Annotated in this window: 323 protein-coding genes, 1 tRNA gene, 1 other RNA gene, 3 pseudogenes and 2 riboswitches; of the genes and pseudogenes, 183 read left to right on the top strand and 145 right to left on the bottom strand. The window is 41.4% G+C overall.

Annotated elements, in window-relative coordinates; translation table 11 throughout:
* The 5 genes from AAEY94_RS03385 to hemC all read right to left on the bottom strand — a co-directional run.
* On the bottom strand, positions 1-938 hold a 938-nt coding region (locus AAEY94_RS03385), incomplete at its 3' end, for a retention module-containing protein (protein WP_350977242.1).
* 376 nt (positions 939-1,314) lie between these two features.
* Positions 1,315-2,484: a heme biosynthesis HemY N-terminal domain-containing protein gene (locus tag AAEY94_RS03380; protein WP_350977240.1), complete on the bottom strand. Its 1,170-nt coding sequence runs from the start codon at positions 2,482-2,484 to the stop codon at positions 1,315-1,317.
* Entirely contained in the window at positions 2,481-3,731 is a 1,251-nt protein-coding gene (locus tag AAEY94_RS03375) for a uroporphyrinogen-III C-methyltransferase (protein WP_350977238.1), read from the bottom strand. The genes AAEY94_RS03380 and AAEY94_RS03375 overlap by 4 nt, the downstream gene beginning before the upstream one ends.
* Positions 3,732-3,816: 85 nt before the next feature.
* Positions 3,817-4,536 (bottom strand): uroporphyrinogen-III synthase, encoded by a 720-nt coding sequence (locus AAEY94_RS03370; RefSeq protein WP_350977235.1) that lies wholly within the window; start codon positions 4,534-4,536, stop codon positions 3,817-3,819.
* A 25-nt stretch (positions 4,537-4,561) separates the two neighbouring features.
* Entirely contained in the window at positions 4,562-5,491 is a 930-nt protein-coding gene (gene hemC, locus AAEY94_RS03365; protein ID WP_162022194.1) for a hydroxymethylbilane synthase, read from the bottom strand.
* A gap of 272 nt (positions 5,492-5,763) precedes the next feature.
* On the opposite strand from hemC, the gene AAEY94_RS03360 reads away from it, so the two are divergent.
* Entirely contained in the window at positions 5,764-8,223 is a 2,460-nt protein-coding gene (locus AAEY94_RS03360; RefSeq protein ID WP_350977233.1) for a class I adenylate cyclase, read from the top strand.
* A gap of 70 nt (positions 8,224-8,293) precedes the next feature.
* Here AAEY94_RS03360 and cyaY read toward each other — a convergent pair whose 3' ends face one another.
* Complete coding sequence (gene cyaY, locus AAEY94_RS03355; RefSeq protein ID WP_101086282.1) at positions 8,294-8,629, bottom strand: iron donor protein CyaY; 336 nt, start codon at positions 8,627-8,629, stop codon at positions 8,294-8,296.
* 67 nt (positions 8,630-8,696) lie between these two features.
* On the opposite strand from cyaY, the gene lptM reads away from it, so the two are divergent.
* The 6 genes from lptM (at position 8,697) to AAEY94_RS03325 (ending at position 13,536) form a co-directional block, all read left to right on the top strand.
* Positions 8,697-8,891, top strand: a complete 195-nt coding sequence (gene lptM / locus AAEY94_RS03350) for an LPS translocon maturation chaperone LptM (protein ID WP_101086281.1) — start codon at positions 8,697-8,699, stop codon at positions 8,889-8,891.
* A 20-nt stretch (positions 8,892-8,911) separates the two neighbouring features.
* Positions 8,912-10,156, top strand: coding sequence for a diaminopimelate decarboxylase (lysA, locus tag AAEY94_RS03345; RefSeq protein WP_101086280.1), 1,245 nt, complete (start codon positions 8,912-8,914; stop codon positions 10,154-10,156).
* A 40-nt stretch (positions 10,157-10,196) separates the two neighbouring features.
* Positions 10,197-11,024, top strand: a complete 828-nt coding sequence (gene dapF / locus AAEY94_RS03340; RefSeq protein ID WP_350977228.1) for a diaminopimelate epimerase — start codon at positions 10,197-10,199, stop codon at positions 11,022-11,024.
* Between the two features lie 110 nt (positions 11,025-11,134).
* Complete coding sequence (locus AAEY94_RS03335) at positions 11,135-11,761, top strand: DUF484 family protein (RefSeq protein WP_174839667.1); 627 nt, start codon at positions 11,135-11,137, stop codon at positions 11,759-11,761.
* 135 nt (positions 11,762-11,896) lie between these two features.
* The gene (gene xerC / locus AAEY94_RS03330; protein ID WP_162022197.1) at positions 11,897-12,796 is read left to right on the top strand and encodes a tyrosine recombinase XerC; all 900 of its coding nucleotides are present in this window, start codon (positions 11,897-11,899) and stop codon (positions 12,794-12,796) included.
* Complete coding sequence (locus AAEY94_RS03325; protein ID WP_182744822.1) at positions 12,796-13,536, top strand: HAD-IA family hydrolase; 741 nt, start codon at positions 12,796-12,798, stop codon at positions 13,534-13,536. The genes xerC and AAEY94_RS03325 overlap by 1 nt, the downstream gene beginning before the upstream one ends.
* On the opposite strand, the gene AAEY94_RS03320 is transcribed toward AAEY94_RS03325, so the two are convergent.
* The 6 genes from AAEY94_RS03320 to AAEY94_RS03295 all read right to left on the bottom strand — a co-directional run bounded on the left by AAEY94_RS03320 (position 13,516) and on the right by AAEY94_RS03295 (position 17,706).
* The gene (locus tag AAEY94_RS03320) at positions 13,516-14,031 is read right to left on the bottom strand and encodes an AlbA family DNA-binding domain-containing protein (RefSeq protein ID WP_101086277.1); all 516 of its coding nucleotides are present in this window, start codon (positions 14,029-14,031) and stop codon (positions 13,516-13,518) included. The two genes, AAEY94_RS03325 and AAEY94_RS03320, sit on opposite strands and share 21 nt — an antisense overlap.
* A 120-nt stretch (positions 14,032-14,151) precedes the next feature.
* Positions 14,152-14,664 carry a hemerythrin domain-containing protein gene (locus tag AAEY94_RS03315; protein WP_350977223.1) on the bottom strand — a complete coding sequence of 171 codons (513 nt, stop codon included), beginning with the start codon at positions 14,662-14,664 and terminating at the stop codon, positions 14,152-14,154.
* 115 nt (positions 14,665-14,779) lie between these two features.
* Positions 14,780-16,063 (bottom strand): Kelch repeat-containing protein, encoded by a 1,284-nt coding sequence (locus AAEY94_RS03310; protein ID WP_350977220.1) that lies wholly within the window; start codon positions 16,061-16,063, stop codon positions 14,780-14,782.
* 53 nt (positions 16,064-16,116) lie between these two features.
* Entirely contained in the window at positions 16,117-16,440 is a 324-nt protein-coding gene (locus AAEY94_RS03305; RefSeq protein WP_162022201.1) for a CC0125/CC1285 family lipoprotein, read from the bottom strand.
* 34 nt (positions 16,441-16,474) lie between these two features.
* Positions 16,475-17,221: an anti-sigma factor family protein gene (locus AAEY94_RS03300; RefSeq protein WP_101086274.1), complete on the bottom strand. Its 747-nt coding sequence runs from the start codon at positions 17,219-17,221 to the stop codon at positions 16,475-16,477.
* Entirely contained in the window at positions 17,218-17,706 is a 489-nt protein-coding gene (locus AAEY94_RS03295) for an RNA polymerase sigma factor (RefSeq protein WP_101086273.1), read from the bottom strand. Before AAEY94_RS03295 ends, AAEY94_RS03300 begins: the two co-directional genes overlap by 4 nt.
* A 135-nt stretch (positions 17,707-17,841) precedes the next feature.
* Here AAEY94_RS03295 and AAEY94_RS03290 point away from each other — a divergent pair, with 135 nt between their 5' ends.
* Positions 17,842-19,275, top strand: a complete 1,434-nt coding sequence (locus tag AAEY94_RS03290; protein ID WP_350977215.1) for a S8 family serine peptidase — start codon at positions 17,842-17,844, stop codon at positions 19,273-19,275.
* On the opposite strand, the gene AAEY94_RS03285 is transcribed toward AAEY94_RS03290, so the two are convergent.
* Together AAEY94_RS03285 and AAEY94_RS03280 are read right to left on the bottom strand one after the other, a co-directional pair.
* Positions 19,272-20,177: a surface lipoprotein assembly modifier gene (locus tag AAEY94_RS03285; RefSeq protein WP_350977212.1), complete on the bottom strand. Its 906-nt coding sequence runs from the start codon at positions 20,175-20,177 to the stop codon at positions 19,272-19,274. The genes AAEY94_RS03290 and AAEY94_RS03285 overlap by 4 nt on opposite strands.
* 58 nt (positions 20,178-20,235) lie before the next feature.
* Positions 20,236-21,126, bottom strand: a complete 891-nt coding sequence (locus tag AAEY94_RS03280; protein ID WP_350977209.1) for a hypothetical protein — start codon at positions 21,124-21,126, stop codon at positions 20,236-20,238.
* Between the two features lie 499 nt (positions 21,127-21,625).
* Between AAEY94_RS03280 and AAEY94_RS03275 the strand changes: the two genes are divergently transcribed.
* On the top strand, positions 21,626-24,622 hold the full coding sequence (locus AAEY94_RS03275; protein ID WP_350977207.1) for a UvrD-helicase domain-containing protein: 2,997 nt from the start codon (positions 21,626-21,628) through the stop codon (positions 24,620-24,622).
* A 142-nt stretch (positions 24,623-24,764) separates the two neighbouring features.
* On the opposite strand, the gene fis is transcribed toward AAEY94_RS03275, so the two are convergent.
* The 3 genes from fis to prmA all read right to left on the bottom strand — a co-directional run bounded on the left by fis (position 24,765) and on the right by prmA (position 27,235).
* On the bottom strand, positions 24,765-25,070 hold the full coding sequence (fis, locus tag AAEY94_RS03270) for a DNA-binding transcriptional regulator Fis (protein ID WP_011635942.1): 306 nt from the start codon (positions 25,068-25,070) through the stop codon (positions 24,765-24,767).
* A gap of 23 nt (positions 25,071-25,093) precedes the next feature.
* Positions 25,094-26,056 carry a tRNA dihydrouridine synthase DusB gene (gene dusB, locus AAEY94_RS03265; protein ID WP_011635943.1) on the bottom strand — a complete coding sequence of 321 codons (963 nt, stop codon included), beginning with the start codon at positions 26,054-26,056 and terminating at the stop codon, positions 25,094-25,096.
* 297 nt (positions 26,057-26,353) lie between these two features.
* The gene (prmA, locus tag AAEY94_RS03260; RefSeq protein WP_162022207.1) at positions 26,354-27,235 is read right to left on the bottom strand and encodes a 50S ribosomal protein L11 methyltransferase; all 882 of its coding nucleotides are present in this window, start codon (positions 27,233-27,235) and stop codon (positions 26,354-26,356) included.
* Between the two features lie 553 nt (positions 27,236-27,788).
* Here prmA and AAEY94_RS03255 point away from each other — a divergent pair.
* Genes AAEY94_RS03255 through AAEY94_RS03245 form a run of 3 tightly spaced genes read left to right on the top strand, consistent with a single transcriptional unit; the run spans position 27,789 to position 31,269 of the window.
* Positions 27,789-28,532: a fumarate reductase cytochrome b subunit gene (locus AAEY94_RS03255; RefSeq protein ID WP_101086266.1), complete on the top strand. Its 744-nt coding sequence runs from the start codon at positions 27,789-27,791 to the stop codon at positions 28,530-28,532.
* A 9-nt stretch (positions 28,533-28,541) separates the two neighbouring features.
* Entirely contained in the window at positions 28,542-30,542 is a 2,001-nt protein-coding gene (locus AAEY94_RS03250; protein ID WP_162022209.1) for a fumarate reductase flavoprotein subunit, read from the top strand.
* Between the two features lies 1 nt (position 30,543).
* Positions 30,544-31,269: a fumarate reductase iron-sulfur subunit gene (locus AAEY94_RS03245; RefSeq protein ID WP_350977201.1), complete on the top strand. Its 726-nt coding sequence runs from the start codon at positions 30,544-30,546 to the stop codon at positions 31,267-31,269.
* 321 nt (positions 31,270-31,590) lie between these two features.
* On the opposite strand, the gene rho is transcribed toward AAEY94_RS03245, so the two are convergent.
* Both rho and trxA read right to left on the bottom strand, forming a co-directional pair.
* A complete protein-coding gene (gene rho / locus AAEY94_RS03240) occupies positions 31,591-32,853 on the bottom strand; it encodes a transcription termination factor Rho (protein ID WP_059747484.1) in 1,263 nt (420 codons plus the stop codon).
* A gap of 222 nt (positions 32,854-33,075) precedes the next feature.
* Positions 33,076-33,402: a thioredoxin TrxA gene (gene trxA, locus AAEY94_RS03235; RefSeq protein ID WP_011635949.1), complete on the bottom strand. Its 327-nt coding sequence runs from the start codon at positions 33,400-33,402 to the stop codon at positions 33,076-33,078.
* A 153-nt stretch (positions 33,403-33,555) separates the two neighbouring features.
* Between trxA and rhlB the strand changes: the two genes are divergently transcribed.
* Together rhlB and AAEY94_RS03225 are read left to right on the top strand one after the other, a co-directional pair.
* Complete coding sequence (gene rhlB, locus AAEY94_RS03230) at positions 33,556-34,860, top strand: ATP-dependent RNA helicase RhlB (protein ID WP_101086263.1); 1,305 nt, start codon at positions 33,556-33,558, stop codon at positions 34,858-34,860.
* Between the two features lie 3 nt (positions 34,861-34,863).
* Positions 34,864-35,805: a Ppx/GppA phosphatase family protein gene (locus AAEY94_RS03225; protein ID WP_335692970.1), complete on the top strand. Its 942-nt coding sequence runs from the start codon at positions 34,864-34,866 to the stop codon at positions 35,803-35,805.
* 113 nt (positions 35,806-35,918) lie between these two features.
* Here the strand turns inward: AAEY94_RS03225 and AAEY94_RS03220 are convergent, their stop codons facing one another.
* The 13 genes from AAEY94_RS03220 to rraA form a co-directional block, all read right to left on the bottom strand.
* A complete protein-coding gene (locus AAEY94_RS03220) occupies positions 35,919-36,470 on the bottom strand; it encodes a thioredoxin family protein (protein WP_101086261.1) in 552 nt (183 codons plus the stop codon).
* A gap of 227 nt (positions 36,471-36,697) precedes the next feature.
* A complete protein-coding gene (gene hemB, locus AAEY94_RS03215) occupies positions 36,698-37,711 on the bottom strand; it encodes a porphobilinogen synthase (protein ID WP_101086260.1) in 1,014 nt (337 codons plus the stop codon).
* 14 nt (positions 37,712-37,725) lie between these two features.
* Positions 37,726-39,651 carry a sensor domain-containing diguanylate cyclase gene (locus AAEY94_RS03210; RefSeq protein ID WP_350977195.1) on the bottom strand — a complete coding sequence of 642 codons (1,926 nt, stop codon included), beginning with the start codon at positions 39,649-39,651 and terminating at the stop codon, positions 37,726-37,728.
* Complete coding sequence (locus tag AAEY94_RS03205; RefSeq protein ID WP_182745133.1) at positions 39,648-40,466, bottom strand: TatD family hydrolase; 819 nt, start codon at positions 40,464-40,466, stop codon at positions 39,648-39,650. The genes AAEY94_RS03210 and AAEY94_RS03205 overlap by 4 nt, the downstream gene beginning before the upstream one ends.
* Before the next feature lie 18 nt (positions 40,467-40,484).
* Positions 40,485-41,021 (bottom strand): hypothetical protein, encoded by a 537-nt coding sequence (locus AAEY94_RS03200; RefSeq protein WP_101086257.1) that lies wholly within the window; start codon positions 41,019-41,021, stop codon positions 40,485-40,487.
* A gap of 45 nt (positions 41,022-41,066) precedes the next feature.
* The gene (gene tatC, locus AAEY94_RS03195; RefSeq protein WP_101086256.1) at positions 41,067-41,813 is read right to left on the bottom strand and encodes a twin-arginine translocase subunit TatC; all 747 of its coding nucleotides are present in this window, start codon (positions 41,811-41,813) and stop codon (positions 41,067-41,069) included.
* 3 nt (positions 41,814-41,816) lie between these two features.
* Positions 41,817-42,230: a Sec-independent protein translocase protein TatB gene (gene tatB / locus AAEY94_RS03190; protein WP_101086255.1), complete on the bottom strand. Its 414-nt coding sequence runs from the start codon at positions 42,228-42,230 to the stop codon at positions 41,817-41,819.
* Between the two features lie 6 nt (positions 42,231-42,236).
* Positions 42,237-42,476, bottom strand: a complete 240-nt coding sequence (gene tatA / locus AAEY94_RS03185) for a Sec-independent protein translocase subunit TatA (RefSeq protein ID WP_101086254.1) — start codon at positions 42,474-42,476, stop codon at positions 42,237-42,239.
* 110 nt (positions 42,477-42,586) lie between these two features.
* The gene (gene ubiB, locus AAEY94_RS03180) at positions 42,587-44,236 is read right to left on the bottom strand and encodes a ubiquinone biosynthesis regulatory protein kinase UbiB (protein WP_101086253.1); all 1,650 of its coding nucleotides are present in this window, start codon (positions 44,234-44,236) and stop codon (positions 42,587-42,589) included.
* Positions 44,233-44,853 carry a ubiquinone biosynthesis accessory factor UbiJ gene (locus AAEY94_RS03175; protein WP_101086252.1) on the bottom strand — a complete coding sequence of 207 codons (621 nt, stop codon included), beginning with the start codon at positions 44,851-44,853 and terminating at the stop codon, positions 44,233-44,235. The genes ubiB and AAEY94_RS03175 overlap by 4 nt, the downstream gene beginning before the upstream one ends.
* Positions 44,853-45,608 (bottom strand): bifunctional demethylmenaquinone methyltransferase/2-methoxy-6-polyprenyl-1,4-benzoquinol methylase UbiE, encoded by a 756-nt coding sequence (ubiE, locus tag AAEY94_RS03170; RefSeq protein ID WP_011635964.1) that lies wholly within the window; start codon positions 45,606-45,608, stop codon positions 44,853-44,855. The genes AAEY94_RS03175 and ubiE overlap by 1 nt, the downstream gene beginning before the upstream one ends.
* 255 nt (positions 45,609-45,863) lie before the next feature.
* Complete coding sequence (locus AAEY94_RS03165; protein ID WP_502959379.1) at positions 45,864-46,898, bottom strand: formimidoylglutamase; 1,035 nt, start codon at positions 46,896-46,898, stop codon at positions 45,864-45,866.
* 93 nt (positions 46,899-46,991) lie between these two features.
* Positions 46,992-47,477, bottom strand: a complete 486-nt coding sequence (rraA, locus tag AAEY94_RS03160) for a ribonuclease E activity regulator RraA (RefSeq protein WP_101086250.1) — start codon at positions 47,475-47,477, stop codon at positions 46,992-46,994.
* 386 nt (positions 47,478-47,863) lie between these two features.
* Between rraA and AAEY94_RS03155 the strand changes: the two genes are divergently transcribed.
* The 3 genes from AAEY94_RS03155 to AAEY94_RS03145 all read left to right on the top strand — a co-directional run bounded on the left by AAEY94_RS03155 (position 47,864) and on the right by AAEY94_RS03145 (position 50,368).
* On the top strand, positions 47,864-48,112 hold the full coding sequence (locus tag AAEY94_RS03155) for a YgjV family protein (RefSeq protein ID WP_101086249.1): 249 nt from the start codon (positions 47,864-47,866) through the stop codon (positions 48,110-48,112).
* Between the two features lie 536 nt (positions 48,113-48,648).
* Complete coding sequence (locus AAEY94_RS03150) at positions 48,649-49,161, top strand: phosphatase PAP2 family protein (RefSeq protein ID WP_101086248.1); 513 nt, start codon at positions 48,649-48,651, stop codon at positions 49,159-49,161.
* A gap of 157 nt (positions 49,162-49,318) precedes the next feature.
* On the top strand, positions 49,319-50,368 hold the full coding sequence (locus AAEY94_RS03145) for an MJ1255/VC2487 family glycosyltransferase (RefSeq protein WP_101086247.1): 1,050 nt from the start codon (positions 49,319-49,321) through the stop codon (positions 50,366-50,368).
* A 72-nt stretch (positions 50,369-50,440) separates the two neighbouring features.
* On the opposite strand, the gene rsd is transcribed toward AAEY94_RS03145, so the two are convergent.
* Entirely contained in the window at positions 50,441-50,908 is a 468-nt protein-coding gene (rsd, locus tag AAEY94_RS03140; RefSeq protein ID WP_101086246.1) for a sigma D regulator, read from the bottom strand.
* A gap of 456 nt (positions 50,909-51,364) precedes the next feature.
* Between rsd and hemE the strand changes: the two genes are divergently transcribed.
* The 5 genes from hemE to AAEY94_RS03115 all read left to right on the top strand — a co-directional run bounded on the left by hemE (position 51,365) and on the right by AAEY94_RS03115 (position 54,600).
* Positions 51,365-52,429, top strand: a complete 1,065-nt coding sequence (gene hemE / locus AAEY94_RS03135) for a uroporphyrinogen decarboxylase (protein ID WP_101086245.1) — start codon at positions 51,365-51,367, stop codon at positions 52,427-52,429.
* A 265-nt stretch (positions 52,430-52,694) separates the two neighbouring features.
* Positions 52,695-53,696, top strand: coding sequence for a flagellar export protein FliJ (locus tag AAEY94_RS03130; protein WP_335692962.1), 1,002 nt, complete (start codon positions 52,695-52,697; stop codon positions 53,694-53,696).
* Positions 53,697-53,702: 6 nt separating this feature from the next.
* Complete coding sequence (locus tag AAEY94_RS03125) at positions 53,703-54,050, top strand: hypothetical protein (RefSeq protein ID WP_182741795.1); 348 nt, start codon at positions 53,703-53,705, stop codon at positions 54,048-54,050.
* A gap of 43 nt (positions 54,051-54,093) precedes the next feature.
* On the top strand, positions 54,094-54,339 hold the full coding sequence (locus AAEY94_RS03120; protein WP_335692961.1) for a hypothetical protein: 246 nt from the start codon (positions 54,094-54,096) through the stop codon (positions 54,337-54,339).
* A gap of 3 nt (positions 54,340-54,342) precedes the next feature.
* A complete protein-coding gene (locus AAEY94_RS03115) occupies positions 54,343-54,600 on the top strand; it encodes a hypothetical protein (protein WP_350977181.1) in 258 nt (85 codons plus the stop codon).
* Positions 54,601-54,920: 320 nt separating this feature from the next.
* Here the strand turns inward: AAEY94_RS03115 and AAEY94_RS03110 are convergent, their stop codons facing one another.
* From AAEY94_RS03110 to AAEY94_RS03095, 4 genes are all read right to left on the bottom strand, one after another.
* On the bottom strand, positions 54,921-56,378 hold the full coding sequence (locus tag AAEY94_RS03110) for a sensor histidine kinase (RefSeq protein WP_350977178.1): 1,458 nt from the start codon (positions 56,376-56,378) through the stop codon (positions 54,921-54,923).
* Entirely contained in the window at positions 56,378-57,112 is a 735-nt protein-coding gene (locus AAEY94_RS03105) for a response regulator transcription factor (RefSeq protein WP_182743521.1), read from the bottom strand. The genes AAEY94_RS03110 and AAEY94_RS03105 overlap by 1 nt, the downstream gene beginning before the upstream one ends.
* Positions 57,113-57,222: 110 nt before the next feature.
* Positions 57,223-57,942, bottom strand: coding sequence for a spondin domain-containing protein (locus tag AAEY94_RS03100; RefSeq protein ID WP_350977173.1), 720 nt, complete (start codon positions 57,940-57,942; stop codon positions 57,223-57,225).
* 11 nt (positions 57,943-57,953) lie between these two features.
* Complete coding sequence (locus AAEY94_RS03095) at positions 57,954-58,655, bottom strand: spondin domain-containing protein (protein WP_162022225.1); 702 nt, start codon at positions 58,653-58,655, stop codon at positions 57,954-57,956.
* Between the two features lie 182 nt (positions 58,656-58,837).
* Between AAEY94_RS03095 and AAEY94_RS03090 the strand changes: the two genes are divergently transcribed.
* Together AAEY94_RS03090 and AAEY94_RS03085 are read left to right on the top strand one after the other, a co-directional pair.
* The gene (locus AAEY94_RS03090; RefSeq protein ID WP_350977170.1) at positions 58,838-59,389 is read left to right on the top strand and encodes a GNAT family N-acetyltransferase; all 552 of its coding nucleotides are present in this window, start codon (positions 58,838-58,840) and stop codon (positions 59,387-59,389) included.
* 39 nt (positions 59,390-59,428) lie between these two features.
* Positions 59,429-60,769: an NAD(P)/FAD-dependent oxidoreductase gene (locus AAEY94_RS03085; RefSeq protein WP_350977167.1), complete on the top strand. Its 1,341-nt coding sequence runs from the start codon at positions 59,429-59,431 to the stop codon at positions 60,767-60,769.
* A 34-nt stretch (positions 60,770-60,803) separates the two neighbouring features.
* On the opposite strand, the gene nhaC is transcribed toward AAEY94_RS03085, so the two are convergent.
* From nhaC to purH, 4 genes are all read right to left on the bottom strand, one after another.
* On the bottom strand, positions 60,804-62,303 hold the full coding sequence (gene nhaC / locus AAEY94_RS03080) for a Na+/H+ antiporter NhaC (protein ID WP_350977164.1): 1,500 nt from the start codon (positions 62,301-62,303) through the stop codon (positions 60,804-60,806).
* A gap of 359 nt (positions 62,304-62,662) precedes the next feature.
* Positions 62,663-62,881, bottom strand: a complete 219-nt coding sequence (locus AAEY94_RS03075) for a hypothetical protein (protein WP_192115397.1) — start codon at positions 62,879-62,881, stop codon at positions 62,663-62,665.
* A 256-nt stretch (positions 62,882-63,137) separates the two neighbouring features.
* Positions 63,138-64,439, bottom strand: coding sequence for a phosphoribosylamine--glycine ligase (purD, locus tag AAEY94_RS03070; RefSeq protein WP_350977161.1), 1,302 nt, complete (start codon positions 64,437-64,439; stop codon positions 63,138-63,140).
* Positions 64,440-64,658: 219 nt separating this feature from the next.
* Positions 64,659-66,248: a bifunctional phosphoribosylaminoimidazolecarboxamide formyltransferase/IMP cyclohydrolase gene (purH, locus tag AAEY94_RS03065; protein ID WP_059747534.1), complete on the bottom strand. Its 1,590-nt coding sequence runs from the start codon at positions 66,246-66,248 to the stop codon at positions 64,659-64,661.
* Positions 66,249-66,555: 307 nt separating this feature from the next.
* Between purH and zntR the strand changes: the two genes are divergently transcribed.
* Positions 66,556-67,017 (top strand): Zn(2+)-responsive transcriptional regulator, encoded by a 462-nt coding sequence (gene zntR / locus AAEY94_RS03060; protein WP_162022231.1) that lies wholly within the window; start codon positions 66,556-66,558, stop codon positions 67,015-67,017.
* Between the two features lie 2 nt (positions 67,018-67,019).
* The gene (locus tag AAEY94_RS03055; RefSeq protein WP_350977157.1) at positions 67,020-68,561 is read left to right on the top strand and encodes an SO_0444 family Cu/Zn efflux transporter; all 1,542 of its coding nucleotides are present in this window, start codon (positions 67,020-67,022) and stop codon (positions 68,559-68,561) included.
* Between the two features lie 196 nt (positions 68,562-68,757).
* Here the strand turns inward: AAEY94_RS03055 and AAEY94_RS03050 are convergent, their stop codons facing one another.
* Positions 68,758-69,564 carry a S1/P1 nuclease gene (locus AAEY94_RS03050; protein ID WP_335690521.1) on the bottom strand — a complete coding sequence of 269 codons (807 nt, stop codon included), beginning with the start codon at positions 69,562-69,564 and terminating at the stop codon, positions 68,758-68,760.
* A 286-nt stretch (positions 69,565-69,850) separates the two neighbouring features.
* Between AAEY94_RS03050 and AAEY94_RS03045 the strand changes: the two genes are divergently transcribed.
* The gene (locus tag AAEY94_RS03045) at positions 69,851-73,024 is read left to right on the top strand and encodes a TonB-dependent receptor (protein ID WP_350977153.1); all 3,174 of its coding nucleotides are present in this window, start codon (positions 69,851-69,853) and stop codon (positions 73,022-73,024) included.
* Between the two features lie 142 nt (positions 73,025-73,166).
* Here the strand turns inward: AAEY94_RS03045 and AAEY94_RS03040 are convergent, their stop codons facing one another.
* Together AAEY94_RS03040 and AAEY94_RS03035 are read right to left on the bottom strand one after the other, a co-directional pair.
* Positions 73,167-73,289: a hypothetical protein gene (locus AAEY94_RS03040; protein WP_011635985.1), complete on the bottom strand. Its 123-nt coding sequence runs from the start codon at positions 73,287-73,289 to the stop codon at positions 73,167-73,169.
* A gap of 270 nt (positions 73,290-73,559) precedes the next feature.
* Complete coding sequence (locus AAEY94_RS03035; RefSeq protein ID WP_101086231.1) at positions 73,560-74,498, bottom strand: LysR family transcriptional regulator; 939 nt, start codon at positions 74,496-74,498, stop codon at positions 73,560-73,562.
* 96 nt (positions 74,499-74,594) lie between these two features.
* On the opposite strand from AAEY94_RS03035, the gene AAEY94_RS03030 reads away from it, so the two are divergent.
* The 4 genes from AAEY94_RS03030 to AAEY94_RS03015 all read left to right on the top strand — a co-directional run bounded on the left by AAEY94_RS03030 (position 74,595) and on the right by AAEY94_RS03015 (position 78,247).
* On the top strand, positions 74,595-75,689 hold the full coding sequence (locus tag AAEY94_RS03030) for an HlyD family secretion protein (RefSeq protein ID WP_350977149.1): 1,095 nt from the start codon (positions 74,595-74,597) through the stop codon (positions 75,687-75,689).
* Positions 75,690-75,735: 46 nt separating this feature from the next.
* The gene (locus AAEY94_RS03025) at positions 75,736-77,322 is read left to right on the top strand and encodes a DHA2 family efflux MFS transporter permease subunit (RefSeq protein WP_101086332.1); all 1,587 of its coding nucleotides are present in this window, start codon (positions 75,736-75,738) and stop codon (positions 77,320-77,322) included.
* A 46-nt stretch (positions 77,323-77,368) separates the two neighbouring features.
* Positions 77,369-77,833, top strand: coding sequence for a GNAT family N-acetyltransferase (locus AAEY94_RS03020; protein WP_101086229.1), 465 nt, complete (start codon positions 77,369-77,371; stop codon positions 77,831-77,833).
* Positions 77,834-77,929: 96 nt separating this feature from the next.
* On the top strand, positions 77,930-78,247 hold the full coding sequence (locus AAEY94_RS03015) for a putative quinol monooxygenase (RefSeq protein ID WP_101086228.1): 318 nt from the start codon (positions 77,930-77,932) through the stop codon (positions 78,245-78,247).
* A 194-nt stretch (positions 78,248-78,441) separates the two neighbouring features.
* Here the strand turns inward: AAEY94_RS03015 and AAEY94_RS03010 are convergent, their stop codons facing one another.
* Positions 78,442-79,485: a porin gene (locus AAEY94_RS03010; RefSeq protein ID WP_101086227.1), complete on the bottom strand. Its 1,044-nt coding sequence runs from the start codon at positions 79,483-79,485 to the stop codon at positions 78,442-78,444.
* Between the two features lie 808 nt (positions 79,486-80,293).
* Here AAEY94_RS03010 and tcdA point away from each other — a divergent pair.
* On the top strand, positions 80,294-81,097 hold the full coding sequence (gene tcdA, locus AAEY94_RS03005) for a tRNA cyclic N6-threonylcarbamoyladenosine(37) synthase TcdA (RefSeq protein ID WP_350977143.1): 804 nt from the start codon (positions 80,294-80,296) through the stop codon (positions 81,095-81,097).
* Between the two features lie 22 nt (positions 81,098-81,119).
* Here tcdA and AAEY94_RS03000 read toward each other — a convergent pair whose 3' ends face one another.
* On the bottom strand, positions 81,120-82,700 hold the full coding sequence (locus AAEY94_RS03000; RefSeq protein ID WP_350977141.1) for a sensor histidine kinase: 1,581 nt from the start codon (positions 82,698-82,700) through the stop codon (positions 81,120-81,122).
* Positions 82,701-82,928: 228 nt separating this feature from the next.
* On the opposite strand from AAEY94_RS03000, the gene AAEY94_RS02995 reads away from it, so the two are divergent.
* Positions 82,929-83,540 carry a superinfection exclusion B family protein gene (locus tag AAEY94_RS02995; protein WP_101086225.1) on the top strand — a complete coding sequence of 204 codons (612 nt, stop codon included), beginning with the start codon at positions 82,929-82,931 and terminating at the stop codon, positions 83,538-83,540.
* A gap of 168 nt (positions 83,541-83,708) precedes the next feature.
* Here AAEY94_RS02995 and AAEY94_RS02990 read toward each other — a convergent pair whose 3' ends face one another.
* Positions 83,709-83,840 (bottom strand): DUF3149 domain-containing protein, encoded by a 132-nt coding sequence (locus tag AAEY94_RS02990; RefSeq protein ID WP_101086224.1) that lies wholly within the window; start codon positions 83,838-83,840, stop codon positions 83,709-83,711.
* Between the two features lie 651 nt (positions 83,841-84,491).
* On the opposite strand from AAEY94_RS02990, the gene AAEY94_RS02985 reads away from it, so the two are divergent.
* Positions 84,492-84,576: transfer RNA gene (locus AAEY94_RS02985), tRNA-Leu, on the top strand.
* Between the two features lie 155 nt (positions 84,577-84,731).
* Here AAEY94_RS02985 and AAEY94_RS02980 read toward each other — a convergent pair.
* The 6 genes from AAEY94_RS02980 to AAEY94_RS02955 form a co-directional block, all read right to left on the bottom strand.
* Positions 84,732-85,139, bottom strand: a complete 408-nt coding sequence (locus AAEY94_RS02980; protein ID WP_350977137.1) for a DUF2787 family protein — start codon at positions 85,137-85,139, stop codon at positions 84,732-84,734.
* A 17-nt stretch (positions 85,140-85,156) separates the two neighbouring features.
* Positions 85,157-85,600 carry a JAB domain-containing protein gene (locus AAEY94_RS02975; RefSeq protein ID WP_350977134.1) on the bottom strand — a complete coding sequence of 148 codons (444 nt, stop codon included), beginning with the start codon at positions 85,598-85,600 and terminating at the stop codon, positions 85,157-85,159.
* Positions 85,601-85,656: 56 nt separating this feature from the next.
* A complete protein-coding gene (locus AAEY94_RS02970) occupies positions 85,657-86,145 on the bottom strand; it encodes a DUF6641 family protein (protein ID WP_350977131.1) in 489 nt (162 codons plus the stop codon).
* Positions 86,146-86,169: 24 nt separating this feature from the next.
* On the bottom strand, positions 86,170-88,203 hold the full coding sequence (locus AAEY94_RS02965; protein ID WP_350977128.1) for an AAA family ATPase: 2,034 nt from the start codon (positions 88,201-88,203) through the stop codon (positions 86,170-86,172).
* The gene (locus tag AAEY94_RS02960; protein ID WP_350977125.1) at positions 88,200-89,135 is read right to left on the bottom strand and encodes a tyrosine-type recombinase/integrase; all 936 of its coding nucleotides are present in this window, start codon (positions 89,133-89,135) and stop codon (positions 88,200-88,202) included. Before AAEY94_RS02960 ends, AAEY94_RS02965 begins: the two co-directional genes overlap by 4 nt.
* A 192-nt stretch (positions 89,136-89,327) precedes the next feature.
* Entirely contained in the window at positions 89,328-89,996 is a 669-nt protein-coding gene (locus AAEY94_RS02955; protein ID WP_350977122.1) for a hypothetical protein, read from the bottom strand.
* Between the two features lie 300 nt (positions 89,997-90,296).
* On the opposite strand from AAEY94_RS02955, the gene AAEY94_RS02950 reads away from it, so the two are divergent.
* The 9 genes and pseudogenes from AAEY94_RS02950 to AAEY94_RS02910 all read left to right on the top strand — a co-directional run bounded on the left by AAEY94_RS02950 (position 90,297) and on the right by AAEY94_RS02910 (position 104,402).
* Complete coding sequence (locus tag AAEY94_RS02950; protein WP_350977119.1) at positions 90,297-91,928, top strand: hypothetical protein; 1,632 nt, start codon at positions 90,297-90,299, stop codon at positions 91,926-91,928.
* Between the two features lie 307 nt (positions 91,929-92,235).
* Positions 92,236-95,007, top strand: a complete 2,772-nt coding sequence (locus AAEY94_RS02945; protein ID WP_350977116.1) for a UvrD-helicase domain-containing protein — start codon at positions 92,236-92,238, stop codon at positions 95,005-95,007.
* Between the two features lie 193 nt (positions 95,008-95,200).
* On the top strand, positions 95,201-95,608 hold the full coding sequence (locus AAEY94_RS02940) for a LexA family protein (RefSeq protein WP_273059908.1): 408 nt from the start codon (positions 95,201-95,203) through the stop codon (positions 95,606-95,608).
* Positions 95,609-96,821, top strand: a pseudogene (locus tag AAEY94_RS02935) (Y-family DNA polymerase).
* A gap of 130 nt (positions 96,822-96,951) precedes the next feature.
* Complete coding sequence (locus AAEY94_RS02930; protein WP_350977112.1) at positions 96,952-97,692, top strand: endonuclease; 741 nt, start codon at positions 96,952-96,954, stop codon at positions 97,690-97,692.
* Positions 97,693-98,188: 496 nt separating this feature from the next.
* A complete protein-coding gene (locus tag AAEY94_RS02925) occupies positions 98,189-100,018 on the top strand; it encodes a DUF262 domain-containing protein (protein WP_350977109.1) in 1,830 nt (609 codons plus the stop codon).
* Positions 100,011-102,500: a DUF262 domain-containing protein gene (locus AAEY94_RS02920; protein ID WP_350977106.1), complete on the top strand. Its 2,490-nt coding sequence runs from the start codon at positions 100,011-100,013 to the stop codon at positions 102,498-102,500. The genes AAEY94_RS02925 and AAEY94_RS02920 overlap by 8 nt, the downstream gene beginning before the upstream one ends.
* Before the next feature lie 268 nt (positions 102,501-102,768).
* Complete coding sequence (locus tag AAEY94_RS02915; protein WP_350977104.1) at positions 102,769-103,125, top strand: hypothetical protein; 357 nt, start codon at positions 102,769-102,771, stop codon at positions 103,123-103,125.
* 320 nt (positions 103,126-103,445) lie between these two features.
* Positions 103,446-104,402, top strand: coding sequence for a hypothetical protein (locus AAEY94_RS02910; RefSeq protein WP_350977101.1), 957 nt, complete (start codon positions 103,446-103,448; stop codon positions 104,400-104,402).
* Positions 104,403-104,616: 214 nt separating this feature from the next.
* Here AAEY94_RS02910 and AAEY94_RS02905 read toward each other — a convergent pair whose 3' ends face one another.
* Positions 104,617-104,835, bottom strand: a complete 219-nt coding sequence (locus tag AAEY94_RS02905) for a hypothetical protein (protein WP_350977099.1) — start codon at positions 104,833-104,835, stop codon at positions 104,617-104,619.
* 664 nt (positions 104,836-105,499) lie between these two features.
* Between AAEY94_RS02905 and AAEY94_RS02900 the strand changes: the two genes are divergently transcribed.
* The 4 genes from AAEY94_RS02900 (at position 105,500) to AAEY94_RS02885 (ending at position 110,325) form a co-directional block, all read left to right on the top strand.
* The gene (locus tag AAEY94_RS02900) at positions 105,500-106,786 is read left to right on the top strand and encodes a hypothetical protein (RefSeq protein ID WP_350977096.1); all 1,287 of its coding nucleotides are present in this window, start codon (positions 105,500-105,502) and stop codon (positions 106,784-106,786) included.
* Positions 106,787-107,063: 277 nt separating this feature from the next.
* Positions 107,064-108,401 carry an AAA family ATPase gene (locus AAEY94_RS02895; RefSeq protein ID WP_350977093.1) on the top strand — a complete coding sequence of 446 codons (1,338 nt, stop codon included), beginning with the start codon at positions 107,064-107,066 and terminating at the stop codon, positions 108,399-108,401.
* Positions 108,394-109,014 carry a retron system putative HNH endonuclease gene (locus AAEY94_RS02890; protein ID WP_350977090.1) on the top strand — a complete coding sequence of 207 codons (621 nt, stop codon included), beginning with the start codon at positions 108,394-108,396 and terminating at the stop codon, positions 109,012-109,014. The genes AAEY94_RS02895 and AAEY94_RS02890 overlap by 8 nt, the downstream gene beginning before the upstream one ends.
* 225 nt (positions 109,015-109,239) lie before the next feature.
* Entirely contained in the window at positions 109,240-110,325 is a 1,086-nt protein-coding gene (locus AAEY94_RS02885; protein WP_350977087.1) for a type II restriction enzyme NmeDI-related protein, read from the top strand.
* A 140-nt stretch (positions 110,326-110,465) separates the two neighbouring features.
* Here AAEY94_RS02885 and AAEY94_RS02880 read toward each other — a convergent pair whose 3' ends face one another.
* On the bottom strand, positions 110,466-111,587 hold the full coding sequence (locus AAEY94_RS02880; RefSeq protein ID WP_350977084.1) for a DNA cytosine methyltransferase: 1,122 nt from the start codon (positions 111,585-111,587) through the stop codon (positions 110,466-110,468).
* A 326-nt stretch (positions 111,588-111,913) separates the two neighbouring features.
* Here AAEY94_RS02880 and AAEY94_RS02875 point away from each other — a divergent pair, with 326 nt between their 5' ends.
* Positions 111,914-112,150, top strand: coding sequence for a helix-turn-helix domain-containing protein (locus AAEY94_RS02875; RefSeq protein ID WP_350977081.1), 237 nt, complete (start codon positions 111,914-111,916; stop codon positions 112,148-112,150).
* Between the two features lie 4 nt (positions 112,151-112,154).
* On the opposite strand, the gene AAEY94_RS02870 is transcribed toward AAEY94_RS02875, so the two are convergent.
* The 4 genes and pseudogenes from AAEY94_RS02870 to AAEY94_RS02855 form a co-directional block, all read right to left on the bottom strand.
* Positions 112,155-112,370, bottom strand: a complete 216-nt coding sequence (locus AAEY94_RS02870) for a hypothetical protein (protein ID WP_350977078.1) — start codon at positions 112,368-112,370, stop codon at positions 112,155-112,157.
* 17 nt (positions 112,371-112,387) lie between these two features.
* A complete protein-coding gene (locus AAEY94_RS02865) occupies positions 112,388-112,720 on the bottom strand; it encodes a hypothetical protein (protein ID WP_350977076.1) in 333 nt (110 codons plus the stop codon).
* Positions 112,721-112,789: 69 nt separating this feature from the next.
* Positions 112,790-114,073, bottom strand: coding sequence for a tyrosine-type recombinase/integrase (locus tag AAEY94_RS02860; protein ID WP_350977074.1), 1,284 nt, complete (start codon positions 114,071-114,073; stop codon positions 112,790-112,792).
* Positions 114,074-114,425: 352 nt separating this feature from the next.
* Positions 114,426-114,476 (bottom strand): annotated as a pseudogene (locus AAEY94_RS02855) (hypothetical protein); the annotation flags it as partial.
* 490 nt (positions 114,477-114,966) lie between these two features.
* Between AAEY94_RS02855 and AAEY94_RS02850 the strand changes: the two are divergent.
* Positions 114,967-115,665: a hypothetical protein gene (locus tag AAEY94_RS02850; RefSeq protein WP_101086223.1), complete on the top strand. Its 699-nt coding sequence runs from the start codon at positions 114,967-114,969 to the stop codon at positions 115,663-115,665.
* 101 nt (positions 115,666-115,766) lie between these two features.
* Here AAEY94_RS02850 and AAEY94_RS02845 read toward each other — a convergent pair whose 3' ends face one another.
* The 5 genes from AAEY94_RS02845 to AAEY94_RS02825 form a co-directional block, all read right to left on the bottom strand.
* The gene (locus tag AAEY94_RS02845; RefSeq protein ID WP_310734167.1) at positions 115,767-119,633 is read right to left on the bottom strand and encodes a S8 family serine peptidase; all 3,867 of its coding nucleotides are present in this window, start codon (positions 119,631-119,633) and stop codon (positions 115,767-115,769) included.
* A 292-nt stretch (positions 119,634-119,925) separates the two neighbouring features.
* Positions 119,926-120,387 carry a transcriptional regulator AsnC gene (gene asnC, locus AAEY94_RS02840; protein WP_011636002.1) on the bottom strand — a complete coding sequence of 154 codons (462 nt, stop codon included), beginning with the start codon at positions 120,385-120,387 and terminating at the stop codon, positions 119,926-119,928.
* A 100-nt stretch (positions 120,388-120,487) separates the two neighbouring features.
* Complete coding sequence (rluA, locus tag AAEY94_RS02835; RefSeq protein WP_182743528.1) at positions 120,488-121,165, bottom strand: bifunctional tRNA pseudouridine(32) synthase/23S rRNA pseudouridine(746) synthase RluA; 678 nt, start codon at positions 121,163-121,165, stop codon at positions 120,488-120,490.
* Positions 121,166-121,259: 94 nt separating this feature from the next.
* Positions 121,260-121,550 (bottom strand): hypothetical protein, encoded by a 291-nt coding sequence (locus tag AAEY94_RS02830; protein ID WP_101086220.1) that lies wholly within the window; start codon positions 121,548-121,550, stop codon positions 121,260-121,262.
* A 34-nt stretch (positions 121,551-121,584) separates the two neighbouring features.
* A complete protein-coding gene (locus AAEY94_RS02825) occupies positions 121,585-122,004 on the bottom strand; it encodes a hypothetical protein (protein ID WP_101086219.1) in 420 nt (139 codons plus the stop codon).
* Between the two features lie 577 nt (positions 122,005-122,581).
* Between AAEY94_RS02825 and AAEY94_RS02820 the strand changes: the two genes are divergently transcribed.
* Positions 122,582-123,571 (top strand): 2-hydroxyacid dehydrogenase, encoded by a 990-nt coding sequence (locus AAEY94_RS02820; RefSeq protein ID WP_101086218.1) that lies wholly within the window; start codon positions 122,582-122,584, stop codon positions 123,569-123,571.
* A gap of 100 nt (positions 123,572-123,671) precedes the next feature.
* Positions 123,672-124,409: a dienelactone hydrolase family protein gene (locus AAEY94_RS02815; RefSeq protein ID WP_101086217.1), complete on the top strand. Its 738-nt coding sequence runs from the start codon at positions 123,672-123,674 to the stop codon at positions 124,407-124,409.
* A gap of 378 nt (positions 124,410-124,787) precedes the next feature.
* On the opposite strand, the gene AAEY94_RS02810 is transcribed toward AAEY94_RS02815, so the two are convergent.
* Positions 124,788-125,351 carry a mechanosensitive ion channel domain-containing protein gene (locus AAEY94_RS02810; protein ID WP_101086216.1) on the bottom strand — a complete coding sequence of 188 codons (564 nt, stop codon included), beginning with the start codon at positions 125,349-125,351 and terminating at the stop codon, positions 124,788-124,790.
* Between the two features lie 150 nt (positions 125,352-125,501).
* Between AAEY94_RS02810 and AAEY94_RS02805 the strand changes: the two genes are divergently transcribed.
* From AAEY94_RS02805 to AAEY94_RS02765, 9 genes are all read left to right on the top strand, one after another.
* Positions 125,502-126,245 (top strand): spermidine synthase, encoded by a 744-nt coding sequence (locus tag AAEY94_RS02805; RefSeq protein WP_350977066.1) that lies wholly within the window; start codon positions 125,502-125,504, stop codon positions 126,243-126,245.
* A gap of 243 nt (positions 126,246-126,488) precedes the next feature.
* Positions 126,489-127,058 (top strand): alkyl hydroperoxide reductase subunit C, encoded by a 570-nt coding sequence (gene ahpC / locus AAEY94_RS02800; protein ID WP_101086214.1) that lies wholly within the window; start codon positions 126,489-126,491, stop codon positions 127,056-127,058.
* Positions 127,059-127,171: 113 nt separating this feature from the next.
* Positions 127,172-128,737, top strand: coding sequence for an alkyl hydroperoxide reductase subunit F (ahpF, locus tag AAEY94_RS02795; RefSeq protein WP_350977063.1), 1,566 nt, complete (start codon positions 127,172-127,174; stop codon positions 128,735-128,737).
* 475 nt (positions 128,738-129,212) lie between these two features.
* Positions 129,213-130,814 carry a methyl-accepting chemotaxis protein gene (locus AAEY94_RS02790; protein WP_242445111.1) on the top strand — a complete coding sequence of 534 codons (1,602 nt, stop codon included), beginning with the start codon at positions 129,213-129,215 and terminating at the stop codon, positions 130,812-130,814.
* A 349-nt stretch (positions 130,815-131,163) separates the two neighbouring features.
* Complete coding sequence (locus AAEY94_RS02785; RefSeq protein WP_350977059.1) at positions 131,164-134,883, top strand: ATP-binding protein; 3,720 nt, start codon at positions 131,164-131,166, stop codon at positions 134,881-134,883.
* Positions 134,883-135,536, top strand: coding sequence for a condensin complex protein MksE (locus AAEY94_RS02780; RefSeq protein WP_162022246.1), 654 nt, complete (start codon positions 134,883-134,885; stop codon positions 135,534-135,536). The genes AAEY94_RS02785 and AAEY94_RS02780 overlap by 1 nt, the downstream gene beginning before the upstream one ends.
* Positions 135,533-136,753, top strand: a complete 1,221-nt coding sequence (locus AAEY94_RS02775) for a phosphoenolpyruvate carboxylase (RefSeq protein ID WP_182743532.1) — start codon at positions 135,533-135,535, stop codon at positions 136,751-136,753. Before AAEY94_RS02780 ends, AAEY94_RS02775 begins: the two co-directional genes overlap by 4 nt.
* On the top strand, positions 136,741-137,733 hold the full coding sequence (locus tag AAEY94_RS02770) for a DUF7281 domain-containing protein (RefSeq protein WP_192115409.1): 993 nt from the start codon (positions 136,741-136,743) through the stop codon (positions 137,731-137,733). The genes AAEY94_RS02775 and AAEY94_RS02770 overlap by 13 nt, the downstream gene beginning before the upstream one ends.
* A 389-nt stretch (positions 137,734-138,122) precedes the next feature.
* Positions 138,123-139,382 carry a dicarboxylate/amino acid:cation symporter gene (locus tag AAEY94_RS02765; protein ID WP_101086208.1) on the top strand — a complete coding sequence of 420 codons (1,260 nt, stop codon included), beginning with the start codon at positions 138,123-138,125 and terminating at the stop codon, positions 139,380-139,382.
* Between the two features lie 204 nt (positions 139,383-139,586).
* Here AAEY94_RS02765 and AAEY94_RS02760 read toward each other — a convergent pair whose 3' ends face one another.
* Both AAEY94_RS02760 and AAEY94_RS02755 read right to left on the bottom strand, forming a co-directional pair.
* On the bottom strand, positions 139,587-140,798 hold the full coding sequence (locus AAEY94_RS02760; protein ID WP_192115410.1) for a hypothetical protein: 1,212 nt from the start codon (positions 140,796-140,798) through the stop codon (positions 139,587-139,589).
* A 206-nt stretch (positions 140,799-141,004) separates the two neighbouring features.
* A complete protein-coding gene (locus tag AAEY94_RS02755) occupies positions 141,005-141,997 on the bottom strand; it encodes a class 1 fructose-bisphosphatase (RefSeq protein ID WP_101086206.1) in 993 nt (330 codons plus the stop codon).
* Positions 141,998-142,169: 172 nt separating this feature from the next.
* Here AAEY94_RS02755 and AAEY94_RS02750 point away from each other — a divergent pair, with 172 nt between their 5' ends.
* Positions 142,170-144,467, top strand: a complete 2,298-nt coding sequence (locus AAEY94_RS02750; RefSeq protein ID WP_350977051.1) for a S9 family peptidase — start codon at positions 142,170-142,172, stop codon at positions 144,465-144,467.
* 89 nt (positions 144,468-144,556) lie between these two features.
* On the opposite strand, the gene arcA is transcribed toward AAEY94_RS02750, so the two are convergent.
* Positions 144,557-145,273: a two-component system response regulator ArcA gene (arcA, locus tag AAEY94_RS02745; protein ID WP_011636021.1), complete on the bottom strand. Its 717-nt coding sequence runs from the start codon at positions 145,271-145,273 to the stop codon at positions 144,557-144,559.
* 682 nt (positions 145,274-145,955) lie between these two features.
* Between arcA and AAEY94_RS02740 the strand changes: the two genes are divergently transcribed.
* The 3 genes from AAEY94_RS02740 (at position 145,956) to AAEY94_RS02730 (ending at position 149,487) form a co-directional block, all read left to right on the top strand.
* A complete protein-coding gene (locus AAEY94_RS02740) occupies positions 145,956-146,435 on the top strand; it encodes a DUF3293 domain-containing protein (protein WP_101086204.1) in 480 nt (159 codons plus the stop codon).
* Positions 146,436-146,675: 240 nt separating this feature from the next.
* Positions 146,676-146,850, top strand: a riboswitch (Lysine riboswitch).
* A gap of 134 nt (positions 146,851-146,984) precedes the next feature.
* The gene (gene lysC, locus AAEY94_RS02735) at positions 146,985-148,364 is read left to right on the top strand and encodes a lysine-sensitive aspartokinase 3 (RefSeq protein WP_182743536.1); all 1,380 of its coding nucleotides are present in this window, start codon (positions 146,985-146,987) and stop codon (positions 148,362-148,364) included.
* Positions 148,365-148,368: 4 nt separating this feature from the next.
* The gene (locus AAEY94_RS02730) at positions 148,369-149,487 is read left to right on the top strand and encodes a succinylglutamate desuccinylase/aspartoacylase family protein (protein ID WP_350977045.1); all 1,119 of its coding nucleotides are present in this window, start codon (positions 148,369-148,371) and stop codon (positions 149,485-149,487) included.
* A gap of 71 nt (positions 149,488-149,558) precedes the next feature.
* On the opposite strand, the gene AAEY94_RS02725 is transcribed toward AAEY94_RS02730, so the two are convergent.
* The 10 genes from AAEY94_RS02725 to AAEY94_RS02680 all read right to left on the bottom strand — a co-directional run bounded on the left by AAEY94_RS02725 (position 149,559) and on the right by AAEY94_RS02680 (position 160,217).
* The gene (locus AAEY94_RS02725; protein WP_101086201.1) at positions 149,559-150,695 is read right to left on the bottom strand and encodes a site-2 protease family protein; all 1,137 of its coding nucleotides are present in this window, start codon (positions 150,693-150,695) and stop codon (positions 149,559-149,561) included.
* A 220-nt stretch (positions 150,696-150,915) separates the two neighbouring features.
* Complete coding sequence (locus tag AAEY94_RS02720) at positions 150,916-151,278, bottom strand: DUF4144 domain-containing protein (RefSeq protein ID WP_162022252.1); 363 nt, start codon at positions 151,276-151,278, stop codon at positions 150,916-150,918.
* 43 nt (positions 151,279-151,321) lie between these two features.
* Positions 151,322-152,989: a flagellar assembly protein A gene (locus tag AAEY94_RS02715; protein ID WP_350977041.1), complete on the bottom strand. Its 1,668-nt coding sequence runs from the start codon at positions 152,987-152,989 to the stop codon at positions 151,322-151,324.
* Between the two features lie 177 nt (positions 152,990-153,166).
* Positions 153,167-154,213, bottom strand: coding sequence for a methyltransferase (locus AAEY94_RS02710; protein ID WP_350977038.1), 1,047 nt, complete (start codon positions 154,211-154,213; stop codon positions 153,167-153,169).
* 106 nt (positions 154,214-154,319) lie between these two features.
* Positions 154,320-155,594, bottom strand: a complete 1,275-nt coding sequence (locus AAEY94_RS02705; protein WP_242445122.1) for an alkaline phosphatase — start codon at positions 155,592-155,594, stop codon at positions 154,320-154,322.
* A gap of 101 nt (positions 155,595-155,695) precedes the next feature.
* Positions 155,696-156,649: a glutathione synthase gene (gshB, locus tag AAEY94_RS02700; RefSeq protein WP_101086196.1), complete on the bottom strand. Its 954-nt coding sequence runs from the start codon at positions 156,647-156,649 to the stop codon at positions 155,696-155,698.
* A gap of 43 nt (positions 156,650-156,692) precedes the next feature.
* Positions 156,693-157,433 (bottom strand): 16S rRNA (uracil(1498)-N(3))-methyltransferase, encoded by a 741-nt coding sequence (gene rsmE / locus AAEY94_RS02695; RefSeq protein ID WP_101086195.1) that lies wholly within the window; start codon positions 157,431-157,433, stop codon positions 156,693-156,695.
* A 49-nt stretch (positions 157,434-157,482) separates the two neighbouring features.
* The gene (locus AAEY94_RS02690) at positions 157,483-158,184 is read right to left on the bottom strand and encodes an endonuclease (RefSeq protein ID WP_350977257.1); all 702 of its coding nucleotides are present in this window, start codon (positions 158,182-158,184) and stop codon (positions 157,483-157,485) included.
* 157 nt (positions 158,185-158,341) lie between these two features.
* Positions 158,342-158,953, bottom strand: a complete 612-nt coding sequence (locus tag AAEY94_RS02685) for a SprT family zinc-dependent metalloprotease (RefSeq protein ID WP_335690594.1) — start codon at positions 158,951-158,953, stop codon at positions 158,342-158,344.
* Positions 158,954-159,035: 82 nt separating this feature from the next.
* The gene (locus tag AAEY94_RS02680) at positions 159,036-160,217 is read right to left on the bottom strand and encodes a PA0049 C-terminal domain-containing protein (RefSeq protein WP_350977034.1); all 1,182 of its coding nucleotides are present in this window, start codon (positions 160,215-160,217) and stop codon (positions 159,036-159,038) included.
* Between the two features lie 571 nt (positions 160,218-160,788).
* On the opposite strand from AAEY94_RS02680, the gene AAEY94_RS02675 reads away from it, so the two are divergent.
* The 6 genes from AAEY94_RS02675 (at position 160,789) to AAEY94_RS02650 (ending at position 166,895) form a co-directional block, all read left to right on the top strand.
* The gene (locus AAEY94_RS02675; RefSeq protein ID WP_162022259.1) at positions 160,789-162,114 is read left to right on the top strand and encodes a sigma-54 dependent transcriptional regulator; all 1,326 of its coding nucleotides are present in this window, start codon (positions 160,789-160,791) and stop codon (positions 162,112-162,114) included.
* Positions 162,115-162,334: 220 nt separating this feature from the next.
* Positions 162,335-162,952 (top strand): FapB/FapC family functional amyloid domain-containing protein, encoded by a 618-nt coding sequence (locus AAEY94_RS02670; protein ID WP_335690597.1) that lies wholly within the window; start codon positions 162,335-162,337, stop codon positions 162,950-162,952.
* A 25-nt stretch (positions 162,953-162,977) separates the two neighbouring features.
* Positions 162,978-164,048: a FapB/FapC family functional amyloid domain-containing protein gene (locus tag AAEY94_RS02665; RefSeq protein WP_101086189.1), complete on the top strand. Its 1,071-nt coding sequence runs from the start codon at positions 162,978-162,980 to the stop codon at positions 164,046-164,048.
* 54 nt (positions 164,049-164,102) lie between these two features.
* On the top strand, positions 164,103-164,807 hold the full coding sequence (locus tag AAEY94_RS02660) for a C39 family peptidase (protein ID WP_242445110.1): 705 nt from the start codon (positions 164,103-164,105) through the stop codon (positions 164,805-164,807).
* Between the two features lie 10 nt (positions 164,808-164,817).
* Positions 164,818-165,531, top strand: a complete 714-nt coding sequence (locus AAEY94_RS02655) for a hypothetical protein (protein WP_101086188.1) — start codon at positions 164,818-164,820, stop codon at positions 165,529-165,531.
* Between the two features lie 29 nt (positions 165,532-165,560).
* Positions 165,561-166,895, top strand: coding sequence for a transporter (locus AAEY94_RS02650; RefSeq protein WP_162022260.1), 1,335 nt, complete (start codon positions 165,561-165,563; stop codon positions 166,893-166,895).
* Between the two features lie 162 nt (positions 166,896-167,057).
* On the opposite strand, the gene AAEY94_RS02645 is transcribed toward AAEY94_RS02650, so the two are convergent.
* Positions 167,058-167,969, bottom strand: a complete 912-nt coding sequence (locus tag AAEY94_RS02645) for a LysR family transcriptional regulator (RefSeq protein WP_101086187.1) — start codon at positions 167,967-167,969, stop codon at positions 167,058-167,060.
* 129 nt (positions 167,970-168,098) lie between these two features.
* Between AAEY94_RS02645 and AAEY94_RS02640 the strand changes: the two genes are divergently transcribed.
* The 3 genes from AAEY94_RS02640 to fusA all read left to right on the top strand — a co-directional run bounded on the left by AAEY94_RS02640 (position 168,099) and on the right by fusA (position 176,761).
* Positions 168,099-172,652, top strand: a complete 4,554-nt coding sequence (locus tag AAEY94_RS02640) for an ATP-binding protein (protein WP_192115420.1) — start codon at positions 168,099-168,101, stop codon at positions 172,650-172,652.
* A 153-nt stretch (positions 172,653-172,805) separates the two neighbouring features.
* Entirely contained in the window at positions 172,806-174,275 is a 1,470-nt protein-coding gene (locus AAEY94_RS02635) for a diguanylate cyclase (protein ID WP_350977254.1), read from the top strand.
* 392 nt (positions 174,276-174,667) lie between these two features.
* A complete protein-coding gene (gene fusA / locus AAEY94_RS02630; RefSeq protein ID WP_101086185.1) occupies positions 174,668-176,761 on the top strand; it encodes an elongation factor G in 2,094 nt (697 codons plus the stop codon).
* Between the two features lie 105 nt (positions 176,762-176,866).
* Here the strand turns inward: fusA and AAEY94_RS02625 are convergent, their stop codons facing one another.
* Positions 176,867-177,751 carry a LysR family transcriptional regulator gene (locus AAEY94_RS02625; RefSeq protein WP_101086184.1) on the bottom strand — a complete coding sequence of 295 codons (885 nt, stop codon included), beginning with the start codon at positions 177,749-177,751 and terminating at the stop codon, positions 176,867-176,869.
* A gap of 94 nt (positions 177,752-177,845) precedes the next feature.
* Between AAEY94_RS02625 and AAEY94_RS02620 the strand changes: the two genes are divergently transcribed.
* Positions 177,846-177,998, top strand: a complete 153-nt coding sequence (locus AAEY94_RS02620; protein ID WP_174839623.1) for a hypothetical protein — start codon at positions 177,846-177,848, stop codon at positions 177,996-177,998.
* 135 nt (positions 177,999-178,133) lie between these two features.
* Here AAEY94_RS02620 and AAEY94_RS02615 read toward each other — a convergent pair whose 3' ends face one another.
* The 7 genes from AAEY94_RS02615 to serA all read right to left on the bottom strand — a co-directional run bounded on the left by AAEY94_RS02615 (position 178,134) and on the right by serA (position 188,513).
* Complete coding sequence (locus AAEY94_RS02615; RefSeq protein ID WP_101086183.1) at positions 178,134-178,565, bottom strand: nitrate reductase cytochrome c-type subunit; 432 nt, start codon at positions 178,563-178,565, stop codon at positions 178,134-178,136.
* Between the two features lie 101 nt (positions 178,566-178,666).
* On the bottom strand, positions 178,667-181,150 hold the full coding sequence (gene napA / locus AAEY94_RS02610) for a nitrate reductase catalytic subunit NapA (RefSeq protein WP_101086182.1): 2,484 nt from the start codon (positions 181,148-181,150) through the stop codon (positions 178,667-178,669).
* Between the two features lie 377 nt (positions 181,151-181,527).
* Entirely contained in the window at positions 181,528-182,706 is a 1,179-nt protein-coding gene (locus tag AAEY94_RS02605) for a lipocalin-like domain-containing protein (protein WP_335690609.1), read from the bottom strand.
* Complete coding sequence (locus AAEY94_RS02600) at positions 182,703-185,300, bottom strand: ABC transporter permease (RefSeq protein ID WP_350977024.1); 2,598 nt, start codon at positions 185,298-185,300, stop codon at positions 182,703-182,705. Before AAEY94_RS02600 ends, AAEY94_RS02605 begins: the two co-directional genes overlap by 4 nt.
* Positions 185,301-185,304: 4 nt before the next feature.
* Positions 185,305-186,009 (bottom strand): ABC transporter ATP-binding protein, encoded by a 705-nt coding sequence (locus AAEY94_RS02595; RefSeq protein ID WP_350977021.1) that lies wholly within the window; start codon positions 186,007-186,009, stop codon positions 185,305-185,307.
* 145 nt (positions 186,010-186,154) lie between these two features.
* Positions 186,155-187,117, bottom strand: a complete 963-nt coding sequence (ygfZ, locus tag AAEY94_RS02590; protein WP_350977018.1) for a tRNA-modifying protein YgfZ — start codon at positions 187,115-187,117, stop codon at positions 186,155-186,157.
* Positions 187,118-187,283: 166 nt separating this feature from the next.
* Positions 187,284-188,513: a phosphoglycerate dehydrogenase gene (gene serA, locus AAEY94_RS02585; protein WP_101086178.1), complete on the bottom strand. Its 1,230-nt coding sequence runs from the start codon at positions 188,511-188,513 to the stop codon at positions 187,284-187,286.
* Positions 188,514-188,705: 192 nt separating this feature from the next.
* Here serA and AAEY94_RS02580 point away from each other — a divergent pair, with 192 nt between their 5' ends.
* From AAEY94_RS02580 to katB, 5 genes are all read left to right on the top strand, one after another.
* Entirely contained in the window at positions 188,706-189,329 is a 624-nt protein-coding gene (locus AAEY94_RS02580) for a DUF2238 domain-containing protein (protein ID WP_162022264.1), read from the top strand.
* Positions 189,330-189,810: 481 nt separating this feature from the next.
* Positions 189,811-190,479, top strand: a complete 669-nt coding sequence (locus AAEY94_RS02575) for a helix-turn-helix transcriptional regulator (RefSeq protein WP_101086176.1) — start codon at positions 189,811-189,813, stop codon at positions 190,477-190,479.
* A gap of 145 nt (positions 190,480-190,624) precedes the next feature.
* Positions 190,625-191,062: a PaaI family thioesterase gene (locus tag AAEY94_RS02570; RefSeq protein WP_162022265.1), complete on the top strand. Its 438-nt coding sequence runs from the start codon at positions 190,625-190,627 to the stop codon at positions 191,060-191,062.
* A 220-nt stretch (positions 191,063-191,282) separates the two neighbouring features.
* Positions 191,283-191,525, top strand: coding sequence for a YgjV family protein (locus AAEY94_RS02565; protein ID WP_101086174.1), 243 nt, complete (start codon positions 191,283-191,285; stop codon positions 191,523-191,525).
* Between the two features lie 263 nt (positions 191,526-191,788).
* Positions 191,789-193,249, top strand: coding sequence for a catalase KatB (gene katB / locus AAEY94_RS02560; protein WP_101086173.1), 1,461 nt, complete (start codon positions 191,789-191,791; stop codon positions 193,247-193,249).
* 152 nt (positions 193,250-193,401) lie between these two features.
* On the opposite strand, the gene AAEY94_RS02555 is transcribed toward katB, so the two are convergent.
* Positions 193,402-194,886 carry a CYTH domain-containing protein gene (locus AAEY94_RS02555; protein WP_350977013.1) on the bottom strand — a complete coding sequence of 495 codons (1,485 nt, stop codon included), beginning with the start codon at positions 194,884-194,886 and terminating at the stop codon, positions 193,402-193,404.
* Between the two features lie 236 nt (positions 194,887-195,122).
* Here AAEY94_RS02555 and AAEY94_RS02550 point away from each other — a divergent pair, with 236 nt between their 5' ends.
* The 4 genes from AAEY94_RS02550 to putA all read left to right on the top strand — a co-directional run bounded on the left by AAEY94_RS02550 (position 195,123) and on the right by putA (position 201,416).
* On the top strand, positions 195,123-195,803 hold the full coding sequence (locus tag AAEY94_RS02550; protein WP_059747637.1) for a TIGR00153 family protein: 681 nt from the start codon (positions 195,123-195,125) through the stop codon (positions 195,801-195,803).
* A gap of 25 nt (positions 195,804-195,828) precedes the next feature.
* Positions 195,829-197,097, top strand: a complete 1,269-nt coding sequence (locus tag AAEY94_RS02545; RefSeq protein ID WP_350977010.1) for an inorganic phosphate transporter — start codon at positions 195,829-195,831, stop codon at positions 197,095-197,097.
* Between the two features lie 140 nt (positions 197,098-197,237).
* A complete protein-coding gene (locus AAEY94_RS02540; RefSeq protein WP_101086170.1) occupies positions 197,238-197,819 on the top strand; it encodes a TIGR04211 family SH3 domain-containing protein in 582 nt (193 codons plus the stop codon).
* A 402-nt stretch (positions 197,820-198,221) separates the two neighbouring features.
* Positions 198,222-201,416 (top strand): bifunctional proline dehydrogenase/L-glutamate gamma-semialdehyde dehydrogenase PutA, encoded by a 3,195-nt coding sequence (gene putA, locus AAEY94_RS02535; RefSeq protein WP_350977007.1) that lies wholly within the window; start codon positions 198,222-198,224, stop codon positions 201,414-201,416.
* 105 nt (positions 201,417-201,521) lie between these two features.
* Here putA and AAEY94_RS02530 read toward each other — a convergent pair whose 3' ends face one another.
* The gene (locus AAEY94_RS02530) at positions 201,522-201,806 is read right to left on the bottom strand and encodes a hypothetical protein (RefSeq protein WP_101086168.1); all 285 of its coding nucleotides are present in this window, start codon (positions 201,804-201,806) and stop codon (positions 201,522-201,524) included.
* Positions 201,807-202,173: 367 nt separating this feature from the next.
* Here AAEY94_RS02530 and AAEY94_RS02525 point away from each other — a divergent pair, with 367 nt between their 5' ends.
* From AAEY94_RS02525 to AAEY94_RS02515, 3 genes are all read left to right on the top strand, one after another.
* Complete coding sequence (locus AAEY94_RS02525; RefSeq protein ID WP_350977003.1) at positions 202,174-203,517, top strand: Na+/H+ antiporter NhaC family protein; 1,344 nt, start codon at positions 202,174-202,176, stop codon at positions 203,515-203,517.
* Positions 203,518-203,781: 264 nt separating this feature from the next.
* Positions 203,782-204,474, top strand: a complete 693-nt coding sequence (locus AAEY94_RS02520) for a hypothetical protein (RefSeq protein ID WP_157822783.1) — start codon at positions 203,782-203,784, stop codon at positions 204,472-204,474.
* 62 nt (positions 204,475-204,536) lie between these two features.
* Positions 204,537-205,244 (top strand): 23S rRNA pseudouridine(2604) synthase RluF, encoded by a 708-nt coding sequence (locus AAEY94_RS02515; protein WP_192115790.1) that lies wholly within the window; start codon positions 204,537-204,539, stop codon positions 205,242-205,244.
* A 3-nt stretch (positions 205,245-205,247) separates the two neighbouring features.
* Here AAEY94_RS02515 and AAEY94_RS02510 read toward each other — a convergent pair whose 3' ends face one another.
* The gene (locus AAEY94_RS02510) at positions 205,248-207,404 is read right to left on the bottom strand and encodes a S46 family peptidase (RefSeq protein ID WP_350977000.1); all 2,157 of its coding nucleotides are present in this window, start codon (positions 207,402-207,404) and stop codon (positions 205,248-205,250) included.
* A 215-nt stretch (positions 207,405-207,619) separates the two neighbouring features.
* On the bottom strand, positions 207,620-208,822 hold the full coding sequence (locus tag AAEY94_RS02505; protein WP_101086163.1) for an aromatic amino acid transport family protein: 1,203 nt from the start codon (positions 208,820-208,822) through the stop codon (positions 207,620-207,622).
* A 258-nt stretch (positions 208,823-209,080) separates the two neighbouring features.
* A riboswitch (yybP-ykoY riboswitch) is annotated at positions 209,081-209,192 on the top strand.
* Positions 209,193-209,287: 95 nt separating this feature from the next.
* On the opposite strand from AAEY94_RS02505, the gene AAEY94_RS02500 reads away from it, so the two are divergent.
* The 3 genes from AAEY94_RS02500 (at position 209,288) to AAEY94_RS02490 (ending at position 211,912) form a co-directional block, all read left to right on the top strand.
* Positions 209,288-209,842, top strand: coding sequence for a TMEM165/GDT1 family protein (locus AAEY94_RS02500; protein WP_350976997.1), 555 nt, complete (start codon positions 209,288-209,290; stop codon positions 209,840-209,842).
* Between the two features lie 11 nt (positions 209,843-209,853).
* On the top strand, positions 209,854-211,263 hold the full coding sequence (gene mdtD / locus AAEY94_RS02495) for a multidrug transporter subunit MdtD (RefSeq protein WP_335690623.1): 1,410 nt from the start codon (positions 209,854-209,856) through the stop codon (positions 211,261-211,263).
* A 268-nt stretch (positions 211,264-211,531) separates the two neighbouring features.
* The gene (locus AAEY94_RS02490; RefSeq protein WP_162022277.1) at positions 211,532-211,912 is read left to right on the top strand and encodes a SpoIIAA family protein; all 381 of its coding nucleotides are present in this window, start codon (positions 211,532-211,534) and stop codon (positions 211,910-211,912) included.
* A gap of 100 nt (positions 211,913-212,012) precedes the next feature.
* Here AAEY94_RS02490 and AAEY94_RS02485 read toward each other — a convergent pair whose 3' ends face one another.
* Positions 212,013-212,207 carry a cytoplasmic protein gene (locus AAEY94_RS02485; protein ID WP_101086160.1) on the bottom strand — a complete coding sequence of 65 codons (195 nt, stop codon included), beginning with the start codon at positions 212,205-212,207 and terminating at the stop codon, positions 212,013-212,015.
* Positions 212,208-212,370: 163 nt separating this feature from the next.
* Between AAEY94_RS02485 and ohrR the strand changes: the two genes are divergently transcribed.
* From ohrR to lysS, 6 genes are all read left to right on the top strand, one after another.
* Positions 212,371-212,862 carry a transcriptional regulator OhrR gene (gene ohrR, locus AAEY94_RS02480; RefSeq protein ID WP_101086159.1) on the top strand — a complete coding sequence of 164 codons (492 nt, stop codon included), beginning with the start codon at positions 212,371-212,373 and terminating at the stop codon, positions 212,860-212,862.
* On the top strand, positions 212,852-213,985 hold the full coding sequence (gene rlmC / locus AAEY94_RS02475; protein ID WP_101086158.1) for a 23S rRNA (uracil(747)-C(5))-methyltransferase RlmC: 1,134 nt from the start codon (positions 212,852-212,854) through the stop codon (positions 213,983-213,985). The genes ohrR and rlmC overlap by 11 nt, the downstream gene beginning before the upstream one ends.
* A 178-nt stretch (positions 213,986-214,163) precedes the next feature.
* A complete protein-coding gene (chrA, locus tag AAEY94_RS02470; protein WP_335690628.1) occupies positions 214,164-215,315 on the top strand; it encodes a chromate efflux transporter in 1,152 nt (383 codons plus the stop codon).
* Between the two features lie 140 nt (positions 215,316-215,455).
* Entirely contained in the window at positions 215,456-217,120 is a 1,665-nt protein-coding gene (locus tag AAEY94_RS02465; protein ID WP_350976992.1) for a methyl-accepting chemotaxis protein, read from the top strand.
* A gap of 299 nt (positions 217,121-217,419) precedes the next feature.
* A protein-coding gene (gene prfB, locus AAEY94_RS02460) for a peptide chain release factor 2 (RefSeq protein WP_162022282.1) occupies positions 217,420-218,518 on the top strand; the annotation gives its coding sequence in 2 pieces (ribosomal slippage) (positions 217,420-217,494 and positions 217,496-218,518; 1,098 coding nt in all).
* 54 nt (positions 218,519-218,572) lie between these two features.
* Positions 218,573-220,075 (top strand): lysine--tRNA ligase, encoded by a 1,503-nt coding sequence (lysS, locus tag AAEY94_RS02455; RefSeq protein WP_182743557.1) that lies wholly within the window; start codon positions 218,573-218,575, stop codon positions 220,073-220,075.
* A gap of 124 nt (positions 220,076-220,199) precedes the next feature.
* Here the strand turns inward: lysS and AAEY94_RS02450 are convergent, their stop codons facing one another.
* The 5 genes from AAEY94_RS02450 to AAEY94_RS02430 form a co-directional block, all read right to left on the bottom strand.
* On the bottom strand, positions 220,200-220,628 hold the full coding sequence (locus AAEY94_RS02450; protein WP_182743558.1) for a PaaI family thioesterase: 429 nt from the start codon (positions 220,626-220,628) through the stop codon (positions 220,200-220,202).
* Positions 220,629-220,690: 62 nt separating this feature from the next.
* Positions 220,691-222,400 carry an FAD-dependent oxidoreductase gene (locus AAEY94_RS02445; RefSeq protein WP_350976988.1) on the bottom strand — a complete coding sequence of 570 codons (1,710 nt, stop codon included), beginning with the start codon at positions 222,398-222,400 and terminating at the stop codon, positions 220,691-220,693.
* Positions 222,401-222,439: 39 nt separating this feature from the next.
* Positions 222,440-222,883, bottom strand: a complete 444-nt coding sequence (locus AAEY94_RS02440) for a transcriptional repressor (protein ID WP_350976986.1) — start codon at positions 222,881-222,883, stop codon at positions 222,440-222,442.
* 45 nt (positions 222,884-222,928) lie between these two features.
* Positions 222,929-223,210 (bottom strand): DUF134 domain-containing protein, encoded by a 282-nt coding sequence (locus AAEY94_RS02435; RefSeq protein ID WP_059747677.1) that lies wholly within the window; start codon positions 223,208-223,210, stop codon positions 222,929-222,931.
* 350 nt (positions 223,211-223,560) lie between these two features.
* Positions 223,561-224,466, bottom strand: a complete 906-nt coding sequence (locus tag AAEY94_RS02430; protein ID WP_350976984.1) for a WD40 repeat domain-containing protein — start codon at positions 224,464-224,466, stop codon at positions 223,561-223,563.
* A 316-nt stretch (positions 224,467-224,782) separates the two neighbouring features.
* On the opposite strand from AAEY94_RS02430, the gene pyrC reads away from it, so the two are divergent.
* On the top strand, positions 224,783-225,820 hold the full coding sequence (gene pyrC / locus AAEY94_RS02425; RefSeq protein ID WP_101086150.1) for a dihydroorotase: 1,038 nt from the start codon (positions 224,783-224,785) through the stop codon (positions 225,818-225,820).
* Positions 225,821-225,947: 127 nt separating this feature from the next.
* On the opposite strand, the gene AAEY94_RS02420 is transcribed toward pyrC, so the two are convergent.
* Positions 225,948-229,382: a PAS domain S-box protein gene (locus tag AAEY94_RS02420; RefSeq protein WP_350976980.1), complete on the bottom strand. Its 3,435-nt coding sequence runs from the start codon at positions 229,380-229,382 to the stop codon at positions 225,948-225,950.
* Positions 229,383-230,004: 622 nt separating this feature from the next.
* On the opposite strand from AAEY94_RS02420, the gene AAEY94_RS02415 reads away from it, so the two are divergent.
* The 3 genes from AAEY94_RS02415 (at position 230,005) to AAEY94_RS02405 (ending at position 233,257) form a co-directional block, all read left to right on the top strand.
* The gene (locus tag AAEY94_RS02415; RefSeq protein WP_350976977.1) at positions 230,005-230,448 is read left to right on the top strand and encodes a DUF2057 family protein; all 444 of its coding nucleotides are present in this window, start codon (positions 230,005-230,007) and stop codon (positions 230,446-230,448) included.
* Positions 230,449-231,275: 827 nt separating this feature from the next.
* The gene (locus tag AAEY94_RS02410) at positions 231,276-232,865 is read left to right on the top strand and encodes a S41 family peptidase (RefSeq protein ID WP_350976974.1); all 1,590 of its coding nucleotides are present in this window, start codon (positions 231,276-231,278) and stop codon (positions 232,863-232,865) included.
* Entirely contained in the window at positions 232,865-233,257 is a 393-nt protein-coding gene (locus AAEY94_RS02405; RefSeq protein WP_101086146.1) for a hypothetical protein, read from the top strand. The genes AAEY94_RS02410 and AAEY94_RS02405 overlap by 1 nt, the downstream gene beginning before the upstream one ends.
* A gap of 343 nt (positions 233,258-233,600) precedes the next feature.
* On the opposite strand, the gene AAEY94_RS02400 is transcribed toward AAEY94_RS02405, so the two are convergent.
* A complete protein-coding gene (locus tag AAEY94_RS02400; protein WP_350976971.1) occupies positions 233,601-235,049 on the bottom strand; it encodes an OmpA family protein in 1,449 nt (482 codons plus the stop codon).
* Between the two features lie 276 nt (positions 235,050-235,325).
* Here AAEY94_RS02400 and AAEY94_RS02395 point away from each other — a divergent pair, with 276 nt between their 5' ends.
* The 8 genes from AAEY94_RS02395 to AAEY94_RS02360 all read left to right on the top strand — a co-directional run bounded on the left by AAEY94_RS02395 (position 235,326) and on the right by AAEY94_RS02360 (position 242,048).
* Positions 235,326-236,006 (top strand): hypothetical protein, encoded by a 681-nt coding sequence (locus AAEY94_RS02395; RefSeq protein ID WP_350976968.1) that lies wholly within the window; start codon positions 235,326-235,328, stop codon positions 236,004-236,006.
* A gap of 86 nt (positions 236,007-236,092) precedes the next feature.
* Complete coding sequence (locus AAEY94_RS02390) at positions 236,093-236,596, top strand: hypothetical protein (RefSeq protein ID WP_101086143.1); 504 nt, start codon at positions 236,093-236,095, stop codon at positions 236,594-236,596.
* 157 nt (positions 236,597-236,753) lie between these two features.
* Positions 236,754-237,992, top strand: coding sequence for a hypothetical protein (locus AAEY94_RS02385; protein WP_350976965.1), 1,239 nt, complete (start codon positions 236,754-236,756; stop codon positions 237,990-237,992).
* A gap of 72 nt (positions 237,993-238,064) precedes the next feature.
* Positions 238,065-239,378 carry a hypothetical protein gene (locus AAEY94_RS02380; RefSeq protein ID WP_192115447.1) on the top strand — a complete coding sequence of 438 codons (1,314 nt, stop codon included), beginning with the start codon at positions 238,065-238,067 and terminating at the stop codon, positions 239,376-239,378.
* 44 nt (positions 239,379-239,422) lie between these two features.
* Positions 239,423-239,929, top strand: coding sequence for a hypothetical protein (locus AAEY94_RS02375; protein WP_182743568.1), 507 nt, complete (start codon positions 239,423-239,425; stop codon positions 239,927-239,929).
* Between the two features lie 27 nt (positions 239,930-239,956).
* Positions 239,957-240,304, top strand: a complete 348-nt coding sequence (locus AAEY94_RS02370; RefSeq protein ID WP_182743569.1) for a hypothetical protein — start codon at positions 239,957-239,959, stop codon at positions 240,302-240,304.
* Between the two features lie 49 nt (positions 240,305-240,353).
* On the top strand, positions 240,354-241,385 hold the full coding sequence (locus AAEY94_RS02365; RefSeq protein ID WP_182743570.1) for a hypothetical protein: 1,032 nt from the start codon (positions 240,354-240,356) through the stop codon (positions 241,383-241,385).
* A gap of 54 nt (positions 241,386-241,439) precedes the next feature.
* Entirely contained in the window at positions 241,440-242,048 is a 609-nt protein-coding gene (locus tag AAEY94_RS02360; protein WP_192115448.1) for a hypothetical protein, read from the top strand.
* A gap of 333 nt (positions 242,049-242,381) precedes the next feature.
* Here AAEY94_RS02360 and AAEY94_RS02355 read toward each other — a convergent pair whose 3' ends face one another.
* The 4 genes from AAEY94_RS02355 to AAEY94_RS02340 form a co-directional block, all read right to left on the bottom strand.
* On the bottom strand, positions 242,382-244,199 hold the full coding sequence (locus tag AAEY94_RS02355) for a hypothetical protein (protein WP_350976959.1): 1,818 nt from the start codon (positions 244,197-244,199) through the stop codon (positions 242,382-242,384).
* A gap of 148 nt (positions 244,200-244,347) precedes the next feature.
* A complete protein-coding gene (locus AAEY94_RS02350; protein ID WP_101086138.1) occupies positions 244,348-244,980 on the bottom strand; it encodes a response regulator transcription factor in 633 nt (210 codons plus the stop codon).
* Positions 244,981-245,309: 329 nt separating this feature from the next.
* Entirely contained in the window at positions 245,310-246,191 is an 882-nt protein-coding gene (rluF, locus tag AAEY94_RS02345; protein WP_350976955.1) for a 23S rRNA pseudouridine(2604) synthase RluF, read from the bottom strand.
* A 141-nt stretch (positions 246,192-246,332) separates the two neighbouring features.
* Positions 246,333-247,238, bottom strand: a complete 906-nt coding sequence (locus tag AAEY94_RS02340) for a DUF72 domain-containing protein (protein WP_502959377.1) — start codon at positions 247,236-247,238, stop codon at positions 246,333-246,335.
* Positions 247,239-247,459: 221 nt separating this feature from the next.
* Between AAEY94_RS02340 and AAEY94_RS02335 the strand changes: the two genes are divergently transcribed.
* The gene (locus tag AAEY94_RS02335; RefSeq protein WP_335690671.1) at positions 247,460-250,507 is read left to right on the top strand and encodes a transglycosylase domain-containing protein; all 3,048 of its coding nucleotides are present in this window, start codon (positions 247,460-247,462) and stop codon (positions 250,505-250,507) included.
* 79 nt (positions 250,508-250,586) lie between these two features.
* Here AAEY94_RS02335 and AAEY94_RS02330 read toward each other — a convergent pair whose 3' ends face one another.
* The gene (locus AAEY94_RS02330) at positions 250,587-251,027 is read right to left on the bottom strand and encodes a DUF3429 domain-containing protein (RefSeq protein ID WP_101086135.1); all 441 of its coding nucleotides are present in this window, start codon (positions 251,025-251,027) and stop codon (positions 250,587-250,589) included.
* 312 nt (positions 251,028-251,339) lie between these two features.
* On the opposite strand from AAEY94_RS02330, the gene AAEY94_RS02325 reads away from it, so the two are divergent.
* Complete coding sequence (locus tag AAEY94_RS02325; protein ID WP_157822781.1) at positions 251,340-251,825, top strand: GNAT family N-acetyltransferase; 486 nt, start codon at positions 251,340-251,342, stop codon at positions 251,823-251,825.
* Between the two features lie 12 nt (positions 251,826-251,837).
* On the opposite strand, the gene AAEY94_RS02320 is transcribed toward AAEY94_RS02325, so the two are convergent.
* Entirely contained in the window at positions 251,838-252,035 is a 198-nt protein-coding gene (locus tag AAEY94_RS02320) for a hypothetical protein (protein WP_350976950.1), read from the bottom strand.
* Between the two features lie 276 nt (positions 252,036-252,311).
* On the opposite strand from AAEY94_RS02320, the gene AAEY94_RS02315 reads away from it, so the two are divergent.
* The 5 genes from AAEY94_RS02315 to AAEY94_RS02295 all read left to right on the top strand — a co-directional run bounded on the left by AAEY94_RS02315 (position 252,312) and on the right by AAEY94_RS02295 (position 259,648).
* A complete protein-coding gene (locus tag AAEY94_RS02315) occupies positions 252,312-253,577 on the top strand; it encodes a DEAD/DEAH box helicase (protein ID WP_350976947.1) in 1,266 nt (421 codons plus the stop codon).
* 173 nt (positions 253,578-253,750) lie between these two features.
* Positions 253,751-255,811, top strand: a complete 2,061-nt coding sequence (locus AAEY94_RS02310) for a PhoX family protein (protein ID WP_101086132.1) — start codon at positions 253,751-253,753, stop codon at positions 255,809-255,811.
* A 180-nt stretch (positions 255,812-255,991) separates the two neighbouring features.
* Positions 255,992-256,378 (top strand): SMU1112c/YaeR family gloxylase I-like metalloprotein, encoded by a 387-nt coding sequence (gene gloA2 / locus AAEY94_RS02305; RefSeq protein WP_335690678.1) that lies wholly within the window; start codon positions 255,992-255,994, stop codon positions 256,376-256,378.
* A 244-nt stretch (positions 256,379-256,622) separates the two neighbouring features.
* Positions 256,623-258,953: a TonB-dependent receptor gene (locus AAEY94_RS02300; protein ID WP_502959378.1), complete on the top strand. Its 2,331-nt coding sequence runs from the start codon at positions 256,623-256,625 to the stop codon at positions 258,951-258,953.
* Between the two features lie 14 nt (positions 258,954-258,967).
* Complete coding sequence (locus tag AAEY94_RS02295) at positions 258,968-259,648, top strand: Fe2+-dependent dioxygenase (RefSeq protein WP_101086129.1); 681 nt, start codon at positions 258,968-258,970, stop codon at positions 259,646-259,648.
* 231 nt (positions 259,649-259,879) lie between these two features.
* On the opposite strand, the gene nrfD is transcribed toward AAEY94_RS02295, so the two are convergent.
* The 4 genes from nrfD to AAEY94_RS02275 form a co-directional block, all read right to left on the bottom strand.
* The gene (gene nrfD / locus AAEY94_RS02290) at positions 259,880-260,821 is read right to left on the bottom strand and encodes an NrfD/PsrC family molybdoenzyme membrane anchor subunit (RefSeq protein WP_101086128.1); all 942 of its coding nucleotides are present in this window, start codon (positions 260,819-260,821) and stop codon (positions 259,880-259,882) included.
* On the bottom strand, positions 260,818-261,504 hold the full coding sequence (locus AAEY94_RS02285) for a 4Fe-4S dicluster domain-containing protein (protein WP_101086127.1): 687 nt from the start codon (positions 261,502-261,504) through the stop codon (positions 260,818-260,820). The genes nrfD and AAEY94_RS02285 overlap by 4 nt, the downstream gene beginning before the upstream one ends.
* A gap of 6 nt (positions 261,505-261,510) precedes the next feature.
* Positions 261,511-261,975, bottom strand: coding sequence for a cytochrome c3 family protein (locus AAEY94_RS02280; protein ID WP_101086126.1), 465 nt, complete (start codon positions 261,973-261,975; stop codon positions 261,511-261,513).
* 75 nt (positions 261,976-262,050) lie between these two features.
* Positions 262,051-262,515, bottom strand: a complete 465-nt coding sequence (locus AAEY94_RS02275; RefSeq protein ID WP_101086125.1) for a hypothetical protein — start codon at positions 262,513-262,515, stop codon at positions 262,051-262,053.
* A 518-nt stretch (positions 262,516-263,033) separates the two neighbouring features.
* Between AAEY94_RS02275 and AAEY94_RS02270 the strand changes: the two genes are divergently transcribed.
* The 8 genes from AAEY94_RS02270 to AAEY94_RS02235 all read left to right on the top strand — a co-directional run bounded on the left by AAEY94_RS02270 (position 263,034) and on the right by AAEY94_RS02235 (position 270,166).
* Positions 263,034-263,993, top strand: a complete 960-nt coding sequence (locus AAEY94_RS02270; protein WP_101086124.1) for a LysR family transcriptional regulator — start codon at positions 263,034-263,036, stop codon at positions 263,991-263,993.
* Positions 263,994-264,493: 500 nt separating this feature from the next.
* Positions 264,494-265,279, top strand: a complete 786-nt coding sequence (locus AAEY94_RS02265; RefSeq protein WP_350976938.1) for an AzlC family ABC transporter permease — start codon at positions 264,494-264,496, stop codon at positions 265,277-265,279.
* A complete protein-coding gene (locus AAEY94_RS02260; RefSeq protein WP_059746143.1) occupies positions 265,276-265,578 on the top strand; it encodes an AzlD domain-containing protein in 303 nt (100 codons plus the stop codon). Before AAEY94_RS02265 ends, AAEY94_RS02260 begins: the two co-directional genes overlap by 4 nt.
* Positions 265,579-265,675: 97 nt before the next feature.
* Positions 265,676-267,091: a UDP-N-acetylmuramate:L-alanyl-gamma-D-glutamyl-meso-diaminopimelate ligase gene (mpl, locus tag AAEY94_RS02255; RefSeq protein WP_101086121.1), complete on the top strand. Its 1,416-nt coding sequence runs from the start codon at positions 265,676-265,678 to the stop codon at positions 267,089-267,091.
* A gap of 25 nt (positions 267,092-267,116) precedes the next feature.
* Positions 267,117-267,776, top strand: a complete 660-nt coding sequence (locus tag AAEY94_RS02250) for a flavin prenyltransferase UbiX (RefSeq protein ID WP_101086120.1) — start codon at positions 267,117-267,119, stop codon at positions 267,774-267,776.
* A gap of 7 nt (positions 267,777-267,783) precedes the next feature.
* Positions 267,784-268,314, top strand: coding sequence for a hypoxanthine phosphoribosyltransferase (gene hpt, locus AAEY94_RS02245; RefSeq protein WP_011638672.1), 531 nt, complete (start codon positions 267,784-267,786; stop codon positions 268,312-268,314).
* Positions 268,315-268,460: 146 nt separating this feature from the next.
* Positions 268,461-269,396 (top strand): ABC transporter ATP-binding protein, encoded by a 936-nt coding sequence (locus AAEY94_RS02240; RefSeq protein WP_101086323.1) that lies wholly within the window; start codon positions 268,461-268,463, stop codon positions 269,394-269,396.
* Positions 269,396-270,166 carry an ABC transporter permease gene (locus AAEY94_RS02235; RefSeq protein ID WP_101086119.1) on the top strand — a complete coding sequence of 257 codons (771 nt, stop codon included), beginning with the start codon at positions 269,396-269,398 and terminating at the stop codon, positions 270,164-270,166. The genes AAEY94_RS02240 and AAEY94_RS02235 overlap by 1 nt, the downstream gene beginning before the upstream one ends.
* Before the next feature lie 154 nt (positions 270,167-270,320).
* Here AAEY94_RS02235 and AAEY94_RS02230 read toward each other — a convergent pair whose 3' ends face one another.
* On the bottom strand, positions 270,321-270,599 hold the full coding sequence (locus AAEY94_RS02230; protein WP_502959376.1) for a tyrosine-type recombinase/integrase: 279 nt from the start codon (positions 270,597-270,599) through the stop codon (positions 270,321-270,323).
* Positions 270,600-270,920: 321 nt separating this feature from the next.
* On the opposite strand from AAEY94_RS02230, the gene AAEY94_RS02225 reads away from it, so the two are divergent.
* From AAEY94_RS02225 to AAEY94_RS02190, 8 genes are all read left to right on the top strand, one after another.
* Entirely contained in the window at positions 270,921-271,931 is a 1,011-nt protein-coding gene (locus tag AAEY94_RS02225; RefSeq protein ID WP_162022310.1) for a substrate-binding domain-containing protein, read from the top strand.
* Between the two features lie 451 nt (positions 271,932-272,382).
* Complete coding sequence (locus tag AAEY94_RS02220; RefSeq protein ID WP_157822779.1) at positions 272,383-273,084, top strand: CPBP family glutamic-type intramembrane protease; 702 nt, start codon at positions 272,383-272,385, stop codon at positions 273,082-273,084.
* A gap of 544 nt (positions 273,085-273,628) precedes the next feature.
* Entirely contained in the window at positions 273,629-273,793 is a 165-nt protein-coding gene (locus tag AAEY94_RS02215; protein WP_157822778.1) for a hypothetical protein, read from the top strand.
* Positions 273,794-273,880: 87 nt separating this feature from the next.
* On the top strand, positions 273,881-274,495 hold the full coding sequence (locus AAEY94_RS02210) for a DUF2306 domain-containing protein (RefSeq protein ID WP_350976931.1): 615 nt from the start codon (positions 273,881-273,883) through the stop codon (positions 274,493-274,495).
* A gap of 157 nt (positions 274,496-274,652) precedes the next feature.
* Positions 274,653-275,051: a hypothetical protein gene (locus AAEY94_RS02205; protein WP_101086114.1), complete on the top strand. Its 399-nt coding sequence runs from the start codon at positions 274,653-274,655 to the stop codon at positions 275,049-275,051.
* Positions 275,052-275,148: 97 nt separating this feature from the next.
* Positions 275,149-276,498, top strand: a complete 1,350-nt coding sequence (locus tag AAEY94_RS02200; protein WP_502959375.1) for a M24 family metallopeptidase — start codon at positions 275,149-275,151, stop codon at positions 276,496-276,498.
* Between the two features lie 200 nt (positions 276,499-276,698).
* On the top strand, positions 276,699-277,115 hold the full coding sequence (locus tag AAEY94_RS02195) for a hypothetical protein (protein ID WP_101086113.1): 417 nt from the start codon (positions 276,699-276,701) through the stop codon (positions 277,113-277,115).
* A gap of 187 nt (positions 277,116-277,302) precedes the next feature.
* A complete protein-coding gene (locus AAEY94_RS02190; RefSeq protein ID WP_101086112.1) occupies positions 277,303-278,067 on the top strand; it encodes a lysozyme inhibitor LprI family protein in 765 nt (254 codons plus the stop codon).
* A 93-nt stretch (positions 278,068-278,160) separates the two neighbouring features.
* On the opposite strand, the gene AAEY94_RS02185 is transcribed toward AAEY94_RS02190, so the two are convergent.
* Positions 278,161-278,412, bottom strand: coding sequence for a hypothetical protein (locus tag AAEY94_RS02185; protein ID WP_101086111.1), 252 nt, complete (start codon positions 278,410-278,412; stop codon positions 278,161-278,163).
* A gap of 413 nt (positions 278,413-278,825) precedes the next feature.
* On the opposite strand from AAEY94_RS02185, the gene AAEY94_RS02180 reads away from it, so the two are divergent.
* Positions 278,826-279,476: a class I SAM-dependent methyltransferase gene (locus AAEY94_RS02180; RefSeq protein ID WP_242445107.1), complete on the top strand. Its 651-nt coding sequence runs from the start codon at positions 278,826-278,828 to the stop codon at positions 279,474-279,476.
* 163 nt (positions 279,477-279,639) lie between these two features.
* On the opposite strand, the gene AAEY94_RS02175 is transcribed toward AAEY94_RS02180, so the two are convergent.
* Positions 279,640-280,017, bottom strand: coding sequence for a hypothetical protein (locus AAEY94_RS02175; protein ID WP_101086110.1), 378 nt, complete (start codon positions 280,015-280,017; stop codon positions 279,640-279,642).
* Between the two features lie 737 nt (positions 280,018-280,754).
* Between AAEY94_RS02175 and AAEY94_RS02170 the strand changes: the two genes are divergently transcribed.
* The 6 genes from AAEY94_RS02170 to AAEY94_RS02145 all read left to right on the top strand — a co-directional run bounded on the left by AAEY94_RS02170 (position 280,755) and on the right by AAEY94_RS02145 (position 287,057).
* A complete protein-coding gene (locus AAEY94_RS02170) occupies positions 280,755-281,303 on the top strand; it encodes a hypothetical protein (RefSeq protein WP_174839625.1) in 549 nt (182 codons plus the stop codon).
* Between the two features lie 574 nt (positions 281,304-281,877).
* Positions 281,878-282,126, top strand: a complete 249-nt coding sequence (locus AAEY94_RS02165) for a hypothetical protein (RefSeq protein WP_101086109.1) — start codon at positions 281,878-281,880, stop codon at positions 282,124-282,126.
* Positions 282,127-282,150: 24 nt separating this feature from the next.
* Positions 282,151-282,648, top strand: a complete 498-nt coding sequence (locus AAEY94_RS02160; protein WP_101086108.1) for a hypothetical protein — start codon at positions 282,151-282,153, stop codon at positions 282,646-282,648.
* Between the two features lie 457 nt (positions 282,649-283,105).
* On the top strand, positions 283,106-284,656 hold the full coding sequence (locus AAEY94_RS02155; RefSeq protein ID WP_101086106.1) for a methyl-accepting chemotaxis protein: 1,551 nt from the start codon (positions 283,106-283,108) through the stop codon (positions 284,654-284,656).
* Positions 284,657-285,476: 820 nt separating this feature from the next.
* Positions 285,477-285,728, top strand: a complete 252-nt coding sequence (locus AAEY94_RS02150) for a superinfection immunity protein (protein ID WP_101086105.1) — start codon at positions 285,477-285,479, stop codon at positions 285,726-285,728.
* Between the two features lie 531 nt (positions 285,729-286,259).
* Positions 286,260-287,057, top strand: coding sequence for a hypothetical protein (locus AAEY94_RS02145; RefSeq protein ID WP_101086104.1), 798 nt, complete (start codon positions 286,260-286,262; stop codon positions 287,055-287,057).
* A gap of 196 nt (positions 287,058-287,253) precedes the next feature.
* On the opposite strand, the gene AAEY94_RS02140 is transcribed toward AAEY94_RS02145, so the two are convergent.
* Positions 287,254-288,150: a hypothetical protein gene (locus AAEY94_RS02140; protein ID WP_350976922.1), complete on the bottom strand. Its 897-nt coding sequence runs from the start codon at positions 288,148-288,150 to the stop codon at positions 287,254-287,256.
* A 221-nt stretch (positions 288,151-288,371) separates the two neighbouring features.
* Here AAEY94_RS02140 and AAEY94_RS02135 point away from each other — a divergent pair, with 221 nt between their 5' ends.
* Both AAEY94_RS02135 and dbpA read left to right on the top strand, forming a co-directional pair.
* Positions 288,372-289,238, top strand: a complete 867-nt coding sequence (locus AAEY94_RS02135) for a pirin family protein (RefSeq protein ID WP_101086102.1) — start codon at positions 288,372-288,374, stop codon at positions 289,236-289,238.
* A gap of 325 nt (positions 289,239-289,563) precedes the next feature.
* Positions 289,564-290,967 (top strand): ATP-dependent RNA helicase DbpA, encoded by a 1,404-nt coding sequence (dbpA, locus tag AAEY94_RS02130; protein WP_101086101.1) that lies wholly within the window; start codon positions 289,564-289,566, stop codon positions 290,965-290,967.
* A 134-nt stretch (positions 290,968-291,101) separates the two neighbouring features.
* Here the strand turns inward: dbpA and AAEY94_RS02125 are convergent, their stop codons facing one another.
* A complete protein-coding gene (locus AAEY94_RS02125) occupies positions 291,102-292,535 on the bottom strand; it encodes a DEAD/DEAH box helicase (RefSeq protein ID WP_101086100.1) in 1,434 nt (477 codons plus the stop codon).
* A gap of 336 nt (positions 292,536-292,871) precedes the next feature.
* On the opposite strand from AAEY94_RS02125, the gene AAEY94_RS02120 reads away from it, so the two are divergent.
* From AAEY94_RS02120 to nqrF, 9 genes are all read left to right on the top strand, one after another.
* Positions 292,872-293,930, top strand: coding sequence for a DUF3626 domain-containing protein (locus AAEY94_RS02120; protein ID WP_162022314.1), 1,059 nt, complete (start codon positions 292,872-292,874; stop codon positions 293,928-293,930).
* A 332-nt stretch (positions 293,931-294,262) separates the two neighbouring features.
* On the top strand, positions 294,263-296,053 hold the full coding sequence (gene cydD / locus AAEY94_RS02115; protein WP_350976916.1) for a heme ABC transporter permease/ATP-binding protein CydD: 1,791 nt from the start codon (positions 294,263-294,265) through the stop codon (positions 296,051-296,053).
* Between the two features lie 35 nt (positions 296,054-296,088).
* Positions 296,089-297,786: a heme ABC transporter ATP-binding protein/permease CydC gene (cydC, locus tag AAEY94_RS02110; RefSeq protein WP_350977249.1), complete on the top strand. Its 1,698-nt coding sequence runs from the start codon at positions 296,089-296,091 to the stop codon at positions 297,784-297,786.
* A gap of 356 nt (positions 297,787-298,142) precedes the next feature.
* Positions 298,143-299,522, top strand: coding sequence for a Na(+)-translocating NADH-quinone reductase subunit A (locus AAEY94_RS02105; protein WP_101086097.1), 1,380 nt, complete (start codon positions 298,143-298,145; stop codon positions 299,520-299,522).
* Complete coding sequence (locus AAEY94_RS02100; protein ID WP_350976913.1) at positions 299,522-300,736, top strand: NADH:ubiquinone reductase (Na(+)-transporting) subunit B; 1,215 nt, start codon at positions 299,522-299,524, stop codon at positions 300,734-300,736. The genes AAEY94_RS02105 and AAEY94_RS02100 overlap by 1 nt, the downstream gene beginning before the upstream one ends.
* Positions 300,726-301,493 carry a Na(+)-translocating NADH-quinone reductase subunit C gene (locus tag AAEY94_RS02095; protein ID WP_101086095.1) on the top strand — a complete coding sequence of 256 codons (768 nt, stop codon included), beginning with the start codon at positions 300,726-300,728 and terminating at the stop codon, positions 301,491-301,493. The genes AAEY94_RS02100 and AAEY94_RS02095 overlap by 11 nt, the downstream gene beginning before the upstream one ends.
* Positions 301,494-302,114, top strand: coding sequence for an NADH:ubiquinone reductase (Na(+)-transporting) subunit D (locus tag AAEY94_RS02090; RefSeq protein WP_350976909.1), 621 nt, complete (start codon positions 301,494-301,496; stop codon positions 302,112-302,114).
* A gap of 9 nt (positions 302,115-302,123) precedes the next feature.
* The gene (gene nqrE / locus AAEY94_RS02085; RefSeq protein WP_101086093.1) at positions 302,124-302,732 is read left to right on the top strand and encodes an NADH:ubiquinone reductase (Na(+)-transporting) subunit E; all 609 of its coding nucleotides are present in this window, start codon (positions 302,124-302,126) and stop codon (positions 302,730-302,732) included.
* Positions 302,733-302,756: 24 nt separating this feature from the next.
* The gene (nqrF, locus tag AAEY94_RS02080) at positions 302,757-303,974 is read left to right on the top strand and encodes an NADH:ubiquinone reductase (Na(+)-transporting) subunit F (protein WP_101086092.1); all 1,218 of its coding nucleotides are present in this window, start codon (positions 302,757-302,759) and stop codon (positions 303,972-303,974) included.
* A gap of 177 nt (positions 303,975-304,151) precedes the next feature.
* Here the strand turns inward: nqrF and AAEY94_RS02075 are convergent, their stop codons facing one another.
* Together AAEY94_RS02075 and AAEY94_RS02070 are read right to left on the bottom strand one after the other, a co-directional pair.
* Positions 304,152-304,325 carry a helix-turn-helix domain-containing protein gene (locus tag AAEY94_RS02075; protein WP_101086091.1) on the bottom strand — a complete coding sequence of 58 codons (174 nt, stop codon included), beginning with the start codon at positions 304,323-304,325 and terminating at the stop codon, positions 304,152-304,154.
* A 232-nt stretch (positions 304,326-304,557) separates the two neighbouring features.
* Positions 304,558-305,238, bottom strand: a complete 681-nt coding sequence (locus AAEY94_RS02070; RefSeq protein WP_162022319.1) for a Rossmann-fold NAD(P)-binding domain-containing protein — start codon at positions 305,236-305,238, stop codon at positions 304,558-304,560.
* Between the two features lie 223 nt (positions 305,239-305,461).
* On the opposite strand from AAEY94_RS02070, the gene AAEY94_RS02065 reads away from it, so the two are divergent.
* On the top strand, positions 305,462-306,133 hold the full coding sequence (locus AAEY94_RS02065) for a nitroreductase family protein (protein ID WP_174839626.1): 672 nt from the start codon (positions 305,462-305,464) through the stop codon (positions 306,131-306,133).
* Positions 306,134-306,294: 161 nt separating this feature from the next.
* A complete protein-coding gene (locus AAEY94_RS02060) occupies positions 306,295-306,669 on the top strand; it encodes a hypothetical protein (protein ID WP_101086088.1) in 375 nt (124 codons plus the stop codon).
* Positions 306,670-306,830: 161 nt separating this feature from the next.
* Here the strand turns inward: AAEY94_RS02060 and lpxL are convergent, their stop codons facing one another.
* Complete coding sequence (gene lpxL / locus AAEY94_RS02055; RefSeq protein ID WP_335690720.1) at positions 306,831-307,757, bottom strand: LpxL/LpxP family Kdo(2)-lipid IV(A) lauroyl/palmitoleoyl acyltransferase; 927 nt, start codon at positions 307,755-307,757, stop codon at positions 306,831-306,833.
* Between the two features lie 105 nt (positions 307,758-307,862).
* Between lpxL and hldE the strand changes: the two genes are divergently transcribed.
* The 3 genes from hldE to AAEY94_RS02040 all read left to right on the top strand — a co-directional run bounded on the left by hldE (position 307,863) and on the right by AAEY94_RS02040 (position 310,978).
* Positions 307,863-309,293: a bifunctional D-glycero-beta-D-manno-heptose-7-phosphate kinase/D-glycero-beta-D-manno-heptose 1-phosphate adenylyltransferase HldE gene (gene hldE / locus AAEY94_RS02050; protein WP_101086086.1), complete on the top strand. Its 1,431-nt coding sequence runs from the start codon at positions 307,863-307,865 to the stop codon at positions 309,291-309,293.
* Positions 309,294-309,296: 3 nt separating this feature from the next.
* Positions 309,297-310,283, top strand: a complete 987-nt coding sequence (locus AAEY94_RS02045; protein WP_335690722.1) for a hypothetical protein — start codon at positions 309,297-309,299, stop codon at positions 310,281-310,283.
* Positions 310,284-310,510: 227 nt separating this feature from the next.
* Positions 310,511-310,978: a TetR/AcrR family transcriptional regulator gene (locus AAEY94_RS02040; protein WP_162022321.1), complete on the top strand. Its 468-nt coding sequence runs from the start codon at positions 310,511-310,513 to the stop codon at positions 310,976-310,978.
* 236 nt (positions 310,979-311,214) lie between these two features.
* On the opposite strand, the gene AAEY94_RS02035 is transcribed toward AAEY94_RS02040, so the two are convergent.
* Both AAEY94_RS02035 and AAEY94_RS02030 read right to left on the bottom strand, forming a co-directional pair.
* Positions 311,215-311,913, bottom strand: a complete 699-nt coding sequence (locus AAEY94_RS02035; RefSeq protein WP_101086084.1) for a DUF3581 domain-containing protein — start codon at positions 311,911-311,913, stop codon at positions 311,215-311,217.
* Positions 311,914-312,156: 243 nt separating this feature from the next.
* A complete protein-coding gene (locus AAEY94_RS02030) occupies positions 312,157-312,654 on the bottom strand; it encodes an Lrp/AsnC family transcriptional regulator (protein ID WP_174839627.1) in 498 nt (165 codons plus the stop codon).
* A 161-nt stretch (positions 312,655-312,815) separates the two neighbouring features.
* Between AAEY94_RS02030 and AAEY94_RS02025 the strand changes: the two genes are divergently transcribed.
* A complete protein-coding gene (locus AAEY94_RS02025) occupies positions 312,816-313,343 on the top strand; it encodes a peptidylprolyl isomerase (protein WP_182744230.1) in 528 nt (175 codons plus the stop codon).
* A 30-nt stretch (positions 313,344-313,373) separates the two neighbouring features.
* Here the strand turns inward: AAEY94_RS02025 and AAEY94_RS02020 are convergent, their stop codons facing one another.
* The 7 genes from AAEY94_RS02020 to AAEY94_RS01990 all read right to left on the bottom strand — a co-directional run bounded on the left by AAEY94_RS02020 (position 313,374) and on the right by AAEY94_RS01990 (position 325,062).
* Positions 313,374-314,525: an MFS transporter gene (locus AAEY94_RS02020; protein WP_350976897.1), complete on the bottom strand. Its 1,152-nt coding sequence runs from the start codon at positions 314,523-314,525 to the stop codon at positions 313,374-313,376.
* A 40-nt stretch (positions 314,526-314,565) separates the two neighbouring features.
* Positions 314,566-316,278, bottom strand: a complete 1,713-nt coding sequence (locus tag AAEY94_RS02015) for a hydantoinase B/oxoprolinase family protein (protein WP_350976895.1) — start codon at positions 316,276-316,278, stop codon at positions 314,566-314,568.
* 17 nt (positions 316,279-316,295) lie between these two features.
* On the bottom strand, positions 316,296-318,353 hold the full coding sequence (locus tag AAEY94_RS02010) for a hydantoinase/oxoprolinase family protein (RefSeq protein WP_350976892.1): 2,058 nt from the start codon (positions 318,351-318,353) through the stop codon (positions 316,296-316,298).
* Positions 318,354-318,410: 57 nt separating this feature from the next.
* Positions 318,411-320,570, bottom strand: coding sequence for a TonB-dependent receptor (locus AAEY94_RS02005; RefSeq protein WP_101086080.1), 2,160 nt, complete (start codon positions 320,568-320,570; stop codon positions 318,411-318,413).
* A 346-nt stretch (positions 320,571-320,916) separates the two neighbouring features.
* Positions 320,917-321,933 (bottom strand): diguanylate cyclase domain-containing protein, encoded by a 1,017-nt coding sequence (locus AAEY94_RS02000; RefSeq protein ID WP_350976890.1) that lies wholly within the window; start codon positions 321,931-321,933, stop codon positions 320,917-320,919.
* A 103-nt stretch (positions 321,934-322,036) separates the two neighbouring features.
* Entirely contained in the window at positions 322,037-323,521 is a 1,485-nt protein-coding gene (pntB, locus tag AAEY94_RS01995; protein WP_101086078.1) for a Re/Si-specific NAD(P)(+) transhydrogenase subunit beta, read from the bottom strand.
* Positions 323,522-323,532: 11 nt separating this feature from the next.
* A complete protein-coding gene (locus AAEY94_RS01990) occupies positions 323,533-325,062 on the bottom strand; it encodes a Re/Si-specific NAD(P)(+) transhydrogenase subunit alpha (RefSeq protein ID WP_192115484.1) in 1,530 nt (509 codons plus the stop codon).
* Between the two features lie 466 nt (positions 325,063-325,528).
* On the opposite strand from AAEY94_RS01990, the gene AAEY94_RS01985 reads away from it, so the two are divergent.
* The 4 genes from AAEY94_RS01985 to AAEY94_RS01970 all read left to right on the top strand — a co-directional run bounded on the left by AAEY94_RS01985 (position 325,529) and on the right by AAEY94_RS01970 (position 332,477).
* A complete protein-coding gene (locus tag AAEY94_RS01985) occupies positions 325,529-327,319 on the top strand; it encodes an assimilatory sulfite reductase (NADPH) flavoprotein subunit (protein ID WP_182744235.1) in 1,791 nt (596 codons plus the stop codon).
* Positions 327,320-327,398: 79 nt separating this feature from the next.
* Positions 327,399-329,090 carry an assimilatory sulfite reductase (NADPH) hemoprotein subunit gene (gene cysI, locus AAEY94_RS01980; protein WP_101086075.1) on the top strand — a complete coding sequence of 564 codons (1,692 nt, stop codon included), beginning with the start codon at positions 327,399-327,401 and terminating at the stop codon, positions 329,088-329,090.
* Positions 329,083-329,874, top strand: a complete 792-nt coding sequence (locus tag AAEY94_RS01975) for a phosphoadenylyl-sulfate reductase (protein ID WP_182744236.1) — start codon at positions 329,083-329,085, stop codon at positions 329,872-329,874. The genes cysI and AAEY94_RS01975 overlap by 8 nt, the downstream gene beginning before the upstream one ends.
* A gap of 878 nt (positions 329,875-330,752) precedes the next feature.
* The gene (locus AAEY94_RS01970) at positions 330,753-332,477 is read left to right on the top strand and encodes a hypothetical protein (protein WP_350976884.1); all 1,725 of its coding nucleotides are present in this window, start codon (positions 330,753-330,755) and stop codon (positions 332,475-332,477) included.
* Between the two features lie 152 nt (positions 332,478-332,629).
* Here the strand turns inward: AAEY94_RS01970 and AAEY94_RS01965 are convergent, their stop codons facing one another.
* Positions 332,630-333,520 (bottom strand): phospholipase A, encoded by an 891-nt coding sequence (locus AAEY94_RS01965; protein WP_242445105.1) that lies wholly within the window; start codon positions 333,518-333,520, stop codon positions 332,630-332,632.
* A 284-nt stretch (positions 333,521-333,804) separates the two neighbouring features.
* Between AAEY94_RS01965 and cobA the strand changes: the two genes are divergently transcribed.
* The 7 genes from cobA (at position 333,805) to AAEY94_RS01930 (ending at position 341,286) form a co-directional block, all read left to right on the top strand.
* Positions 333,805-334,638, top strand: coding sequence for a uroporphyrinogen-III C-methyltransferase (gene cobA, locus AAEY94_RS01960; RefSeq protein WP_162022331.1), 834 nt, complete (start codon positions 333,805-333,807; stop codon positions 334,636-334,638).
* A 52-nt stretch (positions 334,639-334,690) separates the two neighbouring features.
* On the top strand, positions 334,691-335,599 hold the full coding sequence (gene cysD / locus AAEY94_RS01955) for a sulfate adenylyltransferase subunit CysD (protein ID WP_101086070.1): 909 nt from the start codon (positions 334,691-334,693) through the stop codon (positions 335,597-335,599).
* A 60-nt stretch (positions 335,600-335,659) separates the two neighbouring features.
* Positions 335,660-337,102, top strand: a complete 1,443-nt coding sequence (gene cysN / locus AAEY94_RS01950) for a sulfate adenylyltransferase subunit CysN (protein ID WP_101086069.1) — start codon at positions 335,660-335,662, stop codon at positions 337,100-337,102.
* Positions 337,103-337,105: 3 nt separating this feature from the next.
* Complete coding sequence (locus tag AAEY94_RS01945) at positions 337,106-338,830, top strand: SLC13 family permease (RefSeq protein WP_182744240.1); 1,725 nt, start codon at positions 337,106-337,108, stop codon at positions 338,828-338,830.
* Positions 338,831-338,875: 45 nt separating this feature from the next.
* Positions 338,876-339,499 carry an adenylyl-sulfate kinase gene (cysC, locus tag AAEY94_RS01940; RefSeq protein ID WP_101086067.1) on the top strand — a complete coding sequence of 208 codons (624 nt, stop codon included), beginning with the start codon at positions 338,876-338,878 and terminating at the stop codon, positions 339,497-339,499.
* Between the two features lie 258 nt (positions 339,500-339,757).
* Positions 339,758-340,681, top strand: coding sequence for a hypothetical protein (locus tag AAEY94_RS01935; RefSeq protein WP_350976878.1), 924 nt, complete (start codon positions 339,758-339,760; stop codon positions 340,679-340,681).
* Positions 340,678-341,286 (top strand): DUF1240 domain-containing protein, encoded by a 609-nt coding sequence (locus AAEY94_RS01930; RefSeq protein ID WP_101086065.1) that lies wholly within the window; start codon positions 340,678-340,680, stop codon positions 341,284-341,286. The genes AAEY94_RS01935 and AAEY94_RS01930 overlap by 4 nt, the downstream gene beginning before the upstream one ends.
* Before the next feature lie 109 nt (positions 341,287-341,395).
* Here AAEY94_RS01930 and AAEY94_RS01925 read toward each other — a convergent pair whose 3' ends face one another.
* The 6 genes from AAEY94_RS01925 to yjjX all read right to left on the bottom strand — a co-directional run bounded on the left by AAEY94_RS01925 (position 341,396) and on the right by yjjX (position 346,798).
* Positions 341,396-342,562, bottom strand: coding sequence for a membrane dipeptidase (locus tag AAEY94_RS01925; RefSeq protein ID WP_350976875.1), 1,167 nt, complete (start codon positions 342,560-342,562; stop codon positions 341,396-341,398).
* A 27-nt stretch (positions 342,563-342,589) separates the two neighbouring features.
* Positions 342,590-343,045 (bottom strand): SufE family protein, encoded by a 456-nt coding sequence (locus AAEY94_RS01920; RefSeq protein WP_182744243.1) that lies wholly within the window; start codon positions 343,043-343,045, stop codon positions 342,590-342,592.
* A gap of 65 nt (positions 343,046-343,110) precedes the next feature.
* Complete coding sequence (locus tag AAEY94_RS01915; RefSeq protein WP_350976871.1) at positions 343,111-344,415, bottom strand: cysteine desulfurase; 1,305 nt, start codon at positions 344,413-344,415, stop codon at positions 343,111-343,113.
* Between the two features lie 112 nt (positions 344,416-344,527).
* Positions 344,528-345,568, bottom strand: coding sequence for an NADP(H)-dependent aldo-keto reductase (locus AAEY94_RS01910; RefSeq protein ID WP_350976869.1), 1,041 nt, complete (start codon positions 345,566-345,568; stop codon positions 344,528-344,530).
* Positions 345,569-345,711: 143 nt separating this feature from the next.
* On the bottom strand, positions 345,712-346,233 hold the full coding sequence (locus AAEY94_RS01905) for a GNAT family N-acetyltransferase (RefSeq protein WP_192115493.1): 522 nt from the start codon (positions 346,231-346,233) through the stop codon (positions 345,712-345,714).
* Positions 346,226-346,798 (bottom strand): inosine/xanthosine triphosphatase, encoded by a 573-nt coding sequence (gene yjjX / locus AAEY94_RS01900; protein WP_350977247.1) that lies wholly within the window; start codon positions 346,796-346,798, stop codon positions 346,226-346,228. The genes AAEY94_RS01905 and yjjX overlap by 8 nt, the downstream gene beginning before the upstream one ends.
* A gap of 278 nt (positions 346,799-347,076) precedes the next feature.
* Here yjjX and AAEY94_RS01895 point away from each other — a divergent pair, with 278 nt between their 5' ends.
* On the top strand, positions 347,077-347,880 hold the full coding sequence (locus AAEY94_RS01895; RefSeq protein ID WP_101086058.1) for a DUF4097 family beta strand repeat-containing protein: 804 nt from the start codon (positions 347,077-347,079) through the stop codon (positions 347,878-347,880).
* Positions 347,881-348,054: 174 nt separating this feature from the next.
* Positions 348,055-348,843, top strand: a complete 789-nt coding sequence (locus AAEY94_RS01890; protein WP_350976865.1) for a ribonuclease H1 domain-containing protein — start codon at positions 348,055-348,057, stop codon at positions 348,841-348,843.
* Between the two features lie 94 nt (positions 348,844-348,937).
* Here AAEY94_RS01890 and AAEY94_RS01885 read toward each other — a convergent pair whose 3' ends face one another.
* Positions 348,938-349,387: a GNAT family N-acetyltransferase gene (locus AAEY94_RS01885; protein ID WP_192115495.1), complete on the bottom strand. Its 450-nt coding sequence runs from the start codon at positions 349,385-349,387 to the stop codon at positions 348,938-348,940.
* Between the two features lie 531 nt (positions 349,388-349,918).
* On the opposite strand from AAEY94_RS01885, the gene mdh reads away from it, so the two are divergent.
* The 4 genes from mdh to AAEY94_RS01865 all read left to right on the top strand — a co-directional run bounded on the left by mdh (position 349,919) and on the right by AAEY94_RS01865 (position 355,406).
* Positions 349,919-350,854, top strand: a complete 936-nt coding sequence (gene mdh / locus AAEY94_RS01880; protein ID WP_011638612.1) for a malate dehydrogenase — start codon at positions 349,919-349,921, stop codon at positions 350,852-350,854.
* Positions 350,855-351,151: 297 nt separating this feature from the next.
* Complete coding sequence (locus tag AAEY94_RS01875) at positions 351,152-352,114, top strand: extracellular catalytic domain type 1 short-chain-length polyhydroxyalkanoate depolymerase (RefSeq protein ID WP_350976860.1); 963 nt, start codon at positions 351,152-351,154, stop codon at positions 352,112-352,114.
* A gap of 218 nt (positions 352,115-352,332) precedes the next feature.
* Positions 352,333-354,612 carry a TonB-dependent receptor gene (locus tag AAEY94_RS01870; protein ID WP_101086055.1) on the top strand — a complete coding sequence of 760 codons (2,280 nt, stop codon included), beginning with the start codon at positions 352,333-352,335 and terminating at the stop codon, positions 354,610-354,612.
* 116 nt (positions 354,613-354,728) lie between these two features.
* On the top strand, positions 354,729-355,406 hold the full coding sequence (locus AAEY94_RS01865) for a response regulator transcription factor (protein ID WP_162024274.1): 678 nt from the start codon (positions 354,729-354,731) through the stop codon (positions 355,404-355,406).
* 155 nt (positions 355,407-355,561) lie between these two features.
* Here AAEY94_RS01865 and AAEY94_RS01860 read toward each other — a convergent pair whose 3' ends face one another.
* Positions 355,562-359,068, bottom strand: coding sequence for a hybrid sensor histidine kinase/response regulator (locus tag AAEY94_RS01860; RefSeq protein WP_350976857.1), 3,507 nt, complete (start codon positions 359,066-359,068; stop codon positions 355,562-355,564).
* 168 nt (positions 359,069-359,236) lie between these two features.
* Here AAEY94_RS01860 and AAEY94_RS01855 point away from each other — a divergent pair, with 168 nt between their 5' ends.
* Together AAEY94_RS01855 and AAEY94_RS01850 are read left to right on the top strand one after the other, a co-directional pair.
* Positions 359,237-360,409 carry an MFS transporter gene (locus AAEY94_RS01855; RefSeq protein WP_350976855.1) on the top strand — a complete coding sequence of 391 codons (1,173 nt, stop codon included), beginning with the start codon at positions 359,237-359,239 and terminating at the stop codon, positions 360,407-360,409.
* Positions 360,409-361,341, top strand: coding sequence for an alpha/beta hydrolase (locus AAEY94_RS01850; protein ID WP_192115498.1), 933 nt, complete (start codon positions 360,409-360,411; stop codon positions 361,339-361,341). The genes AAEY94_RS01855 and AAEY94_RS01850 overlap by 1 nt, the downstream gene beginning before the upstream one ends.
* A gap of 114 nt (positions 361,342-361,455) precedes the next feature.
* On the opposite strand, the gene AAEY94_RS01845 is transcribed toward AAEY94_RS01850, so the two are convergent.
* The 3 genes from AAEY94_RS01845 to AAEY94_RS01835 all read right to left on the bottom strand — a co-directional run bounded on the left by AAEY94_RS01845 (position 361,456) and on the right by AAEY94_RS01835 (position 363,798).
* Complete coding sequence (locus tag AAEY94_RS01845) at positions 361,456-362,256, bottom strand: 3-hydroxybutyrate dehydrogenase (protein ID WP_162022340.1); 801 nt, start codon at positions 362,254-362,256, stop codon at positions 361,456-361,458.
* Positions 362,257-362,563: 307 nt separating this feature from the next.
* The gene (locus AAEY94_RS01840; RefSeq protein WP_162022341.1) at positions 362,564-363,397 is read right to left on the bottom strand and encodes an SDR family NAD(P)-dependent oxidoreductase; all 834 of its coding nucleotides are present in this window, start codon (positions 363,395-363,397) and stop codon (positions 362,564-362,566) included.
* Between the two features lie 11 nt (positions 363,398-363,408).
* Positions 363,409-363,798, bottom strand: coding sequence for a thiol-disulfide oxidoreductase DCC family protein (locus AAEY94_RS01835; RefSeq protein ID WP_101086048.1), 390 nt, complete (start codon positions 363,796-363,798; stop codon positions 363,409-363,411).
* A gap of 179 nt (positions 363,799-363,977) precedes the next feature.
* On the opposite strand from AAEY94_RS01835, the gene folX reads away from it, so the two are divergent.
* The 4 genes from folX to AAEY94_RS01815 all read left to right on the top strand — a co-directional run bounded on the left by folX (position 363,978) and on the right by AAEY94_RS01815 (position 367,442).
* Entirely contained in the window at positions 363,978-364,340 is a 363-nt protein-coding gene (gene folX / locus AAEY94_RS01830) for a dihydroneopterin triphosphate 2'-epimerase (protein ID WP_101086047.1), read from the top strand.
* A gap of 21 nt (positions 364,341-364,361) precedes the next feature.
* Positions 364,362-365,030: a GTP cyclohydrolase I FolE gene (gene folE / locus AAEY94_RS01825; RefSeq protein ID WP_101086046.1), complete on the top strand. Its 669-nt coding sequence runs from the start codon at positions 364,362-364,364 to the stop codon at positions 365,028-365,030.
* 246 nt (positions 365,031-365,276) lie between these two features.
* The gene (gene folM / locus AAEY94_RS01820) at positions 365,277-366,005 is read left to right on the top strand and encodes a dihydromonapterin reductase (RefSeq protein ID WP_101086045.1); all 729 of its coding nucleotides are present in this window, start codon (positions 365,277-365,279) and stop codon (positions 366,003-366,005) included.
* A 144-nt stretch (positions 366,006-366,149) separates the two neighbouring features.
* Positions 366,150-367,442 carry an O-acetylhomoserine aminocarboxypropyltransferase/cysteine synthase family protein gene (locus tag AAEY94_RS01815; RefSeq protein WP_101086314.1) on the top strand — a complete coding sequence of 431 codons (1,293 nt, stop codon included), beginning with the start codon at positions 366,150-366,152 and terminating at the stop codon, positions 367,440-367,442.
* A 478-nt stretch (positions 367,443-367,920) separates the two neighbouring features.
* On the opposite strand, the gene AAEY94_RS01810 is transcribed toward AAEY94_RS01815, so the two are convergent.
* From AAEY94_RS01810 to AAEY94_RS01785, 6 genes are all read right to left on the bottom strand, one after another.
* Complete coding sequence (locus AAEY94_RS01810; protein WP_350976847.1) at positions 367,921-368,616, bottom strand: 5-formyltetrahydrofolate cyclo-ligase; 696 nt, start codon at positions 368,614-368,616, stop codon at positions 367,921-367,923.
* Positions 368,617-368,777: 161 nt separating this feature from the next.
* Complete coding sequence (locus AAEY94_RS01805; protein WP_101086043.1) at positions 368,778-370,670, bottom strand: hypothetical protein; 1,893 nt, start codon at positions 370,668-370,670, stop codon at positions 368,778-368,780.
* A gap of 69 nt (positions 370,671-370,739) precedes the next feature.
* Positions 370,740-373,202 carry a carboxypeptidase-like regulatory domain-containing protein gene (locus AAEY94_RS01800; protein WP_350976843.1) on the bottom strand — a complete coding sequence of 821 codons (2,463 nt, stop codon included), beginning with the start codon at positions 373,200-373,202 and terminating at the stop codon, positions 370,740-370,742.
* Positions 373,203-373,253: 51 nt separating this feature from the next.
* Positions 373,254-374,711 (bottom strand): glycerophosphodiester phosphodiesterase, encoded by a 1,458-nt coding sequence (locus AAEY94_RS01795; protein ID WP_350976841.1) that lies wholly within the window; start codon positions 374,709-374,711, stop codon positions 373,254-373,256.
* Positions 374,712-375,042: 331 nt separating this feature from the next.
* A non-coding RNA gene (gene ssrS / locus AAEY94_RS01790) (6S RNA) lies at positions 375,043-375,224 on the bottom strand.
* A 52-nt stretch (positions 375,225-375,276) separates the two neighbouring features.
* Entirely contained in the window at positions 375,277-375,576 is a 300-nt protein-coding gene (locus AAEY94_RS01785) for a cell division protein ZapA (RefSeq protein ID WP_101086040.1), read from the bottom strand.
* A 212-nt stretch (positions 375,577-375,788) separates the two neighbouring features.
* Here AAEY94_RS01785 and AAEY94_RS01780 point away from each other — a divergent pair, with 212 nt between their 5' ends.
* From AAEY94_RS01780 to gcvP, 6 genes are all read left to right on the top strand, one after another.
* Positions 375,789-376,364: a UPF0149 family protein gene (locus tag AAEY94_RS01780; protein ID WP_101086039.1), complete on the top strand. Its 576-nt coding sequence runs from the start codon at positions 375,789-375,791 to the stop codon at positions 376,362-376,364.
* Positions 376,365-376,392: 28 nt separating this feature from the next.
* Entirely contained in the window at positions 376,393-377,667 is a 1,275-nt protein-coding gene (gene ubiH / locus AAEY94_RS01775) for a 2-octaprenyl-6-methoxyphenyl hydroxylase (protein WP_350976836.1), read from the top strand.
* A 24-nt stretch (positions 377,668-377,691) separates the two neighbouring features.
* Positions 377,692-378,912 carry an FAD-dependent oxidoreductase gene (locus AAEY94_RS01770; RefSeq protein ID WP_350976833.1) on the top strand — a complete coding sequence of 407 codons (1,221 nt, stop codon included), beginning with the start codon at positions 377,692-377,694 and terminating at the stop codon, positions 378,910-378,912.
* Between the two features lie 235 nt (positions 378,913-379,147).
* Positions 379,148-380,242, top strand: coding sequence for a glycine cleavage system aminomethyltransferase GcvT (gene gcvT / locus AAEY94_RS01765; protein ID WP_335690766.1), 1,095 nt, complete (start codon positions 379,148-379,150; stop codon positions 380,240-380,242).
* A gap of 82 nt (positions 380,243-380,324) precedes the next feature.
* Positions 380,325-380,714, top strand: a complete 390-nt coding sequence (gene gcvH, locus AAEY94_RS01760; RefSeq protein ID WP_101086035.1) for a glycine cleavage system protein GcvH — start codon at positions 380,325-380,327, stop codon at positions 380,712-380,714.
* A 175-nt stretch (positions 380,715-380,889) separates the two neighbouring features.
* Positions 380,890-383,778 carry an aminomethyl-transferring glycine dehydrogenase gene (gene gcvP, locus AAEY94_RS01755; protein ID WP_350976828.1) on the top strand — a complete coding sequence of 963 codons (2,889 nt, stop codon included), beginning with the start codon at positions 380,890-380,892 and terminating at the stop codon, positions 383,776-383,778.
* Positions 383,779-384,308: 530 nt separating this feature from the next.
* Here gcvP and AAEY94_RS01750 read toward each other — a convergent pair.
* Positions 384,309-384,754: pseudogene (locus tag AAEY94_RS01750) on the bottom strand (IS4 family transposase); the annotation flags it as partial.
* Positions 384,755-384,958: the final 204 nt, after the last annotated feature.

Genomic DNA, 384,958 nt, shown 5'->3' with positions numbered 1-384,958 from the left:
TAGGTTTGGCCGTCAACTTCAAATGTCACCACGCTTAAATCTGAATCAACATCACCGTCGTTATCTAATACGTTACCTGTTGCTACACTGTCTTCAGCAACAGTATTGGTGTCGTTGACCAAAAAGGACGCATCATCAACTGGGGTGATTTCAATAGTTAATGTAGCGGTAACACCAGTATTGGTGGTGTAAGTAATAACAGGAACTGTACCGTTCCAATTTTCATTCGGAGTGAAGGTATAAGAGCCATCTTCATTGATTATCAGTACACCGCCATCTAGTGTGACTTCAGTGCCGGCAGGATAGGTCTGGCCGTCAACTTCAAATGTCACGACGCTTAAATCTGTGTCGGCATCGGTGTCATTAGCTAACACATTGCCAGAAGCAACTTGATCTTCGCCGACTGTAATAGTGTCATTTAATAATACTGATGGGGAATCATTTTCAGTAAGAGCTTCTTCTTGAATGACTGCTGTTGGGGCAGCAGCTTGTCCGGTTGTGTCGTAGCCAGAATCCGCAAGTGTTTCGTCACCATCTCTTGTTACAGCAACATAACCAAAATCACCTTGGTTGGCCGTTGGGGTGCCAGCCGCGGTTTCTGGTAAATCTGCAGTTGGGTCTTCTCCAGACGCAATCAATGCCTGTAAAGCTTCGATTTCATCTAAAGCTTGTTGATCTGCTACTTGTTCAACAACGGTATCATCGATGTTATCGGCTAATGTATTAATCGATTCGTCATTAGGAATGTTAGCGCTATTAAAAATAGTGCCGTCATCAAACGTAATCACGAAACCAAGGTTATTACTGCTGGCAACTATTGCACCAGTCGGCACAACTTGACCGAGTTGTAGTTCCTTAGTTTCATTGTTAATCGTTATTGTTACTGAACCTTCCGAAGCAGAAAGTATTCCATTTTTTGACGTAGTCATTGATCCCATTTGAAGCTCCCAACAGCTTTAATACACTTATAATACCAATACATTAATATGCATAATATATGCTTAATTAAATACTAGTATTAACATTAAAATTAATTTAGACACAATATGTTAATAATATCATCCGCTGCTAAAGTAGTCAATTTTTTGACGTTGTACCAACGTTAAATATATTATTGAAAATAGAGTTATAAAATAGATAAATACCATAGAGCATAAACTGATACCACACGTTTCTCCGTCATAAAAAGTTCACAATTAAGGATTAGCTCTACCACCATTATATCGGCAGATATAACATAAAATGAACAAATTGATGACAAAAAAGCCTGCAAGATTGCAGGCTTTGGGTGTGTACAAAAATAATACTTATTGTTTACAGAATATTAGCTGCATTGCGATAGCTATGAGCCGCTGTCGAATTTTCGCCTAACTGTTCTTGTGCTTGGGCTAAAGCCAGCCATGATTGATGGGTTGGTGCTATGCGACATACATTTTGCCAATGAATTTTGGCTTGTTTAGTATCCCGACTCTGAATCGCTAGTCTTGCAAGGCACATTTGATAGTCAGCATCATTTTCATGAGTGGTTTCTAATTTACTGAGTAATTTACGTATATCTTGATCTTGAGCGGTAATTAAGTCAGGTATTGCTGTAAACAACGCTGCTGATGGCGAAGCATTGAGTTGTTTATTAATTAACTTTAGCGCTTGATCTTTATGACCATACTGAATAAGTCCATGAGCATAAGCTAATATAAGTTCATCCTCTTTACGTTCTGACTTATTTAACCAATGCCAACATTTAGTTAACTCAGCTTCAGATACTTTTGCTGCATTGATCATTAAAATACTGTTGGTCTTAGTATTTAATTGGTTGAACTCTGTTTCAGCTAATAATTGACGCTTTTTAAGAATTGGTAACAACAACTTCAATGCCTGCCAATCGTGTTGTTGTTGATATAATTCTTGTGCCAATTTAAGCACTGGGGAGCTACTTTTGCTTGTAGGGTTCAGCTTATCTAATATTGCACGGGCCTTAATCAGTTCACCTTGTTTCATTAAATAACGGGTACGCGAAGTATAAACCGCTGTTTTTGCAATTGGGTTTTTCTCCGCTTGAGTTAAATAATGATCGCGAGCTGTAATATTACCTTGATAGTGTGCCGCTCTAGCTGCTGCAAATAGATTTAATACCGGAATTTCACCTTTTTCAGCCCCTTTTGCCATGGCTTTTTCTGCTGCTGACCAATCTTCTTCTGCCAACGCTAAAGCGCCGATTAACGTATGTTTTTTAGCGGCTTTTCTTCGCCATTGCTCAGGAAGATATCGGCTACTTAATACGATATTTAATAACAAGATGATTAACCATTCGAGTAATTGCAGCGCAAAATAAAACACAATTAAGCCAACAACACCTGTCACTAAGCTGGTTTCTATCTGATAGTCACCCATCGCGATGTAAATGTAACCGCTTTGCCCAATAATGAGTGGACTAAGACACAGTCCAATTAAAATGAGAACAACATAAACTAGCGTCTTAATCATTGCGTAGGCTCCCCTGTAGGCATAATTTCACCATAGATAACCAGTTGCTGCAGTAGTGGCGATGCTTGAAATTTATTGAGGGTAATCTTCTCGATGTTAACTTTGGCAAGCTTATCTAAAGACGCAATCATTGTTTTGGTCTTTGGATCACTTAAGTCAAAATACTGTTGTAACCACTTGTCTGCTAATGAAATAGATTGTTGATAATTCAGTTGATCAAATCGGTACAATGCTAATTGTGCTTGCAATAATTTGTTGCGAATATTTTCGACCAAATACCATTGCTGCTCAGGTGATAATAGTGGTTCTAGATCAGTAGTCCGTTTACGGATAGTGATGAATCCATCAGTCAAATCGTGCCAAGTTCGGGCCAAATTCTGTTGCCAGTCATCAATTGAATCAGTTACTTGTTGAGTGCTTTTATTGTCAGCAAAATTTTCATCAACACGATTTAATGGTAATTGTGTTAAGCCATCAATAAGGGTATCTAAGTCAAAGATAGTATTGGTGATGTCAGTCGTTTTTAATGCTTTAACTTTGGTGATGTCATCTGCTAACGCTTTGCGTAATACTGTTAATGCAGGATCTTTCATCGCACTAATGCGTTCATCTGCCGATTGTAATAAACCAATAGCGGTTTGTGGATCGTTTTCTAACCACAGTTTTCTACCCGCCATGCGTACAAGGTATTCAGCTTCTGATGCCATCCAATGGTTAGGGCTGCGCTGTGCAATCACCGCAACACGCTCTTGCAATTGTTTATTCGACTGCTGCAGTTGGGCTAATTTCGCATAAGCTTTGGTATCATTCAGTTGTTGTTGCTCTAACGTGCCAATGCGTTTATTCGTTGCCATTGCCGTTTGCTGTAATTCATATTTTAACGATTTATTTTGGGTTACTTGCTCAGAGATATTTTGCCCTAACTGAGTTTGGCCATTACTTTGTTGATCAAGTTGCAAATACAGCCAATAACAAGCTGCAATAGCCACTATTGCTACGAGTAAACTGAACAGTACTCCAAGACGGATCCACCAAGAACTAGGTTTCGCTTTGCGTCGACTATTATTTACAGGTGAATTAGCAGAGGAGTTTGCCTGGTTATTATTGGTTTTGCTGTCAGCAGGTTTTTGGCTGGTTGCATTGCCTTTTTTGGTCTGTGTCGGCTTTTCTACAGGAGTTGGTGCAGGAGAAATAACTTTCTCATCCTTGTGAGCTGGCGAGTTTGGATCTTTTTTATTGTTTTCCATGAACAGTCCTTGAAAGCAAAAATACAACCAATAAAAGCAATATTAATAAATGCGTGTCGATGCAAGATAACAATACAATAACAAATTATAACGCAAGACTCGCTAGTATAGCTTGAGTATTTGCTCCATTTGCATTGGTAATGTGGCTTAAGCCCATTGCTTTTGCTTGTAATTCGACTCGATTACTGGGGACTATAATATGACATGCACGTAGCCATGCAAATAATTCTTTTGGTACAAGCTCAACTAAGTTGGATAATATTTCACCGCTGGTGACAACGATGGTGTCAATTCCAAACGATTCCCACTGCTGAGTTATCGCTTTAGCGTCAAGTTTTGGTATGGCTCGTTGATAGACTTGCCAATAGTTAACATTGGCGCCTCGCAGTCGTAACTGCTCCGCAAGTGTTTCTCGTCCGCCTAAACCCCGAACAATGATAAATGATTGTTTATCGACATTCTGTAATTGAGCTAGCGATAATAAACCTTCACTATCTTGATTGTCTTCAGGTGAGGTAAAAGCATTGATATTGTATTGAGCTAGGCTATCTGCCGTAGCTTGACCTACTGCAAAATAACGACAATGAGTCGGAAATTGTTGTTGTAATTTTTGCGCAGCAAAGTCCACTGAATTAGTGCTAATAAATAGTAAGTTGTCAGTGTTATTTAAGTGGATAAGATCGAGTTGTTCTGTGGTTTCTACAACCGATAATAGCGGAGTAACAAGATAAGCAACGTCTCGCAGCGAGAGTTGCTCTTCCATTGCTTGATTGCGCCCTTGTGGGCGCGTTAACAAGACTTTCATGGTCTGTTATCTTGATGACACAAGATTAACTGGCATACACGGCATCTAAAATAGTTTTAGCACCGCGACTCAGTAAATCCTCTGCAAGTGACTCCCCAAGTGCAACCGCATCGGTTTTAGAGCCGGAGACAGTACCTACAATTATTTGGCTGCCATCAGGATTACCAACTAAACCTCGTAGAGTTAAGTTATCACCGTTTATTTCAGCAAAAGCACCGATAGGGACTTGGCATCCGCCTTCTAAACGAGTATTCATTGCTCGCTCAGCAAGTACTCTATAACGGGTTTCCAAATGTTCAAGTGGTGCTAATAACGTTTTAACGCGCACATCATCAGTACGGCACTCAATTCCTACGGCACCTTGGCCATTAGCAGGCAGTGATTCTTCGGCAGAAATAAAGTTAGCGATACGTTCCTTTAGCTTTAAACGAATTAATCCGGCGGCTGCTAGAATAATTGCATCATAATCACCGCTGTCTAGCTTGGCTAAACGGGTACCGACATTTCCGCGTAAATCTTTGATAACTAAATCAGGACGAGCAGCTCTAATTTGGCACTGACGGCGTAAACTGGATGTACCTACCACCGCGCCTTGTGGCAATTCGCTGATAGATTTATAACTGTTAGACACAAATGCATCACGCGGGTCTTCACGTTCACATATAACTTGTAAACCTAAACCTTCTGGAAACTCTACCGGTAAGTCTTTCATGGAGTGCACTGCAATATCGGCACGATTTTCAAGCATGGCAACTTCCAGCTCTTTAACAAACAGGCCTTTGCCACCGATTTTAGCTAAAGGAGTATCTAAAATGACATCACCTTTAGTACTCATTGGTAATAACTCAACGGTTAGTCCAGGGTGAATACGCTCAAGCTCAGCTTTAACAAATTCAGCTTGCCACATTGCAAGTGGACTTTTACGTGTTGCGATACGAATTATATTTTCAGACATGGTAGTAGATCCATCAGATAGCCTCATTAAGGTAATGCTATCATCGCTCAAGCTTTGATGTAACAAATCGATGGTAATTGTTTGAAGTGTGTAGGGCTTATTTTTGATTACTATTGTTTGTTAGTGACGAGTTAAACAAAAACAAATGTTGCGACGATCACTATTTAAGCAAAAGTGTGATCTTGATTGGCAATAATGGCCATTAACGGTTAGTCTTTTATAATGAGTAGTTACCAGATAGTTGCATTAGAGAAAGAAAAAGGAAGTCAGCCTTGACCGATAAAACGGCACATTATCAAAAGGATTTAGCTGAAAAACTAAATTGCACCAGATTAGCTCGAGCACTTAATGTACTTACTAATTTGCAGCAACATTTATTTCATCTTATTCCCTTCCTAATACACCATAATCAAATTGATGTTCCCGGTATTATTGATCCTGACACACCGTGTGGTGTCCACGGTTTTATCTTATCAGATGCGATAATTTCAGCATGTGATTTCTTATCTTTATCTATTCCTGAGACAAACCAGCCAAGTGATTGTGTTTTTGAAGGCGTATATGCCATGGGAAGCACCGCTAGTTTTGGGCAGAACCCACAAAGTGATGTCGATATATGGCTGGTTTACAATAGTCAATTGACTCAAGAGCAGCTTAAATTAATTGAATATAAGAATAAACTCATCAGTGACTGGTTTGCAGGTTTTGAGTTTGAAGTGAACTTTTATCTGGTGCATCCGATGCAATTTAGAGAATGCAGCGCATTTGATAATTGTCAGCCAGTAGGATTAGAGCATAGTGGCAGTAGTCAGCACTGGCTATTATTAGAAGAGTTTTACCGTTCTCACATTCGACTCACAGGTAAAGTTGTTGCTTGGTGGCCCGATGCCGACAGTCAAAATACAGAGTCTGATGTCAATTTACTTTATCTTGGCGATATCAATTCTTTGCCAGCGGCAGAATATTTTGGCGCTTCATTATGGCAACTGTATAAGGGGCTAAATAAGCCTCATAAAGCATTATTAAAAGTGTTGTTGCTGGAAACTTATGCCTCGGAATACCCCCATACAACACTGATTACCCAACAACTTTGGCAATATTGTGAACAACAAGATTTTAGTGTTGATAACGATGCTTACTTACTGCTTTATCAGCGTATTGAAGCCTACTTGATTGCTCAAGGTGATGACAATCGTTTAGAAATTGTCAGGCGTTGTTTTTACTTAAAATCGGGTGTCACGTTATCGCGTTTATCACCTCATGGTGCAGCGGACTGGCGGGTAGAAAAAATTAGCTCTTTGGTTAAGCAGTGGACATGGAGTCATGAGTTGGTGGCCACATTGGATAATAGCCCTCATTGGCATGCAGGTCAGTTAAAATGGTTCAATCAGCAACTTAGTGAACTGTTATTAGTCAGTTATAAGAATCTATTAAAATTTGCTTCAAAACAAACGCTAAGCGAACGTATGCGGGTTGAAGAATTAGGCTTGTTGGCGCGTAAATTACACACTTATTTTAGTGAGGATGAACATTTATTACAACCTCTGAACCGCTTGTGGAGTTTATCGACTGCTGAAAAATCGTTGACTATCTTTCATTGCAAGCAAGCATCACGTTTTTATTTATATCGTCAAGCTTATATTGAACAGGATCCGTCTCAAGCTGTTGTGCACAATCAAGGAAATGAGTTCGATAATCATCCTATTCACGATGCGGATAATATATGCAGTTTAGTTGCCTGGTCAGTGTTGAATGGACTCGCAACGGTAGAGACTAAATGGTTTCAAGTTGGACGAGGTAAAAGACGGACTGATAAATTAAGTTACCTAACGCGTAAACTTATCCCTGTTATGCACAATGTACCAACGGTCTATAAGCGTGATTTATGCGAACCATGGTGCTATAAAAAAATTGTGTTGATTACCAATATGGATAAAGATCCGACCACTCAATTGAATGAACAAGAACTGATGTTGGAACATGTTAATGCCAATATTCTATCCTTCGGCCAGACAAAAATCAGTATGTTGTCATCGGTGGCGGTTGTTTGTTTAAACAGTTGGGGTGAGTGGCAGAGTCATCGTTTTAATGGGAAAACCGCATTGCTTGAAGCGATTTCATTTATTATTTTGGGACTAAAACGTTCAAATGAGCAAGTTGATTTATCAATTATTAGCTGCTCGGCAAAATTAAAACAACCGATTTTTAATCAACTGAAAACCTTACTGTTACGTTGTTATGGTTTAATGAAAAAGGTCAATCAGACAAATACATTGATGCATCCGATAACGATAGGCGATCAACATTATAGTATGCATTTCAATTCATTAGGTATGATGTATCGTAAAATTGATTCCACAACAGGTACAGAAAATCTTAATTCGTCTGTGTTGCCGTATGCTGATTTAGCTGACCATTCCCATTTGAATGCGCCATCGGTGATCCAAAAGTTCATCGCCATGGGGGCGAAGCAGTATTTTTTACGCGAACGTCTTCAAACGCTCGATGTGTTCATTGCAGACGAGCATAATCAGCTTGAGCATTTACAATACCAACACACTAGTATTAATGATTTTGTTGCCAAAGAAAGTCATTTGTATGTATTCGACGAGCAAAAGCAACGATCCCCTGTGTTTAATATGCCGCAGTTTTTTCAGCTTGTGGATATTGAAGGCAAGTTAACGGTAATACCTTTTGGTTTGTCAGTAGATGAGATGGGCTCAGCATTTTAAGCAAAAGCCCAATCTCAATGACAATTAAATGACTCACTTAGTGCTATCACACACTAAGTTCTTACGAGGTTTATGCGTTTATCTCGAGCAAAATGCCACTTTGTTTATTGATGGCATCAATCACAAAAGACATAAATTCCAAGCCATTACGGGTATCTAACCATTTACCATCTTTGTAATTAAAGTGATAACCACCTGATTTTGTCGCCAGCCAAATTTCATGAAGAGGCTCTTGTTTATTGATGACGATTTGCGAACTGTCTTCAAAAGCCAGCTGTAAAACATTGCCACTGGCGTTGATATCAACATCGGCATCTTGCTCGTCAATCGCTTTTTCTACCGCGTTCTCTATTTCGCCAAACATTTCATCGGCTAATCGATGAAACTCAGTATCTGTAATAGCCATGTATTTCTATCCTTTGCTTTATGCGTTATGAATGCGATTATAAGACCATTATTCACTAGATGCACAGATGTTGAAAAAAATGAGACTGCTTTTATTTATTATGCTTGCTAGCCTATTCGTAACCGCATGTGGTCAAAAAGGCGTTTTATACAAAACTCCCGAGCCGGTGGCCAATAAAGTCGCCCCAAAACCTGCTAGCACTGATGTGCTAAAGCAAACTGAGGAACTCGACTCTCAACCTTCAACTTCACAACAAGAATAGCATTTATAAGGGACCGCATTTTGGATTACTTTTCATATCAAAATAATTCACTATTCGCAGAAGACTGCGATGTAGCAAAACTGGCCAACACTCACGGTACGCCGTTGTACATTTATTCTCGTGCCACATTAGAGCGCCATTGGCATGCTTTTAATAATGCCGTTGCTGACCATCCGCATCTTATTTGTTATGCAGTGAAGGCGAATTCAAACCTTGCGGTATTAAATGTATTGGCTCGCTTAGGCAGTGGTTTTGATATTGTCTCTGGCGGTGAACTCTCGCGTGTGCTGCAAGCTGGCGGCGATCCTAAAAAAGTGGTTTTCTCTGGTGTGGGTAAAACCGTTGCCGAAATGGAGCAAGCTCTGAATATTGGCATTTACTGTTTTAATGTCGAGTCGAGTGCCGAACTTGAACAACTTAATGACGTCGCGAGGCGCTTGGGTAAAGTGGCACCAGTTTCATTGCGGATTAATCCAGATGTTGATGCCGGTACGCATCCATATATTTCAACAGGTCTTAAAGAAAATAAATTTGGCATTGCCATGGAAGAAGCCGAAGTGGTGTTTGCCCGTGCAGCAGAATTAACCCATTTACATGTTAAAGGTGTGGATTGCCATATTGGTTCACAGCTCACCGAAATAAAGCCATTTTTAGATGCTATGGACCGCATGCTTGCATTGATCGATCGCTTAGGCGAGTTAGGCATTCAAATTGAACATTTTGATGTGGGTGGCGGCTTAGGGGTAACATATAACAATGAAACTCCGCCACATCCAGACGTATATGCTGCAGCATTACTTGATCGCTTAAATGGCCGTAAATTGAAGTTAATTTTTGAACCAGGTCGTGCCATTGCTGCCAATGCAGGGATTTTCGTCACTCAAGTGCTTTATCTGAAAGAAAATAGTGATAAGCGTTTTGCCATTGTTGATGGTGCAATGAATGATCTTATTCGCCCATCGCTGTATAGCGCATGGCAAAATATTATTCCGGTACAACAAAATGACGCGCCAACCTTTGCTTATGATATTGTAGGTCCAGTATGCGAAACGGGTGACTTTCTGGGTAAAGACAGACAGTTAGCGGTTAAATCAGGCGACTTATTAGCGATACGCTCAAGTGGCGCTTACGGTTTTGCGATGGCCTCAAATTATAATTCTCGCCCAAGAGTGGCTGAAATTATGGTTGATGGTGGTAATGATTTTGTTGTTCGTCAGCGTGAAACGCTAGAGCAACTTTGGCAAGGCGAACATTTATTGCCATAGGCAGTAAGCTAGCGGCATAACGTTTTATAAGGAAACTTTTGTGATCCATTTCACTAAGATGCACGGACTGGGTAATGACTTTATGGTCGTTGATGGCGTAACACAAAATGTGTTTTTTTCGCCTGAACAAATTCGCCGTCTTGCCGATCGGAATTTTGGGATTGGTTTTGATCAACTTTTGTTGGTTGAACCGCCTTATGATCCAGATTTAGATTTCCATTATCGTATTTTTAATGCCGATGGCAGTGAAGTTGAACAGTGTGGCAATGGTGCTCGCTGTTTTGCTCGTTTTGTTCGCAATAAAGGTTTAACGCAAAAGAATAAAATTCGCGTGAGCACTAATTCGGGTAAAATAACTTTACGCATTGAGCGCGATGGTAACGTGACCGTTAATATGGGCATTCCCGTTATCGAGCCAAGCCAAATTCCATTTAAAGCTAAAAAAAGCGAAAAAACCTATTTATTGCAAACGCCGATGCAAACTTATTTATGCGGTGCAATTTCAATGGGTAATCCACATTGTGTGATTGAAGTGGAAGACGTACAAGCCGTTAACGTAGATGAAATTGGCAGTAGCTTGACTCGTCATGAGCGCTTTCCTAAAGGCGTGAATGTTGGCTTTATGCAAGTGATTAATCCTGGGCACATTAAGTTACGTGTGTATGAGCGCGGCGCCGCAGAAACCTTAGCATGCGGTACAGGTGCATGTGCCGCGGCAGCGGTTGGGCAATTGCAAGATAAGCTCGATAAACAGGTGAGAGTCGATTTACCAGGTGGCAGCTTAATCATAAATTGGGAAGGCGAGGGTAAGCCGTTATGGATGACCGGACCGGCAGAACATGTATATGATGGACAAATACAACTATGAGTGACATTAACTCAAAAGCCAGTGTGACTAATGTGGCCGCTGACAATACGGTTAGCAGCGAACAAGCAAAAGATATTAATTCAATTGGACAAGATCTTGGCATCGACATGATGGCTAGCTTACAACAAGCTCCGTTTGATGAAATGTTGATCCGCGAATACTTATTGGATAATCCTGACTTTTTTAATCGTTATCCTGAGTTATTAGTGGCAATGCGTGTACCGCATGCGGAACGTGGCGCGGTATCATTAGTTGAACGTCGACAAGAATTGTTGCGTCAACGTGTTAGCCAGCTAGAAGAAGAAATTACCTCGTTAATGAATATCGCCACTCATAATGAGAGAATATTCAAATATAATACTGAGTTGTCGTTTAAAATGCTTGCGAGCCAAGATTTGGGTGAGCTGCGTTTAGTGTTGTCAGAAGGATTAAAAAACGAGTTTGGCTTTAGTCATGTCAGATTAATTACTGTGCACGATATCGACAGCGAATTAGCTAAAATTTGGCGTCATCGGGTTCAAAGCGGTTATTATTTTGGCCGGTTAACTCAATCAGAATCTAAACGTTTGTTTGGTAGTGAAGTTGGTTCTGTGGCATTAACTAAATTATCTGATGAAAATGGCCAAGTGATATTTGCTATAGCCAGTAAAGACCCAACGCATTTCCATCCTGATATGGACTCATTGTTATTCAGTCAGTTGCGTCGTTTATTAGATCATATGTTGCCGAAAATGTAATCGTTAAGCTAAGAGTATTGTTGAGAATACACGGATTACTTCAATCGTTTGTAACTGTTTTAAACGAGTATTCTTGAGCGATGAAATAGGCTCAAATGACGACGGTCTTAGTCGTTACAATCTGGGAGTATCTTGATGAAGCCAACTGACTGGCAAGCGATATTTAGCCAACATTTGTCTTCAGAAAGACAGCTCTCTGCTTATACCGTACGCAACTACCTGTTTGAATTACGTCGTGTCGAAGACATGTTAGCTGAATCAACGCAGCTGATTGACGTTAGCCGTGATCAGCTGCAAGCAGTACTGGCTACATTACACCGTAAAGGGCTGAGTCCCCGTTCATTATCTTTGTGTTTATCTGCCTTAAAACAATTTTTTGATTTTTTGCTGCGCGAAGATGCTGTCACCGTAAACCCGGCACAGACGTTAAGCGCACCTAAACAAAATAAACCCTTACCGAAAAATATGGATGTGGATGCTGTCAGCCATTTATTGTCCATAGAAGGTGATGATCCTTTGAGCTTGCGTGATAAAGCCATTATGGAATTATTTTATTCAAGTGGTTTACGTTTAGCGGAGTTAGCCAGCTTAGATTGCGTTGACATTAAGTTTGATCAAAGCGAAGTTAAAGTGATGGGTAAGGGCAGTAAACAGCGTGTTGTGCCCATTGGCCAAGTGGCATTAACCGCGATCAAAACGTGGTTGGATTGCCGTAACCAGTTACCTTGTGCAGAAGCTGGGGATGCGTTATTTGTTAGCAGCCAAGGTAAACGATTGTCACATCGCAGTATTCAAGCGCGTATGGCTAAGTGGGGCCAAGAACAGGCTATGGCGGTAAAAGTTCACCCACATAAGTTGCGTCATTCGTTTGCAACCCATATGCTTGAATCAAGCCAAGATTTACGTGCAGTACAAGAATTACTTGGTCATGCGAACTTATCGACTACACAAATTTACACCAGTTTAGATTTTCAACACCTTGCTAAAGTGTACGATAACGCGCATCCAAGAGCGAAAAAAGACAGGGGGAAATAATGACTTTGCAATTGCCTAAAGCTTCGATGATCCAATATCAGCGCCTACAACCTTTTAGCGCGATTAGTTTTGATTTAGACGATACACTTTACAATAATCTTCCTTATGTAATACATGCCAGTGAGCAGCTGTTCTCGTTAATTAATCAAGCCTATCCTGCCACCACTGCATGGGATACCGCTCAATGGCAGCAACTCAAACATGCACTGTTCAAACTACATCCAGAGTTAGCTCATGATACCAGTGCAGCACGCTATGCCATGTTGCACCAAGGTCTTTTGCACTTTGGTTATAGTGAGACTGAAGCCAGCCAAGGTGCACAAGATGGCATGACATGCTTTCATCATCATCGCAGTGATTTTACTATTGATGATAACGTGCTGGGATTACTAGAACGCCTAAGCCAACGGTACCCACTAATCGGCATCACTAATGGTAATGTCGACACCCAGCGCATTGGGTTAGGTAAGGTGATGCAGTTTGTGCTACATCCTGGCCATGGGGTTAAAATGAAACCTGCCGCCGACATGTTTAGCCTTGCTTGTCGTCAATTAGATATTAAGCCGTCGGCGTTATTGCATGTGGGCGATCATCCGTTGTCTGACATTGCTGGAGCTAAAATGGCGGGGTGTCAAAGTGTGTGGCTAAACCCCTGTATGCAGCAACGGCATAAAAAGGCGCAACCGGTATTACCGCATATCGAGATTAACCAATTGGATTTACTGCTTCAGTTGCTTTAGCTTGAGATCGATTCCGGCTTTTAGGCTCATTTGTTCAACTTGCTCACGGCTAGCATGCATATCGGCATCGCCAACTCGAAAATAGGTACCACTGTAAGGATCGGTGCCAACATAAATAGGTCGGAGTTTTACGTCGACGCAGGGCACATGAATTCTGATCAGCTTTTTAGCCATAATTTCGATTATTTGTACGTCGGTAGGCGCTAAAATATTGTGACTGATTTTTTTCGGGTCATGTAAAATGGCCCAAATTTCACTGAGCATTGGCATCGGATTAATAATGCCCTCAATCGTAAACTCACCTTGCTGTTCTTTTACCCCTAAAATAATTTCCCCGCCTAAGGTGTTGGCAAAAGCACTATAGCTTTCCCACATGCCTTCGGGCAACATTCCATTACCATCTCTTCCACCTGCTAACTTAAATTCAACTTGGGCAGATTCATGTAAGTTTGCTATGTCGTCTAGGGCAAAGGTTGGGTAATGATGAGGTGACATTTAGGCTCCATATTGAAGTACGGTAAACTCATTATGTACTGTATGAAGTTTCGCAAAAAAAAGGAAGCAAATCCGTAAGGATGATCTCGAAGTTGCTTCAAAATGGGGAACCTAGGAGGATTATAGTGCTAAAGCTTTTGGGAATAATAAAGTGTTTTCAATCTCTATATGGATTTGCAAATCGGCATCAAATTCAGCCAAGGTGCGATAACACGCTTGCCACGTATGGCAAACACCTGCAGGTGGCTTGTAGTTATTGGTTAAGTTTCGAATGGTTTGCAACATGTGGTCTGCGTTATCGTGTTCATGCAACATCATGTTGATAGGATTACTAATATGACCAAAGCATCCATCAACCGTTTTGCCTAAGCTGAGCGATTTAATCGCCGGAAATAAAATGCGTTCTTCTTTCATTAAGTGCGGTATTAATTCGGCAATTAACTCATTAACCGCATGTGCCAGAGGCTTTATCTCGCTGTGATCATCACCGTGTGCGCGAACCATTTTATCTGTGTATTCCACTAATAATGGGGCGGTTTCACGAATGTATTGATGATGAGTCGCTTCAATATGATCTATCAAATCAATTAATGATAAGTGCTGTAATGCGGGTGCTGCTTGTTCGGTTAACATGGCAATTCCAAAGGTGCACATAATTTACATGTATTTTATGTGCATCTTTAACAATGCTCAATTTATTCACCACTAATCTGTTAGCTAACTCACACATTAATCGAAAATTGATACGTTATTGAGTACAAGACTCGCCTTGCGCCAAAGTGCTTAGCAGTACTTTTGAACTGACTTTTTGTTGCTGTAGCATACCGCCGACTCTTAATAAGCTATCTTGCCAACACACTAACCCACGGTGATCCATGCTTGGCTGCGATAGTGTCTGCGGTGCGAGCCACTGCTTGGTAGCCAAGTCGAATCGATAACCATAGGAGTTTGGTTCGCTAGGTTCACCGTTATAACCAATACCTGAATAGTTATACGGATTATCACTTCCGCCTAAAAATACAATTTGGCCACCAGTTGCTGTTTTAATCCCGGTAGCAGCCATGCGGTAATGAGCCGTAGCAGTTGCAGCTGTGTTTGATTTGGCAGTGTTTGCTATTGCTTGGTTTACGTTTGATTCAGTTATTGTAGATTTACTTACGTTGATATTAGCCGCGACAGAGTAATGCGGCAGTAATTGCCAATCAATTCGCAAATGGTTATCTGGATTGACCTCACCATACAAACACACGGGTGATGCTTGGTAACTGCGGCGCGCGTTCATATTAGCTTGTACTTTTACGCCGTCGCATAACACCAGCTGATTACCTACCATTCCTACTGCTTGACCAAATACAGCCGGTGCTGGTATTGGGCTCGCTTGAGCCCAAGTGTTGGTCTGGGTGTCATACACTTGGACTAAATTGACGTTGCCGTCGTTGTGCCAGCCGCCAAATAAATAGATGTAACGCTGTTGATATGCTACTGCAGTGGTGTCATCAACAGCCACTGGCATGTCGGCAATACGAGTATATTGATTGGTCTTAATCGAGTATTGGTAATTATCAATTGTGCTAATTTCGTCATGATTGTCGGCCACGGTATAACCGCCAAACACATACGCCTTATCGTTAATGCCAATCGCAATCGATGCCAGCCTGCCCGCTAAAGGCGCAATATGAGGTACCGGCTTAATAGTTTGCCATTGGGCATTAGGGGTGTTTAAATTTAATGCCCATGCCTTGTTATGTACAGCTTGATAATCTTTAGCTTTACCTAGCCCCATAAAGCTCAACAAGTAAGTGTGTTTATCGCTTTGCACCAACGCTATTGCGTTGTTGGTTACCGCTTGTGGCAATGGTGTTATATCGGTTGCTGCTGCATAAGCTGGTGTAGCAACAACTATTAATCCTATCAATGATCCTGCTAACCTACCCAATGTTGAGTTAATCATAGCGATATTGTGGTTAGTCGATTTTGGTCGTTTAACGGAGATACGAATGCGCAAAGAGAGTTGCTCGATTAGGCGAGACATTGTGTGTGAAATCCTTTATGTGCTTTATGGATAGCAATAGAGTGTAAACCAATTTATGGTTTTACTCCTGTGCCCATGCGTATTTCGATGACCTTTTCAACGCGCGATGGCGTGGTTATTAGCCCGCTTTGTTCGACAATAATAAACCAATCGTAACCTTGTTGCTCAGTTAACATTGATGCTTGTGTTAATGCGTAAGCATCGATATTGGTTTTATTTTTACTGATAATATTGAGCATAAAATAATTGTCAGTTATTTTATGCTCAATATAGCGATAGCCATCTGCTTGAGTATATTTGACTCTAGGTGTTGTATTTACACAACCGCCCACTAGCGTAACGAGTAATACCGCGACAATGGCGCCAAGTTTATACATGTCCATAACCTTTTAGGTAAAAATTCATAGCGAATTAGTCTGTTAACTCGCTAAGTATTTGCTGTTCTTGTGCTGTTGTTAATGGCGCGCCAACCATAATATTGTCGAGTAAGCTATCAAGTGCAGAACCGCCGCTAGCCGTTTGGTATTCAGCTTGCTGATCTTGGCTAATAGTATATTCAATATTAGCGACTTGTTGCCATTGCTCCTGCTGCTGACAGGCAATATTTTCGCTACGCAGGCTTAGGTCTTGCAAACCATACTGGCGACAAAAATCTCCCTGTTGATTATAAAAACTGAGTTGAATAGACATGATGCTGTCATCATCTAACAATGCAATAACACCGCTTGGCAAATGCGTTAGTTGTTCTGTTATGGTTGGGTCTATGCCTGCCGTTGTGGTATTGGTCTGTAGTGGCGTGTCTAGTTGATACACGCCATAACCCGCTATTAGCGCGATAACCGCAACTGCTGCAGCATATTGTTGCACCTGTTGCTGTGCTTTGCGCCACCAAGGAAAGGCTACAATGTTACTCTCTGTAGCGCTAGGCTCTTCAAACGGTGCACTAGGCGTTTCAAGTAGTGTGCTAATGGCTTTTGGAACGGGCTGTTGGTCAATGGCTTGATAGAATGTTTGTACCATAGGATCAACCATTGCCAGTTCTGCTAAACGTTCGGCAACCGCTTCATTATCGGCAATCGCTTGCCTGACTTGCTCCATGTCTTGCTCTGGTAATTCTGCATCTAAAAAGGCTGATAAGGTTTCATCGCTGAGGTTCATGCCATGCTCCCGTTAGGTTGTTTAAAAAAGCTGACCATGTTGGATCGAGCTCTTGCTAAGCGGCTCATGATTGTTCCTGTTGGAATGGCGAGTATCTCAGCCGCTTCACTGTAGCTCATGCCTTGTACAGCAATTAACGATAATACTTCACGCTGATCATCAGACAAATTGTTCATCGCGCTATTCACCTCACCTAAGGTGATATCGTTAATGATGTCCGCTTCACCGTCGGTGTAATTTTCTGCCTGCAGTTCTGGTTTACTGGTGGCTAAGGTGCGTACTTTTTGTGAGCGATAATCATCAATCCATTGATTTCGACATATCTTAAAGGCCCATTTCGCTAACAGAACATCTTCCGGTGGCGGCGATTTAAGTATCCGTAATAAGGTATTTTGCACCAAGTCATCGGCATCATGCATTGAGCCCGTTAATGAGTAGGCAAAGCGTCTTAATGCTGGTAGCAGTAGGATTAATTCGGGTTTCATATTTAGGGTATACTCCTCTTTACCCTGATAACGGTTCAATGGGCAAAGTTATTCCAACATGGAGGGAATTTTTTTTGTTGTCAGACGTTTTTATCTTACACACTATTAGCGCAGGTAGATAAATCAATGAGAACAATGACAGCATATTCACTCGCATTACTGAGTTTAACCCTCATACCTTTAGTGTCTTACGGGCAATTATTGTCTGTGCCAGCACTTCCTGCTGCAGTGATAGATAAACTCGATCAAAGCGTAAGCCGAAGCGCCGAGCGCTTACAAGCACTGAAGCAGCAACGTTTGCTGGAGCAGCAATTACAGCAAACATTAGCGCTAAAGGCGACATTGTTAGACCCCTTATTACAGTTGCCTGCTGTAGTGCCTGTGCTAAATAGCGCAGGTCAGCCTGTATGGAACGATATTGAAGTTGAACATGGTTTACGCGCCGTTGAGCGTGAATGGCTATTGTTAATATCCATAGCACAATGGCAACAGCTGTTAACGACGACTCCTGAGCTGGAAATGTATGTGCAAAGCCGCACTGAACTGGCAATGTTAGGCTTACAGTTGGTTAAAATACAAGTACCGATCGAGCTTGATAGCGTTGATGCATTACGCAATACCTTACCTACACTACTGGCACCTTATTTAAGCCGAAATTATATATACCAGTCGCAAGCGGCTAATCAAGCAAGCACAGTTACGGATGCGCAGGCGAATACTGAAACGGCTATCCAAGTAGGCAGAGCGACAACGGATCAGATAACGGCAGTGCAGCAAGTGGTTTCTAGTGAAACGACAGCGATGTGCCATAGACCGATAAGATTAGGCATGATAGATACCGCTATTGTGCCCCGGCATAAAGCGCTGCATATAGCCGAAGATCGCTTAGTATTGATCCAACAAAATTTTCTTACTGATGATATCCCATCTTCATATAGTCACGGAACCGCAGTGGCAGGCGTATTAGCGGGTAACAATGATCAACTTAAGCCGTTGTTACCGTCATTAACCTTATACAGCGCAGGAGCCTTTTATGCCCAAAATGCGTATCAACAAGGGGCTACACTCGACAGTATCTTGCAGGCGTTAAATTGGTTAGTAGGTCAACAGGTGCGGGTGATCAATATGAGTTTGACTGGACCAGATAATCCAATATTACATGAAGTCGTATCTCGTTTAGCTGAAACAAAGACCATTTTAGTGGCTGCAGCAGGTAACGGTGGGCCAGCCGCTAAGCCATTATATCCAGCTGCATATTCAGACGTTATTGCCGTCACTGCGGTAGATAAACAGCTGGGATTATATCGTTGGGCTAATCAGGGGGATTACATTGATTTTGCGGCGCAAGGAGTAAAGGTGTTGACTACCCGAGCAGATGGAAGCGTGGGTATTGAAAGTGGCACTTCAATGGCCACGCCCGTTGTATCGGCCAAAGTGGCCTGTATGCTGGCTGCAACACCAGAGCTGCTATTGGAGCAGGTGTTGCTGCAATTACAGCAGCAGGTGATTGATTTAGGCGCACCAGGTAAAGATCCACAATTTGGTTATGGGGTAGTAACACGCCCTTAAAAACTGGCTTGTAACATCAGTCCTGCTCGTGTTTCATCATAATCTGCACTGGTCAAGATTGACTGATAGTCACCATATTCAACGGATGTCAGCAGCGCAAAAGTGGAATTAATATTTAACGCCCACTTAGCATCAATGTGTTGATGTATATCGTTACGTTTATTATCGTTAATGGCCAAAGCATAATCTCTTTGAGTTAATTTCATTCCTAGTTGAATTTTTTGTACAACGTGCCATAAATCAAATTGATTAGACAAGCGGATATTCATACTTTTAGCGCGATAGCTAAAGGCTTTATCAAGTGTATCTTCATCCTCATAAGTTGCGCCTAATGAGATAAAGCGTTGGCCCTGTTGAAAAAACCAAAATGAATCGATATTAGCACTTTTATTGCTAGCGTCACGCGATTCAAACTGAGCAAAATCTTTGTCGGCATACACTACGCTGGGACGAATAAACCAGCTGTCGCTAAGATTATGCATGGCATACACGCTAAATTGGTTGAGCGCTAAAAAATCGCTGCCATCTAAATCAGCTTGAGCCAGATAGACACTGCTGCCCAGTGTTAGATTATCAAAGGCATAGCTCGCATCGATAAAAGCCAGCTGTAAGCGACTGTCATAAGCACTGGCATTTCGATAGCGTTTGTCATTAATACTATAGCCACTGTCTAGGCGGACATTGTCGCTAACTTGCCAAGCCGCATTGATTTCTCCCTCTAAAACCGTCGCCGTATCCGACTCACCACTGGCTTGTTCAAGTTCACTGATGTTGACGTTAGACTGGTATTCCATACCTGCTTTTAGCTTACCGTTAACGGATAGGGTTTCTGCCGCTACTCCCATATGAGCGCAAGCCAGCAGAAATAATGTACAGGTAACGCGAGAGTGTAAAGTCATCATAAGGACTCCTAACAATAAAGATAGGCCGGCAGTATTGCCGGCATATGGAGTATTCGACTTAAAGACCGCTTGATAAGCGAATGGTATTTTGAATGGTGTTAGTGACTTCTGCATTCACTGTTTGGCTCACCGCTTGCGTCACTTGTTCGCGAGTGTTCTGCTGCATGAGTTCACTTGCACTTGCCTGTAACTGTTGTTGCACTGCGCTGGTTGCTGCGGCATTGATGGCCGATGATGTTGTCTCAGAAACTGTCGCGCTTACTGAATCAGATACTGCTGTGCTAGTGGCAAACAGTGTATCGGCACTCATACGTGATTGAATCTCTTCTGCGGCGGTGTTTGCACCAAGTTGTGCTGCGTTTACTGTCGCTGCGGCGGTGTTGAGTGATGTCTCTGCTTGATTAACCGATAACTCTGTTGCTGCAGATAATCCGGCAGAACCAGATGCTATTACTTGAGTTGACACCAATTGCGCAGCCGTCGAGGCGTTATTAATCAGGCTATTAGCTATGCCAGCACCAACAGTTGTGGTGTTGGCTAATTGGTTATTAGCAAGTGTTGTTGCTGAGTCAGCGTTGGTGATTGATGTATCAAGTGCTGACGTTACCGTAGTGAGCATTTCTGTTGTGGGTATGGTTATCGCAACTTGGTTGTCAGTTGTGGCTGCCATTTCAGTTGATGAAGTTTGCGTGGAGTCACTCGAGCCGTCTGACTCTGCTTCATTTGAAGCCGTTTGATCTGAGGCGGTGTTGGTCGGCTCGCTTGAGGCCATTGTTGACTCATTATTGCTTTGTGTTTCAGCGTTAGCATTTGGGCTATTCTGTTGGTTTTGGCTTAATTGAACATCAGCTTGGGCTGATACGGTTGTCGATGCTGACATTTCGGCACTTATTGCCATGGTTGAGAAACAAGCCAGAACAATAATCGTTGGTTTAAGTAATGTTTTCATTTTTAATTCCCTCGTAATGTCGTGATTGACACTGTGATAACGAGGCGGTCGTCGATTCTATTCCATTTATTTTTTCTTAATTGGCATTATTGTCTTGCGAGGTGAATATGAAATTAATAAGTGATTGTTTAATATTGTTATTTTATTTTTATCTTTATTGATGTAAAAAGACTAAATGATGCTTAGATAGACATCTCTACTGAAATATAACCATCGTTTAGCGTTGTTGCTTGAAAATAAATAGTGGTTTTGTCGCCCGCTGGGATTTGTCGGCAGAACTAGCGATTGAGCCGCGGACAAATGTCATGCTCAGTATGTTAAATGCTGTGTATATGTTTACTTTTATGGTTAATGTAAATCAATTATCATTGGTGTCAGCGCGAAAGCCCATTGAGTCATTCGCACACCCAGTATTATCCGTAATGAATGCTTAATTACGATATAGTTATCTTAAATATAAGCCGGTTACCCCTGAAACCATTGAGTCGTAGGTTTTACTTTGTCATTAGAAAATTCAGTTAACTTTATCCCTCATAGTTGGTTTGGGCATTTGTATCAGCGTGACGTAAATGCGATCAAATTGACGCAAGAGGGGATGACTTTTATGCCTAGCCAAGGCCGATTTTTAGCAAGATTTCGGCATACCAATAAACCGCTTATTATGGGGCAATTATCATGGCAGCAATTAGATCATCCGCCACTATTTAGTGCCAGTTTACTCGGTAACTTACTGAGTTTTAAGGCAGCTGGTGCTCATTATCAAATTCCATTTTTAAGTTATTTGGCTAAATCTCATTTTAAGCAACAGGTCGAAATACTCTGGGCTTTATCTCATCAAAAATCGCTGTGCGATTTGATATTACGAGTTGAAAAAGCCATATCAAGCCGGTATTTACGCCAGTCATTACTAGAAAAAATGCGCGCTAGAATCGAGCGTGAGTATTTTCGCTGGTTTCCCTGGAGTGAAGGGGTCGAGTTACCCGCCAATATACGTACCGCATTAATTCAACTACACGGTTTTTACCACTGGAATAAAGCTGATATAGATCGCCTACGTGAAGGCTATATTCAATCGCAGTTACTCGCATTTGCAGACTTTTTTGATCATGTGGAGTCACAGCCATTAACCGATAAGCAGCGCCGAGCATGTATTATCGATGATGATAATAATCTACTGCTCGCGGGCGCTGGCACGGGGAAAACCAGTGTAATGGTAGGCCGTGCAGGCTATTTACTAAATAGTGGCCAAGCTAAAGCTAATGACATTCTATTACTGGCTTATGGCAAAAAAGCCGCCATGGAAATGGATCTGCGAATTAAACACAAACTGGGCAGTGATGATATTAAGGCCAGTACTTTTCACAGTTTAGGCCTGAAAATTATTGCCGATGTTGAAGGTGTGAAACCTAGCTTATCAGCGTGGGTAAATGATGAACCCGCCAAAGACAAATGGGTGCACGATAGATTAGAAGTTTTGATTGAAAATGAATCTTATCGTAAACAACTTTTTGACTATTTCAGTCGTTATTATTACGTTGAAAAAAGCCCATTCGAATTTTCAATACAAGGTGAGTATTTTGAATATTTAAATGATAATGACATTCGCTCATTGAAAGGTGAAAGAGTTAAAAGCTTTGGCGAGCTGTATATCGCTAATTGGCTGTTTACCAATGGCATAGAGTATCAATATGAAGCTAAGTATGAATTTGATGTCAGCACGGTTGATTTTCGCCAGTACCAAGCTGATTTTTATCTACCTGAATATGAGGTTTATATTGAATATTATGGCATTGATGAAGCCAATAATACGGCTCCTTATATCGATCAAGCAGCCTATTTAGCATCAATGGAATGGAAACGACTGTTACATCATCAGCGCCAAACCAACTGCATCGAATTATTTTATTATCAGCACAAGAAAAATCAGTTAATCAACAAGCTTGAGCAAGCTTTAACGGTATTTAAAGTTAACTACTCACCTTTACCCGATGACGCGATATTGGCAACTCTTTATGAGCTTGGGCGAGTGACTGAGCTGGCAAAACTGTTTAGTCAGCTCATTGGCTTATACAAAGCAGCTTGTATTGACGAGGCTGGGCTGGAAAAGGTATTTGCCAATGCTGCTGATGCGGCCCAAACGCGTAAAGCATTTGAATTACTCGAACCCATTTTACAGCAGTACCAACAGTACTTATCAGCTCACGGTGATATCGACTTTGAGGACATGATAGCCAAAGCGCTCGCATACCTGCAAAGTGGTCAATATGTCAGTCCATGGCGATATATCATGGTCGATGAGTTTCAAGATATTTCAGAACCCAGAGCGCGTTTAGTGCGAGCTTTGCGAGATTCGCGCACGAAAAAAGGTAACAGTGATACTTCATTATTTTGTGTTGGCGACGATTGGCAGGCTATTTATCGCTTTAGTGGTGCAGATGTCCGTTTAACGACTCAATTTAAACGTTATTTTGGCCATGCCAGCGAAACGCATTTGGATCTTACTTTTAGATTTAATAACCGTATCGGTGAAGTGGCTAGCGCTTTTGTGAGTAAAAACCCGCATCAACTCAACAAAGATATCCATTCATTGGTACAAGTTGCCAAGCCTGCAGTATCAATACTTCGTCGTGGTACCAATGAGGGCGCAACTAAAGATGAGCCGAGTAACAACGCATTAGAGCAAGCCTTAAATGCTCTGGCCGTCCGCGTTACTCAAGCTGGTGATAAGCTTAAAGCTAAACCGACAGTATATTTGCTGGCCCGTTTCTGGTTTCAGTTGCCAGATAAAGACATGTTGCGTCAGTTAATGGCTAAATACCCGATGTTCGTGATTGAGTGTTTATCGTTTCATGCTTCCAAAGGTAAAGAGGCCGACTATGTGGTGATTATGGGAATGACCCAAGGCATACATGGATTTCCGTCGAAAAAAATAACGCCACCTTTACTTGATGCGTTTTTACCTAAAGCTGAAAATTTTGAATTTGCAGAGGAGCGGCGTTTATTTTATGTCGCGCTAACTCGTGCAAAGCACCGAGTTTACGTTATCGCCGATATGACCAATGTAAGCCCATTTATTGTGGAACTGATCCAACAAGATTATGCCGTTGAACAACAAGAATTTAGTACGTCTTTAGTGCAATCCTTGTTCGAACAAATTAACTGTGTCCGATGTACAACTGGGATATTGAAACCACGAGTGGGTAAGTTCACATCATTCTTTTCTTGCTCACACTTTCCATTATGCGATCACAAAGAAGTAGGCTGTGACGAATGCGGCAGTCCGATGACACGCAAACGTTTTGTCGGTTTCAAGGTATGTCTCAATGACAGTTGTGGCCATATGGCGCCGATATGTAACGTCTGTGGCGGTGATATGAGTTTACGAGAAAGTGCTCGAGGGGCTTTTTGGGGCTGTAACAATTATCGAGGTAACCGCGTGCCTAGTTGTAGCAATACCATTGATAAAACCAAAATCTCTCCGCAACAGGTGCAGTAGTTATTAGAAATGGATGACTGTTTCTACTCGTATATAACACTTGCTGATAAGTGATGTGTTACTACGAGTGTAACTGATAAATGCAAAACGGGCTTATCATTACTGATAAGCCCGTTTTATTACAATCACTTAGACGCGAGTCTTAGTTCATGCCGTATTTCTTTAATTTTTTACGTAAAGTACCACGGTTGATACCTAACATATTAGCAGCGCGCGTTTGGTTGCCACGAGTGTGTTGCATGATGATGTCTAGTAAAGGTGCTTCAACTTCGCACAATACCATTTCATATACTTCAGAAGCTTCCTGACCGTCTAACTGAGAGAAGAAGTTAGTCACGGCACGTTTTACTGCGTCACGTAATAACTGCGGCTTGATAGTGCCGTTTGCTGTTTCGATTTTGCCTACGGTAAGCTGGTGAACTTCTGTGTTAGTTGTCTGATCAAACATTCTATTCTGCTCTTTATTAAATTCTAAACTAATTCATCAAAATAACATTCTACGAGGGAATGTTGCTGGGCAGCGGTTTCAAGCCGATTGAAGTCAGCACGAAATTGGCGCTGTTCCTCATGGTTTAGGTACCACCCGACATGCTTTCTAGCAAATCGGACACCTTTGTATTCGCCATATAAGTCATAAAGTTTCTTAAGGTGTTCAAGCATCACACTGCGTTGCTCTTCTGCCTTAATTGGCGCTAACTTTTTACCTGTTTCCAGATAATGTAGGATTTCTTTAAAAATCCAAGGCCGTCCTTGTGCACCTCTTCCAATCATCAGGGCATCGGCGCCAGTGTAGTCAAGTACAAACTTGGCTTTTTCTGGTGTGTCGATGTCCCCGTTAGCGACAACAGGAATTGAGACATTCTGTTTAATTGCTTTTATGGTGTCGTACTCGGCAAAGCCTTTGTACATGCATTGTCTGGTTCGGCCGTGAACGGCGAGCGAGACAATGCCACAATCTTCAGCAATTTGGGCTATTTCAACACCATTACGATGTTCAGGCTCCCAACCTGTGCGTATCTTTAACGTTACTGGTACGTCTACTGCAGCAACCACGGCTTGTAAAATCTCTTTTACTAAGCTGGGGCTTTGCATTAACGCAGAACCAGCAAATTTTTTATTCACTTTCTTTGCTGGACAGCCCATATTGATATCAATGATGTGCGCACCTTGTTCAACGTTGAACTTAGCGGCATTGGCCATTAAATCAGGATCTGCACCTGCTATTTGTACGGAGCGTATTCCTTCTTCACCAGAATGCATCATGCGCTGGCGGCTTTTGTCGCTGTCCCAAACGTCGGGATTCGATGAAAGCATTTCTGATACGGCTAAAGCTGCGCCATAGCGTAAACAGAGATTTCGGAAGGCCTGATCGGTGACACCTGCCATTGGTGCCACAATCAGCTGATTAGACAGTTGATACGGGCCAATTTGCATTTCGGACTTCACCTTGCTCTCCAAAGGGGCGCTATAGTAGCCCTTTTTTACGGCCGTGAAAAGGTCAATAAATGACCTAAATGCAACTTTTTTGCTTGACTTTTATTAGCCGTCACATCTTTGACTAATAATTGGCGTTTTTCGGCCATTTTTGAGCACTGGTGCGTGTTGCAGAGAGACGTTTTCATATATACCAGTGTCAATTATTGATGTTAACAACCTGTAAACGAGAATTTACGCACGCAATTCGTTCATAATATAGCCCATAATTGAGTGCGTTTTAGGCTTGTGGGCAGGCTACTTACGTATTCCTGTTAAGCGACTCCAGTCTTCTTTGTTACATACTGGATCCATGATGAACCATTGGCTGTAGAAGTCGGATACTTCTTGTGCTTGTTCTTGCAATAAACCCGATAGCGCCAGTTTGCCACCAATTTTGACTTTTTCAGCTATCAGCGGCGCTAGCTCTTTTAACGGACCGGCAAGAATATTGGCGACTAATACGTCTGCTTGTAAGTTGGCTGGTTGATCTTCTGGTAAATATAGGGCCAATTTATCCACTACGTCGTTACGTTCAGCATTGGCTTTTGAAGCGTCAATAGCCTGATAGTCAATATCAACACCTGTTACTTTCTTGGCGCCGAGTTTGATTGCGGCAATAGCCAAAATACCCGATCCACAACCAAAATCGATGACTTCTTGGTTTGATAAATCTAGGCTGTCTAACCATTCTAAACATAAGGCGGTGGTAGGGTGAGTACCTGTACCAAAGGCTAAACCTGGATCGAGAATGACGTTAACCGCAGTCGGATCAGGAATTTCACGCCAGCTAGGGCAAATCCATAAACGTGTACCAAATTGGATTGGGTGAAAGCTGTCCATCCATTCGCGGATCCAGTCTTTATCTTCGACTTGTTCAATTTTATGATTAAAGCCTTTGCCTAAAAATGGCATCGATTCTAAAAATTCGATTGTGGGTGCTAAGTTAGTACCTGCATCAAACAATGCAATCATTACGGTATCTTGCCACAGCGGTGTTTCACCTAACTTAGGTTCGAAAATAGGCTCGTCTTGGCCATCTTCGTAGGTGATGGAAAGTGAACCGTGATCCATTAATAAGTCGCCAAGCAAGTCGGCGTTATCGCGATGAGTGTGAATGCGTAATTGGATCCAAGCCATGGGATTTTCCTAACTGTGGTAAAAGTAATATCAAATTGGCGCTTATTATACCCAAGTTATTTTAAGATGCTCGTTTAGGTGAGAGTTTATTGGTTGTTTACTAGATGAAGATGGACCATTTTCGGTCACGTTTATATTAAAAATCGCCCAGGATATTGCTGATGATAAGAAAACAGGTAAGTTAGTCCCGAAACTTACTGAATGTGTTGGTGAGTCAGTTGCGTTAAATTTGATCTGTCCTGGTCGCGAAAATATCACTCAGGTCATGTTGCTATTACGCGATAAGTTACGTCAATATTGCCCGTAATTATTAGCGTAACGACACCTTTTTAGATACACGTTAGATTGTTTTATCTACCGAATACTCGTTTCGATATTTAGTTAACTATCAGTATTGTTTAAGTTTTTATTTGCTAGTTTGTGTGACATGCTTCTAACTCCCGCTTAATAATAGGTGAACACTATCACGGTTTGATCATTGTTCATTGCCGCTATTCAAAAACTCTTGATATGGTCAATACTTGTTATTGTGCTTAACAGGATATGATGCTTTATGGCTGCGAATTCTTTGCAAACGAAAGTCGACAGTGCGGTAAATACCGACAAAGGTTTTGCTCACCCTCTTTGGGCTGCTCGAGCGGATAAACTACAAAGTTTGTCCGGTGTAATACTGGGACTTTTTCTAGTGATGCATTTGCATTTTGAGTCGAGTATTTTGTTTGGCAAAGAAGCCTTCTACCAAGTGGCACAGTTTCTTGAGGGTGGAATATTCAGTGAAACTGGTCATGGTTACCCGCTGGTAACTCAAATTTTTTCCTGCTTTATGTTATTGGTAGTACTGATCCATGCGGTATTTGCATTACGGCGTTTTCCGACTCAATTAGGCCAATGGCGCGCCTTACGCAATCAAATGCGTTTTTTACCTCATGAAGATACCAAAATCTGGTTTTGGCAAATGATCACTGGTTTTTTATTGTTCTTCCTCGTGCCAACGCACTTATTCACCATGATAACCAATCCTGAAATAGGCCCACATCTTTCGGCCGAGCGTGTGTACCACCTTAATGCTTGGGTTTTATATATCCTGCTATTACCTGTTGTAGCAGTGCATGGCGTATTTGGTTTATATCGAGTAGTGGTGAAATGGGGCTTGGTTGAGCAACGCTTTGCCATGCTCAAATTTGCTAAGGTGCTGTTAGCGTATTTAATGGTGCTAGGAGTAGCGAGTTTGCTGACTTATATTTTTATTGGCCGTTCTTTGGCGTTACCTGTGGTGCCATATGTGTCGATGTTATAAGGAATTAAAATGAAAATTATTTATACCGACACCTTGGTAGTAGGCGCTGGACTGGCAGGGTTAAGAGTCGCGATAGCCTCAAAAGAACGTGGCCTCGATACCTTGGTGTTATCGCTTGTTCCCGCTAAAAGATCGCACTCTGTCGCTGCCCAAGGTGGCATGCAAGCCAGTTTAGCCAATACCATAAAAGGTGAAGGTGATGATGAAGACATCCATTTTCAAGATACGGTAAAAGGTTCCGATTGGGGCTGCGATCAAGATGTTGCTCGAATGTTTGCTCACTGTGCACCCAAAGCGGTAAGAGAGTTAGCTCAGTGGGGCGTTCCTTGGACTCGAGTAACTAAAGGCGATAGACAAGTTATTGTTAATGCGGAAAAAGTGACTATCACTGAAGCAGAAGCTGCTCATGGACTCATTAACGCGCGTGATTTTGGTGGTACCAAAAAGTGGCGTACTTGCTATACCGCAGACGGTGCAGGTCATTCTTTATTGTATGCCGTCGATAATAAGGCTATTTCGTTAGGCATTCCAGTGCATGAACGGATGGAAGCATTATCGCTTATTCATGATGGTGAACGTTGCCATGGTGTCATCGCTCGCTGTTTAATTACGGGTGAGTTACGCGCTTACATCGCTAAATCTACCACTATTGCCACAGGTGGCTATGGGCGGATTTATGCGGTGTCGACCAATGCCATTATTTGTGAGGGGATTGGTCAAGCATTGGCGCTAGACACTGGCGTCGCGACGCTGGGCAATATGGAAGCGGTACAGTTTCATCCTACGGCTATTGTTCCAGTGGGTATTTTAACGACGGAAGGTTGCCGTGGTGATGGTGGTGTGCTGCGTGATAAAGACGGTTACCGCTTTATGCCCGACTATGAACCAGAGAAAAAAGAACTGGCTTCGCGAGATGTTGTGTCTCGTAGAATGACTGAGCATATGCGCAAAGGAAAAGGCGTAAATAGCCCTTATGGGCCGCATTTATGGCTGGATATTACCTTATTAGGTCAAAAGCACATTGATACCAATTTGCGTGAAGTTAAAGAGATTTGTGAGAACTTTTTAGGTATTGATCCGGTTAAAGATTGGATCCCTGTTCGGCCTACACAACATTATTCTATGGGCGGTATTCGTACTAAAGCCAATGGCGAAAGTCCACAATTATCAGGGTTGTTTAGTGTTGGAGAGGCTGCTTGTTGGGATATGCATGGCTTTAATCGACTCGGTGGCAACTCCCTAGCAGAAACTGTGGTTGGCGGAATGATTATCGGTAAGTATGTTGCTGACTTTGGTGAGCAAAATAGTTTGGTCGTTGATACCGATTTAATCGCCCAGTTTGGTAAGCAGTTACAAACAGAAGTTGATCAGCTTATTGAGGGCGAAGGAACAGAAGATCCATTTAAACTTAAAGCTGCAATGCAAAAAATCATGATGGATTACGTCGGTATTTTCCGCAATGGGCCTGAACTTGAACTGGCTGTTAACCAATTAACTGAACTGCTTGAACGTTCGAAAAACCTCGGGTTAAAGTGTAAAAAACGTCATGCAAATCCTGAATTAGTTGAAGCGTTACGCGTCAAACGGATGTTGAAAGTGGCTGTGACCGTTGCATGCGGGGCGCTTGCTCGTACCGAAAGTCGAGGCGCGCATTCTCGTGAAGATTTTCCACAGCGTAATGACCAAGACTGGTTGAATCGTACATTAACCCGTTGGCCAGATGCTAATAGCTTACGACCAGAAATGAGTTATGAAGCGCTCGATGTGATGCGAATGGAATTACCGCCTGGTTATCGAGGTTATGGTGTTGATAATGCGATTGCTCATCCTGATACCCAAAAACGTCAGCAACAGGTTGAAGCTATTTTAGCTGAACTCGGTGACGATGCAGATAGGTATGCCAAGCAAGCGGCATTAATGCCTTATGAGTTACCTGAAGAATATCAACCACGTAATCAGCGCTTCACTGATACTGTAGCCAAAACCAACGCTGAGTCTGGAGAAAAGTAATATGAGCCAAGCACGCACGTTAACTTTTTCAATTTTTCGATATGACCCGCAAGAGCCTGGCGACAAACCTAAAATGGTGAGTTACAGCTTAACAGAGGCACCCGGAATGACGGTGTTTATCGCGTTGAATCAGCTACGTGAAACACAAGACCCATCACTACAATTTGATTTTGTTTGTCGTGCGGGTATTTGCGGCAGTTGTGCCATGGTGATCAATGGTTTTCCGACGTTAGCTTGTCGAACCTTAACCGCTAATTATCCAGATGGACATATTAAATTGATGCCATTACCTGGCTTTGATTTAATTGGCGATCTGTCAGTAAATACCGGTAAATTTATGCGCGAATTATCTGAGCGTTTATCGTTGTGGTTGCATCCGAATAGTGCAGATAATGATATTCATCGTATCGAAACGCCGATGTCACCGGAAGAAGCAACCAAGCTTTATGAGTTAGAGAGATGCGTAGAATGTGGTGTATGTGTTTCTGCTTGTGCGACTAAACAAATGCGTGACACTTTTGTTGGCGCAGTCGGTATGATGAAAATTGCCCGTTTTGAATTAGACAGCCGTGACACTCGCAGTGCAGATGATTTTTACCATGTCATAGGTAATCAAGATGGCGTGTTTGGTTGCATGACGTTACTCGGCTGCCAAGATACTTGCCCGAAAGATTTACCGCATATGCAGCAAATTGCGTATTTACGTCGGAAAATGGCTGCTGTATAGCGGAAAAGCTCGAGACTACGAGATGCTAGAGCGCTTCGCTGCTAGATGCTATACAAGCTAAAGCTTTAAAGGCGGAAGAGCGATGACAGGCGGTAAAGCGATAGCAGGCGATGGTAAGCGGGAGATGTACAAATACTAGATGCTAGAGTGCTACGCAGCTACAGACGATACAAGCTAAAGCTTTTATAGCAGCGAAGCGTACTATCAGGACGAAGTCCGCTCTAGATTCTAGGCATGGCTTTGTTAGTAACCGTGATATACATATAAAAATGCCGCTAAATTAGCGGCATTTTTGCGATTATTTTGCGTTTAGGTAATTAATTACTTAGCGCGTTTCATTGCTGTGAAGAATTCTTCGTTAGTTTTGGTCATAGCCAATTTATCGATTAAGAATTCCATTGCAGAAACTTCATCCATTGGATGTAAGATTTTACGTAAAATCCACATTTTTTGAAGTTCTTCAGTTGTCGTTAGCTTTTCTTCACGACGAGTACCAGAGCGATTGAAATCAATCGCAGGGAATACGCGTTTTTCAGCAGCTTTACGAGAAAGGTGTAACTCTTGGTTACCAGTACCTTTAAATTCTTCGTAGATTACTTCGTCCATTTTCGAGCCTGTATCAACCAAGGCTGTGGCGATAATGGTTAAGCTGCCACCGTGTTCAATGTTACGTGCAGCACCAAAGAAACGCTTTGGACGATGCAGTGCGTTAGCATCAACACCACCGGTTAACACTTTACCCGATGAAGGGATGACGGTGTTATAAGCACGGGCTAAACGAGTAATCGAATCTAACAAAATGACGACGTCTTTTTTGTGTTCAACTAAACGTTTTGCTTTCTCGATAACCATTTCGGCTACTTGAACGTGACGGCTGGCTGGTTCATCAAAGGTAGAAGCAATCACTTCGCCTTTTACCATACGCTGCATTTCGGTCACTTCTTCAGGACGTTCATCGATAAGTAATACCATTAACACCACATCTGGGTTGTTGTAAGTAATACTTTGAGCAATGTTTTGCAGTAATAATGTTTTACCGGCTTTTGGCGGCGCAACAATCAAACCACGTTGGCCTTTACCGATTGGAGAACAAAGATCAAGAATACGCGAGGTGATGTCTTCTGTTGAACCATTACCGCGCTCCATGCGAAGGCGTTCTTCTGCATGTAATGGGGTTAAGTTTTCAAACAGGATTTTGTTGCGAGAGCTTTCTGGTTTATCAAAGTTGACTTCACTGACTTTCAACAGTGCAAAATATCTTTCGCCTTCTTTCGGCGGTCGAATTTTACCAAAAATACTGTCACCAGTACGCATGTTAAATCGACGAATTTGACTTGGAGAAACATAAATATCGTCAGGACCCGCAAGGTATGAGCCATCTGAACTTCTTAAAAATCCAAATCCGTCTTGGAGGATTTCTAATACACCGCCACCGAAGATGTCTTCTCCGCTTTTAGCGTGAGCTTTCAAAATTGAGAAGATGATATCTTGTTTACGGGTACGAGCCATATTTTCCAGATTCATGCTTTCAGCAAGCGAAACTAGATCTGAAATTGGCGTGTCTTTTAATTCTGTTAAATTCATGTATGGGAGTCTTGTTTTGCGCGACGAAGCTTACCGCAATCAATCAGCAAGTTTGAAAAGATATTTTATGATTGATAAACGAGAAGAGGTTAATTGAAAAAATCTGATGAATAAATTAGCACTTTATATGTTGGCCGTCCAGAAATTTAGCGTAAATAAAATCTAAAAACGGCACAAATTGTTCAAAACTTGTGCCGTTTAACATTTCTAGGCTATTTCTAGTTAGATTTTAGCGTCAATGAATTCTTTTAGTTGCGTCTTTGATAGTGCACCAACTTTAGTTGCCACTAGCTCGCCACCTTTGAACATTAACAATGTTGGAATACCGCGTACGCCGTATTTCGCAGGTGAAACGTTGTTTTGGTCAACGTTTAGTTTTGCGACGGTTAGTTTGCCTGCGTACTCTTCGGCAACATCGTTTAGGATTGGGGCAATCATTTTACAAGGACCACACCACTCAGCCCAGAAGTCGACTAATACTGGTGTTTCAGACTTTAATACGTCGTTTTCAAAGCTGTCATCGCTTAGGTATACAATTTTATCGCTCATGTAGTTCTCCAGATTTGGTTCCATTGCTAGTTTATTAATGGCTTACCATGTATATTGGGTCAGTTAAATAGCTTTTCAAGAGACCGTTTTAGTAATGTAGCTATTTCAAACGATCGAATCTTTTTTTGCAACCCCTACAGGTATGCTTGTGCTATGAGCCAAACACATTTATCGACCCAGAAATTCGCCGACTTCCCTTTAAAGCCCGAAATACTCGCGGCATTGAACGAGAACGGCTTTGAGTTTTGCACGCCAATACAGGCGTTATCTTTACCTATTTTACTTAATGCAAAAGATATTGCCGGACAAGCCCAAACCGGCACCGGTAAAACTATGGCATTTTTAGTGGCCACATTTAACCACTTACTCAATGTTGCTGCACCTGAGAGTCGCAAAGCAACCGAACCCCGCGCTATTATTATGGCGCCAACGCGAGAATTAGCAATTCAGATTGCTAAAGATGCCAAGTTATTAGCGGCACATACAGGCTTGAAAGTTGGTATTGTTTACGGTGGCGAAAGCTATGAAACCCAACGCGCTGTATTAGACAAAGGCGTTGATATTCTGATTGGTACCACCGGACGTATTATTGATTATGTACGTCAGGGTGTCATTAGTCTAAGCCACATTCAAGCCGTTGTGCTTGATGAAGCCGACCGTATGTTTGATCTTGGTTTTATTAAAGACATTCGCTTTTTGTTCCGCAGAATGCCTGATGCTAAGTCACGTTTGAATATGTTGTTTTCTGCCACGCTTTCAATGAAAGTGCAGGAATTAGCATACGATCATATGAATGATCCTGAAAAAGTTGAAATCGAACCATTAGAAAAAACTTCTAAAAATATCAAAGAAGAAATTTTCTATCCGTCGATGGAAGACAAGATGCGTTTATTACTGAGTCTAATCGAAGAAGATTGGCCAGATAAAGCGATTGTGTTTTCGAACACAAAACACAGCTGTGAAAAGTTGTGGTCTTATTTAGAAGGTGATGGTCATCGTGTGGGTTTGTTAACCGGCGATGTTCCGCAAAAGAAGCGTATTCGCATTCTTGAGCAATTTACCTCAGGTGATATCGATGTTTTAGTGGCAACAGATGTGGCCGCTCGTGGGTTACATATTTCTGATGTGTCACATGTATATAACTATGATTTACCTGATGATTGTGAAGATTATGTGCATCGTATTGGCCGAACAGGTCGTGCGGGACAGAAAGGTATTTCAGTCAGTTTTGCTTGTGAAGAATATGCACTGAATTTACCTGAAATTGAAACTTATATTAATCATTCAATTCCAGTGTCTAATTACGATAAAGATGCGTTACTAGATGATATTCCGCCTCCGGCGCGTATTCATCGTAAGCCTCCTACATCTCGGACTCGTGATGGTGGAAGTAAAGGTGCGCATCGTAGTGGTGGAAATACTTCGCGTCCGCCACGCCATAGGACTCGTAGACCATAGTCAATGCCATTGTTAACTGTATCTCAGCCGTATGCGGCGATAACATTAGGTTCTAACAGTTTCAATATGTTAGTGGCTAATTCGGTGGGTAATAAGCCGATTGTTATCGCTAAATATAAACGCAAAGTACGCCTTGCCGAAGGTATAGGTGATGACGGTATGTTGTCTGAACCTGTTATGCTGCGTGGTTTAGAATGCTTAGCCATGTTTGCCGACATGTTAGCGCAGCACCATATCGATAGCGCTAATGTGGCTGTATTTGCTACCGCTACTTTGCGTGTTATCCGTAATGCCGATGAATTTCACCAGCGAGCGATGCCAATATTGTTGCATCCAATCGAGGTCATTTCGGGGTTGCGCGAAGCTGAACTGATTTATCAAGGTATGGTGGCCACCACTAAAGGTGAGGGACGCCGGTTAGTGATTGATATTGGCGGCGCCAGTACCGAGTTTATTATTGGTGACGGCAATCAGGTGTTGTTTAAAACCAGTTTGCCAATGGGGTGCGTGCTATTTAATCAACGATTTTTTAGTCATGCGCCGCTTCAAAGCATCGATTTTGAACAGGCCGTAGATTACGTTAATATGATTTTGGCAGAACATCGTCCTCACTTACTCAATTTAGGGTGGCAAAGTGTTGTAGGGGCTTCTGGTGCGGTTCAATCAGTGGTATCGGTGTTACAGCATCGACAACGCTCTGAAGTGATTACCCTTAAGATTTTGTATGCTTTTCGTGATGAAATATTATCGCAAGCAGATGCCAGGCTTAGTGGTATTAACGGCTTAAATGCCGAACAAGCTCCCACATTTGCTGCGGGAGTTGCGATTTTAATCGCGTTGTTTGAAAGTCTATCAATGAGTCGTTTACATCTTGCTGGTGGCGCACTTCGCGAAGGCGTATTACAACTGTTAGCCGATCGCATAGCCGCTAAAGTCTCGTTGTAGTTACTGACATAAGCGTAATAAAAAATAGGTCACCATTGGTGACCTATTTTTTTGATTATTAAGTTATTACTTTTAGTTGTTTAAACAAACATTTTCAATAACTTCTTACATAACTACTTTAAAATCTCAACTAAATCGGCTTCCAGTGTGGCTTGAGGGCGTTCAACGATACGACCTAGCTCATTGCCTTGCTGTTTAACGATAAACGTTGGAATGCGGCTGAACGCATATTTTGCCGCTAAACCTTCAGGGTCCTGCTTGCTTCGGTCGACACCAATGTATTCAACTTCAATGTTGGGATTGGCTGCCGCTTCAATAATTCGCATAAAGTGCGGTGTTTCGCGATGGCAATCTGGGCACCAAGTGCCAATAATCACGACTATTTGCGTCGGTTCATTAATGGCTTTGAGTACATCGATTGCTTGCGCATCAACTTGGTAATTGGTAAACCCTTCAGTATAGCCTGGTAATTCAGTCGTTAGAGTTTGTGGTTGGATTACGCCAGTTAAAATCACTTCTTGTTTCTCCTCGCTGCATGTTGCCATAAAGCCTTGTTGATCTTTTTCAAATGCGCAACCTGAATTCGCAGATGCGGCCATAGGCAGCATTTGGGCACTGAAAAAGAGTGCCGTGGTGGCCAATAATGTTCTAACGTTATTGTGCATGATAATGTCTCGCTTAAGAAGAAAATACTGTTCTTGAGTGTATTCAAGCATGCTTAAACAGGGCTGTTAAGAGACTATGAGCTATGATGTAGAGCTGATCACGATAATGAGGTGTATGTGACTTGTCCCACGAGGTAATTGAATTAAACCGACGCAAAGTAGGCAGTGTTAAATTAACAAAGCCAACCCGAGATGGATTGGCTTTATAACCACTTAATATCGGAGGTTTATGAGTTTTGTTCTTTAAGCCACTGAGCAGCCCGTTTAGCAAAGTAGGTTAAAATACCATCTGCACCAGCGCGCTTAAAGCAAAGTAATGACTCCATCACAATGGCTTTTTCTGCTAACCAACCGTTTTGAATAGCAGCCATGTGCATGGCGTACTCACCACTGACTTGATAAGCAAATGTTGGCACTGCTAATTCAGTTTTGACACGGCGTACTATGTCTAAATAAGGCATCCCTGGTTTAACCATGACCATGTCAGCACCTTCTTGGATATCTAATGCCACTTCGTGTAATGCTTCGTCGCTATTGGCCGGATCCATTTGGTAGCTGTGTTTATTGCCACCTTTTAAATTACTAGCCGATCCGACAGCATCACGAAAAGGACCATAATAACTTGAGGAATACTTAGCGGAATAAGCCATGATCTGAGTATTCACAAAGCCATTTTCTTCAAGGGCTTGGCGAATTGCACCTATACGACCGTCCATCATGTCTGATGGCGCGACAATATCTGCCCCTGCAGCGGCATGAGATAAAGCCTGCTTGACTAGGATCTCGGTGGTGATGTCATTCATGATATAACCAGTGTCATCGATAATACCGTCTTGACCATGAGTCGTGTAGGGATCTAAAGCTACATCAGTCATGATACCAAGCTGTGGGAATGCTTGCTTTAATTCACGCACGGCACGCTGCACTAATCCATCAGGATTGTAAGATTCCTCTGCCAGTAAACTCTTTTTATCCGCTGGCGTCACGGGGAATAATGCAATAAGCGGAATGCCAAGCTCAACCAGCTCAGCGGCTTCTTTTAACAATAGATCAACTGAAAATCGTTCAATTCCTGGCATTGAAGCAATTTTTTCTGAGCGCTGAAAACCTTCTAACACAAACATTGGATAAATGAGATCGTTAACTGTTAAGGTATTTTCAGACATTAAACGACGGCTAAATTCATGTTTACGCATGCGGCGCATTCTGCGCTGTGGAAAGGCACTAGTAATAATATTCAATTTCGACTCCTGGTTTAGATCTCGTCTGTTTCGAGCGGGTAATAGCAGACTTTGTTACGGCCACTGCGTTTGGCTTTATACAGGGCTTTATCTGCTTGTTCTAGTAATAGCATTGGATGCTCATCACTGTCGATAATTGTCTCACTCACACCGATACTGACCGTTAAGGGTATCGTGTAACCATTATGGGCAATGGTAAGATCGCTGATAGCTTGGCGAATTTGCTCCGCAACTAGCAGAGCACCTTCTATATCTGTACTCGGTAATATAATAGCAAATTCTTCACCACCAAAACGTGATACGAGATCCGTTGGACGTTTAATGTATTCACATAATGTATTTGCAATCATCTTTATGGTGTAGTCGCCACTAAGGTGACCATATTGGTCATTGATATTTTTAAATTTATCGATATCAATCATTAACAAAGACATCGGTGTCTGTTGGCGTCGGCTAATACGGCCTTCTGCAATGAGGCGACGATCAAAAGCACTACGATTCTTCACTCCAGTAAGGCTGTCTATGGTGTTTTGTTCTGTCAGCTTTTGATTCACCTCATTGAGTTCACGTAAGGTAATTTCTAATTCAAGTGTCCGTTCTTGAACCATTTGCTCAAGTTTTTCACTATTTCCAGCCTCACTACGCAGTGCTTCTTCACGGATTTCTCGCAGCCGTTGTTCTTGCTCTAATGTCTGTTGCTGGATCTCAAATTTAGCCTTTCGTTCATCGTTATAACGTAAGGCGAGCACTGCCGCCATGGTGATGACTTCAAAAGTGAGTCCTATCATTACGGGGATCTGTGGCGATATGTTTAGGGTGAATAGACCGAGATAAATTAGCCCTGTAATGATGCACCCAATCATTAAGCCCATACGACCAATGGCATATAAAGGGGCATTGCGTTGGCCGCTAAAAGCTTGGATTAATGAGAAAGCCATTAGGATTGTGCTGATAGTTAACACCACAAATGCTAAAACATACAGCGCAAAACTGTAGTTAATAAATGGCATGATGATCGTTAAGCCAAAACAAAGCACTGCCATGATGCGACAAATACGCAGCATTTTTAGATTATGATATTTTAGTTGCAATACTTTTTCAGTAAACATCAATGAAAAACCCAATGTTAATGGGATAATAATAATGAAAATATACTGTTGTATAATGGGCCATTGAGGCCACAAATAGCGAAATGATACGCCATGAATTGTCGCCGTGAGTAACGTAAGCCCTAATACATAGCCGCTGTAATAACTGTAACTATAAGATGCCGACGCGAGCGCGATAAACAAACTGAACAAGCAAATAGCGAGTAATAATCCTATTTGCATGCCATTAAACAAATTCTTAGTTTCAGTGAGTTGGGTTAGGTCGTTTGATGACCACAACACTAATGGCAAACTGATGCTACCTTTGCTGTCTATTTTTAAATAAAAAGTATGTGTATCACCAGGTTCAAAATTAACTGGGTATAAAAAGATATTGCTTTGTAATGGTCGTTGCTTAAACGGTAAAGAGTCGCCCATTATTTCAGTACTGACCAGTTCCCCATTGATCAGGTGGTATATTTTAACACTGTCGAGTAATGGGTTATCTAAGGCAATAATGCGTGATAGATGGTCGTTGGGATTAAATATACTAAAACTCACCCAATAGTTTTTAATGCCTATTTGATATGGTTGATTGGTATCAAGTTTTTTCCAGCTGTTTTCTGGCCGTTGTAATAATGTGGTTAGAGTTTCAATATCATTACTTTGATTGGCATAAACCCAATCTTGTAACTCAATTTTTGTTATGGAGTCTGATGTCAGTCTAAGCGGTATCCCAGAGAGTGTATTAGCCCAACAATTTTGGCCAATAAACAGCAAAAAAAATCCAATGAGTATCCTAAATTGATACTGGCATAACTGTTGTAAATGATGCGATATGATGGTCATCATGAGTTATTATTCACGCTAAAATGAACTGGCAGTTGGAAAAAGTCACAACTGTTTTTATAACATTCTTGCGCTAATGATTGTACTGATTGTTGGCGTAAATTGGCCATGTATTCGACAATATAAGGTAAGTATTGGGGTAAATTTTTACTCGATTTAGGTTTAGGTCGCATACTGCGAGGTAATAAGTAAGGACTATCGGTTTCTGCCATAATGCGATGATTAGGAATTAATGGTACTAATTGAGCAAGGTCTTGCCCTCGACGTTCATCGCAAATCCACCCAGTAATGCCAATGTATAAATCAGCGGCTAAGCACTCAATTAACTCATCTTTACTGCCAGTAAAACAGTGTAGTAAGGCATTAGGGAGATGAGCTCGATACTCATTTACAATGGCGATAAAATCACTATGAGCTTCACGACAATGCATCAGCACTGGCATATTGAGTTCGCAAGCTAGCTCTAATTGCGCTGCAAATGCCTTTCTTTGTACCGGGCGTGGTGAAAAGTCACGATTGTAGTCAAGCCCACATTCACCAATAGCTACCACGGTGTCTTGTTTGGCCAGCTGAGTTAAACGTGCTTTGCTATGTTGATCCCAAGATGATGCATGATGCGGATGTACACCTGTCGTGCAGTATAATTGTTGCGGGTATTGTTGGCAGAGAGATATTGAGTCGGAGCTTTCATCGAGATCGCTGCCAATAACAATTAACGGCGAAACATGATGTTTCGCCGCGTCATTGATAATAGTGTCAATATCGTGCTTCAGCCTGTCGCTAAGCAGATTAACAGCAATGTCGATGTATTGAGTCATGTAATAAAAGTACTGTAGTTACTTTAATCGTCTAACTCGGGTAGTAGCATTGCGATCATCGCTACCCAATAAAAATGAATTCAATGCACCTGTTTCAATAAAGATGCGTTGACCTTTTTTGATTTTATAATACTTTGAGCTACTTTGCTTCCAGACTTGACCATTGCTGAGTGTTATCACAAATGCGCCTAACGCATCTTTCTTAACACTAATGACTTCAGAGTAAATCTTATCGACTTCATCTTCTATGACTTTCTTTTGTAAACCAAAATCATCAACGCTGAGTACTTGAGGACTTGTTGCAACCAAAGGTAACACAACGTTTGGTGTAGCGGGTGGCCTTGGAGCCTCTGATGGGGCAATCTTAGTTGTATTTGCCGTCGTCATTATGTGAGCACTGGGTTTAGCATTAGCCGCTAATTCGTCATAACAAGTTAATCGCACAGTTTTGTCCGTTTTAGCTGCACATATAGACAGTTGCTGGCCAAGATTGGTATTGGCATATGCATTAGCCGAGATCAATACGATCCCGACGGCAATTAAACTTAAACGCATTGATTCTTCCTTATTATTTTAGTCTGTAGAGCCTTTCTTTATCGCTTAATTTTCAGCTTCTTCGTTCTCTGGCTCATCTTCTTTTTTGCTGTAGAAACGCGCGGCGATTAGTCCACCTTCAAACAATAACAGCATTGGTACGGCTAGCATAGTCTGCGAGATAATATCGGGAGGCGTGAGTACCATGCCAACAACAAAAGCTCCTACTACAATATAAGGACGTTTTTGGCGTAACTCATCGGGTGTTGTAACACCAGCCCAGCAAAGCAAAACGACTGCTACAGGTATTTCAAAAGCTAAACCAAAGGCAAAAAATAATTTTAGAATAAAACTCAAATAACTGCTGATATCAGTAGCAACTTGCACGCCTTCTGGAACGACACTGGTGAAAAACCCAAATACAACTGGGAAAACAATATAGTAGGCAAAGGCTATTCCAAGATAAAACAACAGGGTGCTGCTGGCTAACAAGGGAACAACTAAGCGTTTTTCATGTTTGTATAACCCAGGTGCTACAAAAGACCATACTTGATAAAGCACATAGGGAATGGCGATGAAGAATGCTAATACTAGTGTTAATTTAAAGGGTGCAAAAAAAGGCGCGGCTACGTCGGTTGCAATCATACTGCCCGTTTCTGGAAGCGAGCGCATTAAAGGCAAAGCTATGTAGTGATAAATATCGTTAGCCCAATACACAATAGTAATGAATACCAATAACACACTGCCAATGGCTTTAAGCAATTTGTTACGTAATTCAAGCAAATGGCTAATAAGCGGTTGCTGTTGCGACATGGATTATCCGTTTGATTTAGGGTTTGAACTGTTTTCGCTAGTCACTTCAGATGACTTAGCTTCTTTGACTGAAGGAGACTCGTCAGCTGATTTTTTTGGCTCGACAGGTGATGTGTCTTCAACCTTATAAGGACGATTCACTGATTCAGCGGCTTTTTTCAGCTGATCAATCGACTCTTGTAACTCTGGCGACAAATTGGCTAAACCTTTGCTTTCAGCTTTTTTTAAATCAGCATGTAACTGATCAATTTTAAGCTCTTGCTCAAGTTCATCTTTGACAGAGTTAGCCATGCGCTTAAGCGCACGGATCCAACCTGTTAACGAACGTACTGCAACCGGTAGTCTTTCGGGGCCTAGTACCACTAGCCCCAAAATACCGATCAGCAGCAGCTCCATAAAGCCGATACCGTCAAACATAATAAATTACGCCTGTTTATCTTTAGATTCTGTTTCAGGTTGCTTTTCTGCAGCCTGTTGCGAAGTCGCTGCCGTTTGGTCTTTGTCTTCTAGTGATTTACTTTCATCTTCTGGAGTCATGGCGTTTTTAAAGCCTTTTACTGCTCCACCTAAATCACCGCCCAAAGAACGCAATTTTTTAGTCCCAAATAATAGAATGACAATTAACGCTACGATTAGAAGCTGCCAAATACTGATGCCGCCCATGAAGATTTTCCTCTTTAAAGTAAAAATGGTTTTTGTAAAAAAGTTATTTCAAAATCCATAATAACACCCAATTCTTTAAGTATTATGAACCTCTAATAAATTAGTGCTAGCTAAAACTTACGATTCTTTGGCCTAGATCGCCATCCTATTGCCCAAATCAATATGCCTGCACCTATACAGGTATATGCAGGCCATAGTGTAGCTATTTGAGTAAATAAAATTGTGCCACAGATCAATAATACAGCCGAAGTGATAAGTAGATAATTACTCTTGTGAGATTTCTGTTGGTAGCGCAAGTACTTATCTAACATTTGCTGTTGAGTGCCGAGTAATTTACGGCCTAGTTTTAAATTGTCGTAAATCAATTCAGGAAACTCAGGGAGTTTATCGGCCCAAAATGGCGCATTTGATTTTACTTTATTGAACATGGCTTTAGGGCCAACTTGTTCTGACATCCAATTTTCTAGGAAGGGTTTGGCGGTTTGCCATAAATCTAATTGTGGATATAACTGACGGCCTAAACCTTCAATATACAGTAAGGTTTTTTCGAGTAACACCAATTGTGGCTGCACCACAATATCAAAATGACGCGCAGTTCTAAACAGCTCTAACAGAACATGACCGAATGAAATTTCATCCAATGGTTTATTAAACATGGGTTCGCAAACTACTTTTACAGCTTGTTCAAACGCAATAATATCTGTGTGTTCAGATACCCAACCTGACTCAATATACAGCTGGGCAATACGGTGATAATCGCGATTAAAAAAGGCTAAAAAGTTTTCTGCTAGGTAACGTTTATCCACTTCGGTTAATGTGCCCATAATGCCGCAGTCTAGGCCGATATAAAATGGGTCGTCTGGATGTTCACGACTGATAAAAATGTTGCCTGGATGCATATCTGCGTGGAAAAAATTGTCGCGAAACACTTGGGTGAAAAACAATTCTACACCGCGTTCAGCAAGCAGTTTAAAGTTGGTACCTTGAGCTCGTAACGCTTCGGTGTCAGAGACTGGAATACCGTAAATGCGTTCCATGACCATAAGGCGTTGATAACTGTGTTCTTCGTAAACAAAAGGCACATACAGCGAATTAGAATCCAGAAAATTATTGCGCAGTTTGATGGCGTTAAGCGCTTCTAGCTTTAAGTTTAGCTCGCCTAAAATGGTGGTGCGGTAATCTTCAATCACTTCTGCTGGGCGTAAACGATTACCGTCACCTAATAAGGTTTCGAGTAAGTTAGCCGTTTGAGTCATTAACTGTAAGTCAGCTAATATCTGCTGCTCAACATTAGGTCGCAGCACTTTAAGCACCACGGCTTTACCGTTAGATTTTAAGGTAGCGGTGTGTACTTGCGATATGGATGCAGAGGCAAGTGGTGTATCGTTAAAATCATCAAAATAGGTTGCGATAGGAGCACCAAGCTCAGCTTCAATGGCTTCTCGTGCTAAAGCAGAATCAAACGGTGGCACTCTGTCTTGCAACATGGCCAACTGATACGCCCATTCGTCGTCAAGTAAATCACGGCGAGTCGACAGCATTTGTCCTAATTTGATGTATACCGGCCCTAAATCTTGCATCGCTAATTTTAAGCGCTCTGCAGGCGATTTAGTTTTATGCTTATTACGGATCCAAAATAAGCTGTTGCGCACAATGGCGAAATACCAGGGCTTTTTGTGTTTAGGTATTAAGTCATCTAAGCCAAAATGCAGAATGGTTTTAATGACATGGTAACCACGCCTGATACTTGCAGTTGTCATTGCGTTATTTGATCTCTTAATTGGGCTATCTTGGCTTCGATACGTTCGGTTTGACTCACCAGTTCGTCCAGATTATCACGAAAATGTAGCCATTCGATTTTATGCGGCGCTAGGCGATATTCTTCAGTGGTTAACTGGCTGATGTGTGAGCGAGTTTTTTGTAAGACCAGCTTGATATCATGGTTAAATTGTTTTGCTGTAGCAACGAGTTTATGCGTCGGAGCATCACCAATATAACGTGATAATGGTTCGGCAAAATCAACATGAATATTCTGTAAATAATGGCTTAACGATTGCAGTAATTGAATATCGCCTTCCAAACTGAGTTTATCTTGTTTGATAAGCTCAGTTAAATTAGCGCCTTCAGTCAGCTGATATAATGTTGATACATCAGCACGTACGGTTACTGCTACATCACCTTCGTAATGGCTGAGTACTTGAATTTGTTTGGCAAACACCAAATAAATGGGCCAATTTAACTGACTCAGCTGGATACAAAATACTTTGCCGTGCAATGACTTTTGGCGAGCATAGTCACTTTTAGCCTGTGCTGGCAGTTGGTTAAAAGCGGTTTCAATGGCAGCACAAGTTAACAAAGCAAAGTGATTAGGGGTCATTAGAACTTATAACCTCTATGTAATGCGACAACGCCGTCTGTCATGTTGGTGTAGTCGACTTGTTCAAAACCTGCATCTACCATCATTTGTTTAAGCGTTTCTTGATCAGGATGCATCCGAATTGATTCGGCAAGGTATTCGTAGCTGTCAGCATCTTTAGTGATTAATGCGCCCATTTTAGGTAACACCTTAAAGCTATACATGTCGTAAACTTTACGCATTAATTCATGTTTAGGTGTTGAAAACTCAAGCACGAGTAGTTTTCCACCAGGCTTTAATACTCGTTGCATTGAACGTAACGCCGCATCTTTATCGGTAACATTACGTAAACCAAACGCGATAGTGATGATATCAAAATGGTTATCAGGAAACGGCAGTGCTTCAGCGTTAGCTTGAACATAGCTGACGTTATTGACGATACCTTTGTCACGTAATTTAGTGCGACCGACCTTGAGCATGGAATCATTAATGTCAGCAAGAACGACTTGACCTCTATCGCCGACTAAATGTGAAAACTTAGCCGTGAGATCGCCAGTACCACCGGCTAAATCAAGCACTTTCATCCCCGGTCTTGCAGCAGCGACTTCAATGGTGTGGCGCTTCCAAAAGCGGTGAACTCCAAAAGACATCACGTCATTCATAATGTCGTATTTTGCCGCGACGGAATGAAACACGTCAGCGACTAAGTCTGCTTTTTTATCGGCTTCGACAGTTTTATATCCAAAATGAGTGTTTTTCGGTTCGCCTTCAGACATCGGTATATTCCTATAATGTGCGATAATTAATAGCGAGTGTATGCCATTGCGAATGATTGCTGAAATGCTGTGGTGCGAGAGTGTGACAACAATCAATTAGTTGTCTTACCTTGCACCTAATATACATTTCACTTCAACTTGAACGCAGCAATGAGCTTCGCGTCGATTAGCCCCAATAAAAAGCAGCAGTTAAGGCTAAAAAATTGCCTGCATTAGAGCATAAAATTAGCCTTTAATGAATAGCCGTAGCTGATTCTAATTCAGACCGGTTAATCGACCCTGAAGATAAGCATAAATTAACTCACTGAGACCTTGACCTGCATCGCGGTAACCCGCTTCTAAACCCGCGTGATGACATGCTGGGGCAGTTTCTGCAAAATGAGCGTAATGGCATGGACAATGCTTAGCAATATAATGCACATAATGGCAGGCATCGAGTATCGATATACCGGCAAAAGTCGCTGCACTGCTGGGCATATTGGCAATCGCATCGACATCGAGCTCTAATGCTACAGGCAGTTGGGTTTGATTTAATGCTTTAGCGATTTGTTTTAATGCGGTTTCTAGTGACAGTTCACGCCGGATCCAAATTTGTTGCAAACTGTTCCATGTAGCGCCAAACAGGCTCAGTTGTTCTAGGGTTTCTTCACTATTTTTTAATTCATGCAAGCCGAGAATATGATAATGGTCGAGTGCGCCATTGGCGGCGGCATAACTAAATCCATTACCGCTGTGGCGACCTTCTCGTGGTCTAAAATCACTGTGTGGATCGAGGTTGACGGCTGCGACAGGTAGGCCTGTAGTGGCTTTTGTTGCCATTAATAAACCATAAGCATTATTGTGGCCGCCGCCGATAACGATGGGTTCTAATCCTGCTTGCATGATTTCACTTACTGCAGCAATGACGATGTCATCCAATTGTGCGGTTGCTTGGCGTAATTGTTCAACGGTAGCGGTTGTGGATACTGATGTATCAAGACTGATTTGGCCTAAAATGGCACATTCGTTACCATTAAGAAATCGATTGGACTGTAAATTAATTAACTGTTTCATGCTAGCGATAAAGGCATCATCAGCGCCGCCTCGCCCGAGGTTAGCTCGTGGTCCCACATCTTCTGCGATGGCAATAATGGCAAACTGGGCGCCACTGAATTTAGCCTGTTGTGCATTTTGCGCTAATGACAGTTCAGCCGATGCCAGATAAACCTGTTGGCCTATTTTGGTTTCATTAGGGCGTAAACTTAATAATGCATCGCAATGCTGCTGAGTAAATGCGCTAAACATGGTGATTCTCCGAATTACAGCCACAAAAAAACCAGCATAGCTGGTTTTTAAAGGAATTGTCTGCCAGCTTTTTACAAAGCTAAATTGGCTATGACGGGGTTATTCAATATCTAATGGTTCTGGAGACAGAATAACGCCCGTGTTATCAGCATAGATATGATCACCCGGTAAGAAGGTCACGCCACCAAAATTAACTGGAATTTCGATTTCGCCCACACCGTTACTTTCAGCACCGACAGGAATCGAAGCAAGCGCTTGGATACCAATATCAAGTTCTTCAAGAGCGTCAACGTCACGTACTGAACCGTAAATGAGAATACCTTCCCAATTATTGGCTACAGCAATTTCAGCAATTCTAGCATCTAGTAGGGCACGTCTTAACGATCCGCCACCATCGACTAATAATACTTTACCTTCACCGTCTTCTTCTAAAGCTTCAGCAATCAGGCCATTATCTTCAAAACACTTAATTGTACTGATTGAGCCACCGAAGGAGCTGCAACCACCGTAGTTACTGAACATTGGTTCGACGACATCGACTACATCTATATACATGTCGCAGAGTTCTGAGGTGTTGTATTCCATATTTCACTCCTGTTGGACAGCAAAGGTAAATTGCTGGGTAAAGCAAAGTTAAATGAATTATATGAGCTTTTTATGAAAATAAAAGCCTTATCAATCACTGGATTGTTATAAATCAACTTATGGTGTGACTTATGCGCAGATGACGCATTGGCCTAAATAGAGAACAGGGATCAAATTTGTAAGTAATTTTCTTTCAAATTGAACCAATTAGTCGATATATGTTGATTTAGGTCATCCTAATACGTTTTTTAATTACATTTTTGCTCTACAGTTTGTTAGCATATTGCTAGATTTATTAATGTTAGTTTACAAAATAATACTAGCTTTAGGGGCACGGAACCCCCGTTACGCATACGGAAGGCAGAGAGCCTGAAACAGAGGTTCTTATGGAAAATATCAATATTATTGAAGTATTAGGCTATGCCGCATCCGTTATGGTTGCCATTTCACTAATGATGAAAGACATCGTTTTACTAAGATGGTTAAACTTTATTGGCTGTTCTTTTTTTGTCGCCTACGGATATGCAATCGAAGCATGGCCAGTAGCGGGCATGAATGCCTTTGTTGCATGCATTAACATTTTTCACTTAATTAAGATTTATCGTAATAAAGGTGCACAGCCACAAACTGCATAATTGCACGAGTCATATTAAGTTATCGTGTTAGTGAATGACGATAACACGGTCGCGATTAATAACCCCTCAAGCCAAACTTGAGGGGTTATTGCTTTAAATCGCTTTGATTTAAATCAATAAATGGCTATCAAACCGCTCTGTATTCCCCTGTCTGCGTTTTAATGGCCCACAATAAGCTCTCTATTGACGAGTCAATACATCTTGTGAGTAACATCAATGGCAAGCACATAGTACCGATTTTAAATAAAACCGTTGTTATCGATTTATCCCATCTCTTATTCTCAGTTGAAGTGACCTCGCGGGTAAACATCAGCCGTTAAGCTTCTTTATGGTTATTCGCTAATTTATGCTTATTCTCGAATTTATGGTTATTTCTAACGTGAAACTCAACTCTGGGCTGTGTCATAAAACTTTAGGCTAACTGTCACCTCGTGTTCATTACCTCTGTCTATTATCTAAACTGTTAACAAATACATAACTTTAGTCGGATCAATATTAGCTAAATGATATTGCCGACGTTTGACATGGAGTCAGGCATGAAGAGTATCAGCCAGTTAGATAAATATTGGTTTTATTGGATAGCGCAATTTAGTCGAGATAACGGCCTAAGTCAGGCTGCTAAACGTGTATCTGCAACCGGTGATGGCCACTATTATGCTTATTTATCTGTTGCGCTATTGTTTTTTCATCCTAATGGCCAGCACTTTTTTAATTTAGTGTTGGGGAGTTTCTTGGTTGAGTTTCCGTTGTATTTACTGCTGAAAAATAGCATTCGACGTCATCGTCCTTGCCATGCGTTAGCTGGGTTTGAGTCTGGTTTTGAACCGTCGGATAAATTTAGCTTACCTTCAGGGCACACTGCTGGTGCCTTTGTGTTTGCTAGCGTGGTAAATCTGGTGTTTCCTGCCTTAGCACCGATTGCGTTTGCTTGGGCTTGTTTTGTTGGCTCATCGCGTATCGCTCTGGGAGTTCATTATCCTGTGGATATTATGGCTGGCGCTGGGTTGGGGATCGGCTCGGTATTTCTGGTCGATCAACTGATGCTGTAAAGCTTATGTTAAGAACGCTCATGAAGTAATCGCTCATGCCGTCACAGTACATGTGGTAAAGGTTCGCGTAGCCACTCTTCATGTAGTAACTGTTTATGTAGAAAGAAGTACAGCGTTTTAATCTTGATCATTAAGCCGTTGAGGGATGTAAGGCAATATGAAAATCTTGTACGGAGTTCAAGGCACAGGGAATGGCCATATCAGCCGCGCACGCGTAATGTCTACTGCGCTTAAGCAACATAATATCGATGTCGATTTTCTTTTTTCAGGCCGAACACCACAGCACTACTTTGATATGCAATGCTTTGGCGATTATCAGACCCGTAATGGTATGACTTTCGTAACCGAAAATGGTCGTGTTAATTGTGTTAAAACCGCCAAATACAATTTAACCACTCCCATTTTATCTGAAATTAAGCAGCTCGATTTAACGGGTTATGATTTAGTTTTAAACGATTTTGAACCTGTGAGTGCTTGGGCGGCCAAACAACAAAATGTGCCGTCAATCGCCATTAGTCATCAAGCAGCATTACAGTATCCAGTCCCTAAACAAGGTAACAGCTGGTTTAATGAATTTCTGCTCAACCATTTTGCACCCGTTGACATCGCTTTAGGTTGTCATTGGCATCATTTTGGCTTTCCTATTTTACCTCCATTTGTGGAGGTGTGGCCCAATGGTGGTGATCATAGCCACCAAATTTTAGTCTATTTACCCTTTGAAGAGCCTGATCGTATAGCTGCCTTTTTAGCCCCATTTGATCAATATCACTTTTCTGTTTACCACAGCACTAAACCATTGAAACCATTAGCAGAGCATATTCATTGGCATGGTTTTAATCGTGAAGGCTTTAAACAACACATGGCTCAATGTGGTGGGGTGATTGGCAATGCTGGCTTTGAGTTGGCCAGTGAGGCGATGACGTTAGGTAAAAAGTTATTGGTGAAACCGTTACAGGGTCAGTTTGAGCAATCTGCTAACGTTGCGGCGTTAGAATTACTTGCTGCGGCAGAAAGTATGCAAACTTTAGATCCTGCTGTGCTTAAGCGTTGGTTAAAAAGCCCGTCACCTAAACCTATTGCGTATCCACAGGTAGGCGATGCATTAGTGGAGTGGTTAAAAATGGGCGATTGGCATCAGCCGCAAGATTTATGTCAACATTTGTGGTCACAAGTTGAGTTGCCTGAAAACTGGCATAAACGGCAATAATGTTTGCTGCAATCAAGTTAACCGTATTAAAAAGTGCGTCAATTCATCGCACTTTTTAATGGGCTGGCTCAATTAAGGAAGGCGTTGATATAGCAATTCTAGCAGCTCATCTTCTAATTCGAAACGCGACTCCATCGCTTGTGCTAAATGTGATAAATCGTTGTCGAGTTGATACAGCACTTGTTCGTCAGATGCGTCGGTATATTTATCATTAAAATCCAATGCCGTGTCAGTACTTTCGCTAATCAGCGGTAATAAGGCGTTGGCTGTTTCGATACTCGTTTCACCAAACTTCTCGCAAGCTTTAATAACGTTGTTGTAAACCTCAAAGTGACCTTCTGAGACATAATCAACTAATTGGGCACAAAATTGTTTCACTTGATCCATGCTCGGAAGTGATTTTTCGCTACGAGAATAGGGTGCTAATCCGGCAACGATAAAATATTGGATTAATAATTTGCGGCGATGATTAAGCCATTGATCGATTAAATTATGAGAACCGCCCCAGCGTTTTTCTGCTTTTTCTAGTTTTGTTAGCATGTCTTCTCTCTAATTGGCAGCCATTCTGTTACAACTAATGTATTGGACAAAGTGTATTGCGATCAACTGTTTTATTTTTATTTGCTTATCGACGAGCTTGCTTTGGGGATGAAAAGGACAGGAGTCTTGGAGCGGGATAATAAAAAACCCCGTGATGGCATGCCATCACGGGGTAACGAAGTTTTCAAAGGCTCGATTTGTCGGGCTTCTTGATTGTTCTTGCTAGCGCACACTTTTTATACCAAACCACTTAACGCGACGCAACTTTTAATCCAATAAATTGCGATTTACACATCAGTATTGTGTGTTTTGTGAGCATAGTGGCGGTTGTGTTAATAAAATCGACCATAGATTTAGGAATAGCTCACATAAATTCTGCATGAGTGGTTACATTAATCGCGTAAGTGCTAAACTAACGCCCAGCAAAAATCATAACAGTCTAGGAACAAAGTCCACATGGCAGAATTAAAGAATGATCGTTATTTACGTGCGTTGCTAAAGCAGCCTGTTGATGTCACTCCAGTATGGATGATGCGTCAAGCAGGACGTTATTTACCTGAGTATAAAGAAGTTCGTGCTCAAGCGGGTGACTTTATGTCTTTATGCCGTAATGCCGAATTGGCTTGCGAAGTCACTTTACAGCCGTTACGTCGTTATGACTTAGATGCTGCGATTTTATTCTCAGATATCCTGACCGTGCCAGACGCAATGGGCTTAGGTTTGTATTTTGAAGCAGGTGAAGGTCCGCGTTTTGAACGTCCAACGGATACTATCGATGCAATCAAAAAATTATGTATTCCAGATCCAGAAGATGAATTGGGTTATGTAATGCGTGCAGTGAGTACCATTCGTCGCGAACTGAATGGCTCTGTGCCGTTAATTGGTTTTTCGGGTTCTCCTTGGACTTTGGCCACTTATATGGTTGAAGGCGGCTCAAGCAAAACCTTCGAAAAAATCAAGCGTATGGCGTATGCAGAACCTGCTGCATTACACATGTTATTAGATAAGTTAGCAGACTCAGTAGTGTTATATCTTAACGCTCAGGTGGCTAACGGTGCACAATCGTTAATGATATTTGACTCGTGGGGCGGTGCGTTATCACACCACGCTTACCGTGAGTTTTCATTACGTTATATGCAAAAAATTGTTGATGGCTTAACTCGTTTTGCTGATGGCCGTAAAGTGCCAGTTACCTTGTTCACTAAGGGCGGCGGATTATGGTTAGAGTCTATGGCTGAAACAGGCTGTGATGCATTAGGTTTAGATTGGACTGTTGATATTGGTGATGCTCGTCGTCGCGTAGGTCATAAAGTGGCTTTACAAGGCAACATGGACCCATCAATGTTGTATGCTACGCCAGAGCGTATTCATCAAGAAGTTGATCAAATTCTAGCAAGTTATGGTGAAGGTACTGGCCATGTATTTAACTTAGGCCATGGTATTCACCAACATGTTGATCCTGAGCATGCTGGTGCATTTATCAATTCTGTGCATGAGTTGTCAGGTAAATACCACAAGTAGTTAGTGATATTGACTAACAAAAGCGAATCTTCGGATTCGCTTTTTTGTTGCCAAAATTTAAAGTTGTTTGATGTTTTTCCAACACAGCCATTTTAAATACACATATTATTTTTGAGTAGGCTCTGCTTTTATCATAGTCATTTATGACTATAGAACGAAAAGGTTAAACATAATAAAATTATCCGTAATTACATTTGAGTTATAGCTTTTGATTTAAACATAAAGTTTAAATCAAATGTACGCTTAATAAATCAAGGAAGATATTATGCCAATTGAAATTTGTATTTGCCCTAAAGGGCGGATAACGGGTCTTACTCCCAATACACCACCATCAATCTTAGAAGCAACTTTTCAGGCACCAGGTGTTCCACAAGTTAACTTCATAGATAGTTTTAAAGTTGCATATGCTCAAGATAATTTATTGAATAACGAATTAGGTAAATTTAAAACTAAACCGTTACATCAAAGACAAGCCATTGCGCAGGTTAATGAAGCTGTCGGGCCTGATATGCTATTAGCATTATCTGATTTCTATGATCAACAGCTAGACAGTTTACCAAAAGATTTTTTTGCAGAACAGAATAAAGCAATGATGGGAGCATCCATCGGTGCTATGGGTCATCATTTATCACAATTACAAAGCGTAATAAAAGAATACCAAATGGCGCTTGAAAAAGTGCGTAATGCTTACCGTTCAAAAATGCCAAAGTTAGAAGTCCTTAAGTTTGAACAAACGGCGCGGCAGTTACATAGTCGGTTAAACTCACAGTTTCACAATGAAATTTCAAAACGACTAGCTAGCTCAAGAGCTCGTAAGGCGAGTATTTGGAACAATGCTGATCGTGGTCTTAATCAGGCTAAAAGTGCTAGAACGACTAAACCAATCCAAATTTCGACTGCGAGCGAGTTAAGGGCGTTAAATAAATTTGCTGGTGCGGCTAAATTGGGAGGTAATGGTTTACTACTGCTGGATGTCCACTCTAGAGCCACAGGTGTAAGAGATACCTTCGAGAGTGGCGGTAATTGGGAAAAGCAGGCTTTGCAAGAGACGGTTGGTTTTTCTATGGGATTTGCTGCAGGAACTGCTACAACAACTGGTGTTTATGGCGTTGCGGTAGGAATTGCATTAGCGTTTACGCCCGCAGGATGGGCTGTGGTTATTGGTGTTGGAGTGGGAGCATCTGCTGGATTTTTAGCTGGTTATTTAGCTGACCAGTTTGGGAAAGGTATAACAGGATCTGTTTATGAGTTAAGCAGTGGCTGGTGATTTTAAATGTTTGAGTATAAAGATCTATTTGTAATTATCAGTGTTTTAGTAATGATAAACTTTGGTGTATCACTACTAATATTTGCACAATTGACTGTTCATCCTTTAGAGAAAAAAATTAAGAGTTCAGGAGGAGAATTACCCAAATGGGACAGTATGGGAATTCGTATCTCGAGTTATGCCTTTTCTTTGATATATAGTATTAAAGAAACATCTGCACAAATGGTGGATGAAAATTCGGTACGAAAATTTGCAACTAAAAATGATCGTATCAGAGCTATTTATACTATAACTTCTCTTGTTATTTTTTTATTATTTGCAATATTCTATTCGCTTTTTTTTGACGAAAACTAAAAACTAAACAGGTAGAAATTTATATGCTTACTGCAATGGTTAGTTGCTCCGCTTAAGCACTTGTTCAACTCAGATTGGTTTTTTCTGGAGGTTTCGCGCTGGAACTGTCGCAGCAGGTAGTGCTTATAGCATTGGAGTTGGTATTGCGCTGGCATTTACACCAGTTGGATGGGCTGTTGTGATTGGAGTTGGTGCAGCCGCCTCTGTTAGTTTTCTTATTGGATTGGGTTTCGATAAAGCAGGTAAAAAAATTACGGGTAAACTTTATGATGCAAGCAGTAATTGGTAATTTATGATGGAAAATTATGAAAGTATATTTTGGTTGTGTTGCAGTATTCCGTTAGTCAATTTCTTTATAGCTTATTTGGTTTTTGCGCAAATGACCGTACACCCTATAGAGAAGAAAATTAAGGCTTCAGGTGGAAGCATACCGCAATGGGATAATATGGGGATGAGAATTCCGAGTTATGCTGTAGCAATGCTCTTACCGGTTAAAGTAAAGGCTGCACAAGCTATAGATGAAGATTCTGTTCAGAAGTTTACTTCCTAAAGTGATAAAAAAAAAGCTATATATTTTATGTGCTCGTTTGTCATTATATTAATACCAGTGATGGTTGGGTACTTTGTATTTGGTCCCAATTAGAGCCTGAGAAATTCATTAATTATAAGTATCTTTATAACGCTCAAATTTTGTGTATCACTACTTTCCATACACAGAAAATGTGGTGATCCATGGATTGGACTTTTGAGCTATAGGGCAATATATAGTTGCATTTTGGAAATATTATCCCATATTCACTTGTACTGTAGACTCTTATTCGCCACCGTCTATCATGGTCATTAAGATGTTAAATCACAACAAATTCAGCTCTAACCCTGCGTTACAAGCTCTATCTTAAATTCGCTGCCTACGCCTGGTTGGCTGTCGATTTCAATTCTGCATTTTAATAAGCCTAATAATTGCCTGACAATGGCGAGTCCGACGCCGAGTTGTGGCAGACTTTGATTCGCTTCAAACGTCAATGTCGTCATCGACAATTGTTTAAGGGCATCAACTTCATGCTTGTGCATGCCTGCACCTGTGTCACGCACGGTTAACCATTGTTGACCATTGTGTTGTGCGTTGATGATTTGAATCTTGCCACCGGCGGGGGTGTAGCGCAGGGCGTTATCGACCAAGTTGTTCAGTATGCGGCGCATTAGTGCGGGGTCGGTATAGATTTGGCTGGCATGATTGATGTCGAAATCTAATTGAACCCCGAGCTTTTTTGCTCGAGGAGTAAAGGTTTGTTCAATATCGCTAAGCAGTTCGCTTAGGTTTACTTGTTGCAGTTGCGCATCGATTTGGCCATTTTCTAGGGCGGCCAATTCTAATAACTGTGCCAGTAGCTGCTGTAAGGTTTGGCCTGAGTTTGCAGCATATTGGATTAGCGCCTCATCCCGTTCGTGCTCGGGTAATATCAACCAAGTATCGATATAACCTAACAATGCGGTAAGTGGGGTTTTTAAGTCATGTGATAAATGCAGTAAAAAGTCGTGTTTGGCCTGTTGTTGGCGTTTCACTTGCTGTTGCTGCAATTGGATTTCTTGCAATAAATGATTGATATGATGGCTGAGCTGGCTTATTTCTAAGCTGCCACGATAGCGCTGGGGGAGCATCAGTTTGTCTGACATCGGCGTGTTTTTAAGTTCGGTTAAGTCTTGAGCGAGCTTTTGGATTGGGCGGGTAAAATAGCGCAATAAAATCACGAATAGCACTAAAGCAAAAATGATCCAAAATCCGATTGTAGCGCCCCAGATTTTAGGTTGATTTTCGGCGTTAATCAGTGCCTGCCAGCTGTCGTAATCTTCACCGCCAATGATGACATATAAATAACCGCTATGAAGCCCATCTTTGGTGATGAGTTTACTGGCAGAAAAAATCTTGTGGGTATCTTCGCTACGCGGATCTGTGCCAAGCACTGGGAGGTTGTCGCCATTTAGAAACTGCTGAATGATTGTGGTATCGACTCGATGAGTTTTAATTTTTTCTTCTTTGGCGTCATAAGCAATCACTTTGCCATCTGGATCTAAGGTGTAAATTTCAAAGCTTGGCCCTAACAGCATAAAGTCGTGAAAGGCTTCTTTAAGCGCGGCGTCTGACGTGATCCCTTGCGATAACAAAGGGTTGATATGTGCCATGTGTTCAGCAAGTTGTAGGTGCAGTGATTGCTGAATTTGATTACGGCTGAATTCATGGTTAAGTTGCAACCATTGCCATAACGCCACAAACAGTAATAACACGATGATTGTGGATGCTAAAAACAACCGATTAAATAAGCGATTCATTAGTTGGTTTGCACCTCTGGTGGTGAAAATTTGTAGCCTACGCCCCACACTGTTTTGACAAGATCATGTTCAGGTGAGCACAAAGAAAGCTTGTTACGTAAACGGTTGATGTGACTGTTTACTGTGTGCTCATAGCCGTCGTAGTTATAGCCCCATACTGCTTCTAACAGTTGCATGCGGCTAAAGACTTGTTGCGGGTGTTTGGCTAAAAATAGCAGTAAATCAAATTCACGGGCGGTGAGGGTTAACGCTTTATTAAACGCGGTAACTTCACGCGTACTGGAGTTAATGGTTACGCTGTTAAATTCAATTTGTTGGGTTTGTTCATGTTGGGCTTTGCCGCGTCTTAATAGTGCTTTTACTCGTGCGCGCAGCTCTAATACGCTAAAGGGTTTGACGAGGTAATCATCTGCCCCTGCTTCAAGGCCTAGTACCACATCTGCTTCTGAATCTTTGGCGGTTAATAGCATCAACGGGACTTCCTTACCGTCTTGGCGTAGTTGCTCACACAATATAATGCCATCACCATCGGGGAGCATGCGGTCCATTAATATGAGGTCGAGCTTTTTATGCTCGATTATGTGCATGGCTTGCTTCAAGGTGGTGGCGTGGTCGACGCTGTAGTTGAGTGCTTTGAGGTTAAGTATGATTAACTTAGCCAAGTCTTGTTCGTCTTCTACTAACAAAATATGTTGCGGACAAACATGGCCATTATGTTTCGCGTTTCCATTCATGGTGACTTCCTCAAAGCAAATCCAGTAATTGCATTAATACTTAGACCCGCTTTGAGGAGAATAAATTTCAATCGGGTTGAAATTCATTCAGTCGACACGACCGATTAAGATTATTCAGTACGCATAATAGTGACAGCTAACACCGGGTTATCAAAACGGTGCGACGCACCCAATACTGAATCGGCTAAGCCGTCGTACATTGAAATAACACCAGGATGAATATGCACAAAGTCGACATCATCACGGCTAGCGTTAAAACCTTCGCCGCCATCAGCAGGTCCTGGCATAGTACCTTTGGCTTCGCTGTTGGCTTCAGTGCCAGCATCATAAGCCATAAACTTCATCGCGGTTGTTGCATCTACTTCCATGCCGGCAATGGTGTAACTGTTAATACCGGTAAAGGCATCGTTAGTGTTAACCAACATGGTGGCCAAACTAATGCTCGCTACGTCGGCTTCATCTAAGGTCAAGGTCAATGTTTCTGACATACCAGGCATTAATAAGCCTGTGCCGTTAACGCTGCTATTGATCACGCTGAGTGCTGCTATGTCGGCAGTATCACCACCTTCAGCCATTTTCTCGAGTGCTTCGCTTGCCATTTCACCGGCGTTCCATAACATGGCATCACTAGCATGAGAGGCTAAGATAACGGGCGACATTGGTTGGTTAGCCGTCAAGTTAGTCACGGTTACCGTGAAGGTTTGCATCACTGGAGCTGGTGGGGTAACAACAACGGTATCGTCATCGTCATCACCACAGGCAGTAAGCAGTGTTGCAGCAGCCAGCATGGCGATTAAGCTGGGCTTAAGTTTAAAGTCAGTGCGTTTCATGGGCTACCTCCTTATTTTACTGTCACCACAACTTTGGCTACAGGGTTCAACCAGCGATGTACGCGACTGTCTAAGTCACTCATACCACCAGCAGGGTCCATGTCACCTAAAACACCAGGGTGAGTATGTACATTGCTGTTGTCAGAATTGTCCATCACGCCTGTGCCATTGGCTCCACCGTCACCACCAGGTGCTGCCGGAATACCCGGTACGCCAGACATGCCGCCGCCATTAATGATTTCATCATTGGCTTCTGTGCCTGCATCATATGCATTGACGTACATAGTATACGTGCCTGCTTCGGTAGGGATTTCCCAAGCGTCTAAGCCCATAAAGGCATCATTAGTGGGTAACACCATCGCTACGATAGATAAATGGGTGTTGTCGCCAGTATCAAGCATTACTCCACTTACATTGGCACCCGCAGCAAGCAAACCCATTGCCGGATTTGCTGATGTTACGCCTGCATTACCGGTTACAGCTGTATCTAAGTCGGCAATGTCACCGCCTTCAGCCATTTTTTGTAACGCTGCAGAAGCTTCGGTACCGACTTGAAACAGGTGGCTGTCAGCGTCGTGGGCTGCGATCAAAATAGGGGTGAAGTGATTTCCGTGAGTTAAGTTTGTCACGCTAACTTCAATATCAGCAGCGAAAGTTGGAAGGCTGAATAATCCAGCAGCCATAAGACTTGCAGTCACTAGTGTACGTTTCATAACCGAGCTCCTTTGTTTAATTGCAACCAGTATGAACAATGGATCTCACCTACTTATCGCCAAATTATCACAAAAGATTAACATCGTTAACTTACCGATAATGACGTGTGATATGGTGTGCTAAAACCAACAATAAGAGCTCACCTCAAGTTGAATTAAGGTGTGAAGAAAATAGGTTAATAATGATTAGACAACTGACTCCCGCTGACTTTGATGCAGTGATAACCCTAGGTGAAATAGTCCACGGCAGTGGTTATATGGACATTGAAGAACTGACAGCGATTTATCACAAAGGGATTAAAAATGGCATTAATGCCAATTTTGTCGCGCTTGAAAATGAACAACTTATTGGCTTTCGGTTAACGTATGCCGCGGGACAATGGCAGCAAGATCAATGGTGCACGGTTGATCAGTGGGGCGTTGATTTTAACGATGTGTGTTATTTCAAATCAAACACTATTGCTGAATCTGGCCGAGGACAAGGGCTTGGTGGCAAGTTATTAGCGGCCTCCAAGGCTGCAGTAATGGCACAAGGGGCTAAGGCGGGGGTAAGTCATTTATGGCAGCAAAGCCCTAATAATGCTGCAGTGCGGTATTTTACTAAGGCAGGTGGTAAGTTAATTAAACAGCATCCGCAGCGCTGGCATCAACGTTATATGGGTGATGATTATATCTGTGTATTATGCGGTGAAGATTGTCATTGCGTAGCCTGTGAAATGCTACTGCTATTTTAATGTCTACTGTCTAAATCAATAATAAAAAAGAAGACTAATATGTACGATCCGCTGATTAACTCGCACCCTAATAATCAAACGTTTGCTCCTAGCTATTGGGCAAGCACTCAAGTCTTACCCGCACCAACCGCAGCATTGTCTGGCTGCCAACAAACCGATGTGGCTATTGTGGGGGGGGGCTACACAGGCTTATTAACAGCGTATTATTTGGCAACCGAATTCAATATTGAGTGCCATGTGCTTGAGGCCAACCAAGTCGGTTTTGGTGCCAGTGCCCGTAATGCCGGTTTTGTATTAAAAGGCTCGGGTCGATTAGGTTATGCCGCCATGACCAAGCGTTGGGACTTAGCCACCACCAAAGGTATTTTTGACGAATTCACCCAAGCGGTGGCTAGAGTCGATGGGTTAATCAAACAACATAATATCGCCTGTGAACCTCAAGAAGCGGGCTACTTAAAGGTGGCCCATAATCCCAAAGCATTGGTCTCGCTGCAAAATGCCGCTAATTATATTCAACAACATTTAGCCGACAGCCAAGGCTCAGGTGCCGAGTTTATTTCAAGCCAAGATTTTAGAGCCCAGTATTTAGATCATCATCAAGCCTATGGTGCGCTGCGTTTAAAAGACGGTTTCGGCCTTAATCCGCTTAAATTATTATTGGGTTATAAGGACATGGTACAAAACCAAGGCGTGACTATTTCTGAGCAATCTTGCGTATTAGAGTGGATTGAAGAGGGCGGTAAACATCGTTTAATTACCGATAAAGGTGAGCTGATTGCCAATAAAGTCATTATGGCGGGCAATGCTTATACGCCTAAACGGTTTAACCCGCGCATGGACGATAAGTTTTTGCCGATATTAAGCAATGTGATTGTCACCGAGCCGCTTACCGCTCAAGAGCTTGCACAGGCAGGTTTGCATACTCATCAAGTGACCATGGACACCCGTATTTTAAAATACTATTACCGTTTATTACCCGACAACCGTTTATTGTTTGGTGGCCGCGGCGCGGTGTGGGGCAAAGATGCTGCAAACCCTGTTTACGGTGAGCGTTTAAAAATGGCGCTCAATAAGTGCTTTCCAAGCTTAACCAGTAAAGCGATTGCTTATAATTGGACCGGGTGGATTGCTGCTGCCATGGATGACATGCCCCATGTGTACAGTAAAGGTGGCGTGGGTTACAGCTTAGGATATTGCGGTGCTGGAGTGTCTTTTAGTAGCCAAGCTGCGTATCGCTTAGCACAAAGTATTGCCGGTGAAACCTTACCCAATTTGCCTTTGTATCAGCAACCCTTGCCTAAATTCCCCTTCACCCAAGCAAGACGGCTTGGGCAATGGGGTTATTATCATTATGGTTGGTTAAAAGACCGTTTTGGTTAACCGCCCATTTCTAGGTTAATAGACGACTTTTGAGTTAACCAACGACTTCGCCAGTGCTGATCCTAGTTGCGTCTAATGGCTCAATTTTGAAATTGAAATAAGCATAAGATGCACTAATAAACGGACAGACTAAGTTAAAGAAGGCGTAGGGCAAGTAAGCGATAGTGGCTACGCCAAGTGTACTTGCCATAAAGGCACCACAGGTATTCCAGGGTACTAACGGACTGGTTACGGTTGCTGAGTCTTCTAGCGCGCGGCTTAAATTAACAGCTGCTAATTTACGGCGGGTGTATTCCACCTTTAACATTCTGCCTGGCAGTACTATGGCAATGTATTGATCGGCAGTAATAATGTTCGCGCCAATACACACGCCCAGGGTGGTAATAATCAAGCTGGCCGTGCCGGTGACGACGGTAAGAATACTTTCTAAAATACGGTTTAATAATCCGGTGACTTCCATCACGCCGCCAAATGCCATCGCACAAAGAATAAGCCAAACGGTTGTTACCATGCTGCTCATGCCACCACGGCTTAATAAATTATCTAATACTTCATCGCCTGTGTTGGCGACATAGCCGTCAAACATGGCTATCCATAAACCTTTCACTAGCGCGACCATTGGCAATAATGTGTCGTCGTGTACAAAGGCAATCACGTTATCAAACTGAAATAATGCTGCGCACACCGCGCCAGCTAACGTACCTAATATGACCGTTGGAAACGCTGGCATTTTGCGGTTAGCTAAATACAACACCACTAATAATGGGATCAATAAATGTATTCCTGGGCTGTAGGTCTTATCCAATAAAGCCAACGTATCTACGAGTTGATTTTCAATCGGCACCGCATCTGCTGTAAGGCCTAAAAAAGTAAACCCAATGAGGGCGATGATAATGCTGGGTACAGTGGTCCATGTCATGTGGCGGATATGGCTGAAAATATCAGTACCCGCAACCGCAGGGGCAAGGTTTGTGGTATCAGACATTGGTGACATTTTGTCGCCAAAATACGCGCCACTAATAATAGCGCCGGCAGTAATGTTAACGTCTAGCCCCATTGCTGACGAAATACCCACTAAGGCAATACCTAAGGTGCCTGCAACGGTCCACGAGCTACCAATACTCAGTGCAACCACCGCACACAATAAACAGCAGGCAGTATAAAAGTAGTCTGGGTTAAGGATTTGCATACCATAATAAATCATCGTCGGCACTGTACCGGCTAAAATCCACGTACCAATCAGTGAACCCACACTAAATAAAATTAATAATGCGCCCGTCGCAACCCCAATACTTTTGACGATACCGCGTTCCATTTGATTCCAGCTATAGCCATTTTTATAACCGATGATCATTGCAATACATGCCGCTAACACTAATGCGATTTGATTGGCGCCTGATGAGCTATCCGATGAAAACAGATAAACCGCTGCCGCCAGCATAAGAATCAGGGCAAAAACGGGGATTAGTGCATCAAGTAAGCTGGGTTGCTTGTGCTCCGATGAAGACGGTTTGAACGACGCCGATTGAGACATACTACTTCCTTTGTTGTTATTATTTTTGACCAATATCTCATTCGTGTGAGTTGGCTAAGTGTTATTATAATAAGTTAGTAACTTATTTGTAACAGAAGCACATCCTGACATAAAAATGCCTGTTAAGTCGAACATTGTTAGGCTTGAGTAATAATTTATAGATGGGCAGATTGCTGCAGCTTTTGAGTAGTATGCTTGGTTAATTACTTTGTGTGGTTATATATGTCAAATAGGTCGGTTAATGTGAATAAATAGCCGCTGAGGATATCTGGTGGGACCAGCGATATCCTCATGAAAACGTGCAGATTTGATAGATTTAGATACGCAGTTTATGGCTATTAATGGCAATATTAAGCAAGTTATTTATTTAAATGTTTTAAGATGGCATTTTCGGCATCAGTTTTAGTGGCTTCACCTTCAGTAATATCAATTTTTTCTAGAGCTTTATGGCCTGTCATATCTTCTGCAATATGTAACCAATCTGGATGCCAATAGAAAGAGTTGCCCGAGAAGGTATTCCAATTATGCACGCCTGATTTTTCACCTTGATAAATTAGGTCGCTGGTATTAACTCTCATTTAATCCTCCAATAATCATTACGAGTACGTTAGCTAAAGTGCAGGAGTTTGAATAACAGCAAAGGTAATCACACTCCCTTTCAGTTACTAGCTTGCGCCTTGAACAGAGTCGTTTTTGTGATCTAAATCATAAAAATTGCGGGTTATGGATAATGTAAACAGTAATTAATCTTCCGCATTACAAGCGGATATAAAAAATCCCTGTGATGTTGTTGCCATCACAGGGATTTTTCAACGAACTAAATCCAATGTACTATTAGCTTTTAGCTTGTTCACGAGCAATAGCGCGATAAGCAATATCAGTACGGAAGTACACGTCATCCCAATGAATGGCATCTACTAATGCATAAGCTGATTGCTGTGCTTCAGTCACTGTGTTGCCTAATGCGGTGGCGCACAATACGCGGCCGCCGTTAGTGACAACATGGCCGTCTTTCATGCTAGTACCCGCATGGAACACTTTACCGTTAGTGTCGCCAAGGGTTAAGCCGTCAATAACGTCGCCTTTGTTGTACGCGTCAGGATAACCGCCAGCAGCCATGACTACCCCAACAGCTGCACGAGGATCAAATTCTGCAGTGACTTTATCTAACTCACCACGAGTCGCAGCTAAGCAAAGCTCAACAATATCTGACTGCAAGCGCATCATAATTGGTTGGGTTTCAGGATCACCAAAACGGCAGTTGTATTCAAGCACTTTGGCGCTACCATCAGGAGCAATCATTAACCCTGCATATAAAAATCCAGTATAAACATTACCTTCAGCCGCCATACCATCAACCGTTGGGCGAATAACATTGGCGATAGTCCAGTCGTGTATTGCTTGTGTTACCACAGGAGCTGGTGAGTATGCACCCATTCCGCCGGTGTTAGGACCTTGGTCAGCATTGTCACGAGCTTTATGGTCTTGGCTGGTGGCCATAGCAAGAATGTTTTTGCCGTCTACCATCACGATAAAGCTGGCTTCTTCGCCTTTTAAAAACTCTTCAATCACTACGCGTGAACCGGCATCACCAAACTTATTGCCCGCGAGCATGTCATCAATGGCTGCATCGGCTTCTACTTGGTTAGCTGCGATGATGACACCTTTACCCGCTGCTAAGCCATCGGCTTTAATCACGACAGGGAAACCCGTTTTAGCGGTTAATATTGCCGCATAAGCTTTAGCCGGTGCAATCTCAGTGAAGTTTGAGTAGTCAGCAGTAGGAATGTTGTGGCGCGCTAAAAAGTCTTTAGTAAAAGCTTTTGAAGATTCAAGCTGAGCCGCGCCTTTGGTTGGGCCAAAAATGGCTAAACCTGCTGCATTAAAGGCATCAACTACGCCTAGCGATAATGGCACTTCTGGGCCGACGATGGTTATCGCTATGGCGTTATCTTTGGCAAAGGCCACAAGTGCGTCAATTTGTTCGACATCAATCGCAACGTTTTCTAACTTAGGTTCTAAAGACGTACCAGCATTACCGGGTGCAACAAACACTTTTGTTACTTGAGCAGACTGAGCCGCTTTCCAAGCTAGAGCATGTTCACGACCGCCACCACCAATTATAAGTACCTGCATCTTTAATCCTTTTATAGCTGCGCTATGTTCTCTATTTCTGCTTCAAGCATGCTCACTTATACTTATAAGCTGCGCGTGCTTTCATTGAACTAGAAAAAATAGCTATGCTCTAATTCGTTTAAACAAAATTTAAAAAGTATCGCTTGTTATCTATTTTTGCAAAAGCATTTAGCAAAAACACGCTTGATAAGCGATACCCATATTTGATATTAGCGTTTATTAGTGGCGGAAGTGACGCATGCCAGTAAATACCATTGCCATACCGTGCTCGTCTGCTGCGGCGATGATTTCTTCATCGCGAATAGAACCACCTGGTTGGATGATACAGCTAATACCTGCTGCTGCTGCGGCGTCGATACCATCTCTGAATGGGAAAAATGCATCAGATGCCATGACTGAATTTTCAACCACTAGGCCTTCATCGGCAGCTTTTATTCCCGCTATTTTAGCTGAATATACGCGGCTCATTTGGCCAGCACCGACACCGATAGTCATGCCGTCTTTGGCGTAAACAATGGCGTTAGATTTAACAAACTTAGCCACTTTCCAGCAGAACATTAAGTCTTTTAACTGTTCAGCCGTTGGTTGACGCTTAGACACGACTTTAACGTCTTCTAGGTTCACCATGCCTTGATCGCGATCTTGTATTAACAAGCCACCATTAACGCGTTTGTAATCAAGTGAAGTTGTTTTTGTATTCCACTCACCACATTCTAGTAAACGCACGTTTGCTTTAGCGGCAATGATGGCGCGTGCGGCTTGGCTCACTTTAGGGGCAATGATGACTTCAACAAACTGGCGGTCAACAATGGCTTGCGCCGTTTGTGCATCTAACTCTTGGTTAAAGGCAATGATGCCGCCAAACGCTGATGTTGGGTCGGTTTTAAATGCGCGGTCGTAAGCTTCTAATAAGTTAGCGCCTAATGCCACACCGCAAGGGTTGGCGTGCTTAACGATAACGCAGGCAGGGCCTTCAAATTCTTTAACGCATTCAAGTGCTGAATCTGTGTCGGCGATATTGTTGTAAGACAACGCCTTACCTTGTAGCTGAATCGCGCTGGCAACAGACGCTTCATCAATTTGCGTGTCGACATAAAACGCCGCTTTTTGATGGCTGTTTTCACCGTAACGTAAGTCTTGTTTTTTGACAAACTGACTGTTGAAAGTACGTGGGAACGTTGAATCGTCATGACATTCGTCGTTACTGTGCGCAGGCACCATAGTACCGAAGTAGTTGGCGATCATGCCGTCATAAGCAGCGGTATGTTCAAAGGCTGCAATGGCTAAGTCAAAACGCGTTTCTAAGGTGGTGCTGCCGTTGTTGGCTTGCATTTCTGCAATCACGCGGCTGTAATCTTTTGCATTAACCACAATCGTAGTGTCTTTGTGGTTTTTAGCGGTTGAACGCACCATTGTTGGGCCGCCAATGTCGATGTTCTCAACAGCGTCCGCTAAGGTGCAGCCTGGTTTGGCAACGGTTTCAGCAAATGGATACAAGTTAACCGCAACCAAATCGATTGGCTTAATGGCGTTTTGTTCCATGACGATTTCGTCAATGCCGCGGCGAGCAAGAATGCCACCGTGAATTTTTGGGTGCAGGGTTTTAACACGACCATCCATAATTTCTGGGTGACCCGTGTAGTCAGACACTTCCATTACCGGGATATTATTGTCTGCAAGTAACTTTGCAGTACCGCCCGTAGACAAGAGTTCAACACCTTGTGCATGCAGCGCTTGTGCAAACTCAAGGATTCCAGTTTTATCTGATACGCTTAATAGCGCGCGACGAATTGGTCTGACATTATTCATGTAGGTACAGGTCCGCTAGTTTGATTTTAAGGAGCTTTAGTAAAACAGAGTCAATTAAAGTCTGCTTTACCAAAGTCCCTCATAGTGTTTTTTAGATTGCTTAACACCGTCGAGGCTTACTGTGTTGTGATCAGGCGGGCGTATTTTATCGTAAACCGCTTCTATTGGGTGTTTTTTCTGTGTGATTTCACAATATTGAAATAAGAACAAAGGTACGCAAAAATAATCACCCAATAACCCTTGACCTTGGATTAAACTCCAAGGTTTATACTCAGGTAAAATTCAGATGACGATGGTGAATTAACATATGTATCGAATAGGCGAACTTTCAGCCTTGTATGACATCAAAGCTGACACATTACGATTTTACGAAAAACATGGTTTGCTGTCGCCATCAAGCCGATCTGATGCCGGATATCGGTTGTATAACCACAGCGACTCCGAACGACTTAAATTTATTTTACGTGCCAAAGCGGTGGGTTTCTCACTTAAGGATATCGCCGATTTGCTATCTATTGAGGTTGATAAGTCTAATAGAGCCTGTGCCGATGTTAAAGGTTTAGTCGATACTAAGCTTGAGCAAGTAGAAACTAAATTAGCTGAGCTACAACATTTTGCGACATCGCTAAAAAGTTTATCAAATACCTGTTGTGGTGGCCCAGATAGCGCCGAGCATTGCTCGATACTCGAAGCGTTAGAGTCGTCAGACAAGCATATTATTGCTAAAAAAGAACATCATCATTTTGCTAATTTGGGTCATAAGGATTAAGTATGTTATTGACCAATTTCCTTCATTTATTTTTAGAGTCTGCCCCTTGGTTGTTACTGGGCTTAGTGCTGGCAGGTTTGTTAAAAGTATTTGTGCCGATGGCATGGATGCAAAAGCAACTCGGCGGTCATGGAATGAAAACGGTGGTGAAGGCGGCATTATTAGGTGCGCCTTTACCTTTGTGTTCGTGTGGCGTTATTCCGGCAGCAGTAGGTTTGCGTCGAGCTGGCGCCTCAAAAGCCGCGACAACCTCTTTTTTAGTGTCTACCCCAGAAACTGGCGTTGACTCAATTACCGTATCCTATGTTTTACTCGGGCCTTTTATGGCGATTGTGCGCCCGATTGCGGCGATTACCAGTGCGATAGTGGCGGGTTTATTAGTGGGCCGTGATGACGATGATGGTATTCCTGCGTCAACATCTGCTAAAGCGAAAACAGCCACTGATTCATCAGCGAGTGCCAAGCCGGTATCATCATGCTGCGCAGCTAAATCAACTGCTAGCTCAGACGCCAGCTCTGAAGCGACATCAACATGTAAAACAACCGCGGGTACAATGCAAAATGCTAGCGTAAAAATGACTGCGATTAAGTCGGAACCCGTTAAGCATGAGTCTGTATTAAGCCCGATGACGCCAGCGCGTACATTTTCAACTAATACTACAGAAGCAAAGCAGAGTTGTTGTGGCAGTAAAACTGCAGATAAACCAATTGAATCTACATCCTCAGCGTGTTGCAGTACTACGTTAAAAGACGATGTAAAAGACGATGTAAAAGACGATGTAAAAGATGAGACAAAAGCTAAAACGGTTGCATCAAGCTGTTGCAGTAGCAAACCTGAGGTGCAAGCTGAAGTGGCAGCAACAAGCAGTTGTTGCGCCTCGAAATCGCTAAGCCAGGTACCAAGTGAAAGTAGTGATGAAGCCAGTTGCTGCGCATCGACTCAAGATATGGCAACAGAGTTGAAACACAACAGTGTATTTAGCCGTGTGTTATCGGGTTTGCATTACGCAGCCACAGATTTAGTCAAAGACACCACCTTGTGGTTATTAGTCGGGTTATTTTTTGCCGCCATCGTGCAGACTTATGTGCCGGCTGACTTTTTGGTTAAGTGGGGTGATGGCATTCTGGCGATGTTAGTGATGGTCCTCGTGTCGATCCCAATGTATATCTGTGCCACCGCTTCAACCCCCATTGCTGCAGGATTGCTATTAGCTGGAGTATCACCAGGTGCTGTACTAGTCTTTATGATGGCAGGCCCTGCGACCAACATTGCAACTTTAGGTGTGGTAACTAAAGAGCTAGGTAAGCGTGCATTATATGGCTATCTAGGTGGTGTTATCGGTGTGGCGTTAGTATTTGGTGTATTGGTCAATTATCTAGTTGATACCTTTGGTTTTGAAGTGATGCCGCAGATTGGTGAAGAGCATGCCTTATTACCTCAAGGTGTAGTGGCGGTTTCTGGTATCGTGCTAGCGGTGTTAATGGCCAAAGTATTGTGGGACATGATCCCAAAAGGCAATAAAGAGAAAGGTTGTTGCTCGTAATAAGTTAAACCAAATGTTAACCATAGCGAGTTAACTAAAGCGTGTTAGCTAAAGCTTGTTAACCATCGCGAATTAAGCACATAAAAAGCCAGTGATAAATATCACTGGCTTTTTATTAGGCTAAAACATTATTAATTCACAATATAGTGTTAGTCGAAACGAGTACTGGTAAGCAATAACGCTAGTCAGAAAAGTGCTAGTTAAAAATAGCGTTGAGTTTTTCAGCCAATCTAATGCCAGCTTGCTGCAATCGCTGCTCGATAATGGGTTTATGGGTAAATACATAGTTAAAACGTAAATCGTCTTCACCTTGATAATTCTGTTCGAGCTGGTAAGCCCTTTGCCTTAATGCTTTCGACTCATCAGCCCATTGATAATAGCTTTGACCACTCCACATTTTGCGTTGTTGTTCGCTAATACGCGTTAAAAAATCACTGTACTCTGTAAAGCTTAACTGCTGCTGTTCAATTAGTTTGCTGTCCCACACAGTATGCAAATTTGTGTGCTCACCAAACCACTTGAGTTTAATTGTATTTCCACCTTTATCATGGCTGTGACCCACATGTAGTGGTTGATGAATGTCGCCGACAAAATGTACGTAAAATGCCAATGCTTGCCATTTCTCTTGTTGGCTGGCTTTAGGGTTTACTAATATTTTTTCAAATCGTTGCAAACTTTCGATGATATCGCCATCAGCATTGCGCTTAACCGTTTTCCACGACTCATCGTCTTCAATTGAAATGTAATGCCATGGCGCAGCGCGATCCCAAGTGTTGTCGGAGCGGATTTCATCAGCCCAAGTTGACATTTGCGCTAAGCTTTCGCCACCTGTCAGTTGGTTTATTTTCTGTTGAGCTGTCGGGGATAAATTGGCTTGCGCGATTTTGCCTACAATTCTGTGGCCTAATTGACCAAATGCTTTGGCAGGTAGGCTGAACGTTAAGGTGAACAATACACTGCCCACTAGCAATAACATGTTATTCAGTAAAACAGACGATTTCATAAAACTTCCAATTCATTGTTGTTAAGGCAATAACAGCGTTTTTAATGTGCCAGCGTATGAAATTATTGTTACATGACACAGACTTGAGTCGCGACTATATAGCAACAATATGACATTTATGTGTTACTCAAAAGTTGTTTTGCGGTTAATTTTTTCGTTTAAAAATGACATTAAAATGCAACATATCGTCCTTAGACTTCGCCCTGAAGTTTTTGCTCTATTGATTTACTAAGCCCGATAAACGGGTAACTAAACATTAAAATATAAAAATATTCAGGGGTTTGAAATGTTGCTTAATCATAAAATCAGTCGTCTCGCGCTCGCGACATGTTTTGCTATGGGAATTGCTTTACCTGCAATGGCGGCAGATACCGCATCAGATATTCGTGGTCAGATTATAGGTCCTGCTGGTAATGCTGTTACTGATGCAAAAATTACTATTATCCATCAGCCTACCGGTACCGTTACCGAAGTTCCTGTTTCTGCTAATGGGCAATTTACTGCCCGCGGTTTACGTGTCGGTGGTCCTTACATTATTAAAGTCGATTCTGATGTGTTTGCTGACACAGTTGAAGACAATGTCTACTTAGGATTAGGCGAAACATTCCGTTTTAACCGCACACTAGAAGCCACTTCTACGATGGAGCGTGTTGGTGTCGTTGGCAGTACAAGCTTTCATCGCAGCGCCGGCGGTAACAGTGACTTTGGTGAGCAAGATATCGCTAACGCACCCGGTATTAGCCGTGATTTAAAAGATGTGTTGCGCCAAAACCCAATGGCTGTTGTGGGTACCGACGGTATTTCAATGAGCGTGGCGGGCATGAACCCACGTTTTAACACTTTTGTGGTAGACGGTATTTCTCAAAACGATGATTTTGGACTTAATTCAAATGGCTACCCAACTCAGCGTTCACCTATTTCTATCGATGCAGTGGAGAGTGTAGCGCTTAACGTATCGCCTTACTCTGCTCGTAGTGGTGGTTTTACCGGCGCACAAATTAATGCAGTAACTAAGTCGGGCACCAATGATTTATCCGGGACTGTTTTTTGGGAAACCACTAACGACAGCATGGCGGGTGATGGTAAAGACCAGGACTCTGGTGACACCTTAACTCAAGATTTTGAAGAAACCACATTCGGCGGCACGGTTGGTTTTCCTCTGATTAAAGACACTTTGTTTTTCTTTGGCTCATATGAAAACTTTGATGCACCAAAGTCGGCAGAGTGGGGGCCAAAGGGCGCTGGTTTTGCCAATGAGTCAGATGTGACTTCAGAAGATCTAATTCGAATAGAACAAATTGCTCAGTCTATATATGGTCTTGATAGCATTGGCGGTTACACCACCTCACCACAAGAAAAAGATGAAAAAATCTTAGCTAAAGTGGATTGGAATATTAACGACCAACACCGTGCCAGTTTTACTTATCAATCGACCATAGGTAATGTAACCAACAACATGTCATCAGGTGATTCGTTATTAAAATTATCGAGCACTTGGTATGACAAAGAAGAAACTTTAGAAACCTACGCGGCCAACTTATACAGCGATTGGACTGACGATTTTAGTACTGAAATCAAAATCGCTTACAAAGATACCACCACTAAATCGAAAACCATTGATGATTTAGGCATAGGTATGGTGTCGGTACAAACCTTCGAAAAGTCAGGTGACAAAGTCATTTTTGGCACTGACAGTTCTCGCCAAGCAAATGAATTAAATAACCAAAATCTTGAGCTACGTTTTGTGGGTGATTATTACCTAGGCGACCACGATATTGGCTTTGGTGCTCAGTACAATAGCGTTGAAATATTCAACTTATTTGCTCAAGATGTGTTGGGCAATTGGGAGTTTGATTCTATTGATAACTTAGCGGCAGGCGCCGTCGATAGTTTCCGTTATCAAAATGCGGCTTCGGGTAATCCAAATGATGTGAGTGCCAGTTTTAACATGGACACCTTGGCATTATTTGTTGAAGACTCATGGGATATTACGGCCGATTTAGAGCTCACGTTCGGTATGCGTTATGAAACCATTAGCATGTCAGATACTCCAGCCATTAATGAAAACTTTGTTAATCGATATGGGTTTGCTAACAACGAAACCTTAGATGGCCAAGATATTTGGTTACCTCGTGTAGGGCTTAAATACTTATTAAGTGATGATGTGACCTTATACGGTGGTGTAGGCCGTTACAGTGGTGGCTCACCATCTGTTTGGATTTCAAATAGCTTTTCAAACGATGGCAACAGCTTATTAAGCTATAACGAAGGTTGGAACCCAGCATGGGGCACTCCAGATTTTGGCAATGTTCCAGCAGATGCTCAAGCGGGTTTAGTGGGTGGCGACGGTAATGTTAATGCCATCGACCCTAACTTTGAGTTGCCTTCAGACTGGCGTGCAAGTATTGGTTTTGACAGTACGTGGGATTTAGGTGCCTTAGGTGATAATTGGTTTGTGGGTGGTGAATTTTTATACATTCAAAAAGAAAACGACTTAGCATGGGTTGATTTAGCCCGTCGCCAAGTGAAAACCGATGCCACTGGCCGTGTGGTTTATGAAACCTGGGACCCATTAGCAAATAATGGTGCTGGTGGTAATACCGAGCGTTATGACCTCATGTTAACCAATGCTGAAGATGATGGCTCCAGTAAGACGTTAAGTTTGTCGATTGCCAAAGAGTGGGATATGGGCCTTAGCATGCGTGCAGGTTATGCTTATAACTCAGTTGAAGAAGGCAACCAAGGCTCGTCGTCTACTGCAACGTCTAACTATCAATATACCCCAGTACAATATGATCGTAATGGCACCACTATGGGCACTGGCTATTATGAAACACCGCATCGCTTCACCTTTAGCTTGGGTTATGACGTAGAGTTTGTTGCAGGCTACAACTCTAGCTTTAACTTATTCTACGAAGCGCGTGAAGGTAACCCATTAACGTGGACACTAGGTTCATATCGTGATGGCAATTTAGGTGACCAAAGCAAGTTTGCTGGCGCATCATATTATCTACCTTACATTCCAACAGGTGCTGATGATGCTAATGTTGAGTATGCTGGTGGATTAACTTATGAGGAGTTTAAAGCGGCAATTGATGAAATAGGTTTAGGCCAATATGCCGGTGGTATAGCACCAAAAGGCACCGACAACCAACCATGGATACATCAGCTAGACTTCCGCTTTACGCAAGAATTACCAGGGTTTACTGACGAGCATAAAGGTATTTTATACTTCGATATCAAAAACGTACTTAACCTAGTTAATGAAGATTGGGGCGTGGTTGAATACCAAAGCTTTAACAGCGCTAAGTTGGTTGATCATGACTACAATGCGGCGACGGGAGTTTATACTTATTCTGTTCCATTTGGCCAAGATGGTATTGAGACTAACAATTACGATACTTATGACATCAACAAATCAGCTTGGCAGCTTAAAGTGGGCGTGAAGTACAAGTTCTAATACTTTGTTAAGTAGAGTGCTGGTGCTGTATCTAGAGTGCTAATCAATAGGTTCCAAACAAAAATACCGAGCAATTAGCTCGGTATTTTTATGTGCTCAATATGGTTACATCAAGCTATTTATTCGCTAAACGACGTATAAATTATTTGATTTTACTGGCAAAATTTTCAGGTGAATTTTTCGACTGCTTAACCGCACGTTTCTCTTTTAAAGATAATGCCGGCTTTTTCTTCGCTTCTTTTGAATTATTACGTTCTTTGCTCATTTGTATGACTCCTAGCACGCATAATGCGTAACTAATAAATGGTAATTTTTGTTGTTAGTATCGAAGGTGCTAATGAATCAGCCACTTAGTACTTACTTAGCCTTTGAACAATTTACTGAACCAAACTTATCATTGATATTGCGAATTAATGATGTGCGAGAACTTACCTCTATGATCTAAATTAATCACCTTATTAAGTTGATACTAGCACCTAGTCAGTTAAAAATATCTATTTATTCTATAGATTATTTTGTGCTTAAAAACTCATCTTTAATTATGATTGCTTTGTTGGACAAAATCGGGGATCTCAAGTACACCTTCGCCCCAATGCTCAAACAAGGCGGCGTATAAAAACTCTACAAACACTCGGTATTTACGGGGTAAATATACGCGCTGTGGAAAACTCAGGGTGACCTTGGTTTGCATCATTGGAAAGTCTTCTAATATCGGTATCAGTTGCTTACTGTCGATGGCTTCTTGTGCAATAAAAACCGGTACCGCAGTAATGCCTAGACCTTCAATAGCAGCCTCTCGGGCAAAGGTGACATTATTGACTTTTAGCTGTGCAGGGGGATCGAGATCAAGCCATTGGCTGCCATCAAAAATACGCCAGCCACCATCAATGTGGGCCGACTGTAACTTAATTGCGGTGTGGAACATTAAATCTTGCGGTATTTGTGGTGTGCCATGACGCTTAAGGTAATTTGGACTTGCCATTAACAACCGGCTAGCGGTGACTAACGAGTAGCTTTGCAGCTTAGGATCACGTTGTTCGGTAATTTGAAATAGAAAATCGACCCCTTCTTCAATCACATCAATTTTACGGTTAGTCAGTTCTGCATCGATGGTGATATTAGGGTAAGCCGCCAGAAACCGCGCAAGAATACGACCTAAAAATAATTGTCCTAGCTCGATAGGGCAAATCACTTTTAAATTGCCTTTGATGTCTTGCTGGCTCGCACTGAGAAGATCTTCGGCATTTTGTAAATCTTGTAGAATTTTACTAATGCGATGGTAATAACTTGAACCCGCTTCAGTGAGTTTCAATGACCTTGTGGTGCGAAACAGTAATTGCACACCGGCATCGGCTTCTAGATCTGCGATTTTACGACTCACAGTGGCTTTGGTTATTCCCAGTGCTCTGGCTGCACCGGTAAAACTACCTTGTTCTACGACTTGCGAGAATATTTGAACGCGATTGAGATCCATATTGTTACACCTGTGAAACAGTGGGTTGAATTTTTACTATCTAATAAACTTAAGGAAACAGTAGTAAACTAGAGCAGAATAAATTAGGAGTCAAATATGTCTATCAATAAGCGGTTAGTGTTAGTGCCAGGTATTATCGTTGTGTTAGTTGTTGCAGGCGTTTATTGGTGGTCACAAGTTCGATATATCGAGTCAACGGACAATGCGTATGTTGAGGCTGATATTTCCAATATCAGTGTAAAAGTTCCCGGCTATATTGTGCAATCTGCTGTGGTTGATAATCAACACGTCAACAAAGGTGAACTGCTGGCTCAATTGGAAGACAGCCAATTTGTTGCCAAGCTGGCTCAAAGCAAAGCTGTGTTAGCGAGTATCCAAGCAAACTTGCAAACTCTAGCGGCAAAGGTTGATTTACAACAGGCATTAATTAATCAAGCGAAGGCTACCGTTGTGGCTTCACAGTCAGAGCAGTTAATTGCGCAACAACAATTGAAGCGTTCACAGAAATTAAAAATCAGTAATTACAGTTCACAAAATGATGTTGACCAACTTCAGGCAGGTTTCGATTCAGCATCGGCTCATGTCGATGAGGCGCAAGCCGCATTAGTGGCTAAACAGCGTGAATTGTCGGTATTTAATGCGCAATTATTACAAGTACAAGCGGATGTCGATCAGGCAATGGCCAGTGTCGAGTTGGCTAATATTCAATTGGTGGATACACGTGTTACTGCACCTTTTGCAGGGATTATAGGTAAGCGTGGTGCAATGGTGGGCCAGTATGTTCAACCAGGGCAAGCATTGTTTAGCTTAGTGCCAGATGCACAAGTGTGGATTACGGCTAACTTTAAAGAAACTCAAATTGAGCACATGCAAGCCGGACAAGCCGTTAAGGTGAGTTTAGATGCTTATCCTGATGATGTGTTTAGCGGATTTATCGACAGTTTAGCACCTGCATCGGGTTCTAAATTTAGCTTGTTACCCGCAGAGAATGCGACCGGTAACTTTACCAAAATTGTTCAACGTATTCCGGTGCGTATTCGTCTTGAACGTGATCAACCCTCATCTGCTATTGGGCGTATTTTACCAGGATTAAGCGCTGTGGTTGAAGTCGATACTGAGTCTGCAACCCAATCTCACGAACTCGCTAAGGCAACAGCTGGTCAAGCAATGTCTGTGACTGCAGGGCATTAATATGAGCCAGTCAGCCACTGAGGCAGATGTATCAACAGTCGGCCCTATGAGTACTGTGAGTGATAAACCGACGGGGTATCAGCGCGGTAGCAAACGTTCTTGGATAGCTGTTGCGGGCGGCTTAATCGGTGCCTTTATGGCTATTTTGGATATTCAAATCACCAATGCGTCGATGAAAGAAATTCAAGGTAGTTTAGGCGCCACTTTAGAAGAAGGCAGTTGGATTGCTACCGCTTATTTAGTGGCTGAAATGATTGCCATTCCTTTATCTGGTTGGTTAAGTACTGGGTTATCGACTCGCCGTTATTTACTGTGGACTACCGCTGCCTTTATTGTGGCCTCTATATTGTGCTCAATGTCTTGGAACCTTGAGTCAATGATCGCTTTTCGTGCCTTGCAGGGATTTTTTGGCGGGGCATTAATTCCGTTAGCATTTCGATTAATTCTTGAGTTTTTACCCGACAATAAACGCGCCATGGGTATGGCTTTGTTTGGGGTAACCGCAACATTTGCCCCTTCCATTGGGCCGACGCTAGGTGGTTGGCTAACCGAACAGTTTAGCTGGCATTATTTATTCTATATCAATGTTCCACCAGGCTTATTAGTGATGGCGATGTTAGCTTATGGTTTAGAGCGCAAACCAATCATTTGGGATAAGTTAAAAGACGCCGATTATTCAGGCATTGTCACCATGGCGTTGGGTATGGGCTGTTTAGAAGTTGTGCTAGAAGAGGGCAACCGTAAAGACTGGTTTGGCTCTGATCTTATTCGTAACCTCGCCATTATTGCCGCGATCAATATCAGCTTGTTTATTTGGATCCAGTTACGTAAAGCTCAGCCATTAGTGAATATTCGTCTGCTTGCTCAGCGAGACTTTGCCTTATCTACGGTGGCGTATTTCTTACTGGGGATGGCCCTATTTGGGGCGATTTATATGATCCCGCTGTATTTATCACAAATTCATGATTATACCCCGCTAGAAATTGGTGAAGTGATTATGTGGATGGGCTTTCCGCAGTTGCTGGTACTGCCATTAGTGCCTAAATTAATGCAGAAGTTTGATCCGCGATATTTGGCTGCACTTGGGTTTGCTTTATTTGCGACCAGTTATTATATGAATAGCCATATGACCATGGATTACGCTGGCGATCAAATGATTGCTTCGCAAATAGTACGAGCGTTAGGACAGCCGTTTATTTTAGTGCCTATTGGTATTTTGGCGACAATGCATCTTCAAGCACATGAAAATGCCTCGGCATCGACAGTGCTCAATGTGATGCGTAATTTAGGTGGGGCTTTTGGTATCGCGCTGGTGGCAACGTTAACCGATAATTTAGCTCGAGTTCATTTGGCCCATATTAAAGAGACGTTGCCAGCAGTCAGTGCCCAAGCTTATAACTATATTCAGCATACCAGTTCGATACTGCAAATTGCGGGTTCTGATGCGGTGAGTGCTAACTCACAAGCCTATGCTTTACTAGCTAAAAACATGTCACAGCAGGCATATATTCAAGCCTATAATGATGTGTTTCTTATCATGGCATGTTTTCTATTGATTGCAGTTGTTGCGGTTTTATTGATCCGTAAACCCGTGGCGAAAAGTGATTCAGATCAGCCTAATGAAATGCATTAATCATGTTAGTATTATCTTAATTGATAGCAATAAATTAAGGTGAGAGATGACATTAACGTGGCTAGATGTTGGTTTTACTGAGCTGTCTTTAGAGCAGCTTTATGGCTTATTGCAATTGCGTGTAGATGTCTTTGTGGTTGAACAAAATTGTCCTTATCCTGAATTAGACGGTAAAGATAAACATCCGCAAACCAGGCACTTATTGGGAGTGAATGAACAGGGTGATATAGAGGCTTATAGCCGCGTGTTAGCGCCCGATATTAGTTACCCTCAAGCGAGTATTGGCCGTGTTGCTGTTGCAAAATCTGCCCGTGGTCAGGGCGTGGCCAATCAATTAATGCAAAGTGCCATAGCCATTGCAAAACGGCATTGGCCAACAGACAATATTCAGATTGGGGCACAAGATTATTTACGTCATTTTTATCAACAACTTGGCTTTATTGTCAATTCAGATGTGTACCTTGAAGACGGCATTGAGCATCTTGATATGTTGTTAATCTATAATAGCTAATTGGTATGAGTAGCGTTGGATTCAGAGATAATATAATCAACTCTGCGTTAAGCCGCTATTTCTTTGGATTTGGGTAGATTTTATTAAGGAAAAACGATGTCAGATTATGTAATTAATACCCAGCAAATTGTGTGTGTCGCTCAATTTGTGGCGAAAGCAGGAAAACGTGATGAGTTAGTGGCGGTATTGGCAAGCTTGATCCCTGATACTCGTCGTGAATCTGGCTGTATTCGTTATGAATTGAATGTCAGTATTGATGACGACAACAAAGTTGCCTTTGTGGAAAAGTTTGTCGATCGTGCTGCGTTTGATCAGCATTGCGCTAAAGATGCTATTGAGCATTATTTCCACAATGTAATGCCTGAGTTGGTTGAGTCACATCATGTTGAAGTGTTTAATCAAGTGATTGCTTAATTGGCGGTTGCTGTTAAGTGCGGCAATTTCGATAGCTGTCATTTCAAGTGCTGTAATTTCAAGAGCTGGATGTCACGATTAGATTTGAAGCGTTAGAGCTCAACATTAGATTACAGATACAAAAATGCCAATCTAAACAGATTGGCATTTTTAATCATTTATACTGTTAAGCCGAAGCTTTTATATCAGAATGATTAGAAGTCGTAACGAGCACCGACAGTGAAGATGTTGTCATCTTCTAAATCAACAGTAGCTGTACCCACTTTATGGTCGCCTTCATACATAGCATAGTGACCATAAACTAAGGTTGACTTAGAGATACGGTAATCAGCACCCACAGTAATTTGAGTGATGTTTACGTCAGTACCAGTCGCTTCTTTAATATTTTTGTAGTAGCTACCAAAACCAGCTTCATCTTGACCGTATTCAGCTTTTAAGTTTACGCCGTTTAGGTTGTAAGATACGTTAAGGAAGAAAGAATCACCTTCTTGATCAGATGTTTGGCTTTCAGTGTTTTGGTATAAACCACCAAGCTTGAACTCACCTAGCTTAACTTGTGCCACACCACGATAAGCATCAATACCACCAATAGTATTATAAGCTGCAGCGACATAGTAAGGTTGTGCTTTAAGGCCTTTATCACCAATAGTTGCACTTAATGCATATTGATCATCATATGATTCTTTACCAGCATCATCTGTGTAGTTGTCTTCCATTAAATAAGTTGCGTTTAATGTAACTAAGCCACCAATCACTGGTGAATAGTACCAAATACCGTCAGCTTTACGTAACTGGCCACCAATCATACGATCGATATCTGCGTTGAAGTTACCAAATAAATCAATGCCACCTTCAGACTGTTTAAATACAGTATCGTTACGGCCGATTAACACTGTACCTGCGTCACTTTTTAAACCTAAGAATGTGTTACGCGCTTTAAATACAACTTCGTCACTGCCATTTTTGCCTTCAGTTTGAGTGGTATTTTCAACTTGGAATTCCATTTGGTATAACAGTTCAATACCGTTACCAAATTTTTCGCTACCTTTTACGCCTAAGTTAGAAAAGTTGTTTTCTAATACTGTGCCTTCTTTACCATTTTGAGTTGTTGCGCCTTTATCAGAATTAGTCACGGCTAAATCTAAACGACCATAGAAACTTGGGCCTTCAGCAAGTGTAGCGAAAGAAACTAATGTAAGTACAGATGCTACCGATGCAGAGATTAAGGTTTTTTTCATCTTTCATGCTCCCTAGAACGTTATGTTCTATATTCCATTTTTCATGGTTTTAGTTAGTGAAGTTTGTCGCAGATTCAATTCTGTAACAATCTGGTGCAGATTTTTACAGATTTGATACCTTCAGAGTGTGGCCTAGATCAAATAAACAAGGCCTACTTGAAATTTTGTGTATAAATCTGTGATAACTGCGACCATTTGTATAAAAAAATCACCATATGGCGTGGATCTACCTCTTTAGGGATGTTCCTATTCGATTAAAAATAGGCTAGCGCACAACCATAAAAAGTTGCAGAAATGTATGTTAGCCCATGTTAATTTAATCATTGTGAATATTCGATGTTAATTTTTATATCTTTAGTCTAATAAGGTTATAAATTAAGCATATTTTAATGTTTGTTGTGATAGGACACATTGACGCTAGGACATAAAGACATTTAGCTCAATCTGCCTCTGCTGAGTAATAGATTGCTATCAAACGGCTCTTTATCCTGCTATCTAGATGGTATGGTTTACCATAGATATAGGTACACTATTGACGTGTTAATCCTCCGGCCAGTTTGATCTGTTAAGCTGCAATAAACCGATTTTATTACTTTATCCCACATCCAATATCCCATATTTTATATCTCATATACCAAAACGAGTGAGCAGAATTACTCGCTATAAATACGAGCATGTGGTGCTTGTTATTAAACCAAAACGCATCCTTAACTAAATTCATCTAGAGTGAATCGTGACAAACGTTTAGCTTTGAGGATAAATCATATAAAATTGGCCGCGAAAATAGTCGTTAATTAGGGCGTAACCCATGTTGTCAGAATCTTATACTCATCGTTTTGCTGGTGTTGGCCGTTTGTATGGTCAAGCCGCACTAAAGACTTTTTCGCAAGCCCATGTTGTGGTTGTTGGTATTGGCGGTGTAGGCACATGGGTTGCCGAAGCATTAGCAAGAAGTGGGATAGGGCAGATTACGCTAATTGATTTAGATGATATTTGTGTTACCAACACCAATCGCCAAATACATGCATTAATTTCGACTATTGGCCAATCAAAAGTTGAGGTTATGGCAAAACGCATTGGCGAAATTAACCCAGAGTGTGTGGTTAATGAAGTAGAAGATTTTATTACCTTAGATAATCTTGCTGAGTATTTTAAGCCGGCCTCACAAGGTGGCAATATTGATTATGTGGTTGACTGTATTGATGCTGTAAAGCCTAAAGCAGGTTTAATCGCTTGGTGCAAGCGTAATAAAATTCCGCTAGTGACCATAGGTGGTGCTGGCGGACAAACCGATCCGACTTTAATTCAAGTGACTGATTTGGCTAAAACAGTACAAGATCCATTATTGGCAAAAGTGCGCAACATATTACGTAAAGATTACAATTTCACTAAAAATATTCAGCGCCGTTTTGCTGTAGATGCGGTGTTTTCGACCCAACATCTCGTCTATCCTCAAGCTGATGGCAGTGTATGCAACACTAAAGAAAATGCAGAAGGCAGTATGCGAATGGATTGCGCCTCCGGTTTTGGCGCCATTACTATGGTAACGGGAACGTTTGCGTTTGTTGCGGTTAGTCGTGTGCTGACTAAATTAGCCGCTAAACCCGCTTAACATTGTTGTGTAAATTTGTCGGTTATCTCGGCACACTAATCACGAACATTGGCCCACCTAGTGGTGACGTAGCAACATAACAGATATTACCCTTGAGCTGAGTCACCGCGTTAAACGCTGCCGCGAGCCCTAAACCTACTCCTCCTTTGTGACGAGCTGTGGTGAAGAAGGGTTCGAAAATATGTTCGACGATGTCATTAGGAATAACCGCGCCATTATTTTGAATTTCGATTTGAATACTGTCTGGCTCAGCAACGACATTGATGTGGATTTTCGCTTGCGAAACATCCTTAAACGCATGCAAAAAGGCATTTGATACCACATTAGTGATAGCTTGGCTTAATAAACTGGCATTATTATTAAGTTGCAACTGCTTATCCAAACTGGTGGTTATTTCGACGTCTTGCGGTGAAAATATCATTAATGTTGAATCAGTAATATCACGTAATAGATTGCTCAAATTAAAGACGGTGTTTTTCTCGTGGCTTTGTTCTGCGGCAATAGATTTAAATTGTTGGATCAAATAACTGGCACGAGTGATATTACTGACGATTAACTGACTGCTTTGTTGGTATTGCTCTAAAATCCCATTAATTTGTTCTAAAGTGGCATCATCGCTATGGATTAATTTGATCAACTCTTCTATGTGAGACAATTGCGAGCTGGCAGCCGTTAAGCAAATACCGATAGGAGTATTAATTTCATGAGCTACGCCGGAAACTAACCCACCTAGTGCCGCCATTTTTTCTTTTTCAACGAGAACTTGTTGTGTTCGTTTTAACATTTGCAATGATTGTTCAAGTTCTCTGGTTTGTTCTTTTACCTGGCGCGCGAGCTCATCTTTATAGCTGCGTTCTAATAGCAGTAAGCGATCGCGATCTTCAAGTGCGTGCTGAAGATCGATTTTTGATTGGTGCAATGCTTGATAAGAGCCTCTTATTTGCCGTTGCATGGTATTAACCGCATCGGCTACCAAACTGAATTCATCATGTTGCGGCTTACGATTAAAATCCAAAGGTGTAAAGTCGTGGTCTAAGCTAATATCATCGCAATATTGGCTTAGTTGACGAAGATGTTTGGTCACATTGAACCACACCAGAAGCAAGATAAAGCCAGCCACTAAGAAGGTTTTGATCGCGTTGGATAATAAAATCAGTATTGCTTTATCATACAAACGATCATATATGACATTTAGATCAGCTTGTACGATGAGTGTCCCAACAGGAATATGTTCATTATTGGTATAAATTAATGGGTATTGTTTCTCAATAACAGCCGTTTTCTTATATTCACCAAAGTGCCATTCTTGATTAGTGTCATCACGGATAGAAATATAGTTTATGTCAGGTAATTGACTTAAACCACGGAGCTGCGTGTCGATTAAATGTTCATCTATTACCCATATACTGGCTGCCAGCACTTCTAAATTTACCGCTTCTATATTCGAAAAAACGCGATCAATTCTACTTACATCACTTTGATAATCACTTACGAGCTGATAAGCCGTCGTCACGAGGGTAATTAAAGAACTAAAGATCACGATAGAAAGCGTCAGTTTTCGAGCTATTGGACTTCGCAGTAACTGTTTTATGGATATCAGCATAGTTTCTTCATTGTGATTTATAAATAGGGAGGATCTACCGATGAAAGTATTTATTCTACAATGCATTTCGCCAGTGTTAGTTTGGGTTACATACCTTGGTTCAAGCATAGCCTGATAGGCCATATATAGTATGAAAAAATAAATAAATATCAGCTAATCAATTATTTTTTCTGGCATATATTTTGCTTTGCCTTAGTAAGCTCAAAAATCTGACACTGCGGGTAAGCTATGATGAAAATGAAAGTAGGTTCAATAAAGTTATTGAATAGTAAGCGTTTGTTCGTAAGTTCTATGTCATGGCTTATTGTAACATGTGCTAGTTTATTGTTTGCGCCTAAAGATTTATTGGCGTTTTTATCGTTAGACCAACTCGTTAATCAATATGGTCAGTTTATTGGCTTAGGGTTGATTATGGGAGTGGCATATTTTTTAAGCCAGATTTTTGCCTTTGTCGTCGATGAGGCCATCGTATATTTACGTCAAAAACGTACCGTAGAAACTATTGACGCAAAAGTGAAACTACTGGACCCTGCTGAAAGAGCCTTGCTACGGGAATTCTTTTTACAAGGACAAACTATTTTAACCTTGCCACAAAATGAATTAGCGGTTAAAAATTTAGTTAATACCAGCATACTTGAAATGCTTGGAAACGAGCGTCACTATGCGATTCAAGGGCCAACGGCTGAATACAAAATTTCGATGCAAGCACGTAATTATTTAAATCGTGATGTACTCCGTTTACCAGCGGGTGAACCCAGTGCAGAAGAAATGAGTTACCTGATTAAAACGCGACCACATTTTATTAATGGATTGATTCAATCACGTAAGCATGCAGTGTAATAGCGCGGAAAATAGTGCTGTAGATGAATAAAAAAGATGGGGGCGTATAAAGCCCCCATTCTGGCATAAAAACACATCATGTGTTTTGTCGCCAATGTATCATTCACAAGGAAGTATCCATATTGGATATGAATAATAAGCAGTAAAAAACTTAACCTATTAAGAGACTCACTTAGTAGGTGCAGACTTCACAATAAACATCCACATTAGATAAGACATTATTCCAAAGGTGCAAAAAATTACCATCATAGAAAGTAATCCTATTGCGTTACCAAACATTAAATCTAACCAAAATGCCATGATATTTATCCTTTAGGTTGTGAAGACGTGATCATCATAAAGTCAAAATAACGTCGTTATACTGATCTTGATCAATCTTCAGCCGTCATGATGTTAACTTAGTGTAAAATTGCCAATTAGCTCACAAAAAAACACTATCCATCTCAATAGAGGGTGATGAATGACTTTTGACCAATTGAGTGTTTTTTATAGAAAATAATAGGTAAAGGGCTTGCCATTATTAAATGCAACGGTATAATCGCCAGCACTTAATCGTGACAATGATTGTTACGAAAAGTATTGTTTGGTTAGGATTAAATTACGAGTGTTGTTTTGCAAAGATATTTGGATTTCTCAGATTACTTTGCAAAGCTAACATAGCTACTAAGTCTTTGCCTGAGTGATGAAATTGGTATACATGGGGGATTCAAAATTCTCAGCGTGTACATTTTTACTCTAGTAAGTTGTTGATATTGTTAATTTATCAATCTCGACATACCTTGCAAAGATTTGCAAAGTTTTTGAATTATAAGATTTCATGCCACCCAACAAATATGGGTTATAAACTGGCTAAAATTACATAATTAAAGTACGATAGAAATTGGTTTGGTTTTGCAAAGATATTTGGTATTAAAGATTTCTTTGCAAAGCTAAATATAGCTGAAAGCCTTTGCCTGAGTGATGAAATTGGTATACATGGGGGATTCAAAATCCCCTGCTTCGCGGCGTGTCGGTTCGAGTCCGACCTCAGGTACCATTATTTAAAGCCCTGTTCAATTAAGAACGGGGCTTTTTTTATGCTTATAATTCAATGATAAAAGTTGTAAGTTGATCACTTTAATACGTTAGCAAGCATTTGCATCCTTTAGTCGGTAAATTGACATGTTTACTTCCATAAATAGAGTCGATTCGTTAATCGGTTGAAATACTGACTTCAAACATTTCTAGATCTAACCAATAGCACACAAAGTTTTGCTCCCAAATCGGATAGAACTCCTTCGCTGCCTCAATCAAAATCTCACCGTTAATGCTTTGGAATACACCAAAGCTGAAGTCAAAATCCAACTCTTTAACCAACTCCGAATAACCGCTTCCCTGACCAACGAAACAGAATTCAGTGATGTAACACAACGTCCACTGTTCAGCTTTTCTTTCTAGTCTCATTTCAACGGGATGAAAACCGCCATGTTCTGCGCTGTAATTGGGATCACGGAAGTTAATAGTTAAAGCATTATGTGGGGTGTTACTAATTAGCTTTTCTAGTGGCAGCAGTAAGCTATCGGAGACAGGCAAAGCCAGTTCCTTGTTAATGGTATTCATTGTTTATCTCACAGGTTTTAGAATAGGTCTGGATGTGTTTGGCGTAAGCTGGTAAAGCGGTTTAGGCCAATAATCACATGGTCTACAACTTCAATATTGAGTACCTTGGCGCATTCAATGACCATATTGGTAAAGTTGAGGTCACTTGTGCTTGGTGTTGGATCGCCTGAAGGGTGGTTATGAACAAGGATAATCCCCGGCATATTCAGTATGACGGCGGTTCGAAGTACTTCCGATGGCCGCATGCTAATGCTGTTAATGCATCCAGTCGCCACAACTTCAATGCAATTTATGGCTCGTTGAGTAGTAAGATTGGCGACAATGAAGACTTCCTTTGTTTCATATTTGAGGTAGTCGAATATCTTTGCGGTTTCCTCTGGGCTGGTGAGTGTCTTTTCCGCTTGTTCGCAGTTGGTTTCTCTAAACTGATACTTAACGTTTATTTCGCGAATAATTGCCATGAGTTTGCCTCTGACTAAAGCAAGTTAAGTCGAGGGGGCTTCCCCCTCAAACATTGTTATTGTGTATTGGATTTTGCTGCAATATCAGGCTTAGCGGCCTCTTTGGTTTTCATCTTTTTACTGGGAAACTTAGAGGGCGGTGCAAGTAGAAACTCATCTAGCTCACCTTTTTCCACTGCATCAATAACGATTTTGATGGTGTCTGGCAGTTTGGCTTTATCACCCACATCGATAGCAGGTTTATCTTTCACTAACTCGATAGGTTTGCCGCTAATACGGACTTCAAAGTAGTAATGTTGTTCATTATCGTAATACCAAGAGCGAACGTTATAACGTCGGCGTACCTTCTTACGCTCTCCTGTTTCAGGGTCTTTGACCATTTTTTCACGGTAGGCTTCAAACTCTTTGCCCTGAACCATGCATTCAGCCATGTCTAATTGTTGTTCCAGCTTTTCTATTAGACGTAATCGCTTACTAATAATAGGTGGCTTGATGGCAATTTCTGGGCGAGCGATAACCTTGAGAGAACTCAATAATGTTGTCATTTTACATTCCTTAGATAGGTGGGTTTAGCGGATAAAGCCGATGTGGCGTGGTGTTTGTTTACGGTTGTTTTCTTCTGTGAGTAGCGGGATAGCCGTACTTCTGTGATTATGGTTAGGTTGAAATAACATGCGTCTTGCTAAGATAGCGAAATCGCCGGGCGTTAATTGTTGTAACACTTGAAGTTGGTCTTTCTCTACATTGGTTAATTTAGTGATACCCAATACTTGACGATAGAGCGTGTGACGTTGCGTTTCAGTGAGATAGTCGCAAGTCAGCTTAAAGTCAAAGCGGCGCATCACAGCGCTATCAATAGCTGTCAGTGCATTGGTTGCAGCGAAGACAGGTTGAGTATTGCATTCAAGCTGAGACAGTAGTTCGTTGATAAGCTGGACTTCATGCTGTGCTTGAGCGCTTTCACGTTTGCTCAGTAAGCTATCGACTTCATCAAAGAGCATTAGCTTCTTTGTTCTGTGCGCTTCACGAAACAACGCAGCAATATTCTGCTCACTTTCACCGACATACTTGCTTAGAACGTCAGAGCACTTGATGTGCATCACCTCTATACCATGTGTTTCAGCTAAGTGATGTACCCAACCCGTTTTGCCTGTGCCTGGGGGACCGTTGAGTAATACTCTGACAGGCAAACCATTGGCGATGGCACTGTCAATATCTTCAATTAAGGCTTGTGCATCATGTCCGTCAATTGCGTTAAGGTTTAAGCAACTTGGGTCGAACATCAGTTGACCTTCATATTTAGATGGCGGAGACTCTTCACCGCAGGCATCAAGGGTCGCTTCAATAACATCTAGTACCACCTCTTCAGCTTGCTCTCCTGTCAACGTTAATGTGTTGGCAACATGAGCCGCATTCGCTATGTAAGCTGGTGCGGCATTGGATTTACTTGCCAGTATCAGTCTAAATTCATCCGATACTTTTAATGCTTTGAGTATGTTTTTACTCATGGCAAAGCTAAACGCTTCATCAGGTATAGGGATTTCCATTACCAGTTTAAAGCGGCGTATAAAACTGGGCTCAAGCATGGATATATGATTAGTTATCCAAATAGCGGGTACGGGGTTTGTTTCAAGTAAGCGCATTAAGCCTTCTTTTGAGTAATGCTCATCGGCATGCTTAAACACGCTTTCACATTCATCAATCAATAACAGGCTTTCATCTGACCCACCAAGCAAGCCTTGCATCAAGTTAAGATAAGTCAGCCGCAGGCTTGCTGGTTCTTTACTGAGAAACTCTCCTGTCACTTTGCCATCTTCAAACTGTACGCTTTGTACTTCGATTAAATTGCGGCGTAGCGTTTTAGCTAACGTTCGTGAAAGTTCTGTTTTTCCTGTGCCCGCAGCGCCATAGAGGAGAATATTAACCCCTGTGAGTTGTTGTTTACTGGCGGCCTTTAGATAACGCGACACTAAATCAGCATTCACATGCTCGAACTGTTTCAGTGTGAACTTTGCTACAGGACTGCGTTTCAATATCGGTGCAAGAAATGCTTCTCGGCTGGTTATTTTTTCACTCACCAATAACACCCGAAACGGCTCAGGGATGCTCAATACATGTGGTAAATGCAATAAGGCATCTTCAATAAAGCGATTAACGACTAACGGTTGGAGCTTCGTAAGAATGGAATCACAGTCTAATCCTGTATCTTGCTCCATTGCCTGAATCAGAATATCGGCATCGTAGTCAGCTAACAGGTTAAGTAACTCCTTTAAACCTGGATTAGCGTTCATCACAATGATAAGCACCATGACAGGTTGCATGGCATGATTTAGCTTAAACAAGTCACACAAAAACAAGGCATTGTGCTTAACGGTTTCTGTCATAGCAGGGTGACTATCTCTAATCGGAAACAAGGCAAGCGTGCTGTCTATGTCGTAGTTAATACCATATTGCAGCTTTATCCCGACCAGTGAGCTGATAACATAAGAGGGCACGTATTCGAAGCGGTAATCTGATGCTGAAAGTAATAAATCCTCAGCAATTTGAGTCGCCAGATAATAACAATGATTCGACTTTTTATTGTTGGGCTTCACTTTTATCATTTGCTTCCGCGCCCCCGTTTAAGGTGTTTCTCTGGAGGGGTGTAATCGAGCGTTGCCGCAGCTTGTTTCATAAATTCATGGTCACGTTTATCGTAAATCGTGGTCGTACTGATATCAGCATGTCCCGCCATTTGCCTAACCGTATTGATATCGACATTTTGCTCAAGCAAGCGGGTAATAAAGGTACGGCGTAAATCGTGAGGCGATACATTGTCTACTCCAAGCTCATAGAGGGTATCTTTAACTAATCGATACAAAGACGTTGGACTTGTTGGTTCGGCCAGTCTTAATTTACCTGTTAGTGTTGATTTACACAGCAAATAGCCTTGTTGTTTACCGCGCAGCTTGAGCCATAAAATAAGGTTTTGCTCTACCCATTGAGGTAAGAACAAGGTACGACTTTTATTGCCTTTACCCGCAACTACCGTTAAGGAGTGTAAATTAGCATCGTAATCATGAAGCATTAACGTAGATAGCTCACTGCGTCGTAGTCCAGTGCCTAAGAACAGGCTAAATATTGCGAGATTACGTGCGGCGAATGCGCCTTTCTTTTCTTTAAAATAGGTGAGTACAGCCGTTACTTGTTCAGTGCTTAACGGTGTACCTTGATGTTGTCCATGCTTGACCTGATTAATTGTCTCCAAGTTAGCAACTTGCGATAACTCTGCTTGGTTCATCAAGGCTGCTACTTTCACGATATTCTTTATCGCTATCATTGCGCGGTTAATCGAACGAGCAGACCATTTTGCATGTGTCATCACAGCGCGTATCTGTAATGCTTGTTGATAGTCAATCTGGCACAGCTTGTCATTGAGGCAGTCTTCTTGCCATTGCATTAATCGCGCAATACTACGCATCTGCGAGCTGATAGAGCGCTGACTATTAATAGACAGGCGGCTCAAATACAGCGCGAACGGGGTCGCTGTAGTCATTGAAAACTCCAGTAAGTGTATTAGTTGAATTGTATTTAGAGGGTTGAGCTAGAAGGGGAAAGTGATACTAGAAACACATTAATAATATCACTTTGATGGCTAAATTTCAGCCACTGTTTTTGACACGGTTTTAAGAGGCTTCACTTTTCAATCTTTAGGTTATGGATTTTTTCGCTTTCTTTAAACCAAATATCAACCTTGAACTGCAGTATCCTTCTTTTTTATCTCACGTTTTTTCTTTTCTCTGCTAATCCATCTACCAGAAATATCTTTTTGACACATGCCTTTACATAACCTTATATGTCTTAATCTTGCTCTATATTTTGTTTTCTTATCTGTAACAGGTGGATTATAAGTGTTTGCTGGCGTTACATCTGTGACAGTGATGTATCCAAAGTCGTGTAGGCGGCGAACTAACTTGGTTATTCCCTGCGGTGTTAGGTTCATACCCATACTCGTGGTCAAGTATAGTAATGATGGAAAATATCCATGTTTATTGGTGCTAATGAAGTCTTGCCCAAATGATTCATCAGTTCCAATTACCAAGCCTTCTTCATAAGTATCCTGTGTATGAACTCCTTCACCATATTCATTAGCAGGGCAAAAGTTGCCTGAAGATGTCGAGAATACCCTCCCACCATCCGCTAATTCTTCATAGAAATAAAGCGCCAGCTTAACATCTTGCAAGGTTAAGTGGTTGTTAAATAATACATTTAATATATAAGTATTACTTCCGAAGTCACCAAGTTTATGAAAGTCAAACACACCACGAGACGTATGAAGGCTGTGCTTTAGTAGAAGCTCTCTAGGTGCATCTTCTCTTACAAGTTTCACAGGATTGTCATAAGTACCTATGCGCATGAAAGTCACCAATTATCAAATATAAGAATAATTCTACATTCTTATGGCGAATTAGGAAAAACAATATCACTGCTGAAGCCCTTATTTGGTAAGGCTTGCGCAAAGGGGTGCAAGATATCGCGTTAAAAATTTAAAAATGTTTATGTGAAATACGCATTTTTATGTGATGGATAATGCTTTTAAAAACAATTGATTAAACTCTTTTTTGTGAGGAATTTCTTTTCGGTAAAAGCCAATAAAGCGATTTCGGATAATTAATTTTATCCAGAGAGGCTGGATGGCTTTTTAAGGAGTATTGAAATGAAAGAAAACGAAGAAGGCATGCGCTCTACAGATATATTAGAGGCTACTACTCAAATTGAGAAATGTCTAGATACCAATGCAATGTCAGGCACTTTGACGGATGGCAATATGCCTTTGCATGAAGTTGAGGGCGAGCTAGTGGAAAAATACGAAGTTGTGTGTGATATGCAGAGTGACAATCAAAAGCTTTTAGAGTTGTTCGGAAAAACTAACGGAGAGCCGTCGAAATTAATGGCTGAACTATGTTCATCAACCATCAGGACAGCAGTTGCTTTAACTAAACTTGCCCTGTTTCTGGTTTGGCACACTCGGTCTTATGTTGTCTATGGCTGTAAAACTATGAAGGATTATATTCACCTTCATACCAATATTACTTACGATGCGGGGATTAAACAATTAGAGGCTGCAAAAATCTGTGCAGAACACTTTGGTTTAAAGCGCATAGGTGATTTTAGTGATAATGCCTTGAGGACTATGGCTCGGCTTGACATCAGAATACAGCGTAAGGTAATCGATGAAATTTGTAATGAACTTAATGTTAGTAGGGAGACGATATCAAGCCGTAAGTTTACGGCAAAAAGAGTTGAACAAACCACACGTAAAGTGACAGGTCGATTGGTATTTACTACTCAGTATAAACAGAATTTTTTGGCTAAAGATGTTTGTGATATTAACTATTGTTCAATTTCATCTGTGTTTTTAGGTGGAAAATCTAGCATATATGGTATCGATGAAATGGGAGTAAATCATGAGTTAGATTCAAGTGTTGCTCATGTTGAAATCGACTATTCAGATTCATACCTTAATCATTCACTTAGATTAAAACATTCTGAATTGGAGTTGCGAGAGATAATTAAAGAGCAGTTTCCGAGTTTCTATGTTGAATACGTATATAATAAATTTTTATCTCGTTCTGAACTTATTATGATTATTATCTCATTGGGGCAGAAAAAGTTGAACGAGGAAAGTGTTGTCGAACTTTTAAATAAGTGCTATCGCAAAAGCATGTTTGAAAACAAGGAGCACGCTTACGAATCACTTAGCAAATATAGCAAAAAAATTTTATACCTACTGTTAAGTTCACTGAGTGAACGGGGGGAAAAGGTGGATGATTTTGATGTGCTGCCTTTAATTAATGAGGATGAGATTTCATCGGGAGAGTTAATAGAATTAATTATTAATAAATATAATGTATTTGATAAATGCGATTTGCCAGATAGCACCTGTAACCTTGTTGAGGCTGGTGAAGGCAAAGATGATGATGATGAAGATGAAGATGATGATGATGATGAAGATGAAGATGAAGATGATGATGAAGATGATGATGAAGATGATGAAAATACGTACGAATCAGTAGAAGAATTATTGGAACAACCTTTTTTTGTAGATACTGATTCTAATGATGTTATGGAAAGTTACGAAAAGAGTCGAATGCAGTTTCAAGCAACGATTCAGCGTAAAATAGATGAGGAACTTTTGCTTAAAAACCCTAAGGCTGGAGTTTTGATGGCTCTTGTTGATGAGCTAGCGTTAGAAGAGTTAGTCCTAGCGCGACTTTATATGGAGTTTAAATTCGACGAGCTGGCCGAAAAACGTTCACAAAATGACGAGCTTGTTGAAGGGGTCTAGTCGTGATATTTAGCCACTAGCTAGTTGCCAACTGCGAGCTCGCAGTTGGCAGCAGTTTTAAAATGATCTATGTATCTATGGTTTTCATTAAATTTAATTCTGCTGTGAAGATTTTTTATTGTCACATAATAATGTGTGTAATTTTTATTTTTTGAAATATTCATTTTATATATCAACTCGATAATTTTAACTATCAGGTGAATATATTATTCTTAACTCTTAGTGTCGGGATTCTGTAAATACTACCTGTAACAAAAATAATCACTAAAAATTGACTGTAATGTAAGATAAAATGTAGGTATATGATATGAATGATTCTAAGTGTCCTATTGATAATTCTATAGTGGATAACATCAATGTAGATGAGAAAAGTCTTATAGAATTTTATGTGAAAAGTAATATTTTTGATATATCAAAAGGAGATAGGTACCCGTTAATTCAGCCAGAACTTAATAGAAAAATCGCTGAGATCACTAAGCATAAAACATTTGGTTATACAACTAACATAGATAAAATAATTAAATTATTGCAGGATAGAGGTGTAGTTGATTACCAACAGCGCCTCATGAAGTTGGCAATAGATAATATAAGTGAAGATACCGTTGATATAGATTACATAAGAATTGGAGTTAAGTTGTCAAAGTCTGATTCGCACAAACTTCTTAACAAGGTTGGTAGCTTTTACGGGATTCAGACTATTAAAACTACTCCTCGTAAAAAACGCCTAAGTGTTAGCAAAGTTAAAATCGGTGATATAAATTTTGGATTTAAAGAAAAAGGAAACCAGCCATTCTTTACACATAAATTTTTGATGTGTGTTGATAATGACTCTTATCGCTATATTCATGTATATATAGCAGAATTATCCAGTGCGAAGAATAAAAGCCGAAAGCTAACCTATAACTGTGTAATAGAGTTTATTCCTACACGTGTGAACAACCAACAAGTATCTTTCATGTTGTACCAGTTTTATTCATTACTGGGACCGCGTCGTTATGAACAGCTAATCAATAATGCAAAGCTTTTAGAGTTGCACACTGGCTATGTTATGTATGGGGTATCTCAGTTGTTTGCCTTTATGCTCACAGACAACAACAAAGTTGAATATGGCCATTGTTATCCAGAGGAAGCTGAGTTAGCGGTCGAATCTACTTATGCAGCAAAACTTTCTAGTGATCATTTGTGCGGCTATGACAAACTCCTTAAAGAAACTAAGTCATTTTTCGAAAGTGCACTCAAAGGTTGGGGAACAACACTCACAGGAGTAACAAAGAAGCTAGCTGGTGTTAGAGAGTTATTTACCAGTCAAGTGAGCGCCTATCGGTTAGAGTCGAAGCGTAGGTTTGCTAAGAAACCAAAGAATCTTAACGATATGTGTTCCGTTAAGTCTGCACTTAGAAATGTTAAGTTACTTAAGCCTTCTCATTTACAGGAGTTGTCTGGTAAAGAGCTCAAACAACTAGTTAAAGACAAATCGCTTGAACCGCTATCGGCTAAATGTGACCAAATTTTCTTGAGAACTAAAGGGAAATCATTGTATTTTTCTTTCGATACAGAGCTTTTGGATCGTGCGATTAACAACCGCATCAGTCTGTTGTTGGACGCAATTAATTACCCTGAAAAGGGATTAGATGATAGCTATGAATTTAACTATCAAGCAGCCTTAAAGACTGTTCGAACTATTCTTAAGCCTCTGGTTAAGGCTAATCGTAAGAAAGGTGATTCAGTTGATAAGATCATTAGTTCAAAAAAGCGTGCTATTTATGTAGAAGGGGGGCCGGGTTCAGGTAAAACTGTTTTGGTTGTTGAGCGTGTACGTCATTTGCTTACGCAAGGTTCTAAGGTTAGTGAAATATGTGTTCTTGCTTTCACTAATCAGGCTGCTGATGAATTTAAACGGCGGTTGAAGGAAGAAAAACTATACAGTAGGCACATGTTCGTTGGCACTTTTAGCAGTTGGTGTAACCAACTATTAAACACCGACCAAAAGCGAAAGATTCTTGATCAAGACGCGACGTTTGATGCGTTGAAACTCTTAATTGATAAAGATAGCAAGATAGCCAAAAGCTATACGCCGGATGAGATTGTCCGTCGTTGCTTCGATGTTTTTAGCTGTATGGCAAACTATGACACTCCAGATCTCAAGCGTTGCATTAAGAAAGTTGCGCCGGATTTAGCTGGCTATGAGCATGATATTTCAGCGCTCCGTAAGGCTTACCAAGCCAGTAAGAAGGGTAAGCACAGAGACTTCAACGACATGCTGTCGATGATGAGAAAACGCCTTGAGAAAGATGAGTTTTGCAAACGTGTTCTTGAACAGACTAAGCATCTTATTATTGATGAAATCCAAGATACTAATATTGTTCAGTGGAACATCATTAAAAAACTATACGGTAAAGGTATCCATTTCTTTTGTGTGGGTGATCCGGCGCAGTCGATGTATGGTTTCCGGGGGGCTAGAAGTGAATATCTCGATAAATTCACGAAGACATTTGGTAATAGTAAACGCTTCCAGCTAATTGAAAACCATCGTTCAAGAGAGCCATTGGTTGAATTAGCAAACGTTATTCGAAGCAAAATTAATCGTAATTACAGCATTTCCTTTCCCGTTAATGGTTCTGATACTGATGCCATTCCTCGATTAAAATGTAGTGACACGTTACGGTCTGCGATTGCTTGGCTGGTGCAAGATATTCAAAAGAATGAGATGTTTGAAAGCCAACTCATCTTGTGCCGTTACAACTATCAGCGCAATTGTGTTGAAAAAGCACTCAAAAAAGCACAGATTGAACATGGTGAAGGAGAGGCTATTCAAGTGCTTACGTATCATAAGGGAAAAGGCTTAGAAGCCGAACATTGCTATGTACTCGATCCGCAGTTCAGCAAAAGCAAGTTATCTAGTTACAAGGAGGAACTGTGTAATGCCTATGTAGCGCTGACCCGTGCTGAGCAAGAGCTAACCATACTGGCATGTAATAGTAGTTCGTCAGTATATGGGCTGGATAAAAAGAACGGAAAACGCTCTGGTATGAGTATATTTCTTGAACTACCGGAAGAACTAGTTGTGTTAGTTGATTAGGGTAATTCGAAGCAGACTGGCAGATTAAAATAAGTCTGCCAGTCTCATTTCTAAAGCTGATTCGTGGTAAGCCTGAGACTTATAGACAACTTGATATTCATATCGTTTTAGCTCTCACTTTTTATCCAAGTTATGCTTGCTTCTTTGTAGTTCATCGCTAAAATTGCTGTATGTAAATACAGTGGTGTTGTTTATGCGTGTGATTCCCATACCTGCCCATGCAGGAATAACAGGCTTTGAAAGTCCAGCTGCAGAGTACAGTCAGTTAAGTCTGAGCTTAGATGATCTCCTTATCGAGCATCCTAGCGCAACCTTCATAGGACTCGCTCAAGGCGATTCAATGCAGGACGTTGGTATCTTTGATGGTGATGTGCTCATTGTTGATCGCCATGAAACAGCGCGAAACGGGGATGTTATAGTCGCCAACTTTAACGGTGAGTTTGTTTGCAAGATCCTTGATTCTCAACGCCGTCTACTACTGTCTTCAAATCACCAATTCCAGCCAGTAACCATTCATGAACATGATGAGTTTAGTATTGAAGGGGTAGTGACTCGCTCTATTCGTTGCCACCGTCAAAGTCCATTATTGTGTGAGCATTAGATGTTTGCCTTAGTCGACGCTAATAGCTTTTATTGCAGTGCAGAACAGGTATTTCGTCCTGATTGGCGCGGTAAGCCAATCATTGTGTTGAGTAACAATGACGGTTGTATCGTAGCCGCTAATCGGCAGGCTAAGGAGGCTGGAATTGAGAAGTTCTTGCCTTACTTTAAAGTTAAAGAACTTTGCGCCCAACGAGGCGTTATTGTCTGTTCTTCGAACTATGAGTTGTATGCTGACTTATCTAGCAAAATGATGAATATCATTGGCCGTTTTGCGCCAGAGCAACACATTTACAGCATAGATGAGAGCTTTCTCTCGTTTAAAAACTGCTATCCCGCTATCAAGTGTCTTAACACTCAAGGTCAGTTAATTCGCCGTGCAGTGTGGAAAGAGACGCGTTTAGCTGTTTGTGTTGGGATCGGTGAAACACTGACATTAGCTAAAATTGCGAACCATGCTGCTAAGAAGGTTAAGGGTTATCATGGCGTTTGTGTGATAAACACCGACCAAGAACGAGTCGCTATCCTAAAGCAACTTGTTGTTGGGGATGTATGGGGTATTGGGCGAAGGATTGGTAAGAAGCTAGCATTAATGAATATCCATACTGCTTATCAACTAGCATGCATGCCACCTGGGCTAGCCCGAAAACAATTCAGTATTGAAGTCGAACGTACAGTTCGTGAACTTAACGGACAAGTGTGTAAATTGTGGGATGAAGCGAGGGCTGATAAAAAGCAAATTTTCTCAACGCGGAGTGTAGGGGAGCGGATAACCGACTTTGACTCATTATTACAAGCTTTGAGCAAGCATGTCGGTATTGCAGCTAGTAAAGCGCGTAAGCAAGGCTCAAGCTGCAAGACCATGCTACTTTTTGCTAGCAACTCACCCTTTGATGAACGTCCTGTTAGTTACAAAGCTATAGTGCATTTTCCTTGCCCTACTAACTGCACCGTCGAGCTAACCAAAGCTATGAGTGAAACTGCTCCAAAGTTATTTCGTGATGGTGTTCGTTACTACAAGATAGGTATTGGCCTAATCGATTTAGCTAGCGAAAAACATAACCAATTCGATTTGTTTAACCCTCCTAAAGCTAATTCAGTTTTAATGCATACGCTAGACTATATTAACCATCGCTATGGCAGTGATACGATGTTTAGCTCAAGGCATAGAGCATAAGTGGTCAATGCGCCGTGACCTGCTAACTCCGCAATAATGGCTAAGTGTACCCATCATTAAGTGCTAAGCAGATATTAATGTTTTCACTGTTCGTATCACTCATATGCTTGGTCTGACTAGATAAATCAGGCATTATCTAGTTACTGTTCCTTAGCTTAAAGCTTTCAATGAACCTACTTAAAATTAGTCTACCTCTCTTTCTACTGGCTCTTAGCTCAACAGCTATTGCAGCTGGAAATACATCTAATGATTCATTCAACAAAGCAAAGAAGATGCTTGAACGAGAGGTGTATCAAGATCACCGCGTAACAATCTACTGTGGTGCTAAATTTGATGCTAAAAAGAACATTGAATCACCTGAAGGTTTTATTACTACTACTCATTTAAAACGAGCTAAAAAAGTTGAATGGGAACATGTGGTTCCAGCGGAGAACTTTGGCCGTGCTTTTAGTGAGTGGCGCGATGGCCATGCTGGATGTGTCGATAGTAAAGGTAAGTCATTCAAAGGCAGAAAATGTGCGGAAAAAATGAATAGCGAGTATCGATATATGCAGTCTGACATGCATAACTTGTTCCCCGCCATCGGTGCAGTAAATGCACTACGAAGCAATTACAACTTCACTATGCTGCCTGCTGCTAAGTCTGATTTCGGTAGTTGTGATATGCGTATAGATGATCGTAAGGCACAGCCTCCTATAGCAGCTCGTGGCACTATTGCTCGAACATACATGTATATGGAACAGACTTATCCTAAATACAAAATGAGTAAGCAACAAAGTCAATTAATGCAAGTTTGGGACAAACAAGATCCTGTTACTCGATGGGAGTGTAAACGTTCTAAACGTATTGAAAAGCTTCAAGGCAATGCAAATAAGATTGTAGATAGTCGCTGTGAATCTATTCAATAGTGAATTAACTGTTAAGTAGACTGCTGTATTTCATCTTATTGCAGTGCTTATACAGACTCGACACAGATAGATGTGTTCTTGTTGTAAATTGATAAAAATGTGACTAAATATGCAGTAAATGCTGCATATTCTACGTTTTATGTCTTTCTCTCACGATTACATGCAGAACGAGCTAATAAAGCGCTAAAACACGCTAAAAGTGCACTTTAATCTATATTAAAGTGCACATCTTTTTTAAGTCAGTAATGTGAAGTGTAATTTGCATAACTTCTATCGAGTAGAGCAATTTTTGTAGGTCACTACAATTTTAGACTAGTCGGTAGTAGCAGCACCTAATCGGATTTGAGCATCAACATATACTTCTTACAAAATGGCCAAATTAAGTGCTTCTCTACAAAATGTTTGTATTGCCCAATAAACATCCTTATTCTAGGCTGGCGTTCTGTTTAACTCCCTATAATTTAAAGCATTAAATATTCACAAGGAGCTGTGTGATATGTCTGGCCCCCCAATTGCCGAATCTCACCTTTGTTTAAAAAGCGTCTATGAGCTTTTAGATAAGGACTTTTTTATTCCTGCCTATCAACGTGGTTACCGTTGGACATTCACTCAAGTTCAAGCGCTACTAAATGATATTTGGGAATTCGCACGACCCCACTCTGAAAGCCAGTCCGCTTTTTATTGTTTACAGCCTGTTGTAGTCGTACGTGGAGAGAGTAATTGGCAGGTGGTCGACGGTCAGCAGCGTCTCACAACGTTATTTTTGCTACTGCGTTACTTTGAAATTGAACATTTACGTGATTCACTAGAACGTCGCTACAAAAAACGGTTGTATTCTCTGGCCTATGAAACACGGCCTGATTGTCAGCAATTTCTTCAACAAATTCATGGAGAAAGTGATACTGATAATATTGACTTTTTTCATATGCACCAAGCATTCCAAACGATCCGCGATTGGTTTAGCGATAAAGACTACAGCGATCACGATGACTTTATGAAAGTACTGTTGGAGAAAGCATCAGACCGCCCATCGGTTAAAGTCATTTGGTATAACTTAAGTGACGAGAGTGTCGGATATGACTATGCGATTGATGTCTTTGCACGGATTAACATTGGTAAAATTCCACTCACCAATGCGGAGTTAATTAAAGCGCTGTTTTTGAAGCAATCACATCTTGATTCCAGTGACGTGAATTTGAAACAACTCAAAATTGCGACCGAATGGGATGCGATTGAAAAGCGTCTGCAGGAACCGTCATTCTGGTATTTCATCAATGATTCAGGTAAACAATATCCTACTCGCATCGAATACGTGTTCGACTTAATGAAAGATAATCAAGGGGGAAATGATCCTTTTTATACATTTAGTCAGTTTCAGCACGACCTTAATAAGAAAAGAAAGACCGTAGACCAGCTATGGAAAGAGGTCAAAGACTATTTCATGACTTTTGAAGAGTGGTACCAAGACCGTGAGCTTTACCACCTGGTTGGCTACTTGGTGCAATGCGATACTCAAGTTTCTTTTCTAAAAAAGGCATCACAAGACCCTGAGATGACTAAGACTCGATTTAAAGATTTTTTACGATATTTAATTTCACATCTGCTACCACACGATATAGATGCATTGAACTACGAAGACAACAGCAGCGAGATTCGCAAGCTTCTTTTGTTGTTTAATATTAAAACTCTTCTATCTACCAAAAATGCGGATATCCGCTTCCCATTTGACCGTTTCAAGAATGAGCAGTGGGATATAGAGCATATTCGTTCTCAAGCTGATCGAGCGCCTAAAGGTAAAGAACGAACAAAATGGCTTGAAGAATTAGAACAGTTCTTGCAAAACGACCCTAGTGCGCTGGCATTCTTTATATCCGAAGAAAAGTCTGTAACGTCGTTCACAATCAATCCTCAAATTCGAAAGGACGCTAATAAGCAGATAAATCAACTTATTACTGAAATCGAGAGTTTCAAAAGCGAAACCACAACAGGGCAAAGTTTTAATGATTTCTATGACCAGATGAACGAAAAATTCCACCAACAATCTGTAGATTGGATTGATGATCTCGGCAATTTAGCTTTGCTAGATTCAAGCACTAATCGAAGTTATAAAAATGCGCTTTTCCCGATCAAGCGGGCGCGAATTATCGAAAGTGACAGTTATGGCGTATTTATTCCTATTTGCACCAAAAACGCATTTTTAAAGTATTACAGTAAAGCTTATACCGAATTTGCTCACTGGAATAATGAAGATGCAAAAGACTATGTCACTGCGATAAAACAAGTATTGGCTGAATACTTACCCCAGCAAGGAGCAAGCAATGAATGAACTTATAGAACATTTGGACGAAGGACGGCGTTTAAGCTTTATCCAGCTGTTTCGAGACTATGATTTGAGTATCGAAATTCCAATCATTCAGCGTGACTATGCACAGGGTCGCAAACAAGAAGTGGATGTTCGAGAAACCTTCTTACAAGCACTGTTTGCTTACTTGGAATCAAATCGTCCATTTAATGACCTTGATTTTGTATATGGCAGCATTAAAGAACGGTCAAAGTTTATTCCACTAGATGGACAACAACGCCTCACCACATTGTTTCTTTTGCATTGGTATTTAGCGGTAAGTGCGGAAGAGCAAGATTCCTTTCGAACACTCCTCAGCCATGATCAGCACTCTCGTTTTACCTATGAAACCAGAAGTAGTTCGCGCGAATTTTGCGATGCGTTAGTCACTAATCCTTTCGACTACAACCTTATCAAGGAAAGCACATCTTCTAATCCTGTTTCAGAGGTAATGAAAGATCAGCATTGGTTTTTTATGTCATGGTGTTTCGATCCAACCATTCAGGCAATGTTGACGATGTTGGATGCTATCCACTTAAAATTCCGAGGAAACTCTGAGTTTTACCAAATGTTGATAAATAATAAATCACCTGTAATTACATTCAAATTTTTAAATTTGAATAAGTTTTTACTCACAGATGATCTTTACATCAAAATGAATGCCAGGGGTAAACCCTTAACGGATTTTGAAAACTTCAAAGCTAAACTGGAGAAAAAAATCCAATCGTTTCAGGGGGAATGGCCATCGACCTATACGTTGCCGTTCAAAACTGAGTCAGTTCATGGGTACGACTATTTCATTCACAAAATAGATAACGACTGGGCGGACGTCTTTTGGATTTTTCGAAATACGACCTCAAAAGACAACACCTTTGATGATGAGTTGATGAATTTTATTGGGTTATTTGTTGCGCAAAACCAACTTCTACGAAGTGGGATTGATGTCTATGAAGTCCAAAAAGAGTTTTTTGATGGTGCTAAAGTTAAGCGTTTAAGTCTGCAAGAGTATGATAAAGCCAATGCTCTGTCACAGTCACAGCTCGTCAAGTTAATTGAAATACTGGACTTGCTCAGTGCAGATCGAACACAGCGAACTGGTATCACACGATATTTACCAGAGAATGATTACTATCAAGAAATTGAAAACTTTAAAGAAGTCCTAACCAATTCGACAAGCTACCCTGAGAAACTACGATTTTTTGCATTCTACAGTGCAGTCGCCAATGGCAAACGAGATCAAGAGCTCGTTGAATGGATGCGCGTTGTGTTCAATCTAACGGAACACAAAATTTTCAACAATTTCACGGATTATCATGCATCGCTTGTGAGTCTAAACGAATTAGCTCGCCACCAATCTCCGATTCTTGACTTGCTACGGGACGATATAGATATCAAAGCCTTTCCTGAATATCAGGTGTTTGAAGAGAAATTAAAAGCTCATTTACTCCTGAAATCAGTCGATTGGCGAACATCGATTTTGCAACTCGAACGACACCCATATTTTCAAGGCCAAATTGGATTTGTGCTCAAATTTGTCGGTATAGTGGAGTATTTCTCAAAACATCACGATGTTGAATGGCCTTATCCAGATAACATATTCTTCGAGAGATTTTTGCGTTATGGCACGGCGGCGACATCGGTATTTGATGTGATAGCTAAGGGCTCTGAAAAAATAAATTATGCTTGGGAACGAGCTGTACTCTCAAAAGGCATCTATTTCATAAAAATTAATAGCAATAAATACAATGTACTTAGCTCATTACGCGGTAAAAACGCCCGACGGGATTACTCTTGGTCAAGACTACTACGCTTGTCACTGACATCAAATGATGAATGGAATCAAAAGCAAACTCTTGTCCAACAAGTGTTCGATGATCCGTTATTTGATGCAGAAAAAGTGATTCAAAGCTTGGAAGCTATTTGTTCTTCAGCTGTATCGCCGATGACGTTTAAAGAAGACAATTGGCAGCATTTACTCATCTCAACTCCATCCCTATTTGATATTACAGAGCAAGGATTTGTGGTGTTAGAGCTGGGGACAGTGATCCTAATGCATCAGTCGAAGAGAAATCATAATCAAAGCGAAATTCGTACAGCCTATTTCTTCGAAGTTTTAAAAAATGAATCATTTGATTGCGCTCCTTTTAATAGGATGGAATACGCGTCACAGCGAGGAATAGAGACCGCGCCTCGTATAGAACTGATTGGATTCCATTGTTTAGGAAAGTATTACCAAGTGGATGTTAGTTTTTCCAATTCTTCGTTCAAATTGACATATAAAAGAATACTCAGTGAGGAAATGGAAGTTTCTGCAAACATCCACTGTATATTGTTAGAGCTTGGATTCAAGCAGGATTTATTGATGAATCTATTGGGAAAACTCGAAATGGAATGCTCAACACTTTCAGCTACAAAAACATCACTCCAACATATGTGTCAAAAACTCAAAGGATTGAAACATGATTGATAAGGTTTGATAACATAGACACTTTCGTCCCACATAAAAGTACTGATGCTTTGTAAGCGTCAGTGAGTTGTCGGTAGACTTTCTTACATTAGTATAACAATGAAAGACCCAATACAGCAATTGGTGGTGTCCCACCAAAGCAAAAACTGGCACTAGTGGCCTAAGTATCTACTTTTGATCTCAGCTAAAAATGGGGAGATTACCCAGACATCTATTGTAACCGTTTTTAAGTCTATAAAATCGTATGCACATAAAGTGAGAAAGTCTAATGGATAAAGATGAAGCTGAACCGAACCATGTCATCAAAGGTTTTGACCCAGCGTGGACTAACAATGGGAAAATTCTTGCTCAGATGACAGATCAATCCAGAGTGGTAGCTTCTGTAATTAATTTTGAGGATGCCTATTTTGATGAAACCATTGGTAGTGATAAGCCTGAAAATTGTATAAAACACATCAAAGAAGAGATTGATATGTACAGTAAAATTAAAGGCTTATTAGATGGTATTCTTGAGCTTGGAGAACATCAGTTACCTGAAGGGGCTTTAACTTGGTCTGCTCTTTCAGAGTTAAATGATGCTGTTCAAGCCCGATTCGCATCAGTCACAATTAATGCTGGTGACTAAATATATAACGAATAAGTATAAGCAGTGCCATTGTATGAGGTATTAAAACCAAGCATCTACTAATCCGACTTGTGGGGTATAACATCTAAGTTTTACTCCGCTTTTGTCCAGAAATGAGCTTTGGAACTTTGATAGATAGACTTATGGGACAAATGCTGGATGGTAAAGTAAATGTACTAGTGATCTTGTGTGATAATCTGCTTAACAATATTGAGCAACTTTTTTAATGAGACTGCTTATTTCAATTAAGCTTGGTCAAATATCACATTAATCACTGTGCGATGAAATCTCCATGGGACATCAAGGAAAAAGGATTGGTTATGGCCAGAAAAAAAGGTACAGATCTTGAGTTAGTTGTTGCCGCTATTGAAAAAGCACTCGACCCAGATTCGATAGTAAAACATGATCAGCACCTTCCTGTCTTAACTTCTATTGAAGGATATAAACGACAATGTGATGTCGTTATATATTCAGGCTCCGAAAGAAGGCCTATGCTAACTATTGTTGAAGTGCAGGATAGAAACTCTTCAGTTAGTATAGGAACATATGATGGGTGGGTTTCCAAGCGTGATGAGGTTGGCGCTAACCACCTTATTTGCGTTTCTAGAAAACCCTTCTCGAAAAGTATTCTTGAAAAGGCCAAGCAGCAAGGCTCCCGTGTTTCTTTGATTGAACTGGCCGCTGGAATTCCAGATAAATTACCACTTGGTTTTATAAATATTTATTATCAATATGTAAACCTAATGGTAATAGGAGAGCTTATAGTTGTGGTCATGATACCCATGAGCTATAAAGATAAAATTTCCCCCGACGAACTTACCAGTATTTCTCAAATTGAATGGAAAAAAAAATCATTTAAAAATAGTGATGCTGAAGATATTTCTATTCATGATGCATTGCTAGATGTCTTCAAAAATATTCATCTAGAAGAGAATACTATTCACACAAGCTCTTGCTGTGTTTCATTTTTACAGAATAAAGAGCTGATATTATTTGTTGATACTATGGAGCATAAGATACCTATTTTATTGAAAGTTGAACTCAACAATTATAAGTATGAATGTAATAACTTTCCTATGGATGTAGCAGTCTATCGAACTAATGGGAAAGGTGACTATGGTTGGTTTTTTGAGGCAAACCATAAGTCTGCTCAAGGCCCCATTAGTATTAAAATACCAATTATTAGTCACGAAGAGTCAGGGGGATACATGATGCTTGATATCATTTCAGACTCTCCCTTTAAATTCACATATGAGTTAACACCGATTGAAAAATAGAGTAATGCAAATAAGGTTGTAGTTAGTGGTTGATTTTTCGAAGTAATAATAGTTGGTGAAGTACGTATTTTTATACTTAACCAAGCATGATTTGATCAACGATAGTAATTGTCACAGAACCAATCAGAATCATACAAGCCTGATATAAATACATAATCATATAAATAGGCCAGTAAGTTTTAAGTTTCAATGGAGAAATGAATACTTTTTGTCTCTATCCCTCTAAAAACAATCTTAGGTTAGCCGAACCATTATTAACAAAAGTTTCACGAAGTTCATCTTCCAATTTATCAAATAGTACGGACATATGACGTTTAAATACTCCTTCTAGTTCATATGCTACTAAATGAATTTTTACCATTTGTTTTTCTGACGGGCTAAGTAAGTCGTCAAAAGTAAGCTTATACTTTAATGGCTTACGTTTTTCTACCACAATCTTTAACCAATTCTTCTTGAAAAGGGATCAGATAGATGTGTTCTTGTTGTAAATTGATAAAAATGTGACTAAATATGCAGTAAACGCTGCATAATCTGCGTTTTATGTATTTCTCTCACGATTACATGCAGAACGAGCTAATAAAGCTCTAAAACACGCTAAAAGTGCACTTTAATAACTATTAAAGTGCAAACTCACTTATAAGTTTACTGACTAAGTCGAGCCAAAAATTTTGAGCACTCTTTATCCATTTCAGTTACATAAACAAAATCTCAGTTTTTAGAAATCCTTATCCATGCAAGTCTACCGAAGACATCTGTTAAGGAATGAACTGCAGAATGGCTTTAAAGTGTTTATGAAGATTGTCATAAAGCATGAAAAAGAAGCATAACTTGAAGCTAAAGCAGGGTATTTAGCCTAAATCTCAGGACTGCGTCGAAAAATGGAAGTCGCTGAATTATCGATGGATGACTCAGGTGTAATACTTTTTAAAAGCATATAAAACAATGTTCTACAATATTTTTATCAACATAACAACCTCAACCTTTCTCATATTTTTGTCTACTGACCGCATTTAAATGGCATTAACTTTATACTTAAGCTATTTTTTATAAGTGATGTTTTAAAAATTGGTTCAGACTTAGAAAAGGAGATTTCGAGTATGAAAGTAACATTTATAAAATATATTCCGTTGATATATACCTTCTTAGCAGTTAGTAACATTGCTTATGCGACAGATCGAGTTTCACTATCAACCTCTAGATTTGTTGAAGTAGATTACTATTCAGATGGAAAAAGTAGAATTAAAACATGCTCTGGAAAACAAGCTAGCTTTGCTCAAAATTATGTTTCGATAAGTATTAATAAGTTAACGGTTAATAAAAATGATTCACTGATTAAAAGAGTATTTAATAAAAATAGAAATGCGTTTGGTGTTTCAAATCTCAAAGGAGAATACCAGTCTCAGCCTATTTCAATATCTAGAGTAGGACATCCTGTTGCTATAAAAGGTGGAAATAGTAGTGTTGATATGGGGGTGGAATGGGGAATGCTTGATCGTGTTCCATGGGTTCTTAAAAATGCTAGCTTAGAAATCAAGCTTGGATATGCAGCAGATTCAACAACAGAATCTTTGGCTGAGGCATTCAATAGTATCACCGCAGTAATCCCTGACTACACAATTTCAACATCTATGGCTTCGGGAGTTGCTATTGCTAGTACAATAGATAAATTGCTCTTTGGTGCCGATAGAGCTATTGATCTATTAAATGTTCATAGAGACCTGCCTCTTTTGGCTAATCGACTATGTGAAGGTTACTATGCAATATTTGCAGCAGAGAATAATGATGTTTATGAGAAATATTACCAAGGAGATGTCATTTGGATGGGAAATGATCTTGAGTATAAAGGGAAACCTATTAATGACGTTTCTTATGCAGTGATTAGCGTTCGTGTATCTGACCAATACTATGAAGCAGTTGAAAGCTCAATAAATGATAATAGTAGAGCGTGGGCATCAAAGTATCGTGATACTCAGACTTCATTTTTTGATTTATTGTGGGTCTCAGATAAAAATACACTAGGTGAATTGACTCGAAATATAAAAAACAATCTCATAGAAGCTAGAGCACTGCTGAGTTCTGATATAAATCTGATTCAAAAAGAAAAAATTAGTATCCATCAATTTTTCATCGATGACTTCAATAAAAAACTAGAGATTGCAAACGAAAGATTGGACAAAAATGGTAAGGTTACAGCTTTGAGTACAGAAAATGCCCTTGAAAATGCGATTATTAACCCGAACGTCACTTTTTTACCTGAAAATACAAGGATGGCGCAGATATTACTTTCGAATCCAAGTGCAAATATACCTAGTGTTGAGGCTGGTTTTGATAAAGAATTTATCAAGGCTATAAAAGGTACTCAAGGAGTTTTGGGTTTAAAATAAAGTTTATAATAACCATAAAGACCAAGGGAGTTAATTTTTGTCGTCTATAGATGACGCCGTTTTAATTTTTCAATAAATACATGTGTTAGGCACTTTGTAGTGGCGTAGTTATTTTGGCCACCTAAATAGAGGAGATTTTATTACCTCATAGATAACTTTAGGTGAAGCACTAAAACCGCGAAAAGTGCACTCTAATAACTATTTATGATTTTAATGTTGACCATAATTTTTTAGTGTAATTGAATTAGACGTATCTATTGATTTTTAGGAGAACAACTTGAGTTCGATAACGAGTATAGAATTTGAGGGAGAGGATATCCAACTATTACCTCTGGCTTTAAAAAATTATAAAGATAATAAGTTCACTCTTATTATTGGAGAAAACGCTACAGGTAAGAGTCGCATTTTAGGGCGAATCGTAAATAAAATTAATGAAGCAAATCAGTTGGTAAGTGAGCTTGGTGGGGAGTATAAACCTAAAGGGATTGAGCTTAATATTAATTTTCCTGCTAGCGTCATAGTCGTTACATCTGCTTATAACGATAAATTTCCATTTTCATTGAATGATGAAGAAAATAGTTATTATAGATATTGTGGAATAAGAGAAACATCTAATGCATCATGGATCTCGTCCGTATCAAGGAAAACTATTGAAAATATTTTTTCAATTTCTAATTTCAAAGACAAATCGACGTTACTTATTGAAATTCTGGATGTTTTGGGGTTTAGCTCCGATCTTAGGTTGGTATTGAAATTCAAGAATTTCAGGAAGATAGTTGAAGGGGATATAGATGAGAATCATATAAGAGGAATTGTTGAAACCAACAATGAACGCCGATACAGAATGAAGTCAAGAACGCTTGATAATGTAACTGAATCAGATATAAAAGACTGTCTTAATGTATTGAAATCTATAAGGTATGATGAAAATGCACGAGTTGGCGAGCTTTCTATAGATCTTCTTAAAGATAATTCATTTATTGATAATGTTTACAATAACATTAATATTCTGAGACGAATTGGTATTGTAAAAAGCGTTGAACTTAAAGTTGATAATGATAAAAATAAAAAATCTCATTTATTCACTGATGCCAGTTCTGGTGAGGCGCAGCTATTATTTTCATTATCTAGTATTATTCGTTATGCTACAAATAATTCTATTATTATAATCGATGAGCCTGAAATAAGTTTACATCCAAACTGGCAAGTTAGATATTTCTCTATTCTTAAAGAAGCCTTAAGAAAGGTTAATGATTGTCATGTGATTGTAGCATCTCACTCGCATTTCCTTGTCTCTGATTTAGATCCTATAAACAGTCACTTAGTATCTTTAGTACGAGATAATGATGGCGTTTTATCAAAAGAGATCTCCAATTCAACGTACGGATGGAGCCCTGAAAGTGTTTTATATAACATTTTCAATGTTAGAACAACGAATAGTATTTACCTTGAGCGAGATTTAAGTTTAGCATTGAGTATGATTTCTTCAAATAACTGTGATATATCTAAACTAAAAGAGCTTAATAAGAAGTTTGTAAAGTTAACATTGGATAAAAAAGATCCATTGAATGAGCTAATTAAATCAATTGATGGGTATTTGAAAAATAATGACTAATTGGTATTTAAATCTAAATGAACTAACTAAATTATCTTTAGTGTCAGTAAAATATATTTCTAGTTTAAAACCTCATAATGATAAACAATGGAAACTTACTAACAAAAGTATGAAGCTATATAAAAAAGAGCTTCTTGAGTGTATGTTAACTAATCAAAATCATAGATGTGCTTATTGTGGTTTATCGCTGAGAATGAATTTGGTTGATAGAGAGCACTTTGCTTCTAAGGCTAAATATAAACGCTTTACATTTGAACCTTTGAATTTAATTGCATCTTGTGCATATTGCAATCGGATATTAAAACGTACAAAAGACATAATATTGTCACCAGCTAAAGCAGGATACCAAGATAATACATTTAAGATTCTTCATCCATATTTAGATGATATAGATCAATACTTTACTTTTGAAGATTATGCAGGTGATGGATATCCCATAGCGATTCGATTGATAAATGATCAAGATGTCAGAGCTGTAAATACAATCAAGATGTTCGAACTTGCGAGTGCTGAGTTAGCTATTAAAAGAGCTGGGTTCATTAAGGAGGAAGAAGTTAGGGAGAAAATGGAGAATGATCCTTTTATTGGTAAAATTCTTTCATATAAACTTTAATAATAGTTGTTATATTTGTATTTAATTTATGGGCAGTTATGTAATTTCTATGCATACAAGAGGTTCATTAATGTCCATATCCTATTTGATTTACCAGAAAAAGTTCCGGTCAAGCTTTGTTGTTTTGTAGTTTATATCCATTTTCGCTATATGAAATGCCTTTACAAAGTGATTTAACCGGAATATTATCAGTAAATGTTCCGGTCATGTAGGTTAGGTGTAGATATGTATTCGCAATTATCGGCTACAAATTTAGCTAGTTTTATTGACTCACTAGATAAAAATACTATCTATGAGTATCCAAATTCAAAAACGCGTACTCGAATTCAAATTATTGACGTGTGTATGCCTGAAGGGCCAATCACAATTAAACGTTGTGACCCTAGTAAAAGCGAATCTTTTGATGATGCTAAACCTCAGACAATATCTTCAAAAATGTTATGGCGGTTAGCTAGTGCATTGAAACCAAATCACCCAGTTAATATAGATCGTGTATTTGGTGCTAGCTATAATACCAGATCGGCACTCGAAACTTTATTATTACATACAGAGTTTTTCTATTTATGTTATCCAGGCCGACTTGAAAAAATTGGACCTAATACTGAAGTAAAAGTCGGTCATAAACATATTATTTTCGATATGGATAATCCTAAAAGAAAAGGTATTATCGTTGAGAAAAAAATTAATGACATGGTTGTTACTGAAATTGACCGCGAAGTCCGATTTGACTCTCTATTATTAAATCATAAGTCGAATAAAAAAGTCGATATCGAACTAGATAGGCGTCATGCGCAAATCCAAGTTTTATTGATAAAAGCAGCGGCATCCATGGGATTAATTTCATGGGTTGCGAGTAATGATCATAGCATCACCTATAACGGTCAGAGATTGATTGAGATGGATGAAGTGATGAAGGATATGGATTCTACTCCAGCTCTTCAAGGGTATTCAAAAGCCCCTGAGGCAGGAAGACTTATTGATTGTATTTGGTTTACTAAAGATGGAAAAAAGATACCTGCTATTTTAGAAATTGAGCATAGTACAGGTGTTACATCTGGCTTAACTAGAATGAAAAACTTCATGATAGAAGCCCCTGACTTAAAAGATATGACCTATATCATTGTCGCGCCAGATGAAATTAGGGAGCAAGTATTTAGGAAAGCTGCTCAACCTCAATTTAGTGAGATGCATATTAAATACCTTTCATACTCGGCAGTTGAAGACCTATACCTTTTATCCCAAAGAAAAATGCAAGGAATTGATAATATTAAGTTTTTTCATACTTTTCTAGAGGATATTATCCCAGTTTAAGCCGAGTGTAAATGTTGGATCGTATCTTCACAGAGGCTTTTTTTTAGCTTATATAATAGATTTAAAGCAATTATTTCCCCTACCGTAGCGATTAACTACGGTAGGTTTTTTACGTACTGAGAATTATTTTAGTGGTCAATTTAATCACATTGTTTTAGAAAGTCATAAACTGTTTTAGCTAATCCATTTGCTGCAAGATATGGAACTCCATTACCGATTGTCTTGAACATATTGCTAAGGGTCATAGTGGCTGGTAGATAAAAATCAGCGGGCAAAGATTGAATTGCTAAAGCTTCTGCCGCACTAATCCTTCGTGCTTTATACGGATGAAGGTGAACTTCATTATTTCCATATGCAGCAGTTGGAGAATAGCGCCATCTGTGAAGTCGTTTGAATGACTTTTTGGAGTCATCACCTTCTTTAATTATTTTGAACTTATCAGATTTAGGCTGAAAGTGATGAGAGGCATTTGGATGGTTCAATACATCATTTTTATCAAACCAATACTGAATTGTTAATTTTTTTTGTTTTGGGGTTATGTAGTTAGAGCTATCCGTCATTTCTCCTTCTATAAAAGGATGCATTTCAGGCCATTTACCTTTACCCATAACCGAGTCTAAGTCGACTTTAAGGTGTTTCTCCCAATCAAAAACGGTCCTTAAGTCAGCTCCATTAAATTTATTACTAATATGTTCATGTTTAATGCCGAATAGAAATATTCTATCTCGGTCTTGAGGGGCACCATACTCAATACTGTTTGTTAGCCTGTCAGTGAGTTCATAGCCTGCTTTTTCTAGTTTGGCTTTCATACTGTCGTAGAACTCTCTATGACGTTTTGTACGCCATAACCCTTTTACGTTTTCAAAGATAAAGTAGTCTGGTTCGTCTTTTACAATAAGATCAATATAAGTACGTGTTAACTTACCGTTATCGCCTTCACTTCCTTTATTCTTTCCTCCCACAGAGAAGTCAGGGCAAGGTGGTCCACCAACAAAGCCTACTAATCGGCCTTTCGACTTCGCTTTTTCTACCTTAGAACTAAATTTAATCCCTTCGTCTCCATCTAGAAAGTCTTCGATAGTATTTAAACTATAGCCATAAATAGGAGCTTTATGCTTCATATTAGCTCTAGTGAATTTGTATGCATCTAAAAATGGTGGGTGGAACTCATTGACAAATGCCACCTCGAATCCGGCGTTTTCAAAACCGAGGTCCAGAAAGCCTGAACCAGAGAAAAAAGAAAATAGAATTGGTTTATTCATGAAGTATTGCAACCGAAATTAAAAATTAGTGGAGTGCCATAAGCTGTGCAGCCCATATGCTAACACTTTTATGGCTGTGCGTTTATACAAATGTTTCGATAGAAATGATTAGTGTGGCCATGCTTTGACGGTCTGAAAAGTGTCGTTTTGTTTTAGTCAATTTTGGAGTCATTTGTAACATAACCACCAATATGACTTGTGTGAAAATAGATAAAACTACCCTCGGTATGATGAATTTAATGTCCTTTATGTGACTTATAGTCCGTTGTTTTCTAGTAGTAGATCAGTGAATATCTTATTCAGTATTTAGTCTTGGATACATGCTAATGAAGCTCAAATATGCAACTGCTATGACTCTAAAAAAATTAAGAAATGAAATTGGAGTTAGCCAAGAGCAATTGGCTAGGAAATCAGGTATAGATCGAACCTACATTTCAGGTGTTGAACGTTCGGCTCGCAACATCACACTTGACTCATTGGAAGGGCTCATTAGTGGATTAGGTGTTACTTCTGAGGAGTTTGTCCGTAAATTACATATCGAATTGGTCAATGAGGAATCATAGTTGATTAGCGTGATTCGTTTTCTAAAACATTGATAGCATTATGGGCAGCATCAATAGCCATTTGAATATCAAACTCAAGGCCTGAGTCTAGACACTCATCATTCTTGCTTATAGACCAGCTAAAACCTTCGTTGTGTTGGTCTGGATTAGGTTCAACATATATTTCATAACCTTTATATTCATCTTCAAAAGGTAGAGATGTGCTTGAGTTGTTGTCCATGATGTCATCCTTAGAGCTTAGTGTGCAGAGGCTAGTTTCTTTAGATACGCCGTTAGTTCAGAGGGGCTTTCTGTTGTAAACACGACTTCACTATCTTCATCAGTGTTAATTTCTGGTTCACTATCGGTGCCTTCGTTTATAGCTGTCATCACAAGATAACGTTCTTCTGATTGCTCACGGTCATCAGGAGTTTCATAGTCTACCCACAGGACAAGGTGCTGAATACCTACTTTAAAGAAAAAGCTAGGACTCATATCGTTGTGCCAGCTCTTGTCTGTTAGCCAAGGGTAGTCTGCTAAATTAAACCCTAAATTAAAGCTTTCACCAAACTCGCGTTTATATAGTGCCATTTTTAACTCCTGAACGTTGTTAAACATCTTATCATTGAGATACTGAAGACCAGAAGTGTCCTGTTGAATTTAAATACAGCCACGCAGCTTATAGCTGATTTGCCACTCTTTAAAAAGCTCAGTTAGTCTCGCTTCATTTTGCTTACTGCCAGATGTTTTTTTGTTTTTTACTTTGGGCTTTGTTTTGCCTAGGTCAACACCCGATAGCTCTTTACTGTACATCTTCGGGGTAACATGGCTGTAATGCTGCTCAATCATGGCAATGCTGGTTCCACACTGTTTAGCTAATACTTCCATGCTGACATCACCAGACATCAGTTGCCATGTAATGTAAGTATGACGCAGGGAGTACAACGTTCTGACACCATGTGGTGACGACTTCAAACCAATTTCCGATATCGCTTTTTCAAACGCTTTACCGAGCTCGTTGCTCGAAGAGCCATCCGCTAGTCTAAATAGTTTATCTGAAGGTTTTCTATTAGGAAATCGTTCTCGTAATGCTTGAACGCTGGAGAATATTTCATCACGGCATACTACTTCCCGGATACCGGTATGCTTGACCGTTTTGCCTTTTCTCACCGTGATATAGAAGATAATGTTGTGTTCATTCGAGTCTATGTTGATATCACCCCATGTAAGGCTTTCCATTTCCGTGCCGGGTCGAATACCCGTGTTAACTGCAAATTCCATGTAATCGAGTAGCAGCTCACGAATTTGACGGGTTTTTTCCCTAATACTATTTTGCTCAAGTGCTAACACCGCATCGAAAGCTCTTTCATATTCCTCATGAGAGAAATGTGCTCGACGTTGCGATCCTGCACCTTTGGTCGATAGGGAAGGGACTTGTGCTGCTAACATCCATTTATGATCTACAGCTTCTTTAAATACCAACTGCATGGCTGCGTTGTGATTCAGCAGCGTTGATTTGGCAGGGACACGCTGGAATTGCTCAATACGCCACTTATCAAATTCACGCAGCTTTTCACTATCAATTGAGGTAATGTAAATACGGTCGAAGAAAGGGATATGGTACTTACGTAATACCTGAATATAGGTCCTGTAGTTAAGCGCCCCAGTTTCATTATCGAGAGCATCTTGCATGGTGCTAATCGCTTTTTCAGCTACATCGCGAAAGCGTTTTGTGCTGACCAGAATATTACGGTCAGCCATGAATTGGTATTCCATTTGAAGCCGATAGGCCATGCCGATGGCTTTCTCTTTTTCTTTCTGCTTAGTCGCTTTAGAATGCCACTTACCAGCTACTTTGATGCGGGCATACCAACGTTTGCTATTGTCTTGTAGGTAGACATATAATTCGTCGGAAATATCGTGTCTTTCGACCTGTTTGCTCATAGTCTGATTCTGAAGTTTTTTGCAAAGAATTTGCAAAGTGGTATATTAGATTTCTCTAATATAAATTAGATGATTGATAAATAATAACAAAAAATAGCAGTTTTAGTAATATTTTAGACACGCTTTATTCAAAATCCCCTGCTTCGCGGCGTGTCGGTTCGAGTCCGACCTCAGGTACCATCATTTGAAAGCCCTGTTCTTAATTGAACAGGGCTTTTTAATGCTTTAAATTCAATGATAACAGATACAAATTAACCTGCTTTGGATCAACAGCACTAAGTCTCATCTGTGAATCGGCAAGCCGTTAGATTTTTGTTTGTATCTGTATTGCCATTCCCCCAACAGAACGTATTCAAGTATCTTTGATAGACATTCTCGAATACATTTGATTAGTACAAATGACTTGATGATTAGCGGCTTTGAGGTTGAAATAGGCTTATCGTTCTTTACTGTTTCTTTAGCAAGGATATTTTGGCTGTGAGAGTTTTTATGCTGACTCAATACTATTCTTTACGCCACTTTTAACTGTTTAAAGTTCACTTGTCAGGGTGACTTCTCCTTTTCTGTCTTTAACTCAATTTGAACTATAATGATGAATCATTATAGGGTTTCTTCGCATTATCTCATTCCATTTCTGTTTAAGATAAAATGGCTTAAAAATGTGAGTTGATTCATTTATAAGCTAAATTAATATCATATAAACAAAGTTTAATATAATTGTTAATATATTTAATTTTTAATAAAGCATTATAAATCAAATTGTTATGTTTATTCGGTGGTCTATCGGTATGACATTTTTTGTTTTTGCTCTTATACAGTATTGCGATTGCACATGTTGGGTATTAGTTTGACCTATCTTCGTCACTTTTTGACGCTTATAAGAAGGAGTTTCCATGCAAGCACAATTTAATGTTCAAATTGGTTCTTTTCGTAAAATCAATAAGATCCCGAATGCTTGGTCAAATGAAGACTACCTTCAGTTGATGGCTATTATGGGCTTAGATGATGGCCTAGAAGGAATGGAGGCTACTGAACTTAGAGAAATGTGCATGATGTCTCTAAATGATTTAGAGGCCAATGAAGCAGCTAAAATCATCTTGACGCATTTATTCAGTGAATTAACTGAAGGTAAAATTGATCAGTTAAGTAATGACATGATCGGTGACAGAATGTGGGAAGAATATTCTGATTGCTTGCTCCATGAAGGTTTTTTTAGCGCTTATGCTTTATTGAGAGAAGCATTTAATGGTGTCTTTGCCGAGCCTACCGGTGTTGAGTTTATGGTTAATGTCACAGCAACTGACGCTGCAGAGTTAACTATTTTTGATGCGTCATTACATGCCTCGATGGTACGTCTTCTAGCATCTGGGTTATCTCCTGATGCACTATTGCATCGATTATATGAAGACCAAATTACCGGGACACAATTTCCAGAAGCCTTAGGGATATTGTGGAAGCTAGAATTAGTATCAAATGAAGGTTTATCTCGTCAGTTTAAGATGGTGAGTTCAGACTTCTGGTTTGGACAATTGGCGAATGTAGAGCAGTTTGAAGCTTCTGCTCATGCTGATGAATCGGATGAAGATGAATAACTAAGGTTATTTAGTTTGATATTTTTACCCAATAAAAAAACCAGCTGATAACAGCTGGTTTTTTTTACATCATTTAGGCTATGCCAAATTAATGATTACTATTATGAGTGCTTACGACGACGTAATGCAGCTAATGGTAGTAATAGTGCAGTTAACCAACCCATAGAACCACCAGAAGATTGCTCTACTTCCTCGGTAACATTAATGGTTGCTGTACCTGGTGCACTTGTCAGCTCACCGTCAGATGCAGTTACTGTGAAAGTGAAGGTGTCATCACCTACTGGAGCAGTAAACAGAATTGATGGACCACCGTTAGTAAAGCTAACACTCTTACCACCAGTTTGAACCCAATTATAAGTTAAAGCATCACCATCGATGTCTTTACCGTTTGCTTTTGCTGTTACTACAAATCCACCAGCGCTATTCATTCCTGAAGGCGCAACCGTTGGAGCATCATTAACGTTATTAACAGTAATAACGACTTGTGTAGGCGTGCTCAAATTCCCTTCTTCATCAGTTGATGTATAAGAGAATGTATCCGTGCCAGTGAAGTCAGCTGTTGGTGTATAAGTAAATGCACCATCTGCTGCTAACGTCAGTTCGCCATTAGTCACTTTATCAACAAGAACAACAGTGTCTAATTTTCCAGCAGGAGACACATCGATTAAGCGTTGAGCCTTAGCCGTCATGCCATCACCCGTTACTTGAGTACGAGCTACTTTTTGGTCTGGCTTAGTATCATTATCTAATACATTACCTTCCATAGAAGTATCTTCATCAAGTGAAGGGGTGTCAGTTTGGCCGAAGCTAAACTCAGTAACCATTGCTTTATAAGCAAGTTCAACACTACCTGCAGTTGTTGATCTTACTTCAACCCAGTCATCATTAGTAACAGATGTGCCTGCACCGTTAAAGTAATGAGTTGTACCTATACTACCACTGATGTTTTCAGCGCCAATCGTTACGTTAGCTGGCATACCAGGAATATCGTAATAATTGAATGTGACTTCTTCAGTATCGCCAGTTTTTAACCACACGCTAAAGCTATACTGATCACCTGAAGGATCGCCCCAAAGTTGCGCATCATTCCATTCAACAACTAAGAATGAAGCTGTTCCAGTGCTCACTACACCAAGAGAGATTGCTCCACCACCAGTATCGCCAACTGTACCATCACTTAAATCAAAATCTGACCAGAATGGTGCAAGGATATTATTTGGATTTGAGCTATCAGGTAGTTCTTTATTAGCATAAGTGCCTGCAGTTGAACTATTACCAGGAATGACTATGCCGTTATCCGAAATAGTGATTTCTGTATAAGTTTGTCCATTGTACTTATAAGCTGGAACTGTAAATACAAATGTAGTTTCATCACAACCGTCTAAACAAGCAGGTGTTTGACTTAAGCCAAGAGCGGTAATATTAGGATATGTACCTGTGCCACTAGTCGTGACCATTTCAGGTAAATCCATTGAACCAACCCAAGTGACTACGCCAGTGTTTTCATCAACTGATAGACCATTTTGCGAGGCGCCGTTCAGGACCACAGATACATCATCTTTTGATGTAAGCTTAGTGCCTTTAGGAGCCGTAGCCGTCAGAGTTACCGTGTTTTCAAACATAGTGTTATTCACAACAGATTTTATTGTGAAAGGATCAGCAACAGAAATATCAGTGTCAGTTGTAAAAGCTGATATTAATGATGAATCACTTGACTCTTTAGCGAGTACAGCCAGTGGAAGGTGAGCATTTTGCTTTCCTTCAGTGCTGCTAATCATCACATTACCGAATATCCAATCACCATATTCACTAAATGTTGAATCAACAGTGACAGTGAAGGTTGCTGATGCACCCGCTTCAAGTTCAAGTGTTGATGGTGAAATCATTAGACCAGCAGTACCAGAACTTGCAGAAAGCGTCCAAGATGATTTTTCATCACTCTTGTTGTAAACCGTACGAGTAAAGGTACAGATACCAACACATGAGTCTGCAGCTATAGAAGGCTTATCAAATGTTAACACTGCTTTTGCTGCAGCATCTAAATCCATACGACCCGCACCCATAGCAAAAGGCGTTGCTGGTGTCGATGAGTCGTCATCTAGAATGCCATCTATTTTAGATGTAGATGTTAGTGCAGTTTTAATATCAGTTGCTGACCATGTAGGATGTAGCTGACTTAAAAGCGCTGCAGCACCTGCAACATGTGGACTAGCCATACTAGTACCAGAAATCATACTAAAGTCTTCTCCACCGTCATCTGGTGAGAAAGCCGATAAGATGTTTGTTCCTGGGGCTGCGAGATCAGGCTTAAGGATGTTCTCATTACCATTTGGACCACGAGAGCTAGATTCATTGATAGAATCTGCAAGACCACTGGCCATGATACGTTTAATGTCAGCGCCAATAGTACCTTGAGTCGCTGTATCACCCATTGAATCTAAAATTGCCATGCCGTCATCTTGGGCAATCATAACTGAAGGGAAGGTAATACCCGGCACTGACATAGTGATTGGTGCACCAACACGGTTGTTATAAACAACAACGGCAGTTGCGCCGGCAGCTTCAGCGTTGGTCACTTTGTCGCTAAAGTTACAAGAACCACGTGAAATTAATGCGATCCCATCTTTAAATGAATCAGCAGCAAATGCATCACAACCTTCAAAGTTTTCGGCATCAATATTGAGTGCTGAAATAACAGTTCCTGTGATGTCCATATCAATTTCAGTATCTGAACCTGGAATTGCTAACAAATCATCACCACCAGTATTGAAGCTGTTAGCGAAGTAACGACCAGTCGTGCTGTTAGCCACAGTGATACCAGACTCGATACAACCAGGACAGCCAACTGTTTTTGCTGCATTACCATCATTACCCGCAGCACTTACCACAACAATACCTGCAGCTTCGGCAGCTTCAAACATCGTTTTGTAAGGGCTACTTGAAGGATCAGAGCCAGCGCCACCACCCCAAGAATTGTTAATGACATCGGCGCCATCATTAACGGCATGTTCTAATGCTTCCATTAACATGATGTTCGAACCACTGCCACCAGTACAGTCAGCTTTAGAATAAAGTGCTTTATAAGCCATTAAATATGCTGCTGGAGCAACACCTGATAATGTAACGTCAACACCTTGGAATGTTGTTTCTACCTTGTTGCCAACAGCAGTACCGGCAACGTGAGTACCATGACCACCAAATCCTAATGGGCTCATGTATTCATCTGGACAGACTTGGAATGTAGGTTGTGACCAACGTGCAACAATCAGTTTATCGTTACAGAATGAGCTATCCACCGTTGAACAGTAGTCATCTGTTGGCATCATCCCTGTTGGCGCTTCAAAACCTTCGCCTGAGAACATTGGGTTTTCAGGACGAATACCACCATCAATAATGGCAACACGGATACCTTTACCAGCGTTTTCCATGCCATCTACTGCATTCCACATAGCTTCACTGTTGATTATTTCATGTGAAGCATCCATGTTTGTTTCGTACATAGCTTCAGGATATACAGAGATAACTCCTGGAATAGCCATTATTTGTTCAACAGTTAACCCTTGGCCAACAATAGTGACACCGTTAAATAATGTTGTAAATTGACGTTCAACTTTAGCATTTGAAGCAACCTTTGAAAGGGCCTTTGTAAATGCAGCTTGCTCGGCCTGCAGATGAGACACATAGCTTTTAACTGGAGCTGATTGAATGTCTAATTTGCTATTTTTATCTTTAATCGCGGTAGAAGCATAAGTTGAAATACCACCTTGATATTTTGCAATAGCAGGTGATTCTAGTTCAATAATATAACGCTGAGGAGCTTTGACATCGTTAATTTTAACCGCAGGTTTTTTGTTATGGTCAGTAGAAAGCAGTTCAATGCCTGCATGGTTAGAGCTATATTGAGTATTTGCATAAGTAGCACTTGATATTAGTGCTGCCGAAATGGCTAGGGCTAATTTTGTCTTCACAACTTCTTCCTTGTTTTTAGACACCACTCAATTTGAGGGGGATATCGCTGTAACACGATGAATATTAAGTGATGGTGTTTATAATATTTTCAGTTTTTTGCTGCACTCTATGGCACATCAGTAGCATTTGTAGCACAAAGGTTTAACAAAAGTAACACTGTAACTTAAAAAAACGGCAATCAATTGTTAATAAGTATGTGCAGGTTTGTGATTGAAGTTGTGTTATTCACGAGTGGGAGTTGACAATTTTGGAGTTGATGCAGGGCTTGAGGGCTACTTAGCCCTCCATGGCCTAGGGCTTTACCGATCTTACGATGGGATTTTGTAGGCTGATAAGTGTTTCAGTAGACTGGATTTCATCAATAGATTGAATACGGTTAATTAGCACATGCTGCAATCCATCGATAGATTGGCACATTACCTTTACAAATACCGAGTAATTGCCGGTGGTGTAATACGCTTCTACTACTTCTTCTAATTCATTTAGCTTGGCAATAGCAGCCGGATAATCGCCTGCACTTTTTAAATTGATGCCGATAAAGCAGCAAACATCATAACCGAGCGCTTTGGGATTTACAGTAATTTGCGCACCAGTAATAATGCCAGCTTGTTTCATTTTTTCAACGCGAACATGGATCGTCCCAGCACTGACATTAAAACGTTTCGCCAGTTCCGCAAAAGGTGTTCTGGCGTCTTGCATAAGTGCGGTAAGTATATGATTGTCTAATTCATCACGTTGAAATGAGCTATCCACGGTATAAAGCCTAATAAACCATTAATTGGTCATAAATTTACGACTTTCATTGCATAATAGCTACTAAAATTAGCATGGTTATTAACAATGTTTAATTTTGTTATTGATCCGCCGTTGGGGCCATGAACGTGACGGGAGACTCAAAATGCATTACTTGTTGAGAGTAGGGGTGAGTTATCGATAATGCCGCGGCATGAAGGAGTAACCTAGGTGATAAGCTTTTTGCTAAAGCATCGGCATAAAATCCATCACCAAGGATAGGGTGGCCTAATGCCATCATATGGACTCGAAGCTGATGCGAGCGTCCAGTAATAGGAGTGAGTTTGACTAATGTTGACTTAGCACCATAGCTCACGACTTCAACTAACGTCACCGAAGGTTTTCCAACAGTGTGGTCTACTTTTTGTTTGGGTCTATTAGGCCAATCACAAATTAGCGGTAAATCGACTTTAGTGATACTGGTTTTCATATGACCAGCCACTCGAGCAAAATAGGTTTTGGCTGTTTCTCTATCACGAAATTGACGTTTTAATTCTCGTTCAGCACTGCGTCGTAGTGCGACGACAATAACCCCTGAGGTAGCCATGTCTAATCGGTGTACAATTTGCGCATTTGGATGTTTAGCTAAAACCCGAGAATAAATACTGTCATGATAAATAGCCTCTCTTCCTGGAACCGATAGTAGTCCAGAGGGCTTGTTTGCGACCAGAATATCCTTGTCTTGATACACAATATCTAGCCAAGGAGTGGTGGGTGGGTTGTAAATGAAATCAGCCATAGTTGCTCTCGTGAGTCAATTCGCGGCAAAGATACCGCTAGGGCTTATGATGTGCAAGTATAGAATGGTATTGCTGAAAGACTAAAACGACGATTTAAGAGAATGCATTGCCGTTGACGTGCATGATGGTGAATGTCCACACTACAAACGCAAGTGGGATATGTACCAATGCATAAAAGCATTGATCAAGACGACTCATACCTTTTGCTTGCCAAATTAAAAAAAGGTGCGCACCAATGACAGTTGGAAAGAGTACTAATAATGGATAAAGTGAAAATGGGCTAGCATCGGTGAAAATGGCGTGACTCATCAACGCCCAAGCCACCATAAAAGCGGTAGTCAATGGCGGCATAGCAATGCGATATTGGTCTGGGTAAGGGAACATCCCGTGTCCTTAGAGTCATCTCTGTTGTGGTGTATTAACCTTTTATTTCTTTTTTGCTCTGGATCACTTTTCGATGAACTATCGAGTAATGGCGTAATCCAGCGGGTCCATGAGATACAATAACAGATAATAAAATAATAAAGATGACTAATTCAGAATGACACTGACTTATTTGAATAAAAAATCCTAGTAGGATGACTTTTAGTAAGGTTAACACTCCTTTGAGTTGTATTAGCCAGCGCCAATCTCTAATGATCTCCCAACTCATTAGTAATACACCGGATACGATTGCAATAAGCCAATAGTTAAACCACAGAGATAACTCAAGATTAAAGATAATGCCACCACCACTGCCCACTACACCAATAATGTGCAGTGCTCTGAGTGCAGTTTTGCTTATCCGTTCAATCCAAAATCGGCGGTTTGATACTGGCAAATTCTTTTTCTGATTCATAGTGTCGTTGCTAGGTTAACATTGCGGTAACATTAGCAATTTTACCCCGTTAAAACAGTGATGGGTACAGCAGTTTTTTTTATTTTCAATATGATTATTCAATTTAATTAATGAATGCCTTAAGTAGATGTTCTTTATCATGTGTTCTAGCTTACTAGGTATCTCTTAAGAGCGTCTCTACTCTAGATTATTTGAAGTAGAGTGAAATGAGAATATGTTGATGAACAAATGAAATCGACATTCGCTATGTTTAGTTTCCGGCCGTATCAAGGCGTCACGAATGTGGCTCCAGAGAACTTGGCTAAATCCGTGTTGATATGGGCAAGAAATGGATGAGGTTTATAACGCTAAAAGGATGTTTTTTGTGGGCGTTACAAGCAAACTATACTGCAGAGTGATTATTGTTGTCGTTGCTATTAACAAGGGAGAGTCTGGATCACAATTTCATCTTTATCCCGTGTGATATTGACGACAATAACTGTTAATTCACATACAATTAGCCTCTGTTTTGAGCGTGACTATTGCATTCAATAGTAGTAAACGATCGCGATAGCGCCATTAACGCATTTGGAGCCTTATGAGAATTGGATTTTTTAGCGCAAAGCCTTACGACATTCGCCATTTCAATAGTATTAACGAAACCTTTAAGGTTGATATTGAATTCTTTGATTACCGACTTTGCATGCAAAACGTAAAATTAGCAGAAGGCTATGAAGTCGTGTGCGCGTTCGTCAACGACTCTTTATGTGAAGAAGTGTTAGTTGAGTTGGAAAAAGGCGGTACAAAAATAATCGCCATGCGTTGTGCTGGCTTTAATAATGTCGATCTGATTGCTGCCGAGCGATTAGGGATGAGAGTCGTTAACGTACCAGCATATTCACCAGAGTCAGTCGCCGAGCATTCAGTGGCCTTAATGTTGACCTTAAATCGTAAAATTCATAAAGCTTATCAACGCACTCGTGATGCCAATTTTGCGTTGTCGGGTTTAGTCGGATTTAACATGTTTGGCAAAACCGTTGGGGTGATTGGTACGGGTAAAATTGGTTTGGCCACCATTAAAATTTTATTAGGTTTTGGCTGTAAAGTGATCGCCCACGATCCTTATCCAAACCAAGCAGTAATTGATCTTGGCGTCGAATATGTCTCATTAGAAAGCCTGTATCCTCAATGCGATATCATTAGTTTGCATTGTCCGTTGACCAAAGATAACCATCATTTACTCAACAAGGTCAGTTTTAGCCAAATGAAGCAAGGTGTGATGGTGATTAACACCAGCCGCGGCGGACTATTAGACGCTTTTGATGCGATGGAAGCATTAAAAGATGGCCAAATTGGCTCGTTAGGGCTTGATGTATATGAAAATGAAAAAGGATTATTTTTCGAAGATAAATCAAATGAGATTATTCAAGATGATATCTTCCGTCGTCTGTCTGCTTGTCATAATGTGATTTTTACCGGTCACCAAGCCTTTTTAACTGAAGAGGCATTAAATGCGATAGCCTCAACTACATTAACGAATGTGACTCAGTTGACCACAGGGCAAACCTGTAATAATGAGCTATTTTAATTCGTACGGGTTAACCGGAATATTTACGAGTACATAGACTATAATCACACTCTGCCCAGCTTGATAAATCTTAGGCGTAGTGCAAAATAAATGGAACATTATGATTACAACAACTGAAATTCACGACATTAAAACGGCTACGGGCTTAATGCGTACCACGCTTTATCGTCCAGACACTAAAGGCCAATTTGCGACCATTATTTTCTACTCAGAAATATTTCAGCAAACCGCGCCTATTGCTCGCTCAGCGGCAATCTTAGCCGGTCATGGTTTTGTTGTATTAGTACCAGAAGTGTTTCATGAGCTAAATCCTATCGGAACCGTGTTGGCTTATGATGAAGCCGGTAAAGATAAAGGTAATGCAGACAAGTGGGCCAAGCCTTTGGAACATCATGACAGTGACACTTGTGCGTTAGTTGACTTTGCACGGGCACAGTCATTTTGCAGTGATAAAGTCGGCGCTATGGGTGTTTGTATCGGTGGTCACTTAGCTTACCGCACCGCACTTAATCCAGACATCAGCGGTGCTTTTTGTTTATACCCAACCGACATTCATTCAAACACATTACCTTGCCAAGAAGGCAATGATTCATTAACCCGTACTGGTGATATAAAAGGCGAGTTAGTGATGGTGTTTGGTAAGCAAGATCCGCATGTCACTAAAGAAGGTCGTAAGCTTATTTATCAAAAGCTTGAACAGGTAAATGCAAACTTTACTTGGCTTGAAGTCAATGCACAGCATGCCTTTATGCGTGATGAAGGCGAGCGTTACGATGCCGCTTTAGCATTGCAAATGTATTTACAAGCGGTGGCATTTTTTCATCGAGTATTAAACTAGTTTTATAGCATGTCTGCGTTGAGCTTAAGTACGCATATACCCAAGCCACTTCAACATGCTCGCTTCAGAGCTCCCATAGGATAACGGAACAAGGCAGTGATTGAACAGAATGGTGACGCTCTGTTTAAGATCACTATTTCTAGGTACTAGGTCGCTTCGCGGCTAGATCCTATAAAATCTTAGCAGCGAAGCAGTCCCATCCTTGAGCGCAGCGTTCGCTTGTTATCGCTTGTTATCGCTTGTTATCTCTTGCTATCGTGTCTGAAACAGCCCGTAGGCGCGCTATTCCTAGACCCTTGAACTCTGTCACTTCTGGGCATGCACAATCTTGTATTTCGAGGTCGTTTGGGTATAAACCATCAAGTGGCTGCCTGGGGATTACTTTAACCACCGCGCTCGGTTTGCATTAATCTTCGCTTTAGTTTTGTTGCTTGTTGAAAGCGCGCTTGATGTTCGTGGTTCGGGTAATTTAATCACCGCTTTTTGTAGCATTAAGCTATTAGGGTAAGTCATTACATCGCCGATATCTCGTTTGATCAATACGTGAAACAAACTGATTTCAACAATAATGCCACTCATATCTTCTTCTTTATCAACAATTTTTATTCGATCGCCAATACGATACGGAAATGCAAAAAAGATTAATACACCAGCAGTGATGTTGCTCAATATCGACCATTGAGCAAATAGCGCCACGCCTAATACCGCAAAGGCTGAAGACACAAATAGCGACACCTCTTGATAGCCTAACCCTAATGACACCGCCATGACGGATATCGTCACAAAAAACAACAAATAAGAAATCAAACGAGTAATTAAACGGCTACGAACCTCACTGACTTGTTTCTTTTCAGCTTGCAAATGGATCCATTTATTAACCTGACGTTGGGCAAAAAAGAACACCGCCAAATAAATAAAGATCATCAATAAATGGTTAAACATGTCAATTCCCTATCTCGTAATGATAATAAAACATTGTGTTACATACGCTATTTGACGCGAACTTCGGCCAGCATTCTGGGGTATAATAGAGTTTTAAAGTAGAAAAATCTTGCTGTCATATATTAAGCAAGACTCCTCACTGAGTGAAGTATGTCCGATTATAAAGTATTGCACGTCGACGGTGATAGATTTGGTGATTTTTGTGTACTCGACGATGGCGATTATCGGGTTTTGTCATTTGGTGATAATGATGAACAAAGTAAAATGGATAAGAGCCAACCACATGTACCGCAACATACCTATGTTCAAGCCATGTTGGCTGTGTTGTTATTTTCGCAACCGAAAAGTGTCATTATTTTAGGCTTAGGAGGCGGGGCATTAGTGCATTCTCTGAGGCATTTTGATGCGGCAATTAAGATTACCGCCGTTGAATTGCGCCAACAAGTTATTGAAGTCGCTAAGCGCTTTTTTCAATTACCCTTGAGTAAAAAGCTCACTGTATTACATCAAGATGCGTATGAGTTTTTAGCCCAAGCAGAGCACAAAAAAGTAGATGTCATTTTTGCCGATATCTACAGTGACAAAGGCGTAGATAAACAACAACTGTCTACTCAATTTATTGAACAAACAAAACAGCTGCTCAAAATCGATGGTTTTTTAGTGTTAAATTGCTGGAAAGAACACAGCCGTGATTTACAGTTACGTGACACACTTCATGCACATTTTAACCAAGTCTTTGCATGTTTAACTGGCGGCGGAAATTGGGTGGTGTTTGCCACTAATAAAGCGAATTGTTTTTCTGCTGCTAATAATAAGCAGGAGCTCCAAACGCTTTCACAAAAACTTGAAATTAATGTCAGTCGCGTACTGACAAGATTTGGTCCTTGGGAATAATTCCCGCCTGTAAGTATCATTAAGCAAATACCGACCTATGTCGGTATTTGTTTTTTTACGCTCTAGGATTTATCTAACCAGATAGTTCAACATGAAAAACCGATTAAGGTGATAGTTTTTATCCGTTATACTTAATTGGTGTCGATCGCTATTATGACTACATCAGATGACGAGCACAGTTTGTTTGCCATCACCGAAACCATATTGGTATCGGGTTTAATGTAAATCTAAATGGAGCATGACATGACACAATCTATCATCAATAGCACTATCAAACCTTTCAAAGCAACTGCATTCCACAATGGTGCTTTCGTTGAAGTTACCGAGCAAGATTTATTAGGCAAGTGGGCAGTAGTATTTTTCTACCCAGCTGACTTTACTTTTGTATGTCCAACTGAATTGGGCGACATGGCTGACCATTATGAAAAGTTACAAGCAATGGGCGTTGAAGTTTACTCAGTATCAACTGACACTCACTTTACCCACAAAGCTTGGCATTCAAGTTCAGACACAATCGGCAAAATTACTTACCCAATGATTGGTGACCCAACTGGTGTTATCACTCGCAACTTTGGTGTAATGATTGAAGAAGATGGTTTAGCACTTCGTGGTAGTTTCGTTATCAACCCTGAAGGCCAAGTTAAAGTCGCTGAAATTCATGACCTAGGTATTGGCCGTAGCGCTTCTGAACTAGTTCGTAAAATTCAAGCTGCACAATATGTTGCAACTCACGATGGCGAAGTATGTCCAGCTAAATGGCAGCCAGGTGAAGAAACATTGGCTCCTTCAATTGACCTAGTGGGTAAAATCTAACCACTAGGTTTACCCTTAGGTTAGTAATATCATCTCCAGCTAGTCGGTGTTCCCCCCGGCACTGACTAGCACTTTTAAAATTATCGATTATTACCCATTTTTTAGGAGTTGTTATGTTAGATGCGAATGTAAAAAATCAACTGAAAACCTATCTGCAAAACCTCAAGCGCCCAGTTGAACTTGTCGTATCTGCAGATGACTCAAACAAAGGCAAAGAATTAACCAGCCTAGCCCAAGACATTATTGACTCATCAGACTTAGTTTCAGTCACATATCAACAAGGTCAGCGTACACCAAGTATGAGTGTGATCAACCCACAAGCTGCAACCAACATTACCTTTGCTGGATTGCCAATGGGTCATGAATTTACCTCACTGGTGTTAGCGCTATTACACAGCGGCGGACATCCGATTAAGTTGGATGCGGACATCATTGAACAAATCCGCCAATTGCCTGGTGAATTCCATTTTGAAACCTATATTTCGTTAAGTTGCCAAACCTGTCCTGAAGTGATCCAAGCACTGAATATGATGGCGGCAATTAACCCAAATATTACTAACGTGATGATTGACGGTGCGCTTTTCCAACAGGAAGTGAGCGATCGCAATATCATGTCAGTTCCATCAGTATTTTTAAACGGCGAAGCCTTCTCTGTAGGTGCTATTAGCGTTGTTGAAGTACTGAATAAGTTAGATAAAAATGCTGCAGGCAGACAAGCTGAGCAGTTAAACCAAAAATCAGTTTTTGATATGTTAGTGATTGGTGGCGGCCCAGCAGGTGCTGCAGCGGCAATTTATTCTGCTCGTAAAGGGTTAAACACCGGTATCGTAGCGGAGAAATTTGGCGGCCAAGTTGCCGAAACCGTAGGTATTGAGAACTTTATTTCAGTGTCTAAAACCGAAGGCCCTAAACTAGTTGCTAACCTTGAAGCCCACGTTAAGGATTATGAAGTCGACATTATGCAAAACCAACGAGCGTTGAGTTTAGCTAAAAATGGCCTGCTTGATGTGACCTTAGAAAGTGGCGCAACGCTGCGCAGTAAAACGATAATTTTGGCAACTGGTGCACGTTGGAGAGAAATGAACGTTCCTGGTGAACAAGAGTACCGTAATAAAGGCGTAGCGTATTGCCCACACTGTGACGGCCCATTATTTAAAGGTAAGCGTGTTGCGGTTATTGGTGGCGGTAACTCTGGTATTGAAGCGGCTATCGACCTTGCTAACATCGTTGAACACGTCACCGTACTTGAGTTTGACAGTAAGTTACGTGCCGATGAAGTGCTACAGCGCAAAGCTAAATCAATGGGTAACATCACCATTATTACCCAAGCGATGACCACTGAAGTCAAAGGTGATGGTACCCGTGTAACCAGTTTGATCTACACTGATCGTGCGACTGGTGAAAGTAATACCGTTGTCTTAGCCGGTATCTTTGTTCAAATTGGTTTAGTTCCTAATACTGAATGGCTAAAAGGTGTGGTTGAGATGACCCCTCGCGGCGAAATTATAGTCGATGAGCGTGGCCAAACATCTATCCCTGGTGTATTCGCCGCAGGTGATGTAACCAATACCCCGTTTAAGCAAATCATTATTGCTATGGGCAGCGGCGCAACAGCATCACTGGGTGCATTTGATTATCTCATCAGACATTCAGAAGAAGAGGATGTAAAAGCTGCATAGCAGATTGTAAGATTTGTTATACGTGGTTTTATATCAACCACCGAATAAAAATAGCCTGCATTTTGCAGGCTATTTTTTTGTATTTTCATTTACAACCTTACATTGTATGGATTGGTTGTTTATCAATAACGGATAAAGAAATTGATATATTAGAAAATTTTCAAGTATATTGAACTTAGGTCGATAGCCTTTACGTACACCTTTACGTAAATATAAAAATAGATAGTCATTTACACATGAGCTTTATCTCGTTAGATAGTATTTTTATAACAATAAAATACTATCAGCTGTAGTGAATTGACTAAGGGTTGATGTTAAACGGTATCCGTCGCAACACAATAATAGCCTCAAGGATTGAGATTCGGTATCACGGTTCTCAATAGCAATATCTCTGTAGTTGTATTGATAAGCTCTACATTTGTTTTATCTTCATTTGATTATCGCTTGGGGGCGGAATATGAATTGGTTTAGTAACATGTCAATCTTCAAAAAGGTTGGATTGATTTTTGTTTTATCGGTTATTATTTTTGCCGTTAACCTTGGTATTAGCACCGTTGCGATTAATAAAAATCGCGACACCTTGTCTTTCATGGAAACCAAGGTGGCAAACCGGGTTGAACTTGCAAACCAAAACGTCATTTATGTACAACGCTTAGATGAGTTATATACCCAAGCGGTATCGTTTGCAGATGAAGATTTGCTCGAAAACGCCAATAAAACGTTTGTTTCACTTAACGAGAATTTAACCGACTTATCAACTACCGATCAGCAAGAGACTGCCGCTTTATCGCAATTATCTAACAGCCTCAATGAATACAATACCATGACACTGTCATTGGCAAGAGGCATGCTTGATGGCACGATCGATATGGCAGATGTGGGCCAAATCAGTCAGAAAAAAGCTAAGATTTTCGATAAACTGACCAACGGAATTACTGTTTATAAAGCCGACAAAGTGGATGAGTTTAGCTCTACCATTAAAGAGGCTGGCGACCGTTCAGAGCAAAGTTTATATCTTTCATTTAGCATCGGTATCGCATTATTGGTGTTTATGGCGCTTGCTACTATTTCGATTGCTCGTTCCATCAGTGGTTCTGCTGGTGATGTGGCAAGTTCATTGGGTGAGTTAGCAGATGGTAAAGGTAACTTGCGTCATCAATTGACGGTTGCAGGTACTGATGAACTAGGACAAGTATCAAGCAATTTTAACCGTTTTTTACGTTTATTGGCGGACTCTATACAACAAGTCGTCAGTGTTACCAGTCCATTATTAGACAGTGCGTCATCGTTAAAAGAACGTATGGCTGTTGCGACTAAGGCAACCAAGCAACAAAGCCACGATGCTAAAGCCGTGCATATGTCGATGGAAGAAATGCGCCACTCGGTGAATGACATTTCACACAGTGCCCAGCAAGCGGCAGAAGCGGCACAAGTTGCTGAGCGAGAAGCGACAGAGGGCTTAGCTGTAGTACAACGTACAGTGAGAATTTCTCAAGAACTCAACTCAGGTATTGAGTTGGCATCGAACTCAATTCATGAGTTAGCTAAAGACACCGAAAGTGTCGGCTCAATTTTGAACGTGATTACCTCTATTGCAGATCAAACAAACTTATTGGCGTTAAATGCGGCCATTGAAGCCGCTAGAGCGGGTGAGCATGGACGTGGTTTTGCTGTTGTTGCTGATGAAGTTCGCGCACTGGCGTCTAAAACGGCAGACGCGACTAAAGAAATCCGTGGCGTATTAGAAAAGCTTAAAATCGCAGCTGAATCATCGGTGAGCACCATGGATGTGGCGATTACTAAGTCATCAGAAAACGAGCGTTATGCTAAAGACACCGGTGAAGTATTAAGCTCAATTCAATCTAAAATTGTCAGTATTAATAGTATGAATACTCATATTGCTTCAGCGACTGAACAACAATCTTTGGTAGCTGCACATGTGGCGAATAATGTGATTGAAATGAATGCATCATTTGAACAAACACTGGGGATTCTTGCCGAAGTGCAGGGCATTTCAGAAGGGTTAGACGGTTTTGCTAATGAGCTTAACCACGCGACCTCACAGTTTAAATTGTAATATTGCTGACAATTCAGATCCAAATGTGAGTGGTACACGATAAAAAAACGCACAGAGAAATCTGTGCGTTTTTTATTTTATCCAGCACCAAAAAGCCTTCTGCTCCGCAGTGTTTATCCTCTCTGCCTGACGACATATGTTGCACATAAACAGTTTCTGGCTGTTTGCTGCATTGTTAGCCGCCATTTTTGAATTATTTAGCGTATTATAAAGCCAATTTTTGTGGGGGAAAATTGCCTCCAGCCTGCGTTTGTTTTACTTTATTTAAATTGAATAAATAGACGTTATTTTTTCATCCGTATTTTGCTTCTTTGTCACTGCAATGTGAGCTGTTTGGAAAAGGATTATCATGCCAAGCTTGATTAGAATCGTGTTAATTAATACCCACCTACCCGGTGTGGTCGAACTGTTATTAAATGGTCACACTAATATTTGTGGTACCAATGCCTCTGGTAAAACAACCTTACAACGGTTAGTGCCGGTATTTTATGGCGAGTACCCTAGCCGTGTGGTGCCGTCAACGCGTGACAGTTTCGAACGTTGGTATTTACCCCATGACTCAAGCTACATTATCTATGAATATCAAAAAGATGATGGTTTACTTTATCAAGCGGTTTTAGCATCAGCGGGTGACGGTAAAGGGGTAAATTACCGCTTTATTGGCCGTGCTTTTGAGTTAGAGCATTATATTAAGTCGCGTAATGGCGACACCATCATTTGTCATTCAATGGCAGAGTTGGGCCGTGAAGTAAAACGTGATGGCGTAGCCCATACAAACTTGTTAAACACTCGCGAGTTTCGAGCGATCATCCAGAACGATCGTAGCTTATTAAATACCGGCAGTAACCGCAATGAGCTGCGGACTTACGCGCGTCAGTTCTCGTTGTGTGACGGCGAACATAGCTTGCGTCATATCGAAAAACTCGCTAAAGCCGTGCACTCGAAAGAGGGCAAAATGGAAACGGTTAAATCAATGATCGCAGCCATTTTAGAAGAAGATGGGGTAAACCCACCGACGTCTAGACTGAATCCACAACGAGTAGAAACGTGGATCCGTGAAAGTCAGCTGGTGCAAGGTTTTGAACAAATCCGCCCCGAATACGAAAAGCTCGAACAAGAATTTAATCAGCTATTAAGCGCAGAGTTACGCTTAGCCAGTTTATCGCGCGGTTATCGCGCTGACGAAACCTTAGAAGCTGAGCGCCAAGATCGTAACCAAACTCATGGTAAAGAACTAAACCTTAAGTTGCGTTTATTAGATGATGAGTGGAAAGATGTTCGTGATGAGTTAAACCAGGAATTATCTGCCGCTAAAGGTGACGCTGGCAAATTTGAAGATGAACTCAATGCCATTGAAGACCAGCATGCTGCTTTTTTAGATGCCGACATTGAACAAGCCAAAGCTGATTTAGATAATTTGCCTAATTGGCGCAGTGATGTTGAAAACCTTAACGAGCGTCATAAATTACAAACCGAAAAACACCAAGATATTGAAGCCGCCTTTAATGCCCGCCGTAGTAAAATTGCTGAGCAATTACATCGCGAACTTGAAACGCTACATCTTGAGCAAGACACCCAACGTGAAGCGCGTGATAAGCAACGTGAGCTTGCCAATGACGATCTTGCTAAACTAGAGCTGCAATGGCGTGAACAAACTGATGCTGGTAAAGCTAAATTTAGCGAACAAGAATATCAACTTAAATTAACCGCTGCCGAGCTTAAGCATCAAGTTGATGGTGTGACTTACACCGAAGATGAAAAAATGCGTTTAGCGATTTTCGATGAACGCATAAGCCTAGCTGATGAAGAGCAAGAAACCTGTAATCAAAAGGTCGATCGTTTAACCACAGAAGAGCGTAAACAACGGGCTAAGCGCGACCAAGCTAACGAAACGCTGCGTATATCCAGTATTCGCGTTAGTGACCGAGAAAATGCCAAAGAAGAACTGCACCATATGTTGTTCCCACAGTCGCATACCTTGTTGGAGTTTTTGCGTAAAGAAGCCCACGGTTGGGAGCACACCTTTGGTAAAGTTATCGCGCCAGAGTTATTGCATCGCAGCGATCTACACCCAAGCCTAACCAAAGACAGCAGTGAAGCATTATTTGGGGTTAACCTCGATCTTAAAGCCATTGATGTTCCAGAGTATGCTGCCACAGAGCAAGATTTACGTATTCGTTTAGCTAAAGCAGAAGAAGCACTAAAAAGTGCGCAAGAAATGCATGCCGAAGCGGAAGATCAACTGGTTGCTATGAATACGGCGCTCGATAGCATCACCCGCGAACTGACCTTTGCCCGTACAGCGTACAAAAATAGCCGTGAAGATTTACGCCGTCTGTTTGACGAGAAGCGTAACGAACAACAAAAAATCAATCAAGCTGTGGCAGATCGTAAAGCCGATTCGAGCAAGCGATTAGTACAACTTGATAATGAACTTAAGCTGCTTAGCAATCAGCACCTTGGTTGGTTAAGCGAGCAAAAAGAGCAGGCGCTTGAAGCACGCATGGAAAAAAATGCCTATTGGCAAGAAGTGGTTGGCGCCATTGATAATCAATTAGGTCAGATTAAAGCCAATATCGAACAACGCCGTGCAAATGCTAAAACTGAGCAAAAAGCAGGTGAAACCTGGTACAAAAATGAGCTTAAGTCGCGTGGTGTTGATGAAGGCACCATCTTGGCGCTTAAAAAACAGATCCGCGATCTTGAAGCCTGCATCAGTAATGCTGAACAACGCCGCAGTGAAGTGCTGCGTTTTGATGATTGGTATCAACATACCTGGCTTGTTCGAAAGCCTAAAGTGCAAACGCAATTAACTGATGTTAAGCGCGCTACGCTGGAATTGGAGCAACTGCTAAAAGCGAAAACGGCAGAAATAAAACACCGAAGAGACAGCTTAGAAACCGAACGTAAAGCCTGTGATGCAGCCCAAGTAGAGGCGTCTGAAAACCTCACAAAGCTGCGCGCCGTGATGCGCAAGTTAGCTGAGCTCAAATTGCCAGCTAATAACGATGAAGCGATGGGCAGCATTGGCGAGCGTTTGCGCCAAGGCGAAGATTTATTGCTAAAGCGTGACTACTTAATGGGTTCTGTTAAACAATATGTTGAACACTTTGACTCGGTCATTGCCAGTAAATCTGGTTCAAGTTTGGCCGAATTTTGGGAGCGGGCCCGTGATGAGTCGAGCTTTGTGAACGACAAAGGTATTCGCCTTCTCGACTATCGCAAGTTAGTCCCACAGCTTGAGCAGTTACTCAATGTGATGGTGCCGCAATCGTTAATGGCGATTCGCGAACAAGGGCGTATTTTTGGTATCGACTTAACCGCATTCTATGATGTATTAACCGATATTGACCGCCGTATTGCCAGCCAAAGCGCGCGTATTACCCGTGAAGTGGGTGAAGAGCTATTCCTCGAAGGAGTATCAGAGTCGGCAGTGCGAATTCGTTCACGTATTAGCGAACTTGAGTTTTGGCCTGAACTTGAAGTGTTTGTTAAAGCCTTTAAAGCGTGGAAAGCAGATGGTTTCAGCCAACTACCGGACGAGCATTACACTAACTCAATGCGCCGAGCATTAGACATTATTGGCCGCGCAGCATTAACCGGCGGTATTGCGAAACTGTTAGAAATAGAACTGCGTTTAAAAGAGGGTAACAGCGACTTAATTATTCGTACCGACCGTCAGTTAAACGAGTCTTCAAGTCATGGTATGGCGTACCTTATTTTATGTAAGTTCTTATTGGCCTTCACCCGTTTATTGCGCGGCAAAGCCAATGTCACGATCCATTGGCCAATTGATGAGTTAGGTACGCTACATCACACTAACGTGAAGAAAATCTTCGATGCCTGTGAGAACAACAATATCAGTGTATTAGGGGCTTTCCCAAATCCTGAATCTGAAGTGCTAAGTCTATTTGCTAACCGTTACATCATTAATAAGCAAACTAAAAAGCTGCAGGTCGTTAAACCTAAAGCCAATCCGTTAGCGGCCCGTTTATCGCAACGTAACACTAAAACCGAAATGCCTACGGCGGAAATGACTCGCGCTGAAACTGCTAAGGAGCACATCTAATGTCTGAATCGACTGAAACTATCTTAGTAGGTACTGGCGCATTAATAGAGCAATTGTTGCGTGGTGAGTTTATTTGCCGAGTGACCAATGAAGACGGTTGGCGGGCATTAAAAAACAACAGCACTCGCGACAGAGTTGAAACCTACCTTAACCAAATTAATCGCACCATTGCCAGTGCTGGTGAGGGTGAAGTCTTTTTTTGTGGTTATTTGCAGCTCGGCGAAGTTGAGCGCAAAGTTATTTCATCGCAATTTAAAGATATTTGCTCAGGCCTTATTCCATTAGTGGAGTGGCTGGTATTAGTGCAAGAAGCCAGTGGCCAAGATGCACCGCTGAGCGAAGGCGCGCCGATCCGCTTAACCGATTTACAAGCGCGTATTGAAGACACGCCAGCTTTTAGAGAGCAACTCACTAAGTTGAGCCATTACCGATTATTCGGTTCAAGCAGTACTAACGTTGACGGCCAAATTAAGTTGGTGTTTAAGCGCTTAGTGGAACTGGGTTATTTAACCAAACCCAATAGTGAGAAACAGATTTATATCGCCACGGGTAAGTTAGATTATCTATACGAAGTTATCCGCTTTATTGATGAGACCGAAGGCTTAAGTCTTGAGGCTCAGGCAGAAACCGCGACCCAAAGGGACTTGATATGAGCAGTAACTTACACCAAGCCGGGGTAAAGCTGCTCAAACAACTTGGGCGTCATGCCGATGTTGTCATGGATGCATATTTGGCAGGATCGGTTAACGACACTGCTCATGATGCTGGCGTTATCGAAAAGCTGAAAAAAAGTGGCATTTTATGGCGACCAGAACCGGATCAAGAACTGCGCTTAAAGCGTTCGGTGCGGGCATTATTGGAAGAAGCATTAAGCGACGAACGTAATCGACAGATTGATGCCAACGTCGGCTCCGCGCTAGCCACAATAAAAACCTTAGCCGATCATTATAAAGAGGCGCGCCGTGATGTGGATTTTAGTGCTGCAGAAGCCTATTTAGCCGATTTAAATGAACATGTGTATAGCTTTACCGACAGTTTACGTTATTCAATTCGGGTGTTATGGAGCCGAATTAACAACGAATTTGGTTATGTTGGGACTATAAGTGCCAAAATTCGCGAAAACGAGTTAGCCCAAAGCCAGGTGTCAGAGCTACTAAACGGCTTAGAAATGTTTCAATTTAGCGAGTTAGGTGAAATTGCTGGCGATATTCGTGAACTGCGCCGTTTGTTGATGACCAGTTTGCAAGAAACCTTAAGTCAATGTACCCAAGAGTTGAGTATTGTCCAAGCGAGATTGTATGAGTTACTTGGGCGATTTAGGCAAATACAAGGGCGCACCCGATTACTAAAAGGTTGGTTACTGCACACCAGCATGCATCCTGATTATCAACCTGAAAACCATGTAGTGCATAAAGCAGTACCGGTATTATTTAATTGTGCTGAGGCGCTGATAGCCCCTGCAAGTGTTGATGTGTCTAACCCTCATCACGAACTAGAACTGATGGGGTTAGTGGCACAAGTTAAAGCCATTAGTCGCGACTCATTACCAGCGGCATTGCGTGAGCATAATGTGACCTTTGAAATGGGTGACAGTGAGGATTTTGATATCCCTGAAAACCCCCTTAAAATAGCCGTGGATGAATATTTTTGTGAAGTGATTGATTCCGGTTTACGTCAATCGGCATTAAGCTATTTGCAAGAGAAGCAATTAACATGGGATGCTGAAAGTTGGCTTTATCAAGTCATTGGCGGTTATGAAGGCCTAGCCGATGAACATAAAAATTATTTTGAGCTTGAACCCATAGGAAAACCCGATCCGGTTTATAGCGGTAACTTTATCATTAACGATGTTGAGTTATGGCTAGCCTAAGCAAAAGACAGTTACAGCTAATGGAACACGCGGCAAAGCAGCGCTTGCCGCGGGTGAAGTTCACTGCCGATTGGAAAAAATTGTATCAATTGTGGCAAATAGGTGAGACCGATGGTACTGACAAATACCTGTATTTGACCGCCAACGATTATGTTTTACTGCGTAACATGGCCCAAATTGATTCGGGTTTAGATATTCTGGCCCTTGATTTTGATGTGCCCCGCCAGCAGATGTCACAACTCAGTGCTAATGAGAAATACGCTAATATCAGCCCTGAAGCTGACTATGTATTAATTAAGCTGGCACCTAGTTTATCTCAAAGCCTAGAGACTGATTTAGCGTCAGGTTCAGTTGCCGATTTATTATCTGTACATAATTGTTCACTGCGGTTAAAGGTCGACAGTGCAATCGCGCTTTGTCAGCGACTCAATCTAACGAACCTCATCGTGGTCGAAAATCTCGACAGTTTTGATCACTTTTTTGCCAACTTATTTACCTCAGAGTTACAGGCCTTCATCAATAACTGCATGGTGTTGTATCGAGGTAGCCATGACTATTCGCCAGCAGGCCGAAAGCGTTTTTTACACTTACTTGAATCACTCAATATCAATGTCATTGGCTTTACTGACCTTGATCCAGCAGGGTTAATGATTGCCAATACCCTTGAGTCTTGCTGCAGCATAATAGTGCCGCAACTTGCACTAGCGTCGCCAGATAAGTTATTAGCGTTAGCCCAGATAAATTCCACGGATGATTTTCATAAACAACACAAGCAATGGGCTTATCTTAATAATTTGTATCGAGATGCACATTCTGGCGATAAATCAGATTCTCAATTTTCCGCTTCATCAGTAATATATAATCCGCAATGGTTAGCGTTAGTGCAATGGCTCGGACAACATTGCGTGAGCATTAAACAGCAGCACATGTTAGCTAAATCGATGTCACTGACGTTGCTTAATATCCACTGTTCAGAATAAAACCACTCTTCATAATAAAAAAATACTACGCCGATTTATTAAACCGAGTTGAGCTCACTTAACCGCCAAGTAAAACCTTCAAATTGATTGTTACTCTCGCTGTCTGCTTGATTTTTATCGCTATACGCACAGATTTTAGCCGTTTCCGTCCTAAATCTATTACTGGTTATACCATCGTTAGTGATTAACTAAGTCTATAATCTATTGTTATTTTTAGCTTTTATATTGCATGCTTGTTAAGCGACGATTAAGTCATCACTTTTGTTCATAAGGTGATTGAAATATATTGCGCAATGTCTCAGTATTTCAGCGCTCGAAAAGAATAAGCACCAGGATTGGTATAACAATAATTAGCAACAGAAGTTGCCATTTCGAAGGGAAATTTATAGATGACAAAATCACTTTCAGCACGGATCTTTATCGGTCTATTTTTTGGGGTTCTGCTTGGTAGCATGGTGCAGTTTTTACTGGCCGATAATGCTTTTTTTGGTGGCACGTTAGTTAGCCTAGCAAGTGGTATTGGCACCATGTTCGTCAATATGATTATGATGCTAGTAGTTCCACTGGTGTTTGTGAGTATTGTGTGTGGTGTGTGTGAGTTACAAGATTTAAAAAGCTTTGGTCGTTTAGGGGGTAAAACCTTTGGGTTTTATATCATTAATACCATGGTCGCGATTTTAGCTGCTTTTACCGTCGCAATGATATTTGAGCCCGGTAAAGGCGTGGATATGTCGAGCAACGGTTCACTGGATATTACCGCGACAGAACTGCCTGATTTAATGTCGTTAATTGTGAGTATAGTACCAAACAATCCGTTTTCAGCTTTTACCTCTGGCAATATGTTGCAAGTGATTTTTATGGCGCTATTAATGGGCGGTGTCATTAAATCAATGGGGCAATCGGTTGAGGGAGCAGTTAAAGGATTTCAAACCGCCAATAAAATCATGATGCGCTTAATTTCAGTGGTAATGAGTTTAGCGCCATACGGTGTATTCGCCTTAATGTTTAAATTAGGCGCAACCTTAGAACCTGAAATTTTTGTCAGTGTTGTTGAATATTTAGTGCTTATTTTGGCTCTGCTATTGATTTGGATTTTTATCGTATATCCATATTCGGTCAGCCTGTTCACTCCTATTTCAGCGAAGACTTTCAGAGAAAAAACTCAAGAACAAATTCTCTTTTCATTGTCTACCGCTAGCTCAAACGCCACTATTCCGGTAACCATGCGTACCCTTACTGACAAGCTAGGTGTGAGCAAAGCGGTGGCTGGTTTTGGTGTGCCACTGGGTGCAACCATGAACATGGGCGGGGTGTCGATTTATATTACTATTGCGATTTTCTTCGTTGCGAACGCCTTTGGTATGCCAATCAGTAATGATCAAATTCCATCGTTATTGTTTAGCGTATTTTTACTGTCGGTGGGTGCTGGTGGTGTTCCTGGTGGTGGAATGGTGATGATTGGGGTATTGATTTACCAATTAGGCTTACCAGCAGAAGCATTTGTGATTGTTGCTGCATTAGACCGTATTATTGATATGGTGTTAACCTCATGTAATGTGGTCGGTGATACTGCGGTATTAACCATTGTTGATCAAACTGAACAAGCGCATCAGCTTGAGGCTGCAAAAACTACCGCTGAGGAAGTGTAAGATCCGTTTAGCAGTATGAATAAAATGGCCTGCATAGCAGGCCATTTTTATGTCTAAGGTGTTTTTTTTAAGGCCTCATGTTTAAGGCCTTCTGTCTAAGATCTTATGTCTAAGGTCTTATGCCTAAGATCTAAGGCCTTATGTTTAAGGTCATATGCTTAAGGCTTTAAATTGACGAACCTGTTGTGTCGAATATAGTAGATGCTATCTATGCTGCATTTTATTTTCTATCTTAGTCATCAGCTTGAAAGTCGTTTTTTCTAAATCATCTAAACCGCGATGAGCGACCTGTTCATAAGAGCGATTAATATAGCGATAAGCTTGTGGGTAGTTAAACTCAATCACCTCAAGTTCAGCCAATTCATTCAGCGCCTGTGTTTGCCCGATGGGATAGTTCATCATTTGATGATATTCAATGGCTTTTTTAAACTGCTCTCTGGCTTCATCATTGCGACTTATGCGCTGGTTTATCATGCCGGCAAGCTGTGAAATATAACCCAATGTTAGCCAGTCTTTCACTTTAGCAGCATTGGTTTTGGCAATGGTAAGTACACCTAATGCTTGTTCTATCCTGTCGGTTTCGGTATAGCTTTGCGCTAATAACAATCTTAGTCTGGCTAGCTCTCGCTCATCTTGCTGATGTGTAGCTAGATCGATTGCTGCTATCAATGTGGTATTAAGCTGTTGATATTGATGTTGCTGCAATTGGTTGCTGGCTAGCAGACGTATGGCAACTAAGTTATCGGGTGTGGATTTTATGAGCTTGGATAAGTGCTGCTCAGCAGCTTTAATGTCGCTAAGTTGTAGTTGTGTCATTGCATTGAACAACAGGGGCGAACTAAGACGTGAATGGTATTGAGTTTCTGTCTTGTTATCTTGTTGATTCTGTTGTAAATTATTTTGTAAGCTGTGTTGTGGATTGAGCCGCTGAGTAATCATCTTTGCTGCAGCTGATAATACTTGCTCGATGCTTGAAGCGTTAATGACTCCTGCTTCTGTATGATGCTGCTGATGTAATGTAAACGCTAATTGATATTGATTATTGGCGCCGGTAATACTGGATTCAATCACCAATCCTGCACCAGAGACGGCCATTAATTGCTGAATGTCCACAGTTTTGCTCAAGTGGTCATTAGCGATAAGCGAGATGATATTTATAATATCTTCGGTTTGCAGTAATGGGTAACTAACACCGACATTTAGCTGATGGATAAGCACATCCATTGCGGCATAGCGATTCCATTGCGAGTCTGTGTTGTCTGTCGCGAGTTGCACCGGAAGTACTAAAATAGTGCCAATTTCTATTGCAGGGGCTTTAGTGGACATCAGATAAGCATAAGCACTCATGCTAATAAGCAGTAAGAGTAAAATAGCCGCAATATATTTTTTTTTATTCGATGGTTTGGCGGGCGGCATCGTTATAGTCCTTAATTAATATCCTGAAAATAACTTAGTGGGTATTTAAGTTATTGTAAAGAAATGATTCTTTACTGGTGCCTAATGATTCAAATTTGTATTTTGGTTAACTGTGTTTATTCGCGTCAGTTAGATCATCAATGAGCTCAACTGCAGCGCATAAATGAAAAAACCGCCAAAAGGCGGTTTTTTTACAGCATAATCAATTAATCAATTGATGGCTCTTCGCTGTAATCAATACCGTGATAGCTCAAGCAAGTATCAACTTCGTTTGCGCTACCTAAAATTACCGCAACGCGCTGATGGATTTCGGTTGGCTGAATGTCCAAAATAGTTTCATAACCTGTTGATGCTTTACCGCCAGCTTGCTCAACTAGTAATGCCATTGGGTTGGCTTCATACATTAAGCGTAACTTAAACGGTTTGGCTGGGTTTTTATTGTCTGTCGGGTAAGAGAAAATCCCACCACGACACAATACCCGATGCACATCACCTACCATTGCAGCAATCCAACGCATATTAAATGATTGCTCTCGAGGTCCTATTTCTCCGAGTAATAAATCGGCAATATAGGTTTGCATTGGTGCTTCCCAAAAACGCTGGTTTGACATATTAATGGCAAACTCGGCGGTGTCCGGGGTTATTTGCACGTTATTGTCGGTCAGAAGAAACTCTTGGCTGTCTGGAGCAAGAGTATAAAACTGAGTGCCTTGACCAGTGGTTAGCGCCATCATGGTTGATGGGCCATACAACACATAACCCGCAGCAACTTGTTTGCGGCCAGCTTGTAAAAAGCTTTGTTCGTTTAACTCTCCGGTAGGTGCTGGTAATACCGAAAAAATAGTGCCCACTAATGAGTTGATATCGATATTTGATGAGCCATCGAGTGGATCAAAACACACTAAGTATTCACCTTTAGCGTTCACCTCAACCACATAATCTTCTTCTTCAGACGCTAAACCACGTACATTGCCATCGGTTTTAAGGGCATCTTTAAGCATGTCATTGGTGATCACATCCAGTTTTTTCTGGGTTTCGCCTTGAATGTTTTCTTGCTCTGTTGCACCCAAAACACCCGCTAATGCACCGTGACGAACCGCACCACTAATGGCTTTTGAGGTGTCAGCTAAGGTTAATAGTAGTTGTGTTAAAGACGCGTTTACGGCTTGTGCGCTAAGGGTTTGTGCCAAAGTCTGCATGATTTTTCCTATGAGATTTTGCGAGGTTAAGGTCGATGTTGTTAATTCTTATCAGTTATGTGCAAATCATACCCCACAATGGCGCTAATTTCAGCGATTGTTATCTGGGGTTTTGGTTTTACTGTAAATTGAGGCAAAATGTGGGCGGATTGAATTGCCCCAAGGATTAATAATGACAATAACATGGAAGCATCATGCTTTAGCGGCAGTGTCTGCCGTGCCACTCCTTTTTACTAGCCCGGTTTTTTCAGCAACCGCTAAAGGCAGCATCATGAACTCATCAACCACCGCAACACTGACTGCGATCAACGGTAGCACTACACCACTGACCATCGAACGTATTCATGCGTCACCAGCCTTAGCGGGTTCTAGCCCACGCGGGTTGGCCTTATCGCCTAACGGAAAACGTGTAACTTATTTATCAAGCCGTGCTGATAATCAGCATTTGTATGATTTATGGCAAATGGATATCGCTACGGGTAAGCGCAGTGTACTGATTAATGCTGATCAATTAGAGGCAGGAGAACTGTCTGATGAAGAAAAAGCTCGCCGAGAGCGCCAACGAATTTATGGCCAAGGGATCATGGAGTATTTCTGGTCTGAAGACAGCCAACATATTTTAATCCCTGCTGCGGGTAAGTTGTATTTATATGACGTTGCCAGCAATAAGGTGGCTGAGCTTGCAACCGGTGACGGTTTTGCAACCGATGCGCGTTTGTCTCCAAAAGGTCACTTTGTGTCGTTTGTGCGCGATCAAAACTTATTTGTATTGTCATTGGATAGCCAAAAAGTAACGGCACTCACCACAGATGGTAAAGGGCCAATTAAAAATGCCATGGCAGAGTTTGTTGCCCAAGAAGAAATGGACCGTATGACAGGCTATTGGTGGGCGCCCGATGAGTCTGCAATTGCCTTTACTCATATTGATGAATCCGGTGTGGAGTTAGTGACTCGTAATGAAATTTACGCCGAGGGGATTAAATTAACCGAGCAGCGTTACCCTTATGCAGGTAAAGCCAATGTTGAGATCGCACTGGGTGTCGTGACCTTAAAAGATCGCACTATTAGCTGGATTGATTTGGGCAAACAAAAAGACATGTATTTACCTCGCGTAGATTGGCTACCCGACAGCCAGCATGTGTCGTTCCAATGGCAAAGCCGCGATCAACAAACGCTGGATTTACGCATTGCTGCAATCTCTCAGCCGACACAAGCTAAAACGGTGATTGAAGAGCGCAGCAAAGCATGGGTAAATTTAAACAATGATTTACACTTCCTAAAGCAACAAGCGGCCTTTATTTGGGGCTCTGAGCGTGATGGATTTAATCATCTGTATTTATTTGACTTACAAGGCAAACAACTTAAGCAATTAACCCAAGGTGATTGGGCTGTTGATGCGCTTGAGTATGTCGATGAAGCAACGGGTTGGGTATATTTTAGCGGTCGTAAAGACAGTGTTGTTGAACGTCATTTGTACCGGGTTAATCTTAATAAGGGCATGGATTCCATTGAGCGAATTAGCCAAGCATCGGGTATGCATGAAGCTGTATTTGCGGATAAAAAGCCCGTTTATTTAGATTACTTTAGTAGTTTACAGCAGCCGCCGCAGATAAGTTTACACAATGATTCTGGCAAGCAGTTAGCTTGGGTTGAGCAAAATAACATTGATAAAAATCATCCGCTTTATGATTATGCTGGTTTATGGCAAATGCCTGATTTTGGTCAATTAACAGCTGAAGATGGTCAAGCATTACAATACAGACTGTTTAAACCGGTGCCTTTTGATGCCGCTAAACAGTATCCGGTTGTGGTGCGCGTATATGGTGGGCCGCATGCTCAGTTAGTGGTCAATAGCTGGAGCGAGGCAGATTATTTTACTCAATATTTACTGCAGCAAGGCTATGCGGTATTTCAATTAGATAATCGTGGCTCAGCGCACCGAGGCACGCAATTTGAACATGTCATTTATCAAAACATGGGTGATGCTGAAGTAAACGATCAAAAAGTTGGCGTTGATTACTTACGTAGCTTGCCGTTTATTGATGGTGACAATGTTGCTATTTATGGTCACAGTTATGGTGGTTATATGGCGTTGATGAGTCAGTTTAAGGCGCCGGGTTATTTTAAAGCGGCAATATCGGGTGCGCCAGTAACGGATTGGCGTTTGTACGACACTCATTATACTGAGCGTTATATGGGGAACCCGCAAACCAATAAAAAAGGTTACGACGCCAGCAGCATTTTACCTTATGTCAAAAATTATCAATCGGGCTTATTGATGTATCACGGTATGGCTGATGATAACGTTCTGTTTGAAAACAGCACTAGAGTATATAAAGCGTTGCAAGATGAGGGTAAGTTATTCCAAATGATGGATTACCCAGGGTCTAAGCATTCAATGCGTGGCGAGAAAGTGCGTAATCATTTATATAAATCATTAGCGGCATTTTTAGATCAACAGCTGAAGTAATCACTATTGTGTTAAAGGATTAACGAAAAAGCAGATATAAAAAAACCAGGTGATTCACCTGGTTTTTTATTGCGGTTAACCTTAAAAGATTACGCTTCTAAGTCACCACAAAAACGATAGCCTTCACCGTGAATTGTCGCGATGATTTCTGGCGTATCAGGCAAGCTTTCAAAGTGCTTACGGATGCGACGTATTGTCACATCAACGGTGCGGTCATGAGGCTTTAATTCACGGCCAGTCATTTTTAACAACAAGTCAGCACGAGTTAAAATCTTACCTGGGTTTTCAACAAAGTGAAGCATCGCACGGAACTCGCTACGTGGTAGCTTATAAGCTTCACCTTGTGGGTTAACCAAAGAACGGCTATTGATTTCTAAGCTCCAACCGTTAAAACGGTAATACTCAACAGAACCTTTTTCTTCAGTTTCTGCGGCAGCATTATTAACACGAGTTAATAGGTTACGAGCACGGATCGTTAATTCGCGAGGGTTGAATGGTTTAGTGATGTAATCATCTGCACCAATTTCAAGACCTAGAATCTTATCAACTTCGTTATCACGGCCAGTCAAGAAAATAAGACCGATGTTATTAATTTCACGTAGCTCACGAGCTAATAATAAGCCGTTTTTGCCTGGTAAATTAATATCCATAACAACAAGATTAATCTTATTGTCTTGCATGGCTTTATGCATTTCTGCGCCGTCGTTAGCTTCAGTGACAACATAACCTTCAGCTTCAAAAATACTGCGTAATGTATTACGAGTTACAGCTTCATCTTCAACAATTAAAATGTGCGGATTTTGCATGATATTTACCTGATTTTATAAAATTCGATTCTAGCCACTGTTTGCGAACTGTGTGCTAATAGATTGCAATAGCGCTTTAGCTAATGCGCTAAGATTCCGATATTTTTTGGTGTTTATCTATGTCTACCCTGAATTAAACACTCTCTATAAACTCTATTATGTAACACTTAACACTTAATACTGGTTACTGAGTCTGCTTACGTCGATTAATTACCACTACGCCAAGGCACGCGTTTGCACTTATTCATGATGGTGTAAAATTTGTTGCACTTAAGCTTACTTACTATGAATGCCATTTAGAAAGATAGTTCCTTCTATTGCAAACTTATTTAATCGTATTAATGTTTTATCAAATGTAGAACAAATTTAGTACGACTGTAAACTTTACATCAAAAAATCGTCACACTCACAACAACATTTGCTGAGTTTTTGAGGTGTATGTAGCTAACTTTGCTACAGTGATTTAATAGTGCGTAATGGTTATTGTACTCGTTTTAGGCATTTGTTAACAAATTAAATGTTAAAAAATTAATATAACACTCGAGTATATGAAAGATTAACCTTGCTAAGATGATAATAATTAATGGTTTTCTAATATAGTACTGCTGATTTAGATCGTAAACCTTTTAGAAATCAAACCTATCTGCTAGACTAATTCTGGCTTAATTGACGAAAATTTATTATGGAAAATGTTATAGATACATTGTGGAATGAGTATCAAAGTACTCATTTTTTGTTTACTCAACGCCTTTCTCATGATTTCCCATTTGCTATTGTTACTGCCCATAACCCCCGTGGTTCAAGACTCTCTCCTAGTCAAAATCGCTTACTCGATCGTCAGCTTCAATTTAAAATTCAACAATATAATCGTCCCTATCGTGCGTTAATCGGTGCAGCACCTGATTTGTCGCATATGGAAAAGAGCTGGGCTATTTTTATTGATAAAGAACAAGCTGTTGAGCTTGGTCGAGAATTTAATCAACATGCAATTTACTACGTTAATCAAGGTTTGCTATCTTTGATTGCATGCCTTGATAGCATCAAACCTGAAGTTGATATGGGAATTTTTAATCACCGATTAAGGATGGTGAGTGAGTTGCCAGAGATAGGTTCGTATAACTGGGTAAATAATGACGTAATTAAAACGGCACAGCTGCGATAAAATAATTAACACATTATTTTGAGACAATACTCACTAGATTGTCTCGGTAATTTGCGGTTAATTATGTTTTTTGGATATTTATGGGCATTTTTTCGTAATAGAGAACAATCATTGCTCTGAAGTCGCAGCCGCATAATATTTCACTGCAGCGATATTTTTTATCAAAACAGTGTATTTTTACTGTGTTTGCTGATTGACTTGATAGGGTATTTTTTGCTATTTTCAACTCCCTCCTTCGGGAGGAACAGAAGAGGAGCGTTAACTAGGTAGTAAGTGAGAGGATGCCAATCCGATGACCACTTATGATGGAGATTAGCGCCGAGGTATCAGTTTGTCTGGCAAACATTGATATCGGTCGATTAGGCTGAATCCTAACGATTGTCACCTATTTTTTTGGTGGAGAGCTTCTGGTGATGATTGCTGTTTCCCTTCTATAAGGGTGCGTTATCTTAGCACCAGGCTCTTCGAACGTAGTGTGTTCGGAGCGTATATCATGTTAGTAAATCACATCTTATTTTTGAGTCTTTCGCAAACAGCGGAGGCATCAGTATGAGCTTTGTTCAGTCTGAAATAGATACCCCAGAATTAGTCGTTGCCAAATTTGGCGGCACCTCAGTTGCTGATTACGCCTCTATGAGCCGTTGTGCAGATATTGTGTTGGCTAATCAAGCTACTCGCCTTGTGGTAGTAAGCGCCTCCAGCGGAGTGACCAATTTATTAGTTGAGTTAACTCAAGCTAATGTGAATGACGAGCGTCGCTTGGTATTGCTTAAGCAAATTGCTCAAATTCAATATGCGATATTAGATGAACTCGGTCGTCCGCAAGACGTGGCAGCCAGTATTGATAAAATACTCAGTCGGATGTCAGTACTCAGCGAATCGTTAGAGCTGAATCGCAGCAAAGCGGTTATGGACGAGTTACTGTCGACGGGAGAGCAATGTTCATCGATTTTATTTTCTGCGGTTATTCGGGAAAAGGGCACTGCTTCAAATCATTTTGATGTGCGTCAAGTATTACGTACCGACAGTCACTTTGGTCGCGCAGAGCCACAAATTGAAGCTATTTCAATGTTAGCAGGTGACTTTTTACAGCCATTACTTGCGCGTTACGTTATCGTTACCCAAGGCTTTATTGGTGCGGATGAAGAGGGACGAACAACAACATTAGGCCGTGGTGGTAGTGACTATTCGGCGGCATTACTTGCCGAAGCGCTTCGTGCTACAGCGGTTGAGATTTGGACCGATGTGGCCGGTATTTATACCACTGACCCACGCCTTGCCCCCAATGCCCGCCCGATTGCTGAAATTAGCTTTAATGAAGCGGCTGAGATGGCGACCTTTGGCGCTAAAGTATTGCATCCCGCCACCATTTTACCGGCAGTAAGACAAAAAATTCAGGTGTTTGTAGGTTCAAGTAAAGCGCCTGAAATGGGCGGAACTTGGATCCGTCATCAAGTTGAAGATACCCCAGTGTTTAGAGCGGTGGCGTTACGCCGCGATCAAACTTTACTTAACTTGCATAGCTTGCAAATGTTACATGCTCAGGGCTTTTTGGCAGAAACGTTCGCGACCTTGGCGCGACACAAAATATCCGTCGATTTAATCACGACCTCGGAGGTTAACGTATCGTTAACCCTAGATAAAACGGGTTCAGATTCAAGTGGCCAGGGCTTACTCAGTGAGTCGTTATTACAAGAGTTATCGCAACATTGTCGTGTAAGAGTCGAGGAAGATTTAGCGTTAATCGCCATCATCGGTAATCGCATAGCATCAACGGCTGGCATTTGTAGTAGGGTGTTTAAAGTGCTTGAAAACCATAATGTTCGGATGATTTGCCAAGGCGCAAGCCCACATAATTTATGTGTGTTGGTTGCAGAGTCGGAAGCGGCGCAAGTGGTTAATGCTTTGCACCAAAACCTGTTTGAGTAATCATATGACTAAAGCAATACAATCGTCAGTTCAAGTTGGAGAACTGGCGACAGGACACGCATTGACCGTTCCAGTATATTCATTCATTGGTAGCGAGAGTGTTGCGCCTAGCGTGTATATTCAGGCCAATGTTCATGGTGCTGAAGTGCAAGGTAATGCTGTGATTTATCAACTGATGACCTTATTGGAAGGTTACCAGGTTTTAGGTGATATTACGCTTGCTCCCTTAGCCAATCCTTTAGGGATTAATCAAAAGAGTGGTGAGTTTACTCTAGGGCGTTTTGATCCCATTACAGGGGTTAATTGGAACCGCGAGTACTTTGATCATCAAGTCGATATTCAAACTTGGTATGCCGAGCACCAACGTTTAACCAATAGTGAGCTGTTTTGCGCCTATCGTTCAATGTTGGTAGAAACTTGCCTGGCGCGCCTAACTCATTCTTTTGGGATTTCAACAGGTCATCGGTTAGCAGTAAATTTACAGGCTATGGCACATCAAGCAGACATAGTGCTTGATTTGCATACCGGCCCTAAGTCGTGCAAACACTTGTACTGCCCTGAGTATGATATTGATGCGGCGAGATTTTTCTCGATCCCGTATACCTTGGTTATCCCCAATAGTTTTGGTGGTGCGATGGATGAAGCTACCTTTTGCCCTTGGTGGCAGTTAACCGAGTATGCAGCCAGTCAAGGCCGTGAATTTTCGGTACCTGTGTCAGCATTTACCTTAGAGCTTGCAAGCCAAGAACGGATTGATTTAGCTGACGCGTTAGAGGATGCCAAAGGCATACTGGCTTATTTAAGTCACCGTGGCGTGATTGCTGAAAAAGTTTATCCAGCCAGTATGGAAAGGTTTGGGTGTTACTTGAAGGATTATAAGAAGTTTCATGCACCTAAAGCTGGCTTAATTGAATATTGTGCCAGTGTCGGTGAACCATTAACCGCAGGCAAATCTTTAGCGAACATTTTACGCATAGATTTGTATGGTACTGAACAGGCTTACCAAGCCATTAGTTTACCCATGGATTGTGTGCCTATTTTGCATTTTGCTTCTGCGTCGGTACTCCAAGGCACAGAGTTGTATAAGGTGATGACTAATGTGTTTCCATTACAGCCTAGTTGATTAACTGCTTTGGCTAAGTAAAACAAAAACGCCTGCAATTGCAGGCGTTTTTGTCGATGCGTAAATTGCAATTAACTGCCTAAAATCTGTAGCGGAATCGCTAACATTTCGTTACCAGAAGCAGCAAAATACCAAATAATGCCCACTAAACTTGCTACCGTGAGTAAATACCATACGGTAGAGAAAATTTGCCCGTAACGATCTAACGGCAATAAATGACTTTGATGGCGACCGCGCCATTCAAATACAATTTCTACACTGCCGATCAGTAACAAAAAGCCCAGCAAGGCGAGCCCTAAGCTATAGCTAATGAACACACCGATAGCGGCACCAGCAATACAAGCCACTAGACCGACAACACTATTCATTGAAAAGCTGATGCTTTTTAAAATATGACCGCCATCGAGAGGTAAAATGGGCAGTAAATTAAACAAATTTAGCAGCGCATTGAATGTTGCTAATCCGGCAAAGAATATGTTGCCTGTTAGCCAATAAAGTCCAAGTGAGATAATCGATAAAATGAGTCCAAAAGTGGGGCCCATAATCGAAATATACACATCTTGCCAGCGGGTGTTGATACGTTCATCACTTAGCGCTAAGCCGCCCACAAAAGGGATTAAATAGATCCCTTTGGTTTTCATGCCGAAATGTTTCATCGCTCTAATATGGCCATATTCATGAAACACTAAGCAGCCGATGAGGGCTAAGGCAAATTCAAATGAAAATAACCATGAATAGGCGGCAACACTGGCTCCCGCAAAAAGGACTTTAACCACCTTGGCACTTTTTAGTAGCTTAAAACCTAATGATGCCAGTCCAACAACACTGAGCTTTTGGTTTTTTACTGCTGCAATTTCAGGTGTTTGACGCTCAATATCTTCAACGGTTCGTTGACCTTGGGTTATGGATTCATCATCTATTAATAAACAATAATCCAGTTGAAACGGTTGCCAGTTAACATCGATTTCTAATCGTACCGGTAGTGAACCAATATTGGGTTTAACGGGTTCGTCGTGGTTGATATTTGTTTCAGTCGGTACCGACGTTTGAGTGGTCAGTTCAAATGAATGAATATGAAAGGCTTGGTCACTAGCGCTTGCAGACTTTTGTGATACCAGTTGATTGTCCCAATAAAGTTGCTGCCAGCCCGCAATCGAGCCTTCTAGTCGCAGACGTTTACCTAGACATTCAATATTTAGTAATTCCATTAAGGATTCTCAGGGTTTATGGACAGTGAGCATAGAGGCATTTTGCCAGAGCTGTGTGTGTTGCTCAATGGGTTTTACCATTATATTCGTTAATCATTAGCTTAGATTTATGATTGAGTGATTAAGGTAAGTAACATGAGTCTGTTGTTGGTAAATTGAAGGTTAGTAATGCTAAAAAAGGAGGTGTTATGTGCTGTTAATCTTCAGTCTGAATACGTTGTTAATACAGATGTTCTAATTCAGCCACGGTCGCAATACCTTGCTCTATGGTGGTAAAGACAATTTTTGCACTGCAGCAATGTCCTTGAAACTGACCATACTGGCGTACCAGTGGCAGTAACTGTAACACGCTCATATCTTGACTTAGCTTAACCAGTACAGGCAGTTCAGCCACGCTGGGATCCTGTGGCGGATGTTTCTGGATGCTATACACATGGCCGGCATTGTCGATGAGTTTATCTTCAGCGTGGACGGTAAATTGGTTGGCGCAAATAAAGCCCAACCAATCTTGATAGTTAACCAGATACATTAGCTCATCATCTTGATCAAACTGCAGTATGGCCGGCCAATGTATCTGTTGCATAGTTATCTGTTTGTCCACTTTTTATTGTCTTACCAACTGATTGTTATCGATTACTGTAATCGAATGATACTTCTTGATTGACGTTTTTTACAATACACGGCCCATGTTCACGTTGGCTGCGATTGAATGCCGCACCTATATGAATTTCGACGTTGGTGAAAATGTGTTTTTCAGCTTTGATGACGTAATTATTATAGTAGCCTTCAACTTCGTTAAGATGTTGAGTGTATTCTAGTTCTTCTTTCATACGTTCTTCTGCCATTTGATTTTTTTGCTCGAGCATCATTTTGACTTGCTCAATCATGCCGGCATCGCTTTGCCATTCCGTTTTGGGCGGTAATTTACGTAATCTTGCTTCTATTTCTAAGCCCGCAACAACCATGCCTTTAATACTGTCATCTAACTCTTTAAGTTCTTGCTTTAATTCACCATGATGCATGGCACAAAACAATTCCGTTTTAGTGCCGGCGGTAGCACCAAATGCAATGGCTCTAATGCCTTTTGCTGCAGTAGCAATGCCGCCGATTAAGTCACCTCGTCTTGCTTGGGCATCACTGACGGTAATAGTGTCACCTGAGGTTGAGTGACTGTGAAGTAACTGCTTGGTGACTAGAATATTGCCTAGGGCCTCTAAATGGGAATACTGCACAAACTGGGCACAAATTTGTCCGGTAGCTTTTATTTTAGTGCTGAGATCGTGCTCTTTAATTAAACGGCCAATAACACCTTTACTGACAATGACATCACCTTGAGCTTCAATAGACGCGGACTCAACAAAGCCCATTACCGTTACGTCACCGCTAGCTTTTACTTCCATACCTTCGTGCACATCGCCAGTGATTAAAACACTGCCTTTAAAATTAACGTGGCCATAGCGAACGTCTACATCTTTAATTTGCAGCATATCGTCAACTTGCATACCGCTGCGATTTTCAACTGGCTGACCAGACACTGTGGCGATGAGTTTATGTTGATCTTTAGGGTGTAAGCTGGTGCCTGTGCCTGGTTCCATTGGTTTATCTTTACCAGGAATTTGTTGCAGTATATCGCCGTGAACATTAAAACCAGGGGTGCCGATGGTTGAAGGGTTTTTAACCATCAGTAAATCATTGGGCTTAACGGTAATTAGTGCGCCTAAATTACGCATGTCGACCGAGCCGTCTTCGCGTTCTTGTGGTTGTAATAAGCGCTCACGAGCTAAGGCGACTTTTCGGGTTAATATCGCATTGTCGCCGTTAACGGCTGCTTTACCGCAAGCTATGACGCCTTCACAGGTTTCTCCTGGTGGCAATATCGACAAACGCTGCATTAATGCCATGATTTTAGGTTTACTCAATCCCATTTTAATTTTTTGAGTTTTAAGGGTATTAAGTACATCTGGCAGGGTAATATCTTTGCCGCCCCAAGCTGAAGTGATTTTCATACTGGCTTGCATTTTATCGTCACTGACACTGATATTAACGATACCGTCTTTACGTTCGGCAATGGCAAAAAAGAGTTCGTGAGTTCCGGAGTTTTGACCGCATAGAGCATTAACTTCCGCTACCGCTTTAGCAATTGCAGGGGCAATAGGAAACAGCATAGCAAAAGCCGCCTGTGTGAGTAAGGCGTTAATATCCTCTGCTGACACTGGGCCGTGAGTATTGGGAATTATACGTAATTCCACTTTATTTTTATCAGCACTTAGTGCGACGATTGAGGGCTCTAACATAACATCCTTTGTTTTTATTTTTATATCAGGTCATAACAGGCAAATAGAATACCAACGAAATGAATTACAAAATGTGCGTTATTTTGCCTTTAAGCCAATTTAGCTGATATTAATCTGCATTTCCAGCAGTAAGCTTGCTTTGTCGCTTATAAGTGAAGCGGTTTGAGGTGCGGAGTATTATTGGTATAAGTGTTGATGGAAATACAATTTATACTTATTGTTTTCCGCTACCACATTCACTTTGCCAAAATGCGTCGCTATCGTCTCTGAATAAGGCAAATGGCGATTAGCGACAATCTGCCATACACCTTGTGATGTCAGCCTAATAGCACTTTGTTGGACAAATTGCGTGGCAATATCAGTCGTGCTGGTTAACCCATCATGAAATGGCGGGTTGGAGATAATACCATCGAACTTGCCTGAGATTTGATTAAACCCATCTGAAGGATAGACCTTTGCCTGCATACTATTGGCTGCTAGGGTTAATTCACATGAGAGTAACGCCATTGCATTGATATCAATGCACTCAATGGTTAACTCTGGATTGGCTTTTAGCAATGCAGCTGTAATGACCCCTGCACCACAACCAAAATCGAGTACTCTGCCGCGTAAGTTATCCGGTAAATGTGACAGCAGTAATTCGGTCCCCTGATCGAGACGTTTCTCGCTGAAAACACCGACAGTATTACAAATTTGCAGTGTTCCCTGTGGGGTTTCTAGTGAATATTGGCTTACCCAATCGCTTATGGATAGCGTTGGTGCTGCTTGGGTTAAATAACTGACATACACTAGACAATGGCGGGCATTATCTTGCTTGATCGGGGTTGAGTAATAATCAGGTGTGAGTTTATCAATTGATTTAACTCCACCTTTATTTTCACCCACAATCATCAATTGGCCATCGATATTTAAATGTTGTGCAGCCAGTTGCAGTAAATAGCCCATTAAGGGTTTAGCTTTTGGAAAGTAAATAATGACGCTATCAAATTTTGCATCAGCTAATGACTCAGGCAGTTGATGGCCAAAATAGCATTGTAATTTTTCATTAGCGCAAGAGGATAATGTGAGGTGATGATTAAAGTCTAGCGCTAGGGCGGTGACATTATCGGCAAACTCAAGACATTGATGTGCAAAGGTATCAGCTTCATAATTGAGCACTAACACATTGTGTTGCTGAAAGTATTTGCTGTTTCTAATTAACGCTTGAGAAGGATTTGTTAACACGTCGGTTGCTCATAATGCTAGTGATAAGATAAACACGCTGATATTAACACAACCCCCACTTCGATAACGGGGATTGTGTTAGACATAGTCGTCAGTCAGTCAGTGATTAAGGTGTTTGCACCGATTGCGGTAGTAAGCTAAACATCTTAATCGCAATATCAATATTGTCTTGATGACCGCTAAATAATCTCGCACCTGGGCCTTCTGCAAAGACTTGAACATCCATCGCGGTATGACCGCCACTTGTCCAACCGGTATTCGATTCAATATCAATGAGTTTACGCAGTGCGATTGATAATGGCTCATTACCTTGCATGCGTGCGCTTTGTAATTGACTGTATTGGGCTTCATTTGGTGTAAAACCAAGTAGCGTCGCCGTTAAAGGTTGCCAGTTATCTTCGGCAATGGCACGGGTAGCAATGACATCAGGGCTGGCTTGAACCTTATGCAGTACTTCAGGGTGCCATTCGTATTTGTCATGTGCACCAACTGATAATCCACCGGTATTATGATCTGCTGTCACAACCATAAGGGTGTCTTTACTTTGGCGAACAAATTGTTCAACCACTTCGATAGCGGATGCAAATTCATCCATTTCACCCATCGCGGTAGCAATATCGTTACTGTGACCTGCCCAGTCAATTAAGCTGCCTTCTACCAATAACACAAAACCTTGTTCATTTTGTGATAGTAAATCTAATGCCTTTTGGGTCATATGGCTGAGTTTATGCGCTTGTTTATCATTAATCACCCAAGGCAATTGTACATCAGCAAACAGCCCCAATACTTTTGGCGTAGTCACTGATTCTAGCTCAGAGAATTCAGTGATGTGTTGGTAGCCTTTCGCGCTAAACTGCTCAAGTAATGTTGGGGTGAAATATTGCTGGCCACCACCAAGAATCACATCAGCATCAGATGCTAAATAAGCTTCTGCAATGTCTATGTAATTACTACGGCTTTCGTTATGAGCCAAAAATGCTGCCGGTGTAGCATGGTTTACTTGGGAGGTAACCGCTACGCCAGTAGATAAGCCTAATGCTTTAGCTTTTTCCATTAAGGTTGTGAGTGGGCGTTTTTCGGTATCAACGGCAATGGCACCATTATAACTTTTAACTCCAGTTGATAATGCAGTGGCAGATGCGGCAGAGTCGGTGACATAGCCACTGATAGAAGCTGGGTAAGTGCTTGCCATACCAACGAGTAAGCGATCAAAAACCGTTTGTTCAATCTCTTCCGTTTCAGGATTATCTTTATAGTAACGATAAGCTGTGGTGTAAGCCGGTCCCATACCATCACCAATCATAATGATAATATTTTTGGGTCTTGATGGACCGACGGTTGGCACATTATTGCTTGCTGTATTAGCGACTACAGGTGACATAACGACTTCATCAGCCATTGCACCCGTTACGATCAAGCTAGATACCAATAATAATCTACCGATTATCCGTTGGTAGGTAGATAAAAAATGCATGATTAATCCTATTTTTGCTGACTAATACGGGCTTCGATGGCATCCATAAGCATGCCGGTAATATTAACGTCGAACGCTGCTTCAATTTCTTTAATGCAGGTTGGACTAGTCACATTTATTTCAGTTAACTTATCGCCAATAACGTCTAAGCCGACAAAAATAAGGCCACGCTTTTTCAATTCTGGACCAATAGCACGAGCAATTTTCCAATCACTTTCCGATAATGGTTGGGCTACACCACTACCGCCAGCAGCTAAGTTGCCACGGGTTTCACCTTTCATCGGGATACGGGCTAATGCATAAGGTACCGGTTCACCGTCCACCACTAAAATACGCTTATCACCTTGAGTGATTTCTGGAATAAAGGCTTGCGCCATCGCGTATTGTTGACCATAACTGGTTAATGTTTCGATAATCACGCCAACGTTAGGGTCATCTTTTTTCACTCTAAAAATAGACGTACCGCCCATACCATCTAGCGGTTTTAAAATGATGTCTTGTTTTAGCTGGTGGAATGCTCTGATGCGTTTAGCATCGCGGGTAACAATAGTGTCTGGGGTAAATTCAGAAAACCATGCTGTAAACAGTTTTTCATTGGCATCACGTAAGCTTTGCGGTTTGTTAACAATCAATACGCCTTCTTCTTCCGCACGTTCGAGCATATAAGTCGCGTAGATGAATTCGGTATCAAATGGTGGATCTTTACGCATTAAGATCACATCAAGTTCGGCTAAGGGAGTATCAACTGACTCGCCTAAGGTAAACCATTGATCAGCATCTTGCTTAACCGACAATTCACGCATCGTGGCCATGGCTTTGCCGTTGACCATCGCAAGGTCATGCATTTCCATATAAAACAATTGGTAGCCGCGTGCTTGTGCGTCCAATAACATCGCAAAGCTCGAATCTTTTTTGATGTTTATGTCGCTAATCGGGTCCATAACAATACCGAGCTTAATCATGTGTGTATCCTTTAATAATGTGCAGGGAAGATATCGGTTTAATTTAACCAATATCGCCAAATTTAACTTGTAATGCGGTAATGGCAGTTAATGACGCTGTTTCAGTTCTAAGTACCCTTGGTCCCAATAAAATATCGGTAAAATGTTGGGTTTCGGTCATGGCAATTTCTTCGTCAGATAAACCGCCTTCTGGGCCAATTAATAATCTTACTTTGTGGTGTTGACCGGATAACTGCAAACCATTAATACCGTGTGAGGCTCTCGGGTGCAAATTCAGTTTTAAGGCTTCGGTGGATTCTTCACACCATTGTGCCAATGTCATTGCAGGACGAACAACCGGAACAATACTGCGGCCAGATTGTTCACAGGCACTGATAACAATTTTTTGCCATTGTTGCAGTTTTTTGTCTAAGCGCTCACCACTCAGTTTGACACCACAACGATCAGAAAATAACGGAGTAATGGTTGTTACACCCAACTCTACTGACTTCTGAACCGTAAACTCCATCCGGTCTCCGCGTGAAATCACCTGGCCTAAATGTAAGTCTAACGGCGATTCACTGTTGTTAGCCTCACAACTTAAGACCGTGACAGCAATCGATTTCTTACTGGTTTCAATAATTTCAGTTAAGTAATCATTGCCGTCACCGTTAAACAAGCTGATGCGATCGCCCATTCCCATGCGCAATACTCGGCCAATGTGGGCGACACCATCCTCATCTAATTGAAGAGTTTGCCCTTGTTGTAAATTGTCTAGGGGCTGAAAAATGCGTGGGACTCTCATCAGTGTTGACCTTATTTAACCAATTGTTCAAGGGGAGCTTAATCGTCAATTAACGAACTAAGCCGTTATTTTGGCATTGTTTGAATACAAAATCATTATGATTACCTTGGTTAGCAGCGATTAAGGTATCACGCTTGCACTCAGTTGCCGTCACTGGCTGCATTTTGTCCCATGCACTAAACAGTTTTTGTTGGCTACTGCTAATTTGTAGACCATAGGTTTGTTGCATATAGAGGTAAGTGCGAGCGATAGGACCTCTTGCTCGTTTAGGCGGTTGTGCTTTGCGGCCTTTAAAGTCGACAATCATTTCACATTGTCCGTATTGATTCGCTTTTCCACCCCAATCACTAAACCTAAAGTTGCTGCGATCGCCATTGACCTCACCAACAGCAGGAACGAGATTATGTAAATCGGCTTCCATTTTTTTGAATTGCTTGTTGTTTTTACCACAATTCTTACGGCCGCCGTCTTGCCAACATTGCAGTTGATGACCAAATTCCCAAGCGGGAACCACGTGCTCCCATTCGATACGGTTTGCTCTAATAATTTGTTTTCTAACCTGATAGCCACAGCTAGCATGATCTGCTTGCCATAATTTGCCTGCTATGGCGATGTCGCAGCCGCAATAAAAAGTACTGAGGGGTAGGTGTTGTTGGTAAATCTTTTTAGCCACTTTTTTCGCTTTACCAAAACTACTTGGATGTTCTGCCGCGATAAGTGTGGATGAAAAAATGCCGCACAGAAGCGACACCCAAAATAACCAAGAGTGTGTGGATGATAAGCGCAAAATTAAACCCTAAAATTAACAAAAATATCATTACAGCGCAGGCTTAACCTGTCATTTTGGCTGATGTTAAGCCATCAGATGCGATGACGCAATTGATACCGTTTATTATTCCGAGCAAAGGTTATTTAGGGTTAAAAGGGGTTAATGTTTGTTGGCAGCGGCGACAGCGATATTGAGTTTGGCCACGGACAATTCTGTTGTGACGTCTTATGGTTAAGTTGATGCTGCCACAACCGCAAAAATATTCGAATTGTTGGCCACTGACAGACTGAGTATTGAGTTGGTGAGTGGTCTTGGGAGTAATATTAAATGTCGTCAGCATTACGCTCTGCCATTCTTTACCATGAGGTCTTACTTTACCAAAGAGATGGAAACAGACTAAATGGCTAATTTCATGCGGAACAACTTCGTTAATAAAAATATCCGGATTTTCAGCCAGTAACACCGGGTTAAAGCGTAATTTATTGGTTTGTAAATGTGCTGTGCCGGCGCTTTTTCCACGTAAGCTGAAATGCACACTAGGGCGTGGGAATTGACGTTTAAAATGTTGTTCGGCTAATAGGTAGTCCGTTTCGACTTTGGCCAAGATCTGCTGTTGTAAAGGATCACTAACGGAAGCGTTCAGCGATGGGTGGGTTAGAGAGCCCACTGATAACGAAGACTCCTTTTCGTGGATATCTTGCGTTAATACTTGGTGTGCGCGCTGCGTGAGATTAAAAATACTTTTAAACATGTTGAATTGCTTCACTTGCCTGAATGATTAATGAAAGGTTCAGGCAAGTAAAGTATTGGCCTGTTAAGTTAGTTGGTAGGCATTACAGTGTGCTCGCCGCTGCAGTTATCATGGCGCGTATTTGCTCGACAATGTCTGACTCTACTTGCGAGTCGTAACCTTTAATACGTGGAGTATGAATGTGTCCTACCGGTAAATTCAAGTTAAATTGATCTCGAAGTAAAATACTGCGATAGGAAATTTCATTGGATAAATAGCCGCCACCAGAGCCTTCTACAGAAATTTCTTTTTGTAGTTCAGCCAGTGATGATGCTTTAAATTGTCCCCGAGATAAGGTGCTAATTTGATTATTGTCATTAACACTCCAATGCCCTTTCACTGCCGCCATTGCTTCAACGGGCAAAGAGAATTGCACAAACTCAGGGCCATTTAATTTGCCATCGGCAGAGGTTCCACCGTTAAATAATGGCGCTTTAGGATTGCGCTGACTGGCACCCGTTAATACATTTAAATTGTCTGGAGCTTCTGCGCTGCGATTACGTCCAGGAAAGCGTTCAATGTCGAAGTTTTCACGACCCATACTAATGGTAAACACCATGTCGACACTGTCTTCACGATAAAACGGCGTGAGTAACGATTCGATAATACCATTGTCGAAATCGCTAAATCTTACTGGAATCATTACGGTTTCGATCTGGGCTTTTTTACCATTAACCTCAAAACGATAACCATCGAGTGCTAATGCAGCTAAACCTGATGGATTGCTTTGGCCAATATTTCTATCAAGGAAAAAGGGGTCAAAACCGGTCACTAAAATATTAATTTGTGTATCGGGATAAAACGTAATATCGCTAAAGCCGCGAGAGGACTTCTCAACTGCTTTGACTAAAATATCACGTTGCCAATCGACCATATTGAATCCAGCTTTTTCTTGCTTTAGGACGTTACGCATGCTTAAACGACTCCAGTACAAGGAGCGATCATCACTGTGTCCCGATTGTACATCTCGTACAGCTTGCTGCCATAACCTATGCCCTTGATGCGCTGCCATTTCGGTAACGGCTAACTCATCAGTAGATTGGGCTAACTTGACCTCTAAAGTATCACTGATCGCTTGATAACGATTAACCACATTAGGCATAGTTTGCCCCGCTTTTGATACACGCATCTCTTCAACATCTTTTGAGAGCGGCCCAGCATTAACTGCAGTAGATAAGGTTAATGCCAATGTACTTAACATTATAAAAGCACTGTGTTTAATCATGATGGTTCCTTTAGGACCCTAGATGTCTATCTTTGGGTTGCATTTAACGACTTTACTGCCCGTGAGGCGGCCTACGTTATAGTTATAACACAGTTGTTTAGAGGGTTTAATAGGACTTTAAGACTCGTGTCAGTAAATCGTTTTTAAATTATGGATTGAAGTTAACCTCTTTGGAGGTCGTTAAATGTTGCAGATATGGCGATTTAATTGCTGCTTTTTATATACTATTAGCACTTCTATACCATACTAAGATCATAAGAAAGATGTAGCTGAGATAACAGATACACTAAAGTTAGTCATCGTTACGGTTAATCTGGGGTGATAAGTCGATAAAAAGATGATTAAAAATGTACCAAGTGTGGTTCTGACTATGTATTAATATTGAATCAAATAATGATACTAGCTATGAGTGACGACATTATTGATGTATTAAATTACCGAAGATATAAACGATTAGCCAATGATCAGAGTTTATATTTCAGTAATATTATCCGGTTATATCTATAGATAAGATGCACAGGCTAACCTTGTGTTAGCACTTTGGTGCTCACTGTATCGAAAGGATATCAACATGGAACCATTACTAATGGCAGGTTTTCAGTGTAATGAGCTAAATGAAGTACTTTCTCGATTAGACTTTCAGCTTCACTACATTGATAAGTATGATCAAAATAAAATTCCCATCAATTGTGCCCTGTGTTTAATCGATCTTCGAAAAGAAAATCTCATAAATGAAATCAATTATCTGGTCAGAGAGTTAGACCCTAGGGTCCATATCATTGTACTCATCAATAAATCACAACTCGACATTGCAGCGATCACAACTTTTATTGCGCAATATGCTTGGGATTTTTGTACTAGCCCTATTGATCCTGAAAGATTAGCGAAATGCTTGGGTCATGGCATTGGTTTATCTAAATTAAAGCAACAGCATCATGTTCCACAGCCTGAATTAGCTGGCAAAGAAACCGATCCATCGGTGTATCCATCGGACGTCATGCAACAGTTATTTCGTCAAGTTGAGCGAGTTGCACCGACAGATATTCCTGTGCTCATTCGAGGAGAATCTGGCACTGGTAAAGAATTAGTCGCGACCAAACTACATCAATTATCTTCTAGGAAAGATGGACCTTTTATTACGGTTAACTGTGGTGCTATGGCTGCTGGCTTAATTCAATCGGACTTATTTGGTCATGAAAAAGGTGCCTTTACGGGAGCAACAAGTAACAGGAAAGGCAAAATTGCATTGGCTGACGGTGGTACATTATTTTTAGATGAAATTGGTGATTTACCCGCTGAGTTGCAAGTCAATTTATTGCGTTTTTTACAGGAGGGGTTGTACGACTCAGTGGGCGGCGGCATACCGCAATCGGCTGACGTGCGTATTTTAGCGGCGACTCATGTTGATTTAGAAAGCGCCATTGATCAAGGCCGTTTTAGGTTAGACCTTTATTACCGTTTGAATGGCATAACTATTATTACCCCAAGGTTAAAAGAAAGGCGTGATGATATTATCGGTTTAGCCAATCGATTTATTCGGGTGTATTCGAATGAATATGGACTTGTGACAAAGCCATTATCGCAATCAGCTTGCCATGCACTATTAAACTACCCATGGCCAGGAAATGTCCGCGAGTTAATTAATCGTGTTCGCCGAGCGGTGGTATTGTGCGACACGCCGCAGATAAGTGCACAAAACCTAGAGTTAGCTAATATCGATAAAAAACGCCACATTGCGCTATCGCTTAAAACCTTAAAAGACAATGCTGAAAAACAAGCCTTACAACAGGCTATTCTGATTGCAGACGGTCAAGTTGAGCTTGCAGCAAGTTATTTAGATATTTCAAGGGCAACCTTTTATCGACTCATGGACAAACATCGTTTACCGCTGATGTAATTGGTTTAATTGAGACACTATTTAGTTGCTTATTCAGTCTTAATATTAAGATTGTACCTAAAAATAGAATTAAGCTTTATATCAATAACCTAGCTATTTTTATTCTTAACTTTAAGAATCCCTCTTGATCTAGAAAACGCTATCTATATGAAATTTAATAACTTTCATGTTTGGCATAAGGGTTGCTATATCCTTTTATCAAATATGGAAGGAACATCTTATGGAAATCATTAGCCAGGTACATTGCAAATTGTTGCAATTATCATTGAAGCGAGCAATACAGCTCAGTGCGCTATTGCTGGTTGCTCATTCATACGCTGATGATTCAACGGTGATTGGTTCACATGTGATGCAAGGCGCAGGTCGGGCAAGTATCAACCAAGCTGCTGGCGATTTTAATATTCAGTCTAACAGCCATGCATTAGGCCAACGCACGTCTATCCAAACGATTAATTACAACCAATTATCGCAACCAACATCATTATCAGAATTTAATAAGCAACTTACTGCAGTAATAGACAGCCAAGCCTTTGCTCAATTTCAAGGCTTAGCCAGTATTAATCAAGTCAGCGGTGAGCAAAACATACAAGCTAACATAGGCAGCATTGCCATGGACTCGACCCTAGAAACCATCATAGGGCAAGGGTTGAATGATGAAGCCTTAACTCAAGTGTCGAGCCAATTGGCTCCGTCATCTTATCAATTATCACACTATCAGGCCGACATCGCTCCAGACAGTTTTTTGGATGCGCAGGGTGTGATGCAGATTAATCAAATTTCTGGTGACAATAATGTTGCCATTAACCAGTTCTCGTTGCAGTTACCAAGCGGGAATTAATAATCATCGATCGGAGGAATGGAAGATGAAAAAACTCACTCTAGTGCTAAGTATTGCAGCAATAATGAGTAGTTCTGCATATGCAAATGGAATGACAGATTCAGACAGTAGTGTTGAATTAGATAAAAAAATAGATGTATCTAAAGAGCTTAAATATAAAGGTAAAGTGACCATTGAAGGCACTATCACGGCTAATGGTTTAGGCATGGCTGTAGTTGAAAATGTACAGGAAACTAGCGCAAATTTAGTTGAAAATTATTATCACGATAATGACGCTAAAATATCTGGTAATGCGTTTGAAAACTCAAGCGGTAATATTGGTGTTAACCAAGCGGCAGGTGATTTTAATGCGCAAAGTAACTCAGCTGCATTAGCTTCTATTGATGCCGGTTTTGCTTTTGGCTCTGGTGATGCTGAAATCTTCAGTACTCAAATGGGTGGTTTTAATGGTGTGTGGAACGAAGCCTCAACTAATACATCAACCATCAATGGTGCGTCGTTCATGAATGCCTCAGGTAATATTGGTGTCAATGTTGCTGCAGGTAACAACAATATTCAGGCTAACAATATGGCCGCGTCTTCATACAATGGTCGTTTAGGTGAAGCCAGTGTGTCTAATGTGCAAAGTACTGGGCATAACGGCACGATGAATATAGGGGTTGTTCAGGATAGCGTGGAATATGTCGATGTGGATCTTGTTCTTGATGCCGGAGGAACCTATGAAGGTACGTCCGCTTTAAATGATGCCTATTATCCAGAAATTATTTTAGAAGGTGACGGAGAACATAATTCAGGAACAGGAACTGTAGTAGGTCATGTTGATTTTGATACAGAAAACCCATCTGGTGCTGAAGTGATGACCTTTGATGAAGAAGGTGATTTAGCGCTTAATGGTACCGTGAGTGGTCAATTACCTTTCTTTGTTCAAACTGTGCTTCAGAAGTCTAATAATTCTTCATTATTAGCTGGAACAGCCTTCCAGAATGCATCGGGTAACATTGGGGTTAACTTGGCCAGTGGTACGGGTAACCTTCAGTCAAATAACCTTGCTTTAACAAGCATTACGGGTCCTGCAGAGATTATTTCTGGCGAGTAAAGACCTCATGATACGTTATGAATAAGGCAGGGGGGTAACCCCCTGATTCATCTTATGCGCGACATAACTAATTTAATGATTGCACTGCTGATCATGTCCAGCTTTAGTCTCACTTATTACAGTTACTCAGCAGATATCCCATTAACGGGTGTCGTGCCGGGTATGGGAACCTATTCTAAATCTATCCAGAGTATACGTGAGCGAAAATTTGAGCATGTTATAGAGCAAAAAACCGACTTTTCATGCGGTGCCGCAAGTCTAGCTAGCTTGTTGAAATATGCCTATGACCGTCAAGATATAAATGAGCAGGAAGTGTTAATTGGCATGTTAGAGCATGCCGATCTGACATTGGTACAAGAGCAAGGATTTTCACTGCTTAATATGAAACGGTATCTGCAATCTCAAGGATTAAGGGGGCGGGGATATAAAGTCGGTGAAGCTGAAATGTTGTTGCTCAAGATACCTGCCATTGTATTACTTAATGATGGTGGCTATAGCCACTTTGTGGTTTTTCGTCGACATGATCGCGGAGAAGTCTATTTAGGCGATCCCGCATTAGGTAATAGGATCATGACAATGGATGAGTTTACTCAAAAGTGGAATGGGGTTGTATTTGTGGTTATTGGGCAAGAGTATCGACGTGATAATCCATTACTACATCCAAGAGCAAAACTAACGTTTAAGGCACTCGATCCGCTCTCACCTATGACGGATGCTGAGTTACTTGAGTTTGGTTTTTCTTATTCAGATATGCTTTAAGGAGGAAGTTATGAAACTAAGCATGATGCTATTACTGACGATTGCAGCACCTGTTATGGCCAGCTCGCCTTCATTGACGGTATTCCAACATAGCCAAGTGCTGACAGACTTTGAATTGGAATCAATGAAAGGTAAATACACTAATAATGGCCAAGATTATTACTTTGGCTTGCAGATGCAAACGCAGTTTATTCAAGATAATGGTGTCCAGCAACAAGTTGGAATGCAAATTGAGTTTTCTCAAGTCGACAATCAGCCCTCAGTGAATATTACTATCAGCGATCCCAATGCCATTAGTAGTAACAATGGGTTTCAGTTAGATGCTTTGGGTCAAACAGCAGGATTACAACAACGAATTCAAATCGCTGGGAGTAAAAACTTAGCCGTCAATGAATTAGATATGGCTCAAGGGCGATTAACCCCGCTACTGCAAGGGATTAATGTTGCCGTCGGCACAACGCTTGTGAGTAATAATGGCAACACCACGTTTTCGGCTAACGGTAATACAGTTGGCTATCAGGTCGAACTGGCCTCAGGCAGAGCCAGTCAAGGTATTAGTTATCAAAATGGCAATGGTCAGTTAGTTCAAAGCATTTTTATTGATGGACTCAGTCATGGAGTGATAAACCAGTCTACACTAAGGTATGACGGTATGCCTGTTGGACCAATTGAGTCAAATATACTTGGTAGGCAAATCAGCGATTTAACCGCACTAGGATTTTAATTCATTTTGTACAAGCCAAGGATGTATTTATGAATAAGAAATGGACCTCAGCTGTCGCAGTGATCCTGCCTGGAATATTGGCAGTACCTGCGTATGCTGCAGATACTGATCCTCAACCAGCCTTAGAAACAACCTTATCTGAACAAGATATCGCAGTACTTAAACAGAAACTGATTCAGTTGAATCAACAAATTAAATTACAGCAACAGACCATTAATCAGATGGCTCAACAGGTGCTCAAGCAAGAGGTATTAAACAGACAAGCCAGCACGAAAGATCTCGCCTCAACGACTAAGCAACCATCAACTCCATCATCTGCACCATCATCTGCAACATCGTCAGCCGAGCGACAAGATGTTCAATCAAGCCAGCAAGGCGCAATCGCTAGCAACACAACAGAACGAAAAAAAGCGCCAGACAGAGCAAGAAGTACTGATGATGTATTACAAGAAGCACATAATGTCTTCTCTCGGAAATTTACCGTAGAACCCTCATTTACCTATAGTTACTACAGCCGTAAAGATCTCATTCTTAGAGGCTTTTTAGCACTTGATGCTATTTTTTTGGGTAACTTAAACCTAGATCGTATTCGCACTAATACAACACGATTGGATCTCACTACCCGCTATACATTAAATGAAAACTGGCAGTTTGAGCTCGGTTTGCCGTATCTATATCGTTGGACTCAGTATGACTCTGTGGGGGAAGGCAACTCTAGTCAACGATATGAAACGGCTAAAATTAGTGGTGGTCAAATGGGTGATGTCAGTGGTGCAGTTTATTACCGCATTAATACTGAATCTGTAGATTGGCCCGATTGGGTATGGAACTTCAGAGTTCGCGCGCCAACGGGAAAAGATCCTTTTGGGATCTCGCTTGAAACATCTGATACCGGCAATTTAACCTATCCTACAGAAATGGCAACGGGTTCAGGTGTTTGGGGGGTATCGACAGGGTTTAGCTTAGCAAAAACGTTTGATCCTGCGATTGTGTTTTTTAATTTAAATTACGGTGCTAGTTTTAAAGAAAGCTTTGATGACTTATCTGGCGCACCAGGGTTAAGCCCCGGTGAAATTGATTTAGGCAATTATCTGGATTACAGCGTGGGATTGGCCTTTGCGGTTTCCGAACGAATGAGTTTGAGTATGAGCTTTAATCAGCGATTTTACAGTAAGACCAAACAAAGACCGGAAGGTGGAGAGTGGGAGAAAATCCCTCGTACTGACACCAACACTGCAAGCTTAGGCATTGGTGCTACGTTAGCCTTATCGCCCAATCTGTCTATGGTGACATCAATGGGTGCTGGACTAACAGAAGATTCACCAGACTACCAAATCAGTCTGCGATTTCCGTATCGATTTTAGTGCTGTTCAGAAAGCTTCGCGTTATATGTTTCTCAATCGAGATAACCTCAAACGGCTTATTTAGGCCATTTGAGGTTATTATTTGAGCTAATGATTCTGGGGTTGATGCGAGACCATATGCATAACAAAGACCCGATGGTGACCCGTTTGACGGTGTATAGTTTAACTCATCATCGAATTCAGTGATTCTTGGCTGGTATATCGTTTGGTGAAAAAGTCTAAAAAAGCACTTATATTACTGGCTAGTTGACGGCGACTTGAATACACCCCATACACTTTAAACGGTTCCATTGGCCATTCTTGTAAAATGGGCACCAAGCTTCCGGTTGCAAGTTCTTGCTTGCAACTAGTATTAGAAAGCATGGCAATACCATAATCATCCAACGCTAAACGTTTCACCATACTGGCGCTATTAACTCGCACTTTACGTTTAAAGGTCGCCATTATTTTACGGTTACCTTTACCTAATGCCCAAATGGGTGCCGACAGTGTAGTGCCGAGTAAAATGCCGTTATGCTGAGTTAATTCTTGTGGTGTTGCAGGGCTGCTGAATTTTTTAATGTAACCAGGGCTTGCAACCAAAATAGGCTGGCGTTCAAATAATAACCTGGCGACAAGATCAGATGACTGTAGTGGACCATACTTAATTGCGATATCGTAACCTTCACCCACAAGCCCGACATCGTTATCGGTAAATTGAATATCGAGTTCTATATTGGGATAAAGGCGCATAAAACTAGAACATAAATGGCCGATAACATCTTGTGAAAATGATACCGGAATGGCGATACGTAACGCACCAGAAATATCATTATGGGTGTTTTCTATGGTGGCTTTGGCCGCTTCAATTTCATGACTAATAGAATCACAATGTTGAAAAAATAATGCGCCTACTTGAGTCAGACTTAAATTTCTGGTGTCTCGTTGCAGTAATCGTACCCCGAGTTGTTCTTCTAATTGAGCAACTTTACGACTAATTGTTGATTTAGGTTGTCCGATCTCTCGTGCTGCTTGAGAGAATCCTTTTGCTCTAACAACGGCTGCAAACAGCATCATACCGTTCAAATCGGGCATTCAAACCTCACTGTCTCAATTATGGAACAAAGCGTCCAAGCTAGTTTATATGGTAATTTACCCATTAACAAAGTTATATTTACGGGCTAAAAAAATTTTTCAGAGGCTATATAAGCAGAGGATCTAAGGATGACCAGCAAAAAGCAGCCCGCTAACAAGACTCAAGCACTATCGGCTGACCCACTTTTCTTACAAGCTGAACACTTGGCTAAAGACTTTTCATTATTTCCTGCTCATAACAAGCAGAGTTTATCTGAAGAAGTGAAAGGATTATTAACAGAAGATTCCATTCAATCAAACTTGAAGAGTTTGGCATCTTTAGACGTTGACGGTTATGTCAATAAAGTTATTCAACCGACTTTGGATAAAAACCGCCCAGGCGCGAAGCGTATGATCGCTGACTTAAAAGGCAAGATTATTGCCGAAAGTCATATCGGACCGTTTTACCGTGCTGAAGTGGAACTTAACTTTGGTACTCGTACTCGCCGTATCGGTTTTATTGCGCAAGAGCGCACGACCGCAAACGGTGCATGGATGCCAGAACACCATCTTGCAGCATGTAAGGCGATCCGTCACTTCGCAGAATTGTCGATGCCAATAGTATATTTAATTGATACTCCTGGTGCAGATGCTGGCGAAATTGCCAATAGCCAAAATCAAGCGCATACCATTTCTAAAGCGATTGCTGAAAGTGCGAATGTTGATGTACCGACTGTCGGTATTGTGATTGGTGCAGGCTATTCAGGTGGTGCAATTCCATTAGCTGCAGCGAACATTTTACTATCTGTACGAGATGGTATTTTTAACACCATTCAGCCACAAGGTTTACAGAGCATTGCGCGTAAGTACAACTTGTCATGGCAGGAATGTGCTAAATCGGTAGGCGTGTCACCAGAAGAGTTATATACCGCTGGGTGTATTGACGGCATTATCGATTTTACTCCATCAGATAAAGATGAGCGTCAGCATAATTTCCGTCGTGCGATTATCAGTTCTATTGAAGCCGTTGAACGTGCAGCAATGAACTTTGTGCGCGAATCTACCGATTTAAAAGAGCATTATGATCGCAGTTTACAGCGTTATTTAGCGCCGTCGGCTAATCTGCTCACACTTGAAAATAATACCCGCTTATCGGTCGCCAATAACCCAACGATGTACCACAATATTTTTGGTAGTGCATATCGTTATTTGCGTTATTTGACCTTGCGTAGCCGTATTCATTCAATCTCACAAGAACAGTATGGTCGTTTATCAAAAGTGAGCGTGCCAGAAGGTGATTTGTTAGCGCGCATTAAGCAAGAACAGGAACGCGTGTTCCAGGCGTGGTTAACCAACCCAGATAAGCTTGTTTACGATGAAGAACTGAATAAACTTTGGGGTACATTCAGCGCTAAACGTAAAGACATTTCTGCCGAACGTAACGTGATTACACGTTTTATTTTGGGTGAACCAAAAGAGAACTATAAAAAAGCACGTAAAGCATTGTTATTTAACATTGGTTGGTCGTTATATCATCGCTGGAAAAGTAACGCCGCTAACAATTTCAATGGCTTAATTAAGCATTTAGAGTCACTGCCTAAATCTACAACGCAAGCTCCATGGCCTGAGCTAAGTCAGCTTACTGTGTTGGATATTGTGGTTAATGATGAATTACGCGCAGACTTTATTTGGCAGTGTCATAACGTGCTTATCTTCAATGCGCTATATGACAATGTCGTAGGCAGCTTGGCGTCAATTTCGAAAGAAGCCATGATGTCAAAAAGTTTATCTCGTGAATCAGTGGATAAATTACTCCACAAATCGATTGATAACGCATTATCGACAAGCGACAAAGCTAACGACAAGAGCAAGTTCTATAAGTGGCTTAAATACTTTATGGATCAATCGAATCGTGCTGAATTGCTTACTCGTGTAGAGCAATGGAAGAGTGTGGGTTTCCCGCAGTTAAACGATTCGCTGTTTGTAATCTTAACTTATTTCTTCGAGCGTCTATTACCAGAGTACTTTGATAGTGAAGATGAACACGATAAATACACTGGGACAATTAACCCTGTACGTATTGGTCGTCGTAAGGATTTTTGGAACCGTTTAACCATGGGTTACCAAGACTTACTGATCCAAAAAATTCTTCGCGAAGAGAAAAAACAAGGCAAGATGGGCTGGGAAAATATTATCAAACAGTTCTTTACTAAGTTTGATGAAATTGATGCCGACAAAATGTCAGCTAACATGCTTAACTTCCCTGGTTTCCGTTTATCGATTGAAGATGCTATTGATAAAAAGATCCGCCCTTGTGGTTTAATTACCGGTCTGGCTGACTTTAATAATAATGGCAGTAAGTTACGTGTTGGTGTTGCCATTTCAAATACGGCATTCCAAGCGGGTGCATTTGATATGGCCAGTGCTGAAAAATTCAGTTCGCTATTAATTGAATGTGCTAAGCGTAAATTACCGGTCATTTGTTTTATCAGCTCTGGTGGTATGCAAACTAAAGAAGGTGCAGCGGCATTATTTTCAATGGCGGTCGTGAACGACCGTATTACGCGCTTTATTCGTGATAACGAATTACCGGTATTGATGTTTGGTTTTGGTGATTGTACTGGTGGTGCTCAAGCCAGTTTTGTAACCCATCCTTTAGTGCAGACTTACTATCTTTCTGGCACCAATATGCCGTTTGCTGGTCAAATGGTGGTACCTGCGTACTTACCATCTACAGCCACATTGTCTAACTACTTATCTAAAGTGCCAGGGGCAATGACGGGGTTAGTTCATAATCCATTTAGCGACACCTTAGACACTCAGTTGTCGGGTATTGATCCACTGATGCCATTACCGACAATTAAGATTGAAGACGTGATTAGCAAAGCGTTGTCGACTTTAGTGCCTGAAGTGATTGAGCTAGAAGATGTTATTGTACAGGACGATCCTCGTGCATTGATGAAGCCTATCCATAAAGTACTAGTGCATGCTCGTGGTTGTACGGCAGTTAAACTGATTCGTAAAGCACACGACAACAACATTAATGTGGTGTTGGTGGCCTCAGACCCAGACATGACATCTGTTCCAGCAGATATGCTGAAAGATACTGATAAGCTTGTGTGTATTGGTGGTAATACTTCAGATGAAAGTTACCTCAATGCTTACTCAGTATTGAAAGTCGCTGAGTATGAAAACGTTGATGCGTTGCACCCAGGTATTGGTTTCTTGTCAGAAAGCCCACAGTTTGCGGCATTATGTGTTAACAATGGGGTCAACTTTGTTGGTCCGAGTGTGCATTCAATGACGACCATGGGTAACAAATCTAATGCTATCCATACTTCTCAAAAGCAAAATGTGCCGGTTGTTCCTGGTAGTCATGGTATTTTGACAAACGCAGAACAAGCCGTGAACGTAGCGTCTGAAATTGGTTATCCTGTGCTGTTAAAAGCGGTGCAAGGTGGTGGTGGTAAAGGTATTCAGGTTGTTAAACGCCCTGAGGACATGATTGGTTTCTTCCAGAAAACTGCGACAGAAGCCGCCGCTGCGTTTGGTAATGGCGATTTGTATTTAGAAAAATACGTTACCTCATTACGTCATATTGAAGTGCAGTTACTGCGTGATAAATTTGGTAATACCAAAGTATTGGGTATTCGCGACTGTTCAGTGCAACGTAATAACCAGAAAGTGATTGAAGAGTCTGGTTCGACTATGTTGCCTGAAGAGCTCAAACAGCGCGTGATGGAATACACTCGTGCGTTAGGTGAAGCGACCGATTACATGGGCGCAGGTACCGTTGAGTTTATTTATAACTTAGATGCTAACGAAGTGTACTTCATGGAGATGAACACACGTCTTCAAGTAGAGCATCCTGTGACTGAAGCGACATCGGGTATTGATATTGTTAGCGCGCAGTTTGATATTGCTGCGGGTCGTTCAATTGAAAATCTACAGCCAATAGACCAAGGTTACGCCATGGAAGTGCGTGTGACGGCGGAAAAAGCGGCGCTTGATAGCCACGGTATTCTTCAGCTTATTCCTAATCCTGGTAAAATCACTGAATGTGTATTGCCTCAGCGTGACGATGTAGAAATTATTTCGATTGCAGCAGCGGGTAAGGAAGTATCGCCATACTATGACAGCTTGATCGCACAGATCATTATACGAGGTACTGACCGTGCCGACGTTGTGTCTAAAATGTATGCCTACTTAGATAGCGTAGTGATTAAAGGTATTGCGACTAACATTCCATTGTTGAAGCTTATCCTTAAAGATCCAACCTTCAACGAAGGGGTGTATGACACAAACTACTTGCCACGCTTAATGGCTGAGTTAGACATTCCAGCACTGATTGCTGAAATGGAAGCGGCAGCAGAAGCGATTGAGGTTGATACTGAATCATTACGTGTTGGCGAAAGCAACGAGTTGAAAGTATTGGCTCAAGGTGCAGGTATTTTCTATACCTCTCCAGCACCAGGTGAAGCAGACTTTGTTAAAGAAGGTGACATTGTCACGGTTGAACAAACATTGGCATTGATGGAAGCAATGAAGATGTTCTCTCAACTAACGTTAGCGGGCTTTAATCGTCAAACAGGTGTGTTATATCCTGAAGACCAAAAGTATCGTATTGAACGTATTCTTAATAGCAATGGACAGCAAGTTTCACAAGGCGACTTACTGTTTGTGATATTACCCATCGAAGCGTAATACCTACGATTGATTGTTGAATAAAATACCCGCTATTTAGCGGGTATTTTTTTGTCATACTTTCGTATGTTGTAATACACTTAAGAGTATATACACTTTTGGTTCAACTAATTTGTTGGACCATATTGTTGGAGCATACTATTTTGAAAAATGATGCGAACATTGAGTCGACTTGAGTTCAACAGCGTATTATTGATTACGCTGTTGATATTCATTAATTTGATTAACGCTAAGCATGCCAGTGCTTCGGTGGTTGAGAGTCAGTCTGCCATCAATTCAAAAAACCGTAATATCATCCGTTATTGTGTTGATCCAGATTGGTTACCTTATGAAGCCATTGTCGATGGCCGTCATACTGGTATTTCATCTGATTATTTAGCATTATTAACCGACTATACCGATTTGGCTTTTGTGTTAGTGCCCACCTCGTCTTGGCGACAGAGTTTAGAATTACTCAAACAAGGTACATGCGAGTTAACCCCCATTTTAAATCAAACCCCCAAACGCGACGCCTATCTCTCTTTTAGCGATATTTTTTTTAAATCTCCAAACGTCTTGGTGTCATTAAAATCCCAACCTTTTTTACAAGGCTTTGAAAACATCGGTGATCGCTTATTGGCTATACCCAAAGATTATCGTCTAGTGGAATATATCCAACAATTTTACCCGACTATCAATACCGTGTTGACTGATAATGAGCGACAAGGATTGGAAAAGGTGGCTAACGGTGACGCGGATGTCTTCGTAGGGTCGATGTTTTCTGTTAACGCGTATATTCAACAACACGGGTTAACCTCGCTAAAAATAGCGGGTTGGGGTGGTCCTGAAGATGAGTTACGTATTGGCGTTACTCATGCAAAGCAAGGTTTGCTGCCACAGATTAATGCTGGATTGGCAAAAATTACTAAGGCAGACCATATTTCAATTTATAAAAAATGGCATAATATTACTGTTATTGAAGACATTGATTACAGCCTAGTGATCCAAGTGGTGACTGCTTTAGGAATGTTTATCTTATTTCTGCTTTACCGAACAATGTGTGTGAGCAAGTACAACCTTCATTTAGAAACCAGCAACAAGCAGTTGCAAAAATTACAGTTAGAGCTGGAGAAGAAAAATTGCGACCTCGATTTTTTGGCTCAACATGATCCGCTGACAAAATTGTATAACCGCCAATATTTTAATCAAACCTTTTTAGATGATGCAAGGCAGCCTCTGAAAAAAATGTGTCAGAACAACAAGATGAGTTTGATCATCATGGATATTGATTTATTTAAAGCAATAAATGACCTACATGGACATGCAATTGGAGACAAAATATTAGTTCAAGTCGCACAAGTATTACAAGCATCAGTAAGGGAGCTTGACGTTGTAGCCCGGTGGGGCGGTGAAGAGTTTGTGGTGGTTTGTCAGCATGTACAGTTACACGATGCCACTGAGCTTTGCCAACGAATTACTGATGAACTTAGTTATTTTCATTTTTATCACAATATTAACGTGACTTGTAGTTTCGGGATTGCCTTATTGGGCGAGAATGAACCTATACAAGCTTGCTTTGAACGAGCCGATGCCGCGTTATACAAAGCTAAGCAGTCTGGGCGTAATCAATATTGTAGTGCGTAGATAAAAACCACATCTTGCTGGATGTTTGTGCCATTAGCAAAAATCGATCTTTATGTGAATAAATGCATATTTGTTGTGGTGTGATGTTGTTTCGCGACATTATGTGGTTCTAAAAATGCCGATTTAGGTATTTCATCTAAAATTTAACATTTTTCGGTCAAATTACCCCTAAGACTAAAAAATAATCTACTATATTTTAGTCAATTGTTTTATATGCAATTTATAGCATTAATTGAGCTTTTTTATGCTAAAAACAAATAAATATTGCAACAGCTATTTGCGCCCAGCAAGGTTCCAATTTACAATATGCGCCTTAATAACCTGATGTGCGGTGTGTCGGTTCTTTTTCGCATGCTCCGTCTACTTCTTAAACTAATCATTAAAGTTGAATCATGACCGAATTATCCAAATACAGAAACATTGGTATCTTCGCTCACGTTGACGCGGGTAAAACCACGACCACCGAGCGTATCCTTAAGCTAACCGGTAAGATCCATAAGATCGGTGAAGTACATGATGGTGAATCAACCACAGACTTCATGGAACAGGAAGCTGAGCGCGGTATTACCATTCAGTCTGCAGCGGTAAGCTGTTTCTGGAAAGATCACCGTTTTAACGTTATTGACACTCCTGGCCACGTTGACTTTACAGTTGAAGTTTATCGTTCGCTAAAAGTGCTTGACGGCGGTATCGGTGTATTCTGTGGTTCAGGCGGCGTTGAGCCTCAGTCAGAAACAAACTGGCGTTATGCTAACGATTCTGAAGTTGCGCGTATCATCTTCGTAAACAAGTTAGACCGTATGGGTGCTGACTTCTTACGTGTTGTTAAGCAAACTAAAGACGTATTAGCGGCTAACCCATTGGTTATGGTTTTACCAATCGGTATCGAAGACGAATTCTGTGGTGTTGTTGACCTACTAACTCGTGAAGCTCACATTTGGGATGATACTGGTTTACCAGAAAACTTCGAAATTAAGCCTGTACCAGCTGACATGGTTGACATCGTTGAAGAATACCGTGAATTGCTGATCGAAACTGCTCTTGAGCAAGACGATGCTTTATTAGAAGCTTACATGGAAGGTGTTCAACCATCTATTGAAGACGTTAAGCGTTGTATCCGTGCGGGTACTCGTACAATGGCTGTGTTCCCAACATACTGTGGTTCAGCATTCAAAAACAAAGGTATGCAGTTATTGCTAGATGCCGTTGTTGATTATTTACCTGATCCAGTTGAAGTTGATCCACAACCTCTAACTGACGAAGAAGGTAACGAAAATGGCGAATTCGCAATCGTTGATGTTGATGCACCTTTTAAAGCATTAGCGTTCAAGATTATGGATGACCGTTTTGGTGCGTTAACTTTCGTACGTATCTACTCTGGCCGTTTGAAGAAGGGTGACACCATCCTTAACTCATTCACTGGCAAAACAGAACGTATTGGCCGTATGGTTGAGATGCAAGCTAACGAACGTAACGAACTTGAATCAGCACAAGCTGGTGACATTATCGCTATCGTTGGTATGAAGAACGTGCAAACTGGTCACACTTTATGTGATCCTAAGCACCCTTGTACACTAGAAGCCATGGTATTCCCTGAGCCAGTTATCTCTATCTCTGTTACGCCAAAAGATAAAGGCGGTTCTGAGAAAATGGGTATCGCTATCGGTAAAATGATTGCAGAAGATCCATCTTTCCGTGTAGAGACTGACATTGATTCTGGTGAAACCATCCTTAAAGGTATGGGTGAACTTCACTTAGACATTAAGGTTGATATTCTTAAGCGTACTTACGGCGTTGACCTAATTGTAGGCGAGCCTCAAGTTGCTTACCGTGAAACTATCACTAAAGAAATTGAAGATAGCTACACGCACAAGAAACAGTCTGGTGGTTCTGGTCAGTTTGGTAAAATTGACTACACTATTCGCCCTGGCGAGCAAAATACTGGTTTCACTTTCACTTCTAAAGTGGTTGGTGGTAACGTACCTAAAGAATTCTGGCCTGCTGTTGAGAAAGGTTTCAAGAGCATGATGAACACAGGTACTATCGCAGGTTTCCCTGTGTTAGACGTTGAACTTGTGCTTCAAGACGGTGCTTTCCACGCAGTTGACTCGTCAGCTATCGCGTTCGAAATCGCTGCTAAAGGTGCTTTCCGTCAATCTATGCCTAAAGCCGGTGCACAACTTCTTGAGCCTATCATGAACGTTGACGTATTCAGCCCAGATGACAACGTTGGTGACGTAATTGGTGACCTTAACCGTCGTCGCGGTATGATCAAAGATCAAAACGCTGGTGTTACAGGTGTTCGTATTAAAGCTGACGTACCGTTATCAGAAATGTTCGGTTATATCGGTTCACTACGTACAATGACTTCAGGCCGTGGTCAATTCTCTATGGAATTTGCTCATTACAGCCCTTGTCCAAACAGCGTTTCTGAGAAAGTTGTTGCTCAAGTTAAAGAACGTAAGGCTGCTGAAGCTAAGAAGTAATTCTAGTTTCGACTTGCCCATAAAAACCGTTGCCTAGGCAGCGGTTTTTTTATGTCTTTTTTATGTGATTTCTACGATATTAAATGGTTATGACACAGTATTATATTATTCATGACTGTTTCTGCTGAGCGTTAATAGCGCTTGGGCTGGTGGGGTTAACGGTAGGTTCTCTCGCCATATTAATGCCAGATCCCAGGTCATTGCCGGTTGCATAGGTTTAAATACCAGTTTGCTATTGGTTAACCGTTGGCAAATGGGTTCGGGTAAAATCGCGACGCCTAAGTTAGCTTCAACCATTGCGGCTAAAAAGTCCCACTGACCTGTTCGAAAGGCGATGTTAAGGTGTACGCCAACTTTACGGCTTAAATAATTAATTAACTTTGCTAATGAAAAGTCTTCGTTGTAAAGAATGAAGGGATAAGATTCAAAGTCTTGCCAGCGTATGTCAGCATTGTTAGCAAGTGGGTGGCCTTCTGGTAAGCAAGCCAGTAAGGGATATTTAGTCAGAAGTTGACTTGCTAACTCTGTTTTATGCGTTGTCGGAAGTGCAGTAAAGGCTATATCTAGACTGTTGCTCAATAGTGCTTGCTCGCAACCAAATCCGCCATACTCGTACATCTGTAATTCGATTCCGGGATATTTTCGTCGATAATCGGTCAGCAAAGGAGTGATTAAACTACTCATCATAGGGCAGACACCAAGTCGTAACCGTCCTGACTTCAAGCCACTGAGGTTGTTAATACCTTCTTGTAGTCGATGCCAATGGCCTAAAATTTCCCGTGCACTTTGCTCAAACAATTGTCCTGCTTGGGTTAATTCTACTGTTTGATTATTCCTGATAAGTAATTGCTCACCAATGTTGTCTTCTAAACGTTGAATGGTTTTTGTCAGTGTCGGTTGGGTCATAAAACATTTTTGTGCCGCCCGGGTAAAGTTTTTGGTTTCAACTATGGTGAGAAAGGTCTGTAAGGTCTTGATTGGGATGTTCATGCTTAAATGGAATCCTCTCTATGGTAATTATTCATTTTACCTATGAACCCTAAACGATTACTTTGAACTCGTTAACAAAAACGGAGCAATGGTTATGAAGTCAACATCAAGTTTATGGGTCGGTGCATTATGGCAAGCGGCGATGCCTGTGAAGCATGAGATACAATCACCTAATACGTCACAAACATCAGCAGAACCGAGTTCGCCAGTTACACAGCAGACATCTAAACCAACAAACCCAGCCTAGGCTGGGTTTTGTTTTTAGCCCTTTTGTTGTTCGGACTTGTACCGTTTTAACACTGACACTGATAAAAAAATGCCACTTCGATTGAAGTGGCATTGCTCAAATTGAGGAATGGGGGGGAATTTATATCTTCACTAATTACTTTGTCGTAAATGTGTTTTCCACTAACTCCTGTTTATTATCTGCTTGTGCAACATGGCACTGTACGCAGAAGTAGTTCATGCCATTTAATGTGCCTTTGTCATCTATAACGTGTGACTTCGCCACTGGCGTTGCTTTCATTCTTTTTGCTTTATCCCAGCTATGGCATGTTAGACAGCCATTTTTGTCTGTAGTGATGCTATAGCTATCTTTGTGAGGGATTAACGGCGGTTGTTCTGCAAAGCTGCGCGCGATAGCTTTTCCTCTTGTAGGGTAGGTGGCGATAGCATCAGCAGGTGAGTTGTCGGTTATGGCGACGTTACCTACACGAGACTCTACTTTTACAGGAGTATTGTCTGCTACGGCTTGTTGTCCAGAATATGCGCTAAGGCTTAATAGTATGGCCACGACGCTAAGTAATTTTTTCATTTTCATCTCCGTTACATCCTAATGAATGTAGAAATCGAGTGTCGCAGCTGTCATGGTGTAATAATCCAGTGACAGCTGCAGCAATTAATATAAAAGCAGTATTAGGCTTTAAATATTTTTACTGGACACTTTTTGAAATCAGTTTCTTTTGATAATGGGTCAGTTGCATCCAAAAGCAGCTTGTTGACTAATTGTTTAGCGTCGAAGAATGGCATAAAGACCACCCCTCTAGGTGGCTTGTTGCGACCTTTGGTTTCCACTCGGGTGTTGATTTCTCCACGTGGTGATGCCACGGTAACCTCGTCCCCTTGGGCTAACCCACGTGCTTTAGCGTCAGCAGGATGCATAAAGACTTGAGCACTTGGCATTGCTTTATGCAATTCAGGTACGCGAGCGGTCATTGACCCTGTGTGCCAATGTTCCAGTACTCGTCCTGTTGACATCCACAGATCAAATTCTTCATTAGGCTCTTCTGCAGCGGGTTCATAAGGCAGTGCAAATATGACGGCTTTACCATCTGGTTTACCGTAAAAATTGAAGCCTTCACCTGCTTTGACATAAGGGTCACTGCCTTCAACGAAGCGGCGGGTAGTTTCTTTACCATTAACGACAGGCCAGCGTAATCCTCGCGTTTGATGGTAAGTGTCAAAGTCTGCTAAATCGTGTGCATGGCCGCGACCAAATTGAGCATATTCTTCGAAAATACCTTTCTGCAGGTAAAAACCAAAGTGTTCGTTTTCATCGTTATAAGCACCTTTACAATCGCTGGTAGGGAACTTATTGATTACGCCGTTAGCAAATAACACTTCATATAACGTTTTATCGGCTAGCTCAGGTTGTTTAGCGATTAATTCAGCAGGCCAGACTTCACTCACTTTAAAACGTTTAGAAAATTCAACTAACTGCCATAAATCAGACTTAGACCCTTCAGGTGTTGGAACAAGCTGATGCCAGAAATGGGTACGGCGTTCCGCGTTACCATAAGAGCCTTCTTTTTCAACCCACATTGCGGTTGGAAGAATTAAGTCTGCGGCCATTGCCGTAATAGTTGGGTAAGGATCCGAGACCACAATAAAGTTTTCTGGATTACGGAAACCTGGATAAACTTCATCATTGATATTAGGACCAGCCTGCATATTGTTAGTACACATAGTCCAATAACAGTTTAATTTACCATCTTTAAGCATACGGCTTTGCAGTACGGCATGGTATCCAGGTTTGGCTGGAATAGTGCCGGCAGGGACTTGCCAAAGTTTTTCAGTAATTTCACGATGTTTATCATTGTTCACCACCATGTCAGCAGGTAAACGATGTGAGAATGTGCCTACTTCACGAGCAGTACCACAAGCTGAAGGTTGGCCCGTCAACGAAAATGGGCTGTTGCCTGGAGTGGCTATTTTACCGGTGAGTAAGTGGATGTTGTAGAGCATGTTATTTGCCCACACACCACGAGTATGCTGGTTTATACCCATGGTCCATAAACTCATCACTTTGATGTTAGGGTCGGCGTAAGCTTTTGCCATAATTTCAAGTTTGTCAGCCGGTACGCCGCTCATTTTAGCTGCGTATTCTACAGTGTAAGTGCTAACAAATTTTGCATACTCGTCAAAGCTAATCGGTTTGGCATCACCGCTACCTGGGTTTTTAGCTTTCTTTTCCAATGGATGTTCAGGGCGCAAGCCATAACCAATGTCAGTGGTACCTAGGGCAAATTTAGTGTGCTTGCTAACAAAGTCTTTGTTTACTGCTTTGTTTTGAATAATGTAATTGGCAATATAATTTAAGATGACTAAGTCTGTTTGAGGCTTAAACACCATGGCATTATCTGCTAAGTCAAAGCTACGGTTCTCGTAAGTAGAGAGTACGTGTACGCGGGCATCTTTATGGCTTAAGCGACGGTCTGTTAAACGCGCCCATAAGATGGGATGCATTTCTGCCATGTTGGCGCCCCACAATACAAAGTGGTCAGCGGCTTCTAAGTCATCATAACAACCCATGGGTTCATCAATACCAAAGGTACGCATAAAGCCACCCACAGCTGATGCCATACAATGGCGTGCATTAGGATCGATATTGTTGGTCAGAAAACCAGCTTTATGAAGCTTAGATGCGGCGTAGCCTTCCCAAATGGTCCATTGACCAGAACCAAACATCCCTACAGAAGTTGGGCCTTTTTTGGCTATGCTGGCTTTCCATTTTTCGGCCATGGTATCAAAGGCAACGTCCCAACTTACTGGCGTAAAATCACCTTCTTTATCATATTTTCCATCTTTCATTCTGAGTAATGGCGAGGTTAATCGGTCCTTGCCATACATGATTTTAGATAAGAAATAACCTTTAATACAATTTAAGCCTTTGTTAACAGGGCTTTCAGGGTCGCCTTGAGTGGCAACAATTTTACCATTTCGAGTACCCACTAAAACACTACAACCTACACCGCAAAAGCGACATGGGGCTTTATCCCATTTTATTTCACTTTTACCTTCTGCAGCTTGAACGATATTAATTGGAATAGCGATACCCACGGCCGACGCTGCTGCGGCAGCGGCGTTGGCTTTTAAAAACTCGCGACGACTGATGCTCATGGTGTTCCTCACTCTTAGAATGTTGTACTTGGTACGTGATAGTCATTGGAGGTGACGTGATAGAGTGAGTCTAGACCTTACTAATAACATGGGTATACCTCAGAATGGGTATAGTGGTTAATAGTTGTGCAAGGTCACATTTTTCAGCGTGATGTAAATCTCATTTTAACAATTAGGTAAATGCTGTTTTAGAGATTGCTTGTAAAGCGTATTGTGCTTGAGATGCAGATTATTTGCGGATTAAAAGCCCATTGGTGCTCTGTTGCTAACATGGTACCAAGGAATGGGGAATTGAGATTTTGAGAGGTATGATCTTTGTAGGTAGGCCAAGGCTTGCTTATCTTCGAGAGCGCATTCCACTCGAATGGTAAACAAGCCTAGTAACCCGTAAGTTCCATATAACCTTGACCTTGGTGGCTGCCTTTAATCGTAATGGGGCCTTCCCAATATGAGGTTGATACTGGCATGTCGCTGTTGGGGTTAACGGCTTGAGTTGTGACGTCGATGGCTTCACTGTTAATGTTAATTCGCCATGCAATAGGATGATTGCCTAATGCCGTTTGTTGCCACTGAGTGGGTTGCATATCGATATCATTAGGGTTGTCTCGGCTATTAATATTGTGACCACTACCATCAGCGAACATCCTTCTAGCACTGTAAAAATGTGCTTGGTCATTTTCGCCGCGCAGTCTAAATGCCATTAACGTTGAGTTGTCGTCTAAACGCAGTGAAAACCAATCCCAACCTTGCTGGGCCTTGGTTAAAAATTGTGAACTCCATTCGCGGTCAAGCCAAGCTTTACCGCTGACTTTTTCAGTAACACCATGACGGGTAACTAGACCCGTTACATCAATAAAGGGTTGGCTGTAATAATAAGATGCCACGCTTTGGTCTGCACTTTTGCTGCTATAACCTTTATCGCCTTGTAATTGCAGAGGTTGCTGACTGTTTAGCTGTAATTGATAACTAAACTTATCACTAGCGACATTTAATGTGGCCGGAAACAGACTGTCAGACTGACTTAACCATTGCCAGTTTTGTAAATGTACTTCAAATGGTTGTGGTTTAACGCTTGCAAGTTGTGGGTGGCCTCGTGACCATTTTTCGGCCATTAAATGTTCAGTATTTGTGGTTACCGCGGCATGTGCCATGTAAAGCTGATTGGTCACCCAATTATTCGTTGTTGTCGCTTGAGGGCTTACTGGTGGTGTCATTCCGATACGAAATTGAGTCCATTGCACGCCTACATCTTCACCTGCAGCGGTGGTCAAGTTTGCGGTTAAATACCACCACTCAATTTTAAAGTCATCGTGAGCTAAGTGGTCTTGCGGAAAGAGTAAGGTTTTACCTTGAATTACTTCGCTATAACCTTCAGCAGAAGCTGACGACATACTGCTAATGGTAGACTGTTTTACTGCAACATTTTGCTGAGGAGAGCAAGCCACTAGCAATGCGCTAAGAGGAAAGACAATGACCATCAACCATTGCTTCTGCACTCTGTAGCTAACAGTTTTGAACGCGACGTTGAGTACGCTCTTGAAAGTGAAAGAGGTCATAGTGCTTCCTGTTGCAAGCTGGATATCAAGGGTTTTCTGGTTTGCCAATACAAAGGTAAACACACTGCAAGTAAACAACTGACTACAGCAATGATCACCACTTGAGCATATGCCGCCCAATCCCACACCATGGCGATGCTCCAGCCAAATGCTTGTAACGTGACTTTATGAATTAATAAATAACCCAGTAACGCGCCTGTCGGTAACGCGACCAAGCAGGTTAATAACACGATAAATAGCATTTGCACTAACACCATCATCCGTAATTGATTACGACTAACACCTAGAGCATACAAGCGGGCTAATGGTGCTTGCCTCGCTTGCGTTAGCATCATACAGGCACTGAATAAGCCAATGGCAGCTACGAGTAAGGTTAAGCTATTAAGCACTACAGTGATTGAGAATGTTTTATTAAATATGTTAATCGCTTCAGTCTTAATTCGCTGCTGGCTGTACATGTAAGCAGAAGACAGATTGATTTGCTGGCTAATATTGTCTTGTAGTGGAGTAATATCACCTTGATAAGACACGGCTAGGCTAATGGGTTTGGCGGGTAATTGAGATTGCTGCCATAAGGACTGAGTAATAATCGCTTCGCCTTGGGGATTACCGTAATCGTAATAAATTCCGCCAATGTTCAAGCTAGCTTGACCAAGTTGCGATAGCTGAACTTTATCGCCTATATTGAGTTGGTATTTTATCGATAATGGTTCACTTATCATCAGGCTTTCACCTGCTGTGAATGTTGTCCAAAAGTCATCGGCTGTGGTTTTAAATACAGTTGTTTCGGTTAAAGACAAATGGTCACGACTGACAAGGTGGATAGCAACCTGTGTTTGCGGCGTTTCAATTCGATTAAGGTTGCTGTCGACAGTCCATTGCTCATAAATCGCTTCAACCTTGGGATCTTGTTCCAATAATATCGTTAATGTATCGATTTGGTTTGGATTGGGTCTAATGTATAAGTCTGCATGCAAACGGGCATCGAGCCATTTTTTTAAGGTGATTTCAAAACTGCCCACTAAGGTGTTCATGGCAATATTGGCACACAAAGCTAGCAGCATTGCCATCATCGCAAGCGCGAGAGGAGCAATAATCTCTTTGGTTTCGGCAATCACGTATTGCCACAGTCCTTTAGGCATAAATGGACTGAGTAAGTTAACTCCCCAATGTAAAAATTGAGGTAACAATAACGGAATCGCAACCGAGAGAATACCCAGTAATACTAGGCTATGGCGATACTGTTCGGTAAAGGCGAAGGCGATAGTACACACTAAGATTAGCAATGCTGCGATGATAAATTGTCGCCAATGAATAATGCCGAATTGTTGGCTTTGTGGTTGTTTTTGAGCCCCTTGCGCAAGTGGGGTGTTAATCAGGTTTATCAGCATGGGAATACAAGCAGCAAATGCCGCTGACAAGGTTAATATGAGTGCTTGTGCAAACCATTGCCATTGCCAGTTTCCGGGTAATAATTTGGCGCCATAAAGCTGTTCAAGAGTGATGGCGACCATAGGTTGTAGCCATTGCGATAATTGCAGTCCGACAATAAAACCTAATACACAGCCAATAAACACTAAACAGACTATTTCAATGCTTAGGGCAAGCATGATGGTGCGCCTATCGAGCCCTTGCTGCATGATTTGCACCAGCAATTTTTGACGCTTCATTAAGCTATAACGAACCCCGTTGTAGGCAATAAATAAGCCGACAACAAAGGCCAACATGCTCATGGCATCAAGATTAAGATGAAAGCTGGCAGTGAGGGCGGTAAGCGATTCGCCTTCACTCGTTTGGGTGGTGAAATTTAGCTTACTGGTATCAATACCTGCTTGGGTTAGGGTGTTCGTTAATCGAGCTATCAGTTGCTCATCTGTTTCTGATTCGTTTGCGGCTGAGATATTTGCATTTGAAGAGGGTGAATCAAATACGGCAACGTAACTTAACTTACCCTGCATATTCAGCAAGGGTTGAGCGAGTGAGATATCGGCCAAAATTGCCGAACCAAGCCCCCACGAATCATCAATGGCAACGAGTTCAACAGCCGTGTCGTTCAGTATTATGCGGTCAGTGTTATTGGTCACTTTATTCATACGTTCGCGCTGGCTTGCCGACATTAGCACTTTGGGTTTGCCTGCCAGTAATTCTGCTAGCGGAATATGCGTCGCTGTTATCGATGAGCTAGCACCTGATTTTTGCTGTTGCATGTTGCTGGTCATAGCGGCAACTACATCACTACTATTAACCCGCCATAATCGGCCTTGTTCATCGGTTGCGATGCCTTCAATGCTGGCAATGGTATTGAATCCTGCATTGGCTAATGCAAAATAAACTGCCTCATCAATACTGCTTTCTGTACGGTGGCTAATCGATAAGCGAGCTTGTTGGCTCATTAGTTCGGATACATTGCCATAGCTTTGTTTGGCGTTTTCGTTGGTGGCGTATACGCCAATCAGTAACGTTACCGCGAGCATGATGCCCAGTAAAATAGCACTGGCTTGCAGGGGGGCATGACGATAATGGCTGGCAAACAGGTGCAAGCATAACCTTAAGCGCTTAATTGAGAATAAGTATGATGAAGAGTTAGTTGTCATTGGCTTACCCTTGCAATGTTATGTCAGCAGGGTTAATCACAATCTGTTGATTTTCGACGTGCCAGCGATGCTGCATAAATGCGGCACATTGTTCGCTGTGAGTCACCATTAAAATACAACAGTTGGCTTGTTGAGCGAGTTCGGTAAGTAGTTGCATGACTTGTAATCCGGCGTGTTGATCAAGATTACCTGTCGGTTCGTCGGCTAATATGAGTTGTGGTTTGTGAGCTAATGCCCGCGCGATAGCCACTCGCTGTTGTTGTCCACCGGATAAGTTTTCAACGTTGCGGTCTAACAATGGCGTTAATCCTAGCTGGTGGCAAAGTTCATCACACCAAGGGCTCCATGCTAACTGATTTAGCGCCAGTGAAAATTGAATGTTGTCGCGCACATTTAATGGTGTGAGTAAGTTAAATTGTTGGAATATAACCCCGAGCGACTGACGTCGATATTGGCTCCATTGCTTATCTTGCCACTTTGTCACCGATCGCATGTTATCAGCCTGACGGATTAACATGTCACCGTTGTCTATGGTTTCAAAGCCACCAATGATATTCAGTAAGGTACTTTTACCGCTGCCGCTAGGCCCGGTTAATGCGATAGTTTGACCTTGCTGCAAAGTCAGGTTGACGTGATTAAGCACCGAATGAAATGACTCGCCATCGCGGAACCCTTTACTAATATTTTCTAAGGTGACGATAGTAGTCATAGTCGCTCCATAACGAATTAGCTTAATTGAAGTTCTGAATAAACAGAGTAATATTATCAATAATATACGTGATATAGATCATTAATGTTCAAAAAATAAAAAAGCGAGCCAATGGCTCGCTTAATGAAGATACAACATCAATTAATTAAGCATCTGCTAAAGAATATGGCAACTCGATAATAGTTAGCTGTGAGCTTTCATCTCCGGTAATACGAAGTTGAGCGTTGTTTTCGGTATCATTTGGCAACACCGCGGTAAGCAGTACCTTGTCACCATATTGGACGCATTCAATGATATTGCCACCACGACGGAAGCCGCCTTCAAGGGCAATTTCTAATTGAGTGTCAGTGCTGATGGTTTGCTTGGTAGTACCAGACAAAATATACAATGCACGTTTATTGCCACCGCGATATTTCATCCTGGCAATGGTTTCCTGGCCCATGTAACAGCCTTTGGTAAAGCTAATGCCATTAATGGCTTGCAGGTTGCACATTTGCGCAACGTACTGGCCGGAATGAGCGGCATCTATGTTTGGATAACCGGCTTTAATTTCCAATGCTTGCCATGCACTTGCAGCAAACAATGTTTGTCCCGATTGGCTGATAATGTTTTGTGCTGCTGCATTGTTAATAATGGCAATAAAACGTTCACCATCACGAATAATCACACCTTGCTCAACAAGGTTAAGTGGTTGCGATACATCGCCAAAATGTTCAGTTGCAAAGGCTTGTGCTTTTGGGCCAGCAATACCCATTATTTGATAATCATTGCTGACATCGGCGAGTTCGGCTTTACTGAATACAGCGTATTTTTGTAACTGAGGTAAATCCAAGCTTAAAGTACTTTTTGGCAGTAACATGAATAAGCTATCGCCGATTGAAAACCCACGGAAACTGGCGAGCATTTTACCTTTAGGGTCGCAATGAGCACCCCATTTCCACTCGTTTGTGCCAAGGGAGGTAATATCTGTGGTGACTTGGCCATGAATGAAACTGCGCCCTTGCTCACCAGTGATTTCGATTAACCCCATATGCGTCAAACTTGATAACATTAATTCAGGAGACGTGGCGATAAAATCCCAATCTGGTTGGTTTACTGAAATGGTCATAACTATCCCTAACGTGTGAATAAGACGGTATGGTTGGAGTGTAACGGATTAATAGAATGCTCAACAGGGGGCTATGGTTTTAAAGCCAATAAAAAAGCTACCTTGTGCACAAGGTAGCTTTTTTAGGAAGACAATTAACTCAAGTTAATTGCTTATAAAAGTCAGTTTAAAACAATACCCGCGCACGGATAGTGCCTTCAATAGATTTTAATTCAACCAATGCTTCTTCTGCTTGATCAGAATCGACTTCCATTACCACGTAACCAATTTCAGCAGTGGTTTGTAAGTACTGAGCAGCAATGTTAATGCCTTTTTCAGAAAACGCTTGGTTAATTTTAATCAATACACCAGGACGGTTTTGATGAATGTGCAATAAGCGTGAGGTACCGCTATGTTGCGCTAAAGACACTTCAGGGAAATTGACCGCAGACAGTGTAGAACCGTTATCTGAGTATTTCACCAGTTTGCCAGCCACTTCTACGCCGATATTTTCCTGTGCTTCAGCAGTACTACCACCAATATGCGGTGTGAGTAATACATTGTCTAAGCCACGCAGTGGAGAGATGAATTCATCATCATTCGACTTAGGTTCTACCGGGAATACGTCAATCGCAGCACCCGCAAGATGTTCTGACTTCAGGGCATCGGCTAAGTCTTCGATATCAACAACAGTTCCGCGAGAGGCATTGATAAAGAAACTGCCTTGACGCATTTGAGCAAATTCAGCTTTAGCGAACATGTCTTTAGTTTGCGGTGTTTCTGGTACATGCAGGCTAACAACGTCTGCTTGGGCCAATAACTTGTCCATAGAGTGAACTTGAGAGGCATTGCCTAACGGTAACTTATCTTCAATATCAAAGAAAATCACTCTCATGCCCAAGGTTTCAGCCAAAATACCCAGTTGAGTACCAATATGGCCATAACCAATCACACCTAAGGTTTTACCACGGACTTCAACACTGCCATTAGCACTCTTCAACCAACCGCCACGATGTGACATGGCATTGCGCTGTGGAATGCCACGCATCAGCATGATGATTTCACCAATCACCAATTCAGCAACACTGCGGGTGTTGGAGAAAGGGGCGTTGAAAACAGGAATACCCAGTTTCTCGGCCGTGGCTAAATCGACTTGGTTGGTGCCAATACAAAAACAACCAATCGCAACCAACTTTTCTGCACGGTGCAATACTTCCGCAGTAAGCTGGGTGCGGGAGCGTAATCCAACAAAGTGAGCATCTTTAATTGATGCAATCAAAGCCTCTTCGCCTAACGAGGCTTTATGGTATTCAATGTTGGTATAACCTGCACGTTCTAGTACATCGACCGCAGTTTGGTGGACGCCCTCCAACAGCAGGATTTTGATCTTATCCTTGTCAAGCGAGTGTTTCGCCATGATATGGGTACCCTCTTATCATTAAATGGTGCTTAAGCTAATGGTTATACTAATGCTTATACTAATAGTTATGATATAAATGCGGACTTCCGGCGCATTATCAAAGTAGCACTTTTTTAAGCGCTTGTAGAGGGCTAGATGGCTAAAGTTTATATTCTAATTTGAGAACAATATCTCATGGAGAGAATTAAGATGAAGAGTAAGGTTATATGGATAGGGATTTATCTATTAGTACTGTTGTGGTCAGTTAGCGCACCTAAAGATATGTTCACTTGGTGGTTAGAAGCTATACCTGCGTTAATCGCATTACCTATTTTATTTTTTAGTCGTAAAAGCTTTCCTCTGACTACGTTAGCTTATGCACTTATTTTAGTGCATTGCTGTGTGTTATTTGTCGGTGCACGTTATACCTATGCTGAAGTGCCGTTATTTGACTGGCTAGCGCAAGTGATGGGCGGCGAGCGCAATAATTACGATAAAGTCGGCCATTTTGCTCAGGGTTTTATTCCGGTAATATTAGCTCGCGAAATATTTATTCGTAAACATGTCATGCAAATAGGTGCTTGGTGTCAGTTTTTAGCAGTATGTTTTGTGTTGGCGTTTTCAGCTTTTTACGAATTAGTTGAATGGTGGGTTGCCATTGCTACCGGTGAAAATGCCGAGGCATTTTTAGGCACTCAAGGATATGTTTGGGATACTCAATCTGACATGTTTCTAGCATTAATTGGTGGGGTATGTGGCTTACTGTTGTTATCGTCTCTTCATAATAAACAAATAGCGACCAAAATGGCGCTTAACCAGCAGTCTTTATCATAAGGCTCACTTAACTTATTTAGTTAGCTTATTTTGTCATAAAATGAGTAAATTTGGCTGCTAGCATTGATGAGAGATTGATGATGTTGAGCGAATTGAAAGTATGAGCTTATCAGTCTTGGGTTAGTGATAAAGTCTACGCAAAGTCAGTCAAATTTACTATTCATACTTTAGACTTACATAATAGTCATATCAACTAACAAATTTTTACTATGCTTGCTGTATAGGAAGGTTTTTTATTATAAGAATCGTGATTGATAATGACCGACTTAACCTAATAGCCACTTTTTTGGTGAGTCGATTTATCTCGTAACGCGATTAACGAATGAAGAAAGAACATGCTCTAATATAACGACAAAAAGTAAACTATCTGCTCAGCCTAGTTTTGAAGGCTAGTAAACGTATTTCATTTACGTATAGTATATAGCCTCAGGATGTGCTCAAGGTATGTTGAGCAATAATGTACTTTTCAGGGAGAAGAGTGATGAGTTCAAATATTGATGAGTTGGTGTTTTTGCACCAAATCGCAGCACCTTGCCATTTAGCTATTTTGGCAGAATCTATCGGGTTGAAAACTCGAATTGTAAAACATGCGGCTGAGCTTGAGTTAGAAAAAAAATCCAACAACTTTTATCTTGTTTCACAAAAAGGTGCGGCCTTAGACAGTAAGGGCATCCCGTTACTGGTATCGCGTTTAGTGGAGCATGTCCCTGTAGCATTGTACCAAGTTGAACGTGGATCACTTGATCAAGAGTCAGCATTACTCTTAGGCGTACGGGGTTTGTTATACAGTGATCAACGCATGGACTTAATGCTGACGGGTCTGCGTAAAATGGTTTCTGATGAATTGTGGTACGACCGTCCACTGATTAGTAAGATTTTTAGACGTTTAGTCCAGCAACTCGATACCAACGTTGAAATCCCTGCCGATACCGTGGCCATCCTCCAAAGATTAACCAGTCGAGAAAGAACCATTATTCAGCTTGTTTCTAGCGGTGCGCGTAATAAAGAAATTGCCCAGCGTTTGTGTATTAGTGAACATACTGTAAAAGCGCATATCTCATCTATTTTCCGTAAAACGGAATCGCGTAACCGAGTTGAGTTATTGCGTTGGGCACAGACCTACCAAAGCCATTGCGAATTAGTGAGTTAACGTACATATAGATTTAGTGAATAACTATAAAAGGAGCTTAGGCTCCTTTTTAATGGGTTAATGTTATTGATCGCGTTTTTCTTTCAAAAAGGTAAGCTAATCAGTACACTGAGTTTTCTAATAATAATAATGATGGATATTAAGAATGAGTATTTGGTTTAACATTGTCACTTTAGAAGATTGTGCTCGCTTAGATGCAGGGATGCAGGGAAAGGGCACCTTAATGCAAACATTGGGCATTAAAATTACTGAAATCGGCGACGATTATATGGTTGCCACTATGCCAGCTAATCCAGCCGTACATAATCCATTAGGGATTGTTCATGGTGGTGCGAACGTCGCACTAGCGGAAACCGTTGCCAGCTATGCCGCCAACTTTGTGGTCGACTTTACCCGTTATTATTGTGTTGGCCAAGAAATCAACGCAAATCATTTGAAAGCATCACGTAATGGTGAATTAACGGCAACGGCTAAACCTGTGCATTTAGGTAAACGCAGTTCGGTTTGGGAAGTCCTTATTCGTAACAGTGCGGGTGAACTTTGTTGTATTTCACGAATGACGGCAGCGGTTGTAGAGCGATAAGCTATTATAGATACTATAAATCGATAGGTCTTATAATCATCGATAGGTCAAGGTTTTAACCTTGTTAATAGTGTATTTTTTTTATAAGGTGCTTTGCTTATTTAGTCTATCAAGTGTGCCAATAAGTGCGTTAAGCAATAACGTTTTTTCACTGACTCACGTTAGCTTAATGTTGTTACTCGCTTGCATTGGTGTAGGCATATTAATATAAGGAAAATCCATGGACAGTATTAACATCTGGGAATGGGTAGGATATTTAGCCTCTGTCGTTGTGGCTATTTCGCTGATGATGTCAGACATTAAAAAACTACGCTGGTGGAACTTAATTGGTGCAGGGTTGTTTGTGGCTTATGGCCTCGCGATTGATGCGATCCCTGTGGCGCTGGTTAACTTTTTTATTGTATTAATTGATCTCTATTATTTAGTGAAGTTATACCGTGAGCCTACTCCACCCACTGAATAGTCACATTGTGTCTCGATAAAGCCAAATAATCAGTTTGGCTTTTTTATTGCCTGCATTTTAGTTTTAATCTGTTTTTCCTATCCTTAATAAATTTCATAATCGTTTTTTTAGTTTGTAATAATCTATTTTAATCGTTTTATGTAATTATGAAGTGCTTCTATTATGTGTCCATCGAATGATGAGTTGAGTGAGGAAAATCATCATGGCAACAGTTTATGACTTAATTGAGCAGTGGTTAGTAGACCGCACATAGGAGCAAAAAAATGAATCAAGGTAATTATTTAACCAGCCAAAATGGCGCCCCGGTAGCAGATGATCAAAATTCAATCTCGGCTGGTGAACGTGGTCCACTGCTTTTACAAGATTGGCATTTAATAGAGAAGCTAGCTCATTTTAACCGTGAACGTATTCCTGAGCGTGTGGTACATGCTAAAGGGACTGGTGTATATGGGACGTTTACATTAACTAAAGATTTAAGTGAATTTACCATAGCGGATCATTTTAATGGTGTCGGCAAGCAGACTGAAACATTTATGCGCTTCTCTACGGTAGGCGGAGAAATGGGGTCAGCAGATGCAGAGCGTGATCCACGCGGTTTTGGACTACGTTTTTATACTGCTCGTGGTAACCACGATATTGTCGGTAATAATACCCCGACATTCTTTATTCGTGACGGTATTAAATTCCCTGACTTTATTCACACTCAGAAACGTCACCCACAAACTAATTTAAAAGATCCCCAAGCAATGTGGGACTTTTGGGCGCTCAATCCAGAGTCGATGCATCAGGTGACCATATTAATGTCAGACCGTGGTATTCCGGCTAACTACAGACAAATGCATGGTTATGGTTCGCACACGTTCTCGTTTTGGAATGCTAAGGGTGAACGTTTTTGGGTTAAGTTCCACTTTAAATCACAGCAAGGCGTGGTAAATTTAACCGGCGAACAAGCAGATATACTAAAAGGGATAGATCCTGATTCATCACAACGCGACATGGTGGCAGCAATTAATGATGCTAACTTCCCGCGTTGGACTGTGAATGTGCAAATTATGCCAGAAGCTGATGCCAATACTTACGCCATTAATCCATTTGATTTGACTAAAGTATGGCCGCACAGTGATTATCCGTTGATTGAAGTGGGTGAACTTGAGCTAAACCGTTTACCACAAAACTATTTTGCTGAAGTTGAACAAGTGGCATTAGCACCAAGTAACTTAGTGCCAGGAGTGGGGGCGTCGCCAGACAAAATGCTGCAAGCCCGTTTGTTTTCATATGCAGATGCACAGCGCTACCGTATAGGGACTAATTATAATCAATTACCCGTTAACTGTCCGCATGCCGCTAAAGCCAACCATCATCAACGTGCTGGTGCTATGGCAGGAACACAGTGTCCTTATCAAGGTAGCCAAACCGGTGGTGATGCCAGTGTTAATTATGGTCCTAACAGCGTTGCACCACTCACTGAAAATGCCAGTTTTGAAGAACCACCGTTACGTTTAGAAGGAGAGGCTGCCCGTTTTAGTCGTTATAACCAAGATGACTTTACCCAAGCGGGTAATCTTTATCGTATCTTTAGTGAAGCAGAGAAAAATCGTTTAGTGGAAACGATTGCGGGCACACTCAGTCAAACGACATTAGATGTGCAACAAAAAATGGTCGATCATTTTACTAAAGCGGATGTTGATTACGGTCGACGTGTTAAGCAGGCTTTGGCAAAGTAACCTGTATTTTGCCAAAGAATAAGCGACGATTAAGGCCTTAACGCTAACAAATTAGTTGTTTAGTAAAACAGGAAGATAATCATTATCTTCCTGTTTTACTATTCATCACTAATACATGTGGGCGTGTAACCAATTATGGGGAATATGCACGCTTACCAGTAAATAGGGACTTTTAAGGCACTTTTTCGCGAGTGCTCCATGGCAAACAATAAACTGGTTTCTTTATTGTCTAACCAAGCTTCAATATTAAGCTGATGCTGTGCACTCAAATGCCTTAATATTTTATATGCAGATAACGTACTAATCCCTAACGCTAAGTCTTGCCATGGTGCCCGAAAAGCCTCGCGCTTTTTAGCGGGATACATTTCTCCATAAGCAAACCCAACTAAGATACTTTCATCCAAAGCATCAGCAACGTGTTGGTAATCAATACTGTTCATTTCAGCGGTTATCGGCATTGATTTTCCAATACGTTTCCATGAGGCTTGCTGTAGCTGGTTGGCAAATAAACCTAATTCGGGATAATGACGGCTTTCATTTTTGCCGCTTTCAGCGGTTAATAGCAAATCGACCAATGCCAATTGTAATTGACCATACTCAGGATGTTGCCATATTGAGCCTAATTGAGTTGATATCGACATTGAGTCGATATAGTTTTCTAGTTGTAGGCACACAAGGGTTTTATTGTTGATGTTGGCAAGTGGTTTAGCATCGTCTTGTAATAATAAACAACAACTTTGCAGTGGGCTAACAAATGCCAGAGCCTGCTCAAGATGATCGAATAATGGGCTGGTGTGCTGATCTAATAAACCAAATTGATTTAAGGTGAGCCTGAGTAAGCGCACACAGCGGCGTAATTCGCCCCACAAGGCTGATTGTTGATGAACATCACCAGTTGGCAGCGTTAATATATTCTCAATCAATTGCCAGCGCTCAAGACCTGTTTCTAATAATGTGCTCAAGGCTTGCTGCATATTATTGTTTTTTGGTAATGAGACATAATCAATATGCTTAATGGTGAACGGCTTTGATTTGCCTGCAAGTTGATAACCGCGTTGAGCTTTACTGGCTTTACCTAAGCGAAATGGTACTGACTTAGCGACTTCTGTTGCGAGTATTAATAATGCAGACGTCTCTCCTGCGAGTAATTCAAATTCGAGTTCGCATATAGGGTCAACTTTATCATCAGCAATTATTTCACCTACATCTAGTGCAACCTCAACAAGGCTATCATTAAGGTATATATGCCAAGTTTGACGCTCAAAGTTGGTTTCAAAAATACATTTTAGCGATGTTGACACCTTGTCGAGATCATTTCCCTCTGGCCAAATTTCTTTTGGGAAACGTGACAAGATCGGTGTTTTTTGATCAATGCTGACATTATATTCAGGACGAGAATGGATCCCTCCTACGACCCTGCCTGCTGTTTTTATGGTCTGTTCGAGTTGATTGTCAAAACCTCTTACGCGTAAGCCCATATCCCAACGACGCAGTTGTAAGTCGTCGGTATCGAAATATCCGTTGGTGAGTTTTTTCTGCCCTTGTGGGCTTGAATTAGGGTAGTCATTCAATATTTTTTTTAACAAATCATGATGTTGTGATTGAATGAATAGTTTTAACTCTATTTCTGCGTCCATTGACTTTATGTTTGCCTTGTCATCAAATATTCACTAATGCGTCACATTATCTTCATAATGTCATATTGTTGTAATAAAAATCTCTTAGGATAGCATTGCTCGCATCATATATACTGAGCAACGATAACAGAGAAACTGTCGTACGAAATTAAAAAACACAGTTTCATTATGCGGACGCTTGGGTTAACATGCGCCCGCTTTTTCCAAACTGGAATTTATTAAATAGGTAAACGGCAATGCCAGTAAACTCTATTTTAGGTGTGTTTGCAAAATCACCTCTTAAGCCTTTAGAACTACATATCGACAAAGTACATGAGTGTGCATCACTTCTTGTTCCTTTCTTTGACGCAACCAACTCAGGCGACTGGGATGAAGCGATAAAGATCCGCAAACAAATTAGTTTGCTTGAAAAAGAAGCGGACTCACTCAAACGTGAAATTCGCCTGACTCTTCCTGGTGGATTATTTATGCCTGTTGAGCGAACTGACTTGCTTGAGTTATTAACTCAACAGGACAAAATCGCTAACAAGGCAAAAGATATCTCTGGCCGTATTATTGGCCGTCAGTTAGTCCTTCCTCAGCCTATGCAAGATGCCTTTGGTGCTTATCTAAAACGTTGTTTAGATGCCGTATCACTTGCGAAACGGGCTATTAACGAACTCGATGATTTACTCGAAACCGGTTTCCGTGGTCGTGAAGTTGAGTTAGTTGCCAAAATGATTAATGAATTAGATCTTATCGAAGAAGATTCTGATGATTTACAAATTCAAGTGCGTCGTCAGTTGTATGCATTAGAATCTGAATTGAATCCGATTGATGTGATGTTCACGTACAAAATTATCGAATGGGTTGGAGGTTTAGCAGATATTGCTGAGCGTGTCGGTTCCCGCCTAGAGCTAATGCTAGCTCGTAACTAATCACAAAGGTTATCAAGGAAACAACATGGTTGATGTATTAGTCACCAACGGCCCTATGCTCATTATGATAGCGGCTGCATTTGGATTTTTGATGGCATGGGGCATTGGTGCAAACGACGTAGCCAATGCAATGGGAACCTCTGTAGGTTCTAATGCCATTACCATTAAACAAGCGATTATTATTGCAATGATCTTTGAATTCGCCGGTGCTTTTTTAGCTGGTGGTGAAGTCACGAGTACAATTCGTAAAGGTATTATCGACGCGAGTTACTTTACTGATGTCCCAGAATTGTTGGTATATGGCATGATTGCCTCATTACTTGCTGCGGGTATTTGGTTAGTTGTAGCGTCAGCGTTAGGCTGGCCAGTTTCGACAACGCATTCAATTATTGGCGCTATTGTTGGCTTTGCCGCAGTGGGTGTCAGTGCAGATGCAGTTGAATGGGGTAAGGTTGGCGGTATTGTAGGCTCTTGGGTAGTGACACCTGCTATTTCGGGTTTTATTGCTTATATCATTTTCCAAAGTGTGCAAAAGCTGATTTTTAATACCGATGATCCATTAGCAAGTGCTAAGCGTTATGTGCCTTTCTACATGGCATTGGCCGATTTTGTGATGTCACTTGTGACCATTACTAAAGGCTTATCACATGTAGGCATAAACTTTTCAACAGTTGAAGCATATGCATTAGCAGCTGTGGTTGCAGCCGTAGTCGGTCTTGCAGGTAAAATTGCTATTAGTCGTTTAAAAATGAGCGATAAAGCCGATCTAAAAACCCAGTATGGGAATGTTGAAAAAGTATTTGCCATATTAATGGTTGTGACTGCATGTTGTATGGCATTTGCCCATGGCTCAAACGACGTTGCTAATGCGATTGGTCCTTTAGCTGCTGTGGTTTCTGTCGTAGAAAGCGGCGGTATTATTGGTGCTAAAGCGGTTCTAGCATGGTGGATTTTACCACTTGGTGCTGTTGGTATTGTTATGGGCTTGGCCATTTTTGGACAGCGTGTGATGCAAACCATTGGTAAAAACATTACGCATTTAACCCCAAGTCGTGGTTTTGCTGCTGAATTAGCTGCCGCATCGACTGTGGTTATTGCTTCTGGTACTGGTTTACCTATTTCAACAACGCAAACGTTAGTGGGTGCTGTGTTGGGTGTGGGCATGGCGCGTGGTATTGCAGCAATTAATATTGGTGTAGTACGTAACATTGTTGTGTCTTGGGTTATTACTCTGCCAGCCGGTGCTGCACTGTCTATTTTGTTCTTCTTCATTATCAAGAACATCTTTAGTTAATTTGACTAAGACGCAATGAAGTATTAGCAGAAATGTGAACGCTGAATGTATTTAAGAAGGAAGTCATATGACTTCCTTCTTGCATTCAGAGCATTTAATAAATAGCATGACAATAAGTTTTCTGAGTTTGGATAAATACCGTGTTAAGAGTACTTTCAATCCTTATATTTTTACTTGCGCCAAGTGGCGTATTTGCAGCCCAAGCACCAACGCGATTTATTTCTGATGATGTGTTCACCTATATCCACGGTGGACCGGGTACAGAGTTTCGTATTATCGGTAGTGTTGAAGCGGGTCAGCCGATCACTTTATTGGATAATACCGAAGGTGATTTTACTCAAATCATTGATCATAAAGGTCGTGAAGGCTGGGTATTAACCAGTTTAGTTTCAGATCAGCCTAGTTTTCGTGAGCGTTTTCCTGAAATGGAAGCACAATTAAAACAGGCTAATGAGCAATTAAATAACATTACGCAAAATACTGACAATACTGAAGAATCTTTAACACTGTCTAACGAAAAGGTGTCTGAGTTAAAAGCCGCTCTTACCAAAGCGATTAAAGAACGAGATGATGCTAAGTCAAAAGTACAGCAAGCCGCGGATAACCAACGTTATGAAATGTGGCAGCAAGGTGGGTTAATTGCAGGTATTGGTGCGTTGATTGGTATTGTATTGGTGTATTTACCTCGTCCACAACGTCGTAAGAAAAGCCGTTGGATGTAACATCTCCAATAACGATGAGATTTTCGCGGATAAAGTGATACGACTAATGTCTCTCATTTGATTGTATAAAGGCCAACTATTCAAACGTTGGCCTTTTTTTTAATCTTTTTCTTGATGAAATATATTCATATTCCATGTTGGTATAATTATTAAAAAAGTTACTAATTAACATTAACTTAAACGTTTATTGTTGTTGTGATGTTAATTAACTAGCACATTGTTTCTGTCTGTTTCAGTGACCAAAATCAAACAATTATTAGCAAGTTTTCAACTTGAGTGTCCAAGTTCACATTTTGAATGTATAATCGCCGAAAATCAGATCGTACATTGTATACAAAATAAAATATTCGTGAATACAGTGTCCATTCAACAACGATAATAACCATCCTTAACCTGACCTAGATGGAAGCGAATACTATGTTCAAAGCGAGTGAAGTACTGGACGGCCGCTATGACAATGCCACTCTTGAGGAACTGTTTACTGCAGTGACCAACAACTACATTGTCGATGAAGAGCAATACCTGTCTGAATTAATTAAGCTTGTGCCTTCGTCTGAACAAGACATTGAGCAAGTGACTCGTCGTGCCCATGAGCTCGTGAGCAAAGTTCGTCAGTTTGAGAAAAAAGGTCTGATGGTTGGTATTGATGCATTTTTGCAACAATACAGCTTAGAAACGAAAGAAGGCATTATTTTAATGTGCTTGGCTGAAGCCTTGCTGCGTATTCCTGATGCTGAAACAGCTGATGCGCTAATTAAAGATAAATTGTCTGGTGCCAAGTGGGATGAACACCTAAATATGAGTGGTTCATTGCTGGTTAATGCCTCAACGTGGGGGTTAATGTTAACCGGTAAACTGGTTAAGTTAGATCGTAATACTGACGGTTCGCCAAGCAATATACTTAAACGTCTGGTTAATCGTGTCGGTGAGCCGATGATCCGTCAAGCTATGTTAGCGGCGATGAAGATCATGGGTAAGCAATTTGTGTTAGGTCAGGACGTTAAAGAAGCGCTTAAAAATAGCGAAGCTAAACGTAAGTTAGGTTATACCCATAGCTATGACATGTTAGGTGAAGCAGCATTAACCGCCAATGATGCGCAAAAGTATTTTAACGATTACAGCAATGCTATTCGCGATTTAGGCGCGCAGCAATATGAAGAGTCTGACTCACCAAGACCGACTATTTCGATCAAATTATCTGCATTACACCCTCGTTATGAAGTCGCTAACGAAGATCGTGTATTAAGCGAATTATACGACACGGTTATTAAACTTATTATACAAGCGCGTGAACTCGATATTGGTATTTCTATCGATGCTGAAGAAGTTGACCGTCTTGAATTGTCATTGAAGTTATTTAAGCAGCTTTATCAATCAGAAGCCGCTAAAGGCTGGGGCTTATTAGGCATTGTGGTGCAAGCTTATTCTAAGCGTTGTTTACCGGTGTTGTGTTGGTTGACGCGTCTTGCTAAAGATCAAGGCGATGAAATTCCGCTGCGTTTAGTCAAAGGTGCTTATTGGGACAGCGAGCTAAAATGGGCGCAACAAGCAGGCGAAGCTGGCTACCCACTTTATACCCGTAAAGCCGGCACGGATGTGTCTTATTTAGCGTGTGCGCGTTATTTATTGTCTGATGCCACCCGTGGTGCTATTTATCCCCAGTTTGCTACCCACAACGCGCAAACCGTTGCCAGTATTGATGCGATGGCCGCTGATCGTTTATATGAATTCCAACGTTTGCACGGTATGGGCCAAGAGCTTTACGACACCATGCTTGCAGAAAGCGGTGCTAAAGCGGTACGTATCTATGCACCCATTGGCGCGCATAAAGACTTACTGCCGTATTTAGTTCGTCGCTTACTGGAAAACGGAGCCAATACCTCATTCGTACATAAACTGGTTGACCCTAATACCCCAATAGAAAGCTTAGTGGTTCATCCATTGGTGACGCTATTGGGTTACAAGTCGTTAGCGAATCAAAAAATTGTTAAGCCTGCTGATATTTTCGGTGCAGAACGTAAGAACTCTAAAGGATTAAACATGAACATTATTTCTGAGTCAGAGCCATTTTTTGCTGCACTGGACAAATATAGCGATACTCAATGGACAGCAGGTCCATTGGTAAACGGTAAAACCTTAACGGGTGAAGTGCAAACCGTTGTTAGCCCATACGATACTTCATTAACGGTAGGTAAAGTGGCTTTTGCTGATGCTAACGCAATTGAACAAGCCATTGCTGGTGCAGATGCTGCTTTTGGTGGTTGGGCACGTACACCTGTTGAAACTCGTGCTAATGCACTACAGAAATTAGCTGATTTATTGGAAGAAAACCGTGAAGAGCTGATTGTATTATGTACTCGTGAAGCGGGTAAGAGTATTCAAGATGGTATTGATGAAGTTCGCGAAGCAGTAGATTTTTGTCGTTATTACGCGGTACAAGCTAAGAAGATGATGGCTCAGCCTGAATTGCTTCCTGGCCCAACAGGCGAGTTAAACGAGCTGTTTCTACAAGGTCGCGGAATTTTTGTGTGTATTAGCCCATGGAACTTCCCGTTGGCGATTTTCCTTGGTCAAGTTTCTGCTGCACTTGCTGCGGGTAACACGGTTATTGCCAAGCCTGCAGAGCAAACCTGTTTGATCGGTTATCGTGCTGTGCAACTTGCGCATGAAGCCGGTATTCCTACCGAAGTATTGCAGTTTTTACCAGGTACTGGCGCAGTTGTTGGTTCTGCAATCACTGCAGATGAACGTATTGGCGGTGTGTGTTTTACCGGCTCTACTGGCACGGCTAAATTGATTAACCGCACCTTGGCAAACCGTGATGGTGCAATTATTCCATTAATTGCTGAAACCGGTGGTCAAAATGCCATGGTGGTTGACTCAACATCACAACCCGAGCAAGTGGTAAATGACGTGGTGTCTTCATCGTTCACCAGTGCTGGCCAGCGTTGTTCGGCATTGCGAGTCTTATTTTTACAAGAAGATATTGCAGATCGCGTAATTGAAGTCATGAAAGGCGCCATGGAGCAATTAGTGATTGGCAACCCAAGTTCAGTGAAAACCGATGTGGGCCCCGTGATTGATGCCACTGCCAAAGCTAACTTGAATGCCCACATTGATCATATCAGCCAGGTCGGCAAGTTAATTAATAAACTTGAATTACCTGCGGGTACTGAAAATGGTCATTTTGTAGCGCCTACAGCCGTTGAAATTAGTTCAATTAAGCTACTCGAAAAAGAACATTTTGGGCCTATTTTGCATGTTATCCGTTATAAAGCGGCAGATTTGGCAAAAGTGGTTGATGAAATCAACAGCACAGGTTTTGGGTTAACATTGGGTATTCATAGCCGTAATGAAGGCCATGCGCTTAGCTTAGCAGACAAGGTTAACGTGGGTAACGTGTACATTAACCGTAACCAAATTGGTGCAGTTGTAGGTGTACAACCATTTGGTGGCCAAGGATTATCGGGTACAGGTCCTAAAGCGGGTGGCCCACACTACTTAACTCGTTTTGTGACTGAAAAGACTCGTACCAATAACATTACCGCTATTGGTGGCAATGCGACGTTATTGTCACTAGGCGATGCTGAAGAATAAACCTGAAGTAGTTGCATTAAGCCCACTTTTTAGTGGGCTTTTTGTTATCTCGAGTTTAGGTTATGTGACTCTAATGGGTATAAGGCTATTTAATTATGAGGCAATTTAATGATGACTCTGGATATCATTGCGTTGTAAGCCACGACTGACATTTTTACACAGTTTTCCAAAGCGGCTGATATCGCCAAGTGAAGGTATAACGCCCTGGGCAATGGCTGCGTCCCAGTAATTAACTTCAGCATCAACCAAATCGAGTAACTTTTTAGGGCAGCCAACACAGTTGTTGTTGGGGCCACAGCTAAATATACCGGGTTGATCAAATGGTAAGGTATTTTTTACTTGCTCAAGGAGTCGCTTCATTGCACTCACTCTGTCTGGTTTACGTTCCATAGCCTCACCTCTATATAAGTTAGAGAATCCTTGTCAGCGTAACAAATCGGCATTAGGTTATGATTAACGTACATCAATTTTTTAGTGAATAAAGAGACCTAAATAGATAAATTGATTATGGTTATGTAAAATATTTGTAGCAGTTCTCAGGTTTTAGAATAAAAAACGCTTTGGAAGCAAAGAAGTCTAGACGTCTAGATTGACAGCGGCGAACAGTTCTCTTATTCTTGGCACAACTTGTTATGATGTGACTGCAATATTTAGCACCTTTGAATCTGTTGTTAAATAATCACCGATGACCGAGATTGTGTCGTACTCGCTTTTCTCATCCAACAATCCCTATTCGTTAAGATAAAGAGAGATCATTTTGACCAAAGCTACTTCATCAGTTACCACAGCAGGAAACAGCCCGGCATCGTTTGTGGCGTTATTACCGTTATTTTTGTTTTTAGGATTATTTATTGGCGCAGGCTTATATTTTCAAAGCCAAGGTGTTGATTATGCGTTCTATCAATTACCCAGTGTGATTGCGATTCTCCCTGCCATTGTGTTGGCGGTGTTGTTGTCGAAACAGAAAATAAATAGTGCGATAGAAACCTTTATTGAAGGTATTGGCCATAGCAATATTATAGCCATGTGTTTAATTTATTTATTGGCAGGCGCATTTGCTGCAGTGGCTAAAGCCACTGGTGGCGTTGATGCCACCGTTGCGCTTGGTTTATCGTTTATCCCATCAAATTTATTATTGCCAGGTTTCTTTGTTATTGCCGCTTTTATCGCGACCTCAATGGGTACATCTATGGGCACCATCGCGGCGGTAGCACCAGTGGCACTAGGTGTCGCAGACCAAGCACAAATTGATTATGCCTTAATGGCGGGTGCGGTGATGTCTGGTGCATTATTTGGAGACAACTTATCGATTATTTCTGATACCACGATTGCGGCAACACGTACTCAAGGTTGTGAAATGAAAGACAAGTTCCGTGAAAACCTAGTATTTTCGATACCGGCGGCGATCCTCACCTTGATTGCTTTTTCGATTGTCGGTCAAGGACAAGCGGATATAGCAGCTCAGGACATCGAAATATTAAAAGTATTACCGTATTTAACCATTCTGGTGTTAGCTGTGATCGGTTTAAACGTCTTTGTAGTGTTGTCGTTAGGGATTGTACTTGCTGGCATGACAGGCGTGCTGGGCTCGGGTTATAGCGTTATTCAATTTGGTAATGATATTTATACTGGTTTTACCAATATGCAGGAAATTTTTATTCTGTCGATGTTAGTCGGTGGTTTAGCGGCGTTAATGCAGCAACAAGGCGGATTAACTTTTGTCAGTAAGCAAATTGAAGGTTTAATCAGTCGCTTTTCAAAAGCTAATGGCGAAGCATCAAGCCGTGCGGCAGAGTTAGGCATGGCAGCGATTGTTGCCGCCACTAATACCTGTGTTGCTAACAATACAGTATCGATTGTGGTCACCGGTGACATTGCTAAAGAGCTTGCTGAAAAACATGGGGTATCGCCAAAACGAGCTGCGAGTATTTTAGATATCTTTGCATGTATTATTCAGGGATTAATTCCACATGGTGCCCAAGCATTATTAATTGCCTCGGTGTTTACCATCAGCCCATTAACTGCAGTGTCTAATGCTTGGTACTGTATGATTTTGGCCGTTGTAGCGGTGATAATTGTAATATTGCGTCAACGTACTTAAATTGGCTACAGGGTAAATCACACTGTCGCTAAGGTTAACAAGATTAAAGTTAAGGTGACGATTTAGCCGCTATTGCAACCAATGCCCAGTCAGTAACGATTGGGCATTTTTATTTTTGGTTTAAGTTTTTGGTTTAAGTTTTTGTTGAAATTTTGGTTTAAGTTAGGGCTTAGGTTTAGTTTTTTGGTTATGTGATTATCGGCTTTTACTTTTTGGCTTTCCGCGTTAACATTCTCATCCCATTTTTGACATAAGTATCGTTCAGTGACAGATAGAGTCCGTAATTATGATTTACACCTAGTGATTGTATTTATGTCATTGGCTGCGGCTGTAATCTGCTCTTTTGGTGTAGGAAGTGCGTTAATCGTGCAAGCCGACGGCATCAATTTGGACATGTTGATGATCCGCCCCGATACGCTTGGCGATTATATGCATTCGTCGTTTGCAATCGTGTTTAATTTATCACTATTAGCGGGTGGCTCATGCTTCTTACTCGCCATGGTGGCGGTGTTTAATACTTTCCCTGATTTACTGAGCCGCTACATCGCCATTATTGGTGGCGTAGTGGGTGTGAGTATTGTGCTAATGGGTGTGTTTCCGATTAACTTTCTAGACTTACACCGTAAAGCGTCGACGCTTTATTTATTCAGTACTATTTTTTTGCATTGTATTTGCCTACTTGATTACTTTAAACCTGGCAGCACGATGACCAAGCGAATGCTTAGTTTGAGCATTATTTCACTGTGTAGTGGGTTATTATTATTAACGTTGTTCGATTGGAGTCAGCTGGATTTTACCGAGTGCTCAACGGATTTACCTCAGTATTGTATTGTGTCTTCAGCCATGTGGACATTAACGCAAGCGAATATTCTATGGTGTATTTGCCTTGGGTTAAGCCTACTGACAACCATTAAAACTCAACAACATAGTGTGTATCAATTTCTCGAAACCCGTTAACGTCTATTTATTCTTGCTTGAGTACTATCTATGATATCAATACGATTAAGTCTATGACATCAATGCGATTAAGTCATTATTTGGCGGTGTGTGGTGTGGCCTCAAGACGCCAAGCTGCACGGCTTATCGACAGTGGTCGAGTGAGTATTAATCATCAATTAGCTAAACACACTGATCGAGTTAACCTTTGCGAAATCGAGACAATTCTAGTAGACGATAAACCGATCCTTGCTGTGCAAGATAAACAGTATTGGCTATATCATAAGCCTGTTGGAATGGATTGCCGTTTATTAGTTGATGATCCTCACAGCTTACTGCATGTATTACCTGAGTTACCAAGGTTGTATCCTGCAGGGCGTTTGGATAAAGATTCTCGTGGTTTGCTACTACTCACTAATGATGGTCAATTAACGCAAGCGCTCATGCATCCCGATTATTATCATCCTAAGACATACGTGGTCCAAGTTGATAAGCCAATTAGTGCTAGTTTTCTATCGATGATGACAAAGGGTGTCAGTTATGGCGATGTGCAAACTCGACCATGCGAAGTTCGGCCATTGAGCCTGGCGAGTGCAGAAGACAGGTTTGAGATTGTATTAACCCAAGGATTAAATCGGCAAATACGCCGTATGTGCAAAGCATTAGGTTACAAGGTGATTGATTTAATGCGAACACAATTATTAGATATACGTATTGATGAGCTTGCAGAAAAAACAATGCGGCCATTAACGACCGCAGAGTTATTGAGTCTTAAACGTGCAGTAAACTGAACGTTATCTAACGATTTCCATTTCAGCTAATAAGTTGTCAGCATTATCTAAATACTGCATTACCCATAGCATGTAGCGGCTGTCTACTTGGATAGAACGGTTACTTTGTGCGTCGTATCCCCAGTCTCCAATGATACTTTCGTACACACCATCAAACAGTAAACCCACTAGTTCAGCACGACCGTTTAAGGTTGGTGAGCCTGAGTTACCACCCGTTGTGTCTAGGGTAGATAAGAAGTTAACCGGTACAGAGTCAACCGCTTTGACGTAGTAATCGCCGTATTGCTTTTGTTTAATCAGCTCAAGTTGTTTAGCTGGCGCATCGAAAGGATCAACACCAGTGTCTTTGGCTAAAATGCCTTCTAAGCGGGTAAAAGGCACCGCCACTAAACCATCCTGTGGAGAATAACCTTTCACGTTTCCGACCGTCACCCGTAGGCTTGAGTTTGCATCAGCATAAACAGGTTTTCCTAACTCGCGATTGTAGGCAATGATAGCGTCCATATATTGTGGACGTACTTTCATTAAGTCACCTTCTAATTGCTTTTTCTCTTTTTCGCGCGCCATGTCAGCATCATAAGTTTGTACTGCAAATTGAATGAATGGGTCGTTAGACGCTTTAAAGTCGGCAACCGATTTGTTCATCCATGCTAAGCGAGTTTCTTTGTTATTTAGCTTGGTGTTGGCGTACATTTTATCGAGTGTTTTAGCTAATGCTTTAGCATCGAACTTGCTGCTAATACCAAATGCTTTGTCTAAAGCGGCTAAATGCTGCTCTGCAGGTAATGCAGCATAACGTGTCAGTAAATCGGCTAGCAGGGCTTTATCGACACTGGCGGCATAACGGCGATCAATCCGTTCCATGCTTGAAGTGAAGTTGGTCATGTCACGTTGTTGGTAGCCTGGTTCACGTGCCATATCAGCTAAGGTTTTCTCATTAGCTAAGCGATACAAATCACGTGCGGTAGTGACCATAGTGGTGTAACCGATGTAACCTAATAAAATGTCACGTTGTTGATTTTGCTGACTCTTTGCCACTAACTTTTCTAAGCTTGATAGTGTTTCGCCATATTGCTGTTGGCGTTTTTTATCTTTACCAATCCAGTTTGCTAAATCGCTTTCTATTTTCTCACGATCAGCGAGCATGGTTGATTTTCCATAATACTCAATCATCGAGGTAAAGTTTTTAGCATAATTAGCTAAACCAGCAATCAAGCTTTCGTATTTAATCCGCTCGTCGCTGCCTTCAGAGGCTGTTTCTTTGATGATGCTAATCATGCGTTCTTGTAGGACTTTGCCTTCAGGATAAGCCCAATTAAACTGATTGTTAACTTCATCGGCTGTGCGGTAACGGTTGGTACGGCCAGGATAGCCAGCAACCATCACAAAGTCGCCATCGCTAACGCCTTTAGCTGATACTTTTAAAAAGCTTTTTGGCTCGTACGGTACATTGTCTTTGCTAAAATCGGCAGGCTTGCCGTCTTTAGATACGTAAGCACGATAAAATGAGAAGTCTCCAGTATGACGAGGCCACATCCAGTTATCGATATCACCGCCGTATTTGCCCACACTAGCGGCTGGGTTATAGGCTAAACGCACATCACGAATTTCTAACTGCTTAACAAGATAATATTCTAGGCCGCCATGGAAACTATACACCTGGCAACGGTAACCATCTTCTTTTTCACATTCAGCAACTAAGGTTTTTTCTTGTAGTTCTATACCTTTATAAAACTCATTACCCACTTTATCCATCTGGTTTGCTTTAACTTTATCAGTAACATTGGTTACCGCTTCAGTTACAAAAATACGTGAACCAGGTGTCGCAGGTAATTCTTCTGCGTAAGTTTTGGCTAAAAATCCGTCTTTAAGGAGGTTTTTTTCTGGGGTTGAGTTGTACTGAATTGAGCCATAGGCACAGTGATGGTTGGTAACCACTAAGCCTTTTGGCGACACAAATGATGCGGTACAACCACCGAGGCTGATAACGGCATTCATTGGGAATTCGGTTAATTTTGAAATTGAATCAGCGCTTATTTCTAAGCCTTTTGCTTTAAGTTCATCAGCCATAGCGGGAAGTTGATGTGGTTGCCACATACCTTCATCTGCCGCAGCGCCAAAGCTGGCTGCCATAGCGACAGTTAATAACCATTTTTTCATTATAATAATTCCATTTGGGGTATTCACGGGTAATCAATATTGCCGTAAGTCGTGTCGATTTCTTGTTTAATCATCTAGGTCAATGTTGGCGGATCATAAAAACGTCGGACCATAAAAACAAAAAAGTCAGGCTAAGCCTGACTTTAACAAATGTTTTACTATCTTAACAGCGTTTGAAAAACTCGCTTACAAATCCACTTTATTCGTCATCCGATTTAGGCTAATGCCACCATCAACTGCGCCACAACAATTAATGTGCCCAGTAATCCTGCGGCGATAAGCCCCAATGTGCCACCAGACACTTGATATCCGCCCATTTTCTGCGCGCGTTGCTTTAATGCCATCGCAATGGGTAAATAGATAATCATCACCACTAATGGAATGGCTGCAAAACCAAGCACTTTGAAAAACCCGTCTGGGTAGTAAAGCGCACATAACAGCGGCGGTATAAAGGTTATCAACCATGTTTTAGCACGACCAACAGCGTCATCTTTAGCTCGGGTCAGTTCGGCGACATAATCAAATAGGCTCATGGTGACGCCTAAAAATGAGGTCACCAATGCAAGGTTGGCAAACAGATCAATTGCTTGGCTGATAATGTGTGACTGGGCTAAGCCTTGCAAAGCAGCAACCAGTTTCGGCAGTGAACCACCAAAGCTATGAACTGTTTCGCCGCCTAAAGAACCTAGCGTTACGAGCAACCACAGGATGTAACAAACCAGTGGAATGGTCGATCCTATTAATAACACTTTTCTAAGTGATGCAGCATCACCTTCTAAGTAGCGCACAATGGTGGCAATACACACATGGAAACCAAATGAAGTGAATACCACTGGGATGGCTGCTAACCATAATTGTTGCAGAGCGGTGCCCGACGCTACATCGGTTGAATAATTGTTTAATGCACTGATTAAATTAACGTCTGGTAATAGAAATGCCACCACAATGACCAGCAGCACCACCATAGAAGTAAATAAAATACGTGATACTTTATCAATCCATTTAACACCAATGGCAATCAAGCCACCAAAAATAACCGTAAACAGTATGACGGCGACTTGGTTGCTCATGTTAATGCCGATGGGTTGTAAACGGGTTTCTAATAGCGATGACCCTCCCATTAGATACACCATGGTTAAGGCGAATAATAAGCTAAGGAATGAGCCACCTTGAATGAGCTGGCCGACTTTGCCCAGTGTTTTACCGGTAATGGCATGGACGTTATCGCCGACACCACTATGAAGATTAATTTCTAACATCAGTAACGAGGTGTAAGCCGATAAACCCCAAATAACCACTAATAAGATTAATGCGGGGATCATCCCCAAAGCTGCTGTTGCTAATGGTAGCGCTAGCATGCCTCCGCCAATTGCCGTTCCCGCGACAATCGAAATAGAACCTAAAGTTTTAAAATTCACAGAAAACGTCCTGTTTAATTATTATTTTATTTGTGTCGGACATTAGCAGAAGGGTGACAGAGCAGGCAAGGATCTTTGACTGTTAAAGGCTAACAGCTATGTTTATAAACAATTACACAACAATAGACCAAACTTTTTTACACGTGATTATTGCAATAGCGTAGCATTACGGCGTTACGAGTAGGGTAAGGTTATTTATATGTCGAATTTACAATGTAAAATGAGTGCGTTGAATAAAATTATTTAATCGTTATAATGCGACTTGTTTTAGGGGAGTAGCTAATCTTGTCTTGCTGTTATGGCACACAAGATGTCTGTATCAACATAATTGGCCTCACGCCATGGTGCAGACAGTAACACACTGTTAATCAGTGATTTTACCAAGCGAGACCTAAGCACAGTAACTGCATCAAGGGGTATGCGGTGGCTCGTGCTTAGTTGTCATTTACCCCTAGGAATATCACATTGGAAGCTTTATTCGCCTCAACTATTACTGTTGCCATCGCTGAAATAGGCGACAAAACTCAATTATTAGCCTTACTGCTCGCGGTGAGATTTAGCAATAAAACCGCTATAATCTCAGGCATTTTGTTCGCCACATTATTAAATCATTTTCTTGCTGCATGGCTAGGTCAATGGGCCATTGCGTGGATTGATCCACAATGGGCGACCTATCTGGTGGCCGGGTCATTTTTTGCTATTGCACTATGGGTGCTGATACCCGATAAAATGGATGATGATGATAATCGCTTCTATAAACTCGGTGCTTTTACTGCGACGTTTATTTTGTTTTTTATTGCTGAAATAGGGGATAAGACTCAAATTGCGACAGTAGTCTTAGCGGCAAAATACCAAGCACTGACATGGGTTGTCATCGGCACGACATTGGGAATGTTAATTGCTAATGTCCCAGTTGTGCTGGCTGGGCATTTTAGTGCTAACAAATTGCCCATGAAACTGATTCATCGCGGTTGTGCTGTGTTGTTTGCGCTACTTGGGGTCGCTACACTGCTGTGGTAAAAGGAGGTTCAATGTCCGATAACCAAGTTCTTGATGCAGATACTGCCCGCGGGTTGCCCTGGGTTGTTGCCATTGCTTTTTTTATGCAGTCACTCGATGGAACGATCCTGAATACTGCATTACCCGCTATGGCCAGTGATTTAAATGAAGACCCGCTGCGTATGCAAGGCGTGATTATCGCTTACATGCTCACCGTAGCATTGCTGATCCCTGCTTCTGGCTGGATCGCTGATCGCTTTGGCACCAAAAAAATCTTCTTTGGTGCGATCTTATTGTTCAGCTTTGGATCATTGCTTTGTGCATTGTCCAATTCATTAGATATGCTGATTGGTGCTCGGGTGGTACAAGGGTTAGGTGGTGCTTTAATGTTGCCAGTCGGCCGACTTGTAGTGCTGCGGGCATATCCACGTTCGGAATTGGTACGGATTATGGGCTTTATCACCATCCCCGGTTTACTGGGGCCACTGCTTGGTCCAACGATGGGCGGTTGGATGGTGCAATACTTGACATGGCATTGGATCTTTTTAATCAATCTGCCTGTCGGTGTAGTCGGTTGTTATGCGGTGTGGAAGTTCATTCCAGATCTTCGTGGTAAGGAAAAATCACGTTTCGATAGCTTCGGATTTTTGTTGTTTGGGGCTGCGATGTTATTGATCACCATCGCTATGGAAGGACTCGGCGAACTGCACTTGCCACACTTACGGGTGATGTTGCTGTTATTTGGTGGTATGGCGTGTTTGATAGCATATTGGCTGCGGGCTGGTCGTATTAGTCATCCACTGTTTTCGCCATCGCTATTCAACACCAAAACATTTGCTATTGGTCTTTTTGGTAATCTGTTTGCTCGTTTGGGCAGTGGTGCATTGCCATTCTTGGTGCCGTTGTTGCTGCAAGTTGCACTGGGTTATTCACCATCTCAGGCTGGAATGAGTATGCTGCCGCTGGCCGCTGCAGCAATAATGGCCAAATCAGTGGCTCGACCGATTATCGAACGCTTAGGTTATCGAGTAGTGCTTACCGCGAATACTTTGGCGCTTGGCGTTATGCTGGCGACCATGGGCTTGGTTAGCGAACAAACTCCTTACTGGTTGCTATTAGCTCTGTTGGCGATTCTTGGCGCGATTAACTCGTTACAATTTACGGCCATGAATGCCGTGACCTTAATAGATCTTGATGATGTTAATGCCAGTAGCGGTAACAGTCTATTGTCGGTAGTAGGTCAATTATCATTAAGTTTAGGGGTTGCGTGTGCAGGTGCTTTGCTCGGTGGCTTCAGTACCGATGTCGGCAGCGGTACAGCGGGAACGGTACTTGGCGCTTTCCAACTGACTTTCGTTACCGTTGGTCTTATGACAATGTTAGCCGCAGTGATATTTTCGCAATTATCTAAAGACGATGGCCGTCGGATAACCCATTCATAACAGTGCATAATTTCGCCGATTTCGGATAAAAAAAGGTATTTTGCGATTATTTATAACGCGGTATTTTTTACCAAAATGATGCTCTGAATATGATGCAGATAAACCTCAATTTTAATTTCCCATTAGTTTTTTGTGCAGTCCGGCACACACTTCATTGTATGGTTGGTTAAAATATAAGCATGCATAAGCTTTATGGATAGGCGTGTGCATATTAATGTGTAAGCGGATGGTAAACGGATAGTAAGCTGATAGTTAAAGGAGTCACGATATGGATATGAAGAAACATGGTTTATCGATAGGCATAAACCGAATTGAAAATGTGTTTTTTGTGACATTAAAAGCCATTGGCACATTAACCCACGAAGACTATCTCGTCATTACCCCTATGCTAGAGGGGGCATTAAGCCAAGTTGATCAACCTAAAGTGAGTTTGTTTCTCGATGCTACCGAGCTCGACGGTTGGGATTTGCGCGCCGCGTGGGATGATTTAAAGCTGGGGTTAAAGCACAAATCTGAGTTTGAAAGAGTGGCCATTTGGGGCAATAGAGATTGGCAAGAATGGGCGGCCAAAGTCGGTAGTTGGTTTATTGCGGGCGAGATAAAATATTTCGACGATGAAGATGATGCGTTGAAATGGCTTCGATACTAATACGATGTTCAAGGTATGTTTATCTCGAATGATGCCTAGATCTTTACCGTTGTGATGGCATGATTAACCCTAGGAACAGATTCTCTAGGGCTATAAGCATTTACGCAGTGGTATTAACATTGTGACCACTGTTGCCAACGGGCTGCGGCGCAGGTGGTTGCGCTGCTTCAATGAGCTGCAATGCCATTTGACCTTCAATCTTTTGCTGTTCTTTAGCCATTACGGCCACTTTTAAGCTGCTGCCAGAATCAATCGTTGTTGGCATTGAAGACGGTGAATTAACACTAATTGACATGGTTAACCTTAATATAAAGTCGGATGGTAATAGTATATCGGCTGAAAATCGAAGTGCTTGACACATTTTTGCTAAAAAGCATTCGTTGAGCTTTTTTTGATTATAGGTTGCGCACAACCAATGTTATAATTAACTCATATTATTGGTTAGTGGAGTGAAGCCTATGTCTAATAAAGCGCTTACTGAGTCTCAATTACCTTCAGCGCAAAACCCGCTAGCACTTGAAAATCAAGTGTGTTTTTCATTGTATAGTGCGACTAATGCGATGATCCGCGCATATCGACCATTATTAGATGAGTTATCGCTGACTTATCCTCAGTATTTAGTGATGATGGTACTTTGGAAAGAGCCGGGGATTAGTGTTAAAACCTTAGGTGAAAAATTACATCTAGATTCTGGAACGTTAACGCCCTTGCTAAAGCGTTTAGAAGGCAAGGGCTTAGTGAGCCGTGGTCGCAGTGAGTTAGATGAACGCGTGCGGGTGTTACATGTTACTGAGCAAGGCCAGCAATTACATCAGCAAGCGTTGAGTATTCCTGAACAGATGCGTTGTAAAGTAGGTGGCACTATTGAAAACTTACAACAATTAAAGCAACTGTGTGATCAAGCATTTACCATGTTAAATTCCGGAGAGGCGAGCAGCTGTGAAATGTGATTATTTTGAGCGTGGCGATTGTCTGTCATGCCGCAATATTCAACTACCTATGGTTGAGCAAGTGAGTGTAAAGCAACAACAATTAACCGATTTGTTTCGCGGCATCTCAGTTAAACAATGGTTAGCGCCAATATTAAGCGCAGAATCAGGTTTTCGTAATAAAGCCAAAATGGTCGTTTTAGGTGCAGCTCACAAACCTATTTTAGGTTTGGTTAATCCTAAAGGGGAGCCGGTCAGTTTATGTGACTGCTCGTTATACCCTAAAGATATGCAATTATTGCTACACCGTTTAGAGCGATTTGTGCAGCAAGCAGGCATACCACCTTATCGGGTCGATAAGAGCAAAGGCGAGCTAAAATTTATTTTACTGACTCGCAGCCAAAGTAGTGGCCAGTTTATGCTGCGTTTTGTATTACGTAGTGACCAAGCCATCGTGAGAATTGAACGAGAATTACCCCAATTATTACAAGAGTTTCCTGAAATCACCTTAGTCTCGGCCAATATTCAGCCAATCCACATGGCTATTCTAGAAGGCGAAAGGGAAATATTTTTAACGGAAACAACACGATTAGAAGAACAACTTAATAATGTACCGTTGTTCATACGGCCAAAAAGCTTTTTTCAAACTAATCCGGAGGTTGCCGCCCAGTTGTATCAAATAGCGAGGGAGTGGGTTACTGAATTCAAACCGAACTATATTTGGGACTTATTTTGTGGTGTCGGTGGATTTGGGCTTCATTGCGCTAACAGCAATACCCGTTTAACTGGAATTGAGATCGAATCTGAAGCAATAGAATGTGCCATCTTGTCAGCAACCAAACTAGGGCTTACACAAGTGGATTTTAGTGCACTCGATTCAACTCATTTTGCTAAAGGACAATCTGCTCAAGATAAACCGGATCTTATTATTGTCAATCCACCTCGGCGTGGATTAGGTAAATCATTATGCGATTTATTGAGTGAGTTTGCGCCTAAAGCAATCGTGTACTCTAGTTGTAATCCACACACCTTAATGAGCGATTTAGAGTGCATTACGGGTTATCAAATCACCAAAGTTCAAATGTTTGATATGTTTCCTCATACCGATCATTTTGAAGTGCTGGTTATGCTAGAACAGCTGTAATAGTCTTTGCTATCAATTAAGGTGTTTTATAATCGAAATTAAGTACTCGTTTGGTGTCGCTAAATTATAGATTATATCGAACAAAGGTAGCTGTTAGGTTGTGGTATATGTTGTCATCATAAAAATGTCATCTCAATGTCATAACATTGTTTATTAACATAAAAAAGGTACTAGGACGATGTGGCAAATTTTCAGTCGCTTTTTAGCGTTAGGGTTAATCAGTTTTGGTGGCCCTGCGGCTCACATAGGCTATTTTAGAAAAGCATTTGTTGACGACTTACAATGGCTAGACGGTAAACAATATTCAAGTTTTATCGCCCTGAGTCAGTTTATGCCTGGGCCAGGCTCAAGCCAGATAGGGTTTGCAATTGGGTATCACCGAGGTGGTTTATTGGGTGGATTAGCCGCCTTTTTAGGTTTTACCTTGCCGTCTTTTTTACTGATGTTTTTATTTGCTGTGACCAGTGCTCAATGGTTGGAAATAACGGCCGTAGAGGGGGCTATTCATGGCTTAAAGCTACTGGCAGTAGTGGTCGTAGCGGATGCGACTTTGTCAATGTTCAATCAATTCTGTCAACGAAAAACCGCTAAAATACTCATGGCTGCCACCGCCGTTGCTATCATATTAATGCCTTCATTATTAATGCAAATTGGCGTACTAGTTGTGGCCGCTATTGTTGGAGTCATGTTGATGACTCGGGGTGAGCGTATTACGCCAGACACACCTGCTATCGAGCTTAATTATGCTTGGTTAGCGTTATTTATTATAGGCATCGCAGCATCTTTATATTTGATCAATCAACCTGACAGTCTTGGACAGATTTTTGCGCAATTCTTCCAAGTGGGCAGTTTAGTATTTGGCGGTGGGCATGTGGTATTACCCTTGCTTGAAACCAGTGTCGGTGAATACATTACCCCTGATCGATTTTTAACTGGCTATGCACTTGCGCAAGCCATTCCTGGCCCTATGTTTACCTTAGCAACCTTTTTAGGGGCAGATTTATGGTTAGAATCTCCTATTTTGGGCGCGTTAGTGGCGACGTTAGCTATTTTCCTTCCAGGTTTTTTATTGATGCTGGTGGGCTTAAAAAGTTGGCATTCTATTAGCCAGCATCCTGCCATAGCCGGTGCGTTAGCGGGGGTAAATGCAGCCGTTGTTGGTTTATTGCTTTCGGCGCTATATCAACCCGTGTTCACTAGTGCGGTGATCATGCCGCTAGACATGGCATTAGTGATCATTGGTTTTAGTGTATTAAAAGTCTTTAAGCCTGGTCTTGTATGGTTGGTAATAGGATTTGCAGCAATGGGCAGTGGATTGACAATGTTGTAAAACGGTTATTATATTGGATGATTTTGCGATAGGTCTCACTTTATTGAGTTGCAATAGTTTGTTAGCTTAACCATCTATAATAAATAGACTATTATATTGATAGACTATTACCTTAAAAGACCTTCAAAAGGCTGGCCACTATGCTGAGATCTTCCCTACGCAATAAACTACTGGGGTTATCGCTAATTCCGCTTTCGTTGATCCTCATCGTACTACTGAGTATTTTTTATGTGAATGAAGAATCGTCTCTAACCAAGGATATTGATAATTTTCGCAGTGAGTTAATTTCAGAACGTAAAAATCAACTAAAAGAATCGGTTCAAATTGCCCAAGGTGTTGTGGAGTATGAGCTTGCTTTGGGTAGCAGTGGTAATGTCAATGGAGCATTACGATATCTACGTTTTGGAACTGCAGGGTACTTTTTTATATATGATGATGCTGGCGTCAATATTTTTCACCCGACTATGCCTGAACTTGAAGGTCAAAACAAAATTGACATGGCCGATCCTAATGGTACCAAGATTATTGTTGGGTTATTAGATGCGGCTAAATCGGGTACTGGTAATTTTTCTTATTATTATAAAAAGCCCGGTAGCGAACAGCTTGTAGAAAAACTCGGTTTCGCGGTAATGATCCCTAATACCAATTGGATGTTAGGCTCGGGCGCTTATATTGATGATATTGAAGAGTCTATTGGCGGGTATGAAACCTATAAAACTGAAGAGATGAATCAAAAAGCATTCATGTTTCTATTAATTGCTTTAGGTCTTACGGGGATAACTGCTTTTGGTGTGGTAGTGATGGCCCATAAAATGGTGGTGCCAATTCAAAATATGGCGTCATCGCTTAATGATATCGCTAAAGGTGAAGGTGATTTAACCAAACGTTTAGATATCACCAGTGAGGATGAGATTGGCCAATTAGGCAGCGCATTCAATCTGTTCATCGACAAATTACAACATATTATGGGTGATGTGGCTGGTGCGACCGACAGGGTTAAGCATGCGGCTCAGAGTATCAGTGGCCAAACAGTGTCAATGACAGAGCAACTCTACAATCACAATAATGAAATTGACCAAATTGTCACCGCGATCACCGAAATGTCGGCGACGGCGCATGACGTGGCCCACAATACTAATATGGTAGCTGAAGCCACGCATGCTGCCTCTGATAACGTCACGAAAGCGCAAGATTGTGTCGATACCTCATTAACGGAAGTGTCTAATTTAATGAACCAAATTGACAACGCTGCGGCCAACGTCAAGTCATTAAGTGAACAATCTAAGAAAATTAATTCAGTGCTGAGTGTGATAGGTGGGATTGCCGACCAAACTAATTTACTGGCACTCAATGCGGCAATCGAAGCAGCCCGAGCGGGCGAGCAAGGTCGGGGTTTTGCGGTTGTTGCTGATGAAGTGAGAAACTTGGCTAGTCGAACCCAAGCCAGTACGGTTGAAATTAATGAAATGCTGGCAGAACTGAATAAGCTAGTGACTCAAACGGTACAAACTATGGAAGAAAGTCAGGTGAGTTGTTTGAGTTCTGTGGAGTCTTCTAGAGCGATTTCTGAAAGTTTAGGTGCCGTGACATCATCAGTAACCAGCATTAATGACATGAGTACTCAAATTGCCACAGCGGCTACTGAACAAAGCTCAGTGACCGAAGAAATCAATCGCAATATCAATTCAGTGCAAGAGATTGTTAATACGTTATTGGTGGCCAGTCAAGATGCGTCCGGTATGAGTAAAACCGTTGCTGATGATGGTCAGACGTTAGCGGAATTAGTGGGTCAATTTAAAATATAATGTTTACTTGGTAGGTAATTAAAAATGAACCCGAAGCGGTTCATTTTTTTTAGTCCAATTTTTAATCTACACCAGAGCCTAAATTTGAACCTATATTTGTTGAAGCAAACTTTCACATTATAAGCGGTCCATTTATTCTATTCATTCGTGGGTAAGTGTTTTTCCAGATGTTGATTTGATGAAATATATTCGTCATTTGTTTATTAATAATCGGCCTTCCGGTCTAGGTTTAGTGCCTATCATGGGGTAAAATGCGCCGTTGCACCTTTTGTTAACCGCCAAATTTAAGTTGAATATTCATGTTTGAAGTTAATCCGGTAAAATTCAAAATTAAAGAGCTAGCCGAACGTACTGAGTTACTTCGGGGGTATCTTTGACTACGCTGCCAAAAGTGAGCGTTTAGAAGAAGTCAGTCGCGAGCTTGAAAGCCCTGAAGTGTGGAATGAGCCTGAACGTGCTCAAGCATTAGGTAAAGAGCGTGCTGCGTTAGTGGTTGTGGTTAAAACCATTGATGATATGGACACGGGTCTAGAAGACATCCAAGGGTTACTTGAGCTTGCCATTGAAGAAGATGACGAAGAAACCTTTAATGATGCTGCCGCAGAACTTGAGGAGTTAGACACTCGTCTGGCTGATCTCGAATTCCGCCGCATGTTTTCTGGTAAGAGTGATGCTTCAAACTGTTATCTTGATATTCAATCTGGTTCAGGCGGCACCGAAGCACAAGACTGGGCCAACATGGTTCTGCGCATGTATTTACGCTGGGGTGACGCGCATGGTTATAGCCCAGAGTTAATGGAAGTGACCGACGGCGATGTGGCAGGTATTAAAGGTGCTACGATTAAGTTCACTGGTGAGTACGCTTTTGGTTGGATGCGAACAGAGACGGGTGTGCACCGTTTAGTACGTAAATCGCCATTTGATTCATCAGGTAAACGTCATACTTCTTTCTGTTCTGTTTTCGTTTACCCTGAAATTGATGATGATATTGAAATCGATATCAATCCATCAGATTTACGTATCGACACTTATCGTGCTTCTGGCGCGGGTGGTCAGCACGTAAACAAAACCGATTCTGCGATACGTATTACACATTTACCAACCAACACTGTGGTGCAATGTCAAAACGATCGCTCGCAACATAAAAACCGTGACTCTGCTTTTAAGCAATTAAAGGCGAAGTTGTACGAGTTAGAAATGCATAAACAAAATGCCGATAAACAAGCTGCTGAAGATGCAAAATCAGATATCGGCTGGGGCAGTCAAATTCGTTCATACGTATTAGATGACGCCCGTATCAAAGATTTACGTACAGGGGTTGAGAACCGCAACACTCAAACTGTGCTGGATGGTGATTTAGATAAGTTTATTGAAGCCAGCCTAAAATCAGGACTTTAATTAAATTAACTTTTTCCGCCATGTAAGTGTGGCGAGTAAACGCGAGAATATAATATGACTGAACACGTACAAGATGAAAACAAACTGATTGCTGAACGTCGCGCTAAATTAGACCACATCCGCACCAACTGTCCTGCGAATGCTCATCCAAATACATGGCAGCGTAGTCATAAAGCGGCTGAGTTACAGGCTCAATATGGCGAGCAAACCAAAGAAGCGCTAGAAGAGTTAGCTTTTCAAACCAGTATTGCTGGCCGTGTTATGGCCAAGCGTGGTCCGTTTTTAGTAATTCAAGACGTGTCTGGCCGTATTCAAGCTTATGCTGGTAAGCCAGTACAAGGCGACTTGAAAGAGCGTTATCAAGGTTTAGACATCGGTGACATTATCGGTGTTAAAGGTCAGCTGCATTTATCTGGCAAAGGCGACTTGTACGTTAATATGGAAGAATATCAGTTACTGACCAAAGCATTGCGTCCGTTACCTGAAAAATTCCATGGTTTAACCGACCAAGAAACTCGCTACCGCCAGCGCTATGTTGACTTGATTGTTAACGAAGACTCACGTAATGCCTTTATTATGCGTTCTAAAGTGGTTTCTGCTATTCGTAACTTCATGATCAAAAAAGAGTTCATGGAAGTTGAAACCCCAATGATGCACGTTATTCCTGGTGGCGCTTCAGCACGTCCATTTGTGACTCATCATAATGCATTAGACATGGCGATGTACTTACGTATCGCGCCTGAGCTATACCTTAAGCGTTTAGTGGTTGGTGGTTTTGAGCGTGTGTTCGAAATTAACCGTAACTTCCGTAACGAAGGTTTGTCACCACGTCATAATCCAGAATTCACCATGATGGAATTCTATATGGCATATGCTGATTACAAAGACCTAATGGACTTAACCGAAGAAATGCTGGGGTCAATTGCTCAAGAATTATTAGGCAGTACTAGCATGCCGTATGGTGAAGAAACTGTTGAGTTTGGTGGCGCTTATGCTCGTTTAAGCATGTTAGAAGCGATTCAGAAATACAATCCTGACAATGCGACTATTCAAGCTATGACCTACGAGCAAGTTAAAGACGTAGAGTTTATGCGCGACTTAGCATCGAGCCTAGGCATCAAGTTAGAGAAATTCTGGACCTGTGGTCAGTTACTTGAAGAAATTTTCGGTGAAACGGCTGAAACTAAGTTAATGCAACCTACGTTCATTACTGGCTACCCAGCGGATATTTCACCTTTGGCGCGTCGTAATGATAACAATGACTTCATTACCGATCGTTTTGAGTTCTTTATCGGTGGCCGCGAAGTGGCTAACGGCTTTAGTGAGCTCAACGATGCTGAAGATCAAGACAACCGCTTTAAAGCGCAAGTTGATGCTAAAGATGCAGGCGATGACGAAGCAATGTTCTATGACGCTGACTACATCACAGCACTAGAGCACGGTTTACCACCAACAGCAGGTCAAGGTATTGGTATCGACCGTTTAGTGATGCTATTCACTAACACGCATACTATTCGTGACGTGATTTTATTCCCAGCGATGCGCCCACAAGCGTAATGGCATAGGTTGGCAGTAGCTGACACTGAGGAATAATCAAAACCAGCTTTCGGGCTGGTTTTTTTTGACTAAAATTAACTGGAAATTTGTCTCGTACTGGTTAATTTGCTGCTTGCAAAAAACGCTAGCCGATGACGCCACTTTTAGGTTGGATAAACTTTGCCGATGCTGTCACGAAAGCTTTATTATTAACAAAGAGCGTAGCTTCTAATTGGTACATCCCTAAACGTTGGCTCACCAATCGACCGACAATTTTGATGGCATCACCAACCTTTATGGGGGCAATAAAGCGGATGGTCATTTCGGCGGTTAAGGCCTTAATACCTTGCATCAGCAAACAATGAGTCATCGCCGCATCGACTAAGGCACTGGCAACGCCGCCATGCAAGAAGCTGTTGTAGCCTTGAAGCTGCGGACTCACTTTATGATAACCGACAACTTGGTTATCACCGTCAGCAAAAAATTTACACTGTAACGACAATGGATTTTGTTTAGCGTCGCCACAGACAACACATTGACTGTGGCTTTGTTTACAATCTTGATAATGGTTCACACAAGACCTTGTTTGTTCATTGTTATAGATGGCTTTAAGGTTCCCCTAAAGCCTGTTATAGACTAAAAGCGCGCATTAACCATTTGATAGGTTTTATAACCACCAGTGAGGTTACGCACTTTAAAACCATGCTGTATTAACATGCGATAAGCGACATGACCGCGTAAACCCACCTGGCAAAATACCAGTAACTCTTTGTCTTTAGGGAGTTCGTTTAGTCGGTCTCGAAGCTCTGGCAGTGGAATATTCATTGCGCCTGCAATTGATCCCACGGCCGTGAGTTCTCCAGTGTTTCGAACATCGACAATGATTTGTTCTGCGGTCAAAGCGTGTAAATCTTGACTGTGACATATGGCTTCATCACCTAATAATACATTGGCTGCGACCATACCTGCTTGATTGACCACATCTCTTGCAGAACCAAATGGAGGCGCGTATGTGAGTTCAAGATCGGCTAAGTCATGCACCGTCATACCAGCGCGTTGCGCCACGGCTAATACGTCCATACGTTTATCAACGCCGTCAATCCCTGCTGCCTGCGCGCCTAAAATACGGCCTGAACTAGGGCTGAACAATAGCTTTAAGCTAATAGGGTGAGCCCCAGGATAATAGCTGGCGTGGCTTGCTGTGTGGACATAGATTTTTTCAAATGGGATATTTTGCTTGAGTAAACTTTTCTCATTTAATCCTGTTGAAGCAATGGCCATATCAAACAACTTACAAATAGCTGTGCCTTGAGTGGCACGATATTTTTTATCACCACCAAGCATGTTATCGGCAGCTAATCGTCCTTGGCGGTTGGCAGGGCCCGCAAGGGGGATGAGTGTCGGATTACCAGTGACAAAATCGGCGGTTTCGATGGCATCGCCCACAGCATAAATATCTGCATCGGAGGTTCGCATGCCTTCGTCAACCCGAATACCACCGAGTGGGCCTAATACTAAACCGCACTCAGACGCCAAGCTGGTCTCAGGTTTAACACCAATGGCGAGGATGACTAAATCGGTTGCTAAGGTGTTGTTATCACTCAATGCTAGTTGCAGATGGTAGTGAGGTAATATTGGCTTATCATAATCACCGGTATTATCGGCTTCAGCCAGTTGTATCGGGTATTCATCAACAGCGGTTAAGCCGGTTTTTAAGCGTAAATCAACGCCATTATCGACGAGCTTTTGATGCAGCATATTGGCCATTTCCAGATCAACTGGCCCCATCACTTGGTCTGCTAGTTCGAGTAAGGTGACGTCTAACCCAAGGTGGCGCAGCGCTTCTACCATTCCTAAGCCAATAAACCCACCGCCTACTACCGTGGCATGTTTAGGTTTATGCAGTAGAAGATTCGACAGGATTTTATCCATGTCAGGAATATTACGCAGGCTATGGACGAAATGGTTATTAATGCCGCTAACGGGTGGTTTGATTGGTGATGCACCAGGGCTGAGTAATAGCTTTTCATATGACTCTTGATACATTTCATTGGTCATAAGGTTACGTACGGTTAATTGCTTGGCTTGTCTATCAATCGCCACGACTTCATTATGTACCCGTACATCGACATTAAAACGCGACTTAAAGCTTTCGGGTGTTTGCAGTAATAGTGCGTCTCGGGATTCAATTTCACCACTAATATGGTAAGGCAAACCACAGTTGGCAAATGAAACAAATTCGCCCCTTTCAAGGATGATTATTTCAGCGGTTTCAGATACGCGTCTTGCTCTTGCTGCTGCCGATGCACCACCAGCAACACCACCAATAATGACTATTTTGGTCATGCTATTCTCCAATAAAATTAACGATTAACCTAGCGACTATCAATCAGACTTTTTGTTTTCTGATTTGCTATTAAGTGCTTTTTGGCAAGCAAAGCAGTGACCGTACATATTGAGGCTGTGGTGGTGAATACTCATGCCGTGATGTTCTGCCGCTAATCCTAAGCGTAGCTCAATCAAGGGGTCGATAAAATCGATTAACTTGCCACAGGTTAAACAAATTAGATGATCATGCCGTGGTTTATTACTGAGCTCATAAACAGTATTTTTAGATTCAAATAATCGACCTACAACGAGGCCTGCTTGTTCAAAATGCGCCATAATTCGGTCTACAGTATGAAGGCTAATGGTCTCTCCCTGTGAATTTAACCCTTGATAGATATTTTCTACCGTTAAATGCTGTTCATCGGTTTGAGTAAGAAACTCAAGTAACTTACACTTTTGAGTGGTTATTTTGAGACCAGATTCTTTCAATACTGCTTGCATTAGATTGACCTAAACACGTCGATACGTGTTAACTGTGTTTAATCTTCAGCTGATATTATTTGTCATCAACGCTTTGCCATTAATAAGACTATCAACCACCTTATGCCTAGCTCCTTTAACCAAGTTCGCCAACGTTTGACGAGAAATATTCATTGATTTAGCTGCTTCTTGTTGTTGCATCCCCAGTAAATCAACTAAGCGTAAAGCCTCCATTTCATCCTCTGCAAGTGGTACCTGTTCTAACTGCGTCATCGGAATACCATTGGGCTTAAAACAGATGTTGGCAGCTTGGCCGCATATAGTTCGGGGGATTTTAGGTCTTGCCATGTAACACCTCGTTTGTAGCATATGCCATATATACTGAATGTAGTTCACACATGCAAGCTCTATTCTTTATTGAGTATGAGATACAAACAGATCTTTGATCTAGCCCATAAAACTGACTATTCAACGATACTGATTTTATCACCGAGCTAAATCCAGCCGGCTTTGGAATTGTTAGTGACTGTTTAGTGATGCTATTGATTCATACAGTTACTATCTGAGAGATTATTGATTACCAGTGATACGCCCAACAGTGCCAGTATCTATGAGGTGCCAATTGCCAGTCAATCACACGAACAATGCAAATCAAATAACGCTGTTATGATTTTTTATTATCTCTGGTGGAGATAAACTTATAAGCTCCAGGTCTCAAGTGCGCCATCTGAGCTTAAGGTCAATAGCTTACCATTAGGTTTCATTACCATTGAAAATACCGTGGTGCCAGCGTTATAGGCGGTGATATCCCAATGAGAAAGCTCTTTTCCTGATGAAGCATCCCAATAGATAACACTTTGTTTTGACGTTGCGGTAATTAAGTTTTTGCCGTGATTGACGAATAACGCCTGCCGAAAATAGCGATAGCGCTCAAGGTAATCCAGATGACTTACTGGCTGCGTTGTTTGGGTATCGATAATGACATTGTTATCGAGTGCATCGGCAATAAATAAGCGCCGATTAGCGTCATCAAAACTCACGCTGGTGATTTGTTGAGGACGTGAGAAACTGCTGATCAACTCACCGCTATAAGCAGCCCAAATATGGACATCACCATCAAGTCCTGTCGATAAAACCTGTTGTTCAAAGCCTGATAGCTCAACATGATTAACGGCGGCGCTGTGTTGTTTAAACAATGACATTGTCATGCTACTTCGTTGTATCACTGTGATTGAACCATCATTCATCCCCACCAAAATAGTGCTGCCTGTTTGGCTCAGAAAAAGGCTCGAAATGCTGGCATCGGGATTAAATCCGTGGGCGGGCCAACGTATATCTAATTTGCCTGTCTCAAGGTTAAAAACGGATATTTTTTGTTTGCCAGCCGTCGCAAGGAATTGTTTGTTACCAGACAACGCCAGCAGATAATTGGTTTCATCAAAGTCATCGTCAGACCATTGGCGTAATAGTTGGCTTGTTGCCACATCCCAAATCGATAATGTACGGCTTCTGCCTAATGTGACAGCCATACTGGCATCGTTAGACAGTACGCCATCAATTAGCGTTTCTTGTACGAGTGGTTGAATATTATCGGGGGTTTTCATCACCTCAGCTTGATTGCAGCCAGAGACAGCTATCATTATCGTGATGATGCTAATAAGGTGCACACTTATCTGTAATCTAAATCCGGCATTAGCTAACAATTTAATTCCCCTATAAAAAGATGCTTTCAACATAATAGCATAGAGCGTTACCGCCGGTTTTATGGGCTTGCAACTCCATGAATCGTGAAATATTTACTGTAAATGGCATGACTTTTTGCTATAGCAAAGTCAGCGTTCAAATTATGCATCTATTAAGAAAAAGTGAATTCAGGCACAATAACGGCTAACAATCTGTTATTTAAGCCAAGGAACCCACATGACGCAAATTACCTTAACCACTCCCGATGATTGGCATCTTCATTTTCGAGATGGGGATATGCTAGGTGAAACGGTTCCTGCAACGGCTAGACTGTTTCAACGCGCGATTGTGATGCCTAATTTAGTCCCACCAGTAACGACCGCTACAATGGCTTTAGCTTATCGAGATCGTATCTTGGCGGCGCGCCCAGCCGGAAGTAGTTTTCAGCCGTTAATGACGCTATTTTTAACTAATAATACCAGCGCTCAAGATATTATCGATGCCAAAGCGGCAGGGGTAGTGGCTGGAAAGTTATACCCAGCAGGTGCGACCACAAATTCAGATGCAGCAGTTAAAGCCTTGGATGAGTTGTTTCCGATATTTGAGGTTATGGCGCAACAAGGCATGTTGTTATTAGTACATGGTGAAGTAACAGAATCGCATATTGATATTTTTGATCGCGAAAAGATGTTTATCGATCGCTATTTATCGCGTATTGTCGAAGCCATTCCTAGCCTTAAAGTGGTGTTTGAACATATCACCACTAAAGAAGCGGCTGAGTTTGTCGCAGAGGCTTCAGCTAATGTTGCAGCAACCATTACCCCACAGCATTTATTGTTAAATCGTAATGATTTACTCGTCGGTGGTGTTCGTCCGCATAACTTTTGCTTACCCGTATTAAAACGCAACATTCACCAGCATGCATTGCAAGCTGCTGTGGCGACAGGCTCAAGTAAATTCTTTTTAGGTACTGATTCTGCCCCGCATGAAAAACACCGCAAAGAGTCAGCCTGTGGCTGCGCAGGTTGTTACAGTGCCTGGAGTGCATTAGAACTCTATGCACAAGTATTTGATAACTTAGGGGCATTAGATAAGTTAGAAGGTTTTGCCAGCTTACATGGCGCAGACTTTTATGGCTTACCACGCAACAGCGGCACTGTGACGCTAGTGAAACAAGAATGGACGGTACCAGAAGAGATTATTCTGCCAAACGGTAATCCTATCGTGCCATTTTTTGCAGGACAAAAAGTGAATTGGAAAGTGAAAACGGCTTAAGTTAATCACTAAGTTATCTAGGTAATTAACGCAGCATGCTGTTTTTATCACGGGTAGCTAAGTAGAAATAGTTTAATAACCAAATAGATTTATTAATGCCTGTCAGTTTGCTGACAGGCATTTTTGATCAGCGTCTTATTAAAGATCTCTTATTGGCTGTTTCATTTGTTGCCTGCGCCTGTAAAAGCGCTTCAAATGCTGCTTGGGGTAATGGTTTACTAAATAAGTAACCTTGGCCGTAATCACATTTCAATGCATTAAGCAGATGATACTGCTCTTCTGTTTCAATGCCTTCTGCCACGACCGTTAAATTGAGACCATGCCCCATAGCGATTGCCGCACCAACAAGTTCTAGATCGCCCGGATCGACGGTTATATCGTTAATAAAGCTTTTATCTACTTTTAAGGTATTGAATGGGTAACTGCGCAGGTAACTGAGCGACGAATATCCGGTACCAAAATCGTCCATTGAGATACTGACACCAATGTCGTTAATGGATATCAAGTTACTGTCGATGACGGCGTCGCCACTGAGTAAGACTCCTTCGGTGATTTCCAGCTCAATAGTGCTAGGATTAATCTGATGTTTATCTAGCTGGATATTAAGCATATCAACAAAGGTATTTTCCCTGAATTGTTTTGGGGACACGTTAATGGCAATTTTAAAATGAGGATTATAGGTTTGTTGCCATTTTTTGGCTGTAGCAAATGCAACCTCGATAACATATTGACCGATTGTGACAATGAGTCCCGTTTGTTCAGCAATAGGGATAAACTCATCAGGAGTGACTTGACCGAGCAAAGCATTATTCCAGCGTAAAAGGGCTTCCGCGCCGATAATTTTGCGGCTCTTGATATCTACAAAAGGTTGAAAGTAAACCTCGAGTTCTTTTTGCTTCAATGCACTGCGTAATTGCTCTTCAACTTTCAAGCGCCGATTCATATCGTGGTTCATTTGATGTGTATAGAAATTATAGGTATTTCTGCCGCGATCCTTTGAATGGTACATAGCTGAATCTGCTTGTCTTAGCAATTCTTTGGGGTCTTCACTATCTAGCGGGTAAAGGGCAATACCAATACTGATGGTTGACACTAGCTCACGATTTTCGAGCCTAAAAGGCTGGTAAAATTGCTCGAGTAGCTTACGGGCAATAATTTCAACTTCAGTGGGTTCATTAATATTGCTCAATATAATGATAAATTCATCACCTCCCAACCTACCCACAACATCACTTTCTCTAATGGTATTTTTTAACCGAACCGCCGCTTGGATCAACAGTTCATCACCAACAGAGTGACCCATGGTGTCATTAACCTTTTTAAAATCGTCTAAATCAATAAACAATACTGCCACATTATTTTTGGCTCGATGGGCGTCTTTAAGCATTTGCGACAATCTATCAAGTGACAGTAGTCTATTAGGCAGGCCTGTTAAGCTATCGTAATGGGCTTGATGAAGAATTTTTTCTTCTTGTTGTTTGTATTGAGTGACATCTTGTTTTAGGGCTAGATAGTGTTTAGTGACGCCAGCGTTATCAAAAATAGGTGCAATATGAGCATGTTCCCAAAAAATATCGCCGTTTTTCTTTTTGTTTTGCAGCTCGCCTTGCCATGCATGTCCGGTAGAAATAGCATTCCATAATTCTTTATAAAGTGATTTTGGGGTTAATCCCGACTTTAGCATGCTGGCCGATTGGCCAATGACTTCACTCGCGGCGTAGCCAGAAATTTTTTCAAAGGCACTATTCACATATTCAATTTTGCTGTCGATATTAGTTAATATCATTGATATTGGGCTTTGTTCTATTGCTTGTGACAATGTAAGAGCTTGTTCTTCAGCCTTTTTTTGGGCGCTTAAATCGATATCGATACAGTACATTTCTGCTTCATTATCGGTATTGTTGATTAACGTATGGGATGAATAAACCGCTACATTACTACCATCTGCACGTTGCAGGAGTAATTCTTCAGCGAGAATAGGAACCCCTTCATTAATCCATGCATTGACGTTATTGATCACATGTTCTCGGTAAGGTGGGGGAATAATGAGGTCTTCTAATTGCTTCCCTAATGCTTGCTCTTTGGTATATCCATAAAGCTTTTCACTGGCTTGGTTCCAAAAAATGACCGAACGGTTTTTATCATAACCTTGGACCGAAATTGAGGGTATTTGTTCGAAAATATGTCTAAACTTAGATTCACTCAGAAGCAGTTTTTGTTCGGCATTAATGCGCTGTGAAATATCTTTAACAAAGCAGAATAACATCCCATCATCACCATCCCAAAAGCTGATGCTCACCTCAACATGAAACAAATGACCTAACTTATGTCGGTGTTGAGAGGTGTAATTAATAGACTTTGTTTGCTTAACTTTAATGACATTTTGAGTAGAATACTGGTGTTTTTCACTGGTTTCGATCTCTCCAATCGGTTTATTGCTCAGCTCGTCGAGAGTATAACCGGTCATATTAGCGAAACTCTGATTCGACTCAATTATTTTGCCGTCCACAGACACAATAACAAAGCCATCTTGCGCGGTACTGATAATATTACGATAAGTACTTTCACTGCGGCGTAACTGTTCTTCAATGAGTTTTCGGTCGGCCATATCTCGACTTACGCCCACAATCCCCTCAATTTCCCCAGACAAATTAGTAAAAGGCGTTTTATGGGTTTTAAAAATATGGGCGATTCCATCGGGTGTTGTGACCCATTCTTCATTCATCCACGGCTGGTTTTCTCGTAATACAAAGCGATCGGCTTTGATAAAGCTGTCTGCCTGTTGACGATCAAATAAGTCATAGTCTGTCTGATGCTTAATATCCTCGGGTTTAAGGTGTAACGCTTCAGAGAATGCCTTGTTACAACCTAAATAAATCCCGTCGACCGATTTGTAAAAAATGATATCGGGAATGCCATCAATAATGCTTTGTAACAGGTTTTTCTCGGTTTCGAGGAGGCCTTTGTGATGATGTAACTCTTGATATATTTGTTGCCTTTGTTGATGCTGTTTTAGCAATAACCCCACTAGCATGGTGCCACATGTATATACCGTTAATAATGTCGGACCAATTGTGAGAATAATGTCGTATTTATCTACCACTGGCATGAGTAATAAACACAGCAAAACGCCAATCTCCACCACAAACCCCATGGCCAGTAAGTTTTGCCAATTGGGTTGTTTGTTTGCAGACTTCATCCAGTATCGCCAGCCTAACCCAATGGCAGAGCTGATAATAATAATTAAGGTTCCAACGTATAAACCGGCGCCGCCTTGATAAATACGGAAACAAGCAGCGAGTAACACGGCAATCAATGTCGGGATAAAACCAAAAAATAGCCCACTTAAACTTAACAGTACCCAGCGAGTATCAAAAAATATCCCCGGCCTTAACTCCCAAGGATTATTCATGACACAAATTGCAATCATTCCGATAAAAACCCCACTCAAGACATTTCCATATTTCTTGGGGGCTATCTTTTGTAATTTAATGGCATCATAAATAACGACAAGTGCCAGTAACAATACGGTGTTACTCATCAAACTGAAAAAACTATCCATTCTTTCCCCGCATAAAAAGAGCATTGCCTTCTTTTACTGTAGTTCAAATCTGATAATAATAAAAAAATAAACTATTTTTATCATTACGTTAATAAGATTTTTACCGTTATTATCTAACGCCTGTGACCATTGAAATCTGAGCAAAGGTTCAAATAAATGGCATGATCAAGTTTAGTCGTTAAACGGTATTTTTGTGTACTAAATCTTCATCTGTTGATGAGTTCTGTGAAACACCGCGCTTCATTTTTATCGGCTGTAAATGTAGGGGGAAAACGCAATCTAGCTAAAACGATAGAATGATGACTTATCTAAGGATGAATGGCTGAATATTGAACGATTATTCAGCTATTCAATAGCTTGAGTTTCTGTCGAATGACAGGGTGTTGAATGATCTGTCATTGGCGTGTGTTAATTCATTTCGGGGCTATGCATTATAAAGCCGATTACATTTATAAAATGCTAACTATCAATAATACAATAAGATAAAGCTTAACGAGTGACACTAATTTGTATTAAGTCATCTTTAATATAAAAAGTTGAAATTTATTTGTATATATCGAGGTCTTTTACATTAATACCAACATACTTAATCGTTAAGTATGAAATATGGATGAATATTATTATGACGACTTCATTTTCTGTAAAAATGTTACTCACCTCAACCACCGTAGGCTTAACGCTATTATTTGGCATGCCAGCTCAAGCATCGAGTATTACAGTACCGGACTCAATGATAGTTGAAACCGTGAATGGTCAGAACGTCAGTATAAAAAATACGATTGGACTTAGCCGCGGGCAACAATTGGTTGAAATTAACTATCGCGACTTATTTCAAGATAATGCTGATGATTCAGGCCATTGGGTACGTTCTGAATCCTTGTACCTCACATTAGAAGTTGCTGAAAATCAACGTTATGAGCTTGCTACACCTGATATTTATAGTGCAGAAGATGCTCGTGATTTTTTAGATAACCCACAAGTCACGCTGAGTATTAATGGTCAACAACACAAAAGTGTCGCATTATTGACTCAGTCGCAGTTATTAACTCAATTAGTGTTGAGGTAAGTTTAAAAGTGGTTAGCAAGTCTTATCATCAGAAGCGGCTTGCTAAAAATTATTTTAAGATACAGCTACTCTCGTAATACGGATTCTATATCGCCGATTCTATAACTTGTTATTGTGTAAATATTAATTTAAGTAATAATATTTCTAATTGTTAATTTATTTGTTAGTTTATTGGTTTTTTTGATAACTTCAGCTCATTAATTTTATTGAGTTGATATTATTGAGTTGATATTGTCGATTAATGTTGTCGATTAATGTTTTTTTGGATTATTTTGTTAATGATACCTATAGGTTGATTTATAGTTTTGTCGTGTTTTTAGATATTTATTGAAAATAGTAGATTCAGTTTCATCATTAATGTGTATTTAGTTTCCTCCATTCAAATTTTCAACACGCCAACTCGCTTTTATACTATGTTGTCGAACATATTTGCCATTTTTCTGGGGTATTGAGTTGTAGAATACAGCTGCCCAACGCTTATTGCTCATGAGTGTTTGCTTTAAATAATAGATACCGAGTCAATGACTTTTATCAATGGATTATATCGTAAATTATTGATAAATATGGGCTATTATGGCATCTAAAAATGGAGTTGATTTTTTTGTGTTCATCCTACGATGAACACAACTTACCAAAGCAGTCCTTAAACAATATCGTTGGTAAGCAAAGCATTGGTTCTTGTAAGATGAACTCGCGGCGCGATAATCAATTCATTTATTGATCATTCTCTGTATTTTAGTAAATCATTTGCGTTAATATACTGTTGCATTCTAGAGCAGTTATTTGTAATACAAATGGCTAACATAAAGTAAAATAAAGGAATATTAATGCAGTTACTTTTTAGGAAAGCTATCACTCCGTTATTGGTTACCGCCAGTTTAACCGTTGCAGGTTGCAGTGGTGGGGGAAGCGAGTCAGCCAGTAATAATGTCACACCTCCGGTGACAGACAGCAGTAGCATCACTTGGACCAAAGGCCAGTTTACTCCATACGCGGATGTCGCATTACAGTGCAAGGCCGATCAAACTGGATCTGAACTCACCGAAAAGCTTTGGCTTCGCTCATGGAGTAACGACACTTACCTTTGGTATGATGAAATTTTCGATCGCGATCCAGCTCCTTATACCGTAGCGCAATACTTTGATTTATTAATCACAGATGAGCTGTCTGAAACCGGTAATGTAAAAGATAAGTTTCATTTCTCAATGCCGACTGATGAATGGGAGCAATTAAATCAATCTGGCGCATCATTCGGTTACGGATTTAACCTGTCACTTCGCAATGCATCTGCGGGGGTAACACGTCAGGTCACCATTACTTATAGCGAACCTAATTCACCGGCAGTGGCCGCGGGAATAAATCGCGGCGCTATTATTGTTGCTGTAGATGGCGTCAATGTGGCTAATGCCGACGATAGTGCAAGTATAGATACATTAAATGCAGGGTTGTTCCCAACTCAAAGTGGCAAACAAACGACATTTACCGTGCGAGATCTCAATGCCAGTGTTGATCGCAATGTCATATTGTCGGCCACCACCGTTATCTCTACCCCGGTGCAAAATACCCAAGTGATCCAAACCGCAAGCGGCAAGATTGGATACTTACAATTTAATTCTCATATAGCGACTGCTGAGCGAGGGTTGTTTGATGCTATAACGACGTTAAGCGAAGCGGATGTAGAAGATTTAGTCCTAGATTTACGCTACAACGGTGGTGGTTTACTCGCCTTAGCGAGTCAGTTGGGTTACATGATAGCAGGTGATACTGCGACCAATAATCGCATTTTTGAACGCACCAGTTTTAATGATAAATATCGAACTATCGATCCCGTAACTAGAGCAATACTCGAACCAACGCCGTTTATTCCGGAAACAATAGGCTTTAATACTGGGTTGCTGCGTGCAGGGATTACACTGCCTTCACTAAACCTTAAGCGGCTTTATGTATTAACAACAGCAGATACATGCTCGGCCAGTGAAGCATTGATGAATAGTCTGCGTGGTATTGATATTGAAGTGATTCAAATTGGTGGCACAACGTGCGGAAAGCCTTATGGATTTTACCCAACACCAAACTGCGGCACCACTTACTTTAGCATTCAATTTAAAGGCGTAAACGATAAAGGTTTTGGTGATTATTCAGATGGTTTTGTACCCACTACAAGTCCAACACTCGACAGTGAAATTGAAGGTTGTGCGCTAAGCGATGATTTAAACCATGCGCTTGGTGATACCAATGAGCGACTCTTAAGCGCCGCATTGTATTATCGTGATAATAACCAGTGCCCAGCGCTGACTTCATCAGCGGCTAAAGTGTCAGCGGCTCCAACAATGATGGATAAAGGCTTTATGTTGAAAGATGACCGTCACTCAACATTGCTTAAAAATAATCGGATAATGTCGACAGGAGCCATGTAATGTCCCGTTTACCTTCTGGTTTACTTATCGCTGTAGTGATGTTTTCCACGGCTTTTATGGGCTGTGGCACTTCAACGGCCGGAAACGATAGAGCGGTTCCTGCGCTAATCACGTCGCCAAATAGTGCCAGTGTGGATGAACTACAAGCGGCTATTGCCAGTTTGTTGAATACAGACCATGTGATGATTGCTCAAAGCGCGTTTACAGACACCAGTGTCTTGTCTATTGAACCTGCAATGCACAAAGACACTAATGGTCGTTTATTAATGGGTCGCTCTACCGAGATGCCAGAGAGTGTGCAATTATTTATGCAAGCTGATACTTGCTTGCTTGAGCATGCCAAAAGTGGCCAACGCAGAATACTGCAAATAACCACCTGCCGGGCCGAGTAACACTGGCTAACTTATGGCGTAGTTACCTGTTAATTCAGGCTTGGACTCATTAGTACCAATGACGAAATATTGTCATTGGTACTAATGGGATATTGCTGGTTTATTACCGGAGTTTTATTGTCAATCTGATGGATATTATTGTGATTAACGCTTCAGCGTTAATCACAATAATGAGTTAAGAGTTAAGGATTGAGTTAAGAACTAAATTCAGGGCTAAATACAGACTACGTATTAACCTTGAGTCTGGTAAGTAAAACATTCTTAGTGAATAGAAAGGTAGTCTAGGCTGCCTTTCTATGATTACTTCTCCAGTGAGATAATTATCTATTATCTGTAGCAGAGGTTATTTATTATCTGAACGTATCACTAACTCAACGCGGCGGTTTTGTTTCTGGCCCGCTTCATCAAGATTATTGGCAATAGGCGAGTACTCACCAACCCCTTTGGCTTCAACTTGTTGTGCAGAAATAGAGAACTGTTTAATCAAACGGGTTTTAATTGCAGTCGCGCGTTTTTCTGACAAGGTTTGGTTATAAGCTTGTGAGCCTTGATCGTCTGAGTGTCCTACCACATAAAAAAGCTGCTTAGGGTGTGTTTGTAAGTATTGAGCTACCACTTCAACAATCGCATAAGCTTCTGGCAGTAATTCATCGCTATCATATTTAAACAACAAACCGTCTAGTGCCACATGGCCCGTTTTAGCTATCTCATCGGTTAAGCCCTGCAAATCAATACCCACACGGTTATTGTTTAACGTGGTTTCTTCAATGATTCTGATTTCAGCAGCGAGATTGCCAACAAAGCCAATCACATACACCATAACGTAAACATTTCCCTCGGGCCGATCTAACTTATACAATCGATAAAATTGACTGTCATCACGACCATTGGACATGAGTAATTTTAAAGCGTTATACATTTCTGTTTTTCGACCACATAGCTCACCTGTACAAGCATAAACTTCCTTAAAGCCAAGCCTAGTTAACGCGTTTTGGTAATTAGCATTAATCTCGTATTCAGAATAAGTTCGAGGTAAGTTATAGCCAATATCGGTTATTTTTCCGTCTAACATCTTAGTCTCAAATTTCTTGCCGTTTTTACCTATTAATACGGCGATTTGTCCAAAACTATGGGTGGTATATTCATCAATATAAGCACCAGGTATACGAGTTAACATTGGATGATCGGCAGAGTTTTTTTCATCTTTTTTGCTATTGTCTGTTACTGCTATTTCACTCACCTCTTGTGATAAATAGCTCTGGTTAGTGGTCACCAAATCTAATGGTTCATCGATTACTTCTATAATATCGATCTCTACGTTGGTGGCGCGCTGCCAGCCAGCCGCATATATGGACACATGTACTTGTTTTTTAGGAAGGGTGATATAAGCAGTAATTAACGAGGGTGAACTTTTTGAAATTGTATATAGCGGTTTTATAAATTTGGCTAATTTATCTTCATCGCCACAACTTGCTTGCTCACATTCAAAAATGATCTCGGCATTGAGCGCGTTAAGCTGGTTTTTATAGTTATTGATTAAATGTGCCGGTGTATAAGACGGCGGTAGCTCATAGTTGGTTCTAGTTAGTTTTCCTTTCACTTCTTTTGATTGAATATTTTTATCGTCAATTGCCGTGATCAATTGCACAGGCGTGAAGTGCCTTAATTCATTTTTTGTTTCTTTTACCTCTTTAGGCTCAGAAAATAATTCTTGTGATGTTGCTGAATAGGCATTCATCGCTGGTATCACTGCAATGATAATGGCTAATGACATTAGCGCGGGTTTTAACATATCAACTCCCTGTTGTGTGGTATCCAATATTTTGTGAAATAACATTAAGTGATCATAAGATATTCAAACATCAATAAGGTGTAAAACAATTTGTAATATGATGACTATATACCTATCACTTTTAGTGCCTTTTGTTTTTTGCTCCATCCTTAAGGATGTATTTAAGTGGTGAGTAATATTTTATTAGGAAAAGGTAACAGGTTTATTGGTGGACATTCTGTTGATGGTGATAAAATTTGAGTACATTAATAAGGATATTGCTCACTAATAATCATTATGGCCAAAATAATAGAGTTAGATGATAAATCTTGGTTTTATAACCTGTACATAAAAGGGATGCGTAACTTTAACGCGCAAAGTGACGTGGGTTTATATGTCGCTAATATAGGTTACCCTCTGTCTTTGGGCGTTTCGTTGTTATTGCTTATTTTGATGGTCGGTTTGGCTGTGTTACCTCTTAACTTCCCAAATACTGAGTTTGCTCGTGCATTAGTATTAATCAACATTGGATTATTACCTGTCTACTTAATAGGACGTTATTGGCTGGTTAGGCGACGTTACGGTATTACCGGGACATTACGTTGCTATGTGAGCCAGCAGCGTATTGCCATTCCTGCGAATGCAATAATGGATAAGCCTGTGGGGCAGTTGGAGTTACAACGCGATGACATTGATCGCATAAAGGTAAAATATAAATCTCAAATGCATCGTTTACATGTGCGCAACCATATTACCGCGTGTGATATTGAGCTAAAAAGCGGTGAATTCATTACCCTTAATGCGATGTATTTTCCGCTTAAACACATTGTTTACATGCTGTGTTTTTTCGACTACCCATTAACAACGCTGCACGGCAATTGGTCATGGGCTTTTTTGCCTAATATTATAGCCGTAATATTCCCTGTTTTAGTCAATGTCGTTGTCACAGGCATATTAGTGAAACACTATTTTTTGTAGTGTATATTCAATTGATTACATACATGATTGATTGTGAGTTTTTAAGCGTTAGTAAAGCAATAACGTAAAATTAAAAGGATGTTTTCATGTACAAATTAATCGCTATTATTTTATTACTATTTATCTCGACAGCGTCAATGGGAGCGACTGAAGATGAGCAAGCTCAGTGGATGGAAGCCGCAAAGAAAATTAACTTATCTGAACCGCATTCCTTGTGTAAAAAATCAGTTAATGTCGTAATCAATCAAGATGTAAAGTTATTCAGAACAATATTTGCTGAGATACCAGCAACAGATGAACAAGTAAAAATGCATTTAGCCGACTTACATGATAAATATTATAACAAGTCATATTTGGGTATCGATAATTACCGAATTGATGAAGGACGCGAGTTTGCGTTTGAAGATGCTAAAAACGCTAACAATAATTTAGTTCGTCAATCTGCGCAGATGCGTGGACATGATCTTGAGGTATGGGTGGGATATCGTTTTGATACTGTTTCACCGAAAACCAACAAACCTCGTCAAGCGAGTGGATACTGTAAACTAGCCTATCTACAAAACCAGTGGAAAATTATTTCGTTATTGTAGGCCATTATATGGTACCTGCTTATCCTTTTTGTTCATTACCGGCATGTTAATGACGTAATAGAATTATATGGCTAAAAATAGTCGATAACGAGGCTCTTTATATAGCTGGTAGACACTGACAACAATCTTAAAAATGTAAATTCGATTAAGGAACAGGATGTTTAACAAGTTAACAGGGACGTTATTGATTACCGCGTCATCATTTTCAATCGTGTCAGCCGTTGAAAAAATAAAGTGGATTTTTATATGTTTTAATCTGATTTATGTTGTGTTGGCGGTAAGTGTCTTTTCTTTTTCGGCTGAAACTGTCGGGCGTTTAATGCTCAGTATATTGTTGATCTTGGTAGCGTTTAGTTATCAATGTCGATGGTGTTTTGATGCCTCACGCAATGTGTTAATACAGTTCCATGGTTTCAAGTTAGGGTGGGGATCCATTTATTCCCTTCAACAACAAGATGTTGATTACTCGATAATAAAAAATATTGAGTTAAAAGAAGTGCATAATACTTATAAAGTGATTTTGCATGTTAAAGAGAGTCAACAAGCTCAATTTCCTGAACCGATATCGATATCGTTAAAAGTGAAGCAACATAAGTTGCCCGCATTAGTGCAACAATGTCGAAAAGAGTTAATGTCGCAGGGGATTAATGTTGTCGGTCAATTTGATAGCGTTAGTCGTAAAGATTGGCCAACCTTTAGTTCAGTTCCGCTCGACCTAGATACCGTAAAAGCCTTTATCGGGATTAAGTTATTTAACGACCCGATAAAACTACAATACCCCGTCACACTGTTTATGCTGCCTTTACCTCGGCAATACTTTCATCAAGTCTGGGCTTCAAGTTATATTAGTTTTATGGCTGCCCTGTTTATCCTTTATTCCAGCCATAATATCGTAGCGGCCATAGTGGTTGCCTTATTTGGGGTAGCTGTGTCTGCTGTAAGGCGAAAGCTCATTTGCGATAAGCATTATACACAGGGTATATCGACTCCTAATGAGATTGTTATCAGTGAAAATTCACTTGTTATTTCAAGAGTGTATTTTGAGGACAAGCAAGTTAGACAGATAGAAAAGTCTGCGATTAAATCAATTAATATTGAGTGGAATTGGTATAAAGCTGGCGATGGTGACAGTACCCGGAGGCAATACAGGCGACCTTTTGTATTTAGAGTAAACATTGATGTGAGTAACGGTGAAAGCATTACGTTAGCCGGGCAAACATTTGATAGTAATAAATTTGTTATTGCACTGTCTCAACTCGGCTACAGTGCAACGTTGACGCAAATCCCAAAAATAGCAGCGGTATGGCGTTTTTACATACTCATACCGATGGCTATAGCGCTACTAGGTATGACAGGCTTTGGCTTGTACTCGCTATATATTCGTTATTTGGTTTAAAAGTAAAAGCATTAACGTTGTCATAACACGACAGAGTTAGTGTTAAATACATGACTTAAGGATGAGCTAAAAATGAAAACGATAGGATTACTGGCATTGTGCGGCTTAAGCACAGCCAATGTATATGCAAGTTGTAATATTGATGTTGAAGTACAAGGTGAGCTCGACCCTTCATTGCAGTACCAATTGACTTACTATAATACTCTGCATTCACGTAAGACGATGGATTTAAACAACCTTACCGCGTTTACAAAAAACAATATTGAATTGCCTGGCTGTCCTCAAAAGCATAAAGCCGATATGACTTTGACTTATACCAAAGAGGGCACCAGTTATATTGTGTTTGAAAGTCATTTGTTTCCTAATCAATCCAGTATTTATTTTAGTCACAGCAATACATTAGCGTTTAGAAGTTGTGCTGGTTGCGACTTGCAACAATACACCTATGTCGCGAAAGAGATCCAACAGCAAGGGATGGATAAAGAGTTGAACGCTTTGGTTGTGCAGCAGGCTGACTATCTTGATTATCTTCGCTATGCCGATGTTAGAGCTGTTTTTGGTGAAAGGTCAAAGGCGATTGTTAATGCTGCTATTGAGGCAGGATATATCACTCCACCCAATATTGGTGCTATTAATGAAAAGCCACCTCATACCCGCGATGTGATTAAACAATGGCTGGCAATATTGGCACCGCAAAAAAGTTTTAAAAATATTTTAGGGGCGAAAACCCGCCAGCAGGACGCTTTTGCTGACTATGAGGCAATGACAGATAAAATTTCACTGACTAACCCAACGTTTTTCGATCAACTGACAAATCTCACCAAAGGGTTCAAGGATAAAACGATATTTACAGGGGAAGTGCAGTCGTTAATCGCCCCGTTTTTGTCGACCACCGATGCGGATATAAAAAAACTTGTCAGCATGATTAATGAGTCATTAAGCCAAGCATTATCGTTACCTGAGCAGGTAAACAACGTAGTGATATCAAAAGGCGATATTAACAACCCTAAGCCTGACGATTCCGCTAGGTTGATGGCAAATTGGTTTAGATTGTTGCACACCATTGAGTCTGGCACGCCTGAGCAATTAGCCATGTTTTCAGCTCAGTTTAGAGCCGGTGTGATGACAGATATTTTGAATCGTGATGACTCAAAGCAAAAAATACTTTCAGCAGCGATAAAAAAGTACAGTAAAGCAATACGTTATTCACCGTCAAAAAGTAGCGACAAAGATGTAGCCGCTTACAATATGCTATTAGATGAATTTAAAGGGAAAGTTGAAGTTAACGGAAAACGTTTAATGTTAAAAGACGCTGACAGTGCTCAACAACTGGAGTGGGTTTACGAAAATAACAGCTGGAAACTGGATACCGTTTTAATTAAATAATTCAGACTGGTGAAAAGTGTAACTATTAAATCAATTAGGGATAAATGATGATGTTCATTAAATGGGTAAAAAGTCGCTGTTATCAATTTTCAACTATTGCATGTAGCTCAATGCTGGTATTTTCCGTATCAGCCAGCGAGGCCAGTTTACCTAAAGAGGTCAGTGAGTTAAAGCCGCGTTGTGATCAAGTAATGCGGGATATTCGTGATGAAAAAATAGATGAAATTATCAAAGGGTATCACCCTATGATGCAACAATGGCAGGATGGAAAAAGAGCTCGGAAGTTGATTGAGCTTAGTTTAGGCGGTTATAAAAGAGCTTCCGGTGGAGGAGAGCTAATAGATTTTATGATGTTTGATCCAGAATCGTCAGGCTTTATGGAGCCGAGTGCAAACTTAAAAGGAAATTACCCCAATACCACACGTGTTATAACAATTAACTACAGTTATAATTTTATAAAGCCAAATGGGCAAAGTCGTACAGGTGGCACAAGATGCATACTATTTGAAGATGATGGCCAATGGTATTTTTATGATGATTTACCCTTTTAGTATTGCTTTATAAATTACCACTTGTAGATGAAAACCAGCAGTCAGTTGACTGTTGGTTTTATTTTAACAATGTTCAGTGACGTATTAGTTTCTGATGTTAATGATTGTTGTAAAGTAGAGCCCTTATTAATGCCGTGGATTAAACAGAGTTTTAGTATTTTTAAAAGTAATACGACACTCGAAATGAAATTAGATGAACGTCATAAAGTTACATTTGCCTCAAGAATCTTCATTTCACCTTTTTCAATGCTAACTTGGCTATTGTTGTTAACCAGCTTTGTGGGCGTACCTTTGCTATTGATGTTTGTGTTACAGGCATCTCCAGATGCTATTTTGTTAAAAAGCCTTAACTATGTCAAAAAGCCCTGTTGTTAAATCAATAGGGTTTTGTTTTTTTAATGCCTAAAGCATATTAAAGGGATTTATGAGTTATAAAATTTGTAAGCAGACAGATGATTGCATTGTGCTGCAAGATACTGGTGGCATTATCGACTTTGTTTTTGGTATTGGTATGGCGGCAATGGGTGCAGGTGTTATTTATTTAGGTTGGTTCGGCTACCAAGATACGGGCGAGATATTCATGCCACTCATTATAGCCCTTGTCGGTAGTTGTTTATTCTTCCCTATATTTAAGCGTAACCGATTAACGATTGATGCGACCCGTAAAGAGGTGGTGAAAACAAAGTCCTGGTTCGGTATCACCAAAGAGAAAGAAATTGTGACTAATAACAATCTTTCATTACTCGAAATGTCTGGTTTCATTACCGGTGAATTTAACGCTTTTTTTGATCGTCAAGAAATAGTTAGGCATCATTATGCGCTTAAGTTTTATAGCTTCCCTGAATGGCATATCACTATCAGAAATGTATCAACCATGATCAATATTGTGATGTTTTTTGAAAAACACTTTGATACCGATTTGGCATTAGTTGTTCAGCATAAAAGGCATAAATTTAGTACCAAAGGGTTATTAAAAGACCATAAGCCGACTGCACTTCCAACAGGTGATTTAGTACGTGAATCAGGCTTTCAGCAACTAACTATCGGCGGCATGCCTTTTACATCATTAAGATTTTGGCTGTTTGCGATGAGTACCATAGGCATATCATTTTTTATTTCGATATTTATATTATTCTTTTCTGAATCCGTTTTTACGCCTTATGTATCCTTGCCAGTTCAATATGCTTTATCAGCGTTACTGATTGGCTTTTTTTCTTGGGTATTTTTTTACCGCGCAGCGGGGACAAAACTCAGAATTTATAATGATACTTTGATTGTTAAACATGGTGTGTTTAACGAAAAAACCTATAAACGTTCAGATATCATTGGCGTAGTAAACATTACCCGAAATACGTATTTAGTGACTCGATTAGGTGCCGAATGGTTAGCTTTTAGATTACCAACTGAGCACAGCTATGCCATTCACAGCTGGTTAATGCCATACCTTAAACGCTGAATAGGATATTGGCTCAAATCACTTATTTAAATCTCTACTAACAGGATGTTATCGATGAACATGATGAAAAAAGCCAGCTTACTGGTGGCCATTACTACTGCCATTACCACAATGAGTTTTGCTGCATTGGCGAGTAACCAAGCTGCTATTGATGCATTTGAAGCTAAAACCAAACCCATAGCGCAAGATGCAAAAGTGCTATCCGATAAGCAGCTAGTCTTGATGCAAGAGTTTAATCAGCTTATGGATTCTGGCAATGCGTCGGCTGTATTCCAAAGTGGCAAGGTGCAAGAATTACAAGCACTCGGTGAGCAGACGTTGGTGCAAGCTAGGTTGTTTGTCAAAGAGTATGAGCAGTTTTTAGCGCAATTACCTGAAACATCTACCTGCTATTTGCCTGAAAACGTCACAGAATATAACAATCTCATTGATGAGGTCTCTGCTAATAACCAGTCGTTATCTGAATTGAGCGCTACAGTATCACCCGGCGATGATGCAGGTGCCACCATGGCATTATTAAATGTACAAATGCATGCAGGACGGGTTAGCTCTTTTGTGCAAATGTTTCAGCTGGTGAAGATGTGTTATATAACCGAAGCCATGGGTTACACCAAGCAAGATGTTGAGCGTATGGAAGCGGAAGAAGATGGTGATGAGCTGTAATGCTAGTATCTAATATGTCACTTTACATATTGGCAGTGTTTACTTTGTTGATTGTTAATAAGTAACAGGTTATTGAGTTGGATGGGGTGTATGCTATAGCAGTTATTCTATCTAGCATATCTAGCATATCTAGTGCATTAGGGATTCATCATTTTTATGGCAGCAGAACGGTCCTTTGTCTATGGTGTGTTTGATTTGGTCTTAGCAATTGTTGGTCGTTTTATTGATAAAGAAAACGATATGATTAAAGCAGGCTAATATTTGTGGCTTGATGATAAAAAACCATTAGCTTTTGCTAATGGTTTTTTACATTGCGAGTAAGCAATAAGCCTCTTATGGTGTTGTTTTTAGTGACAATAAATGATTGTATAATATTTGGGTAAAGCGTTCTGAATTGTCATAAGTCATCATTAGTTGATTGTTTGCGTCTTTCGTGTCGAAAGCTTTATTTAAATTGACTTCAATTAACTGTTGATCTGCAACTAAATAATATGTCGGAAGAATGTGCTCAGCAACTTTGTCATTTATAGCGTCCTCAGTTGTAATAATTAATGGCTGATTACTTGGGCTAATGCTGCGTTCTACTGTAAATGTCGTTTCTGGTTGCAGGTTAATATCAAGCAGAGTGATCTTACTTTGTTGCTCATCGACGATGATAAACTCTGGATATAAACTATCAAATTGTGCTCTAGCGATATCATCAACGGTGATCATATCAGCCGTCTCGTAATCAGGAAGGTCGTAGATTTCATAATTATTGACTTCACGACACATGACATCAGCTTCTTGAGATACGTTTATAGAATATAATGTTTGTGGCCAATTTAGCGTGTTGAATTTAAGACTATCAGGAATAATGTTAAGTATTGAGCTCCAGCTATCACTTGGTGTGAGTATTTTTTCTACATTAATAGTGACATTAACATCTGTTGATTCATACACTGTTTTGTAACTATTACCATCTATAAACGGTTCAGGCGTCGGCAATGGTGCAATGGTATACCAACCGTTATGGGTTGTGTTCCAGCATTCAATTTCTATTTCTTGCTCATCTATATCTTTAGGGAATTCGGTAACATACCCAATTCCGTCAATAGAGGCTGATCCTATAACTGTCTTTCCTGTCTCATCATTGTCTAGTGAGAATGTGCTGAACTGTGACAGCAACGCTAGCGATAAGGTATTAGTGAAACCTTTATCATTAATGATATTACCTAGCACAACATCCCAATCATTTTGTGACAAAATACGAGAATCGATAGGTAATTCTGTAAATCCTAATGCGATGGCTGAGTCGCTAAAGAGTATATTAATGGCTAAGGTAAAGGCGTCATCTGAGAAGAACTCTTCGATAGAAAGGCCGCTATCACTTAATATTTGCCAAAGCTCTGCATAAGTCGCAGCAAGTATTTTTTCTGCTGCGATTAAGTTTGGAATTTGAGTCGCGATGACTTGTTGTAAATAGGCAATGACATATTCTATGCGGGTAAAACTCGCGGTGGCTGACATTTCAGCAGAAACTGAGTACAGGGTATTTGCATCTAATTGATACAAAATAGCTAATAGCGTGTCTAACTCGGTTGATAGTTGACTAATGTCACTGTCAGACAGGTTTTGATTCATCATTTCTATAATGCGAGACTGTTTAATATGAGTCAGGTTGTTAATCGCGCCATTGTATTGTGGGCTTGCGATTAATGTCCCTTGTCCTGCATCATTAACGATAGCTTTTGGTGCTGCTCGGTTAGTCGGGTTTTTAACCTTAAGTGCTAAAGAGCGGGCCTGGATTGCTTGTGTTGCTGTTGCTGCTTGCCAGTTAGCCACTAAGTAATAGTCTGGGGTTTCAACTTCGCTCTTCCAGTCTATTTGATAGTTACCGTCAACATCTGTAATAGTAAAAGGTTCATCGCTATCACAAACTAAGTTTTTATTTAAATCAGCACACACGGTTGCGCCAGATAATGCCCCTTGGTAGACCGCAAGGCCGTTTACCTGGTGAGTGTATTCTGATGCTACTGGCGGCGTAGTAATCGGGGGAGGTGTACCTGAATCTGGTTGCGTGATTTCGGTATTAGAGTCGTCGTCAGATGAACCGCAACCGACTAAGAGTGCGCCAGAGATTAATATGGCTAATATGCTTTTATGGTGCATTAATGTGTCCTTACATTATGGGGTGAAGTGTTTTTAAAACAATGAAAATATCGAGTGTGAAATATTAAGCGAGCCTAATAATGTATCGTTTACTGGATACATTGTTAGGCTCACTTTTTAAGTGCTAACTGGAGTATTTGATAGAGGATTAACCGGCAGCGAAAGCAAATAATTGGCCACGGTTTTTAATCTTGGTTTTTTTATAAATATTCTGTACGTGCATTTTGACGGTATTAACAGAGATGTTGAGCTCTTTGGCCATTTCTTCGTTGGTTAATCCATGCAGTATAAGTGATAAGACTTGTTGTTCTTTTTTTGTGGTGACGGCAAGTATTTTGGCGCGATTACCTGATGATGGAATACGCTTTCTTTGGAGGATGTATTTAGAAACGGCTTTAGGGTTAAAGCTAATGTCGCCATCTTGCACTTGTTTAATGCTTTGTATTTGATGAGCGATAGAGTCAGAGACACTAATGGCGCCATGAAATCCAGATGAAATAAGGATAACTTCTAGTTCTACATTCAAAGCAGGACAAAATGCAATGTGCAGGTCGCTTTTAAATAATTCAGCAGATAAGTAACCAATTTCTTGTAATGGATTATCAAGATAATGAACCATAATGGCGCTGCCATTTTCGGCATTTGATGCAGCAGACAATTCTGATAACGCGCAGTTCGCATTGGTTGGAATTAAGTTAAATTCAATCAAACTAGCGAGATTTTGAAATTGTCCATGAAGATGGACAGGGAAATCTACGATTATAAGGTTATTGCTGAACATGTCACATTCCTTGTTTAAAAAACCAGCGTCCGTTTGCTGTTGTTTTATACTTTTTCGATGTTTGTTTGTGCTATTTATTGAAAACTTGCAGCAACACTAGCATGTATCAAATCAATAAAAAATGCATTTTGTGTAATCTATTAGCATGAGTGATTATACAATGTTTACTGTAAACCGATGTTTTATTTACATTTGAGCAATATTGATTGTTTAAATAATGCTCAGAGCAGTATCCTACAACATAAAAAGACTATTGCATACGGTAAAATGATTATTTTTAACCCGTAAGCTTATCCTAAGCGGTGTATCACTTATGCTGTTTTTTTGGATCAACGTTTAGGTTTTCTTGAATGACTTGGTTTACCTTTATTCGCCGCCGGCTTTTTAGGTTTCGCGCCTCGACCTTGCATAAAGTGCTCTGGACCTTCAATTTTATCTCGTAAACTTTGAGTCGGCTTTTTCTTGGTTTTTTTGGGCGCGTTTTTGACTTCTGAAGATGAATGTTCAATTAACTTCATTAGCGTGCTGAGTTCTTGCTCATCCAAATCGCGCCACTCTCCTACAGGCAGTCCTTTAAGCGACACATTCATAATTGACTGACGTTCTAGCTTGGTCACTTCAAAGTTGAAATGTTCGCACATTCGACGAATTTGACGATTAAGCCCTTGAACTAGAATTATTTTAAATACGAACGTTGAAACTTGTTCAACTTTACATTTTTTAGTGATGACACCTAACATCGGCACGCCTGCTCGCATACCTTGTAAAAATGCTTCGGTGATCGGCTTATTAACCGTGACCACATATTCTTTGTCGTGATTGTTGCCTGCGCGGAGAATTTTATTGACTAAGTCACCATTGCTGGTGAGAAATATTAACCCTTGTGAATCTTTGTCTAAACGACCAATCGGAAATACGCGTTCGCTGTGGTTTACAAAATCGACAATATTATCGCGTTCGGTATTTTCGGTGGTACTCACAATACCTACTGGTTTATTAAGGGCGATGAAAACAAGATCGGCTTCGTCTCGAGGGGCGATATCGTGACCATTCACTTTGACTTTATCGCCAAATTCGACGCTATCACCAATTTTGGCGCGTTTACCGTTGATAAAAACATTACCTTGCTCAATGTAGCGGTCTGCTTCACGGCGTGAGCAAATACCACTCTCACTAATGTACTTATTTAGACGGGTTGCAGATTCACTCATGGTGGTTCCTTTATCAACATAAACGCACTGCAAAGGCAGGCTGGATCGGCGCAGATAATATCATAAAATAACCGGACAAAGAGCTGTTTGATAAACGTTTATTATCAGTCGTTGAGGTTTCCTATGTCATATAGGTGAGTATCACAAATCAAAACCCAGTTGCGTTGTGGTGTGCTGTTGTTGAGGTAATAGGTTAATGTCGGCTAATACTGATGCACTGTGTGCCAACTGTTGTTGCAGTAAACGGTACAAATCGACCGCTAATTGCGGTGCATTGTGATTGTCTGGGGTGTGGATAAACAAATAGGGTTGTTTGTTTTGCGCGATCCATAAAGGCAGCTGTTTAAGCCAGTTTTGGAAAAAATGTATATTGGCTTCCGCTTGCGGATGACCAATAAAGCGCACCACAGGATTGTTTGCGGTTGCAATGGCGTGTACTGGCACTTTAGGCTTTTTTTGGTGGGCATCTATCACTGCGGCTGTGGTTGGCGCGGCCGCAAAAACAGGCCTCGTATCCATAATGATACGATTGCAGTTATTGTCGATGAGTAAGCGGTTTAATGCTTGCTCTGCTTCACCTTTAGCAAAAAAGGCGCTATTACGTACTTCGACGCCATAGGTTAGGCCTTGTGGCACTTGAGTTAAAAATTGTGCTAACTGTGGCAACGATTGTGGCCCAAAACTGGCCGGAAGTTGAATTTTCCACACCCCGGTTCGGTTAATTAGCGGTTCCATTACGCTAAAGAATTGTTGTAGGGCCGGCCCTGCATGTTGTAGCTGTAATTCATGAGTGATGTGCTTGGGCAGTTTAAAGGTAAATTTAAAATCGTCATGGGTTGCGGCGTACCAATTTTGTACATTCTGTAACGACGGCGTGGCATAGAAAGTAGTGTTACCTTCAACGGTATTAAATATTTCGGCATAGCGCGCGAGCCGATGTGCTTGGCTATTGCCGTAGACGGTTTGTTGCCATTGGTTTTGTGACCACATGGCTAAACCTAATCTTAATGGCGGATAAATAGTGGCTGTTGAAGTGCTATTGTCCAAAACAATCCTTAGACTTGGGTAAGTGTTTTATATAAAAATATCGATATTGTGTTAATAAGGTCTTTAATGGGCTAAAAAACAACATTTAGTTATTTTTGTCTATATCTAATGGCTTTACCCATCTGATAAAATTATCACAATTAGTTACGCGATGTATTGAACATCTCAACCAAAAGTTAAATGGTGCGTTATTGTGATTTTATGCGTTAGATGGAGAGTTTGTGTCTAGTCCACATACAGACAGTCAGTTTGATAATTATCGACCTAATACATCTTCCGCCAAACCGGCTCCGGTTCGTCGCAGTAAAGCGGGTTGGTTATTCATCGTATTATTGTTAGCAACAGCCTATCTGATCGAGTTTGAGGTGCGGACATCGTATTATCAATCTTATTTTTTGCATCAATATGCGACTAAATTAACCTATAAAGTACGTGATTATCGCAGCGATGCAGTGATTTATCCTAAGTATGGTCCTTTTGATGATCGCCATGGTTATAGCCAATTACCGCAGAAAATAGCGCGTTTAATTGAGCGTAATTATCAAATCACTCAGCAAGTGGCATTTTCACCAATGTTGATGGATTATACCAATATTGGTTTTTTCCCGCCGTATCATGAAAAAGCCCAATCAGGCTTAATGATAAAAGATTGCCGTGACATGACGGTATTCGATTTCTCCTATCCTAAACGAGTGTATCAAGACCAAGATAAAATCCCCGACCAAATCATTAATACCTTATTGTTTATCGAAAACCGTGAAATGTTGAGTCCAGAAGCTAAATACAATCCTGTGGTTGACTGGCCTCGATTTGTGTTGGCTGCCGCCAGCCAGGTAGCGGGTATTTTTGGGGCTGATATGTCTAAAGCGGGTGGCAGTACCTTGGCCACCCAAATTGAAAAATTTAGGCATTCTAACCACGGCTTAACCTTGAGTATCAAGGATAAGTTATTACAAATTGGTTCGGCAATTGTGCGAGTGTATCAGCAGGGTGAAAGCACCATTGGCGCTCGCCAACGTATCGTACAAGATTATCTCAACACAGTGCCATTATCATCGGCGCCTGGTTTTGGTGAAGTTCATGGTATTGGTGATGGCTTATGGGCCTGGTTTAAAACAGATTTTAATCAAGCTAACCAAATACTATTGAGCCGTCATACTCAGCAAAATGCTGCTGAGCGTGGCAAGGTGTTTCGTCAAATCGTGGCCTTAATGATTGCTCAGCGTCGGCCGTCGTATTACTTACGCCAAGGTCATGAGGATTTAGAATCGTTAGTAGACAGCTATTTACGTTTACTGGGCGGTGATGGTCTGATTGAAACGCAATTGATGGTGTCGGCACTTGAGCAAACATTACAATTTAATTCTAGTAAGTTAGCGACGACTAACCTCGCTAACAATAAAGGGGTTAATGCGGTACGTATTCGTACTGCGGGTATGTTGGGATTAAGTTTATTTGATCTCGATCGCTACGATTTATCGATTAACAGTACCTTTCATGGTGACTTGCAACAACAAGTTAGTGATTACTTACGTAGTTTAGCTCAGCCCAGTTCGGCTGAACGTATCGGACTACTGGGTGAGCGTTTACTGTCTGTGCAGCAGTTAGATAAAGTGTTGTACAGCTTTACCTTATATGAAAGCACCGACAGCGCCAATCGGGTACGGATTCAAACCGACAGTATTGATCAGCCGTTTGATATTAACGAAGGCAGTAAGTTGGAGCTTGGTTCAACGGCTAAGTTACGTGTATTAGCGACATATTTAGACATTATTGCCGAATTACAACAGCGTTTTTCGGCAATGACGGTGGCTGATTTACGCCAAGTGGATGTGGAACGTAAAGACCATATTACACGCTGGGTGGTCGATTATTTGATTACCACCCGTGACCGTAATTTAACCCGAATGTTAGATGCAGCACTGCAGCGCGAATATTCGGCTTCACCAGAAGAACGTTTCTTCACCGGTGGTGGTTTGCATGTATTTAACAATTTTAATAAAAAAGAAAACAGCCGCGTACCAACATTATATCAAGCATTGCAAGAGTCAATAAACTTGCCTTTTGTGCGCTTAATGCAAGACATTGTTAATTACAGTAGTAGTTATAACAGTGAAGGCAGTGTGTCGCAGCTATTGCGTAACGACAAAGATCCGCGCCGTGAAGAATACCTAAAAGCATTTGCTAAGCGTGAGGGCAGTTCGTTTGTAAAACGTTTTTATCGCAAGTATCGTCAGCTTGCACCAGAGCAACGTCTTGAGGTGTTATTTGATGGTATTCAACAACAAGAGCACAAGTTAACGGCGGTTTATCGTTATTTAAAACCTTACGATGGTGCCCGTGAGTTAAAGATTTTTCTTGCAGGGCGTTTACCAGCAAAAACCTTTACTGATAAACAAATTAATGTGCTGTACAACAAGTATGGCGAAGAAAAGTTCAATTTGGCTGATCAAGGCTATATTGCGCGGGTGCACCCGTTAGAGCTGTGGGTATTACGTTATTTAAATGACTATCCAGAAACGGGTCTTACTCAAGTATTAGAGGATGCGCAGCCGCAGCTACAAGAAGTATATCGCTGGCTGTTTAGAACGCGTCATCAAAATGCACGTGATGTGCGTATTCAAGTGATGTTAGAAGTTGAAGCTTTTTTAAGTATTCATCAGCGATGGGTGAGAATGGGTTATCCGTTTGAATACATGGTGCCTTCATTAGGCTCAGCTTTAGGCAGCTCGGGCGACAGACCTGCAGCATTGGCTGAGTTAATGGGTATTATTCAAAATGATGGCTATCGTTACCCTACAGTGAGAATTGATGAGCTGCAGTTTGCCAAGGACACTCCATATGAGGTGACATTGGCCAATAATAAGCAAACTGTTACACGAGTAATGCATCAAGAAGTTGCGCGAGCGTTGAAAAAAGCACTGGCAAATGTGGTCGAAAATGGCACTGCGAGAAGACTCAAAGGCAGCTTGGTGGATAGCAATGGCCAGGCTGTTGTTATGGGTGGTAAAACGGGTACAGGTGATAACCGTATTGCGACTGAAATTCGTAATGGCCGTAAAGTGTCTTCAACCGCTATAAACCGTACCGCAACGTTTGTGTTCTATTTAGGCGATCGTCACTTTGGTACCTTAACGGCGTTTGTGCCAGGGGAGAAGGCTGACGACTTTAGCTTTACTTCAGCACTGCCATTACAAGTACTTAAAGGCATGATGCCGATTTTATCACCGATGATAAACCAGCAAGAACAGTGTCAAACTGGTTTATAAATGATGAATCCAGCTTGCTGCGATCAACAAAAAAGCCCATGCTGTAAAGTATGGGCTTTTTGTTCGAATTAACATGTTGTTAAACGCTAAAAAGACTGAGCATAACAATAATGTGGCATACTACAGCAGCACTGGTTAATATTGTGCGTAATGTGAGGTAGCTGGTGGTGGTTGATAATTGTTTGGCTTTAAATTCAATATACAATAAATACAGATAACCACTGGCGAGTAGGATAAGCGCGGATAATGCAAATGGTGTTAATAGTGCAATCCAACAAGCGAGAGCGATGATATTACTAATGATAAGTAACTTAGCGATGTTGTCATCTAAGGTTAATATAACCGCTTTGCCCCACAGAGTACCGGCAACAAAACTTAAAATCACTGCGCTATAGCTAACAAACCCTAGCATAGTATGTTCGGGTGCTAATAGGCTATGATTGAAGGCTAATACACTGAGAATAATAAAAGGTAAAAGGCCAGCAAAGCCTAACCATTGCCATGTTTTAATGCTTTTCATCCTGTAGTCCTTTAATGCATGTTGATACGGTTATTCATCGTCAAGCGTGTCGATGAATGAGAATATATAACCTCAATTATGGATAATAAACGATCATCAAACAGGCATTTCCGCTATCAGTGTTGAATCGACTTACAATAAGCGAGCTATTGATACGTCCAATATGCCTTGTTAGCAAAACACATGGCAAGTTTGATATTGCAGACTTGAATTAAACCCGTTTTTAACGATTTATCCCATCTCTTTTTAGAGCTGAGGTTATCTATAATATAAATGATCTTGGTGACACAACATAGAAAAGGCGAACCCGAAATGAATATTTCTCTTCATCCCATTACTGAAGCAGATTTAGATATATTGTTTGAATTTGAAAACGACCCTATTGCTAATAAAATGGCAGATTTTGTGCCGCGTAAACGTAAGGCTTTTAACCTGCATTGGCAGCAAAAAGTATTGGCTAATGAAAAGGCGATAGCGCAAGGGATTTGGATCGATGATGTTTTAGTGGGTAATGTTTTATCGTGGATTAATACCGACGCAGCAGCAAAGTCCGACCCACAAATGCGTTTAGTTGGGTATTGGATTGGACGTGAACATTGGGGCAAGGGCATTGCCACCAAAGCAGTGGAAATGTTTTTAAAGCAATTTATTTCGAGCCCAGTTTTTGCTTATATCGAGAAACAGAATCAAGGCTCAGTGGCAGTGGCGTATGCCAATGGCTTTTTCGACGTTACAGCGCAGTATCCGCAATTAATCAGTAAAGACAATTTACGTTTATTCAGACGTGGTAACGTTTAATATTCTCGTGGATTAATGATTGCCGCCGCCACATCCACCGCAACAACTGCCACCATTAGCTTGTTTTTTGGTAGTATTTTCAGCCTGAGATACTTTTTCTGTTGCAGAGTTCGAGTCTGTTGCAGCAGTGTCCTGGGCTGTAGGCGCCACATTGCTAACTGGTTCAGCTTGCTTGGCTGGCTTGAAAATACCGCTAATTGAAAAACTCATGGTGATACCTCGTTATGGGAGCTGATTGTGTAATGTTGTGATGAAATCTAGTGGCTAAATTTAAACATGTTTTTTATTTGCATGTTTAAATTGTATAAGGCTTACTTTTTTAGTCAAGTGATATCTGCCGCAAAAAGCTCGACCTGCTTAAGATGTGTTGAGCATCACATTTACCAGCCGTGTTAATTAACGATAATCCAAGCAAGCACTGCCTAGAGCCTTTGTTTTAATCTGAATGAGCGTGATAAACTGCCCATCCACATGTTTGGAGTTTTTATGTCTTTTGCAGATTTATCGTTACATCCCATATTGATTAACCGTCTAGCTGAATTAAAATATCAGCAACCTACGCCAATCCAATTACAGGCTATTCCGGTTATTTTAAGCGGTAAAGACGTGATGGCGGGGGCGCAAACGGGCACCGGGAAAACGGCTGCATTTGCATTACCGTTACTGCATCAACTATTGACACATAAAGATGCTCTAGTCGCTCAGCCAGATACTCAATATATTCATTTAACCCCTATTACCGCGCTTGTATTGGTCCCAACTCGAGAGTTAGCCCAGCAAGTGCACAGTAGTATTGAGCAATATGCTTATGGCAGTTCAGTCACTAGCGTGATGGTTTATGGCGGGGTTAGCATTGGTGAACAAATCCGCCTGTTAGCCAATGGCACTAATATTTTGGTAGCGACCCCCGGACGTTTATTAGACTTGTTACGTAAGCGTGCGTTGTCATTGTCGAAATTAACTCATTTGGTATTTGATGAAGCCGATCGCATGCTGGACATGGGCTTTAAAGATGAAATTGTCGAGGTGCTTAAGCGTTTACCAAGTACACGACAAACATTACTATTTTCAGCCACCTTAGATGACCGTATGCTCAGTTTTAGCCGACGCTTATTACGCTCACCACAAGTGATTGAAGTGGCTCAGCGAAATACCACCGCCAGCAGTATTGTTGAGCGAGTGTTTAATGTCGACGCTAACCGAAAATGCGCCATGCTGTGTCATTTAATCAGCCAAGAAGGTTGGCAGCAAAGCTTAATATTTAGCCGCACCAAACAAGGTGCTGATGCACTGGTAAAGCAAATGAATCAAGCTGGTGTAGCGGCTGAAGCATTTCATGCTGACCTAACTCAAGCAGCACGTGAACAAGTATTAGCAGCATTTAAAGCCGGTGATGTGGCCGCGTTAGTCGCCACCGATGTGGCTGCTAGAGGGTTAGATATTAACGAGTTGAATTATGTCGTTAATATGGAGTTACCGTTTCAAGTTGAAGACTACGTCCACCGAATAGGCCGCACAGGCAGAGCAGGTAAAGCAGGGCAAGCTATTACATTATTAAGCATCGATGACGAGCCATTATTAACTAAACTAGAAGCCTTTTTAGACCGACGTTTACCACAGCAATGGCTGGCAGGTTTTGAGCCAGACCTTGATTTAATTGCTCCAGTTACCCGTAAAACAACCAAATCTGCATTAAAACAACAAGCACGTAAAAAGGCATTAGCGGCATCTTCACGCGGTAAAAAACGCTAACATGAGTTTGATATTGATTCCATCACACATGACAGTGTGGTGAGTGTCTTTTTACTGCCACATTAATGTCATCTAGTTTGAACCGAGTTGTCACATTAGACGCTTATCTTAACTGACAAATAATTATACCTATATTTGATCCGTTATTTTCAGAGCATATCTAAGGACAATTTATGAGCAAGGCGACATTTGATCCAACTCGTTTTAACAACAGTAAAAATACCCCCTTCAATGAAGTGATGGATAATCATCTATCACGTCGTAATTTTGTTAAGCGTGGTTTAGGCCTTAGTGCTATGACGGCGTTTGGTGGCTTCGGATTAAGTGCTTGTGGCTCTGACAATGACACTGTTGCAGAAACGCCAACAACGCCGACCACGCCAACAGCACCAACAAAAAGTTCTGCCGTATTAGGTTTTGAGTCTATTGCCGGTTCTAAAACCGATGCAGTTGCGGTAGCTGCTGGTTATTCAGCTTATGTGTTAGCACCTTGGGGAACACCCTTAAATTCGAAAGCTGCAGCGTGGAAAGCCGATGGCAGTAATACTGCTATCGATCAGGAAAACTCAGTCGGTATGCATCATGATGGTATGCATTTCTTCCCGTTGAATGATTCGGCAGATGACGGTTTATTTTGTATTAACCACGAATACATTGACCAGGATGCTTTACATCCAACAGGTCCAACGTTTGATGCTGATGGTAAGCGCACTGTAATTGATGAAATCCGCAAAGAAATCAACGCCCATGGTATTTCAGTTGTCCGTATTAAATTAGTTTCTGGACGATGGCAAGTGGTCGAAAACGACAGCCATAACCGTCGTTTTACCGGTGCAACCGTGATGGATATTGCTGGCCCACTAGCGTACAGCTCATACCTTGAAACGCGTTATTCGCCCGATGGCAGCCAAGCGCGCGGTACCTTGAATAACTGTGGTAATGGTTATACGCCTTGGGGCACATATTTAACATGTGAAGAAAACTGGCCTGGTTACTTTGTTAATAAAGGCACCTTAACGCAAGAGCAAACCCGCATTGGTATTTCGACTTCTGACACTCGTTATGGCTGGAGCCATTTAGCCGGTGATGACGATGAGCGTTTAGACGAATTTGCTCGTTTTGATGTGACGCCAACGGGCTCAAGTGCGACTAACGATTACCGTAACGAAGCCAATGGCCATGGTTATATTGTTGAAATTGATCCATACAATCCCAACTCGCGCGCCATTAAGCGTACTGCATTAGGTCGCTTCCGCCACGAGGGTTGTGCCTTTGGTAAACTTGAAGAAGGCAAACCAATCACATTTTATTCAGGCCACGATTCACGTTTTGAATATCTGTATAAGTTTGTTTCTGACGCAGCATGGGATCCAGCAGATGCTAACAGTACTAACCGCTTAACAGTAGGCGATAAGTACATGAATGCCGGAACCTTATATGCAGCTAAGTTTACCGAAGACGGTGTGGGTGAATGGTTACCGCTGACGTTAGATGGGGTGACTGCCGACGGAAGCACGCTTGCGAGCAGCTTTGACTCACAAGCCGCGATTATATTAAATACTGCTGGCGCTGCTGACTTAGTTGGTGCTACACCAATGGATCGCCCAGAATGGACAACTGTCGATCCATTTACAGGTACGGTATACCTAACGTTAACCAACAACAGTAAACGTACCGACAGCACCAACCCTGCTAACCCACGTTTAAATAACAACTTTGGTCATATTATCCGTTGGGATGAAGGTGATGCAGCAACTGAATTTAGTTGGGATATCTTTATATTTGGTTCACCTGCAGATGGTGATGCTGAAACAAACTTATCTGGCTTAACTGACTTAAACCAGTTTGCTAGTCCAGACGGCTTGGCGTTCGATCAACGTGGTATTTTGTGGGTGCAAACCGATAACGGTGCCTCTGAAGTTACCGAAGAAACCAACGATCAAATGTTAGCGATTGTGCCATCAACGATGGTAGATGCAGACGGTAATCAACAAGTGGTAACGGCTGAAAACCAAACTCAGCTTAAGCGTTTCTTTGTTGGCCCTAACGGCTGTGAAGTGACTGGTTTTGCCATGTCGCCAGATTACACCGCAATGTTTGCCAATATTCAGCATCCTGACAACTGGCCATACTCTGATAGAGCAGATGAAGAAACGCCTGCAGGCACAACGGTTCGTCCACGTGCGGCCACAGTGATGTTTATTAAAGATGACGGCGGTGAAATCGGCGTTTAATGTAAACCACTTTCTCTGGAAGTCATTAACCTTGCTTTAGTTTTGTTTATGACTTTAAAAGCGTATATCAACCCTGATAGACTTGTTCTATCAGGGTTTTACTTTTTTCTGTGTACAAAATCTAATGATCAGTTCTAATTACCAGCTTTAATTATTAATAGTCTATTTACAAGGACAGCCATGCTAAATGGAATTCATCACGTCGCGATTATCTGTGTCGATTACCCACGTTCAAAAGCATTTTATACTCACGTTTTAGGGTTAAAAGTTATTGCTGAGCATTACCGCCAAGCTCGGGATTCTTACAAGCTTGATTTAGCTTTGCCCGATGGTAGCCAAATTGAGTTATTTTCATTTAATGGTGCGCCGCCAAGACCCAGTTATCCCGAAGCCCAAGGCTTACGTCATTTAGCGTTTAAAGTTGATGATCTCGATGTGGTAGTGGCCCATTTGCAGCAGAACAACATCTCAGTCGAACCCGTTCGTATTGACGAATATACCGGTAAACAATATACCTTTTTTAGCGATCCAGACGGTTTACCGTTAGAGCTTTATCAAGTCAGTTAATCGATATCGACCAGGCCGCTGTTTCTGAGCGGTATTCAAACTGTTATCAATGACGGTTTTTTATCAATAACCGCGGTTATTAATAACGGCTACCTATCTGCTTATTGCCTCCTTTGTTAGCTAAATCTCTTATTTAATAAATCTTTACACAAATGATAATGATTTGCATTTGCGATCTTTGTTTCATTTATGTAAAGTGCATCACATAAATGAAATTTAGTTAACGCTTATTAATAACAGGATGATGTTAAGCATGAAGTCGAGTAATTACAGTAAGTTATCGTTAGGTGCTCAAGCCGTTGCTGCAGCATTAGTATTCAGTAGCCCAGCGCTATATGCTGCAGACACCAAAAATGAAACTTGCGATAAGGATATATTGGCGAAATGTAAACCCGCGCAAACGGACGAATCAATAGAGCGAATTCGTGTTCATGGTGTGCAAAACTCGGTTTACATGTTTAATAACTCTGCTGACAAACGCCGAATGGCTGCACTTGTCGATACGCCTCAAGTGATTACCGTGTTAACTCAAGACCAAATTCAAGAGTCAGGAAATACTGACTTAAAAGACATTTTGTCAGCTCAAGCGGGTGTCACCCTTGGTACGGGTGAAAACGGTAATGCATTCGGTGATCGTTATATTATCCGTGGTCACGAAGCACGTAGCGACGTGTTTGTAGATGGACTTCGCGACCCTGGCATGACCACTCGTGAAAGTTTTGCCACCGAGCGAGTTGAAATTACCAAAGGTCCAAGTTCAACATTTGCTGGCCGTGGTTCATCAGGCGGTGCCATTAACAGTGTGACTAAAAAAGCCTCAGTAGCTTACGATTTTGGCCGCGTCGATCTCGGTATTGGTACTGACGATCACACTCGTCTAACGGTGGACTATAACTTACCGATATCAGACAAAGTGGCAGTACGCCTTAACGGCTTAACCGCTGAAGAAGACAAGCCGGGCCGCGAAGGCGTTACGAGTGAACGCCAAGGTGTTCAGTTATCGGGTGTGTATGAAGCCACCGATGCATTGTCATTTACCGCCGATGGTTACTACCTAGACGCGAAAGATGTGCCAGATTTAGGCAGTTATTTTGATCGAGATACTCGTAAGCCGCTAGAAGATATTCCTGTTTATGCTCAAGATGGTGACTTTCTAAATTCTAAGGTCACCACGTTTACCTTACGTACCGAATATGAGTTAAATGACAGCATTACGTTGTACAACGCCACACGCGTTGGACATACCGAAAATGGCTATATTACAACCGGTATGGGCGGCACAACGCGGGCAGATACCGACCCAACAGCGCCTGGTGCCAGCACCTTAACGCTTAGTACTCACCAAGGTAACCAAGATGTTGATTATGTCAGCACTCAATTCAACTTATTTTGGAACACTCAAGCACTTGGTTTTAATCATAAGTTAGTATTTGGCCTTGAATACACAGATGAAAATGTTGATAACGGCGTATATAGCATCACCAACAACAATGATGGAAATTGTTTGACCAATGGTCGCGGTGGCGTATCAGAGTCTTATTGTATTATTGATGGTGACGGCAATACTGTCGATAATATCGGCCAATTAATCAATCGCAGCTATGTTGATGGTGGATCAGATGCGATATACGACATCGAAACCGTGTCGGCATACATGATGGATACGGTAGAATTAACCGATCAGTTAGCATTATTTTTTGGTTTTAGACAAGACAGCTTTGATTACAGTAACAACACCACAGGTCGTGATGGCGAAGTGGATTATGCCTATTCCGATACCATGTATAACGGCAATATTGGCTTAGTTTACGACTTATCTGAAGATGCCAATATCTACGCCAATTACAGTACTGCAACCAACATCAACGGCGGTGAGTCTGACTTAGGTGCTAACTGTGGTTACGGTGGTATTTGTGGTACACAAGAGCAAGCTGCTGAAGCCGATGCCGAAATCGTTGAAAACCTAGAGCTTGGCACCAAGTGGATGTTGTTTGACGACAAAATGATGTTTTCAGCATCGATCTTCCAAATCACTAAAAGTGATGTAATGGAAAGTGTTGGCGACAGCTACTCAACTTTGGGGACACTTAATACCGGTAAAAACCGCGTTAAAGGTATTGAGTTTGGTATGGTCGGCAATATTACTGACAAACTCAGCATACAATTCTCGGCAGCCAAAATGGATTCAGAAATTTTAGAATCTTATAATCCAGCTAACATTGGTTTAGTACTGAGTAACTTTGCAGACGAGAGCGCTTATTTGCAACTGCGTTATGAACTAACAGAGTCATTTGTATTTGGTGGTAGTTACACTTATCAAAGTGAAATGTATGGTGGACAACCAGACACTGCAGCAGGTTATGATAGCGACAATAGCCGTTACAGCATTGTGGTGCCTAACTATCAAGTAGTTGATTTATTTGCCAGTTACAATGCTACTGAGGATTTAACTTTCCGCATAAACGTAGGTAACATATTGAACGAAGAATATTGGACTGCAGCTTATCGTTCTGGCTCATTTATGTACTTAGGTGATGCCCGTAATGCTAAATTGTCGATGACCTATGAGTTTTAATTAAAGGTATTTGCATGATTGTTATTGAACAAATTCTCTCGAAACAGGATGTCAGCGCTTATCGTCAGCAATTGGCTGAATGTCCGTGGGGCGACGGTCGCACAACCGCAATGGGAATGGCGGCGTCGGTTAAAAATAACAATCAAGCAGATGCGCAACACGCTAATGTGCGCCAACTGGCTAACCAACTACTGGCGCGTATTGGCGAAACGCCTAAAATTGTATCAGCGGCGTTACCGCATAAGATATTTCCGCCGTGCTTTAATCGTTATAGCGAAACTGAAGAGTATGGTTACCATGTCGATGCAGCCATCATGCGGATCCCCAATACCTCTGAAGTGATCCGCAGTGATGTATCCATGACGGTATTTTTGAGTGAACCCGAAGAGTATGACGGTGGTGAGTTAGTTATTGCCACTGAATTTGGCCTGCAGCAAATTAAATTACCTGCAGGATACGCCGTAGTATACCCGTCGAGTAGTTTGCATAAAGTGACCGCGGTAACCCGAGGGCAACGCGTAGCAGCTATTACCTGGATGCAAAGTATGGTGGCCGATGTCACTTTACGCCAAACCTTGTATCAGCTCGATCAAAGCATTCAAAACTTGATCAAAACCAATAACACAGATCGCGCCGAGTTAGATAACCTGCATAATGTGTATCACAATTTGATAAGGCAGTTTACCCAGCTGTAATCGCTCTAGTGGGCTTTGAATGACGGGGTAATAATGGTTGGTTTTGAATTGTTAGCTTGTCTTAATGCCAATTAAAATCAATTGGTAAAAATAGTTAAGCGAAGGTGACTCAAAAAATGGTGACTCAAAAAAATGAGACTCAATAAAGGGACGAGGTTACAAACAGCGGTATCTTCTGTTGAATAGACGGTGACAGTACGATTGCTAACGCGTGCTATCACCGTTAATTTATTAACTTACCACCATTTGACCGGTATAAAGTATAAAGTTACGTAATAATATGACGCCCAATAAACTCAGACATGCTGTTCCGGCAACATAGGAAAACTTGCGTTTTGAAGTGGCGGTCATAAATAAGTTCATCGCTAATGGGGCCGACAATCCTAGTCCCATAATGCCGAACCAGAATATAAATCCCCAAAAGCCTACTCCGATAGCATTGAATGCCGCAACCTTGCTTTGGCCACCACTGAAGACCAATCCTAGGAAGAAGGTGAACATAAGGAGTATCTCGCCTAAAATCAATGGGATCTCTATTTTATGAATAAAACGTACTTCAGCACCATTGGGATTGCCTTTGAGTAACACACCACCTAATAGTGATGCAGCGGCACCTGAAGACAAGCCAGAAGCTAAAAATAGTAAGGGTAATACTCCGGTATTCCACATCGGGAAGTGAGGTTGAGCCGATAATAAAAATCCGGTATAGGCACCTAGCGACACTGAGAAAATCACTAGTAAACCGGTTATACCTGCTTCATATCGCGCTAGCAGCCTGGTTAACGTACAGACGATTGGTAAATGTTTTTCACAAAATTTATCAATGGGTTGTCTGAATGCTACTGCAATCCAAGCATACATAAATACTTGATATAGCATTAAGATAATCACACCCATCGACATCACCGACGTAGGATTGTAAAACACTAGAATCTTCCAAAAGTCCCAAGGTTTTGTTAAATCTAATACCAACACTCCTAAGCCAGCTAAAACGGAAATTGCCGCAATAATACAAGCAGCTATAATAAATCCAGACTGATATGCTTTCTCTTTTAAGCAAAAATGTTTCAATAAAACAGCGAAGAACATGGCGCCTGCGGATGCCCCGGCTAAAAATAGGTATATTGCAATGGGCCAGTGCCAAACCAATGTATCAAAATGAAAAGCACTCATAATATAATCTCCCCTTGTTTCGCTTTGATACGAAATATTTTAGGTCGGGTACCTAAATCTTGCTTAAAGCGCTCAGTCGGATTCGCCTTTAATAGTGCAACCAGTTCAGACTCGGGATCTTTAAGATTGCCAAACACTAATGCTTTTGTCGGACATATTTCTACACAGGCAGGTTGTTTACCCTGTTTGAGATTAGTTTCACGGCAGAAGTCACATTTGTCGGCAGCTTTAGTAACAGGATTAATAAAACGCACTTCATAAGGGCAGGCCGCAATACAGTATTGGCAACCGACACATTTATCTGCATTTACTGCAACAATACCGGTTTCTTTATTAATAAAGGCGGCCCCGGTTGGACAAACAGAAACGCAAGGTGCGTTCTCGCAATGTTCACAAGAATGTCGAGAAAAATGATAAAACTGATTAGGGTATTCTCCAAACGGCCCAGTTCTTTCAATGCTTAGTCGTGTGACACCTTCAGGTACATGATTCACTTCTCGACATGCTTCAACACAGGCATTACAGCCAATGCATTTAGTTTCATCATGTAACAAAGCGTACTTTATGTTGTTTATAGCGGGTTCCATTTCGGCATTGGCATTATTACCACTGAGTGGATATACCGACACGCCTGCAACCAATGCGCAGGTGCTTTTAAGGAAATGCCTTCTTGAGTTTTCCATGATTACTTACCTCTGCACCGTGTGACAATTTCGGCACACATTACTGCGATCTTTTGATCCTAAGCCCATTATGGGGTCAGATTCAGGATGCAGTTTATGGCAAGATGTACAACTCACTTTTTGAGCATGTACGTTGTGAGTCCACTCTGCTTGGGATATCTTTTTAGGCGAATGGCATTTCAAACAAACGTCATTTTTAGCGTCTATTGTAATGTCGTTTCCCGCCGAAAATACCATCAGGTCATTGGGTTTTTTAGGGTGATTTCCTTGCTCACCATGGCATGAGCTACAGCTCATTTTTAGCTGTGCTTGGGCATGGTGGCCTAGCATTGCACCATTGCGTTTATGGCATCTCATACATGAGTCATTGTTAATTTTCTCAGTAGAGTTAGCGCTATTTGCTCCCTGACTAATAAGGGCAAACGACAATACGCCTACACTTAACATCAGTAGCCAGTTATTCCGGGACATAATCAGTCCTCTCTACAATCATGGGTTATCAAAAAATATCGGGTGAAAACAGATTGTCTTCACCCGACAGGGTCTTCATACCGGTAGGGATAGCTTTAACATTTGCATGTCGTAAGGTTTGCCTCGAACGATTTCAACTAATTTAACGTTGAATTTTTCAAACAAACTTTTTGCGTTAGCATCATCTTGTTGACTGAAATCAGAGATAACCAATTTCACTTCCGACGAGTCATGATCTATCACGACATAATCGAATCGTGTATGGTTTTCGGCTGCGGTTTGGGCATCCATTTCGAACACGGTATCGATTGGAACGTTGCAACAAACATCATATTTGCCGCCCACCATTGTTTTTAGTGATTTTAAAAAGTTAAAGCTCTGAGTATCAAAAAGCATTTTTTTGAACTTAATTGAGTGCTCTTCAGTGTCAGTTTTGAAGAACTTTATACAAGTCATAATGAAAATTACTAATATAAAGGGAACCACAATAAACAGCACAGAGTACACAAATGCATAACTTAAAAAGACTGAAGTAATCATATTATCCTCCAAGAAATCGTTTTTAATTTATTGTTTTATGAATTAAACATACGTCATTGACGTACGATCAATATTATCCTTATATTTTGATTTTTAATTGATCGTAATCAATTAAATGATGTGCTTTTAATTTATTCGATCGTAGTTATGATTTAGGTCTTATTGTTTTTTTCTGCATTTTAAGTTGATATATATTTGAAATAAACAAAGTTGATTTGAAAGTTATTAAGTTTAAATTTGAGTTTTTAAAATATTGATATGTTGAAATTTAATAAATCAATATGTGAATATCTGTTTTCTCGAAATTCTAGTTGTTTAATTGGATATTACAATACATGAAATTAGCTTTTACTAAACATTGCTCCAATCGATGGAAGCATTCTATGTGAAATATGTCGTGTTATAAAATCATTTTTATGATCTGGAATAAGTAATCATTGAATACTTAAAATAACATTATGAACTCTTTTTAAAAGCGTTAGAATGCTAGGTTATATACCTAAAATGGAGTATCTAAGATGAAGCCAATTGACTTAGATAAATTAGATTTATTAACACTATCTATATTAGTGAGTCTTTATGAAAATAAATCAGCGACGCATGTTTCTAGAATATTAGATGTGCCAGCTTCGAAGATAAGTCGTTGTTTACACACAGCAAGACTCATATTTGGTGATGAGCTGTTTATTAGGCGGAAATACGGATTAGTCCCAAATGATTATGCGGGAAAAATTTATCCCATTGCTAAAGAAATAGTGGACTGTGCTAAAAACTTCAATCGAGTTAATAGTGCTGAACAATCGCATAATCGATACTTTGAATTAGTCATTCCTGGAATGATTGCTTATGCCTATCCGCGAGCATTGATGAAATCCATTAAAGAACACAATAAAAATATCCATATTAATGTGAGTAGCTGGAATAGTCATTCTCTGGAAAGCGTGATTAGCGATCCACACAGTATTGTGATGTGTTGCTGCAAAGGCCCTGAAGAGATCCTCTGTTTTGACCAAAAATTACAGGTTGAAGTGCTTGCGACAATGAACCGACAATACTTACTCAGCTGCAGAAAGCACCCTATATTAAAGCAAGACATCTCTCTAGAAACCATTGCTAAATACCCATATATCAATACGCTTATTGGTATCCAGGCCCCCATACTCAACCCATTCCAGGAGTATTGTCAGGCTAAGGATTTATCTCTGAATACCGAAATGACCATTACCAGCGTGTCTTCTTTATTTGATTACCTCTCAGACTGTCAGTCATTGGCAATAACGCCCTACAAAGCAGTGTATGACATGTTAGATGATGACTCTGGTTTACATGCTTGCCAGTTATCTGAGTACGAATGCAATCGTCTATTTGAGGTTGTAGAGCCATTAAAATTGGTTTTAGTCACTCATCCTAGTGTTGACAATGAAGATGCAGCATGGTTAAAAAAGCAAATTCGTGAATTAACCCATGAGCTAATTTAATATAAAACGAGTTAATATGAAGGTTCGCATTATTGCCTAATGAGTGAAGTTATAATGATTCCTGTATATTTAATAGAAATAGAAATAGAAAATAGGGGGTAAGGGATAGGGGGTTTAGCTCGCTGGTATTTAGTTCTAAAGATTTAGTTCTTAATATTTAGTTATTGCTTATTTTTAAAGATGTAAAATGTCATTTTTGCATCTTGAAAGAGGGGTTTTGATATCTAATTTATTAAATTAGAATGTTGGTTATACAATTTGCAAGGTTCACGTTATCATTGTTTGTGCCTATTGATATTAAGTTAATGTATCAATTTTTTTATATTTCACTAATAGATTTTATACATAATAATGAAGCCCCTCAAGATCTCAACCCACAGCATAGTTTGAAAATTCTCCATAATGATCAGTTTTCAGGGGCTTTATTCATTTATTCACGTTAAGCTAATCTTCTTGTCACTTAGCGCGTTAGCGTAATCAGTGCAGCATAAGGAGATGATGTGAGCGCAACCGAATCTATCAGTATCACTACCACTAAAACCAAATCATTTTTAGCTGGCGCGCTTGCCGTTATGCCGCTAACGATAGCGGTGATCCCTTGGGGGATTTTAGCGGGCTCGTTTGCCCTTGAAGTTGGCCTTACAGCCGTTGAAAGCCAAGCAATGTCGGCCATTATCTTTGCTGGCAGCGCCCAGTTAGTTGCGCTTGGCATGATAAAAGCCGGTATTGGTATCGGCAGTATTCTGATAACCACCTTACTAATTACTTCAAGGCATTTATTGTATGCCATGGCCATGCGTACTCATATTAGCCCGTTGCCGCTTAAATGGCGTTTAGGGCTAGGGTTTTTACTCACCGACGAACTCTTTGCTATCGCCAATCAAACTCACAGCGGTGATAAACCAGGCCAACATCAGTTTGATCGTTGGTACGCTTTGGGCGGCGGGTTAACTTTTTATGTCGGCTGGAATATTGCTACCTTGCTCGGCATTGTCGCAGGGCAGTCTATCGACAACCTAGGCGAACTCGGGCTCGACTTTGCCATTGCAGCCACCTTTATTGCCATAGTGGTACCGACAGTAAAGAAGCCGTCAATATTAGTGTGCGTTTTAGTGTCGCTTACGTTAGCTGTGGTGTGCGCAGTATTCGCGATCCAAGCAGGGCTGTTAATTGCCGCTATATCGGGTATGGCTGCAGGCATGACCTACGCCAAACTGACTAATGAAGGAAGTGCAGTGACAACCGATGTCGATTCAACTCCTAACGCTAAGGAAGATAACGCATGACCTGGCTGATTATTTTATCAATGGCAGCGGTGGTATTTGTTAGTAGGCACTTGTTGTTAGAACCTAAATTGCCTATTCGCCTAAGTAAAAACACCTTAACGTTTTTAAGCTATTCAGCACCTGCGGTATTAACCGCCATATTAGCCCCTATCGTATTTGTGCCCGAAGGCCAGCTGGCTATTAGTGTGCATAATCCTTATTTAACCTGTGCGCTAGTGGCCACTGTGCTGGCTTACGTCACCCGTAATACCTTGCTCACAACCGTGCTCAGTATGGGGCTGTTTTTTATTTTGTATTAACAACATACCCTAGATTAATTTCAATCATTGTTAACTGACATTCTGTGGCGCAATAGATTAGAATAACCGCCATATTACGGACCAATTAGAGTTGAGTATGCACGTACACATTTTAGGTATTTGTGGCACTTTTATGGGCGGTTTAGCCCTACTTGCCCGCGCAATGGGCCACAAAGTTACCGGCAGCGATGCCAACGTTTACCCGCCGATGAGCACCCAGCTTGAGCAACAAGGTATTGAGCTAATCCAGGGGTTTGATCCGGCTCAATTAGGCAAAGAAGGCGACAACCAACCAGACTTAGTGGTTATTGGTAACGCCATGAGCCGCGGTAATCCGTGTGTAGAAGCAGTATTAAATCGCGGCATAAAATACACTTCTGGGCCGCAGTTTTTGGCTGAATATATTTTGCAAGACCGTTGGGTATTGGCGGTAGCGGGAACACACGGTAAAACTTCTACTTCAAGCATGCTCGCGTGGGTTTTAGAGTACTGCGGCTACGAGCCGGGGTTTTTAATTGGCGGCGTACCGCAAAATTTCGGTGTGTCAGCACGTTTAGGTAACTCAGTGTTTTTTGTTGTCGAAGCCGACGAATACGACAGTGCCTTTTTTGATAAACGTTCTAAGTTTGTTCATTACCATCCTCGCACTTTAGTGATCAATAACCTTGAATTTGATCATGCCGATATTTTTGCCGATTTAGCGGCGATCCAACGCCAGTTTAATCATGTTATACGTACTGTGCCGGGCGAGGGTAAAGTGATTTGGCCTAGCGACGTTGAAGCCGTACAACAAGTGATTGATATGGGCTGTTGGAGCGAGCAAGAAATTTATTCTAAAGCCACAAGCTTAGCCAGCGATTCAGCTCAACAAGGTGAACCAAGTGCTTGGCAGTCGCGTACTATTGCCGACGATGGCCATGAATTTGAAGTGCTGTTTAAGGGCGAGTCGCAAGGAGTATTAAACTGGGCATTAATAGGTCAGCATAATATTGAAAATGCCATAATGGCAATAGCGGCTGCTCGTCATGTGGGCGTAGCGCCAGGTCATGCTATTGAGGCGTTGGCACAATTTAGTCCACCAAAGCGTCGTTTAGAGCTATTAGCCACAGTAAACGGTGTGGCGGTGTATGACGATTTTGCTCATCATCCAACCGCTATAGCCACTACATTACAAGGGTTACGGGCTAAAGTTGCATCTAGTGACAATCCTAATGGCAACATTATTGTGGTGCTAGAGCCGCGCTCAAACACCATGAAAAGTGGAGTACATAAAGATACTCTCGCCAACTCGATGGCATTAGCCGATGTAGGTTATCTATATCAAGCGGATAATATTGGTTGGGACATTCATGCCAGTATGGCTAACGCGCCAATTCCTGTGACTGTGTTTAACAACATTGAAGATATTATTAGCACTGTCGTCGCCACAGCAAACCAAGGTGATACCGTGGTCATCATGAGTAATGGTGGCTTTAATGGGATTCACCAGAAAATTATTAAGGCTTTAGCGTAAGGCTTTCGCCGACAGAGGGTACAACATGGCCTACGCCAAAAAAGCTAAAGCAATTAGTCTTGCCTGGACGGGGGCATCTGGCGCTCCTTATGGCATTAAGCTGCTGGAATGTTTGTTAGCGGCCGATTTCCAAGTTTTTTTAATGATATCCAGTGCAGCGCGGGTGGTATTAGCCACCGAACATGGCTTGCAACTGAGCGCAAATCCACAAAAAGCCAAAGAGCAATTAATTGAACAGCTGCATAATTCCGATGAGCCATTAAAAGGTGAGCTAGTCGTATTAGGCAAAGATGAATGGTTTTCGCCGCCAGCATCAGGCAGTGCTGCGCCTAAGCAAATGGTGGTTTGTCCGTGCTCAACTGGCACATTAGCCGCTATCGCGACAGGCATGAGTAATAATTTGCTCGAAAGAGCAGCAGACGTAGTATTAAAAGAGCGCGGGCAGTTAATCCTTGTTCCGCGTGAAACTCCGTTTAGTGCCATACACTTAGAACATATGTTAAGCCTTACGCGCAACGGTGCGACCATCATGCCAGCAGCCCCAGGCTTTTATCATAATCCCAAATCGGTTGAAGATCTGGTAAACTTCATGGTTTCCCGAATACTTGATCATTTGGGCATTGAACACGACTTAACGAGTCGCTGGGGATACGGACGTACTCAGTCACACGACATCGACAATTGAGAGATTTATGAAGCACACCATTGAAATGATGATTTCAGAACAAGAAATCAATAAAACCCTAGACCAGCTAGCAGAACGTATTAATGCTCATTACGCCGACAGTGAACGCTTATTAATGGTTGGCTTATTAAAAGGTTCTGTCGTGTTTATGGCCGATTTGTGTCGCCGTATCAAAGGCCATGTTGAAATCGATTTTATGTCAGTATCAAGCTATGGTAATACCATGAACAGCTCGCGTGATGTGAAAGTGCTTAAAGATGTACAATCTGACATCGCCGGCCGTGACGTATTAATCGTTGAAGACTTAATCGACTCAGGTAACACCTTAAACAAAGTGCGCGAGATGTTATTACTCCGTGAGCCAAAAAGCTTAGCGCTTTGTACATTATTAGATAAACCAGAGCGCCGTGAAGTCGATGTTTATGTCGACTTTATTGGTATTACCATCCCAGACGAGTTTATTGTGGGTTACGGTATCGACTACGCAGAGCAGTATCGCAACTTGCCTTACATCGCTAAAGTGGTTCCATTAGATTAATGAGATTTGTATACACTCCCGCTACACAGGCGGGAGTTTTGTTTTGGGCGTCAGAATATTTCAGCGTCTTTCTCATCTACATTACGTCATAAGCAGCACGTAATAAAAAGTGTTTAATTCGCAATTCATGGATTAGAGGTATGACAATGAGTAACACCAACAATGCATTGGTGATCGAAAACCTTAAAAAAACCTATAAAGGTGGCGTAGAAGCCGTTAAGTCGATCAGTTTGACGGTAAAGCAAGGTGACTTTTTTGCCCTGCTTGGCCCTAATGGTGCGGGTAAATCTACCACCATCGGCATTATCAGCTCATTGGTACAGAAAACCGCTGGTACAGTGTCGGTATTTGGTTTTGATATTGATAAGCAGCTCGAACATGCCAAGTTATGCATCGGGTTAGTGCCGCAAGAATTTAACTTTAACCAGTTTGAAACCGTGCAACAAATAGTGGTTAACCAAGCAGGTTACTATGGGGTACCAAAAGCGGTTGCATTAGAGCGTGCTGAAAAGTACCTCACCCAACTTGATTTATGGCAAAAGCGTCACGCCCAAGCCCGCGAACTGTCTGGCGGTATGAAACGCCGTTTAATGATTGCCCGTGCGTTAATGCACGAACCTAAATTATTGATTTTAGATGAGCCAACAGCTGGGGTCGACATTGAACTGCGCCGTTCAATGTGGGAATTTTTAAAGCAAATCAACAAGCAAGGTGTGACCATTATTTTAACCACCCACTACCTTGAAGAAGCTGAGATGTTGTGTCGCACCATTGGTATTATCGATACCGGTTTGCTGGTGGAATGCACCACCATGAAGGCATTATTGAGTAAGCTAGATGTTGAAACCTTTATTTTCGATTTACGACACGATCTCGACGTAGCACCAATGCTCACCAATATGAATTGCCGCTTAACTGACGCACATACCTTAGAAGTCGATGTGGCCAAATCGAACAATATCAATGAATTATTTACTCAGTTAACAGCAGCCAATATCGAAGTATTGTCGATGCGCAACAAAGCTAACCGCTTAGAAGAATTATTTGTAGAGCTGGTAGAAAAAGCCAAGGAGTCAAAATAATGAACAGTCTGTATTTTGTGGCTTTTAAAAGTATTTTAACCAAAGAAATTAATCGCTTCACCCGTATTTGGATCCAAACACTGGTGCCGCCAGCCATTACCATGACGTTATACTTTTTAATTTTTGGTAATTTAGTTGGTAGCCGTATCGGAGAAATGGGCGGCGTTACCTACATGGAGTTTATCGCGCCAGGTTTAATCATGATGTCGGTGATAACCAGCTCATATTCTAATGTAGCCTCATCGTTTTACAGCGCCAAGTTTCAACGCAACATTGAAGAAATCATGGTGGCCCCAGTGCCACATTACGTGATGATAGCCGGTTACGTCGGTGGCGGCGTCGCCCGTGGTCTAAGTGTTGGTTTAATTGTTACCACAGTGGCGATGTTGTTTGTTGATATCTCGTTACATCATGTTGGCTTGGTCGTGCTAACCATGTTTTTAACCTCTGTGTTATTTTCACTTGGCGGGTTAATTAATGCGGTATTTGCCAAAAGCTTTGACGACATCAGTATTATTCCAACATTCATTCTCACACCATTAACCTACTTAGGTGGGGTATTTTACTCGTTATCGTTATTGCCACCTTTTTGGCAAGGTGTATCGGGCTTAAACCCAGTTGTGTATATGATCAACGTATTCCGCTATGGCTTTTTAGGTTTTGCTGACTTAAGTGTACCGTTATCGATTGCCATAATGGTTGGTTTTTGTGTCAGCTTATGGACACTGGCTTACTATTTAATATCGCGTGGAATTGGTTTGCGTAGCTAAGTCTTGCATAGCCTAGTCTTGCAATAGATAAACCGCTCACAAACCAGTTGTCACAATCTAAGTATAAAAGGGCTCGCAAGAGTCCTTTTTTGTGGGCGATATTTAACAGGGGTTTACTCAATAGGCTTGACCTCGGACTAAGTAATTATTACTGCTAATTATAATCCATTGGGCTTTGTACACCGGTTTGGTGTAAACCAGCTACATGAGTATAAATTTGGGTCGTTTTTACATCGGTATGGCCTAATAGCTCCTGTACCGTTCTAATGTCGTGCCCACGCCTAAGTAAGTTTGTCGCAAAAGAATGCCTAAAAGTATGGGCGGTAATGCGTTTAGTGATAGTCGCTTTCTGAACTGCTTTTTTTAATGCCTTTCTAAATGTTGTTGGATCAATGTGGTGTCGACACAGATACCCATTAATTGGATGTGACACACAGTGAATCGAAGGAAAAAGAACTCTCTCCAAAGCAATGAAAACGAGATATGTTACTTATTTAAATGATGGGTGGAATTTTTTTATGATGGGAGGGAAGTCATCGCTTCATTATTAAGACAGGCATTCAAAAATTAGAACCAATTGGTTACTGATATGGTGTTGCTATCCTGACGCATGGGGGAGTTCAAAACACAACAATATCGATTAGCCTACACTGATATGTTCGGTAATACCGTTTCAGCTCGTATCTTTAAATGAATTCCTTTGCTATATTTTATTGTAAGTAAAGTAGCGCTTTGATTTATTTCTGGAGGGGGTATGGCGAGATCACTTGTACTGTTTATTGTCTTTAGTCTAATACCCATATTTTCAGTCTATGGAAAAGAATTGAAACTTGCTGTGGTACCTAAATTTAATAGTGTTTTTTTTGAGCAAAGTAAAGCTGGTTGTATAGATGCCGCCGCTCAAATAAAAGGCGTGAAATGCATATATCGAGGACCAGATATAAGTAATGTTAGGATGCAAAATCAGGTAATAAATCAATTGATTGATGAAGGTGTCGATGGTATCGCGGTAGCCGTTACACAGTCTAAATATCTCGTTAACAATAGCCTGAAGAGAGCTAAAGAAGCAGGCATACCGATTATTACCTATGACTCTGATTTTGATGCTTCAATCAACGAAGACCCTAATAATATACGTCTAGCCTATATAGGCACTGATAATTTTGAATTGGGTAAATCATTAGGTGAAGAGTTAAAAAAACTTCGGCCTAATGGGGGGACGCTAATAATGCAATCTGGGCGACCAGATTCTCCCAATCTGAATTTAAGACTTATGGGTGTTCGTTCCGCATTATCGGGGAAAAAATACGATACGCCTCCTGGCGAATTGCTTAATAACGACTCGGGCTGGACTGAAGTTAGAGAACCTTTTTTTAATTTTGATCAGCTGGATCAATCTGTTAATCAAATGGAGTCTGTAATGAAAGGTAAACCTGTAAAAGCAGACTCCTTTATTACTGTTGGTGGTTGGGCACAAAATGATCAAGCACTTTACCGTAAAATGATTGCCCCGTACCAGGCAAAAATTAATAACAACAAGGTCATCATTATTATTACTGATACATCCTCTGAACAATTAACTATGCTGGAAGATCAACTTGCTCATATCAATATTGGTCAAAACCCATATGAAATGGGAAGACAAGCCATTTTGACACTTTATAAGATTGTAACAGAACAAAAATATGAGAAAACAATTTACACTCCTATCACAGTTTGCACACCAGAGAATGTTGATACCTGTAACAAGAGTGCGGGATTGTAATCATATTTGATTTCGCCCGAATTAACATAACCAGCCAAAGTTGTCGGCTAAACAATTAGCAATTAACAATGAAAAAACGCTTTAATTACCCTTTTAAAAGGGTAATTAAAGATGGCCAGATCAGGCCAAAACAAACCATTGTTAGCTTAAATGACACGCCTTTTCCCTGTATATAGAAAGTTGCCACTGTTGCTCGCGTTTAGTACGTAATGCTTTTCTTTGCGGGATTGATAATTCGACAGGTGAGAGCGTTGAGCATCGCCGAGAATGGGGTTATTCACATATTTTTATACTGATTTTCTGCTTATTAAGCACGCTATTTGTTAGACCAAAATTTTGATAGCAAGATTAGTTGTAAATAATGTGTGTTGCTGATAATAATCGATCTCACATATGAAAGGTGGTTCAATTACACTCCAATCTTATAAAAAGCCTGAATGGAAGAATGAGTATGCCACACCAAGATCAGAGCCTTACCATTAAAATGGCGGCTCCTTTTTGTATATTATTAATAGTGATATTACTGACACAGGTTGTTGGTGTGTATGTCAGCAATAACTTTTTAGCTTCTGGAGGGGTTAAAGGTTATTGGATTATAAGTCGATTAATCTTTCCATTTGTTCTTATTTTATTGCTGGCCATACCGTTAAAACAATTGTACTTCTCTAAACCAACAATTAATCGTGAAAACCTGCTACTTATGGCTGTGTTTTTGGGTCTTTTGCTTTGTTTATTCGTTTATCTACAATTTTTTGCCGCAGATTATTTATCTCATTATCGTCATGGCAGTTCTTTAGAGGGGCTAAGAGAGGCAGGGAAGTTTCAACGTTTTTTAATTTTTACCGTATCGACTATCATTGGCTGGGAGGTGCTTCACCGAGGATTTTTATTGGGTGGTGGCCAATATTGTTTAACTCAGCATTACAAAATCAACCCGACGGCGGCGGCTGTGATAATGACCGTTATTGTCTGCATCTTTGAAGTATTATTCCACATAAAAAAACCGATTTACGAAGCTATAGGTATGATTTTTGCCTCGCCATTATTGTCTTATTTAACCATTAAGACGCGCAGTTTATGGCCTGCATTAACGTTTCATTTATTGATTGAGTTAGCATTTGGCTTTTCCGCTTTCTATTATTCGGTCTATTAATTAGTGCATTTATAAACTTGGCCAAAATCAATAGGCCACCCAAGAGTGTTGATGGACACTAGCTTACTATTTGATATCGGACAGAATTGGTTTGTGTAGCGAAGCTGTTTTTAGCTCGTAGCAAGTCAGTGATAGCAAGTGATAGTGAATAAAATGAATCTTTTGCGGCATTACCAAATTCTGTAGTGATTAATCACTATGCAAAAACACATCTTCTAAATATAACCTAGAAAAGTAAGCTTACATGCCATATACGCGCATCTAATTTGTTTTATATTATTGGTGAAGTTGATGGCGATTAATAATAAGGTCTGAATGAGTAATAAATCATAGCAATATTTATCTAAACTCCTGATTGTATCTTTTCTCACACCCCCAAATCGTGTTCAATAAATAATCAACAAAAACAGCAGTTTCATTTAAATCCCTCTCCAAAGTCGGTTGGTGTTATGGTATTGTTAAATTTTAGCGGTGGCATTCTACAGGCTCATCAGCATGCATATAAAATATATCTACACAATTCATAATATGGAGAATTTAAAACATGGAAAAAAGTATTAAAAGTAACACTTATGCCAACACAAGCCTTGTGCTAACGACGATAGGGACTGTGCTTTCTACCCAAAAGCCTGTTTACTACATAGATATTATTATACTTGTTGCCGCTATTGGATTTGGCATTATGGGAGCTTATAAGCACAAGTCATAGCGTTCGATGCTAGCGTATATGGGTCCTAGCCAGCACAGGGTTCACTTATGAGTGTCGCGTTAGATTTTTAAAAAGGATTCGTTTTATATGGAAGTATTTAAAAAATGTGGATACGGTATTTTCTATTTTTTAGCGCTTGGTGTTAGCATTTATGCCATTCTGTTTGTAACTGTTGATTGGGTTGGCTCAGAATATTTAAAAGAAAAATTTTCATTAACACCTTTGGCAATGTATCTGCACATGGTCGGAGGCTCAATAGCGTTAACTATTGGTGCATTCCAGTTAAACAGTCGCTTAAGAGCTAAAAGCATCAAACTTCACCGAGCTCTTGGTAAGGTCTATGTTACCGCTGTATTACTCTCCGGTTCTGCTGGTTTATACTTAGCTACCAATTCTATGGGGGGGATTGTTGCTCATTTCGGTTTTGGTACTATGGCTGTTTTATGGCTTTTTACTGTAAGTATGGCATTTGTGCAAATCAAGAAAGGTAACGTGAATGCACATCGCTATTGGATGATAATAAACTACTCTTTAACTTGTTCAGCCATTACCCTTAGATTGTATCTACCATCATTCCCGTGGTTATTTAATGTAGACTTTATAACGTCTTACATTGCAATCTCTTGGGTTGCCTGGGTTCCAAATGTATTAGTAGCACAATTATATTTACTAAAAACCAAACGTGTTAATTATGCCGTTTAACGTCCTATTGATAATACATTAAGTACATAGAGCAAAGTGTAAACAGCTCTTAAACGCCACCAATAAGCGAGAAATGGCTTGATTAATTTGGTTAATCCGCTTGGTTAACCACTCGCGCCCCTTGGGGCACTTATTGCAAGTCGGACGTTAGAAACTTATGACGCAAAATAGTGCTATTAAAATTGCCTTTTGGCGAGGCGTGCTAATTGCTCCGCTTGCGGTACTGCCTGCAACACTTATTTGGGCTTTAATTGCCTTGGTTAATCAATTTACTGTTCAAAACTTAATTGATGCGATTTTTAATGTAATATTTATCAGTTTGTGGGGCATTTGCGTTGCTTATGTTATTACCGCGACATATGGCAGCTTAGTTTGGTATGCGCTTTGGCGTTATAACGTGCTGTCGTTGGGCTCATTATTATTAGCTGTTGTTATTCCTTGTGCGATAACGGCGATCATTACGACCGATATTTTGTTTTCGTTAATGGTCACATATTATTCATTAGCCGTGGTATTTTCGTTTTGGTTTGTTGGTATTCGAAATATTAAAGAGTGATAACGGCATCGTATTTTTTCAGTTGTGGGACGATGTGAAATTAATATCAAAATCGTACATCTGTTTTACGCCTTATGGCAGATAAAAGGAGTTTATTTTGCGCTTGATTCATTGGATTTACTTAACAATTGTTATAGTTGCAACTTTTTCGGCAAGTTCATCTGCCACAGTTGCAGTTGAGATATTGCCTATGCGCGACAGAGCTGAGTTTATTGACAGCATACTGGCTAAGCGGGTCGAGCTATTATTACCCAAGTTGATGAATGAACATAAGCTCGATATGTGGGTAATCATTAGTCGTGAATACAATGAAGACCCTGTTATTAAAACGCTATTACCTGCTACATGGATATCTGCTCGCCGCACAACAATACTGGTATTTGCTCGTAAAGGTGACGGCAGTGTTGATGCTTATGCAATCGCGCCTTATAACGTTGGTAATGTTTTCGAAAAAGCGTGGGATAAATCAAAACAACCCAATCAATGGTTGGCTCTTAATGAGTTAATTGAAAGCTATCAACCCAATACCATAGGTGTTAATCAATCGAAACATTGGGCTCACGCCGATGGACTAGTCGCAACAGATAAAGAAAATCTGTTAGCGCATTTACCCGAAAAATATAAAACAAAAATAGTTTCAGCTGAACCCGTCGCCGTAGGATGGTTGGAGCAACGAATACCTGAAGAAATTGCCGTTTATAAAGATATCGTAAAATTGGCTCATGCAATCATTGCTGAAGCATTTTCTAACCAAGTCATTATCCCTGGGGAAACAACGACTGATGATGTGGTTTGGTGGCTACGAGAGCGTATCGTTGAGCTCAAGTTACAAACTTGGTTTCATCCAAGTGTATCAATTCAGCGTAGTGATGATGTTGCCTTAGCGCGCGAGTCGAGTGTTACCCATGACAATGATAAGCAAATTATTTTACCGGGCGATCTACTGCATGTTGATTTTGGCATAACCTATTTACGTTTAAATACGGATACGCAGCAGCATGCTTATGTACTCAAGCCAGGCGAAAGCGAAGCACCACAATATTTACAACAGGCGCTGTTATCAGGCAATAAACTACAAGATGTATTTACCGGACAATTTGCTGAAGGTCTTACTGGTAACCAAGTATTAAAACGCTCTCGTGAACGTGCAATTTCACAAGGATTAACGCCCACAATTTATACTCACCCGCTGGGTTATCATGGCCATGCCGCAGGTACGACACTGGGAATGTGGGATTCGCAAGACGGGGTTCCTGGTGATGGTGACTACCCATTACACCTCAATACGGCCTATTCAATTGAGCTTAACAATGCCGTTTATATTGAGCCGTGGAAAAAAGAAATCAGAATTATGCTAGAAGAAGATGCCATTTTTGACGGACCGGGAGTGTGGTATTTAAATGGCAGACAAACAGCTTTTTTACTGATTAAATCTCAGTCTCGCTAAGCTTTATAGATTAAAACTTGTTTGGGAAAAATAGTTATTCTTTTATACCACAATGGTGCGCGAGTGTTGGGGAGCAAAGCCTCCTGTTAGGTGTATTCAACGAACCAAGTTACTCATTCTTTAGGTTCTATTTCGTTCCACATTTTAGTACGTTATGATTCATCGCTTAAAACAGCGTAAAGCAAACAAGGAAGTTGTATATGTCAGGAAGCAAAGTCTACTCACCCGTTCAAGCTAGTCTAGGCGCATTTTTAGGAGGGCCAATAGCTTCAGTTTTTTTCATAAAACAGAACTTTGTCGTCTTGAATGATGATGAAGCCGTTAAAAAAACGAATCGCTATGGTGCTTTGGTTATTACTTTTTTCATCTCAATTTTGCCTTTTTTGCCAGAAAACTTTCCAAATATGATCATTCCTATAATCACGATTATTTCTACGAGACTGTTAGTTGAAAAGTTTCAATTTACAAAAGAAGTCATCTCCAATAACGATGATTTAGATTTTCATTCTAACTGGCGAGTACTTTTTGTCAGCTTGATAAGTCTGGTTGTTTTTATGATTATTGGCGTTAGCCTGCTGTTGGCGTTAGATTTTTTTGGTGTTGAAAGTCTGCTGTAAACTTCACGACTTCACGACTTCACGTCTTTACTATGGGTAATTTTTTGAAAATGAAGTCAGCTTTCAAAGATAGTGATGTCAGGTTTTATTTTTTTAATAAAAACGAAAAATTGAGCAAATGAACTTAATCTACGCTATTTCGAACTAGCATGATTTAATTTTGGTCAAACATTAACAAGGAACTCAGTTGAGAAAAATCATTTATATCTTAGGATTGATATCCGTATTTTCAGTGCAAGGTGCCAGTTTTGATTGCTCGCTGGCCAGAAGCGCGATAGAAAAGAACATATGTGCTAACCCTGATATTTCAAAGGCAGATGAGGCGTTAGCAACGCTTTATAGCAATATTAAAAGCCAAGCTAAATATGTTAATGATTTAATTAATGGTCAGCGTGCTTGGTTAACACAACGAAATGCATGTGAGACTGATGTTTGTATTTTAGATAAATACCAATCTAGAGCGTTGGCGTTAAATGCTTGGCCTGAAACAGAGGCTAAAAAAGATAAAGCGCTAGAAAACTGTACCGATCGTCCCGAGTGTTGGCCAGAAGGCAGCGCTATGCATACTGGTTTGACATTAGTTAACAGTTTGAACAAGGCATCTGCTCAATTGAAAATAAAGCATGATGAGCTCATCGCTCTGTTGTCTGATGCCCCTAATTATGATGGTGAAAAACAGCCTGACTCTCGTGTTATCTCGGCTTTAACCGCACAGCAACTGTCCTGGAGTACTTATAGATCTGACGAATGTGAATTAATTGGTTCGCTGACCGGAGCGGGTGGCTCATGGCCATCGACTTATGCTAATCGTTGTGAGGTCAATTTGACTGAAGAACGTTTGCGCCGCGTTAATTCATCTATTAAGTGTATTAACAAAATACCTTTAGAAGATCGTTGGATGGAACAGTCTCGTTGTTTACAGCAACTTGCACCGTTAGCCAATAAAGTGTAGATAATTAACGTAAACTAGGGCTGCTAAGTACCTATTAAACAAGTTATTAGCTTCCTTAGTTATTTGGCCTGCATTTCTCGTTATAGGATGTCATTATTTAAAGGTAACTTTGCCTCCCACCATTTTAAAGGCTGGTGCGCCTCTCACTAAGGTATCTCTGGCAAATATCTGGCTGCATTCAGGGCATGTGCAAGGAACCTTGGTGTTGTCTTCGACAATACGCTCCTTAAAGCATTTGATTAAGGCGCCTTTACCTCCCTTACGATACTTAAACAATGGTGCTTTACACTTAGCGCAGAAAACATCGACGGTGCGCGAAGGACCTTTCTTGTTGGGTTGGGCCATGTATCGTTTACTCTAAAGTCTGTAAAGTGCTTTAGCCTATTGTAATGAAAAGTGCCGGGTTAGGCTAAAGTTAGCGATGCCTTTTATCATCCGGCCCTCTTGCTATTGGTATACGCTGTTATCCGTTAATGTTACTGACCAAGAAAGAGCTTAAGACTCTTTTAATGCTTATCTTTATGACTGGCTGTTTAATATTAATCAGCCTATTGGCACTCAAAAGTGCTTGGAGTGCCAACCATATGAAGATCGTGATTAAGGTTAAATTGACGAAACTGCTAATATAGATACATATAGAGTCATATAAAACAGCAAATAGACGATGGCTGTTAGATTAGGCTGTAATCATAATCGTAAATTAACACCCAATGCTTGCAGATGTTAGCCATGGTTTATATTGAGCTTTCGGAATGCAAATGTTAATTATTACAGAGGATTTACCTTTGAGTTTTTATGAAAACAACATTCTTCCACACATTATAAATTGTGCTTGTTCTTCAAGTGTCATCATGGAGCTTAGGCAGAAAGTTGTGCCTTTAGCTTATGGCAATGTTTTAGAGATTGGTATGGGCTCTGCTGTTAATATGGTTTTGTATAATCCTATGAACGTTAATATGATATGGGGCCTTGAACCTTCTCCTGGGATGCGTAAAAAAGCGCGGAAAAATTTAGCGAAATCGCCTATTCAGGTTGAATGGCTAAGTCTCCCTAGTGAACAGATTCCTTTAGATGATCAATGTGTTGACTCAGTTGTGTTAACTTATACTCTTTGCACTATTGCTGATTGGCGTGCCGCTATGCAGCAAATACATAGAGTGTTGAAGCCTGATGGTAAAATATTTTTCTGTGAGCATGGAGAAGCACCTGACGATTCAATTAAAAAATGGCAACATCGTTTAAATCGCTTATGGGGTAACGCTTTTGGTGGCTGTAATTTGAATAGACCTATGATTGACAATATACAAAGCAGCGGCTTTAGTATCGATTGGTTTGAAAGTGATTATATAAAGGGAGTGCCAAAGTTTGCATCGTATATTAGCTGTGGTGTGGCGACTAAAAAGACCTAACAAGAGAGTGGGGATATAAGGTGGTTTAAACTGGTCACTTTAATTTCAGTACTTAGTTTTGTTATCCTAGTCGAGGTGATGAGCATAATGATCTAGATTAAGATAATAGGCGGGAACTGGGCAGTGCTATTTTGGTCTAGAATTTAGTCGTTTTTATTTCGTGTCATTGAGGTGAATTAGTCGTTTTAATCGTTAATCTCTCTTGATTAGATAACCGAATTTGAATCCCATCGACTGTGGTAATCCGCTGAGCTTCAATATCTTTTTTACGCACCTTGTAACTGTTTGTCATCGCTTCAATAGGTGATGTAATTGTAACTTCAACGACGGTATTATCGTCATACCAACTCCAGCCCCAATAGCCTGCAGAGGCTAACATCGACACCGCAATCATAGTGTAAATAATTACTCGACTAAGAAGGGGTGATTTTTGTGCATCTGCCATATCTGCGATGCGATTAACTTTATGCCCTCGTCCACGGCGCAAGTAGACAATAGCGCCAAGGATTACCAATATTGTCACTAGAATTTTTGTTAGCACGTCATCTTCCACCAATTAATAATTAACCACAATTATACAGTTTATTGAATAATTTAACGTTATCTAGCACACATCAATCGTGCTAATTAATATTGATTACTCAGTTGTAAATATAGCCGCATAGGGACACTTCCGACGAGGATAATATCGTGATCGTTTATTAAGCTGTGATGACCACTCTAAATGACAATAGCTTAAGTCTTCAATTCTTACTATGCCTCACAGCCTAGGATGAAAGCTGCAATGGTAACAAATAACCCGTCAAAAAATGGGTTTAATTTACTTGCCTGACGAGGAACATCGATGCATTAAAGTGAGTTGATTCACCAGCAAGACTCATACAATACTCCTTAAAAAGAGTTGTAATGTCACAACAACATTAGCGAGTTAGATAGGTTATCTAATGGTACGAAAAAACATTCCCGCTCTTGTCTTGGTAACTGCAAGTAATGAGTTAATTAAAAGAGTCGACCAAATCAACTCATTATTAAGCGGATGATTGATACCGCTAATAATGAGAACTTGGCAATATTTTTATATACGGATTAATTCATCTATTTTCCTGTTGTAAGGAGGATTGATTTAACCAATGTATGCTGGTAAGTTATTAAAAATATTAATAATTAAACACGTGTTACTATTGCGCAGTTAAATGTGTTCCGGGTATTTACCGAAACTCTGACTCTTTTCACAAATACGCTGTCATAGATAAACTTATTAACTCAACGGAGTGATAGATGAAGTTGTTCAAATTGGCTTTAATTTTTGTAGCGGCCATATATTTATCTGGATGCGCATCTGGTGCAAAAATGAAAAATATGACGTTTCAGGGTGAACAAAAATCCTACTTTGATGTATTAAATGACAACATAGAGTTATCAAATGTCTCTGGTGGTCAAAAAACAAATCCACTGTGGACATCAGAAATTAGCAGTGAAGCCTTTTCTGGTGCTGTCAGGGGAAGCCTGCAAGCACAGGGATTATTGTCTGATGATGGTCGATATAAACTGGTTGTGAATATGCTTAAAGTGGATCAACCTATTTTTGGGTTAGATTTTGAAGTTACTACTCATGTTCAATATTTACTGACCGATTCGGCAACCCAATCCATTGTGTTTGACGAAACCATCATTGCACCGCACACAGCAACATTTAAGGATGCCTTTGTTGCGGTAAAAAGGCTTAGATTAGCCAATGAAGGTGCTGGAAGAAAAAACATTGAAGCACTACTTGATAAATTATCTGCGTTACAGATAGATAAGAATGAGGTATCACTAGTAGAGTAAAAAATGCATGGCCTCAAGCTTATTGCTTAGTCTGCTGTAAATTTTAGCTGACTTATTCGGTAGGCTTTTGTTTACTAGGCTCGCAGTTATTTTTTAAAGTGTTAGATTGATATAAGCATCCCCCAAATCACCTAGCCAGAAATTAGTCGAGTAATAGCTATCTAATTTCTAGTTTGGTTATATTTTGTTATTACCAGTTGGATACAATCCCCCATATTATTCTGAAACAACTATTGATGGTTATTTTTATTTTCATGAGTAACTTTTACATAGTAAAAAGTAATAATTTGTAAAAACTACAAAATAATTATATTAAAATATTTCATTTTTTATCATAAAATATAAATGTTATATTTATCAGTTGTTTATTTTTTTGTTGCTTCGGTTTAAATGTGGCATGCCTTTCGCTTTATTAAAATAGAGTCGCTAATATTTAGGCATGTTTTTTTATTAATGTTATATAAATTGACCCAATCTATTTATCGTAATAGTGTGTTAATTGGACAGTTTTTATTGCCCCTATTTATTTCAGCGTAATATCACTCTATAAATTTTGTATTTAAGGAGATTAGAAATGGCTACAACAAAGGCAAAAAATCAAGATCCACAACAGAAAATTGAAGATGCTTATCACTTAGCTGAAGAAGCGACTTCAGAGGCTGTTCATTCCTTGAAAGATAAAGCGAAAGAATCATTGGGTGAAGGCACTGAAAAAGTTAAATCGGCAACAGCTCAAACTGAAAATCTTATTAAGGAACACCCTTTATTAAGTGTCGGGTGTGCTTTTTTAGCGGGATGGGCGATTTCGAAACTTATAAAATAGCAAAGCGGCCGGAGGGGTTTTATTATGGAAAACACTGAGAAAGTGCACAGTAAAGATAAAATCTCCGATGGCTCGCAGACCGATCCTCACGTTAACTCAGATGAGGTGGACGTAAACTCCGATGACGTAAACGTTGAAGAAATTAAAGATATTTTTAATAAGGCATCGAAATTAGCTCAAGAGGTTGGACAGTGGTCAGAGTCTACAGTCCAACTTTTCTTTATGGAAATATTACGAAATGTTGCCGCAGCAAAACAGTTTCTTGTTTGCCAGCTTTTATTTATTCCATTGTTAGTTCTCTTTATCTTCAGTTTATGTGTTTGCTCCGGGATTGTGATCTACAGCCTCACTGACAGCATATTTATTGGCTTAGGGGTATTTCTACTCACAATGATGTTGGTTTTAGTTGGCTTGCTGTATTGGCAAAAACGGCTTATTCGTTTTTTTGGCTTCAAAGACACTGTCTCCCAATTAAAGGAGGGTATCGATGTCATCTCTAAAGCATCTAAATCATTCGATTAAGTTAACACGTATGCAGGGGAAAGACTCTGTTAGGCAGTGCGAGTTAACGCTTAATTTATTACTCCATTCTGTTAAAAAGCAGACTCGAAAGCATCCTTTTGGGGTCACAGTTGGTGTCACCATCGCCACGATTGTCTTTGCTCGGTATAGGAAAAGTATTAAATCTCTTTATCCTATTGCTTCTCTAAGCTTTAATTATGCGAAACAACATCGCAATTCAAAACCTCAAGAATAAAAACCAATCAATCATGATGATTGCCATTTTCTTGCCCATTATATGATCGAGTCAATACTTTGAACTGTTGTGAGTCTGGATAACTTTCAGTGTGACCCATCGCAAATATTTCAAAGATGTTAATTATTTACTGATTAAAGTCGTGAGTCATCACATACAAATAATGCTGATTGTTTAATAATCAGCTTAATTATTTAACTCAATGACGTTTAATATATCAACATGACCACAAAAGATATCATCGATGAAGAAGTCACTTATCCGTCGGATTATATGATCCTTTCAACAACCGATTTAGACAGTGTTATTACTCATGTTAACGATGACTTTATGACGGTCAGTGGTTATAAAGAAGATGAGCTAATTAATAAACCCCACAATATAGTACGCCACCCAGATATGCCTAAAGCTGCATTTAGTGACCTATGGGACACCATAAAGCAAGGGAAAAGCTGGATGGGATTGGTGAAGAATCGCTGCAAGAATGGTCAGTATTATTGGGTTAACGCTTATGTGACCCCGATTAAACGTAACGGTATTATTTGCGAGTATCAGTCGGTAAGAACTCAGCCTGAAGCAGAGCTGACTGAACGTGCTCAAGCCTGTTACGATGCAATTAATGCTGGTAAAGCTGCTAAGCCTAAGCTTGGTGCCAATATTATTACCAAACTTTTTTTGGCTTGGTTGCTATCTGTTGGGTTGTTGATGTCCTTGCCTTACTCAAGTGGTTTTTTCACCGTCGTCGCATTTATTGTTGCCATTATCTGTTTTTGTCGGCCGCTTTATGTTCTTAAACAGCGTTTTAGTAACATATTGATATTAAGTGAAACAATACATAATAATCCACTAAATCAATTTGTTTATACAGGTTATACCGATGAGCTTTCTCACATCGAATTAAGTCTACGGATGCAAAAAGCTGAAACGCTGGCGGTGGTTGGACGTATAAAAGAAAGTGGTGAGGAATTACAGCAAGGTTTAGAAGAGCATCAACAACAAAATCAAGCCAATCAAAATCAGTTGGTTACGCAATCACAAAACCTTGAGCAAGTTGTCACAGCCATCGGCCAAATGAGCTCGTCTGTTACTGATATAGCTAAAAATACGACAAATTCAACCACAGAAATTCATCACTTAGTTGAACAAATAGAGTCAACTAAGGTGGCATTAGCCAGCAGTCAAATCGCGACTACGGAAATTAATAACTTATTGGAAGAATCTCGTATTGCTATTTCTTCGCTGAATAAGCAATGTCAAAATGTAAACCAAGTTGTCGAGGTGATCGAGAGTATTGCACAGCAAACAAACTTGCTTTCGCTCAATGCCGCCATTGAAGCCGCTAGGGCTGGAGAGGCTGGTAGAGGGTTTGCTGTGGTCGCGGATGAAGTGCGTAACTTGGCCAGTCGCTCGGCAACTTCTGCTCATGAAATACACGCTATTATAAATTCACTTAGTCGCACAACTGCAGAAGCCGTTGCACAGATGGAACAAAGCCATTTGTTAATAGATAAGAGTATTGATTCTAGTCAAATACTCGAGAAAAGCCTGGTCTCGGTTAGTGAAGTGATGAGTATTATCGAAAGTAATGGCGAGCAGATTTCAGTGGCGGCAGAAGAGCAAGCTGCTGTTGTTAATCAAATTTATAACAACGCGATGATACTACAAGATGGCATTAATCAATTTGAACAAAATTGTCATAATGCAGCAATACATAGCCAAGAAATTAGTGGTCAGGGTATACGTCAAACAGAGTTGGTAAATCAATTTAATTAGATTGTAATATCACAAATTGTGAGGTGATGACTTCGGTATAATTGAGGTAATTTTACTTTGTTGACTCTGCTGAGCATCTTGCTGCCAAAACAAATTAACCAACTTACCAACTTACCAACTAACTAACCAACTAACCCAGGGTGAGGTTGTGAACGTTTTTTATACAGATTAAGTATGTTTTTAGAACTATATTTGTTCAGTACGTTATCACTTCATGAATGATTGGAAGTGATTCAGTATCGAAATTATTTATAGTGTTCAAAAAACGCACACTCATGCGGTTACCCTGCCAACTAACCAACTAAACAACCCACCCACTAACCAATCAATCAACAACATCAATACACTGTACATCGCGAATGTGCATATCAATGGCTTAAATAAGTGCTGTTTATCAACTGTGTTAGCTTGTGTGCTACAGCCTTCTTTGTATGCCGTTATCGTATTCTTTTGCCGAGTATCGCTTTGGGTGTATGGTTTTTTCTTTGATGGTTAATAAAGATTAAAGCTAGATATTATATTTAAATCAGCTGGTTAAGTGGTTTGTAATGGTCGGTGTCCGAATAAGCAATGAGTACTAAACAGGCGTAGTGGACGTAAGCCATAGTTTAATTAATACAAGTGACATCGGCATGAGAAGTGTCTACTAGACTAGCGGCCAGCACAAAAACGGCAATAATAGTGTCAATAATGTTTCAACTAAAAATGATGATTTGTGTAAATAAGGCATTTTTTATAATACGATGACTTTTAGCTTGTTATTTAGGCTTTATGTTTTAGTATAATCCGTTGCACTTATCAATTAGGGAGAACGTAATAAATGGAATTTATAAATGAAATAGTCGCAAATGAGAATTATACTTTTTTAGTGGTGTTAGTTATTGGGGGGCTGACTCTTTGGTTTCTTCCTGCTATTTTGGCATTATTTTTTAATCGAAAACACTTTAAATATATTCTGTTAGCGTGTATCCCTGCAGGGTTTTCTTTTATTGCGTGGGGCGGCGTTATAGTGTGGGCTACCACGGGTAAAGTTATTGGTAAATACGCTAATAAAGTTAACGCTGAAAGTTAACTTCTATCAATAATATACACTCACCATAAACCATAAAAATCATTATATGCACTTATTTTTCGCTCACTTTGTGATGCTTTTAAGTGCCGGTTTTTGGCGTCAGTTTTCGGTATAAAATGCAAAAGGATATTACATGAAATACTTATCAATTGTCATCATCGCACTCTTACTTGGTTGTTCTTAAAAAGATTTTAGTGCTCAGGTTAACGATTAGTTCATCGAGAAAGTTATTGGTGGCGAATACTCACGTAATGGCGCTCAATGCAAAACCATAAAAAATCAATGTCCTGAAGGACAATACGAAGAGTGGATTCAAAAGAGCGGTGAAAAAGCGTGTGCGTGCAATAGCTTGTAGCATTCAATTGCTTTGAGTAAGGGGTAAAAACTAAAAAACTTGATAATAGTTAGCATAATACTGGCGATTTTTATCGATAGTTAAGCTGGTTATTAACTGTGTTGGAAATCCTTTGTTTCATGTTAATTATCAACGGATAACGTTAGTTATATCTGGATATACAGGGAAGTAATACGATGAAAAAAATGATAACGGTTGTGACATTATTGGTGTTAGGTGTGTGTTTGAATGTTCAAGCGAATGACAGATATAAGCCTACATCTAATTTGTCATTGTTACGTTCATTAGACCGTGGCTATATGATTATTGGCACTACACATACAAACGATGTTAATGATCTTCAACTTGTCGATATAGAACGCCTTTTTAACGAGCTTAATCCCACTTTAGTGTTGTTAGAAGGTGGTTATTGGCCTGATAAAATGTCTAAAGCTGAAGCGATTAAGTGCTGTGGTGAAATGGGGTTTTTACAGTTTTTAGCTAAGCAGCATCATGTCAAAGTAACAACTTGGGAAGGCGATAGCCTAAGTGAAGCTAAATTTGTGTTAGAGAAGTTTGATGATGAAAGCCTAAAGGTATTTTATTTATTAAGACAAGCACCACAGTTGCTCAGTAATGTTAGTCTTGCCGACGCGAAAAGTAAGATGTCTAATCTGCTCGGACAATCTGGTTTTCCTGCAACAGAATATCACCTAAATGTTAAGCCAGATTCAATTGCTGAGTTAGACATTATGTTATCAACCATGGTGGGGAAATCTGCATCGTGGGTTGAGTTTTCATCGGCAACTATTTTTGACCAACAACTCAGCACCTCTGAATTTACGACGCTTAAAGCGATTAAAGATCGTGTAAATGAGTTTAGGGATAATAGCGCCATTAACAAGGTGAAAGCCGCGATCGATAATAATGAACGAGTCATGTTTGTGGCTGGTGGGCTTCATTTTATGCCTGTCATGAATGCACTCATGCAATAGCTTAGTGCTCATAGCTGTTTATTCATTTATATTTTATTGATAAAGATAGATTGGCCATGTGTGGCATCTTAGGTCCTAGTCAGGAATCATCATAAGGAAAGGGCTTTGGGTATCTTATTTGCGGTATTAGCGGCTTATTTATCATTGACTAGGATAGTGATGCCAGATGTTGATATGACCATGCCAATCCAGTAACTCATTTTACGGCGTTGACTCTTTTGCGAATCGCTTCTGTTAATTGTTTTTTGACTTGGTCTTCGCCACAAAATGTTGCAAATCCTAGTCCCCATCCATGAGGATTCACTTGAGTTGCCAATTCAACCACCCGGTAACAATAATCGCCCTGTTTTACGATTCTGTTAGGGTCTAGCCTATGGTTAAAGGTATGCGGTTGGCTGATATCAATTTCTGCTGCTAACTCTATAAAATCAAGGTTAGGGTCCATTTCACTCATAGTGCCAGTGGGTTTGTTTTGTAATGCAGTTTGAGAACCTACGAGTGTGTCTAATGCTGCAATATTATTTTGCTGTATAAAATGGCTAGTGGCTTGTTGTATTGACGCTAATGATGGCGCGGACTTGTTGATGTCAGTGGTCATTTTTGGTTTTATTTGGCTCGGAAGTACATTATTTTTTTTGGTTATTATAGGTGGTTGTATGTTGTTGGGCTTATTGTTTGATGGCATCACGTTATCGAGGGTGTTGTTGTCTTCATCTAAGGAGATTGGTGTCTCTTTCGCGTTTATAGACGTCGATTGGCTAACATCAACATTCGTATCAATAATGGGCGGAAAATTCTTTATGAGTCGGGCACTTTCTAGGTCATGAAGCTTGGGTGATAAACTTGTTTGGGTTATTGATTGGTATTGCGCCGAAGTCATGAGATAGCTTTTTATTGCGGTGGGCGAAGGCTTAACCACTAAAGCTGACACTCGTTGCGTCGTGTCTTGGTACCAAAACGCAATCAACACATAAATCAATAAAACATGGATGATGAATGCCGTGAGTACAGGCTTAAGCCAATATGCTTCTTTAGAGGAGTGTGTTGAAGATCGAGAGTGATGTGGCTCCCAGCCAACCGTTATTACTTCCATTTATATCAATCACTTTATCGCAGTATTATCAGTCCTTTTTTGATTGTTAACAGAAGGTAAAGTTCATAAATTGATGTGGATAAATTTATCTTGCTTGAGCAAAAGACATCATCCTTGTTAATTGGTCTATTTTATCGAAAGAAAATCACACTATTATGCAATATTTATTCAGTTAACAGCCTGCTATTATTAAATAGTTATTTTTCATCACCGAGGTTTTCATGAAAGTATTACAGCGTTTTAGCGCTTTGCCCGCAATGGACGGTGATGGTGTAAACATTAATCGTATTGCCGACTTTGATAAGCTTCGTTTTGATCCATATTTAATGATCGATGAGATTAAGTCTGATGATGAACAAGATTTTATTGGTGGTTTTCCGCCGCATCCACATAGAGGTGTAGAAACCTTTACTTATATTCGTAAAGGCGGCTTTGAACATCGCGATCAAATGGGCAATGTTAAACCTATTCGTGCCGGAGATGTGCAGTGGATGAGTACTGGCAGTGGCGTGCTGCATTCTGAAATGCCATTAGCAGATGCCAAAGAAGGGCTGCATGGGTTTCAAATTTGGATCAATATGCCAGCAAAACACAAAATGCGTCCGCCTATTTATCAAGACAGCAGCAAACAGACTAATCCCCGTATAAATAACGAACACGGCGCAACGCTTGTTGCCTTGGCGGGGAGTTGGGGTTTTAATCATGAGCCACATAAGATTACTTCAACTCTTCAGGGGTTAGCTGGCCATGGGGCAATTGCTGATTTAACGTTAACTGAATATGGTCACTGCACGCTGAATCTTGCAGAGCACCAAACGGTGTGCGCTTATGTGTATCAAGGCGAGCTTAACTATATTGATGCACAAGGTTTGCGAGAAACTGCAGGAGCAGGGCAGTTTTTAGTTTTAAATGCGCTTGAAGTCTGTCATTTTCAAACCGAGGCCACAGGTGCTGGGTTGTTAATATTAGCGGGCAAGCCGATTAACGAAAAAATTGTCCACATGGGGCCGTTTGTGATGAATACCCAGGCTGAGATAGAGCAAGCTGTTCGTGATTATCAGCAAGGCCACTTTGGCCAAATTACCTAGCATTACCCTCAAAATAAGCTGAATTATTGATAAATATTTGTCAGCGAACTGCGAATAAAATTGCTACAATAGCTGACATCTGGCTTAGGTTTGTTTTAAGACCTTTGCTCACACCAATCTTATTTATTATCTGTTCCTTCTGGCAAGATAAATCGTTCGCAAATAGCGGTAAGCATTTTTCATATAACATCATTGTATATGCTAATTTTGTTCCGCTGTTTAATGATAGTTTTGCGCGTTATTGGCTCATTTATGTAATGGTATTGGTATATTTTTTTGCAGCTTTTGCCTGCTTTTTACCTTTCGATATCAGAGGATATTTGCCTTGAGTCAGTCTACAGAACAAGTCGTTAACACGGCTTTTGCATCACTTAAATTAAAACCTGAATTGCTTGAAAACCTCCAAACTATGGGTTTTGAATCGATGACTCAGATCCAAGCTGAGAGCTTACCGCCTATTTTGGCCGGTGAAGATGTTATCGGCCAAGCGATGACTGGTTCAGGTAAAACAGCTGCCTTTGGTTTAGGATTGCTTAATAAACTGGATGTAAAACGTTTTCGCATCCAAACCATGGTGCTTTGTCCAACGCGTGAGTTAGCCGACCAAGTAGCGAAAGACATTCGTACCTTGGCCCGTGGTATCCATAACGTTAAAGTACTAACGCTATGTGGCGGCGTACCTATGGGGCCACAAGTTGGCTCATTGGAACACGGAGCACACATTATTGTCGGTACACCGGGTCGTATTGTTGATCATTTAGATCGCAACCGTTTAGATTTAAGTAACATGAACATGCTGATTTTAGATGAAGCCGATCGCATGTTAGAAATGGGCTTCCAACAGCACATTGACCAAATCATTGCCGCGGCCCCTCGTGAACGTCAAACATTGCTGTTTAGTGCCACGTTCCCAGATCAAATCCAAGCGATTGCCGATCAAATTCTGTATAAACCGGTAATGGTTAAAGTTGAAGCTAAACACGATAACCTCACTATCGATCAGCACTTTTATCGTATTGAAGATAACCAGGGCCGTCTTGAGGCATTGCGTTTATTGTTATTAGATAAGCAGCCTGGAAGCGCAGTCGTGTTTTGTAATACCAAGCGTGAAACCCAACAAGTGGCTGACTCATTACATGAGTTTGGCTTTAGCGTACTAGCATTACATGGCGATTTAGAGCAGCGCGATCGCGATCAAATGTTATTGCAGTTTGCTAACCGTAGTGCGCGTATTTTAGTTGCTACCGACGTAGCTGCACGTGGTTTAGATATTGATGAGTTAGACGCAGTATTTAACTATCATATTGCTTACGATACTGAAGTGCATATTCACCGTATCGGGCGTACTGGCCGTGCTGGCAGTTCTGGAGCCGCATATACTTTCTTTGGTGAAGAAGACGGTTACAAAATGGCGATGATTGAAGAAGCCATGAACAAAGATGTCGTCAGTGAGCCTTTACCGCCAATGAGTGCGCTCAACAAGCAACCACTAGCTGCTGAAATGATCACGATTCAGATTGAGGCGGGTAAAAAGCAAAAAATCCGTCCTGGTGACATTGTTGGTGCATTAACGGGTGGCAATGGTTTAGATTTTAACGATATTGGCAAAATTAAAGTGACTGATTTTCGCGCTTACTTTGCCGTAAAAAGCAATGTGTCTAAACAAGCGATGAATATCATCAGTAAAGGTAAGTTAAAAGGCCGTAGCTATCGTGCGTGGTTCATGTAACTGAGCCTTTTGCAGCCTGTAGGGTTGCAGTTGATTGATTTGCAGTTGATTGATAGTTAGTCGATTGGGTTATGCCTGAATAATAAAAAAGCCGGTGAACAATGTTCACCGGCTTTTTTATGCTCTATCGCAAGTTAGCTTTTAACTTTAGCGTTGGCATAAGGATTATTGCTATTGGCTGACACTACTGGTGCAGTACCACTGCGACGTGGTGGACGATTACGCTGTGGTGGTTTATTACCATTCGCTCTAGCTTCCGCTTTAGGATCTGCAGGCTTATCGTGACTGCGTGATGGTTGGCGAGAGTCAGGTTTACGCGCTGGTTTATCACCTTGAGCGCCATCATTTGCATGCTGTTGAGCATGTTTACTGCGATTCGGGTTTGGCTTTTTAGCGCTATTACCGCCAGATCTGCTACTCGCTTCAGGGATAGTGAATGGTGCTTCAAAACCAGCGAGTTGCTTACGCTCAATAACACGATTGATTAAACGCTCGATATCATGCAGTAATTTAACTTCTTCAAGACCCACTAATGATACAGCTTGACCTGTTGAACCTGCACGACCGGTACGGCCAATACGATGCACATAATCTTCAGGTACGTTAGGTAAGTCAAAGTTAACCACGAATGGCAGTTGATCGATGTCGATGCCACGCGCGGCAATATCTGTTGCGACCATAACTTGTACGGCACCGGCTTTAAAATCTGCCAATGCTTTAGTGCGTGCTGTTTGGCTTTTATTGCCATGAATGGCAGCGGCTTTGATGCCAGCAGCTTCTAGGCTTTTCGCTAAACGGTTAGCACCATGTTTGGTACGAGAAAACACTAACACCTGTTTCCAATCATTGGTTTTAATCAGTTCGATTAGCGCCATTGATTTACGGGTTTTATCCACTGGATACACACATTGGGTCACAGTGTTTGCTGTTGCGTTACGCGGCGTAACTGAAATCTCTACCGGATTGTTAACCAGGCCTTTAGCAAGTTCACGAATTTCATTCGAGAATGTTGCTGAAAACATCAAGTTTTGACGCTTAGCGGGTAATAATGCTAATACTTTTTTAATGTCGCGAATAAAGCCCATGTCTAGCATGCGGTCTGCTTCGTCTAACACTAGAATTTCTAATTTGTTAAAGCTAATGGCTTTTTGCTGACATAAGTCGAGTAAACGGCCTGGCGTTGCGACCAGAATGTCGACACCATTTCTGAGCGCAGCTAATTGTGGCACGATGGACACGCCACCAAAGACTACGGCTGATTTTAACGGTAAGTTGATGCCGTAAGTAGCGACGCTTTCTTGTACTTGCGCGGCAAGTTCGCGTGTTGGTGTTAATACTAGCGCACGGACTTGACCACGTTGCGCTCGTTCACCTTTAGATAATAATTCTAAAATTGGTAAGGTAAAACCAGCTGTTTTTCCTGTCCCTGTTTGTGCTGCTGCCATTACATCTTGACCGGCTAAAACAGCTGGAATTGCTTGTGCTTGAATTGGAGAGGGGGTGTCATAACCTTGTTTTTCAACCGCTTTTAAAATAGCAGCATTCAGACCAAGTGAGGAAAAACTCATAGAAAAATCTCTTTGGGCAACGCATTGTTGCTTTGAATAAAAGGTAGCCAGTAACGGCGGCCGTGAAGCTTACCTGAAAACCTCTTTGAGTGCTATCAAATCCCTGTGTGGGCAACGATATATACTCTGAAATCACAATTAATAATGGACTATTTAATGGTGGAAATGTCTCGCTTATGATTGCCAAATACAGCGATTTAATGAAATCGTGTTAATCTTAAGACCAGAATCAGTGCTAAAAGTCGACTTATTGCATACAATAAAATGGTAACTCGTTTTCTATCTAAATATTCAGCGACTTAGCTGAGGTTACTTAACTTAAGGTGTCTCTAACTGATGAAATTAACGGCACAAATACATATTGAGAAAATGGCGTATGAGCTGCGAGATCATGCTCATGCCGTGATCAAAAATGTGCTGTTAATGTCTAATATTTCAACCTTATCTCTTCAACTTGCTATGCGCGAGCTCGCTCAACATAGCCGAGTCGCGTTGCATTTTCATCCCGATCAAATTGATAATCGAGGCCTCACTGTTGTTGATGGTTTATTGCGTGACGGGGTGTATAAAAGCCAGTTTGAAACCCATGTCTCTAATGGTCATTTATCACCAGAATTAGGCGGTTCTCGCGACCATTGGGAAAACCAATTATTTGGTCATAGCTATTCTGGGATTAAGCATCGGCCTAAATATGGTGCGTTAGATTTTGGTTTGTGTCCATTAGGCCCGGCGCCTCGCTTTGGCAGTTGTTATTTAGTGACTCATCCTCAAATATTGTCTCGATGTACCTTTAGTTACATGGACTCTTATCGGTTGCCCAAAGAAAAGGGCACTATAAAGTGTTTTGATGCGATTTTAGCGGCATTACTCAGTGAGAGTTTTGAGCGTCAATATGCTTTGGGTATTTCTGGGCTTAAACCGAGTAAGTTGATTGAACATTTTAGTCAGCATTTAACCGATGATATCAGTAGCCGTTTCGATGTGGCCCCTAGCGGTAATTTAGATCATTATATTGAAGCCCAAATTCACGGCGATGTGTCGCTGGATCAAGATATTGCTATATTAGTGGCCGATCCGTCATATGTAGGCACTGCCATTGGCGATTCATTAGTCGCCTTGTGTCACGAGTATGGAATTGAGTTGCATTGGCATCAAGGGCGGCAGATTAATGTGGCACAAATACCCGATGATTTTCGTGGTGCTGCTATGCCTATTTTGGCGCAAAGCCTTGCTGAAAATGAGTTGATTAATGCTGAGATTATTGGCCGTGCGGCGTATCAATTGCAAAAAAAACCGGCTTCATGGAGTGAGCGTGGTGCACATTCTAAAAAACGACAAGACTTAAAGTTACTCTGGCACGTATTGGTAAAATACGGGGAGAGTACTGGTCAATAAATGTTATTACCAACAATAAATTATTTTACTCGCATTGCTTCCCCTTTGGTTCTTTTTGCAAATTAGCTTGGTTTTGTCGCTCAACGTGTTTTTGTTAAAAACTGTGTTTAACACTGTGATGTTGTTTGTGATTAACCATTTTATTTGTAAAAGATGCACTTTATTGAATTTGATAAGTTTCAAGCTGATAGTGGTTAAATTTAATCTTTAAATAAGGCTTTATTAGCAAAATGTGAATCAGATAACATTTACACTGTTTTAGGTGTTAACTCGATGCCAGTACTGCGATACTGCGTGATTAAAGTGGTCATCGATAACTCTGCCGGAGCTTCATGGACAAGTCGTTAGAAAAGTCATTAGCCAAATGGCTTAAAAGCCAACAATCTTCTTGTGGTATTTTCCTCAAACTATCGGTGCTATGTGGTGTGTTAAATGGCATTGCCATGGTGGCACAGGCCTATTTTATTGCTCAGATTTTACAGGGTGTCATTATTGATAACCTTGTTCCCGCCACATTAAACATTCAATTTTTTGCCCTTATTGGTTTGCTATTCACCCGAGCATTGTTAGCGCAGGTGCGTGAACGGATAAGCTTTGAGGCGGGCAAACGTTTACGCACCGACATACGCCAAGCGGTGCTCAATAAATTAGTCGCATTAGGGCCGGTATTTATTAAAGGCAAACCTGCTGGGTCATGGGCAACCTTAGTATTTGAGCAAGTTGAAGATTTGCATGACTTTTATGCTAAATACTTACCGCAGATGATGTTGGCTGGGTTTATTCCTTTACTGATATTAGCCTGTGTTTTTCCGCTTAATTGGGCCGCTGGGATCATTTTGATGGCCACGGCACCATTGATTCCGCTATTTATGATTTTAGTGGGTATGGGCGCCGCAGATGCTAATCGTAAAAATATGCAGGCGTTATCACGTTTAAGCGGTCACTTTATGGATCGCCTAAAAGGCCTGCAAACGTTAAAGCTGTTTAATCGCGGTGAAGCCGAGTTAGTTAACATTGAACATGCTTCGGAAGATTTTCGTGCCCGGACGATGTCGGTATTACGCTTAGCCTTTCTTAGCTCCGCGGTATTAGAGTTCTTTGCCGCGGTATCGATTGCCGTGTTGGCGGTGTACTTTGGCTTTAGTTACTTAGGCCATTTAGATTTTGGTCACTATGGCGTACAGGTAAGTTTGTTTACTGGCATGTTTGTGTTGATTTTAGCGCCAGAATTTTATCAACCCCTACGAGACTTAGGCACTCATTATCACGCCAAAGCTCAAGCGATAGGCGCTGCAGAAGCGTTGGTTGAGCTACTTGATTATCACGTTAATACCCCTGCTAAAATCCATTCAGCATCACCAGATATGGCGTTCACAGCCGACAGCATAGACATTCAAGCGATTGGGGTTGAAGTGTTTAGTTTAGATGGTCAGCGTTTAGCTGGGCCAATATCATTTACATTACCCGCAGGTGAACACTGGGCTATTGTGGGCCCAAGTGGTGCGGGTAAAACCAGCTTGCTTAATGCGTTGCTGGGTTTTTTGCCTTATCAGGGATCGTTACTGATTAATGGTCAGGAGTTGTCACAACTTAATGTGGCTCAGTGGCGGCAACATTTGGCTTGGTTAGGGCAAGATCCGCAATTGTTTCATGGCACGGTGAGAGAAAATGTTGCATTGGCCAATCCGCAATTAAACGATGAACAAATTATGACGTTGCTAGAACAAGCTGATATCAGTGAGTTTGTAAAGCAGCAACCATTAGGCCTCGATTTAGTCATAAGCGACCAAAGTGCAGGAGTGTCAGTGGGCCAGGCCCAGCGTTTTGCATTAGCACGTGCGTTGGCACAACCCGCTAAATTGTTTTTATTAGATGAACCCACTGCCAGCTTAGATGCCCAAAGCGAGCAGTCAGTGCTGGCCTCGTTGCACCGCGCGATGCAGTCGACAACAGCATTAACCGTTACCCACAAATTAGATGATTTACACAACATGAATTACGTATTGGTGATGGACAACGGAATGGTAGTGCAGCAAGGCCATGTAAATGATTTACAGCAGGCTGATGGATTATTAGCACAAATGCTCAATCAGCAACAGAATCAACAACCGGAGGTGTGCTGATGTCGCAACCCGTTGATGCCGCGCCGCGTAACATTATTCAGGTGTTACGGCCGTTTATTGCTTTGTTCCGCCGCCAGTGGCTGATGATGTTAGTCGGCTTATTGCTTACTTTTACCACGTTACTCACCGGTATTGGTCTGTTGTCTTTATCTGGTTGGTTCTTATCAGCCAGTGCGGTAGCAGGCTTAGCAGTGTTGACGGCCCAAACATTCAACTTTTTTACCCCGGCAGGAGGCGTTCGATTTTTCTCCATCGCCAGAACAGCAAGTCGTTACGGCGAGCGTTTAGCAACTCATGAAGCGACCTTTAAATTGCTGACTCAGCTGCGTGTTTGGGCATGGAATAAGTTGCTGCCGTTGAGTGCAGCTAACTTACAAGGTCTGCGCAGAGGCGACTTACTCAATCGTTTAGTTGCCGACATTGATACGTTAGATCATCTCTACTTACGCTTACTCACGCCAATGACCGCATCTTTGATGATGATTGGGGTATTGTTGGTGTTTCTCGGGTGGTTTGATAACCATTTAGCCTTGAGTTTATGTGCTTTGTTATTAGCGGCTTGGTTTATCTTACCGCTGGTATTTTATTACTTAGGTAAGGCACCTGGGCAAGCATTGATGCAAGCGCAAAGGCAATATCGAGTCGAGTTGTTTGATGTTATTCAGGGGCAAGCTGAATTAAGTTTATTTGGCGCCAATAAGCGTTATTTATCCCAACTTGATAAATCACAGCAGGCTTTATTTAGTCAGCAAACTACCATGGCTAATATTACTGGGTTGAGCCAAGCATTATTGATATTAATCAATGGCATTGCAGTAGTGTTTATGTTGTATTTAGCGGGTCAAAGCGTCGGAGATGCCACGCCTCCGGGGCCGTTAATGGCCTTAATGGTGTTTGCCACCATGGCCAGTCTTGAAATGATGATGCCAATAGCCGGTGCATTTCAACATTTATCTAGCACAGTACTTGCTGCGCGGCGGGTGACCGAAATAACCGAACAAATACCGAGTGTTAAATTTAATGCTAACAGTCACTTGCAAGCAAAACACGGCGCCTTGCAGCTCAGTGGCATCCACTTTGGTTATCACAGCCATTCACCGGTGTTACAAGGTGTAGATTTGACTCTTAAAGCCGGTGAAAAAGTGGCTATTTTAGGTCCCACAGGTTGTGGTAAATCCAGTTTGTTGGGGCTGATTACTCGTGATTGGGCGCCGCAACAAGGGTCTATTTCGCTTGATGGCGAGCCCATAAGTGCCTACAGCGATGCCAATCTTCGTGCTGCGATGACCGTGGTGAGTCAGCGAGTTTATCTGTTTTCTGGCACCTTACGTGACAATTTAGCCTTGGCGTTGCCCTTTGTGCAAAGCGAAACCCAAAAAGCTCATGATCCTCGTTTTATAGAGGTATTACAGCGCGTTGGTTTACAAACCTTGTTGCAGGGCGATAAACCATTAGATTGCTGGATAGGTGAGGGCGGCCGACAATTATCGGGTGGTGAGCAGCGCAGAATCGGAGTCGCAAGGGCATTATTGCGTGACGCTCCTTTGTTATTGCTTGATGAACCGACTGAAGGATTAGATAAACGTACCGAGCGTGAAATCCTTAACGTGTTGCTCGATTTTGCGGAGCATAAAACCCTGTTAATGATTAGTCATCGTTTAACTGCGTTAGAACAAATGGATTGCGTGTACCTTTTTCAACAAGGTCGACTAATTCAACAGATAGCGGATTAAAATAAGCCATTAGCGGATTAAACTCTTAGCCTAGCGCGATAGAACATACGTTATGGCTGTTTTGGTGCGGAGTAATCAAGTCTAATTTGTGGATGTTAATCAATCTAGTCGTGGGTTTTTTATGGATTATTGGTTATAACATGTACCGCTAATACTGCCGGAATGTAACAACCCTTTTGACACATAAATTACATAAATAGTTTTATCTCGAGACCATAAATTGACCTGCTTCACAAATCTGGCATTCGGTTATGTTCCAAAATTACAGTCCTCGCTCGGAGTGTGATCTTAGTTACTATATTAGTAGTTGCAAACATATAACATGAGCTATCGAATATTTTTAGATGGTGAATGTGATGGCTGGTGTTACCAATCCAGTAATAACTATTAAGCGCGGACTTGATATCCCGATTGCTGGAGAACCACTGCAGCAAATAGATGGCGCACCTAAAACGACCCAAGTGGCGTTAATTGGTGAAGAATACGTTGGCTTAAAGCCTACAATGTCGGTTGAAGTGGGTGATCATGTCGCCAAAGGCCAAGTGCTGTTTGAGGACAAGAAAACCCCTGGCGTGTTATTTACTGCGCCAGCCAGCGGAGTTGTTTGCGCGATTAATCGCGGAGAACGTAGGGTACTGCAGTCGGTAGTGATTGATTGTGATGCCACGCAAGAGCCTGCCATTATTCTCCAATCAGTGGATATTCATGCGTTATCACATCAAGCCGTTAAAGACGGTTTAGTCCGCAGTGGCTTATGGACAGCGCTGCGTACGCGTCCTTTTTCTCGAGTGCCCCAATTAGATGTCAGTCCTGCAGGGATATTTGTTACGGCTATTGACACAAATCCTCTCGCGCCCGATCCGCGTGTCATTATTGCCACTCAACCACAGGCTTTCCAAGCCGGATTATTTGCCCTTACGTTTTTGACCACCGAAAAAGTGTATTTATGCCAAGACGATGGCGTTTCGTTATTGGCAGATGCCAGCAGCGAGTACGACTTATCGCAAGTCAGTGTGCAACGCTTTAACGGCGTGCACCCAGCAGGATTAGTCGGCACTCACATTCATTACCTGTTACCAGCCAGTATTGAACGCCAGGTTTGGCATGTCGGTTACCAAGACGTGATTGCCTTCGGCAAACTGTTTTTAACCGGTGAACTGTATACTGATCGCATCGTCGCGCTAGGAGGGCCTAATGTATTAAAGCCTCGTTTAGTGCGTACCCAGTTAGGCGCAAAGTTAAGCGAATGGGTAAATGGTGAAATTGACCAGCGACAGTCGCGCATTGTGTCTGGGTCATTATTGTCAGGCCATACCGCTGCTGATGTGTACGATTACCTAGGTCGATTCCATAATCAAATTAGCGTATTGACTGAAAATGAACGTCAAGAGTTGTTGCCTTGGGTGCGTCATGACAGCAGTAAATTTTCACTTACCGGCATCATGATGTCAGGTTTTAGTCGCACCAAAAAACTGTTCGATTTCACCACTACTGCTGGTGGTTCTCCACGAGCCATGATGGCGTTTGGCCAACTGGCCCGCGTTATGCCGCTTGATATTTTACCCATCTTGTTAGTACGTGATTTAGTGGTGCGTGATACCGATGAGGCACAACTGCTCGGCGCATTAGAGCTAGATGAAGAAGATTTAGCGTTGTGCACTTTTGTGTGCCCAGGAAAGTATGACTTTGGTAAAGAACTTCGTGCTTGCCTAGATATTATCGAGAGGGAAGGTTAATGAGTCAGCAACAGAAAAAGCCTAGCAAACAAGACAGCTATTACGCTCATGGCAACTCGATGCGCAGCTATTTACGTTCGTTGTGGATAGCCAATGGTCGTAGCACCAAAGGTGATGTGCATATTCGTGATGCGATTGATGTTAAGCGCACCATGCATATTGTGGGCATGTGCTTATTTCCTGCAATGTTATTGGGCATGTACAACATTGGCCTGCAGGCTCAAATAGCCATTATTGCCGGGGCAACACAGCCGGATGTATGGCAACTTGCCTTTTATGACTTACTGTTTGGCCCACTTACAGAAAGCGCAGGTTTAATCAGTTTGTTCGCCTATGGTGCCAGTTTTTACGTGCCATTTTACTTAACTGCGTTGGTGGTCAGTTTGGTGTGGGAAGTGGTGTTTGCCAAAGTGCGCCACCAAGAACTACACGAAGGCTTCTTTATCACCGCGTTATTATTCTCACTCATATTACCTATCTCTACGCCGTTATGGATTGTAGCTTTGGGCCTTAGCTTTGGTGTGGTCGTGGCCAAAGAGATGTTTGGTGGTATGGGTTACAACTTTTTAAACCCTGCACTGGCGGGTTATGCGTTTATTTATTTTGCATACCCAACAGAAGTGGTGTCATTAAGCCAGTTTGTGGCGGTTGATGGCTTTTCTGGTGCAACGACGTTAACCCTTACCGTGGCTAAAAAATTAAGCTTTATTGATGTGAGTTGGTTCAGCGTATTAAGCGACAGCACTTGGTGGGATGCCTTTTTAGGTTTTACCCCAGGTGCAGTGGGTGAAACCAGTACCTTAGCCATCCTTATCGGTGGTGGTATTTTACTGCTTACCCGCGTAGCTGATTGGCGTGTGGTAGCCGGCGTGATGCTAGGAATGATCATAACCGTTTTGTTGTTTAACTACTTTGGTTCTAGCAGAAATCCTATGTCGGCAATGCCGTGGACATGGCATTTAGTCACTGGTGGTTTTGCACTGGGGATGATGTTTATGGCCACCGATCCGGTAACGGCGTCATATACCCGCAAGGCTAAATTTGCCTTTGGTTTTATGATTGGTTTTATGACCATTATTATTCGTTTACTGAATGCCAAAATGCCAGAGGGCATTATGTTGGCTATTTTGTTTGCTAATTTATGGGCACCGTTATTCGACTACTTAGTCGCACGCGCCAATATTAAACGGAGACTAAAACGTCATGGCCTTTAAGAAAGATAGCGTCGCTGGAACAATGATTTTTATCATCATTTTAAGCCTAGTTTGCTCATTTATGATCACCGGTACCGTTGAGATTTTAAAAGAGCGTAAGTTGGCTAAAAAGCGCGAAGAAGTGCAGCAGTTTGTGTTAAAGGCTGCGGACATCGACATCAGCCAAGGTGACTTTAGTGAGTTATTTGCTCAACGAGTGAAGCCTAAGATGGTTAACTTGGCGACAGGCAAGGTGACTGAAAAAGCCAATCTACTTGATTTTGATGAGCGAATGGCATCGATCAACCCTGAAACCTCGACCAAACCGAAAAAAGATATCGCTAAAATTAAAACCATGGCGACCGACATTCGTATTTTTGAGGTGTATGACACCAATGGCCAACTTGCCAGCATTGTTATGCCGATCTATGGCAAAGGTTTATGGTCGATTATTTACGGTTACATGGCGATAAAACCAGACTTAAACACTATCGAAAATATCGTGTTTTATGAACATGGCGAAACCCCAGGTATTGCGGACTTTATTACTGACCCACAATGGTTAGCCTTGTGGCAAGGCAAAACGTTATTTGATGCCAAAGGTAATATTGCCATTAAAGTGGTTAAGGGCGGCGCCAAAGATGGTGACATTCACGGTATTGATGGCGTAAGTGGGGCGACTCGTTCCGGTGTCGGTATTCAGCGCTTAGTCGAGTTTTGGTTTGGCGTAGAAGGATACCAAACCTATCTACACACGTTAGCTGCGGAGGGTAAGTAAATGAGTCGTGCTATTTCAACTCGTGAGATCCTAACATCGCCAATTATGGCTAATAACCCTGTGGCAATACAGGTATTAGGTGTGTGTTCGGCTTTAGCGGTCAGTAATTCGATGCAAACTGCATTCGTCATGACACTTGCTGTGACCTTTGTGTTGGTATTTTCTAACTTGATTATCTCAAGTATCCGCAATTTTATTCCTAATAGTGTGCGGATTATTGCGCAAATGACGGTGATTGCCTCGTTGGTGATTATTGTCGATATGGTGCTACAAGACGTGGCGTATGAATTGTCAAAACAGTTGTCTGTTTTTGTTAGTTTGATCATCACTAACTGTATCATTATGGGCCGAGCAGAAGCCTTTGCGATGAAACATCCGCCTCATTTAGCCGTATTTGATGCCTTAGGCAATGCCTTGGGTTATGGCTTAATTTTAATGGGCGTAGCGTTTATTCGTGAGCTACTGGGGCGTGGCAGTTTGTTTGGTCACAACATATTTACCACTGTTGAAAGTGGCGGTTGGTATCTTGCAAATGAAATGTTCACTTTACCACCCAGTGCGTTCTTTTTAATTGGCGTGATGATTTGGGTTATTAAAATCATTCAGCGTAAGCGCGGATAAGGAAACAGCATGGAACACTATATTAATTTATTTATCCAAGCAGCGTTTATCGACAACATGGCGCTGTCATTTTTCTTGGGTATGTGCACCTTTTTAGCCGTGTCGAAAAAGGTCTCTACTGCATTTGGTTTAGGCATTGCGGTGATTGTGGTCATGATGCTGGCTGTGCCATTAAACCAAATTATCTACGTTAATATCTTAGCGCCAGGCGCATTAGCTTGGGCTGGGTTTCCTGAGTTGAATTTAAGCTATTTACAGTTGATTACCTTTATTGGGGTCATTGCTGCATTAGTGCAAATCTTAGAAATGTTTTTAGACCGTTATATTCCGACCTTATATCAGTCATTAGGGATCTTCTTACCGCTATTAACGGTGAATTGTGCCATTTTTGCTGGGGTTATCTTTATGGCTAACCGTGACTATAACTTTACTGAGTCAGTGGTTTTTGCTGCGGGTTCTGGTGTGGGGTGGGCGATGGCCATTGTGTTATTAGCGGGATTGCGTGAGCGAATGAAGTTTCATGCTATTCCTGATGGGTTACAAGGCATTGGGATTACCTTTATTACCACCGGCTTAATGGCTCTGGGCTTTATGTCATTTGCGGGCATTACGTTGTAACGCATTGAAGAGAAGGGTTATTTAATGGAAATGGCAATAGGTATTGGCATGTTTACCATAGTGGTAAGTTTGCTAGTGGTGGTGATTTTAGCTGCCAAACGTAAGTTAGTGAACACCAATGATATCACTATTAGTATTAATGGTGACGCCAGCAAAAGCGTGCAAACTCCTGCTGGTGATAAGTTATTGGGCGCACTGTCTGGACAACATATTTTTATACCATCAGCGTGTGGCGGTGGTGGAACATGTGGCCAATGTCGCGTAAAAGTGAAAGCCGGTGGCGGTGATATTTTAGCGACCGAACTTGATCATATTTCGAAAAAAGAAGCCAAAGAAGGCTGTCGTTTAGCGTGCCAAGTGACGGTGAGAACCGACATGGAACTTGAGATTGATGAAGAAATTTTTGGGGTTAAAAAATGGCAATGTGAGGTTGTTTCAAATAATAACCAAGCGACGTTTATTAAAGAGCTGTTATTAAAAATCCCCGACGGTGAAGATGTATTATTTAAAGCCGGTGGTTACATTCAAATTGAAGCGCCTGCGCATGAAGTACGTTATGCCGATTTTGATATTCCTGAAGAGTATCGTGGTGACTGGGTTAAATACGGTTTGTTCGATTTAGTGTCTACCGTTGATGAAGACGTATTACGTGCTTATTCAATGGCAAACTACCCTGATGAAAAGGGGACGATTATGCTAAATGTACGTATTGCAACGCCGCCTAAAGCCGGTTTACCACCAGGCAAAATGTCGTCATATATTTTTAATTTAAAAGCCGGTGATAAGGTAACAATTTCTGGTCCCTTTGGTGAGTTTTTTGTCAAAGAAACCGATGCTGAAATGGTGTTTGTTGGTGGTGGTGCGGGGATGGCACCGATGCGATCGCACATATTTAACCAATTAAAAAGTGTTAAAACCAAACGTAAAATGAGCTTTTGGTATGGTGCTCGCTCAACTCGTGAAGTGTTCTATCAGCAAGATTTTGATCAACTAGCCGCCGAAAATGACAACTTTGTTTGGCATGTTGCTTTGTCTGATCCATTATCTGAAGATAATTGGACGGGTTATACCGGCTTTATTCATAACGTGCTGTATGAGAATTACTTGAAACAACATAAAGCGCCAGAAGACTGTGAGTTTTATATGTGTGGTCCTCCAATCATGAACGCGTCAGTGATAGCCATGCTAGAAAGCTTAGGTGTCGAGTCTGAAAACATCTTGCTAGATGATTTTGGTGACTAATGCTGTGTTGAGCGTTGGGTTTATGTTTGCTAGCCCATGTTCGGTCATTCATATTTACTCGTCCAAGCGTAGCTTAGAAGCTGTAAATAAGAATATGAACTGAGCGTATCAATAAAAAATCCCCATACTGTCATTGACGGTTTGGGGATTTTTTAGCAAATAGGAGTTAAGTCGATATTAACGTTCAGAAAACGCCAGATAACGCATTACTTCGGCTTTGTTGAAACTTAGCACATTACCGTTTTGTTCAGTGAACAGTAAATTTTCGCGAGCATAACGCTTAATCGTAGTAGGGCTTTTGTCGAGTATTTCACAGACTTCATTTAAAGATAAATCGTTATCATCACTCATTCTCGTTCTCCTTACGTTATGGTTATAGTTACTCGTGTTGCCTTGTTAGTATTAAACATCACATGTGCATTAACTTGTCATATTCGCGTGTTTTTGTCGAGCTTAGTATTAAACCAATCACATTATTCTGCGTTGAAGCCTTTGACGTAAAATGACTATGCCTTCAAGTCTTCGACTTGATTAACGTCATTTGAATTCCCACAGCATGAGCAGATAACTAATACGATTGGTATTAATAATGACAGCGATGCATCATGGCATTAGTGATAATTTGATGCGTGGGAGCGACCTGAGGCTTCAAAGCCACTTGGTACATCGACTCCGCTACCGTGTGCGCATTAATGGGCTGATATTTACGCAGCGGACCGATAAATAGAAACGATAAACCACCAAAAAGGCTTTGGCCAATATCTTCCATAAAACGACCATTATCTCGTGGTCCTAATAATAAGCTCGGTTGAAAAATATTGAGTACCGGTAAAGATAGTGCCTTAAGGGCTTGCTCTACTTCGCCTTTGACTCGATTATAAAACACGGTTGATTTAGCATCCGCGCCCAATGCGGTCACCACCATAAATTTAAGTGAAGGATTTTCTTGAACTTGGATAAGTTTAGCGAAAGCCAATACGGCTAATTTATCGACTTGAATAAAGGCTTCTTCGCTGCCCGCTTGTTTAATTGTGGTGCCTAAACAGCAAAACGCATGATCAACTTTTTCTGCCAATGCCAGCTCATGTACTTCGTCCAGTTGGCAGCAAATAAATTGCACTTTCTCAGCCCCAAATTGATGTTCGACCAAATTAGGTGCCGAACGGCCAATAACCAATACTTTACTATAATGTTCACTTTCAATGATGCGAGTAAGTAAGGTATTCCCCACTAAACCCGTCGCACCTATTATTGCTGCAATCATATAATCCTTTAGAAAGCTAAACCGACTCGCTAGACTCTAATCTGTCGCCTTAATGGTTTCAATAAGAATATTTTAATAGCAATTATTATCCTGTTTGTTAGCTTAGGACTACTACAAAAACTACCGGTTATTGAAAATGAGTTTTCACTTTATAAAAATATAACCATCATAAGAATAACAATCATAAGAATAGCAATCATAAGAACAACAATTAGGATGGATTATGAGCCAAGCGCATTTGCCACTAACAGATTTTATTGAATATTCTCCAGATGAAATGCTCAAGCGGGCACAAGATAATTACCAGCAAGTTAAGCGACGTCATTCAATACGGGCATTCTCTGATCGCGCGGTACCCCAAGCCATTATTGAGCAGTGCATATTGGCGGCGGGCACGGCGCCCAATGGTGCTAACCATCAACCATGGCATTTTGTGGCGATAAATAGCCCACAGATAAAAGCGCAAATTCGTCAACAAGCTGAGGCGTTAGAGCAAGCATTTTATGCAGGTCGCGCCGGTGAAGAATGGTTAGATGCATTAAAACCTTTAGGCACTAATGCTGATAAACCGTATTTAGAACACGCGCCTTGGCTGATTGCAGTGTTTAGCAAAAAACGTACTGAAGAATCGGGTGAACAGAAAAGTAATTATTATGTGCATGAGTCTGTGGGGATTGCGACCGGTTTTTTAATTCAAGCATTGCATCATGCAGGTCTTGGCACATTAACGCATACGCCAAAACCGATGAGTTTTTTAAGTAAAGTGTGTGGGCGCGACAATGATAATGAGCGTCCGTATATGCTTATTATAGCGGGATACCCGGCCGATGGAGCGACCATTCCACAGCATGCTATTGAGAAAAAGTCGCTTGCGGAGATTTGTGATTTTATTTAATGCTGTTCACTGTTAGTCTAGCTGTATTTACAAAACGACAGCTTGTAAAACGGCTGCTTGTAAAATGACTGCTTGTAAAATGACTGCTTGTAAAATGATTGTTGGTAAGAATATTATTGATCTCAATGATCGTCGTTAGATACGTATTAAAAGGAGTTAATATGAAATTGTTAAGTTCGTTGTTGGTTTGCTCTCTAGGCGGGATTGTCTCCATGCTAGCAGAAGCTGATGATGCTCAATTAGGCCACTTAGTCGAATTATCGATAACACACAATGATAACGCTATTGGGTTAAGTTGCTTGCCAAGAACTGAAGCCGCTGGCGAAACCGCTGATTGGGTGATTGAGTGTAACCGTTTGGCTTATCAATATTTAATCAGCCAAACGGGCGAAGGTATTGAGTTTAATCGCCAAGTTAATGAAAAGCCTTTTGGGATGGCAGCCGATTTTATGGCGAAAACCTTGATGGCGGACCCATCAGGATTTAAGGCGGTCAATATTTCGCAAGAGTTTGAATTTACTCATAAGAAAACTTAATAGCCTCTTTTTTTGTCTCGATTTTTACATTTTTCTGAATACATAACTAACCCGCTATGGCTTTAATACTGCTATAGCGGGTTAATTATGTATTGCTCATCAGTAGCTATTAGTTGGTAGCAACAGTCATCATTTATATACCCCGACGCGTTTAACTTAAATCAGTCATATAACGATGGAGTGTCTTCAGTGGGACGGGTTTTAAAACGACGATGAAGCCACATGTATTGAGCTTTGTTACGGCTAATCAGTTGTTCTACAATCTGGTTACCACGAATGGCGTCGTCTGTTTCATTGTCGCCAGGAAAATTCTCTAAAGGCGGCATTATTTCAAGGGTGTAGCCTTTGTCATCGCTATTACGTTCAACAAAAAAAGGCACTACATTGGCTTTACCTAATCTTGCCAGTGAGGTTGCGCCAGTAATGGTGGCAGCGTCTGGCACGCCAAAAAAGGGAATAAACACCGCGCTTGAACGGCCAAAATCTTGATCGGCGGTATACCAAATGACATCAGGACTGCGCAGACTGCGGATCATCTGGCGCACATCACGCTTAGGCACTAAGCCTTTGTTTGAACGTAAGCGACCTTTGACTTGTAAGTATTCCATCACCGGATTGTTATGGGGACGATACACGCCAATTCCCGGGGCAAACTGGCCAAATATACGCGCGCCCATTTCAAGTGGTAAACAATGTACCGCAAATAAAATCACCCCTTTGCCATTGTCTAAACTCTGACTAACATGCTCAGTGCCTTTAATGGTCATGTGCTGTTGCACGCGCTCGTTTGACCACCACCATGCGTTAATGGTGTCAAATACCGCTTTACCGGTTTCTTCAAAAGTACGCTCAAGCAGTTGTTGCTTGTCTGCATCACTCATCTCAGGAAAGCATAAATTGATATTTCGCTTAGCGGTATGGGTTCTTCCGCTCGCAACTTTCATGACTAATCGACCAATGCCACGGCCAATTTTCATTTGCCAAGACAGAGGTAATAGTAAGGTTAAACGCATCAAACCGACGCCAAACCATATAGGCCAATGTTTAGGATGATATAAATCAGAAGAAAATTCGGCTTTCTCGACCACGGACAACTCGTCTAGTTCACAAAAAATTATTTGTTATTCTAACTCATATTTAGATGAAAATTAGGTACAATCACGGTTAAATTTTTACAAGACAGCGAATACACTATGAAGGTTTCTCTCCCAGCTTTTGAAAATGCGCGCGTTTTAGTGATTGGCGATGTGATGTTAGATCGCTATTGGGTAGGCCCTACGGGACGCATTTCACCCGAAGCCCCTGTACCTGTTGTTAAAATTAATCAAATTGAAGATAGACCCGGCGGCGCCGCCAACGTGGCATTAAACATTGCAACATTAGGTGGACATGTCCAGTTAGCGGGCATAGTCGGCCAAGATGAAACCGCACAAGCATTAACCCAAGGGGTAAAAGTGTTTGGGGTAGAACCGCAATGGTTAACGGTAGCAGACAAGCCGACAATTACTAAATTACGAGTATTGTCGCGTAATCAACAGTTAATCCGCTTAGATTTTGAAGAGCAATTTGATAAAGCGACTAGCCAAGCATTATTCGCGCAAAGCGAAGCCATTTTAGACAATGTCGATGTATTGGTATTGTCTGATTATGCCAAAGGCGCCATTGATGAACCTAAGGACTTTATTGCTAAAGCACGAGCCAAAGGGGTAAAGGTATTAGTTGATCCGAAAGGGCATGATTTTGCTCGTTATCACGGAGCTTCATTAATCACGCCAAACATGAGCGAATTTGAAGCGGTTGTCGGTACGGTAACCAGCGAAGATGATTTAATCGAAAAAGCACAGAAACTGATTAAGTTGCACGACTTTGACGCCATTTTAGTGACCCGTTCAGAAAAGGGCATGACGTTAGTGTCGCAAAGCCAACCCGAACTGCACATTCCGACGGTTGCACGTGAAGTTCATGATGTTACGGGAGCAGGTGATACGGTGATTTCAGCTTTGGCGACCTCAATTGCTGCCGGTGCTTCGTTAGCGCAAGCTTGTGCGATAGCCAATACTGCCGCGGGTGTGGTTGTGGGTAAACTAGGCACTTCAACGGTTAGCCGCATTGAGCTGATTCAAGCATTAGCCCTTAACCATGGCGAGTCTGGTTTTGGCGTAATGACCGAAGATCAATTAGCTTATGCAATGGATCAAGCCCGTTTACGCGGTGAGCGCATTGTCATGACCAACGGTTGTTTTGATATTTTACATGCTGGCCATGTGAGCTATTTACAGCAAGCTAAAGCCTTAGGTGATCGCCTTATTGTTGCTGTAAATGATGATAGCTCGGTGACGCGCTTAAAAGGCCCTGGACGTCCGGTTAATCCTGTCGACCGTCGTATGGCAGTTTTAGCGGGTCTAGCATCGGTAGACTGGGTAGTCCCTTTCACTGAAGACACACCACAACGTATTATTACGCGATTATTGCCAGATTCTTTAGTCAAAGGCGGCGATTACAAAGTGGAAGATATTGCTGGTGGTGCTGAAGTGATGGCTGCAGGTGGCAAGGTTGAAGTGCTTGGATTTGAAGATGGTGTATCCACTACCGCTATTATTCAAAATATTATGTCACAAAAATAGTTGATGCTTAGATACTGGCAACGGTCATTACTCAAGTTATTAAGCTGTAGCGTTGCTTGCGCGCCGTTATTGGTTGGTCACTTTGTTAATGCCGGCCAGCTTATTACGCCTCAATCTATGACCACAAATCAACTAAAAACCACAACAGTTATGGTTGAAAATGTTTTGGCGAGTGATGACATTCGCCAGGCTTATTTTATCCCAATAGCAACCAAACAAGCGCTAGTATGTTCTTTATCTTCACTGGTAAGGTGTATTGCGTTACTCCCTGCTTCATTACAACAACAAACCGCTTTTTCTGTTGCCAATATTCGCCGCGCCGTTGGGCGTAAAAGTGCGATGGTGCTGGTTGCTGAACATCACATAATAGCAGGGGTTATTGTTGTCAATCCTGCTAACAATATGGCTGAACAGAGTGGCGCAATTGGTTTAAAAACTTATCAGTTGCCATTAGCCAACCAAATACAATTAACCTTGTGGCATGAAATAGGCCATTTATATAACATTGCACTACAAGGCAGTATTTTACCCTCATCTTTAACTGAGTATCAGCATGAGTGGCTAGCGGATTTGTATCTGTTATGGCGTATTGCGCAGCATTATCAGCAGCTCGATTTAGCGTGGCAACAATTTCATCGCCGAAATCTGGCCCTTATTAACGACAGTGGTAATTTGTCGCATTGGAGCGCGCCTCAACTTCAAATTGTTCTCAATCATTATAATGCCCAACAATTGCAGCATTTTACTCACTATGAGGATTTTCTATCCGCAGTTTATCCATTAATGCCGACGTGGTCGCCGCGTGACATGGGAGAATTTTCTAGCTTAGTGCAGCGTACTTTTAGTGCGGTTCAATCTTTGCCAGGGTACATGTTTTGGCGTCAATCGGAGCTAATTCAAGTGTTGTCGCCGACCTTAGAAAGGTTAATGGGTAAGGCTGAGGCACAACGTTGGCTGAAAAATCAATTCTTAACCGAAAATAATATGTAAATTTTTGTAACCTGTTTTTATCACCTTCTGCAGCTCATTAAATTGTGATTTTTTATAACCTTTGATTTTAAAGGGTAAATAAATAGTTATCGCGATAATGTTCTGTTTTATCTTGTCTTTCTGGATATTGTACGGTTAAAAATGTTGTAAATTCGCTAATTCTTAGCAGAATTTTCTAGTTTGGTCTGGTAAGCTCTGGCACCAAAATAATTAGAGAGACCAAGTTTATGGCCAAGCGTTCACGAGTTGAAACTGAGTTAACCGTTAACCAAATTTTAGATGAAGCCTTTAAACAAATCCTCACGATTGGTTTTGAGGCGATGTCTTATACCACGCTGTCTGCCGCCACTGGAGTCAGCCGAACGGGTATCAGTCATCACTTTCCGCGTAAAACAGAATTTTTAGTGCGTTTAGATCAGCGTATCGGACAGTTTTTTATTGAAGGATTAGATTTTTCTTCGATATCGGCACTAGAGCAATCATGGGCTGAAGTTATGAAACAACCTGAACGTAAAGCAGTATTACAACTGTTTTTTAGTTTATGTGGCAGTAGTGACGAAAGCATGAAAATACTCAAATCGCTTAATATTGTCATCGAGGCTGCTGTTAGTCATTTTGCTGATGCTGGGCGTAAATGTGTTGAGCAACTTATCGGTAATAGTGCCTTGGCATTATTACAAGATGTGCCAAAGTAACTGATCAAAATTCACGAGTTTGTTACACGTACCAATTTGTTGTAAGCACCAAAAATTTTGGCTATTTAAGTTTTACCCTGTAAGTAACAAATCGGTATTAAAATTGACATTATGATCAATACGATATCTAAGAGACTATTCCATATTGGTATCTGAGCATTCAATAAATTGAATTACGCAGGTATCGTTATGGAATGGTATTTCGTGAACGATGAACATCGCTCACGTATCTTGGTTTACGCCAGCTTTCTACTTTCATATCTGTCGCACATTTGCTGCGCTTGCTCGTCATCAAAAGCACGTAAGCCGCTTAATACTAATGTTTTGACTCCGCTACCAATCACTTTTCCTTCGCTTTGCAGTTCAAAGGTGAGGGTGACATCGCCACGCTTACCATCAATCGCTAAGTCTTGTTTGATAAGGTGCAAATTGATGGTGCTGAAATCAAAATGGTCTAAATGAAATGACATGCTTTCATAAATCACTAATGGGCGATCAGGGTTAATCATAACCTTGTATTGCTTCATCATCGGCACAAGTACGTGGATAAAGTTCAATCCTGAAAAAGCAACATAACTTTTAATAAATGCCGCTGTTTGAATATCACATTGGCACACTTCACCTTGACGCTCAATATGCAGATATTCTTTGCCTTTGGTGTCGCTAATGCTGAATTTATTGGCCACATTTTTATCGATGTGCAGCTCAACGTTATCACCGACCATGCCGGCAAACTTAAACTGCATGTTTTGGCTTAAGCCGTATTGGGTCAGCACTAGTGCAAATAATAAATCGCCAGGGACACAAAAGCGTTTAGCGCCCACATCGTGTATAGGGTTGAAATCTCCAGCGATTTTTTTGGCGAAGTCACTGGCTTGTTGAGCCGAAATAAACACGCTTTGATCTTGCTTAGTAAAATAAGGTGATAAAAACATAAAGAATAATTCTTATTAGTCAGTTGTCTGCTATCGCACAGCAGCGGTTTGTTACTGATTATGCAGCAATAAACATGCTTTTGGACAACAATATATTAATAAAATAGTTAATTGAGCCAGAGTGTACTTTAAAACATCAATTAAACTCACCCGATGACTAGGCTGTACATCTTTCGCTTCAATTAAAACGTATTTGACTTGAACGAAAATTAATCAGTAAAGAACAACAGACCTAGACTCTAATTACATACCTTTCCATTGCAAATTATTCAAGGGGTATCCACCAAACCACTTTGGCTCATCGAGTACGAAATGAGAGGTGATATTTTCGATGCCTAAATCTGCTTGTAAAAGCTCATCACAAAAGTCATTAAATTCTTCAATAGAAGTGCAAATGACAAAAGCGATATAATCAATTCCACCATTCACTCTTAAGCAGTCGACTATTTGAGGGTATTTTTTTGCAGAACGCTCGAAAATAGAGCAGTTTTGGTAGGTGTTACTCTTTAGCTTAATATTGATATAGGCTTTTACATTAACGCAGAGTTTATTGATATCTAACGCCATAACATACTGTAATATATAGCCACAATCTTCCATCGCTTTTACTCGTTGCAGGCATGCGCTGGGTGACAAACCTACCCGTTCAGATAATTCGTTATTACTAATTCGAGAGTTATTCTGTAGTTCAATAAGAATATTTCGATTTATTTTATCCAGTTTGACAGGTTTTTTTATCATTCATCTTGTCCTTTTATGCCTTGCAAAAGAATAACCTGATTTGTAGGCATTATTCACCAAATAACTCAAAATAATTAACATGTTTCCGATTAAAATTTTTAATAAATATATGATAATTATTAAATTATAATTATTAAATTATAATTTTCTGGAGAGTATAGATGATACATAACCCAAAAGTAAAAATACACACTGACATTGGCGACCTCATCGTTACTCTATACGCTGATAAAGCACCCGTAACAGTCAGTAACTTCTTAAATTATGTCCAACAAAAACGATTCAATAACTCGACGATATTTCGAATTGTCACTGAAAGTAATGCTGAGCAGCCTGAAGATGCCAATACAAAAATTCAAGTGATCCAAGCAGGATTACCGCCCGAACATCCCTTACTTTTACCGCCGATAATCCATGAGTCAACAAAAGATTCTGGGCTTTCACACACTCATGGCACCATCTCGATGGCGAGATTTGAACCAGGTAGTGCTGATGGTAGCTTCTTTTTCTGTATTGGCGATCAATTAGAACTTGATTATGGTGGTAAACGTTATAGTGACGGCCTTGGTTTCGCTGCTTTTGGCCGAATTACTGACGGGATAGACGCGTTAACAAGTATTTTTGAACAGGCAGAGCCACAAGAGTATCTTAAGAATGAAATCACTATAAAATCAATAGCCTTGATTTGATTTCAAGGCTATTTCGTTTATGGGATAGCCTTATTTTGATTGGTAAGCTAGAGGGATCATTAATATAAAACACGCAACAAAACAGATAGATCCCATTACATTTACCCCTAAGTAGCTAAAGTCTAACATAATTTTACTTGCCACAATCGGACCAACAATGTAACCAACACCAACCCAAGTTTGGGCTGCAGTAATATATTTTCCTGAGTGGTCGGCATCTGAAATAATCGCAAAAGTTCTTGCGCCAACAATACTCCAAAAGAAGCTGAATATACTTAACAAAGCTAAATATTTAAATTCACTGACGTCAAAAGACACAACAATCAAACAAGCACTCATCAACACAATAGAGAGTAGTAACAACAAGGTGCTCTTGCCTTTAATATTTAACCAAGCAAAAAATAGCGCCCCCAATAAGCCCGCTATCATAGCAAGGGCGAGTGCTTGAGAAACATAATCTAACGACAATCCTGCATCCGTACCTACAAAGGAAATGTAACTCCACGTACCGCCTATACCGATGTAAAAACAAAATAAACCAGCAAGTGCGATAAGAAAGTATCGCGTGGGAATTGTGTTTATAACGTCATCATTTGTAAGCTTATCTTTGTAGCTTTGGCTGTTTTTGGGTAAATTGTTGATGACAAATAATGGTGTTAAATAAAATATTGCCATGGCGACAAATACCCCCTGTAGCCCAGCAAATTGATAAATAGGTGTAACAGCTACCAGCCCGAGTGCTTGCACGGCAACGACCACCGCGGTATAAAACCCAAACCAACGATTTGGGTTAGTCGTCATCCCGATTGAAGTGATGCCAACGGCCACGAGTAAACCTTCACCAATGCCTGCTATAACTCGAATGAGGCACAACACCAAAAAATCACCGGTATAGGCTGATGCCAAATTTGCACAGCAACTCAGTAATACTCCGGCAATGACGATATTCCTGAAATTAAGCTTTGCAACAAATGTTGAAAATACGAGGGTAGCCATCACGATGCCCATCGCATCGGTAGCGGCTAAATACCCCACTTGCACATTTGTCAGCTTCATTGTTAATGCAATAACTTCTAAATATACAGGCAAAAATAATAGTACTAAGTAACCAATTGGAGCGGTTAATAAGCCTGCTAAACCAAATGCAAAATCTTTGGTTTTATGAATTGGTAATGTAGACATATAATCCTTTTGTTTTTAGAAGTCTTAACATTCAATAAAGTTACTGATTATATTGGTATATTTCTATAGCTTCCTGTTCGGAAATAAATCCATTAACAATATCTTTAGTGATAGATTGTGCTGAACGTTTTAATGGGTCTCCCCAACCGCCACCATTGCCAGTGACTAAGCGTATTAAGTCACCTTTCTCTAAAGGATATCGGCTTTTTCGACTGAATCTAGCTTTTTCATTGCCATCACTATCAATAATCGCGATATAGTTACAAGAACCGTTCTGGCCACCATTGGTTCCCCATGTTGGTGTGATCCCTCGACCAAAAAAGCTCGAAATATCAGCTCCATCACCTAATATGCGATACTCGAGAATAACCCCTTTACCACCGCGAAATTCACCACAACCAGCACTATCTGGATTAAATTCATAGCGCTCAACGCGAACACCATAACGCTCTTCAGTGATCTCTATGGGTATATTGCTCGTTTCGCCATTGCCAACACAGAACTGACCAGACTCACCATCTTTGATGATATTTGCTCCCCAACCACCGACTAATGGTTCAACCAACAAAAATGGTTCTTTTGTCAGAGGATTAATTCCCGATAAGCTTATTGTGCACACAGAGCCAAATTGACCAGCAGTTAATACTTCTGGAATGGCAGAGGAGAGTGCTTTACGGATCACATCCGCCGCACAAACCATTGACTCAAAATAGGATGAAACAGGAGCAGGGCGCTGGGCTGTTAATATTGTGCCCTCTGGACACTCTACTCTAAGACGTCTAAAGCAACCGTCAGTAGCCGCTGCATTGGGCTTTACAACGCCCATAAATACTTCTCTCGCTGCCGAAACAAGCACACCCATAGTGCAATTAATTGGCCCAAGTGCTTGTTTTGACGAACCTGTAAAATCACAAATAAACTCTTCATCAGTGATAGTGACTTTGACTTTAATGACAAAGGGGCCGTGTCCCATACCATCTTCGTCGATAATGTCTTCAGCATAAAAGTCGCCTTTGGGTAACGTTTTAAACTTTTCAAACACCATGGTATCGCCGTGATCTAATAGTTTATCAATTGCTGTTAATGTTGTTTCTTGTCCATATTTTTCTATCAAAGATAAAAAGCGCTGCTCACCTACTTTTAATGATGCCGCACAGGCTTTTAAATCACCCAAGGTCATTTCCGGTAAGCGCACATTTGCTTCAATCAAATCTAACAGCGATTGATTTGCAATGCCTTGTTCATACACTTTGATACCCGGGAACTGAAGGCCTTCTTGGTAAATAGAGGTTGCATCAGCACTGTAGCTTCCAGGGTCTTTGCCGCCAACCTCAGTCCAATGCGCTTTATTTGCCGTCCATGCAACCAATGTATGCTGATAAAATATAGGACGGATCATACACACATCGGATAAATGAGTGCCTCCGCCTGAGTATGGGTCATTTAAGATGAATACATCATCGGCATAAATATTATTGGCATCAAACTTTTCAATGATGCGCTGCACTGCAGCGTCGAGTGTTCCTATAAAACCCGGAATACCGTTACCTTGTGATATTAATCGCCCTTGGGCATCTGTTACCCCAATGCCATAATCTAATGATTCATAAATAATGGGGCTTTTACTGCTGCGCTTCAACGCTAAAAACATTTCTTCGCCAATCGCGATTAAGGCATTTTTAATGATTTCTATAGTAAAAATATCAACAGATTTAGGCTGCTGAGGTTCCTTGTTGGCTTGAATTATTGTCATGTTTAAAGTCCTTTAACTTAATACGTTAAGTGGATATGTATGCCACCAAAAGCATCTATTTCTACTTTGTTGTCGGGCAGAATGACTGTCGTAGTCGTTGGTTCTTCAATAATGGCTGGCCCTGAGAATTTCATACCGTGAGTCAATAATTCACGATTATAAAGAGGGGTGTTGTGGGTTCCCAATTCATCGAAATCGACATCGCGTTGGCCAATAATCGCAGTAGAGGCATCTGCACTTTCGCTTTTTGCTACTGGGGTAATTTCAGCTTTATCTAATAGACCAAATGCAACCAAATGAATGTTGACAATTTCTATCGCTGAATCTTCAAGATTGAAGGTATATTCTTGCTCGTGAGCTTGATGGAAACGTTGGGATAAAGTATCAATAAAGTCTTTATTTTCGAGCGTTAACCCTGGAACAGGTATTTTTACGGTATGTTCTTGGCCATGATAACGAGCATCAACATAAAGCTCTAACATCACTTTATCTTCACTAAAACCATCTTCTTTGTAGTCTGCTAATGCATTGGTTATCACGCCATCAAAAGCTTTACCAATGTCTGTTTTGCTATCATTGGTAATACTGATTTTATGGGTGTGAATATAATCTCGACGTAAATCAAGCATCAGCATTCCCCATGCTGAAAACACCCCTGCAAAGGGCGGAATAATGACCTTTCGAACATTAAGTTCTTTTGCTAGCGCAGTGGCGTGTAAAGCCCCGCCGCCGCCGAATGCCATCAGTGAAAAGTCGCGTGGATCAAAACCTCTGTTTACCGAAATAAGCTTAAGAGCATTAACCATGTTTGAATTTGCAATTTTCAATACACCATGTGCAATTTCCATGGCGGTGACACCAAGCGTATCACCGAGCTTTTTGAAGGCGTTATGCACAGCTTGTTGAGCAGGTTTGATTTCTCCACCCGCAAAGTTGTCGGGATTAATTCGTCCCGTATAAAGATTGGCATCTGTTGTCGTAGGTTCTGTACCATTACGACCATAAGCCACAGGTCCAGGCGTTGAACCGGCACTTTTTGGCCCGACATGTAAACTACCTGCAGCATCTATCCAGGCAATACTGCCCCCACCATTACCTATTTCAACGATATCAATGACGGGGGTTTTTATGGGATAACCTGCTGTGCTCTGTGTTTTTTCGAGCATATATTCGGTGGTGATCCGCGTCTCACCTTGGTTAATGAGTGAGCATTTTGCTGTTGTACCTCCAATATCTAAAGCTAGCAGGTTTTCGTCACCGATAACTTTACCGTATGCTACAGCGCCTAAAATCCCGCCTACAGGGCCTGACTCTACAAGTGTAATAGGATTTTTACAGGCGGCCTTTAAGGTTGCAATACCGCCATTTGACTGCATGATGTAAGGTGCATTTTTTAATCCCTTTTCGGCGAGTTTTTCATTCAGTTTATTTAAGTATTGCTGAGCGGGTGGGAGCACATATGCTGATAATACTGTGGTGTTCGTTCGCTCATATTCTCTCCACTCCGATGAAATTTCATAAGAGGCAATAACATCCACTTCAGGCCAGTATTTTTGGATCGCTATTACGGCTGCTTTTTCATGCTCATTATTCAAATAAGAATGTAAAAAACACACCGCAATAGCCTGAATATCTAGGGATTTAAAGTACGTTAAGATCTCTGGTAATAATGAGAGATCAAGCGGCGTTATTTCTCGGCCTAAATGGTCTAAGCGTCCGGGGAGTTCTCTGCGTAAATGGCGCTCAACAAAAGGCGTTGGTTTTTGATAGCAATTGTTAAAAATATCAGGGGTGTTACCCCGGGCTATTTCTAACACATCACGAAATCCTTGAGTGGTAATTAACGCTGTTTTCACGCCTTTACGCTCGGTAATCGCGTTGATAACCACGGTTGAACCGTGTGCAAAAAAGTCGACATCGGCTAACGATATATTTGCTTTATCAACAGTATTGATCACCCCTTGCTCAAAATTAGGTGGGGTAGTATCACTTTTAACCGCTTTTACTGTGCCTTGTTCAATGTAAACAAGATCAGTAAACGTACCACCGACATCAGTCGCAACTCTAATCGTCATAATAATCTCTTTAAATAAATCAGAAAGGGTCGCCATATACATGGGCGACCCTAAAACCTAGAATGAATACTTAGCTTGAACCCCAACTTGTCGAGGGCTGTTTTGCATGCGAATTAATGGGTTATATAGGAATACTGTTTCTGGAGATTGCTCATCTAAGATATTGTTGGCAAACAATGAAACTGACCACGACTCATTATTGATGGTGAAATTAGCGTTGAGGTAGGTGTGAGAGTCTGTTTCTCCGGTATCATCATTGTAGATATCAAAGCTTCTTGGCCCGACAGTGTTAAATGCTAAGCGTGAGCTTAGTAACCAGTCTTTATGTAATTCAGTGTAATGAGTAATAGAGCCATTAAAGTTAAACTTAGAGACGTAAGGCATTGTACCACCTTCAGTTTCTTGTAAATCACGCCCTGATAAGATGTCAGTTCCTTTATTTTCAGTTATTTCGTTATCAATATAACCAGCCCCAAAAGACACTTTAATGTCTTCAGTCACATTGGCAGATAACTCTAGTTCTAATCCATTAATGATCACTTCATCGATATTTAAGTTTTCTAGGGTGAAAGTAGACGGGTTTAAACGCGTAAACTGAGCATCTTGCTGAACAATTCTAAAGGCCGCTAGATTTAACCAAATGGTGTCATCAAGCCAAGTTGTTTTAGAGCCAATTTCAATTGTGTCGGACACTTCTTTATCATATTGACGATTGACGGTAGGTGAGTATTCATTAAAACCACCACTTCTGAAGCCTTTTGAATAGGTGGTGTAAAGTAAAACATCGGGCGTATATTGCCAAGCAAGTGAGGCTTTAGGTTGGAGTTGGCTATAGGTTTGTTCGGCTTTTGATGCCGCTTTATCGCGTTCATCATATGCTTCGCGTGTTTCTGAGTCATACCTTAATGCAAATGTTAACTCTAAATCATCGGTAATATCATAATTACCTTGCCCAAAAAAGGCATAGGCGTAACTGTCTAGGACTGTTTTTTCACCTTCTAATACCAGAGAAGGATCTGAAGCCATTAGTGCTTTTACATCATTGTAGGTCACAAGTTCTGTTGGTGTGACATCAATAACCTGGTCATATGAAACATACCTGTCTTTTGTTTCTGCAAAACTGCCTAAGGCCCAACTAAATCCATCGTTGCTCTCTGAGACAAATCTCACTTCGAGATTCTCTGAACTTTCTTTTATCGGGTTGATTTGTGTTATTGGGAAATAAAAGTTTTCCTCGCTTGCGTCGGAGTGAGTAAAATCACCATCAGCAAAAAACTCAATATCTGAATCATTTGCAGAAAGCACTACTACCAATTTACCTAGGTCAAATTGACTTTCCAGTTTAGAGGATAAAAACCACATTTCTGAAATATCTTCACCGATTGCATTGCTATCGTTTTCAATACTAAAATCTTCTAACTCGTCGGCGGAAATCCTCGCCATATAATTACTCCCCTGTCTACTGTTGGAGTAGTTACCTCGAAAAGTGATATCTGTATCGTCAGTCATCAAATAGTGAAGCATTCCTTGGAAGCCATATGCGCTGTCAACAAAGTCGACATCTTCGTTGAAGTGAGCATTATCTATTTGCCCATCACTGTCGCGATAGTTTGCAGATATACGGTAATAAAGTTTGTCTTCAATGACAGCGCCACTCAAGGCTGAATTTAGCTTAACTTCATTCCCTTCGGCATATGATGCCTGTACTGAACCTTCAGTTTCATCGGTTGGGGCTTTAGTGATGATATTAACCGCTCCACCGATAGCATTTTTTCCATAGAGTGCCCCTTGAGGGCCTCTTAAGACTTCAATGCGTTCAATGTTATGCAATCCCTGGTTTATAAATTCTAAATTGGGTACGGTCACTCCATCAACCACATAGGCAATTGGAGCTTCGCCTACTTGAGGAGTTATTAGGCCACGAACGGTGATGAAATTTAAACCAGATCGAAAGTTTTTAGATACATCAAGATTAGGTGTCAGGGCGGCAAAGTCTTTGATTGTTTCTATTCTTGCTTGGGCAACTTCAGAAGCATTTATGACAGTGACTGAGTCTGGGATTTGTTGCAGTGTTTCCACTCGCCCGCGAGAAGTCACAACGATCTTTTCCATTTCGGCATTCTCTGCCTCCTGCGCATAAGCATGGTTTGTGACAACCAATGAATTTGCAATGGCGAGTGCGAGTGTCGTCTGAAAAAAAAGCTTACTTCTGCTCATACCTTTCCCCTGTAATATTATTATCGCTTTCTAATTTTCGTTAACTATAACCTAACGTGTTTTTAACAAAAAAATTACGATGATTAAGTAGTTGAAACAAAAATAATTGCTTAATTTTGTATTGAAAACGAATTATATGTTTTGAACATTTAGGGTGTTTTATTGAATTTATCGTGAATACAAACTGTTGAGTTGGATTTTGACTTTGATAACGTTAATTAAAATTCAAGCTGACAACAGTAAGGTCGAACAGTAAATTAACATCAATTTGATTATGTCAAATTCTGTCGGCGGGAATGATTTGTCGATTATTAATATCGTCTTATCTGAGGGGGCAAGGCAAATTTTACCAAAATAAGAAATTATGTTTACCGTGTTTTTTAATGCTGTACATGGCTTTATCGGCTTGCTCACAAACATTAGTGAACTCGTCTAATTCATCAAATAAGCTGATGCCAATACTGAGGCCTACTTTAATGCTTTCACCCTCCAATTCGATAGGATGTTGATAGTGTGACAGCAAGGTTTTAGCCAATGCGGTTAATCGTTCCACATCATTGCAATGAACTAAAATGACAAACTCATCACCACCAAAACGTGCCACATGATGAAGTGGGTTTTGTGTTGAGTCTGCAGTGCTAAACAGTTGATCGCATATTTGCGCAATATCGTTGGCAATATGGATTAATAAACTATCGCCATATCGATGGCCTAAGTGGTCATTAATTATCTTAAAACCGTCCAAATCGATAAAGCACAGCGCGCCTTGATGTGTACTGTGAGTGCTTTTTCCTTGTTCAAAGGCAGCAATGAGTGCATTTCGATTGAGTAAATTAGTTAACGGATCACGATGAGCGAGTTTGGCTAAATCTTGTTCGTAGCGCTTTTCTTGAGTGACATCAATATGAGTGCCCATAATACGAAGCGGTTCACCGTTAATACCATATTCAATAATACGCCCACGGTCAGACACCCATGCAACAGTGCCATCTTTGTGCACCATGCGATGCACGGCTTGATAAATTTCAGCATTACCGGCTACATGACTTTCAAAGGCTTGTATCACCCAGTCTTTATCTTCCGGGTGGAGATTATTTTTCCAGCTGCTGATATGGGCCGGTAACTCTTCACGGGTAAAACCGAGCAGATGACCCCACTGTTGATTAAAAATAGTCAGGTTTCCGCTGGGAATATGTTGCTCCCATAGACATAAACCAGTGCCATCAAGCGTAGCGTTGAGTTGCTCGTTTACTCGTTTATTGAGCAGCGAAAGCCGATTATTCTCGTATTCTAGTCGCTTGATTTTCTGCTTATGCTGCTCTAGTTCCAGCTGTAATTGAGCAATAATATCCTGCTGTTCCATGAATAACTGATAATCCTTTAAGTCCAATGGACCCAGTTTAGCGGGTTATTAAACAAAAAAACACCAGCATTGATTGCTGGTGTTTTGTTTGCCACAAGTTGATTTATAAGGCTTTAAGGATTGCTTCTACACTGTCCTTCGCATCGCCAAACAACATTTGGGTATTGTCTTTAAAGAACAATGGATTTTGTACACCGGCATAACCTGTGTTCATTGAACGTTTAAAGCCAATCACGTTTTGCGCTTTCCACACTTCTAACACCGGCATGCCAGCAATAGGACTAGTAGGATCTTCCATCGCCGCTGGGTTAACCGTATCGTTAGCGCCAATGACGAGCACGGTATCAGTACTGCTAAAGTCTTCGTTGATTTCGTCCATTTCTAACACGATATCGTAAGGCACTTTAGCTTCTGCCAATAGTACGTTCATGTGGCCAGGTAAACGCCCTGCAACAGGGTGAATACCAAAGCGAACTTTTATCCCCAACGCGCGCAGCTTTTTAGTGATTTCAGCTACTGGATATTGCGCTTGAGCCACCGCCATACCATAACCTGGGGTGATGATGACTGAGTCTGACGCTTTTAGCATATCAGCGACATCTTCTGCGGTTGTTTCGCGGTATTCGCCCACAGTGTCATCGCCAGTTGATACTGCAGCATCGTTACCAAAACCACCGGCAATAACAGAAATGAACGAGCGGTTCATGGCTTTACACATAATGTAAGACAGAATCGCACCCGATGAGCCCACAAGCGCACCAACAACAATTAGAAGGTCATTAGATAACATGAAACCTGCTGCTGCCGCTGCCCAGCCTGAATATGAGTTCAGCATTGAAACCACAACTGGCATGTCTGCGCCGCCAATTGATGCGACTAAATGCCAACCAAATGCAAACGCGATTAAGGTCATCAAGATGATTGGTGTCACTGCACCACCCGCCTGAACGAATATCACCATTAGAATAAACGACACCACAACGGCCAATAAATTTAATTTATGACGATGAGGTAGCATAAGTGCTTTTGATGAAACCAAACCACGTAGCTTAGCAAACGCCACAATAGAGCCTGTGAAGGTGACTGCACCAATAAAGATGCCTAAAAATACTTCCACTAAGTGAATGTTAAGCATGGCACCGGTTAGATGCTCAGTTTGTTGGGCTTTGCTTGCTTCAGCAAATGCAGCTTTTGCGGTTTCTAGTGTGGTGTTGAGGTCTTGCCCCATGACCACGACAATTTCAGACACTTCGTGTGGTTGGATATCAATAAAGCTATTAAAGCCCACTAATACCGCAGCTAGACCCACAAAGCTGTGCAAAATCGCGACGAGCTCTGGCATTTCAGTCATTTCGACTTTTAATGCTAAGCGAATACCAATCGATCCACCAATGACCATGGCGAGAATAATCCATTCTACGCCGCTTGTAGCAGGATTGAGTATGGTTGCAATAAGCGCAATCGCCATACCAATAATGCCAAATAAATTACCATTTTTAGCAGTTTCTTGTTTTGATAACCCAGCTAAACTGAGAATAAAAAACACCGCGGCAATGATATAAGATGCTGTAACCAGTCCTTGAGACACGATATGACTCCTTAATCTTTACGGAACATCTTCAGCATGCGCTGAGTGACGGTAAACCCGCCAAAGATGTTAATACTGGCAATAAGCACCGCGACAAACGCAAGCGCCGTGACTAATGCTGAACCCTGGCCTATTTGCAATAACGCCCCGACCACAATAATGCCTGAAATAGCATTAGTGACCGACATTAACGGCGTATGCAATGAGTGCGACACATTCCACACCACGTAATACCCCACCACACACGATAGGATGAACACGGTGAAATGCGACAAGAACTCAGCGGGCGCAACTGACGCCACTGCAGCAAAACCGGCTAGACCTAACACAGCTAAAATGTATTTAAGTTTTGACGGTACTTTGTCAACTTTGGCAGCTTTAGGCTCGATACTCGCTGCTGGTTTTTGCGGTGCCGCAGACACTGAAATTGCCGGTGGTGGGAAAGTAATTTCGCCGCCACGAGTCACGGTCATGTTGCGCATGACCACATCATCAAAATCGAGCACTGCATTGCCGTCTTTGGCTTTACACATTAACTTCATCAAGTTGACTAAGTTGGTGCCATAAAGTTGTGACGATTGCGCCGGTAAACGACCGGGTAAGTCGGTATAACCCAATACTTTTACGCCGTTTTCTGTAATAAAACGTTCGCCAGTGACGGTGTATTCACAGTTACCGCCAGTTGCTGCCGCTAAATCGACAATCACTGAGCCCGGTTTCATGGTATCGACCATGTCTTTGGTGATCAGCTTTGGCGCAGGACGACCAGGAATTAATGCGGTGGTAATGATGATGTCGACGTCTTTGGCTTGTTCGGCAAACAGTGCCATTTCAGCAGCAATAAACTCTTCTGACATGGTTTTAGCATAGCCGTCAGACGAGCCGCCTTCATTGTTTTCAAATTCAAGCTTTAAGAAGCTACCGCCCATTGACTCAATTTGCTCAGCCACTTCAAGGCGAGTATCAAATGCGCGCACTATGGCCCCTAGCGAGCCCGCAGTGCCAATAGCAGCAAGTCCGGCTACACCTGCGCCAATAACCAACACTTTGGCTGGTGGCACTTTACCTGCTGCAGTAATTTGCCCGGTAAAGAAACGACCAAATTCGTGGGCAGCTTCGATCACTGCGCGATAACCACCAATGTTGGCCATCGATGATAAGGCATCGAGTGATTGGGCGCGTGAGATGCGTGGCACCATGTCCATCGCCATCACGGTAATATTGTGACTTGATAGCTTTTCAACAAGCTCAGGGTTTTGGGCTGGCCAAATAAAACTCACCAACGTTGTGCCTGGTTTCATTTTGGCAATTTCGTCATCGGACGGTGCATTCACTTTAAAAATAAAGTCAGCGTCGTACACATTGTCGACCACATCCGCCCCAGCGGCTTCAAATGCAGCATTATCAAAGCTCGACTTCACACCTGCCTGTGCTTCAATTGCCACACTAAAGCCGAGTTTTATTAGCTGTACCACAGTGGCTGGAGTCGCGGCGACTCGAGTTTCACCTTCGATACTTTCTCTCGGTATTCCAATCTGCATGACTGTTTCCTGATGGTTAATAAAAAGACCGTCTATTGTTGTTCCCCATCAATAGACCATTCCGTTTGAGTATTTCTGCCTCACATGCTGCACTTTGAAGATAGAAAAAGAGCAGCATATGACCATTGAAGTCGGGTAAACTATTTAGCCAATGGCATTACGTTGACACAGTTACATTATATTTGCATGTCGTTTTACTCAGAGAACAATCAACCTGATAATTATTCATCAGTTAATTGGCGCTCCTAGCTTGCGACATGAGGCATGTTCGGTACAAGTGCCTTTAGGCTAATTAAAGGTTTTTAAATTAAGGTAATTTAAAAACTTTTAACTGCGCCACACTTTTGTAGCTTAAAAAAACATCTTTGCATATTCCTAAATGGAATAAAAAATCATCTTTTATTCTTTTTTGGTTTTTGTCCGTAGGAGTAAGCTAGTCCACATTACACTGTTATAAGGCCGTCTTATGTTGTTAAAAGAACTTTCAGCTTTAGCATCACCATTGTCTCAAGGACAAGTCGATAAGTTAAAGCAACTCACATCAGAATTATCTTCAGTTCAACTTGCATGGGTCAGTGGTTATCTCGCTGCGAGTGCTAACCAAGGTCAAAGCGGTGTCGAGACGACAGCAGAGACAAGTGCCGCACCAACAGTTACGATTTTATACGGTAGCCAAACGGGCAATGGCCGTGGCGTAGCCAAAGAGCTAGCCGCTAAAGCGCAGGCACAAGGTTACGCAGTAAATTTAGCTTCTATGGGCGAATATAATGTCCGCCAGCTAAAACAAGAAACCATATTGTTATTGCTTGTTAGTACTCATGGTGAAGGCGAAGCGCCTGATGATGCGATTGAACTACACAAGTTTTTAGCCTCAAAGCGTGCACCTAAATTAGATAAGCTACATTATTCTGTGCTAGCACTAGGTGATTCAAGTTATGAGTTCTTCTGCCAAACAGGTAAAGACTTTGATGCGCGTTTAAGTGCATTAGGGGCAACATCATTATTACCGTTGGTAGAATGTGATGTTGACTATGAAGATATTTCACAACAATGGCAGGACAGTGTTGTAGAGGCTGTTAAGCCGTACATTCAAGCCTCAAGCGCCAGTGTGGTCTCTATTGGTACGGCATCTGTTGCGGGTGAAAGCGAATATACCAAGCAAAACCCTTATACAGCAGAAGTACTGGTAAGCCAAAAAATTACTGGTCGAGGTTCTGATCGTGACGTCCGCCATGTTGAAATTGATTTAGGCGAGTCAGGATTAACTTATCAGGTCGGTGATGCGTTAGGTGTGTGGTTTAGTAATAATGAAGTGCTTGTTGATGAAGTTATCGCCGCGCTCGGTTTAGCTGCAGACGACAACGTCACCGTGTCGAAACAGTCACTATCATTAAAAGCGGCGTTAACTGACAAGAAAGAATTAACTCAGTTATACCCAGGCCTAGTGAAAACATGGGCTGAGTTAAGTGGAAGTGCTGAACTTGCAGCCATTTGTGAAGACAAAGAACAAACCAGACAGTTTATTCTTAAGCATCAGTTAGCTGATTTAGTCGCAGCATATCCAGCCAAGGTTAGCGCGGTGCAATTGGTTGATATGTTACGTCCATTGACGCCACGCTTATATTCAATAGCCTCTAGCCAGGCCGAAGTGGAAGCTGAAGTACACTTGACGGTGGCGTTAGTTGAAGATGAACGTCAAGGCCAAGCACGTTTTGGTGGGGCATCGCATTTCTTAGCCTCGGCTGAAGAAGGCCAACAAGTTAATGTGTATGTTGAGTCTAATAACCATTTCCGTTTACCCGAAAATCCAAACACACCGGTCATTATGGTGGGTCCTGGTACAGGTGTTGCGCCTTTCCGCGCCTTTATGCAGGAACGTGTTGTTGACGGAGTGTCAGGTGACAGCTGGTTATTCTTTGGTAACCCGCATTTTGAACAAGATTTCTTATACCAAGTTGAGTGGCAGCAATATCTTAAAAATGGCGATTTATCGCGTTTAGATGTAGCTTTCTCGCGCGATCAAGCTCATAAAGTGTATGTTCAGCATCGCATTGCAGAGCAAGCCGAAGCGTTGTGGCAGTGGCTACAAAATGGCGCACATGTGTATATTTGTGGTGATGCAGAACGCATGGCAAAAGATGTACACCAAGCATTAGTGAATATTGCGGTTGAACAAGGTGGCTTAAGCGCTGATGACGCAGAAGCTTACTTTGAAACACTACGTAGTGAAAAACGCTACCAAAAAGACGTGTACTAAATTCGACCTCGGTTGTTAGGCCAAATCTAGCAACCCAATCGCACTAATGAATTGAACAGAATTAAGAGAGGCCCAGGCCATGAGTGAGCAAAAGTTAGCGTTAAACGAATACTTAAAAATCGACAGTGATTATTTACGCGGCGATATCAAAGAGGGTTTAGATACCCAAGTGACAGGATCGTTTAGCGATGGCGATCAGCAGTTGATCAAGTTCCACGGTTTTTATCAGCAAGACGATCGTGATTTACGTAATGAACGTAAAGAGCAAAAGCTAGAGCCACTGCATAGCTTTATGCTACGTGCCCGTGTACCTGGTGGTATTTGTACTCCTGAGCAGTGGTTAGAAGTGGATAAAATTTCATCTACGCTGACCACCTCAAACAGCATTCGTTTAACCACGCGTCAAACGTTTCAGTACCACGGCATTCCTAAGCGTAATCTAAAAACCTTGATCCAAGGTCTTGATCGCGCCGCCCTTGATTCTATTGCCGCTTGTGGTGACGTAAACCGTAACGTGATGTGTAATCCAAACCCGGTTGAATCTAAGTTACATGCGCAGGCTTATGCGGTTGCAAAGCATTTATCTGATCATCTATTACCACACACTCGCGCTTATGCTGAGATTTGGTTAGATGAAGAAAAATTATTAGGCACCGAAACGGTTGAACCGGTTTACGGCAAAACCTATTTGCCACGTAAATTTAAAATGGCTGTTGCGGTTCCGCCACATAACGATGTAGACGTGTATACCAACGACCTTGGTTTTATTGCGGTAGCAGAAGCTGGCGAGTTAATTGGCTTTAACCTGGTTGCTGGTGGCGGTATGGGTTCTACCCACGGTGAAGTAGAAACTTTCCCACGTTTAGCTGACGACTTGGGCTTTATTAAAACGGATGACGTCACCAAGTTTGCCGAAGCGGTAATGACGGTTCAACGTGACTGGGGTAATCGTGTTGTGCGTAAACGTGCGCGTTTAAAGTACACCATTGTTGACCATGGTCTTGATGCATTTAAAGCCGAAGTTGAAAAACGTGCTGGGGTTAAATTTGCACCTAAGCGTGAGGTGATCATTGGCGATCGCGGCGACCGTTATGGTTGGGTTGAAGGTATCGACAATAAGTTCCACTTAACGCTATTTATTGAAAGTGGCCGTATTAAAGATATGCCAGGTCAAACCTTGCAAACTGGTCTACGTGAAATTGCCAAAATCCATAAAGGCGATTTCCGTATGACATCTAATCAGAACATGATTATTGCCGGTGTTGCTGCACAAGATAAAGCTGAGATCGAAGGTTTAGCGCGTAAGCACGGCTTATTAGGCCAAGTGCTAAGCGGTACTCGCGGTCATTCAATTGCCTGTGTGGCATTACCAACGTGCCCATTAGCGATGGCTGAAGCTGAGCGTTACTTCCCTGAGTTTATTGATCACATCGATGCATTACAGGCTAAACACGGCATTAGCGAGCAATCAATTGTAGTGCGTATGACCGGTTGTCCAAACGGTTGTGCTCGTCCATTTGCAGCTGAAATTGGTTTAGTGGGTAAAGCACCTGGGCGTTATAACTTGTATTTAGGCGCCAGCTTTGAAGGCACGCGTTTAAATAAAATGCATAAAGAAAATATTCAAGAAGCTGAAATTTTAGCTGAATTGGATACCTTATTTGGTCGCTACGCCACAGAGCGCGATGCGGGCGAAACCTTTGGTAACTTCACTGTACGCATTGGCGTAGTGAAGGCGGTTATAGACGCCGCTAAGGATTTTCATGCCTAATGAAGTGGTAACGACTGCGTCAACTGACGCGGCCGTCGATCATTCAGTTACTCCGGCTCAGCTGCAGGCGTTATTATTAGCGCCTAAAGCAGAGCAAATCGCTGCGCTTGAAAACATTAACCTGTTTTTAGCAGGCTTAACGGCGCAACAACGAGTGGCTTGGGGTCTAGCATATTTACCGGGCGATCATGCGTTATCGTCTAGCTTTGGTATTCAAGGCGCGGTGATGTTGCACATGGTGACTCAAGCGCAAAGTGATATTCCGGTGATTTTAACCGACACTGGCTATTTGTTTGCGGAAACCTATCAATTTATTGATCAGTTAACCGAGCGCTTAAACCTCAATCTTAAAGTGTACCAAGCGGGTCAAACCCAAGCGTGGCAAGAAGCCCGTTTTGGTAAGCTGTGGGAGCAGGGGATTGACGGCTTAGAAAAGTATAACCGCATCAATAAAGTTGAGCCTATGCAACGTGCATTAGCTGAATTAAATGTCGGTACCTGGTTCGCAGGCTTGCGTCGTAGCCAGTCTAGTACCCGTGAAGCATTGCCGATTTTAGCGATTAGCGGCAAACGTTTTAAGTTGTTACCCATCATTGAGTGGAGCAACAAAGACGTGCACATGTACTTAACGGAACATGACTTGCCCTATCACCCATTATGGGAACAAGGTTATGTGTCGGTAGGTGATACTCACTCAAGCAAACCACTTGAGTTAGGTATGTCTGAAGAAGAAACCCGTTTTAATGGCTTACAACGAGAATGTGGTTTGCACTTCGATATCTAGTTGTGAAGTGGTGTTAGATCATGTACTCCATTCATCCGCAATTTATTGCGGATGAATGCATTTTAAGGCTTTCATTATCTACCGTATCAGCCTCTATTTTGTCTTAAATTCGACGTTGTTCTTTTTCATTAATTTGTTTTATTCTTGTCATTCATAAGTTTGAATTATGAGATAAACTGCTTTTATCTCATCGGTTTGTAATATCATGCAGCCAAATTATCACTAAGCCTGTTTGTTAGCATGTTGTCAGACATTGCAACGTTATAATTAACAAGGGCAGGTTGAGGTTGGTTTGTCCTCCTAAATAATTAGTTGTGCATTGAATTGAGCTACTGGTTTTATGTGTAAATTGAAAATAATTAAATTTTATTTAAATTTTCATGCATCAGTGCCGATAATAGTCTAGATTTAGAAGTTCCCGTAGACGGTTTTTGTTGACGTTTTGGGATTGTTTTTGCAATCCACGTACCTTCAAAAGCTTCGCTCGCATCCTCGAGCACATTGATTGACTTGTTAGCGTATAAGCAATCTGTTTGATTGTTCCCGATAACTCAGCGGTTTGAGTTATCGGGAGATCAGATGTTTGAATTATTTCCAGCTTAATGCTTTTTGATTTTCACTTTATTCTCGTCAAATTCCCTCTCAAAACTCGTTAGATAATAAGCTGTCTTTTTGGCGTATTGGTTTTTTACAAGTGCAGTTTTCAGGATAAATATCCCCCAAAAGGTAACATCTAATGCGCTTATTAACATTTAATGCTAAATTAATCCGCAGTTTATCGGTGTAATCGATAATGCTTATCCCAAAAAGATGATAAATGTTTAAACGCTAACTCATTTCAAGGAAGAGTTAACAATAATATAAATTGGAGTTTATAGATGAATAAGATGGCAATTGCTGCTGTGGTATTAGCTGTTGGTGCTGGTGGATATTTTCTGTCGCAACAAGGGACGTCAGTCGTTAAAAATGATCCTATGTTGGACTATATTCCAGCTGATACATTAGCGTTTTCTGGGCAGTTAGTTCCATTTCCGTTAAAAGATTATCTGTATAGCATTGCAGGTAATTATCAAGCTTATGATCTGGATAAAATGCTGTCGCTAGATGATAGTTCATCAGCTCAAGAGCGCTTTTTTATCAGTTTATACAAGCAATACATGACCGTGTTGCCTGAGCCTGAAACCTTACTATCCACCTACGGCTTACCTGATTCAATCAAGAGTTATTTTTATACCTTGGGTGCATTGCCGGTCATGAAAGTTGAGATCAGCAATCCTGCAGCATTTTGGGCGGAATTAGATCGCGCCGAGCAGGAAAGTGGCTTAACTCATACTATGGGCAAATCTGGATCTGTTGAATATCGCGGTTATACATTGACTGATGTTGATGAGAAAGAACACGCTGAGATCGTATTTTCTGTTAAAGATGGCTGGTTAACTGTGACCTTGAATACGTCATTTAATCAACCTGAATTGCTTGAAACCGCCTTGGGTGAAAAGAAAGTTGAGCATCCAATTAGCGAAACCACCCTGTTGCAAGACATCGCTAATACTCATGGTTTTATGCAAGACAGTATTAGCTTTATTAATCATGTTGAATTGGTTAAAGGGTTAACGTCGACTGACGGTAATATGCTGGCCAAGCAAATGACCAAAATGATTGAGATTCAGGGTGAAGATCCTTTTGCTGAAATGAAAACACCCGTGTGTCAAACTGAATTAAGTGCCATTGCTGCTAACTGGCCGCGCAGTGTAATGGGGTTAAATTCATACTCTATCACTCGTGAAGAAAGTACCATTGATGCTGCTGTTGTGCTTGAAAGTAACAACCAGGTGATTTTGTCTGCATTGAATAAAATGCGTGGCTTTGTGCCATCATTTGCCAGTAATGGTCATGATAATATTTTATCACTTTCACTCGGTATTGATGTTAATCAACTCGCACCAGCATTGAACGAAGTGTGGAAAGATTTACAAACACCGCAATATCAATGTGCTGCATTGGCTCAAATGCAATCAGAATTAAGCGAGTTAAATCCAGCAATGCTTGGCATGATGACGGGGATGGCTAATGGCGCTAAAGGCATTAGCGTGACACTAGCGGATTACAAGTTAACAGAGAAGAATGGCCAAGCTAGTTTCGAAAAACTAGATGCATTAATAAGCGTGTCGGCTGAAAAACCGATGATGTTAGTGGATATGATGAAGCCGTTTTATCCACCGCTTGCAGAAGTAGACTTGAAAGATAATGGCGATCCAGTCGATATAACTCCAATGTTAATGTTGCCACCTGAATTTGGGGTTAGTGCAAAATTAGCCATCAAAGGTAGTCATTTAGTTGCTTATACTGGTGACAGGGGTACTGAGTTAGCTGATTTGATGTATAAGCAACCACTTGAATCTAATGGTTTCTTTGACTTGTCTGTCGATTACCAAAAAATGTTTGCTCCATTAGTCGATATGGCAGAAATGAGTGGCGAACCAATGCCAGAAGAATTGCTGATGTTAAAAGACTACGACATGCGTTTACAGATGTCGGTAGACTTTACAGATAAGGGCTTAGTAATTGGTTCTAAAGTAAATTCTAAAGCGAGTGCTAAATAATTTCATTAACGTTACTGTGCTAATACGACATTAATGAAACTAAAAAGGTGACCAAATGGTCACCTTTTTTATGTCTTGTACATTCTATTGTTGCGTTAATCGATTACAGCTAATTGTCGATGTTAATGAATTAAAGACATTAATTATCTAGCTTACAGAATGTCATTTAACGCAATACCAATACCAATACGCTGATTATGATGGTCATAATCAATTAAGCTTTCACCGTAACCATTAAAATATTGAGTATAAACACGTAAAGTACCAATAATCGGGTAGCTCCAGGTAAATTCAACTGCACCGCGATTGGTATCGCGTAAGTTGTTACGCAGTAGCATGGTAAAGCGATGCTCATTTAAACCGTACACTCCAGTCAGTTCGAAGTTACCCATGTAACTGTCGATATCTGGATTGTCATCGCCTTTAGCTGAATTAATATCTTCTTTTTCATCTTCAGGGATACGCCACCACACTCTAAGTCCGAGTGCGAAAGGGCCACGGTCGAATACTGCACTGCCGTATATTCGGTTCCAACTGCGTGATAATTGGTTGGTTTGACCATTAGACTGATGCACAGCACCAAACCCTAAGAATGAGTTGGTAAAACCACCAATTTTCCAATCATTATTGAATAACATAAACACTTCAGGTTCATGTGTGGTTTCACGAAACGGAGATGAAGCTTCTTCGTTGTAGACTTGCCAATACGATTGGTTGGTGTAGGCAAAGAACAAATGGCCATTATCACCAAAAACATTGTACCAAACTGGAAACTTAAAACTGATTTGGAATTTTGCTTCTAGATTATCGATTGCGAAATCTTCGTCTGGGTATTTAACTTCAAAGGGTAATGCGTTGGTTCTGGTTTGATAGGTTACTGGAAGCAGATAATTAGCTTTGTGTGGCGTGATCACAAACGGCTTTTCAGATGTTGCGAGTTCTCCTTTTACACGTTCATCGACTAAGGAGTCTTCTGCAAGGGCGAGGGTACTATAGCCAAGTAATAATAACGAGAGTCCAAGATATTGAGTGCTTTTTATCATTGCATCATCCATAAGCATAATTATAGGTTTAATTTTAGTGTAATTCTTAGTTTCAGTATTTTTCAGTGCTCATTGTTATCAATTGGCAGAGCTTTGTCGAATTAAGTTAACAATTCTTTTCATTTCAACGGCGGATTCTATACGTATTAGCATGTCAAAGAGATTAAATTGCGAACAAACCGCCTCATATTCTATTTAGTTATAAAAACTAACTATTAACTATTGTATATGGAATATAGAAAACGCTATATTTGAACATGGTCAAATATCTTGAGGTAAATGTGATGGAGTTAGTCTCTATGCCAGGGCAAAAAGCCAAAGGCAAAGTGTGGTTAGTCGGCGCCGGTCCAGGCGACGTTGAGCTGCTAACACTAAAAGCCTATCGCATTCTTAAGCATGCTGATGCGGTGTTATATGACGCATTAGTCAGCCAAGATATTTTAGATTTGATCCCCAGCAACGCTGAAAAAATTGCTGTGGGTAAGCGCGCAGGTAAACACAGCGCTGCTCAAGATGAAATTAATCAGCTATTAGTGACTAAAGCATTTACCCGTAAAAATGTGGTGCGTTTAAAAGGCGGCGATCCGTTTATTTTTGGTCGTGGTGGTGAAGAGTTACAAACCTTAGTTGCAGCCGGTATTGCTTTTGAAGTAGTGCCTGGAATTACCGCTGCCAGTGGCACTTCCGCTTATGCAGGTATTCCGTTAACGCATCGTGATTATGCTCAAGGTGTCACGTTTATTACTGGTCATTGCCAGTTAGCTAGTCGCCCTATGGATTGGCAGGGTTATGCTAATTCCAACAATACTTTAGTGGTGTATATGGGCATATTAAATGCCAATATTATTAGTGATGGTTTAATCAACGCCGGCCGAAGTGCTGATACGCCAGTGGCCATTGTGTCTAACGCGACTACCTCATCACAACAGCGGTTTATGGGTAAGTTAGGTGAGCTGGCTCAATTAGCCGCAGATCCTGCTTTACAGATGCCTGCGCTGATGATTATTGGTGAGGTTGTTGAATTAGCTGACAGCTTAAATTGGTTTGATCCCGTCACTGCGCAACAAAAAACTGCGCAACAAAAAACAGATTTAGACACAGTCGCGAAAGCGCTGTAGTCGAATAATTTAACCCGCTGCTCTGCAGCAAATTAGGTAATGGAGAATCATCATGGCAGGCCGTTCGTTAAGCCATTTACAACAACTGGAAGCCGAAAGCATCCAGATTATCCGTGAAGTAGCAGCTGAGTTTGGTAATCCTGTCATGATGTATTCGATAGGTAAAGATTCATCGGTGATGCTGCATCTAGCGCGCAAAGCTTTTTACCCGGGTAAGATTCCATTTCCGTTATTACATGTCGATACGGGTTGGAAATTTAAAGAGATGATAGCCTTTCGTGATGCGCAAGCTAAAGCGTTTGGTTTTGAGTTACTGACTCATACCAATCAGGAAGGTGTTGAACAAGGTGTTGGCCCATTCACTCATGGCAGTGCCAAGCACACTGACATTATGAAAACACAAAGTTTAAAGCAAGCCTTAAATCAATATGGTTTTGATGCTGCTTTTGGTGGTGCGCGACGTGACGAAGAAAAGTCTCGTGCCAAAGAACGGGTATATTCGTTCCGTGATAAACACCACCGTTGGGATCCTAAAAACCAACGTCCAGAGTTGTGGCGCACTTATAATGGCGCGGTCAATAAAGGCGAGAGCATTCGAGTGTTCCCTTTATCTAACTGGACTGAGCTCGATATTTGGCAGTACATCTATCAAGAAAGTATTGAGATTGTGCCGTTATATTTTGCTGCACAACGCACCGTAGTAAACAAAGGTGGTCAGCTAATCATGAAAGATGATGACCGTATGCCTATTGAAGAAGGTGATGTTGAATCGGTTGAACGGGTTCGTTTCAGAACCTTAGGTTGTTATCCGCTAACTGCGGCGATGCCTTCAGAAGCTGACACCTTAGAAAAAATTATTGAAGAGATGCTATTAACTCGTTCAAGTGAACGTCAAGGTCGCTTAATTGATTCTGACCAAAGTGCGTCAATGGAGCAGAAAAAGCGTCAAGGCTATTTCTAAACAATTGAACATGGTTGTTTTATCAACCCAGCATGCGAATGAATTTGAGTGAGAAAGATTATGGACCAAGCAAAAATCAATACCGACCGTATGGCAGCAGAGATCCAGCTGCACGGTGTAAAAGAATATTTAGCCTTACAACAAAACAAAGGCTTACTGCGTTTTTTAACTTGTGGCAGTGTTGATGATGGTAAAAGTACCTTAATTGGTCGTTTACTGCATGACAGTGCGCAAATTTATGAAGATCAGTTAGCGAGTCTAAAAAGTGACAGCGCGAAGATGGGCACTACTGGTGAAGCCATTGATCTCGCGTTATTGGTCGATGGTTTACAAGCTGAACGTGAGCAAGGTATTACTATCGACGTGGCGTATCGTTATTTCTCCAGTGAAAAACGTAAGTTCATCATTGCTGATACTCCAGGTCATGAACAATATACTCGTAACATGGCAACGGGCGCATCTACCTGTGACTTAGCGGTTATTTTGGTTGATGCACGTTATGGTGTCCAAACCCAAACTAAACGCCATGCCTTTATCGCATCGTTACTAGGTTTACGTCACTTTGTTGTTGCTGTGAATAAAATGGATTTGGTCGGTTTTGATCAAACTGTATTTGAAAAAATTCAAGCTGACTTCACTGAATTTGTTAAAGATTTTGGTGATTTAGATATTCACTATGTACCGTTATCTGCTTTAAATGGCGACAACGTGGTTAACCGCAGTACGCAGTGTGATTGGTATCAAGGTGGCACATTACTTGAGTTACTTGAAACGATCGATACCCAGCGTGAACTGAGCGATCTACCCGTTCGTTTCCCAGTGCAATACGTATTACGTCCTAACTTAGATTTTCGTGGTTTCTCTGGCACATTAGCGTCAGGTATCATTAAAGTGGGCGATGAATTAGTTGCATTGCCATCAGGCAAACGCAGTAAAATCGAGCGTATTGTGACATTTGATGGTGATTTGCAAGAAGCTGTAGCAGGCCAAGCTATTACGATTACCCTTGAAGATGAGATTGATATTTCACGTGGTGATTTATTGGCTCACCCTATAACTGCACCAGAAGTTGCTAACCATATTGTTGCCGATATGGTGTGGATGGATGAAAAGCCATTACAGATCGGTCAATTATATGATGTGAAAGTCGCGGGTAAGAAAACTCAAGCCGTCGTGAGCGAAATTGAATACATTACTGACGTGAACACGCTTGAGCGCAGTGCAGCAAGCTCATTAAGTTTAAATACCATTGCCCGAGTTAAGTTAGATTTAACTGAATCGATTGTGTTAGACGCTTACAGCTTGGTGCGTGATACTGGCGGCATGATTTTAATCGACAGATTATCTAATGCTACCGTTGCAGCGGCTATGGTTGTCAGTGGACATCAAGGCGATAAGCAAACCAACACTGAGTTTAGTGCATTTGAAGTCGAGTTTAATACGTTAGTGCGTAAGCATTTTCCGCATTGGAATGCTCGTGATATTAGCGTACTTGGAAAATAAATAATGAGCGAAATATGGTTGTTAGCGATTATCTTGTTAGCACTGGTCGGTGGGCTTCTTGCTGGGCTTGCAAAACCGGCCGCCATGTTTTTTTTCGCTTCATTACTTTGTTATATCCTCGGACTAGTTGACTTAAATGTAGCGCTTGGCAGCTTTACTAATAACGGACTAATTACTTTAGTGCTGTTGGTGCTGGCTGCCACAGCACTCGAGAAAACCTCATTACTGGGCAAATTAAGCCAAGTGATAGGGAAAGGCTCGTTATTTTCTACCCTGGCTAAGTTAGGTATATCGACGGCGTTGTTGTCGTCGTTTACCAATAATACAGCTGTTGTAGCATCGTTAATTGGTGTTGTGCGTCGTAATCAAGCGCATGCTCCTTCTAAGTTATTGTTGCCATTAAACTATGCTGCAATCCTCGGTGGCACGCTTACGCTCATTGGTACTTCTACCAATTTGATTGTTAACTCATTTGTTGAAAATGCTGGCCTTGAACCTCTGGGATTTTTTGAGTTCTCACAAGTTGGTGCATTAGTTGTTATAAGTGGTCTAGTGGTGTTGACCATTATGGCTAATTTTTTACCCGATAGGCGTGAAGAGTCCGAAGATGAAGCATTGCCTTATCTATTGGAAGCTCATGTTGCTAAAACCTCTACTTTAGTGGGTAAAAGTGTCATTGATAACCGTTTGCGCGCACTTAAAAAACTCTACTTGGTTGAATTAGAACGCAGCGGTATACGTATTTGCCCTGTGCCACCACAAATGGTGCTGCAAGCCGATGACGTTTTGCGTTTTAGTGGCGCGGTTGAGTCGGTTGAGCTATTGCATCAGTTTGATGGTTTAGAGTGGTTTGGTAAGCAGCATGCTAAAGGCCAAAATTTGGTTGAAGCGGTATTAGCGCCATCATCAAGTTTGGTTGGCACAACCTTAAAAGATTCGCGCTTTCGTGAAGTCTTTGATGCAGCCGTGATGGCTATTCGTCGTGGTCATATACCGTTAAAAGGTGGACTCGGCGATGTGGTTTTACAACCCGGTGATGTGTTACTGCTCACGCCAGGCGATCGTTTTTCTAAGTGCCCTAATTTAACCAGCGACTTTGCTGCCGTTAGCGGCTTAGACTTAAGCGTGCGTTTAGATGAAAAACGCGGTAACTGGGTACTTGTTGGGTTTGCATTAACCATTTTGGCGAGCATTTTTGAGCTATTACCATTAGCCAAAGGCTTAGTTTTATTATTACTCAGCTACGTGGCGATTGGCGCGATAACCTTAAGTGAGCTTAAACGTCGCTTCCCGTTAGAACTGGTGGTGATTGTAGGCAGTGCCTTAGGCTTAGCTAACTTAATGGTCGCAACCGGCTTAGCAGACGTCATGGCGCAAACTTTATTGAGTGTGTTTAATGGTTATGGTGTGTTTGCCGCCTTTGTCGGGATTTACCTGATTACGTTAATTGTCACTGAGCTGATAACCAACAACGCCGCTGCAGCACTTGCCTTCCCGGTCGCTTATGCGGTCGCGACCAGTTTTGGCGTCGATCCTCGGCCGTTTATTATGGCGGTGGTATTTGGCGCAAGCGCGAGTTTTATTTCGCCTTACGGCTATCAAACTAATCTCATGGTATTTAATGCCGGTAACTATAAATTAAGCGATTTTGTCCGCTTAGGTTTACCGTTATCCATCGTATATTCATTAGTGGTTATTTTTTCGATCCCGTATTTCTTCCCGTTTTAACAAAGAATTTTAGTGTGGTGTAACAACCATTCGATAGGAGTAGTGATGAGTAATATTGTTTGGCATCAACATGCCATTGACCAAGCTGCCCGTGGTGCCCAAAAAGGCCAAAACCCAGTATTGTTATGGTTTACGGGATTATCAGGCTCGGGTAAATCAACCCTTGCCGGTGCATTAGAACGGGCGTTATTTGAGCATGGTTTTCATACCTATTTACTTGATGGTGATAACGTTCGACATGGTCTATGTAAAGACTTAGGCTTTAGCCTTGACGATCGCGATGAGAACTTACGTCGTGTTGGCGAAGTGGCTAAGTTAATGGTTGATTCTGGCTTAGTGGTGCTGTCTGCATTTATCTCGCCAACCCGTGAAGAACGTGATCGCGTCCGGGCATTATTCCCACAAGGTCAGTTTGTTGAAGTCCATGTGTCTACACCATTGAGTGTGTGTGAATCGCGAGACCCGAAAGGCTTGTACGCTAAAGCTCGCAAGGGAGAGATCACTAACTTTACCGGTATTTCATCACCTTACGAAGTGCCTGAATCAGCAGAGTTAACCATAGATACCAGCAAAGGTGATCTTGATACTCAGGTACATGGTTTATTAGCTTACTTAAAAGCGATTGATGTGCTTAATCCGCCAAGAGAAATTGCTGGTGCAGGGATTTAAACGGCACTAAATCGACAATTAAATTGAGAATAATAAAAGGGCTGATGTGCTATATAACATCAGCCCTTTTAGTTTTATGGCATCGCAACTATAACCGTTATGAAGTTACTGAGTGATAGACTTTCATTTAGAGACAATTCTCAGCACATTATATGAGGTATATTGTTTAGTTTAACTAGCTATTTGGGGTAGATTAAACTTTACCTAATCTAAGATACAATATCGTTCTAAAGGAGTTAATTATAATAAGGATATTACATGTCTGCTTATGCCAATCGTGCGATCAATGATTATCAAAGAAAGAAAAAGCTTGCTAAAGCACTTTCTGAAAATGAATACCAATTGGTACAAATGAACTCGGCTGAGTTTATCGAGCTTTATATTAGTCATAAACAAAAACAAGGTATGACTAGGGCTGATGCTGTTGAAAATCTGGGTATAGTTATTTCACAGTCCTCGCCTATTGGTAAGCAATTTTGGGATAAACATAATGCTAAAATAAAAACTGGCAGTGGATTGATCCCCTTGATGACAGATATGGTAGTCCTGAGTGCACTGGCTATTGAGATGAAACGAGGTGGGAGTGCCTTTAGTGCTTTTAAGACTGTGACCTATTCAGGTCAACCTTACGTTGTTTTTCAAGGGTATGCTCGTTTGAGGAGAGATTTAACCGGTAGTCGTTATTTAGCTAACAATCCCAAAGTTATTTCATTGGGGATTGGTAAATTGGGTGCTTTAAAATCTATCACTCAGGGGAGTATTCTTACCATACTGATTTCTGGTGCATTTTACTCTTTAGAGCAAATGATGAATGATACCAAAACTTGGCATCATTTTGTTGGCGGAATGGCCGTTGATATTGCAGTTGTCTCTGCTAGTTCATTGATTACGTGGTCATTTATAGTTGGATTTGGTTTAGCTACTACGCTAACAATTGGTTCGATGGTAGTAATTGTAGTTGTCGGTGCAGTTCTTGCTTTCGTGACTAATCTATTTATTGATACTAATTATTGGTCAGATAAAATAAGTCAATCATTGTTATTGGCTGAAAAAAATCTTATTAATGATGGGGATAAGTTTAGCGCTGAGACTAATCGTTTAATCGATGATTATGACAATGACCCAATACGCTTTTTACATAAATTATTTAATATTCCTTATTTTCATGGAAGCCTAAAATGAGTGAGAATTCAGATATTATTCACGATGAATATAGTGATAAAAAGAGGTATAAATTCTTAGCCATATTCTTAATTTTTTTATGTTTCCTGGGTATTTATGGCACTTTTTTAGGATTCATAGAAGAATACGGTATATTAAAACAGGTTCATGAAAAGGCTATTTATATCGGGCATAGAAGCTTTGCTATTGGCGCTTTTTGGGTGGTGCCATTTCTTATCTTATCTTGTTATTTACTGTATCTGAGATTGGTGAATAAACTGACAATTCAAACGCAAATTTGGCTTGTTAAAGCAGCCGGATTTGGATTAGTTGCTTGGATTTTGACTTGTAGTGTTTATGGTTTTTGGCTTGATTCACACCTCAGAATAAATGGTTATACTCATTGTTACTGGTATGATTCTCCAGCTCGAGGCAGTCCAACTATTTGGGTAGAGTCGGAGCGTTTTTGCCAGAAGAGAGCTTCAAACACTCGGATTGAATTATTTAACTATTTTGACCAGCAAGATGCATTAAATCGTAAACCAACAGATAAAGAGTTAAATGCAGAGATAAAAAATATTGTTGAAAATAGTATTTTTTATAAATATCAGAATGATCTGCTTTAGTGCTGTATATAAATGGTAATCTAAATTTGATGTGGTGATTATCATATTTAAAATCAATCACTTAAAAGCCGAGCTTAATGTTCAGCTTTTAAGTAACTTAATATTAGATTTACACTAACACTTGTTTAAGCACTCTTTGCCAGTTTTCACCCATAAAACGATCGCGATCGGTAGATTTGAAACGGGCTTTTTTTAAGGCATCGTCGATGCGGCTCATGCGGTCGATACTGTTGAATTCTGGGATCACTACATGCTTGGGTTCAACGTCAAAACCTAATACATTTTTGTCTTCTAAGGTGTGCCACCATTGGAGATATTCTTTTATCCCTTCGCTATTATTGTTATCTAACGCTAATAGGTTTTCTTGACCACGAAGTGGGAAATCATTGGCGATGGCTACGCAATCAAAGCCGCCCACTTTAGAAATATAAGCAAGTTGCTTTATGTAGTCTTCTATCGTTGGAATTGGCTTGTTGGTGAGCCAAAAACTCATCATGAACACCCCAAATACTCCGCCGTAATCGGCAATGGCACGGATAACTTCATCGGGTGAACAACGGGCATTGTTGACAATAGCGCGCGCAGCACCATGACTTAGCACTATCGGAGACTTGCTGGCTTTTACTGCATCAAGGGCCGTTTGGGCGCTTGAGTGACTCACATCGATAAGAATGTTTTTCCGATTAAGCTCTGTTATGAGCTCACGCCCAGCGGCGGTTAATGGGGTATTTAAACTATTCAAGCCATTATTATCGAATGCACCACCGGCATAGCGATTACCATAATGGTGTGTCAGCTGCAGTACCCGTAAACCCTGTTGATGCAAATTATCTAGTTGTTGCCATTCATTACTTAAACCGTCATTTTCAACACAATCAGCGCCTTGAATTTGAAAAAACACCGCGGTTTGTTGCTGCGTTTTAGCTTTACTAATGTCAGTTCCTGTAAGCCCTTGCAGATACACGTCTGGATTGGCTTTTACTGAATTAGCCGCTTGGGTAATACTGTTGATGCAGGCTTCATAAGTGCGTTTGTAATTTTTAGTGCCATCAGCTTGTTCAATGGTTTCAATCGCCGAGATATCGGCGATAAAAGCGTCGAGTTTTGAGGCTTTAACGTCATTGATGTCGGTCGGTAAAAATGATAAACCATCAATGTATAAACGACGTGGTTTAGCTGCCCATGCAGGAAATGAGCTTAAAGGGCTTAATAATGTGGCTGCTCCAAGGCCTTTTAAGATATGACGGCGAGCTTGGTTACAGACTTTTTGGGTCATTATTATTCCTTAGGGTTGGCAGGTGTTTCAGGTACCAACATCTTGTGTATAGGCAACGATGGCTTGCGCTAACGCAGTTAAACCATTGGTACGAGATGGACTTAATTGGCCGCTTAATCCGAGACGATCAAAATACTGTTTTACATCAAATTGCTGTATTTGCCCGGTGGTTTTACCTTGGCAGGCGACCAGTAACAATCCAATTAAGCCTTTTACAATACGGGCGTCACTATCGGCCAGATAAAAATGCTGGCCATTTAGTGTGTAATGGTACAGCCATGCTTGGCTTTCACAGCCTTTAACTTGTGCGTCTGCCTGTTTAAATTCCGGCGCGAGTGGTGGTAATAATTTCCCCAATAACATTATCTGACGGTATTTATCTTGCCAGTTATTGGCTTGCTCAATGAGGTTAACGGCTTCAACTAATTCATCCGATAAAGGCGAAAATAACTGCGGTGAAGGTGTGGTGCTTGGACTTAACATGGTAATTCAAATAACCTCGGTTGTAGAGAAAAGATACATCAGGAGCCGCGTGTTGTACCTTAATACTATAACAATAACTCTTTTACAGTATTAAGTGCATGAATAAATTGATCAACATCTTGCTTATTAGTATAGATGCCAATAGAAGCACGGCAACAGCCACTTAAATTAAGGCTGGCCATCAATGGCATAGCGCAATGATGACCACAGCGAACAGCCACAGCTTGTTGGTCGAGTAAAATCCCCACATCTTGGTGATGTTCACCTTGCAGATTAAACGCCACCGCACCAATATTATGGCGTTGACCATCAGCGCAGTGCTTATCATCAGATCGGCTATCACCAGGGTGACTATTATTGGCAATACCATACAACTCAATAGCGCCAAGCTGTTGCAGTTGTTGCTGTAAGTAGTGCAGCAATTGTTGTTCATGTGCGAGTATTTGCTCGCGAGGCAATTGTTGTAAAAAACGAATGGCAGCCCCTAGGCCAATGACTTCTGCGATAGCGGGGGTGCCAGCTTCAAGGCGATTTGGTAGCGCACCAAACTCAGTATGCTCAAAACTCACGGTTTTGATCATCTCGCCGCCAGTGAGCATTGGGGTTAATTGATCGAGCTCAGTATATCGGCCATATAAAATTCCCACGCCCGTTGGCCCATACATTTTATGGCCTGAAAACGCATAAAAGTCACAATCAATTTGTTGTACATCAACAGGTAAATGGGCAATGGCCTGAGCGCCATCAACTAAGGTTAACGCGCCCACGGCTTTGGCTTTTGCGACTAGCTCATTGATAGGGTTTAATGTGCCTAGTGCATTTGACACATGGCATAGGGCAACTAGTTTAGGCTTAAGCTTTAATAGTTGATCAAAAGCGGCTATATCCAGTTGCGCATCTATTGTCAGCGGAATCGGTTTGATCACAGCGCCAGTGCGCTTTGCCAGTTCCTGCCAAGGAACAATATTGGCGTGGTGGGCTGCGGTATCGATTAATATCACATCATTCGCTTTAATCTGCGAAGTCAGTCCGTAGGCCACCATATTGATCGACTCTGTGGTGCCATGGGTAAAAATGATTTCGTCTTGACGCGGGGCATGAATAAATTCAGCCACTTGTTGCCGAACGGCTTCATATTGCTGAGTTGCCCGCGCAGACAATTGATGCGCCGCACGGTGCACATTGGCGTTGTTGAGTTGGTAGTACTCGGTCATCGCATCAATCACCGCTTGCGGTTTTTGGCTAGTGGCTGCGGTGTCTAAGTAGCACAAAGGATGATCGCCAATGGTCTGTTTAAGTGCCAGGAATTGATCGCGCAATGCTTGATGATCAAATAAAATGGCAGACGATGATGACGATGCAGACTTCATAAATAAGGGTTTCTGTATTGAAAAGAAAAGGCATCAAGATCTTCAGTGATCTTGATGCCCATTGCAAGGTTTTGTGGCGATAAGCTCAATTTGTCTGGCGGTTATTGTTTTCCTACGGACAAGGGAAACGATATAGCGCTGATAGTTCGTTAATTCTTATCATCAGTTCGTCAGATAAGCTGACCTTGTGGCTGTCGATATTTTGCTTTAGCTGATGCAAGTTCGTGGCGCCTATAATGTTAGCGGCAACAAATTTGCGGCTATTGACAAAGGCTAAGGCCATTTCGGTGGGTGACAAACTAAACTCGCGGGCCAAATCGATATAAGCTTGCGTCGCTTGCAGTGCCATTGGGGTACTGTTGTAGCGGGCAAAGCGTTTAAATACCGTTAAACGTGCGCCTTCAGGCCACTGATTATTTTCGTATTTACCGGTTAAGGCACCAAAGGCTAACGGCGAATAAGCTAATAACGGCACATCTTCACGATAACTGATTTCAGACATGGCGATTTCGTAGCTGCGATTAAGCAAGTTGTAAGGATTTTGCACACTGATAATACGTGGCAAATCGTGCTTTTCGGCTAATTTTAGGTATTTCATAAAGCCCCAAGGGGTTTCATTAGAAATGCCGATATAACGCACTTTACCTTGCTTAATGATTTCCGCTAAGGCTTCAAGCGTGTCTAAAATAGGCGTGTAGTGCTCTTCTTCGTCGTGTTTATACATCATTTCGCCGAAGAAATTAGTATTTCTATCCGGCCAATGCACTTGATACAAATCGATAGTGTCGATTTGTAAGCGTGCTAATGAGTCATCAACGGCTTGATGAATGTTGCGCCAGTCAAGAGCCATATCTTTACGGATGTAATCACCTTTACCACCAGGCGCAGCAACTTTAGTGGCAATCACTAAATTGTCGCGATTACCTTGTGCTTTAAGGTAGTTACCAATAATGCGTTCGGTTTCGCCCTGGGTTTCGGCTTTAGGTGGTACAGGATACATTTCAGCGGTATCGATAAAGTTAACGCCTTGACCAATAGCATAATCGAGTTGAGCAAAAGCTTCTGCTTGAGTATTTTGTTCTCCCCAAGTCATGGTGCCGAGGCAGATTTTACTCACCTCAAGGTTAGAATGCGCGATACGTTGATATTCCATGATCATCCTCCTATGGAATGTGCTTAATCTGAGGCTACCAAGCTTTTGGGTGATTGCAAAGCGCTATAATAAAGTCGTAGTAAAACTGTTTAAAAAACAATCTAATACCGCTGGTATCTGATAATAATGGAGTGTTTTACACGTTATAAGCTCATTATCATCGCAATTTCACAGGCATCATGGCCGGTTTCGCCTAAATGCTGGCAGTGGCTAAAGCCCAGTTTTTCATAGAGTGCTAGTGCTTCAACTAGCACTGCCGTGGTTTCTAAATACATCGATTGATAGCCTTGTTGTTTGGCGAACTCAATACACTGACGGGTTAATGGCTTTGCCATACCTTGACCACGTATAGCGCGAGAAAAGTACATTTTTTGTAATTCACATACGCCGCCATTTTTTGCTAATGGCGCAATACCTGCGCCGCCAACCACTTTGCCTTGATATTCAATCACCCAGTATTGTGAACCTTCAGCTTGATACACCTCACTTAAACAGTCGAGGGTTTTATCGGCCACGCTAAAACCTTTATCTGGGGTTAACCCATATTCTGCAGACACTTCACGGATCACCGCGGCCAATGCAGCATCGTCATGGGGTTGTAACATTCTAATCAAGGGCGCTTGCAAGTCGTCCTTGGTTGTATTTGCTTGCTGATTTTCAGTCATTAAATAATTCCGCATTGATAAAGGGAGCCATTGCCAGCACTAATGCTTGGGTATAAATGCTTTCGCGGGTGGCTAAACCTCGAGTTAGCAAGCCAATCGCGCCACCTTTTTGTTTAATATTATGAGTGTTAAATACTCGGTCCATTACTTTGCCAAGTTCTTCACCTGCTTGTAAAGCGTTAAAAATTGATAGTGGCAACGGCAAATTAGCGCTTCGACCAACAGATAATGTGTCGTTATGGATAATGGCCATGTAAGCAAAGGTGGCAGGGCTGTGATCAAACTGATCTACTCCGCCTTCCATTGCCACATAAAAGTCAGCATGTTGATCGACTATTTTTGCATTGGCTTGGCAAAATTGAGCACGGTTGATGGCACCCAATTTAGTTTCTGCTTCGGTCATTGGTTGGTCTGCGACCAGTGATGGCGCATGCATGCCAGTGCAATCAATATGAACATCAGGGAAATATTGTCCAATAGCTTGTTTTGCTGCATTGATTTTAACTGGGTTGGTTGAACCAACAATGATAGTTAGCGTTTGTGGTATCGCAGGAGAAGTCGGCATAGGGTTATGTTCTTTTTTGTTTGAGTTAACCATGATGATCACAGTGGTGAAGTTAACCACATTGTATGGGATTTTAACCATTTTGGGTTTGATGACGAAGTTACTTTTATTACCGTTAATTGTAACTTGTTGTAAATATTACTTTTGTTTAGTTGGTATGAAACCTGCTAAATAACTGTTAATTGCCGCTAACGCGCACTAACCACAGTTTACTCATATTAAGAGTATTTGTTTGGCGGCCTAAGCTTATTGTTATCCTCATAAAGGGAATTAATCTTATGTCTATTCGTATCGCAACCATTAGTGTCACAGTCGGGCTTATTCTGGGCGCCACCCTATTTGGTGCTTCGCAAAGTGAAGCAGAGTCAGTATTTTCGTCATCATCAGAGCAAAACCATACAAATCTTAACTTAGTACAGCAGCAATTGAATCTTGATGCTGGATCATTAACTGAGTTAGTCGCTAATACTGGCGCCGGCAAGTTAACGATTGTCGGCGTTGAAGGCCTAAAAGAAGTCACCGTACATGCTGATATCTACACCCAGTCATTGGATCAAGATGACATCGAAATTAAGCTCAGCTTGACCCGAAAAGGTGATAAGGGCTATTTATTATCAGAAATACACAGTGACCAATATTTCGGTGAGTCGCCTTATATTGATTTATTGGTAGAAGTGCCAACTGTGCTCGCATTGAATATTAAAGACGGTTCCGGGCCCATCCAAATAGATGATGTCAGTGCGGATATTGAGTTAATAGATGGTTCTGGCAGTATTGTGATGAACCACATTGGCAAATTGGTTTTAGTTGATGGCTCAGGCTCTATTAATATTTCCGAGGCGAAAGGCGCGATTGAGTTGCAAGATGGCTCGGGATCTATTCGCATTAACCATGTTATTGGTGATGTGAGTATTGAAGATGGTTCGGGTTCAATCAAGGTTAATCAAGTCTCCGGATTAGTTAAGATAAATGATGGTTCCGGTGGCATTGATGTGGCTAACACCAAAGGTTTGACCATTGTTAATTCGGGTTCTGGTAGTGTCGATTATCAAAATATCGATGGCCCACTAACCCTAGACTGATGCTCTGCCACATTAAGCTCAGGTAAATCAAACTTAAGCTTATTTGGTCAAGATGTTCAAGTTAACTGCAACTACTGCACGCAACACGCTTTTTTGTTTCAAAGCCAAGTTTAATCATGGCATGATGCAAGCACGTTATTAGTGAAGTTAGCATTGTTGAAGTAAGAGTTAATCATGGCAAAGAAGTTTTACGTAGTATGGGCCGGTCGAGAAACGGGCATTTTTACCAGCTGGGATGTGACCAAGCGTTCAGTTGATAAATATCCGCAAGCCAAGTACAAATCCTTTGCTACAGAAGCAGAAGCCAAAGCTGCATTTGCTAAATCTCCTGCAAGCAGCATAGGCAAAAGTGTGCCAGTAAAAGCGGCAGGTCGTTCATCGACAAAGGCTGCAGGGGCTGGAACATCAACCAAAACTCTTAGCGCTAATCAAGCTGTGTTAAGCCAATTTGATGTGGTTATTTACACCGACGGTGGTTGCGAACCCAACCCAGGTAAAGCGGGTTCAGGGATGGCAATATACCGCAAAGGCGAGTTAGCCGAATTATGGTTTGGTTTGTTTAATCCTAATGGCACCAATAATACTGCCGAGCTCAATGCGCTGCACCAAGCATTAATTGTGGCTAAAAAGGTCCTAGACGCGGGTGAAACGGTGCAAATCATGAGTGACTCACAGTATTCGATTAAATGTGTTTGTGAGTGGGCATATGGTTGGAAAGCCAAAAGCTGGACCCGAAAAACCGGTGAAATCGCCAATCTGGAGATCATCAAGCAAGCACATGAGCTATATGATGCAATGAAAGCCGATTTAGTACTTCAGCATGTCGCTGCCCATATTGGTATTGAAGGTAACGAGTTGGCAGACAGAATGTCGATTCATGCGATTGATCAACAGCACAAAGGGTTTAGTCAATTTACTGCGCCACTGGATATCAGTAAAATTCTCGCGTTGCGAACAGGCTAGTTATTGTCGCAATCTCTGTTGAACGCATTAAATTCTTTAAACGATAAACACAAAAGAGCCGGAGTTTTCCGGCTTTTGCATGTGTGACTTACGATTACTTAGTATTTTCTTCGTACATTAAATAATGGCTTTGCTCCATCCCTAATGATTCATAGGTTTTTTGGGCAATTTTATTGTCATGTTCAACATACAAACGGAAACTGGCGGTGCCACCGTTTTCTGCTGCTAAGTCTTTTACCGCTTGATAAAGCTTGCCGTAAATACCCTGACGACGATTCTGTGGACGTATATAGACGCTTTGGATCCAATAATAATTACTTGCGCGCCAGTCACTCCACTCATAGGTGACCATTAACGATCCGGTAATTTCGCCGTCAACTTCGGCGACTAAATATACCCCACGTTCAGGATGGGTAAGCAGTCCTTCAACACCGCGAGTCAATTGCTCAGTGTCTAATGATAGGTTTTCGGTTTCCATTGCCATGGCTTGGTTAAACTGAACTAGGGCGTGCAGGTCGGCATGTTGGCCTATTCTTATTGTCATGTTTTTCTCGTTTTTATAGGATGATCTGCAGCCATCATAACGCGACACTCAATAAAAGTATTGGCTTGTTGCGTCAGAAAATGTGTACGAAATGAGTTAAGGCTCCAATATTTATGGCTTTAAACAGGATGACAGACCTAGTTCGATAACGGTAAAACTCATCAATACAAAATCAACATTTTAATGCCTAAAACAAACATATCGATATTGCTTAACCCGCTTGATAGGGTGATTACAACTTGACAATAAAACAGCTGAGTTATATTTGTTCAATATAAAAACTCTCAAATGTTGGTTTTTTTCGGTATAACGAAGATGAAAAATAATCATATTATCGATGTTTTTTGCCGTATTTTTACACGGATTCATGCTGCTAAGACTCGGCGTTACGCCAGTCTGTGCGTGGATCAGGGCTTACTTATTTACGGTCCTCCACTAACGTATAATTGAAATTATTGTGACGATGCAGTAATGTGACGCCACGACGATTTAGATCTATGTCACAAACTGCATAAATTGATGGAGATAATTATGAAAGTTGCTGTATTGGGTGCTGCTGGTGGTATTGGCCAGGCTCTAGCTTTACTGTTAAAAACTCAACTGCCTGCGGGCTCAAAGTTGTCTCTATATGACATCGCTCCTGTTACTCCTGGTGTTGCGGTTGACTTAAGTCACATCCCAACAGACGTAGAAGTAAAAGGTTTTGCTGGTCAAGATCCTACAGATGCATTAGTTGGCGCAGACGTAGTGTTAATGTCTGCAGGTGTTGCGCGTAAGCCTGGTATGGATCGTTCAGATCTATTCAACATCAACGCGGGTATCGTGCGTAACCTAATGGAAAAAGTGGCTGTAACTTGCCCTAAAGCATTAGTGGGTATTATTACTAACCCAGTTAACACGACTGTAGCGATTGCTGCTGAAGTATTAAAAAATGCCGGTGTTTATGACAAAAACCGTTTATTCGGTATCACAACACTTGACGTTATCCGTAGCGAAACCTTCATCGCTGAGCTTAAAGGCTTAAACGTTGCTGATGTTAAAGTTAATGTGATCGGCGGACACAGCGGTGTGACTATTCTTCCACTACTTTCTCAAGTTGAAGGTGTTACTTTCACTGATGAAGAAGTAGCAGCAATGACAACTCGCATTCAAAATGCGGGTACTGAAGTTGTTGAAGCTAAAGCCGGTGGCGGTAGCGCAACATTATCAATGGGCCAGGCAGCATGTCGCTTTGGTTTATCATTGGTACGTGGTCTACAAGGCGAAGCTAACGTTGTTGAATGTGCCTATGTTGACGGCGGCAGTGAGCACGCTACATTCTTCGCACAGCCAATCCTACTTGGCAAAAACGGCGTAGAAAAAGTATTACCTTACGGTGAAATCAGCGCATTCGAAGCTAACGCTCGCGATGCAATGTTAGACACCCTTAAAGGTGACATCAAATTAGGCGTTGAATTTGTTAAGTAATTAACAGGTCGATGGTCTAAAAAAACGCGAAGCCAAGGCTTCGCGTTTTTTTTGGTTTAAAATGCCTAGCATCTAGCATCTAGCATCTAGCATCTAGCATCTAGCATCTAGCATCTCGGTTTATTCCTATTCCATTATTCACATTGTCTACACCCACAATTCTTCATTGCTACAGGCTCATCATCTAATCTTTCATCGCCTTACCGACATTAGTTTTCCATGTGGATCTAAAGTGCCATTGCTGTTTGGAGCAAAATTCTGCAAGTTACTAATATGTTAAATTTGGAAACCGCTGAAATGAGAAATAAAAAATACAGCTTAACCATGCCGCTGCTTTTACTGGGTTGGATTTTTTCGATGCTACCGGCTCAAGCAACCGATACGCCTTATATCCCACTCACCGATTTTGGTGATAATCCTGGTGCGCTGACAAGCTTTTATCTTCCTGTGACGCAAGGCTCAAATGCTTCTCCTGCTGGGGATTTATCTTTGGTGGTGTTACTGCATGGTTGTATTCAAGACGGTGTCGAATTGGCTAACAAAAGTGGCCTAACGTCATTGGCGTTAGAGCATCATTTTGCGGTTTTAGTGCCACAACAAAGCTATGACAATAACGTAAAGGGTTGTTTCAACTGGTTTGCAAGTCAAGATACGCAGATAGACAATGGTGAAATGTTATCGATAAAAAACATGATAGTAACTACTCAAGAAAAACTAGCTGCCAAGCATGTTTATATCATCGGGTTATCTGCTGGTGGCGCCATGGCGAGTGCGGCAATCGTCAATTATCCAAATCTATTTCAAAGCGGTGCGATCATCGCTGGCTTGCCATATCCCTGTGCCGATAATTTGATCAAAGCCATCTCTTGTATGAAGCAAGGACCAGCGCTATCGGTTGAAGAATTAGCTCAATTTGCCAAAGCAATACACCCTCAACAAACTCGTTGGCCTTCGTTGAGTATCTGGACGGGTGACAGCGACAATGTGGTCAATGCTAACAATGCGCAAATGCTCGCATCTCAATGGCAAGTGTTAACTCAATCTAACGCTAAGCCAACGGTGTCAAATGAATCTGGATACAGTATTTCACGCTGGAAAGATGCTCAAAATAACGCGTCAATCGAACTCGTTACTATTAACGATTTTGGTCACGGCATTGCCGTCAATCCAGACATAAAACATGGAGGTGAAGAAAGTGACTATCTGCTTAGGGCACCCATAAGCAGTGTGACTGAAGTGATTAAGCTTTGGGGGCTTTAATCAAGGTTAAATTTATAACATTCTGTTTTTGTTATTAATTAATCGTTTGTTTTTTTAATATCTAGACCAAAACACATACTACTATAGTACCGATTCAATGTTGTTAAAAATGCTATACAGTCAATATGTGAACAGATAGTAATAAATCAAAATCAGTCGTAAACCAGAATTAGTAGTAAGTAAAACCATTAATAATAAATATTACAACGGGGATCTGTATGAAACAGAATACTATTAAAATGAGCTGTATTGCCTTAGCCATTTCGTCAGTGTTAAGCGCGCAATATGCCGTTGCCGCAGAAGAACAAAATAACAGCGGCGACAAACAACCTGTGTTAGAGCGCATTGAAGTGACAGCACGCAAAACAGTTGAAAGCTTGCAAAATGTACCTGTGGCAGTGACATCGGTCAGTGCTACCGAGTTGGCAGAAAACGGCATCAGCGTGATGACTGAAATTCAGCAGTTTTCGCCCAATACCACATTACAATCTAGCCGAGGCACTAACTCTACGCTTACCGCTTTTATTCGTGGTGTGGGTCAAGAAGATCCACTTTGGGGCTACGAGCCTGGGGTTGGCATTTACATTGATGACGTCTATATTGCGCGTCCGCAAGGTGCAGTGTTAGACATTCTTGATGTACAACGTATTGAGGTACTTCGGGGGCCACAAGGCACGTTGTACGGCAAAAATACCATTGGTGGCGCAATTAAGTATGTTACCAAAAAGATGTCTGGCGATAGTGAATTAAGTCTTAAAGGTACCGTCGGCAGTTATGGCCAAAAAGATGTCAAAGTGGCAGGGCAGTTACCTATTGTTGATGACAAGCTCTATGTCGGTTTTGCCTTTGCGAGTTTAAACCGTGACGGTTTTGGTGAATTTAAAACCTCGGCATTAGATGGCCAAGATACCGAAAACTATAATAAAGATGTAATGGCGGGTCGCTTAAGCGTTGAATACACACCTAACGACGATCTGTTTATGCGTTTTACGTATGATAAAACCCAGGATGACTCCAACTCAAAAGGCGGCTATCGCCTACTTCCTAGCTTATTAACTGATGCACCAGTACCTGATAGCAAATATGATTCTTACACCAGTATGCCTACATGGAACAAAGTAGAAACAGAAGGGTGGAGCGCGACGGTCGAATATAACCTCAATGAAAACTGGAGCGTAAAGTCGGTCACAGCCAAGCGTGAAGGCGAGTCACTAACCAACATCGACTTTGATAATACCAGCTTACGTATTTTCGACGTGCCAGCTATCTACGAAGATGAGCAATTTAGCCAAGAGTTTCAGGTGAACTATGTTGGTGACAATCTCAACTTAGTGTCGGGGATTTACTATTTTGACGGTGATTCTTGTGGTGTTTTCGATGCTATTTTAGAAGAAGCCTTTAAAGCATATGGTGGGCTAACTCGTGAGGTGAGTGGTTGTAATAATAGCGAAAGCTACGCTGCTTATGTGCAAGGTTCATACGACTTTACTGAAAAGCTATCGATGACATTAGGCGGCCGTTACACCCGCGAATCAAAAGAAGCCACGGTTTATAATGGCGTGATATTCGATAGTATTTATCCTGAAACGGGCTGGTATCCTGGATTTGTGCGCGATGACGCGTTAATTGAATCTCAAATACCTAAAGTGCTCGATGATGAAGAAACATGGTCTAAATTCAATCCGCGAGTCGGTTTAGAATACCAAGTGAGTGATGACATGATGGTGTTTACCAGCTACTCACAAGGCTTCAAATCGGGTACGTTTAATCCACGAGCAACAGGTGCTGAACCCGCGGTTGATCCAGAAACGGTTAATTCATATGAAATTGGTATGAAGAGCGAATGGAACGATAATCTTCGCGTCAATGCCACGCTATTTTACCTCGATCATAAAGACAGGCAGTTTGTCACGGTGTTACCAGGAGAGGACAGTTCAGACCTTAATCAGCGTTTAGGAAACATCGGTAAGTCTACAGCGACAGGCCTAGAGCTTGAAGTTGAATACGCTGCGACGGATTCACTTAACTTATTTGCTAATCTTGGCTTAATTGACGCCACTTTTGACGAGGTGATTTCATATGACGAGCTGGGTAATAAAATTGATATTAGCGACACTTATACCATTACCAATACCCCAGATACCACTGCAAACCTAGGGTTTAGTTACAGCATTGAAGCTGATGTAGGCAGCTTTATCATTAATGGTAATTACTACTACCGCAGCGATTATGACTTAGCGGTAGTGGACAATCTATTGAGTCAAGATGGATACGGATTGCTGAATTTTGGTGTGAATTGGTATAGCAATGATGGCCATTGGAATGCTGGATTACATTGGAAAAACGTCACTGATGAAGAGTATTTAGTGGGTAACTACGCCTTTGTCACGCCAACAGGCAATGGCGATTTTACGCCAGGGCTAGGCGGCGATAACACCTTAATTGGATATTATGGCGACCCAGAGACCATTTCATTAACCGTTGGCTATGTCTTCTAAAACCTTGTTTAATTGATGTAGATAAGGATAGCCGGTCTCTTTAGAACCGGTTATTCTTTTTATTGCTTATAAAGAGTGAACCATAACAATATCAACGCAATGTTAGGGAGCCAATGATGTCTCAAATTAAAGTGGCGATTGCAGATGACCATCCACTATTTCGTGCCGCGTTAACCCAAGCCGTGCTTAAAAGTGTTAACAATGCACAAGTGCTAGAGGCGGAAAACTTCCAGGAGTTAATCGCTATTGTGGAGCAGCACTCAGATATTGAGCTTATCTTTATTGATTTGCATATGCCGGGAAACGATGGTTTTACTGGACTGACGTTATTGCAAAATCACTTCCCCGATATCGTGGTTATCATGGTGTCATCAGACGACCAGCCGGAGATTATCCGTAAGGCGATCAATTTTGGCGCCAGTGCTTTCATTCCAAAATCAGCCAATCTAACCCAAATATCGACGGCGATTGATACTGTGCTTGAAGGAGGTGTTTGGCTTCCAGAGCACACCAATATCAGTGCCGATCAACACACCGCCGCAGAACATCAACGTTTAGCAAAGCAATTAGCTCAACTCACACCGCAGCAGTACACTGTGCTGGCCAATATTGCCAATGGTAGGCTCAACAAACAAATAGCGTATGATTTAAACATTAAAGAAACCACAGTAAAAAAACATGTCTCAGCGATTTTACTCAAACTCGAAATCAATAATCGCACGCAAGCTGGGCTGGTGTTTCAACAATTAATGATTACTTCAACTGAAAACCAGCAGGTGGATGTACAAGCATAAATCGATTGCCCTAACGAACGGTTATTGTCGCAATGAATAGTTATCGCCATTGATTGCGGTTACTGATCGAGAATAAGAATAGCGATAAAAAGAGTTAACCCAAATGCCTCCATGTGAGGCATTTTTTGTGGTCATTAATCTATTGAAAATATTAGTTATTCAGGCGTCAGTTGTTTAATGATCCGCTTTAAGGCTATTGCCTTAAGTGGTTTACGCACAAAGCTAAATTGAGCACTGCTGGTGTGTTGCCTAACGGCTTCCGAAGGGTCCGCAGAGCAGATAACACAGGTGGGTTGGTTACGGCTTATCGTCAGGTGATTGGCTAATAAATACTGTACTAAGTCCACACCATTTTTATCATCTTCTAAGTGATAGTCAGCAATAATCAGTTTGGGTTGTGGGTTATTGGCCAATTGCTGTATGGCACTGGGTTGGTCTTTAGCGGTAATGACATTACATCCCCAATCGCTGAGTAATGTAGAGATCGCTTTTAGCATCAGGTCGTCATTGTCGATCACCATTACAGTGATATTAGCGCTGTCACTGCTTATGTCATCTTCGGCTGTTTCAATCACTTTAAGCGGCTTTTTCTGCTGTAATACTCGGGGTATTTCAACACTAAAACACGTCCCTTTGCCTACTTCAGAATGCAGCGATATGTTGATATCCAACAACTTGGAAATTCGTTCACATATCGCCAAACCTAGCCCTAATCCCGGAATTTCACGAGTGAGCTCTAAGCGTTCAAATTCACAAAAAATGGCTTGCTGTTTATCCAGCGGAATACCTGGGCCATTGTCCCAAACTTGGATTAATAAAGCGTGCTCAAGTCGCCTGACGCCTAATAACACTTTAGGGACAAACTCAGTATTGTTAGTTTGCCCGTTTACTTTATTGTCAGGCCTAGAGGTTTGGGATATTACTTGCTGATTGCGTTTGCCTGAAGGGGAATAATGAAACGCATTAGACAAAAAGTTCTGAATAATACGCCGCAGTAGCCTTTGGTCGCTTTCTACAAAACAAGAAGAGACTTGGTAATTAAAATCAATACCTTGTTGAACCGATAACGCTTTAAATTCATTAACTAACGTTGACAGTAAATCATCAATCGCAAATTGGCTTGTTTCAGTTTTTAGCGAGTTACTGTCTAAGCGAGATATCTCAACCAGATCTGATAGTAAGCTTTCCACCACGTTTAAGGAGTCTTCAATATTGGTTGCCAAGTCATACAGTTCCGTTGATTTAACCCTTTGCTTCAACATTTCAGTGAATAAGGTTAAGGCATTAAACGGTTGCATTAAGTCATGGCTGGCCGCGGCCAAAAAGCGGGTTTTACTGCTATTAGCAGCTTCCGCTTCAGCTTTGGCTTTTTCAAGTTCCTGAGTGCGGCTTTCAACCCGTTTTTCGAGTGTTTCATTGGCCAGTTGTAAGGCTTTTTCTGCTTCAATGTGGGCAGTAATATCAGCAAAAGTACTCACAAAGCCGCCGCCTGGCATGGCTTGGCCGCGAATCTCCAGTACTTTTCCATCTAACATCGTGCGTTGGAAATGATGAGGGCTACCACTGCGCATATGAGCTAAGCGCTTTTCAACTAGCTGGTGAGCCTCGTCACCGACAATAATACCTCTGTCGATATTAAATCTAATCAGCTGTTCAATTTGCAGTCCTGCTTTGACGTAATCTTTAGGGTAATCAAGCAGTTCAATATAGCGTTGATTCCAAGCTACTAAGCGCATATCGGCATCGACAACACTGATGCCTTGCTCAATATTCTCCACGCCAGATTGCAGCAGTTCTCGGTTAAATTCAAAGATTTGGCTGGCTTCATCGACAATGCTAACTACATCTTCTAGTGGCACCTGCTGGCTGCGTGATGCCGCATTCATCACCATTCGGGTAGAGGCTGAACCGAGTACGCCAGACAGTTTTAAGCGAGTATAATCAACAAGCAGTTGTTGCTGGTTTTTGCCTGCGAGTTTTTTTGACTCTGCAATAAGAGCATCGGCTTCATCTTTGTTGATAAAACGATTTAATAAACTGGCTAAATCTTCTATAGATAAGTGCCGTTCTAGTTGCACATGTTTTCTATTTACAAATAAATCAGCTTGTAAAACCTCGCCAACGCTTTGCTCTTTAAGCAGAGATATCATCACAAAGCAACCAATGTTAGCCACTAAACTGTAAAATACGCCGTGGCTAATATTGTCCAAACCGGTTAAGCCAAACAAGGCTGTCGGCGTTAGCCATGTGATATCAAATAAGCCAAATTTAACCCAATGAGCATCGGGAAAGGTAACCGGTAACAGTAAGGTATAAAGCCAGACAACACTGCCCATTATTAGCCCCACAAACGCGCCTTGAGTGGTGGCACTTCGCCAATATAAGGCGCCTACTGCGGCGGGGGCAAATTGAGATAACAGTACAAATGACAGCAAGCCAATACTGGCTAGATGATTTTGCTGATCGATAAAACGTTCAAAGGCGAAAGCTGACAAAAGAATGACTGCGATTGAGAATCTGCGTAAATTTAATAAAATGCCGGATAATTGCGGGGTTTGCTGAGAACCAAATTTCGGTAATCGTAATAGCAATGGCGTTAACACTTCTGTCGAAATCATCGTGCTTAGTACAATAGCTGCCACAATCACCATTGCGGTTGCGGCAGCCAGTCCACCGACATAAACCAATATTCCTAACCATGCTTGTTGATAAAAAAGCGGTAATGTCAGCACATAGGTATCTGCACCAACACTGCCACCCGGGAAGCTAAGCTGTCCGGCTAATGCAATCGGCAACACAAAAATATTAATTAATAGCAGGTATAACGGCACCATCCAACGTGCTGATTTGAGCTCTTTGTCATGATTGTTTTCAATCATCATCATGTGAAATTCTTGCGGCAAAGCGTAGATAGTAATCGCACCCAAAATAACCTGAGAAACCACAAGGTAAGTCGAGTCTGATTGGCTGGTTTGTTTAATATGTTGACCTTGGCTGAGCAAGTCACCAAAGCCATCGAATATAAAGAAGGTGGCAAAAATACCCACGGCGGTCAGGGCAAATAACTTAACGATAGAGCTAAACGCAATGGCCAGCACTAAGCCTTGATTATGTTTACTGGCAGACAGCTGGCGGGTGCCGAATAAAATACTAAAGATAATTAATACAATCGTTACCACAAATGCGGTGCTAATACCGGACTGAAACGTACCGGTTAGTAAATCAAAGCTGGTACTAATCGCTCTTAGCTGCAATGCGATATAAGGAATGGTGCCAAGTAGTGACACGATGGCAACGCTGGCAGCAATTTTAGGCGAACGGTCAAAACGGCACGCAATAAAGTCGGCAATAGAGGTCAAGTTTTGGCTTTTAATTATTTGCAGCGTGCGCATTAGCATAGGCCAAGCAAGCACCAAACAAATGATCGAACCAATATAAATGGGGGCCAGCCATGCGCCAGTTGTTGCTGCTTGTCCAACGGTGCCATAAAACGCCCATGATGTGCAGCATACCCCTAACGACAGGCTATAGACCCACGGCTTTTGGGTTAATTTTTTTATGGAACGATTTTGCCCCCACTGTGCAACCACAAACAGCATTGCAAGATAAGCAATCGAAATTGAACTAATTAACCAAGTATCAATAGATAACCAAGCCTGCAAGTTATTCCCCAATTATTTTTATTGTTTATCCTTGCGAAACTACACTAGACGCCCTGTTTGATAAAGATTTTTAACGATGCGGTGCACTAAGGTAGTACTTATTTATCCATACCCATCAGATAACATGATTTAACTCCATTAGTGTCATTTAAGGTTCCGATAACGCCTATGAAAATAACCCATAGATATTTGGTCGAAGGTTTAGTCTTTACGAGTTATGTGCTTTTTGCCATGGCATGGGTTGGCGGCACTGCCAGCATGAACAACATTATGGCATCGATGCACATTGAGAGTTTAGCGTCGGCAAGTTTTATCAGTGGTGCAGTCACGCTCGCTAAAATAGTCGGTACGTTTAGTGCTGCATATGTGGCGGTAAAGTTTGGAATAAAGTACGCCTTTTTGTTAGCCGCGTTATTAATTGTTGTCGGGATAGTAACGCCTTTAGCGACGAGTTATGAGTTACTGCTGGTGAGCCGATTTTTAATGGGCTTGGGCGGAGCCTTTATGATTGTGTACTTTAACCCTATTGTGATGCTGTGGTTTGCACCTGAAGACCGTCCGGTAGTTAATGGTTTGAATGCGGTAGCATTTAACGTAGGCACAGCGATTATTTTATGGGGCATGACCAGTATTAATTCACTTACAGGCAGCTGGCAAAATAGCTTGGTGTTGTTTTCAGGCGCGAGCTTGATACTGGCCATTGTGTGGTTACTGGTTAAGTTTGATGCTCCACAATCTGCAAATAATGCCTCTGGGGTTGAGCCTGCCATTTACGGTTATCTTGAGGGCTTAAAAGATAAATTTAATTGGGCTTATGCTTTTACTTATTCTGGGCTGCTTTCGTTTTATATTTGTCTATTCACTTTCTATCCTCAAGCGGGCATAAGCCAAAGCAAATGGGTGATTGGTTTTGGTATTGTCGGTACGATTGCGGGAATGTTGTATAGCCGCAAAAATCCGTTACGTCTTCCTATTCTTCGCTTAAGTGGTTTGATTATTTTTATTACCGTTTTAGGCTTATCTTTTAGTACCGAGCCTTGGCTGCAAATAACATGCGCTATCATATTGGGCTTTTTTATCTTTTTCCCTGTGACTGCATTAGTGTCTATTCCTCACGAACTCCCTGACATGACGGGGCAAAAAATCACTGTGGTGTTTAGCCTGTTTTGGTCAATCAGCTATCTGGTTTCGACTATTGTGTTGTGGGTGTTTGGTAAATTGGTTGATTTAAACGATGGCAGTTATGTCAGTTCATTTGTGATGATCACGATACTCAGCGGCACCGTGTTTGTTGGCAGCTATTTTCTACCTGAAACAGGAAAACCAAAGGAGTTAACCTAATGCGAGGAACCGTTTCCCCAAAACTCACTGATTTTCTGGCGTTAGCCAACAGCAATATCGCCTTGGCTAAACAGAATAATGTCCAATTTACACCGACAATTTTGCGCCAAAATCTAGATAAACTCGGTGCGTTAATGAGTGATTCGCCAGCGATGAGCTACATTGCAGATAAAATGCTAAGGTTACCCGACCGTACTATTCCCGTTAGGATTTATAGCCCTGCGCCAGATAAACCTTTGCCAGTGTTATTGCATTTTCATGGTGGTGGGCACATGTGTGGCAGTGTGGTGCTTTACGATCCTATTTGTCGTCACCTTGCTAGCGTAGCGCAGTGTGTAGTGATATCTGTCGAATACCGGCTCGCGCCTGAATATCCATATCCTGCAGGGATTGATGACTGCGAACAGGTATTAATACGTTACGCTGAGTTACTGGGTGATGTTAACCATCAACACAATGTCACTATTATTGGTGACAGTGCTGGTGGCGCCATTTGCACCAGTTTAAGCATGAAAAGTTTGACCGATAAGCGGATTAACATTGACCAACAAATTCTTATTTACCCGAGTGTCGATTACACCTTAAACAGCCCATCATTAGACAGTAATGGCACTGGGTTCTTACTCGAAACCACTCGTATAAAGTGGTATTTCGAGCAGTACTTTCAATCTACCGATGTAGATGTCATTAAACAGGCTTCACCTTTGTTTGGGGCTATGTCTGTTAAATTGCCTAAAACCCTTATTTTTACTGCAGGCTGCGATCCGCTTCGGGATGAGGGCATAGCCTATGCGAAGGCCTTAACTGCTGCTGGTGTTGATGTTGAACATCATTCGTTCGACGGCATGATCCACGCCTATATGTTGCTGCACGATGTAGTGAAAGATGAATGCATGGCAACCTATCAACACATTGCTAAATTCATGGCCTAGTTTGTCATCATTAATTGAAGCCTTGCCTGTTAGGCATTAAAAAGCCCTTATCGATGTGAATAAGGGCTAACATTGAATATAACGCTACCATTTTATAGAACAATAACGCCAAGCTTATTGCGCTGTCCACGCACCATCCATTGGTAAAGCTGCACCGGTAATGCCTCTTGCTGCACCACCGCAAAGAAACAATACAAACTCACCGATTTGTCTTGGTGCTAGCATTTCTGGTAAGGGTTGTTTTGCGGTAACCAGTTGATATTTAGCGTCTTCATAACTCAAGTTTTTATCGCTTGCTATGCTGTCAATTTGTTTGCCGATAAGCGGCGTATCCACCCATCCAGGGCAAATCGCGTTGACGGTAATTCCTTGTTCAGCGCATTCAATCGCGACCACCTTGGTTAAGCCAATAATTCCATGTTTTGCTGCACAATAGGCTACCTTATTGGCCGAGGCGACTAAGCCATGTACTGAGGCAATATTGATAATTCGTCCCCACTTTTTTTCAGCCATTGCAGGCACGACTTGTTGAATCGTATGGAAAGCGGAAGACAAGTTAATCGCAATGATGTCATTCCACTTTTCGACCGGAAAGTTTGCCACATCTTGGGTGTGCTGAATCCCAGCATTGTTAACCAAAATATCAATACTGCCTAATGCACTCATCGCACTGTCCATAAACGCATGTATGCAGTTAGCGTCTCTCAAGTCTGCATTGCTAAAAAAGGTCTTTATTTGGTATTGGGTTGCAAACTCAGCCGCTAAAGTCTGCCCTTCATCTTGTGCCATTAAGCCATGCAATACGATATGACAACCTTGTTCGGCAAGTACATGCGCGGTCGCCAGGCCAATGCCGCTAGTGGAGCCGGTAATAAGTGCCACTTTCCCTTTGAGTCCAGTTTGTAACGTCGACATAGTATCGGTTCCCTTAATTCAATAGCGGCAATGACAAGGTATGCCATCAACCTATGTGTCATGTTTCATTGCGAGATCATGTCTAGTGCATATTCTCACTAACATCTGATTTAGTACTTTCAGAATAAAGCAATTACAGCACTATTTAATTGGCACCTTAGTACCATAAGAACAGGGAAATAGTTGTCGATACATTGAAGGGGAGTCGATGGTTTATTAAACAACATCGACAGGGTCATCAACAGGGTCTACATTTTTTGATTATTGAGTTCTTGGTCAAAAAATTCTTAGTGAATAGGCGGGAACATTACCAACTAATCTCTTTGCCTTGCCAATCTAAGTAACTGGCTTGGCCGTTGGGCTCAATATCGGCCATGATGTTATACAGCTGGCTGGCAACAAATTCTGGGGTAAAAAGCTTGCCTGCAGGCACATTAGCCTGAAAAGGTTTTGATAATGGTGTGTCAGTAGTGCCAGGATGAAACGCGATGAGTTTGACTCGTTTAAGCCGCCTTGCATATTCCACTGCAGTGGTTTTAATCAGCATGTTTAACGCGGCTTTTGAAGCGCGATAGCCATACCAGCCGCCTAAACGGTTATCTGAAATACTGCCAACTCGGGCACTCAATAAACTGATCACACACTTTGGGCTGTCTATCTTATGAGGTTGCTGTAGCAGTAACTCGGTTAAGGCGCTTAACCACAACATCGGCACAATACTGTTAGCGTAAAACAGCTGCTGTAAGGCATCACTGTTAATGTCTTCAATGCGTTTTTCAGGCATTAAATGAGTTTTGTCTGTGGTTTCATTATCTGTGCGTTCATTAGTCGTTTTAGAGTGCAAAATACCATTACAGATGATGATTTTTTTAATGGTGCCAACCATCGATGACATGTCCGCAATACAACGAGAAATTGAGGCTTGTTGATAATCGCAGCTAACATGATGGTGAGTGACATTATTGGCCAGGGCAGGCAGTGTCATTACAGGCAGTGTCAGTGAAGATTGACGGCTCACGGAGATAATGGTTAACGCTAAATCTGGCTCTTTTTCCGCGATGGCTTGGCTAATAAAAGCTTGTGCTATAAGCGATGAAGCGCCAATCACAATAATGGTTTCTGTTGTCGTTGAATCGCTCATGCTGTTTACCCTTACTTTATTTTACAGTTACCGTTATCACAGCGTTTTTGACCTGTAAGCAAATAAGATATACGGTAGCGATTACGGGCGAAGGCCAAATACGCAAGGTCAGCAACAGGTTTAATCAGCGGTAACCGTAATAATTTTATCCAACCATGCTTACCAGTTAAGCCCCATGCTTTGGCTGTTACATCTAAACCATATAGCCAGCTGCCATCAGCTTGTAACCCATGAAGCACGGTATTGGCTTTTAATACATCTAAATCAGGGAAACGCAGATTAATATCATCGGCGTTAATGTCTTCAAGGCCGATGCGGTTTAAACGGTCATATCGCTTTAATTGCTTCATTTCATTGAGGCACAGCGGGCAAGTGCCATCGTAAAAAATAGTCAGTTCCATCATTTACCTCATTTATGTTATTGCTTGCTTGAACACCTATACTGACTATTGTACGCCTCAAACATCAAGCCAGATTACATTTGTTTCCATGATCGAGATTACACACAAATTACCGAGGTTTATGATCTTTCTATTTCACTTCGGCGTATATATCCAAAACAATTCACAAGGGCTCAATAATGCCATTAAGCCAAGCCATTATTAAGGTCACCAATTTACGCTTACGGACGTTTATTGGATTTAACCAAGACGAACGCGAAAAGCAGCAAGACGTGGTGATCAATATCGAGATCCATTATCCAGCCGATCGATCGTTTCAAACCGACGACGTTGCTGATGCGCTAAACTACAAAGTGATCACCAAAAAAGTGATCCAGCATGTAGAAGAAGGCCGTTTTTTATTACTGGAAAAATTGGTTGCCGACGTATTAGATATTTGTCGGGAGCACCCAACTGTTACCCTGGCCAGAGTCACTATTGATAAGCCCCATGCACTGCGCTTCGCCGATTCAGTATCGTTATCTTTAGAGTATCAAGCCTAACCACTATTTAAGGATGTTATTATGACGACCATTAATGACATAACGCGCGCAGAGTTGTCTGCAGAAGCATTAAAAGTACAACAAGCATTGGTTGCTCATGGCCTTGAAACGCCATTAGTGCCAAATGATATGACCAGCGAGCAAAAATATCAGCGTATCAAAGGCTTAATGACCGAAGTTGTGTCAACCTTAGGGCTGGATTTAACCGACGACAGCTTAGCTGAAACACCGCACCGCATTGCCAAAATGTACGTTAATGAGATTTTCTCGGGCCTCGATTATGCTAATTTCCCAAAAATCACTCAAATCGATAATAAGATGGGTGTCGAAGAGATGGTAAAAATTAGCAATATCAGTGTGGTGAGTACTTGCGAACATCACTTTATTACCATCGATGGTTTCGCCAAAGTGGCTTATATTCCCAAAGATAACATTATCGGCTTATCGAAAATTAACCGAATCGTGCGATTTTTTGCCCAGCGCCCACAAGTACAAGAGCGCTTAACTCAGCAGATTCTAGTGGCGCTGCAAACGTTATTGGCGACCGATGATGTCGCTGTGAGCATTAACGCCACCCATTACTGCGTAAAATCTCGTGGCATTATGGATACCTCATCAAGCACGCAAACCACAGCACTTGGTGGTTGCTTTAAGGCCAATCCCGCTAGCCGAGCAGAGTTTCTAGCATAGCTTTTAGCGTAATGTTCAGACATATAACCAGCTAGCATAACGTTTAGACATAACCAGCCTGAACTCGGAATCGCTTGCGCCACAGCATGCCTTTTAAAAATGACTTCACATAATGAAGTCATTTTTTATCACCCATTACACTATCGATTGTCATTATTACGCGCTAGGATGGTTTATTCTTAGATAACCATCTAATTTAATTATGATAAAGGCTCAATGTATCAGAGCTAAAATTAAGAGAGCATTATGGAACGTACAATACTGATCACTGGCGTAGGTAAACGCATAGGTTATGCACTGGCCAAATATTATTTGGCACAAGGTCATCATGTCATTGGCACTTATCGTACTCATTATGACAGCATTGAACAGCTCGGTAAGTTGGGCGCGAGTTTACATTCATGCGACTTAACCGATGCGGCATCTATTGATGGATTAATTACTCACATCAATGAGCATCATGATCGCCTCGATACCATTATTCATAATGCGTCAGACTGGTTACCCGACAACAACGGCTTAAGCCCGAGCGAGACTATGACGCGAATGATGCAAATTCACGTATCAGCGCCGTATCAAATCAATCTTGCCTTGGCGCCATTACTGATTAGCGCAGCTAAAACCAATGACGACAGCATAGGTGCCAGCAACATTATTCACATGACAGATTACGTCGCCGAAAAGGGCAGTAAAAAGCACATCGCCTATGCCGCCAGTAAAGCAGCACTGCATAACATGACACTGTCATTTGCTAGCTTGTTAGCACCGCATGTTAAAGTAAACGCCATTGCTCCCGCGATGATTTTATTTAACCAAGATGACGATGATGCCTATAAAGTCAAAGCATTGGCTAAAGCCATATTGCCTAAAGAAGCCGGTAATGCAGAAATCATTTCCTTAGTCGATTATTTGCAGGCCAGCCATTATGTTACCGGCCGCAGCTATGCTGTTGATGGCGGCAGACATTTAAAATAATCCATAAAACGCCAAGCGCTAATGTGCGGGGCAATGTTGACGTCAATTTGTTATAGACTTCTAGATGGCTAATTGGTAGTGTGGATATTAATCAGTATCCACACTCGCTATTATCGAAAGGAAGTCACTATGTCTGCAGAAAACATGAAGCTGGAATCATTGGCGCTACATTATGGCTACGAGTCTGAAGCCACCACCAAAGCCGCCGCGGTGCCGATATACCAAACCACCTCATATACCTTCGATGATACCCAGCACGGTGCCGACCTGTTCGATTTAAAAGTGGCTGGCAACATATACACCCGCATAATGAATCCTACTACTAGCGTGTTAGAGCAACGCTTAGCCGCGATTGAAGGCGGCATCGGTGCGCTTGCAGTGGCATCAGGCATGGCCGCCATTACTTATGCTATCCAAGCGTTAACACAAGTGGGCGACAACATTGTCAGCACTAGCCAGTTGTACGGCGGCACGTATAACTTATTTGCCCATACACTGCCACGCCAAGGCGTTGAAGTCCGTATGGCGGCGTTTGATGACTTTGATGGTCTCGATGCATTAATTGACGACAACACCAAAGCCCTATTTTGCGAATCGATTGGTAACCCAGCCGGTAATATTGTCGACTTACAACGTTTGGCCGATATTGCTCACAAATACGGGGTGCCACTTATTGTAGATAACACTGTAGCGACGCCAGTATTGTGCCGCGCATTTGATCATGGTGCCGACATTGTTATTCATTCGCTCACTAAATACATTGGCGGCCACGGCACAACCATTGGCGGGGTGATTATTGACTCGGGTAAATTTGACTGGGTCGCCAACAAAAAACGTTTTGCGATACTAAATGAACCAGATCCGTCTTATCACGGTGTGGTGTATACCGACGCCTTTGGTCCAGCCGCTTATATTGGCCGATGCCGCGTAGTGCCACTGCGTAATACTGGCGCAGCCTTGTCACCACACAGTTCATTTTTGTTACTTCAAGGCTTAGAAACCTTAAGTTTACGCATGGAACGTCACTGCAGTAATGCGCTTACGCTAGCCGAATATCTCCAGCAACACCCTAATATTAGCTGGGTTAATTACGCAGCACTACCAGACAGTCCGCATCATGCAACTTGTCAAAAAATCACTGGTGGTAAAGCCTCTGGTATTATTAGTTTTGGCATTAAAGCTGCTAATGCCGAAGCGGGTAAAGTAGCTGGTGGTAAGTTTATTGATGCGCTGCAAATGGTGCTACGTTTGGTCAATATTGGTGACGCTAAATCGTTAGCTTGTCATCCCGCCAGTACTACCCATCGCCAGTTAGACAGTGCCGAATTAGCCAAAGCCGGAGTATCAGAAGATTTAGTGCGTATTTCTGTGGGTATTGAGCACATAGACGACATCATTGCTGATGTCAGCCAAGCATTAGAGAAAGCAATTGTGTAAGCCCATTTTTAGTCTAATCAGTTAACTAAAAAGCCCCATCAATAGCGTTTATTGATGGGGCTTTTTCCATTCTGTTATGTTTGATTTTTACCTTCTACAAAGTCTAGTTGGTATGTAAGAGGAATCAGCAGTATCAACGTGTCTCCGTCCAAAGTGTCCGAAATAGCGTGATGAAAATGCCGTAGTGACATCATGGCCTTTATCACACATCCCTGTGTTTCAAGGCATGTAGACTCCTGTCTTGCAGATATGTAACAGGCTCGGGGGTACATGGTCGTTTTTTGATATCCATGTCATCACGAGATTCGTCAGTCCATTCACATCAGATGTACCATCTGAGTCGTTAGGTGATTTTTATTATGCTATGAGGATGAACACTTTGCCGGAGCTGCCGGGGTGATCCAAGATGGGGAAGCCGTTTTCCCCTTCTTGGTCTGGTGTGGGCGAAGCGCCACGACCTTAATAGTATTAAGCTATTTTAAATAGCCAATCGTCTCGTTGGGGTAATAATCACTGGTAAAGGAATATCCCAAAAATCAGTAGGCACTTGGCTGACTTGCTGACAGTCGTGGGCAAAGCCTACGGCTAACGGCTTTTTATCGACCACTTGTGCCAAGGTGCGGTCATAATATCCGCCGCCCATGCCCATGCGATTGCCGTGTTCATCAAAGGCAACTAGCGGAGTAATGATCATATCTAGCTTATCAACGGTAATGACATGCTGCACATTAAGCTGTGGCTCGCTAATACCATATTGATTATTAACCATCACCGAGTCGCGATCGTAGCGCACAAACAACAAATTGCCCTTACTAAACGGATGAATACGCGGCAAATAGAGATTAATGTCGACATCCCATAACGCTTCAATCAGTTTTTGAGTAGCAAGTTCACCATCGTGAGTGACATACAAGGCAACATGCTGAGCCGACTGTGCCTGAATTTCAGCTAACATATGACGGCTGGCAATTAAGGCTAATTGATTTTGTTCTTCAGCGCTGAGGCTATTACGTTCTTGTCTTACATGGCGACGAATATTATCGCGACTCATGTCGACACTTTCAAATACGGGGTCTTCGAGTTCGGTTGGCGTGGCAAAATAGCTGATGCGTGCCGAAGAGGTTGACGTAACAGGACGATTGTCCTTGTTAGCCATAAAACGCGTGATACTCATATATTAGGAGTACTCCATCACTTACAAATTAAAAACACCAAAACACAGTATGAAAGTAGATTATCGCTTTCTGAGTCGATATGAAAGCACAGGTTAATCTTCTGCTAATGTTGCTACAAAATTTAGCCTCTGCTCTGCATATCGAACCTAAATACGTAACACTATTTATCCATATTCATTGATTTTAGTAGCACTGGGCTATCGTAATCCGCCACCATTGTTTTTGCTTTTAACCAAAAACGTCTACGGGTTAAAAAATAAGTAAAGCTAATCGATAACAAGCCCCACTCAAAGACATTGTGCTTCATAAAATCCAAGGCCGATGTTAATAGCTTCGTCACCTCACGGGCATAATGAGCATGATCTACCACAAAACCATACGTTGGATTTATCACGTAAAGCCCATATTGAATGGCGCAGTAAATACCCAGCCCAGCCAATAAACCAAACAGTTTTCCATACCATCTTTTAGGTTTTTTCACCCCAAAAATAAGTAAGTAAACACCGACTAATAGCGAGCCACTCACTAAGGTGCTAGCGATGGTGGGTGAGTGTCTAAGTAGCTCTAACGTATTGTAATAAGATGAAAGGCCGATGTGTGGTAATAATAGTGTGATGCTAATCGCCAATAACCAGATTTTGGTTTTACCGATATTTTTCCAATACCACTTCTTTACGCTCTTATAGCTTAACCACAGCAGTCCAAAGACAAACGCATAATTCACATAAGCGGGGAGTCCAAATAAACCAAATTTCATCATCAATAATGCCATTATCCATTCTGGCACTTGTGTCACACTCATGCGGTGACCCGTTTCAGCGGCAAATAAAGGAAATAACAGCGCGATCAACATCCCTAACGTGAAGAACAAATAAGTGTACTTCACTAAGCTTAAAAACATGTTTGGGGCAATGCCCTTAACGCTCTGCTTTTTTAACGTAGTGACTAAGTGTTGATAGTTAGAGATAACAGCATCGTTAATCTCATTTGATACCCAATTTTCTGTTAATAACGCAATTTGAGTATTGGTGGTGTTCGCTTCAATAATGTCTTTTATGGCAGGTGTTGCTAATACATCTTTGTCGGTTTCTTGGTCATTGCCTGTCAATTTCTGCGCCACAAACCATACTGCAGGATCGTAAACACCACCGGCATTATGGGTAGTGTCATTCTTACCTGCAAAACACATTGTTGTATCGACTTTATCTACCGTCGCGGTAAATTGTAACGTCGGCAGTTTAGCGGTAAAAGCATAAATAAAAGTACAACCATCAAGGGTACCCTCAACGTCAACTTCAGTTATCTCGGTCAAATGATAAACTAAGTCTAAACCATTATTTTTAACGAATTCAGAGGTCCACTCGTGATAGTCGTTACTATTATAAGCCCATTTAGTGCTACGTTTGGCATCACCATCAATGGTGTAACTGTAATAGAGATAACCACCACCATTACAAGTATTACAGGTTACAGAACCTGAGCCGCTGCAGGTATTACAGGTTTTTTTACCACTTCCCCAGCAGGATGTGCATGATTCTGTCGTGTAAACCGTGCGATTATTATGGCTGTCGTAACGCGACACACTAATGCGGCCGCTGCCACTACAACCGGTACAAGAATTCTTGCCAGAGCCATGGCAATTAGAACAGCTTTGTGACCCCGAACCACTGCAGTTGTAACACACTTTGCTGCCTACATAGGTTTCTGGTGCAGATTTTAAGTCTCTATTTCGTATCAAAAAATTGCTAGAAATATCAGGCCCAAGAATGTTTAAAAAGCGATCGTTAAATAACGAGTTTTGTCCGCTAGCATACTCTTTTGCTTTGTCGTGGGCGTAATCCCTCGCATTCGATGCACTACCAGATTTAATGCCATTCGGACAATAGGCGCCATGTTCGTGTTGACTCACCCCAACTTCAATCGTCCACCCAAAAGTAAACTTAAGTTGAGGCAGTTTTGTTTGTTCGTTGCTTAATATTACTGGTACGTCTACACCAGTTAGATCTTTACCGTTGCTGCGGATAAATCGTTGGAATTGTTCTAATTTACTCACGTAATACTTCCTATAAACAATGCGTGATTCATTTTGCTGTTTCTGTCACCAGCGAACAGCATCAGCTCATTAAAAATTAATGTCGAAACTCGTTTGGCCAGCTTGCAAATATATCCATTGTCTAATGGGCTCTTGTCCTGAAGCAGAGACTTTAATGTCGTAATTGCCAGCAGGTAGCATCATGCCGGCTTGATATTTGGGCTTAATATTCATCACAGACACGTTGGCATTTGCGATATTACTCTTAATCGTTAGGGGTAATAGGGCAGTATTGGTAGGTGATGATTTAGCCGGTTGAGTGGCCTTATGTGCTGGTATTACCGCTAAATCAAAGCGATTAATCGGGTCGCTGATGGCATTAAAGCCTTGGGTAATTAATAAGCGCTGGTCTATTGAAGAGCCGATAGGTTGTACAATCGGCAAGGTCACAAGTAACCATTTAAGCGTATATGACACCGTGGCGGAATCGTTCTTTTCCATTTGATCAAAAAAGTAATGCAGTGATGAGCCTGGCATAGTGTATTGGTTGCCGCCCATCGATAACGGAACCACAAATATTGACGCTAATAACACCGTTGATATCACCGGTTTTATCAAGCGATTAGGCTTAACTCTTGGCGCAGAGGACGCACGTTTAGCTTGTACTAGTTCGACCGCTTTCATCGGTAGCTTTAATACGGTAAGTAACACTAATGCTAAGCTAATCGCCATAGAAATTGGCGGAATAATCGTTGAACGTAATGCCGATTTACCTGTTGATTCAAACGCACCGCCATCGGCAAACTCAACTAGTTGAGCTTCGAGCACATTGAGGTATTCAGTGGTTTTACGTTTTATATTGGGCTCAATAATATGTTGCTTAAACTCGCGATTATTCCAATCGGCTAGCGTAGGATTAACGTACAACTCTTTCATTTCTTGTTTTATACGCTGTTGAATATCGCTTTGCTGTTGAAAGGTTTGCCAGCTCAAATTAGGTGGCATATCGCTACCCTTAGCTTTCATTTTTGAGCGCCACTCAGCATCTGCTTGTTGACGTACTTTTTTAGCCACCGCAATATCAAAGCTGTTGCGATCGGTGATTGACCAAGAAGGAGATAAAGATAAGCCTTTTTGTTTCAGCTTCTTATTAACTTTTATACTGGTAAGTTCATGAACTCTAAATTGATGGATTGAGTTAATGCCTAGAGAGTAGCCCCCCGACTCCTTAACAAAATCAGGTGCCATTTTTATCATCAATACTTTTTTATAATGATTTACATCGTTGGTGTACACCATGCGATGATCTTTAAAGCCAGCATCGCCTCCAGTGATAGCATCTGCAGCCTGCATCGCCGTGAATAAGCCTAAGCTCATAATGCCTGAAATAATAGAATTGCCGACGTTTTCTGAGGTTGAGATCTCTTCGCGAATTAACCAATCATCTGGAGGAATATAAGGAATACCGTACTTGGCTATTTCTTTGTCATAGCCTTTTTGTAATCGCTCAAAACATCTATCCTTACTACTACCACTTTTCTTTTCTGCGCATTTATTACGACGTTCAAAATAGTCATATAGTTTTGGAGCAATTTTTTGAGCTCGCGATTCCACCCTAGCTTCATAAGCTTTGGTGCCTTTTTGGTATTGTTCCCACCCTTGCTTAACTTGATTTTGGGTGTCTAACCAGTATGAATCCGACCGAGTTTGTACACTGGCTAAGGCTTGGTTATATTGATTTGAACCCGAGGCATACTCAGTGTATTTATTGCGCAGTGTTTGGCGGAAATTATCATAATGGCCATAGTGTTCGTCAAACCGAGACATGGCTCGATCGCGAACAAACTTTTCCATTATCAAACGCTTTTTGTCCTTTAAATCGTCGACTAATTTGTCGTCAGCGTAAACTAATCCACCAAATACCGATAAAAAGGTTTTTTCGATAGCACTGTGTTCTTTATTGGGATCATACTCAATACCTTCGAATGTGATTGAGTTTTCAATTAACGCACTACGGAGTAACTGCGATAAATAAGCTTGCTGGCGTTCTTCAGGCGTTGAAGCATCAATAATAAAATGATCGACTAACCATTTTTGTCCAAAAAATACCGTTGGCCACACAAGTACCGCAATGAGTGCAAAGTAACCTAAAGCGCGCGTAACGTTAGCGACTTTTTTACCCTTTAATAATAAATCAGCTAACAGTAACGTAACGCCTATTCCACTGATTGTTCGGCCAAATAGCTCTACTGTTCGTAAGTCTTCTATGCTGGAGTTTCGTCCTCCAGCAACATCGGTCAACGCTGCATTAAATACCGCTTCAGGGAACAAATACACTAGTGAGCAAATGAACATCAACAACATCCACCAGAAGGGTTGGCCCGTTTTATTTATTTGGGCTTCAACTGCTTGCTGCTTTTCTACTTTTTTAGCGGTTGATTGCTGACTTTTTTGTACTTTTTCCAGCTCTTTTACCGCGGATTGCATTTTTTTTTGTGTAGGAGCGCTGTTAAGCAGATTTGTTGCAAATGGACTTTTGTTATTTTCAGTCATATTAATCTTTATCAACCATCGTCTTTTTATCTTTATGTCGTTATTTAATTGCTATTTAGCTTGGCGTGCAGGCAACCTTAAAATGATTGTATCACCTGTATTGTTATCAATTTTTTCATCAGTGATAGTAGGAAAACCATGTTCTAACAACGGAGTAGGAATAGTGTTTGGCACTACTTTAACGGGAGTCGCGTTGATGGCAGCAAGGCCAGAGTCTAATGATAGATAGTAACCTTCGTTTTGATAGCCACGCATTTCGGCAAAACGATCAAAGTCAGCATCTTGCGGTAAAGACGCAATATAGCGACCAAGATGGCTCAATGGCTGATAACGTTTAACTGGCAAAGCTGCATTGAATAGACGTTGGCAAATTTTGTAAGGTGTCGCATCGACAATGGCGCCATCAGGAAGTTGAGCTGTGGTTAATTTGATGAGCTGTGATTGATGATACTCGCTACCATTGAGCGAATAGGTATACACTTTCATTCCGAGTTGATGTGCATGATATTTAACGTTGGCATGTTGCATAAAGCTACGGATATCTAGGTGGAGCCCAGAGTTTTTACCCAGTTTTCTCTGTAATTCAGAAAGTGAGGATTTTGCCGTATAATCTTTATAACGTGAACGATAACGCTTAGTACCGTATCGACCCACTAGCTCAAGCTTATTTTTATTATCTAAATAATAAGTATCGCTTTTTACGCCTTTACGCAAATCAGCCGTTAACTTTTCAATGCTAGTCGGGTGTCCACCTTGAATAAAGCCTAAATAAACTGAAGGGTTAATACCTCGGAGTTTATAGAGTGTGTCTTGGTCTGCGGCTGAATAATAAAAACCACCTAAACCAATATATTTTCTGAGCATATTATCGAGTTCAACGAGTTTTTGGCCGTTGGTGTCAGACTTAACTTCTACATTCAGTTGTTGATTGTGATTGCGATATGCAGCAAAGGTTTTAAAGGCTTCAACAGCAGTAATAGGGCGTTGATCCAGTAAATGGTTACTTTGCTTGTCTCGCAGTTTGAGATTAGCAAACTCTTGAAGGTTCATACGGTTTAGTTTGAAGCGTTCACCGGTGTAATACACCGTCGCGCGACCGGTCTGACTATCGTGATGATTAACCCAAGTACCATCTTTGAGTAGCATTACGTCAATTTCAACACTGTTAAAATTATCATTTAACGCCGCTGCAATGGCATTGGCACTGCTTTCTGGCTGCCGAAAATCGCCCCGATGAGCTGATATGTCTAATCGACATTCGGCAGTAGACAGCATTTTGATATTGCCATTATTGGCCAGATATAAATTACGGTCGCCCAGGCTCAGCTGAGTATCAATAATATTCAAGCCTTGGGTAGCAGCATCAGTTGGTAAATGAGATAACTCAGTGGGAACAATATTAACAGGCTTAGGTGAAGGCGTTGGGGTGGATTTACAGCCTGCTAAAGTCAGCAGTAGTACAGCCATAATGATGCTGTAAAAATAGGGGGCGACGACACGACTTGTCATAATCCATATTTACAAGTTATTAATATTTAATGTTTTATACATTAATGAACCCGGTAAAACAACCTTATGGATTAAAGTAAACTTAATTCAAACATCAAAATGTGAACGAGGATGACTTATCAAAACCTGATTAGTTTCAGATCCAGTCCAGTACCATTTAGATTTTTCAATTTAAGGCACATTAATGCAGCAAATGGTTGTTATCTTTTATATCAATGAGACTGATATATGAGCAGACATAAATGTTTATGGCTAAATCAAGGTAACAAATAATGGAATATTGCAGAGGTATGATGAACACTTCTTAAAGAGTGTTCATCATAAAATTAGAATGCTCCCCAAAATACCGCTGCCGGCGCAGCCCTTGAACCGTAGGTTCAAGGCGGGTAAATGTTCATCTCCTAAGGCTTCTCGGTATAATCCGAGCATGCACAATGTTAACGAAAGCATTCACCCTGGGTTTGTAATTATCGGCACAGGGACTTAACCAACGAGCAAATATCCCAGGGAGCAAAACAGGGTAGAATTAAGCAATGCTTAGTTCTGAAATCTTAGTTTAGCCTTCCTAGCGGCTTCGTTCAACCAACGATGTTTCCAACGTTGACTGTAACAAAGAAATACGCTCATCCATTTGCGCCATATATTGTTTGTTTTTTTGTTTTTCTTCATACAATTCATTGCCAATGTTCAGCGCCGCCATAATGGCTAACTCTTCACGGCTTAAATTATTAGTACGCGACTTTAAGGTTGTCAGTTGGTTTTCAACTTCTCTGGCAACAGTCCGCAATGCATCTTCGCGTCCTTTTGGACATGCGATAGAGTAGGTGCGCCCTAATAGGGTAATGTCAACAGCACTGTTACTCATAATGTTGCCTCAGATCCTTAGTCAGTTCGCGAACTATATAGGGCTGAATTTAAAAGAGCAAGGCAACAGCATCCCTTTTTAACTATTTGCTGTTTGTGTGAACAAATCCGCTTCAGTCTAGGCATTATTTGGGCACAATACACACTAGCATTTGGAGCATCATAGTAACTCTGCTAGCATTGAAGCAGATATAGCGCTTTTAGGAATTTACCATGGCAATCCCACCTTCATTATGTATCGAAAAACTAAAACAGGCCTTAGATTACGCTGAAGTCGGCCAGCATCCAGTAGAAGTGCACGGGGCGCTTGTTGGGATTATTTGTGGTGGTGTAAAGCAAGAAAATTTAGCCTGGCTCAAGCCGTTAGTTGAGTTAATGAACGACGGTCAACCGCTAGAACCAAACTTACAACAGCTGATCAGCGATTTGTATCAAGACACCGTGACCCGCTTAGTCGATTTCGAATTTGGCTTTACTCTTTTATTACCAGAAGAAGAAGCGCCGCTGAGCGATCGCGTTGAAGCGTTAGCCTTATGGACCCAAAGTTTTTTAACGGGCATTGCCATTATTCAACCAGAGCTAAACAAAGCGTCAACCGATGTGCGTGAGGTAATTAAAGACCTTGCCGATATCGCTCAAGTAGAATTTGATGTCGGTGATGACGAAGAATCAGAAGTTGCCTACGAAGAACTGCAAGAGTTTGTCAGAATGTCAGCTATTTTATGTTATTCAGAGTTTGGCTTAGACATGCCTTTGAATGACACCGATGAGCATTCTACTTTTCACTAACATTTTGGTATAGGCAGCAACGCAGCGTATGACCACAGCACACACTTCTACCGAGCCACTAGTCGTTGATATTGCCATAGTGGGTGGCGCCATGGCAGGTGCCACGTTAGCCCTAGGGTTAGCTCAGTTATCTGCCACATTATCTGCTACGTTATCATCTGCCACTTTAGCGCGCCCGCTGCGTATTGCACTCATCGAAGCCCATGTTGCCAACAACAATCACCCCGGTTTTGATGCCCGCTCTATCGCCATTGCGCACGGTTCTATTTTCGAACTGACTCGTTTAGGCATTTGGCCTAAGTTGCAGCATCTTGGCACCGCGATCGAAAATATTCATGTGTCTGATCGCGGCCACTTTGGCATGACCGAACTCAACGCTAAACCATTAGGCTTAGATGCATTAGGGCAGGTGGTTGAATTAGCTCGAGTGGGTAACGTGTTATTCGACGAACTGGCTAAGTCATCTGTCAGCGTGTTTTGTCCTGCCAAAGTCACTGATTTACAAGCCCAAACAGACGGTCACTTATTAACATTAGATAATGGCACTCAGCTGCATTGTCAGTTGCTGGTGGCCGCAGATGGCGCTAATTCGGTTGTGCGTCAACATTTACAGCAGCCTACTGAGCAAGTCAATTTTGATCAAACGGCGGTCGTTGCCAATGTCATTACCGACCAACCGCATCAACACTGGGCTTATGAGCGCTTTACCCAAACCGGCCCATTAGCACTGTTACCGATGACGTCAGTGCCATCAACACCTTCCACTCAAGCGCGATATTCACTGGTATGGGCATTACCGCCAGCCAAAGCTGATGCATTAAAAAATGCAGATAAAGCTGAGTTTTTAGTGGAATTACAACAAGCATTTGGCCATCGTGTCGGCCGCTTTATCGATGTGGGGCAGCGGGTCAGTTATCCACTCACGTTATCGTACATGCCAAGGCCGATTTACCATCGTTGTATATTTATCGGTAACGCCGCGCAAACGCTACACCCTATCGCCGGACAAGGCTTTAACCTAGGTTTACGTGATGTAGTCGGGCTCCTCAAGGTGCTTGAACACGCCTTTAGCAGCAACACCGCAACCGAAGTCGACCTCGGCAGCAGCGCTATCGTGCATCAATATTTAGCCGCTCGCCAAGCCGATCGCGACAGCACACTCAACAACATCGAATTTTTAGTGCGTGGCTTTTCCAATCAATATTGGCCGTTAGTTGCCGGACGCAATATCGGTTTGCGTTTATTGTCTTGGCTACCGCCGTTAAAACGCCCCGTAGTGCAAACCGCCATGGGCTGGCGTTAACTCATTTTAAGGTAAGGATTGACCATGTTTTCAACTAAAACTTATGATGTTGCCATCGTCGGCGGTGGTATGGTTGGGCTTGCAACCGCAATCGGTTTAGCCAATGCCGACCTTAATGTGGTGGTTATCGATGCTGGCACAACCCAAGCGGTCAGTGGCGAGCCTAAATTACGCGTTAGTGCGATTAACAAAGCCAGTCAGCAATTACTTGAAAATCTCGGCGCGTGGCAATACCTCGACGACAGCCGTGTTAGCCCTTACCAAAAAATGTCGGTGTGGGACAAAGACGGCCTAGGCAAAATTGAGTTCGACGCTCACAGCATCAGCGAAGCCTATTTAGGCTCGATCATAGAAAACGATGCCATCAGTTATGCCCTTGCCAAACGTGCCAGCGAAATAAGCAACATTACCTATATTGAAAACCAACGTCTTGAGCGCGTAGCCTTTGGCGAGCGCGAAGCTTGGCTAACCCTAGCCAATGGCGACAATGTCAGTGCCGCCGTAGTGGTTGCCGCCGACGGCGCCAACTCTTGGGTGCGCCAACAATGCAGTATTCCGCTAACATTTTGGGACTACGGCCACCATGCTATTGTCGCGACTGTGCGCACCGAACTCGCTCACGACGCCACCGCCAGACAAGCCTTTTTACCCGGTGGTCCATTAGCTATGTTGCCATTGTATGACGACAATTTATGTTCCATCGTCTGGTCGGTATCGCCCGACCAAGCCGAACAATTGTTAGCATTAGACGATATAGAATTTGGCAAAGCGTTAACTGCCGCGCTAGATGGCCGTTTAGGCATGTGCCAGGTGATCAGCAAGCGTCAATCATTTCCGCTACGGATGCGCTATGCGCGCCACTTTGCCCGCCATCGATTAGTACTGGCAGGTGATGCAGCTCATACCATTCATCCGTTAGCTGGCCAAGGGGTTAACCTAGGCTTTTTAGACGCCGCCAGTATCATCGAAACCTTTACCGAACTGCATGAGCAAGGCAAAGATTTAGGCGAATATAGCCACTTACGAGCCCTTGAACGTTGGCGTAAAGCAGAGGCGATGGAGATGATTGCCACCATGGAAGGCTTTAAAAGACTGTTTGCCGGCAGCAATCCGCTTAAAAAAGCCATGCGCGACATAGGCCTAACCCTAGTTGATAATGTCGCTGGGCTGAAAACAGTGTTCATCAAACAGGCTATGGGTAACAAAATGACATTACCTAAACTTTGTCGTGAGCCAATTTCATAATAGCTAATGTAGAAACTTGTTTAATATCAGTCTACACAGTTAAATTGGCGTTTTTATTGTAAAAGATTATGTAAAAAAATTACAACAATAGATTAGCTAAACTAATGCGACCGGACTCGGATTAGAAAAATTTTTTGTATACAAATTAGGTCTGCGGAGTATAATTTTGTTCGCATTTTATCAAATACCTACATTAGATTAAGACCTAATTAAAGGCCCAAAAAAAGGGATAATAATGGCTAGCAAGACTGTACTTTTTAACAAGCATTTAGAATCTAAAGCCAAAATGGTTGATTTCCACGGTTGGGAAATGCCGATTAACTACGGCTCTCAAATCGAAGAACATCACGCAGTACGTCAAGATGCAGGCATGTTCGACGTGTCGCACATGACCGTAGTTGACGTTACCGGCAGCGATGCTTGTGCCTTCTTACGTAAGTTACTTGCTAACGATGTCGCCAAACTTACCGTACCTGGTAAAGCCCTTTACGGCGGAATGCTAGACGAAAACGCTGGCATCATCGACGACCTTATTACCTACTACTTAACCGACACCCATTACCGCGTGGTGGTTAACTCCGCTACTCGCGACAAAGACCTTGCCTGGATCAACAAACAAGCCGCAGCATTTGATGTTGTTGTGACTGAACGTCCAGAGCTTGCGATGATTGCCGTGCAAGGTCCTAATGCTAAAGCCAAAGCGGCTACAGTATTTAGCACCGAGCAAAATGCTGCCGTTGAAGGCATGAAGCCATTCTTTGGTGTGCAATCAGCCAGCTTATTTATTGCTACAACCGGTTACACCGGCGAAGCGGGCTACGAAATTATTGTTCCAGAAGCCGAAGCCGAAGCCTTATGGCAAGCACTACTAGATGCAGGCGTTAAGCCATGTGGTTTAGGTGCACGTGACACATTACGCTTAGAAGCGGGCATGAACCTATACGGTCAAGACATGGACGAGTCAATTAATCCATTAGCCGCTAACATGGGCTGGACAGTTGCGTGGGAGCCAAGCGAACGTGACTTTATTGGCCGTGATGCACTTACCGCCATTAAAGCGGCTGGCACAGACAAATTAGTCGGCTTAGTCATGGAAGAAAAGGGCGTATTACGCCACGATATGGCAGTATTTTTTACCGACGCAAACGGTGTTGAGCATCAAGGTGTGATCACTAGCGGTTCGTTTTCGCCAACATTAGGCTATTCTATTGCCATGGCCCGTGTGCCTAATGGTATTGGTGCTGTAGCTGAAGTTGAAATGCGTAAAAAGCGTGTTAACGTAAAAGTCATCGCTCCAAGTTTTGTACGTAACGGTAAGCAAGCTTTCTAACGACTCAATAAAATGAGTTGTGCTTTACCTAAAAAGAATTTATTTGTTAAGTATTAGAACATCAGATTAAGGAACAACGATAATGAGCACTATTCCAGCAGACTTGAAATATGCATCTTCACACGAATGGATCCGTAAAGAATCAGACGGTAGCTACACAGTAGGTATCACTGAGCATGCTCAAGAGCTATTAGGCGACATGGTATTCGTAGAATTGCCAGAAGTTGGCGACACAGTCACAGCCGGTGAAGACTGCGCAGTGGCTGAATCAGTTAAAGCGGCATCAGACATCTATGCACCTATTTCTGGTGAAGTGATTGCCGTAAACGAATCTTTAGAAGATTCGCCAGAGCGTGTTAACAGCGACGCATTTGGTGACGGTTGGTTCTTCCGTGTTATGCCTTCTGACGAATCAGAAGTTGATGCATTATTAGATGCAGACGGTTACCAAGAAGTGATTGACCAAGAATAAGCGCCAATGACGCAGGAAGCTCCCTCGGGAGCTTCTTTGTTATGTGCAGCTAAAAAAAATGACGAGCGCGCAACATAATAAACCCTAAACAGGTTATTCACGTATTACCCATTTTCACCCTAATCCAGTTCTGTGCCCTACCGCCATAACTGGTCGATTTGGAACAAGGTTTAACATGACCAAGCAAACCCTGACACAACTAGAACAACACGAGTTATTTTTAACACGCCACATTGGCCCAAGTGCTGAGCAGCAACAAGAAATGCTCAACTTCATTGGTGCAGAGTCGTTAGAAGACTTAACCGCGCAAACCGTTCCTGGCAAAATCCGCTTACCACAAGACCTCACCATCGGTGACTCGTGTGGCGAAGCCGAAGGTATCGCCTATATCCGCAACATAGCAGACAAAAACAAAGTCTTTAAAAGCTATATCGGGATGGGTTACTACGGCGTGCAAGTGCCAAATGTTATTTTGCGTAACGTGTTCGAAAATCCAGGTTGGTACACTGCTTATACTCCATATCAGCCAGAAATCGCCCAGGGCCGTTTAGAAGCAATCTTAAACTTCCAACAAGTGTCAATGGACCTAACCGGTCTTGACCTTGCATCAGCCTCATTGCTGGACGAAGCGACCGCAGCGGCAGAAGCCATGGCACTTGCCAAGCGCGTATCTAAAGCCAAAAAAGCCAACATCTTCTTTGTTGCCGATGACGTATTCCCACAAACATTAGACGTAGTGAAAACCCGCGCTGAATGTTTTGGTTTTGAAGTCGTTGTCGGTCCTGCAAGTGAAGCGGTAAATTACGAGTTATTTGGTGCCTTGTTCCAGTACACCAACCGTATTGGCCAAATTACCGATTACACTGAGCTATTTGCCACGCTCCGCGACAACAAAGTTATTGTTACAGTAGCAGCCGACATCATGTCGTTAATGTTACTTAAATCACCGGGCGCCATGGGCGCAGACGTAGTATTTGGTAGTGCGCAACGTTTTGGCGTACCAATGGGATACGGCGGACCACATGCAGCATTCTTTGTTGCCCGTGACGAACACAAGCGTTCAATGCCAGGCCGTATTATTGGTGTGTCAAAAGACACCCGCGGCAACAGCGCATTACGTATGGCCATGCAAACGCGCGAGCAACATATTCGCCGCGAAAAAGCCAACTCAAACATTTGTACCGCGCAAATTTTATTAGCCAACATGGCGTCGTTTTATGCGGTATTCCACGGCCCACAAGGCTTAAAAACCATTGCATCACGCATTAACCGTTTAGCTGACATTTTAGCGGCAGGCTTAACAGCTAAAGGCTTAACCTTAGCTAACACCACTTGGTTCGACACCATCAGTGTTAAAGGTGCCGATGTTGCCGCCATTAATGCCCGTGCTATTGCTGCGCAAGTGAACTTACGTATAGATGCAGACGGCGTGTTTGGTATCAGCTTAGATGAAACCACTATCCGTACAGACATCGCAGACTTGTTTGACGTTATCCTAGGCGCAGGTCACGGCTTAGATGTTGCAGCACTTGATGCCGACATCGTTGCTAATGGCAGCCAGTCAATTCCAGATGCGCTAGTACGTCAAGATGCGGTATTAACTCATCCAACGTTTAATCGCTACCAAAGCGAAACCGAGATGATGCGTTACATCAAGCGCCTCGAAAACAAAGATTTAGCCTTAAACCACTCAATGATCTCGTTAGGTTCATGCACCATGAAACTCAACGCAGCAGTGGAAATGCTACCAGTAAGCTGGCCAGAATTTGCTAACATGCACCCATTCTGCCCGCTAGATCAGGCACAAGGTTACACCCAGTTAATTAACGAACTGTCTGAGTTTTTAGTTAAAATCACCGGTTACGATTCTGTGTGTATTCAACCAAACTCAGGTGCGCAAGGCGAGTACGCTGGCTTGTTAGCGATTAAGAAATACCACGAGTCTCGCGGCGACGCGCACCGTAACATTTGCTTAATCCCACAATCAGCTCACGGCACCAACCCAGCATCGGCACAACTTGCTGGTATGAAGGTAGTGGTTACTGCTTGCGACAAGCAAGGTAACATTGATTTAGAAGACTTACGCACTAAAGCAGCCGAACTAGCAGACAGCCTTTCATGCATCATGATCACGTACCCATCGACTCACGGTGTGTATGAAGAATCAATCCGCGAAGTATGCGAAATCGTCCATCAATATGGCGGTCAAGTGTACCTAGACGGCGCGAACATGAACGCACAGGTTGGCTTAACATCACCAGGCTTTATCGGCGCAGACGTATCGCACCTTAACTTACACAAAACCTTTGCTATCCCGCACGGCGGTGGTGGTCCAGGTATGGGCCCTATTGGTGTTAAAGCACACCTTGCGCCATTTGTAGCAGGCCACGTAGTGATTAAGCCAGGCCGCGAAAGCGACCATAACGGCGCCGTATCTGCCGCACCTTATGGTAGCGCCAGCATTTTGCCAATCAGCTGGATGTACATTAAGTTGTTGGGCACTAAAGGGGTTAAGCAATCAACCCAAACTGCGCTTTTAAACGCTAACTACATCATGAAAAAGCTACTGCCTCATTACCCAGTATTATTTACTGGCCGTAACGACCGTGTAGCCCATGAATGTATTATCGATTTACGCCCATTAAAAGAAACCTCTGGCGTAACCGAAATGGATATCGCTAAGCGTCTAAACGACTATGGTTTCCATTCACCAACCATGAGCTTCCCGGTAGCGGGTACGTTGATGATTGAGCCTACTGAATCTGAGTCTAAGGTTGAGCTAGACCGTTTCATCGAAGCGATGATTTCTATTCGCGGTGAAATTACCAAAGTAGAAGCAGGCGAGTGGCCAGTGGACAATAACCCACTGCATAATGCTCCTCACACCCTAGCGGATATTATGGACCCAGAGTTTGATTCACGTCCGTACAGTCGTGAAGTGGCCGTGTTCCCAACGGCAGCGGTTAAAGCCAATAAGTTTTGGCCAACCGTAAATCGTATTGATGATGTGTATGGGGATCGCAACCTTATGTGTAGCTGCGTCCCATTATCTGACTACGAGTAAATAGCTACTTAACCTCAGTAATACTGCATCAGCCGCTACTTTTCGCTACTCATTGACAACAGTCAACTCCGTGGCGAAATGCAGCGGCTTTTTTGTCTTACTTTCGGCAGTAACGCTATTTAGGCTTCAGCTGAGAGTTTTCGCATAGCTCGAAATAAGGAGTTTGACACCAGTCAACTCCGCGGCGAAAACCTCAAACTTCATTGTCTTATCATCGCCAGCGACGCAATTATGGAATAGTTAGCTTCATTTGAAGTTTTAGAATTTAAAAGCGACCGAAAGGTCGCTTTTTTGTTTGTGTCACACCAGAAGAGTTCTAAACACACCTCATAGCGGTAATGTTTATATTTACGTCATTCCGGCAATGCTTTTGAGCCGGAATCCAGGTGTTGGCCTATGTATTTAGTGTCATACAGTTTATTTAACTATAGTTAACAGCTACTACGATACTTGAGATAAACACTAAAACCTATAAATGGAAAAGCATTAAAACCTATAAATGGTATGACATTAAAACCTATAAATGGCATGAGGATATGATTAAGTTTTTTCAGGAATAGTAGATGGGTTTTAGGCTTCTCTTTTTTATTTAGCGTATGTATTTCTTCATAAAGTGTCAGCGAACGTCCTTGAGCGGCGAGAGATGCTCGAATGAGAAAATGCTGCTTTCGGTCATCAAGATCTGACCAATCGATATAATGGGTTGCTTCATTTTCGCGACTAGCAGGCAGGTCATACGGGTGTATATAAACTCGATTTCACGATGTAAGTGGCTATTACTACAGAGCCTATCTACACGCTTAATCTTATGTTTTTCCTTTGCTTTATTCGTTATATTCCGGCCAAGTCCTGTGATAGAAAGCGAGCTACCGTTCATTGAGCTTTCAATGGCAGCAAACAAACTCAAGCGGAGTGTTTTGTGCATTAATGGGGTGACAAACGATAGGCATTTTAATAAAACTTGTTTCGCATTCATGACATTTACTCGTGGTAATTTTTGTTTGGCGATAAATTTGATCACCAAATGCCATGAATGTTCCTCCGTTTTTAACCTATCTCATGATTTTTATTCATTCTTTTGTGGGGATCCCTCAGACTCTGACCCTGAGGGATCCCCACGAATTTAATAGCATGCTTGTGGATCCTTGATTAACGATTGTAGAGTCTTAATTCCTGCTCG

This window comes from Shewanella sp. AC34-MNA-CIBAN-0136 (genome assembly GCF_040309945.1).
Classification (GTDB): domain Bacteria; phylum Pseudomonadota; class Gammaproteobacteria; order Enterobacterales; family Shewanellaceae; genus Shewanella.
This window is presented reverse-complemented; position numbering and strand designations above follow the sequence as displayed.

Excerpts from the sequence above, each read along its gene's own strand:
- AAEY94_RS03380 (WP_350977240.1), bottom strand. The coding sequence starts at position 2,484 with ATGATTAAGACGCTAGTTTATGTTGTTCTCATTTTAATTGGACTGTGT.
- AAEY94_RS03375 (WP_350977238.1), bottom strand. The coding sequence starts at position 3,731 with ATGGAAAACAATAAAAAAGATCCAAACTCGCCAGCTCACAAGGATGAG.
- AAEY94_RS03370 (WP_350977235.1), bottom strand. The coding sequence starts at position 4,536 with ATGAAAGTCTTGTTAACGCGCCCACAAGGGCGCAATCAAGCAATGGAA.
- hemC (WP_162022194.1), bottom strand. The coding sequence starts at position 5,491 with ATGTCTGAAAATATAATTCGTATCGCAACACGTAAAAGTCCACTTGCA.
- cyaY (WP_101086282.1), bottom strand. The coding sequence starts at position 8,629 with ATGGCTATTACAGATACTGAGTTTCATCGATTAGCCGATGAAATGTTT.
- lptM (WP_101086281.1), top strand. The coding sequence starts at position 8,697 with ATGTTGAAAAAAATGAGACTGCTTTTATTTATTATGCTTGCTAGCCTA.
- AAEY94_RS03335 (WP_174839667.1), top strand. The coding sequence starts at position 11,135 with ATGGCTAGCTTACAACAAGCTCCGTTTGATGAAATGTTGATCCGCGAA.
- xerC (WP_162022197.1), top strand. The coding sequence starts at position 11,897 with ATGAAGCCAACTGACTGGCAAGCGATATTTAGCCAACATTTGTCTTCA.
- AAEY94_RS03325 (WP_182744822.1), top strand. The coding sequence starts at position 12,796 with ATGACTTTGCAATTGCCTAAAGCTTCGATGATCCAATATCAGCGCCTA.
- AAEY94_RS03320 (WP_101086277.1), bottom strand. The coding sequence starts at position 14,031 with ATGTCACCTCATCATTACCCAACCTTTGCCCTAGACGACATAGCAAAC.
- AAEY94_RS03315 (WP_350977223.1), bottom strand. The coding sequence starts at position 14,664 with ATGTTAACCGAACAAGCAGCACCCGCATTACAGCACTTATCATTAATT.
- AAEY94_RS03310 (WP_350977220.1), bottom strand. The coding sequence starts at position 16,063 with ATGTCTCGCCTAATCGAGCAACTCTCTTTGCGCATTCGTATCTCCGTT.
- AAEY94_RS03305 (WP_162022201.1), bottom strand. The coding sequence starts at position 16,440 with ATGTATAAACTTGGCGCCATTGTCGCGGTATTACTCGTTACGCTAGTG.
- AAEY94_RS03300 (WP_101086274.1), bottom strand. The coding sequence starts at position 17,221 with ATGAACCTCAGCGATGAAACCTTATCAGCCTTTTTAGATGCAGAATTA.
- AAEY94_RS03295 (WP_101086273.1), bottom strand. The coding sequence starts at position 17,706 with ATGAAACCCGAATTAATCCTACTGCTACCAGCATTAAGACGCTTTGCC.
- AAEY94_RS03290 (WP_350977215.1), top strand. The coding sequence starts at position 17,842 with ATGACAGCATATTCACTCGCATTACTGAGTTTAACCCTCATACCTTTA.
- AAEY94_RS03285 (WP_350977212.1), bottom strand. The coding sequence starts at position 20,177 with ATGATGACTTTACACTCTCGCGTTACCTGTACATTATTTCTGCTGGCT.
- AAEY94_RS03280 (WP_350977209.1), bottom strand. The coding sequence starts at position 21,126 with ATGAAAACATTACTTAAACCAACGATTATTGTTCTGGCTTGTTTCTCA.
- fis (WP_011635942.1), bottom strand. The coding sequence starts at position 25,070 with ATGTTTGATCAGACAACTAACACAGAAGTTCACCAGCTTACCGTAGGC.
- dusB (WP_011635943.1), bottom strand. The coding sequence starts at position 26,056 with ATGCAAATTGGCCCGTATCAACTGTCTAATCAGCTGATTGTGGCACCA.
- prmA (WP_162022207.1), bottom strand. The coding sequence starts at position 27,235 with ATGGCTTGGATCCAATTACGCATTCACACTCATCGCGATAACGCCGAC.
- AAEY94_RS03255 (WP_101086266.1), top strand. The coding sequence starts at position 27,789 with ATGGCTGCGAATTCTTTGCAAACGAAAGTCGACAGTGCGGTAAATACC.
- AAEY94_RS03250 (WP_162022209.1), top strand. The coding sequence starts at position 28,542 with ATGAAAATTATTTATACCGACACCTTGGTAGTAGGCGCTGGACTGGCA.
- AAEY94_RS03245 (WP_350977201.1), top strand. The coding sequence starts at position 30,544 with ATGAGCCAAGCACGCACGTTAACTTTTTCAATTTTTCGATATGACCCG.
- rho (WP_059747484.1), bottom strand. The coding sequence starts at position 32,853 with ATGAATTTAACAGAATTAAAAGACACGCCAATTTCAGATCTAGTTTCG.
- trxA (WP_011635949.1), bottom strand. The coding sequence starts at position 33,402 with ATGAGCGATAAAATTGTATACCTAAGCGATGACAGCTTTGAAAACGAC.
- rhlB (WP_101086263.1), top strand. The coding sequence starts at position 33,556 with ATGAGCCAAACACATTTATCGACCCAGAAATTCGCCGACTTCCCTTTA.
- AAEY94_RS03225 (WP_335692970.1), top strand. The coding sequence starts at position 34,864 with ATGCCATTGTTAACTGTATCTCAGCCGTATGCGGCGATAACATTAGGT.
- AAEY94_RS03220 (WP_101086261.1), bottom strand. The coding sequence starts at position 36,470 with ATGCACAATAACGTTAGAACATTATTGGCCACCACGGCACTCTTTTTC.
- AAEY94_RS03210 (WP_350977195.1), bottom strand. The coding sequence starts at position 39,651 with ATGATGACCATCATATCGCATCATTTACAACAGTTATGCCAGTATCAA.
- AAEY94_RS03205 (WP_182745133.1), bottom strand. The coding sequence starts at position 40,466 with ATGACTCAATACATCGACATTGCTGTTAATCTGCTTAGCGACAGGCTG.
- AAEY94_RS03200 (WP_101086257.1), bottom strand. The coding sequence starts at position 41,021 with ATGCGTTTAAGTTTAATTGCCGTCGGGATCGTATTGATCTCGGCTAAT.
- tatC (WP_101086256.1), bottom strand. The coding sequence starts at position 41,813 with ATGTCGCAACAGCAACCGCTTATTAGCCATTTGCTTGAATTACGTAAC.
- tatB (WP_101086255.1), bottom strand. The coding sequence starts at position 42,230 with ATGTTTGACGGTATCGGCTTTATGGAGCTGCTGCTGATCGGTATTTTG.
- tatA (WP_101086254.1), bottom strand. The coding sequence starts at position 42,476 with ATGGGCGGCATCAGTATTTGGCAGCTTCTAATCGTAGCGTTAATTGTC.
- ubiB (WP_101086253.1), bottom strand. The coding sequence starts at position 44,236 with ATGACAACTGCAAGTATCAGGCGTGGTTACCATGTCATTAAAACCATT.
- AAEY94_RS03175 (WP_101086252.1), bottom strand. The coding sequence starts at position 44,853 with ATGACCCCTAATCACTTTGCTTTGTTAACTTGTGCTGCCATTGAAACC.
- ubiE (WP_011635964.1), bottom strand. The coding sequence starts at position 45,608 with ATGTCTGAAGGCGAACCGAAAAACACTCATTTTGGATATAAAACTGTC.
- rraA (WP_101086250.1), bottom strand. The coding sequence starts at position 47,477 with ATGGAATACAACACCTCAGAACTCTGCGACATGTATATAGATGTAGTC.
- AAEY94_RS03155 (WP_101086249.1), top strand. The coding sequence starts at position 47,864 with ATGGAAAATATCAATATTATTGAAGTATTAGGCTATGCCGCATCCGTT.
- AAEY94_RS03150 (WP_101086248.1), top strand. The coding sequence starts at position 48,649 with ATGAAGAGTATCAGCCAGTTAGATAAATATTGGTTTTATTGGATAGCG.
- AAEY94_RS03145 (WP_101086247.1), top strand. The coding sequence starts at position 49,319 with ATGAAAATCTTGTACGGAGTTCAAGGCACAGGGAATGGCCATATCAGC.
- rsd (WP_101086246.1), bottom strand. The coding sequence starts at position 50,908 with ATGCTAACAAAACTAGAAAAAGCAGAAAAACGCTGGGGCGGTTCTCAT.
- hemE (WP_101086245.1), top strand. The coding sequence starts at position 51,365 with ATGGCAGAATTAAAGAATGATCGTTATTTACGTGCGTTGCTAAAGCAG.
- AAEY94_RS03130 (WP_335692962.1), top strand. The coding sequence starts at position 52,695 with ATGCCAATTGAAATTTGTATTTGCCCTAAAGGGCGGATAACGGGTCTT.
- AAEY94_RS03125 (WP_182741795.1), top strand. The coding sequence starts at position 53,703 with ATGTTTGAGTATAAAGATCTATTTGTAATTATCAGTGTTTTAGTAATG.
- AAEY94_RS03115 (WP_350977181.1), top strand. The coding sequence starts at position 54,343 with ATGATGGAAAATTATGAAAGTATATTTTGGTTGTGTTGCAGTATTCCG.
- AAEY94_RS03110 (WP_350977178.1), bottom strand. The coding sequence starts at position 56,378 with ATGAATCGCTTATTTAATCGGTTGTTTTTAGCATCCACAATCATCGTG.
- AAEY94_RS03105 (WP_182743521.1), bottom strand. The coding sequence starts at position 57,112 with ATGAATGGAAACGCGAAACATAATGGCCATGTTTGTCCGCAACATATT.
- AAEY94_RS03100 (WP_350977173.1), bottom strand. The coding sequence starts at position 57,942 with ATGAAACGCACTGACTTTAAACTTAAGCCCAGCTTAATCGCCATGCTG.
- AAEY94_RS03095 (WP_162022225.1), bottom strand. The coding sequence starts at position 58,655 with ATGAAACGTACACTAGTGACTGCAAGTCTTATGGCTGCTGGATTATTC.
- AAEY94_RS03090 (WP_350977170.1), top strand. The coding sequence starts at position 58,838 with ATGATTAGACAACTGACTCCCGCTGACTTTGATGCAGTGATAACCCTA.
- AAEY94_RS03085 (WP_350977167.1), top strand. The coding sequence starts at position 59,429 with ATGTACGATCCGCTGATTAACTCGCACCCTAATAATCAAACGTTTGCT.
- nhaC (WP_350977164.1), bottom strand. The coding sequence starts at position 62,303 with ATGTCTCAATCGGCGTCGTTCAAACCGTCTTCATCGGAGCACAAGCAA.
- AAEY94_RS03075 (WP_192115397.1), bottom strand. The coding sequence starts at position 62,881 with ATGAGAGTTAATACCAGCGACCTAATTTATCAAGGTGAAAAATCAGGC.
- purD (WP_350977161.1), bottom strand. The coding sequence starts at position 64,439 with ATGCAGGTACTTATAATTGGTGGTGGCGGTCGTGAACATGCTCTAGCT.
- purH (WP_059747534.1), bottom strand. The coding sequence starts at position 66,248 with ATGAATAATGTCAGACCAATTCGTCGCGCGCTATTAAGCGTATCAGAT.
- zntR (WP_162022231.1), top strand. The coding sequence starts at position 66,556 with ATGTATCGAATAGGCGAACTTTCAGCCTTGTATGACATCAAAGCTGAC.
- AAEY94_RS03055 (WP_350977157.1), top strand. The coding sequence starts at position 67,020 with ATGTTATTGACCAATTTCCTTCATTTATTTTTAGAGTCTGCCCCTTGG.
- AAEY94_RS03050 (WP_335690521.1), bottom strand. The coding sequence starts at position 69,564 with ATGAAATCGTCTGTTTTACTGAATAACATGTTATTGCTAGTGGGCAGT.
- AAEY94_RS03045 (WP_350977153.1), top strand. The coding sequence starts at position 69,851 with ATGTTGCTTAATCATAAAATCAGTCGTCTCGCGCTCGCGACATGTTTT.
- AAEY94_RS03040 (WP_011635985.1), bottom strand. The coding sequence starts at position 73,289 with ATGAGCAAAGAACGTAATAATTCAAAAGAAGCGAAGAAAAAGCCGGCA.
- AAEY94_RS03035 (WP_101086231.1), bottom strand. The coding sequence starts at position 74,498 with ATGGATCTCAATCGCGTTCAAATATTCTCGCAAGTCGTAGAACAAGGT.
- AAEY94_RS03030 (WP_350977149.1), top strand. The coding sequence starts at position 74,595 with ATGTCTATCAATAAGCGGTTAGTGTTAGTGCCAGGTATTATCGTTGTG.
- AAEY94_RS03025 (WP_101086332.1), top strand. The coding sequence starts at position 75,736 with ATGAGTACTGTGAGTGATAAACCGACGGGGTATCAGCGCGGTAGCAAA.
- AAEY94_RS03020 (WP_101086229.1), top strand. The coding sequence starts at position 77,369 with ATGACATTAACGTGGCTAGATGTTGGTTTTACTGAGCTGTCTTTAGAG.
- AAEY94_RS03015 (WP_101086228.1), top strand. The coding sequence starts at position 77,930 with ATGTCAGATTATGTAATTAATACCCAGCAAATTGTGTGTGTCGCTCAA.
- AAEY94_RS03010 (WP_101086227.1), bottom strand. The coding sequence starts at position 79,485 with ATGAAAAAAACCTTAATCTCTGCATCGGTAGCATCTGTACTTACATTA.
- tcdA (WP_350977143.1), top strand. The coding sequence starts at position 80,294 with ATGTTGTCAGAATCTTATACTCATCGTTTTGCTGGTGTTGGCCGTTTG.
- AAEY94_RS03000 (WP_350977141.1), bottom strand. The coding sequence starts at position 82,700 with ATGCTGATATCCATAAAACAGTTACTGCGAAGTCCAATAGCTCGAAAA.
- AAEY94_RS02995 (WP_101086225.1), top strand. The coding sequence starts at position 82,929 with ATGATGAAAATGAAAGTAGGTTCAATAAAGTTATTGAATAGTAAGCGT.
- AAEY94_RS02990 (WP_101086224.1), bottom strand. The coding sequence starts at position 83,840 with ATGGCATTTTGGTTAGATTTAATGTTTGGTAACGCAATAGGATTACTT.
- AAEY94_RS02980 (WP_350977137.1), bottom strand. The coding sequence starts at position 85,139 with ATGAATACCATTAACAAGGAACTGGCTTTGCCTGTCTCCGATAGCTTA.
- AAEY94_RS02975 (WP_350977134.1), bottom strand. The coding sequence starts at position 85,600 with ATGGCAATTATTCGCGAAATAAACGTTAAGTATCAGTTTAGAGAAACC.
- AAEY94_RS02970 (WP_350977131.1), bottom strand. The coding sequence starts at position 86,145 with ATGACAACATTATTGAGTTCTCTCAAGGTTATCGCTCGCCCAGAAATT.
- AAEY94_RS02965 (WP_350977128.1), bottom strand. The coding sequence starts at position 88,203 with ATGATAAAAGTGAAGCCCAACAATAAAAAGTCGAATCATTGTTATTAT.
- AAEY94_RS02960 (WP_350977125.1), bottom strand. The coding sequence starts at position 89,135 with ATGACTACAGCGACCCCGTTCGCGCTGTATTTGAGCCGCCTGTCTATT.
- AAEY94_RS02955 (WP_350977122.1), bottom strand. The coding sequence starts at position 89,996 with ATGCGCATAGGTACTTATGACAATCCTGTGAAACTTGTAAGAGAAGAT.
- AAEY94_RS02950 (WP_350977119.1), top strand. The coding sequence starts at position 90,297 with ATGAAAGAAAACGAAGAAGGCATGCGCTCTACAGATATATTAGAGGCT.
- AAEY94_RS02945 (WP_350977116.1), top strand. The coding sequence starts at position 92,236 with ATGAATGATTCTAAGTGTCCTATTGATAATTCTATAGTGGATAACATC.
- AAEY94_RS02940 (WP_273059908.1), top strand. The coding sequence starts at position 95,201 with ATGCGTGTGATTCCCATACCTGCCCATGCAGGAATAACAGGCTTTGAA.
- AAEY94_RS02930 (WP_350977112.1), top strand. The coding sequence starts at position 96,952 with ATGAACCTACTTAAAATTAGTCTACCTCTCTTTCTACTGGCTCTTAGC.
- AAEY94_RS02925 (WP_350977109.1), top strand. The coding sequence starts at position 98,189 with ATGTCTGGCCCCCCAATTGCCGAATCTCACCTTTGTTTAAAAAGCGTC.
- AAEY94_RS02920 (WP_350977106.1), top strand. The coding sequence starts at position 100,011 with ATGAATGAACTTATAGAACATTTGGACGAAGGACGGCGTTTAAGCTTT.
- AAEY94_RS02915 (WP_350977104.1), top strand. The coding sequence starts at position 102,769 with ATGGATAAAGATGAAGCTGAACCGAACCATGTCATCAAAGGTTTTGAC.
- AAEY94_RS02910 (WP_350977101.1), top strand. The coding sequence starts at position 103,446 with ATGGCCAGAAAAAAAGGTACAGATCTTGAGTTAGTTGTTGCCGCTATT.
- AAEY94_RS02900 (WP_350977096.1), top strand. The coding sequence starts at position 105,500 with ATGAAAGTAACATTTATAAAATATATTCCGTTGATATATACCTTCTTA.
- AAEY94_RS02890 (WP_350977090.1), top strand. The coding sequence starts at position 108,394 with ATGACTAATTGGTATTTAAATCTAAATGAACTAACTAAATTATCTTTA.
- AAEY94_RS02885 (WP_350977087.1), top strand. The coding sequence starts at position 109,240 with ATGTATTCGCAATTATCGGCTACAAATTTAGCTAGTTTTATTGACTCA.
- AAEY94_RS02880 (WP_350977084.1), bottom strand. The coding sequence starts at position 111,587 with ATGAATAAACCAATTCTATTTTCTTTTTTCTCTGGTTCAGGCTTTCTG.
- AAEY94_RS02875 (WP_350977081.1), top strand. The coding sequence starts at position 111,914 with ATGAAGCTCAAATATGCAACTGCTATGACTCTAAAAAAATTAAGAAAT.
- AAEY94_RS02870 (WP_350977078.1), bottom strand. The coding sequence starts at position 112,370 with ATGGACAACAACTCAAGCACATCTCTACCTTTTGAAGATGAATATAAA.
- AAEY94_RS02865 (WP_350977076.1), bottom strand. The coding sequence starts at position 112,720 with ATGGCACTATATAAACGCGAGTTTGGTGAAAGCTTTAATTTAGGGTTT.
- AAEY94_RS02860 (WP_350977074.1), bottom strand. The coding sequence starts at position 114,073 with ATGAGCAAACAGGTCGAAAGACACGATATTTCCGACGAATTATATGTC.
- AAEY94_RS02850 (WP_101086223.1), top strand. The coding sequence starts at position 114,967 with ATGCAAGCACAATTTAATGTTCAAATTGGTTCTTTTCGTAAAATCAAT.
- rluA (WP_182743528.1), bottom strand. The coding sequence starts at position 121,165 with ATGGCTGATTTCATTTACAACCCACCCACCACTCCTTGGCTAGATATT.
- AAEY94_RS02830 (WP_101086220.1), bottom strand. The coding sequence starts at position 121,550 with ATGTTCCCTTACCCAGACCAATATCGCATTGCTATGCCGCCATTGACT.
- AAEY94_RS02825 (WP_101086219.1), bottom strand. The coding sequence starts at position 122,004 with ATGAATCAGAAAAAGAATTTGCCAGTATCAAACCGCCGATTTTGGATT.
- AAEY94_RS02820 (WP_101086218.1), top strand. The coding sequence starts at position 122,582 with ATGAGAATTGGATTTTTTAGCGCAAAGCCTTACGACATTCGCCATTTC.
- AAEY94_RS02815 (WP_101086217.1), top strand. The coding sequence starts at position 123,672 with ATGATTACAACAACTGAAATTCACGACATTAAAACGGCTACGGGCTTA.
- AAEY94_RS02810 (WP_101086216.1), bottom strand. The coding sequence starts at position 125,351 with ATGTTTAACCATTTATTGATGATCTTTATTTATTTGGCGGTGTTCTTT.
- AAEY94_RS02805 (WP_350977066.1), top strand. The coding sequence starts at position 125,502 with ATGTCCGATTATAAAGTATTGCACGTCGACGGTGATAGATTTGGTGAT.
- ahpC (WP_101086214.1), top strand. The coding sequence starts at position 126,489 with ATGACACAATCTATCATCAATAGCACTATCAAACCTTTCAAAGCAACT.
- ahpF (WP_350977063.1), top strand. The coding sequence starts at position 127,172 with ATGTTAGATGCGAATGTAAAAAATCAACTGAAAACCTATCTGCAAAAC.
- AAEY94_RS02790 (WP_242445111.1), top strand. The coding sequence starts at position 129,213 with ATGTCAATCTTCAAAAAGGTTGGATTGATTTTTGTTTTATCGGTTATT.
- AAEY94_RS02785 (WP_350977059.1), top strand. The coding sequence starts at position 131,164 with ATGCCAAGCTTGATTAGAATCGTGTTAATTAATACCCACCTACCCGGT.
- AAEY94_RS02780 (WP_162022246.1), top strand. The coding sequence starts at position 134,883 with ATGTCTGAATCGACTGAAACTATCTTAGTAGGTACTGGCGCATTAATA.
- AAEY94_RS02775 (WP_182743532.1), top strand. The coding sequence starts at position 135,533 with ATGAGCAGTAACTTACACCAAGCCGGGGTAAAGCTGCTCAAACAACTT.
- AAEY94_RS02770 (WP_192115409.1), top strand. The coding sequence starts at position 136,741 with ATGGCTAGCCTAAGCAAAAGACAGTTACAGCTAATGGAACACGCGGCA.
- AAEY94_RS02765 (WP_101086208.1), top strand. The coding sequence starts at position 138,123 with ATGACAAAATCACTTTCAGCACGGATCTTTATCGGTCTATTTTTTGGG.
- AAEY94_RS02760 (WP_192115410.1), bottom strand. The coding sequence starts at position 140,798 with ATGCCGCCCGCCAAACCATCGAATAAAAAAAAATATATTGCGGCTATT.
- AAEY94_RS02755 (WP_101086206.1), bottom strand. The coding sequence starts at position 141,997 with ATGCAGACTTTGGCACAAACCCTTAGCGCACAAGCCGTAAACGCGTCT.
- AAEY94_RS02750 (WP_350977051.1), top strand. The coding sequence starts at position 142,170 with ATGACAATAACATGGAAGCATCATGCTTTAGCGGCAGTGTCTGCCGTG.
- arcA (WP_011636021.1), bottom strand. The coding sequence starts at position 145,273 with ATGCAAAATCCGCACATTTTAATTGTTGAAGATGAAGCTGTAACTCGT.
- AAEY94_RS02740 (WP_101086204.1), top strand. The coding sequence starts at position 145,956 with ATGGAAAATGTTATAGATACATTGTGGAATGAGTATCAAAGTACTCAT.
- lysC (WP_182743536.1), top strand. The coding sequence starts at position 146,985 with ATGAGCTTTGTTCAGTCTGAAATAGATACCCCAGAATTAGTCGTTGCC.
- AAEY94_RS02730 (WP_350977045.1), top strand. The coding sequence starts at position 148,369 with ATGACTAAAGCAATACAATCGTCAGTTCAAGTTGGAGAACTGGCGACA.
- AAEY94_RS02725 (WP_101086201.1), bottom strand. The coding sequence starts at position 150,695 with ATGGAATTACTAAATATTGAATGTCTAGGTAAACGTCTGCGACTAGAA.
- AAEY94_RS02720 (WP_162022252.1), bottom strand. The coding sequence starts at position 151,278 with ATGCAACAGATACATTGGCCGGCCATACTGCAGTTTGATCAAGATGAT.
- AAEY94_RS02715 (WP_350977041.1), bottom strand. The coding sequence starts at position 152,989 with ATGTTAGAGCCCTCAATCGTCGCACTAAGTGCTGATAAAAATAAAGTG.
- AAEY94_RS02705 (WP_242445122.1), bottom strand. The coding sequence starts at position 155,594 with ATGTCACCTGTAGTCGCTAATACAGCAAGCAATAATGTGCCAACCGTC.
- gshB (WP_101086196.1), bottom strand. The coding sequence starts at position 156,649 with ATGATTAAGCTCGGTATTGTTATGGACCCGATTAGCGACATAAACATC.
- rsmE (WP_101086195.1), bottom strand. The coding sequence starts at position 157,433 with ATGAGAGTCCCACGCATTTTTCAGCCCCTAGACAATTTACAACAAGGG.
- AAEY94_RS02685 (WP_335690594.1), bottom strand. The coding sequence starts at position 158,953 with ATGTTTAAAAGTATTTTTAATCTCACGCAGCGCGCACACCAAGTATTA.
- AAEY94_RS02680 (WP_350977034.1), bottom strand. The coding sequence starts at position 160,217 with ATGATTAAACACAGTGCTTTTATAATGTTAAGTACATTGGCATTAACC.
- AAEY94_RS02675 (WP_162022259.1), top strand. The coding sequence starts at position 160,789 with ATGGAACCATTACTAATGGCAGGTTTTCAGTGTAATGAGCTAAATGAA.
- AAEY94_RS02670 (WP_335690597.1), top strand. The coding sequence starts at position 162,335 with ATGGAAATCATTAGCCAGGTACATTGCAAATTGTTGCAATTATCATTG.
- AAEY94_RS02665 (WP_101086189.1), top strand. The coding sequence starts at position 162,978 with ATGAAAAAACTCACTCTAGTGCTAAGTATTGCAGCAATAATGAGTAGT.
- AAEY94_RS02660 (WP_242445110.1), top strand. The coding sequence starts at position 164,103 with ATGCGCGACATAACTAATTTAATGATTGCACTGCTGATCATGTCCAGC.
- AAEY94_RS02655 (WP_101086188.1), top strand. The coding sequence starts at position 164,818 with ATGAAACTAAGCATGATGCTATTACTGACGATTGCAGCACCTGTTATG.
- AAEY94_RS02650 (WP_162022260.1), top strand. The coding sequence starts at position 165,561 with ATGAATAAGAAATGGACCTCAGCTGTCGCAGTGATCCTGCCTGGAATA.
- AAEY94_RS02645 (WP_101086187.1), bottom strand. The coding sequence starts at position 167,969 with ATGCCCGATTTGAACGGTATGATGCTGTTTGCAGCCGTTGTTAGAGCA.
- AAEY94_RS02640 (WP_192115420.1), top strand. The coding sequence starts at position 168,099 with ATGACCAGCAAAAAGCAGCCCGCTAACAAGACTCAAGCACTATCGGCT.
- AAEY94_RS02635 (WP_350977254.1), top strand. The coding sequence starts at position 172,806 with ATGCGAACATTGAGTCGACTTGAGTTCAACAGCGTATTATTGATTACG.
- fusA (WP_101086185.1), top strand. The coding sequence starts at position 174,668 with ATGACCGAATTATCCAAATACAGAAACATTGGTATCTTCGCTCACGTT.
- AAEY94_RS02625 (WP_101086184.1), bottom strand. The coding sequence starts at position 177,751 with ATGAACATCCCAATCAAGACCTTACAGACCTTTCTCACCATAGTTGAA.
- AAEY94_RS02620 (WP_174839623.1), top strand. The coding sequence starts at position 177,846 with ATGAAGTCAACATCAAGTTTATGGGTCGGTGCATTATGGCAAGCGGCG.
- AAEY94_RS02615 (WP_101086183.1), bottom strand. The coding sequence starts at position 178,565 with ATGAAAAAATTACTTAGCGTCGTGGCCATACTATTAAGCCTTAGCGCA.
- napA (WP_101086182.1), bottom strand. The coding sequence starts at position 181,150 with ATGAGCATCAGTCGTCGCGAGTTTTTAAAAGCCAACGCCGCTGCCGCA.
- AAEY94_RS02605 (WP_335690609.1), bottom strand. The coding sequence starts at position 182,706 with ATGACCTCTTTCACTTTCAAGAGCGTACTCAACGTCGCGTTCAAAACT.
- AAEY94_RS02600 (WP_350977024.1), bottom strand. The coding sequence starts at position 185,300 with ATGACAACTAACTCTTCATCATACTTATTCTCAATTAAGCGCTTAAGG.
- AAEY94_RS02595 (WP_350977021.1), bottom strand. The coding sequence starts at position 186,009 with ATGACTACTATCGTCACCTTAGAAAATATTAGTAAAGGGTTCCGCGAT.
- ygfZ (WP_350977018.1), bottom strand. The coding sequence starts at position 187,117 with ATGACCATTTCAGTAAACCAACCAGATTGGGATTTTATCGCCACGTCT.
- serA (WP_101086178.1), bottom strand. The coding sequence starts at position 188,513 with ATGGCGAAACACTCGCTTGACAAGGATAAGATCAAAATCCTGCTGTTG.
- AAEY94_RS02580 (WP_162022264.1), top strand. The coding sequence starts at position 188,706 with ATGAAGAGTAAGGTTATATGGATAGGGATTTATCTATTAGTACTGTTG.
- AAEY94_RS02575 (WP_101086176.1), top strand. The coding sequence starts at position 189,811 with ATGAGTTCAAATATTGATGAGTTGGTGTTTTTGCACCAAATCGCAGCA.
- AAEY94_RS02570 (WP_162022265.1), top strand. The coding sequence starts at position 190,625 with ATGAGTATTTGGTTTAACATTGTCACTTTAGAAGATTGTGCTCGCTTA.
- AAEY94_RS02565 (WP_101086174.1), top strand. The coding sequence starts at position 191,283 with ATGGACAGTATTAACATCTGGGAATGGGTAGGATATTTAGCCTCTGTC.
- katB (WP_101086173.1), top strand. The coding sequence starts at position 191,789 with ATGAATCAAGGTAATTATTTAACCAGCCAAAATGGCGCCCCGGTAGCA.
- AAEY94_RS02555 (WP_350977013.1), bottom strand. The coding sequence starts at position 194,886 with ATGGACGCAGAAATAGAGTTAAAACTATTCATTCAATCACAACATCAT.
- AAEY94_RS02550 (WP_059747637.1), top strand. The coding sequence starts at position 195,123 with ATGCCAGTAAACTCTATTTTAGGTGTGTTTGCAAAATCACCTCTTAAG.
- AAEY94_RS02545 (WP_350977010.1), top strand. The coding sequence starts at position 195,829 with ATGGTTGATGTATTAGTCACCAACGGCCCTATGCTCATTATGATAGCG.
- putA (WP_350977007.1), top strand. The coding sequence starts at position 198,222 with ATGGAAGCGAATACTATGTTCAAAGCGAGTGAAGTACTGGACGGCCGC.
- AAEY94_RS02530 (WP_101086168.1), bottom strand. The coding sequence starts at position 201,806 with ATGGAACGTAAACCAGACAGAGTGAGTGCAATGAAGCGACTCCTTGAG.
- AAEY94_RS02515 (WP_192115790.1), top strand. The coding sequence starts at position 204,537 with ATGCGATTAAGTCATTATTTGGCGGTGTGTGGTGTGGCCTCAAGACGC.
- AAEY94_RS02510 (WP_350977000.1), bottom strand. The coding sequence starts at position 207,404 with ATGAAAAAATGGTTATTAACTGTCGCTATGGCAGCCAGCTTTGGCGCT.
- mdtD (WP_335690623.1), top strand. The coding sequence starts at position 209,854 with ATGTCCGATAACCAAGTTCTTGATGCAGATACTGCCCGCGGGTTGCCC.
- AAEY94_RS02490 (WP_162022277.1), top strand. The coding sequence starts at position 211,532 with ATGGATATGAAGAAACATGGTTTATCGATAGGCATAAACCGAATTGAA.
- AAEY94_RS02485 (WP_101086160.1), bottom strand. The coding sequence starts at position 212,207 with ATGTCAATTAGTGTTAATTCACCGTCTTCAATGCCAACAACGATTGAT.
- ohrR (WP_101086159.1), top strand. The coding sequence starts at position 212,371 with ATGTCTAATAAAGCGCTTACTGAGTCTCAATTACCTTCAGCGCAAAAC.
- chrA (WP_335690628.1), top strand. The coding sequence starts at position 214,164 with ATGTGGCAAATTTTCAGTCGCTTTTTAGCGTTAGGGTTAATCAGTTTT.
- AAEY94_RS02465 (WP_350976992.1), top strand. The coding sequence starts at position 215,456 with ATGCTGAGATCTTCCCTACGCAATAAACTACTGGGGTTATCGCTAATT.
- lysS (WP_182743557.1), top strand. The coding sequence starts at position 218,573 with ATGACTGAACACGTACAAGATGAAAACAAACTGATTGCTGAACGTCGC.
- AAEY94_RS02445 (WP_350976988.1), bottom strand. The coding sequence starts at position 222,400 with ATGACCAAAATAGTCATTATTGGTGGTGTTGCTGGTGGTGCATCGGCA.
- AAEY94_RS02440 (WP_350976986.1), bottom strand. The coding sequence starts at position 222,883 with ATGCAAGCAGTATTGAAAGAATCTGGTCTCAAAATAACCACTCAAAAG.
- AAEY94_RS02435 (WP_059747677.1), bottom strand. The coding sequence starts at position 223,210 with ATGGCAAGACCTAAAATCCCCCGAACTATATGCGGCCAAGCTGCCAAC.
- AAEY94_RS02430 (WP_350976984.1), bottom strand. The coding sequence starts at position 224,466 with ATGAAAACCCCCGATAATATTCAACCACTCGTACAAGAAACGCTAATT.
- pyrC (WP_101086150.1), top strand. The coding sequence starts at position 224,783 with ATGACGCAAATTACCTTAACCACTCCCGATGATTGGCATCTTCATTTT.
- AAEY94_RS02420 (WP_350976980.1), bottom strand. The coding sequence starts at position 229,382 with ATGGATAGTTTTTTCAGTTTGATGAGTAACACCGTATTGTTACTGGCA.
- AAEY94_RS02415 (WP_350976977.1), top strand. The coding sequence starts at position 230,005 with ATGACGACTTCATTTTCTGTAAAAATGTTACTCACCTCAACCACCGTA.
- AAEY94_RS02410 (WP_350976974.1), top strand. The coding sequence starts at position 231,276 with ATGCAGTTACTTTTTAGGAAAGCTATCACTCCGTTATTGGTTACCGCC.
- AAEY94_RS02405 (WP_101086146.1), top strand. The coding sequence starts at position 232,865 with ATGTCCCGTTTACCTTCTGGTTTACTTATCGCTGTAGTGATGTTTTCC.
- AAEY94_RS02400 (WP_350976971.1), bottom strand. The coding sequence starts at position 235,049 with ATGTTAAAACCCGCGCTAATGTCATTAGCCATTATCATTGCAGTGATA.
- AAEY94_RS02395 (WP_350976968.1), top strand. The coding sequence starts at position 235,326 with ATGGCCAAAATAATAGAGTTAGATGATAAATCTTGGTTTTATAACCTG.
- AAEY94_RS02390 (WP_101086143.1), top strand. The coding sequence starts at position 236,093 with ATGTACAAATTAATCGCTATTATTTTATTACTATTTATCTCGACAGCG.
- AAEY94_RS02385 (WP_350976965.1), top strand. The coding sequence starts at position 236,754 with ATGTTTAACAAGTTAACAGGGACGTTATTGATTACCGCGTCATCATTT.
- AAEY94_RS02380 (WP_192115447.1), top strand. The coding sequence starts at position 238,065 with ATGAAAACGATAGGATTACTGGCATTGTGCGGCTTAAGCACAGCCAAT.
- AAEY94_RS02375 (WP_182743568.1), top strand. The coding sequence starts at position 239,423 with ATGATGATGTTCATTAAATGGGTAAAAAGTCGCTGTTATCAATTTTCA.
- AAEY94_RS02370 (WP_182743569.1), top strand. The coding sequence starts at position 239,957 with ATGAAAACCAGCAGTCAGTTGACTGTTGGTTTTATTTTAACAATGTTC.
- AAEY94_RS02365 (WP_182743570.1), top strand. The coding sequence starts at position 240,354 with ATGAGTTATAAAATTTGTAAGCAGACAGATGATTGCATTGTGCTGCAA.
- AAEY94_RS02360 (WP_192115448.1), top strand. The coding sequence starts at position 241,440 with ATGAACATGATGAAAAAAGCCAGCTTACTGGTGGCCATTACTACTGCC.
- AAEY94_RS02355 (WP_350976959.1), bottom strand. The coding sequence starts at position 244,199 with ATGCACCATAAAAGCATATTAGCCATATTAATCTCTGGCGCACTCTTA.
- AAEY94_RS02350 (WP_101086138.1), bottom strand. The coding sequence starts at position 244,980 with ATGTTCAGCAATAACCTTATAATCGTAGATTTCCCTGTCCATCTTCAT.
- rluF (WP_350976955.1), bottom strand. The coding sequence starts at position 246,191 with ATGAGTGAATCTGCAACCCGTCTAAATAAGTACATTAGTGAGAGTGGT.
- AAEY94_RS02330 (WP_101086135.1), bottom strand. The coding sequence starts at position 251,027 with ATGAAAAGCATTAAAACATGGCAATGGTTAGGCTTTGCTGGCCTTTTA.
- AAEY94_RS02325 (WP_157822781.1), top strand. The coding sequence starts at position 251,340 with ATGAATATTTCTCTTCATCCCATTACTGAAGCAGATTTAGATATATTG.
- AAEY94_RS02320 (WP_350976950.1), bottom strand. The coding sequence starts at position 252,035 with ATGAGTTTTTCAATTAGCGGTATTTTCAAGCCAGCCAAGCAAGCTGAA.
- AAEY94_RS02315 (WP_350976947.1), top strand. The coding sequence starts at position 252,312 with ATGTCTTTTGCAGATTTATCGTTACATCCCATATTGATTAACCGTCTA.
- AAEY94_RS02310 (WP_101086132.1), top strand. The coding sequence starts at position 253,751 with ATGAGCAAGGCGACATTTGATCCAACTCGTTTTAACAACAGTAAAAAT.
- gloA2 (WP_335690678.1), top strand. The coding sequence starts at position 255,992 with ATGCTAAATGGAATTCATCACGTCGCGATTATCTGTGTCGATTACCCA.
- AAEY94_RS02300 (WP_502959378.1), top strand. The coding sequence starts at position 256,623 with ATGTTAAGCATGAAGTCGAGTAATTACAGTAAGTTATCGTTAGGTGCT.
- AAEY94_RS02295 (WP_101086129.1), top strand. The coding sequence starts at position 258,968 with ATGATTGTTATTGAACAAATTCTCTCGAAACAGGATGTCAGCGCTTAT.
- nrfD (WP_101086128.1), bottom strand. The coding sequence starts at position 260,821 with ATGAGTGCTTTTCATTTTGATACATTGGTTTGGCACTGGCCCATTGCA.
- AAEY94_RS02285 (WP_101086127.1), bottom strand. The coding sequence starts at position 261,504 with ATGGAAAACTCAAGAAGGCATTTCCTTAAAAGCACCTGCGCATTGGTT.
- AAEY94_RS02280 (WP_101086126.1), bottom strand. The coding sequence starts at position 261,975 with ATGTCCCGGAATAACTGGCTACTGATGTTAAGTGTAGGCGTATTGTCG.
- AAEY94_RS02275 (WP_101086125.1), bottom strand. The coding sequence starts at position 262,515 with ATGATTACTTCAGTCTTTTTAAGTTATGCATTTGTGTACTCTGTGCTG.
- AAEY94_RS02270 (WP_101086124.1), top strand. The coding sequence starts at position 263,034 with ATGAAGCCAATTGACTTAGATAAATTAGATTTATTAACACTATCTATA.
- AAEY94_RS02260 (WP_059746143.1), top strand. The coding sequence starts at position 265,276 with ATGACCTGGCTGATTATTTTATCAATGGCAGCGGTGGTATTTGTTAGT.
- mpl (WP_101086121.1), top strand. The coding sequence starts at position 265,676 with ATGCACGTACACATTTTAGGTATTTGTGGCACTTTTATGGGCGGTTTA.
- AAEY94_RS02250 (WP_101086120.1), top strand. The coding sequence starts at position 267,117 with ATGGCCTACGCCAAAAAAGCTAAAGCAATTAGTCTTGCCTGGACGGGG.
- hpt (WP_011638672.1), top strand. The coding sequence starts at position 267,784 with ATGAAGCACACCATTGAAATGATGATTTCAGAACAAGAAATCAATAAA.
- AAEY94_RS02240 (WP_101086323.1), top strand. The coding sequence starts at position 268,461 with ATGAGTAACACCAACAATGCATTGGTGATCGAAAACCTTAAAAAAACC.
- AAEY94_RS02235 (WP_101086119.1), top strand. The coding sequence starts at position 269,396 with ATGAACAGTCTGTATTTTGTGGCTTTTAAAAGTATTTTAACCAAAGAA.
- AAEY94_RS02225 (WP_162022310.1), top strand. The coding sequence starts at position 270,921 with ATGGCGAGATCACTTGTACTGTTTATTGTCTTTAGTCTAATACCCATA.
- AAEY94_RS02220 (WP_157822779.1), top strand. The coding sequence starts at position 272,383 with ATGCCACACCAAGATCAGAGCCTTACCATTAAAATGGCGGCTCCTTTT.
- AAEY94_RS02215 (WP_157822778.1), top strand. The coding sequence starts at position 273,629 with ATGGAAAAAAGTATTAAAAGTAACACTTATGCCAACACAAGCCTTGTG.
- AAEY94_RS02210 (WP_350976931.1), top strand. The coding sequence starts at position 273,881 with ATGGAAGTATTTAAAAAATGTGGATACGGTATTTTCTATTTTTTAGCG.
- AAEY94_RS02205 (WP_101086114.1), top strand. The coding sequence starts at position 274,653 with ATGACGCAAAATAGTGCTATTAAAATTGCCTTTTGGCGAGGCGTGCTA.
- AAEY94_RS02195 (WP_101086113.1), top strand. The coding sequence starts at position 276,699 with ATGTCAGGAAGCAAAGTCTACTCACCCGTTCAAGCTAGTCTAGGCGCA.
- AAEY94_RS02185 (WP_101086111.1), bottom strand. The coding sequence starts at position 278,412 with ATGGCCCAACCCAACAAGAAAGGTCCTTCGCGCACCGTCGATGTTTTC.
- AAEY94_RS02180 (WP_242445107.1), top strand. The coding sequence starts at position 278,826 with ATGTTAATTATTACAGAGGATTTACCTTTGAGTTTTTATGAAAACAAC.
- AAEY94_RS02170 (WP_174839625.1), top strand. The coding sequence starts at position 280,755 with ATGAAGTTGTTCAAATTGGCTTTAATTTTTGTAGCGGCCATATATTTA.
- AAEY94_RS02165 (WP_101086109.1), top strand. The coding sequence starts at position 281,878 with ATGGCTACAACAAAGGCAAAAAATCAAGATCCACAACAGAAAATTGAA.
- AAEY94_RS02160 (WP_101086108.1), top strand. The coding sequence starts at position 282,151 with ATGGAAAACACTGAGAAAGTGCACAGTAAAGATAAAATCTCCGATGGC.
- AAEY94_RS02155 (WP_101086106.1), top strand. The coding sequence starts at position 283,106 with ATGACCACAAAAGATATCATCGATGAAGAAGTCACTTATCCGTCGGAT.
- AAEY94_RS02150 (WP_101086105.1), top strand. The coding sequence starts at position 285,477 with ATGGAATTTATAAATGAAATAGTCGCAAATGAGAATTATACTTTTTTA.
- AAEY94_RS02145 (WP_101086104.1), top strand. The coding sequence starts at position 286,260 with ATGAAAAAAATGATAACGGTTGTGACATTATTGGTGTTAGGTGTGTGT.
- AAEY94_RS02140 (WP_350976922.1), bottom strand. The coding sequence starts at position 288,150 with ATGGAAGTAATAACGGTTGGCTGGGAGCCACATCACTCTCGATCTTCA.
- AAEY94_RS02135 (WP_101086102.1), top strand. The coding sequence starts at position 288,372 with ATGAAAGTATTACAGCGTTTTAGCGCTTTGCCCGCAATGGACGGTGAT.
- AAEY94_RS02125 (WP_101086100.1), bottom strand. The coding sequence starts at position 292,535 with ATGAGTTTTTCCTCACTTGGTCTGAATGCTGCTATTTTAAAAGCGGTT.
- AAEY94_RS02120 (WP_162022314.1), top strand. The coding sequence starts at position 292,872 with ATGAAATTAACGGCACAAATACATATTGAGAAAATGGCGTATGAGCTG.
- cydD (WP_350976916.1), top strand. The coding sequence starts at position 294,263 with ATGGACAAGTCGTTAGAAAAGTCATTAGCCAAATGGCTTAAAAGCCAA.
- AAEY94_RS02105 (WP_101086097.1), top strand. The coding sequence starts at position 298,143 with ATGGCTGGTGTTACCAATCCAGTAATAACTATTAAGCGCGGACTTGAT.
- AAEY94_RS02100 (WP_350976913.1), top strand. The coding sequence starts at position 299,522 with ATGAGTCAGCAACAGAAAAAGCCTAGCAAACAAGACAGCTATTACGCT.
- AAEY94_RS02095 (WP_101086095.1), top strand. The coding sequence starts at position 300,726 with ATGGCCTTTAAGAAAGATAGCGTCGCTGGAACAATGATTTTTATCATC.
- AAEY94_RS02090 (WP_350976909.1), top strand. The coding sequence starts at position 301,494 with ATGAGTCGTGCTATTTCAACTCGTGAGATCCTAACATCGCCAATTATG.
- nqrE (WP_101086093.1), top strand. The coding sequence starts at position 302,124 with ATGGAACACTATATTAATTTATTTATCCAAGCAGCGTTTATCGACAAC.
- nqrF (WP_101086092.1), top strand. The coding sequence starts at position 302,757 with ATGGAAATGGCAATAGGTATTGGCATGTTTACCATAGTGGTAAGTTTG.
- AAEY94_RS02075 (WP_101086091.1), bottom strand. The coding sequence starts at position 304,325 with ATGAGTGATGATAACGATTTATCTTTAAATGAAGTCTGTGAAATACTC.
- AAEY94_RS02070 (WP_162022319.1), bottom strand. The coding sequence starts at position 305,238 with ATGATTGCAGCAATAATAGGTGCGACGGGTTTAGTGGGGAATACCTTA.
- AAEY94_RS02065 (WP_174839626.1), top strand. The coding sequence starts at position 305,462 with ATGAGCCAAGCGCATTTGCCACTAACAGATTTTATTGAATATTCTCCA.
- AAEY94_RS02060 (WP_101086088.1), top strand. The coding sequence starts at position 306,295 with ATGAAATTGTTAAGTTCGTTGTTGGTTTGCTCTCTAGGCGGGATTGTC.
- hldE (WP_101086086.1), top strand. The coding sequence starts at position 307,863 with ATGAAGGTTTCTCTCCCAGCTTTTGAAAATGCGCGCGTTTTAGTGATT.
- AAEY94_RS02045 (WP_335690722.1), top strand. The coding sequence starts at position 309,297 with ATGCTTAGATACTGGCAACGGTCATTACTCAAGTTATTAAGCTGTAGC.
- AAEY94_RS02040 (WP_162022321.1), top strand. The coding sequence starts at position 310,511 with ATGGCCAAGCGTTCACGAGTTGAAACTGAGTTAACCGTTAACCAAATT.
- AAEY94_RS02035 (WP_101086084.1), bottom strand. The coding sequence starts at position 311,913 with ATGTTTTTATCACCTTATTTTACTAAGCAAGATCAAAGCGTGTTTATT.
- AAEY94_RS02030 (WP_174839627.1), bottom strand. The coding sequence starts at position 312,654 with ATGATAAAAAAACCTGTCAAACTGGATAAAATAAATCGAAATATTCTT.
- AAEY94_RS02025 (WP_182744230.1), top strand. The coding sequence starts at position 312,816 with ATGATACATAACCCAAAAGTAAAAATACACACTGACATTGGCGACCTC.
- AAEY94_RS02020 (WP_350976897.1), bottom strand. The coding sequence starts at position 314,525 with ATGTCTACATTACCAATTCATAAAACCAAAGATTTTGCATTTGGTTTA.
- AAEY94_RS02015 (WP_350976895.1), bottom strand. The coding sequence starts at position 316,278 with ATGACAATAATTCAAGCCAACAAGGAACCTCAGCAGCCTAAATCTGTT.
- AAEY94_RS02010 (WP_350976892.1), bottom strand. The coding sequence starts at position 318,353 with ATGACGATTAGAGTTGCGACTGATGTCGGTGGTACGTTTACTGATCTT.
- AAEY94_RS02005 (WP_101086080.1), bottom strand. The coding sequence starts at position 320,570 with ATGAGCAGAAGTAAGCTTTTTTTTCAGACGACACTCGCACTCGCCATT.
- AAEY94_RS02000 (WP_350976890.1), bottom strand. The coding sequence starts at position 321,933 with ATGGAACAGCAGGATATTATTGCTCAATTACAGCTGGAACTAGAGCAG.
- AAEY94_RS01990 (WP_192115484.1), bottom strand. The coding sequence starts at position 325,062 with ATGCAGATTGGAATACCGAGAGAAAGTATCGAAGGTGAAACTCGAGTC.
- AAEY94_RS01985 (WP_182744235.1), top strand. The coding sequence starts at position 325,529 with ATGTTGTTAAAAGAACTTTCAGCTTTAGCATCACCATTGTCTCAAGGA.
- cysI (WP_101086075.1), top strand. The coding sequence starts at position 327,399 with ATGAGTGAGCAAAAGTTAGCGTTAAACGAATACTTAAAAATCGACAGT.
- AAEY94_RS01975 (WP_182744236.1), top strand. The coding sequence starts at position 329,083 with ATGCCTAATGAAGTGGTAACGACTGCGTCAACTGACGCGGCCGTCGAT.
- AAEY94_RS01970 (WP_350976884.1), top strand. The coding sequence starts at position 330,753 with ATGAATAAGATGGCAATTGCTGCTGTGGTATTAGCTGTTGGTGCTGGT.
- AAEY94_RS01965 (WP_242445105.1), bottom strand. The coding sequence starts at position 333,520 with ATGATAAAAAGCACTCAATATCTTGGACTCTCGTTATTATTACTTGGC.
- cobA (WP_162022331.1), top strand. The coding sequence starts at position 333,805 with ATGGAGTTAGTCTCTATGCCAGGGCAAAAAGCCAAAGGCAAAGTGTGG.
- cysD (WP_101086070.1), top strand. The coding sequence starts at position 334,691 with ATGGCAGGCCGTTCGTTAAGCCATTTACAACAACTGGAAGCCGAAAGC.
- cysN (WP_101086069.1), top strand. The coding sequence starts at position 335,660 with ATGGACCAAGCAAAAATCAATACCGACCGTATGGCAGCAGAGATCCAG.
- AAEY94_RS01945 (WP_182744240.1), top strand. The coding sequence starts at position 337,106 with ATGAGCGAAATATGGTTGTTAGCGATTATCTTGTTAGCACTGGTCGGT.
- cysC (WP_101086067.1), top strand. The coding sequence starts at position 338,876 with ATGAGTAATATTGTTTGGCATCAACATGCCATTGACCAAGCTGCCCGT.
- AAEY94_RS01935 (WP_350976878.1), top strand. The coding sequence starts at position 339,758 with ATGTCTGCTTATGCCAATCGTGCGATCAATGATTATCAAAGAAAGAAA.
- AAEY94_RS01930 (WP_101086065.1), top strand. The coding sequence starts at position 340,678 with ATGAGTGAGAATTCAGATATTATTCACGATGAATATAGTGATAAAAAG.
- AAEY94_RS01925 (WP_350976875.1), bottom strand. The coding sequence starts at position 342,562 with ATGACCCAAAAAGTCTGTAACCAAGCTCGCCGTCATATCTTAAAAGGC.
- AAEY94_RS01920 (WP_182744243.1), bottom strand. The coding sequence starts at position 343,045 with ATGTTAAGTCCAAGCACCACACCTTCACCGCAGTTATTTTCGCCTTTA.
- AAEY94_RS01915 (WP_350976871.1), bottom strand. The coding sequence starts at position 344,415 with ATGAAGTCTGCATCGTCATCATCGTCTGCCATTTTATTTGATCATCAA.
- AAEY94_RS01910 (WP_350976869.1), bottom strand. The coding sequence starts at position 345,568 with ATGGAATATCAACGTATCGCGCATTCTAACCTTGAGGTGAGTAAAATC.
- AAEY94_RS01905 (WP_192115493.1), bottom strand. The coding sequence starts at position 346,233 with ATGACTGAAAATCAGCAAGCAAATACAACCAAGGACGACTTGCAAGCG.
- yjjX (WP_350977247.1), bottom strand. The coding sequence starts at position 346,798 with ATGCCGACTTCTCCTGCGATACCACAAACGCTAACTATCATTGTTGGT.
- AAEY94_RS01895 (WP_101086058.1), top strand. The coding sequence starts at position 347,077 with ATGTCTATTCGTATCGCAACCATTAGTGTCACAGTCGGGCTTATTCTG.
- AAEY94_RS01890 (WP_350976865.1), top strand. The coding sequence starts at position 348,055 with ATGGCAAAGAAGTTTTACGTAGTATGGGCCGGTCGAGAAACGGGCATT.
- AAEY94_RS01885 (WP_192115495.1), bottom strand. The coding sequence starts at position 349,387 with ATGACAATAAGAATAGGCCAACATGCCGACCTGCACGCCCTAGTTCAG.
- mdh (WP_011638612.1), top strand. The coding sequence starts at position 349,919 with ATGAAAGTTGCTGTATTGGGTGCTGCTGGTGGTATTGGCCAGGCTCTA.
- AAEY94_RS01875 (WP_350976860.1), top strand. The coding sequence starts at position 351,152 with ATGAGAAATAAAAAATACAGCTTAACCATGCCGCTGCTTTTACTGGGT.
- AAEY94_RS01870 (WP_101086055.1), top strand. The coding sequence starts at position 352,333 with ATGAAACAGAATACTATTAAAATGAGCTGTATTGCCTTAGCCATTTCG.
- AAEY94_RS01865 (WP_162024274.1), top strand. The coding sequence starts at position 354,729 with ATGTCTCAAATTAAAGTGGCGATTGCAGATGACCATCCACTATTTCGT.
- AAEY94_RS01855 (WP_350976855.1), top strand. The coding sequence starts at position 359,237 with ATGAAAATAACCCATAGATATTTGGTCGAAGGTTTAGTCTTTACGAGT.
- AAEY94_RS01850 (WP_192115498.1), top strand. The coding sequence starts at position 360,409 with ATGCGAGGAACCGTTTCCCCAAAACTCACTGATTTTCTGGCGTTAGCC.
- AAEY94_RS01845 (WP_162022340.1), bottom strand. The coding sequence starts at position 362,256 with ATGTCGACGTTACAAACTGGACTCAAAGGGAAAGTGGCACTTATTACC.
- AAEY94_RS01840 (WP_162022341.1), bottom strand. The coding sequence starts at position 363,397 with ATGAGCGATTCAACGACAACAGAAACCATTATTGTGATTGGCGCTTCA.
- AAEY94_RS01835 (WP_101086048.1), bottom strand. The coding sequence starts at position 363,798 with ATGGAACTGACTATTTTTTACGATGGCACTTGCCCGCTGTGCCTCAAT.
- folX (WP_101086047.1), top strand. The coding sequence starts at position 363,978 with ATGCCATTAAGCCAAGCCATTATTAAGGTCACCAATTTACGCTTACGG.
- folE (WP_101086046.1), top strand. The coding sequence starts at position 364,362 with ATGACGACCATTAATGACATAACGCGCGCAGAGTTGTCTGCAGAAGCA.
- folM (WP_101086045.1), top strand. The coding sequence starts at position 365,277 with ATGGAACGTACAATACTGATCACTGGCGTAGGTAAACGCATAGGTTAT.
- AAEY94_RS01815 (WP_101086314.1), top strand. The coding sequence starts at position 366,150 with ATGAAGCTGGAATCATTGGCGCTACATTATGGCTACGAGTCTGAAGCC.
- AAEY94_RS01810 (WP_350976847.1), bottom strand. The coding sequence starts at position 368,616 with ATGAGTATCACGCGTTTTATGGCTAACAAGGACAATCGTCCTGTTACG.
- AAEY94_RS01800 (WP_350976843.1), bottom strand. The coding sequence starts at position 373,202 with ATGACTGAAAATAACAAAAGTCCATTTGCAACAAATCTGCTTAACAGC.
- AAEY94_RS01795 (WP_350976841.1), bottom strand. The coding sequence starts at position 374,711 with ATGACAAGTCGTGTCGTCGCCCCCTATTTTTACAGCATCATTATGGCT.
- AAEY94_RS01785 (WP_101086040.1), bottom strand. The coding sequence starts at position 375,576 with ATGAGTAACAGTGCTGTTGACATTACCCTATTAGGGCGCACCTACTCT.
- AAEY94_RS01780 (WP_101086039.1), top strand. The coding sequence starts at position 375,789 with ATGGCAATCCCACCTTCATTATGTATCGAAAAACTAAAACAGGCCTTA.
- ubiH (WP_350976836.1), top strand. The coding sequence starts at position 376,393 with ATGACCACAGCACACACTTCTACCGAGCCACTAGTCGTTGATATTGCC.
- AAEY94_RS01770 (WP_350976833.1), top strand. The coding sequence starts at position 377,692 with ATGTTTTCAACTAAAACTTATGATGTTGCCATCGTCGGCGGTGGTATG.
- gcvT (WP_335690766.1), top strand. The coding sequence starts at position 379,148 with ATGGCTAGCAAGACTGTACTTTTTAACAAGCATTTAGAATCTAAAGCC.
- gcvH (WP_101086035.1), top strand. The coding sequence starts at position 380,325 with ATGAGCACTATTCCAGCAGACTTGAAATATGCATCTTCACACGAATGG.
- gcvP (WP_350976828.1), top strand. The coding sequence starts at position 380,890 with ATGACCAAGCAAACCCTGACACAACTAGAACAACACGAGTTATTTTTA.